Below are 461,373 nucleotides of genomic sequence, written 5' to 3'. Positions count from 1 at the left end.
TCATCCCCGTCGGCGGCGAGGACATCGACCGCATCCAGGGCGGGATGCGGCTGGTGCGCGCCACCGGGGACGAGGACTTCGTGACCGTGGCCGGTGGCGAGGAGGTCGTGGAGCACCCCGACGCCGGCGAGGTGGTCTGGCGCGACGACGCGGGCGTGACCTGCCGCCGCTGGAACTGGCGCCAGGGGCCGCGCACCCGGCTCACCGAGGAGACCACGTCCGGCGTCTTCCTGCTGGAGAGCATGGCCCCGATGCCGGTCGCCGAGGTCGAGGCCGCGGCGGCCGAACTCGCCGAGCTGCTCGAGAAGTTCAGCCCCGGGGCGCGGATCACGGTACGTCCTGCTGCGTCGTGACGGCTGCCGTGTGGTCCGGGCGTCCGAGCGTGTCCCGGGCGCACTTGCGGAAGTCCGCCACCAGCCTGCCGCGGTCGCCGGCGCGTGTCGCCAGGACGACGCGGCTCGGGTCGACGCCCTCCAGCGGGATCGTGGTCAGGTCGGGGCGGAGGGTGTGCACGCGCGGGGTTGCCGGGACGATCGCCACGGCCTGACCGTCGGCGATCAGCTCGTACTTGTCCTCCATGGCGTCCACCAGCGGACCGTCCGGAGCAGGGCGCCCATCGGGCCGCGGATCGATGCGCCAGTAGGCGTTCCACACCGGGTTGTCCCGCACCCGCGGCATGGGCTCGTCGGCGATGTCGTCCAGGGTCACCGACTCCTTGCCGGCCAGCCGGTGGTCCAGCGGCACCATCAGCACCCGCGGCTCGTCGTGGAGGACCGTCACCTCCAGCCCGTCGGTCACCAGCGGCAGCCGCGTCACCACCGCGTCCACCCGGTGGTCGAGCAGGGCCGCATGCGTCTCGTCCCAGGGCAGGTGTACGGCGTGCACCTCGGCATCGGGACGGCGGCGGCGCAGCGCCCGTACGGCCGGGGTGACGATGAGGGTCGTGGTGTAGCCGACCGTGAACCTGCTGGGCCGGGCAGCGGCCCGGGTGCGTGCCGTGGCCTCGGCGGCCGACCGCAGCAGCGCCCGCGCGCGAGGCAGGAAGACCTCCCCGGCCTCGGTGAGCCGGGTGCCGCGCGGGGTGCGGTCGAGCAGGCGGGCGCCCAGTTCCTGCTCCAGCCGACGGATCTGCCGGCTCAGCGACGGCTGGGCGACGCGCAACGTCTCGGCGGCGCGGCCGAAGTGGCCGTGCTCGGCGACGACCGTGAAGTAGCGCACGAGGCGCAGATCGAGGTCCGGCGGAGGCTGCGGCGACTGGGGCATTTCTCCAACGTACGCCTCATCACCGGCCGTGGGCTGGGGTGATGCCTGAAACGTATGGCCCGCTGCGAAACGGGACTTGGACCTGGGGTGCCTTCTGCTCGCAGGGTGGAGTCACCGGCCCGGGATCGTCCGGGCCTTCTGACTTCCCTTGCTGAAGGAGTGCTCTCCTGTGCGTGTCTTCGTCACCGGCGCGACCGGGTTCATCGGGTCCGCCGTCGTCCGCGACCTGCTGGAAGCCGGGCATCAGGTCCTGGGTCTGGCTCGATCGGACCATTCCGCCGCGGCGCTGAAGGAGGCCGGGGTCGAGGTGCACCGAGGTGACCTCGACGACCTCGACGCCCTGCGAGAGGCGGCCGGCCAGGTGGACGGCGTCGCCCATCTGGCGTTCATCCACGACTTCTCGAACTACCCGGCCGCAGCACAGGCCGACCAGCGGGCCATCGAGGCGATGGGCGAGGCGCTCGCGGGCAGCGACCGCCCCTTCGTCGTCACCGCCGGCGCCATGGGCCTCGCGTCGGGCCGCCCCGCCACGGAGGAGGACGTGGTCGGTCCGGGGACGCACGCGGTGCCCCGCAAGTCGGAGCAGGCCGCTTTGGCGTTCACCGAGCGGGGCGTACGTGTCTCGGTGGTGCGGCTCCCGCCTTCGGTGCACGGCGAGGGCGACCACGGCTTCGTCCCGCACCTGATAGAGATCGCCCGTGAGAAGGGCGTCTCTGCTTATCCGGGCGACGGCTCCAACCGCTGGCCCGCCGTGCATCGGGTCGATGCCGCCCGCCTCTTCCGGTCGGCCCTGGAGAAGGCTCCCGCCGGCAGCAGGCTGCACGGCATCGACGAGGAGGGTGTCCCGGTGCGCGACATCGCCCAGGTCATCGGGCGTCACCTGAACCTGCCGGTGACCTCGATCCCTCGCGAGCAGGCGGCGGGCCACTTCGGCTGGCTCGGCACCTTCTTCACGGCGGACGCCCCGGCCTCCAGCGCGTTCACCCGCGAGCTGCTGGGCTGGCAGCCCGCGCAGCAGGGGCTCCTGGCGGACCTGGAAGCAGGCCACTACTTCAATTGACGTCGGCAGAAACGGCGTTCCGCCGAACGCCGACCGGTCTCCGCGCTCAGCGCGCGTCGGCCTCCCGGACCTGCTCCGGCGTCGGTGCCGTACCGCCCAGGTGGGCCGGCATCCACCAGGTGTCGTTGGCGTCCTTCGGGCGCACCGGGTAGGCGCGCTGGGCGGCCTCCAGGAGTTCCTGGACGCGCTCGCGCAGCTGCCGGGTGATCGCACCCGCGTACTTGTCCTTGGACGCCTCGATCGCCTCGCCGACCCGGATCGTGATCGGGATGTGGCTCCGCTTGAAGTTGCGCGGCTGGCCCTTGGTCCACAGCCGCTGCGTCCCCCACACGGCCATCGGGATCAGCGGCACACCGGCCTCCTGGGCCAGCCGCGCGGCACCCGACTTGAAGCTCTTCAGCGTGAACGACTGCGAGATAGTGGCCTCCGGGAAGACCCCGACGATCTCGCCGGACTTCAGCGAGTCCAGCGCGTGGGCGTACGCGGCCTCGCCCTGCTTGCGGTCCACAGGAATATGCTTCATGCCGCGCATCAGCGGACCGGAGATCTTGTGCCGGAAGACGGACTCCTTCGCCATGAAGCGAACGAGACGTTTCTGCGGGAGCGCCGCCAGCCCGTTGAAGACGAAGTCCAGATAGCTGATGTGGTTGCTCACCAGCACGGCGCCGCCCGAGCGCGGAATGTTCTCCGACCCCTTGCAGTCGATCTTGAGGTCCCACACCTTGAACAGGGTCTGGGCGAAACCGACGACGGGGCGGTAGACAAGCTCTGCCATGGACGGGGTGGACCCTTCCTTCTCTGCCTGGGAAGGAGGCTCCCAGTGGAAAAGTTACGCAGCCGTAGGTTTACGGCATGTCGCAGATCGTGCCCCAAGAACGCCCGAGGGCCAAGCCCAAGTGCCGGGGAATGGCGAGATCCTCGTCACGTCCCACCCGTGATCCACCTCGGATTTTGGCCGTGCCTTTACTCTGCGCGCACCGCCACCCGCCGCACGAGCAGGTACATCTCGCAGCCCAGGCAGTAACCGAAGACGGCGTTCAGAAAGGCTGCCGCGAGCGCGGCCCCGGTGGCGGCGAGACCCAGCCAGACCGGACCGAGCGTGTAGCCGACCAGTCCGATGCCGGCGAAGACCAGCCCCACCGCCTGCGCGAACCGCGGCGGTTCCGGCGCCTCGAACTCGGTCGGCGGCCCGATCCGTGGCCGTACGACCTTGCGGAACAGCCAGCCGTACGGCGAACGGCCCACCCCGCCCGCCGCGCCCAGGGCGAACGCCAGCGTCTGCCAGGCCAGCAGCCAGGCGCTCCCGGTGACCAGCACGGCCGCGAGCACCACGGTCGTCACGGCCGCCCCGAAGCGCGGCCCCCTCACATCGATGTCCATGAATCAAGCATTCCGCAACGGAAAGCCTTCCGGGGAGTCGGGAATCTTTGCAGTCTCGTGAATGCTTGAGCAGATGATGACCGGACTGGTGGTGTGCGTGGTGGTGGTCGCGGCGGCGAGCGCCTACGGAGTGCTGCAGCGACGGCGGAGCGGGAGAGTGCGGGTGCGCGGGCGCGACGACGGAAAGCGGCTCGGGGCGGCCGAGTTGGGCGAGGAGTTGGGCGAGCGTGCCACGCTCGTGCAGTTCTCCAGCGCCTTCTGCGCGCCCTGCCGGGCCACCCGGCGTGTGCTCGGCGAGGTGGCCGGCATGGTCCCGGGCGTGACCCACGTCGAGATCGACGCCGAGGACCATCTGGACCTCGTCCGCCGGCTCGACATCCTCAAGACGCCGACCGTGCTGGTCCTCGACGCCGAGGGCAACGTCGTACGGCGGGCCACCGGTCAGCCGCGCAAGGCGGACGTGATCGCCGCACTGGGGGAGGCCGTCTGAGGTGCTGTGACCAGAGGGTGAGTCATCTCCCACATGATGGGACCTACTTGACTGTGCGCACCACCTATCGTCAGCCTGACCGTATGCCTGAGGAACTCCTTCTCTTCGGACGGGCCCACGTCGACCTGGCCCGCACCGCGAGCGCGCGCTGTCCGGGCTGTTGAACAGCCCCCGGTCCGCACGCCTCCCCTCGCAGAAGGACAACTCCATGACGGCCACGTCCGGCCTCGACACCACCCAGCTCGCCTCTCCCGACCTGCTCCGCTCCCTCTTCCGGCGTCATGCCGCCGGAGTGGCCGTGATCACCGCCCGCGGGGAGACGGGCCCGGTCGGCTTCACCGCCACCTCCCTCACCTCCGTCTCCGCCGAGCCCCCGATGCTCTCCTTCGGCATCGGCACCGGTGCCTCCAGCTGGCCGGCGATAGCCGGGGCGGACCATGTCGGCGTCCACGTACTCGGCGAGCACCAACAGGAGCTGGCCACCACCTTCGCCCGCAGCGGGGCCGACCGCTTCGGCCCGCCCACCGCGTGGCGCGAGGGTCCCGAAGGCGTCCCCCTCCTCGACGACGTCCTGGCCTGGATGGTGTGCCGGATCGTGGCGCGCGTGCCCGCGGGCGATCACCGGATCGTGCTGGCCGAGGTCGTCCTCGGTGACCCCACCGGCCCCGGGCGTCCCCTCCTTTATCACCAGGGCCGGTTCAACGGCCTGCGTGACTGACCTCACCGTGCCGATGTGACCGATCAGCCGCTCCGCCGTTCTGCGAAGCCGTCGAATTCCGATTACGCTGCGTTGCACAGCTCACAGTTCAAAGCGCTTGCTTAGCGGGAACGAACTGGGTGTACTGACGAGTAATATTTCGCTCGGAGCGCGGGTCGCCCCGAGCGGGAACGGCCACTTGGGGCGCCTATGCTGCCTGCAAGTAGGCAGCAGAGAAATGTCGACGCAGTAGGAGAGCCGGCGTGAGCTTGAGGATCGTTGTCACTGTGAAGTACGTGCCCGACGCCACTGGCGACCGGCACTTCGCCGATGACCTGACCGTCGACCGGGACGACGTGGACGGTCTGCTCTCCGAGCTCGACGAGTACGCGGTCGAGCAGGCGCTGCAGATCTCCGAGAACTCCGACGACGACGTGGAGATCACCGTCCTGACGGTGGGCCCCGAGGACGCCAAGGACGCCCTGCGCAAGGCGCTGTCCATGGGCGCCGACAAGGCCATCCACGTCGAGGACGACGACCTGCACGGCACCGACGCCATCGGCACCTCCCTGGTGCTGGCCAAGGCGATCGAGAAGGCCGGCTACGACCTGGTCATCTCCGGCATGGCCTCCACCGACGGCACCATGGGCGTCGTACCGGCCCTGCTCGCCGAGCGTCTGGGCGTCCCGCAGGTCACCCTGCTGTCCGAGGTCTCCGTCGAGGACGGCACCGTCAAGGGCCGCCGGGACGGCGACGCCGCCTCCGAGCAGCTCGAGGCCGCCCTGCCGGCCGTCGTGTCGGTCACCGACCAGTCGGGCGAGGCGCGCTACCCGTCCTTCAAGGGCATCATGGCCGCCAAGAAGAAGCCGGTGGAGTCCTGGGACCTGTCCGACCTGGACATCGAGGCCGAGGAGGTCGGTCTCGAGGGTGCCTACACCGTCGTGGACGCCGCGGCCGAGCGCCCGGCCCGCACCGCCGGCACGATCGTCAAGGACGAGGGCGAGGGCGGCAAGCAGCTCGCTGAGTTCCTCGCGAGCCAGAAGTTCATCTAAGGGGCGCCGGCCCGCTTGAGGCTCACCACCCCTTCCGCCCCTTAAGACTTCGCAATTTCCGCAGGAGAGCATTCCCATGGCTGAAGTTCTCGTCTACGTCGACCACGTGGACGGTGCCGTCCGCAAGCCCACCCTGGAGCTGCTGACCCTGGCCCGCCGCGTCGGCGAGCCCGTGGCCGTCGCGCTGGGCAACGGCGCCGCCGGCACCGCCGCCACCCTCGCCGAGCACGGCGCGGTCAAGGTCCTCACCCACGAGGCGTCCGAGTACGCCGACTACCTGGTCGTGCCGAAGGTCGACGCGCTCCAGGCCGCGGTCGAGGCCGTCTCCCCGGCCGCCGTCCTCGTTCCTTCCTCCGCCGAGGGCAAGGAGATCGCCGCCCGTCTGGCGCTGCGCATCGGCTCCGGCATCATCACCGACGCCGTCGACCTGGAGGCCGGCGACGAGGGCCCGGTGGCCACCCAGTCGGTGTTCGCCGCGTCCTTCACCACCAAGTCCCGTGTCTCCAAGGGCACCCCGGTCATCACGGTCAAGCCGAACTCGGCCGCCGTGGAGGCCGCCCCGGCCGCCGGCGCGGTCGAGGCGCTGTCCGTCACCTTCTCCGCCCAGGCCACCGGCACCAAGGTCACCGGCCGCACGCCGCGTGAGTCGACGGGTCGTCCGGAGCTGACCGAGGCCGCGATCGTGGTCTCCGGTGGCCGTGGCGTCAACGGTGCGGAGAACTTCGCGATCATCGAGGCCCTCGCCGACTCCCTCGGTGCGGCCGTCGGTGCCTCGCGTGCCGCGGTGGACGCGGGCTGGTACCCGCACACCAACCAGGTCGGCCAGACCGGCAAGAGCGTGTCCCCGCAGCTGTACATCGCCTCCGGCATCTCCGGCGCGATCCAGCACCGCGCGGGCATGCAGACCTCGAAGACGATCGTGGCGATCAACAAGGACGCCGAGGCCCCGATCTTCGAGCTGGTCGACTTCGGCGTGGTCGGCGACCTCTTCGACGTCGTCCCGCAGCTCACCGAGGAGATCAAGACCCGCAAGGGCTGATCCCGGACAGGCGCATCGAGGCCCCCGTGACCGTACCGACGGTCACGGGGGCCTCGGCTCATCCCAGGCTCAGCGACGCCTGCACGGGCAGATGGTCGCTCGGGAACTGGCCGTCGTCGGAGAACGTGTTGATCGTCGCGCGGTGCGCGGTGACACCGGGCGTGGTCAGGACCCAGTCGATGCGGTCGCCGTTCGGCGTCAGTGGCTTGTAGCCGTGGAAGGTCGCGTACAGCGCGCTGCGCTCGCGTGCGGTGTCCCAGGTGTCGACGAGACCGGCGCCGAGCAGGGTGTCGTACACCGCGTTCTTGTGGGCGGCGACATTGAAGTCCCCGGTCACCACGACCGGCAGGGAGCGGTCGAACCCGGCGATCCGATCGGCGATCAGCAAGGCGCTGAGCTCGCGCGCGTACTGGCTCACATGGTCGAAGTGGGTGTTGATGACGTAGAACTCCCGTCCGCCGTCGGCCAGATCGCGGAAGCGGACCCAGGTGACCATACGGGGGAAGGCCGCGCCCCAGGTGTTGGAGCCGATCACGCCCGGGGTGCCGGAGAGCCAGAAGTGGTCGTACTCGGTCGGGCGCAGACGGCGCGAGTCGTAGAAGACCGCCATGGACTCGTCGCGGCTGCCGTGCAGTCGGCCGGTGCCCACCCAGTCGTAGCGCGGGCCGAGGTCGGAGTCGATGTCGAGCAGCTGCGCGAAGATGCCTTCCTGCGTTCCGATGACGTGCGGGGCCTCGCGGCGCAGCAGCTCGCGCATCACCGGTCTGCGCACGGTCCAGCTGTGGGGCTCCGTGGTACTCGCGAAGCGCAGGTTGAAGGACATCACCCGGAGGTGGCGGCGGGACGGACGCTCGCCCGCCGAGGCGGCGGACGTGGGCAGTGCTGTACTGGAGAGGGGCGCGGTGACCGCCGCGGCTAACGCGGCCTTCAGGCCCAGACGGCGCGTGACTCGGCTGTGGTGCGGCACTGAGGCTCCTTCGCTGGGAACTGCCGGACGAGTCGTGCGGGGCGTGCGTATGGAAGTGTGATACCGCGTCCTGAGATGGGCGTGAACATGGCGAGATGGGGGAGTGACTCCCCGTGGACACGGTGTTGACCAGGAGGAAGGTCCCCGGATAACTTCGTTCTACGGAATGTTGATTTCGTATAGCGGAAATCAGGAGGATGTGGGATGGGCCAGGGCCAGCAGGAGAAGGTGGCGACGAGCCTCGCGGGCGCCGTCAGCGAGGAGATCAGCGCCTCCCTCGCGCCGGTCGACGCCGAGCTGGAGCGTCGCTACCCCGGAGACCCCGGCACCCGCCAGCCCGTCCACACCGTCTACGTCCCCGGCGACGTCTTCGCCGCCGACACCATCCGCTCCTGGGGCGACCAGGCCCTCGCGCTCCTCGACGAACACGCCCCGGACGCCGCCTCCTTCGCCGCCGTTCTCGGCCTGTCCGACGAACTCGCCGAGCCCGTCCACGCGCGCGTGCGCGCCAAGCTGGAGCGCGAGCCCATCGAGGACCTGCGCGTCGACTTCGAGGACGGCTACGGCCCCCGCCCGGACGCCGAGGAGGACGAGGCGGCCGCCCGCGCGGCACGGCTGATCGCCGAGGCGTACGAGAACGGCACGGCGGCGCCGTACATGGGCATCCGCATGAAGTGCATGGAGGCGCCGGTACGCGACCGGGGCATCCGCACCCTCGACATCTTCCTCACCGGCCTGATGGAGGCCGGCGGACTGCCCGACGGGCTGGTGCTCACCCTTCCCAAGGTGACGTACCCCGAGCAGGTCACCGCCATGGTGCGGCTCCTCGAGGCCTTCGAGAAGGCGCGCGGGCTCGACCCCGGCCGGATCGGCTTCGAGATCCAGATCGAGACCAGTCAGTCCATCATCGCCACCGACGGCACCGCCACCGTCGCCCGCATGATCCAGGCCGCCGAGGGGCGTGCCACGGGCCTGCACTACGGCACCTTCGACTACAGCGCCTGCCTCGGCGTCTCCGCCGCCTACCAGGCCAGCGACCACCCGGCCGCCGACCACGCCAAGGCGATCATGCAGGTCGCGGCCGCGGGCACCGGCGTGCGCGTCTCGGACGGCTCGACGAACGTCCTGCCGGTCGGCCCGACCGAGAAGGTCCATGACGCCTGGCGACTGCACTACGGCCTCACCCGCCGCGCCCTGGCCCGCGCCTACTACCAGGGCTGGGACATGCACCCCGGTCACATCCCGACCCGTTACGCGGCCGTCTTCGCCTTCTACCGCGAGGGCTTCGAGCAGGCGGCCGCCCGCCTCGCCCGGTACGCGGGCCGGGTCGGCGGCGACGTCATGGATGAGCCCGCCACCGCCAAGGCCCTCAGCGGATATCTGCTGCGCGGACTGGACTGCGGCGCCCTCGACATCGCCGAGGTCGCCCGCCTGACCGGCCTGACCCGTGCCGACCTGGAGGGCTTCGCGGCGCCCCGACGCGGCGATCTGACGGTCTCGGCCAAGTAGCACCGACGGTCGCCACGTAGCGGGCCGGTCACAGACGCCACCACCGGCCCACCCTGTCACTGCTGCCCCGTAGTCTGTACGGCACGCATTGACGTGTCACAGGAACGGGGCAGCCGTGTCTTCGGGGGAGTACGGACAGACGGACGAGGCCGGCCGGCTGCTGGCCGGGCGCTATCGGGTCGTGGCCCAGCTCGGGCGCGGCGGCATGGGTGTCGTCTGGAGAGCTGTCGACGAGGTCCTCGGCCGTGAGGTCGCCGTCAAGGAACTGCGCACCTACAGCGACGCCGACGGGCCCGAACTCGCGGACCTGCGGCTGCGGATGCAGCGCGAGGCCCGCGCGGCGGCCAGGGTCCGGCACACCGGTGTGGTCGCGGTGCACGACGTCGCCGAGGTCGACGGACGCCCGCTGATCGTCATGGAGCTGGTCGACGGCCCTTCCCTGGAAGCAGTGCTGCGCGAGCGCGGCACTCTCGACCCGCGTGAGGCGGCCGGAATCGGCGCCAAGGTCATGGACGCGCTGGCCGCCGCCCACCGGGCCGGGGTCCTGCACCGTGACGTCAAGCCCGGCAACATCCTGCTGGAGACCTCCGGCCGCGTCGTGCTCACGGACTTCGGCATCGCGACGATGGACGACCCGGGCGACGGCTCGGCCACCCATCTGACCCGCACCGGCCATCTCGTCGGTTCCCTGGACTACTTGGCCCCCGAGCGCGCCCAGGGCGCTGATCCGGGCCCCTCCTCGGACGTCTGGGCCCTGGGCGCCACCCTGTACGCGGCGGTGGAGGGCTCCGCGCCCTTCCGCCGTACGTCGACCTTCTCCACGCTCACCGCGATCGTCTCCGAGCCCCTGCCGGAGCCTCGCAACGCCGGGCCGCTCGGCCCCGTCCTCCAGCGGCTCATGGACAAGAGACCCGAGTCCCGTCCCGAGGCCCAAGAGGCACGCGAACTCCTCCAGGCGGTAGCGGACTCGGACGGCTCGGACGTGCCGACGGCGGCGCTGCGGGGGCCGGAGGGCTCCGGGCCGGCGCGGGACGAGACGGAGCGCAGCGTCCCCTCGGTGCCGCCTCCGCCCGGCCCCCCGACGGCACCGAATGCCGGCGGACAGGGATTCGGGGCAGCCGGGCCCACGGAGCCCGTCGGGCAGGCGTACGGCGGCCAGGCACAGGCAGCGCCGCACGCTCAGGGCGGGGACACGCCGGGGCAGGGCGTGCCCGCGTCGGACCTGCCCGGAGCACCGCGCTTCGGGACAGCAGGGCAGGGTGCGAACGGCCCTGCGACTCCTGCGGGAAGCACGCCGGCGCAGGGTTTCGCCTCCGCCGGCCATCATCCCGGTCCGGCCGCACACGAACACGGCGCCCCGGGCCGGCCGGACGTGTCGACGTACGGCAGTGCGCCGGGGCCGCACGGCGGGCCCCCGCAGGGCTCCGGCAGCCCGCCCCCGCACGACCTGCGCGCCACCGGCCCGATGGCCACGTCCTCCGGCACCTCCTCCCGACGCAAGGGCCGCGCCCTGCTCGCTGCCGCGGCCGTGACCGTCGTCCTCGCGGCGAGCGGGGTCACCGTCGCCCTGCTGAACACCACCGACGACGCCAAGGGCGAGGCGCAGGACACCTCTTCCGTCACCTCCACGGTCACCTCCGCCCCGGCGACCGGCAGCCCCGACGCCGACCGCTCGGGAGGCGCCGGCCTGACCGAGAAGAGCGACGACGAGAAGTCCCCCGGCGCGACCAAGTCCCCGAGCCGCACGGCGGGAAGTAAACCCACGGACCGGCCCACCACCTCGTCCCCGACCAAGACCTCGGGCGGGGGCGGTACCAACGGGGGCGGCACGGGCGGCGGTTCCGGCGACGGCGGTACGACGGGCGGCGGAGGAACCACCGGCGGGGGCGGAACCACGGGCGGAGGCGGAAGCACCACACCCGGCGCGTCCTGCACCTCCATCGGCGGCGGCAAGTACAACTGCCAGGTCTGGAAGACCGCCAAGTCCTACACCGCCTCCGGCACCGAGGTCGGCGTCCTCAACGCGGGCACCAACTATTTCTACTGCCAGCAGAACCTGGGCCGCCGCGAGACATACGACGAGTGGACCAACGTCTGGTGGGCCAAGACGGACGACGACAGAGGCAACACGAACGTCTTCGTCAGCGACGTCTACATCGAGGGCGGCAACAACGACGAGCCCGTGCCCGGACTCCCGGTCTGCTGAACCTGTACGCATTTCTCCAGGCCGGAGGCCGTCACCAGCTTCTCCTCCGCCAGCAGCCGGGTGCCCCGCTCGCACAGCAGCGCGTCGGCACGCGCCCGCGCGACGAACTCCTCGGGTGTGACACCGAACAGCTCCCGTAAGCGGGCCGACGTCCCGAGGAGTTCGGTGAGCAGGGCCCGCTGACCCAGGTGGGTGCGCGGCCCGCCGTTCCCGTTGTGCAGCACCCCACGGCGGTTGACGTACGCGAATGCACCCGGAAGCGCCGTGCCGTCCGCCAGAACGACCTGGACTTCGGGCGCGGCCAGCCAGGCGCGGTGGTAGTTGCCGTTCGGCAGCGGCACCCCCTCGCTCGCGTCGATGACCGCCAACTGCTCGGCGTCGAGCCAGGTGAGGAACAACTCCCGTACGACCTCCGGTGCGCTGAAGGGAGAGGCCGACACGTAGCCCATACGGCTCACATGCGCGGAGACGCCGACCTCGACGCCCGTGACCCGCGCCTTCACCATCGGAATGGGAGCCGTGATCCTGAACTCGGCCATCTTGTACCGGAGTTGGCCCGGACAGGCGTTGGAGCCGAACGCGAGAACCGGCACTCGGTCGTCGTACACCAGCCGGTCGAGGGGCAGCAGTCGGTTCCCGTCGAGGAGGCCGGAGTCCTCGGGCCACGCGCCCGGGTAGAGCAGGGGATGCTCGCGCGGCGCCTCGGCCAGGCCTTGCGCCTCCAGTGTGCGGTCCGCCACGGGCCGCTCAGTCCGCCGGCGGCAGCTCGCCCGAGCCCCGGGTGATCAGCCGCGTCGGCAGTTCGATGCGCTCCGGGGTGACCAGGGTGCCGTCCAGCTGGCGGAACAGGCGTTCCGCGGCGGTGCGGCCGATCGCCGCCGCGTCCTGCGCGACGACGGTGACGCCGGGCTGCAGCAGGTCGGCGAGCTCGATGTCGTCGAAGCCGACGAGGGCGACGCGGCGCGTCTGCTCGGCGAGGACACGGATCACGGTGACCGTCACCCGGTTGTTGCCCGCGAAGATCGCGGTGACGGGGGAGGGGCCGGAGAGCATCTCCTCGGCCGCCCGGCGTACCCGCTCCGGGTCCGTGACGCCCAGGGACATCCAGGAGTCCTCCACCGGTATGCCCGCGTCCTCCATCGCGGCCCGGTAGCCGCGCAGCCGCTCGGCCGCCGTGTGGATGCGGGGCATGTCGCCGATGAAGCCGATCCGGCGGTGGCCGTGGGCGATGAGATGGGCGACGCCGTCCCGGGCGCCGCCGTAGTTGTCGGACAGGACGCAGTCGGCGTCGATCTTGCCCGCCGGACGGTCGACGAAGACGGTGGCGACGCCCGCCTTGAGCTCGGGCTCCAGGTACCGGTGGTCGTCACCGGCCGGAATGATCACCAGCCCGTCCACCCGCCGCGCGCACAACGCCAGCGCCAGTTCCTGCTCACGGTCCGGATCCTCGGCGCTGGAGCCGTTGATGAGCAGCGCGCCGTGCGCCCGGGCGACCTCCTCGACCGCCCGGCTCAGCGGGCCGTAGAACGGGTCCGCGAGATCCTCCAGGACCAGGCCGATGCTCGCCGTACGGCCCTTGCGCAGTACCCGCGCGCTGTCGTTGCGGCGAAAGCCCAGCGCGTCGATGGCCTCCTGGACGCGGCGCTCCGTCTCCGGGGTGACCCCCGGCTCCCCGTTGACCACGCGCGAGACGGTCTTCAGACCGACTCCGGCACGCGCCGCGACGTCCTTCATGGTCGGACGGTTGCCGTAGCGGTTCTCGTGAAGGCGGTCGGATCGGCGGATGGTCTCGGGCACGATGCGGTGTCCTGTCCTGTCGTCCACGGGGATGCGTCGGTCCATGGGTTTGTATGAGGATGTGGCGTCGACAATAGACCCTGGACAACGTTGTCAGATCCAGGGGACACTGTCCACCGCAATCTCCGGCCTGCGCCCCCACCGCGAGACCGGCTCGCCCATTTCCCGTGGTTGACGGGGAGATCCGAATGGTTGACGGGGAGAACTGACACTGATGCACACCGACCTCGTGGCTGCGCTCGACATCGGCGGTACGAAGATCGCCGGAGCGCTGGTGGACGGCCACGGCACGATCGTGCTCCGGGCTCAGCGCGCGACGCCGGCACGGGAGGACGGCGAGACGGTGATGCGGGCCGTCGAGGACGTCGTCGGCGAGCTCAGCGCATCGCCGCTGTGGGGGCGCGCCTCGGCCCTCGGCATCGGCAGCGCGGGCCCGGTGGACGCCTCGGCGGGCACGGTGAGTCCGGTGAACGTGCCCGGCTGGCGCGACTATCCGCTGGTCCGGCGGGTCCGGGAGGCGGCGGGCGGCCTGCCCGTGGAGCTTATCGGCGACGGCGTGGCCATCACGGCGGCCGAGCACTGGCAGGGAGCGGCCCGGGGCCATGACAACGCCCTGTGCATGGTCGTCTCCACGGGCGTCGGCGGGGGCCTGGTCCTGAACGGCCGCCTGCACCCCGGCCCGACCGGCAACGCCGGCCACATCGGTCACATCAGCGTCGACCTGGAGGGCGACCTGTGCCCGTGCGGTTCGCGCGGCTGTGTGGAGCGCATCGCCAGCGGGCCCAACATCGCCCGGCGGGCCCTGGAGAACGGCTGGCGACCCGGCCCGGACGGGGACACGTCCGCCGCCGCTGTGGCCGCGGCCGCGCGGGACGGTGACCCGGTCGCCGTGGCCTCCTTCGAACGCGCCGCGCAGGCCCTGGCGGCCGGGATCGCGGCCACCGCGACCCTCGTCGAGATCGACATCGCCGTGATCGGCGGGGGAGTGGGCAAGGCGGGCGACGTGCTCTTCACGCCGCTGCGCAAGGCGCTCCACGACTACGCCACCCTGTCCTTCGTCCAGCGCCTGACGATCACACCGGCCCAGATGGGCACGGACGCCGGTCTGGTCGGGGCCGCGGCGGCGGCCCTGGCCGGGAGGACGGACGCGGCGCCGGTCTGAGGGGCGCGGCAGGAACGTTCCCCCGCTCCCGCGGACGGCGCTGCCGGGCGGGAGCGGCGGTCGAGGGACGTCTTGCGGACGGCCCGGCCCGACATTGGGCGGGTGCGTTGGCCGTGCGCCGACGCGCTGGGCGCTGTCGGCGGTGCGGTCGCATTCGCCGACCGGGCCGCCTTCAGGCGTTTGTGGGCGGTAGGGGCCACGCTGGCGCGGGTGGCGCGGGTGGCGCGGGTGGCGCGGGTGGCGCGGGTGGCGCGGGTGCAGCCGGGTGGCGCGGGTGGCGCGCGTGCCGGGCCGCCGCGGTCGAGCCGAGCTGACCCGGCGGCCGAGCGCACGCGGATGCGCTCGGCCGGGGAGTACGCAGCTGCGCTCGGCCGGGGGTACGCGCCTGCGCTCGGCCGGGAGTACATTCCAGCGCCGGTCGGCAACAATCAGCCCGTCCGGCGTTTGAGGACGAGGCCCGTTCAGGGCCGAGCGGGGGTCCGGGGGCGCAGCCCCCGGGATGGGACGGGTAAGGGCGGCGGGGGCGAGATCACTCGCCCAGAAACCACACACGGTCCCTTACCCCCCTCCGCCCGGCCTGAGTACCGTCACTCAGCAACTCACCCGCACGTCAGCCCAGTCCGCGTGATCCGAGTCGATGCCGTCGCCGCCGTCACTCACCACGAGCCGGACGATCTGGGCGCCGGTCACGTCGGCCGTGATCGGCTGGGCCGGCATCGCGTTGGTGAGGGTGCCGGTCGAGGCGGACTTCGTGCCGTCGGCCCAGATCTCGAAGGCGACGGTGCCGTCGGCGCCCTTCTCGTCGTCGACGCCGACATCGGCCCTGACCGTCTCGCAGGCGCCGCCCGTGTAGTACTCCACGGCACTCTCCGCATGAACGCCCAGCCCCTTGCCGTACACCACCCCTCCGATGGTGATCGGACGGCCGTCACCCGCGGCGCTCTCCCCGTTGCTCGTGTTGCGCTCGACGGGGCCCCAGCCATTGGTGGCCGAGAGCCACGGGAGGTCACCGAGTCCGGACGTCCCCGAGGGAGGCGGCACCACCACGGAGAGGGTCAGCGGCACCGCACTCTCGACACGGACGCCGGCCGGCGAGCGATAACTGGCCTTGAGCGTCAGGCCGTACGACCCCGTCGGCGTCCCCTGCGGCGCGGTGATCGTCCACCCGGTGCGCAGGGAGCGGCCCGTCGGGAGCGCCGGTGAGGTGGTCGGTGACGTCGCCTTCACGGCCCACCCCTCGGGCCCGGACAGGCTGACGGAGACGCGCTGGGCCGTCGTACGGCCGAGGTCGGTGACCGTCGACGTCAGTGCGGCCGGCTTGCCCGCCTCGGCGAACGGGCTGCCCTCCAGGCCGAGTTCGACGGCGGGCGGATTCTTGGCCCATGCGGGGTCGGCGGCGACGCGCACGAGGACCGTGCCGTGGGCCGGGACGGTCGCCGAGATCGTGCCCGCGGTGTTGTAGCTGCGGTGCTGCCACAGATCGCGCAGCGTGTACGCGTCGGCGGCGGGCAGGCCGACCGCCGTGGCGCTCGTGCTGATGCGCTGGGCGGTGCCGGACTCGTTGAAGAGCGCCACCGCGCGGCTGCCGTCCCGCATCTCCTTGGCGACGACCCACCGCCCGCCCTCGGAGGAGATCACCGTGCCCTGCTTGCCCAGCGGGTCCTGGTCGACCGCGATGACCTCGCGGTTGCCGAGGATCTCGAAGGTCTCCTGGGAGGCCGACCGCAGGTCGGATCCGATGAGGAGCGGGGCGGCCATGATCGCCCACATCGAGAAGTGCGAGCGGTACTCGGTGCCGGTCATGCCGCCGTTGCCGACCTCCAGCATGTCGGGGTCGTTCCAGCGGCCGGGGCCGGCGTACGGCGCGAGCGGCAGGTTCTTCTTGAGGATCGCCAGCATCGAGCCCCAGGTGTCGCTGATGTCGCCGGTCGTGCGCCACAGATGGCCGACGTCGGCCGCCCATTCCCAGGGCTTGTTCTGGCCCCACTCGCAGATGCTGTAGACGATGGGCCGACCGGTCGCCCTGAGGGCGTCGCGCATGGTCGTGTAGCGCAGCTTGGCGTCCACGCCCTGGTTGTTGCAGTTGTCGTACTTGAGGTAGTCCACGCCCCAGTCCGCGAACTGCTGGGCGTCGCTGTACTCATGGCCCAGCGCGCCCGGGAAACCCGCGCTGTTGCAGGTCTTGGTGCCCGCGCTGGTGTAGATGCCGAATTTCAGTCCCTTGGAGTGGACGTAGTCCGCGACGGCCTTGATGCCGCTCGGAAAGCGGACCGGGTCGGGCACGAGCTTTCCGTTCGCGTCCCTGGAGGGCAGGGCCCAGCAGTCGTCGAGGTTGACGTACTCGTATCCGGCGTCCTTGAGGCCCTTCTCGACGAAGATGTCCGCGACCCCCTTGACCATGGACTCGTTGAACTCGGCCCGGCAGTGCGTGGAGTTCCAGTTGTTGAAGCCCATGGGCGGGGTCAAGGCCAGGCCGTCGTCCAGCGCCGGCGCGACGGGGGACGCGGTGGCCGTGGGCGCGGCGAGTCCCGCCGCGCACAGCAGAGCCGCGGCGAGTGCTCCGACCACTCTCGTGCGGGTTGTGCGGGTGTGAAGGTGACGCATCGTTACGTTCCTCCGAACCTGCAAAGGTGGGATGACTGCATGTACGCGTCATGCTCTGCCCACGGTAGAACCTGTCGGACTGTGTTGGAAGTCGAGCGGCGGAGTGTGAAGTCCTGAGGTTCTTCGAGGAGGCCCGGCCCGGCTAATTTTTTTGAACATGTTCAATATCTGCGCTAGGCTCGTCCTCACACGAGATGGGGGAGTCGATGAAGATAGTGATCCCCGGGGGAACCGGGCAGGTGGGCACCATCCTGAACCGCACGCTGACCGCCGCGGGCCACGACGTGGTCGTCCTGACCAGACGGCCCACGCGTGACCGGGAAGTCCGCTGGGACGGTGAGACATTGGATCAGTGGGCCACGGTGATCGACGGCAGCGATATCGTGATCAACCTGGCGGGCCGCAGCGTCAGCTGCCGCTACACCCCGTCCAATCTGCAGGCCATGATGGATTCGCGGGTGCGCTCCACCCAGGTCGTGGGCGAGGCGATCGCGCAGGCCGCCCAGCCGCCCCGGGTCTGGCTGCAGATGAGTACGGCCACCATCTACGCCCATCGCTTCGACGCGCCCAACGACGAGGCGACGGGCGTCATTGGCGGTGACGAGGCCGGTGTGCCGGACTACTGGGCGTACAGCATCAAGATCGCCAAGGCGTGGGAGCGGGCGCAGGAGGAGGCCGACACTCCGCACACCCGTAAGGTCGCCCTGCGCTCGGCCATGGTGATGAGCCCCGATCGCGGCGGCGTGCTCGACGTTCTGCTCGGCCTGGCGCGCCTGGGCCTCGGCGGCCCCGTCGCGGGCGGCGCGCAGTACGTCTCCTGGATCCACGACCGCGACTTCGTCCGCGCGGTCGACTTCCTGATCGACCGGGACGATCTCACCGGGCCGGTGAACCTCGCCGCCCCCGAACCCCTGCCGCAGCGTGCGTTCATGCGGGCGCTGCGCTCCGCGTGGGGTGTCCCCGTCGGCCTGCCCGCCACGAAGTGGATGGCCGAGATCGGCGCGTTCGCGCTGCGCTCCGACACCGAGCTGCTGCTCAAGAGCCGACGTGTCGTGCCTGGCCGGCTGCTCGACGAGGGGTTCACCTTCGAGTACGACCGGTGGCCGGCGGCGGCCGAGGATCTCGCCCAGCGGGTGCGGCTGCGTCGGCCCGATGCGGGCCGGCCCGAGGCGGGACGTCCGGCACTGTCCCGATCGTCCCGAGGTCGGGCGTGACTCTCGCTGCGTTTCTCAGTTGAATCGGTCATGAAGAAGCGCAGCATGCTTGCCATCGCCTCCCTGGCCACCGGATTCGTCGTCGCGGCCGTCACGCCGTCGCACGCCAACACGTCCCCCGCCGTCGGTCTCCCCGGCGCCGGGCTCCCCGGCGCGGGCGCGGAGACCAAGCTGACCGGCGGTGAGACCAAGCTCGCCGGCGTCAGTGTGGACCAGGCCCTGAACACCGTAGGCCGGGCCATCAACCGCGAAACGGACAAGGCCGTGAACAACGCGCCCCACGGGAAGAAGCGCTGACGAGCACCATCGACCGATCAAGCGGCGCCGGTATCCCCGCACCCGAGGGGATCCGGCGCCGTATTCATGCGATTCATGCGCCCTCTACTGGAGCTGGTTTCCGTGGCAGGGTGGAGCGGGCAAGCCACAGGGGGCCAACAGAAGAGGGGGCAACGTGATCGTCTGGATCAACGGCGCGTTCGGTGCGGGGAAGACCACCACCGCACGGGAACTGATCGAGCTGATCCCGAACAGCACGCTCTTCGACCCCGAGGTCATCGGCGGAGCGCTCACCCACCTGCTTCCGCCCAAACACCTCACCGAGGTCGGTGACTTCCAGGACCTGCCGATCTGGCGGCGTCTCGTGATCGACACGGCGGCCGCGCTGCTCGCCGAGCTCGGCGGGACCCTCGTGGTCCCGATGACGCTGCTGCGTCAGGAGTACCGCGACGAGATCTTCGGCGGTCTCGCCGCCCGCCGTATCACCGTCCAGCATGTCCTCCTCGCCCCGGCGGAAACGATCCTGCGGGGGCGAATAGCCGGGCGGGACATCCCGCCCGACCTGCCCGACGGCGAAATGCGGGTCCGGCAGTGGTCGTACGACCACATCGAGCCGTACCGCACCGCACTCGCCTCCTGGCTCACCGCGGACGCGTATCCCGTCGACAACGGCGGCCTGACCCCGTACGAGACGGCTGTCCGGATCGCCGAGTCCGTCGGCAGCGGTACGGTCCCCGTCTGCGACATCGTGCAGACGCCCGAGCCCACCGCCGAGACCGTCGCCTCCGGGGTCCTCCTCTTCGATGAGCAGGACCGGGTGCTGCTCGTCGACCCCACCTACAAGGCCGGCTGGGAGTTCCCCGGCGGCGTCGTCGAACCCGGCGAGGCACCCGCGCGCGCGGGGATGCGCGAGGTCGCCGAGGAGACGGGGATACGGCTGGACGACGTGCCGCGGCTGCTCGTCGTCGACTGGGAGCGGCCCTTGCCCCCCGGTTACGGCGGCCTGCGCCTCCTCTTCGACGGCGGCCACCTCGACTCCACGGAGGCCGAACGCCTTCTGCTGCCCGGCCCCGAGCTGCGCGACTGGCGCTTCGTGACCGAGGAGGAGGCCGCCGACCTGCTGCCACCGGTGCGCTACGAGCGGCTGCGCTGGGCGCTGCGGGCGCGGGAGCGCGGGGCGGCGCTCTATCTGGAGGCCGGGATTCCGACGTCCTGAAGCAGGCCTTGCAGGTAAGTCGGCGGCGGCCCGAGGGACTCCCTCGGGCCGCACCTGGCTCAACTCGCCGCGTAATTGCGCAGGAACAGCGCCTCGGTGACCGAAAGCCGCTCCAGCTCCTCCGGGGACACGCTCTCGTTCACCGCGTGGATCTGGGCCTCCGGCTCGCTCAGGCCGATCAGGAGGATCTCCGCGTGGGGGTAGAGGGCGGCGAGGGTGTTGCACAGGGGGATGGAGCCGCCCTGGCCGGCGTACTGCATCTCCTGGCCGGGGTACGCCACCGCCATCGCGTCCGCCATGGCCTGGTACGCCGGGCTGCTCGTGTCGGCGCGGAACGCCTGACCCTGGCCGATCTGCTCGGTGCGCACCCGGGCGCCCCACGGCGTGTGCGTCTCCAGGTGGGCCTGCAGCAGCTTGGTCGCCTCGGCGGCGTCCACGCCCGGCGGCACGCGGAGGCTGATCAGGGCGCGGGCGCTCGCCTGTACAGAGGGGGTCGCGCCGACGACCGGCGGGCAGTCGATGCCGAGCACCGTGACCGCGGGGCGTGCCCAGATGCGGTCGGCGACCGTGCCGGAGCCGATCAGCCGGACGCCGTCGAGGACCTTGGCGTCCGTGCGGAACTGCTCCTCGTCGTACTGCAGGCCCTCCCACGACGACTCGCCGGTCAGCCCGTCCACCGTCGTCGAGCCGTCCTCCGCGCGCAGTGAGTCCAGTACGCGGATCAGCGCGCCGAGCGCGTCGGGCGCGGCGCCACCGAACTGGCCGGAGTGCAGGTTGCCTTCGAGCGTGTCGATCTGCACGCGGACCATGGTCATGCCGCGCAGGGTCGACGTCACCGTCGGCAGGCCGACGCGGAAGTTGCCCGCGTCGCCGATCACGATGGTGTCGGCCTCCAGCAGGTCCGGGTGCTGTTCGGCGTACCGCTCAAGGCCGCCCGTGCCCATCTCCTCCGAGCCCTCGGCGATCACCTTGACGTGGACCGGTATGCCGCCGTTCGCCTTGAGCGCGCGCAGGGCGAGCAGGTGCATGATCACGCCGCCCTTGCAGTCGGCGGACCCGCGCCCGTACCAGCGGCCGTCGCGCTCGGTCAGCTCGAAGGGCGGGGTGCTCCAGGCGGCCTCGTCCAGCGGGGGCTGCACGTCGTAGTGGGCGTACAGCAGGACCGTCTTCGCGCCCTCGGGGCCGGGCAGGTAGCCGTACACCGACTGCGTGCCGTCGGGAGTGTCGAGCAGGGCCACGTCCTCGAAGCCCTCCGCGCGCAGCGCGTCGGCGACCCAGCGGGCGGCGCCCTCGCTCTCGCTCTTCGGGAACTGGTCGAAGTCCGCCACCGACTTGAAGGCCACCAGCTCGGTGAGCTCCGCCTTCGCCCGCGGCATCAGCGAGGCGACGGTCTCGGCGACCGGATTCGACGACATGGGCACGCTCCTTGTGGGTGCGACGTTGTACGTATGAGTGCTGTGATCCTCCCACAGCGGGCTGCGACGATGCCCGCCGTAGGATGCGGGAGACAGCAGCAGGCGGCGGCTTGATCGGGAGCAGTAGACCATCGTGAGCAGCGAGAACTCTTCGGCGGACGATGTGCAGCGGGTGTGGGACGTCGTCGTGGTGGGCGCGGGGCCCGCGGGAGCCTCGGCCGCGTATGCGGCGGCTGTGGCCGGGCGGCGCGTGCTGTTGCTGGAGAAGGCGGAGCTGCCGCGCTACAAGACCTGCGGCGGCGGCATCATCGGCCCCTCGCGCGACGCTCTCCCGCCCGGTTTCGACGTGCCCTTCCGGGACCGGGTGCACGCGGTGACGTTCTCGAACAACGGCCGCTTCACCCGGACCCGTCGCTCCAAGCAGATGCTGTTCGGGCTGATCAACCGGCCCGAGTTCGACCAGCAGCTGGTCGAGCACGCGCAGAAGGCGGGCGCCGAGCTGCGCACCGGCGTCACCGTGCAGCGCGTCGAGCAGCACGGCTCGACGGTGCCGGACCGGCGCACGGTCGCCGTCGTCCTGCAGGGCGGCGAGACGCTGCTCGCGCGGGCCGTGGTCGGCGCGGACGGCAGCGCCAGCCGGATAGGAGCACACGTCGGGGTGAAGCTCGACCAGGTGGATCTCGGCCTGGAGGCGGAGATCCCGGTGCCGGAGACGGTCGCCGAGGACTGGAAGGGGCGGGTCCTCATCGACTGGGGGCCGATTCCCGGCAGTTACGGCTGGGTGTTCCCGAAGGGCGACACGCTCACGGTCGGGGTGATCTCGGCGCGCGGTGAAGGGGCCGCCACGAAGCGGTACTTGGAGGAGTTCATCGGGCGGCTCGGGCTCGCCGGGTTCGAACCGAGCATCTCCTCCGGCCACTTGACGCGTTGCCGCGCCGACGACTCGCCGCTGTCCCGCGGGCGCGTGCTGGTGTGCGGTGACGCGGCGGGCCTGCTGGAGCCGTGGACGCGCGAGGGGATCTCGTTCGCGCTGCGGTCGGGGCGGCTCGCGGGGGAGTGGGCGGTGCGGATCGCCGAGGCGCACGACGCCGTGGACACCCGGCGCCAGGCCCTGAACTACGCCTTCGCGGTCAAGGCGGGCCTCGGCGTCGAGATGAGCGTCGGCAAGCGGCTGCTGATGGTGTTCGAGCGCCGTCCCGGTCTGTTCCACGCGGCGCTGACCGGGTTCCGGCCGGCCTGGAAAGCGTTCATGGACATCACCCGCGGTTCGACCTCGCTGGGGGAGATCGTCCGCACCCACCCGATGGCCCAGCGTGCCCTGACGGCGCTGGACCGCCGCCCGGCGCCGGCGAGCGAAGAGGCCACTTCCTGACGACCGGCCCGGGTCACTTCTTGATGCTGATCCGGAAGACGGGGTGGTCCGGCGCGCAGGCGATGATCTCCTCGTCGGAGGACTTCGCCGTGATCCCCTGGAAGTACTGGTTGACCTCCCAGCCCCACTTCTCCAGGTAGGTCCGCAGGATCGGGAGCTTCTCCGCGTCGGGAAGCTCCACCGCGGTGAACTCACGGAACTTGCGCCCCACGCGCAGCTCCCCGCCGCCGGCGGCGCGCATGTTGCGCACCCACTGGGAGTGGCCGCGGGCCGAGACGAGGTACCGCGTGCCGTCGTAGGTGTGCGGATTGACCGGGATGCGCTGCATCTTGCCGCTCTTGCGCCCGCGTACGGACATCTCCGCCGTGCCCGCGATGCTGAGCCCGCGCCGGGCCAGCCAGCCGATGACGCTGTTGAGGCGGACGTTCAGCGGGCTGCCCTTGAGGTAGTACGGCGACGTCATGGTGACTCCCAGAGTATGAGAGAGCGGTGCTCTCGCTCGAGAGCAGTGTGCACGAGATCGCTGATCCAAAGCAAGAGCAGTGCTCTCAATTTTGGGCGCTGCTCTGGAACGTGTGCACTGCTCCGCCCTTCGTGGAAGACTGCCTCACATGAGCAGCACCGCACAGGGCGCGCGCGCCCGCGCCAGGATGGAAGTGACCGCGGCCATCAAGGACGAGGCCCGCAGACAGCTCGCGGCCGAGGGCGCCGCCAAGCTGTCGCTGCGCGCCGTGGCCCGGGAGCTCGGCATGGTCTCCTCCGCGCTCTACCGCTACTTCCCCAGCCGTGACGACCTGCTGACCGCGCTCATCATCGACGCCTACGACTCCCTCGGCGAGGCCGCCGAGGCCGCGCACCGCGACGTCGCCGACGCCGGGCCGGTGCGGCGGTGGACCACGGTGTGCGAGGCCGTGCGGGGCTGGGCGCTGGCGCATCCGCACGAGTACGCACTGATCTACGGCTCGCCGGTGCCCGGCTACACCGCCCCCGACACCACCGTCCCGGCCGCTTCCCGCGTCGGCCTCCTCCTGATCGGCATCGCGCGCGACGCCCACGAGGGCCCCGGACTCACCGAGCCCCCGCTGCCCGCGGATCTGCGTCCCGAGGCCGAGCGGATGGCCGCCGACCTCGCGCCCGACCTGCCGCCCGAGACCGTGACGGCCCTCGTCGCCGCTTGGGCCCAGCTGTACGGGCTGGTCGGGTTCGAACTGTTCGGGCAGTTCAACCGGATCGTGGAGGACCGGGAGGCGTTCTTCCGGCATGCGGTGGGTCAACTGGCCCATGGTGTGGGCCTGGTGGCCTAGTAGTGCTTCCTTGCGTCGGGTGATCTCGCCTGGTGGTGGGCGGGCACTCCGACGCGACGGCGCCGCCCGTCCACGACCTGTTCACCGGGCTCCCACCCAGCAGCGAACCGCGCCGAGCATGCGGCGGAGTTCCCTCGCGTCCTCGGCTGAAGGTCTGGGTCCAACGAACTGCCGCAATTCGGCGTCCCAGAACCACACAGCAACATCAGCCGTGCCCGTCTCGCCACTGAAAGCCAACCTGGCCCCGCGAGTAACCGCACATAGTTCCAACTTGCTGCGAAAATACGAGATTCCACCATCCTGGGCGCAGTGGCAGTGGCACCATGTGGGGCACCGTCGGCCAGGGGGCAACGGGACTTCGGGGGGACAGCTATGGACGCACTGACAGTGGCCAACGAGATCACGCCCTATGTCACCGCTGCTGTGACCACCTATGGCACTGCCGTGCTGATGCGGACCACCGACGCAAGCGCGGATGCCACCGTCGCGTTCGGGCAGCGCATCCTGCAACGCCTCTGGAGCCGTGAGGACAATCGCCCCGAGCTCGAACAAGCCGTCAACGACGCGAGCGACAATCCAGGTGACGAGGACTTCCAGGCCGGCCTGCGTGCCCAGATCAAGAAGATGCTGCGCGATGACCCCTCCCTGGTCACCGAGCTGACTGGCATGCTCGCCGAAGCAGGTGTGACCTTGACCGCCTCCGGTGAACGCTCAGTCGCGACCAAGGACAACTCGGGCGTCATCAGCACCGGGGACAACGCCACGATCCAGCGATGACTCAACCAGATCCCACACCCGTCCGAGGCGTGGAGGCGACGGGCCACCGTTCAGCCGCCGTTAAGACCAACCGCGGGGTCATCAGTACGGGCGAGGGCGCGAGCATCGACGCACGCACTCAGGTCCTGCCGCCCGACGCATACCGCTCGCCTGCCCAGGTGGATCCGCCCCCGGGGCTGACCAATCTGCCGGCCCCGGCCAGCGATGTGTTCGTCGGCCGGGAGGAGGACCTGAACCGCCTGGAGGCCGCCGTGGCCGACGGCGCGGGCGTGGTCACGCAAGTGATGCACGGGCTGGGAGGAGTCGGCAAGACCACCCTGGTCCTGCACTACGCCCACCGCCGCTTGGCCGACTACACCCCTCTGTGGTGGATAAACGCCGACAGTCCCGACGGCATCACCACCGCGCTGACGGACCTGGCGGCCCGCCTGAACCCGCAAGCCGAGTTCACCACGACAGCGAGTCACCAGGCCATGCCCTGGGCACTCACTTGGCTTCAGTCCCACACCGGCTGGCTGCTGGTCTTCGACAACGCCGCCGCTCCGGAGGTCATCGCCCCGTACATCGGCCAGCGATTTGATCACCACCCGTCGCGCATACGGCTGGCACCGGCTCGCCCGCCCCGTCCCTCTGGACACCCTCACCCCGACCGCTGCCGCCGAACTGCTGGCCCGTGTCACCGGCCACCGCGCCGAAACCCCGGCCCTCACTGATATCGCCGCCGACCTCGGGTACCTGCCCCTGGCTCTGGAACATGCCGCCGCCTACATCCGCCACGCCGCCCTGGCCCCCACCACCTACCTGGACCGGCTGCGGCGCGCCCCGGCCCGCATGTTCGCCGCCTCACCCGCCGGCGGGGAGCAGGAGCGCACCATCGCCCGCATCTGGCACCTCACCCTGGCCGCCATCACTGATCAGAACCCGCTTGCCGCCGACCTGCTCCGCGCTCTGGCCTGGGTCGCTCCCGAGCACGTACCCCGCGACCTGGTGTCGTCCTTGCATGACGACCTGATCGCGGTTGACGAGGCTCTGGTCCTGCTGGCCGCCTACAGCATGATCACACTCACCGAGACCACCGTCAGTGTCCATCGCCTCGTTCAGACCGTCACGCGCACTCCTGATCCCACGGACCCTCAGCGCGCTCCCGACCTCATCAGCCGCGCCAACTCACAGGCCACCGCGGCCTTGCGCGATGCGCTGCCCGATGACCCGGCGGGCAATCCCGCCGGCTGGCCCCGCTGGCGGGAGTTGCTGCCCCACATCGACGCGCTCGCCACGGCCACGGATCCCCTCACCGACACCGTGACCACCGCATTCGTCCTCCACCACACCGCACTGTTTCTTCAAGGGCAGGGCCAGACCTCCCGCGCCGTCCCGTACCTGGAGCGCGCGGAGCAGACACGTCGGCAAGTCCTGGGTGAAGGCCACCCCGACACCCTCACCACCCGTAACGACCTTGCGGGCGCCTATCAGTGGGCGGGGAGCTTGGGACAAGCCATCGCCCTGTACGAAAAGACCCTGGCCGATCGGATACGACTGCTGGGTGAGGGCCACGCCGACACCCTCACCACCCGTAACGACCTCGCGGGCGCCTATCAGTGGGCGGGGAGCTTGGGACAAGCCATCGCCCTGTACGAAAAGACCCTGGCCGATCGGATACGACTGCTGGGTGAGGGCCACCCCGACACCCTCACCACCCGTAACGACCTCGCGGGCGCCTATCAGTGGGCGGGGAGCTTGGGACAAGCCATCGCCCTGTACGAAAAGACCCTGGCCGATCGGATACGACTGCTGGGTGAGGGCCACCCCGACACCCTCACGACCCGCAACGACCTCGCGGTCACCTACGAATCAGCGGGCGACCTGAACCGCGCCATCCCCCTGTACGAGAAGACCCTCACCGATTTCGGGAGGGTGCTGGGCGAGGACCACCCCGGCACCCTGACCTCCCGCAGCAACCTCGCCGGCGCCTATTTGTCAGCGGGTGATCTGGACCGAGCCATCCCCCTGAACGAACGGACCCTGGCCGACCGGATTCGACTGCTGGGTGAGGACCACCCCGACACCCTGATCTCCCGCAACAACCTCGCGGTCGCCTACGAATCAGCGGGTGACCTGGACCGAGCCATCCCACTGTATAAACGGACCCTGGCCGACCGGACACGGCTGCTGGGCGAGGACCACGTCGAGACCCTCCGCTCCCGCAGCAACCTCGCGGTCGCCTACGAATCAGTGGGCGACCTGGACCGCGCCATTGCCCTCCATGAACAGACTCTCGCCGCCCGGACACGACTGCTGGGCGAGGACCACCCCGACACCCTGATCTCCCGCAACAACCTCGCGGTCGCGTATTTGTCAGCGGGCGACCTCGACCGCGCCATCTCCCTGCACGAACAGACCCTGGCCGACCGGATTCGACTGCTGGGTGAGGACCACCCCGACACCCTGACCTCCCGTAGCAACCTCGCGATCGCCTACGAATCAGCGGGCGACCTGGACCGCGCCATCTCCCTGCACGAACAGACCCTGGCCGACCGGATTCGACTGCTGGGTGAGGACCACCCCGACACCCTGACCTCCCGCAGCAACCTCGCGATCGCCTACGAATCAGCGGGCGACCTGGACCGCGCCATCTCCCTGCACGAACAGACCCTGGCCGACCGGATTCGACTGCTGGGTGAGGACCACCCCGACACCCTGACCTCCCGCAGCAACCTCGCGCTCACCTATCAGTCGGCGGGGAACCTGGGGCAAGCCATCGCCCTGTACGAAAAGAGTCTTGCCGATCACATACGGGTGCGAGGGAGGGGCCACCCCGACACCCTCTCCGTGCGCCAGAGGCTCGCCTACTGGCTATGGGAGGCAGGCGATGAGGATGGAGCCGAGGCAGTCCTTGAAGATCTCCTCAAGGGGATGAGCATGAAATTCACAGGTGTGAGCGACGTTGTATTACCGCTGCTCCCCGGATGGGAGGACCGTTCGCAAACGATCTTGGTTCAGTCCGAACCGACCGATGGCTTCCGCCCCAACATCGTGGTGGTTCGTGAGGCGCGAAACGGCAGGCCGTTGCATCAATTCCTCGTGCAGCACCTGGGCACATTGCAGCAGACATTCAACGCCTTCAATGTCGAGCGCAGCGAACCTGCCACTATTGGGCCCCACTCCGGTCATTTGATCGACTACACCTTCTCGGCCGGCGAGGAGGAGTACCGGCAGGCTCAGTTCGTCCTCCCGACAGAAACGTCGTTCATCACCTTCACGGCGTCACACAAGTCTCTGCGATTCCCTGCCTTCTGGGCTCTCGCGAAGAAAATCATCGAGGCGGCCCGCGTCGAAAGTGATGATCCCGCTGCGGACTAGCACCGCAACGGTGGTTGTGCTGAATTGCCGGGCAGCTGTATGGACTGTGTCCGCGCCGTTTCCAGTGGCGGGCCGGCGGTCGGTGAGTCGGGTGATCAGGCGTCTGATCTCGGCGAGGCAGGGCGAGGTCGCGGACGTACTTCGCGGGGAGTACGCGTGATCACCACGCGCGGGTGACGCCGCCCGGCGGCCATCGCGTCTAGCGTGGCGGACATGGACGAGCAGCAGGAACGCCGGGGCGGCGGTCCGCCGATGTGGTGGCGGCACGGGCCGCCGTGGTGGAACCGGTGGGAGGACGGCGAGGACCGCGCCCCTCGCCGGCCCTGGCGCTCCACCGTGCTGATCACGGTCTTCGTGCTGGCCGGCTCGAACTTCGCCGCCCAGGGGCAGGACGACCGGGCGGATCTCGACCTCTTCGCCCGTGCGCTGCTGCTCGTGGCGGCGGGACTCCTGCTGTGGCGCACGCGGTATCCGGTGGCCGTCGTGTTCGGTACGGCGGTGGCCGCCACGGTCTATCTGGGCGCCGGGTACCCGTACGGCCCGGTCTTCGTGGCCGTGGCCGTGGCCTGCTTCAACGCCATCGTCACCGGACACCGCAGGGCGGCCTGGGCGGCCGTCGGAGTGTTCTGGGTCGGGCATGCCCTGGTGGCGCACTGGCTGTACCAGTGGCTGCCGCCGTCCGGCGACTCGGCGGCCCCCTGGGGGCAGGAGGGTGTGATCGCCGCCTGGGTCGCGGCGATCGTGGCGGTGTCGGAGCTGGCCAAGATCCGGCGCGAGCAGTGGGCGCGGGAGCGGGCCGAGCGGGCGCAGGCGGCGCGGCGGCGGGCCGACGAGGAACGGCTGCGGATCGCCCGTGAGCTGCACGATGTCCTCGCGCACAGCATCTCCGTGATCAATGTGCAGGCGGGCGTCGGCCTCGCCCTCCTCGACACCGACCCCGAGCAGGCGCGCACGGCGCTCACCACCATCAAGGCCAAGAGCAAGGAGGCGCTCGGCGAGGTCCGCCAGGTCCTCGACACGCTGCGCACCCCCGGCGACGCGCCCCGCACGCCGGCGCCCGGCCTCGACCGGCTGCCCGAACTGGTGCAGCAGGCGGCGAGCGCGGGCCTCACCGTCGAGGTGCAGGGCGAGCCGCCCCGCCTCCCGCCCGGCACGGACCTCGCCGCCTTCCGCATCGTCCAGGAGGCCCTCACCAATGTCGTACGCCACTCGGGATCGCGGCACGCACGCGTGCACCTCGATCACGAGGACGCGACGACGCTACGGCTGCGTATCGACGACGATGGTCCCGCGACCGGCGCCGACGCGGGCGGCAGCGGCAACGGGTTGGCCGGAATGCGGGAGCGGGCGGCCGCGCTGGGTGGCACGATCGAGGCGGGCCCGCGGGCCGACGGCGGGTTCCGGGTGCTCGCCGTCCTGCCGCTGAAGGGCGCTGCCGAGACCAAGGAGGACCGGTGATCCGCGTACTGCTCGCCGACGATCAGTCACTGGTGCGGGCCGGCTTCCGGGCGCTGCTCGACGCCCAGCCCGACATCGAGGTGGCGGGGGAGGCCGCCGACGGTGAGGAGGCGCTGCGCAAGGTGCGCGAACTGCGGCCCGACGTCGTCCTGATGGACATCCGCATGCCGCTCCTGGACGGCCTCGCCGCGACCCGCCGGATCACCCAGGACGGCGCCCTGGCGAGCGTGAAGGTGGTCATGCTGACCACCTTCGAACTCGACGAGTACGTCTTCGAGGCCATCCGCTCGGGCGCCTCCGGGTTCCTGGTCAAGGACACCGAGCCCGAGGAACTCCTGCGCGCCGTCCGGGCGGTGGTGGACGGCGACGCGCTGCTGTCGCCGGGGGTGACCCGGCGGCTGATCGCCGAGTTCGCCGCCCGCTCCAAGGAGCCCGCGGCCGCCGGCTCCCTCTCCCAACTCACCGAGCGCGAGCGGGAGGTGATGACGCTGGTCGGCATCGGCCTGTCCAACGAGGAGATCGCCCGCCGCCTGGTGGTGAGCCCTCTCACCGCGAAGACCCACGTCAGTCGCACGATGGTGAAGCTCGGCGCCCGGGACAGGGCCCAACTCGTCGTGCTGGCCTATGAGTCGGGATTGGTACGGCCGGGCTGGCTGGGCTGAGAGGCTCCCTGGAAGCGGACCAGGACGCTGACGACCCGGGCGACGAACAGTACGGCTGCGAGCGTGCCGCCCGTGCCGACGAGTGTGCTGCGCGCACCGCCCGACAGATCGAAGACGAACGCAGGTCCGGCCACCGCTCCGAACAGCAGGGCCGCCGCGAACGCCGCACTGCACAGCGCGTATCCGATCTCGACGGTGATGGCGTCCCGCCGCGCCTGATCGCGCCGTCCCCCGTATCCAGTCATACGGCGAGTCTCACAGGTGTGTGCCCGGCGGGGCAAGCAGACCCCGCCGGGCACACGGTGTGGAGGCGTTCCCCCTAGTCGCGGACGGGCACGCGGTCCGCTTCAGCCTCCTTCAGGGTGGACCTCGCGACGACGACGGACTGCTGCCGGCGCCGCGGGCGCAGCCCCGTCAGAGTGATCAGGAGCCCGATGACGGCGATGCCGGTCACGACGGTCAGCCCGGGCCGGTAGCTGTCCAGGACGGCCTGCGGAGTGGTGTTCTCCGGGGAGTTGGCGGTGACCACGGCCGTCACGACGGCCAGGAAGATCGCGCCGCCCACCTGCACCGAGGTGTTGAGCAGACCGGAGACCATGCCCTGCTCGTGGTCGTCGACCCCGTTGGTGGCCTGGATGTTGAGCGAGGGGAAGACCAACGCGCAGGCTGCGCCGATGAGCAGCATGCTCGGCAGGATCACCGCCGCGTACACCGGGTCGAGATCGACGCGCAGGAAGAGCGCGTAGCCGATGACCATCAGGGCGAAGCCCGCCGGGATCAGACGCGGGGTGCCGAACCGGTCGACGATGGCGCCCATCTTCGTCGCGGACACCGCCACCAGCACGCCCGCGGGCAGGAAGGCGAGCGCCGTCTGCAGCGCCGACCAGCCGAGCAGCGACTGGAGGTACAGCGTGGCCAGGAACTGGAAGCCGATGTACGAGCCGAAGAAGGTCATGGCGCCGAGCTGGGCGCGGATCTGGTTGCCGGAGCGGAGCACGCCCAGCCGGATCAGCGGGCCCGGCGAGCGCCGTTCGACCAGGACGAACACGGTCAGGAGCGCGGCGACGGCCAGGAAGGACAGCAGGGTGCGGGCGGAGGCCCAGCCGACTTCGGGGGCCTGTACGACGGTGAAGACCAGCAGCAGCATCGAGGCGGTGCCGATGACGGCGCCGGGAATGTCGTAGCCCCTGTGGTCCTTCTCGCGCTCGCTGCGCGGCAGCAGCTTCAGGCCGGCGACGAGCGCGATCACGGCGATGGGTGCGGGCAGCAGCATGGTGAGGCGCCAACTTGCCTCGGTGAGCAGGCCGGAGAGCACGAGACCCATGGAGAAGCCGGTGGCCGCGCAGGTGGTGTAGATGGAGAGCGCCCGGTTGCGCAGTGGGCCCTCCGGGAACGTCGTGGTGATGATCGACAGTCCGGCCGGGGCGGTGAAGGCCGCGCTCAGACCCTTGATGAAGCGGCTGGCGATCAGCAGCGGACCCGAGTCGACGAGCCCGCCGAGCAGTGAGGCGAGCGCGAAAACGGCCAGGGCCACCAGGAAGACCCGGCGCCGGCCCAGCAGGTCGGCGGTCCGTCCGCCGAGGAGCAGCAGGCCGCCGTAGCCCAGGATGTAGCCGCTGACGATCCACTGCAGGGTCGAGGTGGACAGGTCCAGGTCGGCGCCGATGGACGGCAGGGCGACACCGACCATCGACACGTCCAGCGCGTCCAGGAACATGGCGGCGCACAGCACCAGCAGGGTGCCCCACAGTCGGGGAGTCCAACGCTCCTCGGACGAGGGCTTGGTGAGCGGAGAGGTCATGACCCAGAACACTACATGCGCATGCATGAAATGCAAACGCATTTAATTCCGGTGCAATAATCGCGGTTCTCTGCTACGGTGCGCCCATGGCGGCGAAGAAGGCCGAACAGGCGCTCGTGGACCAGTGGCGGGACATCCTGGCGTTGCACGCGCGCACGCAGTGCGAACTCGACCGCGCCCTCAACCGGCACGGCCTGTGCGCCAGCGACTTCGAGGTCCTGGACGTGCTGGCGGACGGATCCTGCGCGTACCGCGTCCAGGAGATCTCCGAGCGCGTCCATCTCAGCCAGAGCGCGCTGTCGCGGCTGATCGCCAGGCTGGAGAAGGACGGGCTGGTCGAGCGCGGCATGTGCCCGGAGGACCGGCGTGGCGTGAAGGTGGCGCTCACGGTGAAGGGGCGCACGCTGCACGGTGAGGTGCTGCCGGTGCAGCGTGCGGTGCTGACGAGGATGCTCGCGAACTGAGCGGCGTACGCGCCGGGTTCAGCTCCAGGTGACCGCGGAGTTCTCCCGCCACAGTACGGCGACCGAGGCGTCGCCGGTCACGTGCGGGAACGGCAGCCGGTTCCACAGCGACAGGTACAGCTGCCCGGCCGGCCCGGCGATCTCGCAGTCGGCCTCTCCCACGTCGTCCCGTTCGGTCACGGGCGGCTCCTGCGACAGCCGTACGGTCCATGCGGCGCCGTCCGTATCCGTCGCCCGCACCCGCAATACCCGGGGTTCGGCGCTGCGGACGCGGCTCTTAGGGCGGGCGTGGAAGGCGCACAACAACTCGTCGATGCCGTCCGCCGCGAAGCCCGGGTCGATCGCGCTCGGCGTCCCACCGCGTGCCGCCTCCGCGTCGTAGCGGTGCACGGTCGTCTCGTGAGCCTGCCTGCGCGCCCAGAAGGTGAGCGGCGACGGGGCGGGCAGGAAGTGCCAGTACCGCACATCGGCGGGGGCTCCCGCGAGGGTGTCGACCAGGTGGCGGTGCCCCTCCCGGAACCAGGTGAGCAACTCGGCGTCGTCGAGGTCGGGCAGTCCGCCGTCGGGGTGGTACGAGCGGTGCTCCTCGGCGACGTACGCCGTCGCCCAGCGGTGCACCATCCCCGTGTGCCGCAGCAGATCCCGCACCTGCCAGTCCGGGCAGGTCGGCACCTTGGCGCCGGACCCGGCCTCCTCGGCGGCCGCGGCGAGCAACAGACCCTCGCGGTCCAGGGTTCGAACGAAGTCGGCTGTCTCCATGGGGATGAGTGTGTCGGATGAAGCGCGGTCGAAGGGAAGCCGGCGTGCGGCGCACGCTCAGTTCCGCGCCGTACGCCGTGTCGCGAGCCCGATGAGCGTGGCGATCGCCGCCAGGACGGCGACGCTGGTGAGGGCGACGGGCAGGGAGAGCCAGTCGGCCATGAAGCCGATGGCGGGCGGGCCGAGGAGCATGCCGCCGTAGCCGAGGGTGGACGCGGTGGCGACGCCGCTCGGGCCGGCCAGGGTGCCGGCGCGTTCGACGGCCACGGGGAAGAGGTTGGCGAGACCGAGCCCGGTGACCGCGAAGCCGAGCAGCGCCGCCCAGAGGGACGGGGCGAGCGAGCCGAGCAGCATCCCGCACGCCGCGGTGGCGCCGCCCGCGATGACGGTACGGCCGTGGCCGAGCCGTTCGAGGAGGGCCGTACCGGTGAGGCGGCCGACGGTCATGGCCAGCGCGAAGCAGGAGTAGCCGACGGCGGCGACGCCGGGCGAGGCATGGAGGTCCTGTTCGAGGTGCAGGGCGCCCCAGTCGGCCATGGCGCCTTCGCCGTAGGCCGTGCACAGGGCGATCAGGCCGAAGACGAGCACCAGTCCACGGGTTCTGCCGTCCGGGCGGCGCGGGGTGCCGCGCTCCGGGTGTGCCGGGCGCGGGGCCGCCGGCGGTTCGTGGCGCAGCAGCGTACGGCCCGCCACGACCGTCACCAGGAGCCCGGTCACGGCGAGGCCCAGCAGATGCCGGGTCGGGGAGAGGGCCCCCGCGACCAGCCCGCCGAGGCCCGCGCCGACCATGCCGCCCAGGCTGAAGGCCGCGTGGAAGCTGGGCATGACGGGCCGGCGCAGGGCGGTGACCAGGTCCACGGCGGCGCTGTTGAAGGCGACGTTGATGCTGCCGTAGGCGGCGCCGAAGAGGAGGAGTACAGCGCCCAGGGCCGGCGCGGAGTGGGTGAGCGGGGGCAGGGCGACGCTCAGGGAGAGGAGGACCGCGCAGACGACGGTGACCTGGTGGGTGCCGTAGCGGCGGCAGAGCCGGCCGGTGAGGGTCATGGTGAGCACCGCGCCCGCGGAGACGCCGAGGAGGGCGAGGCCGAGGGCGCTGGCGGTGGCGCCGGTCTGTTCCTTGATGGCGGGGATGCGGACGACCCAGCCGGCGAACAGGAAGCCGTCGAGGGCGAAGAAGGTGGTGAGGGCGATGCGGAGACGGGTGAGGGTGCTGCGGTTGCCCGGCACGGCGTTGTGCGTTCGGGATTTGTTTATTTGCGGCACAAAGTCAGGCTAGGGGGAGTGCCGCAAGCGGGGCAAGGGGATTACGTCCGACGAGCCTCGGCGCCTGACTGTCCGCGTGCCGTTCGAAGTGTCACTCTGGGACGAGAGGTATCCGCCGAGGGAACTCGGGAGGGCACATGGGACGTGACGTGCCGGCCCTGGTGTTCACGCGGGAGGATCGCCGCCGGTACCGGGAGAAGATGCACACCTGCCTCGATGTGCTGGCGCAGATGCTGCGCGAATCGGCGTTCGAGAGCGAACGCCCCAGGGTCGGGCTGGAGATCGAGCTCAATCTGGTGGACGACGACGGTCTGCCGGCGATGCGGAACACCGATGTGCTCCAGGCGATCGCCGACCCCGCCTGGTCCAGCGAGCTCGGCCGCTTCAACCTGGAGATCAACATTCCGCCCCGGGAGCTGACCACCGGCGGCCCCGGCGCCTGGGAGCAGGCGATCCGCGACGCGCTCAACCACGCCGACGAACGCGCCGCGGCCGTGGGCGCCCACCTCATCATGATCGGCATCCTGCCGACCCTGGGGGAGACCCACGTCGACGAATCAGCCCTGTCCGGCGACCCCCGGTACCGGCTGCTCAACGAGCAGATCTTCGCGGCCCGCGGCGAGGACCTGCGCATCACGGTGGACGGCGTGGAGCGCCTGTCGACGTACGCCGACACCATCACCCCCGAGGCCGCCTGCACCAGCACCCAGTTCCACCTTCAGGTCTCGCCGAAGGATTTCGCGGACTACTGGAACGCCGCCCAGGCCGTCGCGGCCGTGCAGGTCGCGCTGGCGGCGAACTCGCCCTTCCTGTTCGGCAAGGAGCTGTGGCGCGAGACCCGTATCCCGTTGTTCGAGCAGGCCACCGACACCCGCCCCCAGGAGATCAAGGCCCAGGGCGTACGGCCCCGGGTGTGGTTCGGGGAGCGGTGGATCACCAGCGTCTTCGACCTGTTCGAGGAGAACGTGCGCTACTACCCGGCGCTGCTGCCGCTGTGCGACGACGAGGACCCCCAGGAGGCGCTCGACCGGGGCGATGTGCCGCAGCTGGGCGAACTGACGCTGCACAACGGCACGATCTACCGCTGGAACCGGCCCGTCTACGCCGTCACCGACAGCGGCCCCCATCTGCGCATCGAGAACCGCGTCCTGCCCGCCGGCCCCACCGTGGCCGACACCATCGCCAACGGCGCCCTCTACTACGGCCTCACCCGCGCGCTGGTCGACGAGGACCGTCCGATCTGGACCCGGATGTCCTTCTCGGTGGCCGAGGAGAACCTCCACACCGCCGCCCGCGACGGCATCGAGGCCCGCCTGTACTGGCCCGGCATGGGCGAAGTGCCGGTCACGGAACTGGTGTTGCGGCGCCTGCTGCCCCTGGCCCATCGGGGCCTGGAGCTGGCCGGCCTGGACGCGGCGTGGCGCGAACCCCTGCTGGGCATCGTCCAGCAACGCTGCGTCGCCGCCCGCAACGGCGCCCTGTGGCAGGCGGAGACGGTCCACCACCTGGAGAAGGGCGGCACCGCCGACCGGGCGGAGGCGCTCCGGCTGATGACCAAGACGTACATGGACTACATGCATCTGAACGCGCCCGCGCACACGTGGGACGTGGACTGACCTCCGCTCAGTGCTATGCGGCCCGGCGGGCGTCGGCGCCCCTCCACACCTCGGCGGCCGTCAGCGGAACGGCGACCGGCGGCTCCGCCGACGTCGTCAGCTCGATGCGCCGCCCCTCGGCCGACGAACGCAGAAGGGCACTCATCGTCTCCAGCACATGCAGGGCGAGGTCACCGTTCGCGCGGGGCGACCGCTGCCCGTCCGCGGCGATGAAGTCGAGCAGACCGACGCCCCGCGCGCCCTCGGCGTAACCCGCGGACGGGGGGAGCGTCCGCCACTGGGTGCCGCCGAGTTCGAAGAGCCGTACCTCACCGTCGAAGTGATTCGGGTCCGGCACCGCCAGGGTTCCCGCGTCACCGTGCACCTCGATCGGCGCGGCGGTGGCGGCCACCCCGTCGAAGCTCGTCGTGATCGTCGTCAGAGCCCCGTTCACATGCTCGAGCACACCCGAGACATGACTGTCCACCTCCACCGGTATCCGCTCGCCCGCGCGCGGGCCGGAACCGATGACGCGCTCGGTGCGCAGCCGGCCGGCCGCCCCGATCACGGCACGCACCGGACCCAGGAGGTGGACCAAGGACGTGAGGTAGTACGGCCCCATGTCCAGCAGCGGCCCGCCCCCGGCGGCGTAGTAGAAGTCGGGGTGGGGATGCCAGCGTTCGTGTCCCGGAGTGACCATCACGGCCGAGGCGAACAGGGGCCGCCCGATGCTTCCCGCCTCCACCGCCGCCCGCGCCGTCTGGATTCCGGTACCCAGCACGGTGTCCGGCGCACACCCCACACCCACGCCGGCCCGCGCGGCGGCCTCCAGCACCGCATGACCATCAGGGAAGCCGGCGGCCAGCGGCTTCTCCCCGTAGACGTTCTTCCCATGGCCCACCGCGCCCAGGGCGATCTCGGCGTGGGCCGCGGGGACCGTGAGGTTCAGCACCGTGTCCACGTCCGGGCTGCTCAGCAACTCCTCGACGGTCAGCGCTCGGACACCGGGGAACTCGGCGGCGACCGCGGCCGAACGGGAGGCGTCGAGGTCGGCGACCGCGGTGATCCGTACGGCGTGATGGCCGACGAGCGTGTCCAGGTACGCGCGGGAGATGACCCCGAGGCCTACGACGCCGATGCGGTGCGCGTCGCCCACAGCATGCCCCTCTCGATGACGGTGCGGACGTTCGGGTTCTCCAGCACGTCGAGGCTGTGCCCCGGTGTCGTCACCACGATGCGCCCGGCGCCCCACCTGCGGGTCCACACCGCCGGCGAGGTGACCGGACGGTGCCAGGGCTGCCACGGCCGGGCGGGATGGGTCGTGGTGGCCAGGACGTCGATCAGGTCGTCGTGGAGCACCCAGTACTGCTCGGTGTGCAGCTCGAAGTCCTCGATGCCCGCCGTGACGGGGTGCTCGCGGCCGAGTTCCGTGATGGCGACGACGTACGGCAGGTAGTTGTCCTCCTGAACACCCCGGCGTTCACACGGCTCCTTGCCCGGGTGGGTCGCGAACTGCCCACCCACCAGGTGGAGATAGTCGGAGGAGGCGCGGAACGAGTCGGCGATGCCGCCGTGCCAGCCGGTGAAACCGGTGCCTGCCTCGACCGCCGCGGTCAGTCCCGCCAGCTGCTCGGCGCTGATCTGCGACATCGTCACGCACTGCACGACGAGATCGGTGGCGGCCATCTCGGCGGCGTCGGCGTAGACGCCGGTCGACTCCTCGACCCGGACGTCGTACCCGTTGCCTCGAAGGAACGGCAGGAACAGCTCCGTGGCCCGGACCGGCTGATGTCCCTCCCAACCGCCTCGCACCACCAGGGCGTTCTTCCGCGTCATCTCGTTGAATCACCGTTCCAGTGGCCGACCCCGTTGCACTGCTCCCTCACTATGCGTCGGTCCGCTCGTGCTCAGGAAGGGGTGCCGGAACCGCGAAAGTTTCGCGTCGGGGCGTGGGCGCCCGCCCTGGCGTCGACCAGCCAGCAGGCCGCGGTGAAGCGGACTTCGGAGCCCTGCACAAACGTGTCGAACGCCGCGCGGACCGTCTCGACGACCCGCGCGCGGGTCTCCTCGTCCGCGTCGGGCAGAACCTGGCCCACTGGGCCGAGCCGGGTGAAGTAACGGACCAGCTCGCTCTCCGGCAGGGTGCAGTCCACGTCGATCGGCCGGATGTCGATCCCGGCCCATCCGCTCTCCACCAGGATGCGGCGGACGTCACCCGCGTCCGCGAAGGCGAACTGTCCCGGCCCGTCCGGCCGGCGGGCGGGAAGGTTCGGCAGGAGCGGTGCCGCGGCGCGTTCGGCCGTCGTCATGAACGGGTTCTCCTCAGCGCCGCGCCACACGATGAACCGGAGCCGGGCGCCGTCCCTGGCGGCACGCCGAAGGTTCGCGAAGGCCCGGACGGAGTCGTGGAAGAACATGACACCGAAGCGTGAGATCACGGCATCGAAGGCGGCGGTCTCGAACGCGTGATCCGCCGCGTCGGCGTGGATGAAGGAGGCCGGTGCGCCCTCCCGCTCGGCGCGCGCCCGGGCGACGGTGATCATCGGTTCGGAGATGTCGATGCCGACGCAGTGACCCTCCGGGCCCAGCCGCCGCGCGACGGCCAGCGTGGTGCCGCCGGTGCCGCAGCCGACATCGAGCACATGGCTGCCGCGCGCGGTGGTCACCGCTTCGACGAGCAGGTCTTCGAACGGCTTGAACATCCGGTCCAGCACCGGCTGCATCTCGACCCATGCGTGGCCGGCGAGTGCGTTCCAACGGGCCGCCTGTTCGTCGTCGGTCCTGCGCGTGGCGTCCATGGTCGTCTCCTTGGCTTGCGTTCCTCGGGCCGGGATGACAGCGTGCGACTTCAAGTCGACTTGAGGTCAAGAGGATGACGGACCTGGACATCGCCGAGGTGGCGCGCCGCGCCGGAGTTCCCGCCTCGACCCTGCGTTTCTACGAGGACAAGGGGCTGATCACCCCGATCGGCAGGCGGGGCCTGCGCCGTCAGTACGATCCCGGCGTACTGGAGCGCCTGGCACTGATCGCGCTGGGGCGCACCGCCGGGTTCTCGCTCGACGAGATCGCGCACATGTTCGCGCCGGACGGACAGCCGCACATCGACCGGCAGATGCTCACGACCAAGGCGGAGGAACTGGACAGTCGGATCCGCGAACTGGCCGTCCTGCGGGACTCCCTGCGGCACGCCGCCGCCTGCCCCGCACCGAGCCACATGGAATGCCCCACCTTCCGCCGCCTCCTGAAGTCCGCCGCGTCCGGCGCTGTCGCGGTGCCGGGGAAGCGGGCTCCGGGCCACCGGTGAGGCCCGTGGGACCGGGAGGTCAGATCCAGCCCTGCTCCCAGGCCCGGTGGGCGGCCGCATGCCGGGTCGGGACGCCCAGCTTGGACATGGCGGAGGAGAGGTAGTTGCGGACCGTGCCGGAGGCCAGGTGGATCTCGGCGGCGATGTCCGCGATCGACGCGCCGGTGCGGGCGGCACGCAGGACCTCCAGTTCCCGGTCGGTGAGGGGGCAGTCGTCCTCGGTCAGCGCGGACGCGGCGATGTCCGGGTCCACATAGCGGCGGCCGACGGCGATGTCCCGGATGATCTCGGCCAGCCGGGCCGCCGGGGTCGTCTTGGGCACGAAGCCGCGTACCCCGGCGGCGAGGGCCCGGCGCAGGACGGCGGGCCGGGCGTGCCGGGTCACCAGGACGATCTGCGTGGGCAGTTCGGCCCGGATCTCCTCGGCGGCCCGCAGCCCGTCGGTGGGCGGCATCTCCAGGTCGAGGACGGCGATGTCGGGGCGGTGCTCGCGGGCCAGCCGTACCGCCTCGGTGGAGGTGGCCGCCTCGGCGACGACGGTGAGGTCCTGCTCCAGCGCGAGGAGGGCGGCCAGGGCACTTCTGAGCAGGTCCTCGTCGTCGGCGATCATCAGGCGGATCATCGGGCGGCTCCGTCCGCGGGATTCCGCGACACCGGTGAGGTCGGCGGTCGTGTCGGCTGCGGTGATTGCGGCGACTGGTTCGGCTCCGGTGATTGCGGCAACTGTTTCCGCTCCGGTGATTCCGGCGACGGCTTCGGCTCCGGTGAGTGCGCGGGCAGCGTGGCCGTGACCGTGAACCGGTCACTGTCCCGGTGCCACGTCAGCTCGCCGCCCGCCGCCTTCAGCCGCTCGGCGAGCGTGCGCAGTCCCGTGCCGTCCAGGGCGGCGGGATGCTCCTCGACACCGTCGTTGCTCACCCGCAGACGGGCGCGCCCGTCCGCGATCCGGTAGTCGACCTCGGCGTGCCCGGCCCGGCTGTGCCGGAGCACGTTCGTGGTGGCCTCCCGCATCACCAGACCCAGGAGGTGCCGGGCGGAGTCCGTGAGGCCGGCGGCCACGGCCGCGGGGTCGAGGGTCATTTTCGCGTCGATGTCGGCCGCGGCCAGCACCCGTGTCGCGTTGCCGATCTCGTCGTCCAGGGACGTGCGACGGTACCCCTGCACCACGGCCCGGGTGTCGCTCAGGGCGTCCGCCGACAGCCGCCGTATCTCCTTGAGTTCCGCGGCGGCGCGCGCGGGGTCCAGATCGACGAGCCGCGCCGCCAACTCGCTCTTCAGTGCGATGACTTGGAGGTGGTGGCCCTGGATGTCGTGCAGGTCGGCGGCGAACCGCAGCCGCTCCTCCCTGACCGCCAGCTCCGCCTCCAGCCGTCGCGCCTCGTCCAGCCGCCGTGCCGTGTCCCAGGCCCACAGCGGGCCGAGCGTCACCCAGGCCGTGAAGGCGACCAGCCCGGCCGGGAACAGCGCGGCGTACGCCAGCTCCCCGTCTCCCGCGGCCAGACTGACCAGCCCCCCGGGCAGCGGCGCCAGGACGACGGCGCCCGCGATCAGCAGCCGCCTGCGGCGCGGCGGGAGGTACGTGGCGACGATCGACACCACCAGGGCGGGCGCCACCGGCCACAGCCCGTAGTCGCGCAGGGCGAGAGGGAAGGCCGCGAGCACAACTCCGGCTCCCACGGCGGCGATCAGCCGGCCCAGGGGCGGTCCGCCGGGGTGCGCGTCCGTCACCGGGAGGAGGGCCAGCCGCCGGCTCAGCAGGACGACGCTGGCCCACACCTCGACCGCCAGCGCGGCGGCGGCCGGGCCGCGGGCCCACAACGGGACGTCACCGTCGAGGATCCACTCGCCGACGAACACCGCCAGGACACACACGGTCATGCCCGGCACGGTCCACCACGTATAGCGGCGGAAGCTCGTCAGCCCCGCCGCGTCACCATCGATCGCCCCGTCCCCCACCCGGTCATTGTGGCCCACGCCGCATGACAAATGTCATGCGAGGACGTGACAACGCCACGTGCGCGCAGGGAGATTCGGCACTACTGGCGAGCTGCTCCGCACAGCAGGTTGGAGGTGTCACCACATCCCTTCACGACCAGGAGACTTCCCATGTCCGGCCCTGCCTCTCACCCGATCGCCGACCGGTCGCACCCAGCCACGCTGCTCAAGCGGCGCTGGCCCACGGCGCTGGCCGTCGCGGTCGTCGCCCTCAACGTGATCGCATCCGGCTCGCAGGACGTGGCCGACGCGGTCGGCGGCTTCGGCGAGACCCTGCCGTTGCTGCCGCTGATCTATCTGGTCGTCAACCAGATCGGTAAGCCGCAGGCCACCTGGCCGGTGCTCGGGGCCGGGCTGGTGGCCGTGTTCGTCCTCCCCTTCCAGGACGTGGTCGCCCCCTCGACGGTCCTCGTCGCCCTGGCATTGGTCCTCCTGGCATGGGGAGCCGTGCGCGGGACACCGCACGGGCGGGCCACGCTCGGGGTGCAGGCGGCGGGCGCGCTCGTCTTCTGCGGGCTCGCTCTGGCCGGGCTGGTGGTGGATCCGGACCTGGGCCGCTATCTGCTGGCGGCCGGCTGGTTCTTCCACGGCGTATGGGACTTCGTGCACCTCGGGCTCGACAAGGTCGTCTCCCGTACGTTCGCCGAGTGGTGCGGCGTCATCGACGTACTCGTCGCCGTCCAGTTGCTCTTTCTTCTCTAGCCTCGGCCGAAGGGCCGGCCTGGCCTCGACCGAAGTGCCCGGTCTAGCCCCGGCCGGAGCGGCGCGCCAGATCCTCCAGCACGCTCACCGCCCGGTCCGCGTCCTCGGCCGGCACGAAGAGGTGGTCGTGGTGGAACCCGGCGACCACGTTGCAGCTCAGGCCGGCGTCGGCGAGGTCCCGGGAGACCGCGGCGGTCAGGCCCACCGCCTCCAGCGCCGAGTGGACGCGCAGCGTGATCCAGCCCGCCACATAGTCGTAGGCCATCCCCGCCGCGTCGGCCTCCTCCTGCCGTGCGACCACGGTGAGGCCCTCCGGCTCGGCGACCGTGACCACCGGGGTGACGCCGGAGGGGACGCGACCCTCGACCGTGGTGAACACATAGCGGCCCGGGTTGAGCGCCGGGCGCATACCGCTGAGCAATTTCTGCAGGTCACGTTCACCAGCCATGATCGAGAGCGTACCGGCGGCCCCACGCCTTCGCAGTCCCGGCGGCCGGACCGGGACTCGGCGTACCGGAAGCGCCGAGTGGCCGAGAACGGCCGAGAAACGCCGGCGTGGGGTCCGTAACCGCGCTGGGCCTCCGTACGTTGCCACCAGTGGTCTCTCTCGTCCGGCACGCCAACTCCGCGCACTGGGAGCTCTCTTGGACCCCGAAGGCACCTCCGACACCCCTTGTTCCGGCCCCCTCTCCCGCCGCAGATTCCTCCAGGCCACCGCCACGGCCACGGCGGTCGCCACCGTGACCGCGCCGCCCGCGGCCGCCGCCTCCGGTACGACCACGCTCTCCCTCACCGCGGCCACGGGCGGTTCCGCGACCCTCTCCCCGTCCGGTGACCGGCTGGTCGCCGAGGTCCAGAACGTGCTCTGGTCCCTCCCGCGGCAGGGCGGCACGGCCGTCCCCCTCACCCCGCCCGGCCTCGAACCCACCCGCCCGCAGTTCTCGCCCGACGGCAGCCGCCTCGTCGTGTGCGCCTACCGCGGCGGGGGCTTCCACCTCTGGACGCTGCGGCCCGACGGCACCGGCCTGCGGCAGCTCACCGACGGACCGTGGGACGACCGGGGCCCGGCCTGGTCGCCGGACGGCACCCGGATCGCGTTCGCCTCCGAGCGCGGCGGCGACACCGTGACCGGCGCGCCGTACCGCATCTGGATCGTGGACGTGCGCACCGGCACGCTCACCCGGCTCACCGGGCGCCCCGGCCGGCAGGGACCCGGGCAGGACGCCCGCTGGGAGGACTTCGACCCGGCGTGGTCGCCGGACGGGGAGCGCGTGCTGTTCGTGCGCGCCGGCGTCACCGCGACGGGCGCCCTCCGCGCGAGCACCGTCGCGTCGGTGGCCGCCGACGGCTCGGGCCCGGTCACCACCGAGCACACAGACGACTCCGGCGCCCAGCTCATGACCCCCGCCGTCTCGCCCGCCGGGCGCCTGGCCTACCTGCGCACCACGGCCTCACCCGCGGCCTCCTGCACGCTCGTGGTGGACGGGAAACCGGTGGCCGTGGCGGGCGACCTCCTCCCCGCGCCGCCCCGCTGGACGGACGGCGAGCGACTGCTCCTCAACGTCGACGGACACTTCCGCCTGCTCGACCCGGACGCGCCGGGCAGCGGCGAGGAGATCCCGTTCACGGCCGTATTGCCCGTGCGCCGGCCCCGCTACCGCGGCAAGGCGTACGACTTCGAGGGCGCCGGCACCCGCCCCGTCCGCGCGCTGCACCTGCCCGCCCTGTCACCGGACGGCCGCCGCGTCGCCTTCGCCGCGCTCAACGCGCTGTGGATCGGCGGCACGACGGGTGGCCGCCCACCCAGCAAGGTCCTGCAAGCCCCCACCACTCGCTATGTGTTGGCGCCGACCTGGACGCCCGACGGCACGGCGCTGGTGTACGCCGACGACCGTGACGGCCTGTTCGCGGTACGACGCCGTGACCTCGGCTCCGGCGAGGAGACCGTGCTCGCCGAGGGCGGCCGTGTCTTCCCCGCCCTTTCGCCCGACGGGACGCGGCTGGCCTGCCTGGACATGTCCGGCAACCTCGTGGTGCGCGACCTGCCCGACGGCGGCGAACAGGTCCTCGCCGCGCCGCTCGGCACGGGCGGGCTGCCCGGACGCCCCAGCTGGTCGCCCGACGGCCGGTATGTGGCGCTGTGCGACCGCAACCGCCTCAACCAGCGCTTCCGCGAGGGCTACAACCTCATCCGGGTCGTCGACACGACCACCAAGGCCGCCACCCTGCAGGCCCTCGCCCCCCACACCTCCCTCTCCGACCGCTACGACTCCGGGCCCGTCTGGTCCCCGGACGGCCGCTGGATGGCCGTGGTCGCCGAGTCGGCCCTGTGGCTGCTGCCGGTCCGGGGCGACGGCACCCCGGACGGCGAACCCCGACGCCTCACCACCGAACCCGCCGACCACCCCTCCTGGGCCGCCGACGCCCGCACTCTGCTCTACCTCTCGGCGGGCACCCTGCGCCTGATGGACATCGGCACCGGCCGGACCCGTACCGTCCGTATCCCGCTGGACCACCGCAGACCGCGCCCGGCCGACACGGTCGTGCACGCGGGCCGCCTCTGGGACGGCACCGGCCCGGACGTCCGCGAGGACATCGACGTCGTGATCCGCGACGGCCGCATCGCGCAGGTGTCCCCGCACCGCACCGGCCGTCGCCCGGCCGCACGCCACATCGACGCGAGCGACCGCACCGTGGTCCCGGGCCTGTGGGACGCGCACACCCACCCCTGGCAGTCCACCTACGGCGGACGCCAGACCGCGCTCCAGCTCGCATACGGCATCACGACGGCCGTCTCGCTGGGCGGCTTCGCCTACGAGCAGGCCCGCATCCGGGAGGCGGTCGCCGCCGGTGCCCTCGCCGGACCCCGGCTGCTGACCACCGGCGAACTGCTCGACGGGCCACGGGTCGCCTACAGCATGGGCCGCGCCCACCGCACCCCCGAGGGACTGCGCCGTTCGCTGGCGCGCGGGGCCGCGCTGGACTGGGACTTCGTGAAGACGTACGTACGGGCTCCGGGCTGGGTGATGAAGCAGGCCGCGCAATTCGGGCACGACCGGCTCGGGGTGCGCAGCGGCAGTCATCTGTGCACGCCGGGTGTGCAGCTGGGCCTGGACCTGACGACCCATCTGCAGGCCACGCAGCGACTGGAGTTCGGGCACGCGACCTCGGCCACGGGGCGGGCGTACCAGGACGTCGAGGAGATCTACACCCGCGCCGACTTCCACCTGGTCGCCACCCCCTTCACGGCCATCGCCCTCCTCGGCGCCGACCCCGCGCTCGCGGACGACCCGCGCGTCACCGCACTCATGCCGCCGTGGGACACCGCACTCGTCCGCCAGCAGGCCGGACAGCCGCCCTCCGCCGCCCAACTGGCCACACTGGCACGGGAGATGGGCGTCTACCGGCGGATCCTGGCGGGCGGCGGCCTGCTCGCCCTCGGCACGGACCAGCCGATCGTCCCGGTCGGACTGCATCTGCACCTGGTCCTGCGCGCCCTGCACGCCGCCGGTCTGTCACCGGCCGAGGCGCTGCGCACCGCCACGCTGCTGCCCGCGCGCGTCTTCGGCGCCGACGCCGACCTGGGCACCGTGGAGGAGGGCAAGCTCGCCGATCTGACGGTCGTGGACGGCGATCCGTTCACCGACTTCGCGACGCTGATCCGTACGGTGGCGGTCCTGCGCGGCGGCGTCCCGTTCGAGCAGGCGGAGCTGGTCGACGCCTTCGACGCCGGGTCGGAAGGGCGGGCGGCCGAGGAGTGGCTGGAGGTGAGCCGCCGTATGCGCCGGGAGGGGTGCTGTGAGCTGTGAGTGGGGCACGGTTCACACACACTTCCTGGGGCATCTGCGCAGGAGTATCACTTGGGCTGCACACAGCCTGTCCAAAGCCTCGTTAGCGTTACAGCCCGTTCGATCCCGAGTGCGAACCCAGGAAGACCGTAGATGGACTACTGCTCCTCGTGCCGTCGGCATCTCAACGGGGCTCTTGTGTGCCCCGGGTGCGGCGCCTACGCCCCGGACATCGCTCCCTCCGCGGTCGGGGGTACGGCCGTCCCGCCCGGCGCGGCCGCCACCGGAACGGCGGCGTGGGAGACGCCCACCGACGACACCTGGTACGACGGCTACTTCCGGGACGAGGCTGCCCCGTCGGCCGACGTGGAGGACACCGCGCCCACGAGCCCGTCCGGCGACGTGGAAGGCATGCCCCAGGTTCCGCAGGGCCGGGCGGCGCGGCGTCGCCAGCGGGCCCGCTGGAAGAAGAACCAGCGCCGGGCCGTGGTCGCGACCGCCGTGGCGCTGGTCGGCGGCGGTCTGACGGTCTCGGCGTTGGACCGGGGCTCCGCCGACAAGGCCCAGGCGGCCACCGCGCCGCAGGATCCGGGCGTCGTGGGCGCGGAGGAACAGGCCACGGAGCTCACCCGTCCCGTGTCCACTCCGCCGGACACCCGTGAGGCCACGCGCACCGACACGCCTGGTTCGAAGCCGTCCCCGACCAACGTCGCGCGGGAGCCCGTCAGCACGCCGCACACCACGCGCGAGTTCACCCGACCGGACGCCGCCTCCACGCCGAGTCCCACGGCGACCCCGGTCCCGCAGACGCAGACCGTCTCCCCGGCCCCCGGAGGCGCGACCTCGGGCGACAGCGGCGGCGCGGCCGCCGAGCCGCAGCAGACGCCGCCCCCGACGGCAACCGACAGCTCCGACTCCGGAACCTCCACGTCACCGACGAGCCCCGCACCGGAGGAGACCTCGCCGGCGCAGCTGTGCGTGCTCAACGTCCTGTGCCTCGGCTGACCATGCCCGGCGACTGACCTGATCGCCGGAGCACACGCCACCTGAGATCACCGTCACCCTCCCGCATCGCCACACAACCTCGTGGATGCGGTCATGCTGGTAGAAGCCGTACGCCATCCCAGGCGCAGACCGGCAGCAGCAGAGCAGGACGTCGTTCTCAGGAAGGAAGACTTTCCATGGTCGAGCAGGACGAGCGCTTCGATGTCGTGGTCCTCGGCGCGGGCCCGGGCGGCTACGTCGCCGCCATCCGCGCCGCCCAGCTGGGCAAGCGGGTGGCGGTCGTGGAGGAGAAGTACTGGGGCGGCGTCTGCCTGAACGTGGGCTGCATTCCCAGCAAGGCGCTGCTGCGCAACGCCGAACTGGCGCACATCTTCACGCGCGAGGCGAAGACCTTCGGCATCAAGGTGGACGGGCAGGTCAGCTTCGACTACGGCGAGGCGTTCCGCCGCAGCCGCAAGGTGGCCGACGGTCGGGTCAAGGGCGTCCACTACCTGATGAAGAAGAACAAGATCACCGAGTTCGACGGCCGCGGCACCTTCCTCGACCCGCACACCCTCCAGGTGACGGACTACGAGGGCAACACCCGCACCATCGGCTTCGACCACTGCATCATCGCCACCGGCGCCACGCCGAAGCTGCTGCCCGGCACCCGGCGCAGCGCACGCGTGGTGACGTTCGAGGAGCAGATCCTGGCCGAGGAACTGCCGCAGTCGATCGTCATCGCGGGCGCCGGCGCGATCGGTGTCGAGTTCGCGTACGTCCTCCACAACTACGGTGTGAAGGTCACCATCGTCGAGTTCCTGGACCGGATGACCCCGCTGGAGGACGCCGAGGTCTCCGCCGAACTCGCCAAGCAGTACCGCCGGTTGGGCATCGACGTGCTGACCTCGACGCGCGTCGACGCCATCGACGAGTCCGGCCCGCAGGTCCGCGTCACCGTCACCGCCAAGGACGGCTCGCAGCAGGTGCTGGAGGCCGACAAGGTGCTCCAGGCGATCGGTTTCCAGCCGAATGTCGAGGGATACGGCCTGGACAAGACCGGCGTGGCCGTCACCGAGCGGGGTGCGATCGACGTCGACGGCCGCTGCCGTACCTCCGTGCCGCACATCTTCGCCATCGGTGACGTGACGGCGAAGCTGATGCTCGCGCACGCCGCCGAGGCGATGGGCATCGTCGCCGCCGAGACCATCGCGGACGTCGAGACGATGGAGCTGGACTACGCGATGATCCCGCGGGCCACCTACTGCCAGCCGCAGATCGCCAGCTTCGGTTACACCGAGGACCAGGCCCGCGAGCTGGGCTACGACGTGCAGGTGGCGAAGTTCCCGTTCACCGCGAACGGCAAGTCGCACGGCCTGGGCGACGCCACCGGCTTCGTGAAGCTGATCAGCGACGCCAAGTACGGCGAACTGATCGGCGGCCACCTCATCGGCCCGGACGTCACCGAGCTGCTGCCCGAGCTGACCCTGGCCCAGCAGTGGGACCTCACCGTCCACGAGGTCGCCCGCAACGTCCACGCCCACCCGACCCTCGGCGAGGCGGTCAAGGAAGCGGTCCACGGCCTCGCGGGCCACATGATCAACTTCTGAGCGCCGGCTGCGGTGGCTCGCCCGGTGCTTCAGCCGTCGAGCCACCAGCGGGCCGCCGCCCACGCGAATACGTAACCGAAGCTGTTGACCGCCCAGTGCAGGGCCATGGGCGCCAGCAGGCTGCCGGAGCGACGGCGCAGTTCGCACAGGACGACCCCGGCGGCGGTCGTGGCCGCGATCGCCACGGCGACCGTCGGCACGACGCCCGCCGGGCCGTCGCCGAAGACCGAGCCGACGGCGGCGTTGGAGCGGTTGATGCCGCGGGACGGCAGCAGGTGCCACAGCCCGAACAGCAGCGACGACACGGCCGTGGCCCAGGCCGTTCCGTGCCGGCGCCGGAGCATCGCCCACAACACGCCCCGGAAGGCGGTCTCCTCCAGCAGCACGGTCCCGAACGGCACCCGCACCAGGGCAACCCATAACAGCCGTCCCACGGACAGATCCGCCGCCCTGGAGTCCTGGAACGCCTCACGCCCGGCCGGAACGGTCAGAAGGAGCAGCAGGACCAGCAGAACGATCCCCGCCAGGACGGGAGCCCACCGCAGTCCCCGCCGCAGCCCCGCCGCGTCGAGCCCCAGGTCGGCCCGGGAGAGACCGTCCCAGCGGGCGATGAGCAGCAGGACGGCCGTCGCGCTCACGCAGACGACCACGTACAGGGCGGGGCCGCGCGCGAGCCAGTTGTTCAGCAGGTTCGCGGCGGCGAGAACGGCGAGTGCACAGGCGATCGGCATCCGGGTTCCAGGATGCCCCGTGGCAGGGATGCCGGTGAGAAATGCCGCGTAGTCGGCGTGGTGGCGACGGCGACGCGGACGAAGCAGTGGGTGCCGCCGAACATACGACGGAACTCAAGACCTCCTGGCTCCTGGCCCGGCACCCCGCGCCGCCCGGAAGCCGAGCCATGCCTGACACCTGTTACGCCACCGCCGCGGTGGCCGTCACCGTGGGCCTGCACCTGTGGCGCCGCAACGCCCTGTTGAGCATCCTCGGTGGTACGGCCCTGCACTGGCGTTGACCAGCACGGTGTTCGCCACTGAGGGTCCCCGCGTCCAGGAAGGCACGCTGTCCCCAGGAAGGCACGATGCCCATGCCGGCCAAGAACCTCACCGTCAACCGCGCGGCCCTCGGCCACCGCCTCGCCTACGCCCTGCGACACCCCGACCGGGTGCCCCGCCATCTGGCCCGCACCGCCCGGGACATGTGGCTGCGCCGCCGCCACCCGGACCATGTGTCCTACTACCGCGCCGTGATGCGCTCCGACACCCGCGCAGACCCGGACGCCGCGGTCGGCAGCCACAGCCGCGAGCGGTGGCTGGCGCTCGGGGCGATGCAGTTCGACTACCTCGTCGGCCACGGCCTGCGCCCCGAGCACCGGATGCTGGAGATCGGCTGCGGCAACCTACGGGGAGGCTGGCGGTTCATCCGCCACCTCGACCCCGGTCACTACTACGGCGTCGACATCTCGCCCGACATCCTCTTCGCCGCGCAGGACACCGTCGTGGAGATGGGCCTGCAGCAGCGCCTTCCCACGCTGACCCCGGTGCGCGACCTGACGCTGCGGTTCCTGCCCGACGCCCACTTCGACGTCGTACACGCGCACAGCGTCTTCTCGCACTCGCCGCTCCCGGTGATCGAGGAGTGCCTGGCCAACGTCGGCCGGGTGCTCGCACCCGGCGGCTGGTTCGACTTCACCTTCGACCGCACCGAGGGCGAGGAACACCACGTCCTGCGGGAGGACTTCTACTACCGCACCGAGACCCTCGTGGCACTGGCCGCGAAGCACGGCCTGCGGGCCCGCTTCATGACGGACTGGGAGGAACTGCCGCACGGTCAGTCCAAGATCCGGGTCACCCACACGGTGTGAACCGATTCCCCGTCAGTAGGTCGTTTGTTTCCGGTCAGTAGGTCATCTGTCCCGGACCCTTGACTCGTCATGCCGGAGTGGCCATCCTCGTCGCACATATTGCGAGGTCATGACAACCCGACCCCGCTCTCCCGCCGACCGAGGGACGTGGGCTGTGACCAGTGCCGGACGCCCGTACCGCAGACGCAAGAACGTCACCGTGGTGTCGCTCCTCCTGCTCGTGCTGTCCATCGCGCTCGGACCCACACCGAGTTCGGCGGCCGGCACCGACTGGTGGAACCCGACCGCACGGCCCGCGCCGGACTCTCGGATCAACGTCACCGGCGAGCCCTTCACCGGCACCAACGCCAAGGGCGAGGTGCGCGGCTTCGTCGACGCGCACGACCACATCTTCTCCAACGAGGCCTTCGGTGGCCGTCTGATCTGCGGAAAGCCGTTCTCCGAGCAGGGCATCGCCGACGCCCTCAAGGACTGCCCCGAGCACTACCCCGACGGCTCGCTCGCCATCTTCGACTTCATCACCAACGGCGGCGATGGCAAGCACGACCCCGTCGGCTGGCCCACCTTCAAGGACTGGCCCGCACACGACTCGCTGACGCACCAGCAGAACTACTACGCCTGGGTGGAGCGGGCCTGGCGCGGCGGCCAGCGGGTGCTGGTCAACGACCTCGTCACCAACGGCGTCATCTGCTCCGTGTACTTCTTCAAGGACCGCAGCTGCGACGAGATGACGTCGATTCGGCTGCAGGCCAAGCTGACGTACGACATGCAGGCCTTCATCGACAAGATGTACGGCGGCCCCGGCAAGGGCTGGTTCCGCGTCGTCACCGACAGCGCGCAGGCCCGTGAGGTCATCGAGCAGGGCAAGCTGGCGGTCATCCTCGGCGTGGAGACCTCCGAGCCCTTCGGCTGCAAGCAGATCCTCGACATCCCGCAGTGCAGCAAGGAGGACATCGACAAGGGCCTGGACGAGCTGCACGCGCTGGGCGTGCGCAGCATGTTCCTGTGCCACAAGTTCGACAACGCCCTGTGCGGCGTCCGCTTCGACTCGGGCTCGCTCGGAACGGCCATCAACGTCGGCCAGTTCCTGTCGACCGGCACCTTCTGGAAGACCGAGACGTGCAAGGGCCCGCAGCACGACAACCCGATCGGCAACGCCTCGGCGGCCGAAGCCGAGCAGGAACTCCCGGCGGGCGTGGAGGTCCCCTCGTACAGCGCGGACGCCCAGTGCAACGTCCGCGGGCTCACCGAACTCGGTGAGTACGCCGTGCGCGGCATGATGAAACGCAAGATGATGCTCGAGATCGACCACATGAGCGTCAAGGCCACCGGCCGGGCACTCGACATCTTCGAGGCCGAGTCGTACCCCGGCGTGCTCTCCTCGCACAGCTGGATGGACCTGAACTGGACCGAACGGGTCTACGGCCTCGGCGGCTTCATCGCCCAGTACATGCACGGCTCCGAGGGCTTCGTCGCGGAGGCGAAGCGCACGGAGGCCCTGCGCGACAAGTACGGCGTGGGCTACGGCTACGGCACCGACATGAACGGCGTCGGCGGCTGGCCGGGGCCGCGCGGCGCGGACGCCCCCAACAAGGTGACGTACCCGTTCAAGAGCGTCGACGGCGGCTCCGTCATCGACCGGCAGACCACCGGCGAGCGCACCTGGGACCTGAACACGGACGGCGCCGCCCACTACGGCCTCGTCCCGGACTGGATCGAGGACATCCGCCGCGTCGGCGGCCAGGACACCGTGGACGACCTCTTCCGGGGCGCCGAGTCCTACCTCGACACCTGGGCGGCCTCCGAGAACCACCAGGCCGGCGTCAATCTCGCCCGCGGCGCCACCGCATCGGCGAGTTCGTCGGAGTGGAGCCTGTTCACGAGCTACCAGCCGCAGCGCGCCGCCGACGGCGACGGCGGCACCCGCTGGGCCAGCGACTGGAGCGACGACCAGTGGTACCGGCTCGACCTCGGCTCCACCCCACTCGTCAAGCGTGTCACCCTCGACTGGGAACGCGCGTACGGCAAGGCGTACCGCATCGAGCTCTCCACCGACGGCGCCAACTGGAAGACCGTCTGGTCCACGACCTCCGGCGACGGCGGCCTGGACACGGCCAGATTCACCGGCACACCGGCCAGGTACGTACGCATCCAGGGGCTGGACCGCGGCACCGACTGGGGCTACTCCCTCTACGAGGTCGGCGTCCACAGCAGCTGACACCCACGAGAGGGGCTCCATGGCACGGTTGCCGTCCGCCGAGCGGCGGCGACAGCTCACCGAGGCGGCCATCAGGGCGATGGCCCGGGACGGCGTCCCCAGGACGACGACCCGGTCCATCGCCGCCGAGGCGGGCGTCTCGCTGAGCGTCTTCCACTACTGCTTCAACTCCAAGCAGGAGCTGATCGAGTCCGTCATCACCACCATCACCGAGCACTATGTGACGCTGGTGAAGGAGGCGATACGGCCCCGGGACACCCTCGAGGAGACCGTACGGGCCGGCTTCCAGGCGTACTGGGACCACGTCCGCGCCCACCCCGACGAGCACATGCTCACCTACGAGCTGACCCAGTACGCCCTGCGCCAGCCCGGATTTGAGCACCTGGCCCGACGGCAGTACGAGCTGTACGCCGAGACGTACGCCGACCTCATCGACCAGCTGCGGCAGACCATGGGCCTGCGACTGCGCGTACCCGCCCCCGTCCTGGCCCGCTACCTGGCCGCCATGACCGACGGGCTGACCCTCAACCACCTCGTGCTCGGCGACGAAGACGCCTGGAACGACATCCTCGACACGGTCGTCGCGCACATCGCCGGGCTGGTCAGCGAGGCCTGACGCGACCTGACGGGGTATGTCACCCGCGTACGGAGGCCCGGTCAGCACCCGGTCGCGTGGTGTCCCGTCTGAAGAGCCACCCCATCTCCGGCTCCATCACGCAGCGCAGGGCGCGCCGGACGGGCGGGGTGCACAGCACGGTCACGACCACCGCGGCGACGACGGTCACGACGATCGCGCCGAGCGGCTCGCGGACCCAGGCGGGGTCGTACCAGCCCCAGAACTTGGCACCCTGGGCGACGAAGCCGTGCAGCAGATAGCCGTACAGCGTGCCCGCGCCCAGCGCGGTGCACCACATCCGACGCCCGGGCACCCAGGCGAGGAAGCAGGCCACCAGCACCAACGAGCAGCCGAACAGGACCGGCGTCATCACGACCCCGTACCAGGCGGGCGCGCCCAGCGCCTCGGCGCTGTCGCGGTGGTAGAACCAGCCGCCCGTCATCCTCGGCACCGCCCAGTACGCCACCACGAACGCGCACGCGAACACCGGGACGGCCGCGATCCGCACCGCGCGGCGCCGGACCAGCCGGAAGTGCTCCGGCTTCAAGAGCAGACCCAGCACGAAGTACGGCAGGAACTGCAGGGTGCGCTGCAGGTCGAGGTCCTTGCCGATGGACGGCGACAGGGTGGCCAGCATCGCCAGGGCGAGCGCGAGCGGCAGCGGCATGCGCACCCGCTGCCACAGCGGGGTGGTCAGCCGCCACAGGAACAGCGCCGCCAGGAACCAGGTCAGATACAGCGGGTCCAGCAGGCTGATCGGGCGGTCCGGCTCCCGGTCGGTCCACCTGGTGAAGAGGGTGTACGCCGTCTCGAAGATCACATACGGGACGACGAGTCCGGTGACCAGGCGTTTGAGGCGCTCCGGGCGGCCGTCGAAGCCGCGCGAGAAGTAGCCGGAGATGACGACGAAGGCCGGCATGTGGAAGGCGTACACGAGCATGTACATGGCGGTGACCGCCCGGCTGCCGTCCCGCAGCGGCTCCCACGCGTGTCCCACCGCCACCAGCACGATCGCGGCGTACTTGGCGTTGTCGAAGAACGCGTCCCGCTGCTTCGAAGGCCCAGGTGGGGCGGTTATGGCGCGCGCGGGCGCGGTCTGGAGGGCTTCGCTCACCACACGGCCCCCTGGGCGCCACGGGGGAAGCCCACGCGATCGCGTGCGGGTCTGACGGAAGCGACGGCTGTGCGGACGTGCTGAGACATCCCACGCGCCTCACCACTTCCGGACGACGTAAACCTCGCCGGGCGGTGATCCACACGGGAGGGCCTGGCGATACCGCCGTAGGGGTGTGGTCGTAACCCGTGTGAACGCTCCGAATGGTGCGCACGGGACGCATGGCTGACGGTGGATCACGTCAAGGCCTGGCTCCAGTGGTGATGAAGCGTCAGCCGCCCAGGCCGTGACGGAAGGATTCACCTATGCGCTCTGTTCGCATGCTGCTCGCCACCGCGACGGCCACGGCCGCACTGGCGATCACACCCGCCGCCTACGCCATCACGGCGGGTGACTGGGACCAGGAAGACGCGTCTTCCCACAGCAAGAAGCACGACGAAGACTCCGACAAGGAACACGACAAGGATCACGGCAAGGAGCACGGTAAGGAAAGCAAGCACGACGAACCCCGTGGTGGAGTTCACACGGGTGGCGGAGCGCTGGTCCTCGTGAACGACGAGGACGACTGGGGCGGGGGCCACGACAAGGGGCACGACAAGGAGCACGACAAGGGCTCCCACGAGGAAAGCAAGCACGACGAGCCTCGTGGTGGGATGCGTACGGGTGGCGGAGCGCTGGCCCTCGTGAACAACGAGGACGACTGGGGCGGCGGCCACGGCAAGGACGACTGGGGCGGCGGCCACGGCAAGGACGACTCGTGGAAGGGCGACCATGAGGAGGAGTCCTGGGGCGGCGACCACGGCAAGGAGTCCTGGGGCGACGACCACGGCAAGCCGCACGGTGGGATGCACACCGGAGGCGGCGGCCTCGCCGACCCGGCGGGTGTCACCGCGGGCGGCCTGGCCGCGCTGGCGGTCGCGGGCACCGGCATGTACGCCCTGCGGCGCAAGAAGGCCTCAGGAACCGTCGCCTGACCGATGCCCGACGACATAGCCGCTGAGGCCGCCGCACGTGCGCCGCGCGTCGCGGCGGCCCCGCTCCCTCTTCCCCTTGCCGTGTCCGCTGCCGCGCCCGAATGAGGTGGTGCCCGATGGCCGTCGGCCGTCCCTCGTCCCCCGATGTCGACCCGGTCCCTTCTGATGACGGTTCCGCGCCCTCACGGCGGATAAGGCGTACGGCCGTGACGACGTTCTGGAGCGTGGTCGCCGCCGTCGTGCTGGTGGTGAGCCTGCCCGACGGCCGCAACGGGGCGCCCGAAGCCCATCGCGCCCCCCACGCCCCACCGGCGGTCGAGCCGTCCGCTCCGGCGGTCGAGCCGTCCCCGTCCGCCTCGCGGGCCGTGGGCAAGCACCTGCCGAGGTCCCGGCCGATCCGCCTGCTCATCCCCAAGATCTCGGTCAACGCGCCCTTCACCGACCTCGCCATCGGCCCCTCGGGCCAGCTCGAACCCCCACCGGCCCACGACATCAACCTCGTCGGCTGGCACGCCAAGGGCGCCTCCCCCGGCGAGAGGGGCACCTCGGTCATCGCCGGGCACGTGGACACGGCGACGTCCGCCGCGGTGTTCGCAAGACTCAGCGAGCTGGAGAAGGGGGACGACTTCCAGGTGGTGAGAGCCGACGGGCGCAGGGCGTCCTTCGTGGTCGACAGCGTGGAGCAGTTCGACAAGGACACCTTCCCGAGCAAGCGGGTCTACGGCGACACCCCCAGTGCCCAGGTCCGGCTGATCACCTGCGCCGGGGACTACGACCGCCGGGCCAGGGACTACACCGCGAACCTGGTCGTCTTCGCCCACCTCGCCTGAACCGCCCGCCGCGCCGCCCCCCGGGCCCTTTCCCGAACCGCCGCACTCCGCGCTGACCTCGTGTCTTACAGTGACTGCGACCAGTTCCGGTGACTGAACCTGTGAGGTAGTCGCGAACCATGCCGACCGAGACGTTTGAGTTCCAGGTAGAGGCCCGTCAGCTGCTCCAGCTGATGATCCACTCGGTCTACTCGAACAAGGATGTCTTCCTGCGCGAGCTCGTCTCCAACGCCTCCGACGCGCTCGACAAGCTCCGCCTCGAAAAGCTGCGGGACGACACGCTCGAAGCCGACGTGAGCGATCTGCACATCGAGATCGACGTGGACAAGGACGCCCGCACCCTCACGGTGCGGGACAACGGCATCGGGATGTCGTACGACGAGGTCGGGCAGCTCATCGGCACCATCGCCAACTCGGGGACCGCCACGTTCCTGAAGGAGCTGCGAGAGGCCCAGGACGCCGCCGGGGCCGAGGGGCTCATCGGCCAGTTCGGCGTCGGCTTCTACTCCGGCTTCATGGTGGCGGACGAGGTGATGCTGGTGACCCGGCGCGCCGGGGAGAGCAAGGGAACCCGCTGGACGTCGCGCGGTGAGGCCACGTACACGCTGGAGACCGTCGACGACGCGCCGCAGGGCACGTCCGTCACGCTCCACCTCAAGCCCGCCGACCCCGAGAACCAGCTGCACGACTACACCTCCCCCTGGACCATCAGGGAGATCGTCAAGCGGTACTCGGACTTCATCACCTGGCCGATCCGCATGGTCCCGGAGGCGGGCGACGGCGACAGCGCGCCCGAACCCGAGACGCTGAACTCGATGAAGGCCCTGTGGGCGCGTTCGCGCGACGAGGTGTCCGACGACGAGTACCACGAGCTGTACAAGCACATCAGCCACGACTGGCGCGAGCCGCTGGAGACCATCCGGCTCCAGGCGGAGGGCACCTTCGAGTACCAGTCGCTGCTCTTCATCCCCTCGCACGCCCCGCACGACCTGTTCACGCGGGACTTCAAGCGCGGCGTCCAGCTCTATGTCAAGCGCGTCTTCATCATGGACGACTGCGAGGCGCTGCTGCCGCCCTACCTGCGCTTCGTCAAGGGCGTCGTCGACGCAGCCGACCTCTCGCTCAACGTCTCCCGCGAGATCCTGCAGCAGGACCGGCACATCCGGATGATGCAGCGCCGGCTGACGAAGAAGGTCCTGTCCACGGTCAAGGAGATCATGACCAAGGACAAGGAGCGGTACGGCACGTTCTGGCGGGAGTTCGGCACCGTCCTCAAGGAGGGCCTGGTCACCGACTCCGAGAACCGCGAGGCCATCCTCGCCGTCGCCTCGTTCGCGACCACGCACGCCGACGACGAGCCGACCACGCTCGCGCAGTACGTGGAGCGGATGAAGGACGGCCAGGACGACATCTACTACATCACCGGCGAGTCCCGGCAGAGCATCGAGAACTCCCCGCACATGGAGGCGTTCCGGGACAAGGGCATCGAGGTCCTGCTGCTCACCGACCCCGTCGACGAGGTGTGGGTCGACACCGTGGGCGAGTACGAGGGCAAGAAGCTGCGGTCCGTCGCCAAGGGCGAGATCGACCTCGGCGCCGAGGGGGACGAGAAGGCCGACGGGGAGCGGGAGAAGCAGGCCGAGGAGTACGCCGGTCTGCTCGGCTGGATGCGGGAGCAACTGGACGAGGACATCAAGGAGGTGCGCCTGTCGACGCGGCTCACCGTCTCCCCGGCCTGCGTCGTGTCCGACGCGCACGATCTGACCCCGGCTCTGGAGAACATGTACCGGGCGATGGGCCAGGAAGTGCCGCGCACCAAGCGGATCCTGGAGCTCAACCCCGACCACCTGCTGGTCAAGGGCCTCAACCAGGCGTACAAGGAGCGCGAGGACCGCACGGGCCTCGCCGAGTCCGCTGAACTCCTCCACACGCTGGCGGTGCTCGCCGAGGGCGGCCAGCCCAAGGATCCCGCCCGCTTCGTGAAGCTGGTGGCGGACCGGCTGGAGCGCACCCTGTAGCCGGCGCCGTAGGCCATCCGGGCGTGTGCGCGGGCCATTGTCAGTGGCCCGCGCTAGCTTCCCACTAGTCGGTCTCTGGCCCTGCCCCGGGAGGAATCATGGCCTCGCGTCTCAACCCCTACATCACGTTCGCCGGCGACGCCCGGCAGGCGATGGAGTTCTACAAGGAGGTCCTGGGCGGCACCCTGACGCTCAACACCTACGGCGAGTTCGGCCAGAAGGACACCCCGATGGCCGACAAGATCATGCACGGCATGCTGGAGACCCCCAGCGGCTTCACCCTGATGGGCGCCGACACCCCCACGGGCGACCACAAGCCGGGCAACAACTTCTCCGTGAGCCTGAGCGGCGACGACGAGGACGAACTGCGCGGCTACTGGGAGAAGCTGTCCGCCGGCGCCCATGTGACCGTGCCGCTGGACAAGCAGATGTGGGGCGACGTCTTCGGCATGTGTACGGACCGCTTCGGCATCACCTGGATGGTCAACATCGCCGGCCAGGCCGGCTGAGAGCGGGCGAGCCGCGGGAGTGCGAGGTGGATGCGGCGGTCGAGGTGCTCACCGCCGCATCCGGGTGTTGCGGGCCCGGCCGGTGGTCAGGCCGTGGTCAGCTCGTAGAAGCCCCTGCCGAATGTCGCGGCCACCAGACGGTGGTGCCCGGCGTCGTACTCGATGTCGTCGACCGGTACCTGCGGCATGCCGCGGCCGAGGCGCAGCCAGTGGCCGCCGCCTTTGACGCTGGTGAAGACGCCCTGGTCGGTGGCGACGTAGAGGGTGCCGCCGCGGGCTACGACCAGGTCGTTGACGGGCGCGGCCGGGAGGTTGCCCGACAGGTTCCGCCAGTGCCGGCCGCCGTCGGTGCTGCCGTACACATGGGCCAGCGGGGAGCCCGAGCGGTAGCCGGAGTGGGTGGTCCAGACGCGGTCGGGGTTCCTCGGGTCCACGACCACCCGGGTCACCCACGGCAGCCCCTCGGCCAGCTTCGTCCAGGTCGCCCCGAGGTCCCTCGTGACCCAGACGCGGCCGTCGTCCGTACCGACGTAGACGGTGCGCCCGTCGGCCGCGGGGGCGATCGAGGTGATCGTGCCGTAGTTGGTGTAGATCGGGTCGGGGCCCGGGCCGCCGCTCAGGTCGGAGCTGATGGGCTGCCAGGTCGCGCCGCCGTCCGTGGAGCGGTTCAGCACCTCCGAGCCGTAATAGAGGATCTTCGGGTCCCGTGGGTCGAAGACCACCGGGGTGAACCAGTTGCGGCGCTTGTACGTCGTCCGGTCCGCGAAGTACGTGAGCGTGTCGCCGCCGTCTGTGGAGCTGAAGCAGTTGCCGTACTGGTAGCAGGCGAAGACGTTGTTCACGTCGGCCGGGTTGATGAGGTTCTCCTCGCCGTCACCGCCGAGGTACTCGTTGAACCGCTCCCCGCCCCAGGACCGCAGCGAGCCGTTGTCCTGGGCGCCGCCCGAGATCCGGGTGACGTCCTGCGGGCTGATCGCCGCGCTGTAGAGCTGGGTGTACGGCTGGTGCCGGGACTTGACCCAGCCGCCGTCGCCGCCGGAGTCGGAGCGGTAGACGCCGCCGTCGTTGCCGAGGTAGACCCGGCCCGGGCGACGCGGGTCCCACACCATGGCGTGCTGGTCGACGTGCATGCTGGTGTCGTTGGCCGTCCAGGTGCCGCCGCCGTCCTTCGTGGTCATCAGGGGCACGCCCGCCACATGGACGTGCTCGCTGTCCCGGGGGTCGATCCACACCTTGCCGAACCACCAGCCGAAGCTGGACTGCGAGCCCGTGAGGGTGTCGTCGGCCGAGGTCCGGGTCCAGCTGTCGCCGCCGTCGGCCGAGGCGTAGAAGCCCTCGAAGGGGCCGCTGGTCCTGTTGACGATCGCATAGAGCTTCTCGCCCGCGACCGCTAGGCCGATGCGTCCCACGTCCGGGCCGGCCGCGGGCAGTCCGCCGCCGAGCCGCTGCCAGCTCGCCCCGTCGTCCGTGCTGCGGAAGACGCCCGAGCCGACACCGCCGTACGTCCGCAGCTCGGGCGTCCTGCGGTGGTCCCACAGCACGGCGTAGAGCCGGTCGCCGTCGATGACGATCTCTGTGGCGCCGGTGAACTCGTTGGCGCCGGCGAGGATCCGCTCCCAGGTGGTGCCGCCGTCCTCCGAGCGGTACACGCCGCGGTCGCCGCCGCCGTTGTAGAGCGAGCCGGCCGCTGCGACATAGATGCGGCGCGGGTCCGCGGGGTCGACGGTGATGGCGCTGATCGCGCCGGAGTCGCGCAGACCGATCGGCTTCCAGGTACGGCCGCCGTCCCGGCTCCGGTACAGCCCCGTCCCCTCGTAGGTGATGCTTCCGCCGCCCGGATTGGGTTCACCGGTGCCCACGTACAAGGTGCCGTCGGGACCGGTGGCCACCGCGCCCATGGCCTGGGTCCAGCTGTCGGGCCACACCGAGTGGAACGTCGCCCCGGCGTCGGTGCTGCGCCACAGCCCGCCGCTCGCGGCCGCCGCGTACACGGTGTCGGCGCGCTTCGGGTCGAGCGCGAGGGAGACGATCCGCCCGCCGATGTTGGTGGGCCCGACGTTCCTCCATCGCCCGCCGACGGTCGGCAGCTCACGGGCCTGCGCGGCGGCGAGGTCATGGGCGTGGCGCGGAAGCGACTCGCCCGGCAGGGTCTTCTGGAGGTAGCGGTACTCCGCGGGGGCGGCCGGCCCACGGACCGGCCGGTACACGTCGGACGGCCCGGGCGGCGCGGCCGATCCGGACGGCGGGGTCGGTGCGGCGGCCGCGGGGTCCGCGAGTAACGCGGCGCCCGTGACCGCGGCGAGAACCAGAGACAGCAGACCTCTGCCCATGAAGCCCCTTCCATCGTCATGCCCATCTCAAGCGGCAATGACGTTACGAGAGAAGTGAGTTGAGCAGAAGGGTGCACGATCGTCGCTCTGGGAGCGGTTGGAATCGCCGACACTGGTGAGTTCCGGCCGTCCGTTGACGTAATCGCCCACGGTGGTAGCTACAGGGCGTAAACCCCTGGAAGGAAGGGAAGGGAGCTATACGGCAAACCGCGGGGAGTGGTCGTCAGCGCCCGGATGTCGGGCCCGAAGCGCTGAGGAGGGGCCGGACATGGGCGGGCAGCCCTTGTATCTCGAACCGCGGCTGGCATCGCGGCTGCGCTCGTTACTGGACTCCCCGGGGCTGCTGCACACCCTCACCGACGCCCTCGGGTCTCCGCTGAACCTGGTCGTCCCGGACCAACTCGCCGACAACCTCCGGCAGTTCCGCTCCGTCTACGACAGACACCACCTGTCCGGCCAGGTGTTCTTCGCCCACAAGGCCAACCGGTCCAGCGCCCTGCTGAGGCGGCTCGCCGCCACGGACGCCGGCGTGGACGTCGCCTCGCTGGGTGAGCTGCAGCACGCCCTGGGCGCCGGCTTCACCCCCGACCGCATCACCGCTACCGGCCCGAAGAACCCGGAATTCCTGTGGCTGGCGGCCCGCACGTCGGTCACCGTCAGCGTCGACACGCGTGGCGAGCTGGAGCAACTCGCCACGCTGGTACGCAAGCACACCCTGCCCAGGACCCGCATCCTGCTCCGGCTGTCGGGGTTCGAGGCGTCCGGCGTACGGGTGCTGAGCCGCCGCAGCCGGTTCGGCACCACCGTAGGGGAGTTGGGGCCCCTGCTGGAGACCGTCCAGCGGCATGCCGACGTGGTCGACCTCGTCGGTGTGGCCTACCACCTGGACACGACGAGCCTCACCGAGAAGGCCACGGCGCTGGAAGGCTGTCTGCGGATGCTGGAGGAGTGCCGCAGCCGGGGGCTCAGGCCCCGGGCCGTGGACATCGGCGGCGGATTCGGCGTCAACTACCTGGCCGACGGCGGGCAATGGCAGCGGTACACGACCGAACTCACCGAAGCCGTCCTGGGCACCCGCCCGCCCCTGACGTACGGCGGTCACGGCTACGGACTGCGCAGCGAGGGCGGCACCCTGCGCGGCACACTCGGCCTCTACCCCGCCCATCGGCCGGTCGCCTCGGCCCGCTACCTCGACGAACTGCTCTCCCACCCGGCCGCGTCCCTGGGTGGCCGCCCCCTGGCCGCGCTGCTGCTGGAGCACCTCTACGACCTGCACACCGAACCCGGCCGAGCGTTGCTGGACCAGTGCGGACTGACCCTGACGAAGGTGCTGGAGGTACGCGACCAGGAGGCGGACGGCCCCCTGCACGTACGGCTGGCGGCGAAGGCCGACGACGTGGCGCTGGAGGAGCACGGCGTGCTCGTGGACCCCGTCGCCGTGCCCCGGCGACGCCCACGCGACGCGGGCGATCCGGTGGCCGTCCATCTCTTCGGCAGCCGTTGCCTGGAGTCCGACCTGATCACCCGACGCACGGTCTTCCTGCCCCACCGCCCCGAACCGGGCGACCTGTTGGCCTTCGCCAACACGGCCGGCTACTGCATGGACTTCCACGCCACCCGTGCCCAGCACCAGCCCGTCGCGCGCAAGGCCGCCGCCTGGCAGGAGGGCGACACCTGGCGCTGGTGCCTGGACGACCAGTACTGGCCGACCACACCCGTGGGGGGAGCGCAGTGAGGTACGACAGCATCACCGAGGCCATCGGCAACACACCGCTGGTGCGCATCGACCCGGCCGTGCACGGCCTCCGGCACATCGACCTGTACGCCAAGCTGGAGCTGCTCAACCCCTTCGGTTCGGTCAAGGACCGGGCCGCCTGGAACATGGCGCGGCCGCATCTGGCCGCCGCGGCCTCCGCGGCGACCGGGGGAGGCGGCCAGGTCGTCGAGCTGTCGAGCGGCAACACCGCCAAGGCCCTGGCCGTCCTCGCGGGCATGCACGGCCTGTCCTTCAAGAGCGTCACCAACCGGATGCGCATCCCGGAGATCAAGGACCTGCTGCTGTTGCTGGGCGCCGAGATCGAGGAACTGCCCGGCCAGAGCGAGTGCCTGGACCCGACCGCCACCGACGACCCGCTCACGCTCTTCCACCGCACCCTTGCCGAACCCGGCAGCACGTATCTGCACACCGACCAGTACTTCAACCCCCGCAACACCGAAGCCCACTTCACCGGCACCGGCCCGGAGATCGTCAAGGACCTGGACGGCCGGGCGCCGGACTGGTTCATCGCCTGCGTGGGCACCGCCGGCTCCTCCACCGGGGTCGCCCGCGCCCTGCGCGAACACGACCCCGCCGTACGGGTCGTCGGCCTGGTCGCCGCCAAGTCCGACTTCATTCCCGGCATCCGAACCATCGACGAGGCGCACGAGGTGGGCCTGTTCGACCCCGGCACCTACGACACCATCGACTCGGTGAGCGCCGACGAGGCGATCGAGGGAATGCTGACCCTCAACCGCCGCTGCGGCATCCTGGCCGGCCCCACCGGCGGAGCCGCCTTCTTCGGAGCCGTACGCCAACTACGGGCAGCGGACGCAGAACTGACGGAACGGCAGTCAGCGGTCTTCATCGTCTGTGACCGCGTCGAGAGCTACCTCAGCTACGTCCGCCACCGGCGGCCCGACCTCTTCGGCCGCCCGCGCCGCCAGAACTCCCCGGCCGACCTGCCGGACGCCGAGATCCGCACGGCACCGGCCATCGGCGTCGCCGACGCCCAGGCGTGGATCGGCACCGGAGAACCGCTCGTCGTCGACCTGCGCAGCCCCTACGCCTATGCCGCCCTGCACATCGACGGCTCGGTCAACATCGTCGACGAGCTCTTCGAGGAGCTCCTCCACGGCGGGCTGCCGTTCAGCCGCACCCGCCCGGTCCTGCTGGCCTGCCCGGTCGGCGAGAAGTCCGCACGCTACGCCGCCCTGCTGACCAGGATGGGCCACCCGGACGTCCGCAGCCTCATCGGCGGCATCATCGCCTGGCGCGACGCGGGCGCACCCCTCGTACGGGACTGAGCCCATGACCATGCCCAGGACCGACCCACAAGGACCCGCCGTCATCGAGGAGTTGGGGGAGTGGCAGCGCGCCCTGCGTGCCCAGTTCCCGATCATCACCGCGCATCCCGAACTGGCCTACCTGGACAGCGCGGCCACCGCCCAGAAGCCCCAGGCCGTACTCGACACCGTGCACGCCTACCTCACCACGACCAACGCCAACGCCGGCCGCGGCACCTACCCCTGGGCCAACCGGACCACGGCCCTGGTCGAGCAGGCCCGCGACCGGGTGAAGCGGTTCCTCGACGACCCCGCCCCGGAACGCTCGGCCGTGCACTTCACCAGCGGCACCACCGAGGGGCTGCGCACCATCGCCCGCGACTGGCTCCCCGAACTCCTCGACGACGGCGACGAGATCCTCGTCCCGGCCGCCGACCACGAGGCCAACATCTCGCCCTGGCTGGAGGCCCAGCGCCACCTGGCCCGGCAGGGCGTCCACATCCGCGTCCGGCCGATGCCGTACCAGCGGGCGTCCGGCGACTACGACCACCTCGCGCTCGCGGAACTGGCCGGTCGGCGAACCAGGTTCGTCGCCGCCACCCACGTCCACCACGTGTACGGCGGCAACATGAACGTCCACCGCATCCGCCGGGCGGTCGGCCCGGACGCGGTCATCTGCCTGGACGCCGCCCAGAGCGTCGGCCATCTCCCGGTGTCGGTGGCCGATCCGGACGTCGACTTCGTCGTCTTCTCCGGGCACAAGGCCATGGCGCTGCCCGGCACAGGAGCCGTCTGGGCCCGCCAGGCACGCGGACCGCGGTTCGCGCCGGGCGGCTGGTCCGGCACCCCCAACACGGTCGGCATCGCCTCGCTCACCACCGCCCTGGACTGGCTGGACGCCGCCGGCACCGACCGGATCGAGCAGTGGACGGTCGCCCTGGCGGCCCGGCTCACCGACGGGCTGCGCCACCTCGACGCCTACGAGATCCTCGGCTGCCAAACCAGCCTGGCCGCCGACTCCTCCGTCCAGCAGCGCCAGGGCATCGTCACCTTCCGGCACCACGCCATCGACTCCTCGGACCTCGGCTTCATCCTCTTCAGCCACGGCTTCATGGTCCGCTCCGACCACCACTGCCAGGGCAGCGAGGGGGAGCGGACCGGCTCGGTGCGGGTGAGTCTGCACGTGTACAACACCGCCGACGAGATCGACCGGCTGCTGGGGGTGCTTGCCACGCTCGGGTGACCGTACCGCCATCAGAGGGAATGGGAACCGTTTCCACCTGTAGGGTCTGGCACAGACAGTGCGGACAGGTGCGGAACGGCGAGGTGGCGCGACGGGATGGGGCTGAGCCTGGCGACGGCGGAACGGTGGGTGGAGCGCTGGGAACGCCAGCAGCAGCGGTACGCCGTGGACCGCGAGGAGCGGTTCACGGTGATCGCCGATGTCGTCGAGCAGGCCGTGGCGGGACGCGCTCGCCCTTCGGTCGTGGATCTCGGCTGCGGTCCGGGGTCGCTGGCCGCACGGCTGGCCCGGCGGCTGCCTGACGCGGACATCGTGGGCGTGGACATGGACCCGCTGCTGCTGGAGCTGGCCCGCACCCACCATGCGGACGCGGCCCGCTATGTCGACACGGTGATCGGTGAGGAGGGGTGGACGCGGGCCCTGGAGCTCGACCGGCCCCTGGACGCGGCCGTGTCGACGACAGCCCTGCACTATCTGAGCGTGGACACCCTGGAGCGGGTCTACCGGCAGCTCGCGGGCCTGCTGCGGCCCGGCGGCGTCCTCGTCAACGGCGACCACTTCCCGCACGACGACCCCGGGCTCGCCGAACTCGCCGGACGCCTCGGCCGCCGCCACGCCGAACGCCGTCAGGCCTTCGCCCACGAGGATTGGGCCTGCTGGTGGACGGCCGTCGCGGAGGATCCCGAGCTGACCGACCTCCTGGCCGAACGCCGGCGCCGGCGCCGCCCCCCGGCCACCACCGGTACCGGCAGCGCGGCGTGCCTGTCTGTGCCGGCGCACCAACGGCTGCTGCGGCAGGCGGGGTTCCGTCATGTGGGTGCCGTCTGGCAGTACGGCGACAGTCACGTCGTCGTCGCGATCCGCTGAACCAAACGCAGCTAAAGGTTCCTTCCGGCACCTTGACAGCGTGCGTACTGTTTCGCGACGTTTGAGCCTCGTCACAAAGTTCGACTTGGGGGAAAATGTGGCGAGGCGCCAATAAGTGCGTCTTGGGGGGATTCTGGGGGGAGCGGTCGCCATGCGATCCACGAGCGCCATCACGATTCACAGACCCGAGGAACTGAACGAGTCACTGCGCCGGGCGTGGCACCGGGCGATGGACGAGTCACCGGACTACGCCAACCCCTTTCTGGCGCCGGAGTTCACGATCGGCGTGGGCAGGTACCGCAGCGGGGCGCGGGTGGCGGTGCTGTACGAGAACGGGGAGGCCGTCGGCTTCTTCCCGTACGAGCGCAACGCGTACGGCGTCGGGCGGGCCATCGGACTGGGGCTGTCCGACTGCCAGGCGCTGGTGCACCGGCCGGGCGTCACCTGGGACACCCGGCAACTGCTGCGGGCCTGCGGGCTGTCCGTCTTCGAGTTCGATCACCTCGTCGAGGAGCAGCGGCCGTTCGCCCCGTACGTCACGGGCACGTTCGCCTCCCCCGTGCTCGACCTGAAGCCCGGCGAGGGCGGCTACCCGGAGTGGCTGCGTGCCACATACCCGGGGCTGGCCAAGACGACGCTGAAGAAGGAGCGCCGGCTGGGCCGGGACGCGGGCGAGGTGCGGTTCGTCTACGACGAGCGGGATCCGCGCGTCCTGCGCACGCTCATGCGCTGGAAGTCCGCCCAGTACCGCAGGACGGGGCGGATGGACCGGTTCTCCAGGCCGTGGATCGTCGACCTGGTCGAGCATCTCTTCCAGGTCCGCGAGGAGTACTTCACCGGCGTCCTGTCCGTGGTGTACGCCGGTGACCGGCCGGTCGCCGCGCACTTCGGGCCGCGGTCGCGCACGGTGTTCGCGGCCTGGTTCACCGCCTACGACCCCGAGTTCGGCTACTACTCGCCCGGACTGATGATGCACCTGAGGATGGCCGAGGCCGCGGGCCGGGACGGTGTGACGCTCATGGACATGGGGCGCGGCGAGAAGGAGTACAAGGACTGGCTCAAGACCCGTGAACTCCGTGTCGCCGAAGGGTTCGCGGCGCGCGCGCATCCGGTGGCGGCGGCCCACCGGATGTGGCGCAGACCGGTACGCGGCCTGAGGAACACGGTCCTGGCCCACCCCAGGCTGCGCGAGCCCGCCGACCGGCTGCTGAAGACCGTCGGCACGCTGCGTACGTCCAGCTCGACCCCTCCGCCAGGCGTGGGGGCCCGCGCCCGCTGAGCCGCGGCCCACGTTCGTCACCCGTCCCCGTCACGCGTCGGCGCCGTGTCCCTGGCCCCTCGCTGTCTCCAACCCCAGCGGCCTCGATCGACTCCCCGTGTGCGCCCGCCCACATCGGGCGACCCTTCCTCGTACCCTTCCACGGAAGAGGTGACCATGCCGTACGGATCGCGGCTCGCCGCGATGATGACACGGCGCATCGGACGCGAATGCGTCTACACGCCGTCGGCCCGGCTCGCCCTGTACCTGGCGCTGCGGCGCTGGTGCCGGCCGGGCGCACGGGTGCTGATGTCCCCGGTGAACGACGACGTGATCCTCTTCGTCGTCCTCGCGGCCGGACTGCGCCCCGTGCAGGCTCCCGTGTCCCAGTGGGACGGCAACATCGACCCGGCCGCCGTACCGGAGTCGACCTGGCGCAACGTCGACGCCGTCCTGACCACGAACCTGTACGGCATGCCCGACCGTGTCGTTGAACTGCGCCGCCGCTGCGAGGAGTTGGGGATACCCCTGTTCGAGGACGCGGCCCACGCCATCGGCTCGCATGTGGACGGGCAGCCGATCGGGACGTTCGGGACGGCGGCGGCGTTCAGCCTGTCCAAGCATGTGGCGGCGATGGCCGGCGGTTTCCTCGCCGTCGAGGACGCGCGCACCCGGCGGGAGCTGGAGTTGCTGCGCGACGACCTGCTGACGCCGCGCCGGCTGCGCGACGACCTGGCCACCACGCTGCGCCCCCTGGCGCGATCCGCCGTCCGCACGCTCCACCTGGTGCGGCCGGTGTGGCGCACCATGCAGCGCCTGAATCTGCTGGAGCGCGACGACTTCCGTATGGCCCTGCACGCGCCCCGCCTCGCCGGCAGTGCCCGCCAGGCGCCGAGCCTGACCGCGTACGAGCCCTGGGTGCGGGTCGACCTGCACGGCTTCCGCTCCCGCCACGGGGCCCTGGTCCGGGGGCAGTTGGAGCTGCGGATGTCCCTGCTCGACGGCGACCTCGCGCGGCGCAGGGCCGGTGTCTCCGTGCTGTCGGGCACCACCTGGGCCACCCCGGCACTGCGCGACCGGGCGGGCGACGCCCCGCCGTCCCTGTTCCGGGTACCGCTCCTGGTGCACAACCGCGACGCCCTCCTCGAACGCCTGGTGAACCACGGCGTGGTCGCGGGGTACGTCTACGACCCGCCGCTCGACGACTACGCGGGAGCCGAGTTCGTCGAACCGTCCCCCGACCCCACGGCCGCCCGCTGGTTCGCCTCCCACACCCTGCCGGCCGACCCCCTCCTGGCCCGCAGGATCGCAGGCGCCCTGACAAAGGAACGGGCGACGCCCGCACACCCTCCGCTCCCGGCGACGCCCGTGCTCGATGCCACGACCACGCCGCCCACGCCCCTGGGCCAGTAGCGGCCCCGTCCCCTGAACAGGCCACTGCGGACCGCGCCGCCGAGCCGCACCTTGCCTACCCTGGAGGTGTGGCTCGGCCCAACGACGAGGTCGCCGCGTTGCTCCAGGAGTACGCGGATCTGATCTCGATCACCGGAGGAGACGCGTTCAGGGCGCGTACCTACGAGAAGGCTGCCCGGTCGGTCGGCGGCTACTACGCCGACGTGTCCACACTCGATGTCAAGGGGCTCCAGGAGATCCCCAACGTCGGCAAGTCGACCGCCCAGAAGATCATCGAGTACTTCACCACCGGCCAGGTGTCCGCCATCGAGGAGCTGCGCGCCAAGATCCCCGCCGGTGTCCGGCAGCTGACGGCGATCCCCACGCTCGGTCCCAAGAAGGCCCTGGTCCTCTACGAGGAACTGGGCATCTCCACGACCGAGGAGCTGGCGGACGCCATCCACGAGGAGCGGCTGCGCGACCTGAAGGGCTTCGGCCCGAAGACCGAGGAGAACATCCTGCACGGCATCTCCCTGCTGCAGTCCTCCGGCGACCGGGTCCTGATCGACGTCGCCATGAGCCTCGCCGAGGACATCGTCGCCGAGATGTCGCAGGTCACCGGCTGTAAGCGGTGCTCCTACGCCGGGTCGCTGCGCCGCGTGCGCGAGACCATCGGCGACATCGACGTCCTCGTCGCGGCGAAGCAGGCGGAGCCGGTCATGAGGGCCTTCACCGAGCTGTCGTACGTCTCGGAGGTCATCGCGCACGGCGAGAAGAAGACGTCGATCCGCACCAGCAAGGGCCTCCAGGTGGATCTGCGCGTGGTGCCGCCGGACTCCTGGGGCGCGGCCATGCAGTACTTCACCGGCTCCAAGGCGCACAACATCCGCACCCGGGAGATGGCCGTCCACCAGAAGCTCAAGCTCTCCGAGTACGGGCTCTTCGACGCCGAGAGCGGCAAGAAGATCGTCTCCGAGACCGAGGAGGACGTGTACGCACGCCTCGGCCTGCCCTGGATCCCGCCGCCCCTGCGCGAGGACCGCGGCGAGATCGAGGCCGGGCTGCACGGCGAGCTGCCGGATCTGGTCCAGGAGGAGGACATCCGGGGCGACCTGCACACCCACACCGATCTCACCGACGGGCTCGCCCCGCTGGAGGAGATGGTCGCCGCGGCGGCCGAGCGCGGTTACGCCTACTACGCGGTCACCGACCACGGCCCCGACATGGCCATGCAGCGGATGACCGACGAACGGATCCTGGCCCAGCGAGAACGCGTCCGCGAGCTCGACGGTGAGTACGGCAGGGGCGGCAAGCCTGGTGGCATGCGGGTGCTGCACGGCGCGGAGCTGAACATCGGCCCCGACGGCGACGTCGACTGGCCGGCGGAGTTCCTCGCCGGCTTCGACCTGTGCGTGGCCTCGGTGCACTCGCACTTCAACCAGGGGCGTGAGGCGATGACCCGGCGGATCGTGCGGGCCTGCGAGAACCCGCACGTCCACATCATCGGCCACCCCACCACCCGCATCATCGGCAAGCGCCCCGCCGTCGACGCCGACCTCGACGCGGTCTTCGCCGCCTGCGCGCGCACCGGCACGGCCCTGGAGATCAACTCCCATCCCGACCGGCTCGACCTGCGCGACGAGGACATCCTGCGGGCCAGGCGGCACGGAGTGAAGTTCGCCGTCGACAGCGACGCACACGCCGTCATCCACCTGGACAACCTGCGCTACGGGGTCGGCACGGCACAGCGCGGCTGGCTCACCGAGGACGACGTGATCAACACCTGGCCGCTGACCCGGCTGCGGCGCTTCCTGAAGAAGACCTAGCCGCTCTGAAGGCTCTACAGGAACGGCGTACCCGGGTCGAGCCCGGACAGGACTCGGCCGTAGATCTCCAGGTTGGTGGCCGGATTCACGAACGAGTGAAGACTCAGCGCGTGCAGGTCGCGCACGGCCCGCTGGATGGGCACCTGCCGGTGCAGCGACGACGCCCCGGACGCGGAGCCCAGCAGATCGACGGCCTCCTTGCACAGCCGCGCCACATAGCCGCTCTGCGCCCGGATCCTGGCCCGCTCCTCGGGCGTGTACGGCTCGCCGGACTCGGCCCGCGACTCGATCAGGGCGACGAACTCGGCGGTGAGCAGCTCGGCGCAGGAGAGCTTCATGGCCGCCTCGGCAGCCTGGAGATGGGTGACCGTCGCCTCGTTCTGACGCTGGTGGAAGGTGTACGTGATGCCCCGCCGGTGGCTGCGCTCGGTGAACTCCGCCAGTGCCGAGCGGGCCAGGCCGAGCGCGTTCGGCGCGGTCCACGCGCAGAACAGCAGCAGGACGGGCATCCGGTAGAACGGGTCCTCGGCGTTGGCCTTCGACGGGAACTCGCCGCCCAGCAGCGGCCCGACGGGCAGGACCCGATGAGCGGGGACGACCACGTCCCGCGCCACGACGCTGTCGCTGCCGCTTCCGGCCAGCCCCGACACGTACCAGTCGTCGAGGATCTCCAGTTCGGCCATCGGTACGGCGGTCCACAGCACCTCGGGCGGCCCGTCGCCGGACTCGGACTCGACGCGGACCGTCAGCAGATGCCAGTCGGCGTCGTGGCAGCCCGTGGCGAAGGCCGACGTGCCGTTGACGACGTAGCCGCCGTCCGACCGGACCGCCGTGGCATCCGGGATCAGAGTGCCGCCGACCTTCACGTCCGGGCTGGTGAAGATCTCGTCCTGCGCCTCATCGGGGAAGAGCGCCGCGATGTAGGAGCAGCCGGCCTGGATGAGCGTCTTGAACGCGGTCGAGCCGCACGCCGCGGCGATCTCGGCCACTGCATCCACCTGGGTGCGCAGCCGGCTCTGGTAGCCGCCGTACCGTCGGGGGACGCACATCCGGTGGATCCCGGCGTCCGTCAGGGCCGCGGCGACCTCGGGTGCCACCCGCCGCTCCTGTTCGGTGCGCAGCGCGTGCTCGCGGATGAGCGGCCGAAGAGACCGTACGCGGGCCACTAAATCCGCATCGGTACCGGCTGCTGCCATGGGGGACCTCCCGGACGCGACGAGTCATCACCGTGACCCGGATCCCGCACGCTGTCAACGGCCCCTTCCCGGGCCCGAGTTGGAGCACGCCACAGTCCGGGACGGGTCGGTGATCTTCGTCCGTTTGAGCCGGGGCCGAGAGGGGCAGCGTGCCGACGGTGGGCGCAAGCCGTACGGGTCAGGCTTTGCCCATGTCGCCGCAGAGGGGTTGTCCTGACATTAGGTCCCTGCCTAGGGTCGCCCTCGTAGTGCAAGCGCTTTCTGAGCGGGCTGTCCGCCGGCCGTCCGAGGAGAACTGCATGTCCCCAAGCCCCGCCCGCCGCCGGGTCGCCGTGATCGGCACCGGCGCCATCGTCAGTGGCAGCCATCTTCCGGCCCTGAGACACCACGCGGACCGGGTGGAGCTGGTCGCCGCCGTCGATGTGGACCAGGCCCGGCTGGACGCCTTCCGGCAGCTCGCGGGCGTGGACGTCGCCGGGTACACAGCGACGGACGACATGCTGGACGCCGTACGCCCCGACCTGGTCCTGATCGGCACGCCGCCGTCACTGCACCGGGCGCAGACGGTCGCCGCGCTCAAGGCGGGTGCCTGGGTGCTGTGCGAGAAGCCGCTGTGTCTCTCGCTCGCCGAGTACGACGACATCGCGGCGGCCGAGGAGGCGTCGGGGGCGTACGCGTCGGTGGTCTTCCAGCACCGCTACGGCTCCGGCGCCGTGCACGCCCGCGAACTGATCGCGAGCGGTGAGCTGGGCGCCCCGCTGGTCGCGCACTGCCAGACGACCTGGCACCGCGACGCCGCGTACTACACGGTGCCGTGGCGCGGGAAGTGGGCCAGCGAGGGCGGCGGGCCCACCATGGGGCACGGCATCCACCAGTTCGACCTACTGCTGCATCTGCTCGGCCCGTGGGCGGAGATGCGGGCCATGGCGGCGCGCCTGGTCCACGACACGGAGAGCGAGGACGTCTCGACGGCCCTTGTCCGCTTCGCGAGCGGCACCCTGGCCACCGTCGTCAACAGCGTGCTGTCCCCGCACGAGGTCAGCCGCATCCGCATCGACTGCGCCGACGCGACGGTCGAGCTCACCCACCTGTACGGCCACCGCAACGACGACTGGGTCTACACCCCCGCCCCGCACGTCCCGTCCGAGCGCGCCACCGCCTGGCGCACCCCGGCCGCGGACCTGCCCAGCTCGCACACCGCGCAGCTCGGCGCCCTCCTCGACGCCTACGACAACGGTGTCCGGCCGCCCGGCAGCGGCCCGGACGCCCGGGCCACCCTCGACTTCGCCGCCGCCCTCTACAAGGCCGCGTTCACGGGCCGCCCGGTGCTCGCGGGCGAGATCCGGCCCGGCGACCCCTTCTACCCGGCCATGCACGGCGACCACCCCCACTGGGCCCCCAAGGAGCGCGCATGAGCATCCGCGTCACCCACGCGCACGGTGACCACATCGCGGTGACGGCCGCGAACGGCACCGAGATCCTGCGGTACGTCTACCGTCCCGACCCGGAGGCCTTCGAGTCCCGCAAGCCCTACGCCCACCCCGTGCGCACCCTCGCCGGGCACACCGTGACCGGATACCGGCCCAGCGACCACCGCTGGCACAAGGGCCTGCAGATGACGGCGAGTCACCTTTCCGGGCAGAACTTCTGGGGCGGCAACTGCTATGTGCACGGCCAGGGTTACCTGCCCCTGCCGGAGCGGGTCGGCTCCATGCGGCACGACGGCTTCCCGGTGTTCGCGGTCGAGGACGACCGGCTCACCTTCGCTGAGGAGCTCACCTGGGTGGAGAACGGCGGCGCGGAGTGGGCGCGGGAACTGCGCGGCATCACCGTCCACTCGGTCGACGAGGAGGCGGGCGCCTGGGCTCTCGACTGGTCGACGCGGCTCACCAACGTCCGCGACGAGCCGCTGGCGTTCGGCTCCCCGACGACCGCGGGCCGGGAGATGGCCGGCTACACCGGCCTGCAGTGGCGCGGCCCGCGCGACTTCACCGGCGGCACCGTCTTCGCCCCGGACTCCGCAGCGGACGCCGGCAAGCTGATGGGCAGCCAGGGTCCGTGGCTCGCGTTCACCACCGAGCACGACGATGTCGACGCGCACTCCACCCTCGTCTTCGCGCACGCGCCCGAGAATCTCGACGAGAAGTCCGCGATCCACGAGTCGCACTGGTTCGTGCGCTCCGAGCCGATCCCTACGGTGGCGTTCTCCTGGGCGTTCTTCGAGGAGTTCCAGCTGCCGCCCGGTGAGTCCTTCGAGTACCGCTACCGCGTCGTCTTCGCCGACGGGGCCTGGGACCGGGAGCAGGTGGCCGCCCACCTGGAGGGGCTGCCGTGGTGAAGCCGACCCTTCCGCATCCGCTGCCCGGCGCCGTCGGCCTGTCCCACCTCAGCGCCTACGACTGGGAGGCCGCCGACGGCGTATGCGGCGGGAGCCCGCATCTGCATCTGGTGTGCACGGAGGCGTACGTCGTCACCGGCGGGCGGGGCGCCGTGCAGACGCTGAGCCCCGACGGCTACCGGGAGATCCCCCTGGAGCCGGGCTCGGTCGCCTGGTTCACGCCGGGGACCGCGCACCGTATGGTCCAGGGCGGCGAACTGCGCATCACCGTGCTGATGCAGAACAGCGGGCTGCCAGAGGCGGGGGACGCCGTCTTCACCTTCCCGCCTGACGTGCTCGCCGACCCCGAGAAGTACGCGGCCGCCTCTGCACTCCCGCCCGGCACCGGCCCGGAGACCGCCGACGCCGCGCGGCGCCGCAGGGACCTGGCCGTCGAGGGCTACCTCGTCCTGCGCGAGGCGCTCGTCGCCGGGGACAACGGCCCGTACCTGGAGTTCCAGCGCGCCGCCGCCCGGCTCGTGCGCGCCAAGGTGCCGAACTGGCGGGAGCTGTGGCGGGCGGGCGCGCTGGCCACGGCCGAACGGACGGGCGCCCAGCTCGACGCGCTGGAGGCGGGCGAACCGGCGTACCTCGCCGAGGCGACCGCGTACGAGGCCGCGCCCACCAGGCTCGGCGGCTTCGGGATGTGCGGTCGCCGGGACGAGTACAACTTGCCCGGCACGACGCTGCCGTACGGCGGCGAGTAGCGGCGTTTCCCACCGGGGCGAACAACAGCGTTGTCCCGCGGGGGTGTTCAGAGGGGGCCGGAGGGGGGCCAACAGAAGGACCGAGGAGAAGAGAGGTGACCTCGGCATGCCCGGACACAGGACAAAGGGGTTCTGCGCGTCGGCCGCCGCACTCGTGCTCTGCGCGGTGCTGGCCGGCTGCGGAGGATCCGGGGAGTCGGTCGGCGGCGGCAAGGTCGTGCTGCGCTACACATGGTGGGGCAACCCCGACCGCGCGGAACGCACCGAGCAGGCCGTCGCCCTGTTCGAGAAACAGCACCCGGACATCCAGGTGCAGACGTCGTTCTCGGCCTACGAGGCCTACAAGCAGAAGCTCGCCACCCAGGCCGCGGGCGGCGACGCCCCCGACGTGATGCAGCTCGACTACCGGCAGATCGACCAGTACGCCTCCGGCGGCGTCCTGCTCGACCTGGCGCGGCAGAAGGCGGTACTGCACACCGGTGAGATCGACCCGGGGCTGCTCGCCACCGGCCGGCTGGACGGCACGCAGTACGCGATTCCGCAGGGCCGCGGCACCGAGACCGTCGCCTACGACGTCAAGGCGTGGAAGGCGTCCGGTGTGCCGCTCCCGGGCAAGAGCTGGACCTGGAGTGAATGGGCCGACACCATGCGGGCGTTGGCGAGGAAGACCGGCCAGCCCGGCGCCACCGACCCCGGCCAGAGCGAGGACGCCTTCGAGGTCTGGCTGCGCGGCCGGGGCAAGTCCCTCTACACCGAGGACGGCCGGCTCGGCTTCACGGCCGACGACCTGACTCGCTGGTGGACCTTCACCGACAAGCTCCGGCGCGAGGGCGCCGTCTCGCCCGCCGAGCAGACCACGCAGCTCGACGGCTCCGTCGAGAACACGCCGCTCGGGCGCGGCAAGGCCCTGACCGACGCCAACTGGGACGCGCCCGCCAGCGGTTTCCTCGCCCTGATACCGAGCGGCATCGCGCTCGCTCCGATGCCGACCGGCGAGGACGGCACTCCCGGCCAGTACTTCAAGCCGTCGATGTTCCTCGGCGTCGGCGCCGACACCGCTCACCCGAAGGAGGCCGCCCAGCTAGTCGACTTCCTCATCAACGACGCGCAGGCCGCGAAGATCCTCGGCGCCACCCGCGGCATCCCCGTCAACGAGGCCCTGCGCGAGCGGATCGCGCCGCAGCTCAAGGACTTCGACAAGACGATCTCCGCCTACCAGGCCTCCCTGGAAGGCACCCTCAAGGACCCGCCGCAGGCCCCGCCCTCGGGCGACAGCGCCCTGCAGACCACCTTCCAGCGCGACTACGACCAGGTGTCGTACGAGCGCATGTCGCCCCGCGAGGCGGCCGAGAACTACGTCACCGAGGCGAAGGCGGAGCTGAGGTCATGACCACCACCACGATCCCCACCAAGGCGAAGCCCGCCACCACCGCCACCCCGAAGCGCCGCCCCGAGCGCGAACGCCAGGGCCCCGCCTGGGTGTTCATCTCCCCGTGGGTGCTCGGCGCAACCGTCCTGACCCTGCTGCCGATGGCCGTGTCGCTATACCTGTCCTTCACCGACTACGACCTGTTCAACCCGCCGCGCTGGGTGGGCCTGCGCAACTACGTCCAGATGTTCACCGAGGACCCGCGCTACTGGCGCTCGGTGCTGACCACCGTGACGTACGTCGTCATCGCCGTACCCCTGCAACTCGCGCTCGCCCTCGTCGTCGCCCTCGCCCTGAAGGGCATGAAACACGGCAAGGGCTTCTACCGGTCGGCGTTCTACGCCCCCTCGCTGCTCGGCGCGTCGATGTCCATCGCCCTCGTCTGGCGCGCGCTCTTCAACGACGGCGGCACCGTGGACAACCTGCTCGGCACCGGCGGCTGGGTCAACAAGCCCGGCTGGGCGCTGCTCGCGGTGGCGCTGCTGACGGTGTGGCAGTTCGGGGCGCCGATGGTCATCTTCCTCGCGGGCCTCCAGCAGATCCCCGGCGAGCTCTACGAGGCGGCGGCCGTGGACGGGGCCGGGAAGTGGCGACAGTTCTTGTCCGTGACCGTGCCCATGCTGTCCCCGGTCCTCTTCTTCAACCTCGTCCTCCAGACCATCCAGGCCTTCCAGGTCTTCACGCCCGCCTTCGTGCTGAGCGCCGGCAAGGGCGGCCCAGCCGACTCGACCCTCGTCTACACCCTCTACCTCTACGACCGCGGCTTCGTCGCCTCCCACATGGGCTACGCCTCCGCCATGGCCTGGGTGCTGCTGATCGTCATCGGCGCCGTCACCGCGGTGCTGTTCCGCACCTCGCGCTCCTGGGTCTTCTACGCCTCCGAGGGGGACCGATGACATCGACTGCCGTTCCTCACCAGCCCGTCCGTTGGGGCCGGATCGCCCTGCACGTCGGCTGTCTGGCCGCGCTGCTGGTCATGCTGTACCCGCTGGCGTGGCTGCTGGCCACCTCGCTCAAGCCCGCCGACGAGGTCATCGCGAGCCTGAACCTGCTGCCCAGCCACCTGGAGTGGTCGAACTACAAGACCGCGCTCGACGGCGTGAACGACGTCTCGATCTGGAGGCTGCTCGGCAACTCGCTGCTCATCGCGGGCGGCGCGGTCCTCGGCAACGTGATCAGCTGCTCGCTCGCCGCCTACGCCTTCGCGCGCCTCAGGTTCCGCTTCCGCGGACCGCTGTTCGCCTTCATGATCGCGACGATCATGCTGCCGCACCACGCGGTGCTCATCCCGCAGTACATCATCTTCAACCAGCTCGGCCTCGTGAACACCTACTGGCCGCTGATCCTGCCGAAGTTCCTCGCCACGGAAGCCTTCTTCGTCTTCCTCATCGTGCAGTTCATGCGCGGACTGCCGCGCGAGCTGGAGGAGGCGGCCCGCATCGACGGCTGCGGCCCCTTCCGCAGCTTCTTCAAGGTCGTGCTGCCGCTCACCCGCCCCGCGCTGATCACGACGGCGATCTTCACCTTCATCTGGACGTGGAACGACTTCTTCACCCAGCTCATCTACCTCTTCGACCCCGACAAGTTCACGCTCACCCTCGCCCTGCGGTCGTTCGTGGACGCCTCCAGCACCTCGGCGTTCGGCCCGATGTTCGCGATGTCCGTGATCGCGCTGCTGCCGATCGTGCTGTTCTTCCTCGCCTTCCAGCGGTTCCTGGTGGAGGGCATGGCGAGCTCCGGGCTCAAGGGGTGAGCGGGATGCGTGACGTGTCTTCGCGTGAGCCGGGCGAGGTCTTCGGGCCGCGGACGACCCTGTTCGCCGACGTGCTGAGCATCGGTCTCGCCACGGCCCTGGTGTCCCTGCCCCTGGTGACGATTCCGGCCGCCCTCTCGACCGCGTGCGCGGTGCTGCGGGGCGCGGGGGAGGGGCAACCCGCCACCGCCGGGCGGTACTTCGTGCTGCTGCGAGGGCGGCTGCGGGCCGGGGACCTGGCGGCGGGCGTGGCCGCCCTGGCCGGCGCGGTGCTGTTCGCCGCCGATCTGGCGCTGGCTCGGGCCGGGCTGCCCGGGGCGCCGCTGTTCGCGGCCGTGGCTGCCGGAATCGGTACGGCCGCCCTGGTGGTGGGCCTCAGAGCCTGCGCACGCCCCGAGGCGCTCAGCGACTGGACGGCCGCCCTGCGCGAGGCCACGCGGGACGCCGTGCGGGATGTCGGCGGTAGCGCGTTGGTGCTGCTCGCCGCGGCGACGGCCGCGCTGTGCGGCTGGATGCTGGTGCCCCTGGCCTTCCTCGCTCCCGGGCCGTTGGCGTTGGCGCTGACCGCCGTTCATCTCCGACGGGCTGCCATATCCCAGAATTAAGCGGTCATTTGCGTGCACGCGGTGTGAGGCGACATTTGCGGTGTCAATCATCTTGGCATGAACCTGCGGTCCGACGGGCGGGCCGCAGCCTCATGGAGGTGTGGAATGCGCCGCACACTCGCCACCGGTCTCGCCGCCTCAGCCCTCTCCCTCGCCACCGTCCTCGCCACCGCCTCGGCTGCCGACGCCGCCCCCGCCGACAAGCCCCAGGTACTGGCCGGTTGGACCCAGACCAGCGTGTCCAGCTACAACGCCTGGCTCGCCGCCCGCAACAATCAGTCCGCCTGGTCCGCGTACGGGTTCGACTGGTCCACGGACTACTGCTCCTCCTCGCCCGACAACCCCTTCGGCTTCCCCTTCTCCACGTCCTGTGCCCGGCACGACTTCGGCTACCGCAACTACAAGGCGCTGGGCACGTTCAGCGCCAACAAGTCCCGCCTCGACAGCGCCTTCTACGAGGACCTCAAGCGTGTGTGCGCGAACTACAGTGGTGCGACGAAAAGCGCGTGCAACAGCACGGCCTGGACGTATTACCAGGCCGTGAAGGCCTTCGGCTGAGACACCACAGCCTGTGAGAGGGGGGCGCCGCCGATGCGGCGCCCCCTTGCTCCCTGAGGACTCAGTTCGCCGCCCGGAACGACCGCAGGCGCAGCGAGTTGCCGACGACGAAGACCGAGGAGAAGGCCATCGCCGCTCCGGCGATCATCGGGTTGAGCAGTCCGGCCGCGGCGAGCGGCAGGGCGGCGACGTTGTAGGCGAAGGCCCAGAACAGGTTCGACCGGATGGTGTCGAGCGTCCTGCGGGCGAGCCGGATCGCGTCGGCGGCGACGCGCAGGTCACCGCGCACCAGGGTGAGGTCGCCGGCCTCGATCGCGGCGTCCGTGCCGGTGCCCATCGCCAGACCCAGGTCGGCCTGGGCCAGGGCCGCCGCGTCGTTGACGCCGTCGCCGACCATAGCGACCGAACGGCCCTCGCCCTGCAGCCGCTTGACGACATCGGCCTTGTCCTGCGGCAGCACCTCGGCGATGACGTCCTCGGGCGCGATACCGACCTCACGGGCGACGGCGTCGGCGACGGCCTTGTTGTCGCCGGTCAGCAGGATCGGGGTGAGGCCGAGGGCACGCAGCCGGCGGATCGCCTCCGGGCTGGTCTCCTTCACCGCGTCGGCGACCTCCAGGACCGCCCGCGCCTCGCCGTCCCAGGCGACCGCGATGGCCGTACGGCCGGATGCCTCGGCCTCGGACTTGGCGCGCCGCAGGTCCTCCGGCAGTTCCATCGCCCACTCTTCCAGCAGTCGCTCCCGGCCCACCAGGACGGCGTGACCCTCGACGATGCCCTGCACGCCGAGACCGGGCACGTTCGCGAAGTCCTCCGGCGCCGGCAGCGAACCCAGCTTCGCCAGTGCCGCGTCGGCCACCGCACGGGCGATCGGGTGCTCGGAGGAGTGCTCCAACGCCCCCGCGAGGCGCAGGACTTCGGCCTCGTCGGCGCCCGCGGCGGTGTGCACGGCCAGCAGGGTCATCCGGCCGGTGGTCACCGTGCCCGTCTTGTCGAGGACGATCGTGTCGACCTTGCGCGTGGACTCCAACACCTCCGGGCCCTTGATCAGGATGCCGAGCTGGGCGCCCCGGCCGGTGCCCACCATCAGCGCGGTCGGCGTGGCCAGGCCCAGGGCGCACGGGCAGGCGATGATCAGTACGGCGACCGCGGCGGTGAAGGCGGCGGCCGGTCCGGCGCCGTTGCCGAGCCAGAAGCCGAGGGTGCCGAGCGCGAGGGCGATGACGACCGGCACGAAGACGGCGGAGATCCGGTCCGCGAGCCGCTGCGCCGCGGCCTTGCCGTTCTGCGCGTCCTCCACCAGCCGGGCCATCCGGGCGAGCTGGGTGTCGGCGCCCACCCGCGTGGCCTCGACGACGAGGCGGCCGCCCGCGTTGAGCGTGGCTCCGGTGACCGGGTCGCCCTCGGCGACCTCGACCGGCACCGACTCGCCGGTGAGCATCGAGGCGTCCACCGCCGACGAACCCTCGACGACCGTCCCGTCGGTGGCGATCTTCTCGCCGGGACGCACGAGGAAGCGGTCGCCGACCCGCAACTCCGAGACGGGGACGGTCCGTTCGGTGCCGTCGGCGCGCAGGACGGTGACGTCCTTGGCACCCAGCTCCAGCAGCGCCTTGAGCGCCGCGCCCGCCTTGCGCTTGGAGCGTGCCTCGAAGTAGCGCCCGGCCAGGATGAAGGCGGTGACTCCGGCGGCCGCCTCCAGATAGATGTTCCCGGAGCCGTCACTGCGGGAGATGGTCAGCTCGAAGGGGTGCGTCATGCCCGGCTCGCCCGCGCTGCCGAGGAACAGCGCCCACAGCGACCACAGGAACGCGGCCGACGTACCGACCGATATCAGCGTGTCCATCGTGGCGGCGCCGTGCCGCAGATTGGTGAACGCCGCCTTGTGGAAGGGCCATGCCGCATACGTCACGACGGGCGCCGCCAGGGTCAGGGACAGCCACTGCCAGTACTCGAACTGCAGGGCGGGGATCATGGCCATCGCGATGACGGGCAGGGCCAGCGTCACGGCAGTGACCAACCGCTGCCGCAGCGGCCGTAGTTCATCGCCCTCATGACTCTGCTCGGGGGCGTCCTGCACGGGTGGCGCCGGTTCCTGCGCGGTGTACCCGGTCGCCTCGACGGTGGCGATCAGGTCCTGGACGGAGACGTCACCGCCGTAGCTGACCTTCGCCTTCTCGGTGGCGTAGTTGACGGTGGCCGTCACGCCGTCCATGCGGTTCAGCTTCTTCTCGATGCGCGCCGCGCACGAGGCGCAGGTCATGCCGCCGATGGCGAGTTCTACCTCGGTGGTGGGGTGGGACGCGGTGGTGGTCATCGCTGCTCCTCGTGCGGGATGGGGTCCGGAGCCCGGTGCGGCCGGGCCCCGGACGGTTCGGGGGCGGGTCAGGCGGCGCGGCCGGTCAGCTCGTAGCCGGCCTCGTCGACGACCTCGGCGATCCGGGCGTCGTCGGGCTCGGCGGTGCTGGTGACGGTGACCTGGCCGGCCGCGAGATCGACGCCCACCTCGGTGACGCCGTCCAGCTCGCCGATGACCTTGGTGAGCGTGGCCTTGCAGTGGCCGCAGCTCATACCGGAGACGGCGTAGGTGGTCGTGGACATGGGTCCTCCCGGGTGTGCGGTTGCTGGTCGACCCCCGTAGTCACCTCATACGGGGCGGGGGTATGCTTGCCGGAGTCCTGTATACCCCCCCGGGGTAGGGAAGGCAAGGCTGGATCGGACTTGACTTGATACCCCCAGGGGTATTGTGAGCCGCATTGAGAGCTCATATCCCTTCCTTCCGAAGGACCTGACCCACAGGAGACCGCCATGCATGCCGGACTCAAGATCACCGCGTTCGCCGCCGCACTGGCCGCGACCTTCGGCACCGCCTACGGCGTGGGCAAGGGCCTCGACCCCGTCGTCGAGGAGCCCGTGCCGGCTCGCCACGACAGCCACAGCGAGGCATCGTCGTCACCGGAGGGAGGGGGCGGCCACGGCGGGCACGAGGCCGAGCCGGCCGGCGGGCTGCAGATCTCCGAGGGCGGCTACACCCTCGACCTGAGGACCCCGAGCGTCACCGCCGGGACCCGCTCCGACCTGCGCTTCGTCATCCGCGACAGCGGCGGCCGAGCCGTCACCGCGTACCAGCGCGAGCACGAGAAGGAACTCCACCTCATCGTGGCCTCACGCGATCTGGTCACCTACCGCCATCTGCACCCCACCCGCGCCGCCGACGGCACCTGGAGCATCCCGGTCGAACTGCCCCGCGCGGGCGGCTACCGCGTCTTCGCCGACTTCACCCCGGCGAAGAAGGGCGCCGAGAACCTCACCCTCGGCGCCGACCTCGCGGCCGCGGGCTCCTACCAGCCGCAGAAGCTGCCCGCGCCGAACTCCACCGTGAAGATCGACGGCTACGAGGTCCGCATCGACGGTGGACTGCGCCCGGGCAAGGCGAGTGAGCTGAAGCTGAACGTCTCGCGGGGCGGCCGCCCGGTCACGAACCTCCAGCCCTACCTCGGTGCCTACGGCCATCTGGTCGCCCTGCGCTCCGGCGACCTCGCCTACCTCCACGTCCACCCGAACGGCGAACCCGGCGACGGCACGACGAAGCCCGGTCCGGAGATCTCGTTCACGGCCACGGCGCCGAGCAGTGGCACGTACCGTCTGTTCCTCGACTTCAAGCACGAAGGAACGGTGCACACCGCGGCGTTCACGGTCCGGACCGGAACGCCGACCACCGGCCAGGAGTCGGCAGAGGGGACCGCGCAGGAATCCGCACAGGACCACGAGGAAGCGCCCGGGCACGGTCACTGACGTGACAGCCGGCCCCTCAGATCCGTCCCGTCCGTCGCTGCCGGCGCAGCAGGAGCCCCAGGTACACTCCGCCGACGACCGCGGTCACCACACCCACCGGCAACTGGGCCGTCTCATGGATGCGCTGGGACGCGAAGTCCGCCGTCACCACGAGGAAGGCCCCGGTGCAGGTGGCCGCCAGGAGGTTGGGGCCGGGGGCCCGGGTGAGCCGTCGGGCCAGCTGCGGGGCGATGAGGGCCACGAACGGGATGGGGCCGGCCGCGGCGGTGGCGACCGCACAGGCCGCCGTGGCCAGCACCAGCAGAACGAGCCGGGTGCGCTGGACGGGCACCCCGAGGCCGCCCGCCACGTCGTCGCCCATCTCCAGGATCTTCAGCCTGCTGGCGGTGAGCGCCACCAGGGGCAGCACGACGAGCAGGCCGAGGGCGGCCGGGCGGACGTCCGCCCAACTCCGGCCGTTGAGGCTGCCGTTGAGCCACACCATCGCCTGTGCGGCCTGGGTGAACCGGGCCTTGGCCAGGAGATAGGCGTTCACACCCTGGAGGAGGGCGCTCACCCCGATCCCGACGAGCACCAACCGGTAGCCGTGGATGCCCTGCCGCCACGCCAGCAGATACACGAGGACCGCGGTCGCCAGCCCACCGCCCACCGCGCCGACCGCGATCTGCCCGCCGGTGCCGCCGACGAGCAGGACGACCAGCAGGCCCCCGGTGGCCGAGCCGTAGGTGAAGCCCACGATGTCCGGGCTGCCCAGCGGATTGCGCGTCAGGCTCTGGAAGAGCGCACCGCTCAGGCCGAGCGCCGCGCCGACCAGGATGCCGGTCAGCAGGCGGGGCAGCCGGAGGCCGTTGATCACGAAGTCGGTGCGCGGGCTGCCGTTGCCCAGCAGTGTGCGGACCACGTCCGCCGGGGAGATGGTGTACTCCCCGGTGCCGAGCGCGAGGACGCCGACTCCCGCGGTGGCGGCGAGGACCAGCACGCAGACCGTCACCGCGCGCACGTCCACCCGCAGAGAGAAGCGGTGCGAGGGGCTCCGTACGACATGCGCACGGGGGCGCAGGCCGGCATCCCCGGCCGGTGCCCGGGTCGTCATGCGGTCACCGTCCTGCGGTAGCGGACCAGGGCGATGAACACCGGTGCGCCGACCACCGCGGTGACCACGCCCGCGTCGAGTTCGTCGGGCCGTACGGCGACCCTCCCGAGGACGTCCGCGAACAGCAGCAGGGCCGGCGCGAGGAGCAGGGAAAGCGGAAGTGTCCAGCGCTGGTCGGCCCCGACGATCATGCGGGCGATGTGCGGGACGGCGAGACCGACGAAGACCAGCGGCCCGACGGCCGAGGTCGCCGCGCCGCACAGCAGCGTCATGGCCGTGAGGCCGAGGAAGCGCGTCCGGTCCACATGGGCGCCCAGCGCCCGGGCGCCGTCGTCGCCCAGGGCGAGCGCGTTCAGCGGCCGGACCAGCGCCAGCGCGAGCACCAGGCCCACCACGACGAACGGTGTGATCGTCGTCAGCGTCTCGCGGTCGGCCCGGGCGAGCGAACCCACGCTCCAGAACCGCAGTTGGTCCAGGGCCTGCGCATCGAGGAGCATCAGCGTCTGGCTGATGCCGGTGAACACGGCGGCGATCACCGCACCGCCGAGCGCGAGCCGCTCCGGAGTGGCCCCGCCGCGGCCGCCCGAGGCCAGCGAGTACACCAGCAGCCCGGCCACCACCGCGCCCAGCATGGCGAACCACACCGACGCCCACAGGCTCGTGATGCCGAGGGCCGTGATGGACAGCACCACGCCGGTGGCGGCGCCCGCGTTGATGCCGAGCAGCCCCGGATCGGCCAGCGGGTTGCGGGTGAGCGCCTGGATGAGCGCGCCCGCGACACCGAGCGCGGCGCCGGCCGCGATGCCCGCCATGGTGCGCGGTACGCGGACGTCCCAGATGACGGAGGCCGCGGTCGACCCGTCGTCGTGGAACAGCGCGTCCAGGACGACGCCCGGCGACAGGGCGCGCGAGCCGACCGCGAGACTCAGCACGGCGGCGGTGAGCAGCAGGAGCAGGGCGCCGACTACGGCCAGGGCGCGGGTGGAGTTCCGCCGCCTGGGGGGCTGCTTGTCCGTCTTTGCGGGAAGGGCCGTGCCGGCCTCAGTCGCCACCCATGCCCTCCGCGCGCAGGCGGTCGGCGATCAGCCGGCCGAGCGCCTTCTTGTCGATCTTGCCTACCGAGGTCCGGGGAAAGGCCTCGACGACCTCCACCCGGTCCGGGAGCTTATACGCGGCCACCCCCCGATCGGTGAGAAAAGCGGCCAACTCCCTTTGCCCCGGCGCCTGTCCGTGCGCGACGAGGTACGCGCAGGTGCGCTCGCCCATCGTCTCGTCGGGCATGCCGACCACGGCCGCGTCGTGCACGCCGGGGTGGGCGAGGATGTGGTTCTCCAGTTCCTCGGCGGAGATCTTGTCGCCGCCCCGGTTGATCTGGTCCTTGGCCCGGCCTTCGACGACGAGATGCCCGGAGGGCAGGATGCGGACGAGGTCCCCGGTGCGGTAGTAGCCGTCGGTGGTGAAGGCGCGGGTGTTGTGCTCGGCGGCGCGGTAGTAGCCGCGCAGGGTGTAGGGGCCGCGGGTGAGCAACTCGCCGTGCTCGCCCGGGGGTACGTCACGGTCGTCCTCGTCGACCACGCGGAGTTCGTCGGCGGGGGACAGCGGGCGGCCCTGGGTGCCGGTCACCAGCTCGGGCGGATCGTCGAGCCGGGTGTAGTTGAGCAGGCCCTCGGCCATGCCGAACACCTGCTGGAGCGTGCAGCCGAGCGCCGGTTCGACTCTGGCGGCGGGTTCGGCACCCAGCTTGGAGCCGCCCACCTGGAGCAGGCTCAGCGAGGAGAGGTCGGCCTCCTCCCACTCCACCGCGTCCAGCCACAACAGTGCGATCGGCGGGACCACGGCGGTGGCGGTGACCTTCTCCCGCTCGATCAGCGTGAAGGCGTCCTCCGGGCTCGGCGTGGGGGAGAGCACGACGGTTCCGCCCGCCATCAGCGTGCCCAGCAGACCGGGGCAGGCCAGCGCGAAGTTGTGCGCGGTCGGCAGCACCACCAGGTACACGGTGTCGCGGTCGAATCCGCAGACCTCGGCGCTCGCGCGGACGTTGTACGTGTAGTCGTCGTGAGTGCGCGGGATGAGCTTCGGCTTGCCGGTCGTACCGCCGGACAGCAGCAGGACCGCCACATCGCCCGGGTCGGGCACGGGCAGCGGGACCGGGTCGGCGTCGACCTCGGCGAGCGCGGTGAACTCCGCGGCGTCGCCCGCCACGAGCACATGCTCCACGCCGGGCACCGCCTTGCGCAGGGACCGGGCGAGGACGCGGTGGTCGAAGCCGTCGTGGAGGTCCGGGATCGCGTACGCCGTCGCTCCGGACACCTCGGCGACATGGACGATCTCGCTCTCGCGATGCGCGGGCAGGGTGAGGACCGGTATCGCACCCGCCCTCAGCAGCGCGAAGAAGAGCACCACGAAGGCGTCGGTGTTGGGCAGTTGGACCACCACGCGGTCGCCGCCCCCGATGCCCATCCGTCGCAGTCCCGCGGCCGTGCGGTCGGCGCGCAGATCGAGTTCGGCGTACGTCCACCGGTTTCCCTCGGCGTCGACGAGGGCGGTCCGGCGGGGGGTCCGCTCGGCGCTCTCCCGCAGCAGCCGGTCCAGCGGCCGCCCTTGCCAGTAGCCCTCTGCGCGGTACTTCTCGGCCAGCGGTTTCGGCCAGGGCACCCAACCGTCGAGCATGATCGACTCCCGCCTGCTGTTTAGGAAAGGCTTGCCTAATCATTCAACGGGGTCAAGCCCGAAGGGGCGATCTGGACGTCGCCGCGCCGTGGAGGCTAGGGTCGATACTGATTAGGTTAGGTTAACCTAACTCCAGGGAGGTAGGTCCTTGCTGCGTTACCGGAGCGCGGAGACGGAACTGCCGGGAGACCCCGTCCAGTTGGCGGCGCAACTGGCGGAGTCGGGCTTGTTCGACCCCTACGTGATCTATGAACGGAACGGCGACGTCTGGTTCGCCGGAGGCGCGCTCGGCGAGATCCTGGTCGACCGCTCCGAGATCCGCCGCCGCTGGCTCGCCGAGGAGACCGCAGCCCCACTGGGACCGCATCCGCTGCGCCAAGTCCAGCAGGAACTCGACCGGTTGGCCGTGGCGGACTGGCACGCCTACGGCTGGATGGCGTTCGAGTTCTCCCATCTCCACGCCGGCCGCCCCGACCGGGCGGGCGACGACGACCTGCTCCATCTGCTCGTCCCGCACAGCGAAGTGAGGCTCAGCCAGAAAGGCGCCCTGATCCGCAGCGCGGACCAGGAGACGCTGGACGCGCTGCTCGGGTTACTCGATCGCGCCGACGCGCACCGCCCGGCCGTACCCCGCCCCCTCGACGTCTCCGACGGCGATGGCCGCTACCCCGACATGGTGGCCCAGGCCATCGAGGAGATACGGACGTCGGACCTGCAGAAGGTCATCCTCTCCCGGTCCATCGACGTGCCCTTCCCGGTCGACTTCGTCGGCACCTACGTCCACGGCCGCTCGCACAACACCCCAGCCCGTTCCTTCCTGTTGAACCTCGGCGGGCGCCGGGTCGCCGGATTCAGTCCCGAGACCGTCGCCGAGGTGAGCGCGGACGGTGAGGTCGTCACCCAGCCGCTCGCCGGCACCCGCGCCCACGGCTTGGGCGAGCAGGAGGACGAGCGCCTGCGCGCCGAACTCCTCGCCGACCCCAAGGAGATCTCCGAACACGTGCTGTCGGTCAAGCTGGCCGAGGAGGAGATGGCCACCGTCTGCCGGCCGGGCACGGTCTCGGTGCGCGACCTGCTGAGCGTTCGCCGACGCGGCAGCGTGCAGCACCTCGGCTCCAGCGTCCACGGTCTGCTGGCCGACTCCGCCACGGCCTGGGACGTCCTGCGCGCGGTGTTCCCCGCCGTGACCGCATCCGGCATCCCCAAGGCCCCGGCCTACGACTGCATCGCCCGACTCGAGAAGGAACCGCGCGGCATCTACAGCGGGGCCGTGCTGCGGGCCGGCAGCGACGGAGCCCTCGACGCGGCCCTGGTGCTGCGCAGCATCTTCGAGGAGGACGGCCGCACCTGGCTGCGGGCCGGCGCCGGCATCCTCGCCGGGTCGACCCCGGAGCGGGAGCTGGAGGAGACCTGCGAGAAGCTCCGCAGCGTCGCCCCCTACGTCGTCCCCGCACAGGGTTAGGGGCGCGCGCGTGCGACTGGGAGAAGTGGTGGTCGACGTAGCGCCGTTGCGCACCGGCAGGGACTTCAGACTGATCTTCGCCACCCAGGCGATCTCCATGGTCGGCACCCATCTCACCTCGGTGGCGGCCAGCCTGCAGGTCTACCACCTCACCGGCTCATCGGTCCAAGTGGGCCTGATGAGCCTGGTGTTGGGCCTTTCGCTGCTGGTCGGCCTGGTCACGGGCGGCCTGCTCGCCGACCGGGTCGACCGGCGCAAGGTCATGCTCGTCACCCGGGCCGTGACCGCGGTGGTGATCGCGGGGCTCGCGGTGAACGCGGCGCTGCCCGACCCGCAGGTGTGGTTCGTCTTCGTGGCGGCGGTCCTGGCAGGCGGCACCAGCGGCCTGGGCGGCCCCGCCCTGATGGCCGCCACGCCGGCCCTGGTCGCGCCCGGGCAGCTGGCCGCGGCGGGCGCCCTGACCACGCTGACCGCCCAACTGGGCGGCATGGTCGGGCCGTCGCTCGCCGGCGTGATCGCGGCCGGGCCCGGCGTCGCCGTGTGCTTCGCGATCGACGCGGCCATATACGTCGTAGGACTCGCCCTCCTCGCCCCGCTGCCGAAGCTCGCCCCCGAAGGACGTGCCGAGGCGCAGGATCAGCATCCGCTGAAGGCGATGGGGGAGGGGCTGCGCTTCCTGCGCGGCAACCAGGTCGTGGCCGGACTGCTGCTCATCGACGTGTGCGCGGTGGTCTTCGCGATGCCGTACGCGCTCTTCCCCGAACTCGGCACCGAGCACTTCGGCGGCGGCCCGTCCACCGTCGGACTGCTCTACACCGCCCCCGCGGTCGGCTCCTTCTTCGGCGCGCTGACGAGCGGCTGGACGGGCCGGGTGCATCACACCGGACGGGCGCTGATCGGCGCGGTCGCGGTGTGGGGCGTGGCGATGACCTGCTTCGGCCTCAGCCCCAACATCTGGCTCGCGCTGGCCTTCCTCGCCCTCGCCGGCCTCGGCGACACGGCCTCGGAGATCCTGCGCCGGGCCCTGCTCCAGCACTACACACCCGACCGCCTCCAAGGCCGGGTCGGCAGCCTGTGGCTCGCCCAGGCCACCGCGGGACCCTCCGTCGGCAACGTCGAGGCGGGCCTGGTGGCCAGGGCGCTCGGGTCGTCGAGCGGGGCCGTGGTGCTGGGCGGACTGGTTTGCCTGGCGGGTGTGGGAGCCGTGGCCCTGGCCATGCCGGGGCTGCGGAAGGCCACGCTCAGCCGGCCCCCGGAATCCGGCGGGGACGACCGGGCGGTGCCCGCCGAAGCCTCCCCGGCCGCCGACTGACACGGCTTCGCACGACAGGGCGGAGAACCATGCCGAGCGCGCGGATCAACGGAATCCGGCCACGTTCTTCCGCACCCCTCCGCTGGTGAGTTAGGTTAGCCTCGCCTAAGTAGTCTCCTCAGGGGGTCATGGTGCACCGCACCTTGCTGAACGGCAAGATCCACCGAGCCACCGTCACCCAGGCAGATCTGCACTACGTGGGATCCCTGACGATCGATCAGGACCTCATGGAGGCCGCCGACATCGTCGAGGGCGAAGCGGTCCAGGTCGTCGACATCGACAACGGCGCCCGCCTGACCACCTACGCCATCACCGGCGAACGCGGCAGCGGCGTCATCGGGATCAACGGCGCCGCCGCCCATCTCGTCCATCCCGGACACCTGGTGATCATCATGTCCTTCGCCGCGCTCGCGGAGTCGGAACGCGCCACCCATCGGCCGCGCGTCGTCCATGTCGACAAGGCCAACCGCATCGTCGCGCTCGGCGCCGACCCCGCCGAACCGGTGCCCGACGAGCCCGACCAGTTCTCCGGAGCCTTCACCCACGCCGCGCCACGCCAGGCCGGCGAGCACGAGAGGAACTGAGCCATGGCCAACCCCTTCGACGACGACAACGGCGTCTTCCGCGTCCTGGTCAACGACGAGGGCCAGTACTCCCTGTGGCCGGACTTCGCGCCCGTACCCGACGGCTGGTCCTCCGTGCACGGCCCCGACGGCCGGGCCGCCTGCCTGGAGTACGTCGAGCGGCACTGGACGGACATGCGCCCGCGCAGCCTGGCCGAGGCCATGCGCGGGGCCGAGGGCTGATGGCGGGCCGCCCGGCCGTGGAGGACGTCCTCCCCCTGTCGCCGATGCAGGAGGGGATGGTCTTCCATGCGCTGTACGACGAGGGCGCACGGGACATCTACACCGGCCAGTTGGTCATCCGGCTCGACGGTCCGGTGGACGACCTGCGGATGAGTCTGGCCGTCACGGCGCTGCTCACCCGGCACGCCAACCTGCGGGCCGCTTTCCGGACCTCGCGGTCGGGGCGCCCGGTCCAGGTGGTGAGAAGCGCGGTCCGAATCCCCTGGCAGGTCACGGACCTCAGCCCGATGGCGCCGCACGAGCGCGAGCAGGCCTTCGACCGGCTGCTGGAGGAGGACCGCGACGAGCGGTTCGACCTGGCCCGCCCGCCGCTCGTGAGGTTCCGCCTCGTGACCTTCGGGGAGCGGCACCACCGGCTGCTGATCTCCTCGCACCACCTGCTCTGGGACGGCTGGTCCGCCCCCGTCCTGGTGCGCGAGCTGTTCCAGCTCTACACCGCGGGCGGCGACCGCGCGGCCCTGCCTGCCGTACGGCCCTACCGCGACTACCTGGCCTGGCTCTCCCGCCAGGACCGCGAGGCCGCAAAGCAGGCGTGGAAGGCCGCCCTGCACGGGCTCGACGAACCGTCACTCATCGCGCCCGAGGCCCGCAACCGGCCCGTCGAGCAGCCCGAGCGGCTGGTGGTGGAGCTCACCGAGGAACAGACCTCGGCACTGACCGCCGCCGCACGCGCCCACGGCGTCACCGTCAGCGCAGTACTCCAGGGCTTGTGGTCCGTCCTGCTCGGCAGGCTGACCGGCCGCACGGACGTCGTCCTCGGCGCCACCGTCTCAGGCCGCGACGCCGACGTTCCCGGCATCGAGACAATGGTCGGCCTCTTCATCAACACCCTGCCCGTACGAGTGCGGTTGCGGCCCGAGGAACCCCTCGCAGACCTGGTCGCGCGGCTCCAGTCCGAGCAGTCCGCCCTCCTCGGGCACCAGCACCTGGGCCTCGCCGACATCCAGCGGGCCACCGGACACACCGTTCTCTTCGACACCCTGCTGGTCTTCGAGAGCTACCCCATCGACGACGACGGCATCACGGGCGCCCTCGGACCCGACGGCCCCCGCATGACCGCGGTCTCCGTGCGCGACGCCACGCATTACCCGCTGACCGTCACCGCCCTGCCCGGCACCCGGCTGACCCTGACCCTCAGCCACCAGCCCCGTGCCCTGGACCATGCCGCGGTGACCGCTGTCGCCGCCCAACTCAAGCGCCTGATCGGCGAGTTCATCGACGAACCCACCCGCCCCGTCGCCCTGCTCGCCACCGACGAGCACCCCACCCCTAACACCGCCCGCCCCCTCCCGCATCCCACGGTCCGCGCCCTCTTCGAGGACCAGGCGACCCGCACCCCCGACGCCCCCGCCGTCCTGCACGGCGACACCACCCTGTCCTTCGCCGAACTCGACGCCCGCGCCGACCGGTTGGCCGCCGCCTTGAACGCCCGCGGTGCCGCCCCCGAGTCCGTGGTCGCCGTGGCCCTGCCCCGCAGCCCCGCCCTGGTCACCGCCCTCCTCGCGGTGCTGAAGGCCGGAGCCGCCTGCATGCCGATCGACCCCGGATACCCGCCGGACCGTATCGCGCTGATGCTCGCCGACGCAGAGCCCCGCCTCGTGATCTGCGATGCGCCGACAGCCCAACAACTCGACGTTGAGCAGCAGTTGGTTTGCCCGCCGGACGCGGAGGCCGCCGTACGGGACCGACCGCCGCTGTCGGCCGAACACCCCGCGTACGTCACCTTCACCTCCGGCTCCACCGGCCGCCCCAAGGGCGTGGTCGGCACCCAGCGGGGCCTGGCCAACCGCCTCGACTGGGGCCGCGAACTGGGGTCCGGGCAACCCGGCGTCCGCGCCTCCAAGAGTCCACTGAGCTTCATCGACGGCCTCACCGAACTGCTCGGTGCCCTCGTCGCAGGCGAGGCGGTGGCGCTCGCCGACGACGAGGCGACCGCCGACCCGACCGCGCTCGCCGCGCTGGCCGACCGCCACCGGGCCACCCTCCTCACCGCCGTCCCCAGCCTCTACGCCACCCTCGTCGAATCCGCCCCGCCGGACGCCTTCTCCTCCGTGCGCACCTGGATCTCCAGCGGCGAACCCCTCCCCGGCGAACTGGCCGAGACGATCACCCGGCGCTGGCCACAGGCACGCCTGGTCAACCTGTACGGCTGTTCCGAGGCGGCCGGCGACAGCCTGATCCACGTCCACGACGGCGGCGAGGGCCCGGTACCGCTCGGGCAGCCGATCGCGAACACGCGCGTCCACGTCCTCGACCCGTTCCTGCGACCGTCCCCCGTCGGCGCGGTCGGCGAGTTGTACCTGGCCGGGGCCGGACTGGCCCGCGGCTACCTCAACCAACCGGGCCGCACCGCCGAACGGTTCGTCGCCGACCCCTTCGGCCCGCCCGGCAGCCGCCTCTACCGCACCGGCGACCTGGCGAGGCTCCGGTCCGACGGCACGGTGGAGTTCCTCGGCCGGGCCGACGACCAGGTCAAGATCAGGGGCTTCCGCGTCGAGCCGGGGGAGATCGAGGCGGTGGTCCGTGCGCTGCCGGGGGTGGGGCGGGCCGCGGTCGTGGCGCGGGAGGACGGGACGGTGTCGCGGCGCCTGGTCGCGTACGCCGTGGCAGCCCCGGGTGCCCGCCTCAATCCCCTCGCCCTGCGCCGTGCGCTCGCCGAACGGCTCCCCGGTCATCTCGTCCCGTCGGCGGTGGTGGTCCTGAAGGAGCTGCCGTTCACTCCCAGCGGCAAGCTCGACCGACGCGCCCTGCCCGCCCCCGACTTCACCGACACCGGCACCTTCGAACCGCCGCGCACCGAACCGGAGAAGGTGCTGTGCGGGCTGTTCGCCGAGGTCCTCGGGCTGGAACGGGTCGGCGTCCACGACGACTTCTTCGAACGCGGCGGCGACAGCATCGTCTCGGTCCGACTGGCCGACCGGTCCCGCAGGGCCGGACTCGCCCTGTCCCCGCGGGACGTCTTCACCCACCGCACCCCGGCCGGCCTCGCCCGGGCCCTGCCCGACGAAACCGGCCCCGCGCCCGAGGAGTTCACAGCGACCGGCGCTCCGCTGGTGTCCCTCAGCCAGTCGCAGCTCGACAACGTCAAGGCGAGGTGGAGGACTCGATGAGCAAGGCACCCGGGGACGACGGTTCCCTGGTCGAGGACGTTCTGCCGCTCTCCCCGCTGCAGCAGGGCCTGCTGTTCCACGCCCTGTTCGACGAGGGCGCCCAGGACGTCTACACCATGCAGTCCCTGGTGGAGATCGACGGCCCCCTGCGGCCCGCCCTGCTGCGCACCGCCGCGGAGGAGCTCTTCGCCCGGCATGCCAACCTGCGCAGCGCCTTCCTGCACGAGGACCTCGACGAACCGGTGCAGGTGGTGCTCAAGCAGGTGCCTGTGAACTGGGCCGAGGCTGCGGTCACGGGGGAGGGCGAGGTGGCCCGGCTGGTCGCCGAGGACGCCACCGCCCGCTTCGACCTCACCGACCCGCCACTGCTGCGTCTGACCCTCGTACGCCGTGCCGCCGAACGCTGGCTGCTGATCCTCACCAACCACCACCTCCTCCTGGACGGCTGGTCCATCCCCCTCCTGCTCCGCGAACTGCTCCAGCTGTACGCCGCCCAGCTCGCCCCCGGCACCACGGCCCCGCTGCCCGCCGTACGGCCGTACCGAGACTTCCTGGCCTGGCTCGCCTCCCGCGACCGCGAAGCCTCCGCCGACGCCTGGCGCACGGCGCTGGCCGGGGCGACGCCGACGGTACTGGCGCCCACAGCCGCCGGATTGCTCCCCGTGCCGCCCGAGCTGCACACCCTGCGGCTGACCGAGGAACTGACCGGCCGGGTACAGGAGTTCGCCCGGAGCCGGGGCGTCACCGTCAACACGGTCGTGCAGGGGCTGTGGGCGCTGCTGCTGGCGCGGCTGACGGGCCGGGACGACGTGGTCTTCGGGGCGACCGTGGCGGGGCGGCCCGCGGAACTGGCCGGGGTGGAGTACATGATCGGCCTGTTCATCAACACGGTGCCGGTCCGGGTGACCTTACCGCCGGGCGAGCGTGCGGGCGCCTTCCTGCGCCGAGTGCAGGACGAGCAGTCCCGCCTGATGGACCATCACCACATGGGCCTCACAGAGATCCAGCGCCTCTCCGGCGCGGGCGACCTCTTCGACACCCTGCTCGTCTTCGAGAACTACCCGATCGACGAGTCCGCGGTGGCCGAGGCCGAGGCATCGGCCGGCCTGCGGATCGTGGACGTAAAGGGCTCGGGCGCCACCCACTACCCCCTGACCCTGGCCGTGCTCGCCGAGCAACGACTCGGAGTCGTCTTCGAGTTCCGCCCCGACTGCTACGACCGTGCGGCCGTGGAGAAGCTGGCCGGACGCTTCGAGCGGCTGGTGCAGGCCGTGCCGGCCGACCCCGACACCCCCTTGGCCGCGCTGGACGTCCTCGAGCCGCCGGAGCGGGCCGCTCTGCTGACGGGCGGGGTCGGGGAGCGGCTGCCGGTGCCGTACCGCACGATGCCGGAGGTGTTCGAGGCGCAGGTGGCTCGTACGCCGGACGCGGTGGCGGTGGTGGGGGAGGGGCGGAGTCTGACGTTCGCGGAGTTGAACGCCGCGGTGAACCGACTGGCGCGTCACCTGGTCGAGTTGGGCGCGGGACCGGAAGGGATCGTCGCCTTCGCCCTGCCTCCGACCCCGGACATCATGATCGCGCTCCTGGCCATCCAGAAGGCGGGCGCGGCCTATCTGCCACTGGATCCGACGTGGCCGGAGGACCGCATCACGGGCATGTTGGAGGAGGCACGTCCGGTAGCGCTCATCACAACGACGACTGCAACGCGCTCCAAGGGGCGCGGGGCTGTGACATATGCGGCTCCGCCGCCTGGGCGCGACCAGCCACAGTCAACCCGCAGCCGCCATCCGGCATCGCCACCCGAGCGCTGCGCATTCCTTTTCCTCGACGCCTTCGAGACTCGTCAACGCCTCTCGCACACGAACACCTCCAACCTCACCGACGTCGACCGCCAGAACCCTCTTCTCCCCGACCACCCCGCCTACGTCATCTACACCTCCGGCTCCACCGGCCGCCCCAAGGCCGTCGTCGTCCCCCAACGAGCCATCGTCAACCTCTTCACCGCCCACAACACCGCCCTGCACGAACCCGCCGCCGCGGCAGTCGGCGGACGGCCGTTGCGGATCGGCCACGCCTGGCCCATCGCCTTCGACGCGTCCTGGCAACCCATGCTGTGGATGTTCGCCGGACACGAGCTCCACATGGTCCCCGAGGACGTCCGCCGCGACCCCACCGCCCTGCGCGACTTCCTCTCCCGCCACGGCATCGAGTTCATCGAACTGTCCCCCTCCCTGCTCGCCGAACTCGTCGCCCAAGGAGCCGACTGGCAGGCGGACTTGAAGGTGCTGGGCGTCGGCGGCGAGGCCGTGCCGCCGGACCTGTGGCGCACCCTGCGCGAGACGGACGGGCTGTCCGCGCACAACCTCTACGGCCCCACCGAATGCACCGTCGACTCGGCCGACTGCGACCTCGCCCTCAGCGAGCGGCCCGCGATCGGCCGGCCGGTGGCGGGCGGCACCCTGTACATCCTGGACGGACACCTCAACCCCGTCCCCGTCGGCGTCGAGGGCGAGCTGTACGTGGCGGGCGCCGGCCTGGCCCGGGGCTACCTCGGCCAACCCGCCGCCACAGCGGCCCGCTTCGTCGCCGACCCCTTCTCCGGCGACCCCGGCGCGCGCATGTACCGCACGGGCGACATCGCCCGCTGGACCGAGGACGGCCTGGTGGAGTGCCTGGGCCGGATCGACGGCCAGGTCAAGATCAGGGGCTACCGGATCGAACCCGGCGAGATCGAGGCGGTGCTGCTGGAGCACGAGCTGGTCGAGCGGGCGGCGGTCGTCGTCCGCGAGGACACCCCGGGCGTACGGCGCCTCGTCGCGTACGTCATCCTGTCCGCGCCGCCGGCCGAGGAGACCCCGGAGCTGCTGCGCCGGGCCCTGGCCGCCGTACTGCCCGACTACATGGTGCCGTCGGCGTTCGTCCCGGTGGACGGCTTCCCGCTCACCCTCAACGGCAAGCTGGACACCGCCGCCCTTCCGGCACCGTCCCGGTCCGCGGGTCCGGCCGCGCAGCCGCCCCGGAACCCGGTCGAGGAGCGGCTGGCCGCGCTGTTCGTCGCGGTGCTCGGGCTGGACACGGTCGGGGTGCACGACAGCTTCTTCACCCTCGGCGGCGACAGCATCGTGTCCATGCGGCTGGTCAGCCAGGCGCGGGCGGCAGGGCTCGCGATCTCGCCGCGGGACGTGTTCGAGCGGCCCACGATCGCGGAGCTCGCCGAACGGGCGGACGCCACGCGCACCGCCGAACGCAGGGCTACCGACCCCCACGCGGGAACCGGCGACATACCGCTCACCCCGATGCTGACGTGGCTCGCCGAGCAAGGCGGCCCCTTCCGCGGCTTCAGCCAGGCACGCTTCCTGCGGACCCCGGCGGACATGGACCTCGACGGGCTCCACCGCACAGTGCAGGCCGTCCTGGACCGGCACGACCTGCTGCGCTCCACCTTCGCCAGGGCCCAGGACGGGACCTGGCGTGTCCACGCGGGACCCGTCGGCTCGGCCCGGGCCGCCGACTGCGTACGGCGGATCGACGCCGAGCGGCTGGACCACACGGCGATCGGCACGCTGGTGCCGGAGGCGTTCGACGAGCTGGTGGCCGAGCTCGACCCGGCGGCCGGGGCGGTGGCGCGGTTCCTGTGGTTCGACGCCGGCGACGGTCGCGAGGGGCGGCTGCTGGTCGTGCTGCACCACCTGGTGACCGACGCGGCATCCTGGGGCGTGCTGGTCGCCGACCTGGCCGCGGCCTGGGAGGGCAGGGAGCTGCCACCGCCAGGCACGTCCTTCCGAGAGTGGGCGCAGACGCTGCAGGACCTCGCCCCGGCCCGATCGGCCGAACTCGCCTTCTGGAAGGGGACGCTGGAACGACCGGAACCGCCCCTGGGCGCCGGGCCGCTGGACCCCGCCCTGGACACCCGGGCGACGATCCACCGGCACTGGACCACGCTCGGCCCGGACATCACCGCACCCCTGACCGCCGCCTCCGTGCAGGAGGTGCTGCTGACCGCGCTGGCCCTCGCCGTACCGTCCTGGCGAAACACCTCCGACCGCTCGGTGCTGATCGCCCTGGAGGGCCACGGCCGGGAGGAGCACCTCCTCCCCGGCGCCGACCTCTCCAGCACCCTCGGCTGGTTCACCAGCGTCTTCCCGGTCCGCCTGGATCCCGGCACCACGGACCACGTACGCCGCATCCGCGACCAGTTGGCCGCCGTGCCCGACAAGGGCATCGGCTACGGCCTGCTGCGCCACCTCAACCCGGAGACGGCCAGGCAGCTCGTCGAACTCCCCGAGCCGCAGATCCAGTTCAACTACCTGGGCCGGATGGCGATCGGCGAGCGGCGCGAGTCGGCCGTGTTCACGAGCGCGCCCGAGACCGGTGCCATGGGAAGCGGCGCCGACCCGGGGATGCCCGCCCCCTACGCCCTCGTCGTCGACGCGGTGATCACCGGAGCGGAACTCTCGGTGTGCTGGCAGTGGCCGGAACGGCTTTTCACGGAGACGGAGATCCAACGGCTGGCCGCGCTGTGGACCACGTCCCTCGAACTGCTCCTGAAAGGCGGAGACCAGTGACGCAGCCCCCGACCGCCGACCTCGCCGCACGCAAGCGCGAACTGCTGCGCCGCAGGCTGGAGAGCGCCGGTCTGGCAGCCGCCGGGACCCGCTCCGAAGGCATCCCACGCCGGCCCGCGGACACGCCCCGGCTGCCGCTGTCGTACGCCCAGTCCCGGATGTGGCTGCTTCAGCAGCTCGACCCAGCCAGCCCCGCCTACAACGTCTGCCTCGCCATCCGGCTGCGCGGCCCGCTCGACCCGCGGGCCCTGCGCACTGCCTTACAGGGGCTGCTCGACCGGCACGAGGTGCTGCGCACCCGGTACCCCGCCGCCGAGGACGGCACCCCGGAGCAGATCGTGGACACCGACGCGGAGCTGGAGTTCGCCTCGGCCGACCTGCGCGGGCTGCCGGAGGAGGAGCGGGACCGCAAAACGACGGAACTGGCCCGCACCGCCTCGGCCACCCCCTTCGACCTCGCGGCCGACCACCCCCTGCGCGCCCTGCTGATCCAGCGCTCGGAAGAGGACCACACCCTCGTCCTGACGGTTCATCACATCGCCTGGGACGGAGGCACGTTCAACGCACTCTCGCGCGACCTGGGCGCCCTCTACCGGGCGGCCGCCACCGGCGAGCCCTCCGGTCTCGACCAACTTCCCCTTCAATACGGCGACTTCGCGCTCTGGCAGCGCACCACCTGGACCGACGAGCGACTGGCCGGGCACCTCGACCACTGGCGCACCACCCTGGCCCCCGCACCCCGTCCCCTGGCCCTGCCCATCGACGCCCCGCGCACGGCCCGCCCCACCGCGCACGGCGACCGCCGCTTCCACACCTTCGCCCCCGACGTCACCGACCGCCTCACCGCCTTCGCCCGGGGCGCGGGAGCGACGCCCTTCATGGTGCTGTTCGCCGGCCTGGCGGCCCTGCTGCACCGCACGACGGGCGCCACCGACATCCCCATCGGCTCGGCCGTGATGAACCGCGACCTCCCCGGCCTCGAGAAGCTGATCGGCAACTTCGGCAACACCCTCGCCCTGCGCGCCGACCTCGACGGCGACCCCGGATTCGTCGACCTCGTCGAACGCGTCAAGCAGGTGTGCACGGACGGATACGCCCACCAGGACATGCCCTTCGACAAGCTGGTGGAGCAACTGAAGCCGGAACGGCAGCCGGGCCGCTCCGTCTACTTCGACGTCATGCTCCTCTTCCTCACCCAGGGACTCGAAGGACCGCAGCTCCCCGGAGTGACCGCCGCATGGGAGACCGTTCACAACGACACCACCCAGTTCGACCTCTCCCTGGAGGCATTCCTCACCGGCGGCCGCCTGCGGATCGAGGCCACGTACCGCAGCGGCCTCTTCACCCCGGACACCGTCGACCGCCTGCTCCGGCACCTGGAGACGCTCCTCACCGCAGCCCTCACCGACCCCGAACTCGCGCTCTCCCGGCTGCCGTTGATGACAGAGGCAGAGCAGCGCCAGGTCCTGGAGGAGTGGAACGCCACCGGCCACCCCGTCCCCGCCACCCACCTCACCGACCTCCTCGCCCAGCAGGCGGCACGCACCCCCGACGCGCCCGCCCTCCTCGCCGACGACGGCTCGCCCGCCCTCGACCACGCCGCCCTGCACTCCCGCGCCAACCGCCTCGCCCGGCTGCTGATCTCCCACGGTGTGGGGCCCGAGAGCCTGGTCGGCGTGGCCCTGGACCGCGGAACCGATCTGGTGGTGGCGCTGCTCGCGGTGCTCAAGGCGGGTGCCGCGTACGTTCCGCTGGACACCGGCTACCCGGCCGAGCGGCTGGCGTTCATGGTGGGGGACGCCGCGCCGACGCTGGTGCTGACCGCCACGGACACGGCCCGCATCCTGCCGCCCGGAGTACGGCTGCTCCTGCTCGATGCGGAGACCACAGCGGCGGAGACCGCAGCCTTCGACTCCGTCGAGCTCACCGATGACGACCGGCTCCAGCCCCTCCGCCCCGAGCACCCCGCCTACGTCATCTACACCTCGGGCTCCACCGGCCGCCCCAAGGGGGCCGTCGTCCCGCACGCAGGAATCGCCAACCGGCTGCTGTGGATGCAGCAGACGTACGAACTCAGCTCCGAGGACCGCGTGTTGCAGAAGACACCCGCCGGCTTCGACGTCTCCGTCTGGGAGTTCTTCTGGCCGCTGATCACCGGAGCCGAGCTCGTGCTCGCCCGCCCCGGCGGCCACCGTGACCCCGGCTATCTCGCCGAGCTGATCCGCGACCGGCGCGTCACGACCGCGCACTTCGTGCCCTCGATGCTGCGCGTGTTCCTCGACGACCCTGCCGCCGAGCAGGCACGCGGCGTCCTGCGCAGGATCGTGTGCAGCGGCGAGGCCCTGCCCTCCGAACTCGCCGAGCGCTGCGCCCAGTCGTTGCCCGGAACCGAGCTGCACAACCTGTACGGCCCGACGGAGGCCGCCGTGGACGTCACCGCCTGGCCGTGCGCCGACGGGACGAGGTCCGCCGCCGGTTCCGTGCCGATCGGCCGCCCGGTGTGGAACACCCGCACCCTCGTGCTGGACGCGTCCCTGCGCCCGGTACCGCCGGGCGTCCCCGGCGAGCTCTATCTGGGCGGCGCCCAGCTGGCCCGTGGCTACCACCGCCGTCCCGGCCTGACCGCCGACCGCTTCGTCGCCGACCCGTACGGCCCGCCCGGCGCCCGCCTGTACCGCACCGGCGACCTGGTCCGCCGGTCCGCGCAAGGCGCCCTGGAGTTCCTCGGCCGGTCCGACGACCAGGTGAAGATCCGCGGCTTCCGTGTCGAGCCGGGCGAGACCGAGGCCGCCGTGGCCGCCCTGCCCGGAGTGTCCCAGGCCGCGGTGACGGTACGTCATGAAAAGTCGGCCGAGCCGAGGTTGGTGGCGTACGCCGTGCCCCACCCCGGCACCGCCCTGGAACCGCTGCAGATCAGGCAGGACCTCAAGGCGACGCTCCCCGACCACCTGCTGCCCGCCGCCGTCGTCATCCTCGACGGCCTGCCGCTGACCCCCAACGGCAAACTCGACCGTGCCGCCCTGCCCGCCCCCGACCTCGCCGACCTCACCACCGCCACCGCCCCCCGCACCGAGGCGGAGGCGACGCTGTGCGCCCTGTTCGCCGACCTGCTCGGGCTGCCCTCCGTCGGCATCCACGACGAGTTCTTCGCCCTCGGCGGCCACTCGGTCCTGGCCACGCGCCTGGTCGCCCGCATCCGGGCCGAGCTCGGGGCGGTGGTCCCCCTGCGGGCCGTCTTCGACACGCCGACCGTGGCCGCGCTCGCCCCGCTCCTGGAGGCACCCGCCGCCGAGCGACGCCCCGCGCTGCGGCCGGCCCGGCGCCCCGACCGGGTACCGCTGTCCTCCGCGCAGGCCAGGCTGTGGTTCCTCTACCGGCTGGAGGGCCCGAGTCCGACGTACAACATCCACACCGCCGTACGCCTCACCGGCCGGCTCGACACCGGTGCGCTGCGAGCCGCCCTCCAGGATGTCGTGGCCCGGCACGAGGCGCTGCGCACCGTCTTCCCGGACGACGACGGCACCCCCTACCAGCGGATCCTGCCCGACGCGGCCGTGCCCTTCGAGGTGGCGCCGACCCGGGCCGGGGAACTCGACGCGCTGCTGCGTGAGGCCGCCGGGTACTCCTTCGCGCTGGACGCCGAGATCCCCGTGCGCGCCACGCTGTACTCCATGGCCCTGGACGAGCACGTGCTGCTCCTGCTCGTCCATCACATCGCCACCGACGGCTGGTCGGCGGAGCCGCTGCTGCGGGACCTGGAGACGGCCTACGCGGCCCGGTCGGGAGGGGGCCGCCCCGTATGGCCGCCGCTCGCCGTGCACTACGCCGACTACACGCTGTGGCAGCGGCAGCTGCTCGACGAGAGCGGGTTGACCGAGGTCGAACTGGCGTATTGGCGGCGGCAGTTGGAAGGTATGCCGGAGGAACTCCAGTTGCCCGTCGACCGGCCCCGCCCGGCCGTCGCCGGATACCGGGCCGGTGCGGTCGACTTCGCCCTCGACGCGGAGGTCCACGGCATGCTGCGGGACCTGTCCGCGGAAGCCGGCGGCACCGTCTTCATGGCGCTCCAGGCCGCCCTCGCGGTCCTCCTCGGCCGTCTCGGCGCCGGGGACGACATCCCCCTCGGAACCCCGGTCGCCGGGCGGGGCGACGCGGCCCTCGACGACCTCGTGGGGCTCTTCGTCAACACCGTGGTGCTGCGCACCGACGTCTCCGGCGACCCGACGTTCCGTACCCTGCTCGCCCGGGTGCGTGAGACCGACGTGGACGCCTACGCCCACCAGGACCTGCCGTTCGAGCGGCTCGTGGACGCGCTCGCCCCGGCCCGCTCGATGGGCCGGCATCCGCTGTTCCAGGTGATGCTGGCCCATCAGCAAGCCCCGGACGGGACAAGGGACTTCGCCGGGCTGACGCTCAGCGAGCTGCGCGTCGACTTCTACACGGCGAAGACCGACCTCGCCTTCCACGTCTTCGAACGGGCCGACGGCGCGGGGATCACCGGGTCGCTCGTGTACAGCCGCGACCTGTACGACCCTGAATCCGCCCGGGACATGGTCGAGCGGTTCGTGCGGCTGGCCGGCGAGCTGGCCCGGCGGCCGGATCGGCCGGTGGCCCTGGCCGACGTCCTCACCCCGCGTGAACGGTCCCTGATGCTGGGGGAGTGGAACGACACCGCGCACCCCATGCCCGCCACCACCCTCACCGCACTGGTCGAGGAGCAGGCGGCGAAGACCCCTGACCTCATCGCCGTGGAGTACGGCATCGAGGGCGGTACGCGCCTGACCTACGCCGAACTAAACGCCCGCGCCAACGGCCTCGCCCGGCAGCTGACCTCGCTGGGCGTCGGACCCGAGCGCTGCGTCGGCATCCATCTGGAACGCTCGGTGGAGATGGTCGTGGGACTGCTCGCCGTGCTGAAGGCGGGCGGGGCCTTCGTCCCGCTGGAGCCGTCGTGGCCGGCGCGGCGGATCGCCGACGTGTGCCGGAGCGCGGCGCCGACGGCCGTGCTGGGAAAGCCGGGACACGGAGGGGCCCTCGGGGACGACGACGCACCACCGTTCGTGGAAGTGCGTCTGGACGGATCCGAAGAGCCGGACAACCCGGCCGTCCCCGTCGATCCCGAAGGCCTCGCCTACGTCATCTACACCTCCGGCTCCACCGGCGTCCCCAAGGGCGCCATGATCCGGCACCGGGCCATCGCCCACCGGCTGCTGTGGCAGCGCGGCCTGCTCGGCTTCGGCACCGAGGACGCGGCCCTGTTCAAGGCGCCGCTCGGCTTCGACATCTCCATCAACGAGATCTTCCTGCCGCTGGTGAACGGCGGCCGCCTGGTGATCGCCGAACCCGGCGGCGAACGCGACGTCGACTACCTGCTCGACACCGTCGAACGCCACCGGGTGACCTTCACCTACCTCGTCTCCTCGATGCTCGACCTGCTCCTGGAACTCGACGGCTTCGCCCTCAGGGCCCGCTCCCTCAAGCACGTCTGGTGCGGCGGCGAGGTGCTCACCCCCGAGCTGTTCGCCCGCTTCCGCGCCGCGAGCCCCGCGGTGATGTACCACGGGTACGGGCCGGCCGAGGCCACCATCGGCGTCAGCCACGTCGTCTACCGCACCGGCGCGATCCGCAGTGCCGTCTCCATCGGGCGGCCCAACACCAACACCCGGCTCCACGTCCTCGACGACCGGCTGCAGCCCGTCCCCGTCGGAGTGCCGGGCGAGCTCTACGCCGGCGGCATCTACCTCGGCCGCGGCTATGTGAACGACCCCCGCCGCACCGCCGACCACTGGGTGGCCGACCCGTTCGGCCCGCCCGGCGAACGGCTCTACCGCACCGGCGACCTGGTGCGGTGGCAGCGCGACGGCACCCTGGAGTTCCTCGGCCGGGCCGACAACCAGGTGAAGATCCGCGGCATGCGCATCGAGCTGGAGGAGATCGAGGCGATCCTCGAACAGCATCCGGGCGTCCGGCGCGGCGTGGTGGTGCTCCGGGAGGACGCCCCGGGCGTCAAGCAGCTCGCCGGGTACTACCTGGCCGCCGACGCCCTGGACGACCCGGACGACCTGCACGGCTGGCTCCGGGAGCGGCTGCCCGACCACATGGTCCCGCGCACCCTCACCGCCCTCGACGCCTTCCCGCTGCTGCCCTCCGGCAAGGTCGACCGCGGCTCCCTGCCCGCGCCCGAGACCACGACCTCCGCAGCGCCGACACGGGCGCCCGCGAACGAACGCGAGCGGCGGCTCTGCGAGTTGTTCGCCTCCGTCCTCGGGCTGGGCCGCGTCGACGTCGACGACAACTTCTTCGAGCTGGGCGGCGACAGCATCGTCTCCATCCGACTGGTCACCCTGGCCCGCAAGGCCGGGATCGCCCTCAGCCCCCGGCACGTCTTCCAGACGCCGACCCCGGCCGGCCTGGCCGCGGCGGCCGGTCAATCCGTGGAGCGCATCGGGGCCGAGATCACCGACGAACCCCTCGGTGAGGTGGAGCTGACCCCGATCATGCGGGCGACGGCGGGCCCCGACGGCTCCTACGGCGGCCTCGCCCAGGCGGTCCTGCTCGTGACCCCGCCGGATCTCACCTACGGCGCCGCCGTCGACGTACTCCAAGCGGTGCTGGACCGCCACGACATGCTCCGGGCCCGGCTGACGGACACGTTGGTGGTCCCCGCCGAGGGAGCGGTGCGTGCGAGCGATCTGCTGACCCAGGTGCGGGAGGACGCGCTCGACGATCAGCTGGCCGCCGCCGTGGCCCGGCTCGACCCGGCGGCCGGGCGTATGCTCCAGGCCGTCTGGTTCACCGACTCCGGCCGGTTGCTCCTTGTGGCCCATCACCTGGTCGTCGACGGCGTGTCCTGGCGGATCATCACATCCGACCTGGCAGAGGCATGGCGGTCGGGACGAGCCCTCCCACGCTCCGGAACCTCCTTCCGTACCTGGAGCAGGCTGCTGGCCGAGGAGGCGCGCAAGCCCGAGCGGGTGCGGGAACTCGCCCGTTGGACCGTGGAGTTGGACGGCACACGTCCCTTCCTGGAGCGCGACCTCGGCACCGCGGGGAGCGTGCGCGAACACACCCTCGTCCTCCCGGACGGCGTCACGGCACCCCTCCTGACATCCGTGCCCACCGCCTATCACGCCGCCGTCCCCGACGTCCTGCTCACCGCCCTCGCGCTCGCCGCGGCGGCCTGGCGGGAGCGGCGCGGCGACCGGACCGGCCGCTCGCTGCTCGTCGGCGTGGAGGGGCACGGCCGTGAGGAGGACATCGCCGGGGGCGGCGTCGATCTGTCGGCCAGCGTGGGCTGGTTCACCACGATCCACCCGGTCCGCATCGACCCCGGCCCGCTCGACCTCGACGCGGCGCTGTCCGGGGGTCCCGCCGCGGGCACCGCGCTCAAGCGGATCAAGGAGCAGCTGCGCGCCGTACCGGACCACGGCCTCGGCTACGGCCTCCTGCGCCACCTCAACCCCGACACCGCGCCCGCCCTGGAGAAACTGCCGCAGCCGCAGATCCTCTTCAACTACCTCGGCCGTTTCACCGCGTCGGATGCGGCGGACGAGCCCTGGGCCCTGGCCCCCGAGGCCCCGATGCTGCGAGTGCCGCCCGACAGGGGGCGCCCCCCGGCCTGCGGGCTGGAGATCAACGCCGTGGCCGTCGAGGAGGGGGCCGGTGTCCAGCTGCATGTCTCGGCGTCCTGGCCGGACGCGTTCCTGACCGGGGCCGAAGCCGGCGAGCTGCTCGGACTCTGGGAGCGCGCCCTGCACGGTCTGGCCCGGCACGCCGAGGACTCCCCGGCAGGCGGCCTCACTCCGTCGGACCTGCCCCTGGTCGAACTGACCCAGGAGGACATCGACGACTTCGAGAACGACTTCGACGACTTCTGAGCCACCACGGACGACTTCGGAGGAACCGGTGACGCAGCACCACCCGACCGCGGACGAGCTGCTCCGTTCGGTCACCGACACATTCGGCTCGGAGGCAGCGCCGAGCGAGGACGACAGCCTCATCGCCTGGGGCCTGGACTCGATCACCCTGATGAAGATCGCGGGCGGCTGGCGCAAGCAGGGCGTTCGCGTCAGCTTCGCCGAGCTCGCCAAGCAGCCGACCCTGCGCGCCTGGCGGGTGCTGCTGGAGGCGCACATACCGGCTACTGCACAGCCTGCCGAGGTGCCTCCCGGCCGGCCCGAACCGGCCACCCCCGCCCCCGAACCCCGCGACCCCTTCCCGCTGGCCGTGATGCAGCACGCCTACTGGATCGGCCGCGGCGACGAGACCACGCTCGGTTCGGTCGCGGCCCACCTCTACGTCGAGTTCGACGGCCCCGGCGTCGACGCCGAGCGGCTCGATGCGGCCGTACGCGCCCTCGCGGCCCGCCACGGCATGCTGCGCGCCCGCTTCACCGACGACGGCCGCCAGCAGATCCTGCCCGACCTCACCCACCCGGCGACGGTCGTCAACGACCTGCGGACACTGGACGCGCGCACGGCGGCGGCCGCACTGGAGGACGTCCGGCACTCCGCCTCGCACGCCCGCCTGGACATCGCGTCCGGCGAGGTGTTCTCCGTGCAGCTCTCGCTGCTGCCGGACGGCTCGAGCCGGCTGCACGTCGACGTCGACATGCTCGCCGCCGACGCGCTCAGCTACCGGGTGCTCCTCTCCGACCTCGCCCAGCTCTACCAGAACCCCGGCACACCACTCCCGGCGATCCGCACCAGCTACCCGGAGTACCTCGCGGAGCGCGCGGACGTACGGCGGCTCAGCCGGGAGCAGGCACAGCGGTGGTGGCAGCGGCGGATCCCCGAGCTGCCCAGCGCCCCCGAACTCCCGGTCGTACCCGAGGCGGAGCGCACCGACCCGACCCGGGTCACCCGCCGCCACCACTGGCTGCCGCCGGAGGAGAAGCGCCGGCTGACCGCCCGCGCCCACCAGCACGGACTGACTCCGGCGATGGCGGTGGCGACCGCTTTCTCGGAAGTCCTGGCCGCCTGGAGCGGGCAGCCGCGGTTCCTGCTGAACGTGCCGATGTTCGACCGCAGGGGCTCCCACCCCGACACCGACCTTCTCGTCGGCGACTTCACCAGTTCGGTGCTGCTCGACGTCGACCTGGCCGAGCCGGGTTCGTTCACCGAGCACGCGCGGCGCCTGCAGGACCGTATGCACACCGACGCGGCCCACGTCGACTACTCCGGCGTCGAGGTCCTGCGTGACTTGTCCCGACTGGGCGGCGAACAGGTCCTGGCTCCCGTGGTGTTCACCAGCGCCCTCAATCTCGGAGAGCTCTTCGACTCCGGTGTACGGCAGTCCTTCGGCACCCCCGTCTGGATCATCTCGCAGGGACCGCAGGTGCTCCTCGACGCCCAGGTGACCGAGGTCGACGGGGGGCTGCTGGTCAACTGGGACGTCCGTGAGGACGCCTTCCCGCCCGGCATGATCGACGCCATGTTCGCCGCCTTCCACGGGCTCGTCACCCGGCTCGGCACCGACGACACGGTCTGGGAGCGGCCGGTGCCGGCCCTGCTGCCCGCCGAGCAGTCGGCCATCCGTGCCAAGGTCAACGCCACCGAGGGCCCGCGCAGCCACCGGCTGCTGTACCAGGGCTTCTTCGAGCGCGCCGCCGAGCAGCCGGATGCCCCCGCCCTGCTGTGGGGCACCGAAGGCACCCTGTCCTACGGCGAGTTGGCCGACCGCGCACTGAGTACCGCAGGCTCCTTGGTGGAGCGCGGCGTGCGCCCCGGCGACACGGTCGCGGTCAGCCTGCCCAAGGGGCCCGACCAGATCACCGCCGTCCTGGGCGTGCTGGCCGCGGGCGCCGCGTACGTGCCGATCGGCGTCGAGCAGCCGCCCGCCCGCCGCGACCGGATCCGCGCCACCGCGGGGTTCCGTGTCACGCTGACCGACGGACGGCCGGGCGAGGGTCTCGACGCCCTGCCGATCGCCGAGGCGGTGGCGGGGGCGCCCCTGTCCGGGCCGGTGGCCGTGGACGAGGAGCAGCCCGCCTATGTGCTGTTCACCTCCGGCTCCACCGGCGAGCCCAAGGGCGTAGACGTGCCCCACCGGGCAGCCATGAACACGATCGACGACCTCAACGACCGTTTCGGCGTCGGCACTTCGGACCGCTGCCTCGCCCTGTCCGCCCTGGACTTCGACCTCTCCGTCTACGACATCTTCGGGCTGCTGAGCGCGGGCGGCGCCCTCGTGCTGGTGGACGAGAACGACCGGCGCGAGGCGAGCCAGTGGGCGGACCTCGTGCGCACGCACCGGGTGACGCTCCTCAACTGTGTGCCCCCGCTGCTCGACATGCTCCTCCTCGCCACCGCGCCCGGTGAACTCGCGGGCCTGCGGGCGGTGTTGCTCGGCGGCGACTGGGTGGGCACCGACCTGCCGGGGCGCCTAGCCGAGCGGGCACCGGGATGCCGGTTCACCGGACTGGGCGGGACGACGGAGACCGCGATCCACTCCACCGTGTGTGAAGTGACGGGCGCTCAAGTCCCCACGTACTGGCGGTCCGTGCCGTACGGGACCCCGCTGCGCAACGTCCGCTGCCGGGTCGTCGACGCCCATGGACGGGACTGCCCCGACTGGGTGCCGGGGGAGCTGTGGATCGGCGGGGACGGGGTGGCGCTCGGCTACCGGGCCGACCCTTCGCGTACGGCCGAGAAGTTCACCGAGGCCGACGGAGTGCGCTGGTACCGCACCGGCGACCTCGCGCGGTACTGGCCCGACGGCACCCTGGAGTTCCTCGGCCGCCGGGACCACCAGGTCAAGGTGCGCGGCTTCCGGATCGAACTCGGCGAGGTGGAGGCCGCGCTCGCCGGACACCCTGCCGTACGGCGTGCCGTCGCCGGGCTGACCCAGGGCGTCCAGCTCGCGGCCGCGGTGGCCGCCGACGCGGGGACGGCCGAGGACGAGCTGCGGGAGTGGGCGCGATCCGTGCTGCCGCCGCACATGGTCCCGGCCCGGATCGCCGTGGCCGAGGAGCTGCCGCTCACCTCCAACGGCAAGCTCGACCGCCGAGCCGTACAGGAGCTGTGGCAGGCGGCGGAGGCGGAGCAGCAGCACCGGGCGCCCGGCACCGCCCTGGAGACGCTCGTGGCCCGGGTCTGGCAGGACGTCCTCGGCGTGGAACGCGTCGGCCTCGACGACGGCTTCTTCGCCCTCGGCGGCGACTCGGTGCTCGCCACCGTGATCGTCGGCCGGCTGCGCGAGGCCCTGGACACCTCGGAGGTGTCCGTGCGCTCCCTCTTCGCGACCCTGACGGTGGGCGGCATGACCAAGCGGCTTTCGGCGGAGGAGGAGACGCCCGGCCGTCTCGAACAGATCGCCGCGATCCACCTGGAGATCGAGGACATGTCGGCGGAAGAGGTCGACTCCGCGCTGAACGACACCTGAGGACCCACGAGAAGGAGGGGCGGGGCGCCCGCAGGCAACCCCGCCCCTCCTTCGTCTCCCCCTCGGGCCGGTCAGTCGAGCTTCTTGAACCCGGGCTCCAGGTTGTTCAGCGCCCACGGGATGCCCAGCACGGAGGGGCTGCGCAGCTGGCTGATGGTCGCGACATCGGTCACGACGTACCGGTCGTCCTTCACCGCGAACATGTTCTTCACCAGGTCACTGGCCTCGAATGCCTTCTTCAGGTCCGGCGTGGTGAACGCGATGACGACCAGATCGGCGTCGAGCTTGTCGAGCTGCTCGAAGGACAGCTCACCGGTCGGGCTGCCGTTGACCGTCTTGATGTTCTTCACCGAAGGGGTCAGGCCCATCCCGACCTGGCTCATCAGCTTGGCGGCGAAGTCCTCCTCGGACGCGATGGTGAAGATCTTCGCCGGGGTGTTGCCGATGGACAGGCTGTAGGTCTTGCCCTGAAGCTTCGGATGCTTCGCCTTCACCGCGGAGATGCTGTCCTCGGTCTCCTCGATGACCTGCGCGCCCTGCTCCTCCTTGCCGACGGCCTTGGCGACCACCTGTACGTGCTCCTGCCAGGTCTGCTGACCCCAGGCCGTCTCGTAGCCGATGGTCGGCGCCACCGCGGCGAGCTTCTTGTAGTCCTTGTCCAGGGTGAAGTCGGAGGTGGCGAGGATCAGATCGGGCTGGAGGGACGCCACCTTCTCGTAGTCGACGGAGGTCAGCGTGTCGAGGAGCTCCGTCTTCCCGGTGTCGATCTCGTCCTTCAGCCACGGGTAGACGCCGTCCTTGCTGAGGGCGTCCTTGGAGATGGCGACCGGCGTGACATCCAGGGCGTACAGCGCGTCGATGTCGTCGGTACCGCCATTGCCGATGACCACGATCCGCTCGGGTGCCTTGGTGATCTTCGTGGTGCCGAACTTGTGCTTGATGGACACCGGGAAGGCGGACGAGGAGCCCGCCTTCGCGTCGCCGGAGGCGTCCGAGGAGGTGTTCGAGTCGTCCTTGACGGAACCGCAGGCTGCCAACCCGGCGGCCAGGGTGACGGTGAGAAGGGTGGTGAGGAGCTTTCTCGTCATGTGCGTCCCTTGTCGCCGGTGACAGGCAGGAGTGGTGCGGCCGCCAGTAAAGCAAGGTAAGGCTTGCCTTAGCAATGATTTTCGGTCAAGTGCCCCGTTTTTCCAAGCGATTGACGGAGCGTCAGTTCATGGACGCGCCGTCAGGTAGCCGCCCATCGTGCGGAAGTAGTCGGTCGCCGCGTACTCCGTGCCGTCGTCGGTGCGCAGCCGCTCGACGAGCAGCCCCGGGTGGCGGCCCGTGTGGGCGTCCGCCCCGGCCACGATCACGACGCCGTCGCCCTCGCGGATGAAGATGCGGCCCGGAGCGCCGCCGTAGTGGCCCTCGGAGACGGCGGCCGACACGATCCTGATCCGCTGCCCGCGATGGAACGTGTAGGCGTTGGGGTACGGGTCCGACTGTGCGCGTACGAGACGCTCCAGGCGCTCCGCGGGCCAGGTCCAGTCGATCCGGCTGTCCTCGAGCGACCGCTTGTGGAAGAAGCTCGCCCGGCTGCGGTCCTGTGGCAGCCAGTGGGTGGCGTCCTTGCCGGAGGCGATGAGGTCGAGCGACTCGCGCACGATGGGGGCGATGAGGTCGACCGTGCGGTGGAACAGGTCCGTCGCCGTGTCGGTCGGTCCGACCACGACCGAGCGCTGCACCAGGATGTCGCCCGCGTCCAGCTCGGCGTTCATGCGGTGCGCGGTCACGCCGACGCGCTCCTCTCCGTTGATGAGTGCCCAGATGAGGGGAGAGAAGCCGGCGTAGGCGGGCAGCAGCGAGTCGTGGATGTTGAGCGTGCCGTGCGGGGGCAGGTCGAAGAGCTCGGGCGGCAGCCAGGTGCGCCAGTTGTTGGCGACGAGGATGTCGGGGCGGGCATCCCGTACCGCGGCGAGGAGTTCGGGGTCGTCGGGGCGGGTGCGCAGGAGTACGGGAATGTCGTTCTTCTCGGCCAGTTCGGCGACGGAGTCGTCCCAGATCTTCTCGTAGGCGTGGTCGCTCTTGGGGTGAGTGACCACGAGGACGACCTCATGGCCGGAGTCCAGCAGGGCCTGGAGCGTGCGGTGCCCCCAGGTCTGGTAGCCGAACATGGCGACGCGCATGCGGTTCTCCCCTTCGGCAGGCTCCATTGCAAGGTAAGGCTAACCTTATCTAACATGTGGCTGCCTGAGGGAGGCGATGCCACGGTGAAGTCACCGCTCACGGGATCGGACACCACCTACGACGTCCTCGGAATCGGCTTCGGGCCGTCGAATCTCGCCCTGGCCATAGCGATTGACGAACACAACGCGGACCTTCCGGCCGACCGTCGGACCAACGCCCTTTTCCTGGAGCGCCAGCAGCGTTTCGGCTGGCACCGGGGCATGCTCATCGACGACGCCACCATGCAGGTGTCGTTCCTCAAGGACCTTGTGACGCTGCGCAATCCGGCCAGCGACTTCAGCTTCCTGTGTTTCCTGCGCGAGCGCGGCCGGCTGATCGACTTCCTGAACCAGAAGACGCTCTTCCCGCTCCGCGTCGAGTTCCACGAGTACTTCGAGTGGGCCGCCGACCGGGTGCGGCACCTGGTGGCGTACGACCATACGGTGACCGCCGTCGACCCCGTGCGCGACGACACCGGCACGGTGACGCATTTCGACGTGGTCTGCCGTGACCCGGAGCGGCCCGGCCGTCATGTCACCCACCGCGCCCGCGACATCAGCGTGGCGGTCGGCCTGGAACCGCATGTGCCGCCCGGCATGGAACTCTCCGAACGGGTCTGGCACAACAGCCAGTTACTTCCCCGCGTGGCCGAACTCGCCGCCTCCGGCCAACCGGTGCGCCGCGCCGTCGTCCTCGGCGCGGGGCAGAGCGCCGCCGAGACCGTCGACTTCCTGCACCGCTCCTTCCCGGAGGCCGAGGTCTGCGCGGTGTTCGCCAAGTACGGCTACACCCCGGCCGACGACAGCCCGTTCGCCAACCGCATCTTCGACCCCGAGGCGGTCGACGTGTACTTCACCGCCCCCTCCGAGGTGAAACAGTCCCTCTTCGACTACCACCGCTCCACCAACTACTCCGTCGTCGACATGGAGTTGATCGAGTCCCTGTACGCCACCGCGTACCAGGAGAAGGTCATGGGGCGGGAGAGGCTGCGCTTCCTCAACGTCTCCCGCATCCGCGACGTCCGGCAGCGCGGCGACGGCCCGCTCGACGTCTCGGTGGAGTTCCTGCCGACCGGGGAACAGCACGTCCTTCAGGCCGACGTGCTCGTGCACGCCACCGGCTACCAACCCCGCGACCTCACCGCCCTGCTCGGCGAGGCGGCGAAGGTGTGCCTGCGGGACGACGGGGACGCGATCCGTGTCTCCCGAGACCATCGCGTGGCGACCGCGCCCGACGTGGCCGCGGGGATCTATCTGCAGGGCGGCACCGAGCACACCCACGGACTCACCTCGACCCTGCTGTCGACCACGGCCATCCGCGCCGGGGAGATCCACCGCTCCCTGCTGGCTCGCCGTACGGCGTCCGTCTGAGCCGGTCAGACCACCTGCGCCGCGGGCACGGCGGGGTCGACCACCGCCACCACCCGATCCGTGGACGCCACCGCCCCGAAGGGTGCCGCCACCATGCAGCGCGAACTCATAGCTCCAGTTCCGTAGGAAACCGCGCCCAGTTCGGTCAGCCGCGCCTGGGTTGGACCGTCTCGCTCGTCGATCCTGTGAACGCGCCTCATCCCAAGGCGCGGTCCAGATTGAAGGCCGCACTGATCAGGGCGAGATGGGTGAACGCCTGCGGGAAGTTGCCCTGTTGCTCGCCGGTGTGGCTGATCTCCTCGGCGTACAGGCCCAGATGGTTGGCGTACGTCAGCATCTTCTCGAAGGCGAGCCGTGCCTCGTCGATCCGGCCGGCCCGGACCATGGCCTCGACGTACCAGAACGAGCAGATCGAGAACGTGCCCTCGTCGCCGCGCAGCCCGTCGGGGCTGGCCGTCGGGTCGTAGCGGTAGACCAGAGAGTCGGACACCAGCTCCTGGGTGAGGGCGTCCAGCGTGGACAGCCACTTGGGGTCGGTCGGGGCGATGAACTTCGACAGCGGCATCATCAGCACGGCCGCGTCGAGCACGTCGCCGTCCTCGTGCTGGACGAAGGCCTGACGCCGCTCGGACCAGCCGCGCTTCATGATCCGCCGGTAGATGGTGTCCCGGCACTCCCGCCAGCGCGGCAGATCGGCGGGTAGACCGCGCCGGTTGGCCATGCGGATGGCCCGCTCGATCGCCACCCAGCACATCAGCCGCGAGTACAGGAAGTTCTTGCGGCCGCCGCGGGTCTCCCAGATGCCCTCGTCGGGCTGGTCCCAGTTCTCGCATACCCAGTCCACCAGCCCGCACACGTCGTCCCACTGGTCGCTGGAGATCGGCTCCGCCCACTTGTCGTAGAGGTAGATGGAGTCGATCAGCGCGCCGTAGATGTCGAGCTGGAGCTGGTCGGCGGCAGCGTTGCCCACGCGTACGGGTGCCGATCCGTGGTGCCCCTCCAGGTGGTCGAGTGTGCGCTCGGGCAGGTCGGTGCGGCCGTCGATGCCGTACATGATCTGCAGCGGGCCGGTGTGGCCGCCGTCGCCCGGACTGATGTGCCGGGTCACGAATTCCATGAACTGCCTGGCCTCGCCCGTGAATCCCAGTCGCAGCAGCGCGTACACGCAGAAGGCGGCGTCGCGCACCCATACGTACCGGTAGTCCCAGTTGCGCTCGCCGCCGAGCTGCTCGGGCAGACTCGTCGTGGGTGCGGCCACGATGGCGCCGGTGGGCGCGTAGGTGAGCAGCTTCAGGGTGAGGGCGGAGCGGTGCACCATCTCCCGCCAGCGGCCCCGGTACTTGGAGGCCGACAGCCAGCGCCGCCAGTACGCCACCGTGCTGTTGAACTGCTCCTCGGCCTCGATCCGCGCACACCGGCGCGGGGTCACCTCGCCGCCGACCTGGTCCAGCGCGAACACCGCCGACTCGCCCTGGGAGAGCTTGAACTCGGCGCAGGTGTCCGGGCCGTCGACCTCCAGCGGCACGGTCGCGGTCAGCCCGAGCGACAGCTTCTCCGACTCGAAGACCGCGACGTCACCGACCATCCGGACGGTGTGCGGCTCGGCGCCGTAGTCGAAGCGCGGCGCCACCCGCGTCCGGAACGGGATGGACCCGCGGACGCACACCACGCGCCGGATCAGCCGGTGGCGTTCCGCCTCGACCGAGTCGCCGTCGACTGGCATGAAGTCCTGCACCTCGCCGACTCCGTCGTCGGTGAAGAACCGTGTGATCAGGACGTTCGTGTCGGGGAAGTAGAACTGCTTGGTCTTCGCCGGCACCGCGGCCGCCAGCTCGAAGCATCCGCCCCGCTCCGCGTCCAGGATCGCCGCGAAGACGCTCGGCGCGTCGAACGCCGGGCAGCAGTACCAGTCGATCGTGCCGTCCGTGCCGACCAGGGCCACACTGCGCAGGTCGCCGATCAGCCCGTGCTCGGCGATCGGCAGATACCGCGAAGCCGCCGGTCCGCCGTGGTCGATCGGTGTCGTGCTCATCGCAGCCTCCCTGGGCCCGCCATGCGCCTCGCACCCAGCCTAGGTCGAATCGGCCGGGCGAGTCCCGGGATTGCTGCCCCGGGCCGGGATCACGGCTGGGCCGGGGTCATGTCCGGGGTCGGGACCAGGGCTGGGTCGAGAACAGGGCTCGGCCGGGGTCAGGGCTGGCGCGGATCAGGGCTCGGCCGAGGTCGGTGGGGGCGAACCCAGGCCGGGGACCGCCGGTCAGACCGCGATGACCTGCAGACCCGCCTCCTCGAAGCGCCGCACCGTCTCCCGGTCGACCGCCGTGTCCGTGACCAGGGTGTCCACCGCGTCGGCCGCACAGATCCGGGCGAACGCCCGCCGGCCCAGCTTGCTGGAGTCCGCGGCCACGACCACCCGCTCGGCCCGCTCGCACAGCAGCCGGTTGATCGCCGCCTCCGCCTCGTCGTGCGCGGCGGCGCCGTGGGTGACGTCGAAGGCGACGACGCCGAGCACCGCCACGTCGATCGTGATCTGGGCCAGCACCGCGTCCGCGAGCGGTCCGATGAGCTCGTACGACTGCGGGCGCGCGACCCCGCCGGTCACCACGATCTTGAACTGGGGCCGTACGGCCAGCTCATTGGCGATGTTGAGCGCGTTCGTGACGACGGTGAGCGCGGGTGAGCCGGACGTCAGGTCGCTGCGTACGGCCAGGGCACGCGCCACCTCGGTGGTCGTCGTACCGCCGGTCAGCCCGACCGCCTCGCCGGGCGCGATGAGGTCGGCCACCGCCTTGGCGATGCGCTGCTTCTCGGAGGCGTGCCGGGCCGTCTTGTAGCGCAGCGGCAGTTCGTACGACACCCCGTGCACGACCGCGCCGCCCCGCGTGCGGACGAGCATCTGCTGCTCGGCGAGCTGGTCGAAGTCGCGCCGGATCGTGGCGGCCGAGACCTCCAGCTCGGCGGCCGCCTGCTCGACGTCCAGCCGGCCCCGCTCGACGAGCAGCTCCAGCAGCGCCTTCCAGCGGGCATCGCGCGACATCCGCCCTCCATTCCTCGATCTCCGGCGACCTTAGCGCACGCCGTTCCTGGCGGAATGCTTGATATTGCTCGAAAGTGAGCGATATCTTGCAGGAACAATCAGAATCAGGGAGGGTGGCGGCATGACGCATGTCGAGGACGAGCTGAACAGCCAGCCCGAGTGCTGGACGCGCGCCGCGGCGGAGGCGACCGGCCTGCGCGGAGTGCTGCCGGCGCCGGGGGAGCGGGTCGCGGTCGTCGGCTGCGGGACGTCGTACTTCATGGCGCAGGCGTTCGCCGCACTCCGCGAGGGATCGGGCCAGGGGGAGACGGACGCCTTCGCCGCGTCGGAGTTCCCGCACGGGCGGGCGTACGACCGGGTCCTCGCCCTCACCCGCTCCGGCACCACCACCGAAGTCCTCGATCTGCTCGGTCGGTTGAAGGGGCGGACACGCACCACGGCGATCACCGCCGACCCGGACACGCCCGTCATGGCATCCGCGGACGAGGTCGTCGTCCTCGACTACGCGGACGAACGGTCCGTCGTGCAGACCCGGTTCGCGACCACCGCCCTCACCCTGCTCCGCGCCCACCTCGGCCTGCACTCCGACGCGGCCGTCGCCGACGCCCGCACCGCGCTCGCCACCGACCTGCCCGAAGGGCTCGTGGAGTGCACGCAGTTCACCTTCCTGGGCCGGGGCTGGACCGTCGGGCTGGCCAACGAGGCCGGGCTGAAGATGCGCGAGGCGGCGTTGTCCTGGACCGAGGCCTACCCGGCGATGGAGTACCGGCACGGCCCGATCAGCATCACCACGAGCGGTACCGCGACGTGGATGTTCGGCGAGGCGCCCGAGGGGCTGGCCGAACAGGTCCGTTCCACGGGCGGGTTGTGGATCGAGGGCCGCCTCGACCCGCTCGCCGAACTGGTCCGCGCCCAGCGGCTCGCGGTCGCCGTCGCCGCGACCCGCGATCTCGATCCGGACCAGCCGCGCCACCTCACCCGCTCGGTGATCCTCGCCCACTGAAGCCCGGGACCCCTTGAAAGGTAGGACAGACCGTGCCCCTCGTCACCACCGGCGAGCTCGTCACCCGGGCCGCCGCGGCTCACTCCGCCGTCGCCGCGTTCAACATCATCACCCTGGAGCACGTCGAGGCCGTCATCGCCGGTGCGGAGTCGGTGCGCTCACCCGTCGTCCTCCAGGTCAGCGAGAACGCCGTCAAGTTCCGCTACGGACGGCTCCTCCCGCTGGCCCGCGCCGCCGTCACCGCCGCCGAGCGCGCCGCCGTCCCGGTTGCGCTGCACCTCGACCACGTCCAGAGCGACAGCCTGCTGCGCCAGGCGGCGGAGGCCGGGTTCAGCTCCGTGATGTACGACGCGTCCCGTCTGCCGTACGCCGAGAACCTCGCCGCGACGAAGGCGGCCGCCGACTGGGCGCACGCTCAAGGCCTCTGGATCGAGGCGGAGTTGGGGGAGGTCGCCGGCAAGGACGGCAAGCAGCCGCTGGAGGCCCATGCGCCCGGCGCGCGTACCGACCCCGCCGAGGCCCGCGCCTTCGTCGCCGACTCCTGCGTGGACGCGCTGGCCGTCGCCATCGGCAGCGTCCACGCCATGACCACGCGCACCGCCACCCTCGACCACGACCTCCTCAAACGCCTCACCGCGACGCTCGACGTCCCCCTGGTCCTGCACGGCTCCTCCGGCGTACCGGACGACGAACTGACCACCGCGATCGCGGGCGGCATCGCCAAGGTCAACATCGGCACCGCCCTCAACCAGGCCATGACCGGCGCGATCAGGGAGTTCCTCGCCGCCCACCCCGAGGCCGTGGACTCCCGGAAGTACCTGAGCGTCGGGCGGGAGGCGATGGTGCGGACGGTGGCGGACATCCTCCGGACCGTCGCCGTCCCGGCTGCCACCACGCCGTGACGGCCTTTTCTCGACCGCTACTTCTTGACCGCTACTTCTTTACGGCCTTCAGTACCACGAACTTCGGGTCGCTCGCGACCAGTTGACTGTTGCCGAACAGCCGCCGCAGCTTCACGTGGTACCCGAGATGCCGGTTGCCGATCACCCACAGCTCACCGCCCGGCTTCAGCGCACGCCGCGCCCCCGTGAACATCCGCCAGGCCGTCGCGTCGGTCGTCGCCTGGTGGGAGTGGAACGGCGGATTGTTGAGCACGACGTCGACGCTGCCGGCCGGCACGCCCGCCAGCCCGTCCCCGACCCGGAACTCGGCGTGCCCCGGCACCCCGTTCGCCCGGTACGTCGCCTCCGCCGAGGCCACCGCCGGGAACGACTCGTCGACGAACAGCACGTCGGCCTCCGGGTTCGCCAGCGCCACCGCCGTACCGACGACCCCGTTGCCGCACCCGAGATCCACCACTCGCCGGGCCCCCCTCCCGCCCGGCAGATGCCCGAGGAGGAACCGCGTCCCGATGTCGAGCCGGTCGGCACAGAAGACACCGGCGTGATTGACCACCGTGTGCCCCGAGACCGCGCCGATGCCGTCGGGGAGGGTGTAGGTGTACGGCCACGGGTTCGCGGGCCGCTCCAGGGAGGGGTCGGGCGTGCAGAAGATCAACCGGGCCTTCTTCTCGGCGAGCGAGGTGCGGGTCGGCCCGAGGATCCGCTCGAACAGCTGGAGCGTCGAGGTGTGGATCTCCTTCACCATGCCCGTGCCGACGACCACCGTACCCTCGTGCACCGCGGGCGCCAGCCGCAGCAGCTGGTCCTCCAGCAGCGCCAGGCTCTTCGGCACCCGCACGAGCAGGACGTCGATGCGGCCAGGCGGCGGATCCTGCGTGGTGAGCAGCCGGACGGCGCCGGGCTCGACGCCGTGCCGGGCGAGGTTGGCCCGGGTGGCCTCCTGGGTCAGGTAGGAGTCCGTGATCTGCACCGGCCGGTGCGCCGCGAGCGCCGTGACGAGGGCGCCCCAGCGGTCGCCGACGACCACGACCGTGCCGGACAGGGGGATCTCCTGCTCCGCCAGGTGCCTGAGGAGGTACTCGTCGGAGGCGTCCCAGGCACGCAGCCTGTCACGCGGGTCCTCGGGGAAACGGGTCAGCGCGAGTTCGCCCCAGGGCGTCGTCATACGGTCGTTCATCGTGCGTCAAGGCTAAGCGACCCCGGGGACGCGCCCGCACCCGCTGCGGGCCGAGCCGCAGCTCACGGCCGGTGGGGGAGGATGGGAGGCATGGACGCCGAGCTGTTCCCCCGGGAGCGTACGGAGGTCGCGCCGGGCGCGGTGCACGTGCCCGACTGGCTGGACGCCGAGCGCCAGCGCGAGCTGCTGGAGGCCTGCCGCGCGTGGGCGCGCCCACCGGCCGGCCTGCGCACCGTCCGCACGCCCGGCGGCGGCACGATGACCGCCCGGCAGGTCTGCCTGGGCTGGCACTGGTACCCGTACGCCTACGCCCGCACGGTCGTCGACGGCGACGGGGCCCCCGTGAAACCGTTCCCCGAGTGGCTCGGCGACCTGGGCCGCCGCGCGGTGCGGGACACGCTGGGCGAATCGGAGGCGGCGTACTCGGAGGCGTCGTACGACATCGCGCTGATCAACTTCTACGACGCCGACGCCCGCATGGGCATGCACCGCGACAGCGACGAGAAGTCGGACGCGCCGGTGGTGTCCCTGAGCCTCGGCGACACCTGCGTCTTCCGCTTCGGCAACACCGAGACACGGTCCCGGCCGTACACAGACGTCGAGCTGCGCAGCGGCGACCTCTTCGTCTTCGGCGGCCCGTCGCGGCTCGCCTACCACGGAGTGCCGAAGGTGCAGCCGGGCACCGCACCGCCGGAGTTGGGGCTGACCGGGCGGTTGAACATCACGCTCAGAGTGAGCGGGCTGTAGGCCGCCACAACTGCGGATCATGGGAGACTCGCCCTCATGAGCGGCAAGGCGGACCCCCGGCCGGCGGGGGAAGGGACCACCTCGAGGACGCGGCTGGACCGGGGGCGCGGTGCGCTCGGGCCCGCGTTGGAGCTCGTGCACACCGGACGCGCGCCCACCCGTGCCGTGCTCACCGCCGAGCTCGGGGTGACCCGGGCCACGGCCGGCGCGGTAGCCGCCGAACTGGAGGCGCTCGGGCTGATCCGGGTCGACGCCCGGCCCGGCGCGGCGGCCGGTTCGCAGGGGCGGCCCTCGCACCGGCTGGCGGTCGCCGAGGACGGGCCCGTCGTGCTCGCCGCGCAGGTGCACGCCGACGGGTTCCGGGCGGCGCTGGTCGGCCTGGGCGGCCGTATCGTCGCCACCACGCCCGGCTGCGAGATCGTGGACGCCGATCCGGCGAAGGTCCTCGGCTCGGTCGTCGAAGCGGGCGCCGACCTGCTGCGCACGACCGGGCGGCGCTGCGTCGGCGCCGGACTCGCCGTACCGTCCGCGGTCGCCGAACCGGACGGCCTGGCCCTGAACCCCCTGCACCTGGCGTGGCCCGTGGGTGCGCCCGTGCGCCGTATCTTCACGGAGTGCGTGCGCGAGGCCGGCATCACCGGACCGGCCTTCACCGGCAACGACGTCAACCTCGCCGCGCTCGCCGAGCACCGGCACGGCGCGGGCCGCGGCGCCCGCGACCTGCTGTGCGTGGCCACCGGGCACCGGGGCGTCGGAGGCGCGCTGGTGCTGGACGGCCGCCTGCACATCGGCAGTTCGGGCCTCGCCCTGGAGGTCGGCCATCTCACCGTCAACCCCGAGGGACGCCCCTGCCACTGCGGCAGCCGCGGCTGCCTCGACGTCGAGGCCGACCCGCTGGCCCTCCTCACGGCGGCCGGCCGCGAGCCGGGACCCGAGGTCTCCCTGCTCCAGCAGGCCAAGGACCTGATCCGCACCCAGTACGACGACCCGGCGGTCCGCACGGCCACCGAGGCCCTCATCGACCGCCTCGGCCTGGGCCTCGCCGGCCTGGTCAACATCCTCAACCCCGACCGCATCATCCTCGGCGGCCTCCACCGCACCCTCCTCGATGCCGACCCCGACCGCCTGCGCGCGGTCGTCGCCGACCGCAGCCTGTGGGGCCAGAGCGGCGGGGTCCCGATCCTCGCCTGCACCCTCGACCACAACAGCCTGGTCGGCGCGGCCGAGTTGGCGTGGCAGCCGGTGCTGGACGACCCGCTGGGCGCGCTGACGTAGGTCCGGGAGGACTCAGCCCTCATCGGCGGTCTGCAGGATCCGCGTCCGGGGCGCACCGGCCAGCGCGGGCGCGTTCTCGGACGAGGACCACACCCGCGTCCTGAGAAACGCCAGGAACCGCTCCGCGCCGGCCACGTCGTCGAAGTCGAGGTCCACGACGACGTAGGCGGGGTCGTCGACGGGCTGCTGGACGCGGTAGTGGCGTACGCCCGCGTCCGCGCGCTGCGAGGCGAAGCGGTCGAAGGCCGACTTCCAGGTGGCGAAGTCCTTGATCGGATGCTCGATGTGCAGAGTCGGCATGGCTCCTCCTCGGCCGTTCCCGCCGGTCACCTCCATGTTCGGCGGCGCGCCGGGCGGGCGCATGCCCGGCGGTAGGCTCGAGTCATGCGGATCTCCGTCTCCTCCGACATGGACGAACCCGTGGCCCGCCTCCTCGTCGCGGAGCTGCGCGAGCGCGGCCACGAGGTGGTCACCCACGGCGCGCTGAGCCCCGGCGACAACCCCCAGTGGGCGCCCTGCTCGGAGGCCGCCGCCCGCGAGGTCGCCGCCGGGACGACGGACCAGGCGGTGGTGTGCTGCTGGACCGGCACGGGCGCGTCCATCGCCGCGAACAAGGTGCCGGGCGTACGGGCCGCCCTGTGCACCGACGCCTACACGGCGGACGGCGCCCGCCGCTGGAACGACGCCAACGTCCTCGCGCTCAGCCTGCGGCTCACTTCCGAGCCGCTGCTCAAGGAGATCCTCGACGCCTGGTTCGCGGCCGAGGCGAGCACGGACGCCGAGGACCGGGGAAACGTGGCCCATATCGGACGGCTGGACGACAGCAGGCACTAGCCGGCGGCGCCATCCCGTCAGGCCGACATCGGACTCCACAAGGCCGCCACCATCGGCCGCCGCAGATCGGCCCGCCGTACGCACAGCCCGATCGGGAAGGGCTCCGGCGGCGGATCGGCGGGAATCACCGACAGCCGGTCGCGCACCGCACTGTGCTCCAGTACGAGACGCGGCACCACGCACGGGCCGCCGCCGCGTCGCCGGTGCGCAGATCGAGCCGCACCCGAGCAGATCACCTACCCGGCCGCCGAACACCCCGCCGCCCCGGCCCTGTTGACGGCCTTCGGCACGCACCCGGCGCACGAGGCCTGCCGCTCTCGAAGCCGGCGGGCGGGAGAGCGGGTGCTGTCTGCCGCCCCCCAGGTCCACCTGCATGGCGGCTTACCCCCTTCATGGTGAAGGGAATGGTGAGGAGGCCCACGAAGGAAGGCACGATCACATGGCGAAGAACACCGTCGTACGGCACAGCGGCGAGGGAAAGGCATTCTGGTTGCTGGACAGCCTCTACGAGGTCAAGGCGTCCGGCGAGGAGACCGACGGCGCGATGACCGTCATGGAGATGACCATTCCAGAGGGGATGGGTCCACCGCCCCACACTCACCCCGGAACCGAGACCATCTACGTGCTGGAAGGAACGCTGCGCCTCCACATCGGCGACGAGGTGTTCGACGGAGGCCCCGGATCGCTCTTCCACATCCCCGAGGGGACGATGGAGCGGTTCGAGCCCACCAGCACGGTGCGCCTCGTGGTCACCTACACGCCGGGCGGCCTGGACAAGTTCTTCGCCGAGGCCGGTGAACCGGCCCAGAGCCACGAGCTGCCCCCGAAGTCGGACTCCCCCCGGATGTCGACCGCTTCATCGAGATCGCCGCACGGTACGGCGTCGACATGCGGCCCATGCCCGGCAGCTAGGACAACGATCCGCTGGGAGCGGGGGCGTCGGCGGGAGCCGGGCGCTCGGCGTACTGGGCCACTCCCTCGCCGAAGGACCAGTCGATCGGTTCGTTCTCGGTCAGCGTGACGAACACGTTCCGCGGCTCGGTCCCCGCGTACTCGTAGGCCAGTTCGGCGATCCGCCGGTACAGCGCCTGCTTCTGCGCCGGGGCTCGCCCGGAGCGCATCGTGATCGCGACGTACACGAGGCCGTCGTCCCGGCGGATGCCGAGATAGCCGTCGTCGTAGCGCAGGGTGCTTCGGCTGCCGTCGTGCCCGACCAGCACCTGGAACCGGTCGTCGGCCGGGATCCCGACGGCTTCCACCAGGGCGTCGTGCACGGCACGGCCGAGGGCGTTCAGCCGTTCGGGGTCGGATCCCAGGGCGTCGATGCGGATGAAGGGCATGGGTGGGGGTCCTCCTTTTCAGGAGCGGCGAGGTCTGGGGACCAGCTCGCCACCGCAGTTGGGGCAGATGTCCCGCATGTCGTCGCTGCACGGCACACAGAAGGTGCACTCGTACGAGCAGATGCGGGCGGGCGCGTCGAGCGGCAGTGCCGCCGTCTCGCAGCGTTCACAGCGATCGCGCATCTCCAGTGCCATGTCCTCGCCTTTCGTCGGGTCCGCAGACCATGGCGGTCTGTCACCTCCCATCCTCTGCAGGCTCGTCGTGGCCGAAAGCGGCCGCCGGGTCAGAGATCAACACGATCGGGCCGGCCGGTCGCGCTCCGGCGCGGACATGTGCAGTACCTCGAACACATCGCCGTCGGTCTTGGGCGTGTCGTGTGCCCAGAGAGAGAAGTGGACGAGCTCCCAGCGGCTGGTGTCCACGGCCGCCGCCGCGAGCACCGCACCGTCCTCGCCGGCCAGCCGCCCGGTCTCCCGGACCGCGGTCGCCATGACATCGCTCAACAGCCCGTCGGACGGAACCGGTTGGCTCCGCCGCACCGCAAACCGCGCCCAGGAGCGCGCGGCGCCGCCCTCCTCGTACGCCAGCCCGGACCACTGCCGGACCGACGGCCGCCCGAAGTCGTCGGCAACGCCCTGGAACGGGCCTCCCCAGAGGAAGGAGTTCATGCCCGCCAAGGTGTTCCACAAATAGAACGGCGCGTACTGGTTCACCGGCGATCCACGCACACCTCGCTCCCGCATCAGATACGCCTTGAAGCCCAGGCCCGGCCACTCGTCGAGCAGATGCCCCTTGCGCGCCACGCGCCGGCGGATGATCTCCATGTCGTAGTCGGCGGGCAGGGTGATTTCGTACTGCATCGCGTGCATAGGGTCGCCTTCCTGGCGAGGAGAGAGAGCCGCCTTCTCAGCGGGGTGAGAGAAGGGCGAGCAAACCCCGGACGCCCGCGTCGAAGGCGGCGGGCGAACCGGACGCGCGGGCGAGGACATAGCCGCCCTGGACGGTCGCGACGATCGTCGCCGCGATGGACTCACCGTCGAGCCCGGGCGCGAACTGGCCCTGCTCCTTGCCCTCCTCGACGATCCCGGCGAGCCGTTCCCGCAGCCAGTCCAGCGTCTCGTCGACGGGTGCCCGCAACTCGTCGCTCGCGATGACGTCCGGGTCCATCGTCAGCCGCCCGATCGGACAGCCGCGCAGCACATCGCGCTCGCGCCGCAGATACGCCTCGATGCGCTGGTACGGCGCACCCGGGGCGTCGAGTACTCCCGCCGCGGTAGCCCGCATCTCCTCGGCGGTCCGCCGGATCGCGGCCAGCGCGAGATCCGGCTTGCCCTTGAAGTGGTGGTACATACTGCCCTGCCCGGCGCCGGCCCGCTCCAGGATGGCCTTGGGGCTGGTGCCCACATAGCCGCGCTCCCACAGCAGCTCCCGGGTGGACTCGATCAGTCGGTCCGAGGTGCTCATACCGTCACTGTACATACTAGTAGTTACAGAAGTCGAGCCCTTCAGGAGCAGCGGAACCAGCCCCGCGTACTCCCCGCGAGGTACGCGCACTGCCGCTGGCCGTACGACGACCCGGGCCCCTCCCCGGCGCGACTCTCGAGACATCACCGAACAACCCACCCTCATCCGAACCGACTCGGGAGATGACTCGAGATGCAGACGCTGGCGCACTTCGCCGACGGCGGCCCCGGCCCGTGGATCCTCTTCTTCCCGCTCATCTGGGCGGCCGTCGTGATCGGCGGCATCACGCTGCTGCGCCGCACCGTGTGGCGCGGACGCCGTGGCCCCGGGCGGTCGGCCCCCGACGACAACTCACCGATCACCGTGCTCGGCCACCGCTTCGCCTCCGGCGAGATCGACGAGGACGAGTACTGGCGCCGCCTGTCCGTCCTGGACGAGCAGTTCGGCCGTACGGGCAAGGGCGGTGCGGCATGACGACCACGACCACCACGACAAGCACGCCGACGGCCGCCCGCGTCGTCGACGCCGTGAAGGTGTACGGCACCGGCGACACCGGCGTGAGGGCCCTGGACGGGGTGAGCGTCGACTTTCCGGTCGGCCGCTTCACCGCGATCATGGGGCCCTCGGGCTCCGGCAAATCCACCCTCATGCACTGCGCGGCAGGCCTCGACACGCTCACCGCGGGCACCGCCCACATCGGCGACACGGACCTGAGCACCCTCGACGACCGCCGCCTGACCCTCCTGCGGCGCGACCGCGTCGGCTTCGTCTTCCAGGCGTTCAACCTGGTGCCGACACTGACCGTCGCGGAGAACATCACGCTGCCCCTGGACCTGGCGGGCACCAAGGGCGACCGGGAGTGGATCGACGCGCTGATCGACGTCGTCGGCCTGCGCGACCGCCTCCACCACCGCCCCTCCGAACTCTCCGGCGGCCAGCAGCAACGCGTCGCCGTGGCAAGGGCGTTCGCGGGGCAGCCGGACGTCGTCTTCGCTGACGAGCCCACCGGAAACCTCGACTCCCGCTCCGGCGAGGAGGTGCTCGGCCTGCTCGGCCGGGCGGTGCGCCAGACGGCCCGCACGGTCGTCATGGTCACTCACGACCCCATGGCCGCCGCCCACGCCGACGAGGTCGTGTTCCTCGCCGACGGGCGCCTGGTCGACCGTATGGAATCCCCGACCGCGGACAAGGTCCTGGACCGCATGAAAGCCTTCGAGGTGCCGTCATGACCGCCAGGAACGCCATGAACGCCTCCGTCCGCCTGAGCGTGTCCTCCCTGCGCGCCCACAAGCGCCGCTTCGCCGGTACGTTCCTCGCGGTCTTCCTCGGGGTCGCCTTCCTGGCCGGAACCCTGGTCATGGGCGACACCCTCCGCGCCGGCTTCGACACCATGTTCGGCAACGCGACCAGCGGCACGGACGCCGTCGTCCGCAGCGCCGACGCCATCACCACGCCCGGCGAGAGCGAGGGCGTCCGCGAACCCGTCGACACGGGCCTGGTGAGCACGATCGAGAAGGTCCCCGGGGTCGCGGCCGCCGCGCCCAACATCCAGGGCGCCGGCCAACTCGTGGGCAAGAACGACGACCCCATCGGCGGCCAGGGCCCGCCCACCCTCGCCGGCAACTGGATCACCGACCCGGACCTCAACCCGTACCGGCTGGCGGAGGGCCGCGCCCCGCAGAAGTCAGGTGAGGTCGTGGTCAACCGAGGTACGGCCGAGAAGGGCCACCTGAAGATCGGCGACACCACAACCCTGCGCACACCCGACCCCGTCAAGGTGACCATCGTCGGCCTCGCGACCTTCGGCGGCGAGGACGGCATGGCCCAGGTGACCTTCACCGGCATGACCCAAGCCGACGCCGAGAAGTACCTCACGGCAAAGCCCGGCGAGGCGGCGAGCATCCAGGTCCGGGCCGGCCCCGGCGTGAGCCAGCAGGAATTGGTCGACAAGCTGACTCCCACCCTCCCCAAGGGCGTTGAGGCCATCACCGGTCAGGAGTCGGCCGAGGAGAACACCGACATGATCGCCAGCCAGTTCCTGACGATCTTCACCACCTTCCTCCTGGTGTTCTCCGGCGTAGCCCTCCTGGTGGCGACCTTCTCCATCCACAACACCTTCGCGATCGTCGTGGCCCAACGCACCCGTGAGAACGCCCTGTTGCGCGCCCTGGGCGCCTCACGCCGCCAGGTCACCGCGTCGACCCTCGTCGAGGCGACCGCCGTGGCCGTCGCCGCGTCCGCGGCCGGCCTCGCGGGCGGCATCGGCATCGCGGCCGGCCTCCAGGCACTCTTCCCGGCGATCGGATTCCCCTTCCCCGAGGGCGACTTGGTGGTGAAGACCCTCTCCATGGCCCTGCCCCTCGCGGTCGGCATCGTGGTCTGCCTCGGCTCCGCGCTGCTGCCCGCCGTACGCGCAGGCCGCACCGCACCGCTGGCCGCCCTGCGCGAGACGGACGTGGACACCTCCGGCGCCTCCCGCCCGCGCGCAGTCACCGGCCTGGGCCTCCTCGCCCTCGCGATCGGCGTGACGCTCACCGGCGTCCTGCTGTCCCCGTCCCTCTGGCTGGCGGGCACCGGCGCCGTCCTCGCTCTGGTCGCCTTCGTGGTCCTCGGCCCGGTCGCGTCGACCACGGCCGTACGCATCCTCGGCGGTCCCCTCGACCGGCTGCGCGGCGTCACCGGCGGCCTCGCCCGGCGCAACGCCCTGCGCAGCCCGAAGCGGACGGCCGCCACCGCGAGCGCCCTGATGATCGGCGTGGCAGTCGTGTCCCTCTTCACGGTGTTCGGCGCCTCGCTGAAGGCGACGATGGACCAGACGGTGTCCCGCTCGTTCGCCGGTGACGTCGCCGTGAGCACCCCGTCGTTCGGCGCGGGCGGCAGCGGACTGAGCCCCCGGCTCGCCGACGCCGTACAACGGCTGCCCGAGGTGGACACGGCCGTGGGCCTGGGCCGAGGCGTCGCCGAAGTCGACGGCAAGGGCCGCGCCCTGACGGTCACCGACCCGGTCGCGTTGGAACGCACCTTCGACCTGGGCGAGATCCGGGGCTCCCTGAAAGACCTCGGAACGGACGGCATCGCCCTCACCCAGAAAGAGGCCGACAAACAGCACCTGACGACGGGCGACAAGACCCGCCTCACCTTCACCGACGGCCGGCAGCAGACCTTCACGGTCCAAGCGGTCTACGGCCAGTCCGAACTCGCCGGCGACTACGTCATCACCCGCGACGCCTGGGCCCCGCACCGCACCCAGGACGCCGACACCCTGGTCGCCGTCTCCTTCAAGGACGGCGTGAGCACGGACACGGGCAAGGCGGCGGTGGAGAAGATCGCAGCACAGTACGGCAACCCGGAAGTCCAGACCCGGGACGAGTACGCGCAGTCCTCGGCCGGCGGCATCGACATGATGCTCACCCTCGTCTACGCACTGCTCGCCCTGGCGGTACTCATAGCCCTCCTCGGCATCGCCAACACCCTCACCCTGGCCCTCCACGAACGCACCCGCGAACTGGGCCTGCTGCGAGCCGTGGGCCAGACGCGCTCCCAGCTACGCGCGATGGTCCGCTGGGAGTCGGTCCTGGTCGCCGCCTTCGGCACGGCAGGCGGCCTCACTCTCGGCGCCTTCCTCGGCTGGGTACTGGTCAAGGCCTCCGACGGCGCAAGCGACAGCGCCTTCGCCTTCGCGATGCCACCCCTGCAACTCACGGTGGTGGCCCTGGTAGGCCTGACAGCAGGAGCCCTGGCGGGCCTACGCCCGGCACACCGCGCGGCACGCCTGGACGTACTGAGGGCCATCGCCACGGAGTGACCCCTCACCGCTGGGCGGCCCCAGCTGCGCCAACGGCCGCCCGACGGCCAACAGGTCCAAGGGCAAGTGCCCACCAACAGCCACTGTCCCAACGACACCGGCATGTGGCGCCCCGTAGGCGACCGAACCATTCAAAGGGTGAGGGTGCTTGGAGCCACCGCCGGAACGATTCAAAGACCGAGGTCGCACCAGAGCCACCGCCGGAACCATTCAAACGCCGACGCTCCCTCGGCCAACCACCACCCCCACCCCCTCACCGCCCGATCAGCCGACAACGGCCGACCGGGCGGGAGCATGTTCCGGCCTGCGCAGATCGACCCGCGCCCCGACCTCCGCAAACCGTCGCACCGGCTTCTCCACGGCCGTCCGCTGCGGTGGCCGCGAGGCCTCGGCCCGTGCCGCGGCGACGGGTGTCGGCAGCGTGAACCACACGACCTTGCCGGAGTCGCCGTCCGGCCGCACGCCCCAGCTCTCGCTGACGGCGGCCACCATCGCCAGCCCGCGCCCACAGGTGGCGAGCGCGTCCGCGTCCTTGACGTCGGCGACCGGCAGTCGCGGGTCGTGGTCGCGCACCGAGATCATGAGCCGGTCGAGCAGCAGCTCGATCTCGACGGTGCACATCTTGTCCGGCTCTGCGTGCTGGTGGACGTTGGTCAGCAGCTCGGTCAGACCGAGTGCGGCGCGGTCTATCAACGGGTCCAGATGCCAGTAGCGCAACTGCGCCGAAAGGATTCTGCGGACCTGGCCGATCCGCGACGGCAGGGCTTGGAGCTCCACCGTGCAGTGCCTGCTTGGGTAACTGATCACGGCTGCGACTCCCCGACTGAAGAGGTCCGGAAGAACACGGAGTACGGATCCAGCAGGGTGCTTGAAGGAAACGGCCGCCTGCTGTCGTGGCCGGCGGGCTGGTTCGCAGCGTTATCGCCGGTAAACCCAGAGTGACGTGAGACCAGCGTGACGCAAGGGACGCGGTATCGCAACTCCCGGTGACTCAGCCCTTACGCCCCGCAGCCTTCCGTACGGCCTCGATGAACCGGCGCGCCGCAGGGGGACCGGGTTCCCCCGGCGCGGGGTCGTGATCGCCCAGCGTCAGCGAGTAGCGCTTGCCGTTGAGGTCGGCCAGCGCCTTGTCGTCCGGGGCGAACCAGGGCTTGGACGCCCGCACCGCCTGCACCGGCGCGCTGTCTATCTCGCTGCCGTAACTGGTGAGCAACTGCACCCTGCCGTCGCTGATCCGCACCTGCCCGGCCCGGGTCAGCGAGCGCAGCCGCTTCCCGATTCGCACGCCCGTGGCCGTGAACTCCGGCTCCGCCATGCCCCGCCCCCTTGTGCGCGTCGGTGTGCCGGCTCCTTCTGCGTCAGTGCGGCCGGCCCTGGTCGTGATCCAGTGTGCCCCCGTTCGGGATCGTCGTCCCGTCCGGAGCAGTGTGCCCGCGTCCCGTGGCGAGCACCAGTACGCCCGTCATGGCTGACCGGGGGCGCTCGGAGCACTCGCGTGAATGCGCCCCCAGGGGCCGCGTGAGACCAACGGGCCAGGGATGCCTTTGAGGCTCTCAAAGGTGTGTTTATGCAGGTGAGAAGCGTGCGGAAGATGTTTATGCTCGAAGCGACGGCCGCGCGAGTCGCCGCTGCCGCACAGCATGAGGAGCAGCGCCGTGAGCACCATCCAGCAGATCCCGTCCGGCGTGACCCTCGACGTCGACCACAGCGACGCCGCCTACCGCGACTGGCTGAAAGAAGCCGTCCGCAAGGTCCAGGCGGACGCCAACCGTTCGGCCGACACACACCTCCTGCGCTTCCCGCTGCCCGAGCACTGGGGCATCGACCTTTACCTGAAGGACGAGTCGACCCACCCGACCGGCAGCCTCAAGCACCGGCTCGCCCGCTCGCTCTTCCTCTACGGCCTGTGCAATGGCTGGATCCGGCCGGGCCGCCCGGTGATCGAGGCGTCCAGCGGCTCGACGGCCGTGTCGGAGGCGTACTTCGCGAAGCTGATCGGCGTGCCCTTCATCGCGGTCATGCCGCGCACGACGAGTGCCGAGAAGTGCCGCCTGATCGAGTTCCACGGCGGGCAGTGCCACTTCGTGGACGACTCGCGCAAGATGTACGAGGAGTCCGCCCGCCTCGCGGTGGAGACCGGCGGCCACTACATGGACCAGTTCACCTACGCCGAACGGGCCACGGACTGGCGCGGCAACAACAACATCGCCGAATCGATCTTCCGCCAGCTGCGCCTGGAGCGGTTCCCGGAGCCCGCGTGGATCGTCGCCACGGCCGGCACCGGCGGCACCTCCGCGACCATCGCCCGCTACGTCCACTACATGCAGCACGACACCCGCATCTGTGTCGCCGATCCGGAGAACTCGTGCTTCTTCGAGGGCTGGACCACCGGCGATCCGGACGTCACCTGCGACTGCGGCTCCCGCATCGAGGGCATCGGCCGACCCCGCATGGAACCCAGCTTCGTGCCGGGTGCCGTCGACCGGATGATGAAGGTCCCGGACGCGGCGAGCGTGGCCGCCGTACGGGCCTTGGAGCAGTCCATCGGGCGCAAGGCGGGCGGCTCGACGGGCACCGGTCTGTGGAGCGCCCTGAAGATCGTCGCCGAGATGGTGGCCGAGGGACGGCACGGGAGCGTGGTGACGCTGTTGTGCGACCCGGGGGACCGGTACCTCGACAAGTACTACTCGGACGCGTGGCTGGCGGAGCAGGGCCTGGACATCGCACCGTACTCGGCGGCCATCGAGCAGCTGCTGGCGACGGGCGTGTGGCCTGAGTGACCTGCGAGCCGCAGGGTCTGTCCGACACATTCCCGCGTGCTGGGCGCGACCCCTGTCACGCCCTAGCGCGCCCCCGACGCCAGCCGCCGGTCCAGTGACGTCACCGCGTTCCGAAACGCCCGGCCGAGGCCGGCCCGGGCGAGACCGACGGTGAACCGGAAGGGTGCCGTGCCGTCCGCCGCGAACGTCCACTGCACGCGCGTGCCCGTGCCCGCCGGGGCGAGCCGCCACTCCTCGACCAGGGCCCGCGCTCCCGGCGCGTTGGTGACGTCGACGCGGTAGGCGTACACCTCGGGGCTCTTCGCCGCGAGGATCGTCTCCTCGAAGCGCGTACCGCCCCGGAGCCGGACCTCACGCCGGGCCCCGTCGTCCAGCGGCCGGGCCAGCGTCACCGCAGAGAACCACTCCGCCCAGCCCGGCACGTCCTCGGCGATTGCGCGGAAGACCGGCTCCGGGGGAGTGGAGATCTCCCGCGCGAAGACATGTCGTACCGGCGCGCTCGCGACGAAGTCGAGCCCCACCTCACGCAGCAGGTGAGCCATGGACGAAACCCCCTATGCCGACACCGCACCGGGCAGCGTCACCATAGCTGGCGCCCCGTCAGATGTCTGCACCGCCCGCCGGTGCCTGCCTCAGATGTCCTCGTCCTCGTCGGGCTCGCCCGCCACCACCAGCCGCCTCAGGTGCTCGGAGATCTCCGAGCGCGCATCCGCCGGCAGCCCGGCGTCCGTCACCAGCGTGTCGACCTGCTCCAGCGTCGCGAACGAACTCAGCCCCACCACACCCCACTTGGTGTGGTCGGCGATCACCACGACCCGGCGCGCCGACTGCACCAGACGCCGGTTGGTCTCGGCCTCCGCGAGGTTCGGTGTGGACAGGCCGGCCTCGACCGATATCCCATGCACACCGAGGAACAGCACGTCGAAGTGGAGCGTCCCGATCGCCTGGTCGGCGACCGGGCCCACCAGCGAGTCGGACGGCGTGCGCACCCCACCGGTCAGCACGACCGTGGCCGCGCCCTGCCGGGGCCCGTCGTGCGCTGCGCGGCGTGGAAGACGTCGGCGACCCGCACCGAGTTCGTGACCACGGTCAGGTCCGGGACGTCGACCAGCTGGTGCGCCAGCGCGAACGTCGTGGTGCCACCCGACAGTGCGATCGCGGAACCCGGCGCGACCAGCTCGGCCGCGGCCCGCGCGATGTCCTCCTTGGCCGTGAGCTCCAGACCCGACTTGGCCTCGAAGCCCGGCTCGTGCGTGCTCGCCTCGACCACCGGGACCGCGCCGCCGTGCACCTTCTCCAGCACGCCCTGCCGGGCGAGCGCGTCCAGATCGCGGCGCACCGTCATGTCCGACACGCCGAGCTTGCGGGTCAGCTCGTTGACGCGCACCCCGCCTCGGCGCCGTACCTCGTCCAGGATCAGGGCGCGCCGCTGCTCCGCGAGGAGGTTCTGATTCTCACTCACGTACGCTCCGGTCCTTTCGTAGCCTCAAGCCGTCCGACACGCCGGTCGCACCTGCTCCTACGGGCACATTCTCCCCGTTCAGGGTGCGCGGGCGTCCCATCCTCGCACGGGTGGGTACCAGGGGCGCCACCGACTGTCCCGACGCGCGCATGCCACGTCTGCGACTTTCCGTTCCCCTGTTCTTCACAAGGAACGGGGAGATTCCGTGACGACAGGTGTACAAGGAGTTCTCAGCGGAGATCCTTGTGCCCGCACGGACAGAGGCCGAAGGCTCGTCACGGGGGAAGTGCGAACAGTGGAACGTGCTCAGGAACGCGCCGCGATGAAGGGGGCGGGAGCCGCAACCGCCCTGGAACTCCTGGTCCACGGTGTCGGCGGCACGACACCGCAGGAGATGCTCGACGATCCGCGCACCGTGCGGATCACCGGCGACGACACGGCCGCCGTCTTCCGGCGGGCCGAGGACGTCGACGCCGAATCCAGACCGGACGACTACCGGGGCAGACCGGTGCCCGAGGCGTACGTCTGGTGCAACCTGACCTCGGGAAACAGCGCACGGGCCCTGTGGCTGCTGTTACTGCCGTTCATGGTGGTCAACCTCGCTCACTGGATGCGCCCCACCGCACCGGGCCGTGAGCGCACCGTGCGCTTCTACGGCCTGCTCGTGCGGCTGGCGGGACTGACCCTGACGGTGCTGCTCGTCGCGGCGGCCTGCGAGGTCGCCCTGGACCTCGCGGCCTGGCAGTGCGCGGGCACGCGCGCGTGCGCCGACCGGCACAGCTGGCTGGGCTTCCTGTCGCCCGAGGCCTCGGAGGGCGGCTGGTGGAGCCGCCCCGGCCGCAGACTCGCTCTCGCGGCCGTCGTTCCGGCCGCGCTGACCGGTCTGCTGTGGTACCTCTCGCGCCGCACCTGGAGCGCGTACGAGTCCCAGCAGCCGATGTCCCGCGAGCCCGAGCCCGACGAGGAGCCCGGCCGCACCTCCCTGGGCCGCCCCGGCTTCTGGTACGGCCGTCGCCTGGTCGCCCGGCTGCGCGCCGCACACACCGCCGCCGGCCTGCTGACGGTCGCCGCGGCGGTCGGCTCGGCCGCCGCACGTTTCGACCGGCGGTCCGGCGACCCCGTACTGCTGGACGCGCTCGGGTGGCTGCTGGAAGCGGCGATCGTCGCCGGGGCAGCCGTCGTGGTGTGGGTGGTCTGCCGCCGGGGCCGCAGCGAGAACCGCCTCGATCAGGAACTCGACGAGCATCTCGTACGACGCCTGCCGCTCGCCTCCCTGCTCCTGCTGCTGCTCGCCCTGGTGTACGCCGGGTGGGAGCGCCCGAGCTGGCAGTCCGAGGGCCGCCTCCCCGGTGACGCCACCTTCGGCGCCATCGCCTTCCTCCAGGGCCTGCTCGTGATCGTCCTCGGCGTCGTCGCCCACCTCCTCCACCGCACCGAGCCCGACCCGCGCGCCGCGATGCGGGGCCTGGGCGGACCGGCCGTGGCGATGCTGGCCTGCGCGCTCGGTGGCGTGATGTCCGGCGGGGTGTCCCAGCGGGTGGCCGACTGGCTGGACGGCACGGGCACGTCCATCGACGGTCCACCGGTCCTGCTGACCTGGCAGGCGTCGGTCATCCCGCCGCTGCTGGTCCTTCTGCTGCTGCTCTTCGGCTGGCTGGCATGGCGGGCCTGGCTGCTGCGCCGCACCGAGCTCGGCACGGTGGAGCTCGACTACGCCGGCGAGCCCCGGGACACGGCACGCACCCGCCGTATCGCCGGCACGCGCGCGATGGCCACGCTCACCGACCGCGCCCCTCTCGTCGTCGCCGTCACCTCCACCGCGACCCTGCTTCTCGGCGCCGGAGCTCTGGTCGGCGCCCTGACCAGCGACAAGACACCGGGCGGGGCCGCCGAGGGGACGCACGCCTTCGTGCACGGCGCCGCGCAGACCGCGCAGGCGCTGGGCTCCTGGCTGATCGGGTTCGGCTTCATACTGTTCGTCACCTGGGGACGGCGCGCCTACAAGGACGCCTCCGCGCGCCGCACCATCGGCATCCTGTGGGACGTCGGCACGTTCTGGCCGCGCGCCGCACACCCCTTCGCGCCGCCCTGCTACGCCGAACGCGCCGTGCCCGACCTGACCTGGCGGATGGCGACCTGGACCCGCGCCGAGGACGGCCGCAGCCTCGTCATCTCCGGGCACTCCCAGGGCAGTGTGCTCGCGGCCGCCGCGGCCTGGCAGCTGACGCCCGCCGACCGCAAGCGAGTCGCGCTCCTCACCTACGGCTCACCCCTGGAGCGCCTCTACGGCCGCTGGTTCCCGGCCCACTTCGGCCCGGCCGCCCTCTCCTCGCTGCATGCCGAGGTCGACTGCTGGCGCAACCTGTACCGGCTCACTGACCCGATCGGCGGGCCGGTCCACCTGACCGGTGACGACTGCGGCCCCGAGGTGGACCGCGAGGCCCTCAAGGACCCGCTGGCGTACGGCCGTACACCCGAGCATCCCTTGCCGGCCCCGATCCTCGGCCATGGCGACTACCAGGCAGACCCGGCGTTCGCGGAGGAACGGGAGCGACTGCTGGCGCGGCTGCGGCCGGGGGTGCCGGGGCAGCGGGTGTAGGCGGTGGGGGAGGAGTGAGCCGGGCGGGGCTGTGAGCGGGGGGCAGTTGCGTGGTCGGCTGTGCAGTGCCTTTTGCGGTTGGCGTGCCGAATGTCTGGCTCAGTCGCCTTCGGGGCGCCACATGCCGGTGTCGTCGGCCCGGTGGAGGTTGGTGGGCACTTGCCGTTGGTTTGATGAGGGCTGGCCCAGGCTGTTTGGGCTAGGCCTGCAATGGTGTGATCGCCATGCTCAGGGCAGCTCCGGCAGGTCCTCCGCGTACAGCAGGGTCAGATCGTCCGTGCTCGGTTCGTCCAGTTGGGCGACCCGGCCCGCGTGCCGTTCCACCATCGCCTCGAAGGTCTGGCGTGCCGTGCGGCCGTTGCCGAAGGCCGGGCCCTTGGGGATGGCCGTGAAGTACTTCAGCAGGGCTTCGGCGAGGCCGGGGCCGAGCCGGTACTCGTGCTCCTCGGCCTGCTGCTCGACGATGCGCAGCAGTTCTTCGGGGCCGTAGTCGCTGAAGGTGATGGTCCGTGAGAAGCGGGATGCCACGCCCGGGTTGACCGACAGGAAGCGCTCCATTTCGGCCGTGTAGCCCGCGACGATCACCACGACCGCGTCCCGGTGGTCCTCCATCAGCTTCACCAGCGTGTCGATGGCCTCCTTGCCGAAGTCCCGGCCGGAGTCCTCCGGCGACAGCGCGTATGCCTCGTCGATGAACAGCACACCGCCGCGGGCCTTGTCGAAGGCCTCCTGCGTGCGGATCGCCGTGGAGCCGATGTGTTCGCCGACCAGGTCGACGCGGGACACCTCGACCAGGTGGCCCTTCTCCAGGACGCCGAGGGAGGCGAGGATCTCGCCGTAGAGGCGGGCGACCGTCGTCTTGCCGGTGCCGGGGGAGCCGGTGAAGACCAGGTGGCGCTTGACCGACGCCGCCTTCAGGCCCGCCTGCTGACGGCGCCGGCCCACCTCGATCATGTCGGTGAGGGCGCGCACCTCGCGCTTGACGCTGTCGAGGCCCACCAGCGCGTCCAGTTCACCGAGGACGGCCTTGGGGGTCCGCGTCGGCGCCTCGGGCTGCGGGGCGGCGATGAGCGGTTCCTGCTCGGTGTTGCGCTGGCCGGGGATCGCGCCGAGGAGGCCGGGGGACTGGCTCACTGTCTGTACGGCGGGCTCCGGTGCCGGGGTCGGCTGCCTGAGGCCCGCGCTCTCGTCGCTGGTGCAGTCCTCCACGTCGGGGCCCACCCCGGAGGCCGCGTCCGGGCCGCCGTCGGCGAACTCGTACCCGCCGCGCGCGCACCGCTCCGTACGGCACTTCTTCAACGTCGTACGGCAGCCGTCGATCACATGGAAGCCGTAGCCGGCGCTGCCCCTGACGCGGCAGTTCAGAAAGGTGCCGCGGCCGCCCGCCGAGACGTAGAACCCGGCCTCCGCCGGGGACTCGACCGTGCAGCGCTCGATGGTGGGGTCGGCGCCCTTGGTGACGATCACGCCGGTCTGGGTGCCGTCCAGGGTGCAGTTGTTCAGGGTGCCGCCGCTGCCGTGGTCGCGGAACCAGGCGCCGGTCGCCGCGTCGCGGATGCGGCAGTCGTCGAGCTGGGCGGTGGCGCCGTCGCTCACCGACACGGCCGTGTTGCGCACTTGGGACAGGTCGCTGTCGACGACGTCCGCGCGCGAGCCGCGGTCGAGGACGAACAGGGCGTCCGGCACGTCGTGCACCCGGCAGGAGTCCAGCACCGCGGTGGCGCCGTCGCTGACCCACACCGCGGGGTAGTCGCCGGTGCTGTCGAAGATCTCGCACTGGTTGGCGTCCACGCGCGTGCCCGGATCCCATACCGACAGGCCGTTGCGCCCGAACTGACGCACCGTCGTGCGGGTCAGGGTGAGCACGGAGCGGGAGCGCAGGTCGACGGCGTTCTCCGGGATGTCGTGGATACGGCAGTCGGCCAGGGTCAGCACGGCGTCCGTGTCGAGGGTGACGCCGTCGGCAGTGGTGCGGTGCACATCGCAGTCGGTGAGGTGGGCGGTGGCCCGGCCGGTGACCTGGACGCCGGAGCCGCGGACCTCGTAGATCTCGCAACCCACCGCCTCCAGCGCGGAGTTCTCGCCGGTCGCCGTCAGCCCCGAGCCCGAGGCGTGGTGGATCCGGCAGCGCCCCAGGCGGGGGTGGGCGCCGCCGCGTACGGCGATGCCGGCCTGGCCGGCCGCGACGACCTCGCACTCCTCGAACACGCCGCCCCCGCCGTCGAGTACGGCGATGCCGATGCCCGCGGGATTGTCGACGGTGCACCGCCGCACGGTGGGCCGCGCGCCGCCGCGCACCTCGATTCCGGCCGCGGACCGCGTGACGATCCGGACGTCCGACAGCTCCGGGGCGCCTTCTTCGACCAGCAGCGCGGGCGCCGCCGCGTCCTGGCCCTCCACATGCAGGTCCTGGACCACCGCCGAGGCGCGCACCGTCAGCGGCACACCGTCCACGGGCGCGATGCGCACCGAACCCGGGGAGCCCTCGGGGCCGCGCAGGGTCACCGCCCGCTGGACGACGAGGTTCTCCCGGTAGGTGCCGGGCGCGACGGTGAGGACGTCACCGTCGGCCGCGGCCTCCAGGGCGGCGGCGAGCGATGCGTACTCACCCGTGCGGCGCCGCCACCGCGATGTGCCGGTGTGCGTCACCTGGACCGTGCCCTGTGCCATGGCGTTGATGTGCCCCCACCTCGTCGTACGCGGGTTGTGCTGCCGAAGAGTTCGGCCGGTCCACCGTAGCGTGCGCGCGGACGGTGGGTTGACCAGAGCCGGAAGGCCGTCAACTGCCGGTGCCGGTCCGGCCCCAGTCCGGACCCGCCTTGTCCCACGCCTGGTCCCAACGCGCGTACCGGCGAAGGACCATGCGCCAGACGATCAGCCGTCTGCTGCCCTCGACGAGGCCGGCGGCGATCAGCGCCGCGCCGACGCCGGCGAGCACGGCGTGCGTGGCCGCGGTGGCGGAATCCAGTGGGCGGGCCACCGTGCGGCCCTGGCGGTCCGTCCATATCGTGAAGTGGTCGCCGGGCTGGGGGGTGTCGATGCTCGTCATGACCGGCGCGCGGTGCGTGCTGCCGTCGGGTGCGGTCCAGTCGGCCACGACCCGGGTGCGCATGTCCCGGCCGGTGGAGGTCTCGGGGTCGGCGTCCAGGGGGGAGCCGTCCGCCTTGCGGACCACGGTCGCCGTCACCAGGTGCCGGGCCGCCCGCTGTTCGCGCACCGACTCCTGCAGGGCGTCCTGGGCGAGGCCGCCGATCAGGGAGCCGGCCAAGGGCGTGACGACCAGGATCAGCAGCAGGGCCGCGAGGGCGAGCCAGGCCTCGACCAGATCGGTCGTACGGCACAGCGGATTGTGCCGCCAGCGCCAGAGTCCGCTGATCGCCCGCATCGACCGGCCACCCCCTTCCCGCTCCGTGATAACCCCTCACAGAGCCGTTCACCCACGGGCCCGGCGAAGAGAGAGCGAAATCACCCGCGCCCAGGGCCTCTCATTCACGAACACCCCAACGCGCGGGCCCCCGGCCCCGGTTCCCGCACGCCGTCGCCCGGCGGGATCCTTCTCAGCCGAGCATCCTGACCGGGCTCAGTCGAGGGTGGTGACCTCAGTCGAGGATCGTGACCGGGTCACCGATCCGGATCGTGCCGCGAGACAGGGGCACGAGGTTCTGTCCGAACACCAGCTTGCCGTCCAGACGTCGGTGCCTGCCCAGGGTGTTCAGGGGTTCCCTGCCGCGCTCGGCGGTGGCCTGGTCGGTCGTGGTCACCACGCAGCGCCCGCACTTCTTCGGGACACGGAAGGTGACCTCGCCGATGGCGATGCGCGACCAGTCGTCCTCGGCCCAGGCCGCGGTGCCCGACACGACCACGTTGGGCCGGAAGCGGTTCATGGGCAGCGGGCCCTCGTCGGCGTGGTCGCCCTGCGCGATCAGGGAGTTGAGGGCATTCAGCGAGGTTGCCGAGGTGAGCAGCAGCGGGTAGCCGTCGGCGAAGGAGACCGTCTCGCCCGGCAGCGCGTACTCCGGGTCGACGGGGCGGCGGGTGGCGGGGTCGTCCATGTGAGCGAGGCGTATCTCCTCGCCGAGATAGGCGCTGCACCAGGCGTGCGCGGCGTCGTCCTCGGCGAGAACGGCCTCGACCTTGTCCCGGAAGATCTCCACCGGCACCGTACCGACCGGACGCGGTACCGGCACCGTCAGCGGATCCATGCCGGGCGCGGTCAGCCGAACGCCGCCGCCGGGCAGCGGCTCGACGGCGGCCAGCGCGAGGCGCGGTCGCTGGCGCTGGGTGACGACCTTTCCCCCGTCGTCGATCAGCACCCAGCGTCGGTCTCCGGCCAGCCCCCAGGGCTCCACGACGGCCTCCCGGGGCGCAATGCCCCGGCACGCCTTGACCGGATGAAGGTGAATCGACTGCAGCTGCGCATGCCCCATGGGGCCATCGTGCCAGGTGGCACCGACAGCCCGGGGGAACGGGTCAGTAGCCGCGGTACTGCTGGTTGTTGTACGGGTCCTGGTAAGGAGCCGCGGCGGGGCGGGGAGCCGCGGGGCGCATCGCCTCGTAGCCCATGCCGCCGGGCGCCACCGGACGAGGCTGCTGAGCCTGCGGACCCGGGTAGCCACGCGGCGCGGCCGCCTGCTGCGGGATGTACGCCGCGGGCGCCTGCTGCAGCGGAGCGGGCTGCTGCGCCTGCGGATAACCGTAGGAGGGCTGGGACGGTGCCGCCGGGAGGGCGGGCAGTGCGGAAGGCAGCGCGGGCAGGCTGCTGCCCGGCATGTCGTACGCGGCGGGGACCCGGATCGGGGCGATCTGCGGGGTGCCCCGCTCGGCCACGAGCGAGTCGTAGATCGGAGTGTCCGGGAAGGAGGCGGAGTAGTAGCCGCCGCCATAGGTGGAGCGGGGGGAGGTCATGGCGCATACGTTAAGCCCACGATGTGCTGGTTGGGGAGACCGATAAGAGGGTTGTTTTATGTGTCCGCGGTGACGCCGGATCCCCAATGCGAGCGAACTTGGCAAAAAGGGACGCCAATCGGCGCTCGGATCGTGTAAATGCCGAGTTCCGAGTGGGTTACCGGGGGTTGGCCTCCAGGTTCCTGTGCTCCACGTGGGAGTTCGCCGGGAGCGGGGAATAGGTTGGCCCTGGAGAAGAACCCGACGAGCTGCCGGGACGTGCCTGGCGCGGTGACCCGTTAATGGGGGCGGACATGTCAATGCCGAAAGGATCGAATGCTCCGGTGCCGACGACGGCGCTGCGGGTCGAATTGGGCTGGCGTTCCGGGCCGGGAGTGCCCGACGCGGACGCCTCGGCTCTGCTGCTGGTCGGCGGGAAGGTCCGCTCCGACGGTGACTTCGTCTTCTACAACCAGCCCGAGCACTCCTCCGGCGCCGTCCGCCACGAGGGCAAGCGGGACGCCTGCGGGCGGGTGACCGACAGCCTGCTCGTCGACCTCGCGCGCGTGGAGCCCGCGATCGAGACCGTCATCCTCGCCGCCTCCGCGGACGGCGGTGCGTTCGGCCAGGTGCCGGATCTGTCCATCGAGGTCAAGGAGGCCGCCCAGGGCACCGTCGTCGCCCGTTTCGACAGCATGGGCGCCACCGTTGAAACCGCTTTCGTCCTCGGCGAGTTCTACCGTCGCCAGGGCGCCTGGAAGTTCCGTGCCGTCGGCCAGGGCTACAGCAGCGGCTTGGAGGGCCTGGCCACCGATTACGGCATCACGGTCGACGAACCCCAGCAGGCGGTCCCCGCCGCGCCGCCCGTGGCCACGCCGGCCGCTTCGCAGGTGACCGCGCCCCCGACGGTGGCGCCCCCCGCCATGCCGCCGGTTCCCCCGCCCACGCCCCAGGCGGCGCCGATCAGCCTGAGCAAGGTGACGCTCACCAAGGCGTCCCCCTCGGTCTCGCTGACGAAGCAGGGCGGCACATCGGGATCCATGCGCGTGAACCTCAACTGGCAGGTACGCAAGCAGTTCTCGGGCTGGGCGAGCAAACTGGGCCGACCCGTCGCCATGCACAACGACCTCGACCTCGACCTGTGCGCCCTGTATGAGCTCACCGACGGCAGCAAGGGAGTCATCCAGTCCCTCGGCAACGCCTTCGGCGCCCTGCACCAGCCGCCGTACATCCACCTCGACGGCGACGACCGCACCGGCGCCGTGGCCAGCGGTGAGAACCTCACCATCAACCTCGACCACCAGCGGGCCTTCCGGCGCATCCTGGTCTTCGTGACCATCTACCAAGGGGCGCGCTCCTTCGCCGACCTGAACGCCACGGTCACTCTTACCCCCCAGCACGGCGCCCCGATCGACTTCTCGCTCGACGAGTGCACGGTCCCCTCGACCGTGTGCGCGCTCGCCCTGATCACCAACACCGGCAGCGACCTGATCGTCCAGCGCGAGGCCCGCTACCTGGTACCCGAGCGCGGAGTGAGCCCGCAGCGCACGGTCGACTACGCCTACGGATGGGGCATGAACTGGACGCCTGGCCGCAAGTAGTCAGCCCTCGTCGGGCACGGCGTCGGGACGCGTGTAGGTCCGCCCCTTCCAGGCCGCGCCGCGCCCCCGGTAGTGCTGCACCGCGGAATCGACCGTCATCAGGAGGTAGAGGAACGCGGTGAACGGCAGCAGCGGAGCGAGCCACAGCGGCTGGCGGTAATAGCGGAGCATGGGCACATACGTCCCGGTCATCACCAGCCACGCGATACCGCCGACGGCCGCCGTCGCCGTATCCCCCACGACCGCCCCCGCGACAACGGCCACGGGCGGTGCCAGATACACCAGCGCGAGCCCGGCGACCGTGCCGGCCAGGACCAGCGGGTTGTGCCGCAACTGTGCGTACGCGCTGCGCGACACCATCCGCCACAGGTCCCGCAGCCGCGGATACGGGCGCACGCTGGCCACCCGCTCGGCCAGCCCCAGCCAGATGTGTCCGCCGCCGCCCTTGACGGCCCGCGCGAGCGCCACGTCGTCGATGACCGCGTGCCGGATGGCGTCGGGAATGCGTGCCCGCTCGGCGGCCTCGGCGCGCAGCAGGACGCAGCCGCCCGCCGCGGCCGCCGTCCGCGCCCCCTTCTTGCCGATCCGGCGGAACGGATACAGCTGCGCGAAGAAGTACACGAAGGCCGGCACGACCAGCCGCTCCCACAGGCTCTCCACCCGCAGCCGGGCCATCTGCGAGACGACGTCGAAGCCCCCGGCGCGCGCCGCCGCGACCAGATCGCGCAGGCTGTCGGGCGCATGCGCGATGTCGGCGTCCGTCAGCAACAGGTACTCGGGGGCACGCGCGCGTGCCAGGCCGATGCCGTGCCGCACCGCCCACAGCTTGCCGGTCCAGCCCGCGGGCGGCTCGCCGGGGGAGTCCACCGTCAGCGGGACCCCACCGTGCCGCCGCGCGATCTCGCGCGCCAGGTCCCCGGTGCCGTCCGAACTGCCGTCGTCGATCAGGAAGACCTCCGCGCGCCCCGGGTAGTCCTGGGCGAGCAGCGGCGGCAGGCTCGAGCCGAGCACCGCGGCCTCGTCGCGCGCCGGTACGACGACGCAGACGGACGGCCACTCGTCCGGTTCGACGCGCTCCGGCAGTCTGACGTCGGTGCGCCAGAAGAAGCCCTGGCAGAGCAGCAGCCACAGCCAGGCGGCGAGTGATCCGGCGGCGGTCCACGCGATGGCGCTCACGCGCGCAGTCTGCCCCACCGGACCAGCGCGTAAGGGCCCATCGTCTATCGTGGCCGGGTGAAGATCGCGCTGATGGACTCCGGAATCGGCTTGTTGGCGGCCACCGCAGCGGTACGACGCCTGCGACCCGACGCAGATCTCGTGCTCTCCCTCGACCCCGACGGCATGCCCTGGGGTCGGAGGACCCCCGAGGGCCTCACACAGCGCGCGCTGGCCGTTGCTGAGGCCGCCGCAGCGTACCGGCCCGACGTGCTGATCGTCGGCTGCAACACCGCGACCGTGCACGCCCTGCCCACTCTGCGCGCTCGACTCGAACCCGGCATCCCGGTCATCGGTACGGTCCCGGCGATCAAGCCGGCCGCGGCCGGTGGCGGTCCCTTCGCGATCTGGGCCACGCCCGCCACCACCGGCAGCCCCTACCAGCGCGGCCTCATAAAGGACTTCGCCGACGGTGCGGCCGTCACCGAAGTGCCGTGCTTCGGGCTGGCCGAGGCGGTCGAACACGCGGACGAGACGGCGATCGAGGCCGCCGTCGCCGCGGCCGCGGCGCTGACCCCCAAGGACGTCACGACCGTCGTCCTGGGCTGCACGCACTACGAGCTCGTCGCCGAGCGCATCCGCACCGCCGTCCAGCGCCCCGGCTTCCCGCCCCTCGTTCTGCACGGCTCCGCCGGAGCCGTCGCCGCGCAGGCGCTGCGCCGGCTCGGCGAGCAGCCCGCCCCCGAGGCCGCGGCGAGCGGCACCCTGACCGTGCTGCTGAGCGGACGCGAGGGCACGCTCCCCGAGCCCGCCCTCGCCTACGACGAAGGCCGCCTCCTGCAGGAGATCAGCCCCGCACGGTGACCGACGGTCATTGAGAGGACGCTGTGGCTCGAACCTGGTCCGGTCGGTGCAGTCACCCTCCGCAGCGCGGTACCAGCGCAGCGAAACCTGAGTAACCTCATAGGCATGAGGGACCACCCCCACGGCAGGAAGCCGTACCCCGATGTCTGGACCGGGCGGGCGACCAACCGGGTCCAATGGCTGCTGGCGCTCGTCGGTGCGGCCTGCATGGCGCTCGGGATCGAGCTGGCCGTCGACTCACCGTGGACGGACGGCGTCGCCCCGCTCGTCATGGCCGTCGTCGGCTGCATCGCCGCCGGACTGCTGGTCCTCTTCGGCACGCTGGCGTTCGTGCACGTCGCCCTGAAGGTCGACCAGGAGTGCCTCGAGGTGCGCTGTGGTCACATCGGTGTGCCGCGCCGCCGCATCCCCCTGTCGGAGGTGGTGGGCGCCGACTTCGTCCCGCACGTCACTCCGCGCCACTGGGGTGGCTGGGGCTATCGGTGGCGGCCCGAGAAGGGCACCGCGGTCGTCGTACGGCGGGGCGAGGGCCTGATCCTGAGGCTGTGGGACGGTCATACGTTCACGATCACCGTGGACGACGCGGAGGCGGCCGTACGCGTCATCCGGGACCGGTTGCGGACACGGGCGCCCGGCACGGCGCACTGAGCATCGCCCGGCACGGCGGATGGAGGACGACGATCCCGTCGTCACCGTGCGGGCCTTCGACAGTCATGTAGTGGCTGCCGCCGGGCCGCGCGCCAGGTCAGGGGACCGGCCGGTCGCCACGCACGCGTACGTCGTCTTCGCGCTGCGCTGAACCGCCTGCCAGCGGCCGCGCCGTGGCCAGACCCGCCAGCAGACCCGCCCCCACCGAGACCGAGGTGAAGCTGAGCGCGTTGCCGACCGCGGCGATCGCCGCCACCGCCGTCAGGGCGGCGCCCGCGGTCAGCGCGACCGGTGTGGGGCGCGCGGTGCGCCACAGCGCGAACAGCATCCAGCCGAATGCCGCCCCCAGCAGGAGCAAGCCGACGACTCCCTGTTCCGCCACCTGCTGCAGGGGCGCCGAGTGCGGCTTGCCGTCGGACAGCAGTGTCCCGGTCGCCGTCGTGCTGAGCTCGCCGAACCGTCCCGGGCCCACGCCCAGAGCAGGGTCGTCGTGCGCCAGATGCAGGGCGTCCTGCCACAGCTGGATGCGGTGCCGCGTCAGCTGACCTTCCAGCCAGGAGGCGAACCCGCCGGGCAGCGCGTGCCCGGCGACCGCCCAGATCAGTCCGGTGACCGCGGTGGCGGTCAGGGCCAGTGCGGCGATGCCCACCCCGCGATGGCGGAGGTGGCCGGCGGCGAGCGAGCACAGCACGACGGCGGTGCAGGTGACGAAGCCCGTCGTCGAGCCGAGGGCGGCCGCGGTCACCGCGATACCGGCGGCCAGCATGCGCAGGGCCAGTCGCAGAACCGGTGCCGAGGCGGCCCAGGCGGCGCAGCACGCGGCGCCGGCGGACAGGGTCAGTACGGCGGCGGTGGCCCCGGAGTGGCCCAGCGGGGTGACGATCTGCGGCCCGGGGGCCAGGTGCGGGACGGTCAGCGTCAGGCTCACTCCGGCCAGTGCTCCGGCGCAGGGCGCGGCGACCGGCAGGAGCGCCCCGCCGATCCGCCCCGCGGCGTAGCCGGCGGCCACGGCGAGGATCGCGAGCAGCACACCCTCGGGGCGGCCGGCGTGCACGGCGGCCGAGATCAGCGACCAGGTGGCGCAAGCCCCCAGCACGACCACACCCGCAGCATCAGAAACGTTTCGTCTGTCGCCGGTCTCCTCCGGACCCACCGCAGACGCCATCCCCGTGACACCCACCCCGCCCCCCGAACCCGGTCCCCCGACCTGTGACGGACCCCGCCGCCCGGACCTGACCGGCCAGTACGACTGAGGCTCCGGCATACCGTAACGGCTGATGGCCGATTTGTGGACGTGTTGTGCAGGAGGGGTGCGTCACCTGCGTGCGGAGGGGTCGGCCCAGGTTGTCAGCTCGCTCGGCGTCGTTGGGCCGCTGGGCCCGCCCAGGCCGTCGCCGCCGTGGCGAGTGCGTCAAGGTCGCCGAGGGCGACCGCCCTGTCAGTGCCGAGGTCAACCGCCGTACACTCCCGGAGTGACCGTCACCGCAACTTCCGTGGGCGAGTCGGACCAGCTGCAGCCGCAGATCGCGCCCGCCTCGCGCGCGGCACGGCTGCTGCGCCTGGGTCCGGCCCTCGCCGCGGCGCTCTCCGGAGTGCTGCTCTACGTCAGTTTCCCGCCGCGCACCCTGTGGTGGCTGGCTGTGCCGGCCTTCGCCGTCTTCGGCTGGGTGCTGCGCGGCCGCAGCTGGAAGGCGGGCCTCGGTCTCGGTTACCTCTTCGGCCTCGGCTTCCTGCTGCCGCTGCTGGTGTGGACCGGAGTGGAGGTCGGGCCCGGACCGTGGATCGCGCTCGTCGTGATCGAGGCGGTCTTCGTCGCGCTGGTCGGTGCGGGAGTCGCCGCGGTGTCGAAGCTGCCCGGCTCGCCGGTGTGGGCGGCGGCTCTGTGGGTCGCCGGAGAGGCGGCACGCGCGCGTGCGCCGTTCAACGGCTTCCCCTGGGGGAAGATCGCGTTCGGTCAGGCCGACGGTGTCTTCCTGCCCCTCGCCGCCCTGGGCGGCACGCCGGTGCTCGGCTTCGCGGTCGTCCTGTGCGGCTTCGGTCTGTACGAGGTCGTACGCCTGGCCGTGGAGGGGCGGCGCACCCGGGCCGTCCGCCGGTCCGCCGCGACCGTGGCCCTGTTGAGCGTGGCCGTACCGGTCGTGGGCGCCGTGGCCGCGCGGCCGCTGGTCAGCGACGAGGCCGAGGACGGCACCGCGACCGTCGCGGTCATCCAGGGCAACGTTCCGCGCGCGGGACTCGACTTCAACGCCCAGCGCCGTGCCGTACTGGACTACCACGCGCGCGAGACCGAGCGCCTGGCCGCCGAGGTCAAGGCGGGCAAGGTCGCACAGCCCGACTTCGTGCTGTGGCCCGAGAACTCCTCCGACATCGACCCCTTCGCCAACGCCGACGCCCGTGCCGTCATCGACGGAGCCGCCAAGGCGATCGGCGTGCCCATCTCCGTCGGCGGTGTCGTCGAGCGGGACGGAAAGCTGCTCAACGAGCAGATCCTGTGGGATCCGGCCAAGGGGCCGGTCGACACCTACGACAAGCGGCAGATCCAGCCGTTCGGCGAGTACCTGCCGTTGCGCTCGCTCGTCGGGGCGATCAACGAGACCTGGACCTCGATGGTCCGCCAGGACTTCAGCCGGGGCACCGAGCCGGGCGTGTTCACCATGGACGGCGCCAAGGTCGGACTCGTCACCTGCTACGAGGCGGCCTTCGACTGGACCGTGCGCTCCGAGGTCACCGACGGTGCGCAGATGATCTCCGTGCCGAGCAACAACGCCACCTTCGACCGCAGCGAGATGACCTACCAGCAGCTCGCCATGTCCCGCGTACGCGCCGTGGAGCACAGCCGGACCGTCACCGTGCCGGTGACCAGCGGCGTGAGCGCGATCATCATGCCGGACGGCAGGATCACGCAGAAGACGGGGATGTTCGTCGCCGACTCGCTGGTACAGAAGGTGCCGCTGCGCTCCAGCGAAACGCCTGCCACGCGGCTCGGCATCCTGCCGGAGATCGCGCTGCTGCTGGTTGCCGCGGGCGGTCTGGGCTGGGCGATCGGGGCGGGGATGCGCGCGCGACGTGCCGCCGAGGTGTAGCAGTACGCCGGTCGCACGCCCCCGGAATTCCGCCGGGGGCGCCGCCATGTGCCCGTTAAGGTCGGGCCATGGCTACTCCTGACTTCATCCGTGCGATCCGGGCCTCCGCCGGCCACCAACTCCTGTGGCTTCCCGGGGTCAGCGCCGTCGTCCTCGACGACGAGGGGCGGGTCCTGCTGGGGCAGCGTGCGGACAACCGCAAGTGGACGGTGATCAACGGCATCCCGGACCCGGGGGAGCAGCCGGCGGCCTGCGCCGTGCGGGAGGTGTACGAGGAGACGGGCGTCCGATGCGTCGCCGAACGAGTCGTCCTGGTCAGGTCCGGCAGCGAGGTCACCTATCCCAACGGCGACATGTGCCAGTTCATGGACATCACCTTCCGCTGCCGGGCCGTCGGCGGCGAGGCACGGGTGAACGACGACGAGTCCCTGCAGGTGGGCTGGTTCGAGGTGGACGCGCTGCCCGCGATGGACGAACGTCAGCTGTTCCGGATCAAGCAGGCACTGTCGGATGAACCCACGTGGTTCGAACCCATGAGTTCGAACTGAACTATGGGCTGTGACCATATGTGGGCTGGTGAGGGTGCTGCCTAGGGTCGAACCATGACCCCGCCCAGCGCTCTCCCGGCCCACGGCTCCTCCCGGCCCTCCTCGCTCGACCTCGGCGGCCGCACCGCCCTCGTCACCGGCGCCGCCGGTGGTATCGGTCGTGCCTGCGCGCTGCGGCTCGCTGCCGCAGGGGCCAAGGTGAGAGCGGTCGACCGGGACGCCACGGGCCTGGAGGCGCTCGCCGAGGAGGCGCGAACCCTGCCGGGCACCGTCGAGCCGCACGTCCTCGACCTCACCGACCTGGACGCCGCCGAACTCGCCGCCGCCGGCACCGACGTCCTCGTCAACAACGCCGGGCTGCAACTCGTGCGCCCCCTCGAGGAGTTCCCGCCCGACGTCTTCCACACGGTGCTCACCGTGATGCTGGAGGCCCCCTTCCGGCTCATTCGTGGCGCCCTGCCTCATATGTACGGGCAGGGCTGGGGCCGGATCGTGAATGTGTCCTCCGTCCATGGGCTGCGCGCCTCTGCTTTCAAGTCGGCCTATGTGGCCGCCAAACATGGTCTGGAAGGACTCTCCAAGACCGCCGCCCTGGAGGGGGCACCCCATGGCGTCACCTCGAACTGTGTGAACCCCGCCTATGTGCGCACCCCACTGGTCGAGAAGCAGCTCGCCGACCAGGCCCGGGCGCACGGTATTCCCGAGGAGCGGGTGCTGTCCGAGGTGCTGCTGCAGGACAGCGCGGTCAAGCGGCTCATCGAACCGGAGGAGGTCGCGGAGGCCGTCGCGTATCTGTGCAGCCCGCAGGCATCCTTCGTGACGGGTACCTCGCTCGTGCTCGACGGTGGCTGGACCGCGCACTGACCGGCCCGCGCCGGGGCGGGTTCCGACTTATCCACAGGGCTGACGGAGTGGCAGTGGGATGAGCAATCCTGTGGGCATGTCCCGCGATCACGTGCAGTCCGCCGAGCGTTCCGCCACCGCTGCCGCAGCGCCCCTGAACAGCGCCGAGACGCCGTTCCTCGAGCTGCTGGCCCGGGGCGCGTCCGCCGACGCCTACGAGCAGCCGGCGCTGCTCGCCCGCGCCGAGGGCAGACCGGCCGAGCAGATCGTCGCCCTCGAACAGGCCAAGCTGCTCGCGCTGCGTGTGCGCTCCGAGCTGGAGGGACGGCGCAGACGTGAGGCGGAGCTGTCGGCCCTCTTCGAGACGGCCCACGACCTGGCCGGCCTTCGCGACCTGGACGCCGTACTGCAGGCGATCGTGCAGCGCGCCCGGTCGCTGCTCGGCACGGACGTCGCCTATCTCAGCCTGAACGACCCGGCCAGGGGCGACACCTACATGCGGGTGACCGAGGGCTCGGTCGCCGCCCGGTTCCAGCAGCTGCGGCTCGGCATGGGCGAGGGCCTCGGCGGCCTCGTCGCGCAGACCGCCCGCCCTTATGTCACCGACGACTACTTCAAGGACGACCGCTTCCAGCACACCCTCACCATCGACGCCGGCGTGCGCGACGAGGGTCTGGTCGCCATCCTCGGCGTGCCCCTGATGCTGGGACACCACGTGATCGGGGTCCTCTTCGCGGCGGACCGGCGCGCCCGGGTCTTCGAGCGGGAGCAGATCGCGCTGCTCGGCTCCTTCGCCGCTCTCGCCGCGGCCGCCATCGACACCGCGAACCTGCTCACCGAGACGCGCTCGGCCCTGGCCGACCTGGAACGCGCCAACGAGATCATCCAGGACCGCAGCGGCGTCATCGAACGCGCCTCGGACGTGCACGACCGGCTCGCCGAACTCGTGCTGCGCGGCGGCGGGGTGCACGACGTGGCCGCCGCGGTCTCCGAAGTCCTCGACGGTACGGTCGAGTTCACGGAGGCCGTGGACGCACCAGCGAGGGCGCTGGAGGCCTCCCGCGCCGAAGGCCATGCGGTACGGCACGCCGACGACTGGATCGCCGCGGTGGCCGCGGGCGGCGAACTGCTCGGCGCGCTCGTGCTGCGCGGGCACCCCGGCCTCGACCCCGTCGACCAGCGCACCCTGGAGCGGGCCGCGATGGTCACCTCCCTACTGCTCCTCGCCCGGCGCTCCGCCGCCGAGGCCGAACAGCGCGTCCGGGGCGAGCTGCTGGACGACCTGCTCGACGCCCGCGACCGCGACCCCCGCCTGCTGCGCGAGCGCGCGTCGCGGCTGGACGCCGACCTCGACGCCACCCATGTCGTCCTCGCCGCCCGCCTGGACGCCGCCGCGGCCGACGCCGACCAGGAGGCGGCCGCCCGCAGACGTCTGTGGTCCGCCGCGTCCCACCTCGCCGCGACCCGGCACGGCCTGGCCGCCGCCCGCGACGGCGGCACGGTGCTGCTCCTGCCGCTCGAAGCGGGGGACACGGCCACCGCCCTCGCCCGCCGCACCGCCCGGCACCTCGGCACGGCCGTCCACGAGGCGGTCACCGTCGGCGCCTCCGCCCCCGTCGAGGACCTGGCCGCCCACCCCGACGCCGTGGCCGCCGCCTACGAAGAGGGCCGGCGCTGCCTCGACGCCCTGCGTCTGCTCGGCCGCTCCGGAGATGGCGCCGCCGCCGAGGACTTCGGGTTCCTCGGGCTGCTGCTGGCCGGGGACCGGGACATCGCGGGCTTCGTCGGCCGCACGATCGGCCAGGTCGTCGCCTACGACGAACGGCGCGGCACCGACTTGCTGCGCACCCTCGACGCGTACTTCGCCTGCGGCATGAGCCCGGCCCGCACCAAGGACGAACTGCACGTCCATGTGAACACGGTCGCCCAGCGCCTGGAGCGCGTCGGCCGCCTCCTCGGCGACGACTGGCAGAGCCCCGCCCGCGCGCTGGAGATCCAACTGGCCCTGCGGCTGCACCGGTTGTCGGAGTCGACACAGCGCTGACCCCCGTACGCGCGGGCGTACGGGGGCGGGTTGCACCGGGTTCGGCCGTGACGGCCAGGACTCGGTCAGACCGTGTGCGCGTCCGCCGCACGGGCCGTAGCAGGCTCCGCGTCGGAGGTCGGCGTGACGTCGGCGAGATCCCGGTGGCGGGTCTCCTTCGCGACGCCCACCGCGATCACCGTCAGGACGGCCGCGGCGATGACGTACAGGGCGATCGGGGTGGAGCTGCCGTAGTCGTTCAGCAGCGCGGTGGCGATCAGCGGCGCGGGGGCGCCTGCCGCGACCGAGGCGAACTGGGCGCCGATCGAGGCACCGGAGTAGCGCATCCGGGTCGCGAACATCTCGGAGAAGAAGGCGGCCTGCGGCGCGTACATGGCGCCATGCAGCACCAGGCCCACGGTCACGGCGAGGATCAGGTTGCCGAAGCCGCCGGTGTCGATGAGCGAGAAGAACGGGAACATCCACAGCCCGATGCCGACGGCGCCCAGCAGGTATACGGGACGTCGGCCGACGCGGTCGGACAGCGCGCCCCAGGCCGGGATGACGGCGAAGTGCACGGCGGAGGCGATCAGCACGGCGTTGAGGGCGGTCTGCTTGGAGACGCCGGCCGAGGTGGTGGCGTAGACGAGGATGAACGCGGTGATGACGTAGTAACTGATGTTCTCCGCCATACGCGCGCCCATCGCCACCAGGACATCACGCCAGTGGTGACGCAGCACGGAGACCAGCGGCAGCCGCTCGACATCGCCCTTGCGCGCCGCCTTACGAGCCTCGGCATGCGCCAACGCCTGCTGGAAGACGGGTGATTCATCGACAGAGAGCCGAATCCACAAACCGACGATCACCAGCACACCGGAGAGCAGGAACGGGATCCGCCAGCCCCAGCTGCCGAAAGCACTGTCCGACAGCACGGCCGTCAGCAGGGACAGCACGCCGGTCGCCAGCAGCTGCCCCGCAGGCGCACCGGTCTGCGGCCATGAGGCCCAGAAGCCGCGCCGCCGCGCGTCCCCGTGCTCGGACACGAGCAGCACGGCCCCGCCCCACTCACCACCCAGCGCGAAGCCCTGCACCAGCCGCAACACGGTCAACAGCACAGGCGCGGCGGACCCGATGGTCGCGTACGTCGGCAGCAGCCCGATCGCGAAGGTCGCCCCGCCCATCAACAGCAGGCTCAGCACCAGCAGCTTCTTGCGGCCGAGCCGGTCACCGTAGTGCCCGAAGACCAGCGCGCCCAGCGGCCGGGCTGCGAATCCGACGGCGTACGTCAGGAAGGACAGAAGGGTGCCGACGAGCGGGTCGCTGTTCGGGAAGAACAGCTTGTTGAAGACGAGGGCGGCGGCGGAGCCGTAGAGGAAGAAGTCGTACCACTCGATGGTGGTGCCGATGAGGCTGGCGGCGACGATGCGCTTGAGGTTGCCGGGGGGCGGGGGAGCGGTGGTTCCGGAGGCCATGTGCGCCACTTCCTCGTGTGCGGTGGGGACGGGTTCGTGTCGGAACACCGTAGGAATCCGCAGGTCAGGCGCACATGTGGCGGGGCAACATAGTTCGGGCTGAGGTTATGCGTGGGGCCACCATGCCTGCTCGCGGCGCGGCGGCTGAGAGGTCAGGAGAGGGCGAAATTGGTGCTGTCCGGGAAGCGCAGTTGAGGGTGATTTGACGGTGGCCTGCTGACTCCCGTGCTGGTTTGGTGCTGACTAAATTCCCACGTCATCACCCGTGTTCGCCTCTCCCGTGCTGACTTGGTGCTGACTACGCTCCGTAGAACTCGGGCATCAGGGGCGGATCGGGCCCTGAGCTTCGCTGCGGCAAGTGGCCCGAACGAAGGCCGAGCCGGTCGACGCGACTCGGTCTCTGGGCGGGTGAGCGCGGTGCCGGGACTGGGTTCGGTGCGTGGTCGTCCCAGTAGGTACCGCTCGCGCTGCGGCCGCGCGCCGACGGTTCCGTGAGGGCACTGTGCTCATTGTGGACGGCACCTTGGTGCCCACGCGTGACCAGGCGGTGGCCGAGCAGTCGAAGACATCTCATGTCGGACTGGGCGGAGTGGGCGATCGCCCGCAGGCGGGTGAGCACCGTCCTGGCTCCGGACAACGGCAACATCGCTGATCAAGAGGCCGCCCCCGGCCCGCAGGACACGGACCCGCGCCCGGCGCCCGGGCAGGCGGCGAGACCGAAGTCGCAGGTGCCGGTATGGCGTGAGGGACTGGCCTGGTCGGTGCTGTCGGTGGACTGTCAGCGCGTCCTCACCACGCTCGCGGACCGGCACGGGCTCCATCAAGGGCCGCTGACGCAGGCGTGGGTGCGGCGTGAGAATCACGCGGGCCAGGACGGTGACGGCCTGCCCGGCTTCGCTGTCGTCAGGAAGGGGGCGGTGGGCGTGCCGGTCGGTCCGCAGAATGTCGGCCAGGACCCGGGCGTCAGCTGCGTCGGACTTGACTCGGGAGACACTGGCGCGATCGCGGTAACGGGCGGCGGCCAGTGGGTGGATCGCGTCGATCCTGCGGCCGGTGGCGCGCAAGCCGGCGACGAGCAGCCCACGGGGGTCTCGATGGCGACCGGGATTGGGTCCTCGGCACTGTCGCCGTGTCGGGCAAGCAGTTCCATCAGGGTGTGGAAACCTGCACTGTCATCGCTGATCCGTAGCTTGGCGCCGTGAGCACACCGCGTACGTCTCCGAGTCGGGCAAGCGCATGCTGCACGCCATCGACATCGAATCTGGCAAGAAGGTCACGTCCGTGGCCCTGCCTGAGAGCACGAACGAGCTGTCCGGCGTCGTCACCGGCCAGTGATCGTGCGACCTCGGTGAGGCCGGGCCAGGGGCGTGGTCGGCGCCTTCGCCGAGCAGGGCCGCGCTTCCGCACGGTGAGGTGCCTCGCCGGCTCAGGGATGATCAGGTTGCGCGGCGCGGCCCTGTCCGCCCTGTCCGCGGCGGCTGTCGTCCGGTGCCCGCTCACGGTCCTGGGCCGTTCGGCCCCGCAGGGGTAGCCGCACGTACGTCACGCGGGCTCGCGCCGAGTTCACGGCGGCAGGTCTTGTTGAAGGCCTGGAGGTCGGCGAGTGTCACCGTGCTTCACGAGGACGGAAAATTACCAGCACTGGACGATTTCAGCCCACGACTGGGCCGGACAGGACACGTACGTTCGTCGCATGTCAACCAGCAAGCAACTCCTGACGTCGGTTCAGGTGGCGCGCTTCGTCGCGCAGGGATTCCTGCGGCTGGACGGGGTGGTGCCGCAGGAGATCAATGAACGGGCCATCGCGGCCTTGAGCGAGGCCCTGCCGGAAGTGTCCTACGGCACTCCGCTGGGCGAGGCGTTCGCGAAGGACACCTTCATCCACGAGCTGCTCGCCCTGCCGGTCGTCGCAGGCGCCGTCGAGAGCCTGGTCGGCCCCGAACCGACCGTCGACCACCACGCGGTGCATGTGCGCGAGCCGCACGAGGGACAGGCGCAGCCGCTCCACGGAGGCGCGATCACCGACGTGCGGCCCGATGCGTTCGACATCCAGCTCATGTACTACCCGCACGAGGTGACCACCGAGATGGGCGGCACCCTCAGCGTGCCCGGAAGCCATCTGCGCAGACGACGTCCAGATCGGCGGAACCACCGTCGCCGCACTCGTCACACCCGGCAACACCACGCACTGGATCAACGGCCTGTCCAACAGCGCGCACACTGTGCGGCTCGTCAAGCGCAACGACACCCCATGGGACACCAGCACGTTCGGAGGCTTCGTCGCCGCGCCCGGCGGTGCCGTCCTGAGCAAGCCGGCCGCCCGCAACCGCCAGATCGAGTTCATCGGCGACTCCCTCATGGTGGGCTACGGCAACCTCTCGACCTCCCGCACCTGCACCGGGGACCAGGTCAAGCGGACCACCAACGCCGACGTGAGCTACGGCGCCCTCACCGCCCGGCAACTGAACGCCGATTACCAGATCAACGGCTACTCGGGCCTTGGCATGGTCCGCAACTACAACGGAGGCTCCCCAGACGTCACCTACCGGACCTCCTACGATCGGGCCCTGCTGAACGTGCCCGGCGACGTCTGGCAGAACCCGGGCTCCTGGCGCCCCCAGGTCGTGGTGGTCAACCTCGGCACCAACGACTTCTCGACCGCCATCAACCCCGGTGAGCCGTGGACGTCCGACAGCCTCGCGGCCGGCTACCGCTCCGCGTACGGCGACTTCATCCAGAAGCTGCGGTCGCGCTACGGGGCCGACACGACCATCGTGGCGGTCGGCGCCGGCCAGCACGCCGGCCACGTCCAGCAGGTGGTCAAGGCACGCAACGAGGCGGGAGACAGCCGGGTCCGCTACTGGTTCCTCGACGACTCGGGCCTGGACTTCCTCGGCTGCGACTGGCACTACTCGGCCCATGACGACCGACTCATCGCCGACCGGCTCACCTCGTTCATCGCCGGTCTGCCGACAGGCTGGTGACGGCACCGACCGACCAAGAGCAGCACGGGCCCGACCAGGGACATCCGACTCCTGAACGGTCCGGCGCGCCGCACCACCCATGCAGCGACCAGGCCTCGTCGCCCGGATCTGGTGCCGGCCCTCGCGAGGCGGCGGGCTCCCGCACCCTAGGTGCGGTGCCGTTGCCGTGCCCTGCCGCGCGGCCGGCGACGGTCCGTGGGCTTGGATCTCAGTGCGGCTCAGACTGGGGGAGGGTCTGCGCGCACCAGATCGTCTTGCCGTTGGTGGTGTGCCGGGTGCCCCACCCTTGGGTGAGCTGGGCGACGAGCAACAGGCCGCGGCCGCCCTCGTCGAAGGCGCGGGCCCGGCGCAGGTGCGGAGCGGTGTTGCTGGCGTCGGAGACCTCGCAGATCAGGGACGTATCGCGAATCAGCCGCAGCCTGAGCGGCGGCTCGCCGTATCTGATGGCGTTGGTGACCAGCTCACTGACGACCAGTTCGGTGACGAAGGCCGCCTCCTCCAGGCCCCAGGCGTCGACCTGGTCGACAGCGAACTTCCTGGCGCGCGGTACCTGCGCGGGGTCGGGCTCGATGTCCCAGTCGGCGACGTGGTGGGGATCCAGCGCGTGAGTGCGAGCGAGCAGCAGGGCGGCGTCGTCGGTGCGGCGTTCGGGGAGCATGACGTCCATCACCGAGTCGCACAGGGCCTCCAGTGAGGTGGCCGAGTGTTCCAGGACCCGCTGCAGTTCGGTGATCCGCTGGTCGACGTCGTGCTCGCGGCTTCCCACCAGCCCGTCGGTGTAGAGGGCGAGCAGGCTACCTTCGGGCAGCTCGAGCTCGGTGGCCTCGAAAGGCAGCCCACCGATGCCGAGCGGCGGTCCCGGCTGTGCGGCTACGGGTGTCCTGGTGCCGTCCGGAGAGACGATCAGCGGCAGCGGATGGCCGGCGCTCGCCAGCGTGAAGCGCCGGGAGACAGGGTCGTAGACGGTGTACAGGCAGGTGGCGCCGGACTCGCCGCTGGGCTGGAAGTGGCTGTCGGGCTGGAGGTCGCTGGCGAGGTGGAGAACCAGGTCGTCCAGGTGGGTCAGCAGCTCGTCCGGCGGCAGGTCGACATCGGCGAGGGTGCGGACCGCCGTACGCAGCCGGCCCATGCTGGCCGAGGCGTGCAGTCCGTGACCGACGACATCGCCGACGACCAGGGCGACCCGGGCGCCGGACAGCGGAATGACGTCGAACCAGTCACCGCCCACTTCCGCCTCGGTCCCGCCGGGCAGGTAGCGGGAGGCCACTTCGACCGCCTCCTGGATCGGCAGTCCCTGCGGCAGCAGGCTGCGTTGCAGGGTCAGCGCGGTCGAGCGCTCGCGTGAGTACCGGCGGGCGTTGTCGATGGCGACGGCTGCCTTGGCGGTCAGCTCCTCGGCGAGGATCAGGTCGTCGGCGGTGAAGGCCTCGGGCCGGTCGAGGCGGGAGAAGGTGACGACGCCGAGCAGCGCGCCGCGCGCCCGGAGCGGCACGGTGATCCGGCCCGTCAGCCCGTCCGCGGCGATGGACTCGTCGATCACCGGGTTGCCCGATGGCCAATGGGCCGGGTCGGCGGCGAGCCCAGGCCCGAAGGCCCACTCGCCGCCCTGGCCGGGGTCAGCGGCGAGCTCGACTGTGGACCTGCCGGTGGCCATGCAGCGGGCCGCGACGGAACCGGGTCGGTGCGTGACGGGCTTCGTGGGCCCGGGAGCCCGGTCGGCGCCGTCCTTCGCGCTGTGCTGGGCGGCACGGCTGAGCCTGATCGTCTCGCCGGGCGAGAACGCGGACACGGAGGGCGGTTCCTCTCCGTCCAGTACCTCGTCGAAGAGATCCACGCTGACGAGGTCGACGAATCTCGGCACCGGGGTCATGGCCAGTTCCTGGGCGGTGCCGATCACGTCGAGTGTCCGGCCGATGCCGCCGCTGGCCTGGTTGAGGATGAGCAGGCGTTGCCGAGCCCAGTACTCGGCGCTCATGTCGAATCCCCAGTTGGCGATCCCGCGTACCCTGCCCTCGGCATCCCGGACGGGCCAGATGCTGGTGGCCCAGGCGTTGGCGTAGTCGCTGCCGCGCGGGCGGAAGACGGTGATCAGACGCGTGGGCTCGCCCGTCCTCGCCACTTGGGCGAGCGCGTCGGTGTAGGGCTTGTCGTCCCGTTCGGGAAACAACGTGCGGTCGAATTCGGGAAGCACCTCGCGGTACTTCTTGCCGAGCACCTGCTCCTCGGAGTGCGCGATCACCCGGCACGAGGAGGCGTTGATCCACAGGAACCGCAGCTCGGGGTCGTAAACGCCCAGAGCGAAGGGAGACTGCTCGAAGGCCCGGTCGGCGATCACCGGACGGCGTCCCCAACGCTGGATGGTCACCACGTGGCCCAGCGCCCGCCCGTCGGGGCCGAGCAGCGGGTGAGCCGTCACCACGGCGTCCACCGTGGAACCGTCCCGGTGGCGCAGGGGGATGAACCCCGAGGGGTCGGGGCCGGCGCCGTAGCCCTCAGGGAAGCCGGGTGGCGGGGGATCGACCAGCAGGTCGGTCACGGGGCGCCCGACGGTGTCCTCCGCCGTCCAGCCCAGCAGCAGTCGGCCCCCCTGGCTCCAGCCGCTCACCATGCCGTCCGGGTCCACCACGACAGCGGCAGTGGGGGCATCCTGCTTGTCGGCCATCTCCACGCACCACGCCTCCGTCCGGACAGCCGTGCCCGTCAAGGCTGGTTTCCAGCGGCTGCTTCCAGCCTAATTCGGCCCCCGCTCCACGGCGCTCCGGCTGGTGCGTTCGGGGTGCCGGGTGCCGGGTGCCGGGTGCGGGGTGCCGGAGCGGCCGAGGCCGGGGCCTGCGCGTCCCCTCAACGAGTTCCAGCCCGCCCGGCCGGCCGTCAGGTCGGCGCGGCAGGGTGCCTTCCTGAAGAAGACGTCCACGTTCGGCATGAACATCGGCGAGCCGAGCCGCTACGCAGCCCTCGCCAGCCAGTTCGAGCAGCTGGAGATCGACTTCGTGCGGGGCAACAAGAAGCTGTCCGACGTCCAGCAGGCCATCTCCACGTGAAAGTCCTCCGGCGGCGACAAGCTGCGCGACTGGTACAAGCAGCTCATCGACAAGAACGGCAGCGGCAACCGATGTCTCTCACGGCCGGGAGCAGGCCCGACGGGACACGTCCCCCCGCGGCGGTCGAGGAACCGACGGCCGCGGTCACCACAGCCACCGTGAAGGAGAGTGCGCCGCGCAGGGCCGGCAAGGCGGGCAAGGTTCCCTTCCGGGTCCGGTGGCGCCGCGACCGCGCGCTCATCCTGATGACGTTGCCCATCATCATCCTGCTCCTGCTCTTCAACTACGTCCCGCTGCTCGGCGACGTCGTCGCCTTCCAGGACTACGACCCGTACGCCGCGGACAACGGCGTCACGGCGATGTTCCACGGTCCCTGCACCCCCGCCCACGGCCGCAGTGCCGTGGGCGGGGACACCCGCCTGTTCCGCATGGTCCACTTCGGGAAGCCCGACTACTACCCCATTCTGGAACGCTCACGCAGCCTCTGGGCCGAGCTCGAAGCGGAAACCGTGCAGGAAATCCTCACGTCTACCGGGGCCTGTCCATCGGGACGGCGAACGGCAGCTTCATCAACTGCCTCATCGAGACAACGCGCCTCAACGGAGCCGAGTACTACGTCCTCAGCCGGGAGCACGCAGTTCTCGCCGGAGAACTTCCCCGTCTTCAGTCGGCTGTACGGCGATCGCTCCCTGTACGGCGCGCCCGCCGTCGACGGCGTGACGGTCAAGGCATCGGTGGACGGACCACTGGACGGACGCGGAAGGGAAACTCCCGACCCGGACTCCGTGCCCAGGAAACTCACCCCGCAAGAAGTCGAAAAGGTCACCGAGATCGTCACCCACTTCTTCCCGGCCTGATCCCCACCATCGTGCGCTCCGATGCCTTCCCCGACCTCTTCACCGAGGACAGGCATCCCCTCCTCGGCTGGCTGGACGAGAACAGCAGGGTCTACTGCGCCACCGGATTCTCCGGGATGGGGCTTCAAGATGGCCACCGGCTATGGCCACATCGCCGCGCACGAGGCGCTCGGCAAACAGACCATCGAGGGCCTGGCCTTCGTGCGTCCGGACCGGTTCGAGACCAGGTAGCCCACCCACTTCCGCCGCCTCGGCGCAGCAACGTCGCGACCGTCTGTCATTTGCTGAATTGTCCACCTGTGAAAAGACGTCGCTTTTACGCTGACCCGGCGTACCGGAAACGGGAACTACTGAGTGTTCCGCCGACCACGAAGAGGCCCTGCTGGCTGAAGGTCCGCAGGCCCGGGACGAAGCCGACCATCCACCCCGCCATGCCGAACGCGGTGCCGAGGTGCTCGGCCAGTAACGGCAGGACGGCGTAGAAGCTGATGCTGAAGGTGAGTTGGGTCAGGACCGGATGGTTCGGCGGGTCAGGACCAGGGAGATGAGATCGGTCATGGAGGTGTCCGTCATTCTCCGAGGTCCCGTCAGTGACCGGCCTCCGTTTGGCCGTGGTCGGCCAGACCTGGACATCTCATCGGGCCGAGTCTCGCCCGCCGCGGGTCTGGTCGATGGTGCGGGCGCCCACACCAACAGGTCCACACCGGTTACTTGTTGATGCTGACCCCGATACCCCGAGCGTTGCTGTCGCTCTCTGCGCCTTGCATCCCACGAGGCCGTCCCGAGGACCTGCCCTTTGCCGCCGTCGACGACAACAGTGGTCGGCGGCTCCACCTTGTCCTTCGCCATCTGTGCGCCGAGTACCGGCTGGACCCGCTGTGGCCGCGCCGTCAGTTCCGCCGGACCGCCCCGAGCTGGGCCCGGTGCAGGTCTGGGGTGGTGAATCGCTGCGCCACCGTACGCAGGACGCGGGCCATCGCCTGGGCGGGTGGGGTGGCGGGGCGTGCCGTGGCGCGGGCGAGGAGGATGCGGCGGGTGGGGGCGGGGACGTCGGAGGCGAACGGCAGGAGGCGTACGTCGCTGCGTCGGCTGGTGAGGGCCAGGCGGGGTGCCAGCGCGATGCCGAGACCGGCGGCGACCATGGCCTGCGCCTCCTGGTAGTCGTGCGACGAGTAGGCGATGCGCGGCTCGAACCCCGCCTGGCGACAGCTTCGGCGCAGGACGTCGGCGACGGGGTGGTTGTCGGCGCGGATGATCCACTCCTGGTCGGCGAGGTCGCCGAGGCGCACGGAGGGATGTGTGCGCAGGGGTGAGTCGGCGGGGACGACCAGCACCGTGGGGTCGTCCAGCAGGTGGGTGAGGGCGAGCGCCGGATCGTCGAGGCGGTTCCATTCGTAGTCCCAGAGCAGCCCCTGCTCCACCTCGCCGGTGTGCAGCATCTCCCTGAGCTCCGCGAGGACTCCGGCGCGTACCTCGATGCGGATTCCGGTGTGGCGGCGGCGGAAGCGGGTGAGCGCGAGCGGCAGCAGGGACGCGCTCGCCGTAGGGAAGGAACCGAGCCGCAAGGTGCCCTGGTCGAGGGCCGTGAACGAGTCCAAGTCGGCTTGCGCTGCGCGCAGTTCACGGCGGATCGCCTGACCTCGCCCGGCCAGCGCGGCACCCGCCGGGGTGGGGCGGATACCGCGCGGCAGCCGCTCGATGAGGGGCTGGCCCGCCTCCTGCTCCAGCAGGGACATCTGCTGGGAGGCGGCGGAGGTGGTCATGCCGAGGGCTTCCGCCGCGGCAGTGAGTGAACCGCGTTCGGTGGCCTCGGTGAGCAGCAACAGACGGCGCACGTTGAGCATGCCGGCGACTTTAGCTGAGCTAAACCCAGGTGAAGCGAACTGCGATTGTTCCGAAGTCATGCCTCTGCGAAGGTCTCCGCAATCGCCGAGCGGTCACCGGCCCGCAATGCGCCCGTAACCGCTGCTCCGGCCCTTTCCCTACCTTCGTTGATCCAGGAAGAGCCTCAGACGTGCACATTCCCGCGACCCTGGTGCGTGGCGGCACCAGCAAGTGCTGGCTGTTCAACCAGGTCGAAGTCCCCGCCGACCGTGGCGACCTCGAAAGGCTGCTGGTCGCCGCGTACGGTGCCACCGACCCCGTGGAGCTGGACGGGGTGGGCGGGGCGACCCCCACCACCTCGAAAGCGGCTGTGGTCAGCGCCTCACCCCAGCCCGGCGTCGACGTCGACTACCTGTTCGCTCAAGTCGGCATCGGGACGGGCTCGGTGGAGTGGACGAGCAACTGCGGCAACTGCGCCACCGGCGTCGCCCTGTACGCGGTGACCAAAGGAATGGTTCCGGTCACCGGTGACCGGACGCGCGTGGTGATGCGCAACACCAATACGGGCGCGGTCCTCGAAGGGATCGTCGACACACCCGGAGGCGTAGTGCACCACTTCGGCCGCCAAACGGTACCCGGCACCCGGGCCGGGGGGGTCGCGGTCGGCCTCACCTTCCGCGATCCGGCCGGTGGCACCACCGGCTCGCTGCTCCCCACCGGCCAGGCCGCCCAGGACCTGCGGGTCGGCGCCGCCGAGCCGGTGCGCGTGAGCATGGTGACCGCGGGAGCCCCGGTCGTCCTTGTCGACGCCGCCAGTGCCGGGCGTACCGGTGCCGAGTCACTGGAGCGGATGAGCGCGGACGTCGCCTGGCTGCGCACCGTCCGTCATACCGCCGCACCCCTGATGGGGCTGCTCCAGCCCGGTGAGGAACCGGGGGACGCGGTGCCCAAGGTGGGCCTGGTGGGCCCGCCGGTGCCGTACACCACCACCCTCGGTGAACCGATCGGTGCCGAGGACTACGACGTGTCGGTGCGCATGCTCAGCATGAACGCCCCGCACCCCGCGATCGGCCTGACCTCCGCCGTCGCCGTCGCGGCGGCCGGGCTGCTGGAGGGGTCCGTGGTCTCCCGGACCACGGGCGGCCCGACCGACGAGTGGCTGCGCCTCGGCACGCCCGCCGGCGTCGTCGCGGTCCGCTGCACCGATGTGAGGGACGGCCTGCCGCACCGGGTCACCGTGCAGCGCGCGGCCCGTCTGCTCGCCGACGCCCGAATCTACGTACCGCAAGCAGGCAGCACGGAAGCCGCCTGAGCCGCGACGAACATCACCTCGGTCGGGCCGGCTCCAAGCCGTCCGAACCGGGATACCCTCGCGCCCCCCTCGGGGCGCGCCACCCCGTCCCCGCCGCACCAAGGACAAAGATGTCTGCTGAAGTGATCTCCATAGGCGCCCTGCTGGTGATGTTCGTGGTCGGCACCGTGCTGCCGATCAACCTGGGCATCCTCGCCTTCGTCGCCACCTTCGCGGTCGGGACCGCCTCGCTCGGCCTCACCGAGGACGAGATCTTCGAGGGGTTCCCGGCGAAGCTCTTCGTCACCATCGTCGGAGTCACCTACCTGTTCTCCGTCGCCCGCCGCAACGGCACCATCGACTGGCTCGTCGCGGCCGGGGTGCGGCTGGTACGCGGCAAGGTCGCGCTGATCCCCTGGGTGCTGTTCCTGGTGGCCGCCCTGCTGACGGCGTTCGGTACGTTCACCCCGGCCGCGGTGGCGATCCTCGCGCCGATCGGCATGAACTTCGCCTACCGCTACAAGCTCAACCCGCTGGTCGTCGGCATGATGGTGATCAGCGGCGGGCACGCGGGCGCGTTCTCCCCGCTGGCCGTCTCCGGTGCGCTGGTGCTCGGCCTCGTCGACAAGACCGATCTGCAGGTCTCCGCCGTCGCGCTGTTCACCGCCAGCTTCGTGATCAACCTGCTGCTCTCGATCCTCACCTACGCCCTGCTCGCCAAGCGTCCCGCCCCGCTGGCCGAGGGCTCCGCGGAGGCAGCCGACGACGAGGATCTCGCCGTCTCTGCCAGGCCCGACTGGCGGCAGTGGCTCACCCTCGCCTCTCTGGTGGCCCTCGTCGTCGGCGCGCTCGGCTTCCACCTGGAGATCGGCTTCCTCGCGCTGGCTGCCGGTGCCCTGCTGGCCCTGGTGGACATGAAGCGGCAGGAGAAGGCCGTGGACGGTGTCAGCTGGTCCACCCTGCTTCTGGTCGCGGGCATGATGACGTACATCGCGATGCTGGAGAAGGCCGGCATCATCGAGGAGATCTCCGAACACGCCGCGGGCCTGGGCGCCCCCCTCGTCGTCGCCCTGCTGCTGTGCTTCACCGTGGCCATCACCTCCGCCTTCGCCTCGTCCACGGCGATCCTCACCGCGATCATCCCCATCGCCGTACCGCTGCTGCTCTCCAGCCATCTCAGCGCCGCCGGACTGATCGCCGCGCTCGCCGTCTCCACGACGATCGTCGACACCTCTCCCTTCTCGACCAACGGAGCACTCGTCCTCAGCAACGCCCGCGGGGTGGACACCCGCCGCTTCTACCGCCAGGTCATCGGCTACACCGGCGGAATCGTCGCCCTCGGCCCCATCGTCGCCTGGGGCGCCCTGGTCCTGCCCTGGTCGTAGCGCAAAGACCGACGAAGGACAGCGGAGGGCGCCGAGCCGGACGACGCACGGCGCCTTCCCCGCTGATCTGGGTGCAGGACCAGGGGGGCGACGCCGCGCGCCGCTCCCTTCAGCTAGCACTCCGCTCGAGGGCCGCCCTCGACCCGGTAGGCCCGATCACGTCCACTCGAGCGGAGGTGATCCGCCCGCCGCCCGGGCGCGATCATGTGGGCCCTGCGCTCTCCGCGAGAGCGAGGCTTCGGGAACCTGGATGAACGGCTCCGCGACGAGGCATGGCCCCCAGGCACGCACCCACCGGCGGCGGTAAAGGGGGCGCCCGCGGAACATGCTTCAGGTCCCCCCGCACTCTCCGGATGGTTCCAGAAGGTCCTCGCGCGCACTGCCGCCACAGGGCGCCGTGCTGATGATCGTGGACCAGCCCGCCTCCATCGGAGACCTGCCCCTGACCGTCGCCCGGGACGCCGGTCGCAAGGTCGCCTACCTGCCCGGTCTCGAGATGCGGCGAATCGCTGACCGCCACCCGGGCGAGGCGAAGGTAGTCGGACCTCTCATCAGCGTCTCCAACGGCGCTTCTCGGGCCCGGTGGCACCACCCCCCAGATCATCCGTTCATCATCCGTTCGACGGGGGAACAGTCATGCCGGGCCCGAAGGCCCGCGGTCCTCTTGCAGGACCGCGGAAAACATAACGGGGGGAGGGTGACGCCACCGACCGAAAGGCCCGGGCCGCCTTGGTTCGCCCCCCAAGGATGCATGATCTTGTGGTCGTGGTGAGCCTGCTGACCCGCGGTATCCCGGCGACCAGGTCGGCGGTCACAGTCGTTCGTGTACGGCTGAGACCGGCCCCCGCCGATCGGAGGGTACCGGTTGGCCGACAGGCGGGGCACCTTCCGAAGCCCGGCGGATGGTCGACCGCCCTCCGCCTCGGCAAGGTTGTCCCGGTGACCGAGATCGAAAGCGCCAAGGAAGCGCCTCCCCAGCCCTAACCCGCACCCGAGTCCGCCACGGCGACGGAACGCCCCGCGCCGATGGCGCGGCTGGTCGGGGTGGACCTCGCCCGTGCACTGGCCGTGTTCGGAATGTTCACCGTGCACGTCGGCCCGCACCCACGCCAGGCGGCGGCGTTGGCGACTGGTTCCTGGGCCTGGCGAGCGGCCGGGCGTCGGCGCTGTTCGCCACCCTCGCCGGGTTCTCGTTGATGCTGATCGCCGGTCGCCTGGAGCCGAAAACCGGACTGGCCAGCCGGCAGGCCTGTTTGTGATCTCGGGGGCCGTCCCGCGACGTTTCGCAGAGCCCGGGCTGGGGACTTCGTGGGCAGGCCGGGTTCAGCGGCGTTCCCCTGGGGGCCGACTCGGCTCAGGCTTTCCTGGTTGGGCAGGCAGCCGGGGGCCGCCTGCGGGAGGCTAGGAGAGGTGGCCCTGTTCACAGACCTGGCGGGCGACCTCGCGGAGTTTGATGTTGTTCTCCTGTGAGTAGCGGCGCAGGACGTCGAAGGCCTGGTCCTCGGTGAGGTGGCGGGCGCCCATGAGGATGCCCATGGCCTCGCCGATGGTGTGGCGGGTGGCGACGGCTTGTTCCATCTGGGCGTGGGAGCGGGCGCTGGAGAAGGCGATGGCGGCGTGGGAGGCCAGCAGCCAGCCGGCCAGTTCGCTGGCCTCGGTGAATGCGCCCGGCTTGCGGGAGTAGAGGTTCAGGGCGCCGAGGTCCTGCTCGTCGGTGAAGAGCAGGAAGCCCATCATGCTTCCGACCCCGAGCTTGTGGGCCCGGGGTGCGTAGGCGGGCCAGCGCTGGTGTGCGCCGGTGAGGTCGGCGATGCGGCCCGCGCGGTCTGCTCCGGCTGTAATCCAGGGCTTGACCAGCGCCTTCAACTCTGGCGTCATCAGCGTGCGCAGCAACTGCCTGCAGCGTTCGCCGAGTTCCTCAAATTCCTGCCACAGTTGCCGTACCCGCTCGGCCTCGGCCAGGGCCGGCCTCCACTGAGTCGATGAACAATTCCTCGGCCGTAAGGTCCTCGCTGATTTGGTCGAGCAGCTCCGGATCATCCGTCGGGGTCAGTCGGCTTAAGCCCTTGATCACCTTCAGGCACTCGTGGCGCGCGGTACTGGCCAGCCACGACCCGGCTATCTCTGGTTCGCGGATCCGCTCGGCATGCTGGGCAAAGCGGAACCATACGGTCTGGTACACATCTTGCCCGTCATCGTCGGATAACCGGTGCGCGTGTACAACGGACCACACCAGCGGGCTCAGCCCTTCCACCAGTGCCTTCCAAGCCGCGGAGTCACCGTCGACGGCCGACCGGACCAGTGCGCCGACTTCTGTTCGGTCCACAGCCCACCCCTCGTGTACGACAAGCCATCGTATGCGGAAGAGCACGGGTTCCACCGGGAGGAGTGAGACTGCCGCCTGCGGCGCGGCGGAAACCAGCCGCCTGGATGGCCAACTACTGACCTTCAAAGCGTGGTGTCGTGAGAGCTGACGGGAGTGGAACGTCCTCACTCGGTCTGTGGATGGTGCGCTATAAACGGGCTGGTGACATTGGTCGTTGAGCGAACAGACACACGTACGTGGCCTGATGAGCAGATGCAGGAGCTCTTCACTGAGCGTTTGGTCCGGTGATTCATGTTTGGTCCCGGGTCAGGTTCCGCGCCAGTTCAGGGTGGCTTAGCTGGTGAGATGCGGGCCATGAGGTCGATCATCGCGAGGTGGATCATGGCTTCGGAGCGGTGCGGGTGGCGTTCGTAGTCGCGGGTGAGGCGTCGGTGATGCATGAGCCAGCCGATGCTGCGCTCGATGGTCCAGCGTCTCGGGATGATCGTGAACCCGCGAGCGCCGGGCGGGCGTTGGACGGGGTGGACGTCGATGCCGAGGCGGGCCCGTGGTCGATGGCGGTGGTGCGGTAGCCCGCGTCCACCCAGGCCTTCGTGATATGCGGATGGGCTGCGGCGATGCGGGACAGCAGGGTCACGCCGGCTGCGGTGTCGGAGATGCTGGCGGCGGTGACCAGCACGGTCAGCAGCAGGCCGAGGGTGTCGCAGCCGAGGTGGCGCTTGCGCCCGATGATCCGTTTCCCGGCGTCCGTGCCCTGGTCCGCGAGGTGCACGTTGGCGGAGGTCTTGATGGTCTGGGAGTCCAGCACGCAGGCCGACGGCTCCGCGCGTCTGCCCTCGGCTTCGCGGACCAGGCGCCGCAGCAGGCCGGTGAGCTGCTCGAACACGCCATCCTGCTGCCACTTGGCGAAGTACCCATACACCGTGTTCCAGTTCGTTCTGTGGAATCAGATTCGTCAAGCTCGGTGGTCAATGAGCGTGGTCAGCGAGGCTGTCGAACAGCGGTGGCGACAGGAACTCCGTCCAGGGCCACGGAGGCGTATCGGGGGCTGAGCGCCAGGTGAGATGCACCTGCGCGAAGTGGGTGGGGGCTCCTTCGATGCCGAACAGCGCTTCATCGCAGCGGCCGCAGCGAGCAAGTGCGGTCACCGACTTCCCGAAGAGCGGGTGTCCTTCGCCGACCTCGACCTTCAGCTGCGCCTCCAGTGTGTTCCTGACTCCCGAGTCGAGGATCGGTATCCAGGGCTCGGGCAAGGGCAGCGCCTCGCCGTCGAGGAGGTGGTCATGGCTGGGTTCCATGGTCTCAGGATGTCTCACTGCTGGAGCAGGGGCGCCCGCTGGCCCCGAGATCGACGATCGGTAGAAGTGTCGCGGTCGCTGGGACGCCGATCTGCCGTGGTGTTGGTCCGGCGGGGTGGGAACGTCGGTGAGTCGCTCTAGGAGCTGGTCGAGGGCGGCCTGGCCGTCGTCGACAGCAGCGCGTTCGTCGTCAGTGAGCGGGATGCTCGCGAGCATCTTCTGCAGGTTCTCCTTCGCCTCCAGCAGGTGGCCCTTGCTGGAGTTCTTGGGGGTGTAGAAGTCGCAGCGTGCGCAGGCCATGCGGTGCTGGCACTGCTCGAAGAACGTGTAGGTGCACCAGCCGTGGCCGAGGTCGAAGTACTGCCAGGGCTCACCTGCCGCGGCGGCGCCGGAGGTGACCGCGTCGCGGTCGACGAGGACCTCGATGGTGCGCATGTTTCGGGCGAAGTATCCGGCGTCGTTGTAGGCCCTGGCCAGGGTGTTCGGGGTGAGCTTCGCGTAGTGGGTGGTCGCCTCGGGAGTGCGGTGGCCGAGCCATTCCTGCAGCTCGAAGAGCGTCATCGGCTCCTTTGCGTTGTAGAGCTGGCTGGCGATGGTGGACCGGGCCCGATGGCTGGTGATGTTGCCGCGGACATCCGCGGTGGGGACGCCGGCCTTGCGGCAGAGCATCGGGATGATCGCCGTGTTGATGTAGTGCTTGGCGACCCGGCGGGCTCGGTGCGCGAACAGGAAGTTGGCGTACTCGTTGGTCTTGCGGTCGAGCATGGGCGGCTGGGGGATCTGACGGTCTGCCATGCCTCGATGGCCTGGCCAAGCAGGGGGTCGACGGGCTTGGTGAACGAGGTGCCGGTCTTGTGGGTGGGAACGTCCAGCAGGCAGACAGCGTCGCGGGCGAGGACTTCGCCGGAGTCGCCGGGGACGGGCAGCCCGTCGTGCTGCCAACGGATGCAGCCCAACCGGAGCCGGGCGATCTCGTCGCTGCGTTGACCTGCGAATAGCCAGGTCAGCGTGATGGCGCGGATCAGTTCGACCGGATAGGTGCGGCCGTCCGCGGTCGGCAGGTCGCCGGGCTCGACGTTCAGGCCGGCCCATAGCAGTTTGGCCCAGATGTCATCGGCGATGGGCCTCGGGTCCGGGCCCATCAGAGCGCGAACGCTCCGTGGCGTCCTCAGGGCGTGGGCGGGGTCGAACCGGCGCGGGATCCACTCCCATTCGTGCAGGTCGCGGAAGAACGCGCGAGGCACCTTGAGGTAGCCGGACTTCGACTGGGGCGTGAGCGGCTTGCCCAGGCGGCCTTGGGAGCGCATGCCGTGCGTCCACCGCGAGAAGTCGCCGATGGTCATCCGGTCCACCACCGCGACCCAGGACGCGCAGGTCTGGCGGGTCCACTGACCGGGTTCGACGATGTCGGGATGCTCGGCGGCCAGCCATCGGCCGATCTTGGCGAGCACGCTGCGGTAGAGGCTGCGGATCTTCGGGGTCAGTGTCGATGTCACGTACCAACGCTCAACCCAATCCGCCCATGGGGCTGGGACTCCCTCCATCGCCGCCGGTCCGGATGTGTGTCTTGACGGCGGCGGGTCCGCGTGGCCGAGCGCCGCGACGGCCCGGTGGAGTCCGTGCAGGTCCTTGCCCCACTGCCCGCTCATCGCCGGGTGGCCGCGGAGTGCGGCGAGGGCGTCGGTGGACAGGTCCTCCAGCAGCGGACTGCGGTTCAGCAGCAGCATCTGACAGATCACTGGGGCCAGCCGGTCGGCGTCACGGCGGTAGCCCCAGCCGGCCAGTACTTTGCAGACCTGCTGGACGGCGTCGTCGACGCGATCGGCACTGAAGATCCGGTGAGCCAAGGTCGGCCTCACGAAGCGGCCGAGCCGTTCGAAAGCAGTGAACTCGCCGAGCAGGTAGGCATAGACGAGGACGAACGGCCGAGCGTTGGGGCCGATCTGGCCGCCCCACGAACGCCGGAACTCGGCGCCGCTGGCGTTGATCAAGTCCGTCCAGTCCTGCACCGACCAGCCCCAGAAGGCCCGCCGCAGTTCGCCGCAGCGGATCAGGACCAGGCCGGCCGCGTCCCGCGCGAACCGCCGGTGATGACGGTCGTCCGCTGGCCAGTGCAGGGCCGCGAGGGCGTCCGTCAACGGCCGCACCAGCCGGGCGACTGGCCGCAGAGACACCGCGTCGGGAGCAAGGCCGTCACGCCTGAGGCGCTCGATGTCGAGGTTCTGGAGTGCTTCCGCCTCGGCCTCAGTAAGCAGACCGTGACGGTCGTAGCGTGCGAGGTCGACAGGCCATTCCCATGCCGGAGTGCTGGTCGGCCGTGCGGCCGTGGTACTAGGCAAGGCAGTCACTCGGCGACCGCTTTGGCGCGGGTCAGCATGTCCACGCGCCAGGAGTGGATCTGCTGCATGCCCCGGTTCAGCTTCTCCGCCAGGTCGCGGCCGGAGAGGTGGATGTAGGTCAGCGTCGACTCGGTGCTGCGGTGCCCGGCGAAGGAGGCGATGGCGTGCAGTTCCCAGCCCATCCGGGCCAGATCGGTCAAGCATAGATGCCGTGTGGTGTGGGTGGAGAACCGCGGCAGATCGGCAGCGAGAGCAACCCGCCGGATCACCTTGGACCAGGTCCAAAGGGTCAGCGGCTGACCGTAGTTGCGGCGTGACTCCGACAAGAACAGTGGTCCTCGAGCCCGGCTGATCGTGGCCCGATGCGCGAGGTATCCGGACAGCAGAACTCCGGTCGCCGCGGAGTACGGAACGACGCGCTCGTGCCGGGTCTTCGTGGTCTCGGCCCGAATCCGCAAGGTCCGGTGGGCGGGGTCGACGTCATCGGTCCGCAGCGAGCACAGTTCCTCGCGTCGCAAGGCCGCGTCGTAGGCGAGGGCGAGCATGACGCGGTTGCGTACGGGCTCGTCGCGCACGACGTCCAGCAGGTCCAGCCACTGCTGTTCGCCCGGGATCCACGGCAGCTTCGTCAGACGCGGAACCAAGCCTCGCTGGTGACCGCCGAAGTTCCGGCCGGGCGTGTAACGACCGCGGCCGACCGGGTTGGACTCCCGCAGGCCCTCCTCGATGAGGTAGTCGTAGAACAGCCGCACCGGCACCAACCGCTGTTGCAGCGTCGCGTTTGCCAGGCCAGCCCCGGAATCCAACGCGACGACGTTGGTCCCTCGACGGCTCGGACGCGTGCTCAGTTCCTTCACGAATGCGGCCACGTGCAGCCGGTTCGCAGCGACGGGATCGATACCGTCGCGCTCGCAGACGAGCAGGTACTCAGCAAGTCCTCGCGCGTACGCATCGATCGTCCGGGGCGCCCGCCCCAGATCTGTCCATATCCGCAGCCACTCGGCTGCCCGCTCGTGCCGGCCCAGGACCGGCCACTTCTCCTCCAGCACCACCGCGCTGCCCAACAGATCTCCTCAGTACGTGGGACGCCGCAGGATACGAGCTGCATCCTGCGGCGCGTGTTTCCACGTAACTAATAGGAAGTCGTGCGGCAGGTAGCGCCAGGGGATGCCGGTGCGGTCCACGTACAGGATGGCGTTCATGATCTGGCGCAGGGCGTGTTCGGGCGGTCGGCCGATGTCCAGCGCCCGGGCGCGGCGCTGGTCCCGCCAGGACGTCAGGACGGGCTCGATCAGTTCCCAGCGCGCGTCCGACAGGTCGCTGGGATACGGGCCGTGCGGAGTCATGCTTGCGAAGTAGTCGACCGCGGTCGGCCCCGCCAGCGGTCAAAAGGCGGTGCTCGGGGGCGTGTTGGGAGCAGACAGGAGCAGCCGGAACGAAACGTTTCCCAGGCGTCGCGGGCGGGTCGACTGCCCCATCAAGCACAGCGGACCCGGCGCTGCAGGACCCCATCGAGGCCGCCTGCCGGATCGGCATCCTCGAAGACCAGCTCGAGGAAACCCAGCGCCTCAACGCCCAATATCGCCGTGCCGCCGAATCGGCGAACCCAACGGCAGCAGCGTGAGATGAGCGTGCCCGTCAGCGTCGGCGGGCACCGCACGCTCGGGCTCGGTGTGCGGTGTGATCATTTCCCATGGTGACGCGCAGGCCGTGTGTGTGCGTGTCGCGTCTGCGCAGCTGTCGTGATTCGGGATTCCCTCTTGCCCACGCCTCTGGTGTGGGCGTTCTGCTGTGCTGTGCCGCAGGGACCAGGGCGGTCACCTCCGTCTGCCACATGGAGTGCCCGGTGCTCCTGTCGCGGGTGAGGGCGGGCGAGGTCCTGCACGCCCTCGCATGGCGTGACCGTGACGCTCGTTTGACGCTCCGGACACTTCAGAGACCGTCCCCAGGTGGGACAACCGCTGCTGACCTGCGGGTTGTCGCGCCTCCAGCTCCTTGTCCCGATGACTCCTCATGTGGAGTGGGTTGCCACCCCGGTCTCCTGGGGTGGCTGCTGACTCCCGTGCCCGACCTCGATGCCCGCTGGCCGCGGAACCGGGGACAGCGCTGCCGTGCTGTGGCTCAGGCGTCGATGATGACGGGGATGATGAGGGGCTTGCGGCGGTGGGTGCGGAACGCCCAGTTCGCCACGGCGCGGGCGACGAGTTGTTCGAGTTGGTGCGCGTCCCCGACGCCTTCCTCGGCCGCTGTGGCCAGGGTCTTCTCGATGACGGGGATGACGGGCTCGAAGGTGGTGTCGTCGTGGACGAAGCCGCGGGCCAGGAAGTCGGGGGCCTCGGCGAGGGCGCCGGTGTCCGCGTCGACGATCGCCACGACCGTGACCACGCCTTCGGCGGCGAGGGTGAGGCGGTCCTTGAGGGAGGCTTCGGTGGCGCCGCCGACTTCCATGCCGTCCACGTAGACGTTGCCGGCGGGGACCTTGCCGGTGATGGACGCGCGGCCGTCGACGAGGTCGACGACGACGCCGTCCTCGGCGATGACGACCCGATCGGGGTCGACGCCGGTACGGATGGCGAGGTCGCCGTTGGCCCGCAGGTGGCGCCATTCGCCGTGCACGGGCATGACGTTGCGGGGTTTGACGATGTTGTAGCAGTAGACGAGTTCGCCGGCGCTGGCGTGCCCGGAGACGTGCACCTTGGCGTTGCCCTTGTGGACCACGTGGGCGCCCCACCGGGTGAGTCCGTTGATCACCCGGTAGATGGCGTTCTCGTTGCCGGGGATGAGGGAGCTGGCGAGCAGAACGGTGTCGTCCTTGCCGATGCGGATCATGTGGTCACGGTTGGCCATCCGTGACAGCGCGGCCATCGGTTCGCCCTGGGAACCGGTGCACACCAGAGTGATCTTGTGGTCCGGGAGTTTCTCCAGCTCCTTCGTGCTGACGACGAGACCGGAGGGGACCTTCAAGTAGCCCAGATCACGGGCGATGCCCATGTTGCGGACCATCGACCGGCCGACGAAGGCGACCTTCCGGCCGTGTTGGTGGGCGGCGTCCAGGACCTGCTGGATGCGGTGCACGTGGCTGGCGAAGCTGGAGACGATGACCCGGCGCGGTGCGGTGCGCATCACCTGCTCGATCGCCGGGTTCAATTCACGCTCGGAGGTGGTGAAGCCGGGTACTTCGGCGTTCGTGGAGTCGGTGAGGAACAGGTCCACGCCCTCCTCGCCGAGGCGAGCGAAGGCGCGTAGATCGGTGATGCGGTCGTCGAGAGGGAATTGGTCCATCTTGAAGTCGCCGGTGTGCAGCACCATCCCGGCCCGGGTGCGGATCGCGACCGCGAGGCTGTCCGGGATGGAGTGGTTGACCGCCACGAACTCGCAGTCGAAGGGCCCGAAGCCACGCCGGTCGTTCTCCCGCACCCGCACCGTGCGCGGCCGGATGCCGTGTTCCTTGAGCTTGGCCTCCAGGAACGCCAGCGTCAGCTTGGAGCCGACGACGGGAATGTCGGACCGCTCGCGCAGCAGGTACGGCACGCCGCCGATGTGGTCCTCGTGGCCGTGGGTGAGGACCACGGCCACGATGTCGTCCAGCCGGTCCCGGATAGAGGTGAAGTCCGGCAGGATGACGTCCACGCCGGGCTGGGTCTCCTCGGGGAACAGCACGCCGCAGTCGACGATGAGCAGCTTGCCGGCGTGCTCGAAGACGGTCATGTTGCGGCCGATCTCACCCAGGCCGCCCAGGGCGACGACCCGCAGCCCTCCTGCGGGAAGGGGCGGGGCGGCTTTCAGCTCGGGGTGCGGATGACTCATACCCTGACGGTACCCGGAGAGCGGGACGGCATGATCCATCGCCTGTGTGATCTCTTCTTCCCGACTGAGCGGTGCGTCCGCAGCGGGTGCCCCGGGACGATCGGATCACGTCGGCGGACGGCCCGGGCAGGCACTCACGGCCGCTGAAGTATCGAGGTTGCATGTGATGTCGACCTTCGCGGCCCGTTGTGGTCGGCCGGAGTCGGATTCAGGGTGTTCCATGAGGGATCGTGCATGTTCTGCGGTCCCGGGCCGGGGGCCCTGACTGTGGGGAGAATTGGCGGGTGCTGTCCTGCGGCGGGGTCTGACTCTTGAGATCTCCTTGCCGACGATCAGGCGCCATCACGGTTCAGACCGCCGGAGCAGGCAGGTGTCGGCTGCCCCGAAACACCACCACGCGCGAGGCGGATGACCGTGACGACCAGACGGCGCAGCACCTTGCCCGCCGAACGTTACCCACCCGTTCGAGGCGAGGTCGTCCTGGGTGTGGACACGCACGGCGAGGTCCATGTCCCCGCCGTTCTCTGCCCACTGGGTCAGGTGCTGGGCACCAAGTCCTTTCCGGTCACGGCGGCCGGGTATCGCCGGCTGCTCGTCCGGGCCGCAAGCTGGGGGCGGTGCGCCGGGCCGGTGTGGAGGGCACCGGCACCTTCGGTGCGGGCCCGTCCCGCTACCTGCTGGCTCAGCACGTCCAGGTGTACGAAATGAACCGGCCCGACGCCACAACCCGTCGTCTGCTCGGGAAGTCGGACCCGCTCGATGCGCAGGCTGCCGCGCGGGCCGTGCTCAGCGGTCGCGCCAGGGCCCGCGCCAAGACTGGCGACGGCCCGGTGCAAAGTGCCGGGATGCCCAGGGAAAGCTCCAGCCACGAATGCAGGGACGGGCACCAGCTGCCCGCCCATGCCTTTGCCCCACGGACGTCCCCCGCCCTACATCGTCGCCACGCTGCGCGTCGTGAGTGGGGCGCACCCGCCGACGTGGCCACCTCATAAACGCCCGTGCAACGCTCCGCCGAAGCGTCCACCACTAAGCCGCTGAAGGGCCAGGTTTCGGAAGCCCCGTCAGCTCGGAGTATGCCCTTTGTGGAGGGTGTCGGCCGTGCGGCCGCCAAGGCGGGGGGCGAGCAGGGATGCCCGCGCCGTCTCACGTCGAAGTGCGTGGGTGATGGCACGCGCCTCGATGCCCGCCTGGCGAAGGACGCCCGTGAGGGGATTGGTGTATCCGGCGAAGTACAGGCGCGGGGCTTCGGGATGGGTCTGTGCCCCCACGGCGAGGGGTTGCCCGGCTTCGTCGAGTACGCCCAGGGACCCGACCAGGTCGTGCAGGCCGGGCCGGTAGCCGGTGGCTGCGATGACGGTGTCGGGTCGCAGCCGGGTGCCGTCGGCCAGTAGCACGTCGGGGCCGTCGAACGCCTGGACGGCCGCGACCGGCTCGACCCGCCCGGACCGGACGGCGTCCACAAAGCCGTGGTCGAGCACCGGATTGACGCCTTCGCGGGCATTGCGGGTGTACAGGCCCGTGCGGGGCCGCGGCAGTCCCCGTGACGTCAGGTCGGGCACGGCGAGACGCTGCGTGAGCAGGGAGGTGCGGTCGCGCCACGCGAGCGGGAGAGCCTCCGTCAGCCGGCCGACTGCATGCCATCGGGCGCTGGAGCGGGGCAGGATGTTGGGTGGCGTACGGACCGCGATCCGTACCCGCTCGGCTCCGGCGCCGGCCAGGACGCTCGCGATCTCGGTACCGCTGTTGCCGGCCCCGACCACCAGGACGTGCTGCCCGCGGTAAGGCGCCGGAGAGCGGTACTGGGCCGAGTGCAGCAGCGTGCCGGTGAAGGTCGAACGCCCGGGCCACTGGGGGAGGTTCGGGGTATGGCAGCGGCCGGTGGCCACCACGACAGCGCCAGTGGGCAACGGGCCGTCAGGGGTGTGGACCAACCACAATGCTCCCCGACCGGGCTCGGCCCGTTCGATGCGCTGCACCGGGGTGGCCACCCGGACGTCGAGCCGGTGATGGGCGACGTAGCGCTCCAGGTATCGGACGTAGTCGTCCCGGCTCACCCATGGGCCCGCCTGGCGGGGCACCGGCAGGCCGGGGAGTTTCGAGACGCCGGGGGTGGTGTGCAGACTCAGATGGTCATACCGCTGCGTCCAGTTCGCTCCTACTCGGTCCGCCTGTTCCAGGATCACGGTCGCCACCCCGGCGCGGCGCAGTAGCGCGGCAGCCGCGAGGCCATGGGGACCGGCTCCGATCACGATCGTGGGCGCGTGGAAGTCTGGCTGTGGTGTCCGGGGCATCGCCTTCTACAACGGCATGTGGCGCAGCACGTCACGCCCGACTTGGAGGCGCAAAGCCTGTGGACTGGCGATGCTGATGCGGTGGTTGCCGTTACACCAGCGGTACGGACTCGTTGAACCGCGCATCAGCGCTAGCGGCGTGCGGGCGATCGGTCCGCCGGGGCCGGACCGTCCGGGCCGAGCACGGCTGACCGGCCAGGACCCGAATGAGGCAGGTAGGTGTTGATCTGCCGGTGGGCCCTCTGGGGGCCGACGCGCTACGCCCATCCGATCTCACGAGGGGCTGATGTGCAGATGGCCGCGACGCGTCACCGGCCACGGCTTCGGATCAGCGGAGTATGCAAGGAGTACGGCGGCAGGCAGGTCCTGCGCGACGTCGATCTCGAGGTACCCGCCGGGACGCTGGTAGGAGTCGTCGGTGAGAACGGGGCCGGCAAGAGCACTCTGCTGCAGATCGCCGTAGGACACCTCGCACCCGACCGCGGAACGGTGACTCGGACCGGGGCTGTGGGGTACTGCCCGCAACGAGTGGTACTGAACGATGCGTTCACCGTCGGGCAGCATCTGAGGTTGTTCCAGATGGCCTACCGGCTGCCGGCGCTCGAGCGCGTCGACGAGCTGATGGAGCTGCTGGCGCTGACCGGCTGCCGACGACAGCAGGTCGGCGAGCTCAGCGGCGGAACGCGACAGAAACTGAACCTGCTGATCGCACTCATGCACGATCCGCAGTTGCTGGTCCTGGACGAGCCCTACCAGGGCTTTGACTGGGACACCCATCAGCGGTTCTGGACCCTGGCCGCCGATCTGCGTGATCAGGGCCGGTCGATCATCGTGGTCTCGCACCTGCTGCACGAACTGCACCACTTCGACGCGATCGCTCATCTGCGTGAAGGGCGTCTGCACTTCGAGGAGACCAACCGTTGAGGCTCTCCTGGACGGCGTTCACCGAACTGCTGCGCTGCACTCTGCTGGGCCACCTGCGCAACCGGCTGGCCTTGGCCCTGGCGGTGGCGTTCATCCCGCTCTGGATCGCCGTGGCACGCCTGTGCACCTCCGACAAGATGGTGCGCATCTGGCTGGACGCCCTCAGCGCCTCCGCCTCCGCCCCGGCCAGCCAGGTGGGTCAGGTGGCCAGTGCGCTGGGCGCCGTCACCATGGTCGCCGGCTTCATCACCTTCACGGAGACCTTCCAGTCCCGGCAGATGGACCGCCGTCTGCTGCTGGCCGGCTACCCCCGTCTTCCGATGCTGCTGGCCAAACTCGCTGCCGTCGCCCTCACCGCCGCCCTGCTGGCCTTCTACACGACGATCCTGCTGTGGATCTCCCTGCCCGTGCGCCACACAGGTCCCCTGGGACTGGCCCTTGCAGCGGCGGGCCTCGCCTACGGCGGGATCGGTCTTCTGCTCGGCTCCCTGGTCCGCGGCGAGTTGGAGGGCTTCTTCCTCATCATCATGCTCAGCCTGGTCGACACCGGCCTGCAGAATCCCGTGTTCAACACACTCATGGATGTGGCGGGCGTGTCCGCGCTTCCTCTGTACGGCGTGAACCAGCTGGCACTGAGCTCAGTCCTCACCCCACACATCCCCTGGTCCCACGGCCTGCTCTCCCTCACCTGGTCCGCAGCGACCGGCGCCCTGGCCCTGCTACTCCTCCACACCCATCGGCCTTTCCGCTCCCCGCGGTCCCACAGGACGTGAGTCCAAGCAGGATGATCACGGTGAGGACGGTTTCCTCCCGGGCCCTTTCACGGGCGTCCTGGCCGTCGCCACGGGCCAGGCGGACCTGCGGGGCCACGACCAACCGCGTTTTCGCACGGCCTCGTGCGCGGCCGTACCGTCCTCGCCTCCGGCGATCGTGCCCGGCCGCGCGGCGGTACTGAAGGCCCCCGGGCGGGGGCCGCGCCCCCGCGTCTGGTCGACGTTGCCAGCCGCGACGGTCCCGTTTCGCCCCCTTGTCCGGGTGCTTCCCAGGCGTCACCCTTCGCAGCGCGGGCGACGCACGAGGTCGCTTTCTCATCCTGTAAGGAGCGAGCACCATCCGGACTTGTTGCTCGTCTCGTCGCTGATCGACTGGAGCGGGGGCCGGGCTGAAGTGTGGTCCGCTCACGGCTAGGCGGCGAATGACGGTCTCCAGGGCGGATGCTCAGCCATCCGTCTCGTTCGCCCATGCCCGGAACTCCGTCTGGTTTGAAGTTGCCGCGGAATCGCCCAATGAACGACGGAACCGAGCCCTCCGCCTCGCACGTGATCACGCTACGCCGTGAGCGAGCGCAAGCCGTACTGATCGACTTTCACGACCTCGACCACCTGGAACTCATCGCCGGTGAGGTGCTTCCGCAGCTGTAGGGCGTGTTGTTGTGGATCCGCGTCCACGGGGCTGGTGGATGCCCGCAGGTCAGGCGCACACGTTGAGGGGCAACATAGTTCGGCGGTCATCTGTGCGTACGACAGCCATGCCGCCTCTGCTCTTGCCCGCGACACTGCGCGCGCTGGGCAACGTGACGCTCAACCCCACCGAACGTGAGCAGGCGGTGAAGAAATCGGCACAGATAATCCTGGACCGTTCTTTGGTGATTCAACCAGCGTTCAGTGCTGCACATTTGCGCTCGGGTTGCTTCGAATGTGCGTGAATCTCGTGGAGGTCGACCATCCGCCGGACGTCGGGGTCACATCAAGAGATTGATCTGCTCGCGACAAGTCGGCACTCTCCTGAGCACGCGCAGCGCTGCCGTTCGAACGCAAATCCCCCCACTTCACGAGGAGACCCCTCTTGACGGCGCATCACAAACGCTCAGGCAAGGCCAAGATCGTCACCGCGATCGCGGCCGTCGCAACCGTCGTCGGCACCGGCCTTTACGTGTCCCCCATTGCTCAGGCGGGACAGCCCGCGGAGGGCACGGTCTACGGTCTGAATGCCGAAGGAGCCGTGGCCGGCAGCTACATCGTCCTTCTGGACCAGAAGGTGTCCACGGCCGAGAAGCGGGATCTGGCCGCCGAGTACGGTGGCAAGATCAGCCGGACCTACGGCTCGGCGGTCAACGGCTTCTCCGCCGGCAGCCTGACCGAGAGAGAGGCCAAGCGCCTCGCGGCCGACCCCGCGGTGTCCAAGGTCGTCCAGAACAAGAAGTTCCACATCAGTGCCACCCAGGACAACCCACCGTCCTGGGGCCTGGACCGCATCGACCAGAAGGACACGGCCGCCGACGGCAAGTACACCTACCCGGACAAGGCCGGGGAAGGAGTGACCGCGTACGTCATCGACACCGGCGTACGCATCAGCCACAAGGACTTCGAGGGCCGCGCCGCCTCCGGCTTCGACGCCGTCGACAACGACGACACGGCCGACGACGGCAACGGCCACGGCACCCATGTGGCGGGAACCATCGCCGGTGCCTCCCATGGTGTGGCCAAGAAGGCCAAGATCGTCGCTGTCCGCGTGCTCGACGACAACGGCTCGGGCACCACCGAGCAGGTCGTCGCCGGCATCGACTGGGTGACCCAGAACCACCAGGGCCCCTCGGTGGCCAACATGAGCCTCGGCGGCGGCGCGGACCCCGCTCTCGACGAGGCGGTCAAGAAGGCCATCGCCTCCGGCGTCACCTTCGCGGTCGCCGCCGGCAACGAGTCGGCGGACGCGGGGCAGAGTTCACCGGCCCGGGTCCCCGAGGCCATCACGGTCGCGTCCAGCACCAAGGACGACGCCCAGTCGGACTTCTCCAACTTCGGCTCGATCGTCGACCTGTACGCGCCGGGCTCGGACATCACCTCCGCCTGGAACGACAGCGACCAAGGGACCAAGACGATCTCCGGCACCTCCATGGCCACCCCCCACGTCACGGGAGCCGTCGCCGTCTACCTGGCCGGTCACCCGGACGCCGCTCCGGCCGAGGTCGCCACCGCGCTCACCGGCGCGGCAACCGGCGACAAGATCACCAACCCGAGCAGCGGAACGCCCAACAAGCTGCTGAAGGTGACCGAGTAGATCCACAGTAGGTCTACACAGGACACCGGGCCCGGCGGTGCCGCCAGCGCGTGCGCAGCGGCACCGCCGGGCCGCGTCGTGGCAAGGGGTGTTGCCCTGTGCGGCAACTGGCGGCCCCGCGTTCGACCTGGCGTGACGGAGTTTCGCCTTGGGAGCGGGGGCGAGGCATCCGGCGTTTTGGCCTGGTGCGGCCCGGCGCCGTCCGGAGCATCGTTGCCGCCAGTCCACGTAGGCTCAACATCGTTGAACCGCGAGGGACTTGGAAGGCGGGACCATGTGGCGTGAGGAGCTGATCCGGCCGCTGCCGGAGCTGTTGAAGGAGCACGCCGAGCTGGCGGCGCAGCGGGTCGCCTACGCCGACTCCTCGCGCAGCGTCACCTACGCCGAGCTGGAGCGTCGCACCCGCGCACTGGGGGCGCATCTCACCCGGACGGGACTGCGCCGCGGGGACCGCATTGCGATCTGTCTCGGCAACTGCGTGGAGATGGTGGAGAGTTGCCTCGCCGTCCTGCGGGCCGGCATGGTCGGCGTCCCGCTCAATCCGCGGTCCTCCGACGCCGAGCTGGCCCACTTCCTCCAGGACAGCGGCGCCGGCTTCGTCATCACCGACGCCGCGCACCTCGCACAACTGCGGCGCCTTGGACAGCCGTACGAAGGCTTGGGCGTCCTGGTCACCGGCACTGGCACCGGTCCGATACCTGACGGGGCCCAGTCGTTCCAGAGCGCGGCCGAGAGCGACGGGTCCGCGGAGATCGACATGCTCGGGCTCGACGATCCGGCCTGGATGCTGTACACCTCCGGCACCACCCACCGGCCCAAAGGAGTGCTGTCCACGCAACGGGCCGCGCTGTGGTCCGTGGCCGCCTGCTACGCCCCGATCTTCGGCCTCTCGCCCGACGACCGCCTGCTCTGGCCGCTTCCGCTGTTCCACAGCTTCAGCCACTCGCTGGCGATCCTTGGCGTGACGGCCGTGGGCGCGAGCGCCCGGATCGCCGGTGAGCTGCTGCCGCCGGGCGGTCTGCGGCAGGAACTGCTCACCGCCTACGAGGGGTTCGGCGGCCCCTTCACCATGCTGGCCGGCGTGCCCGCGACGTATCACCGGCTGGTCGACTCGGCCGGCGAGGCCCCGCGGGCGCTGCGGATGTGCGTCGTGGCCGGTGCACCGAGTGGTCCCGCTCTGCACGCGGCCGTGGAGGACACCCTCGGGGCGCCCCTGCTCGACGCGTACGGCAGCACCGAGACCTGCGGCATGATCGCGGTGAACCGTCCGGAAGGGCCCCGGGTCGACGGTTCCTGCGGGCCTCCCGTGCCGGGCGTCGACGTACGAGTCGTCGACCCGGGCAGCGGCGAGGACGTCCTGGACGGGGCCGAGGGCGAGGTCTGGGTGCGTGGGCCGGGCCTGATGACCGGATACCACGAGCAGCCCGAGGCGACGGCCGCCGCGCTGCGGGACGGCTGGTACCGCACCGGCGATCTCGGCCGCCGTGTCGAGCACGGCCATCTCAGGCTCACCGGCCGGGTCAGCGAGCTGATCATCCGCGGCGGCGAGAACATTCACCCGACGGAGATCGAACAGGTCCTGTCGCAGTGCCCCGGCGTGTCCGACGCCGTGGTCGTAGGTGTGCCGCACGACGTGCTGGGCGAGGTGCCGGTCGGCTTCGTCGTACCGGGTCCGGACGGGATCGACGCGCGGCGGGTGCTCGCCGAGTGCCGGGCCCGACTGGCCGACTACAAGGTGCCGGCCGAGATCCGCGAGATCGCCGCCGTCCCCCGTACCGCGTCCGGCAAGATCGCCCGGCACGAGCTGGTCGTCCCCGCTCCGGCCGCCCCGGTCGCGGTCGAGGCCGGCCTGAGCGAACGGCTGCGCGCGCTCTCGCTCGACGAGCGGGAACGCGCGCTGCGCGAGACGGTCCTCATCGAGACGGCCGAGGTCTGCCGGCGAGCGCCGTGCGATCTGCCTGACGCGGACAGTCCGTTCGCCGATCTCGGCATGACGTCCGTCGGCGCGGTCGAGCTGGTGGACCGGCTCGGTGCCCTGACCCGCCTGAGCCTGCCGACGACGCTGGTCTTCGACCATCCGACACCGGCCGAGGTGGCCCGGTACCTGCGCGCCGCGCTCTTCGAGGCCGAGCCCGTGCGGAACCCGCAGTCGTACGGCGGACAGGACCGCTCCCTTCAGGACGACCCCATCGCGATCGTCGCCATGGGCTGCCGGTATCCCGGTGACGTCAACTCCCCGGAGGATCTGTGGGAGTTGGTGTCGCAGGGCCGGGACGCCATCTCGGAGTTCCCGACCGACCGCGGCTGGGACCTGGACGCCCTGTACGACCCCGATCCCGACCGGATCGGCACGTCGTACACGCGACACGGCGGATTCCTGCACCGGGCCGCGGAGTTCGACGCCGCGCTGTTCGGGATCTCGCCGCGCGAGGCACTCGCGATGGATCCGCAGCAGCGGCTGCTCCTGGAGACGTCCTGGGAGGTGTGGGAGCGGGCCGGGATCGACCCGGCGTCGCTGCGCGAGAGCGACACCGGCGTGTTCGTCGGCGTGATGTACGGCGACTACTCCGCCCGCTTCTCCCGCTACCACGAGTTGGAGGCGCACCTGGGCCTGGGCTCGGCGGGCAGCGTGGCTTCCGGACGGATCTCCTATACGTACGGCCTGCGCGGTCCCGCGATCACGGTCGACACCGCGTGCTCGTCCTCGCTCGTGGCGCTGCACTGGGCCGCGCGGGCGCTGCGCTCGGGCGAGTGCTCGCTGGCGCTGGCCGGCGGGGTCACGGTGATGGCGACGCCCAAACCGTTCCTCGCCTTCAGCCGACAGCGCGGGCTGTCGCCGGACGGGCGCTGCAAGTCGTTCTCGGCGGCGGCCGACGGTACGGCCTGGGGCGAGGGCGTGGGACTCGTCCTGCTGGAGCGGCTGTCCGACGCGCGGCGGGCCGGCCATCCGGTCCTGGCCGTCCTCTGCGGCTCCGCCGTCAACTCCGACGGCGCGTCCAACGGACTCACCGCGCCCCACGGGCCGGCTCAGCAGCAGCTGATCAGGCAGGCGCTGGCGGACGCGGGGCTGCGCGGCGGTGACGTGGACGTGGTGGAGGCCCACGGCACGGGCACCCGGCTGGGCGACCCCATCGAGGCGCAGGCCCTCCTGGCCACGTACGGACAGGGCCGCGAGCAACCGCTCCGGCTCGGGTCGGTCAAGTCCAACCTGGGGCACACACAGGCGGCGGCCGGAGTCGCCGGCGTCATCAAGATGGTGCAGGCCATGCGGCACGGTGAACTGCCCCGGACCCTGTACGCCGACTCGCCCACACCGCACGTCGACTGGTCCTCGGGCCGGGTGGAACTGCTGACCGAGTCCCGGCCCTGGCCGGCCTCGGACCGCCCGCGGCGTGCGGGGATCTCGGCCTTCGGGATCGGCGGGACCAACGCGCATGTGATTCTGCAGGAGGCGCCGGAGGCAGAGGAACCGGAGGCAGAGGCACTGCAGGCAGCGTCAGGGCCGCGGGCCGGGCTTTCGGCGGTCTCCCAGGAGACAGCCACGCCGCCGCCCGTTCCGTGGCTGCTCTCCGCCGCCGATGAAACAGCCCTGCGCGCCCAGGCCCGACGGCTCGCGGCCGAAGCGGCGAACCGGCCGAGCCTGTCGCCCGCCGACATCGCCCACACCCTCGCGGTGTCACGCTCCGCCCTCACCCATCGCGCGCTCGTGCCGGCCGGTGACCGGACCCGGATGCTGGACGCGCTGAACGCGTTCGCGCAGGGTCGGGACGCACCCGGAGTCGTACGAGGACTGACGGACCCGGAGATCCGTACGGCCTTCCTGTTCACCGGGCAAGGTCCCCAGCGCCCTCGGATGGGCGCCGAACTGCGCGCCGCCTTCCCCGTCTTCGCCGCAGCCTTCGACGAGGTGTGCCGGTGCATGGACGACCGTCTCCCACAGCCACTGAGCGAGGTGCTGTCCGCCGAGCCGGGCACACCGGAAGCTGCTCTTGTCGACCGTACGGACTTCACGCAGGCCGCACTCTTCGCCTTCGAGGTTGCGCTGTTCCGGCTGCTGGAGGCCTGGGGCGTTCGAGCCGACCGGCTTGCGGGCCACTCCGTCGGCGAGTTGGCGGCCGCGCATGTCGCCGGTGTACTCGATCTGCTCGACGCGGCAACGCTTGTCGCCGCGCGCGGCCGGCTGATGCAGGCGTTGCCCGACGGGGGCGCGATGGTGGCGCTGGACGCGACCGAGGAGGAAGTACTCCCCGCGCTGGCGGAGTTGGGGGAGCGCGTGGCGATCGCATCCGTCAACGGGCCCCGTTCGGTGGTGATCTCGGGCGCGCAGGACGCCGTGCTCGCGGTCGCGGCCGGCTTCGAGGCACGCGGCCGCAGGGCCGTACGCCTGCGGGTGAGCCACGCCTTCCACTCGCCCCTGGTGGAGCCGATGCTCGACGAATTCCTGGGTGTGGCCCGGGAGTTGACCTTCCGGCCCCCGCGCATCCCGATCGTCTCCACCGTGACGGGCAGACTCGCCGAGCCTGCGGAACTGTGCTCGCCCGAGTACTGGGCGCGGCACGCCCGGCAGCCCGTGCGCTTCGCCGACGCCGTGCGCCGGCTCGCGGACGACGGGGTCTCGGCCTACCTGGAACTCGGCCCCGGGCCCGTACTCACCGCGGCGGCCACCGACTGTCTGACCGACGCGTCCACGAGCGGCGCCGTTCTCGCCGTGGCCACGCGAGGCGGGGCGCACGAACCGGAGACGCTCCTGTCGGCCGTGGCCCGGCTGCATGTGGCCGGGGCCGCTGTCGACTGGACTGCGGTGTACGCGGGTTCCGGCGCGCGGCGCGTGGATCTGCCGACGTACGCCTTCCAGCGGCAGCGGTACTGGCTGGACGCACCGCGCCCGGCGGCGGCCGAAGCGGGGGCGCTGCTGAGCCCGGCCTTCCCGATGCCGGACACCGAACGAACCGTGTTGACCGGGCTGTTGTCCCTGGAGGCCCACCCATGGCTCGCGGACCATGTCGTCGCCGGGAGGGTGATCGTGCCGGCGACGGTGTTCGTGGAGATGGCCGTGCGGGCGGCCGACGAGACGGGCTGCGGAGCGGTCGACGACCTCGTGATGCTGGCGCCGCTCGCTCTGCCCGGTTCCGCGCGGGTGCGCGTGCAGGTCGTGGTGGGTGCGCAGGACGACTCGGGCCGGCGGCCGGTCGACATCTACTCCCGGCCGGAGGACTCGGCCGAGGATTCCGCCGACGCCCCGTGGACCCGGAACGTCTCCGGTCAACTGGGCCGCGAGCGTGCGGCGGAGGGCGAGCCGACTCCGTGGCCGCCCCAAGACGCCGAGGCGGTGGATCTCACCGACGCGTACGCTGCCCTCGCCGATGCCGGGCTCGTGTACGGGCCTGCCTTCCAGGGCGTCGGCGCGGTCTGGCGGCGCGGCGACGATGTCTTCGCGGAGGTCCGGCTGCCCGCGTCACACACCTCGGAAGCGGGCCGCTTCGGAATCCACCCGGCGCTGTTCGACGCCGCGTTGCACGCGCCGCTGCTGGTCGCTCCCGCCGACGCGGGCACGTTGCGGGTGCCGTTCGCGTGGAGCGGAGTGAGCCTGCACGCCTCGGGAGCCACAGAGTTGCGGGTCAGGGTGACGTCGCAGGGCCCGGACACGGTCTCGCTGACCCTGACCGACCCGTCCGGCCGGCTCGTGGCGCGAGTGGACTCCCTGGCCACCAGGGAACTCCCGGCCGACGGGGCCGACCGGGCTGACCGGGCCGACATGACGGACGACATCGTACGAAGGGCTCTCCTGCGCCCTGAATGGGCCACCCTCGAACTCCCCGGCAACGCCGATACGCGCGGCTGGGCGGTGCGCGGACCGGACGAGCTGAACCTCGCCGAGTTCCTGCCCGACGCCGTGCCCCCCGATTTCGTCGCCGTCACGGCCATCGCCGTCGGTGGGTCCGGTTCCGATCCGCTGTCCGCGGTGCACGAGTTGACCGGCAGGGTGCTCAAGGTGCTCCAGGACTGGCAGGACGATCCGGGCGCGGCCGGCTCACGACTGGTCGTGGTGACGCGGGACGCCACCGGGCCGATGCCGGACCTGGCGGGTGCGGCGGTCTGGGGACTGGTGCGTACGGCGCAGTCGGAGCTGCCCGGTCGTGTCGTCCTGGTGGATGTGGACGGACGGCCCGAGTCGCTGCGGATGCTGCGGTCGGCCGTCGCCACCGGTGAGCCGCAACTCCGCGTGCGGGACGGGCAGGTGACGGTTCCACGGCTGGCGGTGGTCGGTGACGGTGACGCCTCAGGCACGGGGTCTGCCTTCGGCGCGGGCGGCACGGTGCTCATCACCGGAGGCACCGGTGCGCTGGGCGCGGAACTGGCACGTCACCTGGTCGCCGAACATGGCGTACGGCATCTGCTGCTGACCGGACGCCGCGGGCCGCAGGCACCCGGAGCCAAGGACCTGCGCGACGACCTGGAGGAGTTGGGGGCGGAGCAGGTCGGCGTCGTCGCCTGTGACGCGGCCGACCGAGCCGCGCTGGCCGAGGTGATCAAGCGCTGCGAGCCGCCGCTGACCGCCGTGGTGCATGCCGCCGGGGTCCTCGAGGACGGCGTGCTGGACTCCCTGACCACCGAGCGGATGGCGGCCGTACTGCGGCCGAAGGCCGACGCGGCCTGGAATCTGCACGAACTGACCCGGGACATGGGTCTTTCGGCGTTCGTCGTGTTCTCGTCCGTCTCCGGTCTGCTGGGCCGGGCGGGCCAGGGCAACTACGCGGCCGCGAACTCCTTCCTCGACGCCCTCGCCCACCGCCGCGCCGCCGAAGGACTGCCGACGCTCTCGCTGGCGTGGGGCCCGTGGGAGCACGCCGGCGGCATGGCGGGGGAGCAGCCCCGACAGCGCCCTCAGCGCCCGGATCCCCGTGACGTGCTCGTGCCGCTGTCAACGCAGCAGGGCCTGGCCCTGTTCGACGCCGCGCTGCGCTCGACGGAGCCCATCCTGGCGCCGATCCTGCTGGACCGGGCGGCGCTGCGGTCCGCTGCGGGGCACCTGCCACCGCCGTTGCGCGGACTCGTCCGTCAGCACCGGCCGAGCGCCGCGGCGTCGGGCTCCGGCCCCGCCGGCTCTCCCGGGCAGATGCTGGAGCCGGGAGCCTGGCGGAAGCGGCTGGCCCGCATATCCCCGGGAGAGCGGGAAGCGGCGCTCGTGGAGCTGCTGCGGGCCGACGTGGCCGCGGTGCTCGGATACGCGAACGCCGACGCGCTACCGGCCGGCAAGAGCCTCGCCGACCTGGGGTTCGACTCCCTCACTGCCGTGCAGATCCGCAACCGGCTGAGCATGGCGCTGGGGCTCCGGCTGTCGGCGGCCGTGGTGTTCGAGCACCGCACGGCCGAGGAGCTGGCACGCCAACTGCTCGGTCTACTGGGCGGCGAACCGGCGGCCGCCGCAACCGCCCCCGAGGCCACGGAGGCGCCCAAGGCCCCTGGGGCTGAGCGGCCCGCCTACACCCTCTCCTCGCTGTTCCGCACGGTCAGCGCCGGCGGACAACCGGTGGCGGCGGTGCACCTGCTCGTCACCGCGTCCTGGGCGCTGCCCACCTTCACGGCCGCCCGAGGCGGCGAGCACGCTCTGCCCCCGATCCGCCGCTCCCACGGCCGCCCCGGGTCCGGAAGGCCGACGGTCGTCTACTTCCCGGCCTACCATCCCTCGCTAGTATCGGGCGGAGGAGACTTCCCTCGCTTCCACCGCGCTTTCCAGGGCGACCTGGACGTCCTGGAGTTCCCGCATCCCGGTATCGGCGCCGGTGCCGCCGTGCCCGAGGACCGCGCCGCGCTGGCGCGTACGCAGGCCGAGAGCGTGCTGCGGCACGTCGGGGACGGACCCTTCGTGGTCGTAGGACGGTCGGCGGGCGGCAACGTGGCGCAACTGGTGGCCCACGAGCTGGAGAACAACGGCCGGGCAGCGACCGGCCTGGTGCTGCTGGACACCTACCACATCACACCGGACAACAGCGGCAAGGACTGGCTGCTGTCCCTGGCCGCCCCGCCGCCGCAGGACACCGCAGAGCCCGTCCCCATCGGGGACGACGACAGCGCCCTGGCCGCGATGGGGGCCTACAACCGGATCTTTCTCGACTGGGATCCTGAGCCGGTCGCCACCCCCACGCTCCTGGTGCGCGCCCTGCGGCCCACGCCCGCCATGGCGGCCTCCGCGGACGCGGACGACTGGCGGACCTCCTGGCCCACGGCGCACGACGTCGTGGAGGTCCCCGGCGACCACCTGACGATGATGCAGGCACACGCGGAGACAACCGTGTCGGCGATTCGCACCTGGATCGACGCACGAACGGCGAAGGGAGACCAGTGAGTTCCGTGAATTCCGTGAGTTCTGAGAGTTCTGCCAAGCCCACGGAGGACTTCGACGTCATCGTGGTCGGCGGCGGTCCGGCCGGGGCCACTGTCTCCGCGGCCGTCGCCCTGCACGGCCATCGTGTCCTCCTCGTCGAGAAGGAGACCTTCCCCCGGTACCAGATCGGCGAGTCCCTGCTCCCGTCCACCGTGCACGGTGTGTGCCGGATCCTCGGCGTCGAGGGCGAGATGGCCGCCGCGGGCTTCAAGCCGAAGCGCGGCGGCACCTTCCGCTGGGGCCGGAACCGCGACCCCTGGCAGTTCTCCTTCGCGCTGTCGCCCCGGCTGGCCGACCCGACCTCGTTCGCCTACCAGGTCGAGCGGTCCCGGTTCGACGCGATCCTCCTCGACAACGCCCGCCGGGTCGGCGTCGACGTCCGGGAGGGTTGTCGCGTGACCGGCGTGCTCGCCGACGGAGGCGAGCAGGGGCGGGTCCGCGGGGTGCGCTGGACCGGCCCCGAGGGCGAGATCCGCGAGGCCGCCGCCCGGTACGTCGTGGACGCCTCCGGCAACGGCAGCAGGATCCACCCGCACGTCGGCGGCAAACGGACCTACTCCGACTTCTTCCGCAACATCGCGGTGTTCGGCTACTTCGCCGGCGGCGCGCGGCTCCCGGCACCGAACGACGGCAACATCTTCTGCGCCGCCTTCGACGAGGGCTGGATCTGGTACATCCCGCTCCGGGACGACCTGACCAGCGTCGGAGCCGTGGTCGCCCGCGAGAACGCCGAGGCGATCCAGCGTGACCCGGCGACCGCCTGGCACCGTCTGATCGACGCCTGCCCGGAGGTACGCGGCTTCCTCGACGGCGTCCCCCAAGCCATCGAGCCGCCTTACGACCAGGTCCGCGTCCGCAAGGACTGGTCGTACTGGAAGTCACGGCTGTGGCGGCCCGGCATGGTGCTCGTCGGAGACGCGGCGTGCTTCGTCGATCCCGTGCTGTCGAGCGGAGTCCATCTCGCGACGTACGGCGGGCTGCTCGCCGCCCGGTCCATCAACGGCTACCTCTCCGCAGCCCTGGACGAGGATCGGCTGTTCGCCGAGTTCGAGGCCCGCTACCGGCACGAGTACGGCCTGTTCCACGACTTCCTGGTCTCCTTCTACGACATGCACCAGGACGAACGGTCGTACTTCTGGAAGGCGCGCAAGGTCACCAACGTCGGCTCGACGGAGATCGAGGCGTTCGTCGAGCTGGTGGGCGGTCTGGCGTCCGGCGACGCGTCGCTCACCGGGGCCGGGCCGGTGGGCGCACGGCTGACGAGCGTCGCCGACGACTTCGAACGGGCCGTGCGCCGCCTCCCCGACGCCGACGACCTGCGCAATCCGCTCTACGAGTCCAACAGCTTCCGACAGGTGTTCCAGGAGGGGACCGCTCTCCAGGAACGCGGGCTGTTCGGCGGGCCGTTGGAGAAGGAGGCGCCGCTGCGGCCCGGCGGTCTGGTGGCGTCGGCGGACGGGCTGGCCTGGGTCGAACCTGAGACGTAGTAGGCGCAGACAGGTCGGTGGCAGCCGGTTCCGCGCGGTACGGCGGAGCTGTTCGCGAGGACGTGTGATCGTGCCCCGATGCCCTCGTGAGTCGTCGTACCACTCGATCGTGGTGCCGATGAGGCTGGCGGTGACGATGCGCTTCAGGTTGCCGGGTGGTGGGCGAAGCGGTGGTTGCGGAGGCCATGTGCGCCACTTCCCGCCACCGCAGGAAGCTCGGCTCCTGTGGCGGCCGACCGGAGCGTTTCGATGCGGTGGATCACCGCGAGCGCCATGCGGTCGAGCGCGGGATCAACCGACCGTATCCAGGCCGGGCTCCTTACCGAGCCCCGCGGGAGCCTTACGGTGCCCTGCGCGGGGGCATGAGACGCGCGCTCTCGTGGCACGCGGTTCCGTATGAACCACAGCGCCCTTCATACGGACCACAGCACCCAGTGCACCGAACCGGTCACGGCCGTCTTCACCTGGAAGGTGCGCCCCGGTAAGGAAGCCGAGTTCGAGCGGTGGACCCATGGCATCACCCGCAGCGCGTCGCGGTTCCCCGGGAACCAGGGGGTGGCCTGGCTTCGCCCCGAGGACGGCCACCGCTTCCACGCGGTGGTGCACTTCGCCGACCCGGAGCGGCTGTCGCAGTGGCTGACGTCCCAGGAGCGGGCGGACTGGCACGCACGGATCGAGGGCATCGCCACCGAGATCAGCAGGGAGCGGCAGTCCACCACCGGGATGGAGACCTGGTTCAGCCTGCCCGGCACGACGGTGCAGTCCCCGCCCCGCTGGAAGATGGTGCTGACCACGTTCCTCGCGGCCTATCCGCTCGTTCTGCTGGTCCAGTGGCTGCTCGTGCCCCACACGACCGGCTGGCCGCTGCCGCTGCGCGCGGTGCTCTTCCCCGCGGTACTGCTGCCCACACTGACCTATGTGCTGATGCCGCGCCTCAGCCGACTGCTGCGACTGTGGCTCTATCCCCCGCCCTCACCGTAGCTCGGTCCGTTCGGTATACGCGGCGTAGCCGAAGATCGATTGTGCGACGGCCCCGCAGCTGAGCGCCTTGATCCGCTCGGCCGACCGGATCTCCGGCGCGGCTGTGGGCAGGTTCGCGGCATGGGGCTGTCACAAACGCGGATGCCGTCCTGTCCTTTCAGCGGCCCCGGAGGCGGCGGCCCGGATCCCGACCGGCGCCCAGTGTCCGCGCTCGCGCTCGTCGTGTTGCTCGTGCGCCGCGGGGGTTCGATGGTCAGGCGCTCTCGGGCCTGACGGCGCCCCGCCGCGGACCGCGTGTGACCTGCCGTGATCTGCCGTGACCCGACCGTTGCGGAACTGGCATACCTAACAGTCGGTAACCCCCTTACGTCACGTTGCTACCGGCCAGTAATATGCGCAGCTCCGACCGCGAGCCATTTTCCCTGCGCCGTCGGGCGCAGGGGCACCCTCAGGCCGCGAGGTCCGCAAGGAGCCACACCCCATGTCGTACGAGCAGTACTTCCCCGATCCGTCGCCGGACCCCGGTCCGCAGTGGCACGAGCATGTGCGGGAGATTCCCACCCCCAACGGCGATCTGAACAGGCTCCGTGCGGCCTACCGCAGGCTGCGCCGGGTGGCCACCCTCACGGCACTCGGCTACTTCACGCTCTTCCTCGTCTTCTCCGCGTACGCGCCCGGACTGATGACCAGCGGCAGCGGCGACGGCGGCCTCACCACCGGACTGACGCTCGGCCTGTGCCAGCTGCCGGTCGTGCTGGTGGCGATCGCCGTGTACGAGCGGATCGCCCGCCGCCGCGTCGACCCGCTCGCGGCGACCATCCGGCAGCACGCCGAAGAGGCAGCCGAGACGCACCGCGCGGCAGAGACGGCCCGGATCGCCCAGGCCGCCCACACGGCCCGACAGGGTTACGCCGGCCGGCCGGGCATGACCGGACGGCAGCGTTCCACCAACCCCGCGGGGGGTGCCTGGTGATGAACGGATTCAGTTCCGACGCCCAGACGATGTCGCTGGTCGCGTTCATCACCGTCACCACCGTCACGCTGCTGCTGTGTGTGATGACCGCACCCGACCATGACGACCTCGGCGAGTTCTACACCGGCTATCGCTCGCTCTCACCCATGCAAAGCGGGCTCGCCGTCTCCGGCGACTACATCTCCGCCGCGACCGTGCTCGGCACCATCGGCGTCGTCTCGCTCGTCGGATACGACGGCGTGGTGCTCGCCCTGAGCACTGTGCTCTCGCTAGTTCTGATGATGTTCCTCCTGGCCGAACCGCTGCGCAACGCCGGCCGGTTCACCATGGGCGACGTCCTCGCCCGCCGTACGTCCGATCCCGCGGTCCGCATCACCGCCTGCGTGGTCACCCTTACCGCGCTGTTGCCGCTGGTGATCTTCCAGCTCTCGGGCGCGGGCGATCTGCTGGCCGTCGTTCTCGGCTTCGACTCGGACGGCTTCAAGACCGGCTTCATCGTGTGCCTCGGCGGCCTGATGATCGTGTACGCCGCGATCGGCGGAATGAAGGGCACCGCCTTCATCCAGATCGTCAAGACCGTCGTCCTTCTGGCCGCGTCCGTCACCATCTGCCTGCTCATCCTGGACCGCTACGACTTCGACCTGTCGGCGCTCCTGGACGCGGCCAAGGAGGGGAGCGGCGCGGGCGACGCCTACCTCTCCTCCGGGCTGCAGTTCGGCGGCGACGGACTGGACATGATCAGCGCGGAGCTGACCATCGTGCTCGGGGCGGCGGTCCTGCCCCACATCACGATGCGCATGTTCGGCTCCCGCAGCGCGTCCGGGGTGCGGCGCTCGATGTCCTGGGCGGTCTCCACCGTCGTCGTCATGTGCCTGCTGATCTCGGTGATCGGCTTCGGCGCGGCGGCGCTCGTCGGCCACACCGAGCTTGTCGCGGCGGACCCGCAGGGAGAGACGGCGTTCTTGATGGTCAGTCAGGCCGTCATGGGCCCTGATCCGTCCGTGGGTGAGACCCTCCTGTTCACCCTGGTGACCACGGCGATCTTCCTCACCCTGCTCGCCTCGGTCGCCGGGATCACCCTCGCCTGTGCCAACACCCTGGCGCACGACCTGATCGCCCAGGGCCTGCGCAGGACCACCCTGCCGGACTCCACGGAGATGACCATCGCACGGGCCGCCGCACTCGGCGTCGGCCTCACCGCGATCGTCGTCGCCGTCTACGTCCGGGACTTCAACGGCCAGCTGATGGTCACCCTCTCCTTCTGCGTCGGCGCGTCCGCCGTGGGTCCGGCGCTCGTCTACAGCCTCTTCTGGCGGCGCTACACCCGTACGGGCCTGCTGAGCACGCTCATCGCGGGCACCGTGAGCGTGCTCGTCCTGATGACCGGCACCACTTTGGTCTCCGGCTCACCGCAGTCGGTCTTCCCGGACAGCGACTTCGCCTGGTTCCCGTTCACCACGACCGGCCTCGTGTCGGTCCCGGTGGGCTTCCTCGCGGGCTGGCTGGGCACGATCCTGTCCCAGCAGGACGCCTCGGCGCAGCTGCGCCGCTACGAGGCGGTGGAGCCGACGATCCTGGCCGGGGCTCCGGCGCCCGACGGGCACTGACGGAGGCCTGCCCCGCACCGCCCGGGCCGGAGTCGGGGCGCCGGTCGGCGCCCCGACCTGCTTGCGTCCTCAGCGAGGCCTGGGGCACCGCGTGCTGGAGCCAGGGCTACATTGCCGGCCAGGACACCGCTGCCGCGGTCGCCACGGACGGCTGCTCCACCCCGGCATATCACCTCGTTTGGAGAGCTTCCGCAACCGCGGAAGGAGAGAGGGCATGGGCCCCGCGCGAGCGGCGGGGCCCACCTGGTCAGCACGTCGAAATGGTCTGGGTGAGGCGGCCGAGCCGCCACGGGAGGAGGTTGTAGTCGCCGCCCGTGTTGGGGTTCATGCCTTGGTAGAGGTACTGGAGCCGGCAGGAGGGGATGGTGAGTGTCTGGTCGTAGCCGGCCCGGATCATCTCGCCGTGGCTGATGTCCCTGGTCCAGGACCCGGAGGGGAAGGTGACGTTGTTGGCCCGTGCGAACGGGTTGCTCTCGGACGCGGCCAGGGGCGTCCAGGAGCCGGCGAGGCTGCCTGAGGTCCAGGAGCGGAAGTAGCGCCGGCCGTCCGAACCGATGGCCTCGACGAGGAGCAGATACTGGTTGCTGCCCTGCACCTTGTACACGTTGCTCGCCTCGAACAGGGCGTACTTGGAGTCCTGGGCCGCGAAGACCGTGTTGGTGAAGCCGTTCGGGAACTGGCCGACGGTCGTCTGCGAGCGGTACAGGTGCCCGTTGTCGTCCGACGAGAACAGGTAGCAATTGGCGCTGTCGCAGATCACCCACATGTCGACCCAGTAGCCGTTGCCGATGTTCTGCTTGATGATGTCGGGCATCGACGAGTAGAAGTTGCGCGGCGCGCTCCACCCGTTCGGGTTGCTGATGTCGGGGTTGGTGGAGTACGAGGCGTTGCCGGTCTGGTACACGAGGTACCACAAGCGCTGGGGCGCGTAGTAGAAGACCTGCGGCGCGGCCCGGTACCCGGGCCCGATGGCGCTGCGGTCCAGGTAGTGGTGCGTGGCCGAGCCGGCCTGGGACCAGTCACTGAAGTTCAGGTACACCAGGTTGTATCCGGAGGAGCTGGCGACGCTCGCGAACACGTGGTACTTGCCGTTGTAGTGGACGACGGTCGGGTCCTTGATCCCGGCGATGTTGTGGGTGGCGTCCGACTTCGGTGAGATCAGCGTCCCGCTGGAGCTCCACGAGAAGCGTGAGGGCAGAGCGGCGGCGGACCGCTCCGAACGGACGTCAGCCCGCTGTGCCGCGACCGAGCCGCCCAGCGCGTTGAGCACCGCCTGGTAGGCCGGCTTCTTGTTGCCACCGCGGTCGAACAGCAGCGGGTTCTCCGAGGCCCGCCAGGAGTCGCTGTCCCGGATGCCCCAGACGGTGATGCCGGTGCAGCGCGCCACGTTCATGCAGGCCCGCACCGTGTTGGCGTACGCCGTCGGCGCCGCCTGCGCGATGTCCAGCTCGGTGATCTGGACGTCCACGCCGAGGGCGGCGAAGTTCGACAGCGTCGTCTGGAAGCCGGCCGGCGGGCCGCCGGTGCCGAAGTGGGCCTGGAGGCCGACGCAATCGATGGGCACACCGCGCGCCTTGAAGTCGCGGACCATGCGGTAGACGCCCTGGGTCTTGGCGTCGCTCCAGTTCTCGATGTTGTAGTCGTTGTAGCAGAGCTTGGCCGCCGGGTCGGCCGACCGCGCGGTGCGGAACGCCTGCTCGATGAAGCCGTCGCCCAGCAGGTTCTGGAAGACCGAGGGACGGTGCTGGCCGCTGCCGCCGTCGGCGAAGGCCTCGTTGACGACGTCCCAGGAGTAGATCCGGCCCTTGTAGCGGTTCATCACGGTGGTGATGTGGTTGTTCATCACGCCGCGCAGGGTGTTCGCGTCCCTGATGGAGCTGACCCAGCCGGGCAGTTGGGAGTGCCAGACCAGGGTGTGGCCGCGTACGCGCTGACCGCGTGCCGTCGCGCGGTTGACGATCTGGTCCGCGGGGCCGAAGTTGAACGAGCCGCGGGACGGCTCGGTCGTGTCCCACTTCATCTCGTTCTCGGGTGTGACCGAGTTGAACTCCCGGTCCAGGATCCCGGTGTACGTGCCGTCGCCGAGCCGTCCGGCGGCCACGGCGGTTCCGAAGTACCGGCCGGACTGGGCCGCTTGGGCGCCCAGTGTGGAGGCTTTGACGTCGTCGGGTGCGCCGGTCGCGGACGCGGGCGTCACCAGGGCGACCGAGGCCAGGAGGGCTAATACCGAGGCTCGGCGACGGCCGAGTCGTTGCAGCGGGTTCATGGTTCTCCTCGTACGGTCGGGTGGGGGGTTGGGTGTGCGATCCTCCGATCGTTCAGGGCGTGGACAGCTCGAACCGCGTGACGCGGACCGCGCCGCCGAGTGACTGCGAGGCGTGGTTGAAGAGGGGGCCAGAGCCTGGCGACGCGCGATGCGTTGATTAGGGCATGACATATCCATGGATGGCGCTCTCCCTGTGTGGCCCCGGCCTGCCGTTGCGGCTGCTCTGCGTTCGCCATGTCGAACACGCATCGGCTGATCGAGCATCCTGGATGATAGGAGGCCGACGGACCCCGTCAAGGCCTCTCGCATTATTCGCATTGTGTGTCGAAACATTCGAGGCAGGTTGAACGTTCGGCTGTTGCGGGTCGGATGTCCTGATGTTGCAGGTGAACGCCGCTGATTTCCGTCGCTGCGGGCCATGTGAAGGGGCGAGAGGCCGCGTGGTGTTGACAGAATCGGATGCCTCTCTATTATCCGTGAGGCCCTGACTTTCCGAATCAGATTCGAAATTGCGAACCCTAGAATCTCCCCTGGATGTCATGAGCGCGACATGCCGGGAGACGCCCACGACCGCCCATCTCGCCCTTCCGGAAAAGGAGCTCCCGGGTGCCCAGACGATCACCCAGACGACTGCTACGCTTCCTCGCGGCCGCCGCGCTGACGGTCACCGCGTCCGTGACGGCCTCCTCGCACTCCACGGCCACGGCCGCGCCGGGCAGCCCGGCGCTCACCCCACCGCTCGGGTGGAACAGCTGGAACAGCTTCGGGTGCGGAATCACCGAGGCCCAGGTGCGCCAGGCCGCAGACGCGATGGTCTCCTCGGGCATGCGGGACGCCGGCTACCGGTACGTCGTGGTCGACGACTGCTGGTTCGACCCGCAGCGCGACGCGGCAGGCAACCTGCGGGCCAATCCGGACAAGTTCCCGAGCGGGATGAAGGCCCTCGGCGACTACATCCACAGCAAGGGCCTGAAGTTCGGCATCTACCAGGTGCCGGGCGAACGCACCTGTGCGCAGACCGTGGGCACCTATCCGGGCTCCACGGGCAGCAGGGGGCACGAGGCCCAGGACGCCGCCACGTTCGCCTCGTGGGGCGTCGACTACCTCAAGTACGACTGGTGCTCCTCGAGCGGCACCCTTGGCGAGCAGGTCGCGCGGTTCACCCTCATGCGCGACGCCCTGCGTGCCACGGGGCGGCCGATCGTCTACAGCATCAACCCCAACAGCTTTCACGCCCCCACCGGCGCCACGTACAACTGGGGAGAGGTCGCCGACCTGTGGCGGACCACCGAAGACCTGCTCGACATCTGGCAGAACGGCAACACCAACAGCTATCCGATGGGCGTCGGCAACGTCCTGGACGTCACCGCGCCACTGGCGGCGCAGTCGGGCCCGGGGCACTGGAACGACCCCGACATGCTGGTCGTCGGCCGCCCCGGCCTGTCACTGACCGAGTCCCGCTCCCACTTCGCCCTCTGGGCGCTGCTGGGTGCCCCGCTCATGGCCGGCAACGACATCCGCACCATGTCCGCCGACGTGAGCGCGATCCTGCGCAACCCACGCCTGCTGGCGGTGAACCAGGATCCGCTGGGGGTGGGCGGGCGCAGGGTGCGCGACGACGGCAGCACCGAGGTGTTCGCCAAGCCTCTGTCCGACGGCTCGGTCGCGGTGGGCCTGTTCAACCGCGGAGAGGGCACCGCGACGGTCACCACCACGGCCGCGCAAGTCGGTCTGTCCGGCGGGCAGTTCACGCTCACGGACTTGTGGACCGGCGGCACGTCCAGCACATCCGGGCAGATCTCGGCGAGCGTTCCCGCGCACGGCGTGGCCGTGTTCCGGGTGACCGGTGGCAGCCCGCTGGCGGCCACCACCTCGCGTCTGCGCGACACCGGCTCCGGCCGCTGCCTGGACGTGGACAACGCCTCCACCGCGTCCGGGGCCACGGTCCTGATCTGGGACTGCCACACGGCCGCCAACCAGCTGTGGACCACCTGGGCCGGCGGCGAGATCCGTGTCTTCGGCGACAAGTGCCTGGACGCCTACAACCAGGGCACCACCAACGGCACCCGGGTCATCACCTGGCCCTGCAACGGCCAGAACAACCAGAAATGGACCGTCGGCTCCGACGGGTCGATCCGCAACGTCCATGCCGGGCTGTGTCTCGATGTCAGCGGGGCCGGCACCGCGGGCGGGACCCCGCTGGTGCTGTGGACCTGCAACGGCCAGGCCAACCAGAAGTGGACCCGCGTGTGAGGGCAGACCCCTGCCTGCGGTTCACCGGAACGGAAGGGAAGTTGCATGACGGCAAGGACAAGATCCCTCTTATGGCCCGCCGTGGTCGCGGTGCTGCTCGTCCTGAGCATGGGAAGCACGGCACTGGGCCACGGCCAGGGCGAGAACACCGCGCTGATGGCGTCCGGCACGGCTGCCGCACCCGTCAGCACTGCTGCCGCGACCCCCGGATGCGGCAAGGCCCCCACCTTGACGAGCGGTACGCACACGATCCAGAGCAGCGGCAAGACCCGGAGCTTCATCCTGCGGATCCCGGACGGCTACGACCGCAACCGCGCCCACCGGCTGGTCTTCGGGTTCCACTGGCTGGGCGGCACCTCCACTGACGTCGCCACGGGCCGCACCGTGGAAACTGGCACCTGGGCCTACTACGGGCTCCAGCGACTGGCGAACAACAGCGCCATCTTCGTCGCACCCCAAGGCCTCAACAACGGCTGGGCCAACGCCGGCGGGGAGGATGTCACCTTCGTCGACGACATGATCAGGCGGATCGAGGCGGACCTGTGCGTCGCCACCACACAGCGCTTCGCCACGGGCTTCAGCTACGGCGGCGCCATGTCGTACGCCCTCGCGTGTTCCCGCGCGACGGTCTTCCGCGCGGTCGCGGTCCTGGGCGGCGGACAGCTCAGCGGATGCAGCGGAGGCACCCAGCCGATCGCCTACCTCGGAGTGCACGGCCTCAGGGACAGCGTGCTCGGCATCTCCGGCGGCCGGGCGATGCGGGACCGGTTCGTCCGGAACAACGGCTGCACCCCGCAAAACCCGCCCGAGCCGGCGCAGGGCAGCCTGACGCACCGGGTCACCACCTACCCGGGATGCTCGGCCGGACATCCGGTCGCCTGGGCCGCGTTCGACGAAGGGCACATCCCCGCTCCGCAGGACGGGGCCCCCGGTGACAGCGGCTCCAGGACCTGGGTGCCGCAAGAGGTCTGGAAGTTCTTCAGCCAGTTCCAGACCTCCAACCCGCCGCCAGGGACTGCGACCTGCCGGGTCACCGGCACCGTCAGCGCCTGGAACACCGGCCTGACGTCGAGCATCACTATCACCAACACCGGCACCACCGCGATCGACGGCTGGTCCCTCGTCTTCACCCTGCCCGACGGCCAGACCATCGCCTCCGGCTGGAACGCGGACTACTCGCCCGCCTCCGGCCGGGTGACGGCCCAGAACGCGTCCCACAACGCCACCATCGCTCCCGGCGCTTCGGTCGACATCGGCTTCCAGGCAGCCCACACCGGCAACACCGCCCCGCCCAACTCCTACACGCTGAACGGCACTGCCTGTGCTGCCCCAGGGAGTTGAGCAGACGGTCTGTCTTCTTTGGTGCCATACGCGGCGAGAGCCGTCGCCGCGTATGGCTGTCATGGCGCCGCACGGCACGCAGGCGTCCGGCGCCGGTCACGTCACGTCCTGGTGCAGGCGGTCCCGTTCAGGCTGAACCCGCCCGGCGCGGCGAAGGCGCCGCTGTAGGTGCCCTGGAACCCGAACGTCTGGCTGCCACCGGGGGCGATGCTCGCGTTGTGCGCCAGGCCGCCCGCCGTGACCGAATCCGAGGCCGGGGAGACGGTGGCGTTCCAGGCGCCCGTGATGCGCTGGCCGGAGGGCAGGGTGAAGGCGAGACGCCATCCGTCGACGGGTGCCGAACCGGTGTTGGCGACCGTGACGTCCGCGGTGAAGCCCCCCTGCCACACATTCGTGGTGTACGACACGTCGCAGGTCGTGGCGCCGCCCGGGCCGCCCGGCCCACCACCCGTGTTGACGGTCGACGAGAACGAGTGCACAGTCAGCCCCGTGCCGTTCTGCCAGGGTTCGAAGCCGGCCTGAACACTCGTCAGGTACCAGCTGCTCTGCGCCAGCCCACGAGCCACGGCCTGCCGCACGAAGTCCATCACGTCGAAGCTCCAGCTGCCGATCGCCGACGGGGCGACGAAGGACAGCACGTCGTTGGAGCCGTTGCTGCCCGACCACACCTGCCAGGTGCGTCCACCGACGGTGGCCGTGCCGACCTGGGAGCCGATGGGCTGGATCGGGCCCACCTTGTTGAACCAGATCATGATCTCGGTCCGGTTCACGCCGTCGGTGCGGGGCGTCGGGTCGAGCCAGATGTCGTACGAGGCGTTGTACACGGCGTCGCCGACGTAGCCGTACGAGATGCTGCTCGGCGCGCTGGAGATGCGGGTGAGCTGCGCGGGGAGGTTGGTCCCCGGCGAGCAGTTGGTGTAGTGGCAGCCGTTGAAGAGGGACGGATACGACTTCGGTGCGCCGTTCGTGGGCACGGAACCGTCGGCCCGGGTGAGCCGGAAACCGGTGTCGGTGGCGGTGACGCACTGGGGCTCGTTGATGCCCCAGCGGTTGTTCTGGACGACGTATCGCCCCTGGACGACAGTCCAGCCGAACTGTTCGCAGACCGTGGTGTCGGCCTGGGCCGGAGGTGTGGCGGCGATGAGCGCCGCGACGGTGGCGAGCGCGGTGACGAGCGCGCCCAACGCGCGGCGCACCGTGCGGGGGAGGTGCGGTAACGGTCGCATGCGGGGCCTCTTTCGGAGGTACGGCCGGAGTTGGGGAGGTGGGGCACTCCCGCGCCCCAATACATGGGAGCGCTCCCATGTCTGTTTCTGACGGACTGTAGGGCGCTTTCATGTCCCTGACAATCCTGCGTGCGGCGCGGCGCGGAGGCTGCGAGTACACGCGTGCCCTGGCTGCCAGGGAGGGGGCATCCAGGGCGAGGGACCGGCCGGTCGGTCAGGAGGCTGTGTCGGTGACCGAGCTGCCGGACTTCGTGACGTGCAGCCCAGCTGGAACCTGGGCAACACCCTGGACGCCATCTGGCATCGTCGCGACGGCGTCCATGGCGGACGCCGGGACCCTGACCGTCGACGGGGACGCTTCTCTCGCACCATCGGGCGCGGCCAGCGCGGTGCCGCCGGACAGCCCCAGGATGAACAGCAGCGTCAGCAGCAGGGAGCCCAGGCGCCCGGGGCCGCGTCTGCGGTGGCGCGCGGGATGCCGTACGTCCTTCATATGTCGTCCCTTTCGAATCGGTCGTGCCTTTCGGGTGGTGGTACGAGGACCCCCTGCCTCGTCAGGAAGGGACCGGTTCAGCGGTCAGGAGGAGTCGGGTTCAGTCATCAAGGGGCTCGTAGTCGAACCAGTCGAAGTGGACGGTGCCTGCCGCGGCGTACATGCCGATGACCCGGCCGGTGAAGCCGCCGGCGACCTCGGTCGACAGATAGCGGCCGTCGAGGGTGGCGAGTTCGGTGAACGTGCCGTCGGGCTGCTCGATGCCGAGAGAGACGACGTCGGGTCCGGTGCACGGCCCGTGCGGTGGCGGCGGGTCGCTGATCGTGACGTCGAGGACCAGAGGTCCGGCGGGCACGGAGCGTTCGGCCACGACCGTGCGCAGGGAGCCGACGCGCGCGATCACCCGCACCTGGGTGGCGGACGCCTCGATCGCGTATTGGTGTCGCTCGTCCAGCCGGATGGCGAGCCCGCCGCGCCCCTCCTTGGGATCGACCAGGGTCCGCGCCCGGCACGACAGATGCTGCTGTCGCCGGCCGGTGAACACGGCGTCGGGCTCGTCCAGGGAGGCTCCCCGCGCGCGGAGCGTCAGCCACCCGGGGCGCTCCTTGGTGGTGCAGTGCTCGGCGAGCCGGCCCCGCAGGGAGATCCAGGACGGCCGCAGTTCGCTGAGCTCGAAGTCGTCCCGATGCTCCTCGACGGGGCCGGGGGAGAGCGACCAGGGGAGTGCGGACAGGTCCAGGGTCACGTCGCCGACGACCGGCCAGCCGTCCACCCAGGTCACGGGCGCCAGGAAGGTCTCCCGGCCGAGCACGTGCCAGCCGGGGGTGCCGCCCTGCGGCCGTACGCCGAGGAAGACCATGCACCAGGACCCGTCGGGGGCCTGGACGAGGTCCGCGTGCCCGGTGTTCTGCACGGGGTGGTCCGTGCCGCGGTGGGTGAGGATCGGGTTGGCCGGGCACGGTTCGAACGGGCCGCCCGGCGTACGGCCGCGGGCGATCGCCACGCCATGGCCGCGCTCGGTGCCGCCCTCGGCGATGAGCAGGTACCAGTGGTCGCCGATCCGGTACAGGTGCGGCGCCTCCGGGGCCTTGGCGCCGGGCCCGCCCGACCAGAGTTTGTGCGGTGTCCCGTAGGTCTCCCCGGTGGCCGGGTCGAGACGGACCTGCGACACCCCGGCGACCGTGCACCAGCAGGTGCCGTCCTCGTCCCAGGCCAGGTCGGGATCGATGCCGGGCACGCCCGGCGCCCAGATGGGATCCGACCACGGTCCGGCGGGGTCGTTGGCGGTGACGATCAGGTTGCCGGCGCCCTCGGCGACATTGGTGACGATCAGCCAGAAGCGTCCGTCGTGGTGGCGCAGGGTGGGGGCGTAGATGCCGGCGGAGGACGGCATGTCGGCCGGCAGACGCAGTTGTTCCGGCCGGTCCAGGGCGTTGCCGATCTGCCGCCAGTGGACCAGGTCGCGGCTGTGGAAGAGGGGTACGCCGGGGAAGTACTCGAAGCTGGAGCAGGCGAGGTAGTAGTCGTCGCCGACCCGGCAGACGCTGGGGTCGGGGTGGAAGCCGGGGAGCACAGGGTTGACGGCGTCGGTGACGCGTTCGTCCGGCTGGTGCAGAGGGGGCACCGATAGGTCCTCTCGTCGAGTAGTGGTGCAGGCGTGGGCGGTTCAGGGAGCGCCGGGGCCCGTGGAGGTGATGCGGAGCAGGACGGCGGACGGCGCGGTGGGCAAGGTCAGGCTCAGTTCGGCCGTGTCGGGCGTCCAGGCGGGAACCGCCCGGCTGGACGAGGGATAGAGCAGATCGACACGGGCGGCGGTGCCTCGCAGGTGGGGCAGGTGAAGTGTCGCCGTGGCGTCGGCTCCAGGGCGGCGCCAGGCGGTGAGGTAGGTGGTGGCCGGAGTGTGCAGGGCCAGGGCGGTCCAGGGGGCGTTCCAGGTGGGCAGGCCGAGCGGCCACGACGGCACGGCCTGCGGCAGGTCGGCGCGGATGGCCTTGTACGCGGCCACCGCCTCGTGGACCAAGGCGCGGGCCTCAGGCTCGAGTTCGGGAATGCGGCCGGAGAGGTGGATCCGGCCGAGGAGTGCGTTGGCCATGGTGAAGGCCACCTCGTCGAGGGAGTCCTCCGGCTGGGGGTACGCCCAGACGGCACCCTGTTCGGGGGTGGCGGCGGTCGGCGCGGAGGCCGCGATGGGCGCGTAGAGCTGGAGGTTCTGCTGATCGCTCGTGGACTGCAGCTGCATCCGGGACAGCAGTGCGTGGTCCCAGCGCATGCCGCCCGAGGAGCAGTTCTCCACCACCAGGTGCGGGTAGCGGTCCAGGATGCCGTCGAGCCAGTCGAGGTGCGCCCGGTTGTGGCCGAGCAGGCCGGCGCCCGGGGTCTCGCCGGGGTGGGCGCTGGTGCCGGAGCCGGGGTCGATGTTGTGGTCGAGCTTGAGGTAGCCGACGCCCCACTCGCCGACCAGGCGGTCCACGACCTGGTCCAGGTGGGCGCGGGCGGCCGGGTGGCGCAGATCCAGGTGGTGCCGGCCGGCCTCCGTGACGCGGACGCCGTCGCGACGGAAGAACGCCTCGTCGGGCAGGGACTTGGCCATGGGGCTGCGTACGCCGATCACCTCCGGCTCCAGCCACAGGCCCGGAACCATGCCGCGCTCCCGTATGCGGTCCAGCACCTCGTGGATCCCGCGCGCCCCGGGGAACCGGGAGGCGGCAGGCTCCCAGGCGCCGACGGTGTCCCACCAGCCGCCGTCGTCGCCGTCGTACCAGCCGGCGTCGATCACGAAGTACTCGGCGCCCGTGTCGGCCGCGGCGTCGATGAACGGCAGCAGCTTCTCGGTCGTGGGGTCGCCCATCAGGCAGTTCATGTAGTCGTTGAAGATGACGGGCAGGCGCTGGTGGTCGGTGTGCGGGCGGCGCTGGATACGGCGGTAGCGGGTCAGCGCGGCGAACGCGGCGTCGGGGCCGCCGTCGGCGCTGAAGGACAGGGCGGCGGGCACGGTGCGGAAGACGGCGCCGGGTTCAAGGGAGTGCCGCCAGCCGTGGTGGGTGTCGGTGGGCCCGAACAGCGCCGCATAGGCCGCCTTGTCGCGCTCGCCGCACTCCCAGCGCCAGCCCCCGCCGTTGTGCTCGATCTGCCACACCCAGCTGCGGCCGGAGCGGCGGTCCGTCAAGCCGCCCATGGGCAGGTGTCCGCAACTGGACCAGGTGCCCTGTCCGTTGAGGGCGCAGCCGCCTTTGCCGTTGACGTCGCTCACGCGTCCGCTGTGGGCCGGTGAGGTCAGGCGCATCGGCTGTCGCTGCCAGCGGCATTCGGAGAGCCAGTCGTTGTCCGCCCACAGCAGGTCCGCGGCGTCGACGGCTGCAGGCCCCTTGGTGGTGAGGCAGCCCACCACGAGCGAGCTGACCGACTCCAGGTGCAGCGTGGCCGGCCCTTCGTTGCGCAGAGTCACCTCGCTGCGGAGCACGGGCACGCCGTCCGGCGACCGGTAAGCCACCTCCGCGACCAGTCCGGTTTCCGGGTCGTGGAGTTGAACGGTCAGCGTGTGCCATTCGCCGTCGCGGGTCGCGCGGTGGGCCCGGTGCCGCAGACGCCCGCCGAGACCGGTGTCGACGAGGCGGCTGCCCGACCAGCCACGGCCCTGACCCGTGGCGGTCACCTCCACCAGGGGCAGGGACGCGGGGGTTGTCTCAGCCCCGCCGGGCAGTCCGAGGTGCGTCAGCCGCGGGCTGCCGTGGTCATCGAGGACGATCTCGAGCTGGAGGGCCTCGTGCCCCCAGCGGAAGGTCTCCTGTTTCAAGGTCCCCTGTTTCTCGGTCATAGTGGCCCTTTCGAGGTCAGTGACCGCGCAGGACGGCGCAGCCGCCGGGCGGGACTTCGTGCGCGAGTGCAGCGGTGAGCAGGTCGTGGGCGGGCTCGGGCAGGGGCACGGCAGCGGTGCCGTGGTTGATCAGGAAGTGCCAGCGGCGACTGTCGGATGCGTGCCGGGTGACGGCTTCGACACCGGCCGGCAGCCCCGGCAGCTCCGGCTCGACACCGGCCTCCTTCAGCAACCGGCCCACCAGGGCGCCGTAGTCGGCGTCGTCCAGGTGGGTGGAGAGGTACCAGCCCTGCCCGGTGCCGAAGCGGTGCCGGGTCAGCGCCGGGCTGCCGGTGAGCATCCCGTGGGTGTAGACGGCGAGCGTCTCCGCGCCCTCGGTGCGCAGGGACTCGCTCCAGACGGTGCCCTGTGTCCCGTCCGACAGGGTGATCCGCTCGCTGCGCCGCAGTGGCCGGTACTCCTCGACGCGGATGCCCAGCGCCTCGCGCAGGGGAGCGGCCGGGTAGCCGCCGAGGCGGGCGTGGAGGCGCTCGTCGACGTATCCGTTCGCGTGCTGGACGAGGAGCGTCCCGCCGCCGGAGACGTAACGGCGCAGATTCTCGGCCGCCTTGTCGGAAAGGAGGAACAGGGCCGGTGCGACGACGAGCGAGTAGCGGCTCAACTCGTGTGCGGGGTGGGCGAAGTCGACCGTGACGCCGGCGTCCCACAGCGCGCGGTGCGCTCGGGCGAGTGCCGTGTGGTAGTTCGAGCTCCGTCGAGGGCAGGCCGTCCACGCCGAGTGCCCACCAGGCGTCCGGGTCGTGCAGGACGGCCACCGGCGCGGACACCGTCGATCCCGCCAGCTCGCCGAGGCGGGCCACCGCCTCGCCGGTCTGCGTGACCTCGCGGAAGATCCGGCTGTCGGGTCCCGCGTGCGGCACCATCGCCGAGTGCCATGTCTCGGCGCCGGCCCGGGACTGCCGCCACTGGAAGAAGAGGGCGCCCTCCGAGCCGCGGGCGATGTGGCCGAGGGTGTGGCGCAGGATGTCACCGGGGTCCTTGGCGAGGACCCGGTCGCCGTCGTAGACGGTACTGGTGCCCTGCTCCATCAGCAGCCAGGGACGGCCCCCGCCCAGGGAGCGGGCGCGGTCCGCGTGGAAGGCGACGTCGGCGGCGGCCAGGCCGGGTGCGCTGGGGTACTGGTCGCAGGTGACCACGTCGAGTTCCCGGGCGAGGGCCCACAGGTCGATGTTCTGGTACGCGGGCAGCATCAGGTTGGTCGTCACCGGCCGGTCGCTGTGCGCGCGGATCGCGTCCCGCTGCTCGCGGTAGGCGGCGATGACCTCGTCGGACCAGAAGCGGTGGAAGTCCAGCGCCTGGCCGGGGTTCTTGTGCCAGTTGGTGGCACGCGGCGGCAGGACCTGCTCCCAGGAGGTGTAGCGCTGGCTCCAGAAGGCCGTACCCCAAGCCTCGTTGAGGGCGTCCAGCGATCCGTGCCGGGCGCGCAGCCACACCCGGAAGGCGGCGGCCGTGTGGTCGCAGTAGCACAGGGTGACGTACTCGTTGTGCACGTGCCACAGGGTGAGGGCGGGGTGGTCGCCGTAGCGTTCCGCGAGCACCGCGGCGATCCGACGGGCCGCGTTCCGGTAGGCGGGCGCGGTGAGGCAGTACGTGTCCCGGCTGCCGTGGACGAGACGGGTGCCGTCGGGCCGGACCGTCAGCGCGTCCGGGTGGGCCAGCGTGAACCACGGCGGCGGGGAGGCCGTCGGGGTGGCGAGGTCGACGGCCACGCCGTTCGTGTGCAGGCGTTCGATGTGGGCGTCGAGCCAGGCGAAGTCGTAGCGTCCCTCCTCCGGTTCGAGCAGGGCCCAGGAGAAGACGCCCACCGTGGCCAGGTTGACCCTGGCGCGGCGCATGAGCTCGTCGTCCTCCTTCCAGACCGGCTCGTCCCACTGCTCGGGGTTGTAGTCCCCGCCGAAGGCGAGGCCGCCCAGGCGGTCGGTGATGCTGCGTGCCGTCATGACGGATCCTCGGGTACGGAGAGTCGGGTGGAGTCATGTCGAAGCGCTTCACTTCGGACGGGAAGGTAACGGACTCATTTCGTGTGAAACAAGAGCCCCAACGGAAAGAAAGTTTCCCCTACCTGGTCATTGACAGCTCGTCAGGGGCGGTGGTCAGCGTTGATGCGCTTCGACAACTCGCTCTCAATCCCCGACATCCGCACCCGCCTGAGCACCGGCCGACCTTGACCGGGTCTGCCAGGGCCGGCCGGTCGGCGAGGCTCAGGCCATGTGCCGGAGGTCTCCGCGCTCGCGGACCGACCGCGGGTCGTTCTTCGTCAGTGGGTTCGCACCGCATCGAGTGCCGTGAGGGCCACGTGCAGTTCGGTGCGTTGTTCGCCGGACTCGAGGTCGCGGGCGAGAAGGCGCTCGATGGTGCGCAGGCGTTGGTACATGGTTTCGCGGGAGAGGCCGCCTCGGCGGGCCGCCTTGGTCTTGTTGCCTGCCGCGTCGAGGTAGTGCCGCAGGGTTGTCAGCAGGTCGGTGCCGTGCTGGGTGTCGTGTTCGATGAGTCGCCCGAGCTGCCGTTCGGTGTACTCCTGGATCCGGGTGTCCTCGCGGAGGGCATGCAGCAGCCGACGGAGACCGATGTCGGACAGCTCATGGAAGGAGCGGTCCCGGGGGAGGGGCTGGCCGGGCGGGGTGGCCTCGGCGATGTGGGCCGCCTCGCGGAAGGAGCGGGCGGTGTCGAAGAGGTCCGTGACCTCGGAGCCGACACTCACGACTGCCTGCGGGGCCAGGCCCAGCGCGGTGTCGGCCAGGCGTTCGACGACGGGGCGCCAGAGTTGGGAGGCGCGCAGAGCCAGCAGGATGCCGAGGCGGCCGGGGGCCAGTTCGCCAACCAGGGCCGGGATGCCTGCCGTGCGCAGCTCCTGCAGCAGGCGGGTCTCGGGGTCGGCTTCCCCCTGCCTTGTGCGGAGATCCACGAGGACCCCGACGAAGGAGCCGCCCTGGGCGGGCAGACCCAGGGCGGCGCAGCGGGTGCGGGCATCAGCCGGGGAGCGATGGCGCCGTTCGACCAGGTCGCGCAGGGCGTTGCGGTGTGCGGTGCGTTCCCACGGTGTGGGATGGATGAGACGGGCAACGGTCAGGGCCATCGCCGTTCGCTCCAGGACGGTGATGTCCTCGGGCCCGAAGGAGGGTTCCTCCGTGCGGGACGGGAGCATCGCCACGCGGCCCCAGCGTTCGCCCTGGTACTCGACGGGGGTGGTGAGCCAGTTCTCCGGGCCGCGTGTCTCCGTGTTGTCGCCGGGCCCGGTCGCCCTGGATCGCTGTTCCCAGTCGGTGAGTGCCTTCTCCACCGTGGTGCCGGAGGGTTCGCAGATCAGTGCCTGGTGTACCAGGTTCTCCAGCACGACCGTGCGCCCACTCATCTCCGCCGCCGCTCGTACCACGTCCTCCGGCCCGGCGCCCCGCAGCGTCAACGCGGTGAACGCCTCGTGGATGTGCTGCGTGCGGCGCATCGCCTCCGCCTGGTTGCCGAGCAGGAGCGCGTGCACGACCTGGGTGACCTCGAGGAAGTTGACGTCCTTGGCCAGGGTGACGAGGGGCAGTCCGCGCAGCCGGCAGGCGTCGACGAGCGCGTCCGGCGGGCGGTGATAGCGCCGTACGAGTTCGATGACCAGCGCCGCCGCCCCGATGTCGGCGAGTTCGTCGACGTACCGGCGCACGCCGACCGCGTCCTCCGGCAGCGGCATACCGGTGGTGAGGACGAGTTCGCCGCCCTTGAGGAAGGACGCGGGGTCGGTCAGTTCGGTGATGTGGACCCACCTGACCGGCCGGTCGAGGTGGGGCACGCCGGTGACGACCTGGGGCTGTCCGGCGGCCAGGACGGGAAGGGCCAGGATGTCGGCCACGGTGAGCGGACGAGTGGGCCCTTGGCCGGCCGGGTGGTTGTCGTTCACGGTGTCTCCCTGGGGGTCCCCTGCTCGAGCTGAGCCGAGAGCTCGGGGGAGTGCCCGGCCACTGTGACAAGCGCGGCTGACCTGCGCAAGAGCGACCCTTGGCCGGATCGGCACCCGGCATGGCGCCGGTGGGGGCTGACACAACGTCCGGATATCGCGTCCCGACCGGACAGATCACGCGTTGGCGCGGCCCTGGTACGCCGCGATGCTCGGGAGACCGCAGCAGACCGAACACCGAGGCCGGGAGACGAACATGACCGCACTGTCGCCGCACCTTCGCCAGGCCACGCCCGTGGTGGCGGCCCGGGGCGAGGGCGTCCACCTCTATGACCAGGACGGCCGCCGCTATCTGGACTTCACCGCCGGTATCGGCGTCACCAGCACCGGGCACTGCCACCCCAAGGTCGTCGCGGCGGCGCAGGAGCAGGTGGGCACGCTGATCCACGGCCAGTACACGACGGTCATGCACCAGCCGCTGCGGCGTCTGGTCGACAAGCTCGGCGAGGTCCTGCCGGCCGGTCTGGACCGCCTGTTCTTCACCAACTCCGGCAGTGAGGCGGTGGAGGCCGCGCTGCGGCTGGCCCGCCAGGCCACCGGCCGCCCCAACATCCTCGTCTGCCACGGCGGCTTCCACGGCCGTACGGTGGCCGCCGCCGCCATGACGACCTCCGGCACCCGCTTCCGCTCCGGCTTCTCCCCGCTGATGAGCGGTGTCGTCGTCACCCCCTTCCCGTCGGCCTACCGGTACGGCTGGGACGAGGAGACCGCTACCGACTTCGCCCTGCAGGAGCTCGACTACACGCTTCAGACGATCTCCTCGCCCGCCGACACGGCCGCGATCATCGTCGAGCCCGTGCTCGGCGAGGGTGGGTACGTGCCCGCGACTCGGGCCTTCCTGGAGGGGCTGCGAGAGCGGGCGGACCGCCACGGCTTCCTGCTGATCCTCGACGAGGTGCAGACCGGCGTCGGCCGCACCGGCCGCTTCTGGGGTCACGACCACTTCGGTGTCACGCCCGACATCCTCGTCACCGCCAAGGGCCTGGCCAGCGGGTTCCCGCTGTCCGGCATCGCCGCCTCCGAGGAGCTGATGAGCAAGGCGTGGCCCGGCTCGCAGGGCGGCACGTACGGTGCCAACGCCGTCGCCTGCGCCGCGGCCTGCGCGACCCTGGACGTCGTACGCGACGAGAAGCTGGTCGAGAACGCCGAGGCGATGGGCGAGCGGCTGCGCCAGGGCCTGGAGGCGGTGGCCGATCGGACGCCGGGCATCGGCGACGTCCGCGGCCTCGGGCTCATGCTGGCCACCGAGTTCGTCACCGAGGACGGCAGCCCCGACCCCGAGACCGCCGCCCGAGTGCAGCGTGCGGCGGTGGACCAGGGGCTGCTCCTGCTGCTGTGCGGCGCCTGGAACCAGGTCGTACGCATGATCCCGGCGCTCGTCATCGACGAGACGGCGGTGGACGAGGGCCTCCAGGCATGGGCGACCGCGGTCGAGGTCGGCACCGCGGGAGCGGCAGGGCGATGACGGACACCACCACGGCCCTGGAGCCGCTGGTCGCGCGGCTCGCCAAGACCGCTCCCGGCCTGCGGGTGGAGACCGGACCGGGCTCCACCGGCCTCTACGCCTACGACGCCTCCAACTACCGGGTCCCACCGCGGGCCGTGGTCTTCCCCCGCACCGCCGACGACGTGGTCGCGGTGCTGCGCGCCTGCCGCGAGGCGGGCGTCCCGGTCACGGCACGCGGTGGCGGTACCAGCATGGCGGGCAACGCGGTCGGGCCGGGCGTCGTCCTGGACTTCTCCAGGTACATGAACCGGATCCTGGACATCGACCCGGCCGCCGGGACCGCGCGCGTCGAGGCCGGAGTGATCCTGGACGCGCTGCGCGGCGCGGCCGCACCGCACGGGCTGACCTTCGGCCCCGACCCGTCCTCGCACAGCCGGTGCACCCTCGGCGGCATGATCGGCAACGACGCGTGCGGCAACCGGTCGGTGCGGCACGGGCGGACCAGCGGCCACATCGAGGCGCTGGAGATCGTGACGGCCGACGGCGTGCGGGCCGTCGCCGACCGCACCGGCCTGCGCGCGGCCGACCCGAACGACGAGCACGCGGTCGAGCGAGTCGCCCGCCTCGAAGCGGACGTACACCGCCTGATCGAAGACAACCTGGCGCCCATCCGCACCGAACTGGGCCGCGTACCGCGCCAGGTCTCCGGCTACCAGCTGCACCACCTGCTGCCCGAGCACGGCTTCGACATGGCTCGCGCACTGGTGGGCACCGAGGGCTCCTGTGCGGTCGTCACCGCCGCGACGGTCCGCCTGGTGGCGACCGCACAGGCTTCCACGCTGCTGACGCTCGGCTACGACGACGTGGTGGACGCGGCCGACGACGTCCCCGAGATCCTGCGCTGGAACCCCACCGCCGTGGAGGGCATGGACGAGGCGATCGTCGCCACCATGCGCGCCCGGCGCGGTGCGGACTCCGTGACCGGACTGCCCGAGGGACGGGCCTGGCTGTACGTCGAGCTCGACGGCGACGATCAGGACGCGGTCGGCGCCCGTGCCGCAGAACTGCTGGACGTGCTCAAGGCCCGGGGCCGGATGACCGGCGGGCGCGTCGTGCGGAGCCCGGCCGAACGGCGCGCACTGTGGCGGGTCCGTGAGGACGGTGCGGGGCTCGCCGCCCGCCTGGTGGACGGCGGGGAGTCCTGGCCCGGCTGGGAGGACGCGGCCGTCGCGCCCGAGAACCTGGCCGCCTACCTGCGCGACTTCCGCAAGCTGCTGGCCGGCCACCACCTGACCGGCGTGCTCTACGGGCACTTCGGCGCGGGGTGCGTCCATGTGCGCATCGACTTCGACCTCGCCACGGCCGACGGACGCGAGTCCGCCCGCCGCTTCCTGAGCGAGGCGGCCGCCCTGGTCGTCGGTCACGGCGGCACCCTGTCGGGTGAACACGGCGACGGGCGGGCCCGCAGCGAGCTGCTGGAGGTCATGTACAGCCACAGGCTGATCCGCGCGTTCGCCGCCTTCAAGGAGATCTTCGACCCTGAGGGGCTGCTCAACCCGGGCGTCATCGTGGCCCCGGCCCGCCTCGACGCCGACCTCTGGCTGCACACGCCTGACGTGCTGCCCGTCGAGACCCTCTTCTCCTTCCCGCACGACGAGGACGGCTTCGCGGGCGCGGTACGCCGCTGCGTCGGTGTCGGCCGCTGCCGTAGCGAAGCGGGCGGCGTGATGTGTCCCAGCTACCGGGCCACGGGCGAGGAGAACGACTCCACGCGGGGCCGCTCCCGCCTGCTCCAGGAGATGGTGCGCGGCGAGCTGGTGGAGGACGGCTGGCGCTCGACCGAAGTGCGCGACGCCCTCGATCTGTGCCTGTCCTGCAAGGCGTGCTCCAGCGACTGCCCGGTCGGCGTCGACATGGCCACGTACAAGTCGGAGTTCCTGCACCACCACTACAAGGGCAGGCTCCGGCCCCGCTCCCACTACTCGCTCGGCTGGCTGCCCCTGACCTCCGCACTCGTCGGATACGTCGCCCGCCCGGTCAACGCGCTGCTGCGGGGACCGGTCGGCAAGCTGCTCGCCCGCCTCGGAGGCGTGACCACGAAACGCCGGATCCCGGCCTTCGCCTCCCGGCATGCGCTGCGCCGGGCCCTGCGCTCGTCGAGGACCTCTGAACCGGCGAAGACCGTGCTCTTCGTAGACAGCTTCACCCGCGCCTTCCGCCCCGAGGTGGCAGGATCGGCGAGCCGTGTACTCGCCGGCGCCGGCATCCCCTGCACGACCGAGGACGGCCTGTGCTGCGGCCTGACCTGGGTCAGCACCGGCCAGCTGTCCATCGCGCGCCGCATCATGGCCCGTACCGTCGCCCGCCTGGACAACGGCGACGACCGGCCCATCGTCGTGGCCGAACCCAGCTGCGCCGCGGCCCTCAAGCGTGACGTGCCCGAACTCCTCGGCACCGACGCCGCCCAGCGCGTCGCGGCCCGGGTCCACACTCTCACCGGGGCCCTCACCGACCTCGCCGCGGCCGGCTGGACGCCTCCCGAGCTGCCGGACAAGGTCGTGCTGCAGACCCACTGCCACGAGTACGCCACCTTCAAGGGCCGCCACCCCCGCGATCTGCTCGGCCGTCTCGGCGTGACGAAGGTCGACGAGGCCGAGGGCTGCTGCGGACTCGCCGGCAACTTCGGCTTCGAGGCACAGCATTACGACACCTCGATGGCCGTCGCCGACCTGGCGCTCAAGCCACGCCTCGACGGCATCGGCCAGGACACGCCGACGGTGGTCGTGGCCGACGGCTTCAGCTGCGCCACCCAGATCGACCACCTCGCCGGTGACCGGGGCATCCGCGCCCTGCACCTCGCGGAACTGCTCGACCCCGCCGCTGATCAACCAGGAGGAACCTCATGACCGACACACCCACGCAGTTGTTCATCGGCGGGGCCTGGGTCGACGCCGCGGACGGCGCCACCATGCCCGTCGACGACCCCGCCACCGGCGAGGTCCTCTGCCGAGTCGCGGACGCGGGCGCGAAGGACGCCAAGCTCGCGGAGGATGCGGCTGTCCGGACGCAGGAGGAGTGGGCTCGTACGGCGCCTCGGGTCCGCAGTGAGATCCTGCGCCGGGCGTACGAGATCATCCTTGAACGGACTGATGAGCTCGCCCACTTGATGACTGCCGAGATGGGCAAGCCGCTGGCCGAGGCCAGGGGAGAGGTGGCGTACGCGGCCGAGTTCTTCCGCTGGTTCTCGGAGGAGGCGGTCCGTATCGAGGGCGGCCACGGCGTCCTGCCCGACGGCCGCAACCGCATGTTGCTCTCCCGCCGCCCGGTCGGCCCCTGCCTGCTGATCACCCCGTGGAACTTCCCGCTGGCCATGGGCACCCGCAAGATCGGCCCGGCGATCGCCGCCGGCTGCACGATGATCCTCAAACCGGCCCCGCAGACCCCCCTCTCCAGCCTGGCCCTCGCCGCGATCCTCAAGGAGGCCGGGCTGCCGGACGGCGTGCTGAACGTCGTCACCACCTCCCGTGCGGGGGAGGTGTGCGAACCGCTTCTGCGCGGCGGGCGGATTCGCAAGCTCTCCTTCACCGGCTCCACGGCCGTCGGGCGGCTGCTCCTCGCCCAGAGCGCGGAGGCGGTCGTACGGACCTCGATGGAGCTGGGCGGCAACGCGCCGTTCATCGTCTTCGAGGACGCCGACCTGGACGAGGCCGTGGACGGCGCGATGGTCGCCAAGATGCGCAACATGGGCGAGGCGTGCACGGCCGCCAACCGCTTCTTCGTGCACCGGTCGGTGTCGGAGGAGTTCGGGCGGCGTCTGGCCGAGCGGATGGGCGCGCTCGTCGTGGGCCCCGGCACGCGGGACGGCGTCGACGTCGGTCCGCTGATCGACCGGGCCGGACGCACCAAGGTCGAGGCTCTGGTGGCCGACGCGGTGGAGCGCGGTGCCCGGGTGCTCGTCGGCGGCCGTACCCCTGAGGGACCGGGCTGCTTCTACCCGCCGACCGTGCTCACGGATGTCTCGGCCGAGAGCCGTCTGATGGACACGGAGATCTTCGGCCCGGTCGCCGCGATTCTCACCTTCGGCGACGAGGACGAGGTCGTCCGGCGCGCCAACGACACCCCTTGGGGGCTCGTCGGTTACGTCTTCACCGAGGGTCTCGACCGTGCCCTGCGCGTCAGCGAACGCCTGGAGGTCGGGATGGTCGGCCTCAACACCGGCCTCGTCTCCAACCCGGCCGCGCCCTTCGGCGGCGTCAAGCAGTCCGGGCTGGGCCGCGAGGGCGGCAGGGTCGGGATCGACGAGTTCCTGGAGTACCAGTACCTCGCCGTGCCCGTGCGGTGACGGGGGTGTTCCGGCCCGGCGCCCGCCCCGGCGACCCCCTCAGCGTAGGTGGCGTGCGGTGATCTCCGCCGCGGTGTCGGTCACGAGCTTCCCCAACTCGACGAGTAGACCGGGCTCGAAGCGGGAGTCGGGCACGGAGACGGCCACGGCGGCCAGCGGTACGCCGTCGCCGTCCAGCACGGGTGCGGCGATGGCGCAGACACCCTGAAGGTACTGGTTGTGGTTGACGGCATAGCCGCGCTCTCTGACCCGGCGGAGCTCCGCCCGCAGCTCCGCCGGGTCGGTGATGGTCTCCTCGCCGTATCCCTCGAGCGTGCCCGCGGCGACCTCGTCGACCTCGGCCTTCGGCAGGTGGGCGAGGACGGCGTGCCCTGTGGCGGTGGCGTGCAGGGGTGAGGTGTCGCCGATGGCGTGGAAGGTGCGTACGGCGTGGTCGCAGTCGACGCGGTCGACGACGACCATGGCGTGCAGAGCGTCCGGCACCGAAAGGTGGATGGTCTCGTTCAGTGCGTCGCGGAGCCGGATCATCGGCTCGCGTGCGGCGGCGAACAGGCTGGAGCCCTGGAGGGCGGCGGGCCGTACGGCCAGGACGCGGGCGCCGATCTCCCAGCGTGTGGTGTCCTTGCGGTTCGCCCGGAGCCAGCCCGCCTCGTTGAGCGTGACCAGGGTGCGCTGCACGGTGGACTTCGGAAGCCCGAACATCTTCGTCAACTCCCCGACGGTCACGGGCTGATGCCGGGCGACCGCCTCGAGAACCCGCAGTGACCTTGTGACGCTCTTCATCTCCATCCGGTGCCCCCTCAGTTCGTGGCTGGCGTCCTTGCCTCCTGACTCCCGCTTGGAGCCACAGACGTGATCATGCCGGATTCTAGCACGGTGTTCCACAATATGGCATGACATGGATGGGGTGAGGGCCGGCTCCCACGTCGATGCGCGCGAGCCGGCCCTCGTCGGTAGGGCTCCGGAAGCCCCGTCGTGTTCAGGCCCCCAGGCGGCGCTGGGCGATGGCCGCGGCTGTGTCGGCGACGAGCCGCCCCCATTGGGGCACGTGTTCGGCGTCGTACCGGGCCTCGGGCATGGAGATGGCCACGGTGGCCAGCGGTGTGCCGTCCTCGTCGAGGATGGGCGCGGCGACGGCGCAGACGCCCGGCCGGTACTGGTTGCGGTTGACCGAGTAGCCGTCCTTGCGGATCCGGTCCAGTTCGGCGCGCAGCTCGTCGGGGTCGACGGGGGTCGTGTCGCTGAAACGCTCCAGCCCCCCCGCGATGAGCTCCTCGATGTCCCGCCTCGGCAGGTGGGCGAGGACGGCGCGCCCGACGGCGGTGGCGTGCAGGGGTGAGGTGTCGCCGATCGTGTGGAAGGTGCGTACGGCGTGGTCGCAGTCGACGCGGTCGACGACGACCATGGCGTGCAGAGCGTCCGGCACCGAAAGGTGGATGGTCTCGTTGACCTCGTCCCGTAGGCGGACCATGGGTTCGCGTGCGGCGGCGAACAGGCTGGAGCCCTGGAGGGCGGCGGGCCGTACGGCCAGGACGCGGGCGCCGATCTCCCAGCGCGTCGTGTCCTTGCGGTTCGCCCGGAGCCAGCCCGCCTCGGCCAGCGTGACCAGGGTGCGCTGCACGGTGGACTTCGGAAGCCCGAACATCTTCGTCAACTCCCCGACGGTCACGGGCTGATGCTGGGCGACCGCCTCCAGGATCCGCAGCGACCTGGTGACGCTCTTCATTTCCATCCGGTTTCCCCTTGTTAATCCTTCAAATTTCCGCTGGACACCCTCTTGACTCCCCTCTGAGCCACTGTCATTCTCTGTGCCAGATTCTAGCACAGCATTCCACAATGTGGCACGGCGCTTCAGAGGATCCCGACGAAGTGAGCCGGACTGCGAGACGCGGCGGTTGCGAGCCGCAGGCCCCACACCAGGCCCGGCTCCCGCCCAAATCATCTCGAATCGAACAGCCTCACGCCGAGGGCTCAGCATGCGCCTCGGTGATACGAAAGGAAAGCCCTGTGTCAGCTGCCAGGAAGCGCGTCGCCGTCGTCGGCGTCGGAACGATGGGCAGCCAGGCCGTCTGGCGGCTGGCGGACCGCGGCGCCGAGGTCGTCGGATACGACCGGTTCGCCCCCGGCCACGACCGCAGTGCCGCCGGCGGTGAGACCCGGATCTTCCGCAGCGCCCACTTCGAGGACTCCCGGTACGTCCCGCTGCTCAAGCACGCGGACACCCTGTGGGAGCAGCTCCAGCAGGACACCGGCCGCGAGCTGCGCCGCCTGACCGGATGCCTCCTGATGGGCCCGACCGAGCACCACCAGATGGCCACCGTCCTGAAGTCCATCGCCGAGCACGACCTCGAGCACGAGGTACTCGACGCCGAGCTGCTCGCCAAGCGCTTCCCGCAGTACCGCATCGAGGACGGCGACGCCGCCGTGCTCGACCGCCGCGCCGGCTTCATCCGCCCCGAGCTGACGATCCAGACCGCCGCCCGCCGCGCCGAGCAACTGGGCGCCGTGATCCACCGATACACCCCGGTCCGCGAGATCGTCCCGGTCGCGAACGGTGTCGAGATCCGCACCGACGCCGGCAGCGAGCGCTTCGACACGGCCGTCGTCACCCCCGGCCCCTGGGTCAACGACCTGCTGCCCGACCTGCCGTGGGAGGTGGAGATCCGCCGCCTCGTCAGCGCCTGGTACGTCCCCACCGCCCCCGACGCCTGGTTCGGCGAGGAACGCCCGGCCTTCATCCGCACGGCACCCACCCACTGCTATGGCCTGCCCTCCCCGGACGGCATCTCGGTCAAGCTCGGACTGTCCCGCGCGCTGCACCGGCTCGCGGGCGACCCGAACCAGCTGGACCGGACGGTACACCCGGAAGAACTGGAGATCTTCTCCGAGTTGATCGGGCGTCATATGCCGGACCTGCACCCCGACCCGACCCGGCTCTCCGTCTATATGGAGGGCTACACCGAGAGCAGCCGCCCCCTGGTCGGCCCGCTGCCCGGCGCCGAGAACGTCATCCTGCTCGCCGGCTTCTCCGGCCACGGCTTCAAGCTCTCGCCCGCCTTCGGTGACATCGCCGCCGACCTGGCGCTCGACGGCACCTCACCCCAGCCCATCGACTTCATCTCCACCGTCGGCCGTACGGAGGCCTGACCATGAACGACGCCACCCTCTCTGTCGGCTCCCTCGAGGCACAGCCCGGCACCAAGGCCCGCGGCACGGTGCGGGCCGATCTCGGCACCCTCACCGTCGACATCCCGCTGGTCCTGGTCAACGGCTCCCGCCCCGGCCCCCGGGTCGTCATCACCGCGGGTGTGCACGGCGGCGAGTTCACGCCCATCGACGCCGCCGCCCGCCTGACGACCCTGCTGGAACCCGGCGAGGTGCGCGGGCAGGTCGTCATCTGTCCGGTCGCCAACCCTCCCGCCGTGTACCAGGGCCGGCTCAACGTCTCCCCGGTCGACGGCGTGAACCTCAACCGCGTCTTCCCCGGCCACCCGGCCGGCGGCCCCACCGAGCGGCTGGCCGCCTGGCTCTTCACCCACCTGGTCGACGCCGCCGACGTCTACATCGACCTGCACTGCGGCGGCATCGACCAGGTCCTGCGGGACTTCGTCGGCTACCGCCTCACCGGCGACCCCGACCTCGACAAGGCGACGGCCGAACTGGCCGGGTCCTTCGGCATCGAGGACGTCATCCTCGGACTGAAGGCCGACGGCGGCAACAGCCACGCGGCCGCCGCCCGGCGGGGCATCTCGGCGGTCCTCGTCGAGGTGGGCCGGCTCGGCCAGCGGGACGAGGCCACTGCCCTCCGCCGCGTCGACGGCCTGCTGAAGGCACTGCGCCATCTGGGCGTCCTCGACCAGGACGGCTCCGCCCCGGCGCCGATCCGCGCATGGGTCTGGTCCGCCGGCGTCACCGCCGAGGCCACCGGCCTGTGGTACCCGGAGTTCTCCTTCGACGCCGACGTCATCGGCGAAGTCGCCGAGGGCGACGTCCTCGGGCGCATCGTCGACCCGGCCGACGGCAGCGAACACACCGTCCACGCCCCGGCCGACGGACGGATCTTCTACGCCATGCACGGCCTCACCGTCGCCCCCGGCGCCGAACTCGCCGCCCTCGCCGTCCCGTGGGACCCCGACACCGCCGCGCGGGCCGACACCCTCCGGACCCCCGGTGTGGGCGCCGGATCCGACGAGGCGGGCTCCCGCCCCTAGACCACGTTCCAGCCGCCCCCCGTTCCACGTCCCCCAGCCGCTCCCCATCTCACGGCCAGCACCACCAGGAGGCACACGATGAAAGAAGCCCGAATAGACCGCAGACTGTTCCTGCGAGGAATAGGCGGGGTCACGGCGGGTGCCGCCGCCGCGACCGCCCTCAGCGCCTGCGGTACCGGCACCAGCCGGTCCGTCGGCAGCGGCGGCAAGGGCTCCAAGACGGTGGTCGTCCGCGACAGCGGCGGTTCCTACGGTGCGGCCCTGCAGAAGGCGATCTACACGCCGTTCACGCAGGAGACCGGCATCAGCGTCAAGGTGCTCAATCTGGACGACGCTCCGCTGCTGGCCCAGATCAGGCAGGGCCGCCCCCAGTGCGACCTCATCAACATCACGATGATGTCGCACACCAAGTACGTGGCGCAGGACGCCCTGGAGACGCTGGACCGCGACCGGATCAAGAGCCTGAAGAGCGCCAAGATCCCCGAGAACCAGATCACCGACCATGCCATCAGCCACAGCTTCTACGGCCAGTGCATGGCGTACCGCACCGACGCCTTCGGCGGCCGCAAGCCCGAGACGTGGGCGGACTTCTGGGACATCAAGGCGTTCCAGGGCGGCCGTTCGATGTGCAACCCGGACGGCGACCTGCCCGAGCTGGAGTTCGCGCTGCTGGCCGACGGTGTCCCCATGGACAAGCTGTATCCGCTCGATGTGGACCGCGCCTTCAAGGTGCTGAGCCGGCTGCGGTCCGACATCAAGAAGTTCTGGGACAGCGGCCCGCTCCCCGGTGTGCTCCTCAGCCGCCAGGAGGTGACGATGTCCACCGTCTGGGACGGCCGGATCGCCGATCTGCAGAAGCAGGGCGTCCCGGTCGAGAGGCAGCTGAACGGCATGCGCCGCCAGTTCCAGGGCTACGCCATCGCCAAGGGCGCGGCCAACGCGGACGCCGCCTACCAGCTCATGGACTTCTCGTTGCGTCCCGAGAGCCAGGCCGCCCTGGCCAAGGCATTCCCGTCGAACCCGGCCTCCCCGGTGGCCTACGCCAAGCTCACCGAGGACGAGCGCAACGCACTCGCCGGCGCGCCGCAGTACTACGACAAGGGCTTCGACACGGACACCGACTGGTGGCTGAAGAACGAAGCCGCCGTCACCAAGCGCTGGTTGGAGTGGGCTCGTGGCTGAATTCGGTGTGGTCACACCGTCCGTGAAGGTGGCGGGCGGTAAGTCGGCCGCCTCAACCGGCCAGGCGCTGTCGGTGGTGGCCCTGCGCAAGACGTACGGGGACGTCGTCGCCGTCGACGAGGCGTCCATGGAGATCGCGGCCGGGGAGTTCGTCACCTTCCTCGGCTCCTCCGGGTCGGGCAAGACCACGACCCTGATGATGATCGCGGGGTTCTGCGAACCCGACTCCGGCACCATCACCGTCGGGGGCCGCGACGTCACCAGGCTCGCCCCGCAGAAGCGGAACCTCGGTTTCGTCTTCCAGCAGTACCTGCTCTTCCCGCACATGACCGTGCAGGAGAACGTCGCCTTCCCGCTCACGCTGCGCGGAGTGCCGAAGGACGAGATCCGCAGGCGGGTCGGGGAGACGCTGGAGATCGCCGGCCTGTCCGGCTTCGGCGGCCGCAAGCCGCGCGAGCTGTCCGGTGGTCAGCAGCAGCGTGTCGCCCTGTGCCGGGCACTGGTCTACCGCCCGCCGGTCATCCTCATGGACGAGCCGCTCGGCGCCCTGGACAAGAAGCTCCGCGACCAGCTCCAGGTCGAGATCAAGACCATCCAGCAGGAACTCGGCCTGACCGTCATCTACGTGACGCACGATCAGGAAGAGGCGCTGGTCATGTCCGACCGCATCGCGGTGATGCGCAATGGCCTGATCGAGCAGTTCGACTCTCCCCGGGAGCTGTTCGAGCGGCCGAGGACCCCCTTCGTCGCGGACTTCCTCGGCGCGGCCAACTTCCTGCCGGGCCGCGTTGAGCAGCACACCGACGAGCACACCCTGGTCCGCCTCGACAAGAGTGGCGGCCTGCTGAAGGCGCGCTGCCATGACCTCGTCCCCGGCGCCCAGGTCAAGGTCGCCGTCCAGCCGGGCCGACTGCGGGCCTGCGCCACCGACGACGGCTTCTGTACCGGCACGGTGGAGAGCGCCACGTACGTGGGCACTCTGGTCCGCGCCGGTGTGCGGGTCGACGGCGATGACGCGCCGCCGCTGCGCCTGGAGGTACCGGCCGGCCGCGGCCCCGTCACCGGCGAGCGGATCGGGATCACCGCCGACCCGGACGACGTCAACCTCTTCCCCACCGAACAGGGAGGGTGAGCCATGGCCGCCCTCACCACCACGGCCCCCGCCCGTCCGCGCAAACTCCTGGCCTCGCGCAAGACCCGGGTCGGCATCCTCTACGCGCTGCCCGTCGTCGTCTACCTGCTGGTGTTGTTCATCTACCCGATCTTCAGCACGCTGCTCCTCAGCCTGAAGAACGCCGACGGCTCGTTCACGCTGCACTGGTACGCCGACGCGCTGACCGGCGTCAACCTCTCCGTCCTGATCACCACCCTGCGGATCTCCGCCGAGACGGCTCTGCTGAGCCTCGTCTTCGGGTTCCTCCTGGCCAACGCGATCTCCCGGCTCAAGCCCCTGTGGGCCGGCCTGGCCATGCTGATCGTCGTCGTCCCACACTTCATCAGCGCCCTGGTGCGCACCTACGGCTGGATCATCATGCTCGGCGACAGGGGCCTGGTGAACGAGACCCTGGCCGCCATGTCGGCACCCGGGGCGCCGTACCAGCTGCTCTACAACGAACTCGGCGTGGTCATCGGCACCACCTCCATGATGCTGCCCTACACCGTGCTGCTGCTGTACGGCGTGATGCGCGGTGTGGACCGCAGGTTGCTCGCGGCCGCGGCCAGCATGGGCGCGGGACGCGTGACGATCTTCCGCCGCGTCTACCTGCCCCTGGTCGCACCCGGCCTGGCCAGTGCCGGACTGCTCAGCTTCATCCTGTCGCTGGGCTACTACATCACCCCGGCCCTGATGGGCGGACCCAACCAGACGATGATCGCCACCCTCATCAACCAGCAGGTGACGAAGGAGAACCAGTGGAACGGGGCGGCCGCTCAGGGCGTCATCCTGCTGCTGCTCACCTTCGCCGGACTGCTGCTGGTCAAGCTCATCAGCTCCCTCGGCGCCAGCGCCAAGAAGAGGAGCACGTCATGATGGAACTGCGCAGCAGCCTCGTTGGACGGATCGTCCTGACCGCGGTCGCCACAGTGATCCTGCTGTTCCTGGCGATGCCGATAGTCGTCATCCTCGTCACCTCCTTCAGCGGCAACGCGTTCGCGTCGTTCCCGCCGGACGCGTGGACGCTGAACTGGTACAAGGCGCTGTTCGCCGACGGCAGCAAGTGGCCGGCCGCGCTCTCCCTGAGCGCCCTGGTCGCCGCCCTGAGCACCGTGTTCTCGCTGATCATCGGCGTGACGGCGGCGACCGCCCTGACCCGCAGCGAACTGCCGCTGCGCTCGGCGGTCTACGCCCTGGTCCTCGGACCGCTGGTCATCCCACAGATCGTCACCGCGCTGGGCCTGTTCCTGCTCTTCGAGCCCGCTGCGATGCTGGGCAGCCCGATCGCGATCGCCCTGGGGCACACCGTGCTGGCTTCGCCGATCGCGGTGCTGATCCTGATCGCGACCCTGCGCGGGATCGACGAGCGGTTGGAGGACGCCGCGGCCAGCATGGGCGCCGGACGTCTGACGATCGCCCGGCGCATCACCTTCCCCCTCGCCGCGCCGGGAATGATCGCGGCAGCGATCTTCTCCTTCATCACCAGCTTCGACGAGTTCTACATCTCCCAGTTCCTCTCCTCGGTCGACACCGTCACCCTGCCGGTGCAGATCTACAACTCGCTGACCTTCGAGATCGACCCCAGCGTGACCGCGGTCAGCGCGATCCTGATCGCGTTCGCGGTCCTCGCCCTGGGCCTGGTGGCCCTGGTGCGCTGGCTCGGTTCCGGGCGGCAGGACTCCCTGCTGTCCGTCGAGACCGCGACCGGGGTCGCCGCCCCCGGAGGTGAGGCCCTGTGATCGCCACCGCTCAGCGGCACCTGCTGCTGAACATGACCGCCAACGGATCGCTCGCGATGCCGGGCCAGGAACTGTTCGTCGTCAGCCGCGGTGAGGGACCGTACGTCGACGACGCGGACGGCAACCGCTACATCGACGGCCTGTCGGGGCTGTACTGCTGCCAGCTCGGCTACTCCTACGGCCCCGAGTTCGCCGAGGCGGCGGAGAAGCAGCTGCGAGAGCTGTGCTACAGCCCGCTGTGGACCGGCTCCGCGCACCCCACGGCGATCGAACTCGCCGAGCGGCTGTCCCGGATCGCACCTGTCGACATCGAGCACACCTTCTTCGCCAGCGGTGGCGCCGAAGCCGTCGAGACGGCCTGGAAACTCGCCCGCAGCTACCACGCCCTGCGCGGGGAGCCGGGCCGGGTCAAGGCGATCGCCCGGCGCGTCGCCTACCACGGGCTGACCGTCGGCACGCTGTCGTTCAACGACGACCCCGGCCTGACGGAGCCGTACGGCCCGCCGGCGATCGACACCCGGTTCGTGTCCAACACCAACCGCTACGGCCTCGCACCGGAATTCGCGGACGACGAGGTCTACACGGCCTGGCTGCTCGCCGAGCTGGAAGCCACGATCCTGGCCGAGGGCCCGGAGACGATTGCCATGCTGATCGCCGAGCCGGTGCAGAACCGGGGCGGCTGCATCACCCCGCCCCACGGCTACTGGCAGGGGCTGCGGGCGCTGAGCGACCGGTACGGCTTCCTGCTCGTCGCCGACGAGGTGATCACGGCGTTCGGCCGCCTCGGGGAGTGGTTCGGTGGTGACCGCTACGGCGCCCGCCCGGACATGGTCACCGTCGCAAAGGGCATCACCGCGGGATACGCCCCGCTGGGCGCGACCCTGGTCGGCACCAAGGTCACCGAGGTCATCAACCGGCCCGGCGCGGTCCTCAACCACGGCTACACCTTCGCCGGGCACCCGCTGAGCACGGCCATCGCCCTGCGCAACCTGGAGATCATGGAGCGGGACCGGATCCTGGACAACGTCCGCGCTCTCCAGGGCGACTTGGCCAAGCGCATGGCAGCGCTCACGGACCTGCCGATCGTGGGCGACGTCCGCGGCACCGGGTTCTTCTACTCCTGTCAGCTCGTCGGCGACCTCGACGGCGGCGCCTTCAGCGACACCGCCCGCAAGGACCTCATTGTCGACCTGATCCCGCGCCGACTGCGCGAGGCCGGCCTGCTGGCCCGCGTCTACGACCGCTCCGCGCCGCTGGTCCAGATCGCGCCCCCGCTGATCAGCGACCGCGCTGTCCTCGACCGTATCGCCGCGATCATCGCGGGCACTCTCGCCGAGGCGTCCGCCCGCCTGTGATCCACGCATGCACGTATTGGAAAGGAACGACATGTACTCCATCGGTCCGCTGACCGTCGCCCCCGGCGAGCGCGCCCAGGGCCTGATCCCGGTCGGCACCAGCAGCTACGGCGTGGAGCTCGGCATTCCGCTGATCGCCGTCAACGGCAGCCAGGACGGCCCGGTCCTGTGCGTGGACGCGGGCGTGCACGGCGACGAGTACGACGGCCAGGAGGCCATCCGGCGTGTCCTTGCCGAGCTCGAACCGGCCACCCTGCGCGGCACCGTCGTCGGCATCCCCTGCATGAACACCCCGGCCTTCGAGGCCGCCGCCCGCGCGAGCGGCATCGACCACCTCAACCTCAACCGCATCTTCCCGGGCGACGCGGAGGGCTCGTACTCGCAGCGTCTGGCCGCCACCTTCGTCGAGCAGGTCGTCCCGGCCGTCGACGCCGTGGTCGACCTGCACACCGGTGGCGCCTACGGCGAGATCGCCCCGCTGGTGATCCTCCAGGGCGGTTACGAGGACCTGGCGACGGACCTCGCCCTCGCCGCCGGGCACGAGCTGGTCTGGAAGGGCGGCAAGTGGGGCGGCACGGTCCGCCACCCCGTTCTCGCGGCCGGCAAGCCCGCCATCACCATCGAGTGCGGTGGCGCCACGTACCGCGAGACCAACGTCGGGCACCACATGAACTCGATCCGCAACATCCTGCGCAGCCTCGGCATGATCGACGGCGAGGCGAAGCTGCGGGACACCTACACGACCGTCTCCGGCACCTTCGCGCGCTCCGCCGCAGGCGGCTTCTTCGTCGCCCGCGCCGAGCCGGGGGAGACCTGCAAGGAAGGCGACCTGATCGCCACCATCACCGACCACTACGGCAACACGCTGGAGGAGGTCACCGCCCCGCAGGACGGCATCGTGCTCTGGGTGCGCCGGATCCGCACGGTCCGTCCGGGCGACGAGGTCGTCATCTTCGGCGAGGTGCTGGGGGAGATGCGGCCATGAGCGACGAACCGCAGCTGACCGACCTGCTGATCGACGGCAAGCAGATCCCCGCCGCCGACGGACGCTCCTTCACCGTCCTCGACCCCTCCGACGGCACGCCCATCGCCCAGGTGGCGCTGGCAGGCAAGGCGGACGTGGACCAGGCGGTGGCCGCGGCACGAGCGGCGTTCACGACGCCGGAGTGGGCCCGGATGCGTGCCGCTGACCGGGGCAGGATCCTGTACCGGATCGCCGAGGCCATCCGCTACCAGGGTGAGCGGCTGGCCCGTCTGGAGAGCCAGGACGTCGGCAAGCCGCTCAGCCAGGCCAAGGCCGATGTCGAGGCGGCGGCCCGCTACTTCGAGTTCTACGCGGGCGTCGCCGACAAGCTGGTCGGCACGACGATCCCTCTCGGCCCCGGCCTGATCGACTACACCGTCCGTGAGCCCATCGGTGTCTCCGGCCAGATCATTCCGTTCAACTACCCGCTGCAGAACACCGCGAGGGGCTCCGCTCCCGCACTGGCGGCAGGCTGCACGGTGGTGCTCAAGCCGTCGCCCGAAGCCCCGCTCACCCCGATGGAGATCGGCCGGATCGCCCTGGAGTGCGGACTTCCGCCGGGAGTGCTCAACGTCGTCCCCGGCGACGGCGAGACCGGCGCGGCCCTCGCCGGCCACCCGGACATCGACCAGGTGACCTTCACCGGATCGGTCCCGACCGGCATCAAGGTCGCCCAGGCCGCGGCCGCCAATGTGGTGCCCTCGGTCACCGAGCTGGGCGGCAAGTCCCCCTTCATCGTCTTCGCCGACGCCGACTTCGACCTGGCGCTCAAGGCGATCATGGGCGCCTCGTTCAGCAACGCCGGACAGATGTGCTCGGCGGGGACGCGGCTACTGCTCCAGCGTGGCGCCGAGGAGTTCCTGGACCGGCTGGTCGAGAAGGTCGCAGCCCTGCGCGTCGGCCCCGGCCTGACCGACCCGGACATCGGTCCGCTGGTCGCCGCCCGGCAGCGCGACCGGGTGCTGGGCTACCTGGAGCTGGCCCGGCAGGAGGGTGCCACGGTCCGCGTGGGAGGCGGTGCGCCGTCCGACCCGGAGCTGGCCGACGGCAACTACGTCGAGCCGACCGTCCTCACCGGCCTGACGAACGATGCCCGGTGCGCCCGCGAGGAGATCTTCGGTCCCGTCATCACGGTCATCGAGTTCGACGACGCGGACCAGGCGCTGGCGATCGCCAACGACAGCCCGTACGGCCTGTCCTCCTACGTCTGGACCCGCGACATCGACAAGGCGATGCGCCTGGCCGAGGGCATCCGGGCCGGCCAGGTCTCCGTCAACGCCACCGGCGTCGGCACCGGCGTCGAACTGCCCTTCGGCGGCTACAAACACAGCGGCTGGGGCCGGGAGAAGGGCCTGGAGGCCCTGGCCGGCTACACGCAGACGAAGAACGTCTGCATCGGATTCGGGAGCCGGTCATGAGGTACCGCACCCTGGGGGCACGCGGACCGACCGTCTCGGTCGTTGGCGTCGGCGGCAACAACTTCGGCGCCCGCCTCGACGAGGAGGGCACGAGGGCCGTCGTCCACGCGGCCCTCGACGCCGGGATCACCCTGTTCGACACCGCCGACATGTACGGCGGGTTCGGCGAACGCGGCGGTGCACGCGGCGACGGCGAACGGCTCCTGGGCGCCGCGCTGAAGGGCCACCGGGACGACGTCGTCCTGGCCACCAAGTTCGGCATGGAGATGGGACCCGAGGCCGACCCGTACGGCCGGCGGGGCGCCCGCCCCTACATCCGGTACGCCGTCGAGGCATCACTGCGCCGGCTCGGCACCGACCGGATCGACCTGTACCAGTACCACGAGCCGGACGGCGTCACGCCACTGGAGGAGACGGTTGCCGCTCTCCGGGAACTGGTCGACAACGGCAAGATCCGGTACATCGGCTGCTCCAATCTCCCGGCCGAGCAGCTCACCGACGCCTTCGTCTCCACCCAGGCCCGCCACCACCTGCTCGACCGCAGTGTGGAGAGCGACCTTGTCCCCGCCTGCCTGCGCCATGGCGTCGGCCTGCTGCCGTACTACCCCCTGGCCAACGGCCTGCTCAGCGGCAAATACCGGCGCGGCAAGGAGCCCCCGCCCGGCAGCCGCCTGTCCTGGCGCCAAGGCTGGCTCACCGACGCGGCCCTCGACAGGGTCGAAGCGCTCACCGCGTACGGTGCCGAACGCGGCCTGACCCTCCTCCAGGTCGCGGTCGGCGCACTGGCGGCCCTGCCCGCCGTCGGCTCCGTCATCTGCGGCGCCATGACACCCGAACAGGTCACCGCCAACGCGGCGGCGGCCGACTGGATCCCCGGCCCGGCCGACCTGGCCGCGCTGGACGCGATCGTCACCCCCGGCGAACGCGTCGTCTGAAGCCCCCCACTCCCTCCGGAAATACGCGAGATCGAGGTTGAACACCATGCGAGAGATCGTCACTTTCGACGCCTACGGAACCCTGGTCGACTTCCAACTCGGCCCCACCACCCTGAAGGTCATCTCCGACCGGCTGAACCTGGACAACCTGGACGTCGACGAGTTCCTGGACGACTTCCGTGTCATGCGCTTCCAGGCCGTCCTGGAGGCCTACCGCCCCTACCACGAGATCCTGCACTCCAGCCTGCGCAACGCCATGCGCCTGCACGGCCTGGAGTACCGCGAGTCCGACGGCGACGCCCTCGTCGAGGCCGTCCCCACCTTCGGTCCCTTCCCGGAGGTCCCGGACGCCCTGCGCGCCCTGAAGTCGCGCTACGAGATCGCCATCATCTCCAACACCGACGACAACCTCATCGCGCGGAACGTCGAGAACATCGGCGTCGAGTTCGACTACGTCATCACCGCCCAGCAGGCCGGCGCCTACAAGCCGGACCGGCAGACGTTCGAGCACGCCTTCAAGACCATGGGCGTCCAGCCGTCTCAGGTCATCCACACCGCCCAGGGCTGGGAGTACGACCACATCCCGACCCGCGACCTCGGCCTGAAGCGCCGGGTGTGGATCAACCGGTACGGCCGTCCCGGCAGCGCCGACTACCAGCCGTACGACGAACTGCGCGACCTGTCGGGCCTGCCGAAGCTGCTCGGCTGCTGACCGAAGGTCTGACGGCGAACCAGGACCGAGAAACACAGAGGACGCACGCCATGAAGCAGATCCCCTACTGGCTGGACACAGCCCCCGCTCTGCCCGACCGTTCCGGAAAGGACCTGCCCGACGAGGCGGACGTGGTGGTGATCGGCGGCGGCCTCACCGGGCTGTCCACCGCCTACCACACCGCCCGCAAGGGTGCCCGGGTCGTCCTCGTGGAAAAGGACAAGGTCGGCTCGGGCGCCTCCGGGCGCAACGGCAGCATGTGTACCCAGGGCATCACCATCAGCCCCGCCGAGGCGCGCAAGCGCTACGGCCAGGAGCGCGCACTCGAGCTGTACAACGCCTTCCGCGAGGCGGTCGACGTCGTCGAGGACCTCACGCAGAAGGAGCAGATCGACTGCGACTTCAACCGCTCCGGGCGCCTCGGCCTGGTCTGCAAGCCCCAGCACTTCGAGGGCCTGCGGGCCAAACAGCGCGACCTGGCCGAGAACTTCGGCCACGAGACGGTCGTCCTGAGCAAGAGCGAACTGCGGGCCGAGCTGGGCTCGGACTACTACCACGGCGCCCTGCTCGACCCGCTCAGCGCGGGCCTGCATGTGGGCAAGTTCGTCGGCGGCCTGGCAGACGCCGCCGAGCGTGCCGGCGCCGAGATCCACGAGCGCAACGCGGCCACCGGCCTCACCCGCCTCCCTGGCGGCGGCTTCCTGGTGGAGACCCTGCACGGCACCATCCGTGCCAAGCAGGTCATGGCGGCGACGGACGCCTACACCGACAAGTCGATGCCGTGGTTCCGGAAGCGGCTGATCAACGTCGGCAGCTTCATCATCGTCACCGAGCCACTGGGGGAGGCGCGCGCCAAGGAGCTCATCCCGAACGGCCGCCTGCTGGTCGCCCACAAGAATGTCGGCCATTACGTCCGCCTCACCCCGGACAACCGCCTCGCCTTCGGCGGCCGGGCCCGCTTCGCCCCCTCCAACCCGGCCTCCGACATCAAGAGCGGTGACATCCTCAAGCGGGAGATGACCGAGATCTTCCCGCAGCTGGCGGGGGTGAGGATCGACTACGTGTGGGGCGGAATGGTCGGCTTCTCCTGGGACCGCATCCCGCACGCGGGTGAGGTCAACGGCCTGTACTACTCGATGGGTTACTGCGGCCACGGCGTCCAGATGGCCACCTACATGGGCCGCGCGGTCGCCGAGATGATGGACGGCAACCCCGAGGCCAACCCGATGCGCGGCTTCGGCTTCCCGAAGGTGCCCGTCCCCTTCTACAACGGCACTGCCTGGTTCCTCCCGTTCGGCGGCGCCTACTACAAGGCGAAGGATCGCCTGCTCTGAGCAGGCACCGACACCGGTGACACCACGGGGGCCTTCCGCGCCGGTGCGCGAAGGCCCCCCACCATGCCTCCCGAGAGAAGGCCCCAGCCTCATGACCGTCGTCACCCGTAGCGAACACGATCTGCTCGGCGACCGTGACGTCCCCGCCGAGGCGTACTGGGGTGTCCACACCCTGCGCGCCACGGAGAACTTCCCCATCAGCGGGACGCCGATCTCCGCCTACCCGCACCTCATCGATGCCCTCGCCGCCGTCAAGGAGGCCGCGGCCCTCGCGAACGAGGAGCTTGGGCTGCTGGCGCCGGAGAAGGCCGCCGCGATCGTCGCGGCCTGCCGGGAGATCCGTAGCGGCAAGCTGCACGACCAGTTCGTGGTCGACGTCATCCAGGGCGGCGCCGGCACCTCGACGAACATGAACGCCAACGAGGTCGTGGCCAACCGGGCGTTGGAGCTGCTGGGCCACACCAAGGGGCAGTACCGGTACCTGCACCCCAATGAGGACGTCAACCTGGGCCAGTCCACCAATGACGTCTACCCCACGGCGGTCAAGATTGCGACGGTGTTCGCGGTGCGCGGGTTGCTCAAGGCGATGTTTGTCCTGCAGGACGCCTTCGCCCGTAAGGCCGTCGAGTTCCGTGACGTGCTCAAGATGGGCCGTACACAGTTGCAGGACGCGGTGCCGATGACGCTCGGTCAAGAGTTCTCGGCGTATGCGGTCATGATTGACGAGGACCGGTCCCGTCTTGCCGAGGCGGTCGAGTTGATCCATGAGATCAACCTGGGTGCCACGGCGATTGGTACCGGGCTCAACGCACCCGCCGGGTATGCCGAGTCGGCGCGCCGCCACCTCTCCGAGATCACGGGGTTGCCGCTGGTCACGGCCGCCAACCTGGTCGAGGCGACCCAGGACTGCGGGGCGTTCGTGCAGATGTCCGGCGTGCTCAAGCGGATCGCCGTCAAGCTGTCCAAGAGCTGCAACGACCTGCGGCTGCTGTCGTCGGGGCCGCGTGCGGGTCTTGGTGAGATCAATCTGCCGCCGGTGCAGGCCGGTTCGTCGATCATGCCGGGCAAGGTCAACCCGGTGATCCCCGAGGTGGTCAACCAGGTCGCCTTCGAGGTGATCGGCAACGACGTCGCCATCACCATGGCGGCCGAGGCCGGACAGCTCCAGCTCAACGCCTTCGAGCCGATCATCCTGCACTCCCTGTCGGAGTCGATCACCCACCTGCGGGCCGCTTGTGTGACCCTCGCCGAGCGCTGCGTGGACGGCATCACCGCCAACACCGAGGCGCTGCGCCGGACCGTGGAGAACTCCATCGGCCTGGTCACCGCCCTCAACCCGCACATCGGCTACACGGCCGCCACCGACATCGCCAAGGAGGCCCTCGCCAGCGGCCGGGGCGTGGCCGAACTCGTCCTGGAGAGGGGCCTGTTGCCCGCCGAGACCCTCGCCGACCTGCTCCGGCCCGAGGCGGTCGCGGGAGCCCGCCAAGCCCTGGTCTGACGGCCGCAGGTATGCCGAACGGCCCTTCATGAGTTCCATTGGTTGAGATTTCACCTATCGAGGTAGATCAAGTAAGGCTCGCCTTATATGCTGACGCGGCCCCCTCGATCCGCTGGCGTGCAAGGGGGTCAGATCCCCCTTATCCCGCGCGACAGGACCTCCATGCGTACGACCCCCCGCCGTCTCGTCACGGTGCTTGCTCTCACTCCGTTGCTGGCCGGCTGTTTCGTGTCAGGGGAAGATGGCTCGGGTACGGGCGACAAGGGCGGATCGGGCGGGCGGCTGCGCGTGGCCCTCGCCGTGCCGCCGGTGCAGGCGCTGTCCCCGTACAGCAACGACGCCACCGTGCTGAGCAAGCTCTCCGTGGCCGAAGGCCTCACCGCGCTGGACAAGGACGGCGCCGCCGCGCCCGCGCTGGCGAAGTCCTGGAAGCAGAAGAACGACACCGCCTGGACCTTCGAACTGCGCAAGGCCACCTTCCAGGACGGCACCGAGGTCACCGCCGAGTCCGTCGTCAACGCGCTCGACCACGCGGGCGCCGCCGAACCCAAGCCCCGTGTCCTGAGCGACGTGACCCTCACCGCGAAGGCAGAGGACGCCGACACCGTCACGATCACCACGAAGACGGCCGACCCGGTGCTCCCGCTGCGGCTGGCCAGCCCCGCGCTGGGCATCCTCGCCCCCAATGCGTACGGCAAGGAGGGCGCCGTCAGCCCGGTCGGCACCGGCACCGGTCCCTTCGAGATCACCAAGCTCACCGGGAAGTCCAAGGCCACGCTCGACCGCTACGACGGCTACTGGGGCGGCAAGGCCAAGGCGTCCGGCATCGACGTCACGTGGATCGCCGACGGCACCGCCCGCGCCAACGCCCTGCGCAGCGGCGACGTCGACATCGCCGAGTGGATTCCCACCGCCCAGGCGAAGCTGCTGGAGAAGGACACCCGCCACGAAGTCCCGTCCGTGCGGACCGACAGCCTGATCCTCAACACCCGAAGCGGCATCTTCACCGACGCCGCGCTCCGGGCGGCCGCCCGTGAGGCCGTGGACGGTTCCGCCCTCGTCGACTCGGTATTCGGCGGGTACGCCGACCGCGCGCAGGGCCTGTTCGGGCCGGCGGTTCCCTGGGCGGCCGACGAGCGCGTCACGGTGACCGGCCGCGCGAAGGCCGCGAACACCGCGCAGGTGAAGGCCAACACCAAGGGCAAGACCCTGCGGCTGGCCACCTACACCAACCGCGCCGAACTGCCCGAGGCCGCGACCGTGCTGCAGCAGCAGCTGGAGAAGGCCGGGTTCACGGTGAAGCAGGACGTGCGCGAGTACACGCAGATGGAGGCCGACCTCCTCGCGGGCAAGTACGACGCGCTCGTCTTCTCGCGGGTGACGCTCCTCGACACCGGTGACGCGGTCGCCTACCTCGCGAGCGACTTCACCAGCGACGGCGTCTACAACATCGCGGGTCTGAAGGACGCCAAGGTCGACCAGGCCATCAAGGCCGCCGCTGAGGAAGGCGACACCACGCAGCGGCAGCAGAAGACCATGCGGGCCGAGGCCGAGATCCTGCGCACGGACGCCGTCGTGCCGCTGGTCCACGAGAGGGTCGTGCAGGGCGTCAGCCCCGATGCCGAGGGCGTGCTCCTCGACCCGCGCGAGCGGTCGCTGATCGACGTCGACACGCGCCTGAAGTAGATGAGCGTGACATCGGCCGACGCCCATGCCCGCCGCTCCTCATGGGGCACGGGCGTCGGCCGCCTCACCGCGGGCGTCGCACTGCTGACGGCCGTGGCCCTGCTGCCCTGGCTGTCCGGCACCGACCCCGCGCTGACCGTCCTGCGTGCCCGCTCCGCCGACCAGGACCCGACCCCCGCGCAGCTGGCGACGGTACGGGAGCAACTGGGCCTGGACGAAGGGCCGTTCGCGCATCTCGCGCACTGGCTGGGCGGGCTGCTGCGCGGTGACGCGGGCACGTCCTGGGTCTCGGGCGAACCGGTTCTGCCTCAGGTGACGACCGCGTTCGCGGTGTCGGTGACGCTGATGCTCGGGGTGCTCCTGGTCACGGTCGCGGTCGCCGCGCTGGTCTGCACCCGCACTCTGTACCTCGGCTCCCGGCGACGGCTGCGGCGGGCGCGGGCGGGTATCGCGGCGGCCGTCCTCGCCGCGCTGCCCAAGTTCCTGCTCGCCGCGCTGCTCGCCACGGTGTGCGGTGTGTGGCTGGGCTGGTTCCCGTCCAGCGGCTGGGAGGGGCCGGCGTCGATGGTGCTGCCCGCGCTCGCCCTCGGTGTGCCGTCCGGGGCGATGATCGGCGGTCTGCTCGACCAGTCGTTGCCCGCCGCCTTCAACGAGCCGTGGGCCCGGACCTGGCACGCCTGCGGGTTTGCGCCCGGCCACATCGCCCGGCATGCGCTGCGTCGCACGCTGGCCGGTGTCCTCCCGCAACTCCTGCCGACCGTCGTGGGGTTGGTCGGCGGTACCGTCGCGGTGGAGAAGATCTTCAACATTCCCGGGCTCGGCCGCCTGGCCCTGGACGCCGCCATCGCCCAGGACCTCCCGCCCCTCCAGACCGCGACACTGGCCCTCATCCTGCTGGGTATCGCCGCCGGCCTCCTCATCCAGACCCTGCGTCGCACCCTGCTCGGCCCCGCCCTGCGGGACGGAGCTCTGCCCGCCCTGCACGCGCCGGACCTCCTCCGAGGGTGCTCCACGCGCTGGACCGCCGGGGCCTGCGCCGTCGCCCTGCTCGTCCTGGTCATCGCCGGACTGCTGCGCGATCCCCTCCATGTGGACACGGCGGCCCGGCTGCTCCCGCCCTCGGCCGCGCACCCGCTGGGCACGGACTCGCTCGGCCGTGATCTGCTGGCCCGGCTCGGGCACGGGGCACTGCGCACGGCGGGCGTGGCCCTTGCGGTGACGGCGGTCAGCGTGCTGGTCGGGCTGCTGCTCGGCAGCGCGGCAGGCGTGAGCGCGGGATTGGTGGAGGTCGCGTCGACCCTCCCGGCCGTTCTCGCCGGACTGTTGACCACGGCGGTGACCGGGCCGTCCGTGTGGGGTGCCGCGCTCGCGGTGTGCCTGGTCGGATGGACGCCGTACGCCGCCCAGGCCGCGGCCCTGATCGAAGAGGAACGGGCCAGCGGTCACATGCTCGCGTCGCTCTCGTTCGGGGCCGGCCCGCGGCATCTGATGCGCCGTCACTACCTGCCCGCGGTTCTGCCCGCCGTCCTGCGCAACGCCCTGTTGCGGCTGCCCACCACGGTCCTGGTGCTGGCCTCCCTCGGCTTCCTCGGTCTGGGCGAGCAGCAGCCCACGCCGGAGTGGGGGCGGCTGCTGTCGGAGAACCAGCCCTACGTGGAACTGGCGCCCTGGACCGTACTCGGCCCTGCGTGCGCGCTCGTCCTGCTGTCCGTTGTCGCCGTATCCGGTACCGCCTCGGGTCGAAGCGGCCCCGGACTCAGTGCCGGGCGGGCCAGGGAGGGCTCGTTTCTCGGAGGTTGATCCCGTGCAGCGGCCAGGCGCCGTACGGGAATCCCGAGGATCAGACGGCCGTGAAGGTCCACAGCAGATTGGAGCTGCTGCCGTACGTCCACTGCTTGGTGACGGAGCCCGAGTCGACGTTCCCGCCGCCGTCGAGGACCAGGCCGGTGGTGCGGTTGGCGATCGTGTAGCGGTCGCCGCCCCGGTGGGTGATCTTCCACTGCTGGTTGGTGTCGCCGTTCCAGGGGGCCTGTCTGGCCGGAGAGCCGTCGGCGGTGGCCCCCCAGCTGTCGGCGACCATGCCGTTCGTGCGGTTGACCAGCCTGTAGTAGCCGCCGCCGACCGGCTCCGCCTGCCACTGCAGGTTGGGGCTGCCGTCCCAGGTCCACTGCTTGAGGTTGGACCCGGAGGCCACGGTGCCGCCGCTGTCCAGGGCGAGTCCGTTGGTGGCGTTGGTGATCCGGAAGTACGTCGCCGGGTTGAACTGGACCCTCAGCGAGGTGATCCGGTCGTTGTTGCCGGTGACGCGCAGGTCGGGGTTCTCGGCGGTGAACGTCCAGGAGGTACCGGTGAAGTTGTCGCCGGAGTAGCCGATCACCTGGTAACCGTGGGCCGGCCGGAGGGAGGAGAGCGTGCCCGCGCCCAGTCCGGCCGCGGTCAGGTCGGCCGCGGTGTGGTCGCCGACGCTGAACACGCCGGCGCTGCCGGTGTAGTTGACGTCCGCGAAGGCGACGGCGCCGACGAGCGGCCGCAGGCCCGGGATCGTGCCGGAGAAGGCGAGCTTCAGGACGTACGCGCCCGCCCTGTACGGCGCCGAGGAGGGCAGAGTGACCGTGAGGCCGGAGGAGTTCTGGGTCGGCGCGGGCAGGTCGATGTAGGTGCCGGCGGTGGTGCCGAGGAGCTTCACCGAGGTCAGCGAGGCGAGATTGATCCGGTCCGAGCTGAGGGTCTTGATCGTCAGTGAACTGCCGGGCCAGCCGAGGACCGTGGCGTACAGGACGGTGTTGGCCTTGTTGCGGGTGAAGCGAATGTCCTGCGCGGTGCCGGCATGCGGGGTGGTGAACGAACCGCCGCCCATCTTCGTCGGGCCCTCGCCGTACGCCGTCCAGGCGCGCGTCGAGTACACCGACTCACCGAAGCGCTTCAGATGGTCTCCGATACCGAGCAGGATGTCCTTCTGCGCCTGGGGGATGGTGCCGTCGGCCATCGGCGCGATGTTCAGCAGCACGTTGCCGTTCTTGCTGACCCGGTCGATGAACGAGTGCAGCATCTGCTGGACGGTGTAGTAGCCGATGCCCTGGGTGTAGCACCAGCTGCTACTGGAGATGCTGTCGTCGGTCAGCCAGTACGGGGAGGTCAGATCACCCGGACCGCCGCGCTCGTAGTCGAAGACCTCGCCCTTGCCGTTCATGCCGTCCTTGTACGTGGTGACGACTTCACGGCCCCAGCTGTTCGCCTGGTTGTAGTAGTACGCCAGGAAGTTCAGACGCTGTTGCTCGTCAACGGCGTCCAGATTGAAGTCCTGCCACAGGATGTCGGGCCGGGCGCGGTCGATGACCTCCTTCAGCTTGTCGAACCACAGCTGGTTCTCCGCGGCCGAACCCAGCTGCCCGTAGAGCTTCTTGAGGCTGGGCTCCGTCTGGGCGGCGACGTGTTCGTAGAAACCGGTGAAGTTGTACGCGTGGTGCATGGCTACCAGCAGCTTCAGGCCCTTCGCGCGGATGGCCGTGGAGAAGAGCCCCAGCAGGTCAAGGCCCGGGCCCTTCTTCACCGAGTTCCACTCGTTGACCTGGCTGTCCCACATGGAGAAGCCGTCATGGTGCTCGGCGACCGGGCCCGCGAACCTGGCGCCGGCGTCGACGAACAGCTGCACCCACTCGTCGGGGTCGAACTTCCCGCCGGCCGACTTCAGCTTCGGCGCGAACTTCACGAAGTTGCCCGCCAGGTCCCGTGCCCCGTCGATGAAGTTGTGGTACGGCCACGCCGACGGCCGGCCGTAGGTCGCGATGTGATGCCGGTTCGCGTTGCTGCCCGCCTGGTACATGCTCCGCGGGTACCACTCGTTGTCGTAGGCGGGGACGCTGAAGGCGCCCCAGTGGAAGTAGATCCCGAACTTCGCGTCCTGGAACCACTCCGGGGCCGGCGGGTGCTGGTCGACCGAGTCCCAGTCGGGCGTGTATGTGCTGGGCGCAGCCTGGGCGACACCGGCACCGAACCCCCCTCCGGCAACGGCCGCCGCGGCCACGCAGGTGGCACCGGCCAGGAAGTGGCGTCTGTTGATCGAACTCGACATGGAGACATCCCTGGTGCAGAAGGGGACAGGGGAATGCAGGGGCCGCTTGTCACGCATGAAGGTCCGTCATGTCTCCCCGGCATGTCAACCGGTGTGCAGGGATGAAAAGCGCCTTACAGCCAGGTAGTTGGCCCTATTTGCTACGCGTTTGGTGCAATGCACGACTACCCAAACATGGAATGTCTGACAGGCCCTCATGGCCGATTAGGATCACCCAACGGCGCGGACCAACGGGATAGATCTTGCCTTCTCGGCCGGATGCGCTTCGTGCCGACCGGTGGGATCGGCGCTTCCCGCCTGGCCGCCTACCTCGCCCACCCGGCGGTCCTCGCCGTCGGCGGCAACAGCAGGATGGCAAGTCGGTGCCGTACGACGGGCTGCCGGCTGCGCAGGCACTGGGCAGGAGCGTGGTGGTGGCTGGTGTGTTCAACTCGGGACTGCTCTCCCGTGACCGGCCGGCCGAGGCCATGAAGTACGACTACCGGGACGCTCCGCGGACCTTGGTCGTCCGCGCCCAGGCCCTCGCCGATGTCTGCGAGGCGCACCGGACCAGCCTGCCCGCCGCCACGATCGCCTTCCCTCACACCCACCCCAGTATCATCAACGTCACCCTCGGCATGCGGACTCCGGAACAGGTCAGACGGCACGTGGAACTCCATGATCAGCACATCCCCGACGGTCTCTGGGACGATCTCCGTGCACAGGGGCTGATCAGGTGGACCGTGCTCGCGGAGCACGGTCGGGGGAGGGAGCCACGTTGTCTCTGACCGACAAGGCCATCGAGCAGATCCGTGAGCTGATCCGGACCGGCGCCCTGCCTCCGGGCTCGAAGCTCCCACCGGAGCCGGACCTGGCCGCGCAACTGGGCCTGTCCCGCAACCTCGCCCGCGAAGCGGTCAAGGCCCTGGCTGTCGCGCGGGTCCTGGAGGTCCGGCGGGGCGACGGCACGTATGTGACCAGCCTCCAGCCGAGCCTGCTGCTGGAGGGGCTCGGGGGCGCGGTGGAACTCCTGCAGGGCGACTCGGTCGCCCTGCAGGACCTCATGGAGGTACGGCGGCTCCTGGAACCGATGGCCACGGCGCTGGCCGCGACCCGGATCTCCGACGCCCAACTGGCCGAAGTGAAGCGGCACTTGGACGCCATGCGCGAGGCTTGCGACGACGTCGAACAGCTCAACGCCCACGATGCCGCCTTTCACCGCGCCGTCGTCTCGGCCACGGGCAACGAGACCCTCCTCACGCTCCTGGAAGGAATCTCCGGCCGCACCCTGCGCGCCCGCATCTGGCGCGGTCTGGTCGACGACAAGGCCGCGGGCCGCACTCTCGCCGAACACGAGGCGATCTTCAACGCGCTGTCCACCCGTGACGCCGCCCTCAGCCAGGCGGCCGCGCTGCTCCACGTGAGCAACACCGAGCAGTGGCTGAGGGAACACCTGCGCTCCGGCGAACCCCTCCCTTTCGGGACGACAGCGCGGAAGTGACGGGCGGGCGCCGCCTGCCATGGTGCCCTGCGGCTGGGCACAGCAGCGCCTCGGCGTCGAAGTCTCTGAGGAGACGCCGGTGGTGTATGAGCCGGCCACAGCGGGCGCCGTACCCGGCGGTGCCCGCCACCGGTGTTCTGCCGGGGCCTGAGCACGGAAAGGGCTCAGGCCCCGCGAGCGGAGGTCAGCCGGCGGTCAGAGTCGTCCACTTCTGGTTGGCGCCGCCGTGGCAGTCCCACAGATGGAGCTGTGTGCCGTCGGTCGTGGAGAAGCCCGGAACGTCGAGGCAACGGCCGGAGGCGGGGTTGCGGTAGCCGCCGTTGTAGGGCTCCCAGACCTGGTTGGCGCCGCCGTGGCAGGCCCAGATCTGCACCTTGGTGCCGTTGGCGGTGCCCCCACCGGCGGCGTCGAGGCACTTGCCCAGGGAGCGCAGGGTGCCGTCGGTGTATGCGGACCAGTACTGGTTGGCGCTGTCGCCGCAGCTCCACGTCTGGACGGCGGTCCCGTCGGCGGCGTTGGCGCCGTTGACGTCCAGGCACTTGCCGGCGATGGCGGACTGCACGTGCGCGGGGGCGGGGGCGGGGTTCCTCAGCCACCCTGCGCTGTCCGCGGCCTGGACGCCGCGGTGGAAGGCGTCGGCCATCTTCTGGTAGCCCGCGTCGTTGGGATGCAGGGGGTCGGCCAGGTCGGCGGTGGTCAGACTGCTCATGTCGACGTATGCGACGTGTTTGCCCGCGGCCTGTGCGTCGCTGACGATTCGGGGGATGGCCTGGTTGTACGCACCCCGGTACCGCTCCTCCGAGGCGCTGGTGGACACGACCAGGGAGGCGACGAGGACGGTGGCGTCGGGGACGTCGGCGGTGATCTGGTTGACCAGCGACCTCAGCCGGGCGATGGCGCTGTCGACCTCGGAGGCGCCTTGGAGGTCGTTGGTGCCGATGTGCAGCGTCACGACGTTGGGCCGGTAGCGGGTCAGTGAGGCGTCGGCGAGTGCGGCGATCTGGTCGATGCGGTATCCGGAGTGGCCTTCGTTGTCGGGGTCGGACATCGAACCGTTCCGCCCCGTGCCGACGAAGTCCAGCGGGTGGCCGTTCGCCGCGAGCTTGTTCCACAACGGCCCCCGGTAGCCGTTGCCCGTGCTGCTTCCGACACCCCAGGTGATCGAGTCGCCCAACGGCATGACCCGTAAGGGCGTGTTGGGGGCGGCGGAGGCAGGGGTCACACCTGTTGCTGTCGCCCCGAGTGCGGCAGCGACAAGCGTGATCATGGGTAGAAGCCAAGGCTTTCTCATGCAGCGTCCTGTTCTGCGAGTGATTGCTGAATCAGCGGGGCTGATGGCCGTTCGTGTCAGCAGCTCGGCCGTAGCGCGGTATAGATACCACGATCCCGACTGGAACATCCCATGAATGAGGGAGAATCAGAGATTAATCGCAGGGAGGCGAGCTTTGCTCCCCGACATCGGCCCGTTGACATCCCATGTCTGGTGGCTGGTGACAGCCCTGTGACGGCTTGTGGTTAAGGGCTTAATCACTCAGCGTACCCAGCGACAGCGGAGGGGGGCGGCCGCCGGGTGAGGAGTGATCAGATGCCACCGGCGGGGGTCCAACCGCCTGTCCGGGTGAGAAGGTGCTGGGCACAGGAACGGTCGAGGCTTTTTGCGTCAAGTTCCGTACTGCCAGGCGGGAGTGCGTCACATGGACAAAAGGGGGAAGCGGTGGAGGCGACGATTTCACGGGTGCGGCAAGGCACCATACCTCCGGTCGTTGCGGCGCGGTGGGCGCTGTGGACGTTTGTCATCGTCAACTTGGTGATCGTCGAGGCCTTGTTCCTCAGCGCCGGGACCGGCAAGAACGAGGTGCTCACGGTCGCCAAGTTCTTCGGCCTGCATGCCGCCGTGCTGATGCTGTTCCAGCTGCTGCTGGTGGCCCGGCTGCCCTGGCTCGACCGCCGTATCGGCATGGACCGGTTGACGGTGTGGCACCGGTGGGTCGGCTTCACCCTGCTGTGGACCCTCCTCACCCACGCCGTGCTGGTGGTGCTGGGGTACGCGAGGCTCGATGACGCGTCGATGGCGAAGACGTTCTTCGCGCTGGCCGGAGTGCCGGCCTCCCTGCTCGGGATGCTGGCCGCGGCGATCGTCGTCGTGGTCGCCGCGGTCTCCGCCCGGCGGGTGAGGCAGCGACTGCGGTACGAGACGTGGCACGGCCTGCATCTGCTGCTGTACCTGGCCTTGGGGCTGGCGTTCGTCCACCAGTTGCAGGAGACCACGACCTTCAGCTCTTCCGCGCCCGCGAAGATCTACTGGTGGGCCCTGTGGCTGTTCGCATTCGGTGCCCTGGTCACGGGCCGGATCGTCATGCCTCTGTGGCGCAACGCCTATCACCGGTTCGAGGTCACGGCGGTGGTGCCGGAGTCGGACGACGTGGTGTCGGTGCACGTCACCGGCCGCCACCTGGACAAGCTGCCGGCCCGGGCCGGCCAGTTCTGCATCTGGCGGTTCCCCGGGCACAACCACTGGTGGCTGGCGAATCCGTTCTCGCTGTCGGCGGCACCCGACGGCCGAACGCTGCGCCTGACCGTCAAGGCGGTCGGCAGCACCAGCGCCGGCCTGCGGAACGTCCCGGTCGGGAGCCGCGCGTTCGTCGAGGGGCCGTACGGGGCATTCACCTCGTTGCATCGAACGCGGCCCGGCGCACTGCTGATCGCCGGAGGGGTCGGGATCACGCCGGTTCGAGCCCTGCTGGAGGAGGAACCGGCCGGCGACATCGTCGTGCTCTACCGGGTGCGCAGCGAGAACGACGCCGTGCTGGTCGATGAGGTGCGAGCCCTGGTCGAGGCACGCGGTGGGCAACTGCACCTGCTCACCGGCCGCACGGGGGAGGGGAGCCCGCCGTTCGAGCCGGACAGTCTCCGTGCCCTGGTTCCCGACATAACCGAACGCGACGTGTACGTCTGCGGCCCGCCCGCGATGACCTCGGCCGTGCTCAGCGCCCTGCGCAAGCTCAGGGTTCCCCACCGGCAAGTGCACGCCGAGCGGTTCGGCCTGGCCTGAGCCCCGCCTGCGGCGGTATCCGGTCGAGTCCGGGGGAGCGGGGAGGGCGTGGCCAGGCACGGATGGCCGTCGGTAGGCGGCCGTGGTCGCCAGGTCCGGGATCACGACACTTCACGGATCATCCGCGACGAGTTCAACCTCGGTGGCCCGTGGCCGGCCGGTAGGCAGGACATGATCGATGATTCGCGCGTTCTCCTTGTGCGCGGGATCGGTGACGTAACCCCACTCGTTCGGGAGGCAGTTGGTGCCGCGGACGTCGTAATAGTCGGGGTAGCGCCAGTTCAGCGGCGAGTAGTACAGACCCACCCGCAACCCGCCGGCGCGCACGGCGGTGACGTACTGGCCGAGGAAGTCCCGCTGCAGAGGCGCCTGTCCGGCATGCCAGGCGTTCGGGTGCGTGGAGGGCCACAGCGCGAACCCGTCGTGGTGACGGGCCGTAAGTACCGTCTATTTGGCGCCCAGCAACAACCCGGCCGACCCGCGGTCCTGGTCCGCGCCGCGCACCTTCATCTCCCAGGAGCCGCCGATCGTCACCCAGAACAAGGGCGACGGCACCTGGATCGACTTCTGGGTCATCTGCGACTCGGCCAACTGCCACCTGTTCTTCAGCGACGACAACGGTCACATCTACCGCGCCCAGACCAGCCTGGGCAACTTCCCCGACGGCTTCGGCAACACGCAAATAGTGCTGTCGGACACCAAGAACAACCTCTTCGAGGCGACCAACGTCTACAAGGTGCAGGGCAGTGACCAGTACCTGCTCATCCAGGAGGCCATCGGCTCCACCGGCCGGCGCTACTTCCGCTCCTTCACCTCCACCCGCCTCACCGGCACCTGGGCGCCCCTCGCCGCCACAGAGAACGAACCGTTCGCCGGCCGCGGCAACGTCAGCTTCCCCGGCGGCGCCTGGACCCAGGACATCAGCCACGGCGAGATGGTCCGTGCCGGTAACGACCAGACCCTGCCCATCAATCCCTGCCGACTGCAGTACGTCTACCAGGGCATAGATCCCGGCGCCTCGGGCGACTACCTCCGCCCGCCCTGGCGGATGGGCCTGCTCACCCAGACCAACTCCCCCTGCTGACCGCCTGAACCGTCGCCCTCAGCCAGGGGACGACCTCAGGCCATGGCCAGGACGGCGGAGATCAGGGCCCGCAGGCAGACCCTTTCGGCCTCCTCGTCCGGCAGTGAGAGATGCTGCATCGTCAGCCCGTCGAAGCCCGCGAGGAAGAACCTCGCGATCGTCTCGGCGGGCTGGGCGAGCTGGTGGCCGGTGCGCTCGGCGGCCTCGTTGACCAGCTTCGCCGTCACGGCCGAGATCCCGCTGTGGTGGCTGTGCAGCGCCTCCTTCAGGTGGGGCGTACGCAGGGCGAACATCGTCAGCTCGTTGAGGAGCTGGTACGACGCCGGCTGTTCCAGCACGGTGTTCCAGAGCGCCTCGGCGAGCGTGACGATCGTCGCCTCGAAGCTCGTGTCCGTGGGTGCGGCCCGCTCCACCTGGGCGACCAGGTCCTGGGTGAGCTGCTCCATGACCGCCCGGTAGAGATCTTCTTTGGTGCCGAACGTGTAGTGCACGGTCGCCTGTGCCACACCGAGCTCGGCGGCGATCGCGCGGGTGCTCCCGGCGGCGACGCCCTCCCTGGTCATCAGGTCGATGGCCGCCTTGATCAGTTGTGGGCGGCGCTCCGCCGCGGGTACATGAGCCATGACGGCATCCTATTCGACTCAGTCTGTCGAACAGGTCGCTCGACAAAATCCACCGTCGCCCGTCAACGGGCGGTCGTCGAGCTCTCCGAACGGATCAGCGTGTCGAGGTTGGCCATGGAGGTGCGCATACCGGCCCGCATACCCGGCTCCTGGATGCCGTTCAGGAGAGCTCCCAGCGGCCCGAGCCCGATGGCGTACTCGACCCAGTAGGTCATCTCCGTCACCTCCCTGCCGTCCTCGCTCTGTGCCGGGCGGAACTCGAAGATGCTCGTCACGTCCTGGAGCGGGGCGAATCCTGTGCCCGTGTCGACGCGGCGCCTGAGCGGGTCGACCTCCCTGACCGTCCAGACCGAGTCGGTCTTCAGGGGCCCGAGAGTGCGGTTGCGTTCGGCGTAGGTCTTGCCGAGGGTGGCGACGCCGTGGTGGTCGGTCACCTCGATCGCCCCGGCCACCCACTCGGCGTACCGGTCCGTGCGGGAGATGACCTCCCAGACCCGCCCCACGGGTGCGTTGATGACGGCCTGTTCGGTGACCACGTACCTGTTCATCGCAGGGTTCCTTTTCTGTCTCTGTCTCTGTCGTTCTGTCTGAGTCGTTCTGTCTGTGTCGTCTTGCCGGCTCAGTCCTGATGCAGCAGCTCGGTGGCGGCCGTCCGGCCGGAGCGGACCGCGCCGTCCATGAAGCCGTTCCAGTAAGGGGAGAACTCGGCGCCCGCCCAGTGCACACGCTGGAACCGCCGGCCCATCCACTCTCCGAAGTCGCTGATCACGCCGGGAGCGGCGACGGAGGTGGGTCCACCCTGGGTCCACTGCTCGGCGGTCCAGTCCTGCTCGACGTAGTCGATGGTGTCGAAGGCCCGTTCCCCGACCACCTGGGCGAAGGAACGCAGCACCGCACCACGCCGCTCACGGGCCGGGCGGTGGGCCCACCTGCGCCACTCCTTGCCGCCGAGGAAGCCCATGAGCACGCCCGGTCCGCCGTCGGGTGGGGTGTTGTCGAACATCTCGCGGATGGGGGAGCCGCCGCGCAGCAGCCCCATGCCGGACAGGCCCTCCGCCCGCCAGAACGGCTTGTCGTAGACGGCGACGCACTTCATGAGGGTGCCGAACGGCAGCCGCTGGAACAGCTGGTCCTGCTGGGGCGGCAGCAGCGGGTCCCACACGATCCGCGAGGCGAGCAGCGGCGGGACGGCGACGATGACCCGCTCGGACCGCCAGTCGCCGGCGTCGGAGACCACGGTGACGCCGGTGGAGTCCTGGCTGATGCGCCGTACCGGCGCCGACAGATGGACGCGGCCGTCGAGTTCCTCGGCCAGTCGCCGGGCGACCAGCTGCGAGCCGCCGACGAACCGGCTGTCCTGGGCTCCGCCGGTGGTGCCGGTGCCGCGCTCCATCGTGCCCGGATGCGTCTCGTCACCGAACGTCGAGACGTACCAGAGGCTGAACAGGGCCGACGCGTCGCGCGCCTCGCCTCCGTAAGCGGAGTTCAGGAAGATGTTGATCAGGTCGACGGCGGCGCCGGTGATCTCGGCCTTGCGCAGCCACGTCTCGTAGGTCATGCCGTCCAGTGCACGGGCGTCCGGAGCCTGCCACGGCGCCGCCGGGTCCACCTTTCCCGCCGCGTGGCCGATGCGGGCCAGGGCGATGCCCATGTCCGGCAGTGCGAAGAGGTCCGGAGGCGTGTGGCCGGAGAAACGCTTGGCCTTGCCGTCGTGCACATAGACGCTCTCGCCGGGAACAGCGGCCTGATAGGTGGCCACGCCGACCTCCTCGGCCAGCGCCAGGATGTGGTCCTGGGTCGGGCCGACGAACTGTCCGCCGATCTCGGTGACCTGTCCGTCGCCGAGGTCGTGGTTGAGCAGTCGTCCGCCTACCCGGTCACGAGCCTCCAGGACGGCCACGGACTTGCCCGCCGCGACGAGTTCCCGCGCCGCCGTCAGACCGGCCAGCCCTGCGCCGATCACGACGACATCGGCCCGGCGGCTGTGCGGTGCGGTGGTGACGTCGCTGTGCTGGGTGCTGCTCCGCGTGCTGCTCACGATCACTCCTTGTCGTGGTGGGGAGCGGGTGGTCCTCACCATACGGACGACATGGTCACTCGACAAGGTCGTACGGTTTAGTTATTCGATTTGGTCGGTCGACAGTGTCGTATTGCCTGATCAAGTGGGGTCATGGACGAGAAGTGAGCTAAGTCATGCGAGTGACAAGTTCGCTCGACTTGAGCGACTGATAAAGTCTGGCGCTCGACCGATCTCACCGACCCTGGGAGTTCCCCATGGCTGTCCTGCTTCATCGGCTCGGCCACCGCGCCTACCGTCATCGCAAGCTGGTGCTGGTCGTCTGGCTCGCGCTGCTTGCTGCGCTCATCGCGTGCGTCAGCGTCTTCGGCGGCAAACTCGACGACCGGTTCACCGTGCCGGGGACGGAGTCACAGCGGGCGCTGGACACCCTCGGCAAGACGCTGCCCGAGGCCTCAGGAGTAGGCGCCCAGATCGTCTTCACCGCCCCGGAGGGCCACCGAGTCACCGAGACTCCCTACGCCGCGGCCATCGCCGGAGCCGAGGCGGCCGCCGCGAAGGCGCCCCAGGTCAGTGCCGTCATCGGCCCGCGCACCTCCGGCGCCGTCTCGGCCGACCGGACCACGGCGATCGTGCAGGTGCAGTACTCGGTGCAGCGGGCCGAGGTGCACGCCTCGTCCCTGGACACCGTCGAGCAGGCGGCCAAGGCGGCCGAGAAGGACGGACTCAAGACCTTTGTGGGCGGCAGCGTCTACGGCAGCAACGGCGTCCACATCGGCCCGTCGGAGATCATCGGTGTCGTCGTCGCCCTGCTCGTCCTCGTCGTCACCTTCGGCTCACTGCTCGCCGCCGGCATGGCACTGCTACCCGCCCTGCTCGGTGTGGCGGTGGGACTGACCGGGCTGCTCGCCCTCGCCCCCGTGGTCAGCATCTCCTCCACGGCCGTCACCCTTGCGCTGATGCTGGGGCTGGCCGTAGGCATCGACTACGTCCTGTTCATCCTCTCCCGGCACCGCCAGCAGCTCGCCCGCGGCACCGACCCGCGGGAGTCCATGGCGCTGGCCGACGGCACAGCCGGCAGCGCGGTGGTCTTCGCCGGCAGCACGGTGATCATCGCCCTCGCCGCGCTCAGCGTCATCGGCATCCCGTTCCTGACCACCATGGGCCTCGGTGCCGCCGGGGCCGTCCTCATCGCCGTCCTGGCCGCGATCACCCTGCTCCCGGCCCTCGCCGGATTCGCCGGCGCCCGACTGGCGCCGAAGCCCGGCAGCAAGGCGGCCCAGCGGGCCACCGAGCCCGATGGACCCGCCGAGAAGGCCACCCTGGGCAGCCGCTGGGTCAAGACAGTCGTCGCCAAGCCTCTGCTGACCGTTCTGGCCGTCGCCGGCATCCTCGTCGCGCTCGCCCTCCCGGCGGCAGACCTGCGTCTCGCCCTGCCCGACAACGGCTCCGCCCCGGTGAGTTCCACCGAGCGCAAGGCGTACGACGTGGTCGGCGACAAGTTCGGCCCCGGCTTCAACGGCCCGCTCCTGGTGCTGACCGAGACCGACAACGGGCCCGGTGCGCAGGCGGGTGCTCAGGCCGCGCAGAAGCTGCGGGACCTCAAGGGTGTCAAGGCGGTGCTGCCGCCCCAGCCCACGCGCGACCCCGGGCAGACCGTCATCCAGGTCATCCCCGAGACCGGCCCCGACAGTGCCCGCACCGACCGTCTCGTCCGCGACATCCGTGTCGTGGCCCCGGACATCCGTGAGGCGACCGGAGCGCGGGTCGCGGTCACCGGTACCACCGCCGTCAACATCGACGTCTCCAACCGGCTCAGCGACTCCCTGCTGCCGTTCATGGCGATCGTGGTCGGCCTGAGCCTGATCCTGCTGACCATGGTGTTCCGCTCGCTGGTGATTCCCCTCAAGGCCGCCGTCGGATTCCTGCTGTCGGTAGGCGCTTCGCTCGGCCTGGTCGTCGCCCTGTTCCAGTGGGGCTGGCTGGCGGACGCGTTCGGCCTGGCCCACACCGGTCCGGTCGTGAGCTTCCTGCCGATCATCCTGATCGGCGTACTCTTCGGACTCGCCATGGACTACGAGGTGTTCCTCGTCTCCGGGATGCGCGAGGAGTGGGTCCACACGGGCATGGCCCGCCGGTCGGTGATCGACGGCGCCCGGCACAGCGTGCGGGTGGTGACCGCGGCCGCCCTGATCATGTTCACCGTCTTCGCCGGGTTCTTCCCTCTCGACGACGCCCTGATCAAGCCCATCGCCTTCGCGCTGGCCGTCGGCGTGGCCATCGACGCCTTCGCCGTCCGCCTGACCCTGGTCCCGGCAGTCCTCGCCCTCGCCGGACGACACGCCTGGTGGCTGCCTGCCTGGCTCCAGCGCGTCCTGCCCGACCTCGACGTCGAGGGCACCCGTCTCCAGAAGGGCTCCGAGGCGGAGCGCAAGGAGCCCGAGCGAGTCTCCTGAACCGGCGCAACTCGCGGAGCCGGTCGAGGCCGCCGCCCTCGCCGGAGGAACCGTGGCCTCCGGGGCCCTCAGCTCCGAGAACTGGAGCAAGGCCAACTACCAGGCCGGCCAAGCCTGACTGCCCGGTGCATTCGGCGACGATCCAGGCTTACCGGTGGAAGCCTGCAAGGACTATGCGCTTGCTCGATCCATGAGCGGTCCTGGCTGGGGTGGACGTGGAGGCGAGCCACCCCGGCCTGGCCTCATCGGATGTGCTTCGCCGGGGACTGTGCGACGAATTGGCCGACGTAGGCCGTCAGGGACATGGTCCCCACGGCGGTGACCGGTTTGGCCAGGTGGCGCAGTCGCGGCATGCGGTGCATCGCCACCGTCGCGCCCACGATCACGAGCACCGCGACTCCCACGCTGCCGATGATGTCGAACGTGGTGCCGCTGTGCGGCCCGGCCGTCAAGACCGACGACGCCGACAACTGGCCCGAGGGATCCGCTGTCGAGGGGCACCGACCCGGAGCCACCGAACGTCCCAAAGGCCGTGCCGTAGACGATGACGCCCGCGGCGATCAGTGCCAGCGGTGTACCCACTGCTGGCCGAAGTCGGCGTCGGCGGTGCTGTGGGCCAAAAACACACGCAGGATCTGATCCGCTGCGGTCATCTCACGAACGGGAGCGGTGAGTCCTCAGGCAGCTTCGTCCCTGGCGGGCCAGGTCAGGACGGTTCCCTTCCGAAGGGGCAGCACCTTGCGCAATGCGGAGTGCCGGTCACGCCGTGGCCCGGGGCCCGGCGGCGCGGCGGAGCCGGTTGGCGATCGCGAGTCCCAGCCCCTCCTCCACCGGCAAGGACGCGACGATGAGATCACACCCCCGCTGGTCGAGCTCGCGCAGGAACCCGTACAGCCCGCGCGCGTAGGCGGCCATCGAAGCGGGGACCGCCACCACGGCGTGCGCCTTCACGGCAGCATCGGCGAAGGAGGGGGGAAGAAAGACGCCCACCTGGTGCCCCAGCTCCTGCGCGAGCTCCGCCTCGGCGACGACCTTCTCGGGCTCGACGAGGACGACCCGCGCACGCGGCGCGTAGTGGGACGGATGCTGGCCCGGCACCCGAACGCGGCTCGTCGAGTGGACCGCAAGCGGAAACCCCAGCACCGCTTCGACGTCCTCGCGCACCACTCCGCCGGGCCGAAGGACGCTCGGGATCTCACCTGTGGCGTCGACGATGGTCGACTCGACGCCGACCTCGCAGGGGCCGCCGTCCAACACGAAGTCGACGGCATCACCGAGCTCCGCACGGACGTGGTTCGCCGTGGTGGGGCTGACCGAGCCGAAGCGGTTGGCGGACGGGGCCGCGACACCGCCCCCGAAGGCCCCCAGCAGCGCGAGTGCGACGGGATGGTCGGGCACACGCAGGGCCACCGTCTCCAGGCCACCAGTGGCTTCGAGGGGCACCCGGCGACCGCGCCGCAGGACCAGCGTGAGTGGCCCCGGCCAGAAGCGTTCGGCCAACAACCGCGCCGTCGCCGGCACGTCCTCGACCCAGTCACCCAGCTGCTCCGCGCCGCCGATGTGGACGATCAGTGGGTGGGAGGGCGGGCGCCCCTTGACCTCAAAGACGCGTGCAACGGCGGTGGAGTCCTCGGCGTTGGCGCCCAGACCGTAGACGGTTTCGGTCGGGAAGGCCACCAGGCCCCCGGCGCGCAGCACACCCGCCGCCTTCTCGATGTCACTGGTTGTTGCCGTCACCCGCGCGATCCTCCCACTGCTCCGCTCTCCACGTTCCATGGTCTCATCGGCGCATAACGACGAACCAAGGCCGACGGCACCGCGTGAGCGAGGGCCGTACGACAGCCGTTACGGCGGCACCGCGGAACACCGACAGGAGCCCGGAACAGCGTGGGACCGGGTGACGGCGTCGCTCGACCGCGCGGTACGGCGCGGCAGGCTGGGTCGTGGCCCTTGGTGGAGATCGATCGGTGGAGATCGATCCGTTGAAGAGATGGTGCTGCTCGGGCCTGCATGGCGAGCGTGATGGGCTGAACCGGCGCCATGGAGTCGCCCGGCGAGACGGACCCGCAGTCGTCCGGCGGGCGTATCCGGCGGGCACCTCGTAGGTTGGACATGGACAGTCGCGCTCGTAAAGATCGGCAGGTCACGCGCGTGACGACAGCGGAGATCGATTTCGAGGAGCTGTTCGACGCCGCGCCGAACCCGTACCTGGTGCTGGACGCCGACCTGGTGGTCCGCTACGCCAACCGGGCCTACCTCCGGGTCACCGGCAGGACCCGCGAGGAGCTGGTCGGGCGGTACATCTTGGAGGCTTTCCCGGACACACCGGCCGCGCCGGACGCGGCGCGTGAGTTCGGCGCCTCGCTGAAGCGCGTCCTGAGCTCCCGGGAGCCCGATTCGGCGGCTCCGCTCCGATTCGACCTTCCCGTTGCCGACCGCCCAGGTGAACTCGAGGAGCGGTGGTGGTCCGGGACGTCCAGCCCTGTCCTGGGGCCGGACGGCTCGGTGAAATGGATCATTGCGCGGTCCGACGACGTCACCGAGTTCATGCGTTCCCCGGGCATCGCTGACTTCACCCAGCCGCTGAGCACGTATACGACAGAGATCGCCGCCCAGGTGTACGCCCGGTCGCGCGATCTCGAGCAGCTGAACGAGCAGCTGCGCCAGGCGCATGCCCGCGAAAGTGAAATCACCCTCACGCTGCAGGAGGTCATGCTCCGCTCGCCCGATCTGGCCGGGCACCGGGACATCGCCGTGCGCTACCTGCCGGCCAGCGGATCACTCAACGTGTGCGGCGACTGGTACGACGTGGTCGATCTGCCGCCCGACCGCTACGCCATCGCCGTCGGGGACGTCGTCGGCCACGGCCTTGAGGCCGCTGCCGTCATGGGCATGCTGCGCAGCGCCCTGAGCGCGGTCATCCGGGCCGTTCCCAGCCCCGCCCAGGCCCTGGAGGTACTGGGCCTGTACGCCAGGGCGGTCGACGGCGCGCTGGCCACCACCGTGGCCAAAGTCCTCATCGACCCGCGCAGCCGACTGATCATCTACAGCATCGCCGGCCACCCACCGCCGGTCCTGCTCCATCCGGACGGCAGCTGCGAGTTGCTGGACCAGGCCACCGACCCGCCGCTGGGCGCTCGCCCCGATCACGTCCCCCGCCCTCAGGCCGGGCTGGCCTACACCAAGGGGGACACCCTCGTGCTCTACACCGACGGGCTCATCGAACGCCGCGGCGAAGACATCGATGCCGGCCTGGCCCGGCTGACCGACGCCCTCACCCAGCACAGCACCCTCCCGGTGCAAGAGCTCGCCGACCAACTGCTGGCCCACCTCGGCGTCGCCGGCGGCTGCCAGGACGACATCGCCCTCGTCGTCGTCCGCCTGTGACCGTTCCCCATGCGCTTCCAGCCGGCCGACCGGCTGCCCGTACGACAGGCAGCCGAGCCCAGCGCCGGGCACACGACGCCCAGCCGACGACCTTGGCGTGGCCGGGCCGGCCCGTAGATCTGCCGGACCGGCGGCGTGGTGGTCGTCAGCCGGGCCGTTGGGTGCGGTCTTCATGGGCGAGGCCGTCCGGGCGGGCGGCCGTGCGCGGGCCGATGGGGAGGACCAGGGCCCGCAGCAACACCGGGTCCGCCGGCCGCAGGACCGTGGGATCCGGTGGCCGGCGAAGCGAGCCGATGTCCTGCCATCCCCACGACAGGAAGGCGTCGCAGGCCGGGGCGTCGGTCTCGGCGACCAGCGTCGCCCCGAGCGAGGCATGGTGGTCGGAGAGCAGCCGTTCCTGGAGCCTGCGGGCGATGCCCTGGTCGTCCGTGTGGGGGTGCACCACGATCTCGGTGATGGCGAAGACGTGTCCGGACGCGGTGAGCTGTTCGACGCTCTGCGGAAGGGTCCCGTCGAACCCCCTCCACCATGTTCCCTGGCGCGGTACGGGGAAGCCGTAGGCGCACCCGGCGAGGGTCATGTCCTCCGCGACCAGCAGAGCGAATCCGAGCCGTCGGACGTCGCCGGTGAGCCGCCGCAGGAACGCCGCCCGGCCCCGGTACTCCTGGCCTGGTTGTGCCCGGGTCGACTCCACGTACAGATCCGCCAGGTCCTCCCGCAGGGTCTCGGCCTGCCAGCGGTTCAGCCGGCGCAGACGAACCGCGTGGGCGGGGGTCCGGGTGCCCTCTCCCCGTGGCGGCTCCGGGGTGAGCGGGGCCGTCACGGCGCACCGCCCGCCGCGGCGGGCATCCGAAGTGACGGTGGTCGAGCGGCGTGGTGCTCTTGGAGCAGGAAGCGCGAACCGGTGATCTCGATGATGCGGGCCAGGGTCGGCGGCGGATAGTGCAGTTGGAGGGTCATTCCGGCATCGGGGGCGAGCCGGGATGCCGCGAGGAAGGCGTTGAGTCCGCCGGCGTCGCGGCAGGTGACCGCCGTGAGATCGACGTCGGTGGTGCGGACGCCGTCGCGCATGCATCCGGCCAGCGCGGCGCTGACGAGCGGGGCAGTGGTCACGTCGATCTCTCCTGCGAGGGTGATCAGGGCGCGGGTGCTGTGGTCGCGCCGGTAGACGTCCAGCCGGAGAAGGGCCATGGCTCCTCGGTTCGCGGTTTCTGTCGGAAGGTGCCGCGTGGCAGGGCCGGGGCCCGGTCCTCCCGGCGCTCCGCCGATACAGGGGTGTGCGTGGTGGATGGGTGGACGGCCGCCCCGCAGCCCGAGTTCGCGAACGCGGAGGCGGACCGGTCGTTCGGGGATGCCATGGGATCGGACGGAAGGTCCGCGCCCGCCGGGCATCGTGTCCTGGAGGGGAGCCGTCGCCGGACCAGGGCAGCTCTGGCGATTCGTGCACAGAGCACGGGAAGACCCCGGCCGGTCCTGAACAGGGCTGCGGCCGGGGTCTCGGGCTGCGGGCTGTGCTGTTGTTCTCGGCCCGTGCGGTCGGTTCAGTGACGGGCCGGAAGAACGTGACGGGACGATGGGCTCACCCCGCTCCCTCACGAGTGCGGCGTACGAGTGCGGAGCCGGGGGCGGAGCCGCCCGCGTCCGCCGTCGCGATGGTCACGGCGGCCGCCGGTGCCGCTCGCCCCCGCCCGGCCGTGGGCCTTCGGCGGAACAGGCGGGGCCGGTCCCGGGACGGGTGTCCCGGAGCGGCCGTAGTGGAACGCGGCGATGCGGTCGCTGTGCTGTGAGTTGAGCAGGCGGATGAGGAGCACCCCAAGAGCGATCACCGCCAGGATCACGGCCACGGTCACGAATGACTCCATCGTCCTCACCTCCCCGTCGGCTGATGCGGCATCGGGATGATCACGGTCGGGATCCGTGGACGTGCGGCCGGTTCGCGGGCCTCATGTCCTCCTTCGGAGTCCCAGACCGCTTCCACGGCCCGGTCGGTCTCGGACACCGTCCGCAGGCGCGCTGCCTCCTCCGTCAACTGGCTTGCGGTCGACCTGCCCAGCGGGTCGCTCGCGGCGGCCATCAGCCACGCGGCCGAGACGGGAGCGGTCTGCGGCGGGACCACCAGGAGGTTCCAGCGGCCCGTGCGGTACGAGAGCAGCAGCAGTTCGTGCGGGTCCTGCTCGGCCAGGAACCAGCCCACCTTCACCACGTGCCCGGCGACGGGCACTTTGCGCGGGACGACCGGCCAGTGGGTGGGATTCACCGTGACCCGGGTGATCCGCCCCCACAACGGGTCCAGTACGGCGGTCAGGGAGGGGAGTTCCGCCCCGAGATCGCGGCAGCGTGGCCACCAGGCGCCGTCCAGCAGAGCCGGTGCGGAACCGACGGGAACCAGCGAGAGACGCAGCGAGGACGTGGAGAACCGTTCATCGGCTTCGAGTGTCGGCGGAGAGGGGATGGTCGCAGTCATGACGCGAACCCTGCCCCGGGCCGGCCGCAACCGGCCCGGCATATTCGATCGCCGAAAACGACACGGGCATGGAAGCCGGTGCGCGAAATATCCTCGGTAGTTCCAGGGTACTCCCCGGGCAGGCCGAACGGACCGGACGGCCAACGGAGGAACAGCCTCGGAACGGACAGGCTGACGTATGTATCGTCGTCGCCCGCCTCCCCCGAGGCCGCCCGCTGGGGGAGGTACGCGCCTCCAGCTCACCGTGGACACCACCCGCTCCCCGGGGAAGGTCCGCCGGCAGAAGTGAGGCGATGGCCGGGAGCAGTCCGTTCGGCCTTTTCGTGGAGTAGCGTGAGGTCATCGGGAGCACTTCGCGCACCGGCCCCGATACCGGTGTCGTTCCTGGTGAACGACGACACCGGACACTGCCCACGCGCAGAGGTCCGGGGACGGATTCGCATGATGTCCGTGATCATCGACCACCCGGCGCTGCGCGCTGTGCCCTTCAGGGCTCCGACCGCACGCCTTGCCCTCAAACCTGTGAGCCCTTCCCCGGGACGCGTCGAGCTGGACGGCGCCTGGTGGCCACGCTCACGTGATCTGAGCCATGAACTCCCCGCGCTGGCCGACGTACTGGACCCCCTGTGGGGACGGATCACCCGGATCGCTGTCAACCCCCGCTACTGGCCGATCATCCCGCCCAGGATTTTCGCGAACGGCCATGGTGTGAAGGTCGGTTGGTTCACCTCGGAGCTGGACCCGCACAAGATCCTGCTGCTGTCCGGCACGTCGGGCCGCTGGGACCTCCTGGTGATTCCCCCGGAGACCACCGCCCTCTCGGCCGCCCGGCTGATGGCCGCCGCAAGCGCGAACACCGCCGCGCAGTCGACCGCTACCGCTCTCATGACGGCAGAACAGGCGGACGCCCCCGCCACGTCGTACGACGCCGGCACCGGACGGCTCGGCCGACTGGTGGCGGCGATGTGACCATTCCGCCGACCTGCCTCGCCCACACCCCGCGAGAAACCGCCCACCCGACAACAGCGAGGCCGACATGACCGTTTCACGGAGCATCAGAAATCAGGCGCAAACGATGAAGGGCAGGATCACGGAGGAACTCGGCCGAGTCACCCGCAACAGGCGACTGCAACGCCGAGGCAAGGCCGAGCGCGTCTCCGGCAGCCTGAAACAGGCCGTCGAGAAGGCCAAGGACGCCTTCAGGCGGAACGGGAGCGGCCCCCGATGATGTACGACCAGACACGCGCCCGGCAGTCCGCGGGCCAGACCCCGGACCCGGCCGGGCGCCGCAGCCCGAGCCCGGAGCAGCTGCTCCCGACGGACGAACGGGACAAGGTCCTCCAGCGCCTCCGGCACGCCCTCAACACCTTTGCCGACACCCCACGCGAGGCGCTGGAAGAAGCCGAGAGTGCCTACGACGAAGTCAGCGCCCAGCTCGTGAACGCCCTCGCGGAACGACGGCGTGTCCTGCGCGCCGGCTGGCAGGGCCAGGACGCACAGCCCGACGAACTGCGGCTCGCGCTGAGGCAGTACCGGGAGATCACCCAGCGACTGCTCAACATCTAGACAGCCACTACGCCGCGCTGCCGCAGCAGCGCGGCGTAGTCTGCACAGCCCCGAGGGCAGGGTCGTCCTTCAGAGCCTCGATGACTGCCCCCCGCCAGCCCCCGCCGGGACGGCCGGAAGGCCGCCCGCCCGGACGAATGGGGGGCGATGCAAGGTGCACTGCCGCTGGGGGAGGGACCGTACGGGGTGAGCCGCGTCGCATCGGGGCGGGCGAGGCTTGCTATGCAACGAGTTGCATAGCAGGATCGGCGTCATGGCGCTCGAACACGCGATTTTGGTGTCGCTTTTGGAGAAGCCGGGATCAGGTTATGAGCTGGCCCGGCGTTTCGAGCGGTCCATCGGATACTTCTGGACCGCGACCCACCAGCAGATCTACCGCGTGCTCAAGCGCATGGAGAACGACGGCTGGATCGACGTCAGGGATGTCCCGCAGCAGGGCCGGCCGGACAAGAAGGAGTACAGCGTCGCCGACCTCGGGCGGGCCGCGCTGTCCTCCTGGTTGCATGATCCGATCGAGCCGGAGAGCGTCCGCCACGACTTGGCCGTGAAGATCCGGGGCGCCGCCTTCGACGACCCGGCCGCCCTGATCCGCGAGGTGGAGCGGCACCGGCAGACGCACCGGGACCGGCTGGCGCACTATCTCGCAGGAGAGGCGCGGGACTTCACGGGGCCCGAGGCCAGCGCGGCCGGTTCACAGGCGCCGCTCGACGCGGAGCGGGAGCTCCAGCACGTCGTACTGCGCGGCGGCATCGCATACGAGCGGATGATGATCGACTGGCTGGACGACGTGCTTGCCACGCTGGCCCGTTTCGGTCCGCGCCGCTGATCGCCGCCGCACCCTCCGCCAGTCCTCCGCGTCCTCCCGATCCTCCCGGTCCTCCCGATCCGCCCGGTCCTCCGGGTCCTCCCGATCCGGCCGTCGGACCTCCCGATTCCCACCCCTCCACCAGCCGAAAGGCCTCCTCAACCATGGCTGACCAGCTGCTGTTCAACCCGCGCACCTACGACCCCGCACACTTCGACCCCGAAACGCGCCGCTTGCTGCGAGCCACCGTCGACTGGTTCGAGGAGCGCGGGAAGCGGCGGCTGATCGAGGACTACCGGACCCGCGCGTGGCTCGGCGACTTCCTCGCCTTCGCAGCGAAGGAGAACCTGTTCGCCACCTTCCTGACGCCGTCGTCCGCCGCGGGGGAGGGGGAACCGGACAAGCGGTGGGACACCGCCCGGATCGCCGCGCTCAACGAGATCCTGGGCTTCTACGGTCTGGACTACTGGTACGCCTGGCAGGTCACGATCCTCGGCCTCGGTCCGGTCTGGCAGAGCGACAACGCCGCCGCCCGCTCCCGCGCCGCGGAACTCCTCACCCAGGGGGATGTGTTCGCGTTCGGCCTGTCCGAGAAGGCCCACGGCGCCGACATCTACTCCACCGACATGCTGCTCGAACCCGACGGCAACGGCGGCTTCCGAGCAACCGGCTCCAAGTACTACATCGGCAACGGCAACGCCGCAGGTCTCGTCTCCGTCTTCGGCCGCCGGACCGACGTCGAGGGCCCCGACGGCTACGTGTTCTTCGCCGCCGACAGCCGTCACCCGGCCTACCACCTGGTCAAGAACGTCGTCGACTCGTCCAAGTTCGTCAGCGAGTTCCGCCTGGAGGACTATCCCGTAGCGGCCGAGGACGTCCTCCACACCGGCCGCGCCGCCTTCGACGCCGCCCTCAACACCGTCAACGTCGGCAAGTTCAACCTGTGCACCGCCTCGATCGGCATCTGCGAGCACGCGATGTACGAGGCCGTCACCCACGCCCACAACCGCATCCTCTACGGCCGCCCCGTCACCGCCTTCCCCCATGTGCGGCGCGAGCTGACCGACGCGTACGTCAGGCTCGTCGGCATGAAGCTGTTCAGCGACCGCGCTGTCGACTACTTCCGCTCAGCCGGCCCGGACGACCGCCGTTACCTGCTCTTCAACCCGATGACGAAGATGAAGGTGACCACGGAGGGTGAGAAGGTCATCGACCTGATGTGGGACGTCATCGCGGCCAAGGGCTTCGAGAAGGACAACTACTTCGCTCAGGCGGCCGTGGAGATCCGCGGTCTGCCGAAGCTGGAGGGTACGGTCCACGTCAACCTGGCGCTGATCCTGAAGTTCCTGCGCAACCACCTCCTCGACCCGGTCGACCACCCCGCCGTGCCGACCCGCCTCGACGCGGCCGACGACGACTTCCTGTTCCGGCAGGGACCGGCCCGCGGCCTCGGCTCGGTGCGCTTCCACGACTGGCGGCCCGCCTTCGACGCGTACGCGCACCTGCCCAACGTGACCCGCTTCCGCGAACAGGCCGACGCGCTCTGCACGTTCGTCGTCAAGGCCGCCCCCGACGCCGAGCAGAGCCGCGACCTCGACCTCCTCCTCGCGGTCGGTCAGCTCTTCGCCCTCGTCGTGCACGGGCAACTCGTCCTGGAGCAGGCCGCCCTGACCGGGCTCGACGAGGACGTCCTCGACGAACTCTTCGCCGTCCTCGTACGGGACTTCTCCGCGCACGCCGTCGAACTGCACGGCAAGGACTCGGCGACCGAGCAGCAGCAGGAGTGGGCGCTGGGTTCGGTCCGGCGGCCGGTGGTCGACGAGGCACGCACGGAGCGGGTCTGGCAGCGGGTCGAGGCACTGTCCGGCGCGTACGAGATGGCCCCGTAAGCGCGCCTACGGCGCCTACGCATGACCGGTGGCCGGGCAGCGTGAATCCTGCCACCGGTCAGTGCACCGGCAGAAGGCGGGGCCGGCAACAAAGGGGCAATGCGCCGCCACAACTCATCTCATCGGGGACAAGATCCGCAGACACGCAACAAGCTTGCCACGGAAGCAGCGAGATAGAGTTACACGCATGACAAACGCACGTTCGACAGGGCCGACGGGCTTCAGGTAGCCCGCCAGGAGATACCTGGCGGTTGCTGCGAACGGAGCCCCGTGACACGCACCGCCCACCATCTTCCCCCTTCACGCAGTCAGAGTGCGCACGACTGCTCGTCAGGAAAGCCTTGGCGTTCCGTGGTTCTCCACGACCTCAGGTACAGCGCACGCACCTTCACCGATGCGGCACGAGAGTCCAGAAGGCCCCAACCCCACACGGTCCGCCGCAGGGTGGATGTCTACTCGTTTGCTCGACACCAGCGGGACCGCTCCGTCGCCCAGTGGTCCGCAGTGGAGGAGCGCCGGGCGCGGCAGCGGCTACGAGCCCAAGCTGGGACTCTCCTGAGGCTGGTGCATTCCACCGCCGACGAACTCGCGGTCGATGCTGCGGACACGGTGGACATACCGCCGGCGCGTCATCGGCGAAGCTCGCTCTGGCTCGCGTAGCCGCCACCGGAGCACCGCCCCACCTGGAACGCGCGTCGGCTGATGCCTCTTGCATCGGCCGGCGAGAGGGGATCGATTCGGATGACCGGTGAATCGGGGGCGTTACGAGACCCACCGCGCCGATGCAGCAGGCCTTTGGTCTGCTGGTGCAACGCGTGCAGCACGCCGGTGGGCACGGGCCTCGCCGGACGACATGTCGCCGACGTATCCGGCTGATCGCCGCCGCCTTCACGTCGAGGTTGTCGGGTCGGCCGGCTCTTCGTCCGGCGGCGTGTCCGCGTCGGCCGGTGTCGGGGCGGGGTGCTGGGTCACCTCGGGCAGGGCCTGTTCGGCCCAGATCACCTTGCCCTGCGGGGTGTACCGGGTGCCCCAGCGCTCAGCCATCTGCGACACCAGGAACAGGCCCCGGCCTCCCTCGTCCGTCGTCGCGGCGTACCGCAGATGCGGGGAGGTGCTGCTGCTGTCGGCGACCTCGCAGATCAGCGTACGGTCGCGGATCAGCCGTACGTGGATCGGTCCGGCGCCGTAGCGGATGGCGTTGGTGATGAGCTCGCTCAGGATGAGCTCCATGGTGAAGCCGAGCTCCGACAGGCCCCACGCTTCGAGCCTCTGGGACACGGCGTCACGCATACCCGCCACGGCGGCCGGGTCCGGTGGTACGTCCCAGTCGGCGATCCGGTCGGGCGGCAGCTGCCGCGTGCGGGCGACGAGCAGGGCGACGTCGTCCTTGGGACGCTCGGGGAGCAAGCTGTCCAGCACGTCCTGGCAGGTTTCCTCGGGCGGCCGTCCGGCGTGGCCCGTCAGCGCGTCGCGCAGCAGTTCCAGTCCCACGTCCAGGTCGCGCCTGCGGTCCTCGATGAGGCCGTCGGTGTACAGGACGAGCTGGGTTCCCTCCGCGAGGCACAGCTCCGCGGTCTTGAACGGCATGCCGCCGAGGCCCAGGGGCGGACCGGCCGGCACGTCCGGGAAGGTGACGGTTCCGTCGGGCTGGACCAGCGCGGGCGCCAGATGCCCCGCACGCGCCATGACGCAGCGGCGCGTCACCGGGTCGTAGATCCCGTACAGGCAGGTGGCGCCCACGACACCCGCTGCACTCTCTGCCGCCTCGTTCTGGTCGATGCGCCCGACCAGGTCGTCCAGATGGCTCAGCAGCTCGTCGGGTGGCAGATCGAGGGTGGAGAAGTTGTGCACGGCGGTCCGCAGCCGTCCCATCGTGGCGGCGGCGTGCAGGCCGTGGCCCACCACATCGCCCACGGCCAGTGCCACCCGGCTCCCCGGCAGGGGGATCACGTCGAACCAGTCTCCGCCCACGCCCGACTGGGCGGGGAGGTAGCGGTAGGCGATGTCGAGGGCGTTCTGCTCGGGCACGCCCTGTGGCAGCAGGCTGCGCTGGAGGGTGACCGCCAGGGTGTGCTCGCGGGTGTAGCGGCGGGCATTGTCGATGCTGATCGCGGCACGGGCCACCAGCTCCTCCGCCAGCGACACGTCCTCCTCGTCGAAGCGCTCATGGTCTTGCGCGCGCCAGAAGTTGGCCATGCCCAGCACGACGCCACGGGCCTGGATGGGGGCGGTGATGAGGGAATGGATGCCGTAGTCGATGATCGCCTTGGCGCGCTCCGGGTCCTGCACGCGCCAGTCCATGGCGGTCGGCAGATCGCTCACCAGCTGGGAGCGGCCGCTGCCGTAGCCGCGCGCCTGGGGCGTGGAGGGAAGGTAGTCGAAAAGCCGGCCCAGTTCGGAGAGCGGATGGTCGTCACGGATGCCGCTCACGGCCGCGCGTCGCATGTCCGTCGCCGTGGGGGCCGGCTCCTCGCCGTGCAGGACGGCGTCGGCCAGGTCCACGGTGACGAAGTCGGCGAAGCGGGGAATGGGGACGCGAGCCAACTCGTCGGCGGTGCGCAGGACGTCCAGGGTGGTACCGATGCCGAGTCCGGCGTCGTACAGCAGCCTGAGCCGCTCCCGTGCCACCTCCGCCCTGCCGGTCACCGCCTGCAGCTCGGTGGAGTCGCGCAACGTCACCACCGTTCCCCGGGGGCCGCCCTTGCCACCCGTGGGCCGCTGGTTGACGGCGAGCAGCCGCTCTCCGGCGAGGTGCACCTCGTCGGTGGCCTCGCGCCCGGAGGTGAGCAGCGCCTTCGTCTCCGGATCGAGGCCCGGCAGGTCCGAGACGAGCCGTCCCTCGACGCCCGGGGGCAGCTCCAGCAGTCGTCTGGCCTCGTCGTTCGCCAGCATCAGCCGCCCGTCGGCGGCCACGATCAGCACCCCTTCCCGAACGGAGTGGAGCACCGTGTCGTGGTGCTCGTACATCAGGGTCATCTCGTCCGGGGCCAGGCTGTGTGTCTGGCGCCGCAGCCGACGGCCCACCAGCGCCGTCACGCCGGTGGACAGCACGAGCGCTCCGGCCCCGGCGCCCAGGATGATCGGTAGTTGCCTGGCCAACTGACTTTCGACGCTCTTGACCTTCATCCCGGCCGAGACGAGGGCCACCACTGTGCCATCGGTGTTCTTGATGGGGACCGTGGCCTGCACCTCGCGACCGAGCGGGCCGTTGACGCTCTCCGTGTAGACCCTCCCTGCCAGCGACGGCTCGATCTCGCCCACGAACCGCTTTCCGATCCGGTCCGGCAAGGGGTGCGTGTACCGGATGCCCTCGGTGTCCATGACCACGATGAAGTCGACGTCGGCGGCCCGGCGTGCCGCCTCGGTGAGCGGCTGGAGAATCTTGCTCGGATCCGGGGTCTCCAAGGCCGCCAGGACGCCTGGTGAGTGCGCGAAGGTCTGTGCCACGGCCGTGGAGCGGCGCCTGGCCTCGGCGCTGGTGTCCCGCTCCGACTGCAGGACGAGAGCGAAGACGCCGCAGGTCACGAGCAGCACTACCAGAGCCACCTGGAAAACCAACACCTGCCCGGCTACGCTCCGCGTGCTCTTGCTGATCAGACGCTTGACCGATAGGTGTCGAAAACGGGCGAAACGGTTCGCCATGCGACCTTTTTAACACCGGTGATCCCGAGTGGCCAGGGCCCGTCCGATCCTTGCTCGGCTGACCTCGGGCGTCTGTGCAGCGTGCGTTGCATGGCCTCGACTGCTCCGGGCGGGTCGTCCGCCGTGGATTCTCGCGTGCGGCGCATGATCTCTCCGCGCTCGATGTCCGTTTAGGCCGATATGATGCATTTTGTGATCATGTCTGCACGGCTGTGGCGCCGTCGCCCCGCCTACAGCGGCCGATGGGAAGCTGTCCGGCTGTCACCCGTGGTCCTGACCGTCCTCATCGCCGGCCTGGCGTTCTCCACACCCAGGGAGATCGCCGTCAGTCGCCTTCTGCCCGCGGCGCCCGCCCTTGCCGCCGCGATGTGGCCCGTGCTCCCCACGATCCTTCTGGGGACGTGCTGCATGCTGATCATGATCGTCCTCAGCTTCTTCTACACCGATCTGGGGACGCAGTACACGGCAGCCGCGATCGTCGCGGTCACCTTGGCGGCCGCGTACGGGAGTCATGTCCGGCTTCAGCGAGAGGAGATACTCTTCCAGGTCCGGCTCGTCGCCGACGCGGCCCAGCAGGTGCTGCTGCGTCCCCTGCCGCGCCGCATCGAGGACGTGGAGATCGAGTCGCTGTATCTGGCGGCCCAGGAGCAGGCCCGGATCGGCGGCGACTTCTATGAGGCGATCGGTACCCCGTACGGGGTCCGGCTGCTCATAGGCGACGTACGGGGCAAGGGCCTGTCGGCAGTGGGGGCGGCCTCGGCGGTGATCGGATGCTTCAGGGAGGCCGCGTACGACGAGCCCGACCTGCAGGGCATCATCCACCGCCTGGAGACCACCGTCACGCGCCACAGTGCCGCCTTTCCCGCCCACGACCAGCCCGAGCACTTCGCCACCGCTCTCCTCGCCGAGATCCCGCACGGCGGCGGCCACGTACGACTTCTCAACTGCGGGCATCCCCCGCCGCTGATCGCGCACGGCGGGAAGGTCCGGGTCCTGGAGCCCGCCCTCCCCTCCCCGCCCCTCAACCTCGCAGCGCTCATCGGTGACCGCTACTGGGTCGACAGCGTCGCCTTCGCCCCGGGTGACCAGTTGCTGCTCTACACGGACGGCGTATCGGAGACCCGGGACCACACCGGACAGTTCTTCCCGCTGCCGGAGTGGATGCGGCGGCAGGGCCTGGAGCAGCCCCGCGAGCTGCTCGACCAGCTGCACCGGGATCTGCTCCAGCACAGCGGTGGAAGGCTCGACGACGACATCGCGGCCCTCGCGCTGAGGTGCTCAGCGCGCAGCAACGGTGAGCCGTCGGCGTAGAGGGCTGAGAATTCGGATCGGCATGCCGCGCCGAGGCCGTCAGCGCTTCCGGGAGCTCGAAGGTCGGCGACGCCGACGCCCCCGGTGCCGTTCGGCCGACGGCGCGCCGTTCACCGCCGCCGGCCTCCGACGTCCACTGCTGCGTGGAGGCCGGACCAGCCCGGCGCCCGCCGCCGTCTATCCGAGCGTGAGCATCGCCTCGGTGACCTCGTTGACCGCCGCATCGGGGATCGCAGTGGCGGCCTCCTCGAGGACGAGCAGCAGTGCCCCGGGGATCTCGCGCGCGATCGCCTCGCCGTTGCCGACGGGGAAGAACCGGTTGCGGCGGCCGTGGACGACGAGCGTGGGGACCTCGATCTCCGGCAGGCGCTCGCGCCAGCGGGGTGTGCAGTCGAGCCTGGAGAACACCATGCCCAGCTGGTTGGCCATCTGGACCGGGGGTGCGGTGCCGGGCGTGCGGTCCCAGATGCGCGCGGCGGTTGCGCGCGCGGCGACGGGGTCGTCGCCGAGGATCTCCGCGCCGGCGGCGGCGAACTCCGCAACCGCCTCGCGGTCGGCCCAGTCGGGCATCGGACGCGCGAACAGCCGGCTCATCGTCGCCGGGTCATGGTCGGGTAGGTCCTCGTCGGGCAGGCCAGGGGCAACCGCGCGGGTGCCGACCAGGGTGAGCGCCGAGAACGCGCCCGGATGGTCGAGCACGGCCACCTGGGCGACCATCCCGCCGACGCCGATCCCCGCGAGGTGCGCCGGCCCCCCGCCGAGCGCGTCAGCAAGGGCCGCCGCGTCGGCGGCGAGGTCGCGCAGGGTGTAGGCGGGCGCCTCCGGATCCGTCGTCGTCGACTCCCCGCTGTCGCGCAGGTCGTAGCGCACCACACGGCGCCCGCCGGCGGCGAGGCGCTCGCACAGTGCGTCGGGCCAGGAGAGCATCGTCGTCCCGCCCGCGAGCAGGACGAGTGGCGCGTCGTCGTCACCGAACGACTCGATGCCCAAGGCGATCTCATTGGCGTTGACAGTCGTCATCGGATCACCGGAGGACGTCGTAGGTCAGGTGCGTCGCGGTCGATGTCGGGATCACGCTCCGCTGCACCAGCGTGCGCGGCGCTCCGCCGGTGAACAGTGGCGTCCCGGCGCCCAGCACGACGGGCGCCAAGTGCAGCGTCAGCGCGTCGACCAGCCCGGCCTCCAGCGCCGAGCCGATCGTGGCGCCGCCGCCCATGAGGATGACGTCGAGATCCTTGCCGCTGTCCGACGACGCCGCCTCGGCTCGCTCGCGTGCGGCGGTGACGGCGTCGGGCAGACCGGTCGTCACGAACGTCCAGTCGAGGTTGGTTGTCCGCACCGACTCCGGCGGCGAGCTCGTCACGACGACGAACGCGGGCTCGCCGACCTCGCCGGCGCCGTAGCCGGTCTTGTCGTCCCAGCCTTTCGGCCCGTCGACAACGTCGAAGAGGCGGCGGCCCAGGACGACGGCGCCCGAACGGGCGGTCGCCTCGCGCAGGACCCGGCGGTCGTCGGGGTCGTCGGAGAACGCCCACGTGTGCAGGGCCTCGCCGCCGGTGCCCAGACCGTTGTCCGGGCCGGGGTCGGGCCCGGTGACGTAGCCGTCGAGAGAGACCGAGATGTCAGCGATGATTCGAGTCATGCAGGGCAGACCCGACCCGCCGCCCAAACTCATCGCCCCCGCATGAACCCTGTGCCACTGCTTCGGTGCCCGGTGGCACCTGTTCAGTCGAGGACCGCGGTGGCTTCGATCTCGACCAGATGCTCGGGGATGTCCAGCGCCGCGACGCCGATCAGCGTGGCCGGCGGCACCGGAGTCATCCCCAGCTTCGCGGCCGCCCGGGAGAGTCCCTCCAGGAGCGGGGGCATCTTGTCGGCAGTCCAGTCGACGACGTAGAAGGTCAGTTTCGCTACGTCGTCGAAGGAACCGCCGGCCTCGGTCAGCGCGGTGGCGATGTTGAGGTAGCACTGCTCGACCTGCGCCGCGAGGTCGCCCTCGCCGACCGTGACCCCTTCCGCGTCCCAGGCGACCTGCCCGGCGATGAAGACCAGCTTCGAACCGGAGGCGATCGCCACCTGCCGGTAGACATCGATCTTCGGCAGTCCCTCGGGGTTCTTCAGAGTGATGGCCATGCTGTCCGCCTCCTTGTGCGGGCTCCAGGGAGCCCTGTTCGTCAAACCGCCCCGCGGTCTCTTGTAGTTACTCAGGAACCGTAGGAGAGTGTGCGTTGACATGGAAGAACGCACTTTTCAGTGACTGGGGAACCTGATGGTGACCAAGCAGTTCAGCGGCTCGGCCGAGGACGCCGACCTGCGGCGCGCCGACTCCCTGGCGCGGGAGATCTTCTCCGACGTCGCCAACAAATGGGCGCTGTTGATCATCGAAGCCCTGGGGGAGGGCACCCTGCGCTTCAGCGAGCTGCGCAGCCGGGTCGAGGGCATCAGCCACAAGATGCTCACCCAGAACCTGCGCATGCTGGAGCGCAACGGCCTGGCCGAGCGGACCGTCCACCCCACCGTCCCGCCCCGCGTCGAGTACACGCTGACCGAAGCGGGCCACGGACTGCGGGCGACCGTCGACGGAATGTGCGAGTGGACCTACCGGTACTTCCGGCACATCGAGTCCGCCCGGCAGCGCTTCGAAGCCTGACGGCCGGCGAACGCGGAGCTGGTACCCCGGCGTTGCGTGCTGGTGGGCGCCCGGTCCGGCAGCGCGTTCATCGCGGTCACGACCGCACTACCTCGGGCGGATCCCGTCGAGGAGGTTGGTGACGAGCGCGACGATGAAGTCGTCGGTGACAGGTTCGTCGGGGATGAGCAGTCGGTGGTAGACGGCGCCCCAGAGCTGGTCGACGAGGACTTGTACGTCGATGCCGGCGCGGATCTGGCCGAGTTCCTGAGCCCGGCCGAGGCGCTCCGCCGCCAGCCGGCGCCGGTGCGACGAGTACAGCTTCCGGTAAGCGGTGGCCAGGTCCTCGTCGGTCTGCGACTCGCCGATCAGCTCGGTCAGCACTCGCCCGCCCGGGGTCTCGGTCATGACGTGGGCGAAGGCGCGAAGCTGGGTGAGGAGGTCGGCGCGGATGTCTCCGGTGTCGGGGAAGGCGAGGGTTTCCTGGACGGCGTGGAAGTAGCCGTCCAGGGCGAGCGCTCCTTTGGAGGGCCACCATTTGTAGAGCGTGGTCTTGCTGACGCCCGAGGCCCTGGCGATGCGTTCGAAGGTGAGGTCGGCGATGCCTTCGGTGAGCAGCAGGTCGCCGACGGTGCGCAGGACGTCTGCTCGGACCTCGTCCGCCGGCCGACGCCCTCGTCCGCGGCCGTTGCCTTCCTTGGCGGCGGGGCCGTTCACCTTGTTCGCCACGTGCGCTCCTGCTCGGTTGCCGGGGGTCGTGTCAGTTTCCGGGCTGCCGCTGCCCGCGGTCGAGTCGGTCGGCAGTATCGCGGCCGGTGTCACGGGGTGATCCGCAGGCCCGCGATCAGCCCGTCGCGCAGACGGAATGTCATGGGTCCGGTGCCGTTGTGGCCGTTGCCGGTGACCGTCAGCGTCGCGACATAGGTGTCGGAGGACGGGCCGGGCTCGATCGCGTCCAGCTCGAAGTGCGCCTGGACGCCGATGTTGTCGGTGCGGTCCCAGGCGCGCACGCCGTCGCGGCCGTGGTACGCGCGGCCCCAGTCGTCGAGGACGGCGTCATGGGTGAACGCGGCGGCGAAGGCCTCGGCGTCGCCGCGGTTGGTCGCCTCGATGAACGTCTGTATGGCGGCCGGGGTTTCGATGGTGGTCATGGTGATCGCCTCGGTGGTGAGGGGAGCCGGGACGGGAGGGCTGACGTCCCTGCCCCGTCCCGGGCCCGGGGTTTCAGCGCTGGACGGTGAGAAGGTCGGCGAGGTCGATGCGGGTGAGGAATTCACGGCGGATGCGGTCCGCAATCTCGGAGACCTCCTCGGATCCGTCGTCGGCGGGGTCGATGTGAACGCGGTAGGGGCGCTGCCCGGCGGGCAGGGCGACGATACGGGCGATCTCGTCCGAGACAAGTGACGCGGTCGCGCCCTCGGGGGCGAGAGCGGCGAGTTTGTTCGCCACCTGGTCCATCAGGCCGGCGTACCTGGTCTCGTACTCGGCCTCGACGGCGGTGTCGTCGGGGCGGCCGGAGTGGGCGAAGTGGTTGGTGCCGCTGGTGAACGAGCCGGGGACGATGATCGAGGTCTCCACGCCCCAGCGGGCGAGTTCGCCGGCGTAGGACACCGCGAGGGAGTCCATGCCGGCCTTGGCGGCGAAGTAGGGGGCGAGGTACGGCGGGGTGCCGCCCTTGACGCTGGTGCTGGACACCCAGAGCACCAGTCCTTGTCCGCGTCGCCGCATGCCCGGCAGTGCGGCGCGGTTGACGCGCTGGGTGGACAGCACGTTCACGTTGTAGAGCTCGGCGAGCTGGTCGGGGGTGAACGCCTCGGCCGGCCCGGTCACCATGTGCCCGGCGTTGTGGATCAGCACGTCGATATGGCCGTGCTCGGCCTCGATCCGTGCGATGGCGGTGTCGACCGAGTCTTGAGAATTCACGTCGAGCTCGATGGAGCGCAGGTCGACGTCGTGCTCGTCGGCGTAGTCGGCGGCGGCCTGGACCTGAGGCGCGTTGCGGCCGGTGGTCTGGCGCATGCCGGCGTAGACCGTGTGGCCGGCGTCGGCCAGCGCGCGGGCCGTGAGGGCCCCGAAACCGCTGGAGGCGCCGGTGATGACGACGACAGTGCCGGTGGTGGACATGGACGTGGTTCCTTTCGGCAGTGAGAGCGGGGGGCGGGAGCTCCGTGTGCGGCAGGGGTCAGGCGAGGCCGCCATTGGCGTAGATGATCTGTCCGTTGACCCAGCGTGCGGGGCCGGCGAGGAATGAGACGACCTCGGCGATGTCCTCGGGCCGGCCCAGCCGCTCCAGCGGGGTCGCCTTGGCGAAGTTCGCGATGGTGGCATCGTCCTTGCCGTCCAGGAACAGCGGTGTGGCGGTGGGGCCGGGCGCAACGGCGTTGACGGTGATGTCCCGGCCGCGCAGCTCACGGGCCAGGGTGAGGGTGAGGCCCTCGACCGCGGCCTTGCTGGCGACGTAGGCGCCGTAGGCCGGCAGCTGGGTGCGGACCACCGAGGTCGAGAAGTTGACGATCGCGCCACCCGGGCGGACATTGCGCGCCGCCTGCTGGGACACCACGAAGGTGCCGCGGATGTTCGTGCGGTGCATCCGATCCAGATCGGCGAGGTCGAACGTCGCGATCGGCGCCAGGATCATGATGCCGGCGGTGTTCACGACCACGTCGACGCCGCCGAAGGCCGACTCGACCGCGTCGAACGCCGCGCTCATCGCGGTCTCGTCAGCGACATCGCCGCCCACCGCGAGGGCCCTGCCGCCGGCCGCGGTGATCGCGGACACGGTTTCCTCGGCCCTGGCCTTGTTTCCCGCGTACTGCACGGCGACCGCGAGACCGTCCTGGGCGAGCCGCTCGGCCACGACGCGGCCGATGCCGCCCGAGCCGCCGGTGACCAGCGCGACGCGGTCGGTGATGGGGGTGCTCATGGGGTTCTCCTATCGACCCTACAAATGAACGCTACGTACATATAAGCGCTTAATGAACGCGACGTCCATATCTGCGGGCAAGATTTTTGCGACCTAGCGAGGACGGCCCAGGCGACGGCGGGCAGGACGGCGCGCATCCCGGCGCTGCCGTCACCCAGACGGCTGGGCCGGTCTCGTCGAGGAAGCCGCGGGTCGGCGTCGGGCCGATCGGGTCAGAGTGGGTGCCGCATCAGCGGGCCTTATGACGCATCTCGCGCGGGCTCACCCCGAAGCGGCGGCGGAAGGCCGTGCTGAGGGCGCTCCCGGAGGAGAAGCCGGAGGCGTACGCCAGGTCCGTGATCGTCATGTGCTCGCAGTCGGCGCACAGGAGACGCTCGCGGACCAGCCGCAGGCGCTCCTCGCGGATCAGGTCGCGGGGCGTGGTGCCCGCGTGCTGGAGCGCGAGCTGGATCTGGCGCAGGGACCAGCCGAGGGCGCGGGCCATGGAGTTGCCGGACAGGTCGGGGTCGGCCGCGTGATCGCGCACGTAGCGGCGGACCACCGCCTCGACCTCGGTCAGATGCCCCGGCGCGTCCGGACGGTCGTCGCCGCAGACGAGCATGCAGAGGAGTTCGACGACACGGTCGCAGACGGCGTCGAACTGCGGGGTGTTGAGGTGGTCGCGCTCCTCGTTCAGGCTGCGCACCACGGAGTGCAGCACGCGGCCCAGCCCCTTGGTCAGATCGAGCCCGGTGGCCAGCGGTGCCTTCCGGTTCAGCGGGCCGTCGATCGCCTGGGCCGGGATCGACATGATGACGCCGCGCAGGGACGCGCCGTGCAGGATCTCGAAGGGCGCACCGAGTGTGAGCAAGCTGCCCGTGCCCGGCGTCAGCCGCACCTCCTGGTCGTCCTGCCGCAGCTGCAGTTCGCCGGAGAGCGGGAAGAGCAGCCGGTAGTCGGGGTCCGGCATCTGGCGGATCAGGCTCGGTGTGCGGACGTACTCGATCTGGTCGCTGTGCCACGTGACGACCTGGTAGGTGTCGCTGCGCTGCCGGATCATCTCGCCGCGGAAGACCTCGGCGCGGGCGTACCGGTAGTCCATCCGGGTCTGGTACGCCCCGACGCGCTCACTCCACAGATCGGTCCGCTCGCGTGCCTCGACCTCGGCGGTCCTCGTCGTCTCCACGACATAGCTTCCCGTGGGCAACGTATCCCCTTCGCTGCGACGTGTCCCGACGGCCTTGAGAGCAGCCCGGAACGCTCCGGTGTTCGAGGGCTGTCACTCGGCGCAGACTAGGGATCAGCAATCGGTTTCCGGAACTCGTCCCCGCCTCATTGGCCTATGCCAGGTGGCAAGCCCGCCGGGATCGGCCGGTCCGACGCACGCGCGTGCGTCCCACGGCAACTTCTGTGCGCGCACGGACAAGTGCGCATGCGGACGCGCCACTACCGTCGTGCGCTCGTCGACCGCCACTTGCTGTGAGGACTTGATGACGGAACAGATACCGGAGGCGGTGTTCTGGTTCCTGGCCGTGGGCCTGTTCGCCGTCGCCGTGCTGCTGGTGCGCGAACGCGGCATCACCGCACGGCAGCGCAGACGGAACGCCGAGCTGAGGGACGGCCTGCGGGCACGGGACGAGGAACTCCGGCACCTCGTCTCGGCCCGGCTGCCGGCCCTGGAGGACGCGACCCACCAGCAGGCCCCGGCCGTCGGTCTGCTGGACGACCGGCTCGCCGACACGGAGTTCGCGAAATGCCTCGACACTGTCGTGGAGCGATTCGCGGGCGCGGTCGAGCACGCCCGGTCGCGTGCCGACCAGTCGGCGAAGGCCGCCCTGAAGGCGTCGATGCGCTCCATCCAGGCCCTGGCCAACGAACAGCAGGTGTCCATCGCCGAGATGCAGGACCGGCACGACAACCCCGGCGTGCTGCGCGACCTGCTCGAAATCGACCACACCAACGCCCAGTTCGGCCGCCGTGCCCAGGCCATCGCCGTGCTGTGCGGCTCGTGGCCGGGCCGCCAGCGCGCCACCTCCGCGCTCGTCGAGGTCGTACGCGGCGCCACCTCCCGCATCCGCGACTACCGGCGCATCCGCATCCACGGCGAGGTCGACATCGCCGTGCGGAGCCGGGCGGTCGAACCGGTGGTGCTCGCGGTCGCCGAACTCCTCGACAACGCGGCACGTCACTCGCAGCCGGGCACGATGGTCGAGGTCACCGTCCAGACGGTGCACAACGGCGCCTGCGTGGTGATCGACGACGCCGGGGTCGGCATGGACGGCCGGGCGGCCGAGCACGCTGCCGAACTGCTCGCCGGCGCACACGCGGTGGACATCACCCGACTCGGCGACCCGCCCCGCTTCGGCTTCGCCGTCATCGGGGCGCTCACCCAGCGCTACGGGTTCAGCGTGTCCGTGGACACGCTCTCTCCGTACGGCGGTGTACGCGCCGTGGTGTTCCTGCCGACCGCCCTGCTCACGCACCTGGACGCCGTCCAGGCGCCCGCGCCGCCCGCCGAACCGCCCGCGCCCAAGAACGCCCCCGCACCCGCGCACACTCCTGCGCAAGCGCCCTCGCCCGGCACCACCCTCACCGCCGATCCGGCCGCCCCCGCCCCCACCCCAGATCTCGCTCCCGAACCCGAACCCGCAGAGGCGGCCACGCCAGGGGGCCTGCCCAGGCGCCGTCGCCGCTCCGCACGGCAACCGGCCGCGGAGCCCGTACCGGCCGACGAGGTCGGCGGCCGCTCGGCCGAGGAAAACGCCCGGCGCATGGGCGCCTTCGCACGCGGCACCCGCTCCGGCAGGGCCGCCCGGCACACGCTCCACGACGACGAAGGGAACACCCACGAATGACCGGGCCCACCAACAACGAGTTGGGCTGGATGCTGGACGAGGTGCTGAAGGTTCCGCAGGCGCGTCACGCGATCCTGCTCTCCGCCGACGGCATGCTCCGCGCCTACTCCAAGGACATCGACCGGGACGACGCCGAACGGCTGGCCGCGGGCCTGTCCGGCGTCCAGTCGATCAGCCGCAGCACGGCCGAGTTCTGCGGCAGCCCGCACACCCCGTGGCGGCAGACCCTGATCGAGTTCGCGCACGGCTACGTCTTCCTGGTCGCCGCAGGCGAGGGTGCCTACCTCGCGGTCTCCACCGGCGAGGACGTCGACATGGAGGCGGTCACCTACCGCATGCACAAACTCGTCGACCGGCTCGGCAAGGAGCTGACCAGCCCCGCCCGGCAGGACACCGGCAGCCCGGCATGACCCCCCGGCGCCGCCCCACAGACCGGCTCGTGCGGTCGTACGTCGTCACGGACGGCCGCGCCCACCCCACCCGCAACACCCTGGACCTGGTCACCCTGCTGATCGCGACCGGCGATCTGCCGCTGACCGGTCTCAACCCGGAAAAGCGCAGGCTCATGGAGCTGTGCCGGCCCGGAGCCCTGTCCGTCGCCGAGGTGGCCGGCCATCTGTCGCTGCCGGTAAGTGTGGCCAAAGTGCTGATCGCCGACCTCATGGACAGCGGCCACATCGTCACCCGCGCGCCGATTCCCGCCGCCCGGCCGACCGACGCCCGAATCCTCCAGGAGGTGCTCGATGGACTCCGCGCCCGCCTCTGACGACGTCTACCTGCGGCCCAGTGTGCAGACGGCGGTCAAGCTGCTGATCGTGGGCCACTTCGCGGTCGGCAAGACCACGTTCGTCGGCACGCTCTCCGAGATCCGGCCCCTGCGCACCGAGGAGGTCATGACCGAGGCCGGCGCCCTCGTCGACGACCTGGCCGGCATGCGGGACAAGACGACCACCACGGTCGCCCTCGACTTCGGCCGGCTCACCCTCAACGACCGCCTGGTGCTCTACCTCTTCGGCACCCCGGGCCAGCAGCGCTTCACCCGGCTGTGGCAGGACATGACCCAGGGCGCGCTCGGCGCGCTCGTCCTCGCCGACACCCGTCGCCTCAGCCAGTCGTTCGAGGTCATGGGCGTACTGGAGGAGCACGGGCTGCCGTACGCCGTCGCCCTCAACCAGTTCCACGACGCTCCCGCGTACGAGCTCGACGAGGTGCGCGAGGCCCTGGACCTGCTGCCCGAAACGCCCCTCGTGCGCTGCGATGCCCGCGACCGGGTCTCGTCCACGCGGGCCCTGATCCATCTCGTCGAGTACCTCCTGACCCTCTCCCGCTCTCGGCCTCGCCCGAGCGGCGGGACCCCCAATGGCCACCTGGAGCACGCGTGACCTCCGCATCCCCCGTACCGCCCTCCCCGCCGCCGGGCTGCCCCGCCCATGAGTCCCTGTACGGCCCCGAGTTCGCCGCCGATCCGGCAGCCGTCTACCGGCGGCTGCGCGGCGCCGGCCCGATCGCGCCGGTGGAGCTGGCGCCCGGCGTGCGGGCCTCGCTCGTCGTCGGATACGACGCCGCCCTGCACGTGCTGCGCAGCACCGAGACGTTCTCCAAGGACCCCCGCCGCTGGAAGGACCTGGCGGACGGCACCGTCCCCCTGGACAGCCCCGTCGTGCCGATGATGATGTACCGGCCGAACGCGCTGTGGGCAGACGGCGCGGAGCACCGCAGGCTGCGCGGCGCGATCACGGACAGCCTGGCCCGGGTGGAACCCGCCACCCTGCGCGGTTATGTCGAGGCGAGCGCGGACACGCTCATCGACCGCATCGCCCCGGCCGGGAAGGCCGATCTGCTCGGCGAGTACGCCCAGGTGCTTCCCCTGCTGGTGTTCAACCGCCTGTTCGGCTGCCCGGCCGACTACGGAGAGCGGCTGGTGCAGGGGATGTCCGGGATCTTCGACGGAGTGGACGCCGAGAAGGCGAACGAACTGCTCGCGACGACGCTGCTCGACCTCGTCACGCTGAAGCGCCGGCAGCCCGGACCGGATGTGACGTCCTGGCTCATGGACCATCCCGCCGGGCTCACCGACGAGGAGATGGTGCACACCCTCGTCCTGCTGATGGGCGCGGGCACCGAGCCGCAGCAGAACCTGATCGCCAACAGCCTGCGGCTGCTGCTGTCCGACGACCGGTTCGCGGGCAGCCTCTCGGGCGGCAGTCTGCCGGTGGAGGACGCCCTCGACGAGGTGCTGTGGACCGACCCGCCCATGGCCAACTACGCCGTGCACTACCCGATCCACGACGTCGTGTACGAAGGCGTGGTGCTGCGCGCGGGGCATCCGCTGGTGGTCAGTCTCGCCGCGGCGAACACCGACCCGTCCCTGACGGTGGATCAGCGTGCGGGCAACCGCGCCCACTTGGCGTGGAGCGCGGGCCCGCACAACTGCCCGGCGCAGGGTCCGGCCCGACTCATCGCGGCGGTCGCCGTCGAGAAGCTGCTCGACCGGCTTCCCGACGTCGAACTGGCCGTACCGGTGGAGGAATTGGCCTGGCGGCCGGGCCCCTTCCACCGTGCGCTGGCCGCGCTGCCGGTGACGTTCCCGCCGGCCACCGTCACCCCGGCCGGCGCCGGTGACGAGCCGCCCGTCGAGCGGTCCGCGCCGACGCCCCAGCCGTCCGACGTACCCGAGGCCGGCCGCGTGCGGCGCGGATGGGCCGCGCGGCTGCTGGCGTGGTGGCGCGGCGAGTGATCAGGACAGGCGTACCGGAATCGAGCGATGGCCGTTGGAGATGAAGGAGTCGACCGGCTCCAACTCGCCCTGGGACACGGCGAGTCGGAGTCCGGGGAAGCGGTCGAAGAGCGCCCGCAGCGCGATGTGGGCCTCGAGCCGCCCCAGCGGAGCACCCAGGCAGAAGTGCACGCCGTGGCCGAAGGCCAGGTGCTCCTTGTCGACGCGGGTGACGTCGAAGCGGTCGGCGTCCTCGCCGTACTTCCCGGGGTGACGGCCGGCGGCCGCGTACGCGGCGAGGATGGCGTCGCCCTTGCCGATCATCACGCCGTCCGGGCCGCCGAACTCGCTCATCTTGAGGTCCTCGACGGCGTACCGCAGCGGCAGGCTGGCGACGGGCGCCTCCACGCGCAGAGCCTCCTCGACCACGTCCTCCCAGGGGACGCGGCCGGAGCGGACGTGGGCGAGCTGGTCCGGGTGGGTCAGCAGGAGGTGGATGGCGTTGTCGATCAGGTTGACCGTGGTCTCATGGCCGGCGCTGATCATGAGCACCAGGGTGTCGAGCAGTTCCTGCTCGCTCAGCCGGTTGTCGCCGTCGTCGCGGGCCGCGATGAGCGCCGAGGTCAGGTCGTCGCCCGGCGACCGCCGCTTGAGGGCGACGAGTTCGCCGAGCGCCGCGTAGAACCGCGCGTAGTTGTCGGTGACTTCCTCCGGGGTGGCGGAGGTGTGGAAGACGCCGTCCACGACGGCCCGTAGCTCCGCCCCTTGCTCCTCGGGCAGGCCGAGGAGTTCGCTGATCACCCGGATCGGCAGGGGATAGCAGAACTCCTCGCGCAGATCGACGACTTGACCCTGCTGCCCGGCCTCCTCGATGCCGTCCAGCAGGGTCGCGGCGATCTCCTCGATACGGGGCCGGAGCGCCGCGGTGCGGCGTGCGGTGAACGCCTTGGAGACCAGGGCACGCAGCCGTTTGTGCTCACCTCCGTAGGCGGTGAACATGTTCTGCACCGCCACCCAGGTGAACAGCGGCCATTCCGGGGAGATCTCACCGTTGATCCACCGGGGCCAGTGCCGGCGCGGGTCCTTGGAGACGCGTGGGTCGGTGAGCAGGCGCTTGAGGAGCTCGGGACTGCTGACGGCCCAGGCCTGGACACCGTCGGGCAGTTCGACGGGGGTCACCGGTCCGCGCTCGCGGATCCGGGTGGCCTCGCCGTGGATGTCGCGGCCGGTCGGGTCGATCACTAAGGGGCGGGGGTGTCCCATGGAAGTCTCCCTGGAGCTCGCACACAAATACGACCCGTAAAGCTACTTGGACGTAGCGTGTGCGGGCCAGAGTGGTCGGCGCGCGCTGCGCACGGGGACAACTTCTCTGCGCCCGGAGGCAAGTCGGCGGTGCGTTCCCGCCCTACGGTCGGGGTGTCGGATCGGAAAGCCGGTGAGGGTGATGACAGTCGGCAGGCCCACGTGGTGGATGCAACCGGGCAGTGTCGAGGTGCGGACCGTGGCCGCGGGTGGCTGGTGGGACGCCGTACGCGTGCCGCTCGGCCTCGGGATCGACGTACTCCGGCACCTCGGCGACGAGACGGGAGCCGTGATCAGGGACGGCTTCGGCGGGCGGCTGTACTGGCTGATTCCTCCCGGCTCCGCAGCCGACTGGAACGTCCCGCAGGTGCGTGTCCTCGGCCGGGGCAGCCACGTGGTGATCCCGCCGCTCCACCGCGTGCTGAGCCCGGGTCTGTGCTGGCAGATCCCTCCGTCACGCGACCGTGAGTGGACGAACACGCCCCGCCTGCACTCCGCCCTCCGCACGGCCCTCCTCCCCGGCAAGTCCCCCATCCTCTGAGCCCCCGCCCCGGCCGATCCTGAGCCCGGCCGGGGTGGGACCCGCGGATGCCACCGCCGGGTGGTGCGGGCGCGGGGCCATGCATTGAGGCATTGGCAGTCCTCCGTGTCGCACACGGTGTGGTCGGCCTTGCCGGGCAGGACGGGGCCGCCGTGGGACAGCAGCGGCAACGGCGGTTCGGCGAGCCAGGACCGTACGCACGCCGTGGCCGCGCGGGCCGCGGCCAGGTGGCCTTCCACTCACAGTCACTGCTGCGCCGCGCCGCCGCACAACCCAGGGTGGGTTGTGTCGGGAACATGGCACGTGCACGAACGTGTCGTTGCAAGGTCCGTCACGCGAAATGGTGCGGGTTGACCGAGGTTTGACGTGGAGTTAGCTTCGGGGTCGTGCGGATCTTCGAGCGCTTTCGCAAACGGCGGGCCATTGATCTGATGCGCATAGCCACCGCGGTGTGTAGCTGACTTCCACAACTGCCGCACCGCCTCGCGGGTGTGGCGCGCCCCCGGGTTCTCACCGGCGTTCCGGAACTGGACGCCCGTTGCGCACCACACGCCGGAGCACCCGCTGCGCGATCACTGCGGACTGCCGCTCGTCCGGCCGGCGGCGCCTCACATACCTCTCTCACCTCACACAAACTGAAGGAGAACGCGTGAGTTCGACCAGAACCCGTCCCGCCCTCGTCGCCTTGGGCGCGGCGGCGCTGCTGACCGCGTCCGTCGCGGTTCCGCAGGCCTCGGCGGCCGGCCGTACTTCCACGGCACTCGCCTGGTACGACGCAACCGCCGAGACCATTGCGACGGCCGGGGCGCCGACCCAGATCAGCAACAGCCGTACCTGGGCCATCAGTTGGCTCGCGGCGGCCCGGGCCGCCCGCAACGTGCCCCCGGGCGTCGAGCGCGGCGCCTATCAGGAGGCGGCGCTCGCCGGGGCCGTTCACCGCGCGCTGGTGACGCTGGCCCCGAGTCGTACGGAGCAGCTCGACGCGACCTTCAAGGACACCCTCGACGCGATCCCCGACGGCCCCGCTGAGGAGCGGGGCGTCGCGGCAGGGGAGCACCAGGCCGACCTCGTGCTCAAGTCGAGGGAGGGGGACGGCCTCGACCCCGCGTCGGTCAACGCGCCCTACGTCGTGAAGCCCGCGGCGCCCGGCGTCTGGCAGCCGACGCCACCCGGCTACGCCCCGGCGACCCAGTACGGCAACCGCCTCGCCGAGCCGTTCGCGCTCAGCACGCAGCGCCAGTTCCGGCTCGCCCCGCCGCCCGCCCTGGACTCCCGGCGCTACGCCGCCGACCTCGCGGAGGTGCGGACGTACGGCGCCGCGGACAGTACAGTGCGCAGCGCCCGCCAGACCGAGACGGCCACCTTCTGGCTCGGCTCCTCCCTCACCCTCTACACGGAGCCGCTGCGCGTGGCGCTCTCCCGGACGAGCGAAGGAATCGCCGGGCAGGCGAGGCTGGTCGCACTCTTCCACGTCGCGCTGGTGGACACGCAGATCGCCACCTCCGACAGCAAGTACGCCTACGAACGCTGGCGTCCCGTCACCGCGATCCGCGCCGGCACCATCGACCCCGACCCCCACTGGACGCCGCTGCACACCACCCCGGCGCATCCGGACTACCCGAGCGGCCACAACACCTACTCGGGCGCCGCGGAGACCGTCCTGTCGGCGCTCGCCGGGCCGCGTACCGCCCCGTTCGAGCTGACCAGCCCCACCGCGCCGGGGGTCACCCGGACATACACCACCTGGAAACAGCTCTCGGACGAGAACGTCGATGCCCGGGTCCTCTCCGGCATCCACACCAGGTCGGCCGACGAGGCAGGGATCATCCTCGGCACGAACGTGGCACGGTACGTCCTGCAGAACTCGGGACGACTCCTCGCCGCACGCTGACCCTCCGGGCGGGGCCGCACCGAGGACCACCGGGCATGCCTCGTACCGGACGTCGCGGCAGCGTGGGGTAGCCGTACGGCGACTCCCGGACCCATGCTGCCGGTGGCGGACGGCAGGGGAGTGGCCATGGGGGGGGGCTCGCTCCTGATCGAGGGGCAAGTAGGGCTGCCCGCGCCGATGTTCGAGGAAGAGGCTGGCACGGACTCCGTGTCCGCCATGCAAGATCTGTCCGGAAGTTCTTGACCAACGCGGTGGACGTCTGTTGAACTCCCGTTCCATGAACCCGCGCGTGGACCTGACCCGGCGCCGCCACATCGACCTGGCGCACGTCTCCAGCGCGTTTTGTTGTCGCTGATCCGGTAAGTGGTCCCCGGCAGCAGCCGGTGTGCGCCGGGCGGAGGCAGTGCGTAGCCGCCCCTCATGCGGTGCTGCCCCAGAGGATCGTCGTATCGGCCTCCTGAAGCTCTCCTTCTCCGATTTCTCCTCATGTCTCCCTCCCCGTTCGGGGGAGAAGTGCTTGCGGGACCGGGGCGCACGGGCGAGGAGGCTTCGAGCGGGCCGCAGCGGTCGTTGAAGAACGGGCGGGCGCGCCGTCGGCCGGTCTCGGGCCGACGAAGCAGCGTGCCGTCGAACTCGGCGTACCGCAGCCCCGGCCGATCGGCGCCGAGCTGATCGCTCACTCCCCCTCTCCACCCCTCCGCACCCGGTGGTGCGCCGACGCCCCCCGAGAAGGACCTCCTCATGTCCGTGTCCGTGTCCATCCGCAAGCTCACCGGCCGCATCGGCGCGGTCGTCGAAGGCATCGACCTCACCGCGCCGCCCACTCCCTCGACGGTCACGCCCCTCCGTGACGCCCTCAACGAGCACAAGGCGATCGTTTTCCACAACGTCCACCTCGACAACGCAGGCCAGGAGCGCGTCGCCGGGTGGTTCGGCGACCTCACCACCGCCCATCCGAACGTGCCGGCCGCCGACGGCACGACGAACGTGCTCGCCGTCGACAGCGAGACGTCCAAGGCCAACGAGTGGCACACGGACGTCACCTTCGTGGTCAACCCGCCGCAGCTCACCACGCTGAGGTCCATCGTGACCACGCCGTACGGCGGCGAGACGCTCATCGCCAACGCGGCCGCGGCCTACCGTGACCTGCCCGAACCGCTGCGCGCCCTCGCGGACTCGCTGCGCGTCGTGCACACCAACCAGTACGACTACGCCCGCCCTTCGGCCGCGACGGCGCAGCGGCAGGAGTACGACAGGATCTTCGTCTCGACGCCGTACGAGGCCGAGCACCCGGTCGTACGGGTGCATCCCCTGACGGGCGAACGTGGCCTGTTCATCGGCGGGTTCGCCAAGCGGATCGTCGGCCTGTCGAGCGGCGACTCGGCGGAACTGCTGCGCATCTTCCAGTCGTACGTGACGCGTCCGGAGAACATCGTGCGCTGGACCTGGTCCCCGAACCAGCTGCTGATCTTCGACAACCGGATCACCCAGCACTATGCCGTGGACAACTACGACGACCACCCGCGCCGCCTGAACCGCGTGACCGTCGCGGGAGACGTACCGGTCGGCGTCGACGGCCGCCGCAGCGAACGACTCGTCGGTGACGCCTCGCACTACACCGGCGTTCTGGCGGTGGCGGCATGACCGAGGTCCGGATCCCGGCGCCGGCCGTCATCAAGGGCCCGGACGCCGACACGAAGAGCGCGCGGGAACGCGAGGTGTTCCTGCCGCGCAACGCCCGCCGCAGGACGCCCCTCACCGCCCTCCGCGAACGCCTGCGCTGGCCGCTGGGCATCTACACCACTCCGGTCGTGATCCTGATCGCCTGGGAGACCCTCGCCCGGGCCGGAGTGGTGTCGAAGATCTACGCCCCGGCGCCGACCTCGATCGTGAAGTCCGCCGCCGATCTGTGGCAACAGGGCGTCCTCGGACCGGACTTGGCCATCTCGCTGCAGCGGGCGGGCATCGGTCTGGCGATCGGGCTGACGGTGGGCATCGTCACCGGGGTGCTCGGCGGGCTGTTGCGCAGCGGTGAGTACCTGTTCAACGGCGTTGTGCAGGTGCTCAACACGATCCCGCTCCTCGCGGTGCTGCCGCTGATGATCGTGTGGTTCGGCATCGACGAGCTCACGAAGGTGCTGCTGATCACCTTCGGAGCGGGCGTGCCGATGTATCTGAACCTGTTCGCCGCGATCCGGGGCGTCGATCAGCGGCTGATCGAGATGGCACGCACGACGGGCGCGGGCACCTGGCGCCTGGTGACGCGCGTGCTGGTGCCCGGAGCCCTGCCGGGGTTCCTGGTCGGCCTCCGGTTCTCCCTCGCGTACAGCGTCCTGGGCCTCGTCGCCGCCGAAACGGTCAACGCCGACAAGGGACTCGGCTTCCTCATCACTCAAGGGCAGACCTATCTCCAGACCAATCAGGTCTTCGTGGGGCTGGTGATCTACTCGCTCCTCGGTCTGCTCGCCGACCAGTTCGTCCGGGTTCTCGAGCGGGTGCTGCTGCGGTGGCGACCCGGTTATGAGGCGTCATGAGCAGCGCAGCCGCGACGGAGCCCCGTCGGCGGACCGGGGTCGTCGTCGAGCAGGTGGTCCGTCGGTTCGGTGACCGGGTGGTGCTCGACCATCTCGATCTCACCATCGCCGACGAGGAGTTGGTGATCCTGCTCGGCCCTTCGGGCTGCGGCAAGAGCACCCTGCTGCGGCTCCTCGCCGGACTGGACCGGCCCGACGGAGGGCGCGTGGAGGTCCCGGCACGGCGTGCGATCGTCTTCCAGGCCGACCGGCTCCTGCCCTGGCAGCGGGTCCTGCGCAACGTCACACTCGGCCTGCACGGACCCGACGCGGAACAGCGGGCCCGCGACGTACTCGCCGAGGTCGGTCTTGCGGGCCGTGAGAAGGCCTGGCCCAAGGAGCTCTCCGGCGGCGAGGCCCAGCGAGTGTCGCTCGCACGGGCCCTGGTCTCGGAACCCCAACTTGTACTGCTCGACGAGCCGTTCGCGGCCCTCGACGCCATCACACGGCTGCGCATGCACGACCTCGTACGCGCACTGCGGACCAGGCACCACGCCGCCATGCTGCTCGTCACCCACGACGTCGACGAGGCGATCGCCCTGGCGGACCGCATCGTCGTCATGAGCGACGGCCGCATCGGCACCTCGCACGAGGTGCGCCTCTCCGCCACGGACCGCGAAGCGAGCGTCGCCCGCGAGGAACTCCGCGCCCGGCTCCTGGAAGACCTCGGCCTCGCCGGCCGGCACTGACCTCCCTCCACACCCTCACCCAGCACAGAAAGCACGACAACTCATGCGGATCAGAACCACCAGAGTCATCGGCGCCGTCGGCTCGCTCGCCCTCGCGAGCACCCTGGTCGCCTGCGGATCGGAGTCCGACACCGCCGGGCCGCTGAGCAACGCCGCCGACGCGAGCGACGCCAAGCACCCCGAGTGGAGCAAGTACACCTTCACCATCGGCGACAACGGCGGTGACGGCAGCCAGGCCCTGGCGAAGCTCACCGGCGTGTTCGACAACGCGCCCTACAAGGTCAGGTTCGCCCGCTTCACCTACGGCCCGCCGCTCGTGCAGGCCGCCGCGTCGGGCGACATCGACCTCGGCAGCGTCGGCGACGTACCGCCGATCACCGGCGCCGCGAAGGAGTACGGCTTCAAGATCGTCGCCGTCAACCGCTCGCTCACGCCCGACCAGGCACTGGAGAACATCATCGTGCCGAAGGGCTCGAAGCTGAAGACGGCCGCCGACCTCAAGGGCAAGAGGATCGCTGTTCCGCAGGGCAGTTCGGCCCACGGTCTGGCCCTGAACGCGCTGAAGAGCGTCGGCCTCACCCCCAAGGACGCGAAACTGGTCTTCCTCGACCCGGCGGCCGGCGCGACGGCGTTCAACACCGGCAAGGTGGACGCCTGGGCGATCTGGAACCCGCAGTCGGCGATCGCGGTCAAGAACGGCGCGCGGATCCTGGTGAAGGGGCTCCCGCCCATCGACCAGACGAGCAGTTACTACGTCGCAAGCGACAAGTCGCTGAAGGACAAGACCAAGCGTGCGGCCCTCACGGACGTCCTGAAGAGACTCTCGCGAGAGTTCGCCTGGGCGGTCAAGCACCCCGACCAGTACGCCCGGGCGCTCTCGCAGGAGCAGGGCATCCCGCCGGCCGATGCCAAGGCGTCCCTCGCCGCCTACTCGAACCGCGTGACTCCGGTCGAGCAGTCGGACATCGAACTGGAGCAGAAGCTCGCCGACGCCTTCCTGGAAGCGGGCCAGATCACCAAGAAGGTCGACGTCGAGTCGATCACCGACAACCTCCTCCCGGCCGGCTACGACAGCTCCAAGCTGAAGGTCACCTCATGAGCACGAGACGGCGTCGGCTCCACCTCAACGCCTTCCTCATGGAAGCGGGTCACCACGAGGCGGCGTGGCGGCTCCCGCACAGCAACCCCCGGGCCGACTTCGACCTGCGGCACTGGATCGAGCTGGCGCAGCTGGCCGAGAGCGCCAAGTTCGACTCGCTGTTCCTCGCGGACGGCCCGGCCCTCATCGGCACCGGCGAGTTCCGGCCGCCCGGCCAGCTGGAGCCGCTGACCCTGCTGACCGCGCTGTCCCAGGCGACCAGCAGGATCGGCCTCATCGCGACCGTGTCGTCGACCTACAACGAGCCGTACAACCTCGCCCGCCGGCTCGCGTCCGTCGACCACGTCAGCGGTGGCCGCGCCGGCTGGAACATCGTCACCTCCGCAGGGGCGGACGAGGCCGCCAACTTCGGCCTCGAGGACCGCCCCGGCCACGCCGAACGCTACGCCCGCGCCGACGAGTTCCTGAAGGTCGCCAAGGCGCTGTGGGACAGCTGGGAGTCCGAGGCCGTCGTAGCGGACAAGACCGCGGGACGCTACGCCGACCCCGCACGGCTGCACCGCCTCGACCATGAGGGCAGGCACTTCAAGGTGGCCGGCCCGCTCAACGTCGAGCGCCCGCCACAGGGTTACCCGCTGCTCGTCCAGGCCGGCTCCTCCGAGGACGGCAAGGACTTCGCGGCCCGCCACGCCGAGGCGATCTTCACCGCGCACACGACGTACGAGCGCGCCGCCGCCTTCTACGCCGACATCAAGGCACGGACCAGGGCAGCGGGCCGCGACCCGGACGGGGTGATCGTCCTGCCGGGCATCGTCCCTTACCTCGGCTCCACGGAGGAGGAAGCCCGGGCACTGGCGAAGCAGTTCGACGAGCTGCGCGTCCCGGAGTACGGGCTGCGCCAGCTGGCCGCCGTGTTCGAGACCGAGCAGTCGGTCTTCCAACTCGACGAACCCCTGCCGGACTTCATCCTCGCCAGGCCGAAGCTGGAGGGCTCACAGAGCCGTTCCGACCTGATCATCGATCTCGCGGTGCGCGAACAGCTGACGGTCCGGCAGATCATCTCCCGGCTCGGGGGCGGACGCGGTCACTTCGAGTTCGTCGGCACGCCCGAGCAGGTCGCGGACACGATCATCGCCTGGTTCGAGGGCGGAGCGGCAGACGGGTTCAACATCATGGCGCCGGCCCTGCCGTCGAGCCTCGCGGCCTTCGCCGAGCACGTGCTGCCGATCCTGCGCGGCAAGGGGCTGTTCCGCGAGGAGTACGAGGGCACGACCCTGCGTGAGCATTACGGGCTCCCGGTCCCGGCGAACCAGTTCCGTGCCTGACCCGCTCACCTTCCGCGCCTGACCCGCTCACGACTCCCGCCGCAGGGCGGTCCACCCACCTTCGGCATTGGCCGGAAGGCCAAAGCACCCCTCACTGTCTTGGCCACCACGCCCACCCCTCCCCACCCTGCCCTTCCGCATCATCAAGGGCCGGAACCGGAGCTGTGAGAGGAGTGGGCGCGTGGACACTGTGCAGACGAGACCGCAAAGACCCGCGGGTGAGGTCAGGACCGCGGGCAGGTTGACGCGGCGGCGGGACGTCGCCGATCTGGTGGCCGAGGCCCGTGGTGGTGTGCTGCGGCGGACGATGGGGCTCACCCAGCTCACGCTGCTCAGCGTGGGCGCCACCCTCGGCACCGGGATCTTCGTCGTCCTCGGCCAGGCGGTGCCCGAGGCGGGCCCCGCCGTCGTGGTCTCCTTCGTGCTCGCCGGGATCACCGCACTGTTCTCCGCCCTGTCCTACGCCGAGCTGGCGGGCATGATCCCGGGCGCCGGATCCTCGTACAGCTATGCCTACGCCACGCTCGGCGAGTTCGTCGCGTGGGTCTGCGGCTGGTGTCTGGTGCTGGAGTACGGCGTCTCGGTCGCCGCCGTCGCGGTCGGCTGGGGCCAGTACGTGAACGAGCTGCTGGAGCTCACCGTCGGCTGGACGCTGCCGGAGTCGCTGGCCGCCCCGCCCGGCGCCGGCGGCGTGCTGAACGTTCCGGCCGCCGCGATCGTCGTCCTCGCCATGGTGGTGCTGCTGCGCGGGGCCCGCGAGAGCGCCGTCGTCAACACGATCATGGTGGCGGTGAAGGTGGCCGCCCTGGTGATGTTCTGCGCCGTCGCCTTCACGGCGTTCCGTGCCGGGAACTTCCAGCCGCTGTTCCCGCTCGGCATGGCGGGTGTCAGCGCGGGCGCCGCCTCGCTGTTCTTCTCGTACATCGGCTTCGACGCCGCGTCGACGGCCGGTGAGGAGGCGAAGAACCCGCAGCGTGACCTGCCGCGTGCCATCCTCCTCTCCCTCGGGCTGATCACCGCGCTGTACTGCGCGGTGGCGATCGCGGCGGTCGGCGCGATGCCCTGGCAGAAGTTCGCCGGCACCGAGGCCACTCTGAGCGAGGTGCTGGTGCGCTCGGTCGGCGGCGGCACCCTGTGGCCGATCCTGCTGTCCGTCGGCGCGGTCGTCGCCACCACGAGCGTCGTCCTCGCCGTGCAGTACGGGCAGACCCGCATCCTGTTCTCGATGGCACGCGACGGGCTCGTGCCGCCCCTGTTCGCCAAGGTCCACCCCAAGACCGGGGTGCCCCGCGCCAACACGGTCATCGTGTCCGCGTTCATCATGGTGCTCGCCGCACTCGTGCCGCTGGGCGCGCTCGCCGACGCCACCAGCATCGGCACCCTGTTCGCGTTCGCGCTGGTCAACTGTGCCGTCCTGATCCTGCGCCGGCGCAGCCCCGAGGCACCCCGCAGCTTCCGGGTACCGCTCGCGCCGGTGACGTGCGTGCTGGGCACGCTGTGCTGCGCCTATGTGATGTGGGGGCTCGGCACCGATACCTGGATCGCGTTCGGCCTGTGGATGGCGGTCGGTTTCGCGATCTACGCGCTCTACGGCATCAAGCACTCCCGGCTGAACCGGCCCGCCCCGCAGGAGGAGAGCGTCGCATGACCGCGCTGAACCCGACCGGCGAGCTGGTGGACCTCACCCGAGCCCTGGTGGACACGCCGTCGGAGAGCGGCGACGAGGCTCAGCTCGCCGACGCCGTGGAGTCCGCCCTGCGCGCGTACGCGCACCTGACGGTCGAACGCATCGGCAACTCCGTCGTGGCCCGCACCGACTCGGGCCATGCCGAGCGGGTGGTCATCGGCGGCCACCTGGACACCGTCCCGGCCGCCGGGAACCTGCCGTCCCGGCTGAACGGAGAGCTGCTGTACGGGCTCGGCGCGTGCGACATGAAGGGCGGCGTCGCCGTCGCCCTGCGCCTCGCGGCCACCCTCACCGCACCGGCACGCGACGTCACGTACGTCTTCTACGAGTGCGAGGAGGTCTCCGGCGACCGCAACGGCCTGAACCGTATCGCCGCCGCACGCCCCGACCTGCTCAAGGCGGACCTCGCGATCCTCATGGAGCCGTCCGACGCGGGCGTCGAGGCGGGCTGCCAGGGTGTCCTGAACGCGGACATCACAGTGCGCGGCGAGCGCGCCCACACCGCCCGCTCCTGGAGGGGCGTCAACGCCGCGCACCGAGCGGCCGCCGTGCTCCAGCGCCTCGACGACCACACCGCCGAGCGGATCGTCATCGACGGCCTGGAGTACCGCGAAGGGCTGAACGCGGTCGCCGTCCGCGCGGGCATCGCCGAGAACGTCGTCCCCGACACCTGTGTGATCACGGTCAATCTGCGCTTCGCGCCCAGCCGTTCGGCCGAGCAGGCCGAGGCGTATCTGCGCGGGCTCTTCCCCGAGTACGACGTCGAAATCACCGAGGTCGTGCCGGGAGCCCTGCCGGGGCTCGGACAGGGCCCGGTCGCCTCGCTCGTCGAGGTCCTGGGTACGACGCCCCGCCCCAAGCTGGGCTGGACCGACGTCGCCCGCTTCGCCGCGCTCGGCACGCCCGCGCTCAACTACGGCCCAGGCGACCCGACCCTCGCGCACACCGCCGGGGAGTACGTGCCCGTCGGGCAGCTGCGGGAGTGCGAGGCCCGGCTGGCGGCCTGGCTGAGCGGCTGAACGCCAGCCGGCGGGCCTGGTGCGAGTCAGGCCCGTTCGGCGCCCCGCAGCCCCCCGAGCGTCCGCAGCTGCAGCCACAGCACCAACCGCTCGTCCGGGTCGTCCAGGTCGATGCCGAGATGCTGCTGCGCCTGCCTGAGGCGGTACCGGCAGGTGTTGGGATGCACGGCGAGCAGCTTCGCCGCCCGCGCCATGTCGCACCCGGCGTCCAGCCAGCACACCAGGGTCCTGGCGTAGTCGGTGCCCTGCTCGGCGTCGTACGCCAGCACCTCCCGCCAGGCACCCGTCGTCAACTCCCGCTGCTCGTCGATGAGTTCACGCAGCCGGAGCAGAGTGACACGGGCACGGACCTCGGCGACGGCGGCGACGTCCTCGTCCGGCCCGAGCACCCGCAGGACGAGGTCGGCGTCGTCCCGTGAACCGTGTACCGCCGCCAGGTCCGTGACCACGTCACCCAGCCCCGCCCGCACCGGCACCCGCAGTGCCTGACGTGCGCGCCGCACGATGTCCTCGACGAGCCGCTGGTGCCGCTCCCCACCGCGCTCACCGGCCACCGGCAGCAACGCGTACACCCTCCCGTCCACCAGCACGCACGCGTGCCGCCCGTAGCGCGCCTCGCACTGCAGCCGTACCAGGTCCAGCAGCCGCAGCGCGGTCTGTTCCCCGTCCGGCGCCGACACCGCGCCGTCGAGCGCGAAGGCCGCGACCCGGACCGGGGTGTCCGCGGCGAGGCCGAGGCGGTGCGCGGCGCCGACGGGATCGGCGGTGCCGTCGAGGAGACGGCGCAGCAGGTCGCTCGTCGCATGCCGGGACAGTTCCTCGCTCGCCCGGGCCCGCAGCAGGAGCAGGGCGGCCGTGGACGCGCCCTGGGTGAGCGCCTCCTCGGCATCGGGGCCGAGGTGCCCGTCGTCGACGGCCCACACCGACCCCAGCGTCTCGCCGCCCGCGCGGATCGCGACGGCGAGCCGCGGCAGCTCGTCGCCGTCGAGCGCGGCGAGGCGCACGGGGCCGGGGGCGGCGAACAGGACGCGGTACTGCTCGGTGTTCTCGGGGCTGCTCGGCACCTGGCGGCCCAGGATGCCCTGCCGCCGGGCCTCGTCGACGGGCTGCCCGGGGACGGTGGAGTAGGCCAGGATCCGCTGGCGTGCGTCCTCGACGACGACCGCACCGCCCACGGCCGCGGCCACCGCGTTGGCCAGCGCGAACAGATCCCCGAAGGCGGCCCCGCCCCCGCCTGGCCGGGCCGGGAACCGATCGCGGACGCCAGCAGCAGATGGACGTGGTGCCAGGCGGCTTCCTCGTCGACGGCGAGCAGTGCGAGGCCGTGGGCCTTCGCCGCCGCAACCGTGTCGGGCTGCCCGTCCCTGTCCCGTACCACGAGCCCGGCCATCCCGGCGGCCGCGGCATCGCGGGCCAGCGCCTCGACCTCGCCCGCTCGCGCCCCGACCGCCAGCAGCAGGGCGCCGGGCGCGCTGCGCGGAAACGGGGCCCCGGCGTCGTACAGAAGGACCTCCGAGACGGGTGCGGTGAGCCCGGCCGGGGCGGTGAGCACACGGAACATGGGCTCGCCGAGGGTGTCGAGAAGCTCGTCGAGGGTGCAGGCGTCCATGGGCGGGGCGGTCTCTCCGGTGGGACACAGTCAGATGGGGACGATTGGCGTTTTTATCGGACGGCGAAGGCTGAGGGCCTTGGCCGATCGCAACAGAGATAGGGGATCTCATTGTCCCCGACGACAATGGCCGACAGCTCGTCGGCCTGGAGACTCGGGGCATGACACCTGTGACGAGCTCCGCCGCTGGGTCCGGTCCGGCGGACGGTACGCCGAACGCGGGCGCCCTCGCCGAGGCCGCGGCCCGTGCCGCCGGGGTCACGGTCCGTACCGTGCACGACGTGGCCGGTATCCGTGCCGTGGCCGACTTCTTCGCCGATGTGTGGCAGACACCGCGCGCCACCCCGCCCTACCCCTCGGAGGTGCTGCACAGCCTGGTGCACGCCGGTGGCGCGGTGCATGCGGCGTACTCCGCCGACGGGCCGTCGGGCGAACGGCTCGCCGGCGCGGCGGTCGCGGTGTTCGGGCCACCCGCCGAGCGGGACGTGTACTCGTTCGTGGCCGCGGCGACCGCGTCCGGCCGGGGCGTCGGCTTCGCGGTCAAGCAGGCCCAGCGGCAGTGGGCGCTGGAGCGGGGCGCCACCACCATGCGCTGGACCTTCGACCCGCTGGTCAGCCGCAACGCCCGCTTCAACCTGGTCAAACTGGGCGCTGTCGGCAGCGAGTACCTGGTCGACTTCTACGGCCCGATGAGCGACGGCGTGAACGACGGCGACGAGAGCGACCGGCTGACCGTCGTGTGGGACCTCGTGACGGGGACGACGCGGACCGACGACCCTGCCGGGGGCCGCTCGGCCGCCGATGTCGTGCGCCGGGCACCGGACGGCGGCCCGCTCGCCCTGCGCGACGCGGACAGGCTGTGGTGCCGCGTGCCCGAGGACATCGTCGCGCTGCGCGCCGCCGACCCGGCGCTCGCGCTCGACTGGCGGCACGCCGTACGCGAGGCCTTCACCGAGGCGTACGCCGAGGGCCTGCACGCGACGGCCATGTCCCGCGACGGCTGGTACCTGCTGACCCGCCGCCCGTTCTCCGACCCGACCGACCCCTCCGACCCCACCGACACCTCCGACCCCTCTGACCCTTCCGACCTCTCCGAATCCGCTTCCGAGGAGCAGGAATGAAGCTCGAACGCGTTGAACTGCTCCACGTCGCCATCCCGCTCGTCACCCCGTTCCGGACCTCCTTCGGGACGATGACCAGCAAGGACACTTTCCTGCTGCACGTCGTGACCGACGAGGCCGAGGGTTGGTCGGAGTTCGCCGCCGACCCGCAGCCGCTGTACTGCTCGGAGTTCGTCGCCGGCGCCGAGATCGTCATCCGGGACTTCCTGCTGCCGCGCGTCGCGGCCCTGCCCGAGCCGACGACCGCGGCCGTCGCCCCCGCCATGGCCTCCGTCAAGGGCCACGAACTCGCCAAGGCCGCCCTGGAAACCGCCCTCCTGGACGCCGAACTGCGCTCCTACGGCATGTCGTTTGCGACCTTCCTCGGTTCGGTCCACGAACGGGTGCCCGCCGGGGTCTCGGTCGGCATCAAGAACTCCGTGCCCGAACTGCTCGACGACGTCGAGCGGTACCTCGCCGAGGGCTACCTCCGCATCAAGCTGAAGATCGAGCCGGGCTGGGACGTCGAGCCGGTGCGCGCCGTACGCGAACGCTTCGGCGACCAACTCCCGCTCCAGGTCGACGCCAACACCGCCTACACGCTCGCCGACGCCGAGCACCTGCGCGGGCTCGACGACTTCGGGCTGCTGCTGATCGAGGAACCGCTGGAGGAGAACAACCTCCACGCTCATGCCCAACTTCAGAAGCGTCTGGCCACCCCGGTCTGCCTGGACGAGTCGATCCACTCCGCGCGCGACGCGGCGTCCGCGATCGCGATGGACGCCTGCCGCGTCGTCAACGTCAAACCGGCCCGCGTCGGCGGCTATCCGGAAGCCCGTCGCATCCACGAGGTGGCCGCCGCCCACGGAGTGCCGGTGTGGTGCGGCGGAATGCTGGAGACGGGCATCGGCCGCGCCCCCAACCTGGCGCTCGCCGCCCTCCCGGGCTTCACCCTCCCCGGCGACACCTCCGCCTCCAGCCGGTACTTCGCCGAGGACATCACCGAACCCTTCGTCCTCCAGGACGGCTACCTGCCCGTCCCCACCGCCCCGGGCATCGGCATCGACCCGCTGCCGGACGTGCTCGCCCGGTTCACGACGGGGACTCGGGTGTTGTACGTCCGGACGCCGTGATGCTCCGGACTCAGCCAGGCCCGGTGTCGTGGGGCACCTGAGGGGTACGCGGTGCGGGTATTCGGGCAACGGAACAGTAGGAACGCGGAGCGCGAATGACGGCGCCGTCGAGACGAGGTCGGTGCCCGGCCGGAAACCGCTCGGCCGATGCCGCCCTCCGCCTCGTACGCCCTGCGGCATCGGACGACCCGGCAGCGCAGGCTCCTTCACTCCTCCCTGGGTCGGGCTGTCCGTGCGGTACGCCGACCTCCGCATCACACGTGACACTGGAGCCCTTCATGGAACCGCATCAGGACACTCCAGGCCCTCGGATTGCCCCTGTGGCCCTGATCACCGGATCGGACTCGGGTATCGGTCGGGCCACGGCGGTCCGGCTGGCGGAGGCCGGCATGGACATCGGCATCACCTGGCACCGCGATCACGTAGGGGCACGGCGGACGGCGGACGAGGTACGGGCCGCCGGGCGCCGCGCCGCGATCGAGCAGCTGGACCTCACCCGGCTCCCAGAGGCCGCGGGGGTCATCGATCGGCTGGCAGACGAACTCGGCCGGATCGACGTACTGGTGAACAATGCCGGGACCGGCACCATGGCGCCGTTCCTGGATCTCGACCTGAACACCGTCCGCCACGTCATCGACGTCGACCTGGTCGGGCCCTTCCTGTGCGGACAGCGCGCTGCCCACCGCATGATCGACCAAGGAGACGGCGGCAGGATCATCAACGTCACCAGTGTCCACGAGCACCAGCCCCGCGTGGGCGCCGCGCCGTACTGTGCCGCCAAGGGCGGGCTCGGGCTGCTCACCCAGGTCATGGCGCTGGAACTGGCCGAGCACGGGATCACCGTCAACGCCGTCGCTCCGGGTGAGATCGCCACACCGATGACAGGCCAGACGGACACCGACGTCACCACCGAACGGCGGCCCGGCGTGCCACTGGGCCGTCCCGGTGACGCTCGCGAGGTCGCAGCCGTGATCTCCTTCCTCGCCGGTCCGGAGGCGTCCTATGTCACAGGTGCCTCGTGGGTGGTGGACGGGGGGATGGTGCGGATGGGACCGCAGGCAGGTTCCCATCTCCGAGACGATGCCTGGCGGCGGCCCTGAACACGTCCCAGCAGCTTCTTCGTCTGCTGGTAGTGCATGGCAGGTACTCGGGCAGGTGACCTCACCCGGCGGCTTGTGGACCGGCGTCGTAGACGACGAGGCCGTCCCCGCGAAGGCGCACACCTGGCGTCGGGGTGTGCGCCGTGAGGCGTCCGTTGTGCATCAGGTGCCGGACGAGCGCGCCGCGGGCCAGGACGGCGAAGTCGGCGATCAAGCGCCGGTGGCATCGCCACCACACCGCCTCACTGCACATCACCGCCGTGCGCTCCTCACGTGCCTGCCGCATCAGGACATCCATCGCGGCGACGAACTCCAAGCTGCGCGTATGCGCGGCGTAGCCACGGAAGGACTCGTTGCGCCAGACGGTGTCGGGTGAGTCCGGCGACGGCTTGCGCCACCCGCCCAACCTCCGCTCCCACCGGTAGGCGATCTCCTCCTCGGGCATCCACTGGGCCAGCCGCTGCCGTGACAGGTCCGGGTCCCGGCGACTGCCGGGCGCGGTCCTGACGTCCACGACGGCGACGACACCGGCGTCCCGCAGAAGCTTCGCCAGCGTTGTTCGATCGGCAGTGCCGTGACCGATGGTGATCAGCTCCGGGCGTGGCCCGGGAATGCTGCCTACGGGGTCGGTCCGGACATGGCCCATACACCGAGTGCACCATTCATCGGCCGGCGCGGCACGTCTTCTTCGAACTGGCCGCAGGCATCGGGGTGCCCTCGGGCTCGGCAGAGCCGTGAGCTTCACGCGACGGCCGGCTGCGCGGTCGCCCGTAGGGACAGAGCCCGGCCGTAGCGGCGCAGCAGGAGCAGGGCGGTGGCGGCGAGGCCGGTGAGCAGGCCGAGCCAGACGCCGACGGTCTCCAGGCCGGCGAGGTTCCCGAACAACCAGGCGGCGGGCAGGCCGATGAGCCAGTAGCCGACGAGCGTGATGCGGAAGCCGCTCTTGGTGTCGTCCAGGCCGCGCAGCAGGCCGACGCCGATGTTCTGGGTGCAGTCGAAGAACTGGAGGACGGCCGCGACCAGCAACAGGTTCGTGGCGATGTCGGTCGCGCTGTGCCCGTCGGCGGACGACGGGTCGAGGAACGGGCGCAGCACCAGGCCGGGGACGGTGAGGTAGACGACGCCGACCACGGCCATCACGGCCGCCGCGCACGCGAGCGCCGTGTTCTTGATGCGCCGGGCGGCGTCGATCCGGTCGAGGGCGAGTTCGCGGCTGACGTTGAGGGACGCGGCGTGGGACAGGCCGACGGCGATCTGGAAGACGATGTAGATCAGCTGGTTGACGGCGGTGTGGGCGGCCAGCGCGGCGCTGCCGAAGGCGCCGATCAGCAGGGCGACGACGGAGAAGAAGCCCGCCTCGGAGCCATAGGTGGCGGCGATCGGCACACCAAGGCCGGTCAGGCGGCGCAGGGTGGCCGGGCGGGCCTTCCAGATCCGGACGTCCAGGAGTGGGGCGAGCCGGGGGTCGCGGCGGGCCGAGGCGTACAGGGCGAGGCAGGTCAGCAGGTAGACCAGCGAGGTGGAGATGCCGATGCCGGGCAGACCCAGCTCGGGGAACACCCAAGTTCCGTGGATGAGCGCCCAGTTGAGGCCCGCGTTGACGGCCACCGAGGCGATGGTGATCTGGAGCAGGGCCTGCGGTCGGCGCATGCCCACCGTGAACTGCCGTATCGCCTGGAACCACAGGCAGGGGATCAGACCGGGCGCGAGGGCGAGCAGTACCGGCCAGGCGGTGTCGACGACCTCGGGGTCCTGGCCGAGATAGGCAACGGCCCGGCCGATCAGCAGGATGATGAGGGCGCCGACCACACCGGCCAGGGTGGCCAGCGCCAGCGCGGCACGGACCACGTCCCGGACCTCCTCCCGCGCCGGCTCGGTGAGCTCCTCGTCCTCGTCGGCGCGGGCGGAGGCCGCGGACACCTGGTTGCCCACAGCGGTGACCAGGCCGACGCCCATGGTGCGCAGCTGGTTGAAGACGACCATCGCCAGGCCGCCGCCGGCCAGCGCCTCGGCGCCCATCAGGCCCATCATCACCGTGTCGGTGGTGGTCAGGGCGACCTGGGCGAGCTGGGTCAGGGCGAGTGGTACGGCCAGGGTCGCCAGGGCGCGGCTGTCCCGGAGCAGAGTGGTGAGCGGTGTCGGTGTCGGCATCGGTGTCAGTTCTCGCGGGGTGGGTTCGGCATCGGGATCCGCATGGCCTCAGACCTCGCGGAGTTTGGCCAGCAGCTCGTCGATTTCGCGCTCGACGGGCGGGTCGATGAGATGGCGGGCGTTCATCCAGTCGTCGTTGAAGACGGTGTCCATGTACTTCTCGCCTCCGTCGTTGATCAGCGCGACCATAGTCGTGCCCGGCGCGAGCGAGGACATCCGGGTCAGCGCCTGGTACACGACCCCGCCCGCGGAGCCGCCGATGAGGAGGCCGAGACGACGGGCCAGCACCCGTGCGGTGGCGAAAGCCTCGATGTCGCCGACCTTGACTCCCTCGTCCAGCAGGTCGTAGTCGACCATGGCGCCGATGGTGGCGCCCTCGGGGGTGCCCGTGCCGGACTGGTAGTAGTCGTGGGCGGGTGGCCCGAAGGCGATCGACCCCTTCGGCTCGACGCCGACGATCCGCACCCCGGGCACGGTCTTACGCAGTTCCCCGCCGGTCCCGAAGAGTCCGCCGCCGGTTCCCACGGCGCCTATCAGGATGTCGATACGGCCGTCCAGCGCGGCGTCGAGTTCATGCGCCACCGGCCGGTAACCGTCCCCGTTGGCGGGGTTGTTGTGCTGCTCGGTGAAGTAGGCGTTGTCGCTCTCGGCCGCCAGCTTCTCGGCGAACTCCTCACGGGCCGCCGTGGCCAGTTCCTCGTCGCCCTCCTCGGCGACGTAGACGAGTTCGGCGCCGAGCGCCTTCATGCCGCGCAGTTTGTCGATGGCGGCGTGGTGGTCGACGACCGCGGTGAAGGTGTAGCCGCGCTCGGCGGCGATGACGGCGAGGCCGAGGCCGGTGTTGCCGGAGGTGGATTCGACGATACGGCCGCCGGGGCGCAGCAGACCGCGATCCTCGGCGTCGAGGACCATCTGCCGGGCCATGCGGATCTTCGCGGTGCCGGTCGGGTTGAACTGCTCCAGTTTCAGCAGCAGTCGGCTGCCGGTGTCGGTGCGGCACAGCTCGAACAGGGGGGTGTGGCCGATGAGGTCGGAGACACGGCTGACCACGGCGGGACGCGAGAGCGCCTTGTCCATCGGATGGCTCCAGGTTTCGGGGAGAGAGTCAGGCGAGTGGATGGCGGTCGAGCCGCCAGCGAGTCGTACCGCCGGCGGTGTCGAGGACGACCTTCGGGGGGAGCGGAAGCTCATGGAAGGGGGACTCGTTGGAGTCCATCTGGTACCCGGCGGTGTTGGGGTAGACGAGCAGGTCCCCGGCGGCCGGGCGGGCAGGGAAGCGCACCTTCCGCCAGGTGACCATGTCGGACTCCAGACAGGTGGCGCCGCCGACACAGGCCGCGTACGGCTCACCGGGGGACGCGTGGGCGGGCAGCAGCACCGGATCCGGCAGGTACTCGCTGTTGAACCACTGCTCGGACAAGCTGAGGCTGCTGCCGTCCACGGTGAGGATGCCGTATCCGGAGGGTCGGTCCTTGACGCCCTGCACGCGGAAGACCGTGCAGCCGGCCCGATCCAGCAGCGCCCGCCCCGGCTCCAGCAGCAGCGCCACCCCGGCCTCGCGCAGCCGCTCGGCCAGGGGCCGGCCGGATCCGCCCGGGCGCGCGGCCAGGACCGCGCGCAGGGCGTCGGCCCCGGCCACGGGTGAGTGGTACGGGTAGAAGTCCGACGCGGCGAAGGACTTGCCCGCGTGGTAGTGGTCGGGCCGCTGCTCGCGCAGGAAGCGTTCCCAGTGCTCGGCGGCGGTGTAGTCGACGGCGAACCCGCCGCCGATGCTGATCCGGTCCGCGCGCAGCCCCAGAACCCGTGCCTTGAGGCAGAGTTCGACCAGTTCGCCCGCCAAGTCGGCGCGCTGTTGGGGGTCGTAGCCGGACAGATGGAAGGAGAAGCCCTCCAGCACGACGGCCTCAGCGGCCTCGGCGCACCGGGCGAGAGCGGACTCCAGCTCCCGGTCGTCCAGCCCGAAGCGGCTGTGCGGCTGGGCCGGTGGCAGCCGCCGCAACAGCACGCGCGCCGGACGTGCGGCGGCCTGCGCCTGCGCGACGACGCGTTCCAGTTCGTCGAGTGCGTCGACGGCGATCAGGCAGCCCTGCAGAACGGCGACCCGCAGGAGACCCTCGGCTTTGGTGGGCCCGGTGACCACGACGTCCTCACCGCGCACCCCGTGCCCGAGCGCGTCACGCAGCTCACCGGCGGCGGCCACGTCCACGCCCGTGCCGGACAGTGCGCAGCGGTCCATCCAGGCGGCGGCCTTGTTGGCCTTCTTCGCGTAGTACACCCGGCCTTCGACACCGGCCTCGGTCAACGCCTGCTCGAAGGCCGCCACGTTGGCGTCGAACCGGTCGGGCAGCAGCAGGTGGAACGGGCCGCCGAGCGCGTACGACAGCTCGTGCGGGAGTCCGCTGCCGAGGATCGCGTCGAGCTGCGGATCCGGATGGGCGGGCAGCGGCGGAGCACCCATGGTATGGGACGTCACTGCCACAGCCGCACCCGCGTTCCCAGGCCCTGCTCGATGGCCAGCTGCGCGAAGCGGTGCCCGAGCGCGATGTCGGTGACGACCAGGCCGCTGTTGTACGCGAAGATCCGCTCGTCGGCCGAGCGCCGGCCCTCCGCACGGCCCGCGACGACCTCCGGGAACTCCGCGTCCACGGCGGGGAAGTTGCCGTCGGCGTCGGCCATGTCGGTGCCGGTGACCTTCATCTGCGCCTCGCTGGTGGCGATGACCCGGTCCGCCTGCTGCAGGGTGGACGGGGCGATGCCGTGGCCCACGAGGATCGACAGGGCGCCCGGTTTCAGGTCGGCGGCCTCGACGGCCGCGGGCGTGTGCTGTCCGGCGGTGGCGACCACCACGTCGGCGTCGGCCGCGGCGGCCCGTACGTCGTCCACGATCTCCAACTCCCGCTCGGGGAAGTAGTGGTGGAGCCGTTCACGGACCGCGGTCAGACCGTCGGGGTGGGTCCCGTAGACCATGAGACGGTCCAGCTGGGGCAGAGTGGTGAGCAGGAATGGCAGCGCGAGGCGGCCCTGGGTGCCGGTGCCGATCACGAGGGCGCTGCGGCTGCCGGGCGGCGCGCACTCGCGGGCCAGCAGCGCCGAGACGGCCGGGGTGCGCAGCGAGCCGATGCGGCCGCAGTCCATCATCGCGAGGGGCAGGCCGGTCGTGTCGTCGTAGATCGTGAGGGTCGTGTAGTAGTGCTGTTCGTCGCGCGAGCGGTCCAGGCCGTGCTTGTAGGACGTCTTGATGGCGACGACCTCGCGGACGCCGTCGCGGCCGAGCATGGCGTACGAGACGGAGTGGCCGTCCTCGGGCTTGACGGTGAGCTTGCGCGGGTTGGCGGACTTGCCGTCGGCGAGGGTGCGGTACGCCTGCTCGACCACGTCGACCACGTCGGTCAGGGAGATGTCGATCCCCGCGAGGTCGCCGGTGCTCAGGATGCGCAGGGCCTTGTCGTCCGCGGGTATGTCGGCCGGGGTGTTGTCCGTGCGTGGGGAGGTGCCGGTCACGGCTGTTCCCTTCGTACCAGGGGATTCGGACCAGAAGGTTCGGAGCAGATGGCTCGGAGCAGATGGTGCTCGGAGAAGAAGGCTCGGAGAAGAAGGCTTGGAGCAGGGAATGTTGAGGGGGGATCAGACGAGGGCCACGAGCGCGGCCTGTCCGTAGCCGTGCTCGTCCGCCTCGGCGAGGGGGCGGCTGCGGCGGCCGGGGACGCGTACCGAGGCGCGCTTGAGCCAGCGGTCGGTGCCGTCGTAGCGGGCCCGGAACGGCACCCGGCCGTGCACGACGAGGTCGTTGTCGACGACGAGGACGTCGCCGGGCTCCAGGGCGACGGCGACCGAGACGCGTTCCAGTTCGGCGGTGAGCCGGTCGTACGCGGCGCGGTAGTCGGCGGGTGCCTGGTCGAGCGGGGTGTAGGCGGGGTCGTAGCGCAGGGTCGGGCCGGCCTCGGTCTGCCACAGGACGGGGATCTTCGGCGGCTCGCCCGCGAAGCTCTGTGCCTCGGCGTAGGCGTCGTCGGGGAGGATCGGCAGCACCGGGCGCGACAGCAACGCGACATCGTCCGGTGCGAGGCGGACCTTGCGGATGCTGGCGGCGGTGGTGGCGACGGCGTCGTGGTTGCGCATGCAGGCCAGCAGCAACAGGTGCGCGCGGCCGGGGTGGAAGGCGTCCTCGGTGTGCGGGCTGAGCAGCACCGTGCTGCTCGCGCCGGTCTGCTCTGCCTCATGGCCGGGCGAGGGCACGATGTTGTGCACGAAGCGGCCCTCCTGCTGCCCCTCCCAGGCGATCGGGTGGCCCATGGCCGTGGCGAGCAGCAGCAGGATCACGTCCCAGGCGGCGGCGCGGTCACCGGCCGTGGCCCAACTGCTGGGCGTGGGGCCTATTCCGCCGTCGTCGACCGGCAGGCCGCGCAGGACGTACAGGCCGTCGTCCGTGTCGACGGGGCGACATGCCTGACGAATCGTTTCTCCAAGTCGGGTGGCGGACGTCGCGACCCGGCGGAGCAGTTCCGGCCGCGCGGCCGAACTGCCGAAGTCGGCAAGGATTTTGTGGGCGGTCTCGGTCAGCTCGTCGACATCGTGCTGGGCGAGCTGCCGTACGGGTGCGGCTCCCGTGGGCATGGCGCAGACATCCCTTTCGGGTGCGGGTGCGGGTGCGGGTGCGGGGTGCGGTGGAGCTCGGAACGCCGGCCTGTGGACTGCCTGTGGGCCGACTGGGTGATCGCTGCGGAAACGTATCAGCCCTGCTTAGGTAAGGCAAGCCTTACTGGATCTCATGCTTCTGTCGTGAACTACCCGCCATACGTGCGCCGTTGAGTGCATCCGTGCGCCGGTTTGACACCCCGCCAGAGATCGGAAACGCCCCGGCGGCCCTTGCGTAAAGGATCTTCTTAGGGTAGGCACACCTAAGCAATGTGTCCCATGTGAGTGGAACGAGGTCGTGCGACGTGAACCTGAACAGACGCCAGGTGCTGTGGGCCGGTGGCGGAATAGGCGCGGCCGCGCTCCTGGCCGCCTGCGGCGGTGGTGACGAGACCTCGGCCAAGTCGCCGGCGAAGGCGAACGAGAAGCCCCGGCGCGGGGGCACCCTCCGGGTGGGCGCGCTGGGTCGCGCGTCGGCCATCACCCGTGATCCGCACGGCACTCAGGCCAACGAGAGCGACTACCTGATCATCTCGCTGGTCCACGACACCCTCACCGTCCCCGGGACCAAGCCGAACACCGTTCCCCGCCTCGCCGCGAAGTGGCAGGCGTCGGACGACCTGAAGACCTGGCGCTTCACTCTCGCCAAGGGTGCGAAGTTCCACGACGGCACGCCGGTCACCGTCGAGGACGTCGTGTGGTCGCTGAAGCGGCTGCGCAACACCCCCTCGGGTGCCTCCCGTCTGCCCGGCATCAAGCCGGAGAACATCAAGGCCGAGGGCGACGACACCGTCGTCCTGGTGTCCGACTACGCCAACGCCGAACTGCCGCAGCTGACCCGCCTGACGACGTTCGTGCTGAAGAAGGACACCGCGGACAAGGACCTCGGAAAGGCGCCCGGCACAGGCCCGTTCAAGCTGGACTGGTTCCGCTCCGGCAACGCCCGCCTGGTCCGCAACGACGACTGGTACGGCGGCGACGTGCATCTCGACGCCATCGAGGTGAAGATCTTCGAAAGCCCGCAGGCGATGGCCAACGCGCTGCTGGCCGGGCAGATCGACGTCGCGTCCAACGTCGGCGCGGTCGCGGCCCGCACGGCCGAGAAGCGTGACGACATCCAGATCGTGCGCCGCCCCAACGACATGGCGATGCCGATCGTCATGCGCACCACCGACGGGCCGTTCGCGGACGCGAAGGTGCGGGAGGCGCTGCGGCTGGCCGTCGACCGCGAGGCCATGGTCAAGCAGGTGCTGTCCGGCTACGGCACCGTCGCCAACGACATCCTCGGTACCGGCGACCCCGCCTACGCCAAGGACATCCCGCAGCGCAAGCGCGACCTGGCCAAGGCCAAGCAGCTGCTGAAGGAAGCCGGCTTCGACACGTCGAAGACCTACAAGCTGCTCACCACCGAGGACATCGCGGGCCTCGCCGAGTCCGCCACGCTCTTCGCCTCCCAGGTCCGCGAGGCCGGCGTCAAGGTGGAGGTGGTCAAGCAGGAGTCGGCCACGTTCTGGGAGAAGACCTGGCTCAAGGGCGACCTGTACACCACCTACTGGGGCACCAACGACTCGGTCGTGTTCTTCGCCAGCAAGACCATGGTGTCCGACTCCGGGCAGAACGAAGCCGGTTGGAAGAACAAGGAGTTCGACGCCGCGTACAAGAAGGCGATGGCGACCGAGGACGCGGTGGCCCGGGCCAAGGTGCTGCACGAGCTCCAGCAGATCGAGTACGACGAGTCCGGCTACGTACTGTGGGGCATGGCCGACGGCATCGATCTCGCGGGCGCGGCCGTGCGCAACCTGCCCACCCTGCCCGGCTACGGGCGCGTTCAGCTCGAGCAGGCATGGCTGGCTCGCTGACCCGGGAGGAACCGGCCGCGGCCTCCGGGCCCCGGCCGGTTCCGGCTGTGATCCGTACGGCTCTCTTCGCGGCCGGTGTGCTCGCGCGCCGGATCCTGCTGCTGGCCGGGCTGCTCGCCGTCGTCTTCGCCGCCGTCGAACTGCTGCCGGGTGACGCGGCGAACGCCACCTCCGAACGCGGCGAGAGCGCGGCCGACCTCGCCGAGCGGCGTCATCTGCTGGGCCTCGACCGACCGGTGGCGGAACGGTTCTGGGACTGGATGACCGGCCTGCCCACCGGCGACCTGGGAACCTCCGCACGGGGGGAACCGGTCGCGGACCTGCTCGCCCACCCGTTCCCCAACACCCTGCTGCTCGGCGGGCTCGCGCTGCTGTTGACCCTCCTCGCGTCGGTCGCCCTGGGTTGCTGGGCGGCGGCCGAGCCGGGCGGCCGCCTCGACCGGGGGGTCTCGGCGAGCGCCACCGGCATCCTCGCGCTGCCCGAGTTCGTCGTCGCGGTCGCCCTCGTCCTCGTCTTCGCCCTGTGGACCGACTGGCTGCCCGCCGTCACCCTCACCGACGCCGACGGCTCGCCCGCCTCCTGGCGGATGCTCGTCCTGCCCGTCCTCGCCCTGGCCGTTCCGCAGATCGGCTGGAACACCAGGATCGTCCGGGCCGCGCTCGCCGACGAGGCCAAAGCTCCGCACATCGACACCGCCGTCCTCGACGGACTGCCCCGCCACCGGATCCTCACCCACCACCTGCTGCCCGGCGCCCTGCCCACCATCGCGGCCGGCATCGCCACCTCCACCGGCATGCTGCTGGGCGGCGCGGTCGTGGTGGAGACCATCTTCAACTACCCCGGTATCGGCTCCGTCCTCGCCGGAGCGGTCGCCGACCGCGACAGCCCGCTCATCGCCGGGGTCGTCGCCGTCACCGGAGCCGTCATCACCGGTGTGCTGCTGCTTGCCGACCTCGTACGCGCCTGGGCCTCGGGAGGCCGGACATGACCGCGACCACCACCGCCGCGAAGACGGCACCGCCCCTGCGCGAGGCCCGCCGCCGGGTCGTGCTCCGGGTGCTCCCGGCGCTGCTGCTCACCGCCCTCGCCCTGGCCGGACCGTGGCTCACCCCGCACGCCATCGACGCCCCGGTCACCGCGCCGTACGCGGAACCCGGCGGCGACGCCCCGCTCGGCGGCGACCAGTTGGGCCGCGACGTGCTCAGCCGCGTCCTCGCCGGTGGGCGCGAACTCGTCGTCACCTCCCTGCTCGTCGCCGTCCTGGTCACCGCGGTGGCCGCCGTGCTCGGCGCGGTCAGCGCCCTGCGCCCCGCCATCGGACGGATCGTCGAACGCACCGCCGACGTGCTGATGCTGCTGCCCGCCGTGCTCGGCATCCTCCTGGTCACCCTGTCCTGGCCGGACGGCGGACGGCTCGCCGTCGTCACCGCGTCCGTCGTCCTCGGCGTCCCGTACGCGGTGCGCCTGGTCGCCGGGGCCGCCGCGCCCGTGGCGGCCTCCGGATACGTGGAGGCCGCGGCCGTCGGCGGCGAGCGGCTCGGACACCTCGTGGTCCGGGAGGTGCTGCCCAACCTGCGGGCCACCCTGCTCGCGCTGTTCGGGCTGCGCTTCGTCGCCGCGGTCTACCTCGTCGCCACCGCCGGCTTCCTCCAGGTCGGCCCCCAACCGCCCGCCGCCGACTGGGCGTTGATGATCCGGGAGAACTCCGCCGGCATCCTCCTCAACCCCTGGGCCGTCCTCGCCCCCAGCGTCGCCATCGGCCTGCTCGCCATGAGCGTCAACCTCGCGGCCGCCGCCCTCGTCCCCGCAACCGGCCGGAAGGCGGTACCCGCACTGTGAACCACATGCCCGACTGGTACTCCGACAGCCACATGACCGATGGGGAGGGCGCGGTCCGGGTCTCCGGCCTGACCGTCACCGCCCCGAACGGCCGCCTCCTGCTCGACCGGTCCGACCTCGAACTGGCCCCCGGCCGCGTCACCGCCGTCGTCGGCCCCTCCGGCTGCGGCAAGACCACGCTGCTGCGAGCCGTGACGGGCACCCTGCCCCCGGGCACCGAGCGCACCGCGGGCAGCGTCACCGTCCTCGGCCAGGACCCCCTCACCCTCCCGGCGCCGGCCCTGCGCACGCTGCGCCGCCACCGTCTCGCCTACGTCGGCCAGGACCCCGGCTCCGCCCTCAACCCGCGCATGAAGGTGCGCCGCCTGCTCGCCGAAGTCGCCGTGGACAAAAGGCCCGAGGCGATTCGGGCACAGCTCGCCGAGGTACGGCTGCCCACCGATGACGGCCTGCCCGACCGCCGCATCGGCGGCCTGTCGGGCGGGCAGCAACGCCGGGTCGCGCTCGCCCGCGCCCTGGCCCGCCGCCCCGCCGTCCTCCTCCTCGACGAACCCACGGCCGGACTCGACCCGGCACTGCGCGACGAGATCGCCGACCTCCTGCGCCACCTCGCGGAGAGCCACCGCATAGCCATCGGCCTGTCCTGCCACGACCCCGACCTGGTCACCCGGCTCGCCGACGACGTCGTGGACCTGACCGGCCCACGTCTCCAGCAAGCCACGCGCCCCGCACCCGCCCCATCCGAGCGCGCACTCACACCCCACGACGCCCCTGCCACGCTCACCGCCTCCGGCCTGCACGCCGCCCACCTCCACCGCGGCCGCCGCGTCCCCGTGCTGCACGGCATCGACCTCACCCTCGGCGCCGGAAGCAGCCTCGGCATCGTCGGCGCCTCCGGCTCCGGCAAGACGACCCTGCTGCGCACCCTCGTCGGCCTGCACCGCGCCGGCGCCGGCACCGTCAGCCTGGACGGAACCCGCCTCGCCCCTACCGCACACAGCCGCTCCCGCGACCAGCGCCGCCGCCTCCAACTCGTGCCGCAGGACCCCCTGGGCACCCTCAACCCCAGCCGCACCGTCGGGGCCACCCTGCGCCGCCCGCTCCTGCTGCACCGCCGGGCGGGGCGGGTCGAGATCCCCGACCGCGTCCTGGAACTCCTGGACCAGGTCGGCCTGCCCGCCGCCTTCGCCGACCGCTATCCCCACGAACTCTCCGGCGGACAGCGCCAACGCGTCGCCATAGCCCGCGCTCTGGCTGCCGACCCCGACGTGCTGATCTGCGACGAGGTCACCTCAGCCCTCGACGCGGACACCACCGTCGCCGTCATGGACCTGTTGGCGGATCTACGTGACCGGCGTGGCCTGTCCCTGGTCCTGGTCAGCCACGACCTGCGCCTCGTCGCCGACCGCACGGACACCCTGCTCGTGATGTCCGAGGGCCGCGTAGTCGAGTCGGGCCCCACCGCACGGCTGTTCACCTCACCGTCCCACCCCGTGACCGCAGCACTGGCCACGGGAGTCCCGCTCGGCGGCTGACCTACGCCGGTTCCGGGCGCCAGGAGATGCGAGTGATGATCTGGCGTGGTCGAGCGCGTCCAGGTCGTCGCCGTACTTCGCGCGCAGCCGGCGCCGGCAAGCGGCCGCGCTCGTCGCAGTAGCACTCCGCGTTGTGGCAGCCGTACTCGCTGGAAGGGCAGAACGTCTGGCGGCTGCCGTACGACAGTCTTCGGCCATCCCGGTCGACGGCAAGCGCCTCGGGGGTGGGCTCACTTGCCGCTGACCGGCAGGGTCCTCTCGTGGCGTGTGGCGCACGTCACTACCCACGGCATACCTACCGGTCGGTACTCTCACCTGTGGAGCCGTGAACGACAGGAGACGTGATGTCTGCGACCAACCGCCAGATCCGTCTGGCAGCCCGCCCCGTCGGCGAAGTGAAACCCGAGGACTGGGAGCACCGTTCCATGCCCGTCGAGGAACCGGGCCCGGGCCTCTTCGCCGGCCGGACGTGCGTCATTTCCCTTGACCCGGCCATGCGCGGCTGGCTGGACGACCGCCCCTCCTACCTCCCGCCGGTCGGCATCGGTGAGGTGATGCGTGCCGGGTCGGTCATCGAGGTCACCGCCTCGAACCACCCCGACTACCGGCCGGGCGATCACGTGGTCGGCACGTTCGGCGTCCAGGAGTACGTGGTCTCCGACGGCAAGGGAGCGATGAAGATCGACACCTCCCTCGCCCCGCCCTCCACGTATCTCGGCGCACTGGGCATGCCCGGCATGACCGCCTACTTCGGCCTCCTCGACGTCGGGGCGCTGAAGGACGGCGAGACCGTCGTGGTGTCCGGGGCGGCCGGCGCGGTCGGCAGCATGGTGGGGCAGATCGCGAAGGCCAAGGGCTGCCGGGTCGTGGGCATCGCCGGAGGACCGGAGAAGTGCGCGCTGCTCACCGGCGAACTGGGCTTCGACGCGGCGATCGACTACCGCGCCGAGGATGTGCGCAAGGCGCTGCGCCGGGAGGCTCCCGACGGCATCGACGTCTACTTCGACAATGTCGGAGGGGACATCCTCGACGCCGCCCTGACCCGGCTGGCGATGCACGCGCGCGTCGTGGTCTGCGGTGCGATCAGCCAGTACAACAACGCCACCCCGGTCAAGGGCCCGTCCAACTACCTGACGCTGCTGGTGCGCCGGGCCCGCATGGAGGGCTTCGTCGTCTTCGACTACGCCAAGCAGTACGCCAAGGCCGCCCAGGAGATCTCCGCCTGGATCGCGGACGGCCGCATCAAGGTCAAGGAACACGTGGTGAGAGGCACCGTGGACGACTTCCCGGAGACGCTGCAGATGCTCTTCCGCGGCGAGAACGTCGGCAAGCTCGTGCTGGAGCTGGCATGACCGCCGCCGAGGCCCTTCGGGAAGGGCAGACGGACGGCGCCGCGCTCGCGGGCAAGGTGGCGATCGTCACCGGCGGTGCCAGTGGACTCGGCCGGGCCATGGCACTCGCGCTGGCGGAGGCCGGGGCACGGGTGGTCGTCGCGGACCTGGACGCGCGGGGTGGCCGAGAGGTGGCCGACCTGGTCGACGGCTCCTTCCGCGCCTGTGACGTCTCCGACCTCGAGGCCAACCGCGCGCTGGTGGACTTCGCCCAGGAGCAGTACGGCGGGGTCGACATCGCGCTGCTCAACGCGGGCGTGGCGACCGGATGCGGCGTCGGCGACGACTTCGACCCGGCGCGCTACCGCCGGGCGATGGGCGCCAACCTCGACGGCGTGGTCTACGGCACCCACGCGGTGCTGCCGGCGCTGCGAGCCCGCGGCGGAGGGGCGATCGTGGCGACCTCCTCGCTCGCGGGACTGGCGGCGGTACCGCTCGACCCCCTGTACGCGGCCAACAAGCACGCGGTCGTCGGACTCGCACGCTCCCTCGGACCGGCTCTCGCGCCGGACAATGTGCGCTTCAACGCGGTCTGCCCGGGGTTCGCCGAATCGCGGATCATCGACCCGCTGCGCGAGATGCTTTCCGAGCAGGGACTGCCCGTCATCCCGGCCGAGGTCGTGGCGGACACGGTGCTGCGGATCGTCACCGGCGACGGTGCGGGGGAGTGCTGGTTCGTCCAGGCGGGCCGCGAACCGGAACCGTTCCGCTTCCGCACTGTCCCCGGCCCGGGGAAGCCGGCCGCCGTCTGAGGGCGGTGGCCGGGCGGGTCGGCCATGGTGTCGGGTCGGTGCGAGCACTGCTCCAGCGGTCGCACCCCGAAGGATCACGGTGACGGGACACCGCTCAGGGGGTGCTGCTGGGAATCACGCAGTTCCTCGGCTGCTCCCGGCCGGTGGGCCAGCCAAGTCCGACGAACTTCAGCTTGCCGTGGCCTGCGCGGCCCGGATCCAGTTCGACGACCGCGGCCGGCTTGTCGTACGGATTGCCGCCGCTGGTGAGGCAGATGAGGCCGCTCGTGCCCTGCACCCGGTGCCGGGACTGGAGCAGCGACCACTGTCTGCCGACATCCTCCCGGCCGGGTGCCGTCTCGGCGGCGCCCTGCTGGGCCTGGTGCAGTGCCTTGCCGATGGTGAGGAGGCCGTCGTACACGAGCATCGTGCGGGAGTCCTCCAGGTTCGGGTCGGAGCCGAGCCGCACCCCCTCGCTGCGCGTGGTCTCGATCCGCTTCTCCAAGGTGGCCAGGGCCGCCTTCGGCTCGGTGAGGTACTGGGGGAGGTCCTCCTTGGCGGGCTCGCGGTCGTGATCCGCGTGCCACTTGTCGTTCCAGCGGGCCAGCTCGGCATTCCAGGCGTCCGGGGTGCGCGGGGGCGGCGTACTGCACCGTCACCTTCGCGTGGCCGTCCTCGCCACGCAGCTGTTCCCAGTCCTTCTCCGTCATGGCCTGTCGCAGGGAGGCGGCGTCGGAACCGCTGACGATGGTGTAGTGCCGGTCCTTGCAGCCCACCTGAGCGAGCTTGAGCGCGAAGATCCGCAGATGCAGCGTGCGCCCGGCGAAGTAGACGGTGTCGGCCTCGGAGTCGCAGATGTTGTTGGCGATCTGGGTGAACTGGTTGCCGGTCGAGCCCGGCTCGTCTATCGACGGGGACTCGAAGGACATCGCGGCGGGACCGGGCGGACCCTTCTCCTCGATCCCGCTGAACGCCTTCGCCAGCGACTCGTTGTAGGCATCGGCGCGCTTGTCGTAGACCAGCACCGTCTTGACGTTCTCCCGGCCCCGCTCGCCGTTGAAGTTGGCCAGTGCCTGAGCCGCGTCATGGTTGGTGGGCAGGATCCGGGCCAGGCCGGGGAAGCGCAGCTTCGCCATCCCGTCGGCACTGTCCTTGTTGGCGATCCCGTCCCCGCTGATCCGGGACGCGAGCACCGGGACCTGGTGGTCCGTCAGGCGCTCGACGGCCTCCTCCGTGGCGTCGAGGCTGAGGTTGAAGCCTGTGACGGCACGCAGCCGGTCCTCGGCCGAGTCGGCCATCCGCAGCAGGGTGTCCACGACCTGCTCCTGCTGCCCGTAGTTCCGCCCGGGGTTGGCCAGCACCAGCCGGATCTTCGGCGGTTCCCCCTCGCCCTCGTTGGCCTGCCGCTGTCCCAGGTAGGCGCCCTGGAGGTCGCTGCGCATCTGCCGGCGCAGTTCCGCCCGCTCCGACTGGAGCGGCAGCATCATCGCCACCGTGACGTACGGCTGACTCTCGATCCTCTTGTTCTCGCGTGCGATGGCCCGTGCCACGTCGCGGATCTCCGGTGTGCCGAAGTCGTAGCCGTCGCCGTTGACGCCGATGCACTCGCCGCCGATCCGCTCGATCCCGTCGGCGCAGGTGTCCGGTTTCCGGAAGGCGGACCAGGCGAACACCGCGCACGCGGTGACCGACCCCGCGATCAGCAGCGCGTAGAGGATCTTCTTCCACCGGGGCATCCCCCTCCACCCGGGTACCACCCTCCATCTGGGCATCCCGTCACCTCCTTCGCCCGAGCCGTCCGGTACAGGTACAGCGCAGCAACGGCTGCTCGTTCGCCGCCAAGCCGCTCCACTCCGTGGCCGTCCTGCGGAGCTGTCTCGCGCCGTCGAACTCCATGATCGAAAGCAGTCTCAGCAACGTGGCCAGCGTGTCCGCCATCTCGCTCCCGGTCGGCCTGGTCCGCTCCTCGCACAGCCACACTGCGTGCAGCAACTGGTCGACGGTGCGGCGCAGCGCGGGTCCGTCCACCGCCACCATGCCCTGGGCGCGCTCCCGCCGGGCGTCCGCTCCGCCCGGATACGGCGCCTGGGCGATCTCGAGCAGCTCCGCGCACCACTCCTGGGGGCGGCCGGGCAGCGTGGCGGCCAGATGGCCGACCACCTCGTCCACACCGCCGGACACCAGGTGGTGGTTCATCCGGTGCGCCGTGACCGAACGGAACGCCCCACCGTTCGGCGCCTCCTCGCCCGCCTGCGCGCGTGCCGTGTAGTGGTCCCGCAGCAGGTGGTGGTCGGCGTGCCAGGCGCCGCCGCCGGGGCTCAGTCCGTACAGCCGGTGCACCAGCAGCTGGCGCAGCCCGAAGTCCCCGATGAAGTGCCGTTCGCAACCGGGCCATCCGGTGTCGGTGAGCAGCTCCGCGACATCATGAGCCGTCAACTGGTGTACGCGGCCCGCCTGATGATGGCGCAGCAGGATGTCCGCGCACTCCTCGTCGTGCGCCACCGACAGATGAGTGAGCAGGTCGAGCCACTCGGCGCGGTGCTCGGCCGGCAGCCGCACCGGCAGCTGATCCAGGATCAGCTCCTGCAACAGCACGTCGGCCACCGACCGCTCCTGGTCGCCGTTGCCGGCGAGTCGCAATGGGGCGTCCAGTATGTCCCGGTCATTGGCGTCCGCCGGCATCCGGAAGGCGGCCGTGGCGGCGGCCAGCCGGATCACGGTGTGCGGTCGTCCGCCGCTCAGCCGTGCCACGGCGGCATCGATGCGGCGGCGGTTCATGCCGCCCTCCGGCTCCGCGCGCTGCTGCCTGCGCGCGGTCTCCTCGCCGAGCTGGTCGCCGGTGAGCAGGGGCATACGCAGCAGGAGCACCCCGTCGGCCAGCGGTGCCTGGTTGGCTCCTCTGCCTCTGCGCCGGGATCAGTCGGGAGGGCCACCGTCGGAAGGGTGGAACTCCATGGTGGGCGCGACCTGCCGCGGCGGCACGCCGTCGTGCAGGAAGGCACCGCCGTCGTCCCGGCGGGCCGTGCCCACGATCACCACACGGTCGCGCTGCCCGCCCCGGCGGTCGGTGAGCACTGCGCGCAGCAGCTGCTCACCCAGGGGCGACTCGGCGTGGTCCAGCAGCAGCCCCGTGCGGCCGACCCGGCTCAGCCAGCCGACCGCCGAGGCGTACGCCGCCTCCAGGTCCTCGCGCAGCGCCCGGAAGAGGAAGCTTTCTGCAAGCTCCCGCGCCTCACCGCCGGCCTTGAAGTCGGCGGCGAGATTGCGCAGGCCGTCGCCGGGCTGACCGCCCGCCGCGGGATACGCACCGTAGATCCGCTCCAGTTCCGCCATGCCCCGGGGTCCCAAGCGCGCGAAAAGTGCGTCCAGCAACGCGTTGGCCACGGCCGCCGGGTACGGGCCGAGCAGTTGCCCACCCAGGGCCGTCAGCAGGTTCTGGATGATTCCGCCGAGCACGCCCCGCCAGAAGTCACCTGCCCCCAGGCCGCGCAAGCGCTGCCTCTGGGGCAGCCTCTCGTACCGTTGGATCTCCGTCGCGACCGCGTTGGGACTGCCGTCCGCGACGCCGGTCGCGATCATCGCGAGGCCCGTGAAGAGACGGGGGAAGGTGAACGAGCCACCGGGACCCTGCCAGGTGCACAGCCGTTGGGCGGCCTCGACCAGGGCCTCGGTCGCGGCCGAGCGGGCGTCCGGCTCGGGCGCCGCCCGGTCCGCGTACACCGGCGAGGCGCAGTCCAGATAGATCACCGGCACCTTGGTGGCGAAACGGTCATGCACCGCGCGCAGCAACCGCCTCTTGCCCATGCCGGGGCCGCCGGTCAGCAGGACCACGGGAAGGTCGGGGCCGTACAGCAGCTTCCGGTCGCCGGCCGACAGCGACGGTCCGAGCAGGGATGCGAAGAAGCCCTCGTCACTGAGGAGTTCTTCGAACCCGAGGTCTTCACACATGGATCCCCCCACGGAGCGCTCTCCCGGCCGGGAGCGGACGACCGGTAACCGATGTGCCCGAAAAGGACCAGTGGAAAACGAACTCCTCCGATGGGTCAACGATGCGTAGCAGGAAGGGAGTTGACGAAGTGCGTACGCGACCCCGGATCGCCGGGGCGAGCTCGTCGGCCGGTCCGGGAAGACTCACACCTGTGGCGCGGGACCGGTCCCGCACCGCCGACCACGGTTCTCCCTACCGACAAGTGGGCGGCGTCAGGCGTTCGGCTCGAAAGGGATTCCGGACGGCATCGAGCGGGCCAGGGCGTACGCGAAGTCGCCGTCCTGCGCGGGAAGAACCAGCCGCCCGTGGCGTTCTCCGGCGGTACGTACGTCGTCTCGGCTGCGATCCGGCAGCAGATGACGGAGGCCGGCCCATGCGGGCCGGCGGGCGTGCACGAGGCGCCGCGGCTGTCGCCCGGCGGCGCGGTCAGAGCGGGGCGGGTGGAGTACCAGCGACGCCGGTCCGGCGAACGAGCAGTCGCCGGCCCATGGGCAGTTCACCCGCGCCAGGAAAAGCCCTGTAGGAGACGAAACCTTGTCTCCCTTGTGAACAGGGTCAGCGCGTGGGGTCGAGGAGGATCTTGCGGACGCCGTCGGAGCGGCCGTCGAACAGTTCGTACGCTGCCGGGCCTTGGGAGAGCGCGAAGCGGTGGGAGACGACCACCTCGGGCTTGAGCCGGCCGGCGCGGGTGAGGGCGATCAGGGGAGGGAGTTCGTAGTGCACCGAGCACAGCCCGATGGCGAACTCCAGTTCCTTGATCTGCGCCAGGCCCATGTGGAAGGGGAACGCCTTGTTCTGGCTGACCCCGATGACGCTGACCCGGCCGGCCTGCCGGACGGCCTTGAGGGCGAGTTCGATGGTGGCGTCGGAGCCCACGGCTTCCACCACGGCGTCCGGTCCGCGTCCGCCGGTCATGTCCCGGACGGCCGTCCGTGTGTCCTCGCCCTCGACCGGCTCGACGCCCAGGGTGGCGGCGAAGGCGCGGCGCTCCGCGACCAGGTCCACGCCCAGCACCCGCGCGGCGCCCATCGCGAAGGCGGACTGGGCGGCCATGAGGCCGACCGGGCCGAGGCCGACGACCAGGACGGTCTCGCCGGGCTGGATGCGGGCACGGCGGCAGCCGTACCAGGCGGTGGGGGCGTTGTCCGTCAGGACGACGGCGGCCTCGTCGGAGATGTCCTCGGGCAGGTGCACCAGGTTGACATCGGCGTACGGCACCGCGAGGGCCTGGGACTGGCTGCCCTGAAGCTGCGGGCTCACTCCGTAGCACAGCTCCGTGCTCGACTTGGCGCGCTCGCAGCGGGCGGTGAACCCGGCCGCGCACGACCGGCACAGGGCACAGCCGACCGAGGCGGGCACCAGGACCCGGTCGCCGGGCTTGAAGCGGGTGACCTGGCCGCCGGTGTCGACCACCACACCGACGCACTCGTGTCCCGGTGTGTAGCCCAGTTCCGGGCTGAACGGGTTGCCGCGGTAGATGTGCAGGTCGCTGCCGCAGATGCCGGCCGTGGTGACCTGGATGACCGCATCGGTGGGGCGGGTGACGGCCGGGTCGGGGACATCGCCGTAGCGGATGTCGTGACGGCCGTGGTACGTCAGTGCTTTCACCGGTTTTCTCCCTCGTCTCTGCCCGGGATCGGCGGTCAGCCCAGCCAGGCCGCCGTCTTCAGGTGCAGATGCATTCACAGCATACCGGCCAGTCGGTACGGGCGGTGAGCGTACGGTGGGCTCTCGTCAGAGGCAAGAGGGGCCCGGCGCTGCGTACGGCGCGAGCGTGCGAACCGAGCGCGCGCACCGTCGCCGTCTGCCGACGTGGACGGACCCCTCGGCGACCTCATGGTCATGGTCCGTGCCTGGTCAGTCGAGCTTGAGGAGGCCGGCGTCGACGACGGCGCGGCCGAAGGGGCTCGCGAGTTCGGCGAGACGTTCGCAGCCGCTGTCACCCAGTGCGGCGTAGGCGGGAAGGGCCAGGCGGTCGGTGCGGTCCTCGATGTGCTGGCGCAGACGTACGCCTTCCGCGCTGAGGGAGTCACCGTCGAGAAGGCCTCGCGTGCGCAGGCGCTCCTCGGTCTCGGCCCACTCCTCCTCGGGCCACGCGCGGCTCTTCTTGAGGAAGTCGACGGGAACGTCACCGGTGGCAGCGTGCAGAACCAGGGACTCCAGGCTCCCGACGCCCTCGCTCAGCAGGCACGCGACGTGGCCGTCTCCACGGAACTCCCGGAGCAGCGTCTGCGCGTGCCACAGCTGCAGCACCGGTTCCTCCGGCCAGGGCAGGGCGGCATGCGCGGCGAACAGCGGGCGGCCCTGGGGATGTTCGCAGGCGGCCTCGGCAGCCCTGCGGGTCAGCGCCAGGACCTCGTCCAGAGCGGGCAGCTCGTGGATCCCCGCCCGCCGCAGGGCTTCGCCCGCGGCGGCGTACCGCGCGTCCAGCACCTGCTGTGGCGTCGCCGCGTCCCAGGCGCCGTCGACCGCCTGCCGTACGAGATCGGGGTTGAAGTTGTAGAAGGTCGAGATGACCAGTTCGGCGGACGCCCTGCCGAACGCGGCGCTCCGGGAGGTGAAGTACGCGGCGCGTCCGCTCAGTCCGAGGTCCGTGTACCGTCGCTTTCCCTCGGGGACGAAGTAGATCATGGCGTGTACGGGCTCAAGGCGGCGCCAGGCCGCGCGCGCTGTCTTCACGGGGTCACCTTCGGGGAGTCGACGGACTTGGTGGTTTTCGCTGCGGTTCAGTACTCGCCTCACTGCTCGCCGTGCGTTCGCAGATGGTCGAGCAGCAGGAGGCTCAGCGTTTCGGGCGCTTCCTCGGGGATCCAGTGGCTGACGTCCTGGAGGGTCTCGAACCGGTACGGCCCGCTGACCCACCGTCCGGTCTCCCTCGCGGCCGCCGGGCCGAACGCGCTGTCCTGCGTGCTCCAGACGTACAGGGTGGGCACGTCGATGACGCCGATCGCACTGTCGGGGCGGCCGGCCCGGTACCAGTTCAGCGCCGCGGTGAGAGCGCCCGGCTGGGACAGGTGCCGTACGTAGGCTTCGGCGCTGTCCTGCGGGACCTTCCCGGCGTAGAAGGCGCGTAGCTCTTGGGCGTCGTGGGCGAGCATGCGCTGCTCGGTCGCGGGTGTTTCGCGCCAGTCGATCATGTACCGCGAGCGTTCACGCTGATCCTCATCGGTGCGCAGAGTGGTGGCCAGCGCGCCGGGGTGCGGGGTCGAGACAACCGTCAGGGTGCGCACGCGGCCGGGGTGGGCGTGCGCGGTCCACCAGGCCACCGCACCTCCCCAGTCGTGGCCGACCAGATCGAACGCCGACCAGCCCAGTTCCTCGGTGATCGCGACCACGTCGTCCACGAGCAGGCCGATGCGGTAGTCCTCGGGCCGGTGAGGGCGGGCGCCGGGGGAGTAACCACGTTGGTCGGGTGCCACCACCCGGTAGCCGTGGGCGGCCAGCGCCGCGATCTGCTCCCGCCACACCAACCCGGTCTGCGGGAAGCCGTGCAGCAGGAGCAGCTGGCGGCCTTCGGGCGGGCCCGAGACGATCGCGTCGAAGACGCCCGCACCAGTGGAGATCTTCAGCTCGGTCACGATCCCTCTCCTCATACCGACTGGTCGGTAGCCTTCAGTCGTGGAGGTGGGCTGTCAAGGCCCCGGGAGGCAGGAGCATGGTTGAACATGACGCCGACTTCAACTATAACCGGGTCGGGAGGCCGGCTCCTGACCACTCACAGCGCCCCAGTCGGCGTTCGGCCCCGCCCACCGGAATCGAGCTCGGCGTACGGAGCTCGGAGTATGGACCACCCCGAAGCTCCCGGACGAACCGGACCCACAGGAAGCAGTGAGGCGACATGAGGGAAGCAGTCATCGTTTCGACGGCACGGACGCCGATCGGAAAGGCCTACCGCGGCGCGTTCAACGACACCCAGGCACAGGAACTCGCCGCCCATGCCCTCTCGCACGCGGTACAGCGCGCCGGGCTCGAGGGACGAGAGGTCGAGGACGTCGTCTTCGGCTGCGCCGTGCAGCAGGGGTCCTCCGGTTTCAACGTCGCGCGCCAGGCCGCCCTCCGCGCGGGACTTCCCGACACCGCGTCAGGGATGACCATCGACCGGCAGTGCTCGTCGGGCCTGATGGCCATCGCGACGGCCGCCAAGCAGATCGTCACGGACGGCATGCAGGTCGCTGTCGGCGGCGGCGTCGAGTCGATCTCCCTGGTGCAGAACGACCACATGAACACCCACCGCATGACGGATCCCTGGCTGGTCGAGCACAAGCCGAGCATCTACCTGCCGATGCTGCAGACGGCGGAGATCGTCGCCGAACGCTACGGCGTGAGCCGGGAACGCCAGGACGAGTTCGCGCTGGTGTCGCAGCAGCGCACCGCGGCGGCCCAGGAGGCCGGCCGGTTCGACCAGGAGATCGTCCCGCTCACCAGTGTCAAGAAGGTCCTCGACAAGCAGTCCGGGGAGGTGCGGGACGAGGAGGTCACCCTGACCCGGGACGAGGGCAACCGCGCCTCGACGACGCTCGACGGCCTGGCCGGGCTGGCGCCGGTGTTGCCCGACGGTCAGGTGAGCGCGCACTCCAGCGTGACGGCGGGCAACTCCTCGCAGCTGTCGGACGGGGCTTCGGCGTCGGTGCTGATGGAGTCGAAGGAGGCCGAGCGCCGCGGCCTGGAACCGCTGGGCGTCTACCGGGGTATGACCGTCGCCGGTTGCGCACCGGACGAGATGGGCATCGGCCCGGTGTTCGCCATCCCGAAGCTGCTGAAGCAGCACAACCTCACCATCGACGACATCGGCCTGTGGGAACTCAACGAGGCGTTCGCCTCCCAGGCCCTGTACTGCCGCGATGAACTGAAGATCGACCCGGAGCGGTTCAACGTCAACGGCGGTGCGATCTCGGTCGGCCATCCCTACGGAATGACCGGCGCCCGCCTGGTGGGGCATGCCCTCATCGAGGGCAAGCGCCGCGGTGTCCGGTACGTGGTGATCTCGATGTGTGTCGGCGGCGGAATGGGCGCGGCCGGACTGTTCGAGGTCGTCTGATGGAGAGGGAGAAGGACCGAACCGCGGTCCTGGTGGACTTCGGCGGGGTCATCACCTCCAGTGTGCTGCGGGCTTTCACCGACTTCGGCGCCTCGCTCGGCGGTGACCCGCGCCTGCCGCTGGACCTCCTCGCCCGGGACCAGCCCTCACGCACGCTCCTGGCCGACCACGAGTGCGGCCGTATCGACGCCGAGGCATTCGAGCGCGGATTCGCCGAGCGTCTCCGGGCCCACGGCGCCGACGTACCGGCCGAGGGGCTCACGGCCCGGATGCAGGCGGGCATGTCGATCGACCAGGACATGCTCGCGCTGCTGGCTGATCTCCGAGCCGCCGGCTGTCCCGTCGCGCTGGTGTCCAACTCGTTCGGAACGGGGACCTACGACGGCGTCGACCTCGCCACCGTCGCCGATGTGGTCGTCATCTCCTCCGCGGTCGGCATCCGCAAGCCTTCCCGGCGGATCTACGCGATCGCATGTGAACGCCTCGGTGTCGCGCCCGAGGAGGCGGTCATGATCGACGATCTGCAGCAGAACCTCGACGGTGCGGCGCGGATCGGTATCGGGGGAGTGCTGCACACCAGTGCCGCCGACACCCGCCGCCAGCTCGCCGAACGCTTCCGTATCACCACCTGACCGATCGACGCATCGGGCGCAGTGAGGTGCGTCATCCGGCCACCCCGGCAGAGGACTTGACGGGGAGGCCGGGCCAACTCAACCGATCGGCGAGGGCGAGACCCGCACCGACACCAGCTCACACTCCCGGAAGGCACCACTCATGACCAGCGTCTTCGATCCTGTGCGCCGCCATGCGGCCGCCACCCCCGACAACATCGCCCTGCGCGGCGGCAGGGATGAGTGGACCTACCGTCAGCTGCACGACGCGAGCGTGGGATACGCGGGTGCGTTGGCCGCCGCGGGCCTGTCCCCCGGGGACCGGGTGCTGCTCGCAGCGCCGTCGGTGCCCGAGTTCGTGGTGGCCTACCTCGGGATCCAGGCGGCGGGCTGCGTCGTGGTGCCGGTGAACACCATGTGCACTCGGGCCGAGGTCGAATACGTCCTCGGCGACGCCGGGTGTTCGCTGGCGATCGCCTGGCACGCCCTCGGCCCCGCTGTCGCCGAGGCGGCCACGGCACTCGAGGTGCCCTTCCGGACGCTGTCCCCGGGCGCGTCGGTCATCGGCGCGACTCCTGCCGAGGTCGTCGACCGGGACCGTGACGAGACCGCGGCCATCCTTTACACCTCGGGTACGACAGGGCGGCCGAAGGGGGCTCAACTCACGGTCGGCAACCTGCTGTCCGCCGGGGAGATCGGCGCCGAGTGCAGCCGCGCATCGAGCGCCGACCGCATTGGCACCGGACTCCCGCTGTTCCACGTGTTCGGCCAGGCATCGGTCCTGATGGCGGCCCTGACCGCGGGTGGCTCGATGTCGTTGCTGGCCCGGTTCGACCCGGCGTCGATGCTGGAGATGCTGCGCCGCGACCGGCTCACCATCATGGCCGGCGTGCCGACCATGTGGAACGCGATGCTGCACGCGGCGGGCGATGCGAGCCCGGCGGACTTCGCCCAGCTCCGTGTCGCCGTCTCCGGCGGTGCGTCGCTGCCCGGCGAGATCGCCCGTGCCTTCGAGGCCCGCTTCGGCTGCACCATCCTGGAGGGGTACGGGCTCACCGAGACCACCGCGTTCGGCACCTTCAACGACATCGACCGCGGCGGCAAGACCGGGTACACCGGCCGGGCGGTCCCGGGGCTGCAGGTGCGGGTGCGGGACAGTGACGGCAACGAGTGCCCGCCGGGCACCGTCGGCGAGGTCCACATCAAGGGGCCCACGGTGATGCGGGGCTACTGGAACCGCCCCGCGGACACCGCCGCGGCGGTCTCACCCGACGGCTGGTTCCGGACCGGCGACCTCGGCGAAACCGACACGGACGGCGACCTGCGCATCGTCGACCGCATCAAGGACCTGATCATCCGCGGCGGCTACAACGTCTACCCCGGTGAAGTCGAGGAAGTGCTCTACGAGCACCCCGACATCGTCGAGGCGGCCGTCGTCGGCGTGCCCGACGACCACTACGGCGAGGAGGTCGCCGCGCTCATCGCGGCCCGGCCCGGTTCGGAACTCGGTGCCGCCGAGGTGTCCGGTTGGGCGCGCGAGCGGCTGTCCGCCTACAAGATCCCGCGTATCGTCCGGTTCGTCGACGCGCTGCCCAAGGGCCCGACGGGGAAGATCCTCAAGCGGTCCATCGACCGTGGCGCTCTGACCCGTGACACCGCGCTCGGTGACGTGGCCGCCGGACGCCAATGAGCCCCGGGGACCAGGACATCAGCCTGCCCCGCCTGCCCCTTGGGGGTTTGTGACTGTGGCGTCGGATTCAAGTAAAGTCCCGGGGATGGACACCACTGCGCCCGAGGAGACCGACAGCGAGAAGGCACCGCCCGTGGCGCCCTTCTCGCAACTTCGCGAGCCGCCCACGACGCAGCGCGGGGCGCGGACACGGGCCGCTTTGGTGAAGGCCGCGCGCAAGGTGTTCGAACGGGACGGCTACCTCGACACCCGCCTGACCGACATCACCAAAGAGGCTCGGTGCGCGGCGGGGTCCTTCTACACCTACTTCGCCAACAAGGAAGAGGTGCTTGCCGCCGTCCTCCTGGAGGCGCAGGAGGACATGATGCACCCCGGCATGGGCCGGGTGCAGGGCACCGACGATCCGTATGCGGTACTCGAGGCGAGCAACCGCGCCTATCTCGCGGCATACAAACGGAACGCGAAGCTGATGGCACTGCTGGAGCAGGTGGCCCAAGTGGAGCCGGAGTTCCGTGAGTTCCGAAGGCGACGCGGGGACGCGTTCATCCGCCGTAACGCCCGCGGTATCGCCGACCTGCAGGCGCGGGGCGTCGCAGACCGTGAGGTCGATCCGATGATGGCGTCCAGGGCGCTGTCGGGAATGGTCAGCGTCATGGCCTACAACGCCTTCGTGCGCAGTGAAGGGCAGGAAGAAGAAGGCACGCCGGTGGACTTCGAGGAACTCGTGGCCACGGTCACCCGGCTCTGGGCGAACGCTCTCCGGTTCCCCGGCCACCGCTGATCCGCCTGCCTCGTAGCCGCTCATCCCTCTGGGTTGGGCGGCTTTCTTCATGTGGTTCCGTGTAAGGCAACTCTTGAACGTGACGTCGGATTCAACTATACAGGTGGGACGCACGCACGCCCCGTCGACGGAGAGGGTTGCCGTGAACGTTGCACAAAGAGTCGCCGTCGTCACCGGTGGGGGTGGCGGCATCGGCAGCGCGCTGGTCGCGCGGCTCGCTCGCGAGGGTGCCCGGGTCGTCGTCGCGGATCTCGACGCGGAGGCCGCGCGGGCGGTGTCGGATTCAGTCAACGCCCACCATCCGGGAAGCACCGTCAGCACCGGCGCGGACGTGTCGGACACCGCCCGGATCGAGGAGCTGATCGACCTGGCGGAGACCGCGTTCGGCCCGGTCGACTTCTACTTCGCCAACGCGGGCATCGCCGGGGCACCCGGTCTCGACGCGACCGAGCAGGACTGGGATCTCTCGATCGACGTGAACCTGCGCGCCCATATCCGTGCGGCCAAGCTGCTGCTGCCGCGCTGGCTCGAGCGCGGTGAGGGCTACTTCGTCAGCACCGCCTCCGCGGCCGGCCTGCTCACCCAGATCGGCTCCGCCACCTACGCGGTCACCAAGCACGCGGCCGTCGCCTTCGCGGAATGGCTGAGCGTCACCTACGGCGATCGCGGGGTCCGGGTCAGCTGTCTGTGCCCGATGGGCGTGAACACCAGGATGCTGTCCTCCGGGGAGGACTCCGGGGACGTGCTGGGAAGGGCGGCGACGCGGGCCGTCACGTCCGCGGGCGACGTCCTGGAGCCGGCCGAAGTCGCCGACGCCGTCCTGGCCGCGATCGAGGACGAGCGCTTCCTGATCCTGCCGCACCAAGACGTTCTCGAGATGTACCGCCAGAAGGGCTCGGACTACGACCGGTGGCTGCGCGGAATGCGCAGGTACCAGAGCTCCCTGCTGGCGCAGACATGACCGGCGCGCCGGGCGAGCTCGTCCTCGCCGACCACCGAGGGCCGGTGCTGGTGCTCACGTTCAACCGGCCCGCCAAGCTGAACGCCTGGACCGACGAACTCGAGGACCGTTACTTCGGCCTGCTCGACGCCGCCGAAGACGACCCGGACGTACGCGCCGTCGTGGTCACCGGCGCGGGACGCGGATTCTGCGCCGGAGCCGACCTGCAACGGCTGCAGGCGATCGGCGAGGTCTCCGAGGCCGACAGGGCACCGCGCCGCCCGCGGGACCTGCCGCTGACCCTGCGCAAACCGCTGATCGGAGCGATCAACGGGGTGGCCGCCGGCCTGGGCATGGTGGAGGCGCTCTACTGCGACCTTCGCTTCGGCTCGCCCTCGGCCCGGTTCACCACGGCATTCGCGCAGCGCGGGCTGATCGCCGAGTACGGGATCTCCTGGCTGTTGCCCCGGCTGGTGGGGCACAGCCGGGCCGCGGACCTGTTGCTGTCGAGTCGCATGGTGGATGCCGAGGAGGCCTTCCGTATCGGACTCCTCGACCATCTGGTCCCCACCGGCAGCGTGGTGGATGCCGCTGTCGCGTACGCCGCCGAGCTGGCAGGGCGCTGCTCCCCGGCATCCATGGCGGCCATCAAGAGCCAACTGAGCAACGACGCGGACGGCACCTACGCCGATTCCGTTACCCGGGCGGAAGGCCTCATGCTCCAGGCCTTCCGCGGGTCCGATGTCGTCGAGGGCGTGGCCAGTCACCTGGACAAGCGCCCGCCCAACTTTCCCTCCCTACCCGTCAGGAGTTCGGATGTCCCTGTTTGAGATGTCGGACCGCGCCAAGAAGTACAAGGCGGATCTGCTCGAGTTCATGGATGCGCACATCTACCCGGCCGAGGAGGTCTACCACAAGCAGATGCGCGCGTCGGGTGACCCGCACTTTCACCCGCCGATCCTCGAGGAGCTCAAGGCGGAGGCGCGCAGGCGTGGACTGTGGAACCTCTTCCACCCGCACCCGGAGTGGGGCCCCGGTCTGACGAACCTCGAGTACGCGCCGCTGGCGGAGATCATGGGCCGCAGCCACATCGCCTCCGAGGCGTGCAACTGCAACGCGCCCGACACCGGCAACATGGAGGTGCTCACGCTGTTCGGCACCGACGAGCACAAGGAGAAGTACCTCAAGCCCCTGCTCGACGGAACGATGGCCTCGGCGTTCGCGATGACCGAGCCGCGTGTCGCCAGCTCCGACGCCACCAACATCGAGCTGCGGATGGAGCGCGACGGCGACGAGTACGTGCTCAACGGCCGCAAGTGGTTCGCCTCGAACGCGATGCACAAGAACTGCAAGGTGCTCATCGTGATGGGCAAGACCGACCCCACGGCGGCCCCCCATCGCCAGCAGTCGATGATGGTCGTCCCGATCGACGCCCCCGGGGTCACCGTGGTCCGCAACCTCCCGGTGTTCGGGTACGCGGACCGTGAGGGCCATGCGGAGATCATCTTCGAGAATGTCCGGGTGCCTGCCAAGGACCTCCTCAAGGGCGAGGGTGAGGGTTTCGCGATCAGCCAGGCCCGGCTCGGTCCCGGTCGTATCCACCACTGCATGCGGGCCATCGGCGCGGCCGAGCGGGCGCTGGAACTGATGTGCCGGCGCGCACAGTCACGGGTGACCTTCGGCAGTCCGGTCGCCGAACGGTCCAACATCCAGGACTGGATCGCGGAGGCGCGGATCGACATCGAGATGATCCGCCTGCTCACGCTCAAGGCCGCGTACCTGATGGACACGGTCGGCAACAAGGAAGCGCGCACCGAGATCGCGGCCATCAAGGTGGCCGCCCCCAATATCGCGTTGAAGATCGTCGACCGCGCGATCCAGGTGCACGGGGGAGCGGGAGTGACCGACGACTTCCCTTTGGCGATGATGTACGCGGGTCTGCGGACGTTGCGGCTGGCGGACGGTCCCGACGAGGTGCACAAGCGGGCCATCGCCAAGCAGGAACTGCGGCAGTACCGGGACGCGGCGACGGCGGCGGTGAGCTGAGATGGCTGGACTCGATCTCACCGGTCGCACCGCCGTCGTCACCGGTGCCTCGCGCGGCATCGGGCTGGCGATCGCCCAGGCCATCGCGGAGGCCGGCGGAAACGTCGTCCTCACCTCCCGCACCCAGGAGGCGGCGGACGCCGCCGCGGCCCAGGTCAAGGGCACAGCGATCGGCGTCGGTGCGCACGCGGTCGACGAAGAGGCGGCCCGGCGCTGTGTGGATCTGACGCTCGAGCGCTTCGGCAGCCTGGACATCCTCGTCAACAACGCGGGGACCAACCCGGCCTACGGGCCGGTCATCGACCAGGACCACGGCCGGTTCGCGAAGACCTTCGACGTGAACCTGTGGGCGCCCGTCCTGTGGACGGGGCTGGCAACGCGGGCCTGGATGGGCGAGCACGGCGGGGCTGTCGTCAATACCGCGTCGGTGGGCGGTATGGCCTCCGAGGCGAACATCGGGCTGTACAACGCCTCGAAGGCCGCACTGATCCATCTCACCAGGCAACTGGCCCTGGAACTCTCGCCGAAGGTCCGCGTCAACGCGGTGGCCCCGGGTGTGGTGCGCACGAAGCTGGCCGAGGCTCTGTGGAAGGAGCACGAGCAGGCCGTGTCCGCCTCGATGGCGCTGGGCCGCATCGGAGAGCCTGCCGACATCGCCTCCGCGGTCGCCTTCCTCGTCTCGGACGCCGCGAGCTGGATCACCGGCGAGACCATGGTGATCGACGGCGGGCAACTGCTCGGTGACGCAGTCGCGTTCAGGCAGGGAGCCGGCACCGGTGTCTGACGCGGACATCGTCGGAATCGACGCCGAGGCGGTGAGCCGCTGGTTCGAGACCCTCGGCGTCGATTTCGCCGGGCCGCCTGTCTTCGACCGGATCGGGCTCGGCCAGTCGAACCTGACCTACCTGGTGGGAGACCAGGCCGGCCGCAGATGGGTGCTGCGGCGCCCACCGCTGGGTCGCCTGCTGGCCTCGGCGCACGACGTGGCCCGCGAGGCGCGGATTCTCAGCGCCCTTGAGGGCACCGCCGTCCCGACCCCGCGGGTGCTCGGGCTGACCGATGATCCCGCCGTGACCGACGTCCCGCTGCTGCTCATGGAGTTCGTGGACGGCCAGGTCGTCGACCGGATGTCGATCGCGCGGTCGCTGACGCCCAAGCGCCGCCGGGCGATCGGGTTGTCGTTGCCGCGGACGCTGGCGAAGATCCACGCGGTCGATCTCGAGGCGACCGGGCTGACCGGCCTGGCCGGCCACAAGCCGTATGCGCAGCGTCAGCTCAAGCGGTGGTCGGCCCAGTGGGAGAGGTCCAGGACCCGCGAGTTGCCCGCCCTCGAGGATCTCACCCGGCGCCTTGGCGCGGCCGTCCCGGAGCAGCGCGAACTGACGCTCGTGCACGGCGACTTCCATCTGCGCAACGTCATCACCTCCTACGACACCGGGGAGGTGACCGCGGTGCTCGACTGGGAACTGTCGACGCTGGGGGACCCGTTGGCGGACATGGGCAGCCTGCTGGCCTACTGGCCGGCCAAGGGTGAGAACACCTCAGGCGACTTCGCAGCGACCGCTCTCGACGGCTTCCCGACCCGCGAGGAACTCGTGGCGGCCTACTCGGCGGCGTCGGGACGCGACCTGACGGCGCTGGGCTACTGGCACACGATGGGCCTGTGGAAGGTCGCGATCATCGCGGAGGGCGTGATGCGCCGTGCGAGGGACGAACCGCGGAACAAGGCCGCGTCCGGGACTCCGACCGCGGAACGCATCGACGCACTGGTGGCGAAGGCCCACGAAGTCGCGGACACGGCAGGTATCTGACCTGCTCGTCCGCCTACGGGACTTGGGCGTTCACGCCCACGGATTGGCACTCACGCCTACAGAAAGGGGCGGTGATGAAGCAAGCAGTCCTCGTATCGACGGCGCGTACGCCGATCGGGAAGGCATGCGTCGGCGGCGGCACGGGCGCGGCAGCACTGATCGGGGTGATGTCGTGAACCCCGCCGCACTGTTCGACGTCAGCGGAAAGACCGTGGTGGTGACCGGCGGTTCACGTGGCATCGGGCTGATGATCGCGCAGGGCTTCGTGGCGGCCGGGGCCACGGTGATCATCAGTTCCCGCAAGGCCGAGGCTTGCGAAAAGGCGGCAGCTCAGTTGTCCGCACTGACGTCCGCCGGCGCCGGAACCTGTCTGGCGCACCCGGCGGACCTGTCCACCGCCGAGGGCCTCGAGAGCCTGGCCGAGCGGGTCGCGGAGGTCGCGCCACGGCTGAACGTCCTGGTCAACAATGCGGGAGCCGCCTGGGGCGCGCCGATCGGTGAGTTCCCCGACTCGGCCTTCGACAAGGTGCTGAACGTCAACGTCAAGGCCGTCTTCTCGCTGACACAACGGCTGCTGCCGCAGTTGCGGGCGGCCGCCACCGCGGAGGACCCCGCGCGAGTGATCAACATCGGGTCGATCGACGGGCTCGTGGTCTCCGCGTCCGACAACTTCTCCTACGTCGCGAGCAAGGCGGCGGTGCACATGCTGACCCGCAAGACGGCCGCCACGCTGGCGAGTGAGCACATCACCGTCAACGCCCTTGCGCCGGGCCCGTTCCCGACCAAGATGATGGCGCACGTCCTGGACGACCCCGAGTTGCGGGACACCGTGGTCGAACGGGTGCCCCTCGGCCGCGTCGGCACCCCCGAGGACATCGCGGGTCCGGCGATCTTCCTCGCCTCCCGCGCGGGCGCCTACCTGACCGGCACGGTGATCCCCGTGGACGGCGGGATCTCCGGGACGCGCTGACCGGCCGCGGGCGAAGGTCACCGCGCCCCGAGCGCCCCCTTGGTCGCAGCCGGGCCACCGCGCCGCGCGGGCTGATCGGAGTGCGGACCGAGGTGTGCGGTCCGCACTCCGATGGTCAGTCGCCGACTGCGGCCTGTGCCGGAAGGGTGACGACCATCTTGCCGGTGTTGTCGCCGCGGAGCATGCCGAGGAATGCCTCGACGTTGTTCTCGATGCCTTCCACGACGGTCTCCTCGTAGTGGAGCTTCCCGTCGCGGATCCAGCCGCCGACCTCCTCCACGAACTGCTGTTGCAGATCGTTGTGGTCGGAGACCAGCAGACCGCGCAGAGTGAGGCGCTTGCCGATGGCGAGCGCGAGGTTGCGCGGGCCGGGGACCGGCTCGGTGGCGTTGTACTGGGCGATGGCTCCGCACAGCGCTGCCCTGCCGTGCACGGTGAGGGCGCCGATCGCCGCCTCGAGGTGGTCGCCGCCGACGTTGTCGAAGTAGACGTCGATGCCGTCGGGAGCCGCCGTCTTGAGCTGCTCGGCCACGGGCCCGTCCTTGTAGTTGAAGGCGGCGTCGAAGCCGTACTTCTCAAGGAGCAGTTGGACCTTGTCGTCCGAGCCGGCGCTGCCGATGACCCGCTTGGCGCCCTTGAGCCGGGCGATCTGCCCGACCTGGCTGCCGACCGCGCCGGCCGCGCCGGAGACGAAGACCGTGTCGTCCTCGCGGAACTCCGCGACGCGCAGCAGGCCCGCATAGGCGGTCAGTCCGGGCATGCCGAGGACACCGAGGTATGTGCTCAGCGGGGCGTTCCCGGCGTCGACCTTCACGGCGTGCGCCGCGTCGAGGAGCGCGTACTCCCGCCAGCCGAGGCCGTGCAGGACGTGATCACCCACGGCGAGGGAGCCGGCGGAGGAGTCATCGCCCACGGCGACGACGACGCCGACCGCGCCCCCGTCCATCGGCTGGTTCAGCCGGAAGGGCGGGACGTAGGACTTCACGTCGTTCATCCGGCCGCGCATGTACGGGTCGACCGACAGATGCAGGTTGCGTACGAGGACCTGACCGGATCCGGGCTCGGCGACAGGAACCTCGCGCAGAGCGAAGTCCTGCGGCCGGGGCACACCGTTCGGGCGGGCGACCAGGTGCCATTCGCGGCTGGTGGTGGGGAGAGCGCTCATGGTGGGAATGTCACTTTCCGCCGTGCTCACGCACGGCTGGGGGAGGAGGTGGATCAGCCGAGGGGCTTGGCGAGGACGGCTTTGCGGTGGCTGAAGGTCTCGATGGAGTAGCGGCCGTGGTAGCTGCCCATGCCGCTTTCGCCGACGCCCCCGAACGGCAGGTCGGAGATGGTGAGATGGGCCAGCGGCAGGCCGAACCCGAGGCCGCCGGAGGAGGTTTCGGCGGCGAGCCGCTCCCGGGTGGTGTCGGAGTCGGTGAACGCGTACAGGGCCAGCGGCTTGTCGCGGTCGTTGATGAAGTCGATGGCCTCGTCGAGCCCGGCCACCTCGACGATGGGGAGGATCGGGCCGAAGATCTCCTCCTGCATGACGGGCGCGTCCGGTGACACCTCGGCCAGGACGGTCGGCGCGATGTACTTCGTCTCACGGTCGTGCGCGCCGCCGGTGACCTGACGGCCGGAGTCCAGGAGAGCGGTCAGCCGGTCGAAGTGGCGCTCGTTGACGATACGGCCGTACTCCGGGGAGGCGGCGGGGTCGGATCCGTACAGCCCCTCGACGGCCTTGGCCAGGGCGGCTTCCAGAGCGCGTGCGGTCTCGGGGTCGGTGAGGACGTAGTCGGGCGCGACGCAGGTCTGCCCGGCGTTGAGGAACTTCCCGGCCGCGAGGCGGGCGGCGACGGTGTCCAAGGCGGTGCCCCGGTCCACGAACACCGGGGACTTGCCGCCCAGTTCGAGGGTGACGGGTGTGAGGTGCCGGGCGGCCGCGGCCATCACGATGCGGCCGACCGCGCCGTTGCCGGTGTAGAGGATGTGGTCGAAGCGCTGCTCGAGCAGGGCTGTGGTCTCCGGGACCCCGCCTTCGACCACGGCGACCGCGTCGGTGTCGAGGTACTGCGGCACGAGCCGGGCCAGGGCGGCGGACGTGGCCGGCGCCAGCTCGCTGGGCTTGGCGACCACCGCGTTGCCCGCGGCCAGGGCACCGGCCACCGGGGCGAGCAGCAGCTGCGCCGGGTAGTTCCAGGGGGCGATGACCAGTACGACGCCCAGCGGGTCGTACTGCGTCCAGGCGCTGGCCTCCCCGATGAACGCGGGCACCGGGGCCGGTTCGGGGCGCAGCCAGCCGTCGAGATGCTCCAGGGTGTGGTCGATCTCGCGGATGACGAAGTCGATCTCTGTGCGGTACGCCTCGGTGGAGCTCTTTCCCAGGTCGGCGCGGAGGGCCGCGGTGATCTCCGCACCGTGCTCGGTCAGCAGGGCGCGCATCCGGTTCAGTTGCCCGGTACGCCAGGACACGGGCTTGGTGGTGCCGGCGCGGAAGGTGGCGCGCAGCCGGGCGACGAGGTCGGCGGGCTGCTCGGGCGCGGGGTTGTTCATGATTCCCTCACAGGTGCGGTACGTGGACGGGGACGGCTGGGGCGATGTCGCCGCGCCGCGGGGCAGCCCGGGCGTCGGCGTCGACAGGCGGATCAGCCGCGGTTGAGGATGTCGATGAGGTTCCGGGCGAGCTGCCCGGAGGAGGCGGGGTTCTGACCGGTGTGCAGATTGCGGTCCGCCACGACGTGCTCGCTGAACGGGGCCGCGGCCCGGAAGTCGGCCCCCAGTTCCACCAGGCGGTCCTGGAGCAGCCACTTGGCCTTGTCGGCGAAGCCGGCCGCGGTCTCCTCGGTGTTGGTGAAGCCGGTCATGCGGTAACCGGCGAACGGCCAGCTGCCGTCCTCGCGCCGGGCCGCCAGCAGGGCCGCCGGAGCGTGGCACAGCACCGCGAGCGGCTTGCCGGAGTCCAGTGCCGCAGTGAGCAGGCGGCCGGAGGCGGCGTCCACGGCGAGGTCCTCCATGGGGCCGTGGCCACCGGGGTAGAGGACGGCGGCGTACGCGCCGAGGTCGACCTCTTCGAGCTTGACCGGGTTCTCCAGGTCGGCGCGGAGGAAAGCCAGGTACGCGGCGATGGCGTCGGCCTGCTCCTTGCCGCCGGTGGACGCGGCGGCGAGGCTGACGGCGTCGACGGTCGGAGCCACGCCGCCGGGTGTGGCGATGGTGACATCGAATCCGGCCTCGCTCAGCAGCCGGTGCGGTGTGGCGAGTTCCTCGGCCCAGTAGCCGGTGGGGTGCAGGGTGCCGTCGGCGAGCGTCCAGTGGTCGGCGCCGGTGACGACGAACAGAACTGCGGTCACAGCATTCTCCCTTGACAAGGGCGCGCGGGTCGCGCGGTGACGGGGGCTTGTTGTCCGGCAGGGTGCCCGTGGACGTGGTGGGGCGGCGAGCGGTGGCTCAGGCGACAGCGACGATGACCTTGCCGCGGGTGTGGCCCTCGCGGTTGAGACGCTGGGCGTCGGCAGCCTGCTCGAGGGGGAACACGGCGGCCACGTCCACTCGCAGCTCCCCGCGCTCGGCGAGCTCGGCGAGAGCCTCCAGGTCCCGGGCGTCGGGTCGCACGAAGACGTACCCGCCACCGAGGCCGAGCACGGCGCCGTCCACAGCCGAGGCCAGGCGGCCGCCCTCGGCGAGCAGCCCCGGAGAGACCTTCAAGGCGTCCCCGCCGACGAGGTCGAGGACGGCATCCACGCCCTGCGGCGCGAGGGCGTGGACACGGTCGTCGAGGCCCTCGCCGTAAGCGACCGGCTCCGCGCCCAGCCCACGCAGGTAGGAGTGGTTGTACTCGCTGGCGGTCCCGATGACCCGGGCGCCGAGCGACCTGGCGATCTGTACGGCCAGGGAGCCGACGCCACCCGCCGCGGCGTGCACCAGCACGGTGTCGCCCGCCCGCACCCGCAGGGATCGCGTCAGTGCCTGGTATGCGGTCAGGCCGGCCAGCGGGAGGCCGGCGGCCTCCTCGAAGGAGAGGTTGGCGGGCTTGCGGGCGAGCGTACGGATCGGGGCGGCGACATACTCGGCGAAGGTCCCGCGGGACACGAAGTCCTCACGGACGTAGCCGATCACCTCGTCACCCGGAGCGAACTCCGTGACCCCGACACCGGTCTCCTCGACGACGCCCGCCACGTCCCAGCCGGGGATGACGGGGAAGACGGCGTCCATGACGGCATCCAGGTATCCCGCCTGGATCTTCCAGTCGACCGGGTTGACGGACGCCGCCTTCACCCGGACCAGCACGGTGTCCACGCCGAGCTTCGGGTTCGGCACGTCGCCGTACTCCAGGACGTCCGGGCCGCCGTAGGAGCGGTAGGTGATGGCTTTCATGGTGGCAACTCCCTGGGGCAGTGGTGCAGTGGTGCAGTGGTGCGGATACGAGGGGGGCTGGTCAGACAGCGGTGGTGGCAGCGGCCGGCTCCGAGGCGGGCAGGTGTTCCGTACGGGGCGCCTGCTGCTCGCGCTTGAGGCCGACCAGCGAGAGGGCCAGGACGAAGGCGAAGGCGACACCCGCAAGGGTGAAGCTCAGGGTGAACTGGCTCTCCGCGGGCAACGGGGGCACTCCGGCCGGAAGGTTCTCGATGGTCCGGGAGGCGAGCAGCGAGGTGATCAGCGCGCTGCCGATCGAGCTGCCGACGGACCGGGAGATGGAGTTGATGCCGTTGGCGATGCCGGTCTGGTGGGGTGGCACCCCCGCGACGATGAGGGCGGGCATCGCGGCGTAGCCGAGGCTGATGGCTGTTCCGACCACCATTCCGGCGCCGATGACCGAGGGGGTCGAGGAGTGTGCGGCAGCCAGCCACACGAAGCCGGCGACGCCCATCGTCGCGCTGAGGGCGAGGGTGAGGCGTGGGCCGATCCTGCGGATCAGCAGGCCACCGAACTGGGACGCGACGAGGGACGCGATCGTACTGGGCAGCAGGTACTCGACGGAGGCGCGGAGAACGGAGGCGCCGAAGCCGTAGCCCGCGACGTCCCTCGGCACCTGCGCCAGGTAGGAGACGCCGAGGAACTGGGCGAACATCCCGAATCCCACGAAGAGGCCCGCGAGGTTGCTGAAGAGCACCGGGCGGTGGAGGAACATCCTCATGTCGACCATGGGTTCGCGGACGCGGCTCTCGGTGAAGCTCCACACGCCGGCCATGAGGACCGCTCCGGCGAAGCTGCCCAGCGTACGGGCGGAGGTCCAGCCCCACTCGTGACCCTGGGAGATCGGCAACAGCAGGAGAACCAGGAAGAGGCCGAGGGTGAGGGCGCCGAGTAGGTCGGTGCGTCCGCCGGTCTTGGTGCGGCTCGCCGGTACGAGGAGGGCAACGGCGAGCAGGGTGACCACCGCGAGACCGGTGGCCAGCCAGAAGACCCGGTGGTAGTCGGCGTCGTCGCCGCGGGTCAGCAGGCCGGTGGTGACCAGGGCGAAGCCGCTGCCGAACGCCAGCGTGCCGCTCACCAGTGCCATCGCCCCCGGCAGACGGCGGGCGGGGACCTCCTCGCGGAGCACCGACAGAGCGAGCGGGAAGATCGCGGTGGCGGCGCCCTGCAGCACGCGGCCGACGATCAGCCAGAGCAGCGAGTCGGTCGTCGCGGCCAGGACAGAGCCGACGATCATCACCGCCAGCACGCCGATGAGGGTCGGCTTCTTGCCGTGCTGGTCGCCGAAGCGGCCGAGCAGCGGGGTGAAGACGGCTGCCGAGAGCAGGGTCGCGGTGGTGACCCAGCTGACCTCGGCGGAGCCGGCGCCGAGGCTGCTCTGGATCAGGCCGAGGATCGGCACCACCAGTGTCTGCATCATCGACACGATCATCGCGGCGAGGCTCAGGGCAAGGACGACTGCGGTCTCGCCTCGGTGTCGGCCGTGCGGCGGAGCAAGGGGCTGTGACACGGGTGTTCTCTCCGGTGCGGTGGAGTGCGTGGCGGGGGCGGGGCGTCGTGGCGGGAACTCGACGAAGAGGGCTCGCCGGCGAGTTAGATGCTTGATGCAGCCAAGCAATGAGCGAGACGGTAAACCTCAAAGGTTGAGGAAGTCAAACATTGAGCTTCGCCTACACTTGAGGCATGGCCCACACCCCCGCCCCGCCCGCCGACCGCTCCGCCGCGCAGGACAGCGACCCTGCCCACGACGCACTCATGGAGCGCTTGGCGCGCGCTGCTGCCGGCTACTACCGGGACCTGACAGCGGCGGCCGCCCTGCACGGGCTCACCATGACGCAGGCCAAGATGCTCATCCTGCTCCGGCAGCAACCGCTGCCCATGCGCGCCCTCGCAGGACGGCTCGCCTGCGATGCCTCCAACATCACCGGACTCGTCGACCGGCTGGAGGCGCGTGGACTGGTCTCCCGGCAGGCCGACGCGGCCGACCGGCGGATCAAGAACGTGGTCGCCACGGAAGAGGGCAGGGAGGCGGTCCGCCTCATCCGCGCCGACATGCGGGCCACATCGGAGGCCTTCGCGCGTCTGGACGAGGAGGGTCGCCGCAGTCTCTACGAGCTGCTGGGGCGCCTGCATCCGGAGGAGACCGCCTGATGGTGAGGGCGGCAACCGGGCGTGCAGTGCCGTGAGGCGGCTGAGGAACATGCCGAGGGCGAGTCTGCGGATGTCGGCCCATGAGGGTCCCGGGTGCCGCCGACATCGGGCGCTTGCCGAGCGTCGGCATGGCGAACCGGGAGCCCTGGTCGTGCTCGCCGAGACGGCCTGAGTCGCGCACGGGGCAGCCGGTCGCGTTTGTGCTGCTCGGGTGGCGGCCGACCGGAGCCGTCGTACTCCTCGGCAACCGTCAGCCCCGGAGAGCCTAGGTCGCCCGGCAGATGCCGGCGTGGCGGCACTGGGGCTGCGGGAGGGCGATGTGGTCGCGGTGCTCCTGCACAACGATCCCGTCTACGTGGACATCATTCTCGCCTGCCGCATCGGCGGGTTCTCCTACTGCCCTCTCAACTGGCATTTCTCGCCTGCCGAAATCGGCTACATCATCGAGGACTGCGCCGCCCGGGCGGTGACCGGCCACGCCGATCTGCTCCATGCGGCACGCGCCGTGCTGCCCGACGGCATCACCACACTCGCCGTCGCGGGAGAGGCAGGCGGAGAAACCGTCGAGTACGAGAACTGGCTCGCGCAGCAGCCCGATTACAGTGGCCCGGTCGTCGCACCGCGCGGGCACACGGCCTACACCTCGGGCACGACCGGACGGCCCAAGGGCGTGGTTCGCGCTCCCATACCCCTGGGGGACCTGGAGCTGTACCGAAGGCGGTCCCTCGAGGTGATGGAGGTCTGTTTCGGGGTGCGGGCCGGCTGCCGTGCCCTCGTGCCGGCTCCGCTCTACCACAGCGCGCCGAGCGGTTTCGCGCAGTGGACGAGCCAGCCGACACCCTCGTCATCGCGCCTCGCTTCGACGCCGAGCAGACGCTCGCCCTGATCGAACGCCACCGCATCGACACCTTGTACTGCGTCCCGACCATGTACGTACGCCTGCTGGGATGCGCTCGGCCGGGGGTACGCGCCTGCGCTCGGCCGGGAGTACATTCCAGTGCCGGTCGGCAACAATCAGCCCGTCCGGCGTTTGAGGACGAGGCCCGTTCAGGGCCGAGCGGGGGTCCGGGGGCGCAGCCCCCGGGATGGGACGGGTAAGGGCGGCGGGGGCGAGATCACTCGCCAGAAACCACACACAATCCCTTACGCCCCCCCTCCGCTTGATCACCCTCGGCGACATGGGGTACCTCGACGCGGACGGTTACCTCTACATCTGCGATCGCGCGGTGGACATGGTGATCTCCGGCGGAGTGAACATCTAGTGATCGACCCGGAGGAGCTCGGCCGGGCCCTGCGCGCCACGCTCGCCGGATTCAAGGTCCCACGGAACATCGAGATCGTCGACGACCTGCCGCGGGACGACAACGGCAAGATCGCCAAGCATCGCATCCGTGCGCACTACGCAGATGCCGGGGCACGAACGGCCTGACGGGCGCCTCCTGCGCCGCCCGGCCGGGCAAACCGCGGCATGGAGCCGCTGTCGCCCTGGCGCAGCACTCGAGCGCCGGGCATCCGGGACGGTGAGGTGTCGCCGGGCCGCGGCCGGCAGGTTCGCTGCGGGGCCTGGTGAGGCCCCCATCGAACCGACCGCGGCGCGTTTCAGCCGGGCGGTGCCGACAAATGGACCAGGATGCCGCACACCTCGTCCACGATCTCCCGCGCCTCCGTCTCGTCCCCGCAGTCGCCCAGTTCGCGTGCCGCCCCGCCGATGACGGTGGTCAGCACGCTCACCCGGACCCGGCCGGCGCGTCGCCGCTCGTCCACCTTCAGGAGCCGGGCGTTGCGCCGTACCCATGCGCGGTCCCACTGGCGGCGCAGCGCGTCGAAGCCGGCCGGGGCGTCGTCGTCCACGAGGAGTCTGCCGAGGCGCCGGTTGTCCCAGACGCCCTCGAGGTACGCCGTGGCTCCCGCCACGAAGAGGGCGATGGGGTCGTCCACGCCACGGCCGCGCTCGGCGGTCAGCGTGGCCGCGGTACGGCGCTCCTGCTCCTCCCGGAACTCCTCCCAGAGGGCGAGAAAGAGCCCCCGCTTTCCGCCGTAGTGCTGGAACAGGCTGCCCACCGGGATGCCGGAGCGCGCCGCGATCTCACTGAGGCCGGCGTCGGTGTAGCCGCGCTCGGTGAACACCTCCAGCGCGGCGTCCAGCAGCGCGCGCCGCACGGTTCGGTCCTGGCCGCCGTCGCCCTCCGGCGGGCCCGACTTCCCCTGCGACTCCGGCAGTTGACCTCCCGCCTCGGTCCCAGTGGATTCAACGATGCCGCTCACCGGCCATCCTCACCTTCCCCGGCCCCGTCGCGGATGGCGAGGGCGACCAGCAGTTCCAGGAGGTCGGCGATCCGGCGCGGATTGCGGCCGGTGCGTTCCTCGATCCGGCGCAACCGGTAGTGCGCCGTGTTGTGGTGGATCCGCAGCCGGTCGGCGGCCAGCCGCAGGTTGAGATCCGCCTCCGCGAAGGCCCGTACGGTGGCGGCCAGCGTGTCGCCACGTCTGCGGTCCTCCTCCAGCAGCGCCCGCACCCGGCAATCGACCAGCTGGCGGGCGAGATCGTCGGCGCGCAGCGCCAGATAGTCGAACGGGGACAGCCGCGGCAGCGCCGCCACCCCGCCCCCGCTCGGCACCAGGTCCAGGGCGGCCCGCGCCTCCGCGTAGGCGCGCGGCAGCTCGGCAGCGCCCTGTGCGACGGTGCTGATGCCCATGGAGAGCATGGTTCCCGCCCGCGCGAGCCGCCGCTGCACGGCCTCGAAGTGGGCGCAGATGTCCTCCGCGTTCATGCCGGCCCTGACCACGGGCACGGTCACCACCTCGCCGTGGCGTACGACGACCAGGGTTCGGCCGGCCCAGGGCCCGGCGACGCTGATCGACGCGCTGGTGGCGTACCCGTGCTCGACCGAGGTGAGGTCCCCGGTGCCGGTGTTGTCGACGCACACCGCCACGACCGCCATCATCGGCGAGCGCGGTCCGATGCCGTACGCCTGCGCCGCCGCGAACAGCGGACCGCGCGTCGGTGCCACGCCCGCGAGCAGCTGGTCCAGGAGATCCCGGCGCTCCCGGTCCGCGTCCGCCACCACGTGCTGCTGGTACTCGACGTAGGCCTGCGCGGCATGGGTGCTGGCGTAGTCGACGTACCGCATCAGCGGAGTGACGAGGGACAGCGCGGCCTGCTGGGCCTCGGCGGAGGTGCCCGCGCAGTCCAGCAGCGCGTCCCACAGCACCTGCCGGCCGACCCGGAAGGCACTGATCCAGTCCTCCAGGGCGAACCCCGCCCTGGCTCTGCGCATGGCTGCCGCGCGGCTGAACACCAGGTCCTCGGGGGCGATGTCCCGGTCGCCGGCGAGCGCCGCCAGCTGCATCCGGTAGTGCTCGAGCACCTGCTCGCGTACGTCGTCGAAGAACCGCTCGTCCTGCAGCGCGTACGACGGGATCTCCGTGCGCATCACCTCGACGGCGGTCCCCGCCACCTCCTCGATCCGCTCGTGGACGGTGTGCAGGATCCGCCGCCGCTCCCGGCGGAGCGGTTCGGAGAGTCGGGGGGTTCCCGGAGCGGGACCGCGAGGCATGGCGCCGATCGTCGCCGCCCGACTCGTGCTCCGTCAACAGGCTCGGGGTGAGACATCGGCGGGTACCTGTGCGCGGCGCACAGTCCGGCGACCCGGAAGTTGGGTGCTCACACCCAATGTGCGCTCCGAACACCCCCACCTACTGTGACGCTCGCCCACCCCCCAGCACGTCGGAAAGGGCGTCACTCATGCTCGCGGTCGACGGTATCAGCGTGCGCTTCGGCGGGATCACGGCCTTGGACGGTGTCGCGTTCACCGTCGAGCCCGGCACCGCCGTAGGGCTCATCGGACCGAACGGAGCCGGCAAGACCACCTTGTTCAACTGCCTCACCAGGCGCTGCACCCCCGACGGGGGAACCGTGCGGTTCGAGGACGAGGACCTGCTCGCCCTTCCGCCGCACGCCGTGGCCGGGCGCGGCATCGCCCGCACCTTCCAGAACCTCGGCCTGTTCCCGCGGCTCACGGTCCGGGAGAACGTCATGGTCGGCGCCCACAGCCGGGGGCGCACCGGACACCTCGCCGCGGCGCTCCGGCTGCCCCGCGTCCGGCGAGAGGAGAGGGAACTACGTGACCAGGCAGACGACCTGCTACGGCGACTCGGCCTGGCGGACGTCGCCGACCATCCCGCCTCCGGGCTGCCGTTCGGCACGCTCAAACGCGTCGAACTCGCCCGGGCGCTCGCGGTACGGCCGCGGCTGCTGCTGCTCGACGAACCCGTCAACGGGCTCAGCCACGGCGAGGTCGGCCACTTCGCGGATCTGGTCCGGTCGGTGCGCGAGGACTTCGACCTCACCCTCGTGGTCGTCGAACACCACATGGGCTTCGTGATGGGCCTGTGCGACAAGGTGGTCTGTCTCGACTTCGGCCGCAAGATCGCCGAGGGCTCGCCCGAGGAGATCCAGCGCGACGCGGCGGTCATCGAGGCGTACCTGGGGGTGGCCGCATGAGCGAGCCCACCGAAGCCACCGAAGCCACCGAAGCCACCGAAGCCACCGAAGCCGCGGAGGCCGCGGAGCCTGCGGAGCAGCCGGACTTCCTGAAGGTCTCCGACCTGCACGCCGGATACGGCCAGGCCCGCGTACTCCAAGGCCTCGACTTCTCCGTCGCCCGCGGCGAGGTGTGCGCGATCCTCGGGCCCAACGGCGCGGGCAAGACCACGACGCTGCGGGCACTGTGCGGCATGGTCCGCGGCCGTGGCTCGATCACCTTGAACGGTACGCAGCTGCTGGGCCGCTCGCCCGAGCAGGCCGCCCGGCTCGGCGTGGCGCACGTACCCGAGGGCCGGGGCACCTTCAACGACCTGACCGTCGAGGAGAACCTGCGCATCGGCGCCCACCTGCGGGGCCGTTCTCAGCGTGCGGCCGTGGCGGCCGACCTGGAGCGGATCTACGGCTACTTCCCCAAGCTGCGCCAGCGCTCGCGTCAGGCCGCCGGCAGCCTCAGCGGCGGGGAGCAGCAGATGCTCGCCATCGGCAGGGCGCTGATGCTGCGGCCCTCGCTGCTGCTCCTGGACGAACCGTCACTGGGGCTCGCCCCGCTGGTCACCCGCGAACTGTTCGAGATCGTCCGTGCCGTCAACGAGGAGGAACGCACCACCGTGGTCGTCGTCGAGCAGAACGCCCAGCTCGCGCTGGACATCGCGCACCGGGCGCACGTACTGGAGGCCGGCCGCCTGGTGCTGTCCGGACCGGCCGCACAGATCCGCGAGGACGGGCAGGTCGCCGAGGTGTACCTCGGTGTCTCCGTCAGCGCACGCAAGGCCGGGTGAGCGCCGTGACCGAACTTCTCCAGCAAGTGGTGGAAGGGCTGGGCTCCGGCGCGGTGTACGCCAGCCTGGCGCTGGCCCTGGTGCTGATCTACCGGTTCACGGGGATCGTCAACTTCGCGCAGGGCGAGCTGGCCATGATCTCCACCTACGTCGCCTGGCAGCTGGTGGCGTCCGGGATGCCGTTCTGGCTGGCGCTGCCGGTCACCCTCGCGGTGTCCTTCGCCGGCGGCATGCTGGTCGAGCGGATCGTCATCCGCCCCGTGCAGGGCGCGCCCGAGCTGACGGTCGTCATCGTCACGGTCGGCCTGTTCATCTTCGTCAACGCGCTGGCCGGCCTGATCTGGTCGTTCACGGTGAAGGACTTCCCGCAGCCGTTCCCCGACGGCGGGCTCGACCTGGCCGGGGTGCGGGTGGACTGGTCGACGCTCGGGATCATCGGCGTGGTGGCGGTCGTGATGGGCCTGCTGTACCTGCTGTTCCAGCACACCTCCGTCGGCCTGGTGATGCGGGCGGTCGCCTGCAACCCGGCCTCCGCCCGGCTGTCGGGCATCCGGGTGAGCCGGGTGCTGATGCTCGGCTGGGGGCTGGCCGCGACGGTCGGTGCCGTGTCGGGCGTGCTCGTCGCCCCGCTGCTGTTCCTGGAGCCCAACATGATGGGCGGAGTGCTGATCTACGCGTTCGCCGCGGCCACCCTCGGAGGCTTCGACAGCCCGGTCGGCGCGGTCGTCGGCGGCCTGTTCGTGGGTGTCGCCGAGACCCTGACCGGGGCGTACGTCGATGTCGTCGGCGCCGATCTGAAGGTGGGCGTCCCCTTGGTGATCATCCTGGCGGTGCTGCTGGTGCGGCCCCAGGGCCTGTTCGGTCGAGCGGCGGTGGAACGCGCATGAGCACGATCATCGCAACCCTCGGCACCGACCGAGCCCGGCGCCTGCGGGCCGCGCTCACCGTCCTGCTCGCGGTGGCGGTCGCCGTCGGCGCACCGTTCTACTTCGCCCCCTTCCAGGTCTTCCAGCTGACGATGGTGCTGCTGTACGCCGTGGCGCTGGCGGGACTGAACCTGCTGGTCGGCTTCGGCGGGCAGATCTCGCTCGGGCACGGCGCGTTCTTCGCGGCGGGCGCCTACACGGCGGCGGTCATGCTCGACCGGTACGACACCGGCCACCTGGCCACCCTGCCGGTCGCGGCCGCCGGATGCTTCCTGCTGGGCCTGGCGTTCGGAGTGCCCGCGCTGCGGCTGCGCGGCCTGTACCTGGCCCTGGTCACCCTCGCGTTCGCGGTGTTCCTGCCGCCCCTGCTCAAGCGGCTCGAACCGGTGACGGGCGGCTCCATGGGCCTGACCGTGGACAAACTGCAGCCGCCCGCGTGGAGCGGGCTGGCCGAGGACCAGTGGCTGTACCTCGTCGTCCTCGCCGTCGCCGCGGTGGCCCTGCTGCTCGCCCGCAACCTGCTGCGGTCCCGGGTCGGCCGGGCCCTGCTCGCCGTGCGGGACAACGAGAGCGCCGCCGAGGTCATGGGCGTACGGCTGTCGCTGCACAAGACCCTCGCCTTCGCGTGGAGCGCGCTGTTCGCGGGCGTCGCCGGCTGTCTGTACACCTGGGTGATCGGCTTCGTCTCGCCCGACTCCTTCAGCTTCGTCCTGTCCATCACGCTGCTGGCCGGCCTGGTGGTCGGAGGGCTCGGCTCGCTGTACGGGCCGCTGCTGGGGGCGGCGTTCGTGATGTACGTCCCGAGCGTGTCCCAGGACCTCAGCGAGGCGGCACCGGGCGTGGTCTTCGGTCTGCTGATCATCACGGTGATGTTCGTGGCCCCGACGGGACTGGCCGGTCTGCCGGGCCGCGCCTGGGCCGTTGCCGCCCGTCGCCTGCCCCGCCCCGCAGCCACCACCGACCGCACGCCCGAGGCCGGCTCCGCGCCTGACGCGGAGCCGGAGTCCCCGGACGAATCCGCGCCCGGTGAACGGCCCGCGTCTCCGGCCGCATCCGAATCCTCCGCGACGGACACCCCCGCGGATCCCGCAGTTGCCGATGCCGAACCCGTGGGCGCACCGCCCCGCACCGAAAAGGAATGACTCACATGCGCAAGACCACCGCTGTGCGGGCGGCCGCGGCCGTGACCGCCGCCCTGCTCACCGCGTCCGCCTGCAGCAGCCAGCGAGGACAGGACTCCAAGGACACCGCCGCCGACGGCGCGTGCAAGGGCCAGCAGACCACCGGCATCACCGACAAGACCATCAAGCTGGGCGGGATCTACCCGCTGTCGGGACCTGCCTCCGCGTACGGCACGATCAGCAAGGGCGTGGCCGCCTACTTCGACCACGTCAACGACAAGGGCGGCATAGACGGCCGCAAGGTCGAGTTCGTCGTCCGTGACGACGGCTACCAGCCGCCCAAGGCGGTCGAGGAGGCCCGCAGACTGGTCGAGCGGGAGAAGGTCTTCGCCGTGTTCCAGAGCCTGGGCACCCCGTCCACGGCAGCCGTCTGGGACTACCTCAACCAGCAGAAGGTGCCGCAGCCCTTCGTCGCCACGGGCGCCTCCGTCTGGGGCACGGACGACAAGCACCCGTGGACCATCGGCTGGCAGCCCAACTACGTCTCCGAGGCGCGGGTGTACGCCAAGTACCTCAAGGACGAGAAGCCGAAGGCCAAGGTCGCGGTCCTCTTCCAGAACGACGACTTCGGCAAGGACCTGCTCGGCGGGTTCAAGGAGGCCGTCGCGGGCAGCGGCATCAAGGTGGTCGCCGAGGAGAGCTACGAGGTCACCGACCCCTCCGTCTCGGCGCAGATGACGAGCCTCGCGCGGTCGAAAGCGGACGTGCTGCTCAACATCACCACACCCAAGTTCGGCAGCCAGGCCCTCGCCGCCGACGCCAAGAACACCAAGTGGAACCCGCTGCACATCGTCAACAACGTGTCCTCGTCGGCCGCCGTACTCAAGCCCGTCGGGTTCAAGAACGTCCAGGGCGTGGTCTCGGCGACGTACTTCAAGGACCCCGCCGACCCGCAGTGGGCCGACGACCCGGAGATGAAGACGTACACGGAGGCGCTGGACAAGTACGCGTCCGACTCCGACCCGACGAACCAGTTCAACGCGTACGGCTGGGCCGCCGCCTCCAGCCTGCACAAGGCGCTGGACGCGATGAAGTGCCCGACCAGGGAGGGGCTGCGGGACGCGGTGCGCGACCTGAACGACGTGAAGGTGGACATGCTGCTGCCCGGGGTCACCCTCGCCACCGGGTCCGACGACGCCTTCCCGATCGAGACGATGCAGCTGATGCGGTTCAAGGGCGAGCGGTGGCAGCTGTTCGGCAAGCCGGTGGACACCCGTGAGGAGTTCGGTCCAGTGGCGAAGTGAGCCGGCGGGGGCGGTCCCGGTCGATGCCCGACCCGTGGGGACCGCCCCCGTCCTGTCCTTACCGTGCGGACAGGCGCCCTCGTGCTCAGACGGCGTTCAACCCTCCGTCCACCACCAGGCTCTGCCCGGTGATGTAGGAGGCGCGGTCGGAGAGCAGGAAGGCGACGGCGTCGGCCACCTCCCAGGCGGTGCCCTGGCGCCCGAGCGGTATGCGGGTGAACGAGGTGGAACGCGACGCCCGCCGGGCCGAGGCGTCGCGGCCCATCGGGGTGTCGATCAGGCCCGGGACGACCAGGTTGGCGCGGACGCCGCGCGGCGCGCCCTCCTTGGCTACATGGCGGGTGAGACCGAACAGGCCCGCCTTGGAACTGTCGTAGGCGGGAGAGTCGGTGGCCGCGCGCAGCCCGGCCACGGAACCGACGAAGACGATCGATCCTCCGTCGGCGATCACGGGCAGTGCGTACTTGGCGGCGAGGAAGGGGGCGCCCAGATTGAGGGAGAGCACGCGTTCCCACTGCTGCGGTGAGGTCTCCGCCAGGCCCGCGCCGAGGCCGATGCCGACGTTGACGACGAGCGCGTCGAGCGAGCCCAGTCCACGGAGGGCTTCGGCGACGACGGCCGAGGACTGGCCGGGGTCCGTGGCGTCACCGACGACGGCAAGGCCGCGGGCGCCCTCCTCACCGACCAGGGCGGCGGTGGCCGCCGCGGCGGAGGGGGAGACATCGGCGCAGGCCACGGACGCTCCCTCGCGGGCGGCGAGCACGGCCACCGCCCGCCCGTTGCCCACCGGGGCCTTCGGGTCGTCGCTGGGGCGGGTGCCCGCTCCGATGACCAGGACGTTGCGGCCGGTCAACAGGCCGGCCGGGTGGGTCGCGGGGTGCCGGAGCTCAGGCATCGCCGTCCGCTCCCTCCGCCGCGTCCGCGCCGGCCCCGGTGGGCGCGGGCAGGGTTTCCGACTCGAAGTCGGGCTCGAGCGGGGTACCGGCGGAGTTCAGGAAGAACGCGACCATGTGGTACTGACCGACGAGCATGGTGATTTCGATCAGCTGTGCCTCGTCGTGGTGGGCGGCGAGTGCGGACCAGGTGTCCGCGGACAGCCGTGCGTCCCGGTGGAGTTCGTCGGCGGCGCGCAGCAGAAGGGCGTCGGCCGGCGTCCATCCCCGGTCGTCCGGGCCCGCGCCGATCCGCCGTATCTCCTCGTCGGTGACCCCGGCAGCCCGGGCCAGCGGTACATGCCGTCCCCATTCGTAGGCGGCCCGGGTGTGGCACGCGGTGCGCAGGATGAGCAGTTCCCGGGTCCGGTCCGGAAGACGGCCGTCGCGCAGCAGATGGCTGCCGAACGGCAGGAAGTGCCGGAAGAGGCCGGGGTGGCGTGCCAAGGTGGTGAAGACGTTGGCGAGGTGGCCGTCGGCGTCCCGGGGGATCCGGGCGAGCAGTTCCCGGGTGGACGGGTCCCAGCCGTCCTCGGGCAGCGGCGCGAGGCGCGGGCCGGTGTCCGGGGCGGCGGGGTGAGGGCGGTGATGGTGCTCGTCGGTCATGGCGGTCTCCGCACGGTTCGTCGGGATGGGGCGGTGGCACAAGGGCGGCTGTGAGCACGGTCGATCGGCGCATGGTCGCGGGCACGTCGATGCGGGCACCATCTGCCGCCGTGCCACTGTGCTTTCGGCGGCTGCGGGTTGTCGACGGCTCCGCGGCCAAGGCGGCAGGACCGCATATTGTTCACTTGCACAACGGCCGGTGCCGGAGGTCAGGCTCGTGCGCGGACAGCCGGGCGCGGAGGCGCCCCTCGAACGGGTCATCGCCGCGATGGCCGCGCAGCAGAGCCACGTGGGCGGGCGGTTGCACGCGGATCTGGCCGAGCACATGCCGTCCTACCGCGCCATCCCGCGCGAACTCCTGGACCAGATCTGGCATCGCCACTTCCGGCGGGCTCTCACGGTGCTGCGCGAGGGAACGGTGCCCGCTCCGGAGGACTTCGACGAAGCCGACGTGGCCCGGGACCGGGCCGCCCGGGGCGTGCCGCTCAGCGACGGACTCCGCGCTTTCCGCCGGGCGTTGAGCGCGATACGGGATCTGTTCCTCGCCGAGGCGAGCGAACGCGGGCTGGACCCCGGCCTCGTCGTCGACCGCACCACGTGCCTGTGGGAGCTCGCGGACGTCGCGAGCCTGCAGATCGCCGCCGTCCACCGGCAGGCGGAGGTCGCCTCAGCCCTGTCCGACGCCCGCCGCCGCGCCGACTTCCTGCGCGGACTGCTCTACGGGACGCTGAGCGCCGCGGAGATCCACAGCGGTGCGGCGCTCTACGGACTGGACCTGTCACGACCGTACCGGGCCATCACAGCCGTACCGGACGGAGACCTCGGTCCGGAACGGCTGGAACGCTCCCTCGAGTCCCCCAGCCGCAGGAACGGCCGACGCGCGCTGCTCACCGTGCTGGGCGAGGCCGTCGCCGGGGTCGTCGAGGCAAAGCCGGAGACCGGCGACTTGGAGGTGACGGCGGGGCTCGGCCCGCCGACGGACCTCGCCACGGCGCACCGCTCCTTCCGTGCCGCCGGCAGGCTGCTGGACGCCGCCCGCGCGTACGGTCTGCGCGGCGTGTACGACCTGGGCGACCTGTCCTGGCGGGTGGCCGTCGTCGCCGAACCGGAACTCGCCGAGTTGCTGCTCGACCGCTGTCTGCGCCCCCTGGAGGCGGAGGGTGAGTTCGGAGCCCTCGTCGAGGAGTCGGTGCGGGCATACCTGGAGAAGGGACGGCACATCCGCGAGGTGGCCCGCAGCGCCCACGTCCATGTCAACACCGTGCGCTACCGGCTGCGCCGTTTCGAGGAGCTGACCGGGATGAGCCTGGACGCTGCGGACACCGTGGTGGAGCTCAGCTGGGCCCTGGCGGCACGCGAGCTGAGGACACCTCCCCGGGGTCCGGCGGCACCTTCTCCATGAGCGGGCACGGTGCCCGCTGTGACGCGCATGTCCGCCACCCGCGTCACGCGGCGGGCGAGGCCGCGGTCTCACCGGGTTCAATAGGCTTACATGGCATCAGCAGGTGAGCGCGTATCGAGGAACGTCCCGCCACCGGCCTGGAACGTCGGCGACCGGGGACAAGGCGGTGTCCAGCGGTGGAGAAGCGGATGACGGAGCTCAGCGACCACGACGATCCGTTCGCCCTGCAGCTCGCCGCCCTGGCGGTGCTCGACGATCGGGGAACCGTGGTCGGATGGAACCGGCGGGCCCAGGAACTGCTCGGCCATGCGGACACGGCCGTGATCGGTCGTCCGGCGTTCGAGGTCCTTGTCGATCCCCGCGATCTGCCGGCGGTCAGGGAGGCCGCGGCGAGCTGCAGGAGCGCCGGCGGCTGGTTCGGGGTGCTCAACGTGCGCCACCGCGACGGGCGGCTCGTGGAACTGGGGCTCAGGGCCCATGCCCTCTCCCGTGACGGCCACATCCGTGAGTGGTTTCTCGCCGGGGCGCCCGTGGTCGACGTCCTGGAGTGGCAAAGGGACCGCGGGGTGCTCGAGGGGTTGTACCGCCGGTGCCCGATCGGTCTGGTCGTCCACGGCCCCGATCTGAGAATTCTCCGGGTCAACCGGGCCATCGAACGGTTCAGCGGCGTCCCGGCAGCACAGTTCCGGGGGCTGCCGACCGGCAGTTTCCTCGTCCCCGACGACGCACGCAGGGCCGTGGACCGGGTGCGCCAGGTGATGGAGACGGGAAGGCCGACGGTCTACTCCGAGCAGTTCGTTCGCCTGGAGTGGGATCCGGCGCGGGAGCGGGTCGCGATGGTCTCGTCCTTCCCGATGGAGGATGCGTCGGGCCGCATCCTGGGTGTGGCCGAGATGATCGAGGACATCACCGAACGCCATCGGGCCCAGCGCCGGCTCGCGCTCCTCGACCAGGCCGGCAGCCGGATCGGAACCACCCTGGACGTGGCGGAGACCGCCCGGGAACTCACCGAGGTGATGGTGCCCCACCTCGCCGACCACGCGTCGGTGGACCTGCTGCAGTCGGTGACGCGTGGTGAGGAGCTGGCGCAGGCGCTGGCGGAGCCGGTGGTACGCGTGGGCGTCAGCGGGGTCGGCGCCCAGCAAACCGGCCCGCCCCATCCCCACGGCGTTCCGGTGGACTTCGGGCCTGACACGCCGCAGGCCAGATGCCTGGCCGAGGGCGAGCCCGTCCTGGAACCGGTTCTCCCGCCCGAGTGGTACTCCACGCGAGGCCGCCACGGGGCCCACCCTCCGGAGCTGAGCGCCCACTCGTTGATCGTGGTCCCTGTCTCCGCGCGGGGCCTGGTGCTGGGCGTGATGACCCTGTGGCGTTCGCGCCGCCCAGATCCTTTCGAGGCGGCCGATCTCACCCTCGCCCAGGAACTCGCCTCGCGCGCCGCCGTCGCCATCGACAACGCCCGGCGCTTCACTCAGCAGCAGCAGACCGCGTTCGCCCTGCAGAGCAGCCTGCTGCCCCGGGCGGTTCCGGACCAGTCGGCCGTCGAGGTGGCCCTGCGCTATCTGCCGGCCAGCGCGGCCCCGGGCCTGGGCGGCGACTGGTTCGACGTCATTCCCCTGTCCGGGGCCCGGGTCGCCCTCGTCGTCGGTGACGTGGTGGGACGCGGCATCCACGCCGCCGCCACGATGGGCCGACTGCGGACCGCCGTACACACGCTCGCCAGTCTCGACCTGGAACCGGACGAGGTCCTTTCCCGCCTGGACGATCTGGTCCTGCTGCTGGCGGCCGAACAGGAAGCGGCCGGCGAACAGCCGGTGGGGGAGCAGGTCGTCGGTGCCACCTGCCTGTACGCCGTGTACGACCCGGTCTCCGGGCGGTGTTCCGTGGCCCGCGCCGGCCACCCGCCGCCGGTGGTCACCGCTCCGGACGGACAGGTGGCTCCGCTGGACCTGCCGGCCGGCCCACCGCTCGGCCTGGGCGGCCTGCCGTTCGAGGCCCGGGACGTCGAACTGGCCGAGGGCAGCCTGCTGTGCCTGTACACCAACGGGCTCATCGGCGAACGCCACATCGATGCCGACGTCGGCCTGACCAAGCTGTGCGCGGCGCTCACCCGCCCCGCGGACGCGCTGGAACGCACCTGCCAGGCGGTGGTCGACTCACTCGTGCCCGCGCGCCCCGGCGACGACGTCGCGTTGCTGATCGCGCGCACCCGCGTGCTGCCACCGGACAACGTCGCTTCCTGGCGGCTGCCGCTGGAGCCGGCCAGTGCCGCCCGGGCCCGCGCGCTGACCTCGGCCAAGCTGAGCGAATGGGGCCTGGAGCACTTGGCGTTCACGACCGAGTTGATCGCCAGCGAACTGGTCACCAACGTCTACCGCTACGCCAGTGGACCCGCGACGCTGCGGCTGATCCGTGAACGGTGTCTGGTGTGCGAGGTCAGCGACACCAGCCACACCTCACCCCATCTGCGCCACGCCCGCACCACCGACGAGGGCGGGCGCGGCCTGTTCCTGGTGGCCCGGATGGCCGAACGCTGGGGCGCCCGCTACACCCGCGAGGGCAAGACCGTCTGGACCGAACAATCACTGGCCGGCACGTTCACCTGACCGTTCCAGGCCTTGCTACTCCTGGCCGGGGACCGCCATCTCCCCCAGCAGCGACCAGTCGTCCTGCGGAACGTTCATGTTGACGATGCGCGGCGTCTCGACCAGATGGGGCGGCAACGTCCGCTGTGCGGCCTTGAAGTGCGCGGACTGCACATGCGCGGCCCCGGCCTCGTCGTCGCGGAAGGCCTCGACCAGGACGTACTCCGTCGGGTCCGCCACACTGCGCGACCAGTCGAACCACAGGCAGCCCGGTTCGGCGCGCGTGGCCCGGGTGAAGTCAGCGGTGATCTCGGGCCAGCGGTCGGCGTGCTCGGGACGGACTCGGAACTTGGCGGTGATGAAGATCATGGGGATTCCTTCGATGACGAGTCATGACGACTGGAGTACCAACTGGCCGTCCGCGTAAGGAAGAACCTTGGCGCGCGGCAGATGGACCAGGACCTCCTCGCCCACCGGAATTCCCTCCTCCCGCGGCGTCTTGGTCCTGACCAGCTGCCCGGCCACCTCGACCTCGAGCACGCGCTGCGCGCCGTGATCCGTGACGCCCCGCAGTCTGCCGGGGAAGGTGTTGGGCCCGGGGTCCGTGACGATCTTGACATACTCGGGCCGGACGCCCACCTGTACGTCGTTCGTGCCGTGCGGGATGTCCCAGGCGGCGGACAGTGTCCGGCCACCGAGTGCGAGGGATCCGCCGCGGTGGTCCACGGTCAGGAAGTTCATCGCCGGTGAGCCGATGAAGTAGCCGACGTAGCTGGACGAGGGAGCCTCGAAGAGCTGTTCCGGTGTGCCCTGCTGCACGGCACGGCCGTCCTTCATCACCAGCACTTCCTGCGCGAAGCTCATCGCCTCGTACTGGTCGTGCGTCACATAGATCACGGTGGGCCTGAACTGCTCGGTGATCTCCCGGATCTTGCGCCGCAGCAGGTGCTTCAGCTGCGGGTCGATGACGGTGAGCGGCTCGTCCATCAGTACGGCCGCGACGTCGTCCCGGACCAGGCCGCGGCCGAGGGAGATCAGCTGTTTGTCGTCGGCGGTGAGCCCGCGGGCGGGCTGCCTCAGCCGCCGGTGCAGGTCCAGGGCCTCGGCGACCTGCCGGACCTTGGCGTCGATCCTCGCCGTGTCCCAGCGTCGGCACTGCAACGGGAAGGCGAGGTTGTCATAGACCGTCATCGACCGGTAGATGACGGGGAACTGGAAGACCTGGGCGATGTTGCGGGCCTTCGTGGGCAGGGCGGTGACGTCGGCCCCGTCGAACAGCACCCGCCCCCGGGACGGTCTGACCAGGCCGGACAGGATGTTCAGCAGCGTCGTCTTGCCGCAGCCCGACGGGCCGACCAGTGCGTACGTCTTGCCGGACTCGAAAGTCAGGTGCAGCGGCTTGAGCGCCCACCGCTCCTCCTCGACACCCGGCGCGTACGCGTGCCCGACGTCGACGATGTCCAACTGCGCCATGTCAACGCCCTTCCACTGAAGCGAGATCGTATGAGGGTGTCCGCACGAGCGTTCCGTGCTCGTCGAAGGCGAACAGCCGGTCGGGACGGAGCCGCAGTTTCACCAGGTCGCCGAGAGCGAGGTCATGGATGCCCTCGATCTGTACGACGAAGGGGCTCTCGCCGACGACCACGTGCACGAAGGTCTCGGAACCGGAGATCTCCACGAAGGTGACCTCGCCCTCGACCCCGCCGGCGGCCAGGGCGACGTCCGTGGCGCGCAGTCCGAACCGGTAGGCGCCGTCGGGCAGATCGGCCAGGTGAGCGGAGACATGTGTGGCCTGGAACCCGGACACCGTGACCTGGCCGCCCTCGATCCGGCCCGCGAAGATGTTCATGGGCGGGTCGTTGATGATGGACGCCACCGTGGTGGTCGCGGGCCGTTCGAAGACCTCCTGCGGGGTGCCGGTCTGGAGGATCCGCCCCTCGTGCATGACCAGCACCACATCCCCGAGCATCATCGCCTCGGCGGGTTCGGTGGTCGTGTAGATGACGATCGTGTCCCCCCGGTCCGAGAAGAGGGTCTTGAATTCGTCGCGCAGTTGTTCGCGCAACTTGTAGTCGAGGTTCGCCAGCGGCTCGTCGAGCAGGAGGACGCCGGTACCGCGCGCCAGGGCCCGGGCCATGGCGACGCGCTGCTGCTGGCCGCCGGAGAGCTGGGACGGCTTGCGCTTCTCGAGGTCCGCGAGCCCCACACGCGCCAGGCTCTGCCGGACCCGTCGCTCGATTTCGTCCCGTGGCAGCCCGGCCCGCTTCAGCGGAAAGGCCACGTTGTGGAACACGTTGAGATGCGGGTAGTTGATGAACTGCTGGTAGACCATGGCGGTGTCGCGCCGCCACACCGGCGTCTTCAGGAAGTCCGCTCCCGCCCGGGTCAGGGAGCCGGAGTCCACGTTCTGCAGGCCGGCCAGGACCCGCAGCAGTGTCGTCTTCCCGGCCATCGTCCGGCCGATGACGGTGTGCAGCCGCCCCGGTTGGAAGGTCGCGGTCACGTTCTTGAGGTGGTCGACGCCGTCGACGCTCAGGCACAGATCAGTGGCGTTCAGGTTCATCGGACCGCTCCCGACAGGTTCCCCTTGGACAGATAGCGCTCCACCCAGATGGCGAGCAGGACCAGCGGTGTCACACCGAAGAGCGCGGCGGCGGACAGCGTCCACCACGGCGGAATGGAGGAGTTGAGGGCGACGACCGCCTGGGGCAGGGTCTGCACCTCGGTGAAGGTGAGGCGGAAGGCGAAGAAGAAGTCGTTCCAGCCGAACACGGCGCAGAACATCGCCGCCACCGTCAGCCCGGGCAGGGAGTTCGGCAGGATCGCCCGGACGAAGGTCTGGAACGGGCCGCAGCCGTCCAGCATCGCCATCTCGTCGATCTCCCGCGGGATGCCGTTGAAGAAGTCCACCATCACCCAGACCGCGATGGGAAGCAGCAGGGCGATCGTCACGATGACCAGGCCGGGGATGCTGTCCAGGAGGCCGCCCCACTGCAGGAGGTAGAAGAAGGGGATCACCAGCACGACCGGCGGCATGATCCGTTGGGATACGAAGAAGAAGACGATGTCGCCGTTCTTGATGAAGCCCAGCCTGAACCGGTAGCGGGACAGTGCGTAGGCGGCCAGCGACCCCAGGGCCAGGCTGATGGCGGACGCGGCGAGGGTGACGATCGCGCTGTTGACGAAGGGACGGATCACATCGACACCGCCGGCTCCGCCGAAGATGTTGCGCCAGCCGGTGAGGGTGGGCTCGTACTGCACCCAGGGAAGGTAGGTGGGGCCGCCCTGGACCGCGTTGGCGTTCTTGAAGCTGGTCGTCATCGCCCAGAAGAACGGTCCCGCGACGAAGCAGGCCCACAGCGCGATCACGGTGTACTTGAACAGGGGATAAAGGCGTGACCTCATGAGGCCCCCTCCAGCTTGAGGGCCCTGGTGAGCAGGGCGGCGACGACCGTGAGCGTGACGCTCATCAGCACCAGGTAGAGCAGGGACATCGCGCCGCTGTACCCGGTCTGCTGGTCCCTGAGCCCCTGGATGTAGAGGTAGTAGCCGGGGGTCTCCGTGGAGGAGCCCGGCCCGCCGGAGGTCAGGACGTAGACGCTGTCGGAGAGCTTGGACGCCTCGATCAGCCGGATGACGACCGCCGCGACCGAGACCGGCGCCATCAGCGGGAAGGTCACCTTCCAGAAGGTGCGCCAGGTGCCCGCGCCGTCGATGGCGGCGGCCATGAACGGCTCCTTCGGCAGGCTCAGCAGGCCGGCGAGCAGCAACAGGAACATGAAGGGCGTCCACTGCCAGACCTCGACCGTCATCAGCGCGACCAGCGCCGGCCCGGACTCGGTGAGCCAGGGAATCCCGGTCAGGCCCAGCATGTCCAGCAGATCGTTCGCCGGCCCCAGCGACTCATGGAAGATCGTCTGCCATATGGCCGCCATCACCACGGGCGTGGTCATCATGGGGACGAGGAACAGCACTCGCCAGAATCTGCGTCCGCGTACCTCGCGCCAGACCAGCAGGGCCATGCCGAACCCGATGACGTACTGGATCAGGACCGTGCCGCCCGCGAGCAGGATCAGCCGGGTGATGGACGCCCAGAAGCGGCTGTCGTGCAGTACGGCGGTGTAGTTGGCGCCTCCTATGAAGTCCAGGTAGGGGTTGCTGACGTTCCAGCCGGAGAAGCTGACGCGGATGGTGAACAGCAGCGGGAAGATGACGATCAGAAAGAGCGTGAGCAGTCCCGGCAGCAGGAACATGCTCTTGTGCCGGCGCAGGCCGTCCATGGTTCTCCTTGCGGAAGGGGGCGGGCGCCCCCGGGTGGCCGGCCGGTCCGGCCACCCGGGGCGTCCTGCGGTCGGATCAGGAGTTGTCCTCGAGCGCGACCACATCGCGATAGGCGCGCTGGACCTTGTCCTTGCCGATCTGGCCGGTGATCTTGGACCACTCCCGGGCCACGCCGTCCAGCGCCCGCTGCGGCGACTCCTGGCCCGCCACGGCCGACGCGACGCCGTTGGCCAACGCGGACATGTACTGGTTGACACCGGGAACGCGCAGGTCGAAGACGCGGTTGCGGCTCTTCTCCATGCCGGAGAGCGTCAGCACGTACGACTCGGCGACCTCCTTGTCCCAGCCCTGCTCCTGCCAGAACATCGGGTCGAAGTGGGCGTAGCGGTACGGGTTGACCCCGAAGCGGCCGATGGTCAGGTCGAGGGCGGTGTTGGCCTCGTTGCTGAAGAAGCACAGGTAGTCGAAGGCCATCTGCTGGTGACTTGAGGCCTTGGCCACCGCCGAGGTCCATCCCCAGGTGAAGTAGGGCGCCTGGTTGGCCTTCTTGTCCCACGACTTCGTGGTGCGGTTGTAGACCTCGGAGGAACCCGGCAGCGGCGCCGCCCGGACCTCGTTACGGATCCTGCTGTCCGGCTGCTGGGCCTGGATGAAGGCGTCGTCCCACGAGTACGACATCAGCGTCTGCCCGCCCCCGAAGGAGAAGATCTCGTCTCCCAGGCCGAAGTTGGCGCCGCCGGGCGCCCAGCTGGACTCGGCCTTCACCATGTCCTCCAGGGCGCGGACGAAGCCAGGCGTGTTGATCAGCGGCTTCATGGTCCTGACGTCGAAGAAGACACCGCCCTCGACGTCCGGGTTCTTCACGTACGGCGCCGCCCGGCTGATGAACGCGGAGAACGTCAGGTCGTCGCGCTTGGTCACTTCGGCACTGCCGTAATTGCGCTTGCCGTCACCGTCGAGGTCCTTGCCGCTGAAGAACTCGGCTATCTGCTGGTACTCGGACCAGGTCTCGGGTACGCGCAGTTCCTTGCCCGTGGCCTGCTGGTAGGCCGCCTTCCACTTCGGGTCCTTCAGCACATCGGTGCGGACCTTGAGGTAGTGCCGGTCACCGTCCACCGGGTACTGCACGACCTTCCCGTTCCAGGTCGCCACGTCCATGTAGGCCTTGGTGACGTCCTTCATGCCGGGGGTGTCGAGGTACTCCTGCGGCACCGGTTGCAGATACGGGGCCATGTCGCCGATCCACAAGGATGGGTAGAACATGACGTCGTACGCCGGCTGGCCCGCCTGAAGGGGCGTCAGGATCTTCTGGTGCAGCTCGCCGAAGGGGACGTTGACGACCTCGACCTTCCCGCCGGTGATGTCCTCGAACTGCTGGGCGTGCAGCTGGGTCGGCTCGCCGATGACCGGAACGGCGTGGCTGATGATCTTGAGTGTCTGGCCGGAGTAGTCCTTGCGGCTGATCGATTCGTAGCTGCAGGGCCCGGGGACATCCTTGACCTTGGTGGCCGGGTAGTCCTTGCCGTACTTCTGGTAGCTGATCTCCGAGCCGGACTTGAAGAGCCCGGCCTTCTCCTTGGGCTTCTGCTGGGCCTGGTTCTGGGCGGTGCACGCGGTGGCGGTCAGGGCGGCGACGGCCGCGACGGCGACCACGGCCCGGTACGGTCTGCTGCGCATGGGGCTTCTCCTGCGGTGTCAGGGGACCAAGATCGCTCGGCCGCGTACGGCCCCGGCGTCCAGGTCGTCGAGGGCCTGCTGGAAGGAGGCGAGGGGGTAGCGCTGGGTGTGCAGGGTGACCTTGTCCTGGGCCGCGAGGACCATCAGTTCGGAGAGGTCGTTGTAGGAGCCCACGAGGTTCCCGATGAAGTTGATCTCGGTGGAGATGACGTCGATCGTCGGCACGTGGAGGTGGCCGCCGTATCCGATGACGTAGTAGTTGCCGTTGCGGCGCAGGCAGGCCACGCCCGTCTCGACGGCACCCCCCTCGCCGACGAAGTCCAGGACGGCCTCCGCCCCGTGCCCCGAGGTGAGGTCCCGTACGCGGTCGGCTTCGGTTCCGTCCGCGACGAGCGTGTGGTCGGCGCCCAACTCCTTGGCCAGGGCCAGGGCCTGCGGGCTGCGGTCGATGACGATCATCTCGGCCGGCGACAGGGCCCGCAGCACCTGGATGCCGATGTGCCCGAGCCCGCCCGCGCCGATGACCACGACCCTGTCACCCGGTCGCAGAACCCGGGCCGCCTTGGCTACGGCGTGGTACGCCGTCAGCCCGGCGTCGGCCAGGGCCGCCACCGAGGCCGGCTCCAGGGACGGAGCGAGGGGCACCACCGAGCGGGCGGTGGTCTTCAGGTACTCGGCGTAACCCCCGTCGGCGTCGATGCCGGGGAAGGCCGAGTTCATGCAGTGCACGTCGTCGCCGGCCCGGCAGGCGCGGCACAGACCGCACGTCACCAGCGGGTGCAGGATGACCGGGTCACCGACCTGGACATGGGTGACGGACTGGCCGACCTCCGCGACCCAGCCGGCGTTCTCGTGGCCGATCGTGTACGGCAGGGTGACCCCGCTCTTGTCCTTCCACTGACCTTCGAGGATGTGCAGATCGGTCCGGCACACTCCGGCGCCCCCGATCCTCACGATCACATCGAGCGGGCCGGTGATCTGCGGATCGGGCACGTCCACGAGCACGGGCGGCTCGTCGTACTCGATGACCTGCACGGCTTTCATGGCGGCTCCCTGCGAGTCGGCGGGTGGGTGGTGCGCCGATTACACAGGCCGCCGTTCGCGGGCCGATGTCTCAGAAATCGTCCGTGGATGTCTCAATGTGATACACGCCGTAGGCGTCAGGCCGTCGGGCTGGTCCAATCACTGCATTGAGGGAACGTGACGAGCCCAGTACGGGAGTGTTAATGCCCCGCCACCAGCCAGGAAGCTCGCTGAGAGCCGCCAGAGAGCTCTACCTGGAAGTCACCAAGGACCCCAGCGCCCGGCCGCTCGTGGTGGCCTCGTGGCAGCGCTCGTTGGAGCACAAGGTGAAGTCGGGCAGCCTCGACGCTCCGTACCTGGACAACCCCAATCTCGACAGCCCCCTCGCCAGGGCGGCGCTGCCGATCCTGGACCGGCTGCACGAGCAGCTCGCCGACGACCCGGTCTCCATGATGATCACGGACCGGAACGGGGTGGTGCTGTCCCGGAAGGTCTCCCACGAAGGGCTGACGACGAACCTCAACCGCGTAGGGCTGGCCCCGGGCCATGTGTTCGCCGAGCGCTACGTGGGCACCAACGGCATCGGGACCGCGCTGGCCAGCGGCCGCCCGGTCATGATCGCCGGAATGGAGCACTACGTCGAGGCGTTGCGGGACTTCCACTGCGCGGCCGTACCGATCCTGCATCCCACCCGGTGCACGCTGCTGGGGGCCTTCAACCTCACCACCATCCGTCAGGGCTCCGACGGCATGCTGATGGCCTTCGCCCGCTCGGTCGCGGCCCAGATCGAGGGTGAGATCGCGGCGATCACCTCGCGGCGCGAGCGGGCCCTGTTCCATGACTACCTGGAGGCGTGCTCCTCGGTGCGTCCCGGCCCCGTGCTGGCCCTGAACCGCGATGTCGTCATGATGAACGAACAGCTCAGCACGGCGGTGACCGGGCCGGATCACTACGCGCTGCTCGACCACGCCCGCGAGATCGCCGACAGCCCCCGCACGGAGGGGACGCGCAGCCTCGCCCTTCCCTCCGGACGGGTCGCCGAACTCAGGGTCAGTCGCTGTCGGCGCGAGGACAGCGACGCGGGCGCCGTCTTCCGAGTCCGGCTGATCGGACGCCCGCAGCCGGGTCCCGCGGTTTCCGCCACGCCCGTCCGGTCCGGCCTGGCACTGGTGGGCTCGTCCCCGAACTGGCTGCGCGCGGTCGCCGACAGCCGGGCGGCGTTCGTCGCCGGGACGTCACTGCACCTCCTGGGCGAGGCCGGTGCCGGCAAGAGGACGCTGGTCGAGGCCCTGCACCGGGCCCACGGCGCCGGACGCCGGCTGGAGATGACGCAGCCGCCGCTGTCCGAGGCGCCGGCCGTCACCGAGGCCTGGCTGCACGACATCGGAGAGCTGCTCGCCGTGCCGTCCAACGTGGTCGTCCTGCGCGACGTTCACCTGCTGGGCGACCAGCTGCGGCAGCGGCTGAGCAATCTGCTGACGCACCTGGACGGCACCGCCCACGGGCAACTGGTCCTGACCAGCCAGCCGTCGATGGTCAGCACCGATGACCGGCTCGACCAGCTGTGCGGTGCCCTGGTGGAGGTGCCGCCCCTGCGCCATCGCCCCGGGGACATCGAGCACTTGGCGCGGTTCTTCCTGCGCAAGTACCGGCCGAGCGGTGAGAGCGGGTTCGCCCCGGATGCCCTGACCATGCTGCAGCGATGCCCCTGGCCGGAGAACGTCCGGCAGCTCGAGTCGGTGATGCGCGGGCTGGCGCGGCGGCCCTCCGGCCCGATGATCCATGCCGAAGACCTCCCGCCGGAATGCCGGGTGGCCTCGCACAAGGTCCTGACCACCATCGAGGCGCTGGAACGCGACGCCATCCTGCGCGGATTGATGGACCACAACTCCAACGTCCAGCGCACCGCCCAGGACCTCGGCATCTCCCGCGCCACGATGTACCGCAAGATGCGCCGTTACGGCATCGTCCCGTCGAGCCTGGCCTGACGGGCCGCCTCCGGGGCGTCGGACAGTCGTGGCGTGCCGGGCTGCCGGAGGTCGCCGTCGGGGCCGCGTACACCGCACCGCGACGACGGGACCTGGGCCGCTGGGCGGACCACGGCGGCGGCCCCGAAGCCGCTCGCGCAGCCCGCCCGCGTCGCCGTGGTCAGTCGGCTGCGGCGAGCAGCCGTGCCTCGCTCTCCTCGTACAGCCGCCGGTTCTCACGGCTGTCGGCGGCGCGGCGCCGGTGGTCCAGACGGCTGCCCAGCCAGCCCGCGAGGTAGCCGAAGGGGACGGAGACCAGTCCGGTGGACTGCATGGGGAACAGGGCGAAGTCGGCATCCGGGAAGACGGCGGACGGCATGCCCGAAACGGCCTTGGAGAAGACCATCAGCACCAGCGCGCAGGCCGCGCCGCCGTAGAGGGTGGCGAGCAGGCCGGTGCGCGTGAATCCGCGCCAGAACAGGGAGTAGGTGAGCGCGGGTGCCACCGCCGACGCTCCCATGCAGATGGCCAGCGTGGTCAGCACGCCGACATTCCAGTTCTGGACGAGGGTGGCGAGCCCGATGGCAACGGTTCCCACGACCACGCTCGTCCACACCGCCACCGTCATTTCCGTACGCGGCTCCGCCTGACCCCGCCGTGCCACATGGGCGAACAGGTCGTGGGCGAGCGACGAGGCCGCGGCCAGGGTCATCCCCGCGACCGACGACAGCAGGGTGATGAACACCATGCCCGCCACGGCCGAGTAGAGAATCGTCGTGCCCGTGGAGCCGGGTGCCCCGCCGAGCACCTGCGACAGCATGAGCACCGACGTCCTGCCGTGTGGGTCGGCCGCGATGATGGACCGCGAGCCCACCAGCGCCGCCGCACCCGTCCCCATGATGATCACGAGCAGGCAGAACGTGGTGACGGTGCCGACCGCCCACGACATGGAGCGACGCACGGCCGGCACGTCCTGGGCGGAGAACAGACGCATCGTGATGTGGGGCAGGCAGGCCACGCCGAGCACCACAGTGATCTGGAACCCGATGAAGTCCATCCGCTCACCGGCCGAGGTACCCAGCTGAAGGCCCTGCTGGAGGAAGGCGGGGCCGGCGCCGCTGCCCTGCTGGGCGGCCCGGAGCATGTCGCCGAAGCTCCAGTCGAAGCGGTTCAGCACCAGGACGGCGACGACAGCGCTGGTGGCGAGCAGGAACACGATCTTCACCATCTGAACGAGCGCGGTGCCTCGCATGCCGCCGAGCGCCGCGTAAATGATCATCAAGCTGCCGACCATGACGATGCTGCCCGTCCTGGCGCCTGCCACGTGCGGGAGGTCCAGGATGAAGGTGAGCAACGACCCGGCCCCGGAGAGCTGGACGATCAGAAAGGGCACGGTCGCGGACAGCGTCACCACGCAGGCGGCGACGCGCACGGCTCGCCCGGGCATGTTGCGGGCCAGGACGTCACCCATGGTGAACCGGCCGGCGTTGCGCAGGGGTTCGGCCAGCAGGAACATCAGCAGCACCAGGGACAACGCGGTGCTGACCGCGAGGACGTAGCCGTCGTACCCGGTGAGCGCGACGATGCCGGTGGTGCTCAGCACCGTGGCCGCGGAGATGTAGTCGCCCGCGATGGCAAGGCCGTTCCTGAACGGGGTGAGCGAGAGGTAGCCGGTGTAGAAGTTCGTCAGGTCGTCGCGGTCCGGCCCCGCCATCACGCACATCATCAGCGTGAGGGTGACAAGGACGGTGAACAGGAGAAGGACGCCGGCCTGCGTCCCGGAGCTGAAGTCGTTCATCTCGCCACCCCGGTGTTTCTGCCGGCGGTGACCGTCTGCTCCCTGACGGCGCGGGCCAACGGATCCACCGAGCGTTGGGCGCTGCGTCCGTACCAGAAGACCGCGAGGAAGGTGACGACCAGCTGGAGGAGTCCCAAGGCCATGCCCAGGCTCAGCTCTCCGGCGATCTTGGACCCCATCAGGTCCGGGGCGCCGCAGGACAGCACGACGTACAGCACGAAGGAGCCGAGCGCGGTGAGCGTGGAGACCCGGCGGAGCAGGCGGTAGGCCGAGCGGAGGGCGGCGAGGTCGGCGCCGTGCCGAGGAGTCTCCTGTGCGTACGGCTCGTCCCAAGGGGCTTGCCCGTACGGGTCGTACCGCGGGGCGTCGTACTGGGGGGAGTCGTACCGCGGGGCGTCGTAGCGAGGGCCTCCGTACCCGTACGACTGTGGATCGGTGGGCGGCCGGCGCCATCCCGGGGACGCTGATGGCGGATACCGGTTCTCGTCGGGGTATGTCATCGCCTGGCCTTCCACTACGGCTCGGATCCCTGGAGGTGAACGGGGAGAGATGACTCAGCGGCGCACCATACCGACTGGTTGGGATGTCTTAAAGTAGGCGGTGGATCACGTTTCGAAGTCGATGCGGACGAGGCCGGCACCGGGTGGTGATGTCGGTGGTGCGACGCCGATTTCGCCGTCCGTCGGCGGAGCGCACGCGGCGGTCGGCCGTCGCTTCGTGAGGGTGAAGGGCGCACGACCATCCGGACGTGGCCCGCGTGGCGGGCGTTCGACCCTCGTGCGTGTGGTGTGCCCTGAGAGTTCGGGGGACGGCTCACCCGTGAAGGAGACACACGGCATGTTCGGACAATCGCAGGCGTTCAGTGGCTTCGCTGTCGACGACCTCGGCAAGGCCCGCCGGTTCTACGGTGAGACTCTCGGTCTCCAGGTGGAGGAAGCGGGGCAGGGGGACATGGCGATGCTGACCCTCACCCTCGGCAGCGGCGCGCGTGTGTTCGTCTACCCGAAGGAGACGCACACCCCCGCGACGTTCACGATTCTCAACTTCCCCGTGGACGACATCGAGGCCGCCGTCGACGAACTGGGGCGGCGCGGCGTGAACCTTGAGCGCTATCCCGGATTCGACCATGACGAGAAGGGCATCGTCCGGGTCGGCGACGGCGGCCCTGCGGCGATCGCGTGGTTCACCGACCCCGCCGGAAACGTGCTCTCCGTGCTCCAGGAGAACTGACCGGCGGGGCCAGAGGGCGCCCTGGGCGGCGGGCACGCGTGCTGTGGGCGCGTGCCCGCCATGAGAGTGCTGCGGGAGCTGTGAGCGATGCGCGGCACCGCCCCGACCGGGACATCGGGTTCAGGAGAGGTCGAACCGATCGAGGTTCATCACCTTGTTCCACGCGGCCACGAAGTCACGCACGAACTTCTCTCCCGCGTCCTGGGACGCGTAGACCTCCGCGACGGCTCGGAGCTGGGAGTGCGAGCCGAAGATGAGGTCGACCGCGGTGGCGCTCCACTTGAGCTCGCCCGTGGCACGATCCCGGCCTTCGAACACGTTCTCGTCCGAAGTCGACGCCTTCCACTCCGTGCCCATGTCGAGCAGGTTGACGAAGAAGTCGTTGGTCAAGGTCTCCGGCCGGTGCGTGAAGACCCCGTGGGGGGCTCGCTTGAAGCCGGTGTTCAGGACCCGCATGCCGCCCATCAGCACCGTCATCTCGGGGGCGGTCAGCGTCAACAGGTTGGCGCGGTCCAGCAGGAGGGTCTCCGGCGACAACTTCTCTCCCGCCCGGAGGTAGTTGCGGAACCCGTCGGCCCTGGGTTCGAGCACGGCGAACGACTCCACGTCGGTCTGCTCCTGTGAGGCGTCCGTGCGCCCCGGTGCGAACGGGACCGTGATATCGTACCCGGCGTTCTTCGCGGCTTGCTCGACGGCCGCGCACCCGCCCAGGACGATCAGGTCGGCGAGCGAGACCTGCGTTCCGCCGGCATGGGAGAGGTTGAAGTCCTGCTGGAGCTGCTCCAGCTTCTGCAGCGCCTCGGCCACCTCGGGCAGGTGGTTGACCTCCCAGTCCTTCTGCGGCGCGAGCCGGATCCGTGCCCCGTTGGCCCCGCCACGCTTGTCGGTGCCGCGGAAGCTCGCCGCCGACGCCCAGGCAGTGGTGACCAGCTGGGAGACGGACAGTCCGGACGCGACGATCCTGCTCTTGAGGGCGGCGATGTCCGCGTCCCCGACGAGTTCGTGATCGACCTCGGGGACGGGATCCTGCCACAGCTGCGGTTCTGGAACCCACGGGCCGAGATAGCGCGTGACGGGTCCCATGTCGCGGTGCAACAGCTTGTACCACGCCTTGGCGAACGCATCCGCGAGCCGGTCCGGGTTCTCGTGGAAGCTCTTCGTGATCGGGCCGTAGACCGGATCCAGCTTCAGCGCGAGGTCCGTCGTCAGCATCATGGGAGCGTGCCGCCTCGAAGGATCATGAGCGTCGGGCACCGTGTCCTTGGCTGAAGGATCCGTGGGAGTCCACTGCTTGGCACCGGCGGGGCTCGTCGTCAGCTCCCAGTCGTACCGGTACAGGTTGTCCAGGTACCCGTTGTCCCACCTGGTCGGCTCGGTGGTCCATGCGCCTTCGAGCCCACTGGTGAGGGTGTCGGCGCCCTTGCCGATGCCGTACGTGTTGCGCCAGCCGAGGCCCTGCTGCTCGAGGGGGGCGGCCTCGGGTTCCGGGCCGACGTACGCCGGATCGACGGCGCCGTGACACTTGCCGAATGTGTGCCCGCCGACGATGAGCGCGACCGTCTCCTCGTCGTTCATCGCCATGCGCCCGAATGTCTCGCGAATGTCCCGGGCGGCGGCCAGCGGATCCGGGTTGCCGTTGGGCCCCTCCGGATTGACGTAGATCAGTCCCATCTGCACGGCACCGAAGGGAGTGGCGAGTTCCCTGTCGCCGCTGTAGCGCTCATCTCCGAGCCAGGTGTCCTCCGGCCCCCAGAAGATTTCCTCGGGTTCCCAGATGTCCTCTCGTCCGAAGCCGAACCCGAACGTCTTGAACCCCATTGATTCCATGGCACAGTTGCCGGCGAAGACCAGAAGGTCGGCCCAGGAGATTTTCTGGCCGTACTTCTGCTTGACCGGCCACAGCAAACGGCGCGCTTTGTCGAGACTCGCGTTGTCCGGCCAGCTGTTGAGGGGGGCGAAGCGCTGAGCCCCGCTGCCGCCACCGCCCCGGCCGTCGGCGACACGGTACGTGCCCGCGGCGTGCCAGCTCATCCGGATGAACAGCGGCCCGTAATGGCCGTAGTCGGCAGGCCACCAGTCCTGCGACGTCGTCATCAACTCGAAGACGTCCCGCTTCAGCGCGTCGAGGTCGAGGGTCGCGAACTCTCTCGCGTAGTCGAAGTCCTCGTCCATCGGATTCGAACGGGACGAGTGCTGGTGGAGAATCTGAAGGTCCAGCTGATTCGGCCACCAGTCCCGGTTTGTCCTGGGCCGAGTCGACGTGGGGGTCGGGGAGGCGATTGCTGGGTTTTCGCTTTCGCTGCCGGACACGTACGTCCTTCTTTCTGTCTCGGTGTTTCCACACAGAATGCCGATGATGGTGATGTGTCGGCGTCCGTATGGTCGCGCACCGCAGACTGCACCGCTACGAAACACGCAGAGCACCCCCGCACAACAAAGGCGCGAGAGGGCGGCCCGCTTTTCTGCTCCGGTGCTCAGCTGTTGCTTTCCGGTACAAGCCGAAACTGCGTCCCGGGATCTCCTGTGAAAACCGTCGGGGGCGTGGCGGCCGGGACCGGTCCCGGCCCACCAGTGGTCGCATGTGCTGATGTCGGGAGTGCCCGCCTGGTCACCGGCCGGGGTCGGCCCACAGGTCACGGAGCGCGGAGGGTTGGATGAGAAGTCCGGTACGTCAAGGTGTCATCGCTTTGGCCGCAGTGGCTCTGGTGGCCTCATGCACCGCAGGCCCGACAGGGGGACACGGCAGTGGGGCGGGCACCGGTTCGCCTTCGGCCAAGCCGACACGGAAGGCTCTCGACCTCAGCGGCGATCCGCGGGCTGCGGCGCCCTTGAGGTTCGACCGGAAGGTGGCCCATGTCCTGCCGACCGGCCCTGAAGGGGGTTACCCCACCATCGCTTTGTACGGGCGTGCGGCCTGGCTCTCGCACGCGTCCGGGATGACGGTGTACAACCTGGCCACGGGTAAGGCGGTCACCACCATCGCCACGCAGAACACGCCCACGTATGACCTGCCGGCGCCACGCGATCTGAGCAAGAAGCAGGCCGAGATGATACGAAGCCGCGTCTCGTTCCCCGAGCCGGTGCGGATCGGCGGTGCACCGGCCGTGCTCACCGTCGTTCCGGTCCGGCTGGCCAAACAGGGCAGCGGCAAGGCCCAAGCCGGGTTCGAGGTGATCGCGGCGCGTGCGGACAACGGCAAGCTGATCTGGCGACTTCCCGTGGACATCTACGGTGACCCGGCCGGCAAGCTGGGCGCGCTGCAGGTGTCGACCGGGGACGGCGTCGTGAGCGTCACCTGGACGGAGGACGGCTACCCGACAGGCACCTTCGCCCTCTCCCTGGACGACGAGCCCCGCATGCTGTGGCAGCGTGCGGGCTTCTGGAAGGTCGGCGGATTCGGCGATGCCGTGCTGGGCTTCCGTGCGGAGCCGGACGAGGACTACTCGTTGGCCGGGGTCGGCGCGACCGACGGCCGTGACCTGTGGGTCAAGGAGGTGCCGGACGGCGCGATGTGGGCGATCGCATCGAGCGGCGCACCCTTGGCCAAACTCGACGACGACAGTGAGAAGGCGCGGCTGATCGACATCGCGACCGGCGACTTCGTCCTGTCCAAGCGAGGTGGCCTGACCAGCCGTATGGACTGTGATCAGGGCGAGGGTGGCACCGTGCTGCTGTGCGCGTCGAAACAGGACGGGGCGTTCGCGGTGAACGATGCCGGCAAGATCTTGTGGCGCCGGGGGTCGGGGAATGGTCCGGGCGACTGGAGCGCGACCGTAGAAGCCCCATTCAAGGACCTGTTCTACGCGAAAGGAAAAGACGGAGCGTTCGTCGTCGACGGGCGTACCGGACGAACGGTCAGCGCCGAGGCGGGAGTTGTCCCCGATCGCGTCAACGCCTATGCCGCGCTGGTCCACACCGACGCCGGAACAGAGGTCCACCACGCCAAGCGCTGATTTGCGCCGCCTGATGGCGAACCCTCGGGACACTTGGTGGGATGGCGAGGCGGAGAAGGAACCGCCCGGCAATGCGAGGGGAAGCTCATGGCGCAGATGCCCACCGGGCCGCCGTCGGAACTGGACCGGGTACTCGCCCTGGTGGCGGAGCGGCGGGCCGAGTTCGAGGAGAAGCGGTACGTACCGCGCGATGTCGTCGCCGCGTTCAAGAGGGCGGGTATCTATCGTGCGAGCACCCCGAAGCAGTTCGGCGGCGACGCGCTGCCCCCGGCGGAATTCCTCCGTGTCATCGAGCGGATATCGGTCGCCGACGGCTCAGCCGGCTGGGTCGCCAGCTTCGGCTCCTCGCTGATCTATCTCGCGGCGCTGCCTCTCGCCACGCAGGCCGAGCTGTACGCCGCCGGACCCGACGTGGTCTTCGCGGGTGGCCTGTTCCCCGTCCAGCCGGCCGAACGCGTGGAGGGCGGCTACCGCGTCTCGGGGAGGTGGAGGTTCGCCAGCGGCTGCAAGGGCGCGGACGTCCTCGGTGTCGGCATCAAGGCGGGCGAGGACCGGGCCGGCCGGCCCCTCACGGCCGTACTGCGGCCCGACCAGGTGGAGATCGCCGAGAACTGGGACGTCATCGGTCTGCGCGGCACCGGCAGCCACGACCTGGTCGTCAACGGGGCGGTCGTACCGCAGGAGTGGACGTTCGTGCGGGGCGGCGCCCCCACCGTCGACGAGCCGCTCTACCGGTACCCGAGCGTCCCGTACGCCGCCCAGGTCCTGGCCGTCGTCGGCCTCGGCGTGGCCCGCGCCGCCCTCGACCACGTCGTCGCCCAGGGGGGCCGCTCCGGCTACACCGGCGCCCCCAAGCCCGCCGAGCGCGCCACCTACCGCATCGCGGTCGGTCAGGCGGAGGCCCAACTCCGGTCCGTCCGCGCCTTCTTCTACGAGATCACCGAAGAGGTCTGGTCGACGGTAGAGGGGGGAGACGTCGCGACCGCCGAACAGGCGAGTCTGCTCAGACTCGCCTCCGCGCACGCCGCCAGGACCTCCTTCGAGGTGGTCCGGGCCGCGTACCAGCTCGCGGGCATCCCCGCCATCGAGGACGGCGACCCCATGCAGCGCTACCTGCGGGATGCCTCGGTGGTGCCGCAGCACGCCTTCCTCCAGGAGGGCATGTACGACGGTGCCGGTGCGGTTCTGATGGGCGTGCAGCCCTTCCCCGGCTACCTCTGAACGACGCAGACCCCCACGCTGCCGAGCACGGCTCCGGTGGGCGATTCGACCGGGCTGGGGCGCGTGCCGTGCATCGGTGAGCCCTGTGTGCGCCTCCATGTGGGTGGGTGAAAATGCGCCATGTCTCGGTCGGGTGGCCGAGGCGTCGAACAACCGAGCACCAACTCGTCGAGAAAGCAGGTCCGCCCGTGCTGTTGCGTCTGCCCGAGTCCGTGTCCGAAGCGCAGAGGTGCATAGCGGAGGGAGCGGTGCCCGTAGGCGGGGCGACGCTGGTGTGGGCCGGCTGGCAACGGGACGGCTTCCCCGAGCAGGCGATGTCGCTGCGCAACGTGCCGGAAGCCAACGTGATCGGGCACGGGACGCTGGGCGCGGCCGTGGTGCTGAACCGCATCGACGACCGCGTGCCCGAGGTCCTCCAGCAGGCCGCCGCCAACGTGGGCACCGGCGCGGTACGCCGGACCGCCACCGTCGGCGGCAACATCGTCGGCAGCACGCTGCGCTGCCTGCTGCCCGCCGCCCTGGTGCTGGGTGCCCGCGCGACGGTGCTGGAGCACGACAGGGTCTTCGAGACCGACCTCGCCGAACTCCTGGCCAAGCAGCACCTGTTGCTGAGCCTGCACTGGCGTGACCCGGTCACCAGCAGCTACCGCAAGCTGGCCGCGGAAGCGGGCGGCCCGCCGCCCATCGTCGTCGCGGCCGCCCTGCACTCCGACACCGACGGAGCCGACCGCCTGCACGTCGCCGTGCGCGACGGCTATGACGTGCTCAGCGACAGCGTCCCCTGCGACGCAGGCACCGACGAGGCGATCGCCACGCTTCGCGACACGACCATCGGCACACTGCACGCCATGGCCTGGGAGGCCGTCCGCCGACACATCGGCGAACTGTTGGCCCGCCCGGGCGGTCGTTGAGCCGACTCCTGGGGCAGGACGGGGCAACGCGGTGAGCCTTGCCGGCCGGGGCGCGGGGCATCCCACCCGTCGGTGCGGCACAGACTCGGACTTCATGCCGCTTGCCCAGGCCGCGGTGCCCACCCCGACTTCGCCGGAGTCGCAGCGCTGCCGGCGGGGTCCGGGAGGGGCAGGAAGGCGGGATGGGGCCCGTGAAGCGCCGGTGAAAACCCTGTGGAAGCGGTGTCGGTGAGGCCGTTTATGCTGCACCGGACGATCACGCGGGACCAGGGGAGGGCGCGGCATGTTCGGCAAGCTGTTCGGCAGGGGTGCGGAGAGACCGGTGGCGGATCCGCACGTCCTTCCCGTCCCGCGCAGGCAGAAGAACGGGATGTACACGCTGCGCGCGCTCGGGGACGCGCGGGTGCTCGCCCTGGTGGAAGCTGCCGACGCGGGTGACTGGGAGGCCGTCAAGGCGGCGCTGGTCCCCTTCGATCTCGGCCGCGACCACCAGGTCCTGGGTGAGCTCGCCGACCTGGACGGTGTGCAGGACTGGATCGGCCGGGCCGTCGAGGAGGACAAGGAGCACCGGGCGACGGCTCTGCTGATATCCGGGGCGCGTCACATCAGCTGGGGCTGGGAGGCGCGTACCGCCGCGCGTGCCGTGAACGTCACGCAGGAGCAGTGGCGCGTCTTCCACGAGCGGCTCCAGATCGCCGAGGAACAGCTGCTGGAGGCCGCCGAGTCGCGGCCGGACTGGGTCACGCCGTGGCGCCGCCTGCTCACCTCCGGTCGCGGCATGTCGCTGGGCTCCGCCGTCAACGAGACCCGGCTCGACGCCGCCTTGCGCCGCGACCCGCTGGACCTGGAGACCCATCTCGAGTGGGTGTCGCAGTTGCAGCCCCGTTGGGGCGGCGAGCCGGGGCAGGCCCTGGCGTTCGCGCAGGAGGCGTTCGCCCGCGCCCCTGAGGGGCACCGCCTCGGCTGCGTGATCGCCATGGCGTACATCGAGGAGTGGGTCGAGGCGGAACGCGGGGACTACCTCGAAACCGACGAGATCCGGGCGCAGTTGCGGGAGGCGGCGGATCACAGCATCCTCCACCCCACCTATGTGTGGCGCCCGGGCTGGCAGCAGGACTTCAACATGTTCGCCATGGCCCTGTCGCTGGCCGGCGAGCGTCACACGGTCCGGCGCGTCTTCCAGACGCTGGACGGTGCCTACACCAAGTGGCCCTGGACCTATTTCGCGGATCCGGAGAAGCAGTTCGCGCGCCACCACCGGCGCGCCTGAGCGCCCGCCACCACCGCCGCGCCTGTACGCGCGCCGACCACATCGCTCTTGAGCGCGCACCGACCACCGGCTCCGCCCGCCAACCGTCGTTCTTCCCGCCGTTCTTCCCACTCCGGACTGCCCGATGACACTGCACCACACCGCTGCGAACCCGACCGGCGCCGACCGCACCTTCCAGGTGGATCTGCGCGGCCTCGTCGATCTCCTCTCCCACCACCTCTACTCCAGCCCCCGCGTCTACCTGCGCGAACTGATGCAGAACGCGGTGGACGCGCTGACCGCCCGGGACGCCCTCGAACCGGCCGCCCCCACCGACCCCCTCGGTATCCGCCTGTACGCAGACGGTTCGGTGGTACGCGTCGAGGACGACGGCGTCGGTCTCACCGAGGCCGACGTGCACACGTTCCTCGCCACGATCGGCCGCAGCAGCAAGCGCGCCGACCGGATCGCCGAGCAACGCGGCGACTTCATCGGCCAGTTCGGCATCGGCTTGCTCTCCTGCTTCCTGGTCGCCGACGAGATCCATGTCCTCAGCCGCTCCGCCCGCACCCCCGACGCACCCGCCGTGGAGTGGCGGGGACGCGGCGACGGCAGCTACACCGTCCGCACCCTGCCCGCCTCCGCCCGCCCCCGGCCCGGCACCACCGTCACGCTGACACCGCGCGCCGACGCCGGCGAGTGGACCCGGCCGGCGCAGGTGCACGTGCTGGCCCGCCACTTCGGCTCCCTGCTGCGGCACCCGGTGACCTTCGACGACGGCACAGGCGGCCCGGGCGGCACGGGCGGGCCGGGCGCGTCCGTCAACCCCGAGCCCGCCCCCTGGGCGCGTACGTACCCCACCCCGGGAGCCCGTTCCCGCGCCCTGGCCGCGTACGGCGAGGAGGTCTTCGGATTCAAGCCGCTGGACACCATCGAGCTGGACCTGCCGGCCGTGGGCCTGAAGGGCATCGCGTGTGTGCTGCCCGAGGCGGTGTCGGCCGGGCGCCGCCACGGCCACCGCGTGCACGTCAAGGGCATGCTGCTGTCCGAGCAGGCCGAGGAGATCCTGCCCGACTGGGCCTTCTTCGTCCGCTGCGTCGTCGACGCCGAGAGCCTGCGCCCGACGGCGTCCCGCGAGTCCCTGTACGAGGACGACACCCTCGCCGCTGTCCGCGACGCCCTCGCCGAGCGGCTGCGCGCCTGGATCGCCCGGGCCGCCGCCAGCGACCCGGATCTGCTCCACCGCTTCCTCCAGGCCCACCACTTGGCCGTGAAGTCCCTCGCCGTGCACGACGACGAGATTCTGCGGATGCTGCTGCCCTGGCTGCCGTTCGAGACCACCGACGGGCACACCACGCTCGACGAGTTCGCACGCACCCACCGCACCGTGCTCGTGACGTCGAGCGTGGAGGAGTTCCGCCAGGTCGCGGCGATCGCCTCGGCCGCCGGGCTGGGCGTCGTCAACGGCGGCTACACCTACGACCGGGAACTGGTGCACCGGCTGCCCGAGATCAGGCCCGAGGCGACCGTCGCCGACCTCGACCCGGAGACCCTCACCGCCCACCTCGACCCCGTCGACCGGGAGACGGAACTCGCCGCCGCGGCCTACCTCGCCCAGGCCCGCGACGCCCTCGCCGTCTTCGACTGCGACGTCGCGCTGCGCACCTTCCAGCCCGCCTCCGCCCCCGCCCTCCTCGTCGACAGCCGCGAGGCCCGGCACGAGCGCACCCGCTCCCAGCTCGCCCGTGAGCAGGAGGGCGGCCTGTGGGGCGACATCCTCGGCGCCCTGCGCCAGGAGGCCCCGCGGGCCCAGCTGATCCTCAACCAGCTCAACCCGCTGGTCCGCACCGCCGTCACCATCGACGAGCCCGAGCTGGCCCGCACCAGCGCCGAAGCCCTCTACGGGCAGGCCGCGATGCTGTCCCGGCGCCCGCTCAGGCCCGCCGAATCGAGCCTCATCAACCGCTCCTTCCTCGACCTTCTCGCCCACGCCCTCCGCAAGGACAGCTGACGATGCCCACCGCACCCCATCCCCAGAGCACGGACGAGCTGTACCAGGCGCTCCAGGAGAACGACCGGCGCCCCTACGGCCGCACCCGCACCGTCACCGCAGAGGAACTCGTCGACGCCGCCGAGCAGTTCGGGGAGCCCGTGCCGCTCGTTCACGCGCTCCTCGAACTGCAGGAGGCGTACACCTACGGCTCCGAACCCCGGAAGTCACCCGTCGTCTTCGCCCGTCTGCTGAACCTCTTCGACGAGCAGCCCGACGTCTTCGACGACCGCCTGCGCCACATGCTGTTCTGGCGGTTCAAGTGGGTGGCCAACGCCCTGCGCCAGCTGCCCGAGATGCCGCTGGCCAGCCTGCGCCAGTGGCTGACGGAGATGCGGGACCGGTACGAGAAGGCCGGCCTCGGCCTCCAGCCCTACTACGGACAGGCGTACCAACTCGCCGCCCACGTCGGCGAGGACACCACCCTCGCCTACGAACTGTGGGCGAGCCGCACCCGCACCCGGCTCAGCGACTGCGAGGCCTGTGAGATCTGCGAGCGCGCCCTGTACCACCTCACGGCGGGCGACGACGAGCGGGCGCTGCGCACCTGGGAGCCCGTCCTGGCCGGGAAGGAGTCCTGCCAGGAGGAGCCCGCCCGCTCGTTCTCGTACGCGCTGCTGCCCCTGCTGCGCACCGGCCGCACCGACCGGGCCCGCGAACTGCACCTCGCCGGCTACCGCGGCTGCCGCCGCAACCCCTCGATGTCCGGCGAGGTCGGCCGGCACCTGGAGTTCTGCGCGCTGACCGGCAACGAGGCACGCGGCCTGGAACTGCTCGCCGAGAACCGGAACCTGTTCGACGAGGTCGACTCGCCGCTGGACCAGCTCGACTTCCTCACCGGCGTGGACGTCCTCCTCCAGCGCGTCGAGCACCTCGGCCACGGCGAACTGCCCGCCGCCGGATACGCGGGCCGCACCTGGACGGTGACCGGCCTGCGCGCCGAGGTGCGCGGCCGCGCCGACGACCTCGCCGCCCGCTTCGACGCCCGCAACGGCACCTCGGCCCACACCGACCGCCGCAAGGCCCGCCTCGACCGCGCCCCGCTCCTGGATGAGCTGGAACTGACCCTGCGCACCCGCAGCCTCGACGACGTGGCCCCCGCTGCCCAGGTCACCGCCCCCGTCGGCCGTACGGTCGCCGCCGTCCCCGACTCGCTGCCCGAACTCATCCTCAGAGCAAGGGCGTTGGAGGAGCAGGGGCACCCCGACGCGCAGGCATGCTGGGCGCGGCTGCGCACGCTCGTCACCGCCCGCGACTACACCCACCCCGACGACCCGGCCGTGGGCCCGCTCGTCCAGCTGCGCGCGGACCTGCTGACCGACGAGGCGAGCCGGGCGGGCGAGAAGGACGAGCACGCCGAAGCCGCCGCCCTCCACGAGGAGGCCGCGGCTCTGTACGACGACGCCGGAGCGCCGGGCCACGCGGCCCTCGCCCGCGCCTGCGCGCTGCTCGCCGCCGTCGAGATCCCCGCGGAGGGCTCGGAGGGCGCGGATGGTGCCGGGCATGCGGAGGGCGTGGACGGTGCCGGGCGTGCCGAGGGCGTGGACGGCGCCGGGCCGACGGATGGCGCGGGCGATGCCGAAGGCGTGAAGGCCGCGGGCGGAGCCGAGGCGAAGGCCGCCGCGCTGACCGCCGTCCACGCGTCCATCGTCCGCCTGCAGGAGGAGGCGCCCGGCCTCGCCCCGTACCTGGAGGCCCGCCTGCTGCGGCTGCGGGTGACCGCGCTCGCCCTGCGCCTGCAGACCTCGCGCAGCGAGGAGCACGTCGCGCCGGTCTTCGCCGAGGTCGACCAGCTGCACGCGTTCGCCACCCGGCACGACATCGCCGGGCAGATCTCCGGCGCCCTGCTGCTGCGGGCCAGCACGTACGCCATCTCCGGCGACCTGCCCGCCGCGGTCACCGAGATCGACGCCCTCCTCGACCGGCTGAAGGAGCGCGGCCCCGCCTGGCACCTGCCCCGCACCCTCGCACTGCGGGGCCGACTCCAGCTCGGCCTGCGGGACGCACAGGCGGCGTACGCGGACCTCACCGAAGGCCTGCGACGGGCCGCCGACTGGCCGGCCGACGCGATCGACACCACCCGCCTCCACGGTGACCTGGCCGAGGCCTGCATGCACCTGGGCCGCCCCGACGAGGCACTGCGGCACCTGACGCGCTCGGCGGAGCTGGAGCTTCGCCGGGGCAGCCGGATCGACGCGTTCTGCACCTACAGCAACGCGGCCCAGCTCAGCCTCGACCTGGGGCGCGTCGAGGACTGCATCGCCCTGCTCGACTCCCTGCTCGCCGAACCGGACGTCGCCGCCGGAGAGCTGGACGACCGGCTCGCCGCCCAGCTGCGCCTGACCCGTGCCCGCGCGCTGCACGCGGGGGAGGACCTCAAGGCCGCCACGGCGGAGTTCGTCGCCCTCGCGGCCGAGTCTGCCGGCTGGGACGACGACCCGGGGAGCCACGCCATGATCGCCGCGGAGACGGCCGTACTCCTCGGCGAGTCCGGCGAGTTCGGCCGGGCCCGCGAGGCCGCGGACCAGGCGATCGCCGCCCACGCCCGGGACCCGCGCTACGAGCAGCTCAGCAACTGCCTGCGCGAACTCGCCCGCCTCCAGACCCAGCAGCAGGGCCCCGACGGCCTGCCGGGCGCCCTCGCCTACCTCGCGGACGCCGGCCGGATCGCCGACGAGGCCCGCGCCGCCGCATACGAGGCCCGCGGTCGCTCCCTGGACACTGCTCTGGCCTACGAACACGGGCGGGTCAACGCCTACGCCGGCGAGTACGAGGACGCCCTGGCCGCGCTGGAGAAGGCCCTCGCCCTGCTCGGCGAGCCGGGACCGGAGGACGACCGCGCCGGCGAGTGGGCCGAGTGCGTCCGCCTCGCTGGCGCCGTGGAGGGCCTCTACCTGGAACGCCCCGCCCCCGCCCTCACCCGCCTCGACGCGGCGGTCTCCCACCTGACCGCCCTTGGCCACACCGAGGAGACCGAGCCGCTCATCTCCTTGGCGGCCCGGCTGCGCGACGAGGAGTGACGCGTCGGGCGGGCGCCGGGACGCCGGCCCGCCACGGCACCGGGGCGGGCCGCGCTCCCCGGCTTCAGGAGGCAGGTCTGGGATCGATCCACAACGCCTCGGAGACGGCGCACAGTTCGCCCTCGGCCGTGGCCAGCGCCACGCCCATCATGTGCTTGCGGCCGGATTCGGACAGCAGCCACGCGTACGAGATGTACGGCTCACCCGCGGCGACCGGCCGCAGAATCGTGCCCGTGAGGGATGCGGTGACCGCGCCCGGGCGCTGGGTGCCGAGGAAGCGGCCCGCCCAGTTTCCCGGGCAGTCCAAAGCGCCCCAGACCACTCGGGGTGGGAGCAGGCCGTCCGGGTCGGCGAAGGCGCGGGACGGGATCCAGGCGGAGGCCACCAGGCCGAGATCCGGCACCGGGGCGCAGTACACACGCAGACCGCGGTCGGCAGTGCGCAGCCCGCAGCCGAAGCAGTCCACCACACCCGACGGCGGCGCCGACCGGAACCGCTCCGCCGCGGCGGCCGCCTCGTCCCAGGAGGGCGCGGTCGGCGGGGCGAGCCGCAACTCGGCGGGGCGTGCCGCGGCGAAGGGCTGCTCAGCCTCGCCCAACTCCGCGCCCCCGCCCGCCGTTTCGGCGATCCGCACCGGTGCCTCGACGGGCACGGGTCCACGGAAGTCCACCCGTACCGTCTTCGCCCCGGTCCTCTCCGCCAAGACGCCGGCGACGTAGCCGCCGAAAGCCACCCCGGGGTAGCCCGAGTACAGCTCCGGCACCACGATCGCGTCACTCGTCGTCATGATCCCCACTTCACCACACCCAGCCCACCGGCGTCGGCACGACGGAACTCGAGGCGTTCGTCGAGACCGGACACCGGCTTCTCGCCTACAGTCGGCTGCATGACGCAGGCACCGGCCCAGGACCGCGGCGCACGGTCGCGTGACGCGATTCTCGACACCGCCGGCGAACTGATGTCGCGGTACGGCTATGCCGCCACGTCCATTTCCATGATCTCGGCCGAGTGCGGGCTGCCGCCCAGCTCGATCTACTGGCACTTCGGCAGCAAGGACGGGATCTACGTCGCGGTGCTGGAGCGCGCCAGGACCGCACTGCTCGCGGCCCTGCCCCCGGCTGACGTGCCGGGTGCCGACGTCGTACAGCGGCTGGACGCCTTCCTCGCGCAGGTCGAGGACGCCTTCCAGCGCCACCCGCACGGACTGAAACTGCTGCTGGGGCTGGGCATGGTGCAGCAGGACGCCAGCGCGGCGGCGGTGGCCGAGGTGCACCACTACCGCGACGCGCTGGTGGCCTGGGCGCAGGATGCGCTGAGCGCCGTTTTCGGGCTGGATGACCGCGCGGAGGTTGCGGAAGAACTGGCCCGCTTCACGCTCAGAATGGCGAGCGGCACCGCCGTGGCCCGCTGGTTCGAACCGGGCGCCGTCCTGGAGACCGGGCCGTTGCGCGTGGCCCTGCTGGCGCTTGCGGATCACCACAACGTACTGGGGCGCAAAGCCTCCGGCGAGTGCGCTCTGTCACATGACGTCACGGACGGGTAATGACGGCCGCAGGCGGGCGGTGTCATCGCACGGCTCCCCGAGGAGCGGGGGAGGGGAGCCAGAACGCGCAGTGGTGGTCGGTCGCGAAGCCGGCCGTGGGTGCGACCCGGTCGGGCGCCAGCACCTGGATGCGGTCCTGTGCCGCCGTGTAGCGAGGCCAGGCGGGGACCCCGGGCATGTTCGGGTCGCCGGTGGCGGCGAACCGGGCCCAGTAGGCGGTCATCGTGGCGGACAGCCGCTGTTGGGCGGGCGTCAGGCGCAGGGAGTCCATGGGAAAGAGATAGGCCAGTTCCGAGGCGTGGAACGCGCCCTGTGGAGTGTGCGGTGCCGGGATGAACGGTGGTGCCTGCGGGTCGTGGAACTCGTATGCGTAGACGGGCGCCCGGGTGCCGTACAGCCGGCTGTCGGCTCGTGCGGGGCAGGCGAACCGCTGGTCCGTGTTGACGGCGGAATAGGCAAGGTTGGGGGACGGGTACGCCGCGGCCGGATACGTGGCCAGGACCGCCGCCGCGCGGTCGCCGTGCTGGAGCGCGATCAGGGCCGCGTACGACGCGGAGGTGAGGGGACCGCCGCCGAGGAGATCCACGTACAGGGCGGTGAAGTACCGGTACTCGTCATGGGTGTTGCCGGTGAGTGTCGGGACGGCGTTCACTCGTCCCTCGGACCATGCCTCGTGCGGAGCACGCGGGAGGATACGTGGCCCGGTGTTCGGGCCCCACAAGGCGGCCGGCCCGGTCCCGCTGCCGTGCAGGAGCTCGGTGATGGGCAGGGCACGCAGACAAGTCGCCGCGGTCGCCGGGTCCGCGCAGCCCACCGAGGCCGCGAAGGTGCCTCCCCTCTGCTCGGCCGCGCCGAGCGTGAGCGGTGTCAGACCGCCGTCCGAAGCGCAGCTCCCGCTCTGCTGAATCGCGCGCTGGAACAGGCCCTTCGCGGTCGGGGAGGCGATATGGGCGCAGGTGTCCACCGACCCGGCGGACTGGCCGGCGAGGGTCACTCGGTCGCGGTCGCCGCCGAAGGCGCCGATGTTGTGACGGACCCAGCGCAGCGCGGCCTGCTGATCCATCAAGCCGTAGTCGCCGGACGCGTGGTCCCCGCTCTCCGACGACAGGGCGGGGTGGGCGAGGAACCCCAGTGCTCCCAGGCGGTAGTTGACGGTCACCACGACCACGCCGCGCGCGGCCAGCGCCGAGCCGTCGTAGTCGCTGCCCGCGCCGTAGGTGTTGCCGCCGCCGTGCAACCACACCAGCACCGGCAGGGGCCGGCCGCCGGTGCGGGCCGGCGTCCACACATTGAGGTACAGGCAGTCCTCCGTCGTGCTCCCGGTGCGGTTGGACTCGCCGGGCAGGACGGGGCCGCCGTCGGGGAGCAGCGTCAGGGGCAGCTGGGGGCACGGGTCGGCCGGTTCGGTGGCGTCGCGTACGCCGGACCATCGCTCGGCGGGCCGTGGGGGACGCCAGCGCAGCCCGCTCGTCGGCGGGGCGGCGAAGGGGATGCCCTGGAAGACCCGGCCGCCGTCCCGGTGGGCCGCGCCGCGCACCCAGCCGCGGTCGGTGGGCACGACCAGGGAGTCGTGAGCGGCAGCGGCCCGGGCCGTGGGCGGGGGAGTGATGAGGGAGGACAACAGCAGGGCCAGCAGTACGGTCATGGGGCGGGCCAGGGTGGTGCACAGGCTCGGCGATCTCATCGCATCTCCTGACGCCGGTGCGAGTCGCATCTCCTCGTGCGGTGCGAGCGGGGTGGTCATGGCGTCCGCTCGTAGGCGCCGATGTCGCAGGCCGCGCCCTGGGGACGGGCGACACCGCGCTGATCGGTGGCCGGGCAGTCGACGGCCGCGTCCAGGGCGGGGCTTCCCGGCCGCAGCGCGGCGGTGTCCGTGGGACCGCCGTTGTCGGCGAGCGGGCCGATCAGCGGCGGACGGCTGGGCAGGTCGCCCGAGGCGGTGAGCCGGCAACTTCCGTCACCGTCCAGGTTGTGGCCTTGCGATGCGATGGTGGCGAAGGCCTTCTTGCAGTCGGCGGCCTTGCCGTCGACGGTGTTGCCGGCGACCACGGAGTTGCGCAACGTCAGCCGCCCCAGCGGCAGATCCACGACATCGGGGATCGGGGAGGGCAGGCTGTCGAGGTAGGCGGGGGCGATGTTGATTCCGCCTCCGCCGTCGCTGGAACTGTTGCCGGAAATGGTCGAGTTGAGGATCTCCACGGGTCCCAGTCCGCGGATGTCGATCCCGCCGCCGTACCCGGCGAGGCTGCCGGGGCGGTCGCCCGGGTTCGTCACACGGTTGTCGGCGACCGTCGAGTTGGTCACGGTGCCGGTGTCGTCGAACCTGATGCCCCCGGCTTCACCCGCGACGTTCCCGCTGACGGTGCTCTCGGTCAGGTCCAGGTGAGAGCCGGGGACGTTGAAGATGCCACCGCCGTAGCCCGCGGAGTTGCCGGTCACGGCGACCCGTCTCAGCGTCATGTGGTGTCCGTTGGCGATGCCGCCGCCACCGGTGTCGGTGATGGGCAGTTCGCGTTGCTTGGCCACGCCCCCGGTGATCGTCAGATCGGACAGTCCTGTGTCCGCCCGCATGCGGAAGACGCGGTCCAGGTGGTTGGCGTCGATGACGGTGGTCCGTGCGCCGGAGCCGCGGATCGTGGTGGGCGCGTCGACGTTCAGGTCGCCCGTGGTCGGGTCGGGGTGGTCTCCGAAGATCAGGCGGGGATTGGGCGGAATGGTCAGCCGGTAGTGGCCCGGAGGCAGCGTGATGCTGCTGCCCGGGCGGGAATTGGCGGCCATCACTGCGGCGCGCAGGCTGCACGCGCCCGACGTCGTGCGGCACAGGCCGTCCGACGGATCGGCATCGACCGCGTCGGCCGTGGTGTCCACGGTGAACTTGGCCGGTCCGGTGGCCGCGGGCGCGGCGGCCCTGGCGGTGGGGGCGGCGAGTGCTGCCGCCGTGACGAGGACGAGGGGCAGTGCCGCCGGGCTGGTTCGGATGTGCATCAGGTGAACTCCTCTCGGCGAGGAAGGGGGGCCTCGGCTGATGCGAGAAGGGGGGAGGGCTCGGCTCGCGCGAGGACTTCCTGCTGGTGCGGGATGCGGCTCGTGGAAGAAACGCGGCCGTGCGCCTTGCGGTGTGGCGCCGGAGCGGCGAGGCGGGCCGGAGCAGGGGACGGCGGAGTGCCAACGGCGCCTGCACGACGGGGTTGCCGCGACAGTCGTCCGTGAACCGTCCGCGTTCTGTAGGGAGCGTTCCATTCAAGGAGGTCGGTGTCTACGGACCGGCAGGGGAATGACCGGATAGCGACCTCCCTGTCCGGCGCGACGAACACCAAGACCACCTGCCTCAGTCACACCGACCTGTTCGCATCCTTGTCCTCCACCGTCGCGAACATCGCCGAGGTGACGTTCACCAACGCGATATTCGCTTGCGCGCCATCCTCACTTGCGCCAACGTCACCTGACACCGCACGAAGGCAGAGCAGATGACCACGCACCCCCACCCCGTCGACGACGAGCTCATCCAGGCCGCGGCCCACGTCGCGCGCACTCGATGCCGTGGCGAGAACCACACCATGGCGGCCGCGGCCCGCGCCCGGGACGGACGGATCGTCACCGCGGTGAACGCCTACCACTTCACGGGAGGGCCCTGCGCCGAGCTGGTCCTCATCGGCGCGGCGGCCGGCCAGGGCGCTTACGAGCTGGACACGATCGTCGCCGTCGGCGACCGTGACCGCGGGGTCGTTCCCCCGTGCGGCCGGTGCCGCCAGGTCCTTCTCGACTACTTCCCAGCCCTGAAGGTCATCGTCGGCGCAGGCGACCGTCTTCGAACCGTCTCCATCAGCGACCTGCTCCCCGAAAGCTACGTCTGGGCCGATCACCAACTCGACGCTGAGCCAACCACGCCCCTGAGCGCGAGCTGACGCCCAGCGGCACCAGGGCGAACGCTGCCCTCTCCTGCGACTGCTGCGCCATTGCCGCTGTCACAGTGTCACAAACGTGTTCGCGGACGGCTCCCTCTTGGTGCGAGCGGGCGGAGACGTCGCTCCCGTGCGGCATGATCACCGGGACGTTCCGATCACGGGGGGCTTCTCATGGCTTACACAGCTCGTTCACGCCGTACCACCGCGGTACTCGCCGCTCTCTCGCTCGGCATCCTGGCACTGAGCGCATGCAACGGCGATGCCGGGAAGGACACGGCCACCACCCCGAGCGCGGCAGCGAGTGCGTCCGCTGCGGGTACGGACAAGGGCGCCGACGCGCCCTCGGCGGCAGGCTCCGATGACGGTGGCAGCGACGGCGGGAACTCCTCCGACAGCCAGGGCAGCACCCCGCCGTCGCAGCCCGCGTCCGACGACGGTCAGGACGGCGGTGTAGGCATGTGCGAGACGACCGACTTGAGCTACAACGTCACCGTCGCGTCCAAGCCCGTCAACCATGCCTTGCTGAAGGCGACCAACAAGGGCAGCGGCCCTTGCCTGCTGCCGGCGAACGAGCTGGTGATCACTATTCCGGAGCTCGACGGCGCCGCCGAGCACATGGGACCCGACGGGAAGGACTGGATCCTGAAGGCCGGCGAGAGCGCCTATGCCGGGATCATGTTCTCGCGCGCCGACACCGCGGGCGGCAAGAGCGCCGACAAGGTGGAGATCGCGCTCACCGCTGCCGAGAGCCCGACGACGGTGGCGATCGACGAGGGCCCCGTCACCGTCAACGACGGCCAGGTCACCAGCTTCTTCGGCACCGCCGAGGACGCACTCACGTACTGATCGCCCAAGTAGGTTCGCGGAGTGTTGACACGCGAACTTTCCGACGGCGGTTCGCCGCGACCGCATCGTTGGTTAGGTTGGCAAGCAGAGACTGATTCCCCTGACGGGGGCCCGTTGGTGGGGAGTTGGCGCCGGGAGAGCCGAAGGCGCAGGGGAAACAGGAAGGAAGCCGCTGATTCATGGCTGCCCACCGGTCGCCCGCGGTGCTGCCCCCATCGCTGCGCGCTTGGCTCGGGTTGACCGCGGCCCTCGCCGCGCTCGTCGTCGTCGTGCTCGGGGTCTTGTACGCCGGCCACAGCGAGCCCGGCAGGGTGGACAGGTGGATCATCCCGCCGACAGCGGACAGTGTGCGGCCGCCGTGGCGGTACGTCGCCCTGGCCACGGACTTCCTGGGGGAGCCCTTGGGAGCGGCGACGCTGGTCGTGGCCACCGTGGCGGGCTGCCTGCTGCGTCGGCGTCCTCGCGCGGCGGTGCTCATCGTTGCCGGCGCCGTCTTGACCGTGGGGACGACGACGCTGCTCAAGTCCCTGGTGGGACGCACCATCCACGGCGAAGGCAACCTGTCCTACCCGAGCGGGCACACCGCCTTCCTCACCGCGCTCGCCCTCATGGTGGCGCTCCTCGCGACCGGCCGGCTCGGCCTCGGCAGGACGGCCGGCACGTCACTCGTGCTCGCCGCGGCGCTGGTGGCCGGCGCCGCCATGGGCTGGGCGCAGGTCGCCCTGGGCGCGCACTACCCGACCGACGTCCTCGGCGGCTGGTGCACCGCGCTGGCGGTGATACCGGCGACCGCATGGCTGGTCGACCGGATGGCCGCCAGGCTGGGCGATCGGATGGCCGACGCCGGTCGGCGGGAGCGCCGCTGACGTCACGTCACCTCCCGCCCCTCCATGTCACGCCAAGCGGCGGAACACGGGCTTCACCGGTCGCCCGCCCAGCCAGGGTGTGGGGTCAGCGGCGTCCAGTGCTTTCCTGTACACCGCACATGCCTGGGCCACCACATCGACGGTCTGATCGATGTCCGCGTCGCTCAGCGCACTGCTCACGACGAACGACGGGGCCAGCACCCCGCCCGCGAGGAGTTGGCGCAGGAACAGAGTGCGGTACTCCTGCGACGGCTGCCGGTTCTCGTCGAGGGTGGCGAAGACCAGGTTGCTGGCCCGGCCCCGAACGACGACGTGATCGCCGACGCCCATGCTCGCCGCGGCGTCGCGGACACCGGCGGCCAGCCGCTCGCCGAGGGCGTGCAGCCGCGCGGTGATGCCCTCCTCGACATAGGTGGTCTGCACGGCCATCGCGGCTGCCAGGGAGTGCGTTTCCGCCCCGTGCGTGGTGGACAGCAGGAACACCCGGTCGACGGAGTCACGCAGCCCGCCCCGCTCCATCAGCTCACGGCGCCCGGCCAGCGCGGAGACGGCGAACCCGTTGCCCAGCGCCTTGCCGAACGTGGAGAGGTCGGGGACGACGCCGTACAGGCTCTGGGCGCCCGCCTCGGACCAGCGGAAGCCGGTGATCATCTCGTCGAAGATCAGTACGCAGCCGTGCCGGTCGGCCAGCTCGCGCAGGCCGGCGAGGTACCCGGGCGGCGGCTCGGTGTGGGTGGCGGGTTCGAGGATCAGGCAGGCGACCTCGCTCTGGTGGCGGTTGAGCAGCTCCTCCGTGGCGGTCAAGTCCCCATAGGGGAACGCCACGGTGAGGTCGGTGGTCGCCGCCGGGATACCCGCCGACATCGGCGTGGTGCCGATGAACCAGTCGTCGACGGAGAAGAACGGATGGTCGGCGCAGAGGGCCACCCGCGGGCGCCCGGTGGCGGCGCGGGCCAGGCGCACCGCGGCGGTGGTGGCGTCGGAGCCGTTCTTCGCGAACTTCACCATCTCGGCGGTCGGCACCGTGGCCAGGAAGCGTTCCGCGGCCTCGACCTCCAGGATGGACGGCCGGACGAAGTTGCTGCCGCGGTCGAGTTCCCGCCGCACCGCCTCGATCACGCGTGGGTGGGCGTGGCCGAGGCTGACCGACCGCAGGCCGGAGCCGTACTCGACGTAGCGGTTGCCGTCGATGTCCCACACGTGGGCACCGCGGCCGTGGCTGATGACCGGGGCCAGGTGCTCGGGGTACTGGTCGTCGCCCTTGGCGTAGGTGTGCGCGCCGCCGGGGACCATGGCGTGCAGTCGCTCGTTCGCCGTCCGCGACCGGGGTAGCTCGAACTCTTCGGTCTCCAAGCCCACTTCACCCTTCCTTGTGCTTCAGGACCTCGGCGAGGCTCGGCGCCTCCCGGTCCCGCTGGGACATCGATGTGGCCGGCAGCGGCCAGGGAATGGCGAGCTCCGGGTCGTCGAAGGCGATCGTCACGTCCTCGGCCGGGTCGTGCGGGCGGTCGATCCGGTACGAGGTGTCGGCGGTTTCGGTCAACGCCTGGAAGCCGTGCGCGCACCCCGCCGGGATGTACAGGGTCGTCTGCGTCTCGCCGGACAGCTCGAAGAAGGCCCGGCCCAGGTACGTCGGTGAGTCCGGCCGCAGATCCACGACGACGTCGAAGATCCTTCCGTACGAGCACCGCACCAGTTTCGCCTCGCCGGCCCCGGAGCGCAGGTGCAGGCCGCGCAGCACGCCCCGGGCCGAGCGGGACAGGCTGTCCTGGACGAACGCGTCCGGGTCGAGGCCCACCGAGCGGACCACGTCGGCGTCGAAGGTGCGGCAGAAGAAGCCGCGTTCGTCGGCGTACGGCGTGGGCTCGAACAGATACGCTCCGGCGATCTCGGGGACTTCGGTCACTTTCATGGAGACTCCTGCCGGGCGTGGGAGTGGGCGTGGGCGTTGGTGTGGGCGTGACCGGTCGCCGGGAACAGTGCCTCGGTCAAGGCGGTGAACTGCTGCTCGAGTTGCTGGGCGGCGGCCAGGTTCCGCTCGGCGAGGGTCCGCCGCAGCTCCGCCGATCGCCGCTCCAGCTCCCGGAACTGCTCCAGCAGCCGGTCGGCGTCGACCTCACGCGCCGGGTGGCAGTACGCGCCCAGCCCCATCCGATCCATGAGCGCCTCGCTCTTCGCCGCATAGCTGAGGGCGAGCGTCGGCGTACCGACCTTCAGCGCGCAGATCAGGTTGTGGTAGCGGGTCGCCACCACGGTGTCGGCAGCCGCCATCTCCTTCATCAGGTCGGCCAGCGAGGCCGCCTCGGCGGCGGTGACCAGCGGCGAGTTAACCGCGTCGAGGATGGCGTCGACCACCGGCGCATCGCACTCGTCGCCGGTGAGCAGCCGGACCGGCCTGCCGTCCTCGACCAGCGCGCGGACGAACCGGGTCGTCCCGTCGAGGTAGCGCCGGTGGATCTCCTCGGCCCGGGCGCGGTCGTCGTTGCCGCCGTGGAAGTCCATGACACCGACGCAGACTTGGCCCGGCGGTCCCGAGGGCGCGCTCGCCGGTGGCGTCGGCAGGGCGAAGGCGAGGTCCGGGTAGACCTCGTCGCGTGCGGTGTCCACGCCCATCGCCCGCATCGCGTCGCGGGACAGGGCGTCCCGGTACGACCGGTACGTGGCCAGCCGCGCCGACCAGCGCACCAGAGCCCGGGTCGGCCTGTCGCTGATCGCGTCCGCGCCGACGCCGACCAGCGCGACCCGGGTGCCGAACAGCCGGCCGGTCGCGCAGAGCAGGAACAGCGAGTACGGGAAGCCCCACGGCCGCAGCGGCAGCGTGGCCTCCAGGACGCCCATGCCCGGCACGATCACCACGTCGTGCCGGCGCACCCAGGCGGCGGTGCGGACGGCGTCGACGAGTTTGCCCAGACCCTTCGCCGCGATCGCGCCCACACGCGACGCGGTCCGGTACTCCCCGCGGTACCAGTGCAGCCGCGTCGCGGGGATCCCGTACCGGGCCGCCACGACCTCGGGTCCGCCGCACAGCGCGTCCACGACCGCCTCCGGGTGCCGGGCGCGGAGATACCCGAGCACGGCCTCCAACGACCCGTCGTTGCCGAGGTTGCCGGAGCCGAGCAGGCCGAACACCCCGACGCGCACCGGAGTTTCGCGTTCATCGGACGTCATGTCTGCCTTCCCTCACGTCCGGCGACGAGGGCGTCGACGGAGACGGTGTGCCGTTCCGGGTCGACCGGGGCGCGGTCCTCGACCCGCTCGCCGGCGCCCGGCCGGACCCGGCTGGTCATCCACGCGGCCATGTGGCGGTAGCAGGCGCGCCGGTCGGCCGCGGACAACGGCGCCCGCCGGATCGCCGAGGCGAACCCCCAGACGTACTCGGCGAGCAGCCGGGGCGTCGGGTGCAACGGGCCCGCCCTGCGCGGGTCCAGGTTGACGCACCGGGAGCGCTTGGAAGGGTTCGCCCGCTCGGCGCGGGTGGGGTGGTCGCGGCGGAAGTACAGCAGCTCCGGCACCTGGTGGAAGGGGCCGTGCAGGGTGATCTCGGCGACGAACGTGCGGTCCGCGTGGTGGTAGCTGTCGTGCGGCTTCACCCGGCGCAGCACGTCGGCCCGCATCACCCCGTAGAAGTCGTCGCCACCGGGCTCGAACAGCAGACTGCGGAAGCGCTCCGGCGCGTGCGGCGAGTCGGTGGCGAGCCCGTACTCGTACGGGACCTTCACCCGGCCGTCGCCGTCGATGACCGCCTGGCCGGAGTGCGCGAGGATCACGTCCGGCCGTTCGTCCAGCGCCTGAACGCAGCGCCGCAGCAGGTCGCGGGCGTAAAGGTCGTCGTGCGAGGCCCACTTGAACAGTTCGCCGCGGCACTCGGTGAACACGTAGTTGTGGTTGGGCGCGGCGCCGATGTTCCGGGACAGCCGTATGTACCGGATACGGGAGTCCTGCGCGGCGTACTTGCGGCAGATGTCGTGGGTCCCGTCGGTCGAGGCGTTGTCCGAGATGACCAGCTCGAAGTCCTCGTAGGTCTGGCCGAGCAGGGCGTCGAGGGCCTCGGCGAGGTACTCCTCGCCGTTGTACACGGGCAGGCCGATGCTCAGCCGGGGTTGGGCGGTCATTGCGTCCTCACTTCGGGGATGGAGTTCTGGTGGTACTCGCGCAGGGTGGACCGCAGCTGCAGCCACCACACGGCCGAGCCGCTGACGGTCGCGGCGGCGACGCCCCAGGCCGAGCCGACCGTGCCGGCCACGGCCGCCCCGCCGAGCCCGCCGATGACGTAACAGACGGAGGCGATCAGCTGGCTGCGCAGGCTGCGCCGGGCCATGCCGAGCGCGCGCAGCCCGGCCGCCGCGCCGGTGCCCAGGCCGGCGCCCGCGACGCCGAGCGTGACCGGCACGATGAGCTCCGAGGCCGAGTTCCAGACGCCGCCGAGCACGAACTCACCGCCCCGGTCGGGCACCAGCAGCAGCGCCCCGCCCCAGAGCAGCGCGGCGACGGCCTGCCCACCGCCCAGCAGAAGGCAGAACCTGCCGAGCCGGTGCGGGGCCCGCCGCAGCACCCGTGCCGCCTCCGCGACGGTGACCAGGGACAGCCCCATCAGCACAGCGAGGAACGGGCCGAGCAGCAGCTCGGCGCCCCGGACCACACCCACCGCGCTGACCCCGACGATCGCGCCGAGCCCGTACGCCCGCAGCTGGCTCGCGCCGCTGTTGCTGACGTTCTCGACCAGGTACCGGTAGCCGAGGTCGCGGTGCTCGCGCAGCCACTCGCGCGCTCCGCTCATGTGGGGCCGGATGCCGGACTGGAAGCAGCCGTACACCGCGGCCACCGCGGCGGAGCCGCCCCAGGCGAGCACGAACGCGGCCACGGTGCCCATGTGGGCCGCCACCACCATGGCCGGGACGAGCGCGACGCCCCACACGACATCGTTGACGAACGCCTTCCGTCCGGCGCCTGCGGCGAAGAAGGCGAACCGCCAGGCGTCCTGCAGCAGCAGCCCCGGCAGCATGACGCCGAGGCAGGCGAACGCGGGCCCCACGCGGCCGCCGAGAGCAAGGCCGGCCACCACAGACATCGCGCCGAGGGCGGCACCGACGCCGAGCGCGGTACCTGACGACCGGGCCACCGCCCCGCGCCAGGACGCGTCTGACACACCGCTGAAGCGCACCACGAGCGGGTCGGTGGCAAGCCCGCGGGAGACGTTGAGCACCACGCCGTACGTCACCCAGGCCAGGCTGAACACGCCGAACGCGGTCACGCCCAGCGAGCGGGCCACGTAGATGCCCACCGCGAAGTTGGACATGCTGGAGGCCGCCTGGTCGGCCAGTCCCCAGGACAGCCGGCCGGCGAGGGCCCGCTTGGCGGACCCGGCCGGTGTCGCCGTCTTCTGCTCCGCGGTGGTCATCGGCGTCATGCCTTGATCAACCCGGCGCCGTGCAGGGCGCCGGCCGCGGTGGCGACGGTGTCGAACGGCAGCCCGGACCGCTCGGCGACGTCCAGCAGACTGTGCTCGCCGTCGGAGAGGTTGAGCACCCAGAGCATGGCCATCTGGGCCTGCTTGGTGTCGCTGCGGCCGCCGAGCGCGTCGTACAACCCACGCCGGCCCAACTGCGGTTCGCCGTAAGGGCTGAGGTTCAGATACCGCCGGTTGCGGTCGAGCACGGCGAACGCCTCGCGGCAGACCGCAAGGGTGTCCGCCATCGCCTCCGGGGAGACGAAGTCCAGGTTGTCCGCCGAGGTGTGGTACTCGGGATAGCCGGCGTACGGGGTCCGGGTGAGCGAGCCCACGCCCAGATTGAACCCGGGCGAGCAGAACTGCCGCTCGTCGTAGCCGTACGGAGTGAACTCGGCGACGTGGTGCGGGCGTTCGGAGGCGGCCAGTACGTGCCGCATCACCCGGTCGATCTCCGCGTCGCCGCGTCTGCTCTGCTTGTACGTCAGTTGACCCCGATCGCCGGCGCAGGCCAGCACAAGGCCGTGCTTGACCCGCTCCACCCGCTCCGCGTTGCGGGCCAGCCAGGTGATCGCCCCGATGGTGCCGGGCGCGAACAGGAACCGGTAGGTGTAGTACGGCGTCTGCTGGGCCAGCGCCCGGGCCAGGAACGTCGCCACCGCGACGCCGGCCATGTTGTCGTTGGCCAGCGACGGGTGGCAGACGTGGCAGGAGACGATCACCTCGTCGGGGACCTGCCCCGGGACCACGTGCTCGGCGTAGGTGAGGTGGCCGTCGGCGAGCGTGGAGTCGACGCGCACCTCGTACTCGCCGTCCGGCATCGCATCCAGGGTCTCCTGGGCCAGGCAGAACCCCCACTCCGGCTTGTAGTAGCTGGTGCGGTACGGCACCCAGGACGGGTGGTCCGGCAGGGTGTGCAGGTGTTCCCGCAGCTCGGCCAGCGGCATGGTCGCCGACACCGGCACGCTGTAGCCGAGCACGTGCAGGCTGGACGCGGCGAAGTCGACGACCCGGTTCCCGGCGCTGTCCGCGATGTACGCGTCCCGGATGTTCCACTCCTGCGGCACCGTCCAGTCGAGCACCTGCGTCCCGGTCGGCACCTCGTGCACCTGCAGCGGGATGTACTCCCCGACGATGTCCAGGGTGGCGCGCACACCGTCGCCGGTGATGCTGCGGCACAGCGGGTACAGCCGCTCGACCAGCGCATGCATCTCGTCGCCGGTCGAGGTCGTCGGCTGTGCGCCGGCCGCGGTCATCCGCGCCACCGCAGGGTGTCGTCGACGGCGCCGGCGTCGGACGCCGCGCGCAGCACGGCGAGCCGGGTGAAACGTCGGTCGAAGTCCTCCTTGGTCAGCCCGAACTTCCGGTAGGCGTCGGCGAGTTCGAGTGCGCCCCGCTTCACCGTCCACTCGCAGTCGAAGCCGGGTAGCGCGGCGCGGAACCGGGAGAAGTCCACCCGGTACGACCGCGGATCGGCGCCGGTCTCCCCGGTGATCACCACCTTGGAGCCGGGCACCGCCTCGGCGACCTGCTCGGCGATCTCGGCGACCGTGACGTTGTTGGTCTCGCTGCCGATGTTGAACGCCCGGTCGTGCACCGCTTCCCGCGGCGCGGTCAGCGCGGCCGTGAAGGCCCGTGCGATGTCGGCGGCGTGCACCAGCGGGCGCCAAGGGGTGCCGTCGGAGAGCACCAGCACCTCGCCGGACAGGAGCGCGTGGCCCACCAGGTTGTTCAGCACGATGTCGGCGCGCAGCCGAGGCGAGTAGCCGAAGGCGGTGGCGTTGCGCATGAACACCGGGGTGAAGTCGTCGTCGGCCAGCGCGTGCAGGTCATCCTCCACCCGCACCTTGGACTCCGCGTACGGCGTCACGGGGCGCAGCGGGGCGTCCTCGGTCACGAGGTCGTCGCCGCCGGCGGCGCCGTAGACCGAGCAGGTCGACGCGTACAGGAAGCGCCGCACTCCGGCGTCGCGGGCCAGCCGGGCCAGTCGTACGGACGCGTGGTGGTTGATGTCGTAGGTGAGTTCCGGCGCCAGCGAGCCCAGCGGATCGTTGGAGAGCGCGGCCAGGTGGATCACGGCGTCCACCCCGGCCACGTGGTCGGCCGTGACGTCGCGCAGGTCCACCCGGTGCCCCTGCGGGTCGGCGTGCGTCGGGCCGAGGACACAGTCGGCGAACAGGCCGGAGTCAAGACCGACGACTTCGTGTCCGGCGGCCGTGAGGACCGGGGCCATCACGGTGCCCAGGTAGCCCTGGTGTCCGGTCAGTAGTACGCGCAAGGTTCAATCCCCCAGGTTGAGCGTGAGTTTGGTGACGGCGAACGCCTCGGCATAACGCTCGTGGCATTCGATGCCGCGGATCCGGGCCAACCCGAGGAAGGCCTCCCGGTCGTACCAGGGCCGGTGCCGCTGCGAGGGGTAGTGCTCCTGCAGCAGCCGCACCTTCTGTTCGGCGATCTCCGGCGACAGCGGCTGGTACGCCGACGGACGGCCGAGGTCGCCGTCCCACTTGACGATCTCGTAGCCGAGGACGAGGTGGTCGCGGAACGCGGTGGGTATCAGCTTCGCCAGGCCGCGGTGGTCCTGGTGTGCGTCGTCGGTGCGCGGGGCCAGGATCAGATCCGGGTCGGTCTGCCCGCGCAGTTCCTCGACCGCGGCCTTGGCCTCGTCCCAGTGCACGGGCAGCCGCCCGTCCGGCAGCTTGTGCACGGTCAGCCGCAGGTCGGCGCCAGGGCAGAAGGCGGCGAGCGCGGCCTGCTCCTCCTGCTCCCGCTCGCTGCCGCCGCCGGAGAGCACCAGCGCGTCGACGCGGAGGCCCGGCCGGGCGTGACACAGCGTCAGCAGCGTGCCGCCGGCGCCGATGGCGATGTCGTCGCAGTGCGCGCCCACCGCGACGATCCGGTACAGGGGCCCGGCCCCGAGCCGGATCACGCGCTCACCGCCGCGCTGTCCTGTTCCCACACGGCCCACGGGCGGTCGCCCCGGGCGTAGGCCTCGTCGAGCGCGGCCCGCTCCTTCACGGTGTCGGTCGGCTTCCAGAAGCCGCGGTGCTGGTGCGCCACCAGACGGCCCTGCTTGGCCAGTTGGGCGCATCCGTCGGCGACCAGGTCCCCGTTCTCCGGTATGTGGTCGAAGACCTCCTGGCGGAGCACGAAGTAGCCGCCGTTCTCCCACAGCGGCATGTCGCTCACCGCCGTGATGCCCCCCACCAGACCGTCCTCGCCCAGGTCCACGCAGTGGAACGACGACTGCGGCGGCACCACCATCATCGACGCCCCGGCGTCGCGCTGCGCGAACCGGTCGATCATCTCCGGCAGCGGGGCGTCGGTGAGCACGTCGGCGTAGTTGGCGAGGAACATCTCGTCGCCGTCCAGGTGGTGCCGCACCCGGCGTAGCCGCTCCCCGATCGGTGACTCGATGCCGGTCTGCGCGAACGTGATCGTCCAGTCCGCGATGTCGGTGGACAGCAGTTCGGTCTGCCCCTTGCGCAGCACGAAGTCGTTGGACGTCGTCTCCTCGTAGTTGAGGAAGAAGTCCTTGATGTGGTGAGCCCCGTATCCGAGACACAGGATGAACTCCTTGTGCCCGAAGTGCGCGTAGTAGCGCATGACGTGCCAGATCAGCGGCCTGGGGCCGACCATCGCCATCGGCTTGGGCACGTCGTCGGCGGCGCCGTTGCGCATCCGCATCCCGTAACCGCCGCAGAACAGGACGACCTTCATCGCTTGACCTCGACAATGCTCAGTTCCGGGATGGGGAAGACCAGGCGGCCGCCCCATTCGTGCACGAAGGAGAGCTGCTCGGTCAGCTCGGCCCGCAGGTTCCACGGGAGGACGAGGACGTAGTCCGGTCTGTCGGCGGCAATCCGCTCGGGGGGCAGGATCGGGATGCGTGTGCCCGGGGTGAACCTGCCGTGCTTGTAGGGGTTGCGGTCGACCGTGTACGCGAGCAGGTCGGGCCGGATGCCGCAGTGGTTGAGCAGGGTATTGCCCTTGCCCGGGGCGCCGTAGCCGACGACCGTCTCGCCGCGCTCGGCCGCCTCGACGAGGAACTTCAGGAGGTCCCGGCGCACCTTGGCCACCCGGGCGGAGAACTCGGCGTACCCGGACAGCTCCTGCAGTCCGGCGGCCTTCTCCCGCGCCAGCACGTCGGCCACCCGCTGCGTCGGCTCGCCGGCCACCTCGGCCGGGCGGGCCCACAGCCGGATGGAGCCGCCGTGCGTGGGCAGCAACTCGACGTCCACGAGCGCGAGTCCGCCGCTCGCGAGGGCCCGGATCGCGGAGGCGACCGTGTAGTACTGGAAGTGCTCGTGGTAGATCGTGTCGTACTGGTTCTCCTCGATCAGGGTCAGCAGGTGCTGCACCTCGATGGAGACCCAGCCGTCGTCGGCGACCAGGGCACGCAGCCCCTGCGTGAACCCGACCACGTCGGGGATGTGCGCGTACACGTTGTTGGCCACGACCAGGTCCGCCGGGCCGTGTTCGGCGCGCACGGCCGAGCCGGTCTCCGGGCTCAGGAACTCCGTGAGCGTGGGCACACCCGCGTCCCGCGCCGCCGCGCCGACGTTCACCGACGGCTCGATGCCCAGGCAGCGGATTCCCCGGTCCACCACATGCCTCAGCAGGTACCCGTCGTTGCTCGCGACCTCGACCACGAAGGCGTCGGGGCCTTCGGTGTCGAGTCCCACCCGCCGCACCGCGTCGGCGACGAACGTACGCGCGTGTTCCACCCAGGAGGTCGAGTACGAGGAGAAGTACGCGTACTCCTTGAACGTCTCCTCCGGCGTGATCAACGGCGGGATCTGCGCGAGCCAGCATTCGGTGCAGACCCGCAGGTGCAGCGGGAACGCGGGCTCCGGCTCGTCCAGTTGGTCCGCGGCGAGAAAACTCTCACATGGTGGCGTCGCCCCGAGGTCGACGACGCTCGCCAGCGCCTCCGAGCCACACAGTCGGCATCGTGTCATCTACTGTCCCCATCCCCCCTGCTCGCGCGGGTGTCCCCGCCGCGAGCCAGTGCTGACCGCCCCGCGATCGCGGTGCGGTACTCGTCAACCAGGCGGTCAAGGCCGACCGCCGGGCTGAAACCCTCCTCGTAACGGAGCCGGGCCGCCTGGCCCATCTCCCGGTTGCGGTCCGGCTCGGCGGCGATCCGGCGTATGCAGGACGCGAGCGAGGCGGACTTGCCCGGCCGGTGCAGCAGCCCGGTCACGCCGTCCTCGACGAGTTCGACGAAGGCGCCGTGACCGGCGGCGACGACCGGGACCCCCGCCGCCATCGCCTCCACGACCACCAGGCCGAACGCCTCCAGCCACGTCGAGGGCGCCACCACGGCGACCGACCGCGCGATGGCCTTCCGGCACTCCGCCGTGTCCAACAGGCCGACGTACCGCACGTCGTCCCGGCCCGCCGCCCAGGCCGTCACCTCCGGCTCCAGTGGCCCCGTGCCGGCGATCACGAGCGGCACGCCCACCCCGCCGTTCGCCGCGAGCTCGTCCCACGCGGCCATGAGCAGCCGTACGCCCTTGGCCTCGGCGAGCCGGCCGAGGTAGAGCAGATGCTCGCCGTCGCCCACCCGGCGGTCGTCCGGGTCGGGCACGAAGTTGTGCTTCACCGCCAGCCGCTCGGCCGGCATGCCGGCCCGCACCAGGACGTCGCGCTGCGCCGCGGAGATGCAGAAGAACCGCTCCACGCCGGACCACCACCGGCGCCGGTTGACCGACAGGCTGACCGCGAGCGGCACCGTCGCAAGGCGGGAGTTCCGGTAGCAGCCGTGCCGGACGGCGGGCAGAGGCGCCGATCCGACGCACTCGGTGCACGGCCGGCCGTCCCGCTGCAGCGTGCCGGGCGGGCAGACCTGGGTGTAGTTGTGCAGCGTGGCGACGGCGGGCACCCCGGCGTCGGCGCAGGCGGCGATTACCGCCGGCGAAAGGAGCGGGAAGACGTTGTGGACGTGGACCACGTCTGGCCGTTCGGCGCGAAGCCGGGCGGCGAGTTCCGTGCGGACCGCCGGGTTCCACGGTACGAGGAGCGGTACCGCGACCTTGCCGAGCAGGGACCGGGCGGCGATGTCGTCGCTGCGCCGTTCGAACACCTCGACCCGGTGGCCGGCCGCGCGCAGCAGCTCCACCTCCTGGTCGACGACCTTGTTCTCCCCGCTCGGCTGCGCCGAGGAGTAGCGGTTGTGCACCACGAGGACGTGCATGCTCAGGTCACCTCCGATCTCCGGGCCCAGCGCGGGATGTGTCGGCGAGGGACTTCGGGCGTCGATTCGGGTATCGAGAGGGGCGCGGTCTCGGCAGGTGCCGCCAACAGCGAGGCGGCCAGGGCCAGATGCAGCAGATATGGCGAGGCGTCGCCAAGACCGGCCTCGGTGTACGACGCGATCGCGCAGTAGCTGATCAGGAAGATCGCGCAGGCCCTCTGCAGCGACGGTGGCCGCAGCAACGCGACGCCACCCAGCACGATGATGATCGCCGCGACGAGGGTGACGCCGATCAGGCCCTGTTCCTGGTAAACGGCCAGCCAGCTGTTGTCGATCGGCAGCCCGCCGAACGACTTGTCGCCCAGGCCCATGCCGAACAACGTCTCCGAAGTCGACCGGGGCGCAGCCAGCAGGGCGTCCCAGACCTTGGCCCGACCGGTGAGGCTGGAGAAGTTGTCCTTGCTCTGCCCGCGCAGGAACCAGGCCTGCAGCGCGGAGGCGAACCCCACCGCGGCCACCACCGCACACAGCACCGCCCAGGTGAAGAACCGGCGGGCGGCGGCACTGGTCAGGATGAGCGAGCCGATGGCCAACGCCAGGCCGATGAACAGGCCGAGCGTGGCTGTCCGGGTATGGGTCAAGGCGAGCAGGACGAGTGACGGCACGATGACCACCGCCGCGCTGGCCCTGTCGGTCCGGCGGCCCAGTACGAGCAGCACGGTGAGCCCGATGATCACCGCGGCGTACTGTCCGATCTGCGGCGGGGTGAGCGGCCACAACGCGCCGACGAGGCGCCCGCCGTAGAGCTCGGGCAGGGCCGCGCCCGGTGAGATGGCCAGGCCGGCGGCCACCGACCCGAGCACCGCGAAGTACATCCGGATGTGGTGCCGGACGAACGTCAGGCCGCCGTCCCACCAGCGGCTGAGCAGCCATAGTGTGCTGATGAAGAGAGCCAGCCTGGCGCAGCGGAACAGCGCGCCGAACCCGGACTCCAGGTCCGCGCTGGAGATCACGCTCGGCACCAGCAGCAGGGTCAGCAGGAACACGTAGGCGCTCGCTCGGATGCGTAGCCGGAGGTTGACCGCGAGCGCCAGCGCGAACGCGGCGACCAGCGCGCCCATGGTGACCATCTGGATGAGGGAGCGGGGCAGCGGGACGATGGTCTTCGCCCCGACGGAGCCGAGCGTGTTGAGGATCAGCAACCCCCAGACGATCCCGACGATCCTCGGTGTGCCGGCAGGGCGCGGTTCGACACTCGCTGGTCGCCCGTGCTGCGTGTCCATCTCAATCACCGGCCCGTGGACCGAGGGTGCTGCCCGCGTCCTGCCGGTAACGCTTGCCCTGCCACTGCCCGAAGGTGAGCACCCGGCTCGGGTCGTGGGCGACGAACTTCCAAGGCCCGACGTAGACGTTGTCGTGCCAGTGGTTGTCCTGCTGGTGGGTGATGGCCTCAGCCACTCGCTCGCCCTGGTACGGCGACCAGTCCGGATAGGTGCCGTAGTTGGCGAGGACCGCCATGCGGTCGCACTTCTCCGTGCACTTGACGACGGACTTGTCCAGCACGAAGCGGTTGTCGTGGATGTCCACCCGCTGGGTCTTCCACCGGCAGTCGGCGTAGAGCGGTGGCTTGCCGATCGCCGGCTTCACGCAGCGGTCGGTGTCCTTCACCAGCAAGGTGCAGTCGCCCGACGAGGTGTTGGCCGGGCTGTTGCAGAACCGGTCGGCGTTCTCCCACAGGGTGATCCCGGACCAGTTGTTCTCCAGCACGTTCCGGTAGATCTCGATCTTGTCGGTGCGGGCCCGGACCCGTGGCTCGCCCCCGGACTCGGACACATAGACGGTCGCGAACGGGAAGCTGTCGCCCGCCTTGGCTTCCCGGCGGCCCTCGACCCAGTTGTTCCGCCGGATCGTGTTGTTCCGGATGACCGCGTTGTAGCTGGTCTCGTAGATCAGCGCGGCACCATCGTTGGCCTCCAGCACGTTGTTCTCGATGCGGAAGTCGTTGTTGTTGGTGTCCGCCCACAACCCTGTTCCGCGGTTGTCGTGCACCCAATTGCCGCGTACGTCGGCGCCGTTGACGGCCCAGAACTTGATGCCGCCCGTGCAGCCGCAGCCCTCCCGCCGCCGCTCCCAGTCGCCGGTGTTGTTGCCGACGATCTCGTTGCCCTCGACCACCAGGTCACTGATACGGCCTTTGGCCTTGTACGCGTTCATGCCGTACTGACCGTTGCCGCGCAGGCAGCTGGCGCGGACCCGCTGGCGGGCACCGGCCATCAGCCCGGCACCGGAGTTGTGCTGGATCGTCGCGTGCTCGATCACCCACCCGTCGGCCGAGTCATGGTTGACCACGCCCTCGTCGTGCGGCGCGACGAAACGCTGCACGGTCAGGTAGCGGATGGTGACGTTGCGGGCACTGCCGCCGAACGCGTACTGGTTCTTCTTCCCGCCGTCGAGCACCGCGCCCGGCGCACCGAGGTAGCGGTTCCCCTCCTTGGGGATCACCTGGGCGTAGCGGTCCGGGTCGAGCCTGTGCTTGCCCGGCCGAAGCCAGAACGTGGTGTTCGGGGGGCTGCTCTTGGTCTTCGCCGCCAGGTCACCGACCACCGCGGGGTCGACCGTCACCGCGCCCGCCGGCGCCTTCGCCGGCCCGGCCGCGGGCTTGGCGCACACCCGGGCCACGGGTCGGGCCGCGGACGGCGCAGGGGTCGGCTCCGCTGCCCGGGCGTCTGGCGCGCTGTCGCAGCCGGTCGCCGCCAGCAGGGCCAGCGCCAGCGGTGCCGCCGACCACGCCCAGTGCCGTCTCTTGATCCCCACGCGCCCCCCTAGCCGCGGAACCCGAGCACGGTGGTGAAGCCCTCCGCGCCCTCCGTGAAACCGGTGCCGAGCAGCGTGGTGGTGGGTTCCTTGCGCCCGAATCCTGCGGAGTACCAGCCCAACGGCGGGTCGGTCTCGCCGCGATGCGCCCGCCAGGACAGCTGCCCGGGCAGGTCGAGCACCGCGGAGCGGTCCTCGCCGTCCCGGGTCCAGGTGAGCACAGCCCGGTTCCCCACCAGGTCCGCGGCGATCGCCGGGCCGAGGTGGAACGCCAGTTGCACGGCCCGGCGCGGGCCGCGCACCTTGTCGACCACCCGCAGCTCCTGGTCCGCGGCCGTCAGTTCTACCCGGCGGCGGTGCACGGAGCCCTGGTAACCGTCGTGCTCGGCACACCAGCGGGCCACACCCTCGTCGGAGGTGTCCACGGCCAGGACGCGGGTGCGGGCATGCCGGGTCCACAGGAACGGGCCGCCGGAGACGGATTGGTCACCGCCGTCCAGTTGCAGGGTGTTGTGGCCGAGGGTGGACCGGAAGTACTGCCGCCATTCGGGCTGCCCGTGGTAGCAGTACGTCCCCGGGTCGGCGAGCAGGTCGACCCCGTCGTGCCGGACCTCCACGGACAGCGCGTCCGCGTGGGCGTGCGCGGCGATGGACAGGAATCCGTGCGGACCGCCGTCGCAGCGGCACCAGATCTCGCCCGGGCCGCGCAGGATGGTGAGTCCCGCGTCGGCGAAGTGGGATGGCCGCTCTGCCGGGCGGGTCACGGCCGGTGCGGTGCTGTCTTTCGCGTACGGCCGGATGAGCGCGGCCAGCAGCGGGGTGCGCACATCGGTGCCGGTCACTGTCGGCCACCAGTCGAGCCGGCCGAACACGGCGTCGCCGGTGGCCAGCAGCGAGGCCCAGCGGTCGGTGCCCGAGCCGTCCACGATCAGACCGTGCCCGTCGTCCGCGTCGCCCTGGCGTGGGGGCCGTAACCGGCTGTCCACGACGGCCGCGAGCGCGTCGGTCATCTGCAGCAGCACCAGCCGGACGGACGCGGGGACCGGCACGTCGGCGGCATCCGCCTCGGCCACCGCGGCCAGGCCGAGTTCCAGCACAAGGCCGTGATACTCGGTGGCCAGCTCGCGGTTGAGGCCGGAGGCGAAGGTGTTGCCGCGCAGGTGCCGCTCCAGCGACCGCAGCGCGTCGGCTCGCCAGCGCCCCGAGGAGGGGAACCACCCGAACGCGCAGGCCGCGGCGAACTGCCCGGCGGCCTCGGCGATGACGTGGTTGTTCGCCGAAGACCCCCGGCTGGGGAAGGCGGCCAGCCAGCGCTGGTGGTGCCAGATCTGGTTCAGCGCCACCTGGTTGTCGTCGAACAGCCCGGCCGCGCCCGCCCAGCCGTCGAGCAGCCGGCGGATCCACACCCAGGACAGCAGCCGGATCCCCAGCTCGATGCCGCTGATCCAGTGCACGCCCCGCAGCGGCGGGTTGGCCGCCCACCACGACCGCAGGTGCTCGGCCACACGCTCGGCGTACCGCTCGTCCCCGGTGATCGCGTAGGCGGCGGCGAGCTGGGTGAGGTACTGGTGCCGGGACAGCTCCCAGATCTGCTTGATGTCCCCGACCGCGTCCTCGTTGCGGTACGGCACTTCGAAGGCGTAGCCCCACGGAGCCCGGCGCCCGGTCTTCGGGTCGTACCACCAGTCCGGGTCGGTCAGGTCGTCGCGGACCACTCCGAAGTACTCGGCGTGCCCGTACATCAGCCGGTCCGCCTCGGCAATGAGCCGTTTCGCGGCGTCCGGAGAGATTGCGGCGATCGTCCCGGCGGGCAGGACGGCGGTGAACCGGGCGCCGGTCACGCTCGGGCAGTCCGGCAGCGCCGACCGCCACCGCCGCCTGCGCACCGCGTCGCCCACCCGGCCCGCGACCTCCTGCGGTCCCATCCGGGACAGCCGCCGCAGGTACCAGCCCGCGCTCATGGTCATCGCGCCCGCTCCAACGTCACCGGCGCACCACTGGCCAACCCGGCGGACACGGCGAGCGTGGCCGCCGTGGTGGCGACCAGCGACTCCAGCGGCACCGGCATCGGCCCGCCGGTCCGCACGGCCTTGACGAACGCGGCCAGTTCGGCGTTCTGGCCCTTGTCCCGGGCCTTGGGCAGCCGCGAACTGACCCAGCGCTTGCGGCCGTACACCGAGGCACGGACGAAGTCGTCGAGCCGCAGCGCCTTGCCGTCCGCGACCAGGTCCAGCGTCTCCTTGGGGAGGCCGGCCGGGCCGGTGGTGACGTAGCTGATGGTGGCGGTGGACCCGTCCGGGTAGCGCAGTACGACCTGAAGGTCCTCGTTGCCGGACGGGGCGACCGCGTACACCGAGACCGGATCGGCATCGAGCAGCCAGCTCGCCGTGTCGATGAAGTGCCCGCCCTCGCCGGCGAACCGCGAGCCCTCGGTGCCCTGTTGGAGGTACCAGCTGCCGTGCTGCAGCCGGCCCGCGTTGACCAGGTAGCGGAGGTTCGCCGGACCGGTCCGGGCGCCGAACCGCTGCTTCGCCTCCCGCAGCAGCGGCGCGAACCGGCGGTTGAAGCCCACCTGGAGCCGGTCGTTGCCGGACTCCTCCACTGCCGCGAGCACACCGGCCAGTTCGTCCTCGGTGAGGGTCAGGGGCTTCTCCACGAACACGGTCTTGCCGGCCAGCAGCGCCTTCCGGGTCAGTTCGGCGTGCGAGCTGTGGCGGGTGACGACGAACACCGCGTCGATGGACTTGTCGCCCAGCACGGCGTCGAGGTCGGTGGTCGCCTCGGCGAAGCCGAACTTCCGCTGCGCGTTTGCCGCGGACAGCGCCGTCGTGGTGACGACGGTCGACAACTCGACACCGTCGCGCTGTGCCAGGTGCGGCAGCAGCATCGACGTCGCGTAGTTTCCGGCGCCGACGAACGCGAGGCGCACCGGTGTCTTGGCGGCCCGGGCCGGACTCCGCTGCACGTTCACCGCGGGCAGGGCCACCGCCGGGGCCGCCGCTTCCTCCGCGCTCCCCTCCTGTCGGGGGTATTGGAACAGCACGGCCACGGCCTTCAAGTCGCCGTCCTTCAGACGCTGGTACGTCTCGACGGCGTCGTCGAAGTCGGCCACGTGGGAGATCAAGGGCTCCACGTCGACGCGGCCGCGGGCGACGAGATCGAGGAAGCACGCCAGGTTGCGGCGCTCGGTCCAGCGCACGTAGCCGATCGGGTAGTCGCGCCCCTCCAGCTCGTACTCCGGGTCGTAGCGGCCGGGACCGTACGAGCGGGAGAACCGGACGTCGAGCTCCTTCTCGTAGTACGCGTTCCACGGCAGGTCCAGACGGCACTTGCCGATGTCGACGACCCGGCCGCGGTCCCGGCTCAGCTTGGCGGCCAGCTCGACGGGCTGGTTGCTGCCGCCGCCGGCGGCCAGGTACACCTGGTCCACGCCGTGTCCGCCGGTGAGTTCGGCGACGGCGGTCTCCACGGCCGCGGACGCGGGGTCGCCGCAGGCCGCGGCGCCCAAGTGCTCGGCCAGCTCGCAGCGCACCGGGTCGGGGTCGGCGCCGACGACGCGGACTCCCGAGGCGGTGAGGAGCTGCACCACCAGCTGCCCGATCAGGCCGAGGCCGATCACGAGTGCCACCTCGCCGAGCTGCGGCTCGCCCTGACGGACGCCCTGCAGCGCGATCGACCCGACCGTGCCGAAGGCCGCGTGCCGCGGCGCGAGGCCGTCCGGCACCGGGACGTACAGGTTCTTCGGCACCCAGTTCAACTCGGCGTGCAGCGCGTGCTCATTGCCGGCGCAGGCCACGAGGTCGCCGACCTTCACATCGTCGATCCCGGCGCCGACCTGCTCGACCACCCCGCACAGCGAGTAGCCCAGCGGCGTGTAGGAGTCCAGCTTGCCCATCACCTTGCGATAGGTGGCGGGCACCCCGTTGGTGGCCACGCTCTGCATGACCTTGGCCACCTGGTCGGGGCGGGAGCGGGCCTTGCCCAGCATCGACATGCCGGCCTCGGACACCTTCATGAGCTCGGTCCCGGTGGAGATCAGCGAGAAGGCGCTGCGGACCAGCACACCCCCCGGCTTGCACCCCGGCACCGGAACGTCGAGCACCGCCAGCTCGCCGCTCTTGTAGTTCTGTACAACCTGCTTCACCCGAACTCCTCTGATTCCTAAGCCGTTAACCGAGTGCTCTGGCCGGACCCAGAGGTCGCGTCGCGATACCAGTACTCGAGGGTCAGTACGTGCCACAGATGCTTGGAGAAGTCCCGCTGCCCGGCGGCGTCCTCGGTGACCATCCGCGCCAGCGCGTCGCGGCGCAGGAGCCCGGAACGGACGAGCACTCCGTCGTTGACCACCTCGCGCACCAGCGGTGCCAGATCCCGGCTCATCCAGGCCCGCAGCGGGGCGCTGAACAGGCCCTTGGGCCGGTACACGATCTCCCGGGGCAGGATCGAGGTGGCCGCCTCCTTGAGGACGGCCTTGCCCTGCCGTCCGACGATCTTGCGATCACCGGGCACGGCGAACGCCGCCTTCACCACCTCGACGTCCACGTACGGCACCCGCACCTCGGTCGATGCGGCCATGCTGGAGCGGTCCGTGTACGTGAGGTTCAGGCCCGGCAGGAACATCCGGGCGTCGGTCAGGCACATGCGGTTGACGAAGTCGTCGAGGTCGTTGTCCTGGTAGGTGTCCGCATGCTCGGTCAGTACGTCGTCGACCGTCCCGGCCAGGTCCGGGTCGAGCAGGGCGAGCAGCTCGCCTCGGTCGTACATGGTGTAGCTGCGCCGGAACGCGGTCTCCTCCGGCAGATCGGCGAAGGAGAGGAACCGCTTCGCGAAGCGCACCGACCGGTACCCCCGGCGGGACGTGGCGACCGGCAGCCGGTCCACGACCGCGGACACCCCGCGCCGCAGGGGCCGCGGGACGCGCTGGTAGCGCAGCGCGATCTGATTGGCCAGGTGCTTGCGGTACCCGGCGAACAGCTCGTCGGCGCCCATCCCCGAGAGCATCACCTTGACCCCGGCCTCCCGGGCGGCCGAGCAGATCAGGAACGTGTTGATCGCGGCGGGGTCGCCGATCGGCTCGTCCAGGTGGTACGTCATCTGCGGCAGCAGGTCGAGCACGTTCGGGGCGATCTCGATCTCGTGCAGGTCGACGCCGAACCGCTCGGCCACCTGCCGGGCATAGCGCAGGTCGTCCGGCATCGCCTCGAACTTGGCGTCCTCGGCGCGGAACCCGATCGTGTAGGCGGAGATCCCGGGTTGGTGGCGGGTAGCCAGCGCGGTCAGGTAGCTGGAGTCGAGGCCGCCGGACAGGAAGGTCGCCACGGGGACGTCGGAGAGCAGGTGGCGCCGGGTCGACTCCTCGACGATGGCGGCTATGTCCGGCTGCTCGCCGGCCCGCGCCCGCTCCCGGCCCTCGGCGGCGACGTCCTTCAGATCCCAGAACCGGCCGCGCTCCACCCGGCCGTCGGGCCGGCACCTCAACCAGCTCCCCGGCGGCAGCTTCTCCGCTTCGCGGAACGCGCACCGTGAGTCCGGCACCCAGTAGTACAGCAGGGAGGCCACCAGCGCCCCGTGGTCCACCTCCAGCGACCCGCCGGTCGCGGCGGCGAGCGCCTTGAGCTCGGAGGCGAACACCAGGCCCTCGCCGCGCCGGAGCAGGAACAGCGGCTTGATACCCAACTGGTCGCGGGCAAGCACCAGTTCTCCGGTGCGCTCGTCGAAGATCCCGAACGCGAACATGCCGCGCAGCCGGGGCAGGCAGTCCGTGCCCCAGCGCCGCCAGGCCTCAAGGAGCACCTCGGAGTCGGACGTACCGCGGAAGCGCACCCCGGCGGCTGCCAGCTCGGCACGCAGCTCGGGCGCGTTGTACAGCTCGCCGTTGTAGGTGAGGGCGAGGCCGTCCTTGACCATCGGCTGGGCGCCCGTCTCGGACAGGTCGATGATGGCCAACCGGCGGTGCCCGAGCTGCACTTCGCCGTCACCGACGGAGTGGCCGTAGCGGCCCGCCCCGTCCGGACCGCGGTGGGCGAGGGTGTCGGTGAGCCGGTCGGTCACCAGCTTCCCGTCCGGCCATCGGTAAGTACCCGCGATGCCACACATGTCCTACCGCGCCTCCTGGTCGTTGCCGGGGACGCGTGCGGCCCACATCGGCTGCCGCTCCGTCCGCGGCTCGCTCGTCCTGTTCTGCCGGGGCAGCCGCTCGGCACGGCCGCGCAGAGCGGTGCGCAGCCCGTCCCACAAGGTGCCGTCGGTCCGGTCGCGCGGATCGGGGTCGATCAGCACCACACCGATCACCGGAATGCGCTGGTCCGCGAGCTGCCGTGCCACGGTGTGCAGCCAAGCGGCGCTGCCGTGCCCGGCTCGCACGACGAGCACGGTCTGAGTGCCGAGGTACTGGAGGTCGGTCCACGCCGTGCCGGGCGCAACCGAGCCGACGCCGAGCCGGAGCTCCTGATGCGGCACGGCCGCGGCACGCTCACCGCTGACCACGGTCGGGTCGCCCGGCTCCGGGCGGCGGCCCGCGAGCTGCGCACCGGGCAGACCGTCGACGACGACCACGGGCCCGTCCTCCGCCAGCGCCCGGGCGAGGTCCACGGCGATCGCGCCCGTGCTGCGCGCACAGCCCAGTTCCAGCAGCGACAGCGGTTCCGCGGAGCCGCGCACGGTGCGGGCAAGGGTCGTGGTGAGGCGTTCGCGTGCCGCCCGGGTCCGTCGGCGCCGCCACAACCTGCCCGACCGGCGGGGCAGTTCCGCGATGACCGAGGCGCCCAAGTTCGCCGCGATGTCCCGGCGCAGCACGGGGCGGTCCGCCACCACCGTGCCGACCGCGGCCAGCGCGAGCCCGAGGACGAGTCCGAGGACGAGCCCGATCGCGGCGTTGGTGGCAGCGGCCTTGGGCAGGGAGTGCCGTACCGCGCGCGGGGCGTCCACGATCTGTGTGCCGGCGACGACCTTGGGCGTGCCGGTGCGTGCCTCCGCGGCGCGCTGGTCGAAATCGGCGATCCGCGAGTTGAGTTCGGCCCGGCGGGCGAAGAGCGACTCGATGCTGGCCGACGCCTTCGCGTCGTTCTCCGGCGATCGGTCTCCGATCTCCTTGTTGACCTGGGCGAGTTCGTCCCGCATGCGGTCACGCTGGTCGAGCAGGGCGTCGGCCTCGGCCGTCGCGGCTTCCTGCATCCGCCGCACATGGTCCGCGACGAACGCCTCGGCCAGCGCCTTGGCCCGGCCCACCGCGTCCGCGTCGCTGTCACCGGTCACATCGATCTGCAGCAGGTTGTTGGTCAAGCCGGTGCCCCGGTAGTCCCGCATGAAGTCCTCCGGTTTGTCCGGGGACTTGAGTGCTTGCAGGGCCTTGCCGGCGATCCGCGTGGTCTGCAGCAGCTCGACGTCGGTGCGGATCAGCGTTCCGGTGTCGTTGGGCTGGTCCTCCCGATGCGCGACCAGCACCTTGGTCACGGCGCTCGGCGGCGGCGGTAGCAGGACCGCCACCGCCGCGCCGGCCAGCAGGCCAAGGAGCGCCATGGCGTACCAGAGGCGGCGGCGCCTGCGCACCGCCACCACCAGCCCCTGCAGGTCGAAAAGCGCAGTGGCGGCCGACGACTCCGAAGTCGTGCTCGTCGTCACGCTGTACCTCCCGTCGCGTGGCCGCGAACCGCGAGCGCCAAAGTGGCGTCGTCCGGAGGTTGGGCGGCAGACCGTGTGGGGCGGACCTGGACCGTGCCGGCGACGACGACGCCGACGACCTCATGCCCGCCGTCCGCACACGCCTCGGCGATGCCGGCGAGCTCCTCCGCGGTCCAGCTGCCCGCGCTGAGGACGACCAGGGCACCGGACTCGGTGTCGCGGTCCGGCACCATCGGCCGGTCCACCGAAACCTCCACCACCCGCAGCTGCGGATCGCTCTCGGCCTCGGCGACGAGCTGCCCGGCGGCCCGGCGGGCGATCTCGTCGCCGTCCGGGACGACGACCAGCAGCCGCCGGGGGGCCGGCAGCTGGTCCCGCAGGCGAGCGCAGACCCGCCGGTAGCGGATCCGCCTGTCGGCCTCGTCGCCGGACCTCTGCGAGGTCGGTATGTCCCACCGGGTGTCGAGGCCGAGGAGCCGGCGGATCGAGGCTCGCGGGCCCCCGCCTTCCGGCCGGTGCGCGCGCCGCTCACCGGGCACGTCGACGGCGCCCAGGAGCGCCGAGCCCAGCGCCGCGGCGATCTCCGGTTCGGTGCGCAGTCGGCGATTCATCCGTGCGGCGACGAGATGGCCGATGACCGCGAGCAGGAAGAACAGCACCGCCCCGGCGACGATGAGCTGCATCCTCGTCGGCGGCGCCTCGCCGGTCGGCCGGGCGGCCGGCCCCATGACGACCATGCCGGCCTTGTTGGTCGCCGGGTCGGCCTCGTCCAGCTTCTTCATGGCCTCTTCCAGGGAGGTGCGCAGCTTCTCGAGCGCGGTGCGGGCCTGCACGCTCTCCACGGTCTGCCCCGGGTCGGCCGCATTGGCCAGGTCGGTGATGCGCCGGTTGGTCTCCTCCACCTTCTGGCGCAGCGCTTCGGCTCCCGTAACCGCTTCGGCGTCGGTGCCGCCGCCCGCGATCCGCGCGGCGAATTTCACGAACTGCTGGGCCACCAGGTCGGAGAGCCGCTGCGCGCGCTCCGGGGTGTCGGCCGTACCCGAGATCGTGATGATGTTCCCGTCGGCGGCCTTGGCGCTCACGCGGTCCCGCAGTTCGGTGCCGCTGACGCCGGACCAGTGGAGAGCGGCGGCCGCGCGGTCGACCACCGTCGAACTGGTCGCGATGTCCACCTGGGTCAGCAGCTCGCGCTCCTCCCACTGCCCCGGCAGCAGTACCGATGCCGACGCCGTGTAACGGGGCGGGAGCACCACCACCGAGGTGCCGTAGCCGACAAGTGCGCCCACCACGGCGAGGACGGCGAGCAGCCGCCACCGCCGACGGAGTATCCGCCCGATCGTGACGAGGCGGATCGTGTCATCGCTCAACGGCGCTGCCTCTTCCCTGTGCGGACCGGGTCGCCCGACGACACCGAGGTGTGGTCACGGCATGCGGCGGCGTAGGCGGCGAGCAGCGACGCCTGCGAGTTCCGCCAGGAAAGCTGCCCGCTGATCCGCTCCTGGCCGGTCTCGCCCATCCGGGCCCGCTTCTCCGGATCGTCCAGCAGCAGCGCGATGAGCTTGGCGAATTGAGCCTCGTCGTTGGCGGGCGCGTAGACGGCGGCGTCACCGGCGGAGACGCGCGCCTCCTTCAGGTCGAACGAGACGATCGGCCGGCCCATCGCCATGTACTCCAGGACCTTGTTCATGGTCGACACGTCGTTGAGCGGATTGCGCGGGTCGGGGGAGAGGCACACGTCCGCGGTGGACAGGTAGCGCACCAGGGCGGCGTCCGGGATGCGCCCGGTGAACTGCACCTGCTCGGAGAGCCCGAGCCGCCGGGACAGCTCCACCATCGCGTCGAAGGCGTCGCCGGCGCCGACGAACACCGCATGCCAGTCGGTCCGCCCGAACTCGTCGCGCAGCTTCGCGAGGGCGCGCAAGGCGTAGTCGACGCCGTCCTGCGGGCCCATGACGCCGAGGTAGCACAGCAGATGAGGCTTGCCGCGCTTCAACTCCGGCTCCGGCGGCACCGGTTGGAACCGGTCGATCTGCGGCGCGCTGCGCACCACGAACACGTCCTCCGGCCGCCGACAACCGCGGCGTATCGCGACGTCCCGATAGCTCTCGTTCGTGGCGAGCACGATGTCCGCGGCCCGGTAGGTCCGCCGTTCCAGCGCGCACACGGCGCGGTAGAGCAGGTCCTTGCCGCGGTCGAACCGGGAGAGGTACAGCTCGGGTACCAGGTCGTGCTGGTCGAAGACGAACCGCGCGCCGCGCCGCTTCAGCCACAGTGCCGGCAGGAACAGCAGGTCGGGCGGGTTGCAGGCGTGGACCACGTCGACCGGGCCGACCTTGCGGGCCAGCCGGACCGTGTGCCACAGCGCCGATCCGTACTCCCGCAGGTAGCCGGCCGGTCCTCCGGTGGCCGCGCGTAACGGGTAGCGGTGGATCCGCACCCCGTCGATCACCGCCTCGGGTTCCGTGTCCCGTTTCTCCCCCCGGGGGCAGATGACGTGCACCTCCCAGCCCGCGTCGCGCAGCGTCGTGCACTCCTGCCACACCCGCCGGTCGAACGGCACCGACAGGTTCTCCACCAGAATCAGCGCGCGACGGGCCGTCCCGTCGCCGCGTATTGCGTCACCAAGCAAGGCCCACGTACCCAGGTTCGGCCCGGCGCGCATCGGCGTCGGGAAGGTGGATGAGGTCGACGATCGCCGGGCCGTCCCCATGGGGCAGCGCCGAAAGGACGGCCGGATCCCTGGTCCCGACCAGGCACACCTCGGCGTGTTCGAGCACCTCGTCGACGGAGTCCGCGAGCAACTGCGCGAGGTGCGGCAGCCGGCTCTCGATGTACTCGCGGTTCGCGCCGAGGAGCCGGGAGAGGCTCACGTTGGCGTCGTAGATCTTCAGGTCGTAACCCTTGCCGAAGAGCCGCTCCGCCAGCTCGACGAGCGGGCTCTCGCGCAGGTCGTCGGTGCCGGGTTTGAAGGACAGCCCGAACATTCCCACCCGGCGCTTGCCGGTGCGCTCGACCAGGTCCACCGCGCGCTGCAGATGGTCGGAGTTGGAGGGCAGCACATGGGAGAGGATGGGCACCGAGACGTCGGCCCGCTGTGCCGCGTGGACCAGGCTGCGCAGGTCCTTGGGCAGGCAGGAGCCACCGAAGGCGAAGCCGGGCCGCAGGTAGGCGGGGCTGATGTTCAGCTTGCGGTCGGCCAGGAACACGTCCATCACCTGGTGCGAGTCCACCCCGAGCGCCTGGCACACCGCGCCCAGCTCGTTCGCGAAGCCGATCTTGAGGCCGTGGAACGCGTTGTCCGCGTACTTGATCGCCTCGGCCGTCGGGACGGGCACCCGGAACACCTCGCCGGGCACGCCGTCGTACAGCGCCAACACCGCGTCGCCGCTTGCCTGGTCGAGTTCGCCGATGACGGTCTTGGGCGGGTCGAAGAAGTCCCGCACGCTCGTGCCCTCGCGCAGGAACTCCGGGTTGACCGCGACCCCGATGTCCACCCCGGCCGTGCCGCCGACGTATTTCTCCAGGATCGGTACCAGCAGATTGAGGCAGGTGCCCGGGAGCATGGTGCTGCGGAACACGACGGTGTGCCGCCCACCCCGCTCGGCCAGCGCGGCGCCGATCTGCTCGGTGACCCGCTCCAAGTACGTGGTGCACAGGCTGCCGTTGGGCTCCGATGGCGTGCCCACGCAGACCAGCGATATCTCGCTGCTCATGATCGCCTCGCCGACGTCGACGGTGGCGCGCAGCGCTCCGGTCCGCACGACCTCGGCGATGAGCTCGCCGATCCGCTCCTCGACCACCGGGGCCTTGCCGTCGTTGACCAGGTCGACCTTCACCTGGTTCACGTCCACCCCGATGACCTCGTGCCCCATGCTGGCCAGGCACGCGGCCGACACGCAGCCCACGTAGCCGAGCCCGAAAACGCTGACTCTCATGACCCGTCTCTCCCCCCAGGCAGACCCTTGTGGCCTGCGGTCCCCCAAAGCAGGCCTATGTGGCCTGCGGTCCGCGCGCCGGCCTGACGACGGCCCCCGCGCATCAGTAGGCCCCCTGGCCGTAGAACACCGCACGCAGCGTCTTCCACAAGATCACTGCGTCCAGGGCGAGCGACCAGTCCTCCACGTACCGCAGGTCGAGGCGGACCGCCTCCTCCCATGGCAGGTCGCTGCGTCCGCTGATCTGCCACAGGCCGGTGAGCCCGGGCTTGACCAGCAGCCGCCGCCGGATGTCCGGGTCGTATGCGGCGCACTCCTCCGGTAGCGGCGGCCGCGGTCCGACGAGCGACATCGATCCGGTGAGCACGTTGAAAAGCTGCGGAAGCTCGTCGAGCGAGTACCGGCGCAGCACTGCTCCCACCCGGGTCACCCGCGGATCCCGGCGGAGCTTGAACAGCAGGCCCGCACCCTCGTTGTGGTCGGCCAGCTCGGTACGTGCCCGGTGGGCCCCGACGACCATGGTGCGGAACTTGAGAATGGTGAACTCGTGGCCGTCCTTGCCGACCCTGCGCTGGCGGTAGAACGCCCCGCCCCGACTGTCCACCGCCACGAGCAGTCCGACGAGCACCATCAGCGGCGCTAACAGCACCAGCAGGATCGCCGCGCCCACCCGGTCGACGACCCCCTTGATCGCCCGGCGGCCCCCGGTGAAGGTCGGCATGCTGACCCGCAGCAGCGGGATCCCGAGCACCGCGTCGACGTGCAGCCGCGGGCCGGCCACCTCCATCAGCACCGGGGCCACGACCATCTCGGTATCGCTGCCTTCGAGGTTCCAGGCCAGCCGCTGCAGCCGCTCCGGTGACCAGTGCGGGTCCGGTGTGACCGCGACGACACGGTAACCGTCGTGGCTGACGTGCTTGGCGACGTCCGCCAGTTGACCGACGACGGGTACTCCGTCCAGTTGGTCGCCGTCGAGCCCGCGACCGTCCGTCGTGCACACCGCCTCCACCCGCCAGCCGATGTGCGGGAACTTCCGGGTCCGGGTGATCAGATCGCGCACGGTGGCCGGGCTCCCGGCGGCGAGCACCGGTCTCAGGCACCGTCCTTCCTTACGCTGTTTGTGCAGCCACAGACGGAGCAGATACCGCTCGGTCATGGTGACGAGCGCGATCGCGGGGATCGCGACGAAGATCCACAGCTTGATGTTGCGCGAGGTGAGGGCTATCCCGCCGAGCGCCAGTACGACCGTCGCCGCGAACAGTGAGCGTCCGAGCCGGCGGAATTCCTCGGCGCCCTGGCCGAGCACGGCCGGAGCCCACGCCCGGCCCACCGCAAGCGCCGCCAGCACCAGCAGCTCGGTGCCGAATGCGAGAATCCCCCATTTCTCATGCCAGTTGGCCGCATCCCGGGCCCCGAAGAAGTTGCCGATCGCCGCCACCACGAAGGCGGTGGCCACGGTATCGCTGGTGATCACCGCACGGCGGTACCGCTGCTCCCAGCCGATCGCGGTCTGTCTGATCGCCCCGTTCGTCAGACGCCCGCGCGCCGACGGAAACGGGTCGACTAATTCCCCCTGTTGCACAGGACCCCCCCCATGTCGCCAGTGGCTCGACGTGTTCGCCCAGCACTGCTTCTCCCCCGGGAGGCACCCCCGCCCCCCGCGCCGAGCTGATCCTCCCCTCGGGAGGCCCCCGCCCCCCGCACATGAAATCCCCGCTGTTTCAGCGCTACTTGAACAAGGCACCCGGGCGGCAGCGGACTCGCATGTCCTGACGGACTCTCGCGGTGCGCGGCAACCCGTCGAAACCTCGGGTGCTCTCCGTACCCAAGGCCCCCCTCCCGGGCTCCAAGTACTGATCACTCACACGTCCTGGCGCCGGAGATGCGGCTGGCCCTGTGTAGCGCCGGACCTATGGATCGTTACTCGTCGCTTCGTGTCCCAACAGCCGAAGCACGGTCAATCTAGACCATCGGGGCCCAGTGTGTAGAGGGGATGTGTGTAATTTGTGTTCAAGCTTTGAGGCCGGGGCAATCGCCGACCAGCTGGCCCTCGTCCTGCACGCTCGTTCGGCGCTCCGCTGCCGGGCCGCGCACCCCTCGTACCCTGGTCCCCGTGCCATCCACCCGCCTCCACCGCGTCGCCGTCCTCGTGCTCGAAGGTGCGAAGCCGCTCGATGTCGGCATTCCCGCGCAGGTGTTCACGACCCGGGCGAGCATGCCGTACGAGGTGCGGGTCTGCGGTGCGGAAACGGGTCTCGTGACCGGCGGCGACGGCCTGTCGTACCACGTCGCCCACGGCCTCGACGCGCTTGCGTGGGCCGATATCGTCTTCATCCCCGGTTACCGGTCTCCGGACCGCGACGATCCGCCGTCGGCCGTCGTCGACGCGCTGCTCGCCGTCCACGATCGGGGCGCCCGGCTCGCCGCCATCTCCACGGGCGCCTTCGCGCTCGCCGCCACGGGTCTGCTCGACGGCAGGCGCGCCACGACGCACTGGCATTACTCGCGGGCGCTCAAGGCGAAGCACCCACTCGTCCGAGTAGACGAGAACGTCCTGTTCGTCGACGAGGGCAGCGTGCTGACGTCGGCCGGCGCGGCGTCCGGCATCGACCTGTGCCTGCACATTCTGCGCAGAGACCTCGGCGTGGCCGCGTCGAATCACGCGGCCCGGCGGCTGGTCGCGGCCCCCTACCGCAGCGGCGGTCAGGCGCAGTACGTGCCGCGCAGCGTGCCCGAGCCGCTCGGCGAGCGGTTCGCCACCACCCGCGAGTGGGCACTGCACCGGCTCGGCGAGCCCCTCACCCTCGATGTGCTCGCCCGGCACGCGGCGGTCTCGCCGCGCACCTTCTCGAGGCGCTTCGTCGAGGACACCGGGTACACGCCGATGCAGTGGGTCATGCGCGCCCGCATCGACATGGCCCGTGAGCTGCTGGAGCGCTCGGAGCGGAGCGTCGAACAGATCGCCGCCGATGTCGGTCTGGGCACGGGCACGAATCTGCGGCTGCACTTCCATCGCATCCTCGGCACCACTCCGAGCGAGTACCGGCGCACGTTCGCCCAGGGCGAGTAGCGTCCGCCTGGCGGGATCCTTTCGAACCGTGGCGCTTACGCCGCGGTCATGGGCGGCGGCCGTAGGCGACGCTGGTGGCGAACCGAAGGGAGACCTCTGATGACTCGTATCGCCGTCAACGGATTCGGCCGCATCGGGCGCAATGTGCTGCGCGCGCTGCTCGAACGCACCAGCGACCTCGAGGTCGTCGCCGTCAACGACCTCACGGAGCCCGCCACCCTCGCGCGGCTGCTCGCGTACGACTCGACGGCCGGCCGGCTCGGTCGCCCGGTGACCGTCGACGGGGACGCCCTCGTCGTCGACGGACGCCGCATCAGGGTCCTCGCCGAGCGCGAGCCGGCGCAGCTGCCGTGGGCCGAACTCGGCGTGGACATCGTGCTGGAGGCGACCGGCCGCTTCACCTCGGCCAAGGCCGCCCGTGCCCACCTCGACGCGGGCGCGAAGAAGGTGCTCGTCAGCGCGCCGTCGGACGGCGCCGATGTCACGCTCGCGTTCGGGGTGAACACCGACGCCTACGACCCGGCCCTGCACACGATCGTCTCGAACGCCTCGTGCACGACCAACGCGCTCGCGCCGCTGGCCGCGGTACTGGACGAACTCGCCGGTATCGAGCACGGCTTCATGACGACGGTGCACGCCTACACGCAGGAGCAGAACCTGCAGGACGGTCCGCACCGCGACGCCCGCCGCGCCCGCGCCGCGGCCGTCAACATCGTGCCGACCACGACGGGCGCCGCCAAGGCGATCGGCCTCGTGCTGCCGAACCTCGACGGAAAGCTGTCGGGCGACTCGATCCGCGTGCCGGTCCCGGTGGGCTCGATCGTCGAGCTCAACACGACCGTCGCACGCGACGTGACACGCGACGACGTGCTGGCGGCGTACCGCGCCGCGGCGCAGGGGCCGCTCGCCGGCATCCTGGAGTACTCGGACGACCCGCTCGTGTCGTCCGACATCACCGGCAATCCGGCCTCGGCCGTCTTCGACTCGGCTCTCACCCGCGTCGACGGACGTCACGTCAAGGTGGTCGCCTGGTACGACAACGAGTGGGGCTTCTCGAACCGCGTGATCGACACGCTCGAACTCCTCGCCACCGGCTGATCGGACGCCGCGGCGACACCCCGAGCTGCCCCATCGGACGTCGAGGACAGGTCCCGACGGCAGCTTCGCCCAGTACGGGGCAACGTGGGTGGATCCGGGACCGGCGTGCGTGGTGAGGTGGCCCGGCCGTCGTAGCGCCGAGACCGCCGTGCGGCGCAGGCGTGCGGCACGGGCCCGCAGGTGCCTGCGCGGCGTTCGCCGTCGTGTTCGGGTGCGGTGCGCGGGCAGCCGCCCACGCCCTCGCGGCGGTGGGGGAGCACGCCGAAGGGCGGTCTGTATGAGCGGACCGGTGCCCGAACCTACGGACGCCGTGCGCCTGCGTTCGGCAGCCGCCGTCCCCCTCGAAGACGCCGGAACGGATCGTGCGCCGACCCCCTGTCCCCGGACCACCTCCTCCCGACGCATTGACAGGTCTGGACCAAGGCGCAACGCTGAGAGCGCTCTCAGAATCTGCCCGAATCGGCCATCGTCGAACGGAGACAGAGCATGTTACGGACACTCAGACATCGGACCCGGGCCGCCGGGTTGGCCCTCGCCGCGGTCCTCACCGGCTCCCTGCTCGTGACCGGAGCGGAGACGCCGGCCCACGCCGCCGTCCCGGCGACCATTCCTCTGAAGATCACCAACAACTCGGCCCGCGGCGAGCAGGTGTACATCTACAACCTCGGCACCGAACTGTCGACCGGGCGGCAGGGCTGGGCCGACGCCGGCGGCGGGTTCCACCCCTGGCCGGCGGGCGGGAACCCACCGACCCCCGCGCCCGACGCCGCGATCCCGGGCCCGGCAGCAGGGCAGTCGGCGACCATCCGGATGCCGAAGCTCTCCGGCCGCGTGTACTTCTCCTACGGCCAGAAACTGGTGTTCAAGCTCACCACCGGCGGCCTGGTCCAGCCCGCCGTACAGAACCCGACCGACCCCAACCGGAACATCCTGTTCAACTGGTCGGAGTACACCCTGAACGACTCGGGCCTGTGGATCAACAGCACACAGGTCGATATGTTCTCCGCGCCCTACGCAGTCGGCGTGCAGCGAGCGGACGGCAGCACCGCAAGCACCGGCCGGCTCAAGCCCGGCGGATACAACGGCTTCTTCAACGCCCTCAGGGGGCAACCCGGAGGCTGGGCCAACCTGATCCAGACCCGCCCCGACGGCACAGTGCTGCGCGCCCTGTCGCCGCTGTACGGAGTGGAGACCGGTGCGCTGCCGGCCACGGTCATGGACGACTACATCAACCGCGTCTGGCAGAAGTACTCCACCTCGACCCTGACGGTCACGCCGTTCGCCGACCAGCCCACCACCAAGTACTACGGCCGGGTCTCCGGCGGCGTCATGCGCTTCACCAACAGCGCCGGCACCGTCGTCACCAGCTTCGAAAAGCCGGACGCTTCCTCCGTCTTCGGCTGCCACCGGAGGCTCGACGCACCGAACGACCTCGTACGCGGCCCGATCTCGCGCACGTTGTGTGCCGGGTTCAACCGCTCCACGCTGCTCGTCAACCCCCAGCAGCCCGACTCCAATGCCGACGCCTTCTACAAGGACGTCGTCACCAACCACTACGCCCGCAAGATCCACGCGCAGATGTCCGACGGGAAGGCGTACGCGTTCGCCTTCGACGACGTGGGCCATCACGAGTCACTCCTGCACGACGGCAACCCACGCCAGGCCTACCTGACGCTCGACCCGTTCAGCTGATCACCTCACGGCTGTACAGGACGAACGACCGCGGCCACCGACTGGCCAGGCGATAGAGTCCAGATGTGCGTTGATCTTCCGGGCGGCGGCCATGTGCAGCCGCAGACGGTGCAGGGCGCCTCGCGTAACAGGGGGCGCCCCAGCAGGCGTATCCGTCACTACTCCACCCGGAGATCCACACCATGACTGCTCAGCCGCCTCTCACCTACGACGCGTTCGTCGAACTCGCCGCCGCTGATCCAGCCGTCGTGGGCCTCGTCCTCAAAGGCTCCCGGGCTCACGACGGCATGATCACCCGGCACTCCGACCACGACCTGTACGTGATCCTCGCCGATGACGCGACAACCGATCTCGCCCGGTTCGCTGGCCACCGCACCCCCGAACTCGACCTCGTCATCGTCTCTCTCACCCAGTTCCGTGCAGCCGGGATGCCCGGTTTCGAGCGCTACGCCCTCGCCCGTGCCCAGATCGTGCTCGACCGGCTCGACGGGGGCATCGCCCGGATCCTTGCCGACAAGGCCCGTCTGGATGCCGACGAGGCATTCCGCGACTCCGGCGGCCGGCTCGACGCCTACGCCAACTCCCACTACCGCTCCGTCAAGAACCACCGGGACGGCCAGGCTCTCGCTGCTCGCCTCGATGCCGCCGACAGCGTTCGGTTCCTGCTGGAGCTGCTCTTCGCTCTCGACCGTCGCCCCCGCCCCTACAACAAGTACCTGGAGTGGGAGCTCGCCCGACACCCTCTGCCCGGATGGGACACGGACATGCTGCTCCGTGCCGTGGACCGCATCTCGGCAACAGGCGACGTATCCCTGCAGCGCCACCTCTTCACCCTGGTCGAGGCGGCTGCCCGACGAGCCGGACACGGCGAGGTGCTGGACGCGTGGGGCGAGGATCTCGACCTCATGCGACCTCATTAGGGGCCCAGGGGGAGGCCGGTCAGACGGGCTGGAGCCGGGTGCGCAGGAGGCAGAACTCGTTGCCTTCGGGGTCGGCCAGGACGTGCCAGCTCTCGGTGCCGGTCTGGCCGACGTCGGCGGGCCTGGCGCCGAGAGCGAGCAGCCGCTCCAGCTCGGCGTCCTGGTCGCGGTCGGTGGCGTTGACGTCGATGTGCAGTCGGAGCTTCCCGGTCCGTGGGTCGCTGCTGGGGCTGAGGACGAGGGTGGGCTGCGGGCCGCCGAAGCCGGCGTCGGGCGGCCCGATCTCGATGCTCCCGTCGGCCTCCCGGCCGAGTTCGACGTAGCCGAGGACCCCGCTCCAGAAGGCGGCGAGCCGTTCGGGGTCGGCGCAGTCGATGACCAGCTCACTGATGCGGCATGCCATGCCGTCAGCGTACGTGGACAACCCGAGAGCCGACCGTCGGCCGCGCCCATGAGGGCGACGCGCCGGCATCAGCCGGCCCGAGCAAAGGGAGCAGCCCAGCCGGACACCACCGCCCTCGATTCCGCCGCTGACGGAACGGGGTCCGCCCGGCTCTCCAGCCGCACGGACCCCGCTGATTCCCCACTCCCGTCGTCAGCCGGTCCGCTGCAGTCTGTGCAACGACGCGACGAGCTGGTCCACCTCCTCCGACGTGTTGTAGAGCGCGAGCGAGGCGCGCGCCGCCGACTCCAACCCGTAGTGGGCGAGGGCCGGCTGCGCGCAGTGGTGGCCGGCGCGGACGGCGATTCCGTCCCGGTCGAGCCAGTCGGCGACGGTGGCCGGGTCCTGCCCCGCGAGCGTGAACGTGAGCACCGCGATACGGTCGGGCGCCGAGCCGATCAGCTCCAGTCCGGGGACCGTGGCGAGGGCCTGCTGCGCATACGACATGAGCCCTTCCTCGTATGCGGCGACGGCCTTGCGGTCGAGGGACGTCAGCCAGTTCAGGGCGGCGAGCAGTCCGATGACTCCGGAGATGTGTCCGGTACCGGCCTCCATCCTGTGCGGGACGGCCGCGAACGTGGTCTCCGCGAAGCCGACGGACTCGATCATGTTGCCGCCGCCCTGCCACGGTGCCATCCCCGCGAGGAGTTCCGGCTTCGCGTACAGGGCACCGATGCCGGTCGGCGCGAAGAGCTTGTGGCCCGAGAAGGCGTAGAAGTCCGCGTCCAAGTCCTGTACGTCGACGGGGAAATGAGCGACGGCCTGGGCGCCGTCCACCAGGACCCTGGCCCCGTACCGATGGGCGAGTACCGTCATCTCCCTGACGGGCGGGACCGTGCCGAGGACGTTCGACGCGTGGCTGATCGCGACGAGCCGGGTGCGCGAGGACAGCAGGTCCGCGTACGCCTCCTGGTCGATCTCCCCGTCCGGCGTGAGGGGGAGCGGCACGAGCCGGGCCCGCGTCTCCTTGGCGATCATCTGCCAGGGCACGATGTCCGAGTGGTGCTCGAGGACCGGCACCAGGATGTCGTCCCCGGGCCCGAGGTTGGCTCGGCCCCAGCTCTGCGCGACGAGGTTGATGGCCTCCGTGGTGCCGCGCACGAAGACGATGCCGTCCGGGCCCGGGGCCCCGAGGAAGTCGGCCACGGCCGCCCGGCCCGCCTCGTACGCCTCGGTCGCCTCCCGCGCCATGGTGTGGGCGCCGCGGTGGATGTTGGAGTTGGCGGCGCCGTAGTAGGCGGCGAGCGCCTCGATGACCTGACGTGGCTTCTGGGTGGTGGCCGCGTTGTCGAGCCAGATGAGGGGGTGGCCGTTGACGGTCCGGTGCAGGATCGGAAAGTCGTGCCGCACCGACTCGGCGGTGAAGGCGCCGGGTCGGCGTGAAGTCGCCTTGGCCGGGAGATGCGTACCCGACTCGGCAACAGCGCTCTGATCCGCTGCTGTCGGCGTCAGCCACGCCATGACGTCAGGCGTAGTCATGGTACTTGGACACCTCGACGTTCTGGAGTACGGCGATGGCGTCGTCCACCAGCACGGCCGTGTTGAAGTAGGCCGTCATCAGGTAGGACGTGATGCCCTTCTGGTCCATGCCCATGTTCCGCATGGACAGGCCGGGTTCGACCTCGTCCGGCACGGCCGCGGGGCGCAGGCCCACCACGCCCTGCTCGGCCTCGCCGGTCCGGATCAGCAGGATCTCGGTGGTCCCGGCGGCATCGCCCGAGCCGCCCGGGCAGGGCACCTTGTCGGAGGGCAGCAGCGGCACGCCCCGCCAGGTCAGCAGCGGACTGCCGAACCGGCTGTCCGTCACCGGGGGTACTCCCCGCCGCGTACACTCCCGCCCGAACGCGGCGATCGCCCGTGGGTGCGCGATGAAGCAGGCGGGCTGCTTCCACACCCTCGCGAGGAGTTCGTCCAGGTCGTCGGGGGTGGGAGCGCCGGTGCGCGCCTGCACGCGCTGGCCGGCCGGGACGTTGTGGAAGAGCCCGAAGTCGGGGTGGTTGAGCATCAGGTTCTCCTGCCGCTCGCGCAGGGCCTGGATGGTCAGGTTGGCCTGCGTCCGCGTCTGGTCCATCGGGCCGTTGTAGAGGTCGGCGACGCGGGAGTGCACCATCATCCGCGTCTGGGCGAGCGTCATGTGGTACTCGCGCGGCGCGTCCTCGTAGTCGACGTAGGTGCTCGGCAGGTCGACCTCCCCCACATGGCCGCCGCTCAGGTCGATCGGCGCCTCGCTGCCGGGCGCGGGCATGTCGCCCGCCGCGTACGAGTCCACCGCCCCGCGCAGCGCTTCGTCGCGCTCCATGAGACCGGCGAGGGCGGACCGCTCGGCGCGCAGGGCGACGCCGGGAGTGACGGCCTTGACGGTGTACGGCAGGGGCTCGCCCTTGGTCCACGCCTCCAGGTCGAAGTACTGCCCGTCGCCGATGACCTGGATCAGTGCCTCGTCGCCGTACCGCCCGGCGGCCCGCTTCTCGGCGCGGCCCCGGACGATCACCCACAGGTGTTCGGCGGTGTCGCCCTCCTGGACGAGCACCTGGCCGGCCTCGAAGCTCACCTCGGTGAAGGAGTCGGCCAGGTGACCGAGGAGCGCGTCGTCGGTCTCGCGCAGGTAGGGGATCTCGCGTAAGTCGCCCGGAACGACGCGTGGACTTCCGTCGTCGGTGTGGGTGCTGATGCGGTCGTCGCCCAGGACGTAGGTGCGGCGCCGGTTGACGCGGTAGACACCCGATTCGACGTCGACCCAAGGAAGGGCGCGCAGGAGATAGCGCGGGGTGATACCGCGCATCTGCGGGGTCGTCTTCGTGGCCGTCGCGAGTTGCCGGGCGGCGTCGGGGCTGAGGCTGATGCGGTCGGTCGACACAGGGGCCTCCTCAGGCGGATTGCTCCAAGAGCGGACGTCTGTACGAGCGACGCCGATCGTGCAGCCGGCATCCGGCCCTCACAAGATGCGCAGGACACCGTTCGGCGGAGCCCGGGCCGAAAACGCTCCACGGGGGGCGGGGCGGCCCGGCGCACCGCGCACGTCGGCGGGTCGGTGGCACCAAGGGCGAGGGGCGACGGGACGATGGTCCGGACGCGGAGCCGACGAGTGGCCCAACGCTCCGTAAATTGCCTGTGGACGACTTGATTTGGCCCCGTATCGCTGCTTTTGATCCCCTAAAGGTGTGCTTATACGACCCCACTTCGGGACGTATTTACATGAACCCGCAATGACTCGTTCCTGGACCGGCGTTCCGGCGCCGCGCGTGAGCGGCCCGTCAGTACGTGCCGGGGTTGCGCACCTCGCCCGTGCCCAGGGCGATCACGGCCCGGGGCCGCATGGGTTCCTCGCCGCGTCGGGAGAGCAGGACGACCTCTTCGACCGCCGCCGACAGGGTGCCCAGCCGGAGGGCGCACTCGGCGGCCAGCCGCTTGGGGTCCTGGGTGCGGCCGAGGGACAGGTGCGGGGTGAAGCGGCCGCGGCGCCCGCGGCAGAGCGGGAAGCGCCGTTGCAGCTCCCGATGGAGACCGGCCCATGGTGCGGGGTCCGCAGCGGCCGGATCGAGCCAGACCGTCGCATAGTGCCGGTGCCGGAAGTAGCGCACACCCGCCAGGCGCGCCGTGAAGGCCGTGCTCTCCGCCGTCGCGGCGCTGAGCAGCGGCACGGCCCGCGCGAAATCCTCCTCCGGCACGAAACCGAAGAGCAGATTCACATGCGGCGGCCACCGCCGTACCTGTGGATCGTGCTCCCAGCGGATGTCCTGAATGGCAGGCCAGAGCTCTTCCGGAGGCAGCCACGCCACCGCCGTCCGGGCCGTCGGCGCCACCTCCAGCGCATCCACCGGCTCGGCCCCGCCGAAGACCGTGCTGCCGTCCACATGACCATGGTCCCAAATCGGGCATTCACTACAGGCTCGCCGCTCGACGGCGCTCCTGCCCGAGCCGCGCCGCATCGTGCGCCCGATGGCGTGCCGGGTACTGCGTGGGGGCGTAACGTCCCCATAGGGGCGAGGGTCCTGTTCGTACGGCGGCGTGCACCGTGCCCGGAGGGAGCACATGCCGGCCGTGCCGTCCGGGAGCCGCCCCGCCACGCTGGAGGTGCCTCGTGACCAGCACCGGTGATCGGGCTGCCGCCACCGCCGAGCTGGACGCCGTGTTCGCGGAGACGGTACGCCGGACCGGCGCGGCCATCGGCGCCCTGTACCTGCTCACACCGGACGAGCAGGTACTGCGGCTGGACGTGCTGTGCGGGGCTCCGGCCGAGTTGGCCGCACCGTGGGCGAGCGTTCCGATGGCCGCTCCGGCCCCGGTCGCCGACGCCGTCCGCGAGGAACGCACGGTGTGGGTGGGCAGCCAGGAGGAGATGGCCCGCTCCTATCCGCGCACCGCGGTGGCGCTCCCGTACCCGTTGGCGCTGGTCGCCGCTCCGGTCACCGGCGTCCGGCGGTGGGGTGCCCTGCTCCTGATGTGGCCGGCCACCCGTCCGCCGTACATGACCCGGCGGGAGCAGGGCCACATCGCGGCCGGCTGCCGGCGTCTGGCCCGGCTGCTCGAGGAAGCCGAGCAGATCGGCGCTTCCCCGGCCCTCGGTGACAAGCCCCGCGTCCTTCCCGTCCCCACCGGCCGCCCGCCAGCGCCCCCGGCGCCGGCGGTCGCCGACTTCGTCGAGCGCCTGCCCGGCGGCAGCTGCGCACTGGACCTGGAAGGACGCCTCAGCTATCTCAGCTCCGGGGCCTGCGCTCTGCTGGGCCGTGACGCCGATCAGCTGCTGGGCACGCTGCCGTGGCAGTCACTGCGCTGGCTCGACGATCCCACCTACGAGGACCGCTACCGTGCCGCGGTGATCAGCCGCGAGCCGGTCTCCTTCACCGCGTGCCGCCCGCCGGACCGATGGCTGGACTTCCACCTCTACCCGGACGCCAGCGGCATCAGCGTCCGCATCGTTCCCAGCGGCGCGCAGGCACTGCCCTCCCCGGCACCCCGACGGACCACGCGCACCACGACACCCGCCCGCGCGGGACAGCTCTACCAGCTCATGCACCTGGCCGCCGGTCTCACCGAGGTCGTCGGCGTCCAGGACGTCGTCGATCTGGTCGCCGACCAGGTCATGCCCGCCTTCGGTGCCGAGGGTCTGGTCCTGTCCACCGCCGACGCCGGCCGGCTGCGGATCATCGGGTACCGCGGGTACGCCGCCCAGACCATCGAGCGTCTCGACGGGCTGCCCCTCGACACCGGGTTCACCCCTGCCGGGCGCGCTCTCAGCAGCGGCATCCCCGCGTTCTTCTCCGACCCGGAGGAGATGCGGCGGATCTATCCCGAGGCCCCCCAGGTCAGCGGCAAGCAGGCCTGGGCCTTCCTACCGCTGATCATTTCCGGTCGTCCCGTAGGCATCTGCGTCCTGAGCTACCAGCGGCCCCACCGGTTCCCGGCCGAGGAACGCGCCGTGCTGACGTCGCTCGCCGGACTCATCGCCCAGGCGCTCGACCGCGCGCGCCTGTACGACACCAAACTCGAGCTCGCCCACGGCCTCCAGCAGGCGCTGCTGCCCCGCACCCTTCCCACGGTCACCGGTCTGCGGGTCGCCGCCCGCTATCTGCCCGCCACCCGGGGCATGGACATCGGCGGCGACTTCTACGACCTGATCCGGCTCGGCGACACCGCCGCCGCGGCCGTCATCGGCGACGTCCAGGGCCACAATGTCGAGGCCGCCGCGCTCATGGGACAGCTCCGCACCGCTGTGCACGCCCACGCGACCCTCGGCACGCCCCCCGACGAGATCCTCTCCAGGACCAACCGCCTCCTCATCGACCTCGGCTCCGACCTGTTCACCAGCTGCCTCTACGCCCACCTCGACTTCGTCCGCCGACGCGTGTGCCTGGCCAGCGCCGGCCATCCGCCGCCCCTCCTGCGCCTCCCCGGCCGCGACCCCCGGCCCCTCGACGTCCCGCCCGGCCCACTCCTCGGCATCGACCCCGAGGCCGCCTTCCCCGTCACCGAGATCCCGCTCACCGAAGGGCTGCTGCTCGTCTTCTACACCGACGGCCTCGTCGAACGGCCCGGAGTCGACCTGGACGACTCCATTGCCGACCTCGCACACCGACTCGCCCGCGCGGACGACCGCGACCTGGACCTGGTCGTCGACGACCTGCTGAGCCATGCCGGGTCCGCGGTGGCGCGCCGGGACGACGTCGCCCTTCTCTTGCTGAGCGTCGGAGCAGCCACCGGCTGACCGTGTGCATCCCGGCCGATGGTGAACGGGTTAGGAATCGCCGCAGGGCGGCACCGCGCCGTCTGTGGTGACCGGCGCGGTGCCGCCCTGGCGGAACGGGGCGTTACTTGATGTGGACGAGGCCGTCGGTGGTGACGGTGGGCCGGCCGCTGGTGCCCACCACGACGATCTTGACGGTGTGCTTGGCACTGCTGGACCAGGTCTTCGTCCAGATGGCCTGCCGGTACAGCGTGGTGGACGACTTCAGGTCGACGGTCGAGACCTTGACGCCGTCGACGTAGACGTACGCCTGGCCGGATCCGGAGGCACGCGAGACCACCCAGGCCGCCGAGCGTCCGGTGAAGGTCCAGGACAGGGCCGCGCCCTTGGAACCGCTGGAATACGACTTGCCCCCGAGGTAGCTGGTGGAGGAACGGCTGGTCCAGCTGCCGGACTTGACCGCGGAGGTCTCCTGCAGGATCACCGGTGTGAAGGAGGGGGAGGAGGTGCGGTAGTTGCCGGCGTAGTCGTAGGCCCGCATCGTCCAGGTGGTTGCCGTGCCGGACTTGGCGGTGCGGCCGGAGCTGGTGGTGGTCGGGCCGAACGTGGCCGTGGTGGGAGCCAGCAGCTTCACGGAGCTCAGCGCGGCGTTGTCGGTGGCCTTCCAGCCGAGCGTGACCGGGACGGCGGTGGTGTTGACGGTGCCGGTGCGCAGGGAGAGCTTCGGTGCGGTGGTGAAGGTCGGCGCGGTCGTCTCCGCGAGGACGTTCAGCGCTGCGGTGGTCACGGTCCTGCCGGACTGGTGCACGGCCCGCACCGCCACGGTGTGGCTGCCCAGGGCCAGGGTGGTGTTCGCGGACGTGGCGGTGCCGGAGGTGGTGGCGACCGTCTTGCCGTCGACCAGCAGCTGGAAGCTCTTGATGAGCGAGGACGGTGTGGCGGCCATCCAGTGCACGGTGACGGCACCCTTGGTGTAGTACGTCGAGCTCGACAGGCCCGCGCCCGCGACCGACGTGACCTTCAGCCCCTGCACGGGGCCGGCCGCCAAGGTGCGGATGGCCGGCAGCTGGGCGTAGAGCGAGTTGCCGGGGCACTGGGTGTTGTAGCCGTCGCGGTGGCCGGAGATCCGGTTGAAGGTGTACTTGGTGCCCGCGGTGAAGCTGGTGGCGAAGTAGTTCTTCTGAGTCGCGCCCGCGGTGAGCTGGACGGTCCCGGCCGGGTCGGCGCCGTACTGGCCGAGCTTCCACGCGGCCACGCGCGCGACCGAGGTCAGGGCGGCGTCGGTGGCGCCGGTGGACGTGTACTCACCGAGCACCGCGATGCCCGCGGACTCCCGGTTCCAGCCGTAGGTGTGCGCACCGAGCACCGGCAGGTCGATACCGCCCTTGCGGCCCTCGAAGACGGTGCCGCACTTGTCGACCAGGAAGTTGTAGCCGATGTCGTTCCAGCCGTTGACCTGCGTGTGGTACGCGTAGATGCCGCGCACCACCGACGCCGAGTCGGCGCAGGAGTAGTCGTTGCTGCCGTCGGTGTGGTGGACGAAGACGGCCTTGACGTCGGCGTTGTACTCCGACGGATCCGGGCTCATCGACTCGTCCGCTCCCCAGCCGGCACGCGAGGTGATCGGCGGCTGCGGCACGGTGGACGGCGGCGCGGACGGCGTGGTGGCCGTCGGGCTGGGCGTGGGGGAGGGGGACGTGGAAGCCGAGCCGCTCGGCGTCGGCGATGCGGAGGTCGGAGGATCCGTCGGCGTGGCGGTGGCGCCGTCGGTCGGGGTCGCGGAGTCGGTGGGCGGGGCGGTCGTGGCGCCGGGGGTCTCCTCGGCGACGAACGCGGCGGGCTCGGCACCGGCACCGCCGGCCTTGGTCTCGGCGTCGGTCACCACGCCCGGGTCGACCAGGTTGACCTCGAGCCCCTTGGGCAGCGCACCCGTCGTGCCGTCCTTGCGGGCCACCTGCACCTGAACGCCGTCGGAGGGGCCGACCCACAGCGGCTCGGACGCGCCGCGCACGCCGGGTTCGGGCTTCTCGAGCGGGTCGACGTTGACTTCCAGGTCCTGCCAGGCGCTCCACTCACCGCTCTCCCGGCTGCGGGTACGCACCTGCACCGTGCCGTCGAGGCGCTTGGCGGCGCCCGTCCAGGAGACGCCGAGCAGCGAGAACTGCTCGGTGCCCGTGCGCGGCAGCTCCCGCCGGTCGCTCCGGGTGCCTTTCAGCGCGAGGTCGAAGACCTTCACCGGCCGCTTGTCCCGGGCGGCCGTGCCCGGATCGGCTGACGGACTGGCCACGGCGTAGGTCACCACGCCCCCGCCCCCCAGGACCACCGCACCCAGTGTCAACCACGCCCGCCGCTTCAGACTCAACGGTCTGTATGCGCGCGACCCACGACGACTCACGTCGAACCCCACCCCAGTAGAAGGCTTCAGAAAAAGCTCACAGGAGCCACACCGGTCACAGTGCTGGCCCAACGTGTCCAGCGCCGCGTCGTCGTCGAACGTCACTGCGAAGAGAGCGCTTGTGATCGATGTCACCGCGGCTTGGCGATCGTCACCGCGAGGGGGTGGTCTCCAGCAGTTCGTGGGCCAACTGCCGTGCGGGCTGGGCCGTCTGTTCGGCGATGCGCCGGAACGTCTCCTGAGCGGCGCGGGCCGGCCAGTCCGGGGGAAGGTGCCGGGCGGGGAGCCTGGGGTCCGTGCGGATGGTCGAGAGCCATTCGCTGACCAGCCGCAGCCGGGTTGCGATGGGGTCGTCCCCGGATCCGGCGTTCAGGTGGGCGGTCCAGCGCTTGTCGAAGGTGACGTAGCGGGCGGCGATGCTCTCCAGGTCCCAGGTGTCGCGGACCATCAACCCGATGTCGGTGGCCTCGTCCGCCTGGGCGTGGAAGACCTTGACGTGCGCGGTGAGCCCGAGTTCCGAGACGATTGCGGCGACGTCGACGTTCCCCGGGGCGATCCACAACCCGCTGTACAGGGCGCCGAACCCGGACCAGGTGAGCCGGGAGCGCAGGTCGTGGCGCTGGCGTTTCCAGGAGTCGGGCAGGGAGAAGCCGAGCAGGGTCCAGGAGCCGTCCCAGTCGTCGTTGACGGCGCCCTGCTGCCAGATGCGGGTGCGGCCGTCGTGCAGGACGCGCAGCGCTTGCAGGGTCAGGCCGAAGAACATCTTGCGGCCCTCGCGCCGGCGACGCAGCAGGCCGCGGTTGACCATGCGGGTGAGGGTGGAGCGTACGGCCTGCTCACCGACCCCGACGCGGCCGAGCACGTCGATGATGCTGCCCGAGTAGACGCACAGGTCGCCTTCCTCCAGGACGTGGTTGCCGAAGAAGGCGAGCAGGAGCGACTGGGGGCGCGGCTGCGGGCCCTCCGAGGCGTCCCGGGTGTCCGGGATGTCGTCGTACTCCACGGTGCACAGCGTACGACCGCCCACCGACGGCGCGGCAGGCGGTCGTACGGCGTCACTGGCCGTCGGCGGGGTGGGCAAGGTCGTATGGACGCGGGTACGGGGTCGGGTGGTAGGACACGTAACGGGCCGGCGTGGTCGGATCGGCCGCCGCGGCACGGGAGTTGAGGGCGTCCGGGTCGGTGCCGGCCCACTTGCCCGTGTGGAGGCGGTCCTCCAGGGTGTGTAGGGCGGCGAGCTGTTCGGCGGGGCTGAAGGTGCAGTGACCGGCGTTGTCGACGTACGCCTGACGCAGCAGGGCCGAGGAACCTGCGGCGGTGACCGCCCGCTTCAGCGCGCTCTCCGTCTGCACGGGGACGAGGGCATCGCCGGTGGTGTGGACGGAGAGCTGCGGCTTGGCCAGCCTGCCCGTGAAGGAGCTCGTGCCGCTCATCCACGCCACGGCGGCCGGATCGGCGCTGATGCGCGGGGCGCGGTTGAGCGCGGCGAGGTCGGCGCGCAGGGACAGGCCGGCCTTCCGGTACAGCTCGGTGACCTCCTTGCGGACGGAGGAGCGGCCGAGCAGCTTCGCGTAGTCGACACCGGTGTTCCACGACATGTTGCCGCCCGCCCGGGCCTCGGCCTCCTGCCGCCAGCTGAACGCGGGGAACTTCACCAGGCCCTTGAGGGCCGTGTACTGGTTGGCCTGCTGGGCGTCCCAGTCGGTGGCGGCGGGCCGCGGCTGCGCCGGATCGTTCCAGCCCGGGATGTTGTGCAGGGCTGCGGCCAGGGCGATCCGGGCGCGTCCGGCGGGCGTCGACTGCGCCGAGTCCACCGCGGCCGTCAGGGTGTTCGCCGCGTCGGCGGCGGTCTTCTGATCCGGGATGTCCACCAGCGGAACGTCGGCGCCGGGGGCGAGAAGGGTCTTGAGGGCGTAGACCGGGTCGAGGGTGTTGTTCCAGTTGGCGACTCCGCCGTGAACCAGGCCGCACATCGCCAGCGAGCCGTCGATCCGGGCCGGGTGGCGCTCGGCGATGGCCGTGGTGACCAGTCCACCGTACGACTGGCCCCAGGCGATGGTCCGCCGGGCCGTGCCGAAACGGTCGGTGAAGGCGGCCAGGGTGGCGAGTTGGTCGGGTACGGCGTCCGTCACGGCCCAGCCCGTGGTGGCGTACGACGAGCCGATCAGTGCGTAACCCAGGTCGAGGAGCCGGGACTTGGTGGTGTCATCGGGGGCATTCTGGGCGGGGTTGGGTGCGCCGGACGGTCGGTAGCCGTGGCTGAACAGGAGGACGGTGCCGTTCCAGGAGGCGGGGACATCCATCACGTACGCGGCGCCGGAGGGGAGTTGGCCTTCGATGTGGCTGGGTGTCGTGGCCGACGCCGTCGCGGTGGGCAGGGTGGTGCCGGCGAGCAGGAGGGCTGCCACGAAGGCGGTGCGGGTGCCGCTCGTCATGCGGTGATCTCCTCTGTGCGGGGGGTGGTGGGGAGTTCGGCCGCGGTGTCCGAGAGGCGCGTGCGACTCGTCTCGCGTACGAACCAGACGGTCAGGGCGGTGATGAGCGAGCCGCCGCACAGCAGCAGGGCGACGGGCGTGCTGTTGCCGCTGCCGGCGACCAGGCTTCCGGCGATCATGGGGGAGAAGCCGGCGCCGACGAGCGTGGCGCCCTGGTAGCCGAGGGAGGCGCCGGTGTAGCGGACCCGGGTGCCGAACATCTCGCTGAACAGGGCGCCCAGCGGGCCGTACATCAGGGACTGGGCGATGCCGTGGCCGAGGACGACGGCGAGGATCAGTGCGCCCGGCGACTTCGAGTCGACCAGCGCGAGGACCGGGAAGGCGGTCGCGGCCGACAGGACGGCTCCGGCGAGGACGACCGGGCGGCGGCCGATCCGGTCGGAGAGCGCGGAGGCGCAGGGCAGCACGACCAGGGCGACAGCGGCGGACACCGTGAGCGCGGTGAGCACCTGCGGGCGGGGATAGCCGATGCCGGTGGCGTACGCGATGAGGTAACTGGTCAGCAGCGACTGGGCGGTGAAGGCGCCGATGCCGACACAGCAGGCCAGCAGCACGGGACGCGGGCGCCGCAGGACGTCGAGGATCGGCAGCCGCGCCTCGGCGCCGTCCTTCTTCACCTCGGCGAAGAGCGGGCTCTCCACAACCTTGAGGCGCACGAAGAGCCCGACGCCGAGCAGGACCACGCTCAGCAGGAACGGCACGCGCCAGCCCCACGCCGCGAACTGGTCCTTGGGGAGGGTCGAGACGAGGGCGACGACGGCGGCGGAGATCAGGGAGCCGAGCGGGGCTCCCATCTGCGTGAAGCTGGACCACAGGCCGCGGCGCCGCTCCCCGGCGTGCTCGACGACCATCAGGGTGGCGCCGCCCCATTCACCGCCGATGGCGATGCCCTGGACGACCCGCAGGGTGATCAGCAGGACGGGCGCCCAGACGCCGATCGTGTCGTACGTCGGCAGCAAGCCGATGAGGAAACTGGCGCCGCCCATCAGGCCCATGGTGAGCAACAGCATGTTCTTGCGGCCGAGCCGGTCGCCGAAGTGCCCGAAGACGATACCGCCGAGCGGGCGGGCGACATAGCCGGCGGCGAAGGTGCCGAACGCGGCGATGGTGCCGACGGCGGGGTCGGCGCCGGGGAAGAACAGCTCGCCGAAGACGAGGGCGGCGACGGTGCCGTAGACGAGGAAGTCGTAGAACTCCACGGCGGTACCGAGCAGCCCGGAGAGGGCGACGCGGCGGAGCTGGCGGTTCTGTTCTGGTGATGCGACGGGGGACGGGGGCATCGCGGTCTCCCTTGACCGGGGGAAGGACACCGCGAAGGTAGGCTCTCTACTTACTGCCGTCAATAAAGTGCACAACATTGACAGCTTCGGCGCCACGCCGGGTGGGCGAGGTGGCGATCCGTTACAGCGTGAAGCTGATGATCTGTCCGTCGGTCTCGATGGCGGCGCCGCTGATGTGGAGCGCGTCGTAGCAGCCGTGACTGTTGAAGACCTGGACCCAATGGCCGGCGGGCACGGTGACGGAGATGTCCTTCGCCTGGCCGACGGTGAAGCCGCTGTGGCAGGTGTAGACGCCCGCGGTCTGGGTCATGACCGAGTCGTCGGCGGTGACGGTGACGCGGAGGGTGGCGGTGACGTCGGCGTGGGCCGCGGCCGAGGTGGGGGACGTGAGGGTCAGTGCGCCGGCCGCGGCGAGCGATGCGGCCAGGGCGGACACGCGGGTACGGCGGAGAGCGGGACGAAGACGCATGAAGGAACTCCGGATTCTCGGCTCCGGCGCTCGGCTGCGCCGAAGTGGGGGTGCCTCGAAACGGTCGCTCGGTGCAGGGCGGAAACGCCGTCCCGGATTATTGAACGTTCCACATCTCGCCCACCACACCGGCTTCGGCCATGTTCCGGCGGGCTGCGGACGGCGGGCGGGCGACGGCGGACGGCGGATGGCGGGCGGCGGACGCGGGCCGGGAATCGGCGCCCCGGTGCGCTGGTTGTCGTACGGCATGACGACGAATGAGCCGGACGCCGATGTGCTGCACTACACCGCCTTCTCGTCCCACCCGGACGGTGGCAATCCGGCGGGCGTGGTCCTGGACGCCTCCGGGCTCGACGACGCCGCGATGCTGGCGATCGCCGCACGGCTGGGATACAGCGAGTCCGCGTTCCTGACCGGCCCGCCCGAGGAGTTGGCCGGGGAACCCGGGCGGACCTTCACCATTCGATACTTCAGCCCTCAGGCCGAGGTGCCCTTCTGCGGTCATGCCACCATCGCCACGGCCGTCGCCCTGGCCGAGCGGATCGGTCCGGGAGATCTGGTCTTCGCCACGCGCGCGGGCACGGTGCCGGTGACCGTCACCGCGGACGCCGACGGCACGTTCCGGGCGACCTTGACCAGCGTGGAGCCCCGGATCGAAGAGATCGCTCCCGAGGAACTGGCCGAGGCACTCGCGGCGTTGGGCTGGCCGTCGGCCGACCTCGACCCGCGGCTGCCGCCCCGCATCGCCTTCGCCGGCGCCCGGCATCTCGTGCTGGGCGCCGGAAGCCGGGAACGGCTCGCGTCCCTGTCGTACGACTTCGAGCGGCTCACCACCCTGATGCGGAAGCTGGACCTGACGACCGTTCAGCTGGTGTGGCGCGCCGCGGACACCGTCTTCCACGTCCGCGACCCCTTCCCGGTCGGCGGCGTCGTGGAGGACCCGGCCACCGGTGCCGCTGCCGCCGCCTTCGGCGCTTATGCGCGTGAACTCGCCCTGGTTCCCCCGGAGTCGGTGCTCACCCTGCACCAGGGCGAGGACATGGGCAGGCCGGGTGTGCTGACCGTGACCCTGTACGCCGGTGACCCGAAGGTCCGGGTCAGTGGCACGGGTACGCGCATGCCCCGCTGACGGGCCTCTCGGCGCACAGCCCGTCGCGCACCATCGCGGCGACGATCTGGACGTGGCGGTCGGCCGCCGTGTTCGAGAACTCGTTCTCGTAGTTCAGGCCGTAGGGCCAGAAGTGACCGCCACCCGTGGATATCTTGGCGCTCGAACCGTCGAACTGCCTGACGAGCGCCGTGGCCTGCGCGCCGGTCCAGGTGCCGCTTCCGCCGAGCCTGGACCAGCCGGCGCTCGTGCCCACGCCGATGGTGTGGGCGATCTCGTGCAGAGCGGTCCGCTCGGTCATGTAGCTGCGGTTGCTGCCGAAGCGGATGGTTCCATTGATGTCGCCGTCGGCGGTGGGCACGCCCGGGTCGTAGCGGACGGTGATGGTCTTGCCCAGGTCGCTGAGGTTGTTGTAGTGGGCCACGGCGGGGTTCATGGCCCTGGTGATGAGGTCGTAGGCGCTCTGCCGGTCCTGGGTGGGGTTGCTCGCCGGCTCCAGGCTCCAGGTGATGCTGGCCGCCGCCACCCGTTCCTGGATTGCCGGTGCGGCGGTCTGCGGCACGGCCTGCGCGACGCCGGGTGCGGTCAGCAGGGCGGCCGCCAGCGCGGCCACGCCCCCTTGTTGCGAATCTCCGGTGCAACCGTGCCCCGTGCGATGATCGGCCCATGGCACGGGACGCGCACGACACCTCCGGCAAGGGATACCTGCTGGACAATCGGCAGGCCGAGGCGGGGCTGCGGTTCACCGCGCTGTCGGTGCTCTTCGACCCGTCGACGTTCCGCCACTTCGAGACGGTCGGCGTCGGCGAGGGGTGGCGATGCTGGGAGGTGGGCGCCGGTGGGACCACCGTGCCGGCCTGGCTGGCCGAGCGCGTCGGCCCGACCGGGCATGTCGTGGCCACCGACATCGACCCTTCCTGGATGCGGAAGGCCGCAGGCTTCGAGGCGTTGCGCCACGACGTGGCGGTCGAGGCGCCCCCGGCCGGGGGACCGTTCGACCTGATCCACGCCCGGCTCGTCCTCGTCCATGTCGCCGAGCGCGACCGAGCCCTGCGGTCCATGGTCGAGGCGCTGCGCCCCGGCGGGTGGCTGGTGCTGGAGGACGCCGACCCGGCCTTGCAGCCCCTGATCTGCCCCGACGAGTACGGTCCCGAGCAGGAACTGGCCAACAGGCTGCGCCGTGGCTTCCGCGAGCTGCTGGGGCAGCGTGGCGCGGATCTGGCGTACGGCCGCAAGCTGCCGCGGCTGCTGCGCGAGGCCGGGCTGGTCGACGTCGAGGCCGACGCCTACTTCCCGATCACCTCACCCGCGTGCACCGTGCTGGAGGAGGCCACCGTCCACCAGGTCCGCGACCAACTCGTGGCCGCGGGGCTGGCCACCGACGAGGAGATCGACCGGCACCTGGCCAACATCGCCGCGGGCGGCCTCGACCTGGCCACCTCGCCGATGATCTCCGCTTGGGGGCGCTGCCCGGAGGCCTGAGGTCCCGGCTGCCCCGATCGTTGCGGGTGCACGGGAACCCTGGCTACGGCTGGCCTCGGCAGGCAGCCGCCCCAGGCGCCGCACGTCCCGGATCAACCCCAGGCCCCGGGGGCACCGCCCCGGCCGCTCAGGACGGCTCTGAGCTCCCGAGCGCCCCCAGAATCCGCTCGGCCGCCAGAGTGGGCGTCAACTCACCGTCCCTGACCTGCTGTTCCAGGAGCGGTGCGACGGCCTTGACGGCCGGGTCGGCGTGCAGGCGGCCGAGGAGTTCGTCGCGGACCATGCTCCATGTCCAGTCGACCTGCTGGTCCCGGCGCTTGGCGGCGAGGCGTCCGGTCGAGTCCAGCAGGGTGCGGTGCTGTTCGAGGCGCTCCCAGACGGTGTCCAGGCCGGTCGACTCGCGGGCGCTGCAGCTGAGCACCGGCGGTGTCCAGACGGCGTCCTTGCCGTGCATCAGCCGCAGCGCGCCCGCCAACTCCCGGGCCGCCGCGCGGGCGTCGCGCTCGTGCGGGCCGTCCGCCTTGTTGACGGTGATCACGTCGGCCAGCTCCAGGACGCCCTTCTTGATGCCCTGCAACTGGTCGCCCGTGCGGGCGAGGGTGAGCAGCAGGAAGGAGTCGACCATGTTCGCGACCGCGGTCTCGGACTGGCCGACGCCGACCGTCTCCACCAGGATCACGTCGTAGCCCGCCGCCTCCATCACCACGATCGACTCGCGGGTCGCCTTGGCGACTCCACCCAGCGTGCCCGCGGTGGGGGAGGGGCGCACGAACGCCGCCGGGTCCACGGCCAGGCGTTCCATGCGGGTCTTGTCGCCGAGGATCGAGCCGCCGGTACGGCTGGAGGACGGGTCGACGGCGAGCACCGCCACCCGGTGCCCGAGCCCCGTCAGCATCGTGCCGAACGCGTCGATGAACGTCGACTTGCCCACCCCCGGCACCCCACTGACCCCGATCCGCCGGGCCCGGCCGCTGTGCGGGAGCAGCTCGGTCAGCAACTCCTGTGCCAGCACCCGGTGTTGGGGGCGGGTGGACTCGACGAGCGTGATGGCGCGGGCGATGATCGCCCGCTTCCCGTCGAGTACGCCCTTCACATACGCGTCGACATCGATCACAGGTCGTGTCCGAGGCCGGCCGACAGTCGCTGCACCAGGTCGTACGCCGCGTCCGGGATCACCGTGCCGGGCGGGAAGACGGCCGCCGCACCCATCTCCAGGAGCGTGGGCACGTCCTGCGGCGGGATCACCCCGCCGACCACGATCATGATGTCCTCCCGGTCCTCCTCTGCCAGCGCCTCCTTGAGCGCCGGGACGAGGGTGAGGTGGCCGGCCGCCAGCGACGACACGCCGACGATGTGCACGTCCGCCTCCACGGCCTGGCGGGCCACCTCGGCCGGGGTCTGGAACAGCGGGCCGACGTCCACGTCGAAGCCGAGGTCGGCGAAGGCGGTGGCGATCACCTTCTGGCCGCGGTCGTGGCCGTCCTGGCCCATCTTGGCGACCAGGATGCGCGGGCGGCGGCCCTCTGCCTCCTCGAAGGCGTCCACGAGGGTGCGGGTGCGGTCCACGTTCGGGGACTCCCCTGCTTCGTTGCGGTACACGCCGGAGATCGTACGGATCTGGCTCGCGTGCCGGCCGTACACCTTCTCCAGGGCGTCGGAGATCTCCCCGACGGTCGCCTTGGCGCGGGCCGCGTTCACCGCCAGCTCCAGCAGGTTGCCGTCGCCCCCGGCGGCCCGGGTGAGCGCGTCCAGCGCGTCCTGGCAGGCCCGCTCGTCCCGCTCCGCACGCAGCCGCCGTAGCTTCTCGATCTGCTGGGCGCGCACGGAGGAGTTGTCGACCTTGAGGACATCGATCGCCTCGTCGTTCTCGACCCGGTACTTGTTGACGCCGATGACCGGCTGGCGTCCGGAGTCGATGCGGGCCTGGGTGCGGGCCGCGGCCTCCTCGATGCGCAGCTTGGGGATGCCGGCGTCGATGGCCTTGGCCATGCCCCCCGCCTGCTCGACCTCCTGGATGTGCTGCCAGGCCCGGCGCGCGAGGTCGTACGTCAGCTTCTCCACGTAGGCGCTGCCGCCCCAGGGGTCGATGACGCGGGTGGTGCCGGACTCCTGCTGGATCAGCAACTGCGTGTTGCGGGCGATGCGTGCGGAGAAGTCCGTGGGCAGCGCGAGCGCCTCGTCGAGGGCGTTGGTGTGCAGCGACTGGGTGTGGCCCTGGGTGGCCGCCATCGCCTCGATGCAGGTGCGCGTGACGTTGTTGAACACGTCCTGCGCGGTCAGGGACCAGCCCGAGGTCTGCGAATGAGTGCGCAGCGAAAGGGACTTGGAGTTCTTCGGGTCGAACTGCTTGACCAGCTTGGCCCACAGCAGCCGGGCCGCACGCAGTTTGGCGATCTCCATGAAGAAGTTCATGCCGATTGCCCAGAAGAACGACAGCCGCGGCGCGAACGCGTCCACGTCCAGGCCCGCCTCACGGCCCGCCCGGATGTACTCCACCCCGTCCGCGAGCGTGTACGCCAGCTCCAGGTCGGCCGTCGCGCCCGCCTCCTGGATGTGGTAGCCGGAGATGGAGATGGAGTTGTAGCGGGGCATCCGCTGCGAGGTGAAGGCGAAGATGTCGGAGATGATCCGCATCGACGGCTTCGGCGGATAGATGTAGGTGTTGCGGACCATGAACTCCTTGAGGATGTCGTTCTGGATGGTCCCGGCCAACTTCTCGGGCGGTACGCCCTGTTCCTCGGCGGCGACGATGTAGAGCGCGAGCACCGGCAGCACGGCGCCGTTCATCGTCATCGACACGGTCATCTTGTCCAGCGGGATGCCGTCGAAGAGCTGCCGCATGTCGTAGATCGAGTCGATCGCCACGCCCGCCATGCCGACGTCACCGGTCACCCGCGGGTGGTCGCTGTCGTAGCCGCGGTGCGTGGGCAGGTCGAAGGCGACCGAGAGGCCCTTCTGGCCGGCGGCGAGGTTGCGCCGGTAGAAGGCGTTGGACTCCTCGGCCGTGGAGAAGCCCGCGTACTGACGGATCGTCCACGGCTGGTTGACGTACATCGTGGGGTACGGGCCCCGCAGATACGGGGCGGCGCCCGGGTAGGTGCTCAGGAAGTCCAGGCCCTCCAGGTCCTGCCCGGTGTACAGCGGCTTGACCGGGATGCCTTCCGGCGTCTCCCACAGCAGGTCGTCCCCACCGGCCGCCCGCTTGACGGCCGTACGCCACTCGTCGGCGCCGCCGTCGGCGGAAGGCGTCCCCAGCTCGATCCCGGAGAAGTCGGGGATGGAGGGGCCAAAGGGGGCGGTCATCAGGACACTCCCATGCGGTCAAGGGTGGCGGACAGTACGGCGACGGCGTCACAGCCCGCGAAGACGTAACCATCGACACCGGCGTACTCACCGGGACGGCCGGCCAGGAACACGTGCGAGGCACCGGCGGCCTTCAGGTCGGCGGCCGCGGTCGCCGCCTGCTCCTCGTACAGGGCGTCACTGGAGCACAGGCAGACCTCCGAGGCGCCGCTGTCCTCGAACGTGCCCTCGGTGACGGGCTCGATGCCACCCGCCTGGAAGAGGTTCGAGGCGAACGTCAGGCGCGCGGTGTGCGCGGCCGCCGGTCCCAGGGCCGCCAGGAAGATCCGCGGACGGGAGCCCGTCGCGGCCAGGTGGGCGTCGGAGCGGGCGCGCAGCTCCTCGTAGGCCTCGTCGCGGCGCACGCGCGGCAGCCCGCCGGACGGGGGCTCGGGGGCCGGCTGCCGCTCCACGGGCTTCTCGGCGAGATGCGGGAACTCGCTGACCCCGGTGATGGGTTCGCGCCGCTTGGCCAGCTTGGCGCTGCGGGCCTGCCAGGTCTCGGCGAGGTCCTGCCCGAGCTGCCCCGAGCGGAGGGCGGTCGCGAGGCCGCCGCCGCGCTCGATCCGCTGGAAGAACTCCCAGCCGGCCTGCGCGAGTTCGTCGGTCAGACGCTCCACGTACCAGGAGCCGCCCGCGGGGTCGATGACCCGGGCCAGGTGCGACTCCTCGATGAGGATCGTGGAGGTGTTGCGGGCGATGCGCCGGGCGAATCCGTCCGGCAGACCGAGGGCGTGGTCGAACGGCAGCACGGTGACGGACTCGGCGCCACCCGCCCCGGCGGCCAGCGTGGCGATGGTCGTGCGCAGCATGTTCACCCACGGGTCGCGGCGCGTCATCATCACCGGCGAGGTCACGGCGTGCTGGAGCTGCGCCCCCGCCTGTGCCGCCCCGCAGACCTCGGCCACTCGCGCCCACAGCCTGCGCGCGGCCCGCAGCTTGGCGATCGTCAGGAACTGGTCGGCGGTCGCCGCGTACCGGAACTCCAGCTGCCCACAGGCCTGTTCGACGCTCAGCCCGGCCTCGGTGAGCTCCCGCAGATACGCGACACCGGTCGCCAGCGAGCAGCCCAGCTCCTGCGCGGCCGAGCCGCCGGCCTCGTGGTACGGCAGCGCGTCCACGGTCAGCGCCCGCAGCCCCGGGTACTCCTCGGCGCACAGCCGCGCGAGACCGGCCACCGCCGGGAAGCCGTACGACTGCCCGGTACGGGCCTCGTGGCCGAGCGGATCGGCGCCCAGATTGCCGCGCGCCGCGTCCTTGGCGACACCGCGCTCCTCGTACAGCCGCAGCAACTCGCGCGCGGCGGCCTCGACATCGCGCCCGGCGTCGAGGACGACGGGCGCCAGGTCGAGGTAGACACCCTCCAGGGTCCGGCCGAGCGACGACACCGGGATGCCGCCCTCGCCGACGGCCAGCCACAGCGAGGTGACGCCGTTCTCCAGGTCCCCCAGGACCGCGGCGCCGTCGGCCGTGGTGTGCCGCTGGCGCACGTCCCAGCCGCCCACCGTGTTCCCCTCGGCGCGGCTGCCGCGTACGAAGGGGGCGAATCCGGGCAGGCCGGGGTCGGGCGCGGCGTCGTGCGCGGTGTAGAGAGGCCGGGTGCGCAGCCCGTCCTCCAGCGCGGTGGACAGGGCTTCCTCGGCCTGGGCTCCCTCGACGTCCTTGCCCGACTTGCGCAGCACGCCCGCAACAAGGCGCTGCCACTGCTCGTGGGACACGTCAGGGAACTCGGCGGCCAGCTCAAGCCCGTCGTCAGGCAGGACCGTCATGCTCGGATGCTAGGCCAGAGGCGCAAAGGAGCAGCAGGGGGAACGGCTGTGACCTTGCCCTCTCCGTGGCTGTGACCTCGGCCTCTTTGTGCTCGGAAACCCTGAGTTGCGCTGTGCGGCCCGGTGCTCCGGACGGTCGCCACCCGTCAGGATCCGGCCAAGGGCCCGGCGAGTTCGCCCAGAAGCCGGGCCGCCGGTGCCGGGTCGGTCAGCCACTTCAGGTGGCTGCCCCCGAGGGTGCGGACGTCGTACGGGTTGTCCGGGGTCAGCGCGTCGCCCTCGCGGATCAGCCGGTCCTGGAGGGCGAGCGGCAGGCTCATGTCGTCGGTCAGACGCACATAGGTCTTCGGGATGCGGCCCCAGGTCGCGGCCTGCGCCCGGTCGGCCGACGAGCCGACGTCCAGGTTCTCGTCGGGCTGGAAGGTGCTGAGGAAGGCCAGGAGCTCGTCGTCGGTGCCGTCGGCGAGGAGAGCCGCCTTGAAGGCCGCGAGGGCGTCCCGATCCGCGGTGCGGAAGTTGACGCGGAGCAGGCCGAGTTCGGCCGGGTTCCCGGCCGCCGCCCGGGCCAGGGAGGCGGTGTCGACCGTGGCCATCTCCGGCTCGGCGTAGTAGTCGCCGACGTCGAGGTCGACCGGGCACCAGGAGGCGACGTAGACGATGCGGTCGATGAGGTCCGGGCGTGCGTTGGCCGCGGCGGTGGCCGTGATGCCGCCGCGACTGTGCGAGACGAGGATCACGGGGCCGTTCCGCCTGGCCCGCTCGAGGATCCCGATCAGGTGCGCGGCGTTTTCGGCGAGCGTGACGCCCTTGATCGCACCGGGCGCGGTGGCGAGCCCTTCGGGATCCTGGGGCGCCTGATAGGCGCGTGGGTAGGTGGCGCCGAATCCGTGGCCGGGCAGGTCCACTGCGACCGAACGGTGCCCGAGGAGGCCGAGTTCGGCCTGGAGCGGTGCGAAGGAGAAGGAGTTCGCGAAGGCCCCGTGGACCAGGACGAACGTCGGGTGCATGTGTCCCCTTTCAGGACCAGCCGAAACGACGGTCCACGACCGCCGCGAACTCCTCCAGGGTCAGCACCTCGTCCCCGTTCTGGTCGGCGGCGTCGAACAGTGCCGAGGAGGCGTCGTCGTCACCCACGCCCCAGAACGGCAGATCTCCCGACGCGGCCAGGGACGGGCCCTTCGTCCGCAAGGCGGTGATCACCTCTATACGGGTCAGTGTCCCGTTGTGGTCGAGGTCGAGCGCCTCGAAGAGCTTGCGGGCCTTGTCACTCATCGTGTCACCTTCGTTCCTGTCGGCAGGCGAACCGGCCCACCCCCGTTACCAGACAAGAACGCCTCCGAGCCCGCTCAGGTTCCCTCGCCGCCCGGATCGCCCGAATCATCCGCATCGGGCGCAGCCCCATCAGCGACGGACACGCGTGCGCGCGATCAGCCACATCAGATACGGCGCACCGACCGCCGCCGTGAGCACCCCCACCGGCAGCTCCACCGGGGAGAACAGGCGCCGGGCCAGCAGGTCCGCGACGAGGACGATCGTGGCGCCGGCCAGGGCGGAGGAGAGCAGCGGAATCTGCGCGGTGCGGGTCAGCCGGTGGGCGATCTGCGGGGCGAGCAGCGCCACGAAGTCGACCGGGCCCGCCGCGCCGGTCGCCACCGACGCCAGCACCACGCCGAGCGCGGTCAGACCCAGCCGGACCGGGCCGAGCCGTACGCCCAGCGCGGTCGCCGTGCTGTCGTCCAGGGACACCATGCGCTGGGCGTGCGCCGCCCACAGCAGGGCCGGGACCAGGGCCACGAGCACCCAGGCGAGGGGCGCGGCCTGGTCGTACCCCCGGCCGTTGAGCGAACCGGTCAGCCACACCTTGGCCTGCTGGGCCACCAGATAGTCGCCCTTGGTGAGAAACAGCCGGGTCAGCGACCCGAGCGCGATCGACACCCCGATCCCGACCAGGACGAAACGCGTGGCATGCAGGCCGCCCCGCCAGGCGAAGACGTAGACCAGCGCGGCGGCCGAGAGTCCGCCCGCGACCGAGACGTACGGCAGGACGGTGTACGACGTGATCCCGAAGGTCATCGCGGTCACCGTCGCCGCGCCCGCGCCGTGCGTGACGCCGATGACGTCGGGACTGGCCAGCGAGTTGCGGGCGACGGTCTGGACCAGCGCTCCGGAGACGCCGAAAGCGGCGCCGACCAGCAGCCCCGTCACCAGGCGGGGCAGACGCAGCGTGCCGACGACCAGTTCGTCGGGGCTCGGCTGCCCCAGCAGCACCCGGACGACCTGAGTGGGCGAGACGTACGACTCGCCGACGCACAGGGACACCACGGCCGTCGTCGCGAGTACGACCGCCAGCAAGGCCGCGACGGCACTCGCCCGGCGGTGCAGCAGGAAGCTGCCGGCGCCCACCCGGACGACGGTGTAGCCGGAAGGGCGCAGACGCCGAGCAGCGGGGCTCGTCCGTACAAGAGGCTGTGTCACGCCGGCACCGTCGCCTTCCTCCGAACCAGCGCGACCAGGAACGGCACGCCGAGCAACGCGGTCATCACGGCCACCGGCACTTCCGAGGGCGCGAAGACGACCCGGCCGAGCACGTCCGACACCAGGATCACCACGGGGCCCAGCAGCGCGGACAGGGCGAGCACCCACCGGTGGTCGGCTCCCACCAGGGCCCGCGCGATGTGCGGGACGGCCAGCCCGGTGAACGCGATCGGACCGGCGACCGCGACGGCGACCCCGGTCAGCACGGTCGCCGCGAGCGCGCCCAGGGCACGCAGCAGAGCCACCCGGTGACCGAGACCCCGCGCCACGTCGTCGCCGAGGGCGAGGGCATCCAGGCCCTGGGCCAGGACGGCGGCCAGCAGCAGCCCCACCAGCACGAACGGCCAGGTCTGCGCGACGACTTCGCCGTCCCGGCCGCCGATCGAACCGACGTCCCAGAAGCGGAACTCGTCCAGGGCACGGGCGTCGGTCGTGACGATCGCGGAGACCACGGAGGCGATGAACGCGTTCATCGCGGCCCCGGCCAGCGCCAGTTTGACCGGCGAGGCCCCGCCGCGTCCGCTGCCCGCCACGGCGTACGCGGCCACCGCGGCGAGCCCCGCACCGGCGAACGCGAACCAGACGTACCCGGCGGGCGTGTGCACCCCGAGGAACGCGATCGCGCAGACCACTCCCAGCGAGGCGCCCTGGCTGACGCCGAGGACGCCGGGCTCGGCGATCGGATTGCGGGTGATGCCCTGCATCACCACCCCGGCGACCGCGAGGGCCAGCCCGACCATCGCGCCGATGACCGTCCGGGGGACGCGCAGGGCGCGCACGACCTGCGCGTTGTCGCCGGTGCCGCCGTGCAGCAGGGCGTCGAACACCTCGCCGGGAGGGATCTGGCGGCTGCCGAGGGCGAGACTGAGCAGCACGGCGACGAACAGCAGGACCATGCCCACGACCGTCCAGGCGATGCGGCGCCGGGTGGCACGGGACATGCGGTTCCTCTTGCTGGGGCTGTTCGTCTGTTCGGGTACGGCGGCCGAGTGGCCTTACCGGGCCAGGTACTTCTCCAGGTCGGCGAGGACCTGCTCGGCCGCGGTGACGCCCAGGCCCAGGTACCAGGTCTCGTCCGGCACGTCGTAGGCGTGCCCCGCCTTGACCGCCTTCAGGTTCTTCCACAGCGGGTTGCCCTGCGCGCGGGACTTGTCCGTGGCCTTCGGGTCGCCGTACACGCCGGTGAAGATGTAGTCCGCGTCGGCCTGGTCGATGTTCTCGGCGCTGACCTCGGCGGCCAGGTCCTCGATGTCCTGGTTCTCGGGGCGCGGGATGCCGGCGTCCTTGAGGATGGTGCCGATGAACGAGGCGTTGGCGTAGAGGCGGATGACACCGTCGGGCAGGTAACGCACCATCGACACGTTCGGCTTGTCGGCGCCGAGCTCGGCGCCGAGCTCGTCGACCTTCTTGTCGTACGCGGCGAGCTTCGCCTTGGCCTGCGCGGTCTTGTCCAGGGCCGCCGCGTTCAGGAGGTAGTTCTCCTTCCAGGTGAAGCCGGGGCGGATGGAGAAGACCGTGGGGGCGATCTTCGACAGCTCGTCGTACTTGTCCGCGGCGCGCAGCTGGCTGCCGAGGATCAGGTCCGGTTTGAGAGCGGCGATCGCCTCGAGGTTGAGGTTGTTGATGGTGCCGACGTTCGACGGGGTGCCGGCGTCCTTCTTCAAGTAGGACGGCAGTTCGGGGGAGCCCTCGGTGGGGGCGAGGCCGACCGGCTTGATGCCGAGCGAGACGACGTTGTCGAGCTCGCCGACGTCCAGGACCACCACACGCTTGGGCTGGGACTTGATGACGGTCTCGCCCATGGCGTGCTCGATGGTGCGCGGCCACTCGCCCGGCTTGGCGGCAGTGCCCATGGCCGCGGTCTTCTTCGCGGCGGACGCGAAGTCCCCGCCGCCCTGCGCCACGGCCTTCTTGTCACCGGCCCCCGAGCCCTTGTTGCCCGCCGTGTCGTTGGAACCGCCGCAGGCCGCGAGGGACAGGGCGGCGGCGACGGCAAGAGCGACGGCGGCGGTCCCGCGGCGCCGGTGAAGCATGGCAAGGCTCCTTTTGATGCAGATTGTTCAGCCGTTAGGCCAGCCTCACCTTATCCGGATCTTGCGTGTGCCCTGCACGTGAATCTGTGTGGTTCCTGTCACGGCCTTGTGTGACTGACGTGCGCTTCCTTGGCGCCCTGAGCCGACAGCACGCCAAGGAAGCGCAGCGCGCGGGTGGTTCAGCTCAGCGAACAGGTGGAGCCGTTGAGCGCAAAGGCCGTGGGAGTCGGATTCGTGCTCCCCTTGGTGGCCGTGAAGCCCAGGGTGACGGAGCCTGCCGGGGCGATCGTCGCGGTGTACGAAACGGCGGCGACCGAGACGTCCGAGCCGCTCTGGGCCGCGGTGCCGCCCCACAGGTTGCTGACGCGTTGGGTGTCGGGGAAGGTCCAGCGCAGCGTCCAGCCGTTGATGGTCGAACTGCCGGTGTTGCGGATGACGATCTCGCCCTGGAAGCCTCCGGGCCACTCGTTCGTCACACGGTAGGCGACACCGCATGTCGCCGGTGTACCGCCGGAGGAGGTCGTGACCGTCACCGTGCCGGAGCGCGGCGAGCGGTTGCCGGCGGCGTCACGGGCGTAGACGGCGAAGGTGTACGACGTGGCCGGGGTGAGGCCGGTGAGGGTGGCGGAGGTACCCGCCGTGCTGATGACGGGGCTTTCGGTCCCGCCGCTGACCCGCACCACGTCATAGCCCCTGACGCCGGTCCCGTCACTGGCGGCACCCCAGGCCAGCTTCACCGACGACGAGGTCACCTCCGAGGCGGTCACCTCCGAGGCGGTCGGTGTCCCGGGCGCGGTCGGGGGAGTGGTGTCGCCCCCGCCCGAGGCGTAGACCGTGGCTTCCTTCGAGGTGGCGGCGACGCCGTTGGCGCCGTGGAAGACGCGCTGGCCCCAGGAGCTGAGCCGCGTCGGGTCGAAGTCGATCGCCAGGTCGAGGATCGGGTCGGTGTTGCCGCTCCAGGACCAGGCCAGATAGCCGAGCTTGAGTTGCTGTGCGGCGGCCATCATGGTGTCCTCGTCCGGGTCGCCGTACTGGTCGGGCGGACCTCCGAACTCGCCGATGAGAAGGGGCAGTTCGGCACCCACGAAGGCGTTCAGGTAGTCGGTGATCTCCTGGGCGGTGTCGTAGACGCTGTACATGTGGATCGAGAAGAGCAGGTTGCCGGTGGGGTCGGCGTTGTAGACGGACTGTGCGTTGGCGCGCATGACGCCCTGCCAGTCCTGGCCCCAGTTGGGCGCGTCCACCATGATCGTGTGCGTGAATCCGGCGCCCCGCAGCTTCTTGACGGCCGCGATCGTGGGATCGGTCCAGCCGGCGGGGTTGGTGTTGCCCCAGGGCTCGTTGCCGATGTTGATGATGACGTAGTTCTCTTCGCCGGTGAGCACGTCCTTCAGGCCGATCCAGTAGTCGGCCGCGTGGTCGAGGGTGCCGGCGGCGGCCTCCTCGCCGTAACCGGTGGTGTCGTGCACCTCCAGGACGCAGATGAGCCGGTTGGCCTTGCACCGGTCGATGACGCCCGCCACGTCCTCGGCGCTGTTCTTCGTCCAGCGGTGGCCGTCGGACAGGACGACGCGGACGGTGTTGGCGCCGAGCGCCTTGACGTCGGCCAGCGACTCCGTCTCGCCCGGGTACCAGGTGTGGGCATGGTTGACGCCGCGCAATACGAAGTCGTTGCCGTTCGCCTCCAGCAGTCGGCCGCTCTGGACGTGGAGGCCGGTGGCCGCCGCCTGCGCGGGCGTTGCGAAGGAGAGCAAGGGGGCGAGCAGGCCCAGGAGGGCGGCCACGACGGCGGCCAGTCGTGGGGCGGTGCGGGTGGGGGATCTCATGGCGGCTCCGAAGAGTGAGACGGGTGAGATGAGGTGACGGTGCGTCAGGGTGATGTGGGGTGTGCCATGCAGCTGACAGTCGCCGACGGAGCGTCGGCCGTTGCCGGGGCACTGGCGATGAAGCCGAAGGCGGTGCTCGCGCCGGGTGCGAGGGTGCCGTTCCAGTCGGCGTTGGAGACGGTGCCCGTGCCGTCCGACGCTGCTGCGAGGGTGCCGTTCCAGACCTGGGTGAGGCGGGCCCCGGCGGCCGGGGCGACCGTCGCGGTCCAGCCCGAGACGGGGGAGGCGGACGTGTTGGTCACCGTCACCTCGCCCTGGTAGCCGCCTTGCCAGGCGGACACGGCACGGAACGACGCGGTGCAGTCGGGCGGGTCGCCCGGGTCGGCCGGACCACCCGGGTCCGCGTCGAGCAGCGCGGCCAAGGCGGGATACCAGCGGGCGGCGATCTTCTCGTCGCCGGAGGCACTGGGGTGCACGCCGTCGTAGGTGTCGGTGGCCGTGTCGAAGCCCGTCCACTGGTCGACCACGGTGACGGGGGAGCGGCTGGTGCTCGTCGTGCGGGCCCACTCGGGGATCCGGGCGTTGAAGTCGACGACGCGCTGCGCGCAGCCGGTGCAGCCGCTCGGGTTCATGGGGATGAGCCGGGCGACCAGGACTTTCATGTCCGGATTGGCGGCCCGCATCTGCTCGACGAGCTTGGTGTAGGCGGCCAGGATGCGGTCGGGGGAGATGCTGCTCCAGACGTCGTTCGTGCCGAAGTGCATGACAACGATGTCCGGGAGTGTCGCGGCCAATCGCCCCGGCAGCAGGTTCTGGTCGGCCACGTTGGTCACCAACTCGCCACCGTGGCCCTCGTTGTCACCGTCGTGCGCCTGGGCGCAGCCCCGGTGGGTGAGGGTGCCGACGAAGTCGATGTCCGTGTACCCGGCGGCTTGCAGCCGGTTCCACAACAGCGCACGCCAGCAGCCGGGCGAGCCGGTGATCGAATCGCCCAGCGGCATGATGCGCACGGGGTCCGCTGCCGCCGGAGCGGCTGTGGCGGGCGGCGCGAGGGCGACCCCCACGGGCAGGAGCAGGGTCGCCGGCAGAGCGAGAAGCGGAATGATCCGCAAGGGTAAGTGGCGGGTGCTGCGCATGGTGGTCCCTTCCCTGAGTTAGGTGGGAGCGCTCCCATAAGCATCAAGCCATCCTTGTCATTGACGCGTCAAGATGTCGGCGTGGGTGCATGGCCCTTGGCGTTAGGAATTCGGGCGTCCCCCTTGCGTACGAACTCAGGCCTCCCCCCTTGGCGTACGAACTCGGGCGCCCCCGTGGCATAGGACTCGGCATCCCTCTTGCCGCAGGAAGTCGTCCCCTGGCGTGGGATGCGGGGAATCCTTCTCGGCACAGGTGGCACTTGGCTGGGGATGCGAGGGATTCGAGGGATTCGAGGGGCAGTGCTGAGTGCCCGGCGCCATGGCAGGGCGGCGGTAGAGGCGGTTCGGCGGGCATGGGTGGAGCCGGGCCGTGAGCGGGATCTGGCCGTGCAGGCGGTCAAGGCGGCTCTGGCGGCGTGTGTGGCGTGGGCCGTGGCGGGCTGGTGGCTGAAGGCGCCGATGGCGTTCGTCGCGCCATGGGTGGCGGTCGTGCTGGTGGAGTCGACGGTGTACCGGTCGATCGCCCATGGGCTGCAGCAAGTGGCGGCCATCGCCACCGGGACGGTGGTGGCGACAGGGGCCGTGCTGATGGTGGATTCGCCGTTGGGGGCGATGGGCCTGGTACTGCCGGTGGCAGTGCTGCTCGGGAACTGGCGGCGCCTGGGCAGCCAAGGGATCTACGCGGTCACGGGCGCCTTGTTCGTCCTGACCGGTGGACCGGTCACGGTCGCCGCGTCGGCTGCCCGGATCGCGGAGGCGGTCTTCGGCGCGGTGGTGGGCATCGCGGTCAATGCGCTGATCCGGCCTCCGGTGTATCTGCGCAGCACCCGCGCCGCGCTGGAGGACGCGGCCTGCGAGGCGCAGGAGATTCTGGACGCGGTGGCCGACCGGCTGGCCGAGGACGAGTGGGATGCCCACGTGGCCGGGTCCCTGCACGAGCGTGCGCTGCGCCTTTGCCGTCTGGTGGACCAGGCCCGCGCCGCGGTCGGCTGGAGCCGGGAGAGCCTGTGGGCCAACCCCCGCCGCGGCCGCGCGATATCGCCGCCCGGGCAGGACTACGACGACGCGGTCACCGTCCTCGACCACGTGGCCGTCCACACCACGGGCGTGACCCGGCTGGTGCTGGAAGCCTGTGACGGCGACGGGAAGAAGCCTAGGCCGGGTCCGCACGTCACCAAGCCGTACGCGGAGTTCCTTCACTGCAGCGCCCGCGCCATACGGCTCTACACGCAGAGCCGCTTCGCCCCGAGCGGGCAGGACGAGCGGGCGGACCAGGAACTGCGCGAGGTCGTCGAAGACCTGGTGCGCAACCTGGATGACCTGCGGCAACGGCTGCACGGCGCGATGCCCGGCGATCCTGATGTGCTGGCGACCTACGGCACATTGCTCACCCAGGCACGCCGTCTGGCCGACCAGCTGGTCAGTCACTGACCGCGCGACGCGTGGGGGCGCCAGCCGGCGTCACCTCCTGCGTCGAGCGGTGCGCGTGCATGACGGGCCGGAACGTGCCGGAACGGGTGCGCACCGCCCGTCGGGCCTTGCCGACCGTGGCCATCGCCGCCGCGCCGAGCAACGCGCGCACGTCCAGTGACCGACGCGGCTGAAGACGGCCGTCGCACGGAGCTGCCGGCGGCGCGCTCCTCATCACCGTCACCCGGTGCTTTTCCTGGCGGTGGCCGGTCGGCGTACGCCTTCCCAGACGCCCGCGACAAGGCCGCTCCGCGCTGCATGCGGGTGCGCTGATGACGTACACCATATGGGGCGAACCCCCGTAATTCTGGGCTGATGTGTGCGTCCAGGTCTCATGGTGACGTTCCGAAGCGCTCCGCCCTGCCGATGTGACGTCCCCCATTGCGCTGCCGCGCCGATCCCGTGAGTCTCTCGTGGAACTGGCGTCCGAATAACTGTTATGCGAGGCCCATCGAGCGATCTCCCATGTATCGGACAGCACCGTTCGGCGTCGAGGACAGGGAAGTTTGTGATGAGTACAGAGCGCGCGGGGGAGTCGGCGGCACTGGTGACCGCCGCCCGAGGAGGCGACCCGGAGGCTCAGGACGCCCTGGTCAGTACGTACCTCCCGCTCGTCTACAACATCGTGGGACGGGCGCTGAACGGCTCGGTCGATGTCGACGACGTGGTGCAGGAGACCATGCTCCGTGCCCTTGACGGGCTCGCAGGTCTGCGCACACCCGAAAGCTTCCGCTCCTGGCTCGTGGCCATCGCGATGAACCAGGTCCGGGCGCACTGGCAGGACCGGCAGTCCGCCCCGGGCGCGGTGGAGGAGACCGAGGACTTCCCCGACCCGGGCGCCGACTTCGTGGATCTGACCATGATGCAGCTTCAGTTGTCCGGCCAGCGCCAGGAGACCGCACGCGCCACCCGCTGGCTGGAGCCGGACGACCGAGGGCTGCTGTCGCTGTGGTGGCTGGAGTGCGCGGGTGAGCTGACCCGGACCGAGGTCGCCGCGGCTCTGGAGCTGTCGCCGCAGCACACGGCGGTCCGGGTGCAGCGGATGAAGGCGCAGTTGGAGGCGGCCCGGGTCGTCGTGCGGGCGCTCGACTCGCGGCCGCTGTGCGAGGAACTGCGGGGCCTGCTGGCCTCCTGGGACGGCCGGCCCTCGGCGCTGTGGCGCAAGCGAATAGCCCGGCATGCCCGCGGATGCGTGCGCTGCTCAGGACTGTGGAGCGGGTTGATGCCTGCGGAGGGGCTGCTGGCCGGCCTCGCGCTGGTCGCGGCGACGCCCGTGCTCTTGGAGAGGGTGCTGTCCGCCTCCGGCGGGATGGCCGCGGTCGGCTCGGCGTCCCGGCTGGACGCGTCCGGAGGTCATGGAGGGTCGGCGTCGGGAGCCGGGCACCGTGCCGGGCGCGGCCGTTCGGCCTCCCGCAGTGAGGCCCGTCGACGTCGCCGCAACCGGCGCCGGGCCGTCGGCGGTGCCGTCGTGGCGGCCTGCGTGGCAGGTGGCGGACTCTGGTACTTCGACACGGACTCGGGGACCGGGACCCGCGCCGAAGAAGCGACCGCTGCACGGACCGCCGGAGCCCCGGCAGTGGACCTCGCGGAACCCAGCCCCGTGGAGACCTCCCCGTCGGCGTCCAGATCGCCGTCGCCGTCCGCGTCGCCGTCCAAGAAGGCGAGCCCTTCCAAGTCCCCGCGCCCCGCCCGGAAGAGCCCGACTCCCCAGCAGTCCCCTCGTCCGACCCGGGCCGCGGCCAGTACCCCGCAGTCGCAGCCGGCCCCGACGGACACCGTCGGGCAGGTGGTCGCGCTGGTGAACAAGGAGCGGGCGGACGCCGGTTGCGGGCCGCTCACGGAGGACCCGCTACTGAACAAGGCCGCGCAGGGCCACTCCGACGACATGGCTGCCCGCAACTTCTTCGACCACACCAACCCGGACGGCGCCGACCCAGGGCAGCGCATCACCGCCGCGGGCTACACCTGGTCCACGTACGGGGAGAACATCGCTCAGGGCCAGCAGACCCCGGAGGCGGTGATGGACTCCTGGATGAACAGCCCCGGCCACCGTGCCAACATCCTCAACTGCTCGTTCAAGGACATCGGCGTGGGCATCCACGACGGCTCGGGCGGACCTTGGTGGACGCAGAACTTCGGCGCCAAGCAGTGAAATCGCCCTGCAGGGCGCACAGTTCACGGCATACGCGCGGGCGTCAGGATCACTCGACCGGATTCACCGCTGCCTCGGCTGGGCAATGACCCCAGAGTGTGTCATGAGCACGACTCCCTTCCCCCACGAGGAGGTCGCACATGCACGTCCGTACGCTGACCGGCAGCCTATCCACCGCCCTGGCCGTGTCCTTGTCCCTGGTGGGCAGCCCCGCCGTGGCCGCTTCCCCCGACGCCGTGGGCCACCCCCTGGCCGCCCGGGTCCTCACCTACGACGCGAGCGGCTCCGCGGAGTTCAGGAGCGCGGTGGACCGGGGCGCGGCGATCTGGAACGAGAGTGTGGACGCGGTCGAGCTGCAGCCGGCCGCCACCGGGCAACGCGCCAACATACGGGTCCTGGCGGACAACGGCTGGCCGCGCGCGCTGCCCACCACGCTGGGCAACGGAACCGTCTACATCGGGCGTCAGGCCGTCGACCAGGGCTACAACACGGTTCGTATCTCCGCCCACGAACTCGGGCACATCCTCGGCCTGCCCGATCGCAAGCCCGGGCCCTGCTCCAGCCTGATGTCCGGCTCCAGCGCGGGCACCGCGTGCACGAACCCGTATCCGGACGCGGCGGAAAAGGCGGAGGTCGAGGAGAACTTCGCCGGTGCGCTCGCCGGACGGGCCCCCGTACCGGCTCTCACCGGCGTCATCGTGGACTGAGGCGTGTCACGTCACGCGCCTGACTCCCCGTCAGCCTGCGACAGCGGCTGCTCGGCCCAGATGGTCTTGCTGTTGCGGCCGTAGCGCGTGCCCCAGCGCTCGGACAGCTGGGCCACCAGGAACAGGCCTCGTCCGCCCTCGTCGGTGCTGTGGGCCTGACGCAGGTGGGGCGAGGTGCTGCTGGTGTCGGAGACCTCGCAGATGAGGTGGCCGTCCCGGATCAGGCGCAGCAGCACCGGGCCGCCGGCGTACCGGTAGGCGTTCGTGACCAGTTCGCTCACGATCAGTTCGGTGGTGAAGGCCAGCTCCTCAAGTCCCCACTCGGTCAGCCGCTCCGTCACCAGGCTCCGGGCCCGGCCGGCCGCGGTGGGCTCGGCCGGCAGTTCCCAGGTGGCCACCTTCTCGGCCGCCAGCACCCGGGTCCGGCCCAGCAGCAGCGTGACATCGTCGGCGGACCGGTCGGGCAGCAACGCGTCCTCCACCGCCTTGCACATGTCCTCCAGCGAGCGGGCCGGACCGGCCACCGCGGTGCGCAGCAGGTCGAGCCCCTGGTCGACGTCACGGTGGTCGGCCAGGAGCAGGCCGTCGCTGTACAGGGCGAGCAGGCTGCCCTCGTCCAGGTCGAGCTCGGCCGTCTCGAACGGCAGCCCGCCGAGACCCAGCGGTGGTCCAGCGGGCAGGTCGATCGGGCGCACCCGGCCGTCCGGCCCCAGTACGGTCGGCGGCGGGTGCCCTGCGCGCGCCATCGCGCACGTCCGGGAGACCGGATCGTAGATCGCGTACAGGCAGGTCGCGCCGACGATCTGCGGGGCGTTCCCATCGGTCTGCCGCTGTTCGGTGGCCAACTGGTCCACCAGGTCGTCGAGCCGGGCGAGGACCTCGTCCGGGGCCAGGTCGAGGTGCGCCAGGGTGCGCACGGCGGCGCGCAGCCGGCCCATGGTCGCCGAGGCGTGCATGCCGTGGCCGACGACGTCGCCGACGACCAGCGCGACCCGCAGTCCGGACAGCGGGATGACGTCGAACCAGTCGCCGCCGACACCGGTGGAGGCCTGCGCGGGCAGGTAGCGGTGGGCCGTCTCGACCGCCGGGTGCTCGGGCACCTCACTCGGCAGCAGGCTGCGCTGGAGGGCCTCGGCGGCCTGGTGCTGCTGGGTGTAGCGGCGGGCGTTGTCGATGCAGACCGCGGCCCTCGCGGCGAACTCCTCCGCCAGGGTGAGGTCGTCCTCCTCGAACGGCTCCGGCCGCTGTACCCGCCACAGGCAGACCACGCCGAGGACGACACCGCGCGCCACCAGCGGCACCACCATCAGCGAGTGGACACCCATCGCGAGCACCTTCTCGGCCCGGTCCGCGTCGTCGGTGAACCACACCTTGCTCACCTGCAGATTGGGCTGCAGCACCGCACGCCGCTCGGCCAGGCAGCGGGCCTGCGCGGACTGCTCGGGGAAGGAGAACAGATGGTCGACGGGATACATCACCTGCAACGCCTCGGGCAGAACGCTGCGCGCCGCCATCCTGCGCAAGGGGCCCGTGGCATCCGGGGCCGGCTCCTCCCCGCGGGTCACGGGTTCGAGCAGATCCACCGAGACGGCGTCGGCGAGCGCGGGAACCGCCACCTCGGCCAGCTCGCGCGCCGTCCTGGCCACGTCCAGGGTGCTCCCGATCCGGGTGCCGGCCTCGTTGAGCAGCGCGAGCCGCCGACGTGCCCGGTGGCGGTCGGTGACGTCCTCGACGATCTCGGTGACGCCCAGCACCCGGCCGGAGGGGTCCTGCATCCGGAAGGCGGAGACGGAGACGAAGAGCTCCTTCTGCGGGTCCCGAAGCAAGCGGCAGGGCTGCTCGGCGAAGATCACGGGCTCACCCGTCTCGAGCACCCGCCGGAGCCTGTCCTCGACCAGTGCCGCGTCCGGGCCGAGCAGGAAGTCGGTGGTGCGAAGCCCGCGGTACGCCTCGGAGGGCAGTCCGCCGAACCGTGCGATCGCCCGGTTCACCCGCAACAGGCGCAGATCCGGGCCGAGCACCGCGACCCCCACCGGGGACCGGCGGAAGAAGCCGTCCAGCATGGCCCGGTCGATCTCCCACTGGACGATGTCCTCGGCGAGCGAGCCGACGAGGAGCCACTCGACGGTGGAGTCCAGTCGTTGCACCCTGCGCGCCCGGAACCCCACGTACACGCGGTGGCCCGCGCGGTGCAGGACCGGCAGCAGCCCGAACCAGCCGCGCTCGCGCAGGCACTCGGCGGTCGCCTCGGCGATCAGGGCCTCGTCCCCGCTGTCGACCAGGACCTCGCGCACCGTCCGGCCCAGCACCTCCTCGGCCCGGTGCCCGAGGAGGGCGGTGGCCTGTTCGCTCCAGGCGACGATGCGCCCCCGGCCGTCCAGCACGGCGGATGCCGACCGGTGGACCGAGAACGGATCCTCCGGGCTCTCGCTGAGCGTCGTCGGGGATGTGTTGTGCATCGCCCACCCATCTCGCACCGTTCGCGGGGCCGGTGGCGCGGCGCCCCGGGGCGCTCCTGCCGTTCCGGATGTCTGGCTTTCAGCGACTCACCCCCAGTATCGGCTCTGCGGACACTGCGTGCCTCGTCGTCGCGGCCGGGGCGGGCTGTCCGCCGGCGCACGGACGGCCAGGTCACCGGGGCAGCGCGCGGGCGAGGAGGACCGCCACGTCGTCGTCGGCCACGTCGGGCATGACGTGCGCCAGGAGGGCGTCGCAGATGTCCTCCAGGGGATGCCCGGGATGCCGCAGCGCCTGGGCCAGACGGCGCATGCCCTGGTCGAGGTCGGAGCCGCGGGTCTCTATCAGACCGTCGGTGTAGGTCACCAGGAGGCTGTGGGGAGGAAGGACCAGCTGCTGGACCTCGCAGTCCTGCCCGCCCACGCCCAGCGGCGGGCCCGCGGGTCCCTCCAGGAAGGCGACCGCTCCCCGCCCGTCGGCGACCACGGGCGGCGGGTGGCCCGCCCGGGCGATCAGACAGCGGCCGGTGCCCGGGTCGTGCACGGCGTACAGGCAGGTGGCCATCTCGTTGTCGCCCAGGTCCGCGACGGCGGCGTCCAGGAAGCGCAGCACCTGGTCGGGCGGCGTGTCCCGGCGTGCCAGGGTCCGTACGGCGGTGCGCAGCTGTCCCATCACCGCCGCGGCGTGGATGCCGTGCCCCATCACGTCGCCGATCACCAGGGCGGTCCGGTCGCCCGACAGGGCGATGGCGTCGAACCAGTCGCCGCCGACCTCGTTGTCGCCGGCCGGCAGATAACGGCCGGTGAGTTCGAGCCCGCGGACGACGGGCAGCAAGGGGTTCATCAGGCTGCGCTGGAGGGTGAGTGCCGCGTCGCGTTCCCGGCCGTACATGCGCGCGTTGTCGATGTTCAGCGCGGCCCGGGCGACCAGCTCGTCGATCAGCAGGATGTCCTGGTCGTCGAAGGGCTCCCGGTCCCGGGTGCGGGTGACCACCACCGCGCCGAGCACGGTGCCCCGGGCCACCAGCGGCACCAGTCGTGCCGCGCCCACGCGGGCGCGCAGATAGTCGCGCAGCCGGTCGACGCCGGGGGTGGTGATCAGCGGGCCGATGTCGCTCAGGTACAGGTTCATGGGCCGCCCGGCGGTCATGATCTGCTCGTACACCGAACCGGGCGGGACCTGAAGGGTCATGCCGACCGCGAGGAGGTCGGCCGGCGCGGCCGGATCGGTGAAGACCGCCGCCACCCGGCGGACCACGCCGTGCGCCGACGCGGCGGTCTCGTCCGGGGCCACCGCCTCCTCCAGCAGCTGGACGTCGGCGGAGTCGGCCAGCCGGGGCACCAGGACGCGGACCACCTCCCGCGCGGTCTGCGTCAGATCCAGCGTGGAGCCCATCTGCGTCCCCGCCTCCGCCAGCAGCGCAAGACGCCGCCTCGCCTGCTCCGCCTCCACGTGGGCCCGCTGCCCCTCCGTGACGTCGATCAGCGAGGCGATCACCCCCACCCGCTGGCCGGCACCGCCGAGCAAGGGGGCGTAGGAGCAGGACCACGTCCGCCGCCGCTCCGGATCCGCGGCGGAGGACGTGTGGCGGAAGTCCACCACCGCCTCACCCCGCTCGAGCACCTGCCGCATCACCGACTCCAGCACGCCGGCGCTCGGGGCGACCTCGGTGACGCGCCGGCCGACGTGCTCGGCCACCGGCACGCCGTCGATCCGTGCCAGAGCCTCGTTGACCCGCAGGAAACGCAAGTCGGGACCGAGCATGGCCAGGCCGATCGGGGACTGAGTGAACAGACCCTCCAGCGCCGCCAGCGCATCCCGCATCTGCTCCACCGCCGAGGTCTCCGCCGCGATGGCCAGCACACCCGTCCGCTCCCGCCCGTCCGCGATCGGACAGATCCACATCTCCATCTCGACGAGGGATCCGTCGCGATGCCGCACCGGCAGCCGTGCGACGACAGCCGCGCCCGACCGCACCCTCCGGGTGAGCCGGTCGGCCAGTTCCCGGTTCTCCTCGGGTACGAGGACACGGTTGGCGTCCTGGCCCACCATCTGTTCCGCCGTGTGACCGAGCAGGTCCTGCGCGGCGAGCGACCACTGCACCAGGCGCCCGTCGGCATCGGCCACCCACAGGGCCAGCGGGAGCAGATCCTGGAACACCCCCGCGTGTCCCACCGCGGCCGTGCGCCGATCCGGCGTTTCGCCGATCGCTTCGTGGGCACGTGCATCGCGGTGACTCGCGCCGGCCATCAGGGCACCTCGCTCACACCACCCTTGACCACAGGAGGCTCAAGGACAGCGTAGGCCCGTCCGGTCGCTCGGGTGCCGGTGGTGCGCTGTGACCGGTTGCGGAACGGACGAGATCATCGCGAGTGGCCCGGCTCACATGGCGTGAAAGGAGTGCCGCCGACACCATGGGTGCTCTCCGTCACCGGCAGGCTGAAGGGATCAAGAATGTTCCGCAAGGTGCTGGTCGCCAATCGCGGTGAGATCGCGATTCGTGCGTTCCGCGCAGGCTACGAGCTGGGCGCACGCACGGTCGCCGTCTTCCCGCACGAGGACCGCAACTCCCTGCACCGGCTGAAGGCCGACGAGGCCTACGAGATCGGCCAGCCCGGACATCCGGTGCGGGCCTATCTCTCCGTGGAGGAGATCGTCCGGGCCGCACAGCGGGCCGGGGCGGACGCCGTCTACCCGGGTTACGGCTTCCTGTCCGAGAACCCCGATCTGGCCAGGGCGTGCGAGGAGGCGGGCATCACGTTCGTCGGGCCGAGCGCGGAAATCCTGGAGCTGACGGGCAACAAGGCGCGCGCGGTGGCCGCCGCACGCGCGGCCGACGTCCCGGTGCTGGGTTCCTCGGCGCCGTCCACCAATGTGGACGCCCTCGTCAGCGCCGCCGAGGACATCGGCTTCCCCGTGTTCGTCAAGGCGGTCGCGGGCGGCGGCGGGCGCGGCATGCGCCGCGTCGAGGACCCCGCCCAGCTGCGCGAGTCCATCGAGGCGGCGTCCCGCGAGGCGGCGTCCGCGTTCGGCGACCCCACGGTCTTCCTGGAGAAGGCCGTCGTCGAGCCCCGCCACATCGAGGTGCAGATCCTCGCCGACGGGCAGGGCAACGTCATCCACCTCTTCGAGCGGGACTGTTCGGTGCAGCGCCGTCACCAGAAGGTGATCGAGCTCGCGCCCGCCCCGAACCTCGACCCCGATCTGCGCGATCGGATCTGCGCCGACGCCGTGCGCTTCGCCCGGCAGATCGGCTACCGCAACGCCGGCACGGTGGAGTTCCTGCTGGACCGCGACGGCAACCACGTCTTCATCGAGATGAACCCGCGCATCCAGGTCGAGCACACGGTCACCGAGGAGGTCACCGACGTCGACCTCGTCCAGGCCCAGCTGCGTATCGCCGCCGGCGAGACCCTGGCCGACCTGGGGCTGTCGCAGGAGACGGTCACCCTGCGCGGCGCCGCCCTTCAGTGCCGTATCACCACCGAGGACCCCGCCAACGGCTTCCGCCCGGACACCGGCCGCATCACCGCCTACCGTTCCCCGGGCGGTTCGGGCATCCGCCTCGACGGCGGTACCACCCACGCCGGTACGGAGATCAGCGCGCACTTCGACTCGATGCTGGTCAAACTCACCTGCCGGGGCCGGGACTTCGCCACCGCGGTGGGCCGTGCCCGGCGTGCCGTGGCCGAGTTCCGCATCCGCGGCGTGGCCACCAACATCCCCTTCCTGCAAGCGGTGCTGGACGACCCCGACTTCCAGGCCGGCCGGGTCACCACGTCGTTCATCGAAAAGCGCCCGCACCTGCTGACCGCCCGCCACTCCGCCGACCGCGGCACGAAGCTGCTCACCTACCTGGCCGACGTCACGGTCAACAAGCCGCACGGCGAACGGCCCGACCTGCTCGACCCGTTGACCAAGCTGCCCGCGCTGCCGGCCGGTGAGCCCCCGGCCGGCTCCCGGCAGCGGCTCGCCGAACTCGGCCCGGAGGGCTTCGCGAGCTGGCTGCGCGCCTCCCCGACCATCGGTGTCACCGACACCACCTTCCGCGACGCCCACCAGTCGCTGCTCGCGACCCGGGTGCGTACCAAGGACATGCTCGCCGTCGCCCCGGTGGTGGCGCGCACCCTGCCCCAGCTGCTGTCCCTGGAGTGCTGGGGCGGCGCCACATACGACGTCGCCCTGCGCTTCCTCGCCGAGGACCCGTGGGAGCGCCTGGCCGCCCTGCGGGAGGCCGCGCCGAACATCTGCCTGCAGATGCTGCTCCGCGGCCGCAACACCGTCGGGTACACGCCGTACCCCACCGAGGTGACCGACGCCTTCGTGCACGAGGCCGCCGCCACCGGCATCGACATCTTCCGCATCTTCGACGCGCTGAACGACGTCGACCAGATGCGGCCCGCCATCGAGGCCGTACGGGAGACCGGAACGGCCGTCGCGGAGGTGGCCCTGTGCTACACCTCCGACCTGTCCGACCCGTCCGAGAAGCTCTACACCCTCGACTACTACCTGCGCCTGGCCGAGCAGATCGTGGACGCGGGCGCCCATGTCCTGGCGGTCAAGGACATGGCGGGCCTGCTGCGGGCACCGGCCGCGGCGAAGCTGGTGTCGGCTCTGCGCCGGGAGTTCGACCTGCCGGTCCACATCCATACCCACGACACCGCCGGCGGCCAGCTCGCCACCTACCTCGCCGCCATCCAGGCCGGCGCGGACGCGGTGGACGGGGCGGTGGCGTCCATGGCCGGCACGACCTCGCAGCCGTCGCTGTCCGCGATCGTGGCCGCCACCGACCACTCCGACCGGCCCACCGGCCTCGACCTCCAGGCCGTCGGCGACCTGGAGCCGTACTGGGAGAGCGTCCGCAAGGTATACGCCCCCTTCGAGGCGGGTCTCGCCTCGCCGACCGGCCGCGTCTACCACCACGAGATCCCCGGCGGGCAGCTGTCCAACCTGCGCACCCAGGCGATCGCGCTCGGCCTCGGCGACCGCTTCGAGGAGATCGAGGCGATGTACGCCGCCGCCGACCGGATGCTGGGCCGCCTGGTGAAGGTCACCCCGTCCTCGAAGGTGGTCGGCGACCTGGCCCTGCACCTCGTGGGTGCAGGCGTGTCCCCGGCGGACTTCGAGGCCGAGCCGGACCGCTTCGACATCCCCGACTCCGTCATCGGCTTCCTGCGCGGCGAGCTGGGCACTCCGCCCGGCGGCTGGCCCGAGCCGTTCCGCAGCAAGGCGCTGCAGGGCCGCGCCGAGGGCAAGCCGGTGCAGGAACTGACCGCCGACGACCGCAAGGGCCTGGCGAAGGACCGGAGGGCGACGCTCAACCGGCTGCTGTTCCCGGGGCCCACGCGCGAGTTCGAGACGCACCGCGACTCCTACGGCGACACCAGCGTGCTGGACAGCAAGGCGTTCTTCTACGGGCTGCGCCCGGGCAAGGAGTACGCCGTCGACCTGGAGCGCGGCGTGCGGCTGCTGATCGAGCTGCAGGCCATCGGCGACGCGGACGAGCGCGGCATGCGCACCGTGATGTCGTCCCTGAACGGCCAGCTGCGGCCCATCCAGGTCCGCGACCGGGCGGCGGCCTCGGACGTGCCCGTCACGGAGAAGGCCGACCGGGCCAACCCCGGCCATGTCGCGGCGCCGTTCGCCGGCGTGGTGACCCTCACGGTCGCCGAGGGCGAGGAGGTGGAGGCCGGTGCCACGGTCGCCACCATCGAGGCGATGAAGATGGAGGCCTCGATCACCGCCGCGAAGTCCGGCAGGGTGGCCCGGCTGGCCATCAATCCCATCCAGCAGGTCGAGGGCGGCGACCTTCTCGTCGAACTCGCCTGAGCAGGCCCGGGATCGCCGTCGGCGCCCCGCGCAGGGGGAGGTATCTGCGCGGGGCGCCGGCGGGCCCAAGCGGAGGCCGGGCGCAGACCACCGGGTCTCCGGCGTGCAGCCCGGCCTCCTGCGGTGCGGACGTTGTCGGGCATTCGCAGATTTCCGGTCTGGGCGACACTGACCCCATGACCCGGACGCTCACAGACCCCCACGCCGTCCCCGCCGAGCTCCGCCCCTACCTCGCGGAGCTCGTCCACCGCACCCACACCGTCTGCGGATCCCACCTGGCGAGCGTCATCGCGGTCGGCTCCGTCGCGCTCGGCGACTACCGGCACGGGCGCAGCGACACCGACGTCACGGTGATCGTCGACCGGTCCCTCCCCGAGCGGGCGCTGCCGGAGCTCGCCGCCGCACTCGCGCACCCCGCCCTGCCCTGCCCGGCGGCGGGACTGGAACTGGTGGTCTACGACGAGGACTTCGCGGCCCGCCCGTCCGGCGAGGCCGGCTACCTGCTGGACCTCAACACCGGGCCGCTGCTGCCCGAGCGGGTCAGCCTCGACCCCGCGCAGTCCCCGGCGTTCTGGTACGTCATCGACCGTTCCGTCGCCCATCAGGCCGGGCGCGTGCTGTACGGCAGGCCGGCGCGGGACGTGATCGCCGAACCGGCCCGCGCCGGAGTGCTGACCGCGATCCGCGCCTCGGTCCGTGAGCACAGCGCGGGCGAAGGGCATCTCGCGGACAACCGGGTCCTCAACGGCTGCCGCTCCGTGGAGTACTGCCGGACCGGCCGCTGGGCCGCCAAGCGCCGGGCGGCGGAGGCGGTCGCGGCGTACGAGGCGCGCTTCCGGCCCCTCCTGGAGGCGGCATTGCACAGCTACGAACGCCCCGCGCGGGTCTCCGCCGAGCTGCCCGCGGCCGACGTACGGGACTTCCTGAGCTGGGTCGCCGAACGCGTCGACGAAACGGTCGGTCTGTCGGACCGTATCTGAACAACCGTCATACCGGCCTGCGATGCTGTCAGTTCCAGCACCGACCCAGGAGGCGCCCATGTCCGAGCCGTCCGTCCTCGCCGCGCTGGTGGCCGCGTTACGGAGTGGGGCCGTCGAAGTCGTCGACCTCACCTCGCCGTTGTCGTCGTCGACCCCGGTGATCCAGCTGCCGCCCGAGTTCGGGCAGACCGCCGTGTTCGAACTGGAGGAGATCAGCCGGTACGACGACCGCGGTCCCGCCTGGTACTGGAACAACTTCCGCAGCGGCGAGCACACCGGCACCCACTTCGACGCCCCGAACCACTGGGTCACCGGCAAGGACCTCACCGACGTGGCCTCGGTGCCGGCCCGCAGACTGATCGCCCCCGCGGCCGTGCTGGACTTCACCGCCGAGGCCGCCGAGAACCCCGACTTCCTGGTCGAGATCGACCACGTGAAGGCATGGGAGGCCGACCACGGGCCTTTGCCCGACGGGGGTTGGCTGCTGCTGCGCACCGGCTGGGATGCCCGCGCCGAGACGCAGGAGGCGTTCCTCAACGCCGACGAGAACGGCCCGCACACCCCCGGTCTGTCGCCGGAATGCGCCCGCTGGGTCGCCGAGGAATCACCGGTGATCGGCCTCGGAGTCGACACGGTCGGTACGGACGCCGGACGCGCGTTCTCGTTCGACCCGGCCTTCCCGTGTCACGCCCACCTCATGGGCAGCGACAAGTACGGCCTGACCCAGTTGCGCAACCTCGCCGCGCTCCCGCCGACCGGATCCGTCGTCATCGCCGGACCGCTGCCCATCGTCACCGGCTCCGGCGCTCCCGCGCGCGTGCTCGCACTGGTGGAGCGCTCATGAAGGTCGCGGAAGCGGTCGGCCGGGCGCTGTGCGCGGCCGGAGTGGGTCAGGTCTTCGGGGTGGTCGGGTCGGGCAACTTCCACGTCACGAACGCCATGGTCGCGGCGGGCGCGCGGTTCGTCGCCGCACGCCATGAGGGCGGCGCGGCGACGATGGCCGACGCCTACGCCCGGACCAGCGGCACGGTGGCGGTGGTGAGCGTGCATCAGGGTCCCGGGTTGACGAACGCGATGACGGGGATCGCGGAGGCGGCCAAGAGCCGTACGCCGCTCGTCGTGCTCGCGGCCGAGGTGACCGAGCCCAGGTCCAACTTCTACGTCGACCAAGAGGCGTTGGCCCGAGCGGTGGGCGCGGGCACGGTCCGGGTCACGTCGGCGCAGAGCGCGGTCGAGGAGGCGTGCGGGGCGGTACGGCTGGCGGTGCAGGAGCGGCGTACCGTCCTGCTCAACCTCCCCCTGTCGGTGCAGGCCCTGGACGTGCCCGACGGAGCTCTGGCGCACGCCGCGCCACCGCCGGGGCGGGCCGCGGTCGAGCCGGACGCGGACGGCGTGTCGGCCTTGGTGGACCTGCTGGGCCGGTCCCGGCGGCCGGTCTTCGTGGCCGGCCGGGGAGCGCGGGGACCCGGCAGCCGGGAGGCACTGGAGGCACTCGCCGAGCGCTACGGCGCGCTGCCGGCCACCTCGGCCGTCGCCCATGGGCTCTTCCACGGCAACCCCTGGTCCCTGGGCATCTCCGGCGGTTTCGCCTCCGCCCTGGCCTCGGAGCTGATCCAGGGCGCGGACCTGATCGTCGGCTGGGGCTGCGCCCTCAACATGTGGACGATGCGGCACGGCGGCCTCATCGGCGCCGACGCCACCGTCGTACAGGTCGACGACGAGCCGTCGGCACTCGGCGCCCACCGGCCGGTGCACCTGGGCGTCCTCGGCGACGTCCGACTCACCGCGCGCCGGGTGGCCGAGGCGGGCGGTGAACCACGGCAGGGCTACCGCAGACCCGAGATCGGCGAGGCCCTCATGGCACGCGTCCGCCTGCGCGACGTGCCGTACGAGGACACCGGCACGCGGGACCGGATCGACCCGCGGACGTTGAGCATCGCGCTCGACGACATCCTCCCCGCCGAGCGGGTGGTCGGCGTGGACTCGGGCAACTTCATGGGCTATCCGAGCGCGTACTTGTCGGTGCCGGACGAGAAGGGCTTCTGCTTCACGCAGGCCTTCCAGTCGATAGGGCTGGGGCTGGCGACCACGATCGGGGCGGCGCTGGCCCAGCCGGACCGGCTGCCCGTGGCCGCGCTCGGGGACGGCGGCGCGTTGATGAGTGCCGTCGAGCTGGACACCGTGCGCCGGCTCGGGCTGCCGATGGTGGTGGTCGTGTACGACGACGAGGCGTACGGCGCCGAAGTGCACCACTTCGGTCCCGCCGGGCACCCGCTGGACACCGTCCGGTTCCCGCCGACGGACATCGCGGCCGTGGGACGGGGCTATGGCTTCGAGGCGGTGACCGTGCGGACGCCGGCCGACCTGAAGGCCGTGGAGGACTGGGTCGCCGGGCCGCGATCCGCACCGCTGCTCATCGACGCCAAGGTGGTCGCCGACCGCGGGTCGTGGTGGCTGGAGGAGGCGTTCCGCGGCCACTGAGCGCGGGAAGCACCGACCCGCCTGTCGGCACCGCATTGCCGGCAGACGGGTCGGTGACGGCTGGGCGGGATCAGACCGCCGGAGCCGGGTAAGTGGGGTACTCCACCCCGGAGACGTGCTGCACGACACGGATGACCTGGCAGGAGTAGCCGAACTCGTTGTCGTACCAGAGGTAGAGGATCGCGTTGTCGCCCTCCACCTTCAGCGCGCCGGCGTCGACGATCGAGGCGTGCCGCGAGCCGATGAAGTCGCTGGAGACCGCGTCGGGGGCTGTGATGAAGTCGATCTGGCGGCGCAGCGGCGACGTCAGCGACACATCGCGCAGGTAGTCGAGGACCTCCTCGCGGGAGGTCTCACGCGCGAGCTGGAGGTTGAGGATCGCGATGGAGACGTCCGGCACCGGGACGCGGATCGAGCTGCCGGAGATCTTCGCCTTGAGGTCGGGCAGCGCCTTGGCGACGGCCGAGGCGGCGCCGGTCTCGGTGATGACCATGTTCAGCGGCGCGGAGCGGCCGCGGCGCTCGGACTTGTGGTAATTGTCCAGCAGGTTCTGGTCGTTCGTGAACGAGTGGACCGTCTCCACGTGCCCGCGCAGCACGCCGTACTCGTCGTCCATCGCCTTCAGCGGCGGCACGATCGCGTTGGTGGTGCAGGAGGCGCAGGACAGGATCTGCTCGTCCGGCTTGACGGTGTCGTGGTTGACGCCGTGGACGATGTTCGGGACGTCGCCCTTGCCCGGCGCGGTCAGGACGACCTTGTCGATGCCGGGGCGCAGGTGCTGGGAAAGACCCTCGCGGTCGCGCCACTTGCCGGTGTTGTCGATGAGGATGGCGTTCTTGATGCCGTACGCCGTGTAGTCGACCTCGGACGGGTCGCCCGCGTAGATCACCTTGATCGCGTTGCCGTTGGCGAAGATCGTGCTGCTGGCCTCGTCCACGGTGATCGTGCCCTGGAACTGGCCGTGGATGGAGTCACGGCGCAGCAGCGAGGCGCGCTTGACGATGTCCTGCTCGCCCCCGCCGCGCACGACGATGGCACGCAGCCGCAGGCCGTTGCCGGAGCCGGCCTTCTCGATCAGCAGGCGGGCGACGAGGCGGCCGATGCGGCCGAAGCCGTAGAGGACGACGTCGCGTCCCTCGCCGCGCTCGATCTTGTTGGCGCCGGTGGCCCCGGCGACGGCCTCGGCGGTGAAGGCCTCCACGGACAGGCCGCGGTCGTCGGCCTTGTACGTCGCGGCCAGCATGCCGATGTCGATCTGCGACGGGCCGAGGTCGAGCGCGGCCAGCGCCTGGAGGAAGGGCAGCGTCTCGGTGACCGAGAGCTCCTCGCCCGCGATCTGCCGGGCGAACCGGTGGGTCTTCAGGATGCTGACCACCGACTTGTTCACCAGGGAGCGGCTGTGGAGGAGGACGGTGACGTCCCGCTCCCGGTGCAGCTTCCCGATGAGCGGGATCATCGACTCCGCGATCTCCTCGCGGTTCTTCCAGTTGGTGAACGAGTCGTCGTTGACAGTCACGGGCCTATCTTTCGAGCTAGGTGGCGCTCATATGCTAACCATGCGATGCGGCGGGTGTTCACAGGGGGGTCACACGAGGGGCGAGATGACCGATATTGAGGTTGTTTGCATGACATGCGGGCCGGGGGAGTGACGGATGGAGCTGGAGCTGCGCCATCTGCGCGTGCTGTGTGCGGTCGCCGACGCGGGCAGCGTGGGCCGGGCCGCGGTGGACCTCGGGTACTCGCAGCCCGCCGTGAGCACCCAACTCCGGCGCATCGAAGGGCACCTCGGCGAGCCGCTGTTCGAACGCGGGCCGACCGGGGTGCGGCCGACTCCGTACGGCGTCGAGGTCGTCGCCCAGGCCCGTGACGTCCTGGCCCGTGCGGCCGCGATCGGACGCCGCCCGGCCCCCGGCGCGACGCCGGCGCGGCGGACCTTGCGCGTCGCGGCGACGAACTCACCGATGCTCGTGGGCATGATGTCGGGGCTCCGCGCCCGGCTCCCGGAGGTCTCGCTCGCGGTGAGCAGCGTGTACGCCTCCTCGCGGATCGTCGAACTGCTGGAGGAGGGCACGGTGGACGCGGCCATCGCCGCGGACTACCCCGGCAGGGAGCTGGAGCACTCGGACGCGGTGGACCACCGGGGGATCGTCACAGAGCCGAATTTCGTCGCGCTGTCGTCCCGCCACCCTCTCGCGCGCCGAGCTCAGGTCTCCCTCGCGGATCTGGCCGAGGAGCCGTGGTTCCTGACGCCGGACGACGGGGCCGGATGGCCCGGCGTCTTCTACGCGGCCTGTGCGGCGGCCGGCTTCACGCCGTCGGCGGCGCACGAATTCCTGGGCGACCGGCTGGAGTTGCAGGGAATGATCGCCGACGGGCTCGGCGTGGCCGTCGTACAGGCGACGACGCGGCCCATCCCGCAGGTCGTCGTCAAACCGCTGATCGGTACGCCGCTGTGGTGCCGTTATGTGCTGGCCTGGCGGCGCGACACGGTGACCGAGGAGACGGCCGACGCGCTGCTGCAGTCCGCCACCGCCGCCTACCGCCAACTCGCCGCGCGGTCCCCGCACTTGAGGACCTGGGCAGCACGCACTTGGAGCGTGCCCAAGTCGTAGGCGGCAGCGGGACGTTATGGCTCCGTGGCGCAATGTGCTATGTCACACCCCATTGTTGGGGGCGCCGGGCGTTGAGACAGTGCCTCACACGCCTCAGCACCCCAACCGAGGCGCATCCATCCGTGGAGGACACCAGATGCGCTACCGCTCCGTGCTGCCCGGACGCGTGGCCGCCGCTCTCGCCGTATGCGTCACCGTCTCCGGACTGCTGTCGACGCCCGCGCTCGCGAGACCGTCGGCCGAGTCCGGCCCGACCGCCACGGCGTCCGCCGAGACGCCACCCCCACCACCGGCCGGCCCGACCACCGGCGCCCCCTCCGTCGTACGGGACCGGCCACGCACCCCGGCCACGCTGCCGCCCCTGACGCCGACGCGCCCGCCCACCCGCGCGCACGCGCAAGCCGCCCCGAAGGCGGCCCCGTGCAGCCCGTCCGACTTCGGCAGCAGAACCGGCGCCGCACTCGTGGCCTTCGTCAAGGCCTCGACGACGGACTGCGTCAACAGCCTGTTCGCGGTCACCGGCACGGACGCCCGCGCCGTCTTCCGCGAGTCCCAAATGGTCACCGTCGCACAGGCGTTCACCCGCACGGCACAGCGCTATGCCGGCGACAACTCGTCCCGCGTGTGGCAGCTCGTCCTCTTCCTGCGCGCCGGCTACTACGTGCAGTTCAACCACCCGGACGACGTGGGCCCGTACGGCACATCGCTGTCCCGGAACACCACACGCGGCCTGGACACCTTCTTCGCCCGCCCGCGCTCCAGGGACGTCACCGCGGCCAACGGCGACGTACTGAGCGAGGTCGTGATCCTCACCGACAGCGCCGACCAGCAGGCCCGGTATCTGACGGTCTACCGGCGGATATTGAGCGGCTACAACAGCTCGTACGACGCCATCCGCAGCATGCTGGCGGCCGTCAACGCCGTCTACACCCCGCTCTGGCGCGGCAACTGGAACGCGGCCTACGTCAGGGCCGTCGCCGCCGACCCGTCCATCGTCCGGACCCTCCACAGGTTCGCGCTCGACCACCTGGACCTCCTCCCCACGGACCGGGCCTACCTGGCGTCCAACGCCGGGATGAACCTGGCCCGTTACGTCGAACACCCCGCACTGCGGACCACCGTCCGCCCCCTGACCAAGAACCTGCTGGACGCCTCCCGCATCACCGGTCCCACGGCCGGCCTGTGGGTGGCGGTGGCGACGCAGGCCGAGTACTACGACGGCGCCAACTGCTCCTACTACGGCGTCTGCGACCTGCCCGGTCAGCTGACCAAGGCTGCCCTGCCCATCACCCACCCCTGCGACGCGACACACGGCATCCGCGCCCAGGCGCTCACCCCGGCCGACCTCGACGCCGCCTGCGCCAGCGTGCTCGGCCAGGACTCCTACTTCCACGACCTCGTCAAGGACGACGGCCCCATACCCGGCCAGTACCTGTCGACCATCGACCTGGTCGTCTTCGCGAGCCGCGCCGACTACCGCACCTACGCGGGGGCGATCTTCGGCATCAGCACCGACAACGGCGGCATGACGCTGATCGGCGACCCCACCGACCCCGCCAACAAACCGTTCGCGGTCATGTACCAGAAGAGCCAGGACGACGGTCACGCGGCCCGGATCTGGAACCTCAACCACGAGTACACGCACTACCTCGACGCCCGCCACAACATGAAGGGCGACTTCACCCAGCAGACCTCGGTGCCGGATGTGTGGTGGATCGAGGGCGTGGCCGAGTACGTCTCCTACGGCTACCGCCGTATCACCTACGACCAGGCGGTCACGGAGGCGGGCAAGCACACGTACCGGCTGAGCACCCTCTTCCAGAACACCTACGCCAACAGCGACGTGACCCGCACCTACCCGTGGGGCTACCTCGCGGTCCGCTACATGGTCGAGAAGCACCCGGCCGACATCGACCGCATGCTCGCCCGCTTCCGCGTCGGCGACTACGCGGGCGGCTACGCCGTCTACACCACTGACATCGGCACCCGCTACGACGCCGACTTCGACCAGTGGCTGACGGAGTGCGCGGCCGGTGCCTGCGCCGTCGGCGCATCCGCGGATGGAGAGCGGAGCCGTCGGCCGTAGCCAGGCGCGCCACGAGCTTCACAGCTGAGGCGCGTTGTGGGTGTTACGTGTGGAAGCACCCCAGGGATCTTCCGGAAAGCACGCGAGCCGTGCACAGTCGGGATCCGCCCCGCACGGGCGCATGCCACTTCACCGGGAGGTCAGTCGATGGGAGATCAGCACCGCCCGGAGCGGCCGGACGCCACCACCGCCCCTTCGGGCGGCATCGACCGCCGCACCTTCCTGGGCTACGTCGTGGCCGCCTCGACCTTGACCGTGGCCGCCCCGCTGGGCGAGACGCTCCTCGCCCCCGCGGAGGCGGCCGCGGCGGTCCCCTCGGTGCCCGGCCCGGCCGAGATCTACGACCTCAACGACATGCTCACCCACGCCGCTCTTCCCACGGCGAACCTGATCACCATCCGCCTCGACCCGGACGGCACGGCCTCCTTCGCCCTGCCCCGGGCCGAGGTCGGCCAGGGCATCACCACCTCCAGTGCCATGCTCATCGCCGAGGAGCTGGACCTGCCGCTGGAGAAGATCCGCGTCACCCTCGCCGACGCACGGCCCGAGCTGCTGTTCAACCAGCTCACCGGCGGCTCGAACACCACCATCTCCACCTACACCCCGATCCGGGTGGCGGCCGCCGTGGCCCGTGGCCGCCTGCTGCGGGCCGCCGCGCTCGAACTGGGGGAGGCCCTCGACGCCCTGGCCGCGAAGGCGGGGGTCATCACCTCGACCGTCACCGGCAAGAGCCTCACCTACGGTGAACTCGCCGAGAAGGCCGCCTCGGTGGCCACCGGCCAGGTCTCCGTCTCCCTCAAGGAGCCCGCCGACTTCAAGGTCATCGGTACGGCGCGGCGGCGCATCGACGCGCTGGAGGCGGTCACCGGCCGCAAGAAGTTCGCCATGGACGTGCACGTGCCGGGTGCGCTGCCGACGATGGTGTGCCGGCCGCCGACGATCAACGGCACAGTCCGCTCGGTGGAGAACCTGGACGAGGTGCGGGCCATGCCCGGCATCACCGACGTCGTCCGTATCTCGACCGGCGTCGCGGTGCGCGGCCGTACCTTCGGCCAGTGCATCGACGCCGTACGCGCGCTCAAGGTCACCTGGGGACCCGGAACGGCGGAGGACGCCTCCGACGACACCATCCGCGCCCAACTCCGCAAGGCCGAACTCCCCCTCCCCGCCCTCGATTTGCTGACCAAGTCGGTCGACGCCCGCTTCACCTTCCACTTCGCCAGCAACAGCGCCCTGGAGACCAACTGCGCCATCGCCGACGTACGCGAGGACTCGGCCGAGATCTGGGCGAGCCTGAAGTCGCCGATCACCGCCCAGGAGGACATCGCGGCCGAGCTCGGGCTGCCGGTCACCGCGGTCAAGGTCCATGTGACCGAGGGCGGCGGCTCCTTCGGGCGGAAACTCTTCTACGACGCCGCCGCCGAGGCCGCCGAGATCTCGAAGGCGATGGGCAAGCCGGTGAAGCTGATGTGGCACCGCACCGACGACTTCCGCCAGGGCCGCACCCACCCCATGTCCACCTCCCGGGTGCGCGCCACCTACGCCCTCGGCCAGGTGCTCACCTACGACCAGCGCCACACCTCCGTCGCCACCGACTTCGGCCACGGCGTCGGCGAGATCATCACGGCCGAGGCCGCCCGCCTGCCCGTCGGCGACCTCACCTTCTCCGAGACGATCTTCACGCTCACCCAGCAGACCCCATACGACTTCGGCGTCGTCACCCAGCTCCTCAGCGAGACCGACAAGCGGTTCAACACCGGCTCCATGCGCAACATCTACTCGCCCAATGTGCGCTGCGCGCAGGAGCTGGTGGTGGACGAGCTGGCCAAGCGCATGGCCAAGGACCCCTACCGCTTCCGCCGCGCCTTCCTCAAGGACGAGCGGGCGCGGGCCGTTCTCGACAAGGTCGCCGAGGTGGGGGAGTGGGGCCGCGGCATGCCGGCGGGGACGGCACAGGGCATCGCGATCCACCCCGAGTACCACGCGTACGTCGCCGTCCTCGCCGAGATCGACTGCCGCCCGCAGACCACCGGACGCGAGATCCCCGACGCGTACACGGGCCCGCGCGTGACCAAGGTCGTCTGTGCCGTGGACGTAGGTCTGGCGGTCAACCCCCGCGGCCTTCAGGCCCAGATGATGGGCGGCATCATGGACGGCATCGCGATCACCCTGAGCTCCGGACTGCACCTCAGCGACGGGCATTTCCTGGAAGGCAGCTGGGACAACTACTTCTACACCCGCCAGTGGAACACGCCACCGGAGCTGGAGATCGTCGTCATGCCGCCGACCACCGACACCCCCGGCGGCGCGGGCGAGCTGGCGGTCGCGGGCGCGATGGCGGCCGTGGCCTGCGCCTACGGACGCGCGACCGGCACCATGCCGACGACGTTCCCGATCAACCACGGCGAACCGCTCGGCTTCGAGCCGCTGCCCACCAGCCCGCCGATCCCCGCGTCCCCCACCGACGGCCTCAGCCGCGCCTTCTAGGAGCCCCTGTGCCCGAACACACCTTCATCCTCAACGGCAAGTCCGTGACCGTGGACATCGAGGACGACGTACGGCTGCTGTGGGTGCTCCGGGACGTCCTGGGCGTCACCGGACCGAAGTACGGCTGCGGCCTCGGCGTGTGCCAGGCCTGCACCAGCCACATCAACGGCAAGGCGTTCAACCCCTGTTCGGTCCCCGTGAAGGACCTGCGCCCCACGGACGAGGTCACCACCATCGAGGGCCTGCCCGCCACGGTCGGCAGGGAACTCCACCCGATGCAGGAGGCCTGGCTGGAGTACGACGTCGCCCAGTGCGGCTACTGCCAGCCCGGCCAGATCATGACCGCCGTCGCCAAGGTCCGCCAGGCCCGCGAGGAGGGCCGCGACATCACCGAGGCCGACCTCGACGAGATCCGCAACGTCTGCCGCTGCGGGACGTACCACCGCATCCGCGAGGCGATCGTGGCGGGCGCGAAGAAGGACTGACCGCGCCCGGTGGCCGCGCGGGGTGATCCGCGCGGCCAGGGGTTGCAGATGTTGCTCGGCATTCCCTACGAGGGCTGAGAGCCCGGGGAGTCACCAGTCGCGGGCGATCTCCGTCAGATGGTCCCGGACCAGGGCGACATGAGGGTTGCCGGAAGACCCCGGGCGCTGGGCGAGGAAACCGGTGTTGATGGGCGGATCGTCCGGGTCGTGCAGCAGGACCAGCGCACCCGAGGCCAGCTCGGCGGCGCACAGGTAACGGGGGAGCACGCTGAACCCCGTACCGCCCGCCACCGCGGCCTTCACCGCGTTCAGGTCGGGCATGGTGACCGCCGGATGGCGCACCAGGCGCCTGCCGAAGACATGGCGCCAGTAACGGCGCACGATCGGCACGTCCTCGGCGTAGGCGACCAGCGGCACGCCGTGCAGTGCGGCCGGCCCGTCGGCCGCGATCCGCGCCGGCCCGCCGATGCGCTCCGCCCACGCGGGAGCCGCGACCAGTACGAACTCCTCGTCCATCAGCGGCACCGACGCGAGGGCGCGACCGCGCGGCCGGTAGGTCGAGATCACCAGGTCGTAGCGGCCCGCGCGCAGCTCCTCCAGAAGCGGCTCGGTCAGGCCGGGGGTGATGCGCAGCCGTACGCCCTTGTCCACCAGGGGCGCGACGGCGGGCATGACGCGGTGGGTCAGCAGCTCGGCCGGACCGGCGAGATGCACCGGCTCCGCCGGGTGGACGTCCGCGGAGCCGCCCGGTCCCGTGACGGCGGCGAGGGCGTCCAGCGGCTCGACGATCCGGGAGGCGAGCTCGTCCGCGTAGGGAACGGGGGCGACGCCACGCGCCAGACGCTGGAACAGCTCCCGGTCCAGCTGCCGCTCCAGCGTGCGGATCTGCGTGGTGACCGTCGGCTGGGACAGGCCCAGCAGACGGGCGGCGGCGGTGAAGGAGCCGGTGCGGTACACGGCGAGGAACGTGCGCAGCAGGTTCAGATCCACCGGCGCCGCACCGCCGAGCCGGGCCGCCTCGGTCCGGTCCCCCTCCGCCTCGCCATTGGAATCCCTATGTCTCATATGCATGAG

The 461,373-nt window shown here is 70.9% G+C and carries 357 protein-coding genes and 22 pseudogenes (1 of these 379 only partly in view); 203 read left to right on the top strand and 176 right to left on the bottom strand.

What is annotated here, in order from left to right:
• Positions 1-353, top strand: partial view of a B3/B4 domain-containing protein gene (locus ACQEV2_RS04460; protein WP_433036728.1) — the 3' portion only. 343 nt of this gene lie to the left of the window's left edge; only the last 353 of its 696 coding nucleotides appear in the window; the start codon falls outside the window, past its left edge; the stop codon is at positions 351-353.
• On the opposite strand, the gene ACQEV2_RS04455 is transcribed toward ACQEV2_RS04460, so the two are convergent.
• Positions 328-1,263, bottom strand: a complete 936-nt coding sequence (locus ACQEV2_RS04455) for a LysR family transcriptional regulator (RefSeq protein ID WP_433036726.1) — start codon at positions 1,261-1,263, stop codon at positions 328-330. The two genes, ACQEV2_RS04460 and ACQEV2_RS04455, sit on opposite strands and share 26 nt — an antisense overlap.
• Before the next feature lie 169 nt (positions 1,264-1,432).
• Between ACQEV2_RS04455 and ACQEV2_RS04450 the strand changes: the two genes are divergently transcribed.
• Complete coding sequence (locus tag ACQEV2_RS04450) at positions 1,433-2,323, top strand: SDR family oxidoreductase (RefSeq protein WP_433036724.1); 891 nt, start codon at positions 1,433-1,435, stop codon at positions 2,321-2,323.
• 46 nt (positions 2,324-2,369) lie between these two features.
• On the opposite strand, the gene ACQEV2_RS04445 is transcribed toward ACQEV2_RS04450, so the two are convergent.
• Positions 2,370-3,098 (bottom strand): lysophospholipid acyltransferase family protein, encoded by a 729-nt coding sequence (locus ACQEV2_RS04445; protein WP_433036722.1) that lies wholly within the window; start codon positions 3,096-3,098, stop codon positions 2,370-2,372.
• Positions 3,099-3,286: 188 nt separating this feature from the next.
• Positions 3,287-3,703 carry a DUF4395 domain-containing protein gene (locus ACQEV2_RS04440; RefSeq protein WP_433036720.1) on the bottom strand — a complete coding sequence of 139 codons (417 nt, stop codon included), beginning with the start codon at positions 3,701-3,703 and terminating at the stop codon, positions 3,287-3,289.
• 76 nt (positions 3,704-3,779) lie between these two features.
• Between ACQEV2_RS04440 and ACQEV2_RS04435 the strand changes: the two genes are divergently transcribed.
• The 4 genes from ACQEV2_RS04435 to ACQEV2_RS04420 all read left to right on the top strand — a co-directional run bounded on the left by ACQEV2_RS04435 (position 3,780) and on the right by ACQEV2_RS04420 (position 6,981).
• On the top strand, positions 3,780-4,193 hold the full coding sequence (locus ACQEV2_RS04435) for a TlpA family protein disulfide reductase (RefSeq protein ID WP_433054193.1): 414 nt from the start codon (positions 3,780-3,782) through the stop codon (positions 4,191-4,193).
• Positions 4,194-4,401: 208 nt separating this feature from the next.
• Positions 4,402-4,911 carry a flavin reductase family protein gene (locus ACQEV2_RS04430; RefSeq protein ID WP_433036718.1) on the top strand — a complete coding sequence of 170 codons (510 nt, stop codon included), beginning with the start codon at positions 4,402-4,404 and terminating at the stop codon, positions 4,909-4,911.
• Positions 4,912-5,153: 242 nt separating this feature from the next.
• A complete protein-coding gene (locus ACQEV2_RS04425) occupies positions 5,154-5,942 on the top strand; it encodes an electron transfer flavoprotein subunit beta/FixA family protein (RefSeq protein WP_433036716.1) in 789 nt (262 codons plus the stop codon).
• A 76-nt stretch (positions 5,943-6,018) separates the two neighbouring features.
• Positions 6,019-6,981: an electron transfer flavoprotein subunit alpha/FixB family protein gene (locus tag ACQEV2_RS04420; protein ID WP_433036714.1), complete on the top strand. Its 963-nt coding sequence runs from the start codon at positions 6,019-6,021 to the stop codon at positions 6,979-6,981.
• Between the two features lie 58 nt (positions 6,982-7,039).
• Here the strand turns inward: ACQEV2_RS04420 and ACQEV2_RS04415 are convergent, their stop codons facing one another.
• Positions 7,040-7,948, bottom strand: a complete 909-nt coding sequence (locus tag ACQEV2_RS04415) for an endonuclease/exonuclease/phosphatase family protein (RefSeq protein ID WP_433036712.1) — start codon at positions 7,946-7,948, stop codon at positions 7,040-7,042.
• A gap of 204 nt (positions 7,949-8,152) precedes the next feature.
• On the opposite strand from ACQEV2_RS04415, the gene ACQEV2_RS04410 reads away from it, so the two are divergent.
• Both ACQEV2_RS04410 and ACQEV2_RS04405 read left to right on the top strand, forming a co-directional pair.
• A complete protein-coding gene (locus ACQEV2_RS04410; RefSeq protein ID WP_433036710.1) occupies positions 8,153-9,457 on the top strand; it encodes a DUF6986 family protein in 1,305 nt (434 codons plus the stop codon).
• 115 nt (positions 9,458-9,572) lie between these two features.
• Positions 9,573-11,663 (top strand): protein kinase domain-containing protein, encoded by a 2,091-nt coding sequence (locus ACQEV2_RS04405; protein WP_433036708.1) that lies wholly within the window; start codon positions 9,573-9,575, stop codon positions 11,661-11,663.
• Here ACQEV2_RS04405 and ACQEV2_RS04400 read toward each other — a convergent pair.
• Together ACQEV2_RS04400 and ACQEV2_RS04395 are read right to left on the bottom strand one after the other, a co-directional pair.
• Positions 11,609-12,403, bottom strand: a complete 795-nt coding sequence (locus ACQEV2_RS04400; protein ID WP_433036706.1) for a hypothetical protein — start codon at positions 12,401-12,403, stop codon at positions 11,609-11,611. The two genes, ACQEV2_RS04405 and ACQEV2_RS04400, sit on opposite strands and share 55 nt — an antisense overlap.
• 7 nt (positions 12,404-12,410) lie before the next feature.
• Positions 12,411-13,505, bottom strand: coding sequence for a LacI family DNA-binding transcriptional regulator (locus ACQEV2_RS04395; protein ID WP_433036704.1), 1,095 nt, complete (start codon positions 13,503-13,505; stop codon positions 12,411-12,413).
• Positions 13,506-13,674: 169 nt separating this feature from the next.
• Between ACQEV2_RS04395 and ACQEV2_RS04390 the strand changes: the two genes are divergently transcribed.
• On the top strand, positions 13,675-14,622 hold the full coding sequence (locus ACQEV2_RS04390) for an ROK family protein (RefSeq protein WP_433036702.1): 948 nt from the start codon (positions 13,675-13,677) through the stop codon (positions 14,620-14,622).
• Between the two features lie 591 nt (positions 14,623-15,213).
• Here the strand turns inward: ACQEV2_RS04390 and ACQEV2_RS04385 are convergent.
• Positions 15,214-17,226, bottom strand: coding sequence for an NPCBM/NEW2 domain-containing protein (locus tag ACQEV2_RS04385; protein WP_433036700.1), 2,013 nt, complete (start codon positions 17,224-17,226; stop codon positions 15,214-15,216).
• A gap of 206 nt (positions 17,227-17,432) precedes the next feature.
• Between ACQEV2_RS04385 and ACQEV2_RS04380 the strand changes: the two genes are divergently transcribed.
• The 3 genes from ACQEV2_RS04380 (at position 17,433) to ACQEV2_RS04370 (ending at position 19,932) form a co-directional block, all read left to right on the top strand.
• Entirely contained in the window at positions 17,433-18,440 is a 1,008-nt protein-coding gene (locus ACQEV2_RS04380) for a TIGR01777 family oxidoreductase (protein WP_433036698.1), read from the top strand.
• A 30-nt stretch (positions 18,441-18,470) separates the two neighbouring features.
• Complete coding sequence (locus ACQEV2_RS04375; RefSeq protein ID WP_433036696.1) at positions 18,471-18,737, top strand: hypothetical protein; 267 nt, start codon at positions 18,471-18,473, stop codon at positions 18,735-18,737.
• Between the two features lie 154 nt (positions 18,738-18,891).
• Positions 18,892-19,932: an NUDIX hydrolase gene (locus ACQEV2_RS04370; RefSeq protein WP_433036694.1), complete on the top strand. Its 1,041-nt coding sequence runs from the start codon at positions 18,892-18,894 to the stop codon at positions 19,930-19,932.
• Between the two features lie 59 nt (positions 19,933-19,991).
• On the opposite strand, the gene ACQEV2_RS04365 is transcribed toward ACQEV2_RS04370, so the two are convergent.
• Positions 19,992-21,347, bottom strand: a complete 1,356-nt coding sequence (locus ACQEV2_RS04365) for a dipeptidase (RefSeq protein WP_433036692.1) — start codon at positions 21,345-21,347, stop codon at positions 19,992-19,994.
• Positions 21,348-21,480: 133 nt separating this feature from the next.
• Here ACQEV2_RS04365 and ACQEV2_RS04360 point away from each other — a divergent pair, with 133 nt between their 5' ends.
• Positions 21,481-22,719: a geranylgeranyl reductase family protein gene (locus ACQEV2_RS04360; RefSeq protein WP_433036690.1), complete on the top strand. Its 1,239-nt coding sequence runs from the start codon at positions 21,481-21,483 to the stop codon at positions 22,717-22,719.
• A 13-nt stretch (positions 22,720-22,732) separates the two neighbouring features.
• On the opposite strand, the gene ACQEV2_RS04355 is transcribed toward ACQEV2_RS04360, so the two are convergent.
• Positions 22,733-23,182 carry a nitroreductase family deazaflavin-dependent oxidoreductase gene (locus ACQEV2_RS04355; protein ID WP_433036688.1) on the bottom strand — a complete coding sequence of 150 codons (450 nt, stop codon included), beginning with the start codon at positions 23,180-23,182 and terminating at the stop codon, positions 22,733-22,735.
• A gap of 148 nt (positions 23,183-23,330) precedes the next feature.
• On the opposite strand from ACQEV2_RS04355, the gene ACQEV2_RS04350 reads away from it, so the two are divergent.
• The 6 genes from ACQEV2_RS04350 (at position 23,331) to ACQEV2_RS04325 (ending at position 30,280) form a co-directional block, all read left to right on the top strand.
• Complete coding sequence (locus ACQEV2_RS04350; protein ID WP_433036686.1) at positions 23,331-24,023, top strand: TetR/AcrR family transcriptional regulator; 693 nt, start codon at positions 23,331-23,333, stop codon at positions 24,021-24,023.
• A gap of 372 nt (positions 24,024-24,395) precedes the next feature.
• Positions 24,396-24,800, top strand: a complete 405-nt coding sequence (locus tag ACQEV2_RS04345; RefSeq protein WP_433036684.1) for a hypothetical protein — start codon at positions 24,396-24,398, stop codon at positions 24,798-24,800.
• On the top strand, positions 24,797-25,513 hold the full coding sequence (locus tag ACQEV2_RS04340) for a hypothetical protein (RefSeq protein WP_433036682.1): 717 nt from the start codon (positions 24,797-24,799) through the stop codon (positions 25,511-25,513). The genes ACQEV2_RS04345 and ACQEV2_RS04340 overlap by 4 nt, the downstream gene beginning before the upstream one ends.
• Before the next feature lie 118 nt (positions 25,514-25,631).
• Entirely contained in the window at positions 25,632-28,160 is a 2,529-nt protein-coding gene (locus ACQEV2_RS04335) for a tetratricopeptide repeat protein (RefSeq protein WP_433036680.1), read from the top strand.
• Positions 28,161-28,373: 213 nt separating this feature from the next.
• Positions 28,374-29,618 carry a sensor histidine kinase gene (locus tag ACQEV2_RS04330; protein WP_433036678.1) on the top strand — a complete coding sequence of 415 codons (1,245 nt, stop codon included), beginning with the start codon at positions 28,374-28,376 and terminating at the stop codon, positions 29,616-29,618.
• Positions 29,615-30,280 carry a response regulator gene (locus ACQEV2_RS04325; RefSeq protein ID WP_433036676.1) on the top strand — a complete coding sequence of 222 codons (666 nt, stop codon included), beginning with the start codon at positions 29,615-29,617 and terminating at the stop codon, positions 30,278-30,280. The genes ACQEV2_RS04330 and ACQEV2_RS04325 overlap by 4 nt, the downstream gene beginning before the upstream one ends.
• On the opposite strand, the gene ACQEV2_RS04320 is transcribed toward ACQEV2_RS04325, so the two are convergent.
• A complete protein-coding gene (locus tag ACQEV2_RS04320; RefSeq protein WP_433036674.1) occupies positions 30,241-30,525 on the bottom strand; it encodes a DUF6332 family protein in 285 nt (94 codons plus the stop codon). The two genes, ACQEV2_RS04325 and ACQEV2_RS04320, sit on opposite strands and share 40 nt — an antisense overlap.
• 74 nt (positions 30,526-30,599) lie before the next feature.
• The gene (locus ACQEV2_RS04315; RefSeq protein WP_433036672.1) at positions 30,600-32,081 is read right to left on the bottom strand and encodes an MFS transporter; all 1,482 of its coding nucleotides are present in this window, start codon (positions 32,079-32,081) and stop codon (positions 30,600-30,602) included.
• 86 nt (positions 32,082-32,167) lie between these two features.
• On the opposite strand from ACQEV2_RS04315, the gene ACQEV2_RS04310 reads away from it, so the two are divergent.
• The gene (locus ACQEV2_RS04310; RefSeq protein WP_433036670.1) at positions 32,168-32,545 is read left to right on the top strand and encodes a MarR family winged helix-turn-helix transcriptional regulator; all 378 of its coding nucleotides are present in this window, start codon (positions 32,168-32,170) and stop codon (positions 32,543-32,545) included.
• 18 nt (positions 32,546-32,563) lie between these two features.
• Here the strand turns inward: ACQEV2_RS04310 and ACQEV2_RS04305 are convergent, their stop codons facing one another.
• On the bottom strand, positions 32,564-33,304 hold the full coding sequence (locus ACQEV2_RS04305) for a maleylpyruvate isomerase family mycothiol-dependent enzyme (protein WP_433036668.1): 741 nt from the start codon (positions 33,302-33,304) through the stop codon (positions 32,564-32,566).
• 57 nt (positions 33,305-33,361) lie between these two features.
• Positions 33,362-34,531: an MFS transporter gene (locus tag ACQEV2_RS04300; protein ID WP_433036666.1), complete on the bottom strand. Its 1,170-nt coding sequence runs from the start codon at positions 34,529-34,531 to the stop codon at positions 33,362-33,364.
• 173 nt (positions 34,532-34,704) lie between these two features.
• Between ACQEV2_RS04300 and ACQEV2_RS04295 the strand changes: the two genes are divergently transcribed.
• The gene (locus ACQEV2_RS04295; protein WP_433036664.1) at positions 34,705-36,183 is read left to right on the top strand and encodes a glutamate-cysteine ligase family protein; all 1,479 of its coding nucleotides are present in this window, start codon (positions 34,705-34,707) and stop codon (positions 36,181-36,183) included.
• Between the two features lie 13 nt (positions 36,184-36,196).
• Here the strand turns inward: ACQEV2_RS04295 and ACQEV2_RS04290 are convergent, their stop codons facing one another.
• From ACQEV2_RS04290 to ACQEV2_RS04280, 3 genes are all read right to left on the bottom strand, one after another.
• The gene (locus ACQEV2_RS04290; protein WP_433036662.1) at positions 36,197-37,318 is read right to left on the bottom strand and encodes a Gfo/Idh/MocA family protein; all 1,122 of its coding nucleotides are present in this window, start codon (positions 37,316-37,318) and stop codon (positions 36,197-36,199) included.
• Complete coding sequence (locus tag ACQEV2_RS04285) at positions 37,288-37,998, bottom strand: ThuA domain-containing protein (protein ID WP_433036660.1); 711 nt, start codon at positions 37,996-37,998, stop codon at positions 37,288-37,290. The genes ACQEV2_RS04290 and ACQEV2_RS04285 overlap by 31 nt, the downstream gene beginning before the upstream one ends.
• A 71-nt stretch (positions 37,999-38,069) precedes the next feature.
• Entirely contained in the window at positions 38,070-38,960 is an 891-nt protein-coding gene (locus ACQEV2_RS04280) for a class I SAM-dependent methyltransferase (protein ID WP_433036659.1), read from the bottom strand.
• Positions 38,961-39,034: 74 nt separating this feature from the next.
• Between ACQEV2_RS04280 and ACQEV2_RS04275 the strand changes: the two genes are divergently transcribed.
• Positions 39,035-39,466, top strand: coding sequence for a helix-turn-helix domain-containing protein (locus ACQEV2_RS04275; RefSeq protein ID WP_433036657.1), 432 nt, complete (start codon positions 39,035-39,037; stop codon positions 39,464-39,466).
• A 19-nt stretch (positions 39,467-39,485) separates the two neighbouring features.
• Here the strand turns inward: ACQEV2_RS04275 and ACQEV2_RS04270 are convergent, their stop codons facing one another.
• Positions 39,486-40,088 (bottom strand): response regulator transcription factor, encoded by a 603-nt coding sequence (locus ACQEV2_RS04270; RefSeq protein ID WP_433036655.1) that lies wholly within the window; start codon positions 40,086-40,088, stop codon positions 39,486-39,488.
• Positions 40,085-41,422, bottom strand: coding sequence for a sensor histidine kinase (locus ACQEV2_RS04265; protein ID WP_433036653.1), 1,338 nt, complete (start codon positions 41,420-41,422; stop codon positions 40,085-40,087). The genes ACQEV2_RS04270 and ACQEV2_RS04265 overlap by 4 nt, the downstream gene beginning before the upstream one ends.
• Positions 41,423-41,572: 150 nt before the next feature.
• On the opposite strand from ACQEV2_RS04265, the gene ACQEV2_RS04260 reads away from it, so the two are divergent.
• Positions 41,573-42,163 carry a hypothetical protein gene (locus ACQEV2_RS04260; RefSeq protein ID WP_433036651.1) on the top strand — a complete coding sequence of 197 codons (591 nt, stop codon included), beginning with the start codon at positions 41,573-41,575 and terminating at the stop codon, positions 42,161-42,163.
• 43 nt (positions 42,164-42,206) lie between these two features.
• On the opposite strand, the gene ACQEV2_RS04255 is transcribed toward ACQEV2_RS04260, so the two are convergent.
• Positions 42,207-42,611, bottom strand: a complete 405-nt coding sequence (locus tag ACQEV2_RS04255) for an ACT domain-containing protein (RefSeq protein WP_433036649.1) — start codon at positions 42,609-42,611, stop codon at positions 42,207-42,209.
• A 196-nt stretch (positions 42,612-42,807) separates the two neighbouring features.
• Here ACQEV2_RS04255 and ACQEV2_RS04250 point away from each other — a divergent pair, with 196 nt between their 5' ends.
• From ACQEV2_RS04250 to lpdA, 3 genes are all read left to right on the top strand, one after another.
• Positions 42,808-45,972 carry an amidohydrolase family protein gene (locus ACQEV2_RS04250; protein WP_433036647.1) on the top strand — a complete coding sequence of 1,055 codons (3,165 nt, stop codon included), beginning with the start codon at positions 42,808-42,810 and terminating at the stop codon, positions 45,970-45,972.
• Between the two features lie 132 nt (positions 45,973-46,104).
• Positions 46,105-46,956 (top strand): SCO2400 family protein, encoded by an 852-nt coding sequence (locus ACQEV2_RS04245; RefSeq protein ID WP_433036645.1) that lies wholly within the window; start codon positions 46,105-46,107, stop codon positions 46,954-46,956.
• Between the two features lie 176 nt (positions 46,957-47,132).
• The gene (gene lpdA / locus ACQEV2_RS04240; RefSeq protein WP_433036643.1) at positions 47,133-48,545 is read left to right on the top strand and encodes a dihydrolipoyl dehydrogenase; all 1,413 of its coding nucleotides are present in this window, start codon (positions 47,133-47,135) and stop codon (positions 48,543-48,545) included.
• Positions 48,546-48,574: 29 nt separating this feature from the next.
• Here the strand turns inward: lpdA and ACQEV2_RS04235 are convergent, their stop codons facing one another.
• On the bottom strand, positions 48,575-49,276 hold the full coding sequence (locus ACQEV2_RS04235) for a lysostaphin resistance A-like protein (RefSeq protein WP_433036641.1): 702 nt from the start codon (positions 49,274-49,276) through the stop codon (positions 48,575-48,577).
• 191 nt (positions 49,277-49,467) lie between these two features.
• Between ACQEV2_RS04235 and ACQEV2_RS04230 the strand changes: the two are divergent.
• From ACQEV2_RS04230 to ACQEV2_RS04215, 4 genes and pseudogenes are all read left to right on the top strand, one after another.
• Positions 49,468-49,574 (top strand): annotated as a pseudogene (locus ACQEV2_RS04230) (AzlD domain-containing protein); the annotation flags it as partial.
• Positions 49,575-49,629: 55 nt separating this feature from the next.
• Positions 49,630-50,406 (top strand): class I SAM-dependent methyltransferase, encoded by a 777-nt coding sequence (locus ACQEV2_RS04225; protein ID WP_433054190.1) that lies wholly within the window; start codon positions 49,630-49,632, stop codon positions 50,404-50,406.
• A gap of 154 nt (positions 50,407-50,560) precedes the next feature.
• Positions 50,561-52,624, top strand: a complete 2,064-nt coding sequence (locus tag ACQEV2_RS04220; protein ID WP_433036639.1) for a galactose-binding domain-containing protein — start codon at positions 50,561-50,563, stop codon at positions 52,622-52,624.
• 19 nt (positions 52,625-52,643) lie between these two features.
• Positions 52,644-53,240 carry a TetR/AcrR family transcriptional regulator gene (locus ACQEV2_RS04215; RefSeq protein ID WP_433036637.1) on the top strand — a complete coding sequence of 199 codons (597 nt, stop codon included), beginning with the start codon at positions 52,644-52,646 and terminating at the stop codon, positions 53,238-53,240.
• 19 nt (positions 53,241-53,259) lie between these two features.
• Here the strand turns inward: ACQEV2_RS04215 and ACQEV2_RS04210 are convergent, their stop codons facing one another.
• On the bottom strand, positions 53,260-54,354 hold the full coding sequence (locus tag ACQEV2_RS04210) for an acyltransferase family protein (protein ID WP_433036636.1): 1,095 nt from the start codon (positions 54,352-54,354) through the stop codon (positions 53,260-53,262).
• A gap of 305 nt (positions 54,355-54,659) precedes the next feature.
• On the opposite strand from ACQEV2_RS04210, the gene ACQEV2_RS04205 reads away from it, so the two are divergent.
• From ACQEV2_RS04205 to ACQEV2_RS04190, 4 genes are all read left to right on the top strand, one after another.
• The gene (locus ACQEV2_RS04205; protein ID WP_433036634.1) at positions 54,660-55,328 is read left to right on the top strand and encodes a hypothetical protein; all 669 of its coding nucleotides are present in this window, start codon (positions 54,660-54,662) and stop codon (positions 55,326-55,328) included.
• Positions 55,329-55,444: 116 nt separating this feature from the next.
• Positions 55,445-56,158 carry a class F sortase gene (locus ACQEV2_RS04200; protein WP_433036632.1) on the top strand — a complete coding sequence of 238 codons (714 nt, stop codon included), beginning with the start codon at positions 55,445-55,447 and terminating at the stop codon, positions 56,156-56,158.
• A 119-nt stretch (positions 56,159-56,277) separates the two neighbouring features.
• Complete coding sequence (gene htpG / locus ACQEV2_RS04195; RefSeq protein WP_433036630.1) at positions 56,278-58,176, top strand: molecular chaperone HtpG; 1,899 nt, start codon at positions 56,278-56,280, stop codon at positions 58,174-58,176.
• Positions 58,177-58,274: 98 nt separating this feature from the next.
• On the top strand, positions 58,275-58,685 hold the full coding sequence (locus ACQEV2_RS04190) for a VOC family protein (RefSeq protein WP_433036628.1): 411 nt from the start codon (positions 58,275-58,277) through the stop codon (positions 58,683-58,685).
• Between the two features lie 86 nt (positions 58,686-58,771).
• On the opposite strand, the gene ACQEV2_RS04185 is transcribed toward ACQEV2_RS04190, so the two are convergent.
• Entirely contained in the window at positions 58,772-61,015 is a 2,244-nt protein-coding gene (locus tag ACQEV2_RS04185; RefSeq protein WP_433036626.1) for a VPS10 domain-containing protein, read from the bottom strand.
• Between the two features lie 268 nt (positions 61,016-61,283).
• Between ACQEV2_RS04185 and ACQEV2_RS04180 the strand changes: the two genes are divergently transcribed.
• The 7 genes from ACQEV2_RS04180 (at position 61,284) to polX (ending at position 70,643) form a co-directional block, all read left to right on the top strand.
• The gene (locus ACQEV2_RS04180; RefSeq protein WP_433036624.1) at positions 61,284-62,750 is read left to right on the top strand and encodes a Y4yA family PLP-dependent enzyme; all 1,467 of its coding nucleotides are present in this window, start codon (positions 61,284-61,286) and stop codon (positions 62,748-62,750) included.
• Positions 62,747-64,078, top strand: coding sequence for a pyridoxal-phosphate dependent enzyme (locus tag ACQEV2_RS04175; protein WP_433036622.1), 1,332 nt, complete (start codon positions 62,747-62,749; stop codon positions 64,076-64,078). The genes ACQEV2_RS04180 and ACQEV2_RS04175 overlap by 4 nt, the downstream gene beginning before the upstream one ends.
• A 4-nt stretch (positions 64,079-64,082) precedes the next feature.
• Positions 64,083-65,300, top strand: a complete 1,218-nt coding sequence (locus tag ACQEV2_RS04170; RefSeq protein ID WP_433036620.1) for an aminotransferase class V-fold PLP-dependent enzyme — start codon at positions 64,083-64,085, stop codon at positions 65,298-65,300.
• Positions 65,301-65,396: 96 nt separating this feature from the next.
• Complete coding sequence (locus tag ACQEV2_RS04165) at positions 65,397-66,167, top strand: class I SAM-dependent methyltransferase (protein ID WP_433036618.1); 771 nt, start codon at positions 65,397-65,399, stop codon at positions 66,165-66,167.
• Between the two features lie 151 nt (positions 66,168-66,318).
• Complete coding sequence (locus ACQEV2_RS04160) at positions 66,319-67,446, top strand: GNAT family N-acetyltransferase (protein ID WP_433036617.1); 1,128 nt, start codon at positions 66,319-66,321, stop codon at positions 67,444-67,446.
• A 156-nt stretch (positions 67,447-67,602) separates the two neighbouring features.
• Complete coding sequence (locus ACQEV2_RS04155) at positions 67,603-68,838, top strand: DegT/DnrJ/EryC1/StrS family aminotransferase (protein WP_433036615.1); 1,236 nt, start codon at positions 67,603-67,605, stop codon at positions 68,836-68,838.
• Positions 68,839-68,906: 68 nt separating this feature from the next.
• A complete protein-coding gene (polX, locus tag ACQEV2_RS04150; RefSeq protein ID WP_433036613.1) occupies positions 68,907-70,643 on the top strand; it encodes a DNA polymerase/3'-5' exonuclease PolX in 1,737 nt (578 codons plus the stop codon).
• A 14-nt stretch (positions 70,644-70,657) separates the two neighbouring features.
• On the opposite strand, the gene ACQEV2_RS04145 is transcribed toward polX, so the two are convergent.
• The gene (locus ACQEV2_RS04145; RefSeq protein WP_433036611.1) at positions 70,658-71,839 is read right to left on the bottom strand and encodes a flavin-dependent monooxygenase; all 1,182 of its coding nucleotides are present in this window, start codon (positions 71,837-71,839) and stop codon (positions 70,658-70,660) included.
• A 299-nt stretch (positions 71,840-72,138) separates the two neighbouring features.
• On the opposite strand from ACQEV2_RS04145, the gene ACQEV2_RS04140 reads away from it, so the two are divergent.
• From ACQEV2_RS04140 to ACQEV2_RS04105, 8 genes are all read left to right on the top strand, one after another.
• Entirely contained in the window at positions 72,139-73,254 is a 1,116-nt protein-coding gene (locus tag ACQEV2_RS04140) for a Gfo/Idh/MocA family protein (protein WP_433036609.1), read from the top strand.
• A complete protein-coding gene (locus ACQEV2_RS04135) occupies positions 73,251-74,177 on the top strand; it encodes a PmoA family protein (RefSeq protein WP_433036607.1) in 927 nt (308 codons plus the stop codon). The genes ACQEV2_RS04140 and ACQEV2_RS04135 overlap by 4 nt, the downstream gene beginning before the upstream one ends.
• Positions 74,171-74,923 (top strand): cupin, encoded by a 753-nt coding sequence (locus ACQEV2_RS04130; RefSeq protein WP_433036605.1) that lies wholly within the window; start codon positions 74,171-74,173, stop codon positions 74,921-74,923. Before ACQEV2_RS04135 ends, ACQEV2_RS04130 begins: the two co-directional genes overlap by 7 nt.
• Before the next feature lie 106 nt (positions 74,924-75,029).
• Positions 75,030-76,313 (top strand): ABC transporter substrate-binding protein, encoded by a 1,284-nt coding sequence (locus tag ACQEV2_RS04125; protein ID WP_433036603.1) that lies wholly within the window; start codon positions 75,030-75,032, stop codon positions 76,311-76,313.
• Positions 76,310-77,248 (top strand): carbohydrate ABC transporter permease, encoded by a 939-nt coding sequence (locus ACQEV2_RS04120; RefSeq protein WP_433036600.1) that lies wholly within the window; start codon positions 76,310-76,312, stop codon positions 77,246-77,248. The genes ACQEV2_RS04125 and ACQEV2_RS04120 overlap by 4 nt, the downstream gene beginning before the upstream one ends.
• Positions 77,245-78,105: a carbohydrate ABC transporter permease gene (locus tag ACQEV2_RS04115; RefSeq protein WP_433036598.1), complete on the top strand. Its 861-nt coding sequence runs from the start codon at positions 77,245-77,247 to the stop codon at positions 78,103-78,105. Before ACQEV2_RS04120 ends, ACQEV2_RS04115 begins: the two co-directional genes overlap by 4 nt.
• Positions 78,106-78,110: 5 nt before the next feature.
• The gene (locus ACQEV2_RS04110) at positions 78,111-78,710 is read left to right on the top strand and encodes a hypothetical protein (RefSeq protein WP_433036597.1); all 600 of its coding nucleotides are present in this window, start codon (positions 78,111-78,113) and stop codon (positions 78,708-78,710) included.
• Between the two features lie 105 nt (positions 78,711-78,815).
• Entirely contained in the window at positions 78,816-79,268 is a 453-nt protein-coding gene (locus ACQEV2_RS04105) for a phospholipase (protein ID WP_433036595.1), read from the top strand.
• Positions 79,269-79,329: 61 nt separating this feature from the next.
• Here ACQEV2_RS04105 and ACQEV2_RS04100 read toward each other — a convergent pair whose 3' ends face one another.
• Positions 79,330-81,585 carry a heavy metal translocating P-type ATPase gene (locus ACQEV2_RS04100; RefSeq protein WP_433036593.1) on the bottom strand — a complete coding sequence of 752 codons (2,256 nt, stop codon included), beginning with the start codon at positions 81,583-81,585 and terminating at the stop codon, positions 79,330-79,332.
• Positions 81,586-81,653: 68 nt separating this feature from the next.
• A complete protein-coding gene (locus ACQEV2_RS04095; RefSeq protein ID WP_398829262.1) occupies positions 81,654-81,869 on the bottom strand; it encodes a heavy-metal-associated domain-containing protein in 216 nt (71 codons plus the stop codon).
• Between the two features lie 207 nt (positions 81,870-82,076).
• Here ACQEV2_RS04095 and ACQEV2_RS04090 point away from each other — a divergent pair, with 207 nt between their 5' ends.
• Positions 82,077-83,063 (top strand): hypothetical protein, encoded by a 987-nt coding sequence (locus tag ACQEV2_RS04090; protein WP_433036590.1) that lies wholly within the window; start codon positions 82,077-82,079, stop codon positions 83,061-83,063.
• Between the two features lie 16 nt (positions 83,064-83,079).
• On the opposite strand, the gene ACQEV2_RS04085 is transcribed toward ACQEV2_RS04090, so the two are convergent.
• The 3 genes from ACQEV2_RS04085 to ACQEV2_RS04075 are packed head-to-tail and all read right to left on the bottom strand — an operon-like array spanning position 83,080 to position 86,826.
• Complete coding sequence (locus tag ACQEV2_RS04085; protein ID WP_433036588.1) at positions 83,080-84,156, bottom strand: FecCD family ABC transporter permease; 1,077 nt, start codon at positions 84,154-84,156, stop codon at positions 83,080-83,082.
• Positions 84,153-85,208: a FecCD family ABC transporter permease gene (locus tag ACQEV2_RS04080; RefSeq protein WP_433036586.1), complete on the bottom strand. Its 1,056-nt coding sequence runs from the start codon at positions 85,206-85,208 to the stop codon at positions 84,153-84,155. The genes ACQEV2_RS04085 and ACQEV2_RS04080 overlap by 4 nt, the downstream gene beginning before the upstream one ends.
• Positions 85,198-86,826 carry a (2,3-dihydroxybenzoyl)adenylate synthase gene (locus ACQEV2_RS04075; protein ID WP_433036584.1) on the bottom strand — a complete coding sequence of 543 codons (1,629 nt, stop codon included), beginning with the start codon at positions 86,824-86,826 and terminating at the stop codon, positions 85,198-85,200. Before ACQEV2_RS04075 ends, ACQEV2_RS04080 begins: the two co-directional genes overlap by 11 nt.
• 148 nt (positions 86,827-86,974) lie before the next feature.
• Between ACQEV2_RS04075 and ACQEV2_RS04070 the strand changes: the two genes are divergently transcribed.
• The 8 genes from ACQEV2_RS04070 to ACQEV2_RS04035 all read left to right on the top strand — a co-directional run bounded on the left by ACQEV2_RS04070 (position 86,975) and on the right by ACQEV2_RS04035 (position 109,523).
• Positions 86,975-88,288 carry a salicylate synthase gene (locus ACQEV2_RS04070; protein ID WP_433036582.1) on the top strand — a complete coding sequence of 438 codons (1,314 nt, stop codon included), beginning with the start codon at positions 86,975-86,977 and terminating at the stop codon, positions 88,286-88,288.
• Positions 88,289-88,298: 10 nt separating this feature from the next.
• The gene (entS, locus tag ACQEV2_RS04065; RefSeq protein ID WP_433036580.1) at positions 88,299-89,600 is read left to right on the top strand and encodes an enterobactin transporter EntS; all 1,302 of its coding nucleotides are present in this window, start codon (positions 88,299-88,301) and stop codon (positions 89,598-89,600) included.
• Positions 89,601-89,728: 128 nt separating this feature from the next.
• Positions 89,729-90,184, top strand: coding sequence for an aspartate 1-decarboxylase (panD, locus tag ACQEV2_RS04060; RefSeq protein WP_433036578.1), 456 nt, complete (start codon positions 89,729-89,731; stop codon positions 90,182-90,184).
• 3 nt (positions 90,185-90,187) lie between these two features.
• Positions 90,188-90,406, top strand: coding sequence for an MbtH family protein (locus ACQEV2_RS04055; RefSeq protein WP_433036576.1), 219 nt, complete (start codon positions 90,188-90,190; stop codon positions 90,404-90,406).
• Positions 90,406-93,576 carry an amino acid adenylation domain-containing protein gene (locus tag ACQEV2_RS04050; protein ID WP_433036574.1) on the top strand — a complete coding sequence of 1,057 codons (3,171 nt, stop codon included), beginning with the start codon at positions 90,406-90,408 and terminating at the stop codon, positions 93,574-93,576. Before ACQEV2_RS04055 ends, ACQEV2_RS04050 begins: the two co-directional genes overlap by 1 nt.
• Complete coding sequence (locus tag ACQEV2_RS04045) at positions 93,573-98,141, top strand: amino acid adenylation domain-containing protein (RefSeq protein WP_433036572.1); 4,569 nt, start codon at positions 93,573-93,575, stop codon at positions 98,139-98,141. Before ACQEV2_RS04050 ends, ACQEV2_RS04045 begins: the two co-directional genes overlap by 4 nt.
• Positions 98,138-106,018, top strand: coding sequence for an amino acid adenylation domain-containing protein (locus tag ACQEV2_RS04040; RefSeq protein ID WP_433036570.1), 7,881 nt, complete (start codon positions 98,138-98,140; stop codon positions 106,016-106,018). The genes ACQEV2_RS04045 and ACQEV2_RS04040 overlap by 4 nt, the downstream gene beginning before the upstream one ends.
• Before the next feature lie 28 nt (positions 106,019-106,046).
• Positions 106,047-109,523, top strand: a complete 3,477-nt coding sequence (locus ACQEV2_RS04035) for an amino acid adenylation domain-containing protein (protein ID WP_433036568.1) — start codon at positions 106,047-106,049, stop codon at positions 109,521-109,523.
• Between the two features lie 71 nt (positions 109,524-109,594).
• On the opposite strand, the gene ACQEV2_RS04030 is transcribed toward ACQEV2_RS04035, so the two are convergent.
• Together ACQEV2_RS04030 and ACQEV2_RS04025 are read right to left on the bottom strand one after the other, a co-directional pair.
• Positions 109,595-110,611, bottom strand: a complete 1,017-nt coding sequence (locus ACQEV2_RS04030) for an iron-siderophore ABC transporter substrate-binding protein (RefSeq protein WP_433036566.1) — start codon at positions 110,609-110,611, stop codon at positions 109,595-109,597.
• Between the two features lie 126 nt (positions 110,612-110,737).
• Complete coding sequence (locus tag ACQEV2_RS04025) at positions 110,738-111,691, bottom strand: methionyl-tRNA formyltransferase (RefSeq protein WP_433036564.1); 954 nt, start codon at positions 111,689-111,691, stop codon at positions 110,738-110,740.
• A gap of 84 nt (positions 111,692-111,775) precedes the next feature.
• On the opposite strand from ACQEV2_RS04025, the gene ACQEV2_RS04020 reads away from it, so the two are divergent.
• Positions 111,776-113,101 carry a lysine N(6)-hydroxylase/L-ornithine N(5)-oxygenase family protein gene (locus ACQEV2_RS04020; RefSeq protein WP_433036562.1) on the top strand — a complete coding sequence of 442 codons (1,326 nt, stop codon included), beginning with the start codon at positions 111,776-111,778 and terminating at the stop codon, positions 113,099-113,101.
• A 196-nt stretch (positions 113,102-113,297) separates the two neighbouring features.
• Here ACQEV2_RS04020 and ACQEV2_RS04015 read toward each other — a convergent pair whose 3' ends face one another.
• The gene (locus tag ACQEV2_RS04015; RefSeq protein ID WP_433036560.1) at positions 113,298-115,133 is read right to left on the bottom strand and encodes a glycoside hydrolase family 15 protein; all 1,836 of its coding nucleotides are present in this window, start codon (positions 115,131-115,133) and stop codon (positions 113,298-113,300) included.
• Between the two features lie 225 nt (positions 115,134-115,358).
• Positions 115,359-116,138: a DeoR/GlpR family DNA-binding transcription regulator gene (locus ACQEV2_RS04010; RefSeq protein WP_433036558.1), complete on the bottom strand. Its 780-nt coding sequence runs from the start codon at positions 116,136-116,138 to the stop codon at positions 115,359-115,361.
• Positions 116,139-116,259: 121 nt separating this feature from the next.
• On the opposite strand from ACQEV2_RS04010, the gene ACQEV2_RS04005 reads away from it, so the two are divergent.
• A complete protein-coding gene (locus ACQEV2_RS04005) occupies positions 116,260-117,141 on the top strand; it encodes an SIS domain-containing protein (RefSeq protein ID WP_433036556.1) in 882 nt (293 codons plus the stop codon).
• A gap of 32 nt (positions 117,142-117,173) precedes the next feature.
• Positions 117,174-118,043: a class II fructose-bisphosphate aldolase gene (locus ACQEV2_RS04000; RefSeq protein WP_433036554.1), complete on the top strand. Its 870-nt coding sequence runs from the start codon at positions 117,174-117,176 to the stop codon at positions 118,041-118,043.
• 31 nt (positions 118,044-118,074) lie between these two features.
• On the opposite strand, the gene ACQEV2_RS03995 is transcribed toward ACQEV2_RS04000, so the two are convergent.
• The gene (locus ACQEV2_RS03995) at positions 118,075-119,208 is read right to left on the bottom strand and encodes a methyltransferase (protein ID WP_433054187.1); all 1,134 of its coding nucleotides are present in this window, start codon (positions 119,206-119,208) and stop codon (positions 118,075-118,077) included.
• 102 nt (positions 119,209-119,310) lie between these two features.
• Here ACQEV2_RS03995 and ACQEV2_RS03990 point away from each other — a divergent pair, with 102 nt between their 5' ends.
• Both ACQEV2_RS03990 and ACQEV2_RS03985 read left to right on the top strand, forming a co-directional pair.
• Positions 119,311-119,967 (top strand): alpha-ketoglutarate-dependent dioxygenase AlkB family protein, encoded by a 657-nt coding sequence (locus tag ACQEV2_RS03990; RefSeq protein ID WP_433036552.1) that lies wholly within the window; start codon positions 119,311-119,313, stop codon positions 119,965-119,967.
• A 36-nt stretch (positions 119,968-120,003) separates the two neighbouring features.
• On the top strand, positions 120,004-121,242 hold the full coding sequence (locus ACQEV2_RS03985) for an ROK family protein (protein WP_433036550.1): 1,239 nt from the start codon (positions 120,004-120,006) through the stop codon (positions 121,240-121,242).
• 12 nt (positions 121,243-121,254) lie between these two features.
• Here ACQEV2_RS03985 and ACQEV2_RS03980 read toward each other — a convergent pair whose 3' ends face one another.
• On the bottom strand, positions 121,255-121,542 hold the full coding sequence (locus ACQEV2_RS03980; RefSeq protein ID WP_433036548.1) for a hypothetical protein: 288 nt from the start codon (positions 121,540-121,542) through the stop codon (positions 121,255-121,257).
• A gap of 84 nt (positions 121,543-121,626) precedes the next feature.
• On the opposite strand from ACQEV2_RS03980, the gene ACQEV2_RS03975 reads away from it, so the two are divergent.
• Positions 121,627-122,076: an RpiB/LacA/LacB family sugar-phosphate isomerase gene (locus ACQEV2_RS03975; RefSeq protein ID WP_433036546.1), complete on the top strand. Its 450-nt coding sequence runs from the start codon at positions 121,627-121,629 to the stop codon at positions 122,074-122,076.
• A 17-nt stretch (positions 122,077-122,093) separates the two neighbouring features.
• On the opposite strand, the pseudogene ACQEV2_RS03970 reads toward ACQEV2_RS03975, so the two are convergent.
• A pseudogene (locus tag ACQEV2_RS03970) lies at positions 122,094-122,270 on the bottom strand (transcriptional regulator); the annotation flags it as partial.
• A 179-nt stretch (positions 122,271-122,449) separates the two neighbouring features.
• On the opposite strand from ACQEV2_RS03970, the gene ACQEV2_RS03965 reads away from it, so the two are divergent.
• Complete coding sequence (locus ACQEV2_RS03965; RefSeq protein WP_433036544.1) at positions 122,450-123,097, top strand: cupin domain-containing protein; 648 nt, start codon at positions 122,450-122,452, stop codon at positions 123,095-123,097.
• Here ACQEV2_RS03965 and ACQEV2_RS03960 read toward each other — a convergent pair.
• The 4 genes from ACQEV2_RS03960 to ACQEV2_RS03945 all read right to left on the bottom strand — a co-directional run bounded on the left by ACQEV2_RS03960 (position 122,985) and on the right by ACQEV2_RS03945 (position 124,896).
• The gene (locus tag ACQEV2_RS03960) at positions 122,985-123,416 is read right to left on the bottom strand and encodes a tautomerase family protein (RefSeq protein ID WP_433036542.1); all 432 of its coding nucleotides are present in this window, start codon (positions 123,414-123,416) and stop codon (positions 122,985-122,987) included. The two genes, ACQEV2_RS03965 and ACQEV2_RS03960, sit on opposite strands and share 113 nt — an antisense overlap.
• 18 nt (positions 123,417-123,434) lie before the next feature.
• Positions 123,435-123,611, bottom strand: a complete 177-nt coding sequence (locus ACQEV2_RS03955) for a DUF1272 domain-containing protein (RefSeq protein ID WP_433036540.1) — start codon at positions 123,609-123,611, stop codon at positions 123,435-123,437.
• Positions 123,612-123,707: 96 nt separating this feature from the next.
• The gene (locus tag ACQEV2_RS03950; protein WP_433036538.1) at positions 123,708-124,286 is read right to left on the bottom strand and encodes a DUF4865 family protein; all 579 of its coding nucleotides are present in this window, start codon (positions 124,284-124,286) and stop codon (positions 123,708-123,710) included.
• A 37-nt stretch (positions 124,287-124,323) separates the two neighbouring features.
• A complete protein-coding gene (locus ACQEV2_RS03945; RefSeq protein WP_433036536.1) occupies positions 124,324-124,896 on the bottom strand; it encodes a TetR/AcrR family transcriptional regulator in 573 nt (190 codons plus the stop codon).
• Positions 124,897-125,073: 177 nt separating this feature from the next.
• Here ACQEV2_RS03945 and ACQEV2_RS03940 point away from each other — a divergent pair, with 177 nt between their 5' ends.
• The 3 genes from ACQEV2_RS03940 to ACQEV2_RS03930 are packed head-to-tail and all read left to right on the top strand — an operon-like array spanning position 125,074 to position 128,686.
• Entirely contained in the window at positions 125,074-125,355 is a 282-nt protein-coding gene (locus ACQEV2_RS03940; protein WP_433036534.1) for an SHOCT domain-containing protein, read from the top strand.
• Entirely contained in the window at positions 125,352-126,110 is a 759-nt protein-coding gene (locus ACQEV2_RS03935) for an ABC transporter ATP-binding protein (protein WP_433036532.1), read from the top strand. The genes ACQEV2_RS03940 and ACQEV2_RS03935 overlap by 4 nt, the downstream gene beginning before the upstream one ends.
• A gap of 14 nt (positions 126,111-126,124) precedes the next feature.
• The gene (locus tag ACQEV2_RS03930) at positions 126,125-128,686 is read left to right on the top strand and encodes an ABC transporter permease (RefSeq protein ID WP_433054185.1); all 2,562 of its coding nucleotides are present in this window, start codon (positions 126,125-126,127) and stop codon (positions 128,684-128,686) included.
• Positions 128,687-128,950: 264 nt separating this feature from the next.
• Here the strand turns inward: ACQEV2_RS03930 and ACQEV2_RS03925 are convergent, their stop codons facing one another.
• The gene (locus tag ACQEV2_RS03925; RefSeq protein WP_433036530.1) at positions 128,951-129,493 is read right to left on the bottom strand and encodes an ATP-binding protein; all 543 of its coding nucleotides are present in this window, start codon (positions 129,491-129,493) and stop codon (positions 128,951-128,953) included.
• A 184-nt stretch (positions 129,494-129,677) separates the two neighbouring features.
• Positions 129,678-130,001 carry a hypothetical protein gene (locus tag ACQEV2_RS03920; protein WP_398825181.1) on the bottom strand — a complete coding sequence of 108 codons (324 nt, stop codon included), beginning with the start codon at positions 129,999-130,001 and terminating at the stop codon, positions 129,678-129,680.
• A gap of 340 nt (positions 130,002-130,341) precedes the next feature.
• Here ACQEV2_RS03920 and ACQEV2_RS03915 point away from each other — a divergent pair, with 340 nt between their 5' ends.
• Complete coding sequence (locus ACQEV2_RS03915) at positions 130,342-131,466, top strand: PLP-dependent cysteine synthase family protein (RefSeq protein ID WP_433036528.1); 1,125 nt, start codon at positions 130,342-130,344, stop codon at positions 131,464-131,466.
• 62 nt (positions 131,467-131,528) lie between these two features.
• Here the strand turns inward: ACQEV2_RS03915 and ACQEV2_RS03910 are convergent, their stop codons facing one another.
• Together ACQEV2_RS03910 and ACQEV2_RS03905 are read right to left on the bottom strand one after the other, a co-directional pair.
• Positions 131,529-132,008 (bottom strand): SRPBCC family protein, encoded by a 480-nt coding sequence (locus ACQEV2_RS03910; RefSeq protein WP_433036526.1) that lies wholly within the window; start codon positions 132,006-132,008, stop codon positions 131,529-131,531.
• A 90-nt stretch (positions 132,009-132,098) separates the two neighbouring features.
• Positions 132,099-132,928: pseudogene (locus tag ACQEV2_RS03905) on the bottom strand (DeoR/GlpR family DNA-binding transcription regulator).
• A 295-nt stretch (positions 132,929-133,223) separates the two neighbouring features.
• Here ACQEV2_RS03905 and ACQEV2_RS03900 point away from each other — a divergent pair.
• A complete protein-coding gene (locus ACQEV2_RS03900; protein WP_433036524.1) occupies positions 133,224-135,527 on the top strand; it encodes a hypothetical protein in 2,304 nt (767 codons plus the stop codon).
• Between the two features lie 228 nt (positions 135,528-135,755).
• Here the strand turns inward: ACQEV2_RS03900 and ACQEV2_RS03895 are convergent, their stop codons facing one another.
• From ACQEV2_RS03895 to ACQEV2_RS03880, 4 genes are all read right to left on the bottom strand, one after another.
• Positions 135,756-138,197, bottom strand: coding sequence for a right-handed parallel beta-helix repeat-containing protein (locus ACQEV2_RS03895; protein WP_433036522.1), 2,442 nt, complete (start codon positions 138,195-138,197; stop codon positions 135,756-135,758).
• 109 nt (positions 138,198-138,306) lie between these two features.
• Positions 138,307-138,912, bottom strand: a complete 606-nt coding sequence (locus tag ACQEV2_RS03890) for an Rv1733c family protein (RefSeq protein ID WP_433036520.1) — start codon at positions 138,910-138,912, stop codon at positions 138,307-138,309.
• A 214-nt stretch (positions 138,913-139,126) separates the two neighbouring features.
• The gene (locus ACQEV2_RS03885; RefSeq protein ID WP_433036518.1) at positions 139,127-139,954 is read right to left on the bottom strand and encodes an MOSC domain-containing protein; all 828 of its coding nucleotides are present in this window, start codon (positions 139,952-139,954) and stop codon (positions 139,127-139,129) included.
• A gap of 43 nt (positions 139,955-139,997) precedes the next feature.
• Complete coding sequence (locus tag ACQEV2_RS03880; protein ID WP_433036516.1) at positions 139,998-140,432, bottom strand: DUF6643 family protein; 435 nt, start codon at positions 140,430-140,432, stop codon at positions 139,998-140,000.
• A 299-nt stretch (positions 140,433-140,731) separates the two neighbouring features.
• Here ACQEV2_RS03880 and ACQEV2_RS03875 point away from each other — a divergent pair, with 299 nt between their 5' ends.
• Complete coding sequence (locus tag ACQEV2_RS03875) at positions 140,732-142,012, top strand: TerD family protein (protein WP_433054182.1); 1,281 nt, start codon at positions 140,732-140,734, stop codon at positions 142,010-142,012.
• Here ACQEV2_RS03875 and ACQEV2_RS03870 read toward each other — a convergent pair whose 3' ends face one another.
• Positions 142,013-143,188, bottom strand: a complete 1,176-nt coding sequence (locus ACQEV2_RS03870) for a glycosyltransferase (RefSeq protein WP_433036514.1) — start codon at positions 143,186-143,188, stop codon at positions 142,013-142,015.
• A gap of 57 nt (positions 143,189-143,245) precedes the next feature.
• Here ACQEV2_RS03870 and ACQEV2_RS03865 point away from each other — a divergent pair, with 57 nt between their 5' ends.
• Both ACQEV2_RS03865 and ACQEV2_RS03860 read left to right on the top strand, forming a co-directional pair.
• Positions 143,246-144,031 carry a glutamate racemase gene (locus ACQEV2_RS03865; protein ID WP_433036512.1) on the top strand — a complete coding sequence of 262 codons (786 nt, stop codon included), beginning with the start codon at positions 143,246-143,248 and terminating at the stop codon, positions 144,029-144,031.
• Positions 144,032-144,136: 105 nt separating this feature from the next.
• Positions 144,137-144,679, top strand: a complete 543-nt coding sequence (locus tag ACQEV2_RS03860; RefSeq protein WP_433036510.1) for a hypothetical protein — start codon at positions 144,137-144,139, stop codon at positions 144,677-144,679.
• Positions 144,680-144,776: 97 nt separating this feature from the next.
• On the opposite strand, the gene ACQEV2_RS03855 is transcribed toward ACQEV2_RS03860, so the two are convergent.
• Complete coding sequence (locus ACQEV2_RS03855; RefSeq protein WP_433036508.1) at positions 144,777-145,844, bottom strand: O-antigen ligase family protein; 1,068 nt, start codon at positions 145,842-145,844, stop codon at positions 144,777-144,779.
• Between the two features lie 307 nt (positions 145,845-146,151).
• Here ACQEV2_RS03855 and lnt point away from each other — a divergent pair, with 307 nt between their 5' ends.
• The 4 genes from lnt (at position 146,152) to ACQEV2_RS03835 (ending at position 151,197) form a co-directional block, all read left to right on the top strand.
• Positions 146,152-147,762, top strand: coding sequence for an apolipoprotein N-acyltransferase (gene lnt / locus ACQEV2_RS03850; RefSeq protein ID WP_433036506.1), 1,611 nt, complete (start codon positions 146,152-146,154; stop codon positions 147,760-147,762).
• A 68-nt stretch (positions 147,763-147,830) separates the two neighbouring features.
• The gene (locus tag ACQEV2_RS03845; protein ID WP_433036504.1) at positions 147,831-148,310 is read left to right on the top strand and encodes an NUDIX hydrolase; all 480 of its coding nucleotides are present in this window, start codon (positions 147,831-147,833) and stop codon (positions 148,308-148,310) included.
• 54 nt (positions 148,311-148,364) lie between these two features.
• The gene (locus tag ACQEV2_RS03840; protein WP_433036503.1) at positions 148,365-149,174 is read left to right on the top strand and encodes a 3-hydroxybutyrate dehydrogenase; all 810 of its coding nucleotides are present in this window, start codon (positions 148,365-148,367) and stop codon (positions 149,172-149,174) included.
• 76 nt (positions 149,175-149,250) lie between these two features.
• The gene (locus ACQEV2_RS03835) at positions 149,251-151,197 is read left to right on the top strand and encodes a helix-turn-helix domain-containing protein (protein ID WP_433036501.1); all 1,947 of its coding nucleotides are present in this window, start codon (positions 149,251-149,253) and stop codon (positions 151,195-151,197) included.
• Between the two features lie 65 nt (positions 151,198-151,262).
• Here the strand turns inward: ACQEV2_RS03835 and ACQEV2_RS03830 are convergent, their stop codons facing one another.
• A complete protein-coding gene (locus ACQEV2_RS03830) occupies positions 151,263-152,648 on the bottom strand; it encodes an MFS transporter (RefSeq protein ID WP_433036499.1) in 1,386 nt (461 codons plus the stop codon).
• Between the two features lie 475 nt (positions 152,649-153,123).
• On the opposite strand from ACQEV2_RS03830, the pseudogene ACQEV2_RS03825 reads away from it, so the two are divergent.
• Both ACQEV2_RS03825 and ACQEV2_RS03820 read left to right on the top strand, forming a co-directional pair.
• Positions 153,124-153,213: pseudogene (locus ACQEV2_RS03825) on the top strand (IS5/IS1182 family transposase); the annotation flags it as partial.
• Positions 153,214-153,220: 7 nt separating this feature from the next.
• A pseudogene (locus tag ACQEV2_RS03820) lies at positions 153,221-153,484 on the top strand (hypothetical protein); the annotation flags it as partial.
• 27 nt (positions 153,485-153,511) lie between these two features.
• On the opposite strand, the pseudogene ACQEV2_RS03815 reads toward ACQEV2_RS03820, so the two are convergent.
• Both ACQEV2_RS03815 and ACQEV2_RS03810 read right to left on the bottom strand, forming a co-directional pair.
• Positions 153,512-153,843: pseudogene (locus tag ACQEV2_RS03815) on the bottom strand (IS110 family transposase); the annotation flags it as partial.
• A 301-nt stretch (positions 153,844-154,144) separates the two neighbouring features.
• Positions 154,145-154,258, bottom strand: a pseudogene (locus tag ACQEV2_RS03810) (AraC family transcriptional regulator); the annotation flags it as partial.
• Positions 154,259-154,341: 83 nt separating this feature from the next.
• On the opposite strand from ACQEV2_RS03810, the pseudogene ACQEV2_RS03805 reads away from it, so the two are divergent.
• Positions 154,342-154,776, top strand: a pseudogene (locus ACQEV2_RS03805) (phytanoyl-CoA dioxygenase family protein); the annotation flags it as partial.
• Positions 154,766-155,632 carry an SGNH/GDSL hydrolase family protein gene (locus ACQEV2_RS03800; protein WP_433054179.1) on the top strand — a complete coding sequence of 289 codons (867 nt, stop codon included), beginning with the start codon at positions 154,766-154,768 and terminating at the stop codon, positions 155,630-155,632. The pseudogene ACQEV2_RS03805 and the gene ACQEV2_RS03800, both read left to right, overlap by 11 nt.
• 208 nt (positions 155,633-155,840) lie before the next feature.
• Here the strand turns inward: ACQEV2_RS03800 and ACQEV2_RS03795 are convergent, their stop codons facing one another.
• Positions 155,841-158,294, bottom strand: a complete 2,454-nt coding sequence (locus ACQEV2_RS03795; protein WP_433036497.1) for a SpoIIE family protein phosphatase — start codon at positions 158,292-158,294, stop codon at positions 155,841-155,843.
• Between the two features lie 220 nt (positions 158,295-158,514).
• On the opposite strand from ACQEV2_RS03795, the pseudogene ACQEV2_RS03790 reads away from it, so the two are divergent.
• Both ACQEV2_RS03790 and ACQEV2_RS03785 read left to right on the top strand, forming a co-directional pair.
• Positions 158,515-158,742: pseudogene (locus tag ACQEV2_RS03790) on the top strand (Tat pathway signal sequence domain protein); the annotation flags it as partial.
• Between the two features lie 2 nt (positions 158,743-158,744).
• Positions 158,745-159,047: pseudogene (locus ACQEV2_RS03785) on the top strand (sugar ABC transporter permease); the annotation flags it as partial.
• Between the two features lie 832 nt (positions 159,048-159,879).
• Here the strand turns inward: ACQEV2_RS03785 and ACQEV2_RS03780 are convergent.
• A pseudogene (locus ACQEV2_RS03780) lies at positions 159,880-160,044 on the bottom strand (MFS transporter); the annotation flags it as partial.
• Positions 160,045-160,420: 376 nt separating this feature from the next.
• Positions 160,421-161,374 (bottom strand): LysR family transcriptional regulator, encoded by a 954-nt coding sequence (locus tag ACQEV2_RS03775; protein WP_433036495.1) that lies wholly within the window; start codon positions 161,372-161,374, stop codon positions 160,421-160,423.
• A 170-nt stretch (positions 161,375-161,544) separates the two neighbouring features.
• Between ACQEV2_RS03775 and ACQEV2_RS03770 the strand changes: the two genes are divergently transcribed.
• The 4 genes and pseudogenes from ACQEV2_RS03770 to ACQEV2_RS03755 form a co-directional block, all read left to right on the top strand.
• On the top strand, positions 161,545-162,666 hold the full coding sequence (locus ACQEV2_RS03770; protein ID WP_433036493.1) for a PrpF domain-containing protein: 1,122 nt from the start codon (positions 161,545-161,547) through the stop codon (positions 162,664-162,666).
• Positions 162,667-162,776: 110 nt separating this feature from the next.
• Positions 162,777-164,030, top strand: coding sequence for an SLC13 family permease (locus ACQEV2_RS03765; protein ID WP_433036491.1), 1,254 nt, complete (start codon positions 162,777-162,779; stop codon positions 164,028-164,030).
• Between the two features lie 391 nt (positions 164,031-164,421).
• Positions 164,422-164,565: pseudogene (locus ACQEV2_RS03760) on the top strand (IS110 family transposase); the annotation flags it as partial.
• A 491-nt stretch (positions 164,566-165,056) separates the two neighbouring features.
• Positions 165,057-165,280, top strand: a pseudogene (locus ACQEV2_RS03755) (DUF418 domain-containing protein); the annotation flags it as partial.
• 151 nt (positions 165,281-165,431) lie between these two features.
• Here ACQEV2_RS03755 and ACQEV2_RS03750 read toward each other — a convergent pair.
• The 6 genes and pseudogenes from ACQEV2_RS03750 to ACQEV2_RS03725 form a co-directional block, all read right to left on the bottom strand.
• Positions 165,432-165,857 (bottom strand): annotated as a pseudogene (locus ACQEV2_RS03750) (GAF and ANTAR domain-containing protein); the annotation flags it as partial.
• Positions 165,858-165,948: 91 nt separating this feature from the next.
• Positions 165,949-166,356, bottom strand: a complete 408-nt coding sequence (locus tag ACQEV2_RS03745; protein WP_433036489.1) for an RNA polymerase sigma factor — start codon at positions 166,354-166,356, stop codon at positions 165,949-165,951.
• Between the two features lie 323 nt (positions 166,357-166,679).
• Positions 166,680-167,128: pseudogene (locus ACQEV2_RS03740) on the bottom strand (transposase).
• A gap of 196 nt (positions 167,129-167,324) precedes the next feature.
• Positions 167,325-168,419 (bottom strand): tyrosine-type recombinase/integrase, encoded by a 1,095-nt coding sequence (locus ACQEV2_RS03735; protein WP_433036487.1) that lies wholly within the window; start codon positions 168,417-168,419, stop codon positions 167,325-167,327.
• Positions 168,420-169,998: 1,579 nt separating this feature from the next.
• Positions 169,999-171,057: a tyrosine-type recombinase/integrase gene (locus ACQEV2_RS03730; protein ID WP_433036485.1), complete on the bottom strand. Its 1,059-nt coding sequence runs from the start codon at positions 171,055-171,057 to the stop codon at positions 169,999-170,001.
• A 9-nt stretch (positions 171,058-171,066) separates the two neighbouring features.
• Positions 171,067-171,339, bottom strand: a complete 273-nt coding sequence (locus tag ACQEV2_RS03725; RefSeq protein WP_433036483.1) for a transposase — start codon at positions 171,337-171,339, stop codon at positions 171,067-171,069.
• Positions 171,340-171,500: 161 nt separating this feature from the next.
• On the opposite strand from ACQEV2_RS03725, the pseudogene ACQEV2_RS03720 reads away from it, so the two are divergent.
• Positions 171,501-171,617: pseudogene (locus ACQEV2_RS03720) on the top strand (MerR family transcriptional regulator); the annotation flags it as partial.
• Positions 171,618-172,114: 497 nt separating this feature from the next.
• Here ACQEV2_RS03720 and ACQEV2_RS03715 read toward each other — a convergent pair.
• Positions 172,115-173,800 (bottom strand): ribonuclease J, encoded by a 1,686-nt coding sequence (locus ACQEV2_RS03715; RefSeq protein WP_433036481.1) that lies wholly within the window; start codon positions 173,798-173,800, stop codon positions 172,115-172,117.
• Positions 173,801-174,861: 1,061 nt separating this feature from the next.
• A complete protein-coding gene (locus ACQEV2_RS03710) occupies positions 174,862-176,091 on the bottom strand; it encodes a flavin-containing monooxygenase (RefSeq protein ID WP_433036479.1) in 1,230 nt (409 codons plus the stop codon).
• A 294-nt stretch (positions 176,092-176,385) separates the two neighbouring features.
• On the opposite strand from ACQEV2_RS03710, the gene ACQEV2_RS03705 reads away from it, so the two are divergent.
• The 9 genes from ACQEV2_RS03705 (at position 176,386) to ACQEV2_RS03665 (ending at position 193,506) form a co-directional block, all read left to right on the top strand.
• Positions 176,386-177,015 carry an ABC transporter ATP-binding protein gene (locus ACQEV2_RS03705; protein WP_433036477.1) on the top strand — a complete coding sequence of 210 codons (630 nt, stop codon included), beginning with the start codon at positions 176,386-176,388 and terminating at the stop codon, positions 177,013-177,015.
• Complete coding sequence (locus ACQEV2_RS03700; protein WP_433036475.1) at positions 177,012-177,788, top strand: hypothetical protein; 777 nt, start codon at positions 177,012-177,014, stop codon at positions 177,786-177,788. The genes ACQEV2_RS03705 and ACQEV2_RS03700 overlap by 4 nt, the downstream gene beginning before the upstream one ends.
• A gap of 513 nt (positions 177,789-178,301) precedes the next feature.
• The gene (locus ACQEV2_RS03695; RefSeq protein WP_433036473.1) at positions 178,302-178,436 is read left to right on the top strand and encodes a hypothetical protein; all 135 of its coding nucleotides are present in this window, start codon (positions 178,302-178,304) and stop codon (positions 178,434-178,436) included.
• A gap of 424 nt (positions 178,437-178,860) precedes the next feature.
• Positions 178,861-180,072 (top strand): S8 family peptidase, encoded by a 1,212-nt coding sequence (locus tag ACQEV2_RS03690; RefSeq protein WP_433036472.1) that lies wholly within the window; start codon positions 178,861-178,863, stop codon positions 180,070-180,072.
• A gap of 274 nt (positions 180,073-180,346) precedes the next feature.
• Complete coding sequence (locus tag ACQEV2_RS03685; protein WP_433036470.1) at positions 180,347-188,419, top strand: type I polyketide synthase; 8,073 nt, start codon at positions 180,347-180,349, stop codon at positions 188,417-188,419.
• A gap of 14 nt (positions 188,420-188,433) precedes the next feature.
• On the top strand, positions 188,434-189,945 hold the full coding sequence (locus ACQEV2_RS03680) for a tryptophan 7-halogenase (protein WP_433036468.1): 1,512 nt from the start codon (positions 188,434-188,436) through the stop codon (positions 189,943-189,945).
• Between the two features lie 396 nt (positions 189,946-190,341).
• Positions 190,342-190,926: an antibiotic biosynthesis monooxygenase gene (locus tag ACQEV2_RS03675; RefSeq protein WP_433036466.1), complete on the top strand. Its 585-nt coding sequence runs from the start codon at positions 190,342-190,344 to the stop codon at positions 190,924-190,926.
• Between the two features lie 481 nt (positions 190,927-191,407).
• Complete coding sequence (locus ACQEV2_RS03670; RefSeq protein WP_433036463.1) at positions 191,408-191,899, top strand: DUF485 domain-containing protein; 492 nt, start codon at positions 191,408-191,410, stop codon at positions 191,897-191,899.
• The gene (locus tag ACQEV2_RS03665; protein WP_433036461.1) at positions 191,899-193,506 is read left to right on the top strand and encodes a cation acetate symporter; all 1,608 of its coding nucleotides are present in this window, start codon (positions 191,899-191,901) and stop codon (positions 193,504-193,506) included. The genes ACQEV2_RS03670 and ACQEV2_RS03665 overlap by 1 nt, the downstream gene beginning before the upstream one ends.
• A gap of 247 nt (positions 193,507-193,753) precedes the next feature.
• On the opposite strand, the gene ACQEV2_RS03660 is transcribed toward ACQEV2_RS03665, so the two are convergent.
• Complete coding sequence (locus tag ACQEV2_RS03660; RefSeq protein ID WP_433036459.1) at positions 193,754-195,772, bottom strand: non-reducing end alpha-L-arabinofuranosidase family hydrolase; 2,019 nt, start codon at positions 195,770-195,772, stop codon at positions 193,754-193,756.
• 606 nt (positions 195,773-196,378) lie between these two features.
• Here ACQEV2_RS03660 and ACQEV2_RS03655 point away from each other — a divergent pair.
• Positions 196,379-198,025: a glycoside hydrolase family 27 protein gene (locus ACQEV2_RS03655; protein WP_433036457.1), complete on the top strand. Its 1,647-nt coding sequence runs from the start codon at positions 196,379-196,381 to the stop codon at positions 198,023-198,025.
• A 108-nt stretch (positions 198,026-198,133) separates the two neighbouring features.
• Positions 198,134-199,366 carry a cellulose binding domain-containing protein gene (locus ACQEV2_RS03650; RefSeq protein WP_433036455.1) on the top strand — a complete coding sequence of 411 codons (1,233 nt, stop codon included), beginning with the start codon at positions 198,134-198,136 and terminating at the stop codon, positions 199,364-199,366.
• Positions 199,367-199,467: 101 nt separating this feature from the next.
• Here the strand turns inward: ACQEV2_RS03650 and ACQEV2_RS03645 are convergent, their stop codons facing one another.
• The 7 genes and pseudogenes from ACQEV2_RS03645 to ACQEV2_RS03615 all read right to left on the bottom strand — a co-directional run bounded on the left by ACQEV2_RS03645 (position 199,468) and on the right by ACQEV2_RS03615 (position 208,842).
• The gene (locus ACQEV2_RS03645; RefSeq protein WP_433036453.1) at positions 199,468-200,592 is read right to left on the bottom strand and encodes a GH12 family glycosyl hydrolase domain-containing protein; all 1,125 of its coding nucleotides are present in this window, start codon (positions 200,590-200,592) and stop codon (positions 199,468-199,470) included.
• 214 nt (positions 200,593-200,806) lie between these two features.
• On the bottom strand, positions 200,807-201,085 hold the full coding sequence (locus ACQEV2_RS03640; protein ID WP_433036451.1) for a hypothetical protein: 279 nt from the start codon (positions 201,083-201,085) through the stop codon (positions 200,807-200,809).
• 100 nt (positions 201,086-201,185) lie between these two features.
• Positions 201,186-202,709, bottom strand: coding sequence for a glycoside hydrolase family 43 protein (locus tag ACQEV2_RS03635; RefSeq protein ID WP_433036449.1), 1,524 nt, complete (start codon positions 202,707-202,709; stop codon positions 201,186-201,188).
• Positions 202,710-202,751: 42 nt separating this feature from the next.
• On the bottom strand, positions 202,752-204,899 hold the full coding sequence (locus ACQEV2_RS03630) for an alpha-galactosidase (RefSeq protein ID WP_433036447.1): 2,148 nt from the start codon (positions 204,897-204,899) through the stop codon (positions 202,752-202,754).
• Positions 204,900-204,915: 16 nt separating this feature from the next.
• Positions 204,916-205,929 carry a beta-galactosidase gene (locus ACQEV2_RS03625; RefSeq protein WP_433036445.1) on the bottom strand — a complete coding sequence of 338 codons (1,014 nt, stop codon included), beginning with the start codon at positions 205,927-205,929 and terminating at the stop codon, positions 204,916-204,918.
• A pseudogene (locus ACQEV2_RS03620) lies at positions 205,811-206,794 on the bottom strand (beta-galactosidase); the annotation flags it as partial. The gene ACQEV2_RS03625 and the pseudogene ACQEV2_RS03620, both read right to left, overlap by 119 nt.
• A gap of 422 nt (positions 206,795-207,216) precedes the next feature.
• Positions 207,217-208,842, bottom strand: coding sequence for a PucR family transcriptional regulator (locus ACQEV2_RS03615; protein ID WP_433036443.1), 1,626 nt, complete (start codon positions 208,840-208,842; stop codon positions 207,217-207,219).
• 253 nt (positions 208,843-209,095) lie between these two features.
• Between ACQEV2_RS03615 and ACQEV2_RS03610 the strand changes: the two genes are divergently transcribed.
• The 3 genes from ACQEV2_RS03610 to ACQEV2_RS03600 are packed head-to-tail and all read left to right on the top strand — an operon-like array spanning position 209,096 to position 214,688.
• Positions 209,096-210,364: an aspartate aminotransferase family protein gene (locus tag ACQEV2_RS03610; RefSeq protein ID WP_433036441.1), complete on the top strand. Its 1,269-nt coding sequence runs from the start codon at positions 209,096-209,098 to the stop codon at positions 210,362-210,364.
• A complete protein-coding gene (locus ACQEV2_RS03605) occupies positions 210,361-213,252 on the top strand; it encodes an FAD-binding and (Fe-S)-binding domain-containing protein (protein ID WP_433036439.1) in 2,892 nt (963 codons plus the stop codon). Before ACQEV2_RS03610 ends, ACQEV2_RS03605 begins: the two co-directional genes overlap by 4 nt.
• A complete protein-coding gene (locus ACQEV2_RS03600) occupies positions 213,249-214,688 on the top strand; it encodes an NAD-dependent succinate-semialdehyde dehydrogenase (RefSeq protein ID WP_433036437.1) in 1,440 nt (479 codons plus the stop codon). Before ACQEV2_RS03605 ends, ACQEV2_RS03600 begins: the two co-directional genes overlap by 4 nt.
• Positions 214,689-214,727: 39 nt before the next feature.
• Here the strand turns inward: ACQEV2_RS03600 and ACQEV2_RS03595 are convergent, their stop codons facing one another.
• Complete coding sequence (locus ACQEV2_RS03595; protein WP_433054176.1) at positions 214,728-215,471, bottom strand: IclR family transcriptional regulator; 744 nt, start codon at positions 215,469-215,471, stop codon at positions 214,728-214,730.
• A 196-nt stretch (positions 215,472-215,667) separates the two neighbouring features.
• Positions 215,668-216,414 (bottom strand): IclR family transcriptional regulator, encoded by a 747-nt coding sequence (locus tag ACQEV2_RS03590; protein WP_433054173.1) that lies wholly within the window; start codon positions 216,412-216,414, stop codon positions 215,668-215,670.
• A 281-nt stretch (positions 216,415-216,695) separates the two neighbouring features.
• Between ACQEV2_RS03590 and solA the strand changes: the two genes are divergently transcribed.
• The 15 genes from solA (at position 216,696) to ACQEV2_RS03515 (ending at position 234,738) form a co-directional block, all read left to right on the top strand.
• Positions 216,696-217,835, top strand: a complete 1,140-nt coding sequence (solA, locus tag ACQEV2_RS03585; RefSeq protein ID WP_433036435.1) for an N-methyl-L-tryptophan oxidase — start codon at positions 216,696-216,698, stop codon at positions 217,833-217,835.
• Positions 217,836-217,837: 2 nt separating this feature from the next.
• Positions 217,838-218,899: a succinylglutamate desuccinylase/aspartoacylase family protein gene (locus ACQEV2_RS03580; protein ID WP_433036433.1), complete on the top strand. Its 1,062-nt coding sequence runs from the start codon at positions 217,838-217,840 to the stop codon at positions 218,897-218,899.
• A 78-nt stretch (positions 218,900-218,977) separates the two neighbouring features.
• Positions 218,978-220,081, top strand: coding sequence for an extracellular solute-binding protein (locus tag ACQEV2_RS03575; RefSeq protein ID WP_433036431.1), 1,104 nt, complete (start codon positions 218,978-218,980; stop codon positions 220,079-220,081).
• Between the two features lie 22 nt (positions 220,082-220,103).
• The gene (locus ACQEV2_RS03570) at positions 220,104-221,213 is read left to right on the top strand and encodes an ABC transporter ATP-binding protein (protein WP_433054170.1); all 1,110 of its coding nucleotides are present in this window, start codon (positions 220,104-220,106) and stop codon (positions 221,211-221,213) included.
• A gap of 3 nt (positions 221,214-221,216) precedes the next feature.
• The gene (locus tag ACQEV2_RS03565; RefSeq protein WP_433036429.1) at positions 221,217-222,110 is read left to right on the top strand and encodes an ABC transporter permease; all 894 of its coding nucleotides are present in this window, start codon (positions 221,217-221,219) and stop codon (positions 222,108-222,110) included.
• Entirely contained in the window at positions 222,107-222,973 is an 867-nt protein-coding gene (locus tag ACQEV2_RS03560; RefSeq protein WP_433036427.1) for an ABC transporter permease, read from the top strand. Before ACQEV2_RS03565 ends, ACQEV2_RS03560 begins: the two co-directional genes overlap by 4 nt.
• Positions 222,974-223,005: 32 nt before the next feature.
• Positions 223,006-224,328, top strand: a complete 1,323-nt coding sequence (locus ACQEV2_RS03555) for an aminotransferase class III-fold pyridoxal phosphate-dependent enzyme (RefSeq protein ID WP_433054167.1) — start codon at positions 223,006-223,008, stop codon at positions 224,326-224,328.
• A gap of 31 nt (positions 224,329-224,359) precedes the next feature.
• The gene (locus tag ACQEV2_RS03550) at positions 224,360-225,313 is read left to right on the top strand and encodes a succinylglutamate desuccinylase/aspartoacylase family protein (protein WP_433036425.1); all 954 of its coding nucleotides are present in this window, start codon (positions 224,360-224,362) and stop codon (positions 225,311-225,313) included.
• Positions 225,310-226,770 carry an aldehyde dehydrogenase family protein gene (locus tag ACQEV2_RS03545; RefSeq protein ID WP_433036423.1) on the top strand — a complete coding sequence of 487 codons (1,461 nt, stop codon included), beginning with the start codon at positions 225,310-225,312 and terminating at the stop codon, positions 226,768-226,770. The genes ACQEV2_RS03550 and ACQEV2_RS03545 overlap by 4 nt, the downstream gene beginning before the upstream one ends.
• On the top strand, positions 226,767-227,705 hold the full coding sequence (locus ACQEV2_RS03540) for an aldo/keto reductase (protein WP_433036421.1): 939 nt from the start codon (positions 226,767-226,769) through the stop codon (positions 227,703-227,705). Before ACQEV2_RS03545 ends, ACQEV2_RS03540 begins: the two co-directional genes overlap by 4 nt.
• Positions 227,706-227,751: 46 nt before the next feature.
• Positions 227,752-228,417, top strand: coding sequence for a haloacid dehalogenase type II (locus ACQEV2_RS03535; protein ID WP_433036419.1), 666 nt, complete (start codon positions 227,752-227,754; stop codon positions 228,415-228,417).
• A 50-nt stretch (positions 228,418-228,467) separates the two neighbouring features.
• Positions 228,468-229,751, top strand: coding sequence for an NAD(P)/FAD-dependent oxidoreductase (locus ACQEV2_RS03530; protein WP_433036417.1), 1,284 nt, complete (start codon positions 228,468-228,470; stop codon positions 229,749-229,751).
• A 91-nt stretch (positions 229,752-229,842) separates the two neighbouring features.
• Positions 229,843-231,252 (top strand): aspartate ammonia-lyase, encoded by a 1,410-nt coding sequence (gene aspA, locus ACQEV2_RS03525; protein WP_433036415.1) that lies wholly within the window; start codon positions 229,843-229,845, stop codon positions 231,250-231,252.
• Between the two features lie 162 nt (positions 231,253-231,414).
• On the top strand, positions 231,415-232,938 hold the full coding sequence (locus ACQEV2_RS03520; protein ID WP_433036413.1) for an ABC transporter substrate-binding protein: 1,524 nt from the start codon (positions 231,415-231,417) through the stop codon (positions 232,936-232,938).
• Complete coding sequence (locus ACQEV2_RS03515; protein ID WP_433036411.1) at positions 232,939-234,738, top strand: ABC transporter permease subunit; 1,800 nt, start codon at positions 232,939-232,941, stop codon at positions 234,736-234,738.
• 40 nt (positions 234,739-234,778) lie between these two features.
• Here ACQEV2_RS03515 and ACQEV2_RS03510 read toward each other — a convergent pair whose 3' ends face one another.
• Positions 234,779-237,010, bottom strand: a complete 2,232-nt coding sequence (locus tag ACQEV2_RS03510) for an alpha-L-fucosidase (RefSeq protein ID WP_433036409.1) — start codon at positions 237,008-237,010, stop codon at positions 234,779-234,781.
• A 371-nt stretch (positions 237,011-237,381) separates the two neighbouring features.
• Between ACQEV2_RS03510 and ACQEV2_RS03505 the strand changes: the two are divergent.
• Both ACQEV2_RS03505 and ACQEV2_RS03500 read left to right on the top strand, forming a co-directional pair.
• Positions 237,382-237,777, top strand: a pseudogene (locus ACQEV2_RS03505) (aldo/keto reductase); the annotation flags it as partial.
• Positions 237,768-238,490, top strand: a complete 723-nt coding sequence (locus tag ACQEV2_RS03500) for a FadR/GntR family transcriptional regulator (protein WP_433036407.1) — start codon at positions 237,768-237,770, stop codon at positions 238,488-238,490. The pseudogene ACQEV2_RS03505 and the gene ACQEV2_RS03500, both read left to right, overlap by 10 nt.
• Before the next feature lie 184 nt (positions 238,491-238,674).
• Here the strand turns inward: ACQEV2_RS03500 and ACQEV2_RS03495 are convergent, their stop codons facing one another.
• Entirely contained in the window at positions 238,675-239,781 is a 1,107-nt protein-coding gene (locus ACQEV2_RS03495) for a ricin-type beta-trefoil lectin domain protein (protein WP_433036405.1), read from the bottom strand.
• A gap of 516 nt (positions 239,782-240,297) precedes the next feature.
• Here ACQEV2_RS03495 and ACQEV2_RS03490 point away from each other — a divergent pair.
• On the top strand, positions 240,298-241,542 hold the full coding sequence (locus ACQEV2_RS03490) for a ferredoxin reductase family protein (RefSeq protein WP_433054164.1): 1,245 nt from the start codon (positions 240,298-240,300) through the stop codon (positions 241,540-241,542).
• Positions 241,543-241,653: 111 nt separating this feature from the next.
• Here the strand turns inward: ACQEV2_RS03490 and ACQEV2_RS03485 are convergent.
• Positions 241,654-241,974, bottom strand: a pseudogene (locus tag ACQEV2_RS03485) (alpha-L-fucosidase); the annotation flags it as partial.
• Between the two features lie 28 nt (positions 241,975-242,002).
• Here ACQEV2_RS03485 and ACQEV2_RS03480 point away from each other — a divergent pair.
• Positions 242,003-242,626 (top strand): annotated as a pseudogene (locus ACQEV2_RS03480) (non-reducing end alpha-L-arabinofuranosidase family hydrolase); the annotation flags it as partial.
• Positions 242,627-242,661: 35 nt separating this feature from the next.
• On the opposite strand, the gene ACQEV2_RS03475 reads toward ACQEV2_RS03480, so the two are convergent.
• The 3 genes from ACQEV2_RS03475 to ACQEV2_RS03465 all read right to left on the bottom strand — a co-directional run bounded on the left by ACQEV2_RS03475 (position 242,662) and on the right by ACQEV2_RS03465 (position 245,287).
• Positions 242,662-243,249 (bottom strand): TetR/AcrR family transcriptional regulator, encoded by a 588-nt coding sequence (locus tag ACQEV2_RS03475; protein WP_433036403.1) that lies wholly within the window; start codon positions 243,247-243,249, stop codon positions 242,662-242,664.
• Between the two features lie 62 nt (positions 243,250-243,311).
• The gene (locus tag ACQEV2_RS03470; RefSeq protein WP_433036401.1) at positions 243,312-243,797 is read right to left on the bottom strand and encodes an SRPBCC family protein; all 486 of its coding nucleotides are present in this window, start codon (positions 243,795-243,797) and stop codon (positions 243,312-243,314) included.
• A 71-nt stretch (positions 243,798-243,868) separates the two neighbouring features.
• Positions 243,869-245,287: a flavin monoamine oxidase family protein gene (locus ACQEV2_RS03465; RefSeq protein WP_433036399.1), complete on the bottom strand. Its 1,419-nt coding sequence runs from the start codon at positions 245,285-245,287 to the stop codon at positions 243,869-243,871.
• A 236-nt stretch (positions 245,288-245,523) separates the two neighbouring features.
• Here ACQEV2_RS03465 and ACQEV2_RS03460 point away from each other — a divergent pair, with 236 nt between their 5' ends.
• Complete coding sequence (locus tag ACQEV2_RS03460) at positions 245,524-247,722, top strand: MMPL family transporter (RefSeq protein WP_433036397.1); 2,199 nt, start codon at positions 245,524-245,526, stop codon at positions 247,720-247,722.
• A gap of 263 nt (positions 247,723-247,985) precedes the next feature.
• On the opposite strand, the pseudogene ACQEV2_RS03455 reads toward ACQEV2_RS03460, so the two are convergent.
• Positions 247,986-248,235: pseudogene (locus ACQEV2_RS03455) on the bottom strand (DUF418 domain-containing protein); the annotation flags it as partial.
• A gap of 246 nt (positions 248,236-248,481) precedes the next feature.
• Positions 248,482-249,459, bottom strand: a complete 978-nt coding sequence (locus ACQEV2_RS03450; RefSeq protein ID WP_433036395.1) for an L-threonylcarbamoyladenylate synthase — start codon at positions 249,457-249,459, stop codon at positions 248,482-248,484.
• Between the two features lie 375 nt (positions 249,460-249,834).
• On the opposite strand from ACQEV2_RS03450, the gene ACQEV2_RS03445 reads away from it, so the two are divergent.
• On the top strand, positions 249,835-251,109 hold the full coding sequence (locus ACQEV2_RS03445; RefSeq protein ID WP_433036393.1) for a PP2C family protein-serine/threonine phosphatase: 1,275 nt from the start codon (positions 249,835-249,837) through the stop codon (positions 251,107-251,109).
• 145 nt (positions 251,110-251,254) lie between these two features.
• Here ACQEV2_RS03445 and ACQEV2_RS03440 read toward each other — a convergent pair whose 3' ends face one another.
• The 4 genes from ACQEV2_RS03440 to ACQEV2_RS03425 all read right to left on the bottom strand — a co-directional run bounded on the left by ACQEV2_RS03440 (position 251,255) and on the right by ACQEV2_RS03425 (position 253,573).
• On the bottom strand, positions 251,255-251,932 hold the full coding sequence (locus ACQEV2_RS03440) for a GNAT family N-acetyltransferase (RefSeq protein ID WP_433036391.1): 678 nt from the start codon (positions 251,930-251,932) through the stop codon (positions 251,255-251,257).
• Entirely contained in the window at positions 251,929-252,300 is a 372-nt protein-coding gene (locus ACQEV2_RS03435; RefSeq protein WP_433036389.1) for an STAS domain-containing protein, read from the bottom strand. Before ACQEV2_RS03435 ends, ACQEV2_RS03440 begins: the two co-directional genes overlap by 4 nt.
• 401 nt (positions 252,301-252,701) lie before the next feature.
• On the bottom strand, positions 252,702-252,971 hold the full coding sequence (locus tag ACQEV2_RS03430; protein WP_433036387.1) for a hypothetical protein: 270 nt from the start codon (positions 252,969-252,971) through the stop codon (positions 252,702-252,704).
• 5 nt (positions 252,972-252,976) lie between these two features.
• On the bottom strand, positions 252,977-253,573 hold the full coding sequence (locus ACQEV2_RS03425; RefSeq protein ID WP_433036385.1) for a DUF5994 family protein: 597 nt from the start codon (positions 253,571-253,573) through the stop codon (positions 252,977-252,979).
• Between the two features lie 522 nt (positions 253,574-254,095).
• Between ACQEV2_RS03425 and ACQEV2_RS03420 the strand changes: the two genes are divergently transcribed.
• The 5 genes from ACQEV2_RS03420 to ACQEV2_RS03400 all read left to right on the top strand — a co-directional run bounded on the left by ACQEV2_RS03420 (position 254,096) and on the right by ACQEV2_RS03400 (position 257,833).
• Positions 254,096-254,542: a DUF5994 family protein gene (locus tag ACQEV2_RS03420; protein ID WP_433036383.1), complete on the top strand. Its 447-nt coding sequence runs from the start codon at positions 254,096-254,098 to the stop codon at positions 254,540-254,542.
• Between the two features lie 106 nt (positions 254,543-254,648).
• Positions 254,649-254,801, top strand: a complete 153-nt coding sequence (locus ACQEV2_RS03415; RefSeq protein ID WP_433036381.1) for a CsbD family protein — start codon at positions 254,649-254,651, stop codon at positions 254,799-254,801.
• On the top strand, positions 254,798-255,139 hold the full coding sequence (locus ACQEV2_RS03410; protein ID WP_433036379.1) for a hypothetical protein: 342 nt from the start codon (positions 254,798-254,800) through the stop codon (positions 255,137-255,139). Before ACQEV2_RS03415 ends, ACQEV2_RS03410 begins: the two co-directional genes overlap by 4 nt.
• Positions 255,140-255,392: 253 nt before the next feature.
• Positions 255,393-255,965 carry a PadR family transcriptional regulator gene (locus ACQEV2_RS03405; protein WP_433036377.1) on the top strand — a complete coding sequence of 191 codons (573 nt, stop codon included), beginning with the start codon at positions 255,393-255,395 and terminating at the stop codon, positions 255,963-255,965.
• A gap of 143 nt (positions 255,966-256,108) precedes the next feature.
• A complete protein-coding gene (locus ACQEV2_RS03400) occupies positions 256,109-257,833 on the top strand; it encodes an acyl-CoA dehydrogenase family protein (RefSeq protein ID WP_433036375.1) in 1,725 nt (574 codons plus the stop codon).
• Positions 257,834-258,721: 888 nt separating this feature from the next.
• Here ACQEV2_RS03400 and ACQEV2_RS03395 read toward each other — a convergent pair.
• Complete coding sequence (locus ACQEV2_RS03395) at positions 258,722-261,475, bottom strand: SpoIIE family protein phosphatase (protein ID WP_433036373.1); 2,754 nt, start codon at positions 261,473-261,475, stop codon at positions 258,722-258,724.
• A 198-nt stretch (positions 261,476-261,673) separates the two neighbouring features.
• On the opposite strand from ACQEV2_RS03395, the gene ACQEV2_RS03390 reads away from it, so the two are divergent.
• Complete coding sequence (locus ACQEV2_RS03390; RefSeq protein ID WP_433036371.1) at positions 261,674-262,786, top strand: PP2C family protein-serine/threonine phosphatase; 1,113 nt, start codon at positions 261,674-261,676, stop codon at positions 262,784-262,786.
• A 177-nt stretch (positions 262,787-262,963) separates the two neighbouring features.
• On the opposite strand, the gene ACQEV2_RS03385 is transcribed toward ACQEV2_RS03390, so the two are convergent.
• From ACQEV2_RS03385 to ACQEV2_RS03375, 3 genes are all read right to left on the bottom strand, one after another.
• The gene (locus ACQEV2_RS03385) at positions 262,964-263,806 is read right to left on the bottom strand and encodes an alpha/beta fold hydrolase (protein ID WP_433036369.1); all 843 of its coding nucleotides are present in this window, start codon (positions 263,804-263,806) and stop codon (positions 262,964-262,966) included.
• A 4-nt stretch (positions 263,807-263,810) separates the two neighbouring features.
• Positions 263,811-264,428: a dihydrofolate reductase family protein gene (locus tag ACQEV2_RS03380; RefSeq protein ID WP_433036367.1), complete on the bottom strand. Its 618-nt coding sequence runs from the start codon at positions 264,426-264,428 to the stop codon at positions 263,811-263,813.
• Between the two features lie 83 nt (positions 264,429-264,511).
• Positions 264,512-264,919, bottom strand: coding sequence for a RidA family protein (locus tag ACQEV2_RS03375; protein WP_433036365.1), 408 nt, complete (start codon positions 264,917-264,919; stop codon positions 264,512-264,514).
• A 136-nt stretch (positions 264,920-265,055) separates the two neighbouring features.
• Here ACQEV2_RS03375 and ACQEV2_RS03370 point away from each other — a divergent pair, with 136 nt between their 5' ends.
• Positions 265,056-265,436, top strand: coding sequence for a winged helix-turn-helix transcriptional regulator (locus ACQEV2_RS03370; protein WP_433036363.1), 381 nt, complete (start codon positions 265,056-265,058; stop codon positions 265,434-265,436).
• 87 nt (positions 265,437-265,523) lie between these two features.
• Here the strand turns inward: ACQEV2_RS03370 and ACQEV2_RS03365 are convergent, their stop codons facing one another.
• The 5 genes from ACQEV2_RS03365 to ACQEV2_RS03345 all read right to left on the bottom strand — a co-directional run bounded on the left by ACQEV2_RS03365 (position 265,524) and on the right by ACQEV2_RS03345 (position 269,524).
• Positions 265,524-266,144, bottom strand: coding sequence for a TetR/AcrR family transcriptional regulator (locus ACQEV2_RS03365; protein ID WP_433036361.1), 621 nt, complete (start codon positions 266,142-266,144; stop codon positions 265,524-265,526).
• Between the two features lie 89 nt (positions 266,145-266,233).
• On the bottom strand, positions 266,234-266,566 hold the full coding sequence (locus ACQEV2_RS03360; RefSeq protein ID WP_433036359.1) for a nuclear transport factor 2 family protein: 333 nt from the start codon (positions 266,564-266,566) through the stop codon (positions 266,234-266,236).
• 73 nt (positions 266,567-266,639) lie between these two features.
• Positions 266,640-267,539 carry an SDR family oxidoreductase gene (locus ACQEV2_RS03355; protein WP_433036357.1) on the bottom strand — a complete coding sequence of 300 codons (900 nt, stop codon included), beginning with the start codon at positions 267,537-267,539 and terminating at the stop codon, positions 266,640-266,642.
• A gap of 58 nt (positions 267,540-267,597) precedes the next feature.
• Positions 267,598-268,338 carry an SDR family oxidoreductase gene (locus tag ACQEV2_RS03350; RefSeq protein WP_433036355.1) on the bottom strand — a complete coding sequence of 247 codons (741 nt, stop codon included), beginning with the start codon at positions 268,336-268,338 and terminating at the stop codon, positions 267,598-267,600.
• 229 nt (positions 268,339-268,567) lie between these two features.
• Positions 268,568-269,524, bottom strand: a complete 957-nt coding sequence (locus ACQEV2_RS03345; protein ID WP_433036353.1) for a helix-turn-helix domain-containing protein — start codon at positions 269,522-269,524, stop codon at positions 268,568-268,570.
• A 283-nt stretch (positions 269,525-269,807) separates the two neighbouring features.
• On the opposite strand from ACQEV2_RS03345, the gene ACQEV2_RS03340 reads away from it, so the two are divergent.
• From ACQEV2_RS03340 to ACQEV2_RS03320, 5 genes are read left to right on the top strand one after another with little or no spacing between them, the layout of a single operon-like run.
• Positions 269,808-271,172: an ATP-binding protein gene (locus ACQEV2_RS03340; protein ID WP_433036351.1), complete on the top strand. Its 1,365-nt coding sequence runs from the start codon at positions 269,808-269,810 to the stop codon at positions 271,170-271,172.
• Entirely contained in the window at positions 271,169-271,582 is a 414-nt protein-coding gene (locus tag ACQEV2_RS03335) for a roadblock/LC7 domain-containing protein (RefSeq protein ID WP_433036347.1), read from the top strand. Before ACQEV2_RS03340 ends, ACQEV2_RS03335 begins: the two co-directional genes overlap by 4 nt.
• On the top strand, positions 271,579-271,938 hold the full coding sequence (locus tag ACQEV2_RS03330) for a DUF742 domain-containing protein (protein WP_433036345.1): 360 nt from the start codon (positions 271,579-271,581) through the stop codon (positions 271,936-271,938). The genes ACQEV2_RS03335 and ACQEV2_RS03330 overlap by 4 nt, the downstream gene beginning before the upstream one ends.
• Positions 271,916-272,554: a GTP-binding protein gene (locus ACQEV2_RS03325; RefSeq protein WP_433036343.1), complete on the top strand. Its 639-nt coding sequence runs from the start codon at positions 271,916-271,918 to the stop codon at positions 272,552-272,554. Before ACQEV2_RS03330 ends, ACQEV2_RS03325 begins: the two co-directional genes overlap by 23 nt.
• On the top strand, positions 272,551-273,909 hold the full coding sequence (locus ACQEV2_RS03320; protein ID WP_433036341.1) for a cytochrome P450: 1,359 nt from the start codon (positions 272,551-272,553) through the stop codon (positions 273,907-273,909). Before ACQEV2_RS03325 ends, ACQEV2_RS03320 begins: the two co-directional genes overlap by 4 nt.
• Here the strand turns inward: ACQEV2_RS03320 and ACQEV2_RS03315 are convergent, their stop codons facing one another.
• Positions 273,910-275,151, bottom strand: coding sequence for a cytochrome P450 family protein (locus ACQEV2_RS03315; RefSeq protein ID WP_433036339.1), 1,242 nt, complete (start codon positions 275,149-275,151; stop codon positions 273,910-273,912). It lies immediately after the preceding gene.
• A gap of 238 nt (positions 275,152-275,389) precedes the next feature.
• On the opposite strand from ACQEV2_RS03315, the gene ACQEV2_RS03310 reads away from it, so the two are divergent.
• From ACQEV2_RS03310 to dapE, 9 genes are all read left to right on the top strand, one after another.
• Positions 275,390-275,731: a hypothetical protein gene (locus tag ACQEV2_RS03310; protein ID WP_433036337.1), complete on the top strand. Its 342-nt coding sequence runs from the start codon at positions 275,390-275,392 to the stop codon at positions 275,729-275,731.
• 649 nt (positions 275,732-276,380) lie between these two features.
• Positions 276,381-277,622, top strand: coding sequence for a vanadium-dependent haloperoxidase (locus ACQEV2_RS03305; RefSeq protein WP_433036335.1), 1,242 nt, complete (start codon positions 276,381-276,383; stop codon positions 277,620-277,622).
• A gap of 747 nt (positions 277,623-278,369) precedes the next feature.
• Positions 278,370-279,266, top strand: a complete 897-nt coding sequence (locus ACQEV2_RS03300) for a TauD/TfdA dioxygenase family protein (RefSeq protein ID WP_433054161.1) — start codon at positions 278,370-278,372, stop codon at positions 279,264-279,266.
• Positions 279,263-280,156, top strand: coding sequence for an ABC transporter permease (locus tag ACQEV2_RS03295; RefSeq protein ID WP_433036334.1), 894 nt, complete (start codon positions 279,263-279,265; stop codon positions 280,154-280,156). Before ACQEV2_RS03300 ends, ACQEV2_RS03295 begins: the two co-directional genes overlap by 4 nt.
• On the top strand, positions 280,153-280,884 hold the full coding sequence (locus ACQEV2_RS03290; protein ID WP_433036332.1) for an ABC transporter ATP-binding protein: 732 nt from the start codon (positions 280,153-280,155) through the stop codon (positions 280,882-280,884). Before ACQEV2_RS03295 ends, ACQEV2_RS03290 begins: the two co-directional genes overlap by 4 nt.
• Positions 280,885-280,927: 43 nt before the next feature.
• Positions 280,928-281,983: an ABC transporter substrate-binding protein gene (locus ACQEV2_RS03285; protein ID WP_433036330.1), complete on the top strand. Its 1,056-nt coding sequence runs from the start codon at positions 280,928-280,930 to the stop codon at positions 281,981-281,983.
• Positions 281,980-283,308 carry an LLM class flavin-dependent oxidoreductase gene (locus tag ACQEV2_RS03280; RefSeq protein WP_433036328.1) on the top strand — a complete coding sequence of 443 codons (1,329 nt, stop codon included), beginning with the start codon at positions 281,980-281,982 and terminating at the stop codon, positions 283,306-283,308. The genes ACQEV2_RS03285 and ACQEV2_RS03280 overlap by 4 nt, the downstream gene beginning before the upstream one ends.
• A gap of 181 nt (positions 283,309-283,489) precedes the next feature.
• Complete coding sequence (locus ACQEV2_RS03275) at positions 283,490-284,956, top strand: amino acid permease (protein WP_433036326.1); 1,467 nt, start codon at positions 283,490-283,492, stop codon at positions 284,954-284,956.
• Positions 284,953-286,014 (top strand): succinyl-diaminopimelate desuccinylase, encoded by a 1,062-nt coding sequence (dapE, locus tag ACQEV2_RS03270; RefSeq protein ID WP_433036324.1) that lies wholly within the window; start codon positions 284,953-284,955, stop codon positions 286,012-286,014. The genes ACQEV2_RS03275 and dapE overlap by 4 nt, the downstream gene beginning before the upstream one ends.
• Before the next feature lie 26 nt (positions 286,015-286,040).
• On the opposite strand, the gene ACQEV2_RS03265 is transcribed toward dapE, so the two are convergent.
• Complete coding sequence (locus ACQEV2_RS03265) at positions 286,041-287,201, bottom strand: PucR family transcriptional regulator (RefSeq protein ID WP_433036322.1); 1,161 nt, start codon at positions 287,199-287,201, stop codon at positions 286,041-286,043.
• Positions 287,202-287,784: 583 nt separating this feature from the next.
• Between ACQEV2_RS03265 and ACQEV2_RS03260 the strand changes: the two genes are divergently transcribed.
• The 3 genes from ACQEV2_RS03260 to ACQEV2_RS03250 all read left to right on the top strand — a co-directional run bounded on the left by ACQEV2_RS03260 (position 287,785) and on the right by ACQEV2_RS03250 (position 290,956).
• Positions 287,785-288,744 (top strand): chorismate synthase, encoded by a 960-nt coding sequence (locus ACQEV2_RS03260; protein WP_433036320.1) that lies wholly within the window; start codon positions 287,785-287,787, stop codon positions 288,742-288,744.
• Positions 288,741-289,856, top strand: a complete 1,116-nt coding sequence (gene menC, locus ACQEV2_RS03255; protein WP_433036318.1) for an o-succinylbenzoate synthase — start codon at positions 288,741-288,743, stop codon at positions 289,854-289,856. The genes ACQEV2_RS03260 and menC overlap by 4 nt, the downstream gene beginning before the upstream one ends.
• Before the next feature lie 278 nt (positions 289,857-290,134).
• The gene (locus ACQEV2_RS03250; RefSeq protein ID WP_433036316.1) at positions 290,135-290,956 is read left to right on the top strand and encodes an SDR family oxidoreductase; all 822 of its coding nucleotides are present in this window, start codon (positions 290,135-290,137) and stop codon (positions 290,954-290,956) included.
• A gap of 61 nt (positions 290,957-291,017) precedes the next feature.
• Here ACQEV2_RS03250 and ACQEV2_RS03245 read toward each other — a convergent pair whose 3' ends face one another.
• The 6 genes from ACQEV2_RS03245 to ACQEV2_RS03220 form a co-directional block, all read right to left on the bottom strand.
• Positions 291,018-291,602 carry a DUF488 domain-containing protein gene (locus ACQEV2_RS03245; protein ID WP_433036314.1) on the bottom strand — a complete coding sequence of 195 codons (585 nt, stop codon included), beginning with the start codon at positions 291,600-291,602 and terminating at the stop codon, positions 291,018-291,020.
• Positions 291,603-291,697: 95 nt separating this feature from the next.
• Positions 291,698-293,107 (bottom strand): MATE family efflux transporter, encoded by a 1,410-nt coding sequence (locus ACQEV2_RS03240; protein WP_433036312.1) that lies wholly within the window; start codon positions 293,105-293,107, stop codon positions 291,698-291,700.
• A 48-nt stretch (positions 293,108-293,155) separates the two neighbouring features.
• Positions 293,156-294,184: a cysteine synthase family protein gene (locus ACQEV2_RS03235; RefSeq protein ID WP_433036310.1), complete on the bottom strand. Its 1,029-nt coding sequence runs from the start codon at positions 294,182-294,184 to the stop codon at positions 293,156-293,158.
• Between the two features lie 28 nt (positions 294,185-294,212).
• Positions 294,213-295,565: an alanine racemase gene (locus ACQEV2_RS03230; RefSeq protein WP_433036308.1), complete on the bottom strand. Its 1,353-nt coding sequence runs from the start codon at positions 295,563-295,565 to the stop codon at positions 294,213-294,215.
• Positions 295,566-295,576: 11 nt separating this feature from the next.
• Entirely contained in the window at positions 295,577-296,608 is a 1,032-nt protein-coding gene (locus ACQEV2_RS03225) for an ornithine cyclodeaminase family protein (protein WP_433036306.1), read from the bottom strand.
• Positions 296,609-296,731: 123 nt separating this feature from the next.
• Positions 296,732-297,721 carry a TauD/TfdA family dioxygenase gene (locus tag ACQEV2_RS03220; protein ID WP_433036304.1) on the bottom strand — a complete coding sequence of 330 codons (990 nt, stop codon included), beginning with the start codon at positions 297,719-297,721 and terminating at the stop codon, positions 296,732-296,734.
• A gap of 326 nt (positions 297,722-298,047) precedes the next feature.
• Between ACQEV2_RS03220 and ACQEV2_RS03215 the strand changes: the two genes are divergently transcribed.
• From ACQEV2_RS03215 to ACQEV2_RS03200, 4 genes are read left to right on the top strand one after another with little or no spacing between them, the layout of a single operon-like run.
• A complete protein-coding gene (locus tag ACQEV2_RS03215; RefSeq protein WP_433036302.1) occupies positions 298,048-299,601 on the top strand; it encodes an ABC transporter substrate-binding protein in 1,554 nt (517 codons plus the stop codon).
• Positions 299,586-300,590, top strand: a complete 1,005-nt coding sequence (locus ACQEV2_RS03210) for an ABC transporter permease (RefSeq protein ID WP_433036300.1) — start codon at positions 299,586-299,588, stop codon at positions 300,588-300,590. Before ACQEV2_RS03215 ends, ACQEV2_RS03210 begins: the two co-directional genes overlap by 16 nt.
• Positions 300,587-301,441, top strand: coding sequence for an ABC transporter permease (locus ACQEV2_RS03205; protein ID WP_433036298.1), 855 nt, complete (start codon positions 300,587-300,589; stop codon positions 301,439-301,441). The genes ACQEV2_RS03210 and ACQEV2_RS03205 overlap by 4 nt, the downstream gene beginning before the upstream one ends.
• Positions 301,438-302,976, top strand: a complete 1,539-nt coding sequence (locus ACQEV2_RS03200) for an ABC transporter ATP-binding protein (protein ID WP_433036296.1) — start codon at positions 301,438-301,440, stop codon at positions 302,974-302,976. The genes ACQEV2_RS03205 and ACQEV2_RS03200 overlap by 4 nt, the downstream gene beginning before the upstream one ends.
• Before the next feature lie 42 nt (positions 302,977-303,018).
• Here ACQEV2_RS03200 and ACQEV2_RS03195 read toward each other — a convergent pair.
• Positions 303,019-303,199, bottom strand: a pseudogene (locus tag ACQEV2_RS03195) (beta-galactosidase); the annotation flags it as partial.
• Positions 303,200-303,320: 121 nt separating this feature from the next.
• On the opposite strand from ACQEV2_RS03195, the gene ACQEV2_RS03190 reads away from it, so the two are divergent.
• Positions 303,321-304,328: an NADP-dependent oxidoreductase gene (locus tag ACQEV2_RS03190; RefSeq protein WP_433036294.1), complete on the top strand. Its 1,008-nt coding sequence runs from the start codon at positions 303,321-303,323 to the stop codon at positions 304,326-304,328.
• Positions 304,325-305,119, top strand: coding sequence for an SDR family NAD(P)-dependent oxidoreductase (locus tag ACQEV2_RS03185; protein ID WP_433036292.1), 795 nt, complete (start codon positions 304,325-304,327; stop codon positions 305,117-305,119). Before ACQEV2_RS03190 ends, ACQEV2_RS03185 begins: the two co-directional genes overlap by 4 nt.
• 74 nt (positions 305,120-305,193) lie before the next feature.
• Here the strand turns inward: ACQEV2_RS03185 and ACQEV2_RS03180 are convergent, their stop codons facing one another.
• From ACQEV2_RS03180 to ACQEV2_RS03155, 6 genes are all read right to left on the bottom strand, one after another.
• Positions 305,194-306,834, bottom strand: coding sequence for an amino acid ABC transporter substrate-binding protein (locus tag ACQEV2_RS03180; protein WP_433036290.1), 1,641 nt, complete (start codon positions 306,832-306,834; stop codon positions 305,194-305,196).
• 40 nt (positions 306,835-306,874) lie between these two features.
• A complete protein-coding gene (locus ACQEV2_RS03175; RefSeq protein WP_433036288.1) occupies positions 306,875-307,951 on the bottom strand; it encodes a hypothetical protein in 1,077 nt (358 codons plus the stop codon).
• 63 nt (positions 307,952-308,014) lie between these two features.
• Positions 308,015-309,046 carry a hypothetical protein gene (locus ACQEV2_RS03170; protein WP_433036286.1) on the bottom strand — a complete coding sequence of 344 codons (1,032 nt, stop codon included), beginning with the start codon at positions 309,044-309,046 and terminating at the stop codon, positions 308,015-308,017.
• Positions 309,047-309,641: 595 nt separating this feature from the next.
• The gene (locus ACQEV2_RS03165) at positions 309,642-310,694 is read right to left on the bottom strand and encodes an alcohol dehydrogenase catalytic domain-containing protein (RefSeq protein WP_433036284.1); all 1,053 of its coding nucleotides are present in this window, start codon (positions 310,692-310,694) and stop codon (positions 309,642-309,644) included.
• 249 nt (positions 310,695-310,943) lie between these two features.
• On the bottom strand, positions 310,944-311,765 hold the full coding sequence (locus ACQEV2_RS03160; protein ID WP_433036282.1) for an SCO6745 family protein: 822 nt from the start codon (positions 311,763-311,765) through the stop codon (positions 310,944-310,946).
• Between the two features lie 59 nt (positions 311,766-311,824).
• Complete coding sequence (locus ACQEV2_RS03155) at positions 311,825-312,664, bottom strand: alpha/beta fold hydrolase (RefSeq protein WP_433036280.1); 840 nt, start codon at positions 312,662-312,664, stop codon at positions 311,825-311,827.
• A gap of 260 nt (positions 312,665-312,924) precedes the next feature.
• On the opposite strand from ACQEV2_RS03155, the gene ACQEV2_RS03150 reads away from it, so the two are divergent.
• The 10 genes from ACQEV2_RS03150 to ACQEV2_RS03105 all read left to right on the top strand — a co-directional run bounded on the left by ACQEV2_RS03150 (position 312,925) and on the right by ACQEV2_RS03105 (position 322,973).
• Positions 312,925-314,124: an acetyl-CoA C-acyltransferase gene (locus tag ACQEV2_RS03150; protein ID WP_433036278.1), complete on the top strand. Its 1,200-nt coding sequence runs from the start codon at positions 312,925-312,927 to the stop codon at positions 314,122-314,124.
• Positions 314,124-314,756, top strand: a complete 633-nt coding sequence (locus ACQEV2_RS03145; protein WP_093744383.1) for an HAD-IA family hydrolase — start codon at positions 314,124-314,126, stop codon at positions 314,754-314,756. The genes ACQEV2_RS03150 and ACQEV2_RS03145 overlap by 1 nt, the downstream gene beginning before the upstream one ends.
• Before the next feature lie 142 nt (positions 314,757-314,898).
• A complete protein-coding gene (locus ACQEV2_RS03140) occupies positions 314,899-316,425 on the top strand; it encodes an AMP-binding protein (protein WP_433036276.1) in 1,527 nt (508 codons plus the stop codon).
• An 85-nt stretch (positions 316,426-316,510) separates the two neighbouring features.
• Positions 316,511-317,206, top strand: coding sequence for a TetR/AcrR family transcriptional regulator (locus ACQEV2_RS03135; RefSeq protein WP_433036274.1), 696 nt, complete (start codon positions 316,511-316,513; stop codon positions 317,204-317,206).
• A 142-nt stretch (positions 317,207-317,348) separates the two neighbouring features.
• A complete protein-coding gene (locus ACQEV2_RS03130; protein WP_433036272.1) occupies positions 317,349-318,167 on the top strand; it encodes an SDR family oxidoreductase in 819 nt (272 codons plus the stop codon).
• The gene (locus ACQEV2_RS03125) at positions 318,164-318,976 is read left to right on the top strand and encodes an enoyl-CoA hydratase-related protein (protein ID WP_433036270.1); all 813 of its coding nucleotides are present in this window, start codon (positions 318,164-318,166) and stop codon (positions 318,974-318,976) included. The genes ACQEV2_RS03130 and ACQEV2_RS03125 overlap by 4 nt, the downstream gene beginning before the upstream one ends.
• Positions 318,963-320,192: an acyl-CoA dehydrogenase family protein gene (locus ACQEV2_RS03120; RefSeq protein ID WP_433036268.1), complete on the top strand. Its 1,230-nt coding sequence runs from the start codon at positions 318,963-318,965 to the stop codon at positions 320,190-320,192. The genes ACQEV2_RS03125 and ACQEV2_RS03120 overlap by 14 nt, the downstream gene beginning before the upstream one ends.
• Before the next feature lies 1 nt (position 320,193).
• A complete protein-coding gene (locus ACQEV2_RS03115) occupies positions 320,194-320,976 on the top strand; it encodes an SDR family oxidoreductase (RefSeq protein WP_433036266.1) in 783 nt (260 codons plus the stop codon).
• Positions 320,969-322,003, top strand: a complete 1,035-nt coding sequence (locus ACQEV2_RS03110) for a phosphotransferase family protein (RefSeq protein ID WP_433036264.1) — start codon at positions 320,969-320,971, stop codon at positions 322,001-322,003. The genes ACQEV2_RS03115 and ACQEV2_RS03110 overlap by 8 nt, the downstream gene beginning before the upstream one ends.
• 172 nt (positions 322,004-322,175) lie before the next feature.
• Positions 322,176-322,973 (top strand): SDR family oxidoreductase, encoded by a 798-nt coding sequence (locus tag ACQEV2_RS03105; protein ID WP_433036262.1) that lies wholly within the window; start codon positions 322,176-322,178, stop codon positions 322,971-322,973.
• Positions 322,974-323,088: 115 nt separating this feature from the next.
• On the opposite strand, the gene ACQEV2_RS03100 is transcribed toward ACQEV2_RS03105, so the two are convergent.
• The 5 genes from ACQEV2_RS03100 to ACQEV2_RS03080 form a co-directional block, all read right to left on the bottom strand.
• A complete protein-coding gene (locus tag ACQEV2_RS03100) occupies positions 323,089-324,138 on the bottom strand; it encodes an NADP-dependent oxidoreductase (RefSeq protein ID WP_433036260.1) in 1,050 nt (349 codons plus the stop codon).
• Positions 324,139-324,191: 53 nt separating this feature from the next.
• Entirely contained in the window at positions 324,192-325,511 is a 1,320-nt protein-coding gene (locus ACQEV2_RS03095; RefSeq protein WP_433036258.1) for an aldehyde dehydrogenase family protein, read from the bottom strand.
• Between the two features lie 92 nt (positions 325,512-325,603).
• On the bottom strand, positions 325,604-326,308 hold the full coding sequence (locus ACQEV2_RS03090) for a type 1 glutamine amidotransferase domain-containing protein (protein WP_433036256.1): 705 nt from the start codon (positions 326,306-326,308) through the stop codon (positions 325,604-325,606).
• A 97-nt stretch (positions 326,309-326,405) separates the two neighbouring features.
• A complete protein-coding gene (locus tag ACQEV2_RS03085) occupies positions 326,406-327,332 on the bottom strand; it encodes an NADP-dependent oxidoreductase (RefSeq protein WP_433036254.1) in 927 nt (308 codons plus the stop codon).
• Between the two features lie 61 nt (positions 327,333-327,393).
• Positions 327,394-328,791 carry an MFS transporter gene (locus ACQEV2_RS03080; RefSeq protein ID WP_433036252.1) on the bottom strand — a complete coding sequence of 466 codons (1,398 nt, stop codon included), beginning with the start codon at positions 328,789-328,791 and terminating at the stop codon, positions 327,394-327,396.
• A 263-nt stretch (positions 328,792-329,054) separates the two neighbouring features.
• Here ACQEV2_RS03080 and ACQEV2_RS03075 point away from each other — a divergent pair, with 263 nt between their 5' ends.
• From ACQEV2_RS03075 to ACQEV2_RS03065, 3 genes are all read left to right on the top strand, one after another.
• Positions 329,055-329,522, top strand: a complete 468-nt coding sequence (locus ACQEV2_RS03075; protein ID WP_433036250.1) for a MarR family winged helix-turn-helix transcriptional regulator — start codon at positions 329,055-329,057, stop codon at positions 329,520-329,522.
• Positions 329,523-329,811: 289 nt separating this feature from the next.
• Positions 329,812-330,408 carry an AMP-binding protein gene (locus ACQEV2_RS03070; protein ID WP_433036248.1) on the top strand — a complete coding sequence of 199 codons (597 nt, stop codon included), beginning with the start codon at positions 329,812-329,814 and terminating at the stop codon, positions 330,406-330,408.
• A 375-nt stretch (positions 330,409-330,783) separates the two neighbouring features.
• Positions 330,784-330,951, top strand: coding sequence for a hypothetical protein (locus ACQEV2_RS03065; protein ID WP_433036246.1), 168 nt, complete (start codon positions 330,784-330,786; stop codon positions 330,949-330,951).
• Between the two features lie 170 nt (positions 330,952-331,121).
• Here ACQEV2_RS03065 and ACQEV2_RS03060 read toward each other — a convergent pair whose 3' ends face one another.
• Together ACQEV2_RS03060 and ACQEV2_RS03055 are read right to left on the bottom strand one after the other, a co-directional pair.
• Positions 331,122-331,787 carry a TetR/AcrR family transcriptional regulator gene (locus ACQEV2_RS03060; protein WP_433036244.1) on the bottom strand — a complete coding sequence of 222 codons (666 nt, stop codon included), beginning with the start codon at positions 331,785-331,787 and terminating at the stop codon, positions 331,122-331,124.
• Entirely contained in the window at positions 331,784-333,079 is a 1,296-nt protein-coding gene (locus ACQEV2_RS03055; RefSeq protein ID WP_433036242.1) for a PucR family transcriptional regulator, read from the bottom strand. The genes ACQEV2_RS03060 and ACQEV2_RS03055 overlap by 4 nt, the downstream gene beginning before the upstream one ends.
• Before the next feature lie 188 nt (positions 333,080-333,267).
• Between ACQEV2_RS03055 and ACQEV2_RS03050 the strand changes: the two genes are divergently transcribed.
• From ACQEV2_RS03050 to ACQEV2_RS03030, 5 genes are read left to right on the top strand one after another with little or no spacing between them, the layout of a single operon-like run.
• Positions 333,268-334,026 carry an ABC transporter ATP-binding protein gene (locus ACQEV2_RS03050; protein WP_433036240.1) on the top strand — a complete coding sequence of 253 codons (759 nt, stop codon included), beginning with the start codon at positions 333,268-333,270 and terminating at the stop codon, positions 334,024-334,026.
• Complete coding sequence (locus ACQEV2_RS03045) at positions 334,023-334,847, top strand: ABC transporter ATP-binding protein (RefSeq protein ID WP_433036238.1); 825 nt, start codon at positions 334,023-334,025, stop codon at positions 334,845-334,847. The genes ACQEV2_RS03050 and ACQEV2_RS03045 overlap by 4 nt, the downstream gene beginning before the upstream one ends.
• Positions 334,848-334,852: 5 nt before the next feature.
• The gene (locus ACQEV2_RS03040; protein WP_433036236.1) at positions 334,853-335,734 is read left to right on the top strand and encodes a branched-chain amino acid ABC transporter permease; all 882 of its coding nucleotides are present in this window, start codon (positions 334,853-334,855) and stop codon (positions 335,732-335,734) included.
• Complete coding sequence (locus tag ACQEV2_RS03035) at positions 335,731-336,915, top strand: branched-chain amino acid ABC transporter permease (RefSeq protein ID WP_433036234.1); 1,185 nt, start codon at positions 335,731-335,733, stop codon at positions 336,913-336,915. Before ACQEV2_RS03040 ends, ACQEV2_RS03035 begins: the two co-directional genes overlap by 4 nt.
• Before the next feature lie 5 nt (positions 336,916-336,920).
• Positions 336,921-338,198 carry an ABC transporter substrate-binding protein gene (locus ACQEV2_RS03030; protein ID WP_433036232.1) on the top strand — a complete coding sequence of 426 codons (1,278 nt, stop codon included), beginning with the start codon at positions 336,921-336,923 and terminating at the stop codon, positions 338,196-338,198.
• A gap of 85 nt (positions 338,199-338,283) precedes the next feature.
• Here ACQEV2_RS03030 and ACQEV2_RS03025 read toward each other — a convergent pair whose 3' ends face one another.
• Both ACQEV2_RS03025 and ACQEV2_RS03020 read right to left on the bottom strand, forming a co-directional pair.
• Complete coding sequence (locus ACQEV2_RS03025) at positions 338,284-339,093, bottom strand: SDR family NAD(P)-dependent oxidoreductase (protein WP_433036230.1); 810 nt, start codon at positions 339,091-339,093, stop codon at positions 338,284-338,286.
• A complete protein-coding gene (locus ACQEV2_RS03020) occupies positions 339,086-339,736 on the bottom strand; it encodes a carboxymuconolactone decarboxylase family protein (protein WP_433036228.1) in 651 nt (216 codons plus the stop codon). Before ACQEV2_RS03020 ends, ACQEV2_RS03025 begins: the two co-directional genes overlap by 8 nt.
• A gap of 217 nt (positions 339,737-339,953) precedes the next feature.
• Between ACQEV2_RS03020 and ACQEV2_RS03015 the strand changes: the two genes are divergently transcribed.
• Together ACQEV2_RS03015 and ACQEV2_RS03010 are read left to right on the top strand one after the other, a co-directional pair.
• Positions 339,954-341,138 (top strand): PucR family transcriptional regulator, encoded by a 1,185-nt coding sequence (locus ACQEV2_RS03015; RefSeq protein ID WP_433036226.1) that lies wholly within the window; start codon positions 339,954-339,956, stop codon positions 341,136-341,138.
• A gap of 188 nt (positions 341,139-341,326) precedes the next feature.
• Positions 341,327-343,744, top strand: coding sequence for a SpoIIE family protein phosphatase (locus ACQEV2_RS03010; protein ID WP_433036224.1), 2,418 nt, complete (start codon positions 341,327-341,329; stop codon positions 343,742-343,744).
• Between the two features lie 15 nt (positions 343,745-343,759).
• Here ACQEV2_RS03010 and ACQEV2_RS03005 read toward each other — a convergent pair whose 3' ends face one another.
• The 7 genes from ACQEV2_RS03005 to ACQEV2_RS02975 all read right to left on the bottom strand — a co-directional run bounded on the left by ACQEV2_RS03005 (position 343,760) and on the right by ACQEV2_RS02975 (position 350,725).
• Positions 343,760-344,092 (bottom strand): putative quinol monooxygenase, encoded by a 333-nt coding sequence (locus ACQEV2_RS03005; RefSeq protein WP_433036222.1) that lies wholly within the window; start codon positions 344,090-344,092, stop codon positions 343,760-343,762.
• 21 nt (positions 344,093-344,113) lie between these two features.
• Positions 344,114-345,196, bottom strand: a complete 1,083-nt coding sequence (locus ACQEV2_RS03000; protein ID WP_433036220.1) for an ABC transporter ATP-binding protein — start codon at positions 345,194-345,196, stop codon at positions 344,114-344,116.
• Position 345,197: 1 nt separating this feature from the next.
• The gene (locus ACQEV2_RS02995; protein WP_433036218.1) at positions 345,198-346,286 is read right to left on the bottom strand and encodes an ABC transporter ATP-binding protein; all 1,089 of its coding nucleotides are present in this window, start codon (positions 346,284-346,286) and stop codon (positions 345,198-345,200) included.
• Positions 346,283-347,128, bottom strand: a complete 846-nt coding sequence (locus ACQEV2_RS02990; RefSeq protein WP_433036216.1) for a carbohydrate ABC transporter permease — start codon at positions 347,126-347,128, stop codon at positions 346,283-346,285. Before ACQEV2_RS02990 ends, ACQEV2_RS02995 begins: the two co-directional genes overlap by 4 nt.
• A complete protein-coding gene (locus ACQEV2_RS02985) occupies positions 347,125-348,003 on the bottom strand; it encodes a carbohydrate ABC transporter permease (protein WP_433036214.1) in 879 nt (292 codons plus the stop codon). Before ACQEV2_RS02985 ends, ACQEV2_RS02990 begins: the two co-directional genes overlap by 4 nt.
• A gap of 76 nt (positions 348,004-348,079) precedes the next feature.
• The gene (locus tag ACQEV2_RS02980; RefSeq protein ID WP_433036212.1) at positions 348,080-349,681 is read right to left on the bottom strand and encodes an ABC transporter substrate-binding protein; all 1,602 of its coding nucleotides are present in this window, start codon (positions 349,679-349,681) and stop codon (positions 348,080-348,082) included.
• Positions 349,682-349,699: 18 nt separating this feature from the next.
• Positions 349,700-350,725 (bottom strand): NAD(P)-dependent alcohol dehydrogenase, encoded by a 1,026-nt coding sequence (locus tag ACQEV2_RS02975; protein WP_433036210.1) that lies wholly within the window; start codon positions 350,723-350,725, stop codon positions 349,700-349,702.
• 182 nt (positions 350,726-350,907) lie between these two features.
• On the opposite strand from ACQEV2_RS02975, the gene ACQEV2_RS02970 reads away from it, so the two are divergent.
• Positions 350,908-352,692 carry a sigma-54-dependent Fis family transcriptional regulator gene (locus ACQEV2_RS02970; RefSeq protein WP_433036208.1) on the top strand — a complete coding sequence of 595 codons (1,785 nt, stop codon included), beginning with the start codon at positions 350,908-350,910 and terminating at the stop codon, positions 352,690-352,692.
• A gap of 160 nt (positions 352,693-352,852) precedes the next feature.
• Here ACQEV2_RS02970 and ACQEV2_RS02965 read toward each other — a convergent pair whose 3' ends face one another.
• Both ACQEV2_RS02965 and ACQEV2_RS02960 read right to left on the bottom strand, forming a co-directional pair.
• On the bottom strand, positions 352,853-354,469 hold the full coding sequence (locus ACQEV2_RS02965; protein WP_433036206.1) for a cation acetate symporter: 1,617 nt from the start codon (positions 354,467-354,469) through the stop codon (positions 352,853-352,855).
• The gene (locus ACQEV2_RS02960) at positions 354,466-354,969 is read right to left on the bottom strand and encodes a DUF485 domain-containing protein (protein WP_433036204.1); all 504 of its coding nucleotides are present in this window, start codon (positions 354,967-354,969) and stop codon (positions 354,466-354,468) included. Before ACQEV2_RS02960 ends, ACQEV2_RS02965 begins: the two co-directional genes overlap by 4 nt.
• A gap of 337 nt (positions 354,970-355,306) precedes the next feature.
• On the opposite strand from ACQEV2_RS02960, the gene ACQEV2_RS02955 reads away from it, so the two are divergent.
• On the top strand, positions 355,307-355,699 hold the full coding sequence (locus ACQEV2_RS02955) for a VOC family protein (protein ID WP_433036202.1): 393 nt from the start codon (positions 355,307-355,309) through the stop codon (positions 355,697-355,699).
• Positions 355,700-355,819: 120 nt separating this feature from the next.
• Here the strand turns inward: ACQEV2_RS02955 and katG are convergent, their stop codons facing one another.
• Positions 355,820-358,009, bottom strand: a complete 2,190-nt coding sequence (gene katG, locus ACQEV2_RS02950) for a catalase/peroxidase HPI (RefSeq protein WP_433054158.1) — start codon at positions 358,007-358,009, stop codon at positions 355,820-355,822.
• Positions 358,010-358,635: 626 nt separating this feature from the next.
• On the opposite strand from katG, the gene ACQEV2_RS02945 reads away from it, so the two are divergent.
• From ACQEV2_RS02945 to ACQEV2_RS02920, 6 genes are all read left to right on the top strand, one after another.
• Positions 358,636-359,652, top strand: a complete 1,017-nt coding sequence (locus tag ACQEV2_RS02945) for a hypothetical protein (protein ID WP_433036200.1) — start codon at positions 358,636-358,638, stop codon at positions 359,650-359,652.
• Between the two features lie 87 nt (positions 359,653-359,739).
• Positions 359,740-360,873 (top strand): acyl-CoA dehydrogenase family protein, encoded by a 1,134-nt coding sequence (locus ACQEV2_RS02940; protein WP_433036198.1) that lies wholly within the window; start codon positions 359,740-359,742, stop codon positions 360,871-360,873.
• 188 nt (positions 360,874-361,061) lie between these two features.
• Positions 361,062-361,784 (top strand): FAD binding domain-containing protein, encoded by a 723-nt coding sequence (locus ACQEV2_RS02935; RefSeq protein WP_433036196.1) that lies wholly within the window; start codon positions 361,062-361,064, stop codon positions 361,782-361,784.
• Positions 361,785-362,067: 283 nt separating this feature from the next.
• Entirely contained in the window at positions 362,068-363,054 is a 987-nt protein-coding gene (locus ACQEV2_RS02930) for a hypothetical protein (protein WP_433036194.1), read from the top strand.
• A gap of 124 nt (positions 363,055-363,178) precedes the next feature.
• Positions 363,179-365,044, top strand: a complete 1,866-nt coding sequence (locus ACQEV2_RS02925) for an HSP90 family protein (protein WP_433036192.1) — start codon at positions 363,179-363,181, stop codon at positions 365,042-365,044.
• 2 nt (positions 365,045-365,046) lie between these two features.
• The gene (locus ACQEV2_RS02920; protein ID WP_433036190.1) at positions 365,047-368,103 is read left to right on the top strand and encodes a hypothetical protein; all 3,057 of its coding nucleotides are present in this window, start codon (positions 365,047-365,049) and stop codon (positions 368,101-368,103) included.
• A 64-nt stretch (positions 368,104-368,167) separates the two neighbouring features.
• On the opposite strand, the gene ACQEV2_RS02915 is transcribed toward ACQEV2_RS02920, so the two are convergent.
• Entirely contained in the window at positions 368,168-368,890 is a 723-nt protein-coding gene (locus ACQEV2_RS02915; RefSeq protein WP_433036188.1) for a hypothetical protein, read from the bottom strand.
• Positions 368,891-368,989: 99 nt separating this feature from the next.
• On the opposite strand from ACQEV2_RS02915, the gene ACQEV2_RS02910 reads away from it, so the two are divergent.
• The gene (locus tag ACQEV2_RS02910) at positions 368,990-369,646 is read left to right on the top strand and encodes a TetR/AcrR family transcriptional regulator (protein ID WP_433036186.1); all 657 of its coding nucleotides are present in this window, start codon (positions 368,990-368,992) and stop codon (positions 369,644-369,646) included.
• 22 nt (positions 369,647-369,668) lie between these two features.
• On the opposite strand, the gene ACQEV2_RS02905 is transcribed toward ACQEV2_RS02910, so the two are convergent.
• Together ACQEV2_RS02905 and ACQEV2_RS02900 are read right to left on the bottom strand one after the other, a co-directional pair.
• Positions 369,669-371,330: a carboxylesterase/lipase family protein gene (locus ACQEV2_RS02905; protein WP_433036184.1), complete on the bottom strand. Its 1,662-nt coding sequence runs from the start codon at positions 371,328-371,330 to the stop codon at positions 369,669-369,671.
• Between the two features lie 56 nt (positions 371,331-371,386).
• Complete coding sequence (locus tag ACQEV2_RS02900; RefSeq protein WP_433036182.1) at positions 371,387-372,631, bottom strand: choice-of-anchor Q domain-containing protein; 1,245 nt, start codon at positions 372,629-372,631, stop codon at positions 371,387-371,389.
• A gap of 482 nt (positions 372,632-373,113) precedes the next feature.
• On the opposite strand from ACQEV2_RS02900, the gene ACQEV2_RS02895 reads away from it, so the two are divergent.
• From ACQEV2_RS02895 to ACQEV2_RS02885, 3 genes are all read left to right on the top strand, one after another.
• On the top strand, positions 373,114-373,551 hold the full coding sequence (locus ACQEV2_RS02895) for a cytidine deaminase (protein WP_433036180.1): 438 nt from the start codon (positions 373,114-373,116) through the stop codon (positions 373,549-373,551).
• Positions 373,552-373,722: 171 nt separating this feature from the next.
• Positions 373,723-374,397 carry a DUF4232 domain-containing protein gene (locus tag ACQEV2_RS02890; protein WP_433036178.1) on the top strand — a complete coding sequence of 225 codons (675 nt, stop codon included), beginning with the start codon at positions 373,723-373,725 and terminating at the stop codon, positions 374,395-374,397.
• Positions 374,398-374,576: 179 nt separating this feature from the next.
• Positions 374,577-375,263, top strand: coding sequence for a phosphatase PAP2 family protein (locus ACQEV2_RS02885; protein ID WP_433036176.1), 687 nt, complete (start codon positions 374,577-374,579; stop codon positions 375,261-375,263).
• Positions 375,264-375,290: 27 nt separating this feature from the next.
• Here ACQEV2_RS02885 and ACQEV2_RS02880 read toward each other — a convergent pair whose 3' ends face one another.
• The 21 genes from ACQEV2_RS02880 to ACQEV2_RS02780 form a co-directional block, all read right to left on the bottom strand.
• On the bottom strand, positions 375,291-376,616 hold the full coding sequence (locus ACQEV2_RS02880) for a glutamate-1-semialdehyde 2,1-aminomutase (protein ID WP_433036174.1): 1,326 nt from the start codon (positions 376,614-376,616) through the stop codon (positions 375,291-375,293).
• A 7-nt stretch (positions 376,617-376,623) separates the two neighbouring features.
• The gene (rfbC, locus tag ACQEV2_RS02875) at positions 376,624-377,175 is read right to left on the bottom strand and encodes a dTDP-4-dehydrorhamnose 3,5-epimerase (protein WP_433036172.1); all 552 of its coding nucleotides are present in this window, start codon (positions 377,173-377,175) and stop codon (positions 376,624-376,626) included.
• Positions 377,172-378,431 carry a polysaccharide pyruvyl transferase family protein gene (locus ACQEV2_RS02870; protein ID WP_433036170.1) on the bottom strand — a complete coding sequence of 420 codons (1,260 nt, stop codon included), beginning with the start codon at positions 378,429-378,431 and terminating at the stop codon, positions 377,172-377,174. Before ACQEV2_RS02870 ends, rfbC begins: the two co-directional genes overlap by 4 nt.
• Entirely contained in the window at positions 378,428-379,375 is a 948-nt protein-coding gene (locus tag ACQEV2_RS02865; RefSeq protein ID WP_433036168.1) for a glycosyltransferase family 2 protein, read from the bottom strand. The genes ACQEV2_RS02870 and ACQEV2_RS02865 overlap by 4 nt, the downstream gene beginning before the upstream one ends.
• On the bottom strand, positions 379,372-380,670 hold the full coding sequence (locus ACQEV2_RS02860; protein ID WP_433036166.1) for a hypothetical protein: 1,299 nt from the start codon (positions 380,668-380,670) through the stop codon (positions 379,372-379,374). The genes ACQEV2_RS02865 and ACQEV2_RS02860 overlap by 4 nt, the downstream gene beginning before the upstream one ends.
• Positions 380,667-381,965 carry a DUF4910 domain-containing protein gene (locus ACQEV2_RS02855; protein ID WP_433036164.1) on the bottom strand — a complete coding sequence of 433 codons (1,299 nt, stop codon included), beginning with the start codon at positions 381,963-381,965 and terminating at the stop codon, positions 380,667-380,669. Before ACQEV2_RS02855 ends, ACQEV2_RS02860 begins: the two co-directional genes overlap by 4 nt.
• Positions 381,962-382,987 carry an NAD-dependent epimerase/dehydratase family protein gene (locus ACQEV2_RS02850; protein ID WP_433036162.1) on the bottom strand — a complete coding sequence of 342 codons (1,026 nt, stop codon included), beginning with the start codon at positions 382,985-382,987 and terminating at the stop codon, positions 381,962-381,964. The genes ACQEV2_RS02855 and ACQEV2_RS02850 overlap by 4 nt, the downstream gene beginning before the upstream one ends.
• Positions 382,988-382,990: 3 nt before the next feature.
• The gene (locus ACQEV2_RS02845; RefSeq protein ID WP_433036160.1) at positions 382,991-383,638 is read right to left on the bottom strand and encodes a PIG-L deacetylase family protein; all 648 of its coding nucleotides are present in this window, start codon (positions 383,636-383,638) and stop codon (positions 382,991-382,993) included.
• Complete coding sequence (locus ACQEV2_RS02840) at positions 383,635-384,429, bottom strand: glucose-1-phosphate cytidylyltransferase (protein ID WP_433036158.1); 795 nt, start codon at positions 384,427-384,429, stop codon at positions 383,635-383,637. Before ACQEV2_RS02840 ends, ACQEV2_RS02845 begins: the two co-directional genes overlap by 4 nt.
• A complete protein-coding gene (locus ACQEV2_RS02835) occupies positions 384,426-385,670 on the bottom strand; it encodes a class I SAM-dependent methyltransferase (RefSeq protein ID WP_433036156.1) in 1,245 nt (414 codons plus the stop codon). Before ACQEV2_RS02835 ends, ACQEV2_RS02840 begins: the two co-directional genes overlap by 4 nt.
• Positions 385,667-386,908, bottom strand: coding sequence for a glycosyltransferase (locus ACQEV2_RS02830; RefSeq protein ID WP_433036154.1), 1,242 nt, complete (start codon positions 386,906-386,908; stop codon positions 385,667-385,669). Before ACQEV2_RS02830 ends, ACQEV2_RS02835 begins: the two co-directional genes overlap by 4 nt.
• 2 nt (positions 386,909-386,910) lie before the next feature.
• The gene (locus tag ACQEV2_RS02825) at positions 386,911-388,191 is read right to left on the bottom strand and encodes an O-antigen ligase domain-containing protein (protein WP_433036152.1); all 1,281 of its coding nucleotides are present in this window, start codon (positions 388,189-388,191) and stop codon (positions 386,911-386,913) included.
• A 1-nt stretch (position 388,192) separates the two neighbouring features.
• The gene (locus tag ACQEV2_RS02820) at positions 388,193-389,722 is read right to left on the bottom strand and encodes a right-handed parallel beta-helix repeat-containing protein (protein ID WP_433036150.1); all 1,530 of its coding nucleotides are present in this window, start codon (positions 389,720-389,722) and stop codon (positions 388,193-388,195) included.
• An 8-nt stretch (positions 389,723-389,730) separates the two neighbouring features.
• The gene (locus ACQEV2_RS02815) at positions 389,731-391,689 is read right to left on the bottom strand and encodes an alginate lyase family protein (RefSeq protein WP_433036148.1); all 1,959 of its coding nucleotides are present in this window, start codon (positions 391,687-391,689) and stop codon (positions 389,731-389,733) included.
• Positions 391,686-393,866 carry a bi-domain-containing oxidoreductase gene (locus tag ACQEV2_RS02810; RefSeq protein ID WP_433036146.1) on the bottom strand — a complete coding sequence of 727 codons (2,181 nt, stop codon included), beginning with the start codon at positions 393,864-393,866 and terminating at the stop codon, positions 391,686-391,688. The genes ACQEV2_RS02815 and ACQEV2_RS02810 overlap by 4 nt, the downstream gene beginning before the upstream one ends.
• A gap of 17 nt (positions 393,867-393,883) precedes the next feature.
• Positions 393,884-395,818: an asparagine synthase (glutamine-hydrolyzing) gene (gene asnB, locus ACQEV2_RS02805; protein ID WP_433036144.1), complete on the bottom strand. Its 1,935-nt coding sequence runs from the start codon at positions 395,816-395,818 to the stop codon at positions 393,884-393,886.
• A gap of 3 nt (positions 395,819-395,821) precedes the next feature.
• Positions 395,822-397,342, bottom strand: coding sequence for a Wzz/FepE/Etk N-terminal domain-containing protein (locus ACQEV2_RS02800; protein WP_433036142.1), 1,521 nt, complete (start codon positions 397,340-397,342; stop codon positions 395,822-395,824).
• Positions 397,339-398,709: a Wzz/FepE/Etk N-terminal domain-containing protein gene (locus tag ACQEV2_RS02795; protein WP_433036140.1), complete on the bottom strand. Its 1,371-nt coding sequence runs from the start codon at positions 398,707-398,709 to the stop codon at positions 397,339-397,341. The genes ACQEV2_RS02800 and ACQEV2_RS02795 overlap by 4 nt, the downstream gene beginning before the upstream one ends.
• The gene (locus ACQEV2_RS02790) at positions 398,706-400,004 is read right to left on the bottom strand and encodes a glycosyltransferase family 4 protein (protein WP_433036138.1); all 1,299 of its coding nucleotides are present in this window, start codon (positions 400,002-400,004) and stop codon (positions 398,706-398,708) included. Before ACQEV2_RS02790 ends, ACQEV2_RS02795 begins: the two co-directional genes overlap by 4 nt.
• On the bottom strand, positions 399,961-401,277 hold the full coding sequence (locus ACQEV2_RS02785; protein WP_433036136.1) for a nucleotide sugar dehydrogenase: 1,317 nt from the start codon (positions 401,275-401,277) through the stop codon (positions 399,961-399,963). Before ACQEV2_RS02785 ends, ACQEV2_RS02790 begins: the two co-directional genes overlap by 44 nt.
• Before the next feature lie 103 nt (positions 401,278-401,380).
• Positions 401,381-402,859 carry a sugar transferase gene (locus ACQEV2_RS02780; protein WP_433036134.1) on the bottom strand — a complete coding sequence of 493 codons (1,479 nt, stop codon included), beginning with the start codon at positions 402,857-402,859 and terminating at the stop codon, positions 401,381-401,383.
• A gap of 531 nt (positions 402,860-403,390) precedes the next feature.
• On the opposite strand from ACQEV2_RS02780, the gene ACQEV2_RS02775 reads away from it, so the two are divergent.
• The 4 genes from ACQEV2_RS02775 (at position 403,391) to ACQEV2_RS02760 (ending at position 408,057) form a co-directional block, all read left to right on the top strand.
• Positions 403,391-404,347 (top strand): GlxA family transcriptional regulator, encoded by a 957-nt coding sequence (locus tag ACQEV2_RS02775; protein ID WP_433036132.1) that lies wholly within the window; start codon positions 403,391-403,393, stop codon positions 404,345-404,347.
• A gap of 99 nt (positions 404,348-404,446) precedes the next feature.
• On the top strand, positions 404,447-405,445 hold the full coding sequence (gap, locus tag ACQEV2_RS02770; protein ID WP_433036130.1) for a type I glyceraldehyde-3-phosphate dehydrogenase: 999 nt from the start codon (positions 404,447-404,449) through the stop codon (positions 405,443-405,445).
• Positions 405,446-405,931: 486 nt separating this feature from the next.
• Positions 405,932-407,137, top strand: a complete 1,206-nt coding sequence (locus tag ACQEV2_RS02765) for a glycoside hydrolase family 64 protein (RefSeq protein WP_433036128.1) — start codon at positions 405,932-405,934, stop codon at positions 407,135-407,137.
• A 182-nt stretch (positions 407,138-407,319) separates the two neighbouring features.
• Positions 407,320-408,057: a hypothetical protein gene (locus tag ACQEV2_RS02760; RefSeq protein WP_433036126.1), complete on the top strand. Its 738-nt coding sequence runs from the start codon at positions 407,320-407,322 to the stop codon at positions 408,055-408,057.
• A 19-nt stretch (positions 408,058-408,076) separates the two neighbouring features.
• Here ACQEV2_RS02760 and ACQEV2_RS02755 read toward each other — a convergent pair whose 3' ends face one another.
• From ACQEV2_RS02755 to ACQEV2_RS02740, 4 genes are all read right to left on the bottom strand, one after another.
• Positions 408,077-408,460, bottom strand: a complete 384-nt coding sequence (locus ACQEV2_RS02755) for a VOC family protein (protein WP_433036124.1) — start codon at positions 408,458-408,460, stop codon at positions 408,077-408,079.
• Between the two features lie 192 nt (positions 408,461-408,652).
• Entirely contained in the window at positions 408,653-409,978 is a 1,326-nt protein-coding gene (locus ACQEV2_RS02750; RefSeq protein ID WP_433036122.1) for a SufS family cysteine desulfurase, read from the bottom strand.
• A complete protein-coding gene (locus ACQEV2_RS02745) occupies positions 409,965-411,356 on the bottom strand; it encodes a family 2B encapsulin nanocompartment shell protein (RefSeq protein WP_433036120.1) in 1,392 nt (463 codons plus the stop codon). The genes ACQEV2_RS02750 and ACQEV2_RS02745 overlap by 14 nt, the downstream gene beginning before the upstream one ends.
• Before the next feature lie 397 nt (positions 411,357-411,753).
• Complete coding sequence (locus ACQEV2_RS02740; protein ID WP_433036118.1) at positions 411,754-412,353, bottom strand: 2'-5' RNA ligase family protein; 600 nt, start codon at positions 412,351-412,353, stop codon at positions 411,754-411,756.
• Between the two features lie 227 nt (positions 412,354-412,580).
• Between ACQEV2_RS02740 and ACQEV2_RS02735 the strand changes: the two genes are divergently transcribed.
• Positions 412,581-414,704 (top strand): SpoIIE family protein phosphatase, encoded by a 2,124-nt coding sequence (locus ACQEV2_RS02735; protein ID WP_433036116.1) that lies wholly within the window; start codon positions 412,581-412,583, stop codon positions 414,702-414,704.
• Positions 414,705-414,807: 103 nt separating this feature from the next.
• Here ACQEV2_RS02735 and ACQEV2_RS02730 read toward each other — a convergent pair whose 3' ends face one another.
• The 5 genes from ACQEV2_RS02730 to ACQEV2_RS02710 form a co-directional block, all read right to left on the bottom strand.
• Positions 414,808-417,039, bottom strand: a complete 2,232-nt coding sequence (locus tag ACQEV2_RS02730) for a peptidoglycan recognition protein family protein (RefSeq protein WP_433054155.1) — start codon at positions 417,037-417,039, stop codon at positions 414,808-414,810.
• Positions 417,040-417,229: 190 nt separating this feature from the next.
• Positions 417,230-418,081, bottom strand: coding sequence for a PaaX family transcriptional regulator (locus ACQEV2_RS02725; protein ID WP_433036114.1), 852 nt, complete (start codon positions 418,079-418,081; stop codon positions 417,230-417,232).
• Positions 418,082-418,133: 52 nt separating this feature from the next.
• Positions 418,134-419,513: an alpha/beta hydrolase family protein gene (locus ACQEV2_RS02720; RefSeq protein WP_433036112.1), complete on the bottom strand. Its 1,380-nt coding sequence runs from the start codon at positions 419,511-419,513 to the stop codon at positions 418,134-418,136.
• Positions 419,510-420,853: an MFS transporter gene (locus tag ACQEV2_RS02715; protein WP_433036110.1), complete on the bottom strand. Its 1,344-nt coding sequence runs from the start codon at positions 420,851-420,853 to the stop codon at positions 419,510-419,512. Before ACQEV2_RS02715 ends, ACQEV2_RS02720 begins: the two co-directional genes overlap by 4 nt.
• Before the next feature lie 121 nt (positions 420,854-420,974).
• Positions 420,975-421,322: a hypothetical protein gene (locus ACQEV2_RS02710; protein WP_433036108.1), complete on the bottom strand. Its 348-nt coding sequence runs from the start codon at positions 421,320-421,322 to the stop codon at positions 420,975-420,977.
• A 247-nt stretch (positions 421,323-421,569) separates the two neighbouring features.
• Between ACQEV2_RS02710 and ACQEV2_RS02705 the strand changes: the two genes are divergently transcribed.
• Entirely contained in the window at positions 421,570-422,451 is an 882-nt protein-coding gene (locus ACQEV2_RS02705; RefSeq protein WP_433054152.1) for a PhzF family phenazine biosynthesis protein, read from the top strand.
• Here the strand turns inward: ACQEV2_RS02705 and ACQEV2_RS02700 are convergent.
• Positions 422,420-423,043: a hypothetical protein gene (locus ACQEV2_RS02700; RefSeq protein WP_433036106.1), complete on the bottom strand. Its 624-nt coding sequence runs from the start codon at positions 423,041-423,043 to the stop codon at positions 422,420-422,422. The genes ACQEV2_RS02705 and ACQEV2_RS02700 overlap by 32 nt on opposite strands.
• 53 nt (positions 423,044-423,096) lie before the next feature.
• On the opposite strand from ACQEV2_RS02700, the gene ACQEV2_RS02695 reads away from it, so the two are divergent.
• On the top strand, positions 423,097-423,912 hold the full coding sequence (locus ACQEV2_RS02695; protein WP_433036104.1) for a methyltransferase: 816 nt from the start codon (positions 423,097-423,099) through the stop codon (positions 423,910-423,912).
• A gap of 127 nt (positions 423,913-424,039) precedes the next feature.
• On the opposite strand, the gene meaB is transcribed toward ACQEV2_RS02695, so the two are convergent.
• The 10 genes from meaB to ACQEV2_RS02645 form a co-directional block, all read right to left on the bottom strand.
• The gene (gene meaB, locus ACQEV2_RS02690) at positions 424,040-425,026 is read right to left on the bottom strand and encodes a methylmalonyl Co-A mutase-associated GTPase MeaB (RefSeq protein ID WP_433036102.1); all 987 of its coding nucleotides are present in this window, start codon (positions 425,024-425,026) and stop codon (positions 424,040-424,042) included.
• Positions 425,023-427,215: a methylmalonyl-CoA mutase gene (gene scpA / locus ACQEV2_RS02685; RefSeq protein WP_433036100.1), complete on the bottom strand. Its 2,193-nt coding sequence runs from the start codon at positions 427,213-427,215 to the stop codon at positions 425,023-425,025. Before scpA ends, meaB begins: the two co-directional genes overlap by 4 nt.
• Positions 427,215-429,023 carry a methylmalonyl-CoA mutase family protein gene (locus ACQEV2_RS02680; protein WP_433036098.1) on the bottom strand — a complete coding sequence of 603 codons (1,809 nt, stop codon included), beginning with the start codon at positions 429,021-429,023 and terminating at the stop codon, positions 427,215-427,217. Before ACQEV2_RS02680 ends, scpA begins: the two co-directional genes overlap by 1 nt.
• Positions 429,024-429,169: 146 nt before the next feature.
• A complete protein-coding gene (locus tag ACQEV2_RS02675) occupies positions 429,170-430,030 on the bottom strand; it encodes an alpha/beta hydrolase (protein WP_433036096.1) in 861 nt (286 codons plus the stop codon).
• Positions 430,031-430,040: 10 nt separating this feature from the next.
• The gene (locus ACQEV2_RS02670) at positions 430,041-430,295 is read right to left on the bottom strand and encodes an EF-hand domain-containing protein (protein ID WP_433036094.1); all 255 of its coding nucleotides are present in this window, start codon (positions 430,293-430,295) and stop codon (positions 430,041-430,043) included.
• A 129-nt stretch (positions 430,296-430,424) separates the two neighbouring features.
• Positions 430,425-431,498, bottom strand: a complete 1,074-nt coding sequence (locus ACQEV2_RS02665; protein ID WP_433036092.1) for a FecCD family ABC transporter permease — start codon at positions 431,496-431,498, stop codon at positions 430,425-430,427.
• Positions 431,495-432,499, bottom strand: coding sequence for a FecCD family ABC transporter permease (locus ACQEV2_RS02660; protein ID WP_433036090.1), 1,005 nt, complete (start codon positions 432,497-432,499; stop codon positions 431,495-431,497). The genes ACQEV2_RS02665 and ACQEV2_RS02660 overlap by 4 nt, the downstream gene beginning before the upstream one ends.
• Before the next feature lie 54 nt (positions 432,500-432,553).
• Positions 432,554-433,591: an ABC transporter substrate-binding protein gene (locus tag ACQEV2_RS02655; protein ID WP_433036088.1), complete on the bottom strand. Its 1,038-nt coding sequence runs from the start codon at positions 433,589-433,591 to the stop codon at positions 432,554-432,556.
• 179 nt (positions 433,592-433,770) lie between these two features.
• Positions 433,771-435,417 carry a cellulase family glycosylhydrolase gene (locus ACQEV2_RS02650; protein WP_433036086.1) on the bottom strand — a complete coding sequence of 549 codons (1,647 nt, stop codon included), beginning with the start codon at positions 435,415-435,417 and terminating at the stop codon, positions 433,771-433,773.
• A 44-nt stretch (positions 435,418-435,461) separates the two neighbouring features.
• Positions 435,462-436,553, bottom strand: a complete 1,092-nt coding sequence (locus ACQEV2_RS02645; protein ID WP_433036084.1) for a GDSL-type esterase/lipase family protein — start codon at positions 436,551-436,553, stop codon at positions 435,462-435,464.
• Positions 436,554-436,823: 270 nt separating this feature from the next.
• Between ACQEV2_RS02645 and ACQEV2_RS02640 the strand changes: the two genes are divergently transcribed.
• From ACQEV2_RS02640 to ACQEV2_RS02630, 3 genes are all read left to right on the top strand, one after another.
• Entirely contained in the window at positions 436,824-437,984 is a 1,161-nt protein-coding gene (locus tag ACQEV2_RS02640) for an FUSC family protein (protein WP_433036082.1), read from the top strand.
• A gap of 550 nt (positions 437,985-438,534) precedes the next feature.
• Positions 438,535-440,175 carry a sigma-70 family RNA polymerase sigma factor gene (locus tag ACQEV2_RS02635; protein ID WP_433036080.1) on the top strand — a complete coding sequence of 547 codons (1,641 nt, stop codon included), beginning with the start codon at positions 438,535-438,537 and terminating at the stop codon, positions 440,173-440,175.
• Between the two features lie 140 nt (positions 440,176-440,315).
• Positions 440,316-440,882, top strand: a complete 567-nt coding sequence (locus ACQEV2_RS02630) for a snapalysin family zinc-dependent metalloprotease (protein WP_433036078.1) — start codon at positions 440,316-440,318, stop codon at positions 440,880-440,882.
• 11 nt (positions 440,883-440,893) lie between these two features.
• Here ACQEV2_RS02630 and ACQEV2_RS02625 read toward each other — a convergent pair whose 3' ends face one another.
• Both ACQEV2_RS02625 and ACQEV2_RS02620 read right to left on the bottom strand, forming a co-directional pair.
• Positions 440,894-443,341 carry a SpoIIE family protein phosphatase gene (locus ACQEV2_RS02625; RefSeq protein WP_433036076.1) on the bottom strand — a complete coding sequence of 816 codons (2,448 nt, stop codon included), beginning with the start codon at positions 443,339-443,341 and terminating at the stop codon, positions 440,894-440,896.
• 172 nt (positions 443,342-443,513) lie between these two features.
• On the bottom strand, positions 443,514-445,589 hold the full coding sequence (locus tag ACQEV2_RS02620; protein ID WP_433036074.1) for a SpoIIE family protein phosphatase: 2,076 nt from the start codon (positions 445,587-445,589) through the stop codon (positions 443,514-443,516).
• A 204-nt stretch (positions 445,590-445,793) separates the two neighbouring features.
• Here ACQEV2_RS02620 and ACQEV2_RS02615 point away from each other — a divergent pair, with 204 nt between their 5' ends.
• From ACQEV2_RS02615 to ACQEV2_RS02600, 4 genes are all read left to right on the top strand, one after another.
• Positions 445,794-449,168 (top strand): pyruvate carboxylase, encoded by a 3,375-nt coding sequence (locus tag ACQEV2_RS02615; protein ID WP_433036072.1) that lies wholly within the window; start codon positions 445,794-445,796, stop codon positions 449,166-449,168.
• A 176-nt stretch (positions 449,169-449,344) separates the two neighbouring features.
• Positions 449,345-450,148, top strand: a complete 804-nt coding sequence (locus ACQEV2_RS02610; RefSeq protein WP_433036070.1) for an aminoglycoside adenylyltransferase domain-containing protein — start codon at positions 449,345-449,347, stop codon at positions 450,146-450,148.
• A gap of 58 nt (positions 450,149-450,206) precedes the next feature.
• Complete coding sequence (locus tag ACQEV2_RS02605; RefSeq protein ID WP_433036068.1) at positions 450,207-450,992, top strand: cyclase family protein; 786 nt, start codon at positions 450,207-450,209, stop codon at positions 450,990-450,992.
• Complete coding sequence (locus ACQEV2_RS02600; RefSeq protein WP_433036066.1) at positions 450,989-452,629, top strand: thiamine pyrophosphate-binding protein; 1,641 nt, start codon at positions 450,989-450,991, stop codon at positions 452,627-452,629. Before ACQEV2_RS02605 ends, ACQEV2_RS02600 begins: the two co-directional genes overlap by 4 nt.
• A 70-nt stretch (positions 452,630-452,699) precedes the next feature.
• Here ACQEV2_RS02600 and ACQEV2_RS02595 read toward each other — a convergent pair whose 3' ends face one another.
• The gene (locus ACQEV2_RS02595) at positions 452,700-454,145 is read right to left on the bottom strand and encodes a glyceraldehyde-3-phosphate dehydrogenase (RefSeq protein ID WP_433036064.1); all 1,446 of its coding nucleotides are present in this window, start codon (positions 454,143-454,145) and stop codon (positions 452,700-452,702) included.
• 136 nt (positions 454,146-454,281) lie between these two features.
• On the opposite strand from ACQEV2_RS02595, the gene ACQEV2_RS02590 reads away from it, so the two are divergent.
• The 4 genes from ACQEV2_RS02590 (at position 454,282) to ACQEV2_RS02575 (ending at position 460,299) form a co-directional block, all read left to right on the top strand.
• The gene (locus tag ACQEV2_RS02590; protein WP_433036062.1) at positions 454,282-455,241 is read left to right on the top strand and encodes a LysR family transcriptional regulator; all 960 of its coding nucleotides are present in this window, start codon (positions 454,282-454,284) and stop codon (positions 455,239-455,241) included.
• 136 nt (positions 455,242-455,377) lie between these two features.
• Positions 455,378-457,327, top strand: coding sequence for a collagenase (locus tag ACQEV2_RS02585; protein ID WP_433036061.1), 1,950 nt, complete (start codon positions 455,378-455,380; stop codon positions 457,325-457,327).
• A 147-nt stretch (positions 457,328-457,474) separates the two neighbouring features.
• Positions 457,475-459,814 (top strand): molybdopterin cofactor-binding domain-containing protein, encoded by a 2,340-nt coding sequence (locus tag ACQEV2_RS02580; protein WP_433036059.1) that lies wholly within the window; start codon positions 457,475-457,477, stop codon positions 459,812-459,814.
• A gap of 8 nt (positions 459,815-459,822) precedes the next feature.
• Positions 459,823-460,299 (top strand): (2Fe-2S)-binding protein, encoded by a 477-nt coding sequence (locus ACQEV2_RS02575; RefSeq protein WP_433036057.1) that lies wholly within the window; start codon positions 459,823-459,825, stop codon positions 460,297-460,299.
• Between the two features lie 90 nt (positions 460,300-460,389).
• Here the strand turns inward: ACQEV2_RS02575 and ACQEV2_RS02570 are convergent, their stop codons facing one another.
• Positions 460,390-461,364 (bottom strand): LysR family transcriptional regulator, encoded by a 975-nt coding sequence (locus tag ACQEV2_RS02570; RefSeq protein WP_433036055.1) that lies wholly within the window; start codon positions 461,362-461,364, stop codon positions 460,390-460,392.
• Positions 461,365-461,373: the final 9 nt, after the last annotated feature.

This window comes from Streptomyces sp. CA-251387, from assembly GCF_050936625.1.
Taxonomy (GTDB): domain Bacteria; phylum Actinomycetota; class Actinomycetes; order Streptomycetales; family Streptomycetaceae; genus Streptomyces.
The sequence above is the reverse complement of the archived record's forward strand: the minus strand, read 5'-3'. Positions and strand labels throughout refer to the sequence as shown.

Excerpts from the sequence above, each read along its gene's own strand:
- ACQEV2_RS03640 (WP_433036451.1), bottom strand. The coding sequence starts at position 201,085 with ATGAAGGACGTACGGCATCCCGCGCGCCACCGCAGACGCGGCCCCGGG.
- ACQEV2_RS04140 (WP_433036609.1), top strand. The coding sequence starts at position 72,139 with ATGTCCCCAAGCCCCGCCCGCCGCCGGGTCGCCGTGATCGGCACCGGC.
- ACQEV2_RS03895 (WP_433036522.1), bottom strand. The coding sequence starts at position 138,197 with ATGGCACAGGGCACGGTCCAGGTGACGCACACCGGCACATCGCGGTGG.
- ACQEV2_RS03370 (WP_433036363.1), top strand. The coding sequence starts at position 265,056 with ATGGTGACCAAGCAGTTCAGCGGCTCGGCCGAGGACGCCGACCTGCGG.
- ACQEV2_RS03715 (WP_433036481.1), bottom strand. The coding sequence starts at position 173,800 with ATGAGTCATCCGCACCCCGAGCTGAAAGCCGCCCCGCCCCTTCCCGCA.
- ACQEV2_RS04205 (WP_433036634.1), top strand. The coding sequence starts at position 54,660 with ATGCGCTCTGTTCGCATGCTGCTCGCCACCGCGACGGCCACGGCCGCA.
- ACQEV2_RS03510 (WP_433036409.1), bottom strand. The coding sequence starts at position 237,010 with ATGTCGAGTTCGATCAACAGACGCCACTTCCTGGCCGGTGCCACCTGC.
- ACQEV2_RS04190 (WP_433036628.1), top strand. The coding sequence starts at position 58,275 with ATGGCCTCGCGTCTCAACCCCTACATCACGTTCGCCGGCGACGCCCGG.
- ACQEV2_RS02695 (WP_433036104.1), top strand. The coding sequence starts at position 423,097 with ATGGCACGGGACGCGCACGACACCTCCGGCAAGGGATACCTGCTGGAC.
- ACQEV2_RS04275 (WP_433036657.1), top strand. The coding sequence starts at position 39,035 with ATGACGGACCTGGACATCGCCGAGGTGGCGCGCCGCGCCGGAGTTCCC.
- aspA (WP_433036415.1), top strand. The coding sequence starts at position 229,843 with ATGACCGTCGTCACCCGTAGCGAACACGATCTGCTCGGCGACCGTGAC.
- ACQEV2_RS03400 (WP_433036375.1), top strand. The coding sequence starts at position 256,109 with ATGGCTGACCAGCTGCTGTTCAACCCGCGCACCTACGACCCCGCACAC.
- ACQEV2_RS02765 (WP_433036128.1), top strand. The coding sequence starts at position 405,932 with ATGTTACGGACACTCAGACATCGGACCCGGGCCGCCGGGTTGGCCCTC.
- ACQEV2_RS03120 (WP_433036268.1), top strand. The coding sequence starts at position 318,963 with ATGTCCCTGTTTGAGATGTCGGACCGCGCCAAGAAGTACAAGGCGGAT.
- ACQEV2_RS03765 (WP_433036491.1), top strand. The coding sequence starts at position 162,777 with ATGTCTGCTGAAGTGATCTCCATAGGCGCCCTGCTGGTGATGTTCGTG.
- ACQEV2_RS04185 (WP_433036626.1), bottom strand. The coding sequence starts at position 61,015 with ATGGGCAGAGGTCTGCTGTCTCTGGTTCTCGCCGCGGTCACGGGCGCC.
- ACQEV2_RS03880 (WP_433036516.1), bottom strand. The coding sequence starts at position 140,432 with ATGACCTCCCCCCGCTCCACCTATGGCGGCGGCTACTACTCCGCCTCC.
- ACQEV2_RS03170 (WP_433036286.1), bottom strand. The coding sequence starts at position 309,046 with ATGTGTGAAGACCTCGGGTTCGAAGAACTCCTCAGTGACGAGGGCTTC.
- ACQEV2_RS02660 (WP_433036090.1), bottom strand. The coding sequence starts at position 432,499 with ATGTCCCGTGCCACCCGGCGCCGCATCGCCTGGACGGTCGTGGGCATG.
- ACQEV2_RS02715 (WP_433036110.1), bottom strand. The coding sequence starts at position 420,853 with ATGCCCCCGTCCCCCGTCGCATCACCAGAACAGAACCGCCAGCTCCGC.
- ACQEV2_RS03985 (WP_433036550.1), top strand. The coding sequence starts at position 120,004 with ATGAGCGGCAAGGCGGACCCCCGGCCGGCGGGGGAAGGGACCACCTCG.
- ACQEV2_RS03125 (WP_433036270.1), top strand. The coding sequence starts at position 318,164 with ATGACCGGCGCGCCGGGCGAGCTCGTCCTCGCCGACCACCGAGGGCCG.
- panD (WP_433036578.1), top strand. The coding sequence starts at position 89,729 with ATGGTGCACCGCACCTTGCTGAACGGCAAGATCCACCGAGCCACCGTC.
- ACQEV2_RS03380 (WP_433036367.1), bottom strand. The coding sequence starts at position 264,428 with ATGACTCGAATCATCGCTGACATCTCGGTCTCTCTCGACGGCTACGTC.
- ACQEV2_RS03185 (WP_433036292.1), top strand. The coding sequence starts at position 304,325 with ATGACCGCCGCCGAGGCCCTTCGGGAAGGGCAGACGGACGGCGCCGCG.
- ACQEV2_RS02610 (WP_433036070.1), top strand. The coding sequence starts at position 449,345 with ATGACCCGGACGCTCACAGACCCCCACGCCGTCCCCGCCGAGCTCCGC.
- ACQEV2_RS03010 (WP_433036224.1), top strand. The coding sequence starts at position 341,327 with ATGACGGAGCTCAGCGACCACGACGATCCGTTCGCCCTGCAGCTCGCC.
- ACQEV2_RS03385 (WP_433036369.1), bottom strand. The coding sequence starts at position 263,806 with ATGACGACTGTCAACGCCAATGAGATCGCCTTGGGCATCGAGTCGTTC.
- ACQEV2_RS03520 (WP_433036413.1), top strand. The coding sequence starts at position 231,415 with ATGCGTACGACCCCCCGCCGTCTCGTCACGGTGCTTGCTCTCACTCCG.
- ACQEV2_RS03175 (WP_433036288.1), bottom strand. The coding sequence starts at position 307,951 with ATGCCCCTGCTCACCGGCGACCAGCTCGGCGAGGAGACCGCGCGCAGG.
- ACQEV2_RS03145 (WP_093744383.1), top strand. The coding sequence starts at position 314,124 with ATGGAGAGGGAGAAGGACCGAACCGCGGTCCTGGTGGACTTCGGCGGG.
- ACQEV2_RS04045 (WP_433036572.1), top strand. The coding sequence starts at position 93,573 with ATGAGCAAGGCACCCGGGGACGACGGTTCCCTGGTCGAGGACGTTCTG.
- ACQEV2_RS02680 (WP_433036098.1), bottom strand. The coding sequence starts at position 429,023 with ATGACGGTCCTGCCTGACGACGGGCTTGAGCTGGCCGCCGAGTTCCCT.
- lpdA (WP_433036643.1), top strand. The coding sequence starts at position 47,133 with ATGGTCGAGCAGGACGAGCGCTTCGATGTCGTGGTCCTCGGCGCGGGC.
- ACQEV2_RS03325 (WP_433036343.1), top strand. The coding sequence starts at position 271,916 with ATGGACTCCGCGCCCGCCTCTGACGACGTCTACCTGCGGCCCAGTGTG.
- ACQEV2_RS03285 (WP_433036330.1), top strand. The coding sequence starts at position 280,928 with ATGCGGATCAGAACCACCAGAGTCATCGGCGCCGTCGGCTCGCTCGCC.
- ACQEV2_RS04430 (WP_433036718.1), top strand. The coding sequence starts at position 4,402 with ATGACGGCCACGTCCGGCCTCGACACCACCCAGCTCGCCTCTCCCGAC.
- ACQEV2_RS03245 (WP_433036314.1), bottom strand. The coding sequence starts at position 291,602 with ATGGGCCATGTCCGGACCGACCCCGTAGGCAGCATTCCCGGGCCACGC.
- ACQEV2_RS04025 (WP_433036564.1), bottom strand. The coding sequence starts at position 111,691 with ATGCGCGTCGCCATGTTCGGCTACCAGACCTGGGGGCACCGCACGCTC.
- ACQEV2_RS04395 (WP_433036704.1), bottom strand. The coding sequence starts at position 13,505 with ATGGACCGACGCATCCCCGTGGACGACAGGACAGGACACCGCATCGTG.
- ACQEV2_RS02890 (WP_433036178.1), top strand. The coding sequence starts at position 373,723 with ATGGCTTACACAGCTCGTTCACGCCGTACCACCGCGGTACTCGCCGCT.
- ACQEV2_RS03430 (WP_433036387.1), bottom strand. The coding sequence starts at position 252,971 with ATGGAGTCATTCGTGACCGTGGCCGTGATCCTGGCGGTGATCGCTCTT.
- ACQEV2_RS04345 (WP_433036684.1), top strand. The coding sequence starts at position 24,396 with ATGGACGCACTGACAGTGGCCAACGAGATCACGCCCTATGTCACCGCT.
- ACQEV2_RS03935 (WP_433036532.1), top strand. The coding sequence starts at position 125,352 with ATGACGACCACGACCACCACGACAAGCACGCCGACGGCCGCCCGCGTC.
- ACQEV2_RS03945 (WP_433036536.1), bottom strand. The coding sequence starts at position 124,896 with ATGTACAGTGACGGTATGAGCACCTCGGACCGACTGATCGAGTCCACC.
- ACQEV2_RS02625 (WP_433036076.1), bottom strand. The coding sequence starts at position 443,341 with ATGCACAACACATCCCCGACGACGCTCAGCGAGAGCCCGGAGGATCCG.
- ACQEV2_RS03470 (WP_433036401.1), bottom strand. The coding sequence starts at position 243,797 with ATGAACAGGTACGTGGTCACCGAACAGGCCGTCATCAACGCACCCGTG.
- ACQEV2_RS03095 (WP_433036258.1), bottom strand. The coding sequence starts at position 325,511 with ATGAACAACCCCGCGCCCGAGCAGCCCGCCGACCTCGTCGCCCGGCTG.
- ACQEV2_RS03475 (WP_433036403.1), bottom strand. The coding sequence starts at position 243,249 with ATGGCTCATGTACCCGCGGCGGAGCGCCGCCCACAACTGATCAAGGCG.
- ACQEV2_RS03290 (WP_433036332.1), top strand. The coding sequence starts at position 280,153 with ATGAGCAGCGCAGCCGCGACGGAGCCCCGTCGGCGGACCGGGGTCGTC.
- ACQEV2_RS03590 (WP_433054173.1), bottom strand. The coding sequence starts at position 216,414 with ATGAAGAGCGTCACCAGGTCGCTGCGGATCCTGGAGGCGGTCGCCCAG.
- ACQEV2_RS03890 (WP_433036520.1), bottom strand. The coding sequence starts at position 138,912 with ATGCGGGCGATCAGCGGACTCTGGCGCTGGCGGCACAATCCGCTGTGC.
- ACQEV2_RS03080 (WP_433036252.1), bottom strand. The coding sequence starts at position 328,791 with ATGATGCAGACACTGGTGGTGCCGATCCTCGGCCTGATCCAGAGCAGC.
- ACQEV2_RS03445 (WP_433036393.1), top strand. The coding sequence starts at position 249,835 with ATGGACAGTCGCGCTCGTAAAGATCGGCAGGTCACGCGCGTGACGACA.
- ACQEV2_RS03205 (WP_433036298.1), top strand. The coding sequence starts at position 300,587 with ATGACCGCGACCACCACCGCCGCGAAGACGGCACCGCCCCTGCGCGAG.
- ACQEV2_RS03975 (WP_433036546.1), top strand. The coding sequence starts at position 121,627 with ATGCGGATCTCCGTCTCCTCCGACATGGACGAACCCGTGGCCCGCCTC.
- ACQEV2_RS02915 (WP_433036188.1), bottom strand. The coding sequence starts at position 368,890 with ATGACGACGAGTGACGCGATCGTGGTGCCGGAGCTGTACTCGGGCTAC.
- ACQEV2_RS02825 (WP_433036152.1), bottom strand. The coding sequence starts at position 388,191 with ATGGACACGCAGCACGGGCGACCAGCGAGTGTCGAACCGCGCCCTGCC.
- ACQEV2_RS03540 (WP_433036421.1), top strand. The coding sequence starts at position 226,767 with ATGAGGTACCGCACCCTGGGGGCACGCGGACCGACCGTCTCGGTCGTT.
- ACQEV2_RS04235 (WP_433036641.1), bottom strand. The coding sequence starts at position 49,276 with ATGCCGATCGCCTGTGCACTCGCCGTTCTCGCCGCCGCGAACCTGCTG.
- ACQEV2_RS04100 (WP_433036593.1), bottom strand. The coding sequence starts at position 81,585 with ATGACCACCACCGCGTCCCACCCCACCACCGAGGTAGAACTCGCCATC.
- rfbC (WP_433036172.1), bottom strand. The coding sequence starts at position 377,175 with ATGAAAGTGACCGAAGTCCCCGAGATCGCCGGAGCGTATCTGTTCGAG.
- menC (WP_433036318.1), top strand. The coding sequence starts at position 288,741 with ATGAAGCTCGAACGCGTTGAACTGCTCCACGTCGCCATCCCGCTCGTC.
- ACQEV2_RS03035 (WP_433036234.1), top strand. The coding sequence starts at position 335,731 with ATGAGCACGATCATCGCAACCCTCGGCACCGACCGAGCCCGGCGCCTG.
- ACQEV2_RS04165 (WP_433036618.1), top strand. The coding sequence starts at position 65,397 with ATGGGGCTGAGCCTGGCGACGGCGGAACGGTGGGTGGAGCGCTGGGAA.
- ACQEV2_RS03330 (WP_433036345.1), top strand. The coding sequence starts at position 271,579 with ATGACCCCCCGGCGCCGCCCCACAGACCGGCTCGTGCGGTCGTACGTC.
- ACQEV2_RS04350 (WP_433036686.1), top strand. The coding sequence starts at position 23,331 with ATGAGCAGCACCGCACAGGGCGCGCGCGCCCGCGCCAGGATGGAAGTG.
- ACQEV2_RS04120 (WP_433036600.1), top strand. The coding sequence starts at position 76,310 with ATGACCACCACCACGATCCCCACCAAGGCGAAGCCCGCCACCACCGCC.
- ACQEV2_RS03280 (WP_433036328.1), top strand. The coding sequence starts at position 281,980 with ATGAGCACGAGACGGCGTCGGCTCCACCTCAACGCCTTCCTCATGGAA.
- ACQEV2_RS03920 (WP_398825181.1), bottom strand. The coding sequence starts at position 130,001 with ATGGCGGAGCCGGAGTTCACGGCCACGGGCGTGCGAATCGGGAAGCGG.
- ACQEV2_RS04445 (WP_433036722.1), bottom strand. The coding sequence starts at position 3,098 with ATGGCAGAGCTTGTCTACCGCCCCGTCGTCGGTTTCGCCCAGACCCTG.
- ACQEV2_RS03955 (WP_433036540.1), bottom strand. The coding sequence starts at position 123,611 with ATGGCACTGGAGATGCGCGATCGCTGTGAACGCTGCGAGACGGCGGCA.
- ACQEV2_RS02855 (WP_433036164.1), bottom strand. The coding sequence starts at position 381,965 with ATGACCGCGGCCGGCGCACAGCCGACGACCTCGACCGGCGACGAGATG.
- ACQEV2_RS03855 (WP_433036508.1), bottom strand. The coding sequence starts at position 145,844 with ATGGCGTCTGCGGTGGGTCCGGAGGAGACCGGCGACAGACGAAACGTT.
- ACQEV2_RS03180 (WP_433036290.1), bottom strand. The coding sequence starts at position 306,834 with ATGCCCCGGTGGAAGAAGATCCTCTACGCGCTGCTGATCGCGGGGTCG.
- ACQEV2_RS04410 (WP_433036710.1), top strand. The coding sequence starts at position 8,153 with ATGGGCCAGGGCCAGCAGGAGAAGGTGGCGACGAGCCTCGCGGGCGCC.
- ACQEV2_RS04095 (WP_398829262.1), bottom strand. The coding sequence starts at position 81,869 with ATGTCCACGACCACCTACGCCGTCTCCGGTATGAGCTGCGGCCACTGC.
- ACQEV2_RS04155 (WP_433036615.1), top strand. The coding sequence starts at position 67,603 with ATGCCGTACGGATCGCGGCTCGCCGCGATGATGACACGGCGCATCGGA.
- ACQEV2_RS02630 (WP_433036078.1), top strand. The coding sequence starts at position 440,316 with ATGCACGTCCGTACGCTGACCGGCAGCCTATCCACCGCCCTGGCCGTG.
- ACQEV2_RS02655 (WP_433036088.1), bottom strand. The coding sequence starts at position 433,591 with ATGCTTCACCGGCGCCGCGGGACCGCCGCCGTCGCTCTTGCCGTCGCC.
- ACQEV2_RS03665 (WP_433036461.1), top strand. The coding sequence starts at position 191,899 with ATGAACGGATTCAGTTCCGACGCCCAGACGATGTCGCTGGTCGCGTTC.
- ACQEV2_RS04145 (WP_433036611.1), bottom strand. The coding sequence starts at position 71,839 with ATGGCAGCAGCCGGTACCGATGCGGATTTAGTGGCCCGCGTACGGTCT.
- ACQEV2_RS02635 (WP_433036080.1), top strand. The coding sequence starts at position 438,535 with ATGAGTACAGAGCGCGCGGGGGAGTCGGCGGCACTGGTGACCGCCGCC.
- ACQEV2_RS03775 (WP_433036495.1), bottom strand. The coding sequence starts at position 161,374 with ATGCTCAACGTGCGCCGTCTGTTGCTGCTCACCGAGGCCACCGAACGC.
- ACQEV2_RS03565 (WP_433036429.1), top strand. The coding sequence starts at position 221,217 with ATGGCCGCCCTCACCACCACGGCCCCCGCCCGTCCGCGCAAACTCCTG.
- ACQEV2_RS03075 (WP_433036250.1), top strand. The coding sequence starts at position 329,055 with ATGGCCCACACCCCCGCCCCGCCCGCCGACCGCTCCGCCGCGCAGGAC.
- ACQEV2_RS03605 (WP_433036439.1), top strand. The coding sequence starts at position 210,361 with ATGACGGACACCACCACGGCCCTGGAGCCGCTGGTCGCGCGGCTCGCC.
- ACQEV2_RS03405 (WP_433036377.1), top strand. The coding sequence starts at position 255,393 with ATGGCGCTCGAACACGCGATTTTGGTGTCGCTTTTGGAGAAGCCGGGA.
- ACQEV2_RS02940 (WP_433036198.1), top strand. The coding sequence starts at position 359,740 with ATGGCGCAGATGCCCACCGGGCCGCCGTCGGAACTGGACCGGGTACTC.
- ACQEV2_RS02720 (WP_433036112.1), bottom strand. The coding sequence starts at position 419,513 with ATGACGAGCGGCACCCGCACCGCCTTCGTGGCAGCCCTCCTGCTCGCC.
- ACQEV2_RS04010 (WP_433036558.1), bottom strand. The coding sequence starts at position 116,138 with ATGTCGCGCGATGCCCGCTGGAAGGCGCTGCTGGAGCTGCTCGTCGAG.
- ACQEV2_RS03735 (WP_433036487.1), bottom strand. The coding sequence starts at position 168,419 with ATGCTCGACCGCAAGACCAACGAGTACGCCAACTTCCTGTTCGCGCAC.
- ACQEV2_RS03595 (WP_433054176.1), bottom strand. The coding sequence starts at position 215,471 with ATGAAGAGCGTCACAAGGTCACTGCGGGTTCTCGAGGCGGTCGCCCGG.
- ACQEV2_RS02900 (WP_433036182.1), bottom strand. The coding sequence starts at position 372,631 with ATGCACATCCGAACCAGCCCGGCGGCACTGCCCCTCGTCCTCGTCACG.
- ACQEV2_RS04090 (WP_433036590.1), top strand. The coding sequence starts at position 82,077 with ATGCATGCCGGACTCAAGATCACCGCGTTCGCCGCCGCACTGGCCGCG.
- ACQEV2_RS03580 (WP_433036433.1), top strand. The coding sequence starts at position 217,838 with ATGAACGACGCCACCCTCTCTGTCGGCTCCCTCGAGGCACAGCCCGGC.
- ACQEV2_RS04005 (WP_433036556.1), top strand. The coding sequence starts at position 116,260 with ATGACGCATGTCGAGGACGAGCTGAACAGCCAGCCCGAGTGCTGGACG.
- ACQEV2_RS04435 (WP_433054193.1), top strand. The coding sequence starts at position 3,780 with ATGACCGGACTGGTGGTGTGCGTGGTGGTGGTCGCGGCGGCGAGCGCC.
- ACQEV2_RS03995 (WP_433054187.1), bottom strand. The coding sequence starts at position 119,208 with ATGACGACGCCCTGGGGCGAACTCGCGCTGACCCGTTTCCCCGAGGAC.
- ACQEV2_RS02600 (WP_433036066.1), top strand. The coding sequence starts at position 450,989 with ATGAAGGTCGCGGAAGCGGTCGGCCGGGCGCTGTGCGCGGCCGGAGTG.
- scpA (WP_433036100.1), bottom strand. The coding sequence starts at position 427,215 with ATGACCGCCCCCTTTGGCCCCTCCATCCCCGACTTCTCCGGGATCGAG.
- ACQEV2_RS03410 (WP_433036379.1), top strand. The coding sequence starts at position 254,798 with ATGATGTACGACCAGACACGCGCCCGGCAGTCCGCGGGCCAGACCCCG.
- ACQEV2_RS04440 (WP_433036720.1), bottom strand. The coding sequence starts at position 3,703 with ATGGACATCGATGTGAGGGGGCCGCGCTTCGGGGCGGCCGTGACGACC.
- gap (WP_433036130.1), top strand. The coding sequence starts at position 404,447 with ATGACTCGTATCGCCGTCAACGGATTCGGCCGCATCGGGCGCAATGTG.
- ACQEV2_RS03930 (WP_433054185.1), top strand. The coding sequence starts at position 126,125 with ATGAACGCCTCCGTCCGCCTGAGCGTGTCCTCCCTGCGCGCCCACAAG.
- ACQEV2_RS03390 (WP_433036371.1), top strand. The coding sequence starts at position 261,674 with ATGTCTGCACGGCTGTGGCGCCGTCGCCCCGCCTACAGCGGCCGATGG.
- ACQEV2_RS03940 (WP_433036534.1), top strand. The coding sequence starts at position 125,074 with ATGCAGACGCTGGCGCACTTCGCCGACGGCGGCCCCGGCCCGTGGATC.
- ACQEV2_RS03220 (WP_433036304.1), bottom strand. The coding sequence starts at position 297,721 with ATGCCCACGGGAGCCGCACCCGTACGGCAGCTCGCCCAGCACGATGTC.
- ACQEV2_RS02840 (WP_433036158.1), bottom strand. The coding sequence starts at position 384,429 with ATGAAGGTCGTCCTGTTCTGCGGCGGTTACGGGATGCGGATGCGCAAC.
- ACQEV2_RS03550 (WP_433036425.1), top strand. The coding sequence starts at position 224,360 with ATGTACTCCATCGGTCCGCTGACCGTCGCCCCCGGCGAGCGCGCCCAG.
- ACQEV2_RS03235 (WP_433036310.1), bottom strand. The coding sequence starts at position 294,184 with ATGGACAAGGCGCTCTCGCGTCCCGCCGTGGTCAGCCGTGTCTCCGAC.
- ACQEV2_RS03885 (WP_433036518.1), bottom strand. The coding sequence starts at position 139,954 with ATGGGGCATGCGCAGCTGCAGTCGATTCACCTTCATCCGGTCAAGGCG.
- ACQEV2_RS03645 (WP_433036453.1), bottom strand. The coding sequence starts at position 200,592 with ATGCGACCGTTACCGCACCTCCCCCGCACGGTGCGCCGCGCGTTGGGC.
- ACQEV2_RS03560 (WP_433036427.1), top strand. The coding sequence starts at position 222,107 with ATGATGGAACTGCGCAGCAGCCTCGTTGGACGGATCGTCCTGACCGCG.
- ACQEV2_RS02790 (WP_433036138.1), bottom strand. The coding sequence starts at position 400,004 with ATGCGCGCCGGGCCGAACCTGGGTACGTGGGCCTTGCTTGGTGACGCA.
- ACQEV2_RS04365 (WP_433036692.1), bottom strand. The coding sequence starts at position 21,347 with ATGTCGTCGAATCCGGTCGCCGAGACCGTCGCCTCGCTGATGCCGCGG.
- ACQEV2_RS03260 (WP_433036320.1), top strand. The coding sequence starts at position 287,785 with ATGACACCTGTGACGAGCTCCGCCGCTGGGTCCGGTCCGGCGGACGGT.
- ACQEV2_RS03100 (WP_433036260.1), bottom strand. The coding sequence starts at position 324,138 with ATGAGCGCTCTCCCCACCACCAGCCGCGAATGGCACCTGGTCGCCCGC.
- ACQEV2_RS02750 (WP_433036122.1), bottom strand. The coding sequence starts at position 409,978 with ATGACTACGCCTGACGTCATGGCGTGGCTGACGCCGACAGCAGCGGAT.
- ACQEV2_RS04390 (WP_433036702.1), top strand. The coding sequence starts at position 13,675 with ATGCACACCGACCTCGTGGCTGCGCTCGACATCGGCGGTACGAAGATC.
- ACQEV2_RS02580 (WP_433036059.1), top strand. The coding sequence starts at position 457,475 with ATGGGAGATCAGCACCGCCCGGAGCGGCCGGACGCCACCACCGCCCCT.
- ACQEV2_RS02590 (WP_433036062.1), top strand. The coding sequence starts at position 454,282 with ATGGAGCTGGAGCTGCGCCATCTGCGCGTGCTGTGTGCGGTCGCCGAC.
- ACQEV2_RS02870 (WP_433036170.1), bottom strand. The coding sequence starts at position 378,431 with ATGACGTCCGATGAACGCGAAACTCCGGTGCGCGTCGGGGTGTTCGGC.
- ACQEV2_RS03250 (WP_433036316.1), top strand. The coding sequence starts at position 290,135 with ATGGAACCGCATCAGGACACTCCAGGCCCTCGGATTGCCCCTGTGGCC.
- ACQEV2_RS04310 (WP_433036670.1), top strand. The coding sequence starts at position 32,168 with ATGGCGGCGAAGAAGGCCGAACAGGCGCTCGTGGACCAGTGGCGGGAC.
- ACQEV2_RS04115 (WP_433036598.1), top strand. The coding sequence starts at position 77,245 with ATGACATCGACTGCCGTTCCTCACCAGCCCGTCCGTTGGGGCCGGATC.
- ACQEV2_RS03000 (WP_433036220.1), bottom strand. The coding sequence starts at position 345,196 with ATGGCGCAGTTGGACATCGTCGACGTCGGGCACGCGTACGCGCCGGGT.
- ACQEV2_RS04355 (WP_433036688.1), bottom strand. The coding sequence starts at position 23,182 with ATGACGTCGCCGTACTACCTCAAGGGCAGCCCGCTGAACGTCCGCCTC.
- ACQEV2_RS03860 (WP_433036510.1), top strand. The coding sequence starts at position 144,137 with ATGAGGGACCACCCCCACGGCAGGAAGCCGTACCCCGATGTCTGGACC.
- ACQEV2_RS02785 (WP_433036136.1), bottom strand. The coding sequence starts at position 401,277 with ATGAGAGTCAGCGTTTTCGGGCTCGGCTACGTGGGCTGCGTGTCGGCC.
- ACQEV2_RS04050 (WP_433036574.1), top strand. The coding sequence starts at position 90,406 with ATGGCGGGCCGCCCGGCCGTGGAGGACGTCCTCCCCCTGTCGCCGATG.
- ACQEV2_RS02990 (WP_433036216.1), bottom strand. The coding sequence starts at position 347,128 with ATGAGGTCACGCCTTTATCCCCTGTTCAAGTACACCGTGATCGCGCTG.
- ACQEV2_RS04170 (WP_433036620.1), top strand. The coding sequence starts at position 64,083 with ATGACCATGCCCAGGACCGACCCACAAGGACCCGCCGTCATCGAGGAG.
- ACQEV2_RS03315 (WP_433036339.1), bottom strand. The coding sequence starts at position 275,151 with ATGGGACACCCCCGCCCCTTAGTGATCGACCCGACCGGCCGCGACATC.
- ACQEV2_RS02975 (WP_433036210.1), bottom strand. The coding sequence starts at position 350,725 with ATGAAAGCCGTGCAGGTCATCGAGTACGACGAGCCGCCCGTGCTCGTG.
- ACQEV2_RS04135 (WP_433036607.1), top strand. The coding sequence starts at position 73,251 with ATGAGCATCCGCGTCACCCACGCGCACGGTGACCACATCGCGGTGACG.
- ACQEV2_RS02960 (WP_433036204.1), bottom strand. The coding sequence starts at position 354,969 with ATGACATACCCCGACGAGAACCGGTATCCGCCATCAGCGTCCCCGGGA.
- ACQEV2_RS04420 (WP_433036714.1), top strand. The coding sequence starts at position 6,019 with ATGGCTGAAGTTCTCGTCTACGTCGACCACGTGGACGGTGCCGTCCGC.
- ACQEV2_RS02605 (WP_433036068.1), top strand. The coding sequence starts at position 450,207 with ATGTCCGAGCCGTCCGTCCTCGCCGCGCTGGTGGCCGCGTTACGGAGT.
- ACQEV2_RS04180 (WP_433036624.1), top strand. The coding sequence starts at position 61,284 with ATGGGCGGGCAGCCCTTGTATCTCGAACCGCGGCTGGCATCGCGGCTG.
- ACQEV2_RS03830 (WP_433036499.1), bottom strand. The coding sequence starts at position 152,648 with ATGGCCTCCGGAACCACCGCTCCCCCGCCCCCCGGCAACCTCAAGCGC.
- ACQEV2_RS02980 (WP_433036212.1), bottom strand. The coding sequence starts at position 349,681 with ATGCGCAGCAGACCGTACCGGGCCGTGGTCGCCGTCGCGGCCGTCGCC.
- ACQEV2_RS04335 (WP_433036680.1), top strand. The coding sequence starts at position 25,632 with ATGTTCGCCGCCTCACCCGCCGGCGGGGAGCAGGAGCGCACCATCGCC.
- ACQEV2_RS03025 (WP_433036230.1), bottom strand. The coding sequence starts at position 339,093 with ATGCCTGAGCTCCGGCACCCCGCGACCCACCCGGCCGGCCTGTTGACC.
- ACQEV2_RS03840 (WP_433036503.1), top strand. The coding sequence starts at position 148,365 with ATGACCCCGCCCAGCGCTCTCCCGGCCCACGGCTCCTCCCGGCCCTCC.
- ACQEV2_RS04270 (WP_433036655.1), bottom strand. The coding sequence starts at position 40,088 with ATGATCCGCCTGATGATCGCCGACGACGAGGACCTGCTCAGAAGTGCC.
- ACQEV2_RS03795 (WP_433036497.1), bottom strand. The coding sequence starts at position 158,294 with ATGGCCGACAAGCAGGATGCCCCCACTGCCGCTGTCGTGGTGGACCCG.
- ACQEV2_RS04125 (WP_433036603.1), top strand. The coding sequence starts at position 75,030 with ATGCCCGGACACAGGACAAAGGGGTTCTGCGCGTCGGCCGCCGCACTC.
- ACQEV2_RS02955 (WP_433036202.1), top strand. The coding sequence starts at position 355,307 with ATGTTCGGACAATCGCAGGCGTTCAGTGGCTTCGCTGTCGACGACCTC.
- ACQEV2_RS02985 (WP_433036214.1), bottom strand. The coding sequence starts at position 348,003 with ATGGACGGCCTGCGCCGGCACAAGAGCATGTTCCTGCTGCCGGGACTG.
- ACQEV2_RS03610 (WP_433036441.1), top strand. The coding sequence starts at position 209,096 with ATGACCGCACTGTCGCCGCACCTTCGCCAGGCCACGCCCGTGGTGGCG.
- ACQEV2_RS03150 (WP_433036278.1), top strand. The coding sequence starts at position 312,925 with ATGAGGGAAGCAGTCATCGTTTCGACGGCACGGACGCCGATCGGAAAG.
- ACQEV2_RS02965 (WP_433036206.1), bottom strand. The coding sequence starts at position 354,469 with ATGAACGACTTCAGCTCCGGGACGCAGGCCGGCGTCCTTCTCCTGTTC.
- ACQEV2_RS04110 (WP_433036597.1), top strand. The coding sequence starts at position 78,111 with ATGCGTGACGTGTCTTCGCGTGAGCCGGGCGAGGTCTTCGGGCCGCGG.
- ACQEV2_RS02930 (WP_433036194.1), top strand. The coding sequence starts at position 362,068 with ATGTTCGGCAAGCTGTTCGGCAGGGGTGCGGAGAGACCGGTGGCGGAT.
- ACQEV2_RS03965 (WP_433036544.1), top strand. The coding sequence starts at position 122,450 with ATGGCGGCTTACCCCCTTCATGGTGAAGGGAATGGTGAGGAGGCCCAC.
- ACQEV2_RS03395 (WP_433036373.1), bottom strand. The coding sequence starts at position 261,475 with ATGGCGAACCGTTTCGCCCGTTTTCGACACCTATCGGTCAAGCGTCTG.
- ACQEV2_RS03190 (WP_433036294.1), top strand. The coding sequence starts at position 303,321 with ATGTCTGCGACCAACCGCCAGATCCGTCTGGCAGCCCGCCCCGTCGGC.
- ACQEV2_RS03415 (WP_433036381.1), top strand. The coding sequence starts at position 254,649 with ATGAAGGGCAGGATCACGGAGGAACTCGGCCGAGTCACCCGCAACAGG.
- ACQEV2_RS03530 (WP_433036417.1), top strand. The coding sequence starts at position 228,468 with ATGAAGCAGATCCCCTACTGGCTGGACACAGCCCCCGCTCTGCCCGAC.
- ACQEV2_RS03575 (WP_433036431.1), top strand. The coding sequence starts at position 218,978 with ATGAAAGAAGCCCGAATAGACCGCAGACTGTTCCTGCGAGGAATAGGC.
- ACQEV2_RS02860 (WP_433036166.1), bottom strand. The coding sequence starts at position 380,670 with ATGACGCCGATGACCACCGCGGAGCAGAAGACGGCGACACCGGCCGGG.
- ACQEV2_RS02760 (WP_433036126.1), top strand. The coding sequence starts at position 407,320 with ATGACTGCTCAGCCGCCTCTCACCTACGACGCGTTCGTCGAACTCGCC.
- ACQEV2_RS04105 (WP_433036595.1), top strand. The coding sequence starts at position 78,816 with ATGCGCCGCACACTCGCCACCGGTCTCGCCGCCTCAGCCCTCTCCCTC.
- ACQEV2_RS04295 (WP_433036664.1), top strand. The coding sequence starts at position 34,705 with ATGGGACGTGACGTGCCGGCCCTGGTGTTCACGCGGGAGGATCGCCGC.
- ACQEV2_RS03675 (WP_433036466.1), top strand. The coding sequence starts at position 190,342 with ATGAACCACAGCGCCCTTCATACGGACCACAGCACCCAGTGCACCGAA.
- ACQEV2_RS02865 (WP_433036168.1), bottom strand. The coding sequence starts at position 379,375 with ATGACCGCCCAACCCCGGCTGAGCATCGGCCTGCCCGTGTACAACGGC.
- ACQEV2_RS03135 (WP_433036274.1), top strand. The coding sequence starts at position 316,511 with ATGGACACCACTGCGCCCGAGGAGACCGACAGCGAGAAGGCACCGCCC.
- ACQEV2_RS02755 (WP_433036124.1), bottom strand. The coding sequence starts at position 408,460 with ATGGCATGCCGCATCAGTGAGCTGGTCATCGACTGCGCCGACCCCGAA.
- ACQEV2_RS03085 (WP_433036254.1), bottom strand. The coding sequence starts at position 327,332 with ATGAAAGCCATCACCTACCGCTCCTACGGCGGCCCGGACGTCCTGGAG.
- ACQEV2_RS03050 (WP_433036240.1), top strand. The coding sequence starts at position 333,268 with ATGCTCGCGGTCGACGGTATCAGCGTGCGCTTCGGCGGGATCACGGCC.
- ACQEV2_RS04075 (WP_433036584.1), bottom strand. The coding sequence starts at position 86,826 with ATGCTCGACGGTTGGGTGCCCTGGCCGAAACCGCTGGCCGAGAAGTAC.
- ACQEV2_RS04380 (WP_433036698.1), top strand. The coding sequence starts at position 17,433 with ATGAAGATAGTGATCCCCGGGGGAACCGGGCAGGTGGGCACCATCCTG.
- ACQEV2_RS02570 (WP_433036055.1), bottom strand. The coding sequence starts at position 461,364 with ATGAGACATAGGGATTCCAATGGCGAGGCGGAGGGGGACCGGACCGAG.
- ACQEV2_RS03555 (WP_433054167.1), top strand. The coding sequence starts at position 223,006 with ATGACCGCCAACGGATCGCTCGCGATGCCGGGCCAGGAACTGTTCGTC.
- ACQEV2_RS02670 (WP_433036094.1), bottom strand. The coding sequence starts at position 430,295 with ATGAGTGACAAGGCCCGCAAGCTCTTCGAGGCGCTCGACCTCGACCAC.
- ACQEV2_RS03980 (WP_433036548.1), bottom strand. The coding sequence starts at position 121,542 with ATGCCGACTCTGCACATCGAGCATCCGATCAAGGACTTCGCCACCTGG.
- ACQEV2_RS02970 (WP_433036208.1), top strand. The coding sequence starts at position 350,908 with ATGCCCCGCCACCAGCCAGGAAGCTCGCTGAGAGCCGCCAGAGAGCTC.
- ACQEV2_RS04200 (WP_433036632.1), top strand. The coding sequence starts at position 55,445 with ATGGCCGTCGGCCGTCCCTCGTCCCCCGATGTCGACCCGGTCCCTTCT.
- ACQEV2_RS02895 (WP_433036180.1), top strand. The coding sequence starts at position 373,114 with ATGACCACGCACCCCCACCCCGTCGACGACGAGCTCATCCAGGCCGCG.
- ACQEV2_RS02830 (WP_433036154.1), bottom strand. The coding sequence starts at position 386,908 with ATGCACGTCCTCGTGGTGCACAACCGCTACTCCTCGGCGCAGCCGAGC.
- ACQEV2_RS04260 (WP_433036651.1), top strand. The coding sequence starts at position 41,573 with ATGTCCGGCCCTGCCTCTCACCCGATCGCCGACCGGTCGCACCCAGCC.
- ACQEV2_RS02885 (WP_433036176.1), top strand. The coding sequence starts at position 374,577 with ATGGCTGCCCACCGGTCGCCCGCGGTGCTGCCCCCATCGCTGCGCGCT.
- ACQEV2_RS03710 (WP_433036479.1), bottom strand. The coding sequence starts at position 176,091 with ATGCCCCGGACACCACAGCCAGACTTCCACGCGCCCACGATCGTGATC.
- ACQEV2_RS03240 (WP_433036312.1), bottom strand. The coding sequence starts at position 293,107 with ATGCCGACACCGACACCGCTCACCACTCTGCTCCGGGACAGCCGCGCC.
- ACQEV2_RS04085 (WP_433036588.1), bottom strand. The coding sequence starts at position 84,156 with ATGACGACCCGGGCACCGGCCGGGGATGCCGGCCTGCGCCCCCGTGCG.
- ACQEV2_RS04280 (WP_433036659.1), bottom strand. The coding sequence starts at position 38,960 with ATGGACGCCACGCGCAGGACCGACGACGAACAGGCGGCCCGTTGGAAC.
- ACQEV2_RS02815 (WP_433036148.1), bottom strand. The coding sequence starts at position 391,689 with ATGACCATGAGCGCGGGCTGGTACCTGCGGCGGCTGTCCCGGATGGGA.
- ACQEV2_RS04055 (WP_433036576.1), top strand. The coding sequence starts at position 90,188 with ATGGCCAACCCCTTCGACGACGACAACGGCGTCTTCCGCGTCCTGGTC.
- ACQEV2_RS04315 (WP_433036672.1), bottom strand. The coding sequence starts at position 32,081 with ATGACCTCTCCGCTCACCAAGCCCTCGTCCGAGGAGCGTTGGACTCCC.
- ACQEV2_RS02650 (WP_433036086.1), bottom strand. The coding sequence starts at position 435,417 with ATGAGATCCCCCACCCGCACCGCCCCACGACTGGCCGCCGTCGTGGCC.
- ACQEV2_RS03535 (WP_433036419.1), top strand. The coding sequence starts at position 227,752 with ATGCGAGAGATCGTCACTTTCGACGCCTACGGAACCCTGGTCGACTTC.
- ACQEV2_RS04255 (WP_433036649.1), bottom strand. The coding sequence starts at position 42,611 with ATGGCTGGTGAACGTGACCTGCAGAAATTGCTCAGCGGTATGCGCCCG.
- ACQEV2_RS02905 (WP_433036184.1), bottom strand. The coding sequence starts at position 371,330 with ATGAGATCGCCGAGCCTGTGCACCACCCTGGCCCGCCCCATGACCGTA.
- ACQEV2_RS02945 (WP_433036200.1), top strand. The coding sequence starts at position 358,636 with ATGACGGTGTACAACCTGGCCACGGGTAAGGCGGTCACCACCATCGCC.
- ACQEV2_RS02640 (WP_433036082.1), top strand. The coding sequence starts at position 436,824 with ATGCGAGGGATTCGAGGGATTCGAGGGGCAGTGCTGAGTGCCCGGCGC.
- ACQEV2_RS03600 (WP_433036437.1), top strand. The coding sequence starts at position 213,249 with ATGACCGACACACCCACGCAGTTGTTCATCGGCGGGGCCTGGGTCGAC.
- ACQEV2_RS04225 (WP_433054190.1), top strand. The coding sequence starts at position 49,630 with ATGCCGGCCAAGAACCTCACCGTCAACCGCGCGGCCCTCGGCCACCGC.
- ACQEV2_RS02615 (WP_433036072.1), top strand. The coding sequence starts at position 445,794 with ATGTTCCGCAAGGTGCTGGTCGCCAATCGCGGTGAGATCGCGATTCGT.
- ACQEV2_RS03950 (WP_433036538.1), bottom strand. The coding sequence starts at position 124,286 with ATGCACGCGATGCAGTACGAAATCACCCTGCCCGCCGACTACGACATG.
- ACQEV2_RS03005 (WP_433036222.1), bottom strand. The coding sequence starts at position 344,092 with ATGATCTTCATCACCGCCAAGTTCCGAGTCCGTCCCGAGCACGCCGAC.
- ACQEV2_RS03545 (WP_433036423.1), top strand. The coding sequence starts at position 225,310 with ATGAGCGACGAACCGCAGCTGACCGACCTGCTGATCGACGGCAAGCAG.
- ACQEV2_RS02925 (WP_433036192.1), top strand. The coding sequence starts at position 363,179 with ATGACACTGCACCACACCGCTGCGAACCCGACCGGCGCCGACCGCACC.
- ACQEV2_RS03335 (WP_433036347.1), top strand. The coding sequence starts at position 271,169 with ATGACCGGGCCCACCAACAACGAGTTGGGCTGGATGCTGGACGAGGTG.
- ACQEV2_RS04340 (WP_433036682.1), top strand. The coding sequence starts at position 24,797 with ATGACTCAACCAGATCCCACACCCGTCCGAGGCGTGGAGGCGACGGGC.
- ACQEV2_RS03695 (WP_433036473.1), top strand. The coding sequence starts at position 178,302 with ATGAACGACGGAACCGAGCCCTCCGCCTCGCACGTGATCACGCTACGC.
- ACQEV2_RS04455 (WP_433036726.1), bottom strand. The coding sequence starts at position 1,263 with ATGCCCCAGTCGCCGCAGCCTCCGCCGGACCTCGATCTGCGCCTCGTG.
- ACQEV2_RS03340 (WP_433036351.1), top strand. The coding sequence starts at position 269,808 with ATGACGGAACAGATACCGGAGGCGGTGTTCTGGTTCCTGGCCGTGGGC.
- ACQEV2_RS03295 (WP_433036334.1), top strand. The coding sequence starts at position 279,263 with ATGACCGAGGTCCGGATCCCGGCGCCGGCCGTCATCAAGGGCCCGGAC.
- ACQEV2_RS03910 (WP_433036526.1), bottom strand. The coding sequence starts at position 132,008 with ATGGCTCACCTGCTGCGTGAGGTGGGGCTCGACTTCGTCGCGAGCGCG.
- ACQEV2_RS03375 (WP_433036365.1), bottom strand. The coding sequence starts at position 264,919 with ATGGCCATCACTCTGAAGAACCCCGAGGGACTGCCGAAGATCGATGTC.
- ACQEV2_RS03495 (WP_433036405.1), bottom strand. The coding sequence starts at position 239,781 with ATGAGAAAGCCTTGGCTTCTACCCATGATCACGCTTGTCGCTGCCGCA.
- ACQEV2_RS03055 (WP_433036242.1), bottom strand. The coding sequence starts at position 333,079 with ATGCCTCGCGGTCCCGCTCCGGGAACCCCCCGACTCTCCGAACCGCTC.
- ACQEV2_RS04320 (WP_433036674.1), bottom strand. The coding sequence starts at position 30,525 with ATGACTGGATACGGGGGACGGCGCGATCAGGCGCGGCGGGACGCCATC.
- ACQEV2_RS03360 (WP_433036359.1), bottom strand. The coding sequence starts at position 266,566 with ATGACCACCATCGAAACCCCGGCCGCCATACAGACGTTCATCGAGGCG.
- ACQEV2_RS02705 (WP_433054152.1), top strand. The coding sequence starts at position 421,570 with ATGACGACGAATGAGCCGGACGCCGATGTGCTGCACTACACCGCCTTC.
- ACQEV2_RS04015 (WP_433036560.1), bottom strand. The coding sequence starts at position 115,133 with ATGAGCACGACACCGATCGACCACGGCGGACCGGCGGCTTCGCGGTAT.
- ACQEV2_RS04245 (WP_433036645.1), top strand. The coding sequence starts at position 46,105 with ATGGACTACTGCTCCTCGTGCCGTCGGCATCTCAACGGGGCTCTTGTG.
- ACQEV2_RS03960 (WP_433036542.1), bottom strand. The coding sequence starts at position 123,416 with ATGCCCTTCATCCGCATCGACGCCCTGGGATCCGACCCCGAACGGCTG.
- ACQEV2_RS04305 (WP_433036668.1), bottom strand. The coding sequence starts at position 33,304 with ATGGAGACAGCCGACTTCGTTCGAACCCTGGACCGCGAGGGTCTGTTG.
- ACQEV2_RS03460 (WP_433036397.1), top strand. The coding sequence starts at position 245,524 with ATGGCTGTCCTGCTTCATCGGCTCGGCCACCGCGCCTACCGTCATCGC.
- ACQEV2_RS04030 (WP_433036566.1), bottom strand. The coding sequence starts at position 110,611 with ATGACGAGAAAGCTCCTCACCACCCTTCTCACCGTCACCCTGGCCGCC.
- ACQEV2_RS03630 (WP_433036447.1), bottom strand. The coding sequence starts at position 204,899 with ATGACCGAGAAACAGGGGACCTTGAAACAGGAGACCTTCCGCTGGGGG.
- ACQEV2_RS04375 (WP_433036696.1), top strand. The coding sequence starts at position 18,471 with ATGAAGAAGCGCAGCATGCTTGCCATCGCCTCCCTGGCCACCGGATTC.
- ACQEV2_RS03425 (WP_433036385.1), bottom strand. The coding sequence starts at position 253,573 with ATGACTGCGACCATCCCCTCTCCGCCGACACTCGAAGCCGATGAACGG.
- ACQEV2_RS03140 (WP_433036276.1), top strand. The coding sequence starts at position 314,899 with ATGACCAGCGTCTTCGATCCTGTGCGCCGCCATGCGGCCGCCACCCCC.
- ACQEV2_RS04160 (WP_433036617.1), top strand. The coding sequence starts at position 66,319 with ATGCGATCCACGAGCGCCATCACGATTCACAGACCCGAGGAACTGAAC.
- ACQEV2_RS02835 (WP_433036156.1), bottom strand. The coding sequence starts at position 385,670 with ATGACACGATGCCGACTGTGTGGCTCGGAGGCGCTGGCGAGCGTCGTC.
- ACQEV2_RS04385 (WP_433036700.1), bottom strand. The coding sequence starts at position 17,226 with ATGCGTCACCTTCACACCCGCACAACCCGCACGAGAGTGGTCGGAGCA.
- ACQEV2_RS02620 (WP_433036074.1), bottom strand. The coding sequence starts at position 445,589 with ATGGCCGGCGCGAGTCACCGCGATGCACGTGCCCACGAAGCGATCGGC.
- htpG (WP_433036630.1), top strand. The coding sequence starts at position 56,278 with ATGCCGACCGAGACGTTTGAGTTCCAGGTAGAGGCCCGTCAGCTGCTC.
- ACQEV2_RS03210 (WP_433036300.1), top strand. The coding sequence starts at position 299,586 with ATGGCTGGCTCGCTGACCCGGGAGGAACCGGCCGCGGCCTCCGGGCCC.
- ACQEV2_RS03020 (WP_433036228.1), bottom strand. The coding sequence starts at position 339,736 with ATGACCGACGAGCACCATCACCGCCCTCACCCCGCCGCCCCGGACACC.
- ACQEV2_RS03045 (WP_433036238.1), top strand. The coding sequence starts at position 334,023 with ATGAGCGAGCCCACCGAAGCCACCGAAGCCACCGAAGCCACCGAAGCC.
- ACQEV2_RS03435 (WP_433036389.1), bottom strand. The coding sequence starts at position 252,300 with ATGGCCCTTCTCCGGCTGGACGTCTACCGGCGCGACCACAGCACCCGC.
- ACQEV2_RS03515 (WP_433036411.1), top strand. The coding sequence starts at position 232,939 with ATGAGCGTGACATCGGCCGACGCCCATGCCCGCCGCTCCTCATGGGGC.
- ACQEV2_RS03355 (WP_433036357.1), bottom strand. The coding sequence starts at position 267,539 with ATGTCCACCACCGGCACTGTCGTCGTCATCACCGGCGCCTCCAGCGGT.
- ACQEV2_RS03705 (WP_433036477.1), top strand. The coding sequence starts at position 176,386 with ATGGCCGCGACGCGTCACCGGCCACGGCTTCGGATCAGCGGAGTATGC.
- ACQEV2_RS02710 (WP_433036108.1), bottom strand. The coding sequence starts at position 421,322 with ATGCGTCTTCGTCCCGCTCTCCGCCGTACCCGCGTGTCCGCCCTGGCC.
- ACQEV2_RS02920 (WP_433036190.1), top strand. The coding sequence starts at position 365,047 with ATGCCCACCGCACCCCATCCCCAGAGCACGGACGAGCTGTACCAGGCG.
- ACQEV2_RS03230 (WP_433036308.1), bottom strand. The coding sequence starts at position 295,565 with ATGGGTGCTCCGCCGCTGCCCGCCCATCCGGATCCGCAGCTCGACGCG.
- ACQEV2_RS03660 (WP_433036459.1), bottom strand. The coding sequence starts at position 195,772 with ATGAACCCGCTGCAACGACTCGGCCGTCGCCGAGCCTCGGTATTAGCC.
- ACQEV2_RS03685 (WP_433036470.1), top strand. The coding sequence starts at position 180,347 with ATGTGGCGTGAGGAGCTGATCCGGCCGCTGCCGGAGCTGTTGAAGGAG.
- ACQEV2_RS02645 (WP_433036084.1), bottom strand. The coding sequence starts at position 436,553 with ATGCGCAGCACCCGCCACTTACCCTTGCGGATCATTCCGCTTCTCGCT.
- ACQEV2_RS04285 (WP_433036660.1), bottom strand. The coding sequence starts at position 37,998 with ATGACGCGGAAGAACGCCCTGGTGGTGCGAGGCGGTTGGGAGGGACAT.
- ACQEV2_RS04215 (WP_433036637.1), top strand. The coding sequence starts at position 52,644 with ATGGCACGGTTGCCGTCCGCCGAGCGGCGGCGACAGCTCACCGAGGCG.
- ACQEV2_RS03115 (WP_433036266.1), top strand. The coding sequence starts at position 320,194 with ATGGCTGGACTCGATCTCACCGGTCGCACCGCCGTCGTCACCGGTGCC.
- ACQEV2_RS03350 (WP_433036355.1), bottom strand. The coding sequence starts at position 268,338 with ATGAGCACCCCCATCACCGACCGCGTCGCGCTGGTCACCGGCGGCTCG.
- ACQEV2_RS03835 (WP_433036501.1), top strand. The coding sequence starts at position 149,251 with ATGTCCCGCGATCACGTGCAGTCCGCCGAGCGTTCCGCCACCGCTGCC.
- ACQEV2_RS04330 (WP_433036678.1), top strand. The coding sequence starts at position 28,374 with ATGGACGAGCAGCAGGAACGCCGGGGCGGCGGTCCGCCGATGTGGTGG.
- dapE (WP_433036324.1), top strand. The coding sequence starts at position 284,953 with ATGACCGCGCTGAACCCGACCGGCGAGCTGGTGGACCTCACCCGAGCC.
- ACQEV2_RS03725 (WP_433036483.1), bottom strand. The coding sequence starts at position 171,339 with ATGACTCCGCACGGCCCGTATCCCAGCGACCTGTCGGACGCGCGCTGG.
- ACQEV2_RS02910 (WP_433036186.1), top strand. The coding sequence starts at position 368,990 with ATGACGCAGGCACCGGCCCAGGACCGCGGCGCACGGTCGCGTGACGCG.
- ACQEV2_RS03650 (WP_433036455.1), top strand. The coding sequence starts at position 198,134 with ATGGGAAGCACGGCACTGGGCCACGGCCAGGGCGAGAACACCGCGCTG.
- ACQEV2_RS02675 (WP_433036096.1), bottom strand. The coding sequence starts at position 430,030 with ATGCACCCGACGTTCGTCCTGGTCCACGGGGCCTTCGCGAACTCCTTC.
- ACQEV2_RS03875 (WP_433054182.1), top strand. The coding sequence starts at position 140,732 with ATGCCGAAAGGATCGAATGCTCCGGTGCCGACGACGGCGCTGCGGGTC.
- ACQEV2_RS03030 (WP_433036232.1), top strand. The coding sequence starts at position 336,921 with ATGCGCAAGACCACCGCTGTGCGGGCGGCCGCGGCCGTGACCGCCGCC.
- ACQEV2_RS02585 (WP_433036061.1), top strand. The coding sequence starts at position 455,378 with ATGCGCTACCGCTCCGTGCTGCCCGGACGCGTGGCCGCCGCTCTCGCC.
- ACQEV2_RS02995 (WP_433036218.1), bottom strand. The coding sequence starts at position 346,286 with ATGAACCTGAACGCCACTGATCTGTGCCTGAGCGTCGACGGCGTCGAC.
- ACQEV2_RS03670 (WP_433036463.1), top strand. The coding sequence starts at position 191,408 with ATGTCGTACGAGCAGTACTTCCCCGATCCGTCGCCGGACCCCGGTCCG.
- ACQEV2_RS03845 (WP_433036504.1), top strand. The coding sequence starts at position 147,831 with ATGGCTACTCCTGACTTCATCCGTGCGATCCGGGCCTCCGCCGGCCAC.
- ACQEV2_RS03990 (WP_433036552.1), top strand. The coding sequence starts at position 119,311 with ATGGACGCCGAGCTGTTCCCCCGGGAGCGTACGGAGGTCGCGCCGGGC.
- asnB (WP_433036144.1), bottom strand. The coding sequence starts at position 395,818 with ATGTGTGGCATCGCGGGTACTTACCGATGGCCGGACGGGAAGCTGGTG.